Genomic DNA, 453,336 nt, shown 5'->3' with positions numbered 1-453,336 from the left:
AAGCCGATCGTCGCGATCGCCAACTCGTACACCCAGTTCGTCCCGGGACACGTCCACCTCAAGGACATGGGCGACCTCGTCGCGGGAGCCATCCGCGAGGCCGGGGGAGTGGCCAAGGAGTTCAACACCATCGCCGTCGACGACGGCATCGCGATGGGCCACGGCGGCATGCTCTACTCGCTGCCCAGCCGCGACCTCATCGCCGACTCGGTCGAGTACATGGTCAACGCCCACTGCGCGGACGCCCTGGTGTGCATCTCCAACTGCGACAAGATCACCCCGGGCATGCTGAACGCCGCGCTGCGGCTGAACATCCCGGTCGTGTTCGTCTCCGGCGGCCCGATGGAGGCCGGCAAGGCGGTCGTCGCGGACGGGGTGGCGAGGACGAACCTCAACCTCATCAACGCGATCAACTACTCGGCCGACGAGAACGTCTCCGACGAGGCGCTGGCGAAGGTCGAGGAGAACGCCTGCCCGACCTGCGGCTCCTGCTCCGGCATGTTCACGGCGAACTCGATGAACTGCCTCACCGAGGCCCTGGGCCTGTCGCTGCCGGGCAACGGGTCGGTGCTGGCCACGCACGCCGCGCGCAAGGAGCTGTTCCTCGAGGCCGGCCGGACCGTCGTCGAGCTGGCGAAGCGCTACTACGACGAGTCCGACGACACCGCGGCGCCCCGCGGTATCGCCACCAAGGAGGCGTTCGCCAACGCGATGGCGCTCGACGTCGCCATGGGCGGCTCGACCAACACGGTGCTGCACGTGCTGGCGGCGGCGCAGGAGGCCGAGGTCGACTTCACGCTGTCCGACATCGAGGAGATCTCGCGCCGCGTGCCCTGCCTGAGCAAGGTCGCGCCGAACCACCCGAACTACCACATGGAGGACGTCCACCGGGCCGGCGGCATCCCCGCGCTGCTCGGCGAGCTGCACCGGGCCGGGCTGCTCGAGAAGGACGTCTCCAGCGTGCACACCCCGACGCTGCAGCAGTGGCTGGACGACTGGGACGTGCGCGGCGGGAAGGCGACCGAGCAGGCCACCGAGATGTTCTACGCGGCACCGGGCGGTGTGCGCACGACGCAGGCGTTCTCCACGCAGAACCGCTGGGAGTCACTGGACACCGACGCCGCCGAGGGCTGCATCCGCGACGTCCAGCACGCCTACACCGTCGACGGTGGTCTGGCGGTGCTGCGCGGCAACCTCGCGACCGACGGCGCGGTGTTCAAGACCGCCGGCGTCGACCCGGACGTCTTCCACTTCACCGGCCGGGCGCTCGTGTGCGAGTCGCAGGACGAGGCCGTGGAGAAGATCCTGACCAAGCAGGTCGAGCCCGGGCACGTCGTCGTGGTGCGCTACGAGGGTCCCGCCGGCGGCCCCGGCATGCAGGAGATGCTCTACCCGACCTCCTTCATCAAGGGCCGCGGTCTGGGCAAGGTCTGCGCCCTCATCACCGACGGCCGGTTCTCGGGCGGTTCGTCCGGCATCTCCATCGGCCACGTCTCCCCGGAGGCGGCCGCGGGCGGCGTCATCGGCCTGGTCGAGGACGGCGACGAGATCGAGATCGACGTCGAGTCCCGCTCCGTCCGGCTCAACGTGGCCGACGACGTGCTCGCCGAGCGACGCGCCGCGATGGAGGCCTCGGACAACCCGTGGCAGCCGAAGGACCGCGACCGGTACGTCTCCCCGGCGCTGCGCGCCTACGCCGCCATGGCCACCAGCGCGGACAAGGGCGCGGTGCGCGACATCAACCTGGTCACCCGCCGCTGAGCGTGCGGGTCGTCGACCTCTCCTCGCACGACGTCGACGACGTCGCAGGCTTGTTCGCGGACGACGGCGGCTACTCCTGCCGCGTCGCGGGCCGGCCGGCGACGCGCACGTCGGCCTGCTGCAGACCGCGGCGGGCCGGCACCGGCAGGGACTGGGGCGGGCGCTGCACGCGGCGCTGGAGCGACGGGCCGAGCGCTGGCCGGAGATCACGACGCTGCGCCTCGCCGTCGTCGACACCAACCGGGAGGTCGCCGAACCCTTCTGGCGCGCCCTCGGCTACGCGCCGACCGGCGGGGCCACGCCGTTCGCCGCCGGGAGCGTCGAGTCCGTGGCCCGCGTCTGGACCCGTCCGGTCACGCGCCGAGGAACCGCCGGGCCAGGTGGCGTCGTCGGCCCTAGCCTGGGGGCATGACGAGCACCGACGACCGGACCACGCCTGACCTCAAGCCCCGCTCCCGCCAGGTGACCGACGGCCTGGAGGCCACCGCATCGCGCGGCATGCTGCGCGCGGTCGGCATGGGCGACGACGACTGGGACAAGCCGCAGATCGGTGTCGCGAGCTCGTGGAACGAGATCACGCCCTGCAACCTGTCGCTGGACCGGCTGGGCGGCGCGGTGAAGAACGGCGTGCACGCCGGCGGCGGCTACCCGCTGGAGTTCGGCACGATCTCCGTCTCCGACGGCATCTCGATGGGCCACGAGGGGATGCACTTCTCGCTGGTCTCCCGGGACGTCATCGCCGACTCCGTCGAGACGGTCATGCAGGCCGAGCGCCTGGACGGCTCGGTGCTGCTGGCCGGCTGCGACAAGTCGCTGCCCGGCATGCTCATGGCCGCCGCCCGCCTGGACCTGGCCAGCGTGTTCCTCTACGCCGGGTCGATCATGCCCGGCTGGGTGAAGCTCGCGGACGGCACCGAGAAGGACGTCACCCTCATCGACGCCTTCGAGGCCGTCGGCGCCTGCTCGCGCGGGCTGATGTCCCGCGACGACGTCGACCGCATCGAGCGGGCCATCTGCCCCGGCGAGGGTGCCTGCGGCGGGATGTACACGGCCAACACCATGTCCTCGGTGGCCGAGGCCATGGGCATGTCCCTGCCGGGCTCGGCCGCCCCGCCGTCGGCCGACCGTCGCCGCGACTCCTTCGCGCACGCCTCCGGCGAGGCCGTCGTCGAGATGCTGCGCCGCGGCATCACCGCCCGCGACATCATGACCAAGGAGGCGTTCGAGAACGCCATCGCCGTCGTCATGGCGTTCGGCGGGTCCACCAACGCCGTGCTGCACCTGCTGGCCATCGCCCACGAGGCCGAGGTCGAGCTGACGCTCGAGGACTTCGACCGGGTGGCGAGCCGCGTGCCGCACCTGGGCGACCTCAAGCCGTTCGGCCGCTACGTGATGAACGACGTCGACCGCATCGGCGGGGTCCCCGTGATCATGAAGGCGCTGCTGGACGCCGGGCTGATCCACGGCGACTGCCTCACCGTCACCGGGCGCACCGTGGCCGAGAACCTGGCCGACATCGCCCCGCCGGACCCGGACGGCAAGATCCTGCGCGCCCTCGACCAGCCGATCCACCCCACCGGCGGCATCACGATCCTGCACGGGTCCCTCGCCCCCGAGGGCGCCGTGGTCAAGAGCGCCGGGTTCGACTCCGACGTCTTCGAAGGCACCGCGCGCGTGTTCGAGCGGGAGCGGCACGCCCTGGACGCGCTGGAGGACGGCACGATCACCGCCGGCGACGTCGTCGTCATCCGGTACGAGGGCCCCAAGGGCGGACCCGGGATGCGCGAGATGCTGGCCATCACCGGCGCGATCAAGGGTGCGGGACTCGGCAAGGACGTCCTGCTCGTCACCGACGGCCGGTTCTCCGGCGGCACCACCGGGCTGTGCGTCGGGCACATCGCCCCGGAGGCCGTCGACGCCGGACCGATCGCCTTCGTGCGCGACGGCGACCGCATCCGCCTCGACGTCGCCGCCAAGACGCTCGACCTCCTGGTCGACGCCGACGAGCTGGCCGCCCGGCACACCGACGACTGGGAGCCCGTGCCGCACGGCTACACCCGCGGGGTGCTCGCCAAGTACACCAAGCTGGTGCAGTCCGCCTCGACGGGCGCGGTGCTCGGCTGAGCACGCGCGAGCGGGCGCGGAGCGCGGCACGGTAGGGACATCGCACCGGCGACCGCGGGAGGGGCCATGTCCACCGAGTCCGACGATCCCGTCACGGACGAGCTGACCCCGGACCAGTTCGAGCAGGCCGACTCCACCGGTCACTGGCGGGTGCTGTCGCACGGGGCCTGCGCGCTCTTCCGCACCGGGACGCCGGGCGCCGGAGCCGTCCTGCTCGAGGACGTCGCGGTGCTCGCCGACGCCGCGAACCACCACCCGGACGTGGACCTGCGGCCCGACGGCGTCGTCGTGCGGTGCGTCTCGCACGACGTCGGCGGCCTGAGCCGGCGCGACGTCGCGCTCGCCCAGGACGTCTCGGCCGCGGCCGACCGGCTGGGGCTGACCGCCGACCCGGCGGCGCTGCAGGACGTCGAGCTGACGATCGACGCCACCGACCGCGAGCGCATCATGCCCTTCTGGGCCGTGGTGCTCGGGCACGAGCGGGCCGGCGACGAGGACCTGCTCGACCCGGACGCGCGCTGGCCCGGCATCTGGTTCCAGCAGATGGACGCGCCCCGGCCGCTGCGGAACCGGCTGCACCTGGACGTGTTCGTGCCGCACGACGACCGGCCCGCCCGGGTCGAGGCCGCCCTGGCGGCCGGCGGGAGGCTCACCACCGAGGAGTTCGTCCCGCAGTGGTGGACGCTCGCCGACCCGGAGGGCAACGAGGCCGACGTCGAGGCGTGGGAGGGTTTCACCGACGAGCTGCCCGAGGGGCTCGTCTCCCCGGACGCCTTCCGCGCGGCCCACGGCGTGGAGGACTGGCGGGTGCTGCAGGGAGCGTGCGCGCGCTACCGGACCGGGCGGTTCCACACCGGGGTGGACCTGGCGGCGAGCGCGCAGCGGATCGCCGACGACGCCGGGGTCCGTCTCTCCACGGACCTGCGCTTCGGGCACGTCTCCTTCCGGGTGGGCGCGCCCGAGGACGGCTGGATCGACGACGCGGCCCTCGTGGTGGCCCGCCGGATCCAGGCCGCCGCCCGCGCCGCCGACCTGGAGCCCGACCCGCGGGCCCTGCGGGACGTCCAGCTCACGTTCGACGCCCTGGACGTCGCCGCCGTGCAGCGGTTCTGGGCCGCCGCCCTCGGGTACACCACCCGCGAGGACACCGACCTGTTCGACCCGCTGCTGCGCGGTCCGGCGGTCTCCATCCAGCCGATGGCCGAGCCGCGCGAGCAGCGCAACCGGATCCACGTCGACGCGTTCGTCCCCGCCGACGTGGCGGACGAGAGGGTCGCGGCCGCCGTCGCCGCGGGCGGGCGCGTCGTGCGCGACGCCGAGGCGCCGCTGTGGCGGACGGTCGCGGACCCGGAGGGCAACGAGATCGACATCGCCGTCTCGATCGGGAGGGAAGAGCATGAGTGACCACATGACCCCCACGCAGTTCCGCGCCGCCGCAGGGACCGCGGACTGGCGGGTGCTCGACGACGGGCGGGCGACGGCGACCTTCCGCACCGGTGCCTTCACCACCGGGGTGCGGCTGGTCGAGGAGATCGGCGAGCTCGCCGAGGCCGCGAACCACCACCCCGACGTCGACCTGCGGTACGGCACCGTCGTCGTGCGGACCGTGTCCCACGACATCGGCGGGCTGAGCCAGCGGGACGCCGCGCTCGCCGCACAGATCTCGGCGGCGGCGCGCGAGCTCGACATCCCCGCCGAGGCCCCGTCGTCCGCCTGACCGGTTTGCCCTCGGCATCCGATGTGCCGCTATGCTCCGCATCACACCCGGCGTCCCGCCGGGGCGGAGCAGGCGACGTGGCCGACGTCCGGCCACCGGGAGGCGACGTGGCGGTCGAGGGCGAGCTGGCGATCGAGACCCGCGGGCTGCGCAAGACCTACCGCAGCGTCCGCGGGCGGCGCGTCGGGGTCGAGGACCTCGACCTGCAGGTGCCCGTCGGCGGCGTGCACGGGTTCCTCGGACCGAACGGCTCCGGCAAGACCACGACCATCCGGATGCTGCTCGGGCTGGTGCGCCCGGACCGGGGGAGCGCGACGATCTTCGGGCACGACGTGCCGCGACACCTGCCCGACGTCGTCGGTCGGGTCGGCGCGATCGTGGAGAGCCCGACGTTCTTCCCCGCCTTCAGCGCCCGGGCGAACCTGCGGCTCCTCGCCGACGGCATCGGGGCCCCGCGCGAGCGGGTCGACGCGGTCCTCGACGACGTCGGCCTGACCGGCCGGGCGAAGGACCGCTACCGGACCTACTCGCTCGGCATGAAGCAGCGTCTGGCGATCGCGGCGACGCTGCTCAAGGATCCCGACCTGCTGATCTTCGACGAGCCGACCAACGGTCTCGACCCGGCGGGCATCCACGAGATCCGGCGCACGATGCGCGACCTGGGCGACCAGGGCAAGACGGTGCTGGTCTCCAGCCACATCCTCGCCGAGGTCGAGCAGGTCGCCGACACCGTCTCCATCGTCGCGCGGGGCCGACTCGTGGCCTCCGGGCGGGTGGCCGACCTGATCTCCGGGCAGGGCGGCCCCGCCGTGCGCGTCGTCGTCGCGCCCGACGACGCCGTGATCGCGACGAGCCTGCTGGCCTCCCGCGGGATCGTCGCACGGCCCGAGGGCGATGCGCTCGTCGTCGAGGGCGCGGACCCCGCCGGTGTCAACCGGATGCTCGGCGAGCAGGGCGTCTGGGCTCGCGAGATCGCACCGCTCCAGGTGGACCTGGAGTCGGTGTTCCTCGGCCTGACCCAGCACGAGACGCCGGGCGGCCGCGACCACCGGGGTGGACGTCGTCGTCGGCGACGAGACGCCGAGCCGCCCGTCGGACCCGCCGCGACGGCGGCGGCCACGAGCTCCGGGACCGGCCGGGCGGACGGCGGCGAGGAGATCTGATGCGACTGCTCAGGGTGGAGCTGCGTCGGCTGTGGATGCGGCGCGTGACGTGGGGCGGCCTCCTGCTCGCGCTGGTCGTCGCGGGCCTCGGTGTCGCCGGGCAGATCGGCAGCGCCCAGCCGCCCACCGACCGGCAGGTCGCCGAAGCGGAGGCGTTCTACGCCGAGGAGCTCGAGCGCTGGGAGGAGACCGGCGAGCAGCAGGTCGAGCAGTGCGAGGAGGCCGAGGCGGAGGCCGCCGCGGACGACCCCGGTGCGGACTTCGGCTGCGACGACATGGCGCCCCGGCTGGAGTACTTCCTGCCGCCGACCGTGTCGTTCGTCCCCGACGCCGACGACCGGGAGGCCGCGGCCTTCGGCTTACCGCCCGACCGGGGCGAGAGCCAGGACCCGCGCGTCGCGGAGATCGAGCAGTCGGTCTGGACCGGCTGGTCCGGTGTCGGGGCGGCCGCCGGCTACGCCCCGGCGTTCCTCATGCTCGCCTTCGTCGTCGGGGTGAGCTTCATGACGGCCGAGCGCAGCACGGGGGCGCTGGGCATGTGGCTCACGTTCGAGCCCCGGCGCTCGCGGGTGTACGGGTCGAAGGCGCTCGCGGCCGCGCTGGGGACCGTCCCGCTCGTCGTCGCGGGCTGGGCGGCGGTGGCCGGGGGCATCTACACGCTGCACGCCGTCTTCGGCACGGTGGGCACGGTCACCACGGAGGACTGGGTCGAGATCGGCGCCTTCTCGGTCCGTCTCGTGGGGGCCGGCGTGCTCTGTGCCGCGGTCGGCACGGCCCTCGGCGTCCTGCTGCGGCACGCCGTGGCGGCCGTCGGCGCGGTGGCCGTGGTCCTGTGGGCGGGTGCGGCCTTCGGCTACCCCCTGGGCGCCGCCCAGCGCTGGACCCCGACGACGAACCTGACCGCGTGGCTCGAGGGCGGCACCGCGTACGGCGTGGCCCTCGAGACCCGCGACGAGAGCGGCATGGTCACCACGACGTGGACCACCGAGGTGGTCACGGGCCTGCAGGGCGGGCTGTACCTGCTCGCCGTCGCGGCCGTGCTCACGCTGCTCGCCGTCGTCGTCTTCCGCCGCCGCGACGTCGCCTGAGCAGCGGTTCCTCGCAGGTCCGCGAGACGCTGTCCCATCATCTGGGACGTTTGGACCAGCGCGTGACATCTGCGTTCCGACGGCGTAACGTGCGTCACGTGCAGACGATCTTCCTCGTAGTACTTCCTGGGCGCGCCGGCTGAGGCCACGTTCCGGGCTTTCGTCAGCGCGCTCACCCCTCGTTCGTCCCCACTCGTCGGGACCGAGGGGTTTTTCATTGCACAGATTCACCTGATATCCCCCCAGATTCCGTTCCAGCGGCAGGAGTGACCGATGGGCCAGCCGAACCCGACACCAGCCCAGGTGGCAGCGCGTACCGCCCCGCGCCCGGTCGAGCGCCGGGTCGACGAGCAGGTCACGGGGGCGGAGTCGATCGTCAAGTCGCTCGAGGCCGTCGGCGTCGACACCGTGTTCGGCATCCCGGGCGGCGCCATCCTGCCGACCTACGACCCGCTGATGGACTCGCAGAAGCTGCGCCACATCCTGGTGCGGCACGAGCAGGGCGGCGGGCACGCCGCCTCCGGGTACGCCCACGCGACCGGTCGGGTCGGCGTGACGATGGCGACCTCGGGCCCCGGCGCGACCAACCTGGTCACCCCGCTGGCGGACGCCAACATGGACTCGATCCCGATGGTCGCGATCACCGGCCAGGTGGCGGCGCCCGCGATCGGGACCGACGCGTTCCAGGAGGCGGACATCGTCGGCATCACGATGCCGATCACCAAGCACTCCTACCTGGTGACCGACCCGGCCGAGATCCCGCGGACCATCGCCGAGGCGTTCCACATCGCCTCGACGGGGCGTCCCGGTCCGGTGCTGGTCGACATCGCCAAGTCCGCGATGCAGGCCCAGACCACCTTCTCGTGGCCGCAGCAGCCCGCGCTGCCCGGCTACCACCCGGTGACCAAGCCGCACGCCAAGCAGATCCGCGAGGCCGCCAAGCTGCTGGCCACCGCGCGCCGGCCCGTGCTGTACGTCGGCGGCGGGGCCGTGCGCTCCGGGGCCGCGGCCGAGCTGCGCCGTCTGGTGGACGTCTCCGGCGCCGCCGTCGTGACGACCCTCATGGCACGCGGTGCGGTCCCCGACTCGCACCCCCAGCACCTGGGCATGCCCGGCATGCACGGCACGGTGCCCGCCGTGGCCGCGCTGCAGAAGGCCGACCTCATCGTCGCCCTCGGCGCGCGCTTCGACGACCGCGTGACCGGCAAGCTGTCCAGCTTCGCTCCGCACGCCGCCGTCGTCCACGCCGACATCGACCCGGCCGAGATCGGCAAGAACCGGGCCGTGGACGTGCCCATCGTCGGCGACCTGCGCGAGGTCATCGGCGACCTGGTCCCGGCGCTGGAGGCCGAGCACGCCAAGGTCGGCCGACCCGACGTCGAGGCCTGGTGGCACCAGATCGACACCTGGCGGGAGACCTACCCGCTCGGCTACACCTCCACGGACGACGGCCACCTGGCGCCGCAGTCGGTGATCTCCCGGCTCGGCGAGCTGGCCGGTCCCGACGCCATCTACGTCGCCGGTGTGGGGCAGCACCAGATGTGGGCCTCCCAGTTCATCCGCTACGAGCGGCCCAACACCTGGATCAACTCCGGTGGTCTGGGCACCATGGGGTACTCGGTCCCGGCGGCGATGGGCGCCAAGGCCGGAGCGCCCGACCGCGAGGTGTGGGCGATCGACGGCGACGGCTGCTTCCAGATGACCAACCAGGAGCTGGCCACCTGCGCGATCAACGACATCCCGATCAAGGTCGCGCTGATCAACAACAGCTCCCTCGGCATGGTCCGCCAGTGGCAGACGCTCTTCTACAACGAGCGGTACTCCAACACCGACCTGCACACCGGGCACGGCACGGCGCGCATCCCCGACTTCGTCAAGCTCGCCGAGGCGTACGGCTGCGTGGGGATCCGGGTGGAGCACCCCGGCGAGGTGGACGCCGCGATCAAGAAGGCCCAGGAGATCAACGACCGCCCGGTGGTCGTCGACTTCACCGTCTCGCGCGACGCGATGGTGTGGCCGATGGTCGCGGCCGGGGTCAGCAACGACGACATCCAGTACGCGCGGGGCATCTCGCCGGCCTGGGAACGAGAGGACTGAGCCGATGAGCCGTCACACGTTGTCCGTGCTGGTCGAGGACAAGCCGGGTGTCCTGACCCGCGTCGCCGGGCTCTTCGCCCGACGCGCGTTCAACATCCAGTCCCTGGCGGTGGGTCCGACCGAGCACGCGGAGATCTCGCGGATCACCGTCGTGGTCGACGTCGAGGACCACCCGCTGGAGCAGGTCACCAAGCAGCTCAACAAGCTGGTGCACGTCATCAAGATCGTCGAGCTCGACCCGGAGTCCTCGGTCCAGCGCGAGCTGCTGCTGGTCAAGGTCAAGGCCGACCAGGCCACCCGGTCGGGCGTGCTCGAGGTCGTCGAGCTCTTCCGGGCCAAGGTCGTCGACGTCGTGCCCGACACGGTCGTCATCGAGGCGACCGGCACGGGGAGCAAGCTCGAGGCGCTGCTGACCGCGCTCGAGCCCTACGGCATCCGCGAGATCGTCAAGTCCGGGACCCTCGCCGTCGGGCGCGGGTCGCGATCCATCACCGACCGGGCGCTGGAGCGGGTCCGCAGCGCGTGAGACGCCTGCACCGCCGACCTCCCGCGCCTGCCAGAATCCCCCTGACGCGTCACACCCTGAAGAAAGAGGAGCACCACCGTGGCTGAGATGTTCTACGAGGACGCCGCCGACCTGTCCATCATCCAGAGCAAGAAGGTCGCCGTCATCGGCTACGGCAGCCAGGGCCACGCCCACGCGCTGAACCTGCGCGACTCGGGTGTCGACGTCCGCGTCGGCCTGCGCGCCGGCTCGTCGTCGGCCGCCAAGGCGGAGGACCAGGGCCTGAAGGTCCTGCCCGTCGCCGAGGCCGTCGCCGAGGCCGACGTCGTCGTCGTCCTGGCGCCGGACCAGGTCCAGCGCGACCTGTACCGCGACGAGATCGCCCCGAACCTCCGCGAGGGCGCCGCCCTGGTCTTCGGCCACGGCTTCAACATCCGGTTCGGCTACATCAAGCCCGCGGCCGGTCACGACGTCTTCATGGTCGCCCCGAAGGGCCCCGGCCACCTCGTGCGTCGCGAGTACGTCGACGGCCGCGGCGTGCCGGTGATCGTCGCCGTCGAGCAGGACGCCAGCGGTTCCGCCTGGGACCTCGCCCTGTCGTACGCCGCGGGCATCGGCGGGCTGCGTGCCGGCGGCATCAAGACCACGTTCACCGAGGAGACCGAGACCGACCTGTTCGGCGAGCAGGCCGTGCTCTGCGGCGGTACCTCGCAGCTCGTCCAGTACGGCTTCGAGGTCCTCACCGAGGCCGGCTACCAGCCCGAGGTCGCGTACTTCGAGGTGCTGCACGAGCTGAAGCTCATCGTCGACCTCATGGTCGAGGGCGGTCTGGCCAAGCAGCGCTGGTCGATCTCCGACACCGCCGAGTACGGCGACTACGTCTCCGGCCCGCGCGTGATCTCGCCCGAGGTCAAGGAGAACATGAAGGCCGTGCTCGCGGACATCCAGTCGGGTGCCTTCGCCGAGCGCTTCATCGCCGACCAGGACGCCGGCGCCCCGGAGTTCACCGAGCTCCGCGCCAAGGGCGAGTCGCACCCGATCGAGACCACCGGTCGCGAGCTGCGCAAGATGTTCGCCTGGATCAAGCCTGCCGACTCGGACTACACCGAGGGCAGCGCCGCTCGCTGACGCCACCCCTGTCTGCGATCGACGCGCGCGGCCGTCGCCCCCACCCCGGGGCGGCGGCCGCACGCATGTCCGCCCTGTGCGTCCGCACGCGGGCGTCCGGCCCGGACGACGCGGGGACGACGGCGGACCGCTCAGCCCGGGACGGCGTCCGTCGCGCCGGGACCGCCGTCCTGCGCGGAGAGGTCCAGCACCCCGGCCATCGCCAGCGCGCGGTCGACGAGCTCGACCCGCGGCAGGTGGGCGACCCCCTCGAGGGGATGCCAGGCGACGTCGTCGGTGGACCCGTCCTGCTCGACCGTCAGCGACCCGCCGACGATGCGGGCCCGGTACACGATGCGGATCCCGTGCAGGGGGTCGACGTCCGCGTCGTCGTCGAACCCGATGAGGTGCTCGGGCGGGACGACGATGCTGTCGACGCCGAGCAGCCCGTCGAGCTCCACGCCGTAGCCGGTCTCCTCGCGGACCTCCCGCACGGCCGCGTCCTCGGGGTGCTCGCCCGGGTCGATGCCCCCGCCGGGCAGCGTCCAGCCCGACCGCCGTCGGTCCGACCAGTGCGGCAGGAGGACCTGGCCGTCGGAGATGATCACGGCGTAGGCCGCCACCCGCAGGTACATGGCTGCCATCGTCCCAGGTCCCCGGCACGCGCGGGTGGTCGGCAGCGTCGCGGCCGTGGTGGCAGGATGGCCGCATGACGGACGAGCAGGGACCGCACCTCGACGACGTGGCACAGGCCGAACGGATCACCGCCTTCTGGGACACCGCCCGGCCCTCCGCCGGACGCACGAGCCACGGCGGTGCCGTCGGCGAGCGCTCCGAGAACGTCGTGCCGCCGCCGGCGTGGGCGTTCGGGGACAACCCGGCGCTGGCCGACGAGCTGCTCGGCCTGGTGCTCGCCGGCACCAAGACGGCGACGGCGTCGCTCGTCGTCGAGTACGAGGACGCCGCCGAGCCCGCGCCCCGCAAGGGCGACCTGTCGATCCTCCTGGACGGCAGGGGCGAGCCCCGGGCGCTCGTGCGCACGACGCAGGTCGACCGGGTGCCGTTCCGCGACGTCACCGCGGAGCACGCGTGGCGCGAGGGGGAGGGCGACCGGACGCTGGAGTCCTGGCGCGAGGGGCACGAACGCTACTGGCGGCGCACCCTGGCCGGCACGGCGCACGAGTTCGACCCGTCCCTGGAGGTCCTCTGCGAGCGGTTCAAGGTCCTCTACTCCGAGTGAGGTGAGCCGAGGTGGCGTTGCGCTGGTACTCGACGGTGGTGGAGACCACCGATCCTCGCGCCCTGGCCGGTTGGTGGGCCGAGGCGTTGGGCTGGACGTTCGCGCACACCTCCGACGAGGAGTGCGTCCTGGTGCCGCCGTGGGCCCGCGAGCTCGTCGACCGGTTCGAGTTCCACCAGGTCCCGCCGGGGATGGTGTTCGTGCGCGTCGAGCACGAGAAGACCTCCAAGAACCGGCTGCACTGGGACTTCGCCCCGCACACCTCCGACGACCGGGACGCCGAGATCGACCGGCTCGTCGCGCTCGGGGCGACGGTGATCGACGTCGGGCAGCCGGTGGACGCGTCCTGGACGGTCCTGGCCGACCCGGACGGCAACGAGTTCTGCGTGCTGTCGTCGCGCGAGTACTGATCCCCGGTACGTCCGCATCGTGGGACGGGTGTCCGCATCCTGGGTCCGGGGCGCGTAGGATCGGCCCATGACGCGCAACATCGATCTGGCTGTGGTGGCAGGCGACGGCATCGGCCCCGAGGTCGTCGAGCAGGGGCTCGCCGTGCTCGACGCCGCGCTGGCCGGCTCCGACGTGAAGGTCTCGACCACCGAGTTCGATCTCGGCGCGCGTCGCTGGCACGAGACCGGCGAGACGCTCACCGACGACGACCTCGCCCGGATCCGCGAGCACGACGCGATCCTGCTCGGTGCCATCGGCGACCCGTCGGTGCCCTCCGGCGTGCTCGAGCGCGGCCTGCTGCTCAAGCTGCGCTTCGCGCTGGACCACTACGTCAACCTGCGCCCCGGCACGCTCTACCCGGGCGTCACCAGCCCGCTGGCCGACCCGGGCGAGGTCGACTTCGTCGTCGTGCGCGAGGGCACCGAGGGGCCCTACGTCGGCAACGGCGGGTCGGTGCGCACCGGCACGCCGCACGAGATCGCCACCGAGGTGTCGGTCAACACCGCGTTCGGCGTCGAGCGGGTCGTCCGCGACGCCTTCGCCCGCGCCCAGGCGCGCCCCCGCAAGCACCTGACGCTGGTGCACAAGCACAACGTGCTCGTGCACGCCGGACACCTGTGGCGGCGCACCGTCGAGGCCGTGGGCGCCGAGTTCCCCGACGTGACCACGGACTACCTCCACGTCGACGCGGCGACGATCTTCCTGACCACGAACCCCTCGCGGTTCGACGTCATCGTCACCGACAACCTGTTCGGCGACATCATCACCGACCAGGCGGCGGCCATCACCGGCGGCATCGGCCTGGCCGCGTCGGGCAACATCAACCCCGACCGGACGGCGCCGTCGATGTTCGAGCCCGTGCACGGCTCCGCCCCGGACATCGCCGGGCAGGGCAAGGCCGACCCGACGGCGACCGTGCTGTCCGTGTCGCTGCTGCTGGAGCACCTGGGCCTGACCGAGCAGGCGCGTCGCGTGGAGGCCGCCGTGGCCGCCGACCTGGCCGAGCGCGGGGACCGAGTACGCTCGACGGCCGAGGTCGGACGCGAGCTCGCCGCCCGCGTCGCCGGCTGAGCGACCTCGGTCGTCGCCCCGACAATCCCCGCGAACCCACGGTTCCGGGTGACCGTTGTGGTCGAGCGCCCGCGCGGTGTCCCACGGTGCCGCCAGACGTGGAAAACTACAGGGGTTACCCGGTGAAAGGCCCCTGATCATGACCACGACCTCGCACAACGTGCTCCCCGAGGAGCTCGAGGACCTCGTCGCGCTCTTCGACGTCCGCGGAACCGACGAGCCCACCCCCGACGCCGAGCGCGAGGAGGCGCTCGCGTCACCCCGCTTCGGCACGGTCTTCACCGACCACATGGCCCGGGTCTCCTGGCGCCAGGAGGACGGTTGGCTCGACCGGCGGGTGGAGAAGTACGGACCGCTGCAGCTCGACCCCGCCACCGCCGTCCTGCACTACGCGCAGGAGATCTTCGAGGGCATGAAGGCGTACAAGCACGCCGACGGGTCGGTGTGGACCTTCCGCCCCGAGTCCAACGCCGCGCGGTTCGCACGCTCCGCCCACCGGCTGGCGCTGCCCGCGCTCACCGTGGACGACTTCATCGGGTCGATCGCCGCGCTGGTGCGGACCGACCTGGCGTGGGTTCCCGACGGCGAGGACTCCAGCCTGTACCTGCGCCCGTTCATGTTCGCCTCGGAGTCGTTCCTCGGCGTCCGCCCGGCGGCGCAGGTCGAGTACCTGTGCATCGCCTCGCCGGTGGGTCCCTACTTCGCCGGCGGCGTGAAGCCGGTGTCGATCTGGGTCTCCCAGGACTACCACCGCGCAGGCCCGGGCGGCACCGGCGACGCCAAGTGCGGCGGCAACTACGCCGCCAGCCTCCTGCCGCAGACCGAGGCCCAGCAGAACGGCTGCGACCAGGTGTGCTTCCTGGACGCCACGACGAACTCCTACCTCGAGGAGCTCGGCGGCATGAACATCTTCGTGGTGATGGACGACGGCACGGTCCACACCCCGGAGCTGACCGGCTCGATCCTCGAGGGCGTCACCCGCTCGTCGATCCTGCGCCTCGTCGCCGACCACGGGCGCGAGGTCGTCGAGCGCAAGATCCCGCTCGAGGAGGTCGTCGCGGGTCTCGCGGACGGCAGCGTGCGGGAGATCTTCGCCTGCGGCACCGCCGCCGTCGTGACCCCGGTGGGCCGCCTGGCCGGCGGGACGTTCGACCACACGGTGGCCGACGGCGAGCCCGGCGAGCTGACGATGGCGGTGCGGACCGAGCTCACCGACATCCAGTACGGGCGCGCGCAGGACCGGCACGGCTGGATGCGCCGCCTGGCCTGACCGCAGCCCACCGGGCGTTCCGTGCAGGCGGGCCCGGCCCGGACGTGCGACGGGGCGGTGCCGACGAGGAGGATCTCGTCGGCACCGCCCCGTCGGCGGTTCAGCGCGGCGGTGTCGGGACCACGAGGGTCCGCACGATGACGCTGCCGAGCATCGAGGACACCGCGATGCCCAGGATCACCCACACCAGCGCGGTCATCGCGCCGGGCAGCGGGTCCGGGTTGCCGGTGAACGGCAGCACCGCCAGGATCACCGTGGCCAGGCCCACGAGCCAGCCGAAGAACATCCGCGGCCGCGGGGCCACCACGACCAGCAGGTTGAGCACGACGGCGGCGGCGAGGGCGAAGAGCGCCCCCGCGGCGGCCCACGAGGCGTCGTCGCCCGCGCCGAACGCGTCGGGCGGCGGGATGAGCCCGATGTCGAAGACCTCGTCGAAGATCACCGAGGCGGTGAAGCCCAGGAGGGCGCACACCAGGACGGTGGCCGCGGCTCCCGCCCAGTACCGGCCCAGGTCGAGCCGCGGCTCGGGAGGCGGGTCCTTCGGAGCGGCCTCCCAGGAGGGCTTCGCCGCGGGCGGCATCCCGGGGGGCTGGTCCGCCGGCCGGTTCACCGGCCGGTAGCGCTGCGTCGGGTCCTCGGACCCGTACGGACGCTGCTGATCGCTCACAGTTCCTCTCCTCGCCGTCGTCGTGCCCCTAGCCGACCACATCCGCGGCCTCGGCGCCCCCTGGGACGGCGTGCTGCGGGGACCCGCCGGGAGCGATCCCCTGCAGGGCGAGCACGAGGTCCTTGACCGCGGCCGCCGGGACCGACCGGTCGTCGTCGTGCACCTGCCGCGCCACGACGTCGGGGACCTCCGGGGCCGAGCAGAGGATCATCGGGGAGTCCGCGGCGTCGTCGGGAAGGCGGCCGTGCGTGCCGCCCACCCAGGAGGCGTCCAGGGGCACGGTGGACATCGCGTAGCGCAGCCCGAGCTTCTTGCGCACGAGGTTCAGCCCGGCCTTGGCCTTCGCGAGCCGGTCGGCCGGGTCGAAGAACAGCTCGGCCGGGTCGAAGCCGGGCTTGCGGTGGATGTCCACGGCGCGCGCGTACTCCGGGGCCCGGTCGTCGTCCAGCCAGAAGTAGTAGGTGAACCACGCCCCGGGCTCGGCGACGACGACGAGCTCGCCGGAGCGCTCGTGGTCGAGCCCGTAGCGGGCCTGGGCCTCGCGGTCGAGCACCTCGTCCACGCCGGGCACGGCGCGCAGCAGGTCGGCGACCCGGGCGACGTCGGCGGCGTCGTCGACGTACACGTGCGCGACCTGGTGGTCGGCGACGGCGAACGCCCGCGAGGTCCACGGGTCGAGCTGTTCGCGGCCCGCCTGGGTGTAGACCTCCAGCAGCCCCTCACGGCGCAGCACCCGGTTGAGGTGCACGGGACGCTCCGCGCGGGTGATGCCGTACTCGGACACGACGACGACGGTCACGCCGTCGGCCTCGGCCTGGTCCAGCAGCGGCGCGAGCACGCCGTCCAGGTCGGCCGCGGCGGCGTCGGCCTGCGGGGACTCGGGGCCGAACCGCTGCAGGTCGTAGTCCAGGTGCGGGACGTACGCGGTGGTCAGGTCCGCGGCGCGGGTGCGCAGCAGGTGCCGGGTGGCGTCCACGACCCACCGGCTGGAGGTGAGCGACGCCGTCGGACCCCAGTAGGTGAACAGGGGGAAGTCGCCGAACCGTTCGACGAGCTCGTCGTGCAGGCCCGGCGGGCGGACGTAGGCGTCGGGGGACTTGCGGCCGTCGGCGTGGTAGATCGGCCGGGGCGTCACGGTGACCTCGGTGGTCATCCCCATCGCGTACCACCAGCACACGTTGACGGCGGAGTAGTCAGCGTGCCGTCGGCGACCGGTCTCCCAGACCGTCTCGCCGGCGACCAGACGGTTGTGCTGCCGCCACAGGAACACCTCGCCGAGCTCGCGGAAGTACCAGCCGTTGGCGACCGCGCCGTGCTGGGCGGGGGACAGGCCGGTGAGCATCGTCGACTGCACGGTGCAGGTCACGGCGGGCAGCACCGTCGCCAGCGGCGAGGACCACCCGGTGCCCGCGAGGCGGCGCAACCGGGGCATGTGGGCCAGCGCGCGGGGCGTCAGGCCGACGACGTCGAGCAGCAGGACGGGTCTCACAGCGTGTTCCTCCCGGTGGTGGTCAGGACGGCGTCGGGGGCCTCCACGGCCTCCAGGTGGTCGGCGGCCCAGCGCAGCTCGGCGGCGATGCCGGCGACGAGCTCGTCGGCCCCCGTCGGCAGCACGTCGGCGGGGAGCACCCCCCAGGTGTAGGTCTCCACGTCCAGGTGCGTCTCGCGCCCGTGCGGGGCGCGCGCCACGGCGTCGACGGCGGTGCGCAGCACGTCGGTGGTGGCCGACAGCGGGGGAGCCGGGTCGTGATGCAGCGGCACGTGGAAGTGCACGCGCCACGGACCGGTCCGGGGCAGACCGCCGGCGAGGGCCTCGGGCAGGTCGTCGACGCCGTGCACCCGGCCCGCGGCGTCCAGCGCGCGGGTCTGGTGCAGGTAGCGGGGCTCGGCGAACCGGGTCAGGGCGCTGCGGGTCTCCAGGTCGGCGGGGTCGGCGACGTGCAGGGCGGCCGACGCCTGGACCTTGACGACGCGCAGCCCGGCGTCGGTGACGCGACGCACCGCCGCGGCGGGGTCCGCGAACGACACCGCGAGGTGGCAGGTGTCGAGGCACACCCCGACGAGCGCGGGGTCGATGCGCGTCCCGGCGGGCCGGTCGGTACCGGTCCGGTCCGCCAGCCAGCCGACGACGTCGTCGACCGTGTCCAGCACGCACCCCGGTTCCGGTTCGACGGCCAGCCGCACCACGACACCGGTGCGGTCGGCCAGGGCGCGCAGCTCCGCGGACAGCGCGGCCAGCGCCCGGGTGGCGGCCTCGTCGTCGCGCGTCGTCCAGCCGGTGCGCCAGCCCAGCGGCAGGGTGGAGATCGACCCGGCGGCGCCGGGCGGCAGCAGGTCCGTGAGCACGCGGGCGCAGGCCAGGGTGTACGCGAGCCGTTCCGGCCGGGTCCAGTCCGGGTGGTACACGTCGCGGCCCACGACCTCGGCGTGGAAGCCGCCGGCGGGGAAGGCGTTGAGCGTGCGCACCTCGAGGCCGTGCCGGTCCAGCGCTCCGCGCAGCCGGTCGCGGTCCGGGGCCGAGGCGTCGAGCCGGTGCGCGAGCGCGGCGGGCAGCCACAGGCCGATCCCGAGGCGCTCGCGGCCGGTGGCGCGCCGGACCGGTGCCGCGTAGCGCTCCAGCTGCGCCAGCACGCCGTCGAGGTCCTCGGCGGGGTGGACGTTGGTGCAGTACGACAGGTGCATCGGCGTCCCTCAGACCCGCGCGCCGCGCAGCACCGAGGAGCCCTCGAACTCCGCGGGCGCCGGGACCTCGCCGGGGACGAAACCGGGGACGGGGTCCAGCACGAGGTTGCCGGAGGTGCCGTAGAAGGCCACCGGGTTGCGCCACAGCACGCGGTCGACGTCGTGGTCGGTGAACCCGGCGGCGAGCATCTCCTCCCCGGTGCGCGCCGTGCGCAGCGGGTCGCTGCGCCCCCAGTCGGCCGCGGAGTTCACGATCATCCGCTCGGTGCCGTACTCGTGCAGCAGCGCGACCATGCGGTGCGGGTCCATCTTGGTGTCCGGGTAGATGGAGAAGCCCGCCCACGCCCCGGCGTCGCGGACCATCGCCACGGTGGTCTCGTTGAGGTGGTCCACGAGCACCCGCGACGGGTCGATGCCGGACTCGCGCACCACGTCGAGCGTGCGCCGCGTGCCGTTCAGCTTGTCGCGGTGCGGGGTGTGCACCAGCACGGGCAGCTCGGCCTCGCGCGCCATCTGGAGCTGCGCGGCGAACGCCTCGTCCTCGGCCGGGGTCATCGAGTCGTAGCCGACCTCGCCCACGGCCACGACGCCGTCCTTGAGCAGGTACCGCGGCACCTCGTCCAGCACGTCGCGGCAGCGCGGGTCGTTCGCCTCCTTGGGGTTGAGGGCGATGGTCGCGTGGTGGCGGATGCCGAACTGCTCGGCCCGGAACCGTTCCCAGCCCACGAGGGAGTCGAAGTAGTCGCAGAAGGAGGCCACGCTGGTGCGCGGCTGGCCGAGCCAGAACGCGGGTTCGACGACGGCGCGGACCCCGGCGGCGTACATCCGCTCGTAGTCGTCGGTGGTGCGGCTGGTCATGTGGATGTGCGGGTCGAAGATGCGCATGGTCACTCCGCGGTGCTCGGGGTCGGGGCGGTCGGCGCGGGCCGGCCGGGGTCGAGGGGGTGCAGGATCCGGTCGACGTCGTCCGGGACCGGCCGGCCGGCCGCGCGCCGTTCGGCGGCGAAGTCGGACGCCATGCGGACGGTCTCGTCGTCGAGCCGGTCGGTCAGCCCGGCGACGGCGTCCAGGGGGACGCCCAGGAACACGAGCTTGAGCACCGTGTGCCGCCAGGTGTGCTGGTCCAGGTGCCGCCCGCCGAACCGGCCGACGGCGGCGGCCACCAGGGACGGGTCGTTGGCGCGGTGGGCGTCGTGGGCGAGCTCGACGCCGGTGCGCGCCAGCGGCGAGCCTCCGGGGACGCCCCCGGCGGCCTCGAGGGCGTCCAGACCGCGCAGCACGCCCCGGCGCTCGCCGGTGTCGCCCCGGTCGTAGAGCTCGCGCAGCCGCGCGGCCGTCGCGTCGCCGGTGTCGCTGCCGGTGCCGTCGACGCCGCGGACCAGCGCGACGACGAGGGCGGCGCGCGCGTCGTCCTCGGCGGTGCCCCGCACGACGCCGTGCGGGTCGCCCTGCGGGTCGTGGGGGCCTCGGCCGGCGCGTCGTGGCGCGAGGGCGAACAGGCGGGTCAGCGTCCGCGGGTCGCGGGCGACGTCGGCCCGGGCCCGGTCGATCCAGGTGTCGGTCATGAGGTGGCCTCCGGGGGGTGCCCGACGACGTCCGCCCAGGCCTGCCGCAGCGCGGCCAGGCTGCGGCGGGCGAGCGCCGGGGCGTCGTGGGAGTGGCGGGGGAGCTCGACGGCGGCGACGCCGCGGTAGTCGATCTCGGCGAGCGTGGCCAGCACCAGCGGCAGGTCGAGGTCGCCCTCGCCGAACGGCCGGTGCTCGTGGTGCGTGCACGGCATGTCGTCGAGCTGGACGTTGGCCAGCACGGGGGCCGCGGCGCGCAGGGCCCCGACCACGCCGTCGGGCTCGACGACGAGACAGTGCCCGACGTCGACGGTCAGTCCCAGGTCGTCCGGGTCGCCGAGCGCGGACCGCAGGCGCAGGGCGTCCTCCACGGTCTCGACGAGCATGCCCGGCTCGGGCTCGATCGCCAGGCGCACCCCGCTCTCCCGGGCCTCCTCCAGGAGCACGGGGAGCCGGTCGACCAGCCGGGCCCACCCGTCGGCGGGACGGTCGTCCTCGGGCAGCACGCCGGAGAAGAACGACACGCAGCGCGCGTCCAGCGTCGCGGCGACGTCGATCGCCCGGGTCAGGTAGCGCATCCGTAGCCCGGCCTCGGCGTCGACGAGCGTCGGACGGTGCTTGGTCCACGGGTCGAGCGTGAACCGGGTGCCGGTCTCGACGACCACGGCGGCACCGGCGCCGTCGCGCATCCGGCCGAGCCGCCGCGCCAGCCGTTCCGTCGTCTGCGACGACCCGGGCGCGAAGGGGTCGAGGTGCGGGTAGCCGACCGTCAGGGCGACGGCGTCGTAGCCCAGGGCGTCCAGGACGTCGAGGGCGGACGGCAGCGGGTGGTCCCCGAACCCGTTCGTGCCGTAGCCGATCGCGAAGGGGAGCGGGGACGAGGAGGCGGAGCCGCTCACGTGATGCTCACCTGCTTGCGGCCGCGGCGGCGCAGCAGGCGCCCGGCGACCAGGGCGCCCGCGAGCACGGCGGTGCTCGCCGCCCGGCCCCCGCGCAGCGTCCAGGCGGCCTGCAGCGGGACCATCGCCTGGATGCCGGCCCCGGTCGCGGCGCGGGCCGCCCCGGCCGACCGGTCCTCGGCCGCGTGCAGCTGGGGCGGCAGGCACATGGCTACGTACCCGGCCGTGGCGGCCAGCGCGCCGAGCGTCCGGGTCACCGCACCGGACCGCGAGGCGGCGGGCCGGGCGGTCGCGGGCCGCAGGGCCGCGGCGGCGGTCGCGGTCGCGGCCGCCGTCGTGCCGGCGACGGCGCAGCGGGCCACCGTGCTGGTCGTGCCGTGGACCTCGCCCCGGGACAGCGCGGTCACGGCCAGCGTGTGGGTGAAGAACACGGCGGCGGTCGGGGCGGCCGCCCGCCACGAGGTCGGTGTCGCGCCCAGCAGGACGTCCAGGCCGCGGCAGGCGGCCATGACGACCGCGCCAGCCGGCCGGTCCTTGGCGGCGAGGTCGTAGGTGAGCACGCAGGCCGCGAGCGGCAGCGCCACCCCGAGCCCGCGTCGTCCGCTCGCGACCCCCGCGGCCACGACGCCGGTCGCGACGAGCCCCGTGCCGACGGCGAGCGCCTGGCCCGGGGTCACCCGGCCGGACGGGATCGGGCGCTCGGGGCGTTCGAGCGCGTCGAGGTCGCGGTCGCCGTAGTCGTTCAACGCCATGCCGCCCAGGTAGAGGCAGGCCGAGGCGACGGGCAGCAGCCCGTGGCGTGCCCGGCGCGTGGTCGGCGGGGCGGCGGCCATCCCGGCGAGGGTGTCGCCCAGGACGGTCAGGGCGGCCGGGGCGCGGACGAGCTCGACGAGGTCTCCGGCCCTCACGGCCGGTGCCCCGCGACGTCGGCGGTGCGGCGGGCCCAGTCGGCCAGCTGGATCGCCTGGGCGGCGGCGCCGTGCACGTCGGAGCCCCAGGGGTCCTTGAAGAAGTAGCCGAGCTCGGGCACCGGGCCGGACACCCCGGCGGCGTGGGCCAGCGCGAGGAGGCGGGCCAGGTCGAGGATCATCGGGGCGGCGAGCATGGAGTCGTGGGCGCTCCAGGTCGTCTGCAGGGTCAGCCGCGAGCCGAGGAAGCCCTCGACGTGCACGTGGTCCCAGGCGACCTTCACGTCGCCGAGGTCGGGCACGTTGTCGATGTGCAACGGGGTGACGTCGGTGCCGGTGAGGTCGCGCAGGCCGCGGTTCTTGGAGGTGAGCTTGCTGCGGGCGGCCACGGGGTCGGCCAGGGTGGCGCCGTCGCCGCCGCCGAGCAGGTTGGTGCCGGCCCAGGACAGCACGCGCATGCCGCGGGCGGTGAAGGCGGGCGCCAGGACGGTGCGCAGCCAGGTCTGCCCGGTCTTGCCGTCCTGGCCCGCCACCGGCAGGCCCGCTTCGGCGGCCCAGCGCGCCAGCACGGGCACGGTCATCCCGGCCGACGGCGTGAAGGAGGCGTACGCGCAGCCGGCCAGCACCGCGGCGTAGGCGGTCACCGACGACGCCGGGAGCACGGCCTGGTCGGGGTCGGCCAGCGCCGCGCGCAGGAGCGCCGGGTCCTCGTGCTCGGGGAGCAGGTCCAGCGGCGGCTCGGTCGAGGCGACGTCGACGACGACGACCCGGTCCAGGTCGTGGGTCCGGCGGAAGGCGGTCAGGTCGGCGGCCAGCGCCTCGGCGGCCTCCTGCTGCGACCCGTGGTGCTGGCGGGCGTCGTACCCGGGGCGGACCTCGGCGTCGGCCGCGGCGAGCGCGTCGCGGGTGGCGGACAGCAGGTGACCGGGGATCATCCCGGCGGCGGCGAGCGCCTCGGCCTGCTTGACCATCGTCGTGGGCGCGACGTCGTGCCCGCCGACGACGAGGTCGCCGAACGCGGGCAGCGCGAGGCCGTCGAACGGCTCGGCGGCGGTGACGCAGCCGGTCGGCGGGGCGTGCCCGGCGGCGAGCGCGGCGAGGCCGAGCGTGGCGGTGGTGGCCACCGAGCCGCGGGCGCCGACGAGCCAGAGGCCCGTGCGTCCGGTCGACGCCGGGGTGTCCGGCGCGGCGGTGGTCGTGGTCGCGTGGTGCATCGTTGCTCCCCCCAGGGGTCGGTCGTGGTCGACCGATCGCGGTGTCGAAGGCGTCCCTGCCTTCGACGTCACGCTAGCCACACTTTCGACGAATAGCAATCAAAAGATGGCGACCTATGGACGAGGATCGACAGGATGTCCGGTGTTCGGACGGGTCCTGCCCACGCGTCAGCGGGTGTGGCACCATGTGACCTATGACTCGTGCACGGCAGCCCCACCAGCGCTGCAGCTGCCTCATTAGCTAGCGCGTCCGGTCCACCCCGACCGGACGCGCAGACCTTCCGTACCCGGAGGGTCTTTTTTGTTGTCCAGACCGCACCCCTCGGAGCCACCGATGGCCACCGCCCCGTTCCACGTGTACGACACCACCCTGCGCGACGGCGCGCAGCAGGAGGGCATGAACCTCTCCGTCGCGGACAAGCTCGCGATCGCGCCGCTGCTCGACGAGCTCGGTGTGGGCTTCATCGAGGGTGGCTGGCCGGGCGCGATCCCCAAGGACACCGAGTTCTTCCGTCGCGCCGCCAAGGAGCTCGAGCTCAGCAACGCCGTGCTGGCGGCGTTCGGCTCCACCCGGCGCGCCGGCACCCGCGCCTGGGACGACCCGCAGGTCCGCGCGCTGCTCGACTCCGAGGCGCCGGTGGTCACGCTCGTGGCCAAGTCCGACGTCCGGCACGTCGAGCGGGCGCTGCGCACGACGCCGGACGAGGGCCTGGCGATGATCAGCGACACCGTGCGGTTCCTCGTGGGCGAGGGCCGCCGCGTCGTCGTCGACGCCGAGCACTTCTTCGACGGCTACCGGGTCGACCCGGCCTACACGCGCTCCGCCGTGGAGGCAGCCTTCGAGGCCGGCGCCGAGGTCGTCGCCCTGTGCGACACCAACGGCGGCATGCTGCCCGACTGGGTGACCGACGTCGTCGGCGAGCTGCGCACGGCCCTCGACCTGCCGCACGGGCGCGACGCGCTGCCCGGCGACCCGCTGCTGGGCATGCACGCGCACAACGACTCGGGCTGCGCCGTGGCCAACACCCTCGCCGCCGTCGAGGCCGGGTGCGCCCACGTCCAGGGCACCGTCAACGGCTACGGCGAGCGCACGGGCAACGTCGACCTCGTGGCCGTCGTCGCGAACCTGGCCCTCAAGCGCGGCCTGCCCACGCTGGCCGGCGACGGGCTCGCCGACTCCACCCGGATCGCGCACGCCGTCGCCGAGATCACCAACATCGCGCCGTACACGCGCCAGCCGTACGTCGGGTCCAGCGCGTTCGCGCACAAGGCCGGCCTGCACGCCAGCGCCATCAAGATCGACCCCGACCTCTACCAGCACATCGACCCCACCGCCGTCGGCAACGACATGCGCATGCTCGTCTCCGACATGGCCGGCCGGGCGTCGGTGGAGCTCAAGGGCCGCGAGCTCGGCTTCGACCTGGCCGGGCAGGGCGAGCTGCTCACCCGGGTGACCAACCGGGTCAAGGACGCCGAGGCGCAGGGCTACACGTTCGACGCCGCGGACGCCTCCTTCGAGCTCATCCTGCGCGAGGAGCTCACCGGCCGGCGGCCCGCCTACTTCCAGGTCGAGTCCTGGCGCGCGATCGTCGAGACCACCGGCGGGCGCACCGGCGGGGTGCCCGACGCGGACCGGCGCGACGCCGAGGCGCTGGCCGAGGCGACCGTCAAGCTGCACGCCGGCGGGGAGCGCATCGTCGTCACCGGCGAGGGCAACGGCCCGGTCAACGCCCTCGACCAGGCGCTCCGGCACGCCCTGACGCGCGTCTACCCGACCATCGAGAAGTTCGAGCTCGTGGACTTCAAGGTGCGGATCATGGACGCCGAGCACGGCACCGACGCGACCACCCGGGTGCTGGTCGAGACCACCGACGGCCACCACACCTGGTCGACCGTCGGCGTCGGGCCCAACATCATCGAGGCCGCCTGGGAGGCGCTGATCGACGCGCACGTCTACGGGCTGCTGCACGCCGACGTCGCTCCCCGCTGACCCCGCTCGTCGTTGTGGGCATGAAATCTGCAGCTCGGCGGGCCCGGAGACCTGCAGATTTCATGCCCACAACGACGGGGGCAGCGGGGACGGCGGGGCGGTTAGGCTGACGGGGTGCATGGTGAGTACAAGGTCCCCGGTGGCAAGCTCGTCGCGGTCGACCTCGAGGTCGACGACTCCTCCGACCCCGCCGTCCTGACGGCGGTGCGCCTGTCGGGCGACTTCTTCCTCGAGCCCGACGAGGCGCTGGGCGTCATCGACACCGCGCTGACCGGCCTGCCGGCCTCGACCGGCACCGGAGAGCTCCAGCGCACCGTCACCGAGGCGCTGGAGAAGGCCGAGCTGTCCGGCGAGATCGCCGGCCCGGTCGCGATGGTCGGCTTCGACGCCCGTGCCGTGGCGGTCGCCGTGCGCCGGGCCCTGGGCCTGGCCACGACGTGGCAGGACCACACCTTCGAGGTGCTGCGTCCCGGCCCGCTGCCGCCGCGCACGCTCGCCGCGCTCGACCAGGTGCTGACCGAGGAGCTCGCCGCCGGCCGACGCGGCCCGACCCTGCGGTTCTGGGACTGGGACGAGCGGGCCGTGTTCATCGGGTCCTTCCAGTCCTACCGGAACGAGATCGACGAGGACGGCGTGGCCGAGCACGACGTCACGGTCGTGCGGCGCATCTCCGGGGGCGGGGCGATGTTCATGGAGGCCGGCAACTGCGTGACGTTCTCGCTCGTCGTGCCGGGCTCGCTCGTCGACGGGATGAGCTTCGAGCAGTCCTACGCCTTCCTGGACGCCTGGGTGCTCGGCGCGCTCGGCGAGCTGGGCGTCGAGGCCTACTTCAGCGGCATGAACGACGTCGCCTCACCGGGCGGCAAGCTCGCCGGCTCCGCCCAGAAGCGGCTCGCCGGGGGAGCGGTGCTGCACCACATGACGATGGCCTACGACATCGACGCCGACAAGATGATGCAGGTGCTGCGCATCGGGCGCGAGAAGATGTCCGACAAGGGCACCCGCAGCGCCAACAAGCGCGTCGACCCGCTGCGCTCGCAGACCGGCCTGGCCCGCGACGAGGTCGTGGAGGCCTTCGCCGCCTACTTCGCCGACCGGCACCGCACCGAGGTCTCCGGCCTGCGTGCCGAGGAGCTGGAGCGGGCCGAGGACCTGGTGCGCACGAAGTTCGACACCGCCGAGTGGATCCACCGGGTGCCCTGAGCCGTTCAGGCGGGTGGGCGCTCGCCGAACACCGCCGTGCCGACGCGCACGATCGTGGCCCCCTCGGCCACGGCGAGCTCGAGGTCGGTGGACATGCCCATCGACAGCTCGCGGGCGTCGGCGGTCCCCGGCGCACCGGAGGCGACGACCTCGTCACGGATCTCGCGCAGCCGCGCGAACCCGGCCCGCACCTGCGCCTCGTCGGAGGTGTTCGCGCCGATGGTCATGAAGCCGGTCAGGTGCAGGCCGTCCAGGGCCGCCACGGCCGAGGCCAGGTCCGCGGCGTCCGACGGCGCCGCACCGGACTTCGAGGACTCCCCGGAGACGTTGACCTGGACCATGACGTCGAGGGTGCGCCCGTCGCGGACGCACCGCTGGGCCACGGCCTGCGCCAGCGAGAGCCGGTCGACGCCGGCCAGGCCGGTGACGGTCGGCAGCATCTGGTTGATCTTGTTGCGCTGCAGCGACCCGATCATGTGCACGTCGAGGCGGCCGGCGGCGACCAGGTCGGCCAGGGCGGGTGCCTTGGCGACCAGCTCCTGGACCCGGTTCTCGCCGATCAGGACCGGGCCGTCGTCCCCGCGGCCGGCGGCGAGCTCCGTGGCCGCGGCGACCGCGGCCAGCACGGTCTCGGCGTCCTGGGTCTTGGTGGCGAGCATCAGGCGCACGTCGGCAGGTCGGCGTCCCGCGGCGGTGGCGGCGTGGTCGACGCGTTCGCGCACACGGGCGATCCGGTCGGTCAGGTCGGACGGCATGGCGCCCAGTGTAGGAACCTCAGGGTCGTTCTCCGGGACTCCCCGGATCCCCCGGACGGCCCGGTGGTGGAAGAATCGGGGGGTGAAAGCGATCCTGAACGTCATCTGGCTGGTGCTCTCGGGCTTCTGGCTCGCCCTCGGCTACGTGCTCGCGGGCCTCATCTGCTGCGTGCTCATCGTGACGATCCCCTGGGGGATCGCCTCGTTCCGGATCGCCGGCTACGCGCTGTGGCCCTTCGGCCGCACCGTCGTCGACCGGCCCGGGTCCGGGGCGTTCTCGGTGCTGGGCAACGTCGTCTGGCTGGTCTTCGCGGGCTGGTGGCTGGCGCTGAGCCACATCATCACCGCGATCCCGCTGTTCGTGTCGATCATCGGCATCCCGCTGGGCATCGCGAACCTCAAGATGATCCCGATCTCGCTGCTGCCGCTCGGCAAGGACATCGTCTCGACCGACACGCGGTACCCCACCTACCGCCCGGCCTGACGCCCCGGCGCGCGCCGATCCGCCGAGCCGCCGTCCACCGCTCGCCGAGATCGACCCACCCGGGCGAGATCGACCTACCGTGAGTCGATCTCGGCACGGGTGGGTCAATCTCGCGGTGCTCGGGGCGGTGCTCGGGGCGGGGACGGGCCGCGCGCGTGTCAGCGCCCGAGGGGTGCGGTCGTGGCGTCGGTGAGGCGCACCAGGTCGGCGGGAGCCAGCGACACGTCGAGCCCCCGGCGTCCGCCCGAGACGTAGACGGCGTCGAACGACGCGGCCGACGCGTCCACGACCGTGGTGTGCCGCGCCCGCTGGCCCAGGGGAGAGATGCCCCCCGCGACGTAGCCGGTGGCGCGCTCGGCGCGGTGCACGGCGGCCATGGCGGCCTTCTTGCCGCCGACGGCGCGGGCGAGCGCCTTGAGGTCGAGCTCGCCGGTCACGGGGACGACGGCGACCACGAGATCCCCGTCGACGTCGGCGACGAGCGTCTTGAACACCTGCTCGGCCGGGACCCCGATCGCCGCGGCGGCCTCGAGGCCGAAGCTCAGCCCGCTGCGAGGGTCGTGCTCGTACGGGTGCAGCGCGTGCGCGACCCCGGCCCGTTCGAGCGCGAGCACGGCGGGGGTCGATCCACGGGTCTGGGAGCGGGCCACGCGCCCAGTGTGCCCGACGCCACGACGCCGGTCAGGTCCTTTCCGCCGGCCGGACGGCTCGCGGCGGCGACCGCGGCGTAGCGTGGGGGCCGTGCTCGCCCTCCTCGTCCTCGCCATCCTCGTCGGTGGTGTCCTGCAACGGGTGACGGGCATGGGGTTCGGCCTCGTGGCCGGACCGTTCATCGTGCTCATCGTGGGCCCGCTCGAGGGCGTGCTCTTCGTGAACCTCGCCGGGGCGACGGCCTCGGCCCTGATCCTCGGCCGCGTCGTGCGCGACGTGGAGTGGCGCAAGTTCGCCTGGCTCACGCTGTCCTCGCTGGTCGTGACCGTGCCGGCGGCGCTCGCCCTGCGCGACGTCAGCGCCCCGGCGCTCGAGGTGACGATCGGCCTGTTCATCCTCGCGGCGATGACGCTGGCAGTGCTCACGACCCGGCTGCGCCGCGAGGGCAGGCACCCCGTGGACCCCGCGGCCGGCTGGCCGTTGGCCCTGACCGGCACGGCGAGCGGCATCGGCTCGGTCGCGGCCGGCATCGGCGGGCCCCCCGTGGCGGTCTACGCGGTGCTCAGCGGCTGGGACCCGCGGCGGTTCGCCGCCACCGCCCAGCCGTTCTTCGCCGCTAACGCGCTCGCCGCCCTGGTGGCCAAGCTGGTGCTCGCCGACGCCTCGTTCCCGACCATGGCCCCGTGGCAGTGGGTGCTGCTCATGGTCTCGATCCTCGGCGGGCTCGTCCTGGGGGACCTGCTCGCGCCGCGCGTCTCGGCCACGGCGACCCGACGCGTCCTCATCCTGCTGGCGTACGTCGGCGGCGTGGCCACGCTGGCGCGCGGCGTGACCGGCCTGGTCTGAGCTACCGGCGCCCGACCGAGAGCACCTGGACCACCGGCCGTCCGGCCTCGTCCGAGGCCGGCAGGTCGACCAGGGCGGTGATCGACCAGTCCCGGTCGCCGTTCGCGTCGTCGAGGACCTGGCGGACCCACCAGGTGTCGGCCGGCACGGTCGCCAGGGCCTCGCCGTCCGACGTCGTCGCGTCGGCGGGCAGCGCCGCCCCCGGCTCCAGCATGGTCAGCAGCGCGGTGGCGCGGGCGTCCGCCCCGAACCCGATCGCGTCGTCGCCCTGGGTCTCGAACAGGTCCTCCAGGGCGTCGGCCCAGGCGTCGCCGTCCCAGCCCGAGGCCTTGTCGAGGGCCTCGAGGGCGTCGTAGTCCTCACGGGCGGCGAGCTCGACTCGACGGAACATGGCGTTGCGCACGAGACGGCGGAACGAGCGTGGGTTGCCGGTGACGGGCCGGGCCGGCGCCTCGGCCCCGGCCTCGGCCAGCTCGCCCTGCACGACGTCGTCGGCGTCGTCGTCGACGGGGTTCTGCAGCCGCTCCCACTCGTCCAGCAGCGAGGAGTCGACGCCGCGCACGAGCTCGCCGAGCCACTCGACGATCTCGGCGACCTCCTCGGTGCGGTGCTCCTCGGGCACGACCTGGCGCACCGCCCGGTAGGCGTCGGCGAGGTAGCGCAGCACGACGCCCTCGGTGCGCTCCAGGCCGTAGGTGCTGACGAGCTCGGCGAACGTCATCGCCTGCTCGAGCATGTCGCGCACCACGGACTTGGGCGCCAGCTCGGCGCCCGCGACCCACGGGTTGGACTGCTTGTACTGGGCGAACGCGGGCTCGAGCAGGTCGGCCAGCGGCCGGGGCCAGGTGACCTCCTCGAGCAGCTCCATGCGCTCGTCGTACTCGATGCCCTCCGCCTTCATCGCGGCGACGGCCTCGCCGCGGGCCTTCTTCTGCTGGCCGAAGAGGATTTGGCGGGGGTCGTCGAGGGTGGCCTCGATGACGGAGACGACGTCGAGGGCGTGCGTGGGCGACTCGACGTCGAGCAGGTCCATGGCCGCCAGCGCGAACGGCGACAGGGGAGCGTTGAGCGCGAAGTCGCGCGGCAGGTCGACCTCGAGCCGCACGCTGGGGCGGTAGCCCGCGGGGCGGGAGTCGTCGGGGACGCGCACCTTCTCCACGACGCCGGCCACGCGCAGGGAGCGGTAGATCCGCAGCGCCTGGCGCACGTGCCCGGCCTGCTGGGCGGCGGTGTCGTGGTTGGCGGTGAGCAGGTGGCGCATCGCCTCGACGGGGTCGACAGCGGGGCCGGACGTGCCGCCGTCGTGGCCCGACCCGCCGTCGGGCCGCGTGCGGGCCAGCACGTTGAGCACCATCGCGTGGTTGACGTGGAACTGGCTGGCCAGCGGCTCCGGCGGGGCGTCGCGCAGGCGCTCGAAGGTCGACTCGGTCCAGTTGACCGCACCCGACGGCGCCTTCTTGCGGACGATCTTCCTCTTCTTCTTGGGGTCGTCACCGGCCTTGGCGAGCGCCTTGCGGTTCTCGATGACGTGCTCCGGCGCCATGACGAGCACCTCGCCGAGGGTGTCGTAGCCCGCGCGACCGGCCCGGCCGGCGATCTGGTGGAACTCGCGGGCGGTCAGGTGCCGCATGCGCTCGCCGTCGAACTTCACCAGCGAGGTCATGAGCACCGTGCGGATCGGGACGTTGATGCCCACGCCCAGGGTGTCGGTGCCGCAGACGACCTTGAGCAGCCCCTTCTGCGTGAGCCGCTCGACGAGCCGGCGGTACTTGGGCAGCATCCCGGCGTGGTGCACGCCGACGCCGGCGCGCAGGTACTTGGACAGGATCTTGCCGAACCCGGTGCCGAACCGGAACGCGCCGATCTCGTCGACGATCGCCTGCTTCTCCTCCTTGGAGGCGAGCTTGGTGCTGAGCAGCGCCTGGGCGCGGTCGACGGCGTCCTTCTGCGTGAAGTGCACGACGTACACCGGGGCGCGGTGGGTGTGTACCAGCTCCTCGATGACCTCGGGCAGCGGGTCCTGGACGTAGGAGAACTCCAGCGGGACCGGTCGTTCGGCGCCGGTGACCTCGGCGACGTCCCGGCCGGTGCGCTCGGTGAGGTCCTCGCGCAGGCGGCTGGTGTCGCCGAGGGTGCCGGACATCAGCAGGAACTGGGTGTGCGGCAGCTCCAGCAGCGGCACCTGCCAGGCCCAGCCGCGCTGCGGGTCGCCGTAGAAGTGGAACTCGTCCATGACGACCTGGCCGATGAACTGGTCCTGGCCCGGGCTGCCCGCGCCGTTGCGCAGCGCGAGGTTCGCGAGGATCTCGGCGGTGCAGCAGATGATCGGGGCGTCGGGGTTCACGGCGCTGTCGCCGGTCATCATCCCGACGTTGCGCGACCCGAACGCCGCCACGAGGTCGAAGAACTTCTCGCTGACCAGGGCCTTGAGCGGGGCCGTGTAGTAGGTGCGCCCGCCCATCCCGGACCGGCGCGCCGCCAGGGCCGCGAACTGCGCGCCCATCGCCACCATCGACTTGCCCGACCCGGTCGGCGTGGCCAGCACGACGTGCGAGCCCGTCATGAGCTCGAGCAGCGCCTCCTCCTGGTGCGGGTACAGCGGACGACCGGTCGAGGCCGCCCACTCGCTGAACCCCTCGAACAGCGCGTCCGGGTCCGGGGCCTGCCCGGTGGGCGCGGGCAGGTGCGGCAGCAGGGTGCCGGCAGGGCGCGGGACGGAGGCGACGGACGAGGCGGCGGTGTCGGTGGCAGTCATCGTGCCGTCATTGTGTCAGCCCGCCGCCGCTACGCCGCGTCCCACAGGCGGTGGTAGAAGGCGAGCCGCCCGGCGTCGGGCTCGATGCCGTAGGCCGCGAAGAAGAGCGGCTCGTACCCCTCGCCGAAGTTCCACCCCAGGCTCATGCTCGCCACGGCGAGATCCGCCCACCGGTCCGCGACCCCGAGGGTGCCCAGGTCGACGTGCCCGGCCCAGGTGCCGTCGTCGGCGACCAGGGTGTTGGGGGCGCAGGCATCCCCGTGGCAGACCACGAGCCGGTCGACGGGCGGTTCGCCCCCGACGTCGGCACGTCCGGCGGGCGAGAGTCGCGCGATGCGGTCCGCCGCGCTCCAGGAGAACGGGCAGTCCGCGACGGGCAGGGCGTCGTGCAGCGCGCGCAGCCCGGTCCCGATCGCGCGGACGGCGGTCTCCGGGTGGGCCGGCCAGGACGGGTCGACGGCGGACCGGCCCGGCAGCGCGGCCGTCACCAGCCAGCTCCCGGCGGCGTCCGCGCCACGGTCGAGCACGCGCGGCACCCGGGCGTACCGGCCGGCCCAGGCGAGACGGTCCGCCTCGGCGCCCGGGTCGAGCTCCGGTGTCCCGGCGGGCACCCACTTGACGTACCGGTCGCCCCGGTCGCCGGAGAGCCGGAAGGTCAGGCCGCCCAGGGTGTTGCGCCACACCGGGGTGACGGCGTCGGCGCCGGCCAGCGCGGCCACGGCCTCCGGGACGACGACAGGTCCGCGCGGCGGGGCGGCGAGGTCACGGGCCATCCCCTCATGCTGGCAGGTCTCGCGCCCGGGCGGCGGGCGAGGCCGTCGCGAGCCGCCGCGCGGTCGCGGCCTCGGCGAGCTGGACGGCGACGACGCCGGCGAGCACCAGCACGCCGCCGGTGAGCTGGACGCCGCTCGGCAGCTCGCCCAGGAGGAGCCAGGCGAGCAGGACGGCGCTGACGACCTCGAGGAGACCGGCGAACGCGCCGGCCCGGGCGCCGAGCCGCCGTCCGGCCGCGACGCCGGTGGTGTACGCGACCCCGGCGGTGACGAGTCCCAGCAGCGCCAGCACGGCCCACCAGGGCAGGGTGGAGCCGGCGAGCGGGACCGCGTCGGTGGAGGCGGACAGGGGCAGCAGCCCGACGGCGGCCAGGGCACCGAGCAGCCCCGCGCCGACGACGAGCCCGCCGGCGGCCAGCGTCATCGGCGGCAGCCCGGTGTCCAGGCGGGCGTTGATGAGGAAGTAGGCGGAGGCGCCCACCATCGCGCCCAGGGCCCAGGCGGTACCGACGGGGTCGACGCTGACCCCGGTGAGGTCGAGGACCAGCACGAGGCCGACGGCGGCGAGCGCGATCCCGCCGAGCGTCGCGCGGGCGGGCCGCTGACCGTGCCGCAGCCACAGCCACACGACCACGGCGGCGGGCGCCGAGTACTCGATGAGCAGCGCCGACCCGACCTGCATGTGCTGCACGGCCGCGAAGTAGCAGAACTGCGTGGCGGCGACGCCGAGCGCGCCGTAGACGACGATCAGCCGCAGGTTGCGGCGCACGAGCGTCCAGCGTCCCCGCAGGGCGACCAGACCGACGGGGAGGACCACGAGCGCGCCGACCGCCACCCGGACGAGCACGACCGCGCCGGGGCTCCAGCCCGTGGCGAACATCCCGGCGGCGAGCGGTCCGGAGAGGCTGAAGCTCACCGCCGACACGACGGCCAGGACCAGCCCCGCTCGCCGGCCGGTGTCGGTCGCGACGAGGTCGTCAGGTGCCACTGTGCTCATGGCTCATGACGCTACGGTGCGCGGTGATAACGTGTCAACGTGGTTTTCGCTCATGACACCGCCGGTGCCCTGCGATCGGCCGTGGAGCTCGTCAACGGCGTCGAGCCGCCGGTCACGCTGGCCACCGAGGCGGACCTGGCCGCGTTCTACCGGCGCCACGGCTACACGGGGCGGCGCGACGGCACCGAGACCGAGCTGGCCGAGGTGCTGGCCCTCGCCCCGCGCCTGCGCACCCTGCTGCTGGCCGCGCGCGACGACGTCGCCCCGATCGTCAACGCGATGCTCGCCGAGGCCGGCGCCGTCCCGCGGCTCGTGCGGCACGAGCACGAGGACTGGCACCTGCACGCCATCGCCGACGACGCGCCCCTGGCCGACCGCATCGCCGTCGAGACCGCCCTGGCGATGATCGACGTCGTGCGCTCCGGCGAGAGCTCCCGGCTCGGCGTGTGCGCCGACGACGACTGCGCCGGCGTCGTCCTCGACCTGTCCCGCAACCGGTCCCGGCGGTACTGCTCGACCGCCTGCACCAACCGCAACGCCCAGGCCGCGCACCGTGCCCGGGCCACCGACCCGTCCCCGCGCCCGCGATAAACCCTGGGCCCGCTCGGCCGGGACGCCGTAGCGTCCGACGGTATGACGCTGCGACCGGTCCAGGTGAACATCAAGGCGCGCGACGAGGCGGCCCTGGGCCGGTTCTGGGCCGACGCCCTGGACTGGGCGACGTCCAGCGAGGCCCCCGGGGTGATCAACCTCGAACCCCGAGGGTTCGACTGGCCGGACCCGGCGGCCCTCACCGTCGACCTCGTGCGGATCCCGGACACCGCCCGGGTGCGGTACCGCACCCACGTCGACCTCGCCACCACCTCCGTCGAGCACGAGGCCGAGCTGGTCGCCCGGCTGCGGGGCCTCGGCGCGACACCGCTCGACGTCGGCCAGGGCAAGGTTCCCTGGGTGGTGATGGCCGACCCGGAGGGGAACGCGTTCTGCGTCCTGGGCGCGCGGTGAGCCGTCCGCCCGGCCCCCCGGCCCGGCCCCGGGGTCACCCCGCGGCGAGCACGGCGTCGCACACGTCCAGCAGCCGGCCGCGCAGCGCCTGCGCCCGCTCGGCGAACGCGCGCTGACGCTGCACGTACTCGGCCTTGCCGGCCGCCGTCTCGATCTCGACCGCCTCGACGCCGTAGGACGAGACGTCGTAGGGCGAGGCCGCCATGTCGGTGTACCGGATGTCGCGGGCCAGCTCGAAGGCGTCCAGCAGCAGCTCGCCGGGCACGGCAGGGCCGAGCTTCTGGCACCACTTGTACAGGTCCATGTTCGCGTGCAGGCACCCCGGCTGCTCCATCGCGACCTGGCGCTCGCGGGTCGGGCGCAGCTGGTTGGCGTCCCGCGCCTCCGGGGTGAAGAACCGGAAGGCGTCGTAGTGCGAGCAGCCCACCCGGTGCGACTCGACGACCGCGTCGGTGCCGGCACCCCCGAGCCGCAGCGGCAGCGGGTGCCGGTGGTCCCGGCCGGACTCGGCGTCGCGGTAGACCATGGCCCACTCGTGCAGCCCGAAGCAGCCGAAGGTGCCCGGCCGTCCCGCCGTCGCGCCCACCAGCGAGCGGACGTACCGCACGGTGTCGCCCCGGTCGGCCCGGAACACGGGGACGTCGAGCACGGCGCCGGTGGTGCCGTCCGGCAGCGCGACCGTGCGGTACCAGCGTCGGGCGGCGTGGTCCGGGGCGTCGGGCAGCACCTGCCCGACGCCGGGGTGCCACCGGCGCAGGTGGCTGGCCCGGGTGGGGTAGTAGGTGAACAGGAAGTCCTCGATCGCGTGCTTCTCGCCGCGGTCGCGCGCCGCGCGCCACACGGCGGTCAGGGCGTCGGCACGTCGTGCGTGCGCCGCGTCGAGCGCGCGCCAACCGTCCACGACGACGCCCGGGACGGCGTCGTCCGCGGCGCCGGGACGGTGCCCGTGAGCGGCGAGTGCGGAGGGCGCTGTCACGCTGCCAGGGTACGTCGCCGGGCGTATCGTGGAAGCAGACGGGAGGTGGTGACGATGGCCACCGTCGGGACGCAGTCGGACTTCGACCCGCACCAGGACGAGGTCGAACCCACACCGCACGTTCCCCTGGACACCTGGATCGAACGGCACGGCACCACGATCGGTCTGATCCTCGGGGCCGGGGCCGTGGTCATGACGCTGCTGCGGTACATGGACTGACGGCCGTCGTGCCGGGACGTCCAGCGGTAGCGTGCGGTCCATGACGACGTTCCCCTTCCGCCAGGTCGACGTCTTCGGGGCCGGCCCGCTGGCCGGCAACCCGGTGGCCGTGGTGCACGACGCCGACGCCTGGGGCGAGGCGCAGATGGCGGCCTTCGCGCGCTGGACCAACCTGTCCGAGACCACGTTCCTGCTGCCCGCCACCGACCCGGACGCGGACTACCGGGTGCGCATCTGGACCCCGGGCGGTGAGCTCCCGTTCGCGGGCCACCCGACGCTGGGGACCGCGCACGCCTGGCTGGAGGCCGGTGGCGTGCCGGCCGGCGAGGACGTCGTCCAGGAGTGCGGGGTCGGGCTGGTGACCGTCGCACGGACCGCCGACGGGCTCGCGTTCGCGGGCCCGCCGCTGCGCCGGTCCGGTCCCGTGTCCGACGACGACCTCGGCCGCATCGTGCGCGGCCTGCGGATCGGGGCGGACGACGTCGTCGACGCCGCCTGGGTGGACAACGGGCCGGGCTGGGTCGGCGTGCGGCTTGCCGACGCCGCAACGGTCCTCGCCGTCGAGCCCGACCTCGCCGCCTTCGAGGGGCTCCACGTGGGGCTGGTCGGGTCGTACACGCCCGGGGAGTCCGACGCCGACGTCGAGGTGCGCGCGTTCGTGCCGGACATCGGCGTCCCCGAGGACCCTGTCACGGGGTCCCTGAACGCCGGGCTCGGCCAGTGGCTCGCCGGTTCCGTGCTGCCCGCGGGCTACGTGGCCTCGCAGGGCACGGTGCTCGGCCGGCGCGGCCGGGTGCGCGTGCGTCGCGCCGACGACGGCGTCGTCTGGGTCGGCGGGTCCACGGTCACGACCGTGCACGGCGAGGTCACGCTCTGAGCCGTGTCACCGGTCCTGGCGCTGCTCGTACTTCCGTGTGAGACGGTCCTCGACCTGCCGGCCGTCGATGAAGTACGCGAGCGCGTGGAAGGCCAGACCGACCGCCCAGGGCAGCGTGGTCCAGTAGGCCCAGTTCACCCCGGGATCCATGGCCAGGTCGATGGCCCAGAGGAAACCGTTGACGATGACGAACACCCCGGCGTGCCACATCAGGCCGGTCGCCGCCTTCGCCCGGCGTCGCGCCGGGTCCTGCTCCGCACCGTTCTTCATGACGCCCACCCCCGTCCTGACCCTAGGCTAGGCCGACGCCGTTCCGCGGAACAGGGCCCTTCGGCCCCTTACGGCGGGTCGAACGGTCACTCCTCCGGTCCGACGGCGGCCTGGCGCGGCGGCGGGGGAGCGGTGCGTCGCGCCACCGCGGTGAACAACCGCTCCAGGGGTCCGCGCCCGAGCCACAGCCGCCACAGGGTGGCCGCGAGCAGCGAGACCCCGATCATCGCCAGCAGCGGCCCGTTGGTCTCGGCGTCGATCAGGTCCCCGTGCCAGATCGCCACGATCTGCAGCGAGTAGACCGTCAGCGCCAAGGCCCCCACGGCCGCGAGCGGGGACAGCACCCGCGCCCCGACGCCCGTCACGGCCAGGCACAGCCCCAGCACGGCCAGCGCGAACCCGCCGGTGGCCAGCACCTCGAGCCAGCTCTCCTCGTGCGGGCCGGGCAGGGCCAGGTAGGCCGCCGTCGGCCAGGGGTCGCTCCACGCCCACCCGGGCGTGACGGTCGACTCGACCTGCGCGCGCACCGCGGTCGGACCGCCGAAGCGGTCCACGACCTCCGCGGACAGCAGGCTGCCCACGACCACCGCCCCCAGACCTCCGAGCACCAGCCCGCGGCGCAGCCCGGCCGAGGACAGGTCGCACCGCCCCACGGCCATGCCGGCGAACACGTACGCCATCCACACCACGGCGGGGTAGTGGCCGGTGAGCAGGAAGTCCGTCACCGCGCCCGAGCCGTCGTCGGGCAGGTGCAGCCCGGCCCGGGTCAGGGCCACCGGGCCCCAGTGGGCCAGCGGAGGCCCGACGACGGCCACCACGACCGCGGCCAGGGCCAGCCGCCGCGGCCCCCACGTCACGAACGGCAGCGCCAGGACGAAGTAGGTCGCGTAGAAGCCGAGGATGAGCAGGACGCGGGTGCCCAGCAGGTCCAGCAGCGCCACGAGGGCCAGGAGCAGGACCGCGCGAACCAGCAGCCGCGCCCGGGCGTGGACCAGCGCGTCGCCGGCCAACGGGCGGGGACCCCCGGTGACGAGGGCGAGCGACACCCCGGCGACCAGCGCGAACAGCACCGACGAGCGGCCGTCGGCGATGGTGAGCCACAGCGTCGAGTCGTCGATCACACCGACGTGCGCCGTGAACATGCCGAGCACGGCCAGCCCGCGGGCCACGTCGAGCCCGACCACGCGCGCCGGACCGCCGAGAAGACGTTCGCGCACCGTGGCCATGGCAGCGATCCTGCCAGTCGTCCCGCCTCGTGAGAAACGGGATGTCCTGACACGGTGTTGTCACTAGGTTGGCGTCATGAGCGATCTGCCGCACGGTGCCGAGCCCGACTTCCCGGAGCCCCCGAGCCTGGGTAGCCCGGCCGACGGCCCGAACGGGAACGCCTCCGACGAGCCGTCCGGGGCGGCGTTGTCCGACGCCATCGAGGCGCCGAGCTTCCACCAGACCGTGCCCAGCCAGGAGTCCGAGTCGTACACGCACGGCCACCACGAGTCCGTGCTGCGCGCCCACCGTGCGCGGACGGCGCAGAACTCCGCCGGCTTCCTGCTGCCGCACCTGAAGGACGACATGCACCTGCTCGACGTCGGCTGCGGCCCCGGGACCGTGACGACGGACCTGGGGCGGGTGCTCGCCGGGGGCAAGGTCGTGGGCGTCGACGCCTCGGCGACGGTGCTCGAGGCGGCCCAGGCGCACGCCGACGCTCTCGGGGCGTCGAACGTCCGGTTCGAGCAGGCCAACGCCTACGAGCTGCCGTTCGACGACGACACCTTCGACGTCGTCTACGCCCACCAGCTGCTGCAGCACCTGTCCGACCCCGTCGCCGCGCTGCGCGAGATGAAGCGCGTCACCAAGCCGGGCGGCCTCGTCGCGGCGCGCGACGCCGACTACGCGGCGATGGCCTGGTACCCGGAGTCGCCGGGACTGACGGAGTGGAACACGCTCTACCACGAGGTCACGCGCGCCTACGGCTTCGAGCCGGACGCCGGGCGCCGGCTCTTCTCGTGGGTTCTGCAGGCCGGGTTCGACGTGGCCGGCACGGTGCCCAGCGCGTCGTCGTGGTGCTACGCCACGCCCACCGACCGCGAGTGGTGGGGGCAGGTCTGGGCCGAGCGGTGCGTGGAGTCGAACTTCGCGCGCCAGGCCCAGGAGTCGAACCTGGCCGACGACGTCGCGCTCGAGCAGCTCGCCCACGACTGGCGGACCTGGGCCCAGGCGCCGGACGGCTGGTTCGCCGTGCTGCACGGCGAGGTGCTGGCCCGGGCCTGAGCGCTCCGGCCCGGGGTCACTCGCCCAGGAGCTCGTCGATCTCCTCGTCCGACAAGCCCTGCTCCTCGAGCTGACGCTCCAGCTCCTGCTGGATCGCGGGCGCCTGCTCCTCGATGGCCAGCACGACGAACACGGTGACGACGATCGACACGACGATCGCGAGCGTCGACAGGGCCGCGCCGACGATCGCCATGGCCTTGCCGCCGGCCGTCCCCTTCGACACCTGGACCAGGGCGACGATGCCCAGCACCAGACCGATGACGCCGAGCAGGATCGCGCCGATGTTGACGAACGGGATCCAGCTGCCGAGCAGCGCCAGGATGCCCAGCACCAGCGCGGCGATCGCGAGCCCCTTGCGCTCCGAGGGCGGGCGCGGCGGCGCGGCGCCGTACCCGGAGTAGCCCTGCGCGCCGCCGTATCCACCGCCGTAGCCCTGCGCGCCGCCGTAGCCCTGGGCACCGCCGTACCCCTGTGCACCGCCGTACCCCTGTGCACCGCCGTACCCGGAGTAGCCCGGCGCACCGCCGTCGCCCTGGGCGCCGCTGGTACCGCCGGGCGCCTGTCCGGGGTAGGTCGGCTGCCGGCCCGGCGCCTGGCCGGGTCCGGAGGGGCCCTGCGCGGGGGTGCCACCGGGCGGGGGCGGCGCGCCGTACGGGTCGGACGCGCCACCGGACGACGAGGGCTGCTGCGGCGTCCCGGGCTGGTGCGGTTCGGGGGGATCGTGCGGCGTGCTCATCGTCGTCCTCCGGTCGCAGGGTCCGATCACAGCAGGCTAGCGGCGTCGCGGTCTCGTCGCCTCCCCCTGCGGGGGTGTGGCGGCAGGTCCCGGCTCGCCGCGCCCGCTAGCCTGGAGCCGTGCGTATCGCGAGATTCACCACCGGTGACGACCCCCGCTTCGGATTTGTCCAGACCGAGGGCGACAGGACCTACCTGGCCGTCCTCAGCGGCGACCCGCTGTCCATGCCCGCCATGCCGACCGGCGAGCGGATCGAGCTCGGCGACGGGGTGCGCCTGCTGTCGCCCGTGATCCCGCGCTCGAAGGTGGTCGCCGTCGGGCGCAACTACCTGGACCACGTGCGGGAGATGGGCGGCGAGCCGCCGACGTCGCCGCTGCTGTTCTTCAAGCCCAACACCTCGGTGGTGGGCCCGGACGACCCGATCGTGCTGCCGGAGTGGACCTCCGAGGTCTCCTACGAGGCCGAGCTCGCCGTCGTCATCTCCAAGCCGTGCAAGGACGTCGAGCCGGAGAACGCCCGCGCCTACGTGCTGGGGTACACCGTCGCCAACGACGTCACGGCGCGCGACGCCCAGCGCACCGACGACCAGTGGGCGCGGGCCAAGGGCTTCGACACCGCCTGCCCGCTGGGGCCGTGGATCGAGACCGACCTGAACCCCGAGGACGTCGGCGTCGTCTCCCGCGTCAACGGCGAGACCAAGCAGGACGGCCGCACCGCCGAGATGATCTTCGACGTCGACTACCTGATCTCCTACGCCTCCAAGGCCATGACGCTGCTGCCCGGGGACGTGCTGCTGACCGGTACGCCGGCCGGGGTGGGCCGGATCGAGTCCGGCGACCGCGTCGAGTGCGAGGTCGAGGAGATCGGCGTCCTGGCCAACCCCGTGGTCCGGCGCGAGGACTGACCCGGGGGTCCGCGATGTCGGCGTGCTGCGAGCCGCAGGGCTACGAGAAGGTCTTCGACGACCGGGAGGCCCGGCGCGCCGCGGCGCGGTACGCGCGCTCGGGGCTGACCACGCTGCCCCGGCGCACCGTGGAGCTCTACCGCTCCGGCGTGATCGGCGGGGCGACGCTCCTGGAGGTCGGGAGCGGGGTCGGGGACTTCTCGCTGGAGATGCTGCGGGCCGGCGTCGAGCGTGCCACCTGCGTGGACATGTCGACCGGGTACGACGCCGTCGCGGCCCGGCTGCTGGCGGACGCCGGGCTGGCGGACCGGGTGCGCCGCCGCACCGGCGACCTGGTCACGCACCCGGACCTGGCCGGCCCGGCCGACGTCGTCGCGCTGCACAGCGTGGTCTGCTGCTACCCGGACGCCCGGGCGCTGGTCACCGCGGCCGCGGACCGGACCGGGCGCTACCTGGTGCTCGCGTTCCCGCGGCGCACGTGGTGGATGCGGGCCGCGGCACGCGTGCTCAACGTGTACCCGCGCCTGCGGGGCAGCGACTGGCGGTTCCGCGTCCACGAACCGGCCGAGGTCGCGCGCGCGGCCACGGACGCCGGGCTGCGGCGGGTGCGCACCGAGCGGTTCGCGTTCGACCACCACTGGGTCTTCGCCCGCTGAGGCGGACCCCGGGCGACCCGGCGCCGTCGGCCAACTAGGCTGTGCGCGTGATCCCCGCAGCAGGTACCTCCTCCGTCCGTGTCCGCTTCGCCCCGTCCCCGACCGGCATGTTCCACGTCGGCGGCGCGCGCTCCGCGCTGTTCAACTGGGCCGTCGCCAAGCAGACCGGCGGGACGTTCGTGCTGCGCATCGAGGACACCGACGCCTCGCGCAACAAGCCCGAGTGGGTCGACGGCATCCTCGCCGCCCACGCGGCGCTCGGCATGCACGCCGACGACCCGACGTTCGAGGGCCCGTACTTCCAGTCCGCGAACGTCGACAAGCACCGCGAAGCACTCGCTCGCCTGCTGGAGTCCGGCAGCGCGTACTACTGCGACTGCACCCGCGACGACGTCGCCGCCCGGACCGGCAACCCGCACTCGGGCTACGACGCGTACTGCCGCGACCGCGGCCTGACCGAGGCGCCCGGCCGCGCCCTGCGGTTCCGCACCCCGGACACCGGTGAGACGCGGGTCGTAGACCTGATCCGCGGCAACCCGGTCTTCCCCAACGACGCGATGGAGGACTTCGTCGTGGCCCGGGGGGACGGCTCGCCGGTCTTCCTGCTCGCGAACGTCGTGGACGACCTGGACGAGGGCATCACCCACGTCATCCGCGGCGAGGAGCACCTGTCCAACACGCCCAAGCAGCAGCTGCTCTGGGAGGCGCTGGGCGCCGAGCCGCCCGTGTGGGCGCACCTGCCCGTCATCGTCAACGAGAAGCGCCAGAAGCTCTCCAAGCGTCGGGACAAGGTGGCCCTCGAGGACTACCTCGCCGAGGGCTACCTGCCGGCCGCGATGGTCAACTACCTCATGCTGCTGGGCTGGGCGCCCGGCAACGACGAGGAGATCCTGCCGTTCGACGAGATGATCGAGCGGTTCCGCATCGAGGACGTGAACAGCGCCGCGTCGTTCTTCGACCTCAAGAAGCTCGCGGCGTTCAACGGCGAGTACATCCGGGCGCTGAGCGTCGACGAGTTCGTCGCCGCCGTCGGGCCCTGGCTGCGGGCCCCGCACGCCCCCTGGGCCGAGGAGCAGTTCGACCCCGCCGCGTTCGCCGCCGTGGCGCCGCTGGCCCAGTCCCGCGTGGCGCTGCTCAGCGACATCACCGACAACGTCGACTTCCTGTTCCTCGACCGGCCCGTCGAGGACGAGCGGTCCTGGAAGAAGGCGATGAAGCCCGGTGCCGTCGAGCTCCTGACGGACGTGCGCACGACGCTGTCCACGCTGGAGCCGTGGGAGGCGGAGCCGCTGAAGAACGCCGTGGCGACGGCGGGGGAGTGGCACGGCCTCAAGCTCGGCAAGGCGCAGGCTCCCGTGCGGGTGGCCGTCACCGGGCGCACGATCGGGCTGCCGCTGTTCGAGTCGCTCGAGGTGCTCGGGCGCGAGCGGACCCTCGGCCGGATCGACGCCGCCCTGGCCACCCTCGCCGAGAACCCGCCCCAGGCGCCGGCGCAGTGACCGCGTTCGGCGTCGCCGCCGGTCGTGTCGACGGCGTGCTGCTAGACATCGACGACACCCTCGTGGACACCAAGGGGGCGTTCGCCGCGGCGCTGCGTGCCGTCGCCGAGGCGCACCTGCCCGAGGACGTCGACCACGCGGCGGTGCTGGACCACTGGCGCTCCGACCCGGCCGGGCACTACCGCCGGTACACCCGGGGCGAGACCGACCACCGAACCCAGCGTCGGCTGCGCGCCGACCTGCTGCACCGCACCTTCGGCGGGGCCCCGGTGGGGGAGGACGCCTTCGACGCCTGGGACGAGCTGTTCTGGGGCACCTTCGAGCGGTCGTGGCGCGCGTTCGACGACGCCGCGGCGTTCCTCGACCGGCTGCGCGCGCAGGGCCTGGCCACCGGCGTGGTGACGAACGCGGGCGTGGCGCTCCAGGAGCGCAAGCTCGCCGTCGTCGGGCTCGACCTGCCCGTGCTGGTGGGTGTCGACACGCTGGGCTACGGCAAGCCGCACCCGGACGTCTTCGTCGAGGGTGCGCGGCGGCTCGGCACGATCCCGCCGCGGACCGCCTACGTGGGCGACGAGCCGCGCGTCGACGCCACGGGGGCGCACGAGGCGGGCCTGGTGGGCGTCTGGCTGGACCGGCCCGGTGCCCGGCGTGCCGACGAGCACGACGCCGACGTCGCGGCGATGCGGGCCGCGGGCATCGTCGTCGTGCCCGGGCTGGCCGAGGCGTTCGCGGAGCTCACGGGACCAGGAGCAGGACGGCGGCCAGCGACGTCCCGGTGACCACGACGGCGGAGGCCGCGCCGAGCAGCAGCGTCCGGCTGCCGCTGCGCACGAGCCGCGGCACGTCGACACCCAGCCCGAGGGAGAACATCGCGGCCACGAACAGGCCCGTGCCGAGAGGACCGGCGGCGGTCAGGACCGCGTCCGGCACGACGCCGAGGCTGCGCAGGCCGACGGCGACGAGGAAGCCGACGACGAACCCCGGGACCAGGGCCGGGCCACCGCGCCGTGCCGTGCGGGTCCGTACCGCGGGGCCCGCGGCGCCGACGGGTGCCGCGAGGGCGACCCGACGGCCGCGCACGGCGCCGACGCCGGCCACCAGCGGTGCCAGCAGCACGACCCGCGCCAGCTTGGCGACGGTCGCGGTGGCCAGGGCCGTGGCCACCGCCGCGGGGGCCAGCGGCAGCGCGCCGGCCGCGGCGACGACCTGGGCGACCTCCTGGACGCCCGCGCCGATCCACAGACCGGCCTGCTCCGCCCGCAGGCCCAGCGCGTCGGCGAGCGGCGGGAGCACCAGCACGGCGGCGGTCCCGAACAGGGCGACCATCGCCAGCGCGGCGCCGGTCGACCCGGCGAGGTCCTCGACGGGGCCGTCCTCGGGCCGGTCCGCACCGGTGTGCCGGTGTGCGCGGTCGGGGCGGGCCGGGGCCCGGTCGAGCACCCCGCTGACGGCAGAGACGGCCGCCGCGCCGCAGATGGAGAACCCCGTGGCCAGCAGCAGGGCGGTGTCCCGGGGGACGCGCAGCCGCCGTCCGATCGCGAGCGTGCCGGCGAACGTCGTGGCCACCGTGACCGCCACGACCACCAGCCCGCGCCAGCCCAGGCCGAGCACGTTCGCGACGGACAGCTGCAGCCCGAGCAGCACCACCCCGGCGCGCAGGAGGTGCCGCGCCGTCCAGGCGGTGCCGGGGCCGACGGCGTCGCGCACGCGGGCGGTGGCGCCGCCCGGGGCGCGCCGGGCCAGCACGCCGAGCACCGACCCGGCGGCGGCACCTGCGAGCAGGGCGAGCACGAGGGGTGACAGCGACGGGGCGGCGGTCGCCAGGACCGGGGTCAGGCCCAGTAGCGCGGCGGTCGCCGCGGCGGCCAGGGCGAGGCCGGGCAGGAGTCGCGTCATGGGCCCAGCCTGCGGGGAGGGCCTCGGTCGCGGTAGGCCCAGATGCTGATCCATCCATAGACTGCCGCTATGGCAGAGCGCATCTCGATGGCGGCCCTCGAGCTGCTCGTGGCCGTCGACACCCACGGCTCGATCAGCGCCGCCGCGCGGTCCCTCGGCGTCGCCCAGCCCACCGCGTCGGCCGGTCTGCGCCGGCTGGAGCAGCGCCTGGGCCTGGAGCTGCTGAGCCGCGGGGCGCGGGGCACGGTGCTCACCCCGTCGGGCCGCGCCGCGGCAGGCTGGGCGCGCGAGGTGGTGGAGGCGTCGGACCGCTTCCAGACGGCGGTCGCGGGCATGCGGGCGGGTGCGGCCTCGGCGCTGCGGGTCGCGGCCAGCCTGACGATCGCGGAGTACCTCGTGCCGCGCTGGCTGGGACTCCTGACCGGTGACGCCGACGCCCCGGAGATCGAGCTGACGGTGCGCAACTCCCAGGACGTCACCACGCGGGTGCTCGCCGGGGACGCCGAGCTCGGCTTCGTCGAGAGCCCCGCGGTGGCCCCGGGGCTGCGCAGCCGGACGATCGCGCACGACGAGCTGGTCGCCGTCGTCGCCCGCGCCCACCCGTGGGCCGGCCGGGCCGGCGTGGGCCCCGAGGAGCTGGCCGCGGCCCGGCTCGTGCTGCGCGAGACCGGGTCCGGCACCCGCGAGATCCTCGAGCAGGCCCTGGCGGGTGCCGGGAGCGATCTGCCCGAGCACCTGCCCGCCCTGGGCTCCACGGCAGCGCTGAAGGCCGCCGTGCAGCACGGCGGGTCGGTCGCGGTGCTTTCGGCCCTGACGGTGGCGGAGGACGTCGCGGCGGGCCGTCTGGCCGCCGTGCCGATCGACGGGCTCGACCTGACCCGACGGCTCCGGGTGGTCTGGCGCACCGACGCGCCGCTGTCGGCGGCGGCCCGCCGGCTCAGCGCCGTCGCGCTCGGTACGCCGTCGTGACGTAGGGCAGGGCCACCTCGGTGGTGCCCGACAGGTCGGCGTGGGTCGCGGCGAGGTCCTCGACGCGCTGCACGAGGTGCTCGCGGTCCTCCGGGGACAGCGTCAGGGCGTAGCTGCGCGAGGCGGCCAGCGGGCCGAGCTCCGCCGTCGGCAGGTGGTGGTGCCAGGAGTGCTCGAAGCGCTCCGCCGGACCGAAGCTCTCGTCCAGCGCGGGCGGGGCCGCGCTCTGCGCGGAGTCCGGGGCGAGGGAGTCGCCCTCGTGCAGGATCTCGCCGAAGCGGGCGACCCAGTCGACCCGCTCGTCGCGGTCGTTGGTCAGCACGCCGAGCGTGCCGCCGGGGCGCAGGACGCGGGCGATCTCCGCCGCGGCGCGCGGCGGGTCGAACCAGTGCCAGGCCTGCCCGACCACGACGGCCCCGACGCCGGCGTCGGCCAGCGGGATCCGCTCGGCGGTCCCCGTCCGGGTGTCCACGCCCGGCAGTGCCGCCGAGAGCTCCTCGAGCATCGCGGCGGCCGGGTCGACGGCGACGACGTCGGCCCCGAGCTCGACGAGGCGGCGCGTGAGGAGCCCGGTGCCGGCGGCGAGGTCGAGGACGGGGCCGGTCGTCCCCTCCAGCAGCCAGGACACGGCCTCGGCGGGGTATCCGGGACGGACACGGGCGTAGACGTCGGCGCCCCGGGTGAAGGAGGCGGCTCGGTCGGCGCGGGACGTGGGGTCCGGGTGGGGGGTCATGGCGGACAGCCTGCCAGGGATCACCCTCCGGCTGCCTCCGGACCGCCTCCGTCGGCGCCCTCCGGACGACCGGCCGGACGGGCCGCCGGACGGTCGGTCGACGTGACGAAGGGCACCCGCCGGCCGGTTTGGTTCCAGCGCCCCCGTCGGGTAATGTTTCCGGTCGTTGGGCCACGCAGGGCACGCCGACAATTGTCGGATATGTCAGGCTTGGTCCGGACACCATGGGGTATGGTGTAATTGGCAGCACGAGTGGTTCTGGTCCACTTAGTCTAGGTTCGAGTCCTGGTACCCCAGCGCAGCGCTCTATCTCACATCTCGCGAGGTCGGATCCGGCTCCGCGGTGCGCTAGAGTTCTCACCGGCGAGTCGGCCCTGGTCGACGAACCATAGGCCCCCATCGTCTAGCGGCCTAGGACGCCGCCCTCTCACGGCGGTAACGCGGGTTCAAATCCCGCTGGGGGTACGCATCACCATCCGTGACGGATGGTGAGCAGGCTCCCTTGCGGAGCATCGTCCAGCCCCCATCGTCTAGCGGCCTAGGACGCCGCCCTCTCACGGCGGTAACGCGGGTTCAAATCCCGCTGGGGGTACCAGCACGAAGGCCCGGTCCGTTCGCGGACCGGGCCTTCGTCGTTCCCGGAGCGGTGTCGACGACGACGGGACGACGGTGGACAGGGCCGGCGGACAGGGCCGGCGGGCGGAGCTGGAGGAACAGGTCCGGACCGAGCTAGAGGAACGGGTCCGGGACGATCGGTCCGCCGTCTCCGGCGTCCGGCGGGGTGTCGTGCACGGGCCGACGCCGGGCCGGGATCCAGCCGCGGCGACCCGGGTGCCGGGTGTCCGCCGTCGTCGGCCGCGGGTCCGCCCCGCCGTCGAGCGGCCTGGCACGACCGGTGGCCGCCGCCGGGGGCGCCGGTGCGGGGTCGGGCGTCCCGACGGGCACGACGGGGATCTCCGCCGTCGTCGGGCGCGGCGCGGCGCGGCCGCTCGGGGCGATCGCCGGCGGCGGTGAGGGACTACCGCCGTCCCCCGGGGGCGGCTTCGGCGCGAAGATCGTGTCGCACAGCGTGCGATAGGTCTGGTCCGGGTCGGGGACGTGGTCGATCTGGCGCAGCGCCTGGTCCTGGCCCGCGGACTCCATGACGAAGCGCCCGTAGCCGAGCACCTGGCCCACCGGGGTGCGGGTGTAGCCCATGTCGGTGACCTTGGCCAGCGGCATCATCGCGACCTTGTGGATGATGAACCCGTAGGTGAGGAGCAGGCGCTTGTCGGTCGCGACGAACCACTCGTAGTGCCACTCCGCCCACCGGACGAAGAGGCGCCCGGCGGGCAGCAGCCACAGCACCCAGACGAGTCCGGACCCGCTCGTGGAGTGCAACCAGGCCACGAGCACCGTCGCGGCCAGCGTCGTCGCGATCGGCTCGACCAGCTTGGCCCAGTGCAGCCGTGTGGCCACCGACACCCGTTCGCCGGCCAGCACGTAGCGCCGCAGGTGGCTGTGTCGACGGACCGCGAGGTCGGGGTCCGCGCCGTTCATGACGTCAGGTTCGCGAGGAACTCCCCGAAGCTGGCGAAGGCTCCCGCGATGACGTCCCAGAGGGCCTGGACGATGTCGGCAGCACGCTCGGGGCTCGTCACGATCGCGTAGATCAGGAAGATCACGACGAGCCAGATCAGCAGGGTCTTGGCCTTGGCCGGCATCGGGTCCTCACGCCTCTCGGGTGACGGGACGTTGGTGCCCCGCTCGGGATGAGCCTACTGATCGCGACGTGATGTTTGCGACAATCGGGTCGGCGCGCCGTCAGTCGCCGGCGCGCTGCAGGACCTCGGTGAGCCGGTTCGCGGCCGCGACCACGGAGGCCGAGTGCAGCCGGCCCGGCTGACGGGTCAGCCGCTCGACCGGGCCGGAGACCGAGACCGCCGCGACGATCCGCCCGGACGGCCCGCGCACGGGTGCCGAGACCGACGCCACACCGAGCTCGCGCTCGGAGACCGACTGGGCCCAGCCGCGGCGTCGGACGCCTGACAGGATGGTCGCGGTGAACACGGCCTCCCGCAGCCCGCGGTGCAGGCGGTCCGGCTCCTCCCAGGCGAGCAGGATCTGCGCGGCGGAGCCCGCGTGCATCGTCAGCGTGGCCCCGACCGGGATGGAGTCGCGCAGGCCGACCGGCCGCTCGGCGGCGGCCACGCACACGCGGTGGTCACCCTGGCGGCGATAGAGCTGAGCGCTCTCCCCGGTGTGGTCCCGCAGCGCCGTGAGCACGGGGTTCGCCGCCGCGAGCAGCCGGTCCTCCCCGGCCGCGGTCGCCAGCTCGTTGAGCCGGGGGCCGAGCACGAAACGGCCCTGCATGTCGCGCGCCACGAACCGATGGTGCTCGAGCGCGACCGCGAGGCGGTGCGCGGTCGGACGCGCCAGGCCGGTCGAGGTGACCAGCTGCGCGAGGGTGGCCGGACCGGCCTCCAGTGCGCCCAGTACGGACGCGGCCTTGTCCAGTACGCCGACTCCGCTAGTATCGTCCATAGGTCGATACTGACGTCTCGCGTACTGAGATTGCAAGTTCTCAGGTCCGGGGCCTCCCGCCAGGACGTCAGATCGCGGACGATGGAATGAACGACAGCCGCCCCGGGGCGGCGGACGAGGAGCTCGCCATGGCCGGCACGCTGGCAGAGAAGGTCTGGGATGCGCACCTGGTGCGCCAGGGCACCGACGGGGCACCGGACCTGCTCTACATCGACCTGCACCTGGTGCACGAGGTCACCAGCCCGCAGGCCTTCGAAGGTCTGCGCCTGGCCGGGCGGCCCGTGCGCCGGCCCGACCTGACGATCGCGACCGAGGACCACAACACCCCCACCCTCGACATCGACCTGCCGATCGCCGACCCGACGAGCCGGACCCAGATCGACACGCTGCGCAACAACGCCGCCGAGTTCGGCGTGCGCATCCACTCCCTCGGCGACGCCGACCAGGGCATCGTCCACCAGGTGGGCCCGCAGCTCGGCCTGACGATGCCGGGGCTGACCGTGGTCTGCGGCGACTCGCACACCTCGACCCACGGCGCCTTCGGTGCTCTCGCCTTCGGCATCGGCACCTCCGAGGTCGAGCACGTCCTGGCGACCCAGACGCTGCCGCTCGCCCCGTTCAAGACGATGGCGATCACCGTCAACGGCGACCTGCCGCCCGGCACCACCTCCAAGGACATCATCCTGGCGATCATCGCCAAGATCGGCACCGGCGGCGGCCAGGGCTACGTGCTCGAGTACCGCGGCGAGGCCATCCGGCAGCTCTCGATGGAGGCGCGGATGACCATCTGCAACATGTCCATCGAGGCCGGGGCCCGCGCCGGCATGATCGCCCCGGACGAGACGACCTTCGAGTACCTCGAGGGCCGCCCGCACGCCCCCGAGGGGGAGGACTGGGACGCCGCGGTCGAGTACTGGAGCACGCTGCGCAGCGACGACGACGCCGAGTTCGACGCCGAGGTGGTCCTCGAGGCCGCCGACCTCGAGCCGTTCGTCACCTGGGGCACCAACCCTGGTCAGGGCCTGCCGCTGTCCGCCTCGGTGCCCGTGCCCGCCGAGATCGCCGAGGAGGGCGAGCGCGTCGCCGCCGAGCGGTCCCTGGAGTACATGGGCCTCGAGCCCGGCACCCCGCTGCGCGACATCGCCGTGGACACGGTGTTCATCGGCTCGTGCACCAACGGGCGCATCGAGGACCTGCGGTCTGTCGCCAAGGTCCTCCAGGGCCGCACCAAGGCCGACGACGTCCGCGTGCTCGTCGTGCCGGCGTCGGCTCGCGTGCGCCTGCAGGCCGAGGCCGAGGGCCTGGACGTCGTCTTCAAGGACTTCGGCGCCGAGTGGCGCAACGCCGGGTGCTCGATGTGCCTCGGCATGAACCCCGACCAGCTGCAGCCGGGGGAGCGGGCCGCCTCGACGTCGAACCGCAACTTCGAGGGCCGCCAGGGCAAGGGCGGCCGCACGCACCTGGTCTCGCCGCTGGTGGCGGCCGCGACCGCCGTGCGCGGCACGCTGTCCTCCGTGGCCGACCTCGACCTGGGCGAGGACGTCGACCTGACCACGTTCGACGGGTCCCCGCTGGCGCCGCTGAACGCGCCGTCGTTCGTCTGAGCCCGCCCCGCGCCCTTCCGACAGGAGAACCCTCATGGAGAAGATCGTCACCCACACCGGCGTCGGGGTCCCGCTGCGCCGCAGCAACGTCGACACCGACCAGATCATCCCCGCCGTGTACCTCAAGCGGGTCACGCGCACGGGCTTCGAGGACGCGCTGTTCGCCGCCTGGCGCGGCGACGAGTCGTTCGTCCTCAACCAGGACGCCTACCGCAACGGCTCGGTGCTCGTGGCCGGTCCGGACTTCGGCACGGGCTCCTCGCGCGAGCACGCCGTGTGGGCGCTGAAGGACTACGGCTTCCGCGTCGTGCTGGCCTCCCGGTTCGCCGACATCTTCCGCGGCAACTCGGGCAAGCAGGGCCTCGTGGCCGGCATGGTCGACCAGGACGACATCGAGCTGCTCTGGAAGATCCTCGAGACCAAGCCGGGCACCGAGGTCACGGTCGACCTGGAGCAGCGCACCGTGCACGCCGACGACGTCACCGTGCCGTTCCAGATCGACGACTACACCCGTTGGCGGCTGATGGAGGGGCTCGACGACATCGGCCTCACCCTGCAGCACGAGGAGGACATCTCCGCCTACGAGGCGTCGCGGTCGTCCTGGCGCCCGACGACGCTGCCGGCCAAGCACCTGCCGAAGGTCGAGATCGAGCCGGCGCGTCCGGTGGCCTGACCGCTCCGAGCGCCACGAGCGTGCTGCGGGGGTGCGTCGTCCGACGTGATGACGTGGCCCCGCAGCACGCTCGTTCGTGTCACGACGCCGGTGGCCCCTGACGCACGCGGGCCAGGAGCGACTCCGGCGTGGCCTCGGCCGGGTCCCAGCGCGACTCGACCCACCACGTCGCGCCCGCCTCCCGCAGGGCCGCGACGAGCTCCGCGGCTGCGGTGCCGTCGTCGGGCAGGCGACCCTGCACCACGACGTCGAACGGACGCCCGGCGTCGTCCTGCCGGGACCGCTCCGCCTCGATCCAGGCGACGAGCCCCTCGACGTCGTCGGGCCCCGGCACCTCGGCCGTGCCGCGCAGCTGGGGGACGACGCCGTCCCAGCGCAGCGCGCGGCGCAGGTTCGCCACCGGTGGCCGGGCGGCGTCCCAGACGCCGACCGGCCACACGGGGATGCGGCCCGCGACGGGCCGCTGGGGGAACTGGAACTCACCGGTGCGGACGTGCTCGCCCTCGGCGGCGAAGGGCTCTCCCGTCCAGGAGCGCTCGAGCCAGGCCAGCGTCTCGTCGAGGGCGGCGGCGCGGTCCCTCAGGGCGAGCGGCTGCCCCGGCACCGAGCTGAAGCCGCGGTCGTCGGTGACACCCACGCCCACGGGCAGCACGAGACGGCCCCCGGACAGGTGGTCGACCGTCAGCGCCCGCTGGGCCAGCTCCCACGGTCGGTGCCGGGGAAGCGCGAAGACCATCGCCCCCAGCGTGACGCGTTCGGTGACCGCCGCCGCGGCAGCGAGGATCCCGAACGGGTCCCACGTCGCCACGGCGCCCTCGCCGAGCTCGCCCAGGCTGACGCCGTCCCAGGTGAAGAAGCCGTCCCAGCCGTGCTCCTCGCACGCGCGGGCGAGCTCCACGTGCTGGACCGGTGTGCCGAAGCTGCTGACGAACCCGAACCTCATGCCCGTCACGGTAGGCACGCCCTCCGACACCGGGCGCGCCCCCCACACCGTCCGGCCCGACGAGGGCCGGATGCACATGCTCGTCGGTGACGGCGGCGGGGGGCCGGGACGTAGGGTGACCCGGTGAGCGACAAGCCGACCGTGGAGATCTGGACCGACGGCGCCTGCAAGGGCAACCCCGGTCTCGGGGGATGGGGCGCCCTGCTGCGTTCCGGGGAGCACAGCAAGGAGCTGTTCGGCGGCGAGAAGGTCACCACGAACAACCGCATGGAGCTGACGGCCGTCGTCGAGGCCCTGCGGGCGCTCAAGGGACCCAGCGAGGTCACGCTGCACGTCGACTCCCAGTACGTCATGAACGGCATGAAGTCGTGGATCGCCGGCTGGAAGCGCAACGGCTGGCAGACGTCGGCCAAGAAGCCCGTCAAGAACGTCGACCTGTGGCAGGCCCTGGACGCCGAGGTCGCCGAGCACGACGTGCGCTGGGTCTGGGTCAAGGGCCACGCGGGCGACCCCGGCAACGAGCGCGCCGACCAGCTCGCCAACGCCGGCGTCGACTCCGTGCGCTGAGGGGCGTCCGGCAGCCGGACGCGCCGTTGCGACAGACGTCACAACGCACGCACTCGCGCGCACCCATAGGCTGGGGCCCATGGCTTCCCACTACGACGTCGTCCTCCTTGGAGCTGGCCCCGGCGGCTACGTCGCCGCCATCCGCGCGGCACAGCTCGGCAAGTCCGTCGCCATCATCGAGGAGAAGTACTGGGGTGGTGTGTGCCTCAACGTGGGCTGCATCCCCTCCAAGGCTCTCCTGCGCAACGCCGAGCTGGCGCACATCTTCCACGACCAGGCCGACTACTTCGGCATGTCGGGGGACGTGAGCTTCGACTTCGGCAAGGCGTTCGACCGGTCCCGCGAGGTCGCGGACGGCCGCACCAAGGGCGTCCACTTCCTCATGAAGAAGAACAAGATCACCGAGTACGACGGCCGCGGCACCTTCCGTGACGCGAACACGATCGAGGTGGCGCTGAACGACGGCGGCACCGAGACCGTGACCGGCGACGACGTGATCATCGCGACCGGCTCGCAGGTCAAGCTCCTCCCGGGCGTCGAGCTCTCCGAGAACGTCGTGACCTACGAGAAGCAGATCATGACGCGCGAGCTGCCGTCGTCGATCGCCATCGTGGGCGCCGGCGCCATCGGCATGGAGTTCGCCTACGTCATGAAGAACTACGGCGTGGACGTCACGATCGTGGAGTTCCTCGACCGCGCCCTGCCGAACGAGGACGCCGAGGTCTCCAAGGAGATCGCCAAGCAGTACAAGAAGCTCGGCATCAAGATCCTCACCTCGACCGCGGTGCAGTCCGTCAAGGACAACGGCTCCTCGGTCACCGTCGACTACAAGGGCGTCAAGGACGACAAGCCCGGCTCGCTCGAGGTCGACAAGGTCCTCATGGCGGTCGGCTTCGCGCCGGCGGTGGAGGGCTTCGGCCTGGAGAACACCGGCGTGCAGCTCGACGAGCGCGGCGCGATCGCGATCGACGACCACATGCGCACCAACGTGCCGCACCTCTTCGCCATCGGTGACGTCACCGCGAAGCTCATGCTCGCCCACGTGGCCGAGGCCATGGGCGTCGTCGCGGCCGAGACGATCGCCGGCGCCGAGACCATGACGCTCGGCGACTACCGCATGATGCCGCGCGCGACGTTCTGCTCGCCGCAGGTCGCCTCCTTCGGCCTCACCGAGGCGCAGGCCAAGGACGAGGGCTACGACGTCAAGGTGTCGAAGTTCCCGTTCATGGCCAACGGCAAGGCCCACGGCCTGGGCGAGACCGCCGGCTTCGTCAAGCTCGTCGCGGACTCCACGTACAACGAGCTGCTCGGCGCCCACATGATCGGCCCGGACGTCTCGGAGATGCTGCCCGAGCTCACCCTGGCCCAGAAGTGGGACCTCACGGCCGACGAGGTGGCGCGCAACGTGCACACCCACCCGACCCTGTCGGAGTCGGTCCAGGAGGCCGTGCACGGCCTCGCAGGGCACATGATCAACCTCTGATCGACCCGTCGCGGCCGCACGACGGCGGTCGCCCCGGACGAGGCCCGGTCCTGCGGTACGCCGCGGGACCGGGCCTCGTGCGTGCTTGCCACCTGGCCGTCACGGTTCCCAGGCTGCGCCCAGCCTGACCGCGTACGCTCGGTGGTCCTCGCTGCCCAGCCCCGCGGAGGACTCCGGTGACCCCCCTCGACGTCGTGCTCGTCGTCCTCCTCGTCGCCGCGCTCGCGACCGGGCTGACGCGTGGCGTGCTGTCCACGGTCGGCGGGCTCGTCGGCCTCGTCCTCGGCGGCGCGGTGGCGTTCCTGGCGGTGCCTGTCGTGGTCGACGCGCTGCCCGTGTCCGAGTGGCGCGGGGCGGCCACGGTGCTCCTGGCGGTGGCCGTCCCGCTGCTGTGCCTGTCGCTCGGCGCCGGGGTGGGACGCCGCCTGCGCCAGCAGGTCGACCGCACCCGCGCCGTCCCGCTCGAGCGTCTCCTCGGCGGGGTCGCGAGCCTGCTGGTGGCCGCCGTCGCGCTCTCGTTCATCGGCTCGACGATCAAGGCCACGGGGACTCCGGTCCTGGCCCCGGCCGTGTCGTCGTCGGCGGTCCTGCGCGCCATCGACGCGTACACGCCGGCACCGGTGACGCGGACCCTGGCCCAGGCGCGGGCCGCGGTGCTCGACGACGGTCTGCCGCAGCTGGACGGGCTGCTCGACCCGCGCCGGAGCAGGACGGCCCCCGCTGTCGACCTCGCGGACCCGGCGCTGGAGGCCTCCGCGCAGTCCGTCGCCCGCGTCTGGGGCACCGCCTACGAGTGCGGCACGGGCGTGACCGGGTCCGGCTTCGTCGCGGCGCCGGACCGCGTCGTGACCAACGCGCACGTCGTGGCCGGCGTGGAGCGGCCGCTCGTCGAGCTGCCCGGGCGGACGGCCGAGGAGGGGCGGGTCGTCTACTACGACCCGGAGGCCGACCTCGCCGTCGTGGCGGTCGACGGGCTGGACGCCACCCCGCTGACCATCGCGCCCGCGCTCGAGCGCGGCGACGCGGCGGTCGTGCAGGGCTATCCGTACGGGGGACCGTTCACCTCGACCGGCGCGGAGGTGCTCGACGCCGGGGGAGTGCGGATCCCGGCGTCCGACGGGACGGGCACCGTCGAGCGCGACGTCTACGCCCTCGCCGCGACCGTGCACGGCGGGAGCTCGGGCGGCCCCGTGCTCTCGCCCGACGGCGAGGTCGTCGGCGTGATCTTCGGTCAGTCCCAGTCGGACGACGAGCTGGCCTACGGCGTGACGTCCACCGAGCTGATGCCCGTGGCGGCCCGGCTCGCCGACCTGGACGACGCGGTCGCGCCGGGGCGCTGCGCCGCCTGATCCTCCCGGGACGACCGGACGGGCCACCTTCTCGGGCCGTTCGGCCCTGTCCGCCGGGGGCCGCCGCGTCCACCCTGGAGGTGGAAGGGAGCCGTCATGAGCCCGACCAGCGCATCCCGCCCCGCCCCCCGACCTGCCCCCCGCCCGGCCGCCCGCCCCGAAGCATGGCGCGCCGTCGGGCGCTGTGCCGTCGCCAGCACGTCCCTGCTCGTGCGGGGTCGGGTGCGCCAGCCGCGGTCCCGCGTCGGACGGGTCGTGCGGTTCGCCGACGGCACGCAGGGCCGTGTCTACCGGGAGACGGTCGTCGCCCGGGTGCCCGCCGAGCCCTGCTTCCTGGCCGTCGCCTTCCGGCTGCGGTGGGTCCACGGCCCCCGGGGACACGCGGTGTTCCGCGCCGAGAGCCTGCTCAACACCCCGCTGTTCGTCGGGTTCCCCGGGTTCGTGTCCAAGCTGTGGCTGGCTGCCGACGAGCGGCACGTCTACCGGGGCCTGTACGAGTGGGACGGTGCCGGGCGCGCCGAGGGCTACGCCCGCTCCCTGTGGCGGGTGCTCGAGCTCGTCAGCGAGCGCGGCTCGATCGACTACCGGGTCGTGCCCGGTCTGACCCGCGAGGAGGCGTTGGCGCGGCTCGTGCCGACGGGCACCGGCGACGCCGCGCCGGACGACGGCTGGTGGCGGGTGGTCCCGTGACCGACGTCCTGGTCGTGGGCGCCGGACCCACCGGGCTGGCGACGGCCCTGCAGGCGCACGACCACGGCGCCGCGGTGCGCGTCGTCGAGCGGCGCCCGACGGCGTGGCGTCCGTCGCGCGCGATGATCGTCCACCCCCACACGCTGGAGTCGCTGCGCCCCCTCGGCGTGGCCGAGGCCCTGCTGGACCGTGCCGACCGCTCGCCCCGCGCGCAGGTGCACCTCGGGCGGCGCCTGGTCGACGTCCGGCTGGCCGACGTCGACTGGCCCGCCACCCCGTACCCGCACCTGACGATGGTGCGCCAGGCCGACGTCGAGGACGTGCTCGCGCAGGCGCTCGCGGCCCGGGGCGTCACGGTGGAACGGGGCACCGAGTGCGTCGCGGCCCGGGACGGCGGCACGGCCGGCACGGACGCCGGCGCCGTCCGTGCCGTGCTGCGCGCCGAGGGCGGCGACGAGGAGGCCACGGCCCGCTTCCTCGCCGGCTGCGACGGCCCGGAGAGCACCGTGCGGCGCGGCGCCGGGACCGCCTGGCGCGGCGGCCCGTACCCGGTGGAGGTCCTGCTGGCCGACCTCGAGCTCGACGGCGACCTCGCCCCGGGCGTGCTGCACGCCGTCGTCGCCCGCCGGGGCCTGGTGTTCCTCTTCGCGCTGGGGGAGGGCGCCCCGTGGCGGCTGCTCGCGACCCGTCCGGCGTCCGACGGCGGCGCACCCGTCGGGCAGCCCGGTGCGCCGGTCCCGGCAGACGAGGTCGCGGCGCTCCTCGACGACGCGGGGCTGGGCGCCACGCTCGCCGGCCTGCGCTGGTCGGCACGGGTGCGGCTGCAGCACCGGGTCGCCGGGTCGTTCCGCCAGGGCCGGATCTTCCTCGCCGGGGACGCCGCCCACACCCACTCGCCGGCAGCGGCGCAGGGCATGAACTCCGGCCTCCTCGACGCCGTCAACCTCGGGTGGAAGCTCGCCCTCGCCGCCGGGACGGCGGACCCCTCCCGTGACACCGACAGCCCCCTGCTGGCCTCCTACGACGCCGAGCGGCGCTCGGTGGCCCGTCAGGTCCTCGCCCTGACCCACCTCGTGTTCTTCGGCGAGGCGTCCACGCACCCGCTGCCCGCCCTGCTGCGCGGGACGGTGCTGCCCCTCGCGGCTCCGGTGGTCCCGCTGGCGGTGCGCCGACGTCGGCTCATGGGACTGGTCGTCCGGCTGCTGTCGCAGGACTGGGTCGCCTACCGGCACAGCCCCCTGACGGTCGCGGGACGCCCCGCCCGGGCGGCACCCCGACCGGGGCACCGACTGCGGGACCAGGACGTCACCTGTGCCGGGCGCACCCGCCGCCTGCACGAGCTCACCGCGAGCCCGGGCGTCCACGTCCTGCTCGACCGCGACGCCCCGGCGCTCGACCCCGGCGACCTCGGCCCGCACGTGGCCGTCCACCGCCTCGCGAGCAGCCCGGGGCGGGGTGTCGTCGCCGTGCGCCCCGACGGGTTCGTCGGGTACACGGACGCCGGCGGCGCCCCGCGGGGGCTCAGCGACTGGCTGGGCCGCGTCGGGGCGCGACCGGCGGCGCGCTGACGCTCACGAGCGCAGGTGCACCGGGTGCTGCTCGATCTCGGCGAGGTCGTCCGACGTCTCCTGCAGCAGCCGGTCCGAGAGGTCGCGGAGCGCCCGCGCGGTCGCGAGCTCCTCGCCGATCGCCTCGACCTCGACGTCGTCGGGGTTGCGACGCGCCGTGCCGCGGCCCTCGAGCGTCGTGCCGCTCGACGTGGCCAGCACCGCGTGGGCGGAGGTGATGCCCCGGTCGGGATCGAGGTCCTCGGTCTCGACGAGGTGGACGGTGATCGTCCAGGTGTGCGCCATGGTTCTGCTCCTGTCGGACGGCCCCGGCGATCAGGCCGGGGGACTCTGCCGCGGCACGGTGCCGGCCGGTTCGTGGGTGCCCAGGTCGAGGCGGAACGGCGGGTAGTCGTCCGTCATGAGGGCGGCGTAGGCGGCCACGCGCAGCGCCCAGCGCTGCAGCCCCAGGACCAGGTCGAACATGCTGCGCGGGTAGGTGCCGCGGAAGAGGAGCACCACGGCGGCGAACAGGACGAGCACGCCGACGAGCCCGACACCGGGGGGCCAGTCGGTGACGACGACGGTGCCGTCGGAGGCGATCTCCGTCGTCCGGGAGCTGGTGCCCAGGAAGATGCCGACGACGACGTAGTGCGGGATCGCGAGCAGCCACCACTTGACGAGCACCAGGCCGCGGGAGAGGCGCTGCGGGGGCGTGACGTCCAGGTGGGTGGGGTAGTCGGGCACCTCGTCGAGCGTGAACGGCGGGTAGCGGTCGGTGCCCAGCGCGCCGTAGGAGTAGTACGCGACGCGCCAGCACCAGCGCAGGACGCCGACGTTGAAGGTGAAGATGCCCTGCGGGTAGCGGCCGGTGAACAGGATCGCGAAGAACGCCACGATCGTCAGCACGACGAAGGCGATCCACAGGCCGATCAGCACCACGACGTGGGGGAGGATCAGCAGCCACTTGACCAGCCAGAGCCCCCGGGAGAGCTCGGCGGGCGGTTCGGCCTCCATCCGCAGCGGGTAGCCGCTGCGGGGCTTCTCGGGCATCACGGTCATGAGAGTCTCCCTCGTCCGGTCGCCAGCCGGACGAGGCTGACGACGATCCCGATCGCGCTGCCCACCATCGCGACGACCAGCAGGATGCGGACCACCAGCGCCCAGTCGAAGGTGCCGGCGAAGTCGAACGGGAACACGCGCCACACGACCACGACCGCGACGAGTCCCACCGCCGTGGTCACGACGTCGCCCAGGGCGCGCAGCCGCGGCGGGTCCGCCACGAGGTAGACCAGGTTCGCGACGATGCCGACGACGATCGAGGCGTCCACCGCCGTCAGCACCTCGGTGGTTCGCGGGGTCAGGAACGGCACCGCCTCCCAGCCCGGCCAGCCGTGGATCAGCACGAGCAGCAGACCGTTCACGAGCACGGCGACGGCGTAGCCGACCCGCCGCGAGGCGGCGGAGGGGCGTCGCGCGGTCGTCTCCGTGCCCGTCATACCTCGATGGTGCCGACCCGGGGCGGGCCCTGTCCCGGGCCGTCGGTCCCGCGGGGGCGGGACCTTCGGCCCGGAACAGACGGTGTCACGGCAGCTTGACCTTGCCGGCCTTCATCTTGGCCAGGGAGTACTTCTCGAAGCCGATCTTGAACGCGTGGTTCTGCGGTCCGGGCACCATGACGGCGGCCTTGCGCGGGGGCAGCATGTGGTCGGCGACCATCGCGACGCCGTTGTTGCCGGCGTCCATGACGCACAGCGCCGGGATCTTCGAGAACTCCTTCTCCTCCGTCGGCTCCTCGCCGCGCACCTGGGAGACGATGTTCTTGGCCGCGACGTGCGCCTGCTGCTCGCTGGGGAAGCCGGTCTTCGGGATGCCGGTCGCGACCTGCGTGGTCCAGGGCACGGGCACGGCGGCGGCGATGCCGACGGCGTAGACGTCGTCCCACTTCTCCGACTGGTAGGTCGGGCGGACCGTGACGTAGTTGCCGGCGTCGACCAGGTCGGGCGTCTTGGCGAGGAAGTCCTGGCCGCGGAACGGCGGGACGATCATCGCGAACTTGTACGGCAGCTCGCGCCCGTCGGACAGCACGACGACCTCGGGCTTGATCTCCGCGATCGACTGGTTCGGCTCGACGGTGATGCCCTCCTTCTTGGCGAACATCTTCATCAGCGGCTTCGCCCCGGGCATGCCGTCGATCCCGAAGTGGCCGGCGAACGGCTCGGAGGTGACGTACGTCAGCTTGACCTTGCCGTGCAGGCCGGCGCGGCGCAGCTGGTACGAGGTGTTGAACAGGAACTCGTAGGCGGCGCCGAAGCAGCTCGCGCGCTGCGTCGCGCCGATGACGACGTCGCCCGGGTCGTCGAGGAACCGGCGCCAGGCGTCGTAGGTGCGCTCGGCGTCGTGCAGGGTGGTGATGGTGGGCGTGTCGCGCATCCCGGGGACGACGTCGAGGTCGTTGTGGTACCCGGTGGCGATGACCAGGTAGTCGTAGTCGAACGACCCCTCGGTGGTCTCCACCCGGTGGTGGTCGGGGTCGACGTACGTCGCGGACCCGTGCACGAACCGCACACCCTGCTTGGTGAACGTCGGCTCCAGCGGGAACGTGATGTCGGTGCGGCCCCGGCGCCCGAAGGGCAGCCAGATCAGCGAGGGGTTGAAGACGAACCGGTCGGAGGCCGACACGACCGTGACCTCGGCCTCCTCGCCCAGGTCGGACTTGATGGACAGGGCGGCTGTCATCCCTGCGAAGCTGCCGCCGAGAACCAGGACACGTGCGGTCATGATCGACTCCTTCATCGCGGACCTACCGTTGATTCCAGGCTACTCCTCACACCCTGGGGGGTATGTGTTTGTGACACACTTCACCCGGACGTCAGCAGGCGGCCCGCCCCGTCACGATCTGGCCACGACGCGTGCGCCCCCGCGCGAGTCCGCGCCCGCCGCGTGAAGGTGTGGTGAACGTGAATACTGGGGGCGTGCCGGATGTTGGCACCACCGGGTCGGCGGAGGCAGGATCGTTCGCGCTGCGTACGACCGCGGCAACCGCGCACGATCGCGCCCTGCGAGCCGCCGGCCCGCACCGACGAGCAGCACCACCGTGCTGTGCACTCCCGAGGACAGGACGAACGACGAGCCATGACTGATCTGCTGTACGTCAACGGCGGCACGCCGCTGCAGGGCACCATCGAGGTGCGCGGGGCGAAGAACTTCGTGTCCAAGGCGATGGTGGCGTCGCTGCTGGGGGAGTCGCCGAGCGTGCTGCGCAACGTGCCGCAGATCCGTGACGTCGCGGTCGTGTCCGGTCTGCTCGAGCTGCACGGGGTCAACGTCAAGTACGACCCCGACGCCGGCATCCTCGACCTGGACCCCTCGAACGTCGAGTCGGCCCACGTCGCGGACATCGACGCCCACGCCGGCTCCAGCCGCATCCCGATCCTGTTCTGCGGCCCGCTGCTGCACCGCCTGGGCGAGGCGTTCATCCCCGACCTCGGCGGCTGCCGGATCGGCGACCGGCCGATCAACTACCACCTGGACATCCTGCGGCAGTTCGGTGCCGTCGTGGACAAGCGGCCCAACGGCATCCACCTGCGCGCGCCGCGGCGTCTGCAGGGCACCAAGATCGAGCTGCCCTACCCGTCCGTGGGGGCGACCGAGCAGCTGCTGCTGACGGCCGTGCGCGCCGAGGGCATCACCGAGCTGACCGGCGCGGCCACCGAGCCCGAGATCATGGACCTCATCGCCGTGCTGCAGAAGATGGGCGCGATCATCTCGGTCGACACCGACCGCGTGATCCGGATCGAGGGCGTCGACCAGCTGTGCGGCTACTCGCACACGGCGCTGGGCGACCGCATCGAGGCGGCCTCCTGGGCGTCCGCGGCGCTCGCGACCGGCGGCGACGTGACGATCAAGGGCGCCTCGCAGCCCGAGATGATGACGTTCCTGAACACCTACCGCAAGGTCGGCGGCCAGTTCGACGTCCAGGACGACGGCATCCGGTTCTGGCACCCGGGCGGCGAGCTGCGCTCGATCGTCCTGGAGACCGACGTCCACCCCGGGTTCATGACCGACTGGCAGCAGCCGCTGGTCGTGGCGCTGACCCAGGCCACGGGGCTGTCGATCGTGCACGAGACCGTGTACGAGAACCGCTTCGGCTTCACCGAGGCGCTGCGTCAGATGGGCGCCACGATCCAGGTCTACAAGGAGTGCCTGGGCGGTGCCGCCTGCCGGTTCGGCCGCCGCAACTTCCAGCACTCCGCCGTCGTGTCCGGTCCGACCACGCTCGAGGCCGCCGACATCGAGGTGCCGGACCTGCGCGGCGGGTTCTCCCACCTCATCGCCGCCCTGGCCGCCAAGGGCTCCTCCACGGTGCGCGGGATCAGCCTCATCGACCGCGGCTACGAGTCCTTCCAGGACAAGCTCGAGGCGCTCGGCGCGGACGTCACCCGCGGCTGACACCTCGGGCCGGGCGGCAGGTAGGCTTCCCGCCGTGCCCATCGCCAGACCTGAGTCACGGCTCTACCGCCTCGTCGCGCTCGTCGTGAGGCCGCTGATGTTCTCGATGTGCCGCTACGAGTGGAGCGGCAGCGAAAACTTCCCGACCGACGGCGGCTTCATCGCGGCCGCCAACCACGCGACCGAGCTCGACGCGCTGACCTTCGTGCACTACCTGTTCGACCACGGTGTCGAGCCGCGCGTGCTCGCCAAGCGCGGCCTGTTCGACACCCCGGTCGTGGGCGCGGTGCTGCGGGCGACGAACATGATCCCCGTCGACCGCGGCAGCAAGGCGGCCGCCGCCTCGCTCGAGCGCGCCGGCCGCGAGCTCGGCGAGGGGGCCTGCGTGGCCGTGTTCCCCGAGGGCACCTTGACCCGCGACCCGGACCTGTGGCCGATGGAGCCGAAGACGGGCCTGGCCCGGATCGCCCTGGCGTCGCGGCTCCCGGTCGTCCCGATCGCCCAGTGGGGCGCCACGGAGATCCTGCCGCGGTACGGCAAGCTGCCGCGTCCGTTCCCGCGCAAGCGGGTGCAGACCACCGCCGGCCCGCCGGTGGACCTGTCCGACCTGTACGACCGGCCGCTGGACGCGGCCACCCTGCGCGAGGCGATGGACCGGGTGATGGACGCCATCACCGCCCAGCTCGCCACGCTGCGGGACGAGGTCCCGCCGGAGCACCGGTTCGACCTGCGCAAGCACCCCGACTACGAAGCGAGACAGATGCACTACCCGCCGGTGGAGCGCCCGTGAGCGGCCCGACGACCGCCGTCCTGGGCTCCGGCTCCTGGGGCACGACCTTCGCCATGGTCATGGCCGACGCCGGCTGCGACGTGACGCTGTGGGGCCGCGACGAGGCCCTGGTCCGCCAGGTCGCCGAGGAGCGGCGCAACAGCAAGTACCTGCCCGACGTCGAGCTCCCCGCCATGGCCGCCACGACCGACGCCGCCGTCGCCCTCGCCGGCGCGAAGATCGTCGTCGTCGCCGTGCCGTCCCAGGTGGCCCGCCGCACGCTGGAGCCGCTGCGCGAGCACCTCGAGCCCGACGCCGTCGTGGTCTCGCTGATGAAGGGTGTCGAGCTCAGCACCGACAAGCGGATGAGCCAGGTCGTCGCCGAGGCGCTCGACGTCCCGGCCGGGCGCGTCGCCGTCGTCTCCGGACCGAACCTGGCCAAGGAGATCGCCGCCCGGCAGCCCACCGCGACCGTCGTGGCGTGCTCCGACCCGGACAACGCCCGGCTGGTCGCCGACGCGTGCTCGAGCTCGTACTTCCGCCCGTACACCAACACCGACGTCGTCGGCGTCGAGCTGTGCGGCGCGGTGAAGAACATCATCGCGCTCGCCGTCGGCATGGCGCAGGGCAGCGGCTTCGGCTGGAACACCACCGCGACCGTCATCACCCGCGGCCTGGTGGAGATCACCCGGCTGGGACGTGCCCTCGGCGCCGAGCAGGAGACCTTCTCCGGGCTGGCGGGCATGGGCGACCTCGTCGCGACCTGCGCCTCGCCGCTGTCCCGCAACCACTCGCTGGGCAAGTACGTCGGCCAGGGCATGACGCTCGACGAGGCGCTCGAGGCCACCGGGACGACGGCGGAGGGCGTGAAGTCCTCGCGCTCGGTCCTGGAGCTGGCCCAGCAGCACGACGTGGACATGCCGATCACGGCCGGCGTGGTGGCGGTGCTGCACGAGGGCCTCTCGGTCGACGAGATGGCCCGCGCGCTGCTCTCGCGCCCGCAGAAGTCCGAGAGCGTCGCCGACTGACGCCCGGCGCTCAGCTGCCGACGTCGACCACGACCCGCGTGGGGTCCTTCAGGGAGAACACGCGGAACGGCCGCGGCTCGCCGTCGACGCCGACGAACGCCGTCGTCGTGCCCTCGAAGACGAAGCTGTAGACGACCTCCTCGACGGAGCCGCCCGGCCCCGCGACGGGGTCGCCGTCGTACTCGGTGACGCCGGTGTCCGTCGGGTAGCCGGTCCCGGTGATCCCGACCTCCAGCACCGAGTCCCCGCCGACGTCGAGCTCCTCGCCGCGGCCCGGCTCGAGCGCCGCCTCGACGTACTGCGCCCGCCACCCGGGCGTCCCGGTGCCCTCCAGGTCGAACACGACCCGGTCGTAGCCGTCGTGGGAGCCGACGCGGACGTCCGTGACGGTGAGCAGCGCGTCGTCGCTCGCGGCGGACTCGTCCAGGGCGGTGCCGCCCTCGAACGGGGTCTCGGGCTCGGTCGGGGTCGCGTCGTCGGTCGGCTCGTCGGTGGCCTCGTCGGTCGGCTCCTCGGTCGGCGTCTCCTCGTCCTCCGGCGCGCTCGACGCGGCGGTGGGCGACGACGACTCCGTCGCGGGCGCGCCGCCGCCGTAGCCGGGCAGCCCGTCGCCGTCCCCGCACGCGGCGAGCAGGGCGGCGCCCGCCACGAGCGCGACGGCGCCCACGGTCCGACGACGGTGCGGTGAGCGCTGCACGGTGCCTCCCTGCTCGACGGTTCCCTGCCTCGAGCCTAGGGCCGCGCCGGGCGTCCGGCACGGTGTCCCCGCACCGCCACCGGTCAGGAGGCGGCGCGGTCGAGCGCCTGGGCCAGGTCCGCCCACAGGTCCTCGACGTCCTCGACACCGACCGACAGCCGGACGAGGTCCTCGGGCACCGTGGGGGACTCGGTCGCGAGGCGCCGACGGCGCTCCAGCATCGACTCCACGCCGCCCAGGGACGTCGCCGGCACCCACAGCCGCACCGCGTCGACCAGCGCGTCCGCCCCCGCCGGCCCGCCGACGGGCCGCACCCCCACGACGGCACCGAAGTGCGCCATCTGCGCCGCCGCCCGCGCGTGGCCGGGGTCGTCGGGCAGGGAGGGGTGCCGCACCTCGGCCACGGCCGGGTGCTCGCGCAGGCGGCGGGCGATCTCGGCGGCGTTGGCGGTGGCGCGCTCGACGCGCAGGTGCAGCGTGCGCAGCCCGCGCAGCGCCAGGAAGACCTCCATCGGGCCCGCGATCGCGCCGTGCAGGGTCCGGTAGGCGCGGACCTCGTCGGCCCGCTGCGCGTCGTTCGTCAGCACCGCGCCGAGGACGACGTCGGAGTGGCCGGAGAGGTACTTGGTCACCGAGTGCACGACGACGTCCGCCCCCAGGGCGAGGGGCTGCTGGCCCAGGGGGGTGGCGAACGTGTTGTCCACCACCGACCGCACGCCGCGCTCGCGGGCGGCGGCCAGGACGGCGGGCAGGTCGGCGACCTCCAGCATCGGGTTCGTCGGCGACTCGAGCACGAGCAGGGCGGCGCCGTCGAGCGCCGCCACGACGGCGTCGGTGTCCGCGACGTCCACGCGCCGCACCTCGACGTCGTACCGCGTGGCCCGGTCGTCCAGGTAGCCGAGCGTGACCTGGTAGGCGTGCCGGGGCACGACGACGGCGCTGCCCGGGGGCAGGTCGCCGACGGCCGCGGCGATCGCGGCCATGCCGGAGGCGAGGACGACGCCGTGGGCCGCACCCTCGAGCGCGGCGAGCGTCTCCTCGAAGGTCTCCCAGGTCTCGTTGCCGCCGCGGGCGTAGAGCAGCTCGTCGCCGGGCACGCCGCGCGAGACGTAGGTGGAGGTCAGGGAGACCGGCGCGTTGACCGGGCCGCCCTGGGTCCGGGCGGGCCGGCCGGCGGTCACGGCGACGGTGGCGGGGGCGAGGTGCGGGTCGTGCGTCATGGCAGCACAGCCTACGGGCGGCGCGGCTCGACCAGGCGCGCGAGCAGCTCGGTGAGCAGCCGCTCGGCCATCGGCGCCGGCAGGGCCTCCACGGCGGCGAGCAGCGGGGCCATCGGTCCCACGCCCGGGCCGTCGTCGCCCAGCCGCGAGGCGTCCAGCCCCAGCGCCCCCAGGAGCCCGGCGGCCGTCTCCGCGTCGAGGGTGCCGGGGTCCGCCCCCGGGACGCCGTCGGCGGGCGCTCCGGCCGCCGGCAGGGCGGCCAGCAGCGCGGTCGCGTCCGGCCGGGGCTCGCCGCGCACGGCGTCGGCGGCGGCCTCCAGGGCGGGCACGAGCTCGCCGAGGACGGACTCGGTCACGGGCGTGACGGTCAGGTGCGTGGTGTGCGGCAGCCGGGTGCCGTCCTCCTGGCTGTACGCGGGCTGCGCCTGCAGCACCCAGCCGTGCGCCGTGGCCGCGTCCGCCCAGCGGTGCGGGTCGACGCGACGCTCGGCGGGGACGGCGTCGTCGGTGGCGACGGCGAGCAGCGGGCCGACGGGGTCGCCGACGACGCGCAGCCCCTCGACGGCCCCGACGGCGTCACGCAGGGCGTCGGTGGCGCGGCGCGACCGTCCGGCGAGCTCGGCGAACCCCTCGTGGCCCAGCGCCTGGACGATCGCCCAGGCGGCGGCCAGCGGCCCGCCGGAGCGGGAGCCGAGCAGCGTCGGGTTGACTACGGGGTACCCGGGCCAGCGGGTGGTGGCGAAGTACTGGCCGCGCTGGCGGTCACGACCGCGCTGCAGCAGCACCGAGACGCCCTTGGGCGCGTAGCCGTACTTGTGCAGGTCGACGCTCAGGCTCGTCACCCCGGGCACCCGCAGGTCCCAGTCGGGCAGGTCGGGCCAGAACGGCAGCGCCATGCCGCCGATGCAGGCGTCCACGTGCACGGGGACGCCGGCGTCGGCCGCGACGGCGGCGACGTCGGCGACGGGGTCGAGCGCGGCGTGCGGGTAGGAGGGCGCGGAGACGACGACGAGCGCGACGTCGTGCGCGGCCGGCCCGCTCACGCGCTCGGCCACGGCCGCCGCGGTGACCTCGCCGGTGGCCGTGACGGGCACGAGGTCGGTCTCGAGGCCGAAGTAGTGCGCGGCCTTGCGGAAGGCGGCGTGCGCCGTCGTCGGCAGCACCAGCCGCGGCCGGGCCTCGCCCGGGCGCAGGCCGTGGGCGGCGAGCCAGGCGTCCCGGGCGGTCTTGACGGCGAGCAGGCAGCTCTCCGTGCCGCCGGAGGTGACGGTGCCGACGACCTCGTCGTCCCCGCCGAGCAGGTCGCGCGTGAAGCCCACCAGGTCCCGCTCCAGGGCGGCCACGGACCCGAACGTCGTGGGGTCGAGGCCGTTGACGGGCTGCATCGCGCGGATCGCCTCGCCGGCGAGCCGGTCGAGCTCGGGCTCCCCGGAGTCGTACACGTAGCTGAGCACGTGGCCGCCGTGGGTGGGCGCGTCGTGGGCGCGCAGGGCTGTCAGGCGCTCCAGGACGGTCTCGGGGCTGGTGGCGAACTTCATGCGCGGTGCTCCTCGGTCCGGGCGGCGGTGTGTGCCGCCTCGATGTCGGTCCGGCGCAGCGGGTAGCGGCGCAGGGGGACGAGGCTGACGGCGACCAGGGCGGCCGGCAGCAGGGTGAAGGCCAGCACGATGCCGAGCACCGCGCTGTCGGGCTGGACGACGACGGCCTCGGCACGGGACTCCACGTAGCCCGTGGTGGCCAGGACCGTGGTGAGCACGGCCGTGCCGAGTCCGAAACCCGTGGTCTCCCCGGCGGTCCACAGGCCGGAGAACGTGCCGGCGCGCCCCGGGCCCCGGGTGACGGCGTCGTGGCTGACGACGTCGGGCAGCATCGCCATCGGCAGGGACTGCAGCCCGGCGTACGCGGCGCCCGCGACCGCGACGACGGCGTACACCCAGACGCCGGGGGACCAGTACATGACGACGAGCGCGGCGGCCGCCCCGAGGAAGACGCCCGAGGCGACGGCGAAGGCCCGCTCCTTGCCGATCCGGCGCGCGGCCCGGCCCCACACCGGCGCGAAGACGACGGCCGGGCCGACCAGCGCCGCGAACAGGAACGTCACGGCACCCTCGTCGTCGAGCACCCACGTGGCCACGTACTGGGCGCCGGCGAGCATGGTGCCGGTGGCCAGCGCCTGCAGGACGAACGCGGACAGCAGCGCGCGGAACGGCGGGCTGGTGCGCAGCACGACGAGGCCCGCGCGGTAGTGCGCCAGCACGCCGGGGGTCGGCGTGTCCGGGGTCGCGACCTCCGCGGACTGCGGGGTGCCGTCGGCGCCCGGGCCCTGCGGACCGCCGTCGGCGGCCGGGTCGGCGTCGCGCCGTCGGGCCCGACCCTCGACGCCTGCCGTCACCAGCAGGGACGCGCCGAGCACCAGCCCGGCCACGGCGCCCATCAGCAGGTACCCGGCGTGCTCGTCCGGCACCAGCCCGCGCAGCGCGGGCGCTCCGCCGCCGAAGGCGAGGATCGCCACGGTCAGCACCACGACGCGGGCCGTGAGCAGGCGGGTGCGCTCGTCGTAGCTGCCGGTGAGCTCGGCGGGCAGGGCGATGTAGGGGACCTGGAACAGGCTGAACGCCGTCGCCGCGCACAGGAAGGCGACGAGCACCCAGACGGCGCCGGCGAGCGACCCGAGCGTCGGCGGGACGGCGAAGGTCAGCAGGAAGAACACCGGCAGCAGCAAGCCGCCGACGATCATCAGCCGGCGGCGCGTGCCGTGCGCGGCGCGGTCCCGGTCGCTGGCGGCCCCGATGACGGGGTCGACGACGACGTCCCACACCTTGGCGAGCGTCACGATGAGCCCGGCGGCCAGCGCCGCCACCCCGAGGGTGTCGGTGAGGTAGTAGACCAGCACGAGTCCGGGCAGGGTGCCGAAGCCCCCGGTGCCGACGGATCCGACGGCGTACCGGGCGACGGTGCCCTTGCGCAGACTCATGCGGGGGATCCTACTGACCGCGTGCGACCGCCCCGTCTCCGGGGTGCAGCGCCGGCTCGGTGGTGGCGGTGTCGTCCGTGCGGTCGCGCCGGAATCCGATCACGAGCAGCAGGCCGATCATCCACAGCTCGCCGACCGTGGCCGGCACGACCAGCAGCTCGGCCAGCGGGCCGGCGTCGGGGACCAGGAACGTCACGAAGGACTGCAGCAGGTACCCGGCTCCACCGACGACGAGGAACCAGCCGAGCACGCGCGGCAGGCCGGAGCGCAGCACCAGCCGTCCCATCGGGATCAGCCACAGCCCGAAGAACGCGGCCCCGGCGGCCCAGAGGTTCTCCGACAGCCCGTACAGGAGCTGCGGCGCGGACTGGCCGCCGGCGAGCGCGCTGTCGAGGGCCGTGCCGAGGGCGGCCGTGCTGCCGAGGATCGCCACGGCGTTCATCATGCCCAGCGCGCCGACGGCGGAGGCGGCGAAGGGGTCCACCGGGCGGAAGAGCCGGACGAACCACAGCGCGGCCAGCGCCTGGGTGACCACGGTCGCGAGCTCGAGGGCGACGCCGGCGCGGGCCAGCAGCTCGTGGTCGACGAGCAGGGCGGCGGTGGTCGCGGCGTCGGCGGGGTCGAAGACCTGCGGGCGGACGAGCAGGAAGCCGGCCATGCCGGTGAGGCCGAGTGCGAGATAGAGCAGTCCGGTGGTACGGGCCACCGGGCGGGCGATGCGCTGGTCCATGATGGGTTCCCTCCAGAGGAAGCGGGCCGCATCCTTACGGCGTAAGGCAACCATACGGCGTAAGGTCGGCAGAGGGAAGAGGTGGGATCGTGTCGAACGGGTTGAACCGCGACCGCGTGCTGGAGGCCGCCGTGGCGCTCGCGGACGCCGAGGGGCTGGGCGCGGTGACCATGCGCGGCGTCGCGACGCGGCTCGGGGTCGAGGCGATGTCGCTCTACCACCACCTGCCCGGCAAGAAGGACGAGCTGCTCGACGGCCTCGTCGACGTCGTCGCCGCCGAGATCCACGCCGGCCTGGCCGCCCGCGACGACGGCGTCCGGGACGACTGGGTCGCCGACGTCCGGTCGCGGTGCCTCGTGGCCCGCGAGGTGGTGCTGCGCCACCCGTGGCTGCCCGCGCTGCTGGGATCGCGCCCCGCGATCCGTCCCGGGGTCTACACGCTCTACGACGGGGTGCTGGGCGCGATGGTCAGCGGCGGGTGCTCCTACCGGCTCGGGCACCGCGCCATGCACGCCCTGGGCAGCATGGTGCTGGGGTTCACCTCGGAGCTGTTCAGCCCCGAGGCGGGCGACGAGGACGCGACGCCCGAGGCGCTCGAGGCGATGGCGCAGACCGTGCCGCACATCACGGCCATGGTCGCCGCCGAGCTGCACGACCCGGCCGACCCGACGCTCGGCTGGTGCGACAGCCAGACCGAGTTCGAGTTCACCCTCGGGCTGCTGCTCGACGGGATCGAACGGTCCCGCCGCGCCGGCGTCTGAGGTCCCGGTCCGCGCTCGCGAGCTCGCTCCGGCTCGGTCCCCGGGGTCTTCTGGTCGGACTGTGCCTGCGCTCGCGAGCTCGCTCCGGCTCAGTCCTCCAGCGGGCCGAGGAGGGACTGCGCCACCTGGGAGTGGGCCGACTCGTCGTCGCTGGGGTGGAAGATGCCGGCCAGCACGTCCCGGTACAGGCGTCCCAGCTCGGAGCGGTTGAAGTAGCTCGAGCCACCCGAGCAGCGGATCGCCTCGTCGACCACCTGCCGCGCGGTCTCGGTGGCGCGCACCTTGAGGCCCGACGTCGCGCGGAACCATCCGGCGCCGCGGTCCTCCCGGGCGTCGATGCCGCCCGCGATCTGGTCGATCTGCGGCCAGATGCCGTCCTGGGCGAGGGCCGCCGTGGCGATGCGCCACCGGATGTCCGGGTCCTGGGAGTACGCCTTGCCCGTCTTCATCGAGGTGCGACGCCCCACCGCGGCGACCGCGAGCTCGAGCGCCCGGTCCGCGATCCCCGCGTACACCGATGCCAGCAGGATCTCGAAGCTGGTGAAGATCCCCAGCACGTACGGGTCCAGGCTCGGGCCCGGTGCGATCCGGCGCATGACGCGGTCGGCGGGCGCGGGGGCGCCGTCGAGCACGGTGGTGCAGGACTGGGAGGCCCGCATCCCGACCGTGTCCCAGTCGTCGAGGATCTGGAACCCGCCGGCGTCGCGCGCGACGAACGCGTGGACGATGCGCGGGTCCTCGGGGTCGGTGGTCGAGTCCAGGCCCATCACCCCCAGACGGGTCCAGCCGGGGGAGTTGGAGGTGAAGATCTTGCGGCCGTGGAAGGTGTAGCCGCCCGTGCCGTCCGGCCGGGCCTCCGTGCGCGAGCCGAGCAGCACCAGGTCGTTGCCCGCCTCGGAGTACCCGAACCCGAAGACCTCGCCCGCGGCCGCCTCGGCGAGCAGCCAGTCCAGCGAGTCGTCGCCGCGCTCGTGCAGGTAGCGTGCGACGCCGGTCCACACGTGGTGCATGTTCACGGCCAGCGCCGTGGCGGGTGCGGCACCGGCGAGCGCCGCCTGCTCGTGGCAGATCTCGCGCAGCGTCAGGCCGGCGCCGCCCATCGACGTCGGGACGAGCGCCGCGAGGTAGCCGGCCGCTCGCAGGTCCGCCAGGTCGTCGGCGAAGAACGAGTTCTCGCGGTCGTGGATCGCGGCCCGGCCGCGGATCGTGGCGAGCAGGTCGTCGGAGAGCAGCGTCGTCATGACCCGATTCAAACATCGGTCCCGCCGACCGGGGCGCGCAGCGGTCATCCGGAGCCTGCGCCGGGTGACGACCTCGACACGTCCCGCGCCGTGCCGGAGCGGGGGACGGGTCCGGTAGGGTCGCCTCGATGCTCGACACCCAGTCCTCCGCCCCCGAGCGCAAGCCGCGCGTCGCCCTCCTGTTCGGGGGGCGTTCCGGCGAGCACGCGATCTCCGCCGCCACCGCCGCCGGGGTGCTCGGCGCCATCGACCGCGACGTCTACGACGTCGTCCCGATCGGCATCACCCGCGCCGGCCGCTGGGTGGTCGCCGAGGACGACGCCGAGCGCTGGCAGATCACCGCCGGCCGGCTCCCCGAGGTCACCTCCGACGAGGGCGCCGAGGTCGTGCTCTCGCTGACGGCGGGGGAGCGGACGCTGCGCACCCTGGAGCCCGGCCAGGTGCCGGACGTCCTGGGCCAGGTCGACGTCGTCTTCCCTCTGCTGCACGGCCCCTTCGGCGAGGACGGCACCGTCCAGGGTCTGCTCGAGCTGGCCGACGTGCGCTACGTCGGGGCCGGCGTGCTGGCCTCCGCCGTCGGTATGGACAAGCACTTCATGAAGCTGGTGCTCGCCGGCCACGACATCCCCGTGGGTCCGTTCGAGGTCGTCCGGCCGCGGGACTGGGAGGCCGACCCCGAGGCGTGCGTCGCGCGGGTCGAGGGACTGGGCCTGCCGGTGTTCGTCAAGCCCGCCCGCGCCGGGTCCTCGCTCGGCATCACGCGCGTCGACGACCTGGCCGACCTGCCGGCCGCCGTCGAGGAGGCCCGCGAGCACGACCCGAAGGTGATCGTGGAGGCCGCGATCGACGGCCGCGAGATCGAGTGCGCCGTCCTCGGCGGTCGCGGGGGCGAGCGTCCCCGGGCGTCGCTGCCCGGCGAGATCGTCGTCGACGGCACGCACGCGTTCTACGACTTCGAGGCCAAGTACCTCGACGAGGCGCACGTGGAGCTGGCCTGCCCCGCCGACCTGCCCGAGCCGGTCGTCAAGGAGATCCGCGAGCTCGCGGTGCGCACCTTCGAGGCGGTGGAGGCCGAGGGCCTGTCGCGGGTCGACGTGTTCGTCACGCCCGACCACCAGGTGATCGTCAACGAGATCAACACCATGCCGGGGTTCACGCCGTTCTCGATGTACCCGCGCATGTGGGAGGCCACCGGGATGAGCTACCCCGAGCTCGTCGACGAGCTGATCCGGCTCGCCCTCGAGCGGCCCACCGGCCTGCGCTGAGCCCCGGCGGCCCGCCGGGTCAGGTGCACTGCCGCGTCTGCGGGACCTGACCGATCGCTCCCGTCAGGTCCGCGATGAACGACGTGGAGTGGTCCGTGGTGACCGCCGGCGGCACCGTGACCTCGATCGCCGGGCTGCGTCCGTAGGTCGTGAACCGCCACGTGCCGGTGTCGTTGCTCTCGACGATCCAGTCCACCGACCCGTTCGCGGTCTCGATCCGCTGGCAGTCGGGCGACGGGCCGGGCTGCTCGACGCCGCACCGCAGCGTCACCGCCGCGCCGGGCTCGCCCCACGCCGCCGTCGCCTGGGCGTTGACCTTCGCGCGCTCGAGGTCGCCCGCGACGACGTCCGGCAGGGCCAGCATGACGGGCGCGCAGTCGGGGTCGTCGGCGTCCGGGGCAGCCTCCACGCCGATGGTCGGCGTGCAGGCGGCGAGCAGCGCGAGGCACGGCAGGGAAAGCAGCACGGCGAGACGACGGACCAGCACGTGCCTACGGTAACCGGCCCGGCGGCGCCGTCCGGACGGTTAGGGTGCGGTCGTGACCGACCCCACCCTGCGCGTGCGCGACCTCGACGAGACCGAGCTGCTGGCGCGGATCTTCCCGCTGCTGCCCATCGGTGAGGGCGTCGACGTCGGACCGGGCGACGACGCCGCCGTGGTGCGCGCCGACGACGGCCGCTTCGTCGTGACCACCGACGTGCTCGTCGAGGGGCGCCATTTCCGGCGCGCGTGGTCGAGCGGGTACGACGTCGGCTACCGGGCGGCGGTGCAGAACCTCGCCGACGTCGCGGCCATGGGCGCCCGTCCCACGTCGATGGTGGTCTCCCTGGTGATGCCCGCCGACCTGCCGGTGGCGTGGGTGACGGACTTCGCCCGGGGGCTGGCCGACGCGTCCGGGCCGGCGACCGTCGTCGGCGGCGACCTGTCGGGCGGCGACGCGGTGGTCGTGTCGGTGACCGTCCACGGCGACCTCGACGGTCGTGCCCCCGTGCTGCGGTCGGGGGCCCGGCCGGGTGACGTCGTCGCGCACGCGGGCACGCTGGGTGCCTCGGCGGCCGGCTTCGACCTGCTCTCCAGCGGGGCGGGGAGCCCTGCGGACGGCGCACCGGGCGTCTCGAACCCCCGCAGCCCCTACGTGACGGCGTTCCTGCGCCCCGAGACTCCGCTCGCGGCGGGACCCGCGGCGGCCCGCGCGGGAGCGACGGCGATGCTCGACGTCTCGGACGGGCTGCTGCGCGACGCCGGTCGGCTCGCCCGCGCCAGCGGCGTCGACGTCGACCTCGCCGAGGGGGTGCTGATGCGGGACGTGACCGCGCTGGTGCCGGCCGCCGTCGACGTGGCGGTCGCGACCGACGACGCCGACGGCGCCCACCGGGCGCGCACCTGGGTGCTGTCCGGAGGAGAGGACCACGGGCTGCTCGCGACGTTCCCGCCCGAGGTGGCCGAGAAGGGGTTGCCGGCGGGCTTCCGCCCGATCGGCGACGTCCGGGACGCCGGGGAGGCCGGGGAGGCCGGGCCGCGGGTGCTGCTCGACGGCGAGCCGTCGCACGAGGCGACCGGCTGGGACCACTTCCGGCCCTGATCCTGCCCGACCCCAGCGTCGAGCCCCGCGCCACCCACCGTTGTGGGCATGAAATCTGCAGTCTCGGAACGTTCCGAGACTGCAGATTTCATGCCCACAACTCTGGCGGGGTCAGCGCTCGGGCTCGCGGACGAAGCGCAGCTCGGTGACGGGGACGTCGGCGATGTCCTCCATGCGCTCGATCCCGTCGGGCTGGAACCCGTGGCGGCGGTAGAAGTGGTGGGCCCGCTCGTTCTCGGAGAGCACCCAGAGCGTGATCCGGGCGCGCGGCCCGACGTCGCCCAGCATCGTGCGCATGAGGTCGCGGGCGACGCCGCGTCCCCAGGCCTCGGGGTCGAGGTAGATGGCGTAGAGCTCGAGGCAGTCGTCCTCGGCGTCCTCGTCGCGGGACGGCCCGTAGCTGGCGAAGCCGAGGGTGCGTCCGTCGGCCTCGGCGACGATCGTGCTGCTGCGGCCCTGGTGGAGGATCTTCTCCCACTCGGCGGCGCGCTCACCGACGTCGAGCGACTCGAGGTAGTCCGCCGGCAGGACGTGCGCGTAGGCGCTGCGCCAGGAGGTCAGGTGCACCCGAGCGATCGCACCGGCGTCGGACGTGCTCGCCGATCGGATCACCACGTCGTTGTCGGTCTCCACCATCATGGCCTCAGCCTGCCACGGTCCGACCGGGGCGCCAAGAGGTATTGGTGAACAGTTCACGAACTCTTTGCACTCGGGAGGGTCGTCAGGAGACGACGCAACGCCCGCCGGGTCGGACCCGACGGGCGTCGTCGATCATGTCGCCGTATGGCGCAGGCTCAGGCCTGGCGCTGCACCTTGCCGGCCTTGAGGCACGAGGTGCACACGTTCACGCGCTTGGGGGTGCCCGCGACGACGGCGCGCACGCGCTGGATGTTCGGGTTCCAGCGGCGCTTGGTCCGGATGTGGGAGTGCGAAACGCTGTGCCCGAAGCCCGGGCCCTTGCCGCAGACGTCGCAGTTGGCAGCCACGGTGTCTCCTGAATCGTCGTGTCACGTCCCGCGCCAGGGCAGCAGGGCGTGAAGGTCGGTGGTCTTGGGGGTGCCCGGAGATCCAGGCAACCACACGATGATAGCGGATCGCCGCCGTAACCCTCAATGCGCCGCCGACGTGCCCTGGGTCACCGCGACGGTGGGCCGCTACGGTGGGCACCGTGGATCAGCCCGAGCTCCTGGACGCCGCCGTGGTGCGCACCTGGGCGCACACCGTCGTCGAGGCCCTCGACGCGGCGCGCTCGGAGCTCGACGGGGTCAACGTCTTCCCGGTCGCCGACGGTGACACCGGCACCAACATGTACCTCACGCTGCGCGAGGCGGCGGGCGCCGTCCACGACGCGAACGCGGACGACGGCGGCGCGAAGCTCCTGCGGGTCGCCGCCCGGGCCGCCCTGCTCGGGGCCCGCGGCAACTCGGGGATCATCCTCAGCGAGTGGCTGCGCGGGTTCGCCGTCGCCGCGAGCCGGCAGGACACGCTCGGCCTCGCGCTCGACGTGGCCGCGCGCTCCGCACGGCGCGCCGTCGCCCATCCCGTGCCCGGCACCATCCTCACGGCCGCGGACGCCGCCGCGGCCGCCGCCCGGCACGCCGAGGCCGGCGGGATGGTCGGTCCCCTCGGCGCGCCGCGACGGCTCAGCGTCATCGACGCCGCACGGCGCGGGGCGCGCGAGGCGGCCCTGCGCAGCGTCGGGTCGCTGGCACCGCTGCGCGCCGCCGGCGTCCTCGACGCCGGCGCCTGCGGCCTCGTCCTGGTGCTGGCCGCGCTGGCGGCCGCCCAGCGGGCCGCCGGGGAGCGCGGCGCGTCCCCGGTGCCCGGCAGCACGGCTCCGGTCCGGCTCGACCTGGACCTCCGGGGCCACGACCCGGACGACGACGACGCCCCGGTGGTGCCCGAGGGTGCGACCGAGCCGGAGCCCGGGAGCCTCGACGAGGTCGAGCTCATGTTCGTGCTGCACCGCTCCGCCGATGCCGAGGGCTTCGTCCCCGGCGCCGTGGCGGACGCGCTGCGGGCCGACCTGGACCAGGTCGGCAACTCCGTGGTCGTGGTCGGCGGCGCCGCGGGCGAGGCGCACGCCGACGACGTCGACTCGCTGTGGCAGGCGCACGTGCACGCCCCGGACCTCGACGCGGCCCTCGCGGTCCCGCGGCGCTGGTCCCGGCGCGGAGCCATCTCGCACGTGCACGTCCGCCACCTCGCGGTGCCGCCCACGGACTGGGCGGTCGTGGTGACCACGTCGGCCCCGGCCCTGGCCTCCGAGCTGGCCACCGGCGGGGCGGCGGTGCTGCTCGACCTCGACACGGCTCCGACGACGGCGGACCTGGCGCAGGCGGCGCTGGCGGCCGGGACCCCGAACGTGCTGGTCCTGGCCCCGCCGGACGTGCTGGCCGACGTGGACGACGCCGTCGCCGAGCTCGTCGCCCGCGACCTCGCCCGCGGGGGACCCGGGGCACGGCCCCGGCTCGCCGCCGTGCCGGCGCCCCAGGACGTCCATCTCGTCAGCGCCGTGTCCGCCCTGGCCGGCGCCCTGGACGCCGTCGGTGCCGACCAGGGCTCCCTGGACGTCCCGGGCGTGGTGCGCTCGGCGCACCGGCGCCTGCGGGCCGACCGGGTGCCGTCGCAGAGCGCCGCGACCGCCGTGGCCCGGCTCGTCCACGACTGCGAGGACGACCCCGGCATCGTCGCCGTGCTGCCCGACGCCGACGTCGGCGCCTCCGCCCTGGAGGAGGTCGTCGCCCGCGCGGGCACGTGCGCCCCGGGTGCCGACGTCGTCGTGCTGGCCACCGGCCGGCCCGGCGACCGCATCGGGCTGGGTGTCGAGCCCGCCGAGGACGTCGTCGACCTGCCGCTGCTGACCGTGCGGGACGGAGAGGGCCGATGAGCCCGCGGCTGGCCGAGCCGCTGACCACCACGCTGGGCAAGCGCGCGGCCGGCCCGCTGGCGAAGATGGGGCTGGTCACCATCGACGACCTGCTGCGCCACTACCCGCGCCGGTACGGCGACCCGGGCACGCTGACCGACATGGACCGCCTGCAGCTCGGGGAGCACGTCACGGTCATGGCACGGGTCGCCAGCGCCACGGTGCGGCCGATGCGCAGCCGCGGCGGGGCCCTGCTGCAGGCGCGGGTGACCGACGGCCGCCACGAGCTGGCCCTGACCTTCTTCGCCAAGCGTCCCGGGGCGCTGCGACCGCACGAGGACAAGCTGCGGCCCGGCCGCTCGGGTCTGTTCACCGGGGTGGTCTCCGAGTACCGCGGCACCCGCCAGCTCACCCACCCGGACTACGTCCTGGTCGGGGTCGACGCCGACGACGACGAGGCCGCCATGATGGAGGCGTCGCGGCCGATCCCGATCTACCCGGCCACGGCCTCGGTGCCGACCTGGCGGATCCAGAAGGCCGTGCGCGCGGTGCTGGACCCGCTCACCGAGGACGAGGTCCCGGACCCGGTGCCCGACGAGGTCCGGGCGCGGCTCGGGCTGCCGACCCGGCTGGACGCCCTGCGCGCCGTGCACGTGCCGGACTCGGCCCAGCACTGGCAGAGCGGGCGCCGCCGGCTCCGCTTCGAGGAGGCGTTCGTGCTGCAGTCGGCGCTCGCCCAGCGCCGCGCCGCGGTCGCGGCCCAGGAGGCCACCGCGCGGCCGCCGCGCGCCGAGGTCGAGGGCGGCCTGCTCGCCGACTTCGACGCCGCGCTGCCCTTCACCCTCACCGACGGCCAGCGCGCGGTCGGGGCCGAGATCGCCGACGAGCTCGCGCGGCCCCGCCCGATGCAGCGGCTGCTGCAGGGCGAGGTCGGCTCGGGCAAAACGGTGGTCGCCCTGCGCGCCATGCTGCAGGTCATCGACGCCGGGGGACAGGCGGCGCTGCTCGCCCCGACCGAGGTGCTCGCCGCCCAGCACGCCCGCACGCTGCGCGCGATGCTGGGCCCGCTGGCCGAGGGTGGGTTGCTCGGCGGCGCGGCGCACGGCACCCGCGTCGCCCTGCTCACCGGTTCGCTCAACGCGGCGGCCCGCAAGGAGGCGCTGCTGGACGCCGCGAGCGGCGAGGCGGGGATCGTCGTCGGCACCCACGCCCTGCTGGGCGACCAGGTGCAGTTCGCCGACCTGGGTCTCGTCGTCGTCGACGAGCAGCACCGGTTCGGCGTCGAGCAGCGCGACGCCCTGCGCGCCAAGGCCCGCGTGGCGCCGCACCTGCTGGTCATGACCGCGACGCCGATCCCGCGCACCGTGGCGATGACGGTGTTCGGCGACCTGACGACCTCCACGCTCACCGAGATCCCCGCGGGCCGCTCCGGCATCACCTCCCACGTCGTGCCGGCGGAGAACCCCCGTTGGATGCAGCGCGTGTGGGAGAAGGTCCGCGAGGAGGTCGACGCCGGCCGGCGCGCCTACGTGGTGTGCCCGCGGATCCATCCCGACGACGACGGCGCCGCCGGCCGGGGAGGGGGCACCGGCGACTTCGACGAGGTCCCGGAGTTCCTGGACCTCGCCGACGGTGCTGCCGGCGGGGCCGGCGGGGCCGACGGGGCCGCCGACGACCGCGCCCCGCTGCGGGCCGTGCTCGAGGTCGCCGAGGCGCTGCGGGCCGAGCCCCGGCTCGACGGCGTCGAGGTCGGCGTGCTGCACGGGCAGATGGCCGCCGCGGACAAGGACGCCGCGATGGCGCGGTTCGCCGCGGGGGACGCGCCCGTCCTGGTGTCCACGACCGTCGTCGAGGTCGGCGTCGACGTCCCCGAGGCCACGGTGATGGTGGTGTTCGACGCCGACCGGTTCGGCATCTCCCAGCTGCACCAGCTGCGCGGGCGCGTCGGGCGCGGCGCCGATGCCGGGCTGTGCCTGCTCGTGTCGACCGCCCGGCCGGGTACCCCGGCGGCGGCGCGGGTCGAGGCGCTGGCCGCCACGACCGACGGCTTCGAGCTCGCCACCCTCGACCTGGAGCTGCGGTCCGAGGGGGACGTGCTGGGCGCCGCGCAGTCGGGCCGTGCGAGCTCGCTGCGCCTGCTGCGGGTCGTGCAGGACGCCGACCTCATCGCCTCCGCGCGCACCGAGTCGACCGGCGTCGTCGAGGCCGACCCGGACCTCGGGCGGCACCCCGCGCTGGCCGCCGCGATCGCGGCCCAGCTCGACGCCGAGCAGGAGGAGTTCCTCGAGCGTGCCTGAGCGGACCACCGGTTCCGCGGGACCGGACTCGCCCCAGTAGGCTCGCGCCCATGACCAGGATCGTCGCCGGAACCGTCGGCGGGCGCTCGCTGACCGTGCCGCCGTCGGGGACCCGCCCCACCAGCGAACGCGTCCGGGAGGCGATGTTCTCCCGGCTCGAGCACCTCGGCGTCGTCGACGGCGCCCGCGTGCTGGACCTGTTCGCCGGGTCGGGTGCGCTCGGCCTCGAGGCCGCCAGCCGGGGCGCGGCCGAGGTCGTGCTCGTCGACGCGGCCCGGCAGGCCGCCGACGTCGCCCGCCGCAACGCCGCCGACCTCGGGCTCGGCCGCCGGGTCCGGGTGCTCGCCGAGCCCGCCGAGCGGGCCGCCGCACGCCTGGCCGCCGACGGCGCACCGTCCGGCGGCTTCGACCTCGTGCTCATCGACCCGCCGTACGACCTCGACCCCGCGGTCCTGAACCGGGTGCTGGCCGACCTGGCGGCTCCCGGCGTGCTGGCGCCGGACGCCGTCGTCGTCCTCGAGCAGGCCCGCCGCGGCGCTCCGTTCACCTGGCCCGACGCGCTCACCGAGCTGTCGGCCAAGCGGTACGGCGACACGGTCGTCCACTACGCGGAACCGCGCCAGGCCGAGGAAGATCCCCGCGAATCGTGACCGGTCGTCCTACCGTGGGCAGCGTGAGCATCGCCGTCTGTCCCGGGTCCTTCGACCCGATCACGCTCGGGCACCTCGACATCGTGCGCCGGGCGAACCGCCTGTTCGACGTCGTCGTGGTGGGCGTGGCCCGCAACGCCGCCAAGAACGCCCTGCTCACCGCCGACGAGCGGGTGGAGGTGGCACGCGCCGCCGTCGCCGCCGACCCGGACACCGCCGACGTCCGGGTCGACGTGGTGCCCGGCCTGCTGGTCGACTTCTGCCGCGAGGTCGGCGCTCTCGCGGTGGTCAAGGGGCTGCGCGGCGGCGCCGACTTCGACGGCGAGCAACCGATGGCCCTGATGAACCGCCACCTGAGCGGTGTGGAGACCGTCTTCCTGCCTGCCGAGCAGCAGCACGCCCACGTGGCGTCGTCGCTGGTCAAGGACATCGCCCGGCACGGCGGACCGATCGACGACCTCGTGCCGTCCGCGGCGGCCGAGGCGGTGCGCTCCGCCGTGGCGCACCGTGCGTGAGGAGCGCGACATGACCGACAACACCCAGAACCCGACCGCCGGGCTGCTCGAGATCTTGGACGACCTGGCCGCGCTGGTCGAGAACGCGCGCACCTCGCCGCTGTCGACCAACGTCAAGGTCGACCGCGAGCAGGCGCTCGGGCTCGTGGCCGAGCTGCGCGAGAACCTGCCCACCCAGGTCGCGCGCGCCGACGACGTCCTCGCCGACGCCGAGCGCACCCTGGCCGACGCGCACCGCCGGGCCGAGGAGATCGTCGCCACGGCGCGGGCGCGGGCGATCGAGCTCGTGCAGGACGAGCAGGTCGTCGTGCAGGCGGAGTCCCGCGCGGCGGACATCGTCGCCGAGGCGGAGCGCCGGGCGGCCGGGCTGCGCGCCGACGCCGACGAGTACTGCGACGGGCGGCTCGCCGACTTCGAGGCGGACCTGGGACGGCTGACCTCCCAGGTGCAGGCCGGGCGGGCCAAGCTCGCCGAACGCCTGGAGACGTCCTCGGGCGCGCCCCGGGTGCGGTGGGACGCCGTCCCGGACCCCGGGTGGCCGGCCGACGACGAGGACGACCGCCGCAGCGCCTGACCGTCGGCCGCGGGGCCGCCGTCGTTGCGCACGTCACGTCGTCGGCCCGTTGGCCCGTGCGGGACGATCGCGTAGAATTGACCGTTGGTCCGTCACGGACCGTCCCACCTGCACACCGCGCCCTTCGGGGTGCCGTCGTCTGGAGCCTCACCATCACCACCGCCAAGCGATCGCCGCTCGTGCTCGACACGCACGAGCTCTCGCGGCGTCCCGGGACCATGCGGGAGGTCGCGACCGTCGTCGCCGCGCCCGCAGACCTGGGCACGGCGGTCATCGGTGTGCCCGAGGGCGCCGACCTGACGCTCGGGCTGCGCCTCGAGGCCGTCATGGAGGGCGTGCTGGTCTCCGGCGTCGTGCGCGGCACCGCGGTCGGGGAGTGCGTGCGGTGCCTGGACGAGGTCTCCGAGCAGGTGACCGTGCGCGTCCAGGAGCTGTTCGTCTACCCCGAGCGGGCCGAGGCGGCCGAGGACGCCGGTGACGAGGAGGCCGAGGACGAGGCCCTCCTGACCGACGACCTGGCGGACATCGAGCCCACGGTTCGGGATTCGCTGGTCACTGCATTACCATTTCAACCGCTGTGCCGGCCGGACTGCCCCGGTCTGTGCTCCGAGTGCGGAGCACGACTGGAGGACGATCCCGAGCACCACCACGACATCGTCGACCCACGATGGGCGGCGCTGCAGACCATGCTCGAGGAGTCGAGCGTGTCCGACGAGACGAAAGAGAGCTGACCGTGGCTGTTCCCAAGCGCAAGATGTCGCGCAGCAACACCCGCGCGCGCCGCTCGCAGTGGAAGACCACCGCAGCGCCGCTCGCGACGTGCCCGAAGTGCAAGGGCGACAAGCTGTCCCACACCGCGTGCCCCACCTGCGGTGCCTACAAGGACCGCCAGTACGCCGAGGCGCTGCGCACCGAGCACGCGGGCTGACATGCACCCGCGCGGCAACGGATCACGTCCGGAGCCGACCGCACTTCTCGAGAAGCTCGGGGTCCCTCTGGACCCCGAGCTTCTCGTGCTTGCCCTGACCCACCGGTCGTTCGCGCACGAGGCCGGCGGGATCCCCACCAACGAGCGCCTGGAGTTCCTCGGGGACACCGTGCTCGGCCTGGTGGTCACCGAGGCGCTGTACCGGCGTCACCCGGACAAGCCCGAGGGCGAGCTCGCGAAGATGCGGGCGGCGACGGTCTCGCAGCGGTCCCTCGCGGCGGTGGCGCGCCGGCTCGAGCTCGGCAGCTACGTCCTGCTCGGCAAGGGCGAGAAGCGCACCCGCGGGTTCGACAAGGACTCGATCCTGTCGGACACGGTCGAGGCGCTGCTGGGCGCGACCTACCTCTCGCACGGCCTCGAGACGGCCCGCGACCTGGTGCACCGGCTCGTGGACGACACCATGGAGGCCGCCGCCGACCTGGGGGCGGGCCTGGACTGGAAGACGTCCCTGCAGGAGGCCGCGGCCGAGCGCGGGTTCGACGCCCCCGCCTACGAGGTCACCGGCGAGGGCCCCGAGCACGCGCGCCGCTTCTCGGCGCACGTCACGGCCGGGCCGGTCGTCGGGATCGGCGAGGGCACCGCGAAGAAGCACGCCGAGCAGGCCGCCGCGGAGCAGGCCTACCGCGCCGTCGTCGCGCTGCCCGTGCCCGGCACCACGGGCGGCACCACCGGCGGCGCGGAGCAGCCCGCCGGTGCCTGAGCTCCCCGAGGTCGAGACCGTCCGTGACGGCCTCGACCGGTTGGTGACCGGCGCCGTCGTGCGGGACGTCGAGGTCTTCCGCGACTACTCGGTGCGCCGGCACGACGGCGGCCCGGCGGGGTTCGTCGACCAGGTCCGCGGCCGCCGGCTCGCCGGCGCCGCCCGCCGCGGCAAGTACCTGTGGCTGCCCCTGGCCGACGCCGCACCCGCCGACCCCGCGGCCGCGCTCCTGGCCCACCTGGGCATGTCCGGCCAGCTGCTCGTGCGCGACCCGGCGGTCGCGGGGGAGTGGGCGCACCCCCACCTGCGGGTCCGGCTCCACCTGCTCGACGCCCCCTCCGGCGCCCACTACCTGGACTTCGTCGACCAGCGCACCTTCGGGCACCTGTCCGTGGCCGACCTCGTCCCGACGCCGGACGGCGCACCGGGCGGGTTCGGCAGCCCCCTGGCCGCCGTGCCGGAACCCGTGGCGCACATCGGCCGCGACCTGCTCGACCCCGCGCTCGACCGGGACGTGCTGGTCGAGCGCGTGCGCTGTCGTCGGACCGGGATCAAGCGCGCGCTGCTGGACCAGACCGTCACCTCCGGGGTGGGCAACATCTACGCCGACGAGGCCCTGTGGCGGGCCCGGGTGCACTTCGCCCGCGCCACGGACACGATGACGCGACCCGTGGTGCACCGGGTGCTCGACGCCGCCACGGAGGTCATGACCGAGGCGCTGGTGCAGGGCGGCACGAGCTTCGACGCCCTCTACGTCAACGTCAACGGCGAGTCCGGGTACTTCTCCCGGTCGCTGGCCGTCTACGGCCGGCTCGGCGAGGCCTGCCCCCGCTGCGCGACGCCGGTGCGCCGCGACGAGTTCATGAACCGCTCGTCGTTCACGTGCCCGCGCTGCCAGCCCCGTCCACGGAACGGTCGCTGGTAGCGACCTCGCCGTCGGGTCCGCGGGCCCGACGGGTGCGCGCCGTGCGACGTGCCTAGGCTCGGAGCATGACCGTGCACCTGGCACGCGTGTACACCGAGCCCGGGCCCGACGACGGTCGTCGGGTGCTGGCCGACCGGCTCTGGCCGCGCGGGGTCCGCAAGGACGACCCGCGGGTGGGTGTCTGGCTGCGGGACGTGGCGCCGTCGACCGAGCTGCGCCGCTGGTACGCCCACGACCCCGACCGGACGGCGGAGTTCGGCGAGCGGTACCGGGCCGAGCTGGAGACGCCGGGACCGGCGGCCGACGCTCTCGCGGAGCTGCGTGACCTGGCGCGGGAGGGGACGGTCACGCTGGTGACCTCGACCCGTGAGCTCGACGGCAGCCACCTGGTGGTGCTGGCCGGGCTGCTGCGGGAACCGTCCGGCGAGGAGGGACCGGCGGCCGAGGAGGGCCTGTCATGACCGTGACGACCGTGCCGACGAGCCGCGGGCCCCTGCCGGTGTACCTGGCGGTCCCCGACGGCGAGGGTCCTTGGCCGGGGGTGGTGGTGATCCACGACGCGCTGGGCCGGACGACCGACGTGCGCCAGCAGTGCGAGTGGCTGGCCGGGCACGGGTTCGCCGTCCTCCTGGCCGGCAGCGGCCGGTACCAGGCGGCGAGCGTCAACTACGGCGGCGTGCCCGAGGACGCGGACGAGCTGCTCGCCGGGTCCTGCCCGGTCGTGGGCAGCTACGGCGCGCGCGACCCCAGCCTGCGCGACGACCCCGCCCGTCTCGAGCACGCTCTGCAGGCCGCCGGCGTCCCGCACGAGGTCACCGTCTACGACGAGGCCGGGCACTCGTTCCTCAACGACCACCCGCGCGAGGAGGTGCCTGTCTGGGCGGTCGTCGCGGGGCGGTTCGTCGCCACGGAGTACCGGCCCGAGGCCGCCGCCGAGGCCCGGGAGCGGATCGTGGCGTTCTTCGGCGAGCACCTCGCCGCCCCGGGGACGGCGAGGTCCTCCGGCGACGACGGCATGGCCTAGGCTCGGCACGCACCCGACCTGCCCACCTGCGAGGGAGTACCCCGTGCTCGACGGCCAGATGATCGGCTCGCTCGTCCTCGTCGCCGGGCCGACCGCGGCGTCGTTCCTCACGACCCGCTACTGGGAGGCCCGCGACCTCGGCGACCCGCGTCGGCACGCCTGGTTCGCGCTCTACCTCGCCGTCGTGCTGACGCTGCTCGTGGCGGTGCTGGCGACGTCGTCGGTGGAGGACCGGCTGCGGTCGGTCGGGATCTTCTTCGCCGTGACGATCGGCGCGACGTTCCTGCAGGAGCGCCGCGCGCGGCGGCAGCGGCGCGTGCCCGCCCCGTCGCGGACGACGGAGTCCTGACCCCGGCACCCGCACGGCGGCTCAGCGCGCGACGACGTTCTCCAGCGCGTCCGCCCCGCCCTCGCGCCAGCGCCGCACCTGGGCGGTCACGAACGCTGCCGCGCCCTGCGGCCGTCCGCCGGCGACGTGCGGCGTGAGGATCAGTCCCGGGGCGTCCCACAGCTCCGAGTCGGCCGGCAGCGGCTCGGTCTCGGTCACGTCCAGGGCGGCCCCGGCGATCGACCCCGACCGCAGCGCGGCGACCAGCGCGGTCTCGTCGACCGTGGCGCCGCGCCCGGCGTTGACGAACCGGGCGCGGGCGGGCAGGAGCGCCAGGACGTCGGCGTCGAGCGCGTGGCGGGTGGCCGCGGTGGCGGGCAGCAGCGAGACGAGCACGTCCGTCGTCGGCAGCACCTCGGCCAGCCGGTCCTGGCCGACCACGGGGTAGCCGTACCGCTGCCCGGCCGACGACGCCACCCCGGACACGCGCGCCCCGAGCGCCTCCAGCAGCGGGGCGAGGCGGGCGGCGATGGAGCCGAACCCCCAGATCACCACGTGCGCGCCGCGCAGCGTGAACGCCTGCTCGTCCCGTGCCTGCTCGCGGCCCAGGTCCCGGTCCCACTCGTGGCGGCGCTGGGCGTCCAGGGTGCGGTCGATCCGGCGCACCGAGGCCAGGAGCAGCGCCAGGGTGTGCTCGGCGACGGTCGCGTCGTGCAGGCTGCGCCCCGAGGCGACGACCACCTCGGGGGCGAACCCGGTGGCGAGCGCCTGGTCGGGCCCGGCGTTGAGCGTCTGCACCCAGCGCAGGTTCGTCAGCCGGCGCGCGGCGTCGTCCATGACCCGTTGCGGGCTGGCCCAGGTGACGATCGCCTCGGCGTCGAGGTGCTCGTCGGGGACCGGGTCGCGCATGACGTACGGCGCGACGTCGACCCCCTCGACGTCGAGGGTCAGGTCGAAGGGCACGTTGCTCGGCACGAGGATCTTCACGCCGGTGACGTTACCTGCCGTGCGGGCCGTCCCGCCGTGCCACGATGACCCGCATGGAACCCGCGCGTACCCCCGCCACCGCCGCCCGCTACGACGTCGTGGTCGTCGGGGGCGGCCACAACGGTCTGACGGCGGCCGCCTACCTGGCCCGGGCGGGCCGGTCGGTGCTGCTGCTGGAACGCCTCGACCACGTGGGCGGGGCGTCGGTGTCCGCCCCGGTGTTCGACGGCGTGGACGCACGGCTCTCGCGGTACTCCTACCTGGTCTCGCTGATGCCGCGGCAGGTGGTCGACGAGCTCGGGCTCTCGCTGCGGCTCGCCCGCCGGCGGTACTCCTCCTACACGCCGGTGGGCGACCGCGGCCTGCTCGTGGACACCGGGTCCGACGACGCCACCCGCGCCGCGTTCGAGGCCGTCGGCGCCGGGAGGGACCACGCGCGCTGGCAGGAGCTGTACGCTGGGCTGGAGCGGCTCGCGGGCCGGCTCTTTCCCACGGTCACAGAGCCGCTGCTCTCGCGGGACGAGGCACGTGCCCGGGCCGGCGACGACGCGCTGTGGCACGCCGTCGTCGAGCAGCCACTCGGCGAGATGCTGCGCGAGAGGTTCGACGCGGACCTGGTGCGCGGCGTGGTCGCCACCGACGCGCTCATCGGGACCTTCGCCGACCTGGACGAGACCTCGCTGGTCCAGAACCGCTGCTTCCTCTACCACGTCATCGGCGGCGGCACGGGGGACTGGGACGTGCCCGTCGGCGGGATGGGCGCCGTCTCCGGGGCACTGCGCGACGCGGCGCTCGGCGCCGGGGCCACCCTCGTCACCGGCGCGGACGTCACGGCGATCGACCCGGGGCCGCCCGCCGGCGACGCCGAGGTCACGTGGACCGACGACGACGGCGTCGCCCGCGGGGTGCGGGCCGGTGCGGTGGTGTGCGGGGCGGCTCCCGCCGTGCTGGACGCGCTGCTGGACGCCGGTGGGGCGACGCCGTCGGGCCGCGCCACGGCCACGGCGCCCGAGGGTGCCCAGCTCAAGGTCAACATGCTGCTGCGGCGGCTGCCGCGGCTGCGCGAGGACGTCGACCCCGTCGCGGCGTTCAGCGGGACGTTCCACGTCCACGAGTCCTTCGACGAGCTGCAGACCGCCCACGCCCAGGCCGCGGCGGGCCGGATCCCCGACACCCCGCCCTGCGAGATCTACTGCCACTCCCTGACCGACGACTCGATCCTCGGTCCCGACCTGCGGGCGGCGGGTGCCCAGACCCTCACCCTGTTCGGTCTGCACATGCCGGCCCGGCTGTTCCGGGACGGTGCCCAGGGCGGTGACCACGACGCCGCCCGTGACGCGGCGCTCGCGGCCACGCTGCGGTCCCTGGACTCCGTGCTCGCCGAACCGGTCGAGGACGTGCTGTGGCGGGGTCCCGACGGCGAGCCCTGCCTCGAGGCCCGCACGCCCGTGGACCTGGAGCGCGGCGTCGGGCTGCCCGGCGGGCACATCTTCCACCGCGACCTGTCGTGGCCCTGGGCCGAGGACGACGGCTTGGACAGGCCCGGGACGTGGGGCGTCGACACGCTGCACCCGCGGGTGCTGCTCGCCGGTGCCGGCGCACGCCGGGGCGGGGGCGTCAGCGGCATCCCGGGACGGGCGGCGGCGATGGCCCTGCTGGAGGGGTGACTTCGGCGCCCGGATCAACTATGTTGACCGGGTCCCTGGTGGTGAACATCACGAAGGTCTGATTCGTCGTGAAGAGGCGGTTCCTCGTCGTCCTGGCCGGTGTCCTGGCCGCCTGCGCCTGTCTCGCGCCCGGAGCGCTCGGGCAGTCCGAGGCCGACCGGCCCCGAGAGCTCGACGACCGCGTCTCCACGGCCTGGCTCGTGCTGGCCGGTTCCGAGGACCGGGCGGAGGACGAGTCCGCCGCGGCTCCGGCCGAGCGGCACGCGGCACGGCGTACGGCGCAGTCGAGGTGGGCCGAGACGGTGACGGCGTGCCTGCGCGCGCAGGGATGGCCCGGCGCGCAGGCCAGGCCGCAGGACCCGCTCGAGGCGGGCGCGGATACCGTCGCCCAGCACGCGGCGCTGCAGGAGGACCGGGCCGCCTGCGAGCGGGTCGCCGGTCCGCGACCCGGGACGCGGCCCTAGGTCAGGCGCACCCCGACAGCACGGCGCTCACGTACGGCACGTGCACCGCGAGCGACACCGCGGCGAGCACCCCGAGGTGGGCCCCGACGGCGACGGCGGGCCAGGTTCCGGCCCGCCCCGCGCCGGGGGCGACCAGGTGGCGGATCCGGTCCGGGCCGGCCGCGTGCAGCGCCCCGGCCGCCGCGGGAACCGTCGACCGGTCCGCGGCGCCGAGCGTGAGCAGGGCGCCGGCGAGCGCCGTGGTGCCGACGCGTCGCCGGGCCGCGTCGTCGGCGGCGATCTCGAGGTAGGTGGGCACGGCGTCCGCGACGGCGGCGACGACGGGGACCCAGCGCAGGTGGGTCGCCAGGGCCGCGGTGAGCGCGGCCACGAGGTGGTGGCGCTGGCGCAGGTGGGCCTCCTCGTGGGCGAGCACGGCGGCGAGCCCGGCGTCGTCCAGGGAGGCCAGCGCGCCGGTGCTCACGACGACGCCGCCGTGCCGGGCGGGCAGGGCGAAGGCGGCCGGCGCGTCGTCGGGCACGACCAGCACCCGGTGCCCGGCCACGGCGCGGGCGACGCCGACGGCCCGGAGTGCGGCGGCCGTGCGGGCGGTCTCCCGCCGCCGGTGCCACAGCTCACGGCCCAGCACCGCGGCGAGCACGGCAGCCACCAGAGCCGGTCCGACCAGGAGCAGCACCACGGGCACGGCGGTGTCGACGGGGGAGCCGGCGAACGGGTCGGCCGCGTCCAGGCACCGCTGGCAGACGGCGCCCGCGGCCCCGGGCAGCACGGCCGGCCCGGAGAGGGTCCAGGCGAGCATCGGTCCGACGGCGAGCAGGGCGGCCAGCCAGAGCACCACCCCGCCGGTGAGCGCCACCGCGGCCACCAGCGGGGCCCGCACGAGCGCGGGTGCCGCGCGGCGGACCAGCCACGGCCCGCCGAGCGCGGCGAGGGCGATGCCGAGACCGACCAGGACGGCGACGGCGGGGGTCACGAGGTCCCCGGGGCGGACCGTCCGCCCGGTCCGTCCAGGTAGTCGCGCAGCAGGGCACGGTCGCTCTCGGGCATCGCCTCGACGAAGTGCAGGATCGAGGCGGCGCGGTCGCCGCTGGTGGCGAGCGCGTGCTCCATGACCTCGGCTGCGTGCTCGGACCGGGTCGAGGCGGGCAGGTACCGGGCGGAGCGGCCCTCGCGCACGTGCTCGACGAAGCCCTTGCGCTCCAGGTTGCCGAGCACGGTGGCGATCGTGGTGTAGGCGGGCCGGCCGTCGAGACGCTCGATGACGTTCCGGATCGTGCAGCCGCCGCAGGTCCACAGCACGTCCATGACCTGGGACTCCAGGGTCCCCAGGCGGGCGGGCTCGTCGGTCTCTCGTGCGGTCATCGCGCGGCTCCCTCCGGGGCGGACGTCGGTGCGGCCGCCGGCGTGGGGCACGCGACCTGTCCGCGCAGCCGCCACACGAGCGCGACGGCGGTCAGCGCGAGCGCGGCCAGGCCCAGGAACGGCTGGACCGGCGCGAACCAGGTGATCGCGCCGCTGTAGCCGAGGGCGAGCAGCGCCAGCTTGTTGCACACCGGGCAGCCGACGGCGAACCAGGCGAGGACCCCGCCGGCCATGCCCAGGCGGCTGGTCCGGGTCTCGTCGTCGGACGGTGCGGCGGACCGCACGTAGGTCGCCACGAGCATCCCGGACAGGACGGAGGTGAGGACCCACACGGGGTAGTTCCACCACACCGGCGGGATCTCGCGGGAGAAGACCGGGTTGGGGAGGAGCACGGTCGCCCACCCGATGAGCAGCCCGACGGCCAGCGCCGCGACGACGGCGACGACGCGCTGGCGGGGGGTCCAGGCGCGCAGGCCGAGCACGGCGAGCCCGGCGGTCTCGCGCCACGTGGTGCGGGATGGTGTCTCGAGCGTCACGAGGTCACTATGCACCATAGTCGACTATGGTGCATAGTCGACTACCGCACGTCGTCACCATCTCCCCGGAGGAACCCGTGGCCGACCCCCGCACCCCGACCGCCTCGCGGCCGTGGGTCCTGCCCGCCGTCGTCGTCGCCGTCCTGACCCTCGTCCTGCTCGTCGCCGTGGTGTGGTCGTCCGACGGCGACGCCCCCGCCGCGCCGGGCGCCGGCCCGGGCACGACGGCGACCGCGCCGGAGGACGCCGACCCGGGCGACGCCCCGACCGACGTCCAGGGGCCCGCCGAGGTCGACACCGCCGCGGTCGAGCGCCGCGACCCGGACGACCCCCTCACGGACGGCCCGGTCGACGCGCCCGTCGTGCTGGTCGTCTTCTCCGACTACCAGTGCCCGTTCTGCGCCCAGTGGAGCCAGGAGACGCTGCCCGAGATGCGCGAGCACGCCGCGGCCGGCGACCTGCGCATCGAGTACCGGGACGTCAACGTCTTCGGCGAGGCCTCCGAGCGCGCCGCCCGCGCCTCCTACGCCGCCGCGCTGCAGGACGAGTTCTGGGCCTACCACGAGGGCCTGTACCCGGAGGGGGAGACCCGCTCCGAGGACGAGCTCTCCGAGGAGGCGCTGACCGACCTCGCCGCCGAGCTGGGGCTGGACGTCGAGCAGTTCACCCGCGACCTGGGATCGGCCGGGACCGCCGACGCCGTCGCGGCCAACGAGCAGCTCGGCCTCGACCTCGGCGCCTACTCCACGCCCGCCTTCCTGATCGGCGGCCGGCCGATCGTGGGCGCCCAGCCGACCCAGGTCTTCCGCGACGCCTTCGACACCGCCCTCGCCGCGAGCAGGGGCTGACGTGGACGTCGGTCTCCTCACCGCGTTCCTCGGGGGAGCGCTGGCGCTGCTGAGCCCCTGCGGTGCCCTGCTGCTGCCCGCGTTCTTCGCCTCCACCGTCGGCTCCGGCCCGCGGCTGTGGGCCCACGGCGGCGTCTTCTACGCCGGGCTGGTCGTCGTGCTCGTGCCGCTCGGCGTCGGCGCCGGGGCGGTCGGGGCGCTGTTCGCCACGCACCGCGAGACCGTCGTCGCCGTGGCCGCGGTGCTGCTCGTCGTGCTCGGCGTCGTGCAGCTGCTCGGCCTCGGCTTCGACCCGGCCCGCGTGCTGCCCGGCGCCCGGGCGGTCCAGCGGTCCTCGGCGTCGCGCACCGGCTGGGTCAAGACGTTCCTGCTCGGCGCCGCCGGCGGGGTGGCGGGGTTCTGCGCCGGGCCCGTCCTCGGTGCCGTGCTCACCCTCGCCGCCGCGCAGGGCGACGTCGTCGGCGCCGGGCTGCTGCTCGCCGTCTACGCGGCCGGCATGGTCCTGCCGCTGCTCGCCCTCGCCGCGGCCTGGGGGCGGCTCGGCGAGCGCGGCCGGTCCGTGCTGCGCGGCCGGACGGTGCGGGTGCTCGGTCGCGAGCTGCACACCACCTCGATCGTCACCGGTCTGCTGCTGATCGCGGTCGGCGTGCTGTTCTGGGTCACCAACGGGCTCGTCGGGATGCCCGAGCTCCTGCCCGTCGGCACGCAGGCCTGGCTGCAGGGTCAGGGCGCCCTGCTGGCGCACCCCGTCCTCGACGTCGCCCTCGTGCTGGTCGTCGCCGTGGTCGTGGTCGTCGTCTGGACGCGCCACCGGGCCCGTGCCCAGCGGGCCGCCGCCCCCGAGACCGAGGAGGCCTCGTGACGCCCCCGATCCGCCGTGGCGCTCTGCTCGCCGGGCCGCTGACCGCCGCCCTGGTGCTCGCCGGCTGCACCGACGACCCCGCGACGCCCGACGCCGCAACGGTACCGATCGAGCGCACCCCGGACACCGCCGTCGAGGCCCCGCCCGCCGTCGACACCGACGGGCTGCGCGTCCCGCTGCAGGTGGACACCGTGCGCCTCGTCGACCCCGGCTGGGACGCCGCCCCGCAGACCGCCGACGGCATCGCCCTGGGCGTCGACGAGCGCGACGGACTGCAGCGGTTCACCGCCGTCGCGGCCGACGGCGAGGCGCTGTGGAGCGCCGAACGTCCCGCGAGCGGCACCGGCCACGCCGTCACGACGACCTCGGCAGGCCGGGCGCTCGCGGTCCTGGCCGACACCGGGGCCGACACCGCGGCCGAGTCCACGACCGCGACGGCCTACGACCTGCGCACCGGCGAGCCGGTCTGGGGACCGGTCGACGTCCCCGGACCGCCGGCCGGGCCGGGGCTGGTGTTCGCCGAGAGCGGGTCCGAGCCGGCGGACGCGGCCGGGTCGCGCGTCGTCCTGGACGCCGACACCGGCGAGCCGGTCACGCTGGAGGCCGACGTGTCGGTGCTGGGGGAGCACCGCGGCACCGTGCTCGTCCGGGACGGTGACGAGGTCGTCGCCCGCACCGCGGACGGCGAGGCCCGCTGGCGCCTCGACACCGCCGACCAGGGCTGGGAGGCCGGGGCCGTGACGGCGTCCCTCGAGCCGTCACCGGGCCCGGGCACCGTGCGGCTGCGCACCGGTGAGGCCTCGGAGGCGCTGGTCGACCTCGACGACGGCACGGTCCTGGCGGACGGGTTCACCGACGTCGGCGTCGACCCGACCACCGGCACCGTCGTCACCGTCGACGCCGACGGGCTGCGCGGGCTCGACGCCGCGGGCACCGAGCTGTGGACCACCTCGACCGCGCAGGAGACCACGATCGAGGGCGTCAGCGGCGCGCTGGTCTACCTGCGGGTCGGCGACTCCCTGCGGGCGCACAACGTCGTCACCGGGAACGTGGCGGAGGCCTACGACCCCGAGGGCACCGGCGACCTCGTGGCGCCCGTCGCCGTGACCGACGCCGGCAGCATCGTGCTGTCGGACTACTCCGGCTACCTGCTGGCCACCACGGACACCGTCGCGCCGCCCGCCCCGTGACGCGACGGTCCGCTCAGCGGATCTCGACCCGCAGCAGCCGCCGCAGGCCCAGTGCCAGCGGCAGCGCGAGCCAGAGCAGCGCCGAGGTGCCCACCTGGGTCCACTGCGTGCCGGTGATCTGCGGCGCGGTGAGGAAGGCCAGCGACCAGCTCAGGTCGAACCAGGCGCCGTGCTCGGCCCACCAGGACCACATCCCGGCGGCGACGGTCGAGATCATCGGCACCACGAACAGGAAGCCGAGGCAGGCCACCATCGCCGGCGCGGTGCTGCGGATCGCCACCGCGGCGACGAACTCGACGGCCACGGCCGCGAGGTAGGCCAGCACCGAGCGCAGGGTCAGACCCGTGCCCAGGTCCCACACGGCGTCGATCCCGCGGACCTGCGCCGCCACGACGGTGCCGACCGCGCTGAGCACCACCACGGCGGCGGCCGCGGCGAGCGTGACCAGCACCAGCGCGACGGCCTGGGCGCCGACCACGCGACCCCGGCGCGGGACGAGGGCGAACGTCGTCAGGGCCGACCGCTGGCTCCACTCGCCGGCCACGGTGAGCACGGCGACCAGGGGCAGCAGGAGCTCCAGCGGCATGAGGTTGGTCGTGGCCAGCGCCGCGAAGGCGGTCTCGGCGTCGCTTCCCCAGATCGTCACCCCGGCGGCGACGACGAGGGTCAGCAGCGGGACCGCGGCGAGCAGCCAGCGGCTCGCCCGGGTGTCGACCAGCTTGCGCAGCTCGACGTCGACCAGTCGCGTCCGGGGGATGCGGTTCCGGGGCACGGCCCGGGGTCCGGAGCGGCCGACGACGTCGGCGGGCGGGGTGGTCAGGGTGGTCATGCGAGGGCTCCGATCGGGTGCGGGTCGCGCTGGTCGTCGGCGGTCAGGTCGAGGAACATCTCCTCCAGGGCGGTGCCGTCGGCGGACCGCAGCTCGACGAGCGGCAGCCCGGCCGCGAAGGCGACCCGACCCGCGTCGGCGGGGCCGGCGTCGGTGACGACCCCGCCGTCGGCACCCGGCGTCGCGCGGTAGCCCGCCGAGGCGAGCGCCGAGACGAGCGCCTCGCCGTCGTGCGCGCGCACCAGCGTGCCGGAGGCCGCCAGGAGCTCGTGCGTCGCCCCGGAGGCCACGACGCGGCCGTGCCCGATGACGACGATGTCGTCGGCGACCAGCTCGATCTCGGCCAGCAGGTGGCTGGACAGCAGCACGGTGCCGCCGTCGTCGGCGAAGGCGCGCAGCAGGTCCCGCATCCAGCGGATCCCGGCCGGGTCGAGGCCGTTGGCGGGCTCGTCGAGGATCAGCACGCGCGGGTCGCCGAGCAGCGCCGTGGCGATGCCGAGGCGCTGGCGCATGCCCAGGGAGTAGTCGCGCACCCGCCGCTGCGACTCGGTGCGGGTGAGCCCCACCAGGTCGAGCATCGCGTCGACCTGGGCGTCCGGCAGACCCATGGTGCGCTGGGCGAGCACCAGGGTCTCGCGGCCGGTGCGGCCACCGTGCTGGGCCGAGGCGTCCAGCAGCACCCCGACGTCGAGCCCCGGGTTGGGCAGGTCGGCGTAGCGCCGGCCCAGCACCGTGGCGCGGCCGGACGTCGGTGCCGCCAGGCCGGTGAGGATCCGCAGCGTGGTGGACTTGCCGGCCCCGTTCGGGCCGAGGAAGCCCGTGACCCGTCCGGGGAACGCGGTGAAGGAGACGTCGTCGACGGCGGCGAGGTCCCCGTAGCGCTTCGTGAGGGAGTCGATCCTGATCATGCCTCGGACGCTACGGAGCCGCGGGTCCCGGCACATCGGGGACCACCCCGGTTCCGGCCCTGAGGTCGTCCGGGTCGCTCAGGGGCCGGCCGACGCGGGCGCGGAGGCGGCCTCCCGCTCGGCCGCCCAGCGGTACTCCGGCACGTCGCGCAGCAGCGCGGCGTGCGGGCCCCGGGCCACGACCTGCGCGGCACGGTCCGGGGCTCCGCGGTCGTGCCCGAGCAGCAGCACCTCGGCGGCCGCCCCGAGCGGCGTCAGGCGGTGCGAGGCGACGACGACGGCCCGCCCGGTCCCGCGGGCGAGGGTGGCCAGCATCTCCACCAGCGCGTCGGCGGTGGCGGCGTCCAGGTGCTCGGCGGGCTCGTCCACCAGCAGCACCCGGTGGGGTGCCAGCAGCGCGCGGGCGACGAGCAGCCGCCGGCGCTCGCCGCCGGAGACGTCGGTGCCGCCCGTACCGAGTCCGGTGGCGAGCCCGTCGGGCAGCCCGTCCAGCCAGCCGGTGAGCCCGACGGCGGCCAGCGCCTCGCGGGCGTCGGCCTCGGTGACGTCGGCGCGGGCCACCCGGAGGTTCTCCAGCACGGTGGTGCCGAACACGTGACCGTCCTCGGCGACGAACAGGCCCTCGCCCCGCACCTGGCCCGCCACGGGCCCGAGCAGCCCGGCGGCGGTGAGCAGCAGCGTCGTCTTGCCGACGCCGGAGGCCCCGGCCAGGGCCACGACGGTGCCGGGTCGCAGCGTCAGGTCCACGTCCTCGACCACGGGCTTCGGCGACGACCACCCGGCCGTGAGGCCCGCGGTCTCCAGCAGGGTCCCGTCCGGCGCGGGCGCGGCCTCGGGCTCGCGGTGCGGCGGTGCGTCGTCGGGCAGCAGGTCCACCAGCCGCCGGGCCGCCGCGCGGGACCGCCGCAGCTGGACCGCCGCGGCAGGCAGCGCCGTGGTCACCTCGAAGACGGCCAGCGGCGTGAGGACGACGACGGCGAGCTCGGTCGCCGCCAGGTCGCCGGCCAGCGCGGCCGGGATGCCGAGCAGCAGGCAGCCGAGCACCGCCAGCGTCTGGGCACCGGCCTCGAGGGCCGCCGACAGCCCCGAGACGCGGGCGCCGTCGTCCGTGGCGGCCGCGAGGCGGCGGTCGGCGGCCCGCAGGCCGTCGGTGCGCTGGGCGAGGCGGCCGGCGACGCGGAGCTGCTGGCCGTCCTCGAGCAGCTCCAGGGTGCGGGCGGCGACCTCGCCGCGGGCCTCGGCGCCGCGTTGCTCCACGGACGCCGACGCGCGCGAGGCCAGCCAGGGGGACAGGACCCCGGTCACCAGCAGGCAGGCGAGCAGCACCGCCCCTGCGGCGGGCAGGAAGATCCCGACCAGCAGCACCGAGCCCAGTCCCGCCACCACGGCGACCCCGCCGGGGACCAGCGCGCGCACGACGACGTCCCCCACGTCGTCGACGTCGTTCCCGACCCGGGCGAGCAGGTCGCCGCGGCGCAGGGCGACGACGTCGGCGCCGCCGCGGGCGAGCCGGTCGTACAGGTTGGCGCGCAGCGCGGCCATGCCGCGCAGCGCGACGCCGTGCGAGGCGAGCCGTTCGAGGTAGCGGAAGAACGCCCGGCCGGTGCCGAAGGCGCGCACGCCGACGGTGGCGACCGAGAGGGTGAGCACCGGCGGCATCTGCGAGGCCCGCGCGATGAGCCAGGCCGCGGCGGCGGCCAGCCCGATCGCGCACACGAGGGTGGCGGTGCCGAGGCCGACGGCGCGGACCACGCGCCCCCAGCGGATCTCGAGCAGCGGCGCGAGCTGCAGCAGCGGGTCCTGGGCGACGCGGCGGCGCAGGGTCTCAGGCACGGGCGACCTCCCGGGCCTCGACGTCGACGACCTGGTCGGCCAGGCCCAGCAGGGACGCGCGGTGCGCGACCACGAGCACGGTGCGGCCGGCGTCCCGCCAGGTCCTGACGGTGTCGAGCACGACCTGCTCGCCCCGGGCGTCCAGGTGCGCGGTGGGCTCGTCGAGGACGACCACCGGCCGGTCGGCGGCGCCGACCAGCGCCCGGGCCAGGGCGAGGCGCTGACGCTGCCCGACGCTCAGCCCGACGCCGCCCAGCCCCACGGGCGCGTCCCACCCGCCGGGCAGGTCGGCGAGCACGGCGTCGAGGCCCGTGGTGGCCGCGGCCGCCGCCAACGTCTCCGAGGGGACCTCGCGGCCGTCGGTGACGACGTCGCGCACCGTGCCGGGGCCGATCGCGGGACGCTGGGGGACCCACGCCACCTGGTCCCACGGCAGGGTGGGGGAGATGCTGCCGTGGTCGGGGCGCAGCAGCCCGAGCAGGAGCAGCACGAGGGTCGACTTGCCGGCCCCGCTCGGTCCGCGCAGCGCGACCACCCGGCCGCCGCCGGGCTCGCCCGAGCCGAGCGCGATGCGGGCGGACAGGTGCGCGGGGGCGTCGACGTCGCGGCCGGGTGCCCGGACGGTGACGTCGTCGAGCACGAGCGTGCCCCCGGCGAGCCCGGTGGCCGTCGGCGCCGCACCGCTGGTGCGCTCGCCGTCGGTGCTGCCGTCCGTGACCGGCAGGTCCAGCACGGCGAAGGCGCGCCGGGTGGCGGCGAGCCCGTCGGTGGACGCGTGGAACTCGGACCCGACCCGGCGCAGCGGCAGGAAGATCTCGGGCGCGAGCACCAGCACGGCGATCGCCGGGACCAGCTCCATGCCGCCGTGCACGAGCCTCAGCCCCACCCCGACGGCGATGATCGCCACGCACAGCGTGGTCAGCAGCTCCAGCACCGCGCCGGACAGGAACGCCACCCGCAGCGTGCCCATCGTGGCGCGTCGCGAGGACTCGCCCAGGGTCCGGACCCGGGCGGCCGGGCCGAGCTCGCGGCCGAACGCCCGCAGCGTCGGCAGCCCGGCAATCAGGTCGAGGACCTGCGACCCGAGCCGCTCGACGGTCGCGAGCCGTCGCTCGGAGGTCCCGGCCGTCATGGTGCCGATGAGCCACATGAAGAACGGCACCAGCGGCAGCGTGACGACGGCGATCAGCGCGGAGACCCAGTCGAGCCCGAGCACGACGAGCACGGTGGCGGGGGTGACGAGCGCCGTGAGCAGCAGCTGCGGCAGGAACCGCACCAGGTAGGGCTCGAGGTCGTTCAGCCCGCGGGTCGCCAGGGTGGCGACGTCCGACGGCGCCGCACCGGCGGGCGGGCGCGGGCCGAGCGCGACCGCGTGGCCGACGACCTGCTCGCGCAGGTCGGCGACCACCGCGGTGGCGGCGCGGCGCCCGAAGCGCTCCTGCGCCCAGGCCACCGCCGCGCGTCCGACGGCGGCACCCGCCAGGACGGCGAGCCACCGGGCGACCGCGGCCTGGTCGACGGCGCCGTCGCCACCGGGACTGGTGGCCACCACGACGGGTCCGAGCGCGAAGGCGATCGCGAACGCCTGGACCACGACCAGGGCGGCCGAGACCGCACCCAGGGCGGTGGTGAGCAGGACGTAGGAACGGGCGGCCCGGGCCTGCCGGAGCAGCCGGGGGTCGAGCGGTCTCACCTCAGAACGCCGCGTCCTTGATCTTCTGCCAGCTCAGGCCCGCGGGGGCGGGGATGTCCTTCGTCGACAGGCGGCGCCGGAACACCCAGTAGGTCCACGCCTGGTAGGCGATGACCACCGGGGTGAGGAACACCGCCACCCACGTCATGACCGTCAGCGTGTAGTCCGTCGAGGAGGCCTCCGCGACGGTCAGGGCGTTGCCGCCGTCGAGCGCGGGGATGACGTCGGGGTACATGGAGCCGAAGATCAGCACGACGGCGGCCACGATGGTCACGGCCGACAGCGTGAAGGCCGTGCCCTCCTTGCGGGCGCGGGTCGCGGCCACGACACCGATCAGCGACAGCGCCGCCACCGCGACGGCCGCCCAGGTCCAGGTGGCCGAGTAGGCGACCTGCGCCCAGATCGCCCAGCCGCCGGCCACGACGAGCGCCGTGACCGCGAGACCGGAGGCGAGGCGCTGCGCACGCTCGCGGATCTCGCCGTCCGTCTTCAGCGAGACGAACACGGCGCCGTGCAGGAGGAACAGCGTCAGCGTGGTCAGGCCGCCGACCAGGGCGAAGGGGTTGAGCAGCGCCCAGAAGCCGCCGACGTACTGGTGGTCGGCGTCCAGCAGGAGGCCGCGCACGAGGTTGCCGAAGGCGACGCCCCACATCACCGCCGGGATCCAGGAGCCGAGCTGGATGGCCTGGTCGCAGCGGCGGGCCCAGGTCGGGTCGTTGATCTTGCCGCGGTACTCGAAGGCGACGCCGCGGGCCACGAGGCCCACGAGGATGATCAGCAGCGGGATGTAGAAGCCCGAGAACATCGTGGCGTACCACTCGGGGAACGCGGCGAAGGTCGCACCGCCGGCGGTGAGCAGCCACACCTCGTTGCCGTCCCAGACGGGGCCGATGGTGTTGACGAGCACGCGCCGTTCCTTCTCCCGGTGCTCCTTGTCGCCCCGGGGCAGGATCGACAGCAGCATGCCGACGCCGAAGTCGAAGCCCTCGAGCACGAGGTAGCCGGTCCACAGCACGGCGATGATGACGAACCAGAGGATCGCGAGGTCCACGTCAGGTCTCCAGTCTCTTCAGGTTCGGGCGCTCAGTACGCGAAGGACAGCGGGCGGTCGGAGTCGTCGGGGTCCTGCGCCTCCGGCGACTCGTCGCGGACGACGTCGGGCACGCCCTCGATCGCGTACCGGTGCATGAGCCGGAACCACACCACCGCCAGGATCGCGTAGATGATCGTCAGCACGATCATCGAGGTCAGGATGACGCCCGCCGGCACGGCGGTGGACACCCCGCGCTCGGTGAGCAGCCGGACCTGGTCGATGCCGGTGGGGTTGGGGGCCACGACCCACGGCTGGCGCCCGACCTCGGTGAAGATCCAGCCGAACGAGTTCGCGACGAAGGGCATGGGGATGGCCAGGAGCGCGAGCCGGCTGAGCCAGACGTTGTCGCTGATCCTGCCCTTGCGCGTCAGCCAGAACGCCACGAGGGCGAGGGCCACGGAGAACGCGGCGAACCCGATCATCAGACGGAACGACCAGTAGGTGATCGCCAACGGCGGGGTGTAGGAGATCTCCTCGCCGTCGGCCGTGGTCTCGCCGTAGCGCTCGGAGTACTCCTCCTGGACGTCGTAGACGCCGGGCAGGTAGGAGTCCTCGCCGGAGAACTCCCCGGTGCCGAGGTAGCTGGTCACGCCGGGGATCGAGATGAGGTGGGCCACGTCCTCGCAGCCGGCGTAGAGCGGGCCGACGGCGAGGATGGAGAACTCGGCGGACTCGGTCCCCTCGCACAGGGCCTCGGCCGAGGACATCTTGCCGGGCTGCTGCTCGTACATGAGCTTGCCCTGGATGTCGCCGGACCAGATGACGCCGAGCCCGGCCACGACCATGACCCACACGCCGAGCCGGACGGCCGGACGGTAGACGTCCCGGGCGGTCTCGAGGTTCTCGGCCTTCTTGGTGCGGGCCAGCCGGACCATCCACCAGGCGGCGACGCCGGTCACGAAGGTGCCGGCGGTGAGGAACGCGGCGGTGATGGTGTGCGGGAACGCCGCGAGCAGCGTGTTGTTGGTCAGCACCGCCCAGATGGACTCCATCTCGGCGCGGCCCGTCTCCTCGTTGTAGATGACGCCGACGGGGTGCTGCATCCAGGAGTTCGCCGCCAGGATGAAGAACGCCGAGAGGTTGGTGGCCAGCGCGAAGAGCCAGATCGAGGCCAGGTGGATCTTTTTGGACACGCGGTCCCAGCCGAAGATCCACACGCCCAGGAAGACCGACTCCACGAAGAACGCGGCCAGCGCCTCCATGGCCAGCGGGGCGCCGAAGACGTCGCCGACGAACCGGGAGTACTCGCTCCAGGCCATGCCGAACTGGAACTCCTGCCAGATGCCGGTCACGACGCCGAGGGCGAAGTTGATCAGCAGCAGCTTGCCGAAGAACTTCGTCAGCCGCAGCCAGCGGTCGTTCTTCGTGACGACCCACGCCGTCTGCATGCCCGCGACGAGGGGGGCGAGCCCGATCGTCAGCGGCACGAAGATGAAGTGGTACACGGTGGTGATGGCGAACTGCCACCGTGCCAGGTCGAGAGCGTCCACGTGGACTCCTTCGATGCGGGCCAGGGGGAGAGAGGCCGCCGTGTGCTGGGCTGGTTCGACGGTAGGACCGTCGTCGCAGGTCCGCACGGTGAGCGGCGCTGTCACCGACTTGTGAAGACTTTCACGACTTTCTCGTGAAGGCATTCACAAGTCAAGCGGATCTGACACGACGTGACGGTCGCCACGCCGGTGGGTGGACGGGGGAGATCGGACGGCCCCAAGGGTGCGATACTGGATCGAGACCTTCGGGGCCCACATCCCCCGAAGATCGACGAGCTCGCCGCTCCCGCGTCCGCACGCGGTGCCGCGACCGGGGTGAAGGGCCCGGCCGCCTGGCGTCCGCGAAGTCGTGGGGCTGCAGCCGACCGAGACTTCCGTCCGGGCGGCGCGCTTCTCAGCGCTGCCGCCGCCGACGACCGCCGGGGTGGCCGGCAGGTGTGGGTCGGCCGCCGCAGAGCAGGAGCACCCTCCGTGACATCCGACACCCCCGACCAGCCCGTGGCCGCTGCCGACGAGACGCCGCGCCGGGCTCCCCGCCGTCGCGTGACCCGCGCGACCTCGGCCCCGTCGACCAGCGCGCCCGCCCCGATCGTCGTGCCGGCGACGTCGTCCGAGCCGGCCGCCCCGGCCGCCGAGCCGGCGACCTCCGCCGCGCCGCAGCCCGACCAGGCGACGGCCGCGGCGCCGTCCGCCCCGGCGCGTCGTCCGCGCCGCGCCAGCCGCCGTGCCGCCGGTCCGGCGCAGGCCGAGCCGTCGGCGGAGACTGCGCAGCCGGCGGTCGCGCCGGAGCAGCCGGAGCAGCCGGAGCAGCCCACCGAGCCGCAGGAGCCGGTCGCTCAGGAGCCCGAGCAGCCGGCCGGGGCCGCCGCGCCGATCGCCCTGCCCGACCGCGCGCCCGAGGCGACCGCGACGGCCGCTCCCTCGCTGTCGCTCGACGACATCGTCCTGCCGGGACGGGACGCCGCCTCGGGCGACCGTCCGGCCACCGGTGCCGAGACCGCGTCCGCCCCCGCCGCGCCGCCGGCGCGCCGGGCCCGCCGCAGCACCGTGAAGGCGTCGCGTACCGAGGCGCCGGCAGAGGTCTCCGGTGACGAGAGCGCCGACGAAGGCGCCGCCACGGCATCGACCGCGGCGAAGAAGTCGACCTCCGCGAAGAAGTCGACCGCCACGAAGGAGGCCGGCACCAAGAAGTCGACCGCCACGAAGGAGACCGGCACCAAGAAGCCGGCCGACAAGAAGCCCTCCACGAAGAAGTCCGCCGCCAAGAAGTCCGGCGCCGAGCAGGCCGCCACGGCCGAGCCGACGGGCGCCGCGACCGGTGCGGCCCGGACCGAGTCCACCACGGGCACGGCCAGCGGGTCCGGCACGCCTCGCCTCGCCACCACGGCTCTGCTGTTCCAGGCGCCCGACCTGTCGGGCCAGCGCGCCGCGCGCCGCGCCCAGGCGCCGGCGGGTCCGCCGCGCCCGAGCGACGAGCCGGACGCCGTCGAGAGCACGGACGCCGGGCCCGCGCCGGAGTCGCGCGAGTCGCGCACCGAGACCACGGACACCTCGTCCTCGACGTCGGCGAAGGCCGGGAAGTCCTCCCGCTCGTCGCGCGCCCGGGGTTCCGCCGCGTCGTCCGCGTCCGCCACGGACGAGGCCGCGCCGCAGCCCGAGGCGTCCGCCGGCGAGAAGTCCGACAAGAAGCCCGGCACGCCGTCGGACCAGCAGCCCGCCGAGCAGCCGGCGCAGCAGCCGGCGTCGACGCCGCTCGAGCTGAGCGACGTCGACGAGGCCGCCGTCGAGGAGCTCGAGCAGATCGAGACCGAGATCGTCGACGAGGGTGTCGAGCTCGTCGAGTTCGGCCCCGCCGACTTCCTGGAGGACGGCGACGAGTCCGACATCCGCCCGCGCCGTCGTCGGCGACGGGGCGGCCGCGGCCGTCGTGGGGGCCGCAAGGGCGACCGCCGGCCCCAGGACGACGCGGAGGGCGAGTCCTCCGACTCCTCGGCCGACGAGGACGAGGAGCGTGGCGCCGAGGAGCAGGACGAGCAGGGCTCCTCCGCACGGGACGAGCATGACGGCCAGGGCGCCGACGCGGCCGCGTCGTCCGCCACCGAGAGCGACACCGAACGGTCCGAGGCCTCCGAGGGATCCGACGACGCCGAGCAGTCGTCCGGCAGCAGCAGCCGCCGGCGTCGGCGCCGTCGGCGTGGCCGGGGCAGCGACCGCGAGGGGAGCCGCCCGGCCCGTGCCGAGGACGAGGTCACCGCGCTCAAGGGGTCGACGCGGCTGGAGGCCAAGCGCCAGCGCCGGCGCGAGGGGCGCGACGCCGGTCGTCGCCGTCAGGTCATCACCGAGGCCGAGTTCCTGGCCCGCCGCGAGTCGGTCGAGCGGTCGATGATCGTGCGCGAGCACGACGGCCGCACCCAGATCGCCGTGCTCGAGGACGGCGTGCTCGTCGAGCACTACGTCTCCCAGCAGGCGCAGGCGTCCATGGTGGGCAACGTCTACCTCGGCCGCGTGCAGAACGTGCTGCCCTCGATGGAGGCCGCCTTCGTCGACGTCGGCAAGGGCCGCAACGCCGTCCTCTACGCCGGCGAGGTCAACTGGGACGCCGCCGGGATCGAGGGGCAGCCGCGCCGTATCGAGGAGGCGCTCAAGTCCGGCGACTCGGTCCTGGTCCAGGTGACCAAGGACCCGATCGGCCACAAGGGCGCGCGCCTGACCTCCCAGGTCACGCTCGCCGGCCGGTACCTGGTCTTCGTCCCCGGCGGGGGCATGACCGGCATCAGCCGCAAGCTGCCCGACACCGAGCGCAACCGCCTCAAGAAGATCCTGCGCGACATCGTCCCCGAGGGCGCGGGCGTCATCGTGCGCACCGCCGCCGAGGGCGCCTCGGAGGAGGAGCTGCGCGCCGACGTCGAGCGGCTGCAGTCGCAGTGGCAGTCGATCACCGCCAAGGCCGAGAAGTCGTCGACCAACGCGCCGTCGCTCCTGCAGGGCGAGGCCGACATGGCCATCCGCGTGGTCCGGGACATCTTCAACGACGACTTCAGCTCGCTGGTGGTCCAGGGCGACAGCGCCTGGACCGAGATCTCGTCCTACGTCGCCGAGCTGGCGCCCGACCTGCGCGAGCGGGTCACGCGGTGGAACGAGACCGGCGACGTCTTCGCCCGGCACCGGGTCGACGAGCAGCTCGCCAAGGGCATGGACCGCAAGGTCTGGCTGCCCTCGGGCGGCTCGCTCGTGATCGACCGCACCGAGGCCATGACGGTCATCGACGTCAACACGGGCAAGTTCACCGGCAGCGGTGGCACGCTCGAGGAGACGGTGACGCGCAACAACCTCGAGGCGGCCGAGGAGATCGTGCGCCAGCTCCGGCTGCGCGACATCGGCGGCATCATCGTCATCGACTTCGTCGACATGGTGCTCGAGTCGAACCGCGACCTGGTGCTGCGCCGGCTCGTGGAGTGCCTGGGCCGGGACCGCACCAAGCACCAGGTCGCCGAGGTGACCTCGCTCGGTCTGGTCCAGATGACCCGCAAGCGCGTCGGGCAGGGGCTCGTCGAGGCGTTCAGCTCGACCTGCGAGCACTGCAAGGGCCGCGGGTTCATCGTCCACGAGCACCCTGTCGAGAAGGGCGCCGCCTCCTCGGGAGACGGCGACGGCGGCGGCTCGAAGCGCTCGCGCCGCAAGCGCTCCTCCGGCAAGAAGGAGGAGCCGGCACCGGCGCACGCCGACGTGCCGAAGCTGCCCGACGACGAGTCCGAGAAGCGTCAGGCGGTCAAGGCCACGCTGGCCACCATCGCCGCGGCGGCCGCCCACGCCCACGAGCACGAGGGCGAGGAGGGCCACGAGGCGTCCGCGCCGACCGAGCCCTCGGCCGAGCCTGCTGGGGACGCCGCGGCCGAGCCTGCCGGTGAAGCCGCGGCCGAGCCTGCCGGCGAGCAGGCGGCGTCGACCCCGGCCGAGACCGCGCCGGACCCCGACGCGGCCGGCGCTCCCGCACCCGGTGGTGACACGCCGCCCAAAGGAGCTGGGGCCGACGGGGCTCCTGAGCAGGCTGCGGCGTCGTCTGCGTCGCTGACCGACACGCCCTGAGCGCCGGGACGGTCGGGGTGCTTGACTGGTCGCCATGGACGACCGTCGAGCCCCCGGCCGTCTCGAGGTCATCGGTGGGCCCATGTTCGCGGGCAAGACCACCGAGCTCGTGCGCCGGGTCGACCGGGCACGGATCGCCGGCTGCGAGGTGCTGGTGGTCTCCCACGCGCTGGACGACCGGCACGGCCCGGGCCGCATCGCCTCCCACACCGGGCTGGCAGTGGCGTCCCGCGCGGTGACGCGCGCGGCCGAGATCCCCGGCCACCTGCAGCCCGGGACCGTCCTGGTGGCGGTCGACGAGGCGCAGTTCCTCGGTCCGGAGCTGGTGGACGTCGTCACCGGCCTCGCCGACGACGGCCTCGACGTCGTGGTGGCGGGCCTGACGGTGACGTTCGACGGCCGGCCCTTCGAACCGTTGCCGTCCCTCATGGCGCTGGCGGAGTCGGTCACGCGGCTGACCGCCGTGTGCACCGTCTGCGGTCGCGACGCCGCGTACCACGTCCGCCTCGAGGGGGCGGTCGCGGGCGGCGACGCGCTGACGACGGTGGCCGGGTACGTCGGGGGAGCGGAGACCTACCAGGCTCGGTGCCGCGCCCACCGCACGGTGACCGGTCAGTCCTCCACGAGCGGCACGAAGCTGTAGGTGCCCTCCTCGGCGGTGCGCACGCTGCCGTCGTCGTCCCGGTCGACGACGACCATCCGGTGCCGGACCGGCACCACCATGCGGCCTCCCGGCGCGACCTGGTCCACGAGCTCCTCGGGCAGCCGGTCCGCGGCGGCCGAGACGAGGACGCGGGACCAGCCGCCGGGTCGCGGGGCGCCCAGGACGCCCGGGCGGGCGGGAACCAGCCGGGCCCACGGCATGCCGGCCCGCGCGAGGTTCGCGGCGCCCCACTCGGCGATCTCGGGGATCCGCTCCACGCCCAGCACCTCGCCCTGCGGGCCGACGAGGTGGGCGAGCAGCGCCGTCGTCCACCCGGACCCGGCGCCGACGTCGAGCACGTCACCGCCGCGCGGCACCCGGAGCATCCGCAGCATCGCGGCCACCGTGGAGGGCTGGGAGCAGGTCTGGTCGTGGCCGATCGGCAGCGGCTGGTCGAACGCGGCGGAGGCCCGCTGCGCCCGCGGCAGGAACCCGCGCCGGTCGACGGCGCGCATCGCGTCCGCCACGACGTCCGGCGTGCTCATGGGACCATCGTCCGTCGACCGCGCGCCGCCCGCAGGTCCGTGGTCCACCTCACGCGGCCGGAGCGACGCCGGACTTGTCCGCCGACCGGGGGTCGCGTAAGGTATTGCGTCGGCGCGCTGTCAGCGCGTCTGTCCCGTGTGCCCTCGGCGCACCGCACTCCACCGCCGCGGCGGTGCGAGTTCCAGACCAAGCCGGTGACCGACGTCGGGTGAGCGCACCAAGACCAGGAGAGATGAGCATCAACATGGTGTACGCGATCGTCAAGGCCGGTGGCCGGCAGGAGAAGGTGTCCGTCGGGGACATCGTCGTCACGGACCGACTCGAGGGCTCGGCCGGTGACACCGTCGAGCTGCCCGCGATCCTGCTCGTGGACGGCGACACCGTGACCACCGACGCCAAGAAGCTGGCGAAGGTCAAGGTCACCGCGGAGGTCGTCAAGGACGCCAAGGGTCCGAAGATCACGATCCACAAGTACAAGAACAAGACCGGCTACCGGAAGCGGCAGGGTCACCGTCAGCAGCTGACCCGCCTGAAGGTCACCGGTATCAAGTGACGTCCGGCGGGCCGGCGCCCGCACGGTTCCCCACACTCTTCGTACTGAGCAGAAAGCAGGACTGAGATGGCACACAAGAAGGGCGCGAGCTCCTCGCGCAACGGTCGTGACTCCAACGCCAAGTCCCTCGGCGTGAAGCGCTTCGCGGGCCAGGCGGTCAACGCCGGCGAGATCATCGTCCGCCAGCGTGGCACCCACTTCCACCCCGGCGAGAACGTCGGCCGCGGCGGCGACGACACACTGTTCGCGCTGTCGGCCGGCGAGGTCGCCTTCGCGACGCGTCGCGGCCGCAAGGTCGTCGACATCGTCGCCGCCCAGGTCTGAGCCGGAGCACCTCCGCAGCAGACCGGCACTTCCCGTCACGAGGGGCGCACCACCGAGTGGGGTGCGCCCCTCGTGCGTGTCCGTCCGCGCCACGGCGCGCCCGGGCACGACCTCCTGAGAGGATCTACCCATGGCCAGCTTCGTCGATCGAGTCGTGCTCCACGCGGCCGGGGGATCCGGCGGGCACGGCGTCGCGTCCGTGCACCGCGAGAAGTTCAAGCCCCTCGGCGGGCCCGACGGCGGCAACGGCGGTGACGGGGGCAGCGTGCGGCTCGTCGTGGACGGGCAGACGACGACGCTGCTCGACTACCACCACTCGCCGCACCGCAAGGCACCCAACGGTGGCCAGGGCATGGGCGGGGACCGGCACGGCGCCCAGGGCGAGGACCTCGTCCTCAGCGTGCCGGACGGTACCGTCGTCAAGGACCGCGACGGCACCGTGCTGGCCGACCTCGTCGGCGTCGGTGCCGAGCTCGTCGTCGCCGCCGGCGGCCGCGGGGGTCTCGGCAACCGCGCGCTGGCCTCCCCGAAGCGCAAGGCCCCCGGGTTCGCCCTCCTCGGCGAGCCCGGCGAGGAGCGCGACGTCACGCTCGAGGTCAAGACCATCGCCGACGTCGCCCTGGTCGGCTTCCCCAGCGCCGGCAAGTCCTCCCTGATCGCCGCCATCTCGGCCGCCCGGCCCAAGATCGCCGACTACCCCTTCACGACGCTCGTGCCGAACCTCGGCGTCGTCCAGGCCGGCGCGACGCGCTACACCGTCGCCGACGTGCCCGGGCTGATCCCCGGCGCGAGCGAGGGCAAGGGGCTGGGGCTGGAGTTCCTGCGGCACATCGAGCGGACCGCGGTCATCGTGCACGTGCTGGACTGCGCCACCCTCGAGCCCGGGCGCGACCCGCTGACCGACCTGGAGGTCCTCGAGGCCGAGCTCGCCGCCTACGCGGGCGACCTGGACATCGCCGGCGGACGGGTCCCGCTCACGGAGCGTCCGCAGCTGGTCGTGCTCAACAAGATCGACGTGCCCGAGGCCCGCGAGCTGGCGGAGTTCGTCCGGCCCGACCTGGAGGCACGCGGGCTGCGGGTCTTCGAGATCTCCACCGCCTCGCACGAGGGGCTGCGCGAGCTCTCCTTCGCGCTGGGTGACCTCGTGGACCGGGCCCGCGCCGCCGCGCCGCCGCCCGAGCCGGCCCGCATCGTGCTGCGCCCGCAGGCCGTCGACGACTCCGGGTTCACGGTCACGCGTCGGACCGACGGCTCCACGGGCCACGTGTACTTCCTCGTCCAGGGGCGCAAGCCCCAGCGCTGGGTGCGGCAGACCGACTTCAACAACGACGAGGCCGTGGGCTTCCTCGCCGACCGCCTCGCCAAGCTCGGGGTGGAGGACAAGCTCCTCGAGGCCGGGGCGGTCGCCGGCGACGAGGTCCGCATCGGCACCGAGCAGGACGCGGTCGTCTTCGACTGGGAGCCCACCCTGTCCACCGGGGCCGAGCTGCTCGGGTCGCGCGGCACCGACCGTCGCCTGGAGGACACCCACCGGCCCACGCGGTCCGAGAAGCGGCGCGACTTCGTCGAGCGCATGGACGCCAAGTCGGCCGCCCGCGAGGAGCTGTGGACCGAGCGCGAGGCCGGTCACTGGGCGGACCCCTCCGACGACTGAGCGCGAGGTCGGGGATGATGGGGGCGTGATCGCCCAGTCCCGCTCCGCCCTGCCGGCCGCCCGTCGGCTCGTCGTCAAGATCGGTTCGTCGTCCCTGACCCGGGCCGACGGTCACCTGGACCTCGGCGCGCTGCGGGCGCTGGTCGACGTGCTCGCCGCCTGCCACCGCCGCGGCCAGGAGATCGTGCTCGTCACCTCCGGGGCCATCGCCGCAGGGATCGGGCCGGCCGGCCTGACCTCCCGCCCCCGCGACCTGGCCACCATGCAGGCCTGCGCGATGCTGGGCCAGGGCCAGCTCGTGGCCCGGTACAGCGAGGCGTTCGCCGCCCACGACATCCGGGTCGGCCAGGCGCTGCTCACGGCCGAGGACACCGTGCGCCGGGCCCGGTACCGCAACGCGCAGCGGTCGCTGGAGAAGCTGCTCGCGCTCGGCGTCGTGCCCGTGGTGAACGAGAACGACGCGGTGACGGTCGACGAGCTGCGCTTCGGCGACAACGACCGGCTCGCCGCCCTCGTCTCCCACCTGGTGCGCGCCGACGCGATGGTGCTGCTCACCGACGTGGACGGCCTGCACGACGCCCCGCCCAGCCGGCCCGGCGCGCGCCGGATCTCGCACGTCGCCGACCTGTCCCAGGTCGCCGGTGTCGAGGTCACGGCCCGGGGGAGCGCCGTGGGCACCGGCGGCATGGTGACCAAGCTCGAGTCGGTGCGCATCGCCACCCAGGACGGCGTGCCCGTCGTCCTGACCTGCGCCGACAACGTCGCCGCGGCGCTCGCCGGGGACGACGTCGGCACGTTCTTCGCCGCCGGCGGCAAGCGGACGACGGCGCGACGGCTGTGGATCGCGCACGCGGCCCGCACCGAGGGGCGGCTCCACCTGGACGCCGGTGCCACGCGCGCGGTCCTCGGCGGCCGGGCCTCGCTGCTGCCGGCCGGGATCACCCGGGTGGAGGGACACTTCGAGACCGGCGACCCCGTCGAGCTGGTGGCGCCGGACGGCGCCGTCGTCGCCCGCGGGCTCGTCGCCTACGACGCGGCCGACCTGCCCGCGCTGCTCGGCCGGTCCACCTACGCGCTGCGCGACGAGCTGGGCGAGGGGTACGACCGCGAGGTCGTCCACCGCGACGACCTGGTGCTCGAAGGGCGGAACGGCCTGTCCTCGCGGCCCGCGTCGTCGTAGTCTCGAACGCATGACCACGACGTTCGACCCCTCCGCCACCACGACGCCCGGCCCCGCGCAGCGACCGCAGCCGGACGCCGACGTGCTGGCCGCGGTGCAGGACGTCGCGCGCCGCTCCCAGCGGGCCTCCCGGACCCTCGCGACCGCGACCCGCGCCACCAAGGACGCGGCGCTGCACGCCCTGGCCGACGCGCTGGTGGCGGCGTCCGGCGAGATCGTGGCCGCCAACGCCGAGGACCTGAGCCGCGGGCGCGAGCGCGGCATGAGCGAGGGGCTCCTGGACCGGCTGGCGCTGACCGACGAGCGGGTCGCGGCGATCGCCGCGTCCCTGCGCGAGGTGGCCGGCCTGCCCGACCCGGTCGGGGAGGTCGTGCGCGGCCAGACCCTGCCCAACGGGCTGCGGCTGCGGCAGCTGCGGGTGCCGATGGGCGTGGTCGGCATGATCTACGAGGCGCGGCCGAACGTGACGGTCGACGCCGCCGGGCTCGCCCTGAAGTCGGGCAACGCCGTGATCCTCCGCGGCGGCAGCGCCGCCGCCTCGTCGAACACCGTCATCGTCGACGTGATGCGCCGCGGCCTGGAGTCCCGGGACCTGCCCGCCGACCTCGTGCAGTCCATCGACGGCTACGGCCGCCCCGGCGGCGTCGCGCTGATGCAGGCCCGCGGTCTGGTCGACCTGCTGGTGCCGCGCGGCGGTGCCGACCTCATCCGCACCGTGGTCGAGCAGTCCACGGTCCCGGTGATCGAGACCGGCACCGGCAACGTGCACGTCTACGTGGACGCGGCCGCGGACGTGTCCACGGCCGTCGACATCGTCATGAACGCCAAGACCCAGCGCGTCGGGGTGTGCAACGCGGCCGAGACCCTGCTGGTGCACGCCGACGTCGCCGACCGGTTCCTGCCCGCCGCGCTCGCGGCGCTGGGGGGTGCCGGGGTGGTGCTGCACGTCGACGACCGGGCGGCGGGGCAGGCGCCCGAGAGCGTCGAGGTGCTGCCGGCCACCGAGGCGGACTGGGCCACCGAGTACCTCGCGGCCGAGCTGGCCGTGCGCGTCGTCGACTCCCTCGACGAGGCGATCGACCACATCCGCACCTGGAGCTCGGGGCACTCCGAGGCCATCGTCACCAACGACCTCGCGGCGTCGGAGCGGTTCGTCGCGGAGGTCGACGCCGCGGCCGTGCTGGTCAACGCCTCGACGCGCTTCACCGACGGCGGTCAGTTCGGGATGGGCGCCGAGCTCGGCATCTCCACCCAGAAGCTGCACGCGCGCGGACCGATGGGGCTGGCCGAGCTGTGCACCACCAAGTGGGTCGTGCACGGCGACGGGCACGTACGGCCCTGACACCGCGCCGTGAGAGACTGTGCTGCGAAACGTCCGGACCACCACTGAGGAGCACCCGTGCTGCACACCGCCGTCCTTGCCGCCGAAGAGGCCGTCGAGCACTCCGGTTTCGTCATCTCGCCGGTGCTGCTCGGAGTGCTCGCCTTCGGTGGATTCGTCGTCGCGCTGCTGGCGACGTACGCCTTCCGCAACGCGAACAACAAGCACTGAAGCCGCCGCAGCACGTGAGCGAGCAGGCGCGACCCCGGATCGGGGTGATGGGTGGGACGTTCGACCCCATCCACCACGGTCACCTCGTCGCGGCGAGCGAGGCGGCCGCGCTGCTCGACCTCGACGAGGTCGTGTTCGTCCCGACCGGCAAGCCGAGCTTCAAGCAGGACGCCCAGGTCTCGCCGGCCGAGGACCGGTACCTGATGACGGTGATCGCCACGGCGTCGAACCCTCGCTTCACGGTGAGCCGCGCCGACATCGACCGGCCCGGTCTGACCTACACGGTCGACACGCTGCGCGACCTGCAGGACGCGCGCCCCGACGCCGACCTGTACTTCATCACCGGGGCGGACGCCATCGAGCAGATCCTCACGTGGAAGGACGCGGGGGACCTGTGGACGATGGCCCACTTCGTGGCGGTGACCCGACCGGGCCACCCGCTCACCGTCGACGGACTGCCCTCCCACGGCGTGACCACCCTCGAGGTGCCCGCGCTCGCCATCTCCTCGACCGACTGCCGCCGCCGTGCCGCGGCCGGGCAGCCGGTCTGGTATCTGGTCCCGGACGGCGTCGTCCAGTACATCGCCAAGTACGGTCTGTATCGAGGTCTCGATGAGTGACAACAGGTCCCGACCGCTGACACGTCGGGAGATCCGCGAGCGTGAGCGCGCGGCGGCCGCCGCGCAGGAGAGCGCGCCGTCGGCGGGATCCGCCCCGGTCCCCGGCGCCGGTCCCGCAGCGTTCGGCAGCGGTGCACCGACCCCGGCGCCCGCTCCCGCCCCGGCGCCGGCTCCCGCGCCGGCACCGGCCCCCGGGGCAGGGGAGCCAGCCCGGCCCGCTCCGACCCCGCCGTCCCGCCGCGCGCTGCGCGAGCGGTCCACCGCCTCCCCGGCCCCCGCACCGGCGCCGACGGTCCGTCCGCCGAGCACGTCCGGCGGGGTGCGCGGGCTGGACGAGACGGGTCGCCTGACACCGGTCCGGCGGACCCAGGGCGGCACCCCGGGCGGCGCCCCGGGTGAGGAGCCGACGCCGGCCGCTCCGCCCCGCTTCCCGACCCCGGGGGCCGAGAGCCCCCCGTCGGCTCCGCGACGCACCTCGGCCCGCGCGTTCGGGCAGCCGGCCGACGCGCCGCCCGCGACGCCCCCGGCCACCTCCCCGGCGGCCTCCTCGCCACCGTCGGCCCCCTCGGCCCCGTCGTCGGCGACGCACGACGCCCCGCCCTCGACACCGCCGCGGTCACCATTCGCCCCGTTGTCCGGGGGCGCGTCCGGCGGCCCGGCCACGTCGGCGCCCTCGGGGTCCTCCCCGGCACCGCCGCCGTCCGACGGATCCGCTCCCGGTCGCCGGTCGGCCTTCGGGTCCGGCTCACCGTTCGCCGGGTCGACCGCTCGCAGCGAGGCTTCGGCCGGCTCGACCCCCCCGCCGGCCTGGCCCAGCGCCTCGGCGGGCGCGGGTTCACCGACCCGACAGGCCCCGGGCACCGGCGGGTCCGACGCTCCGGCCCTGCCGTGGGGGACGCCGACCTCGACGGGTGCCGCACCCGCCTCGGTGCCGCCGTCGTCCGGATCGCCGTTCGGCGGACTCGCCGGGCAGACGCCGGCCGCCGCCTCCGCCCCGCTGGTGGAGGACGACGAGGACGACTGGGACGACGAGCACGAGCCGTCGTACACCTGGCTGCACTACATCATCCTCGTCGTGGTCGCCTTCGTCCTGGGCCTGCTGATCTGGAACCTGGTGCTCAGCCCTCCGGACGAGTTCGCCCCCGAGGAGGCGTCCGCGACGGTGCAGACGACCGAGGCGGCCGGCCCACCGAACGTGACGGGAGGATCCCGATGACCGCGACGGACCGCGCCGTCGAGCTGGCGGTGGTCGCGGCGCGCGCCGCGTCCGAGCGCAAGGCGCAGGAGATCATCGCCCTCGACGTCAGCGACCAGCTGGTGCTCACCGACGTGTTCCTCATCGCCTCCGGGACGAACGAGCGTCAGGTGGTCGCCGTCGTCGACGCCGTCGAGGAGGCCATGCACCGCGCGGGAGCCAAGATGCTCCGCCGCGAGGGCAAGGCCGAGGCCCGGTGGGTGCTGCTGGACTTCGGCGACGTGGTCGTCCACGTCCAGCACGCCGAGGACCGTGTCTACTACGCCCTCGAGCGGCTCTGGAAGGACTGCCCCGCCCTCGACCTGCCCGCGGACGCCCGCGGGGGCGACGGCGCGGCGGCCCGTGCCGAGTTCGGCGACGACGGCTCGGACGGCGCGATCCACCTGCGCGGCGGGATGTGACGCGGTGACCGCGCGCACCGTCGTCCTGCTGCGGCACGGACGGACCTCCTACAACGCCTCGATGCGGCTGCAGGGCCAGGTCGACATCCCCCTCGACGAGGTGGGCCGGTGGCAGGCCGCCCAGGGCGCGGCCGCGCTGGTGACCTCCCACCGCGCCACCCGGATCGTCTCCTCCGACCTCGGGCGCGCGGCGGACACCGCCGCGGCCTACGCCGAGCTGGTCGGCGTGCCGGTGGAGACCGATCCGCGTCTGCGCGAGCGGTCGTTCGGCCGCTGGGAGGGGCTGACCGCGGACGAGATCGCCGAGCGCTGGCCGGACGAGCACGCCGAGTGGCGCCGTGGCGGCGAGCCCCGTGGCGTCGGCGCCGAGACGAAGGTCGAGGTCGCCGAGCGGACGGCCGGGGCGGTCCGCGAGCACGCCGAGGGCCTCGAGGGTGACGAGTGTCTCGTCGTCGTGTCCCACGGCGCGGCGATCTCGTTGGCCATCACCGGGCTGCTCGAGCTGGACGCCACGGCGTGGCGCGGGATCTCCGGCATGCACAACGTGCACTGGTCCCACCTGCACCGATCCGCTCCCGGAGCGGTCCCGGGCTGGCGGCTCGTCGCCCACAACGTGGGTGCCGGCTACCCGCTGGACCGTTGGCAGGCGGGCCCGCACGCGGATTTGGAACCTGAGCCGAAGTCTGCCTAAGATAACGACGTTCTCGAGGGGGCAAGCCCCCTCAGAACTCCACGAATCAGACCTTCGGGTCGGGTTCACGGGGCTGTGGCGCAGCTGGTAGCGCATCTGCATGGCATGCAGAGGGTCAGGGGTTCGAGTCCCCTCAGCTCCACTTCCAGACGAAGGCCGGTCCACCGCACGGTGGGCCGGCCTTCGTCGTGCTGCCGCCGCGGCGCCGCGGCGGCGCGGTGGCGCGGCGCCGCGGCGGCGCGGTGGCGCGGTGGCGCAGCGACCGGGTTCCGGTACCGCGTCCGGCGCACCTCGCGGGGACCCCCTGAACGGTCCCTGCGGGGTCCCCGCCGGGCCCCCGCCCGGCCCCCGCCGGGCCCCCGCCGGGCCCCCGCGCGGGCCCTCCGCACCGCCCCGCCCAACCCCCGGCGCGGGCCGGGCGTCAGGGGGCCGCCGACCCCCCGAATCTGGCGGAAACAGAGCCGTTACGTGGCCGTCTCCGTTCCGCTTGACACCCCCTGAGGGGGGCGCGTACATATGGTCCATGGAGGCGTTCGAGAAGTGGGAATCTGAGATCCGGGGTTACAGCCGGGCATACCCGACCGTTTTTGCTTCGGCATCCAATGCCCGTCAGGTGGACGAATCGGGACGGAGTTATCTCGATTTCTTCGCGGGCGCCGGCGTGCTCAACTTCGGGCACAACAACCCGCGCATGAAGCGCGCGATGATCGAATTCCTCGAGGCCGACGGCGTCGCGCACAGCCTCGACACGGCGACGACGACGAAGCGGGACTTCATCGAGAAGTTCGCCGCCACGGTGCTCGAGCCGCGCGACATGACCATGAAGATGCAGTTCATGGGACCGACGGGCACCAACGCCGTCGAGGCCGCGCTCAAGCTCGCCCGGCGCGTGACCGGACGCCGCGACGTCGTGGCGTTCAGCAACGGGTTCCACGGGATGACGCTCGGGTCGCTGGCCCTGACCGCGAACGACTACTTCCGCGCCGCCGCGGGCGTCCCGCTGGAGAACGTCGTGCGGCTGCCGTTCGAGACGGCTCCGGGCGGCGGCGTCCAGCAGCTGGCGGACTACCGGGCGCTGCTGGAGGACTCCTCCAGCGGTCTGCTCCCGCCGGCGGCCTTCGTCGTCGAGACGATCCAGGCCGAGGGCGGCGTGCACGTGGCGAGCGCGGAGTGGTTGCGCGAGGTGCAGCACCTCGCGCACGACGTGGGCGCCCTGTTCATCGTGGACGACATCCAGACCGGCTGCGGACGGACCGGCAACTACTTCAGCTTCGACGGCATGGGGCTCGACCCGGACATCATCACGCTGGCGAAGGGCCTCGGCGGCTACGGGACGCCGATCGCCATGAACCTCAACAAGCCCGAGCTGGACGCCCACTGGTCGCCCGGTGAGCACACCGGGACCTTCCGTGGCCAGGGGCTGTCCTTCGTGGCGGGCAGGGTCGCGCTGGAGTACTTCGACGACGACGAGCTGATGAACCAGGTCGCGGCCAAGCGCGAGACCATGACGGCGGTCCTGGACGACCTCGCGGCGGGCTCGGACGGACGCTTCGAGGTCCGCGGCCGCGGCATGATGCAGGGCCTCGACCTCGGCGACGGAGCCCTGGCCAAGGCCATCGCCAAGAAGTGCTTCGACGACGGTCTGCTCATCGGTCCGTGCGGGACCGGGGGCCGGGTCCTCAAGCTCATCCCGCCGTTGACGATCCCGGACGAGGACCTGGGCGAGGGTCTCGACATCCTCGCCTCGGCCGTCCGCAGCACCACCTGACGTAACGACGTCCGACCACCTGGAGGCCGGTGTGAAGCAGCGCGACGACATGACGTTCCCGTTCGAGGAGTACGAGCGCCGGCTCGACGATCTCCGTCGACGGATGGCCGATCGGCTCCTCGACGCCGTGGTGATCACCGATCCCGAGAATCTGATGTATCTGACCGATTATCAGACCACCGGGTATTCGTTCTTCCAGGCGCTCGTGGTTCCGTTGACCGAGGAACCCTTCATGATCACCCGCAGCATGGAGGAGTCGAACGTCTATGCGCGCACCTGGGTCGAGCTGACCCGGCCATATCCCGACACCGGGGACGCCATTCAGAGTCTCGTGCAGTCGCTGCGCGAATTCGGGCTCCACACCAAGGACATCGGCTACGAGCGCAACAGCTACTATTTCCCGGCTTATCACCAGGACTACATCCACACCTCGCTCACCGAGGGGCGGCTCCTGGACTGCTTCGGGATCGTCGAGGAGGGCCGGGTCACCAAGTCGCCGGCCGAGATCGAGATCATGCGCCGGGCCGCCCGCGCGACCGAGGTCGGCATGCAGGCCGGTCTGGAGGCGTGCGCGCCGGGCGTGACCGAGAACGACATCGCGGCCGAGATCAGTGCCGCGATGTTCCGCGCCGGGGGCGAGTTTCCGGCCGTGATGCCGTACGTCACCTCCGGTCCGCGCTCGATGATCGGCCACGCCACCTGGGAGGGCCGGGTCGTCCAGCCGGGCGAGCACGTCTTCCTCGAGGTGGGCGGCTGCTTCCGTCGGTACCACACGGCAATGATGCGCACCGCCGTGCTGGACGACCTGTCGCCGTCCATGGCGGCGGCCCAGCACCGGATGAAGACGGCGCTGGCCGAGGTCAAGAAGGCCATCCGGCCGGGGATCACGGTCTCCGACGCGGACAACATCGTGCGCAGCATCATCACGGACAACCACGTCGGTGCGCGGCTGATCACGCGGTCGGGGTACTCCATCGGCATCGCGTTCCCGCCGAGCTGGGACGAGGGCTACATCGCCAGCCTCAACCAGGGCAACCCCACGATCCTGCGCGAGGGCATGACGTTCCACATCATCCCGTGGATGTGGGGTGTCGACGGGGACAAGACCGTCGGCATCTCGGACACGGTCCACGTCACCGCGCGGGGCTGCGAGTCGTTCTTCACCCTGGACGAGGACTTCACGGTCAAGCCCGAGGCCGGCGCCCGTGCCGGGGTCCGCGACGCCGAGTCCGGCGAGGAACCGTCCGAGGGCCACGGCCAGGCCACCCCGATCCGTCCCGAAGTCGCCTGAGAGGAGTGTCGATGCTCACTGCGACCGACCCGAGCACGGGCAAGGTCATCCGCGAGGTCGAGCCGGCCGGACCCGAGCGCGTGGAGGAGATCCTCGCGGCCGCGGCCGCTGCCGCGCCGAGCTGGGGGGACCGGTCCTTCGCCGAGCGTGCCGAGGTGCTGCACGCCGTCGCCGCCCACCTGCGCGAGCACGTCGACGAGCTCGCCCCCCTGATGACCGAGGAGATGGGCAAGCCGATCGGGGAGGCGCGCGGGGAGGTCGCCAAGGCCGCCCTGTGCTTCGACCACTACGCCGACCACGGTGCCGACTACCTGGCCGACGAGGTGCTCGCCTCCGACGCCACGACGAGCTACGTGCAGCACCTCCCGCTCGGCACGGTGCTGGGCGTGCTGCCGTGGAACGCACCGTTCTGGCTGTGGTCGCGGTTCGCGGCGCCGGCGCTCATGGCCGGCAACACCTGCCTGATGAAGCACGACCCGCACGTGCCGGGGTGCGCCGCGGCCATCGCGGACGTGTTCACCCGGGTCGGGGCGCCGGAGGGCGTCTTCCAGCACCTGCCGCTCGAGACGCCACAGGTCGAGGCCGTCATCCGCGACCCGCGGGTGCACGCCGTCTCCTTCACCGGGTCGGCCCGCGGCGGGTCGGCGGTGGCGAGCGCCGCGGCGTCCGAGATCAAGCCCACCGTGCTCGAGCTCGGCGGGTCGGACCCCTGCCTGGTCCTGGCCGACGCCGACCTGGACACCGCCGCGGACACGGTCGCGCTGTCCCGGATCATCAACGCCGGGCAGTCCTGCATCGCGGCCAAGCGCATCATCGTCGAGAGCGCGGTCTACCCCCAGATGGTCGAGAAGCTGCGCGAGCGCCTCGCGCGGCTGACGGTCGGGGACCCCGCCGAGGAGACCACCGACGTCGGACCGATCGCGCGCGAGGACCTGCGCACGGAGCTCCACCGCCAGGTCAGCGAGACGGTGGACGCCGGGGCGCGGCTGGTGCTCGGCGGCGAGTTGCCCGCGGGGGACGGCTGGTTCTACCCCGTCACGATGCTGGCGGACGTCGTCGAGGGCATGACCGCGTGCCGCGAGGAGACGTTCGGCCCGGTGATGGTCGTCATGGAGGCGGCCGACGCCGAGGAGGCCCTCGCGATCGCGAACCGCACCGAGTACGGCCTCGCGGCGAGCGTGTGGTCGACGGCGGAGCGCGGCGTGGCGATGGCCCGCCGGATCGAGGCCGGCCAGGTCGCCGTCAACGGCATCGTCAAGACGGACCCGCGGCTGCCCAGCGGCGGCGTCAAGCGGTCCGGCTACGGTCGCGAGCTCGGCCCGCACGGCATCCGCGAGTTCGTCAACGCCCAGCAGGTGTGGGTCGGTCCGAAGCGGGGTTGAGCAGGTGCACCGCACCACGGAGGACGTCGACGCCTTCTTGGCCGGTGACGACGTGTCGCCCGACATGGTCCGCACGGACGCCGTCGTGCGAGAGATGCTGCCCGCACTCTCCCGCACCCTGTGGCGGGGCGTGTTCTGGGGTGGGACGGAACAGGCGATCGTCGGCTACGGGGACATCGTCCAGCCGCGACCCCGCGGTGCCGATGTGGAGTGGTTCCTCGTCGGTCTGGCGCAGCAGAGGCGACATCTGAGCCTGTACGTCAACGCCGTCGCCGACGGCGCCTACCTCACGCGGGCCTACGCCGACCGCCTCGGACGCGCGAAGGTGGGCGCGGCGAGCATCGCGTTCACCCGTCTGGACGACCTCGACGACGCCGTGCTGCGCGAGATGCTGGCGCGGGCCGGCCGGACGGCCGACGTGCCCAGGGCGGACCCGTGAAGGTCGAGGCGACCACGATCGCCGAGCTGATCGAACGTTCGGCCGACGTCTGTCCGGACCTGGCGGAGGTCGACCGTCTCGTGGCCGCGGCGGCACCGGAGCTCGAGCGGCGACTGTTCGTCGGGCCGTCGATCTCGATGATCGGCTACGGCAGCATGCCGTGGCGCCGAGCCTCCGGCAGCGGCGTGTGGCCCCTGCTGGGACTGGCTCCGCAGAGGCATGGGGTGAGTCTCTACGTCGCGGCGCGGCGTGACGGCGTCACGTTGCCCGAACGGTACGCGCCGTCACTGGGCCGCGCGGACAGCGGGAAGCACTGCCTGCGGCTGCGGAGGCTGTCCAGGTGCGACGTCGACGAGCTGCGCCGTGCGGTGCGTGACGCGGTGGCCTGGGGCGCCGATCACGATCCGCGGTACGGCCGTGCCTGCGCGGCTCCCGTCACCGACGGCGGTTGAGACGTCGTCTCGGGGTGCGGGCGCTTCTCGTCCTGGTCCGTCGCACCCGGTAGGTTGCAGGGGTATTGGACCGAAGGAGGTTCGAACCCGTGCAGATCGGTGTCCCCCGGGAGTCGCGCGACGGTGAACGGCTCGTCGCCGCCACCCCCGCGACCGTCCAGCGCCTGACCGCGCTCGGCTACGACGTGCTCGTCGAGCACGGTGCCGGCGACCAGGCGGCCATGCCCACGCGGGCCTACGTCGAGTCCGGGGCTCGGGTCGCCGGCCGGGAGGAGGTCTGGGCGTCCGACGTCGTCACGTGCGTCAACGCGCCGTCCCCGCCCGAGCTGGACCTGCTGCGCCCCGGTGCCGTGCTCGTCTCCCAGCTCGCCCCGGCGATGCACCCCGAGCTCGTCGAGGCGCTCGCCGCGCGGCACGTGACCGCCCTCGCGCTCGACGCCGTCCCGCGCATCTCGCGGGCCCAGGCGCTCGACGTGCTCTCGGCGCAGTCGAACGTGGCGGGCTACCGGTCCGTCATCGAGGCGGCCGAGGAGTTCGGCGGCATGTTCACCGGCCAGGTGACCGCGGCCGGCACGACGCCGCCCGCGACCGTGTTCGTCATCGGCGCCGGCGTCGCCGGGCTGGCCGCGATCGGCACGGCCTCCTCCCTGGGGGCCAAGGTGCGGGCGTTCGACGTCCGCCCCGAGGTCGGCGAGCAGATCGAGTCCCTCGGGGCGACGTTCGTCCAGGCCGAGGGCAGCGCGCAGGAGGTCAGCAGCGACGGGTACGCCCGCGAGCTGACGGCCGACCAGGAGGCGGCGACCCGGGCGATGTACGCGGCCGAGTCCGCGGGCGCCGACGTCGTCGTCACGACAGCGCTGGTGCGGGGCACGGCCCCGACCACCATCACCGCGGAGATGGTCGCCGCCATGAAGCCCGGGTCGGTGATCGTCGACCTGGCCGCCCCGGGCGGCGGCAACTGCGAGCTCACGGTGCCGGGGGAGCGCGTCGTCAGCGACAACGGCGTGATCGTCCTGGGCTACACCGACCTTCCCGGACGGATGCCGCAGCACACCTCGCAGCTGCTCGGCACCAACGTCGTCAACCTGCTGACCCTGATGACGCCCGGCAAGGACGGGCAGCTCGTGGTCGACCTCGACGACGTCGTCGTGCGCGGCATGACCGTCTGCCGCGAGGGCGAGGTGCTCTGGCCGCCGCCACCGGTCCAGGTCTCGGCCGCGCCGTCGGCGCCGCCGGCCGCCGAGGAGCCGGAGGCGGCCGCCGGGCCGACCCCGGAGGAGCTCGCCGAGCAGCGCCGTCTCCGGTCGCGCCGCCGGACCGTCCTGGCCGGGCTGGGCGCCGTGGTCGGGGGTCTGGCGATCGCCGCCTCGCCGCCGGACGCCGTCGGCCACTTCACCGTGTTCGCCCTCGCGGTCGTCGTCGGGTTCTACGTCATCTCGGCCGTGACGCACGCTCTGCACACCCCGCTGATGGCGCAGACCAACGCCATCAGCGGCATCATCCTCGTCGGTGCACTGCTCCAGATCGGCGTCGACGACTGGCTCGTGACGGGGCTGGCCGTCGTGGCGGCCGCCGTGGCGAGCATCAACGTGTTCGGCGGCTTCCTGGTCGCGAACCGCATGATCCGCATGTTCCGCAAGGGAGCGCCCACGCCGCACGTGACCGCGCCGACCGGGGAGGTGGCCCGATGACCGTGCTCTCGGCCGTCCAGGCCACCTACGTCGTCGCCGGCGTGCTGTTCATCCTCTCGCTCGCGGGACTGTCCAAGCAGGAGTCGGCGCGCCGCGGCAACGTCCTCGGCATGGTCGGCATGGCCCTCGCCCTGGTCGCCACGGTCGCCCTCGCCCTGGAGAGCTCCGAGCGCCCCTGGCAGGTCACGGCCGGCCTGATCCTGCTGGTCTTCGTCGTCGGCGCCGCCGTCGGCACCTGGCGGGTCCGTCGGGTCGAGATGACCCAGATGCCCGAGCTCATCGCGCTGCTGCACTCGTTCGTCGGGCTCGCGGCGGTGCTCGTGGGCTACGGCTCCTACCTGACCGAGCCGCAGTCGGACACGGTCCACCTGGTCGAGGTGTTCCTCGGTGTGCTCATCGGTGCGGTGACCTTCACGGGGTCGATCGTCGCCAACCTCAAGCTCTCCGCCCGGATCAAGTCGGCTCCCTTGATGCTGCCGGGACGGCACTGGCTGAACCTCGCCATGGTGGTGTCCGCGGCCGGGCTGCTGGCCTGGTTCATCACGGCGGCCGGCGCCGGTGCCGACGGCGCCGCGCTGACCGCGCTCGTGCTCATGACCGTCGTCGCGCTGGCGCTCGGCTGGCACCTCGTGGCGTCGATCGGCGGCGGCGACATGCCCGTCGTGGTCTCGATGCTCAATTCGTACTCGGGGTGGGCGGCGGCCGCGGCCGGCTTCATGCTGGGCAACGACCTGCTCATCATCACCGGTGCCCTGGTCGGCTCCTCCGGCGCGATCCTGTCGTACATCATGTGCCAGGCGATGAACCGCTCCTTCGTCTCGGTCATCCTCGGCGGCTTCGGCGCCGAGCCGGGCACCCCGGCGTCGGCCGGGGTCGACGGCGAGCACCGGGAGACCTACGCGGCCGACGTCGCCGAGCAGCTCGCCCGCTCCCGCTCGGTGATCATCGTGCCCGGGTACGGCATGGCGGTGGCCAAGGCCCAGTACCCGGTGGCCGACCTGACCGAGAAGCTGCGGGACCGCGGGGTGGACGTGCGGTTCGGCGTGCACCCGGTGGCGGGCCGTCTGCCGGGCCACATGAACGTGCTGCTGGCCGAGGCGAAGGTCCCCTACGACGTCGTGCTCGGCATGGAGGAGATCAACGGGGACTTCACCGAGACGGACGTGGTGCTGGTCATCGGCGCCAACGACACCGTCAACCCGGCCGCCCAGGAGGACCCGGGCTCGCCGATCGCCGGCATGCCCGTGCTCGAGGTGTGGCAGGCGCGCGACGTCGTCGTCTTCAAGCGGTCGATGGCCACCGGCTACGCCGGCGTGCAGAACCCGCTGTTCTTCCGCGAGAACACCGCGATGATCTTCGGGGACGCCAAGGACCAGATCGAGAGGATCATCCAGTCGCTGTGACCGGCGGCCGGACGCCGACGGCCCGGTGCTCCCCCCGCGGGGAGCACCGGGCCGTCGGTCGTCGTGGCCTCTGCGGCGGGCCGGGTCAGGACCGCGAGTCGGCCTGCGACTCGTAGACGCTGGCCGGCAGCACGCCGTCGACCGGCTCCGGCAGGGTGGCCGCGGGCTCGTCGGCCGCGCTGGCCGTCGTGTCGATCTCGCGGGCGTCGGCCGGCACACCGTCCAGGCTGGGCATCATCGCGGCGAGCTGCTCGCGCCAGGCCGGGAACTCCTGGGGGAAGCAGCGCCCGAGCACGTCGACCATCGCGGAGACCGCGGTGGACGCGCCGGGGGAGGCGCCGAGCAGTCCGGCGATGGAACCGTCCCCGGCCGTGACGACCTCGGTGCCGAACTGGAGCACGCCCTTGCCGTCGGCGTCGCGCTTGATGACCTGCACGCGCTGGCCCGCGGTGATCTTCTCCCAGTCCTTGGGGTGGGCCTGGGGCATGAACTGCTGCAGCGTGTGGAACTTCGACTCCGGCGCCGCCGCGAGCTGGCCGAGCAGGTACTGGGTCAGGTCCATGTTCTTCAGCCCGGCGCCCAGCATCGAGGTGATGTTGTCGGCGCGCAGCGAGGTGATCAGACCCAGGTACTTGCCCTTCTTGAGGTACTTGGGGCTGAACCCGGCGTAGGGGCCGAACATCAGGTAGCTCTTGCCGTCGACGACGCGGGTGTCGAGGTGCGGCACCGACATCGGCGGGGCGCCGACGTCGGCCTTGCCGTAGACCTTGGCCTGGTGCTGCGCGACGACCTCGGGGTTGTCGGTGCGCAGGAACTCCCCGGAGATGGGGAAGCCGCCGAAGCCCTTGATCTCGGGGATGCCCGACGCCTGCAGCAGCGGGAGCGCCCCGCCGCCGGCGCCGACGAAGACGAAGCGCGCGGTGACCGTGGAGGTGCGGCGCGGGGCGTTCCAGGAACGGTCCTTGACCTTGAGCCGCCAGCGGCGGTCCTTGGTCCGCTTCAGGGAGGTGACCTCGTGCTGCAGCTGCAGCTCGGCGCCGTGGCGCACGAGGTTGTCGACGAGCTGGCGGGTCAGGTTGCCGAAGTCCACGTCGGTGCCGGCGACCGAGCGGGTCGCGGCGATCGGCTCGTCGGCGTCCCGGCCGGCCGTGAGCAGCGGGGTCCAGCGCGAGATCTCGGCACGGTCGGTGGAGAACTCCATGTCCCGGAACAGCGGGTGCGCCGTCATGGTCTCGTACCGGCGGCGCAGGAACTCCACGTTCTCGGCGCCCCGCACGAAGGTCATGTGCGGCGTGCGGTGGACGAACGACTCGTCGGCGAGCTGACCGGTGGCGAGCAGGTGCTGCCACAGCTCGCGCGAGGTCTCGAACTGCTCGTTGATCGCCACCGCCTTGGTGATGTCGACCGAGCCGTCGGCCCTCTCCGGCGTGTAGTTGAGCTCGCACAGCGCGGCGTGCCCGGTCCCCGCGTTGTTCCACGGGTTGGACGACTCCAGCGCCACGTCGTCGAGTCGTTCGATGATCCGGATCGACCACGTCGGCTCGAGCTGCTGGATCAGCGTGCCGAGGGTGGCGCTCATGACGCCGCCGCCGACGAGGACGACGTCGACGGCGTCCGCGGGCTGCTGGCGGGGGGAGGTTTCGCGCGAAGTCACCGGGCCATGCTAAGACGTTGGTGAAAACTGTCACAAAGAATGAGAGCAACGTCACAGGCGCTCTGACCTGGAGTGACGCAGGTCACATCGCCCGCGGAGCGCCCGCGCAGGTCACGTCGTCGGCCCGTCGTGAGGGCACGACTCAGGGCCAGAGCAGCTCCGTGGTCCATGCCGTCGGCCCGGTGCCCCGGCGGTAGCGCAGGCGCGTCTGACCGGTCCCGGCACCGGTCTGCCAGAACTCGACCGAGGACGGGGACAGCCGCCAGGCCGTCCACGTGGACGGGACGCGCCGCGGGTCCGCCCGCACCTCCTGCAGCGCCTCGGCCCACGCCTCCCGGTGCTCGGCCAGGTCGTCGAGCACCTCGCTCTGGTGGTCGACCAGCCCCGTCGCCCGCGACGCGTCGGAGCGGCGCCGGAAGTCCTCGACGCCGACGTCCGGGTGCGAGGACACGGTGCCCGCCACGCGGACCTGCCGTCCGACCTCGCGCCACAGGAAGGTCAGCGCGGCCTGCGGGTTCTCCGCGAGGTGGCGGCCCTTCGGGCTGGTGGCGTGACCGGCGAACCACCAGCCTCCGGCGTCGAGGTCCGTCAGCAGCACGGTGCGCGCGTCCACGACGGCGCCGCTGCCGGCCGTCGACAGCGTCATGGCGTGCGGGGCGTGGGCGCCCACCGCCACGGCGTCGTCGAACCACGCGGTGAACAGGTCGTGCGGGGTGGGCGGCGCCGCGTGCGGGTCGGAGATCTGCCCTTCGGGCAGGCCGTCGGGGAACATCGGCAGGTCGCGGAGTCTCTCGCGAAAGCCGGGCACGTGGTCTCCTCCCGGTCGGCGTCCCTGTAGCCACCGTACCGAGCCCGGGCCGTGACCGTACCGACCCGCACGCCGGCCGGGTGATCATGCACCGTTCTCGCCTGCGGTTTCGCCCGATCTCTTGTGCGGGCGGGGGCGACCGGCGACGATGAGGTCAGGACCGTGCTGTCGGGCGAAGGAGAGCGATGACGTACCCGCCGGGAGCTTCGCCCCGCCCGGACGGCGGTCGGCGGATCGCACGCCGTCGCCTCGAGCCGAGCAGCGGTGCCATGACCTCCGTCGCGACGCTCCTGCCCGCAGAGCCCGCACCGCAGCCCGCACCGCAGCCCGCACCGCAGCCCGCAGCGCAGCCCGCCCGCCCCGGACCCGGCCCGGCGACGCCGGTCTGGACGGCGACGCGGGTCCAGACGGCGCTGATCGCCGCGGCGCTCGTGCTGGCCCTGGTGGCCACCCTGGGGGTGGCGATGCTCTGGTCGGCGAACCGCAAGCTCGCCGGCGAGGTCGAGGCCGCGGTGCAGCGCACCGAGGTCGCCGAGGCCGAGGCCGCCCGGCTGCGCGTCGCCGTCGACGAGGCGCCCGACACGGCGACCGTCGACGCGCTGGCGGGGCGGGTCGACGGCGTGGAGGCGTGGACCGGGATGCCGCAGGAGGGCATCGACGGCATGGACGACCTGCAGACGCGCCTGCTGGAGGTCTCCAACGGCATCGACAGCCTCGAGACGAACCTGCAGGACGGCCTCGGCACCGTGCGCAACGACCTGGCCACGGTGCGCAACGACCTGTCCGCCGGCCCCGAGCCGCCGTCGGTCGCGGACGTCGACGCGCTGCGTCGCGAGCTCAGCGGGTTGCGCAGCTCGATCGACGGGATCCGGCAGGACGTCGGCGTGCTCTGCTGGGCCCTGGGCTACCGCAAGGACGTCTCCGCCTCCTGCTGAGCGAGGGTCTGCTCGCGCAGGTCAGAAGTAGTCGCGCACGTGCACCGGGCGGCCGGTCCACAGCGCGTCCCAGAGCGCGTCGTGCTCCGGCGGCCCGTGCAGGTGCCCGGCCAGCCGGAGGTTCGCGCAGGACTGGGACCCGGCGTACGACTGAGCCAGCCCGCCGGCGGTGAAGGTCGGTCGGTCGGTCGCCGTCCCGGCGGGCGCGGCGTCCGCGACGACCTCCACGGCGCCGTCGCGCACCCGCAGCAGCCACGACCCCTCCAGGTCGGGGGTGCGCGGGTCTCGGACCGCGAAGGGCACCTGCGCCGTCAGCGGGGCGAGGCGGGCGGAGCCCAGCGCCCCGGGGACGTCCAGCAGTCGCAGCATGTAGGGGCGCGACGTCGTCGTGGCGACGTGGTCGGGCAGCACGAGGCGGCTCACGTCCGCCCCGGACCAGGCGCCCGACGTCGAGACGCGGGCCGCGCCCACGACGGTGGCGAAGGACCCCAGCACGAACCACAGCGCCCGGGCGGCGTCCGGGGTGAGCGCCACGAGGTCGTCGACCTCGAGGTCGGTCGTGCGGTCGTGGCCGGTCGCGCGCGTCCAGCTCACGAACCCCAGGACGGTGCCGTCGGACGCGTCGACGGCGAGGCTGACCCCCGTGTCGTCGGCGTCCGGCCCGACCATCTCGTCGGCCTCCAGGGCGAACGGTGCCTCGGACCGGGTCAACGGACCGTTCTGGGCGGCCGCCCACCGCTCGTACACCGCGCGGACCGCCGGGACGTCCGCCGCCCGCGCCCGCCGGGTCCGGACGTCGGACGGCCGGCGCAGCGTGGCCAGGGCGGACAGCGGGATCGTGACCTCGTCGTAGGAGCCCACGATCTCGTAGCCCAGGCCGCGGTAGATCCCCGCCGGGGACGGGTACAGGGTCGACACCGTCGCCCCGCGGTCGCGGGCGTCGGCCAGCCCGGCGTCCATCAGCGGACGCAGCAGTCCGGCACCGCGGTGCTCGGCCGCCACCGTGACGCCTCCCAGCCCCGCCGTCGGCACCCGAGCGCCGTGGAACCACGAGGTGAACGAGCGCACCGTCGCCCGGGCCGCGAGCTCGCCGTCGAGCCAGGCGCCCCACGGCCGGGAGCCGGCCGGGGGCCACCCGTCGGCCGTCGGCGCGGACGCGGCGCCGCCGAACGCCTCGTGCTGGAGCCGCTGGGACGCGGCCGCGTCGTCGAACGGGATGCGGCGGATGTCGAGGTCCACGCCACGACGATATCCGCGCGGGCGTAGCGTGACGCTGTGGACACCGCGGTGCAGCGGCGCGTGCTGATCGTCGCCATCCTCGCCTCGTTCGTCTCGTTCCTCGACGGGACGGTCGTCAACGTCGCCCTGCCCGCGATCGCCGACGAGCTCGGCGGACCGGGCGAGGCCGGCCTGACGCTGCAGCAGTGGGTGGTCGACGGCTACCTGGTGACCCTCGGGTCCTTCATCCTGCTGGCCGGGTCGCTGTCCGACGTTCACGGCCGCCGCCGGGTGCTGCTGTGGGGGCTGGTCGGGTTCGCCGTCGCCTCCGTGCTGTGCGCGCTGGCGCCCACCGGACCGGTGCTGGTCGTCGCCCGGCTGCTGCAGGGGGTCGCGGGCGCCCTGCTGGTCCCGAGCTCGCTGGCGCTGATCATCTCGACGTTCGACGGGCCGGAGCAGGGCCGCGCGATCGGCCGCTGGACGGCCTGGACCGGCACGGCGATGATCGTCGGACCGTTCGTCGGCGGGGGGCTGGTCGACCTCATCTCCTGGCGCTGGGTGTTCTGGATCAACGTGCCCGTCGTGGTGATCACGCTGCTGCTGCTGCGCCGCGTGCCCGAGGCCGAGGTCACGATCCGACGCCGCATCGACGTCCCCGGGGCGCTCCTCGCCGCGCTGGGGCTGGCCGCCGCCGTGCTGGGCCTCATCGAGGAGTGGTGGCCGGTCGTCGTCGTCGGCGCCGTGCTGCTGGCCGCGTTCGTCGTCGTCGAGCGGCGGGCACCCGACCCGATGCTCCCGCTGCGCCTCTTCCGGGCGCGGACCTTCGCGTGGGGGAACGTGGCGACCTTCGCCGTGTACGGGGCGCTGGCGTTCGGCGGGTTCGTCCTGACGATCTTCCTCCAGCAGGTCGCCGGGTACTCGGCCACCGCCGCCGGGGTCGCCCAGCTGCCGACGACGTTCGCGATGCTGGCGCTGTCGACCCGGTTCGGCACGCTGGCCGGACGGTACGGCGCCCGCTGGTTCATGACCGTCGGCCCCGTCGTGGCCGGGTGCGGTTTCCTGCTGATGCTGACGATGGACGAGCAGGCGACGTACCTCACGCAGGTGCTGCCCGGCATCCTCGTGTTCGGCCTCGGGCTGTCGATCACGGTGGCCCCCCTGACCGCCGCGATCCTCGGTGCGGTGCCGGCGACGGACGCCGGGATCGCCTCGGCGGTCAACAACGCCGTCTCCCGCGTCGCCGGGCTCGTCGTGATCGCGTTCGCGGGCGTCATCCTCGGCGGCGTGCTGGACGTCGAGTCGTTCCACCGGGCGCTCCTGGTGACCGCGGCGCTGCTCGTCGCCGGAGGGCTGGTCAGCATGGTCGGCATCGGGGACACCCGCACCGCGCCGGAGAAGGTCTCGTGAGGCTGCTCGTCCTCGGCGGCACGGTGTTCCTCTCGCGCGCCGTCGCCGCCCTCGGCGTCGCCCGGGGCCACGAGGTCGTCGCGGTGCACCGCGGACGGTCCGGCACCGTGCCCGACGGCGTGCGCCAGGTCGTCCACGACCGTGCCGAGCCGCTGCCCGCCGGGCTCGCCGCCGAACGGTTCGACGCCGTCGTCGACGTCGCGCGGACCCCGTCGCACGTGCGGCGGGCCGTCGCGGCGTGGCCCGACGCGCACCGGGTCTTCGTCTCGACCGTCAGCGTCTACGCCGATCCGGCCGATCCCGGCGGCCCCGGCGCCGGGCCGCTGCTCGACCCCGAGCCGGACGACGTCGACCTCGCGGCCCACCCCGACGCGTACGGCGCGATGAAGGTGGCCTGCGAGCGCCTGGTGCTGGACGGCTGCGCGAGCGCCGCCGTCGTGCGGCCCGGGCTCGTCGTCGGACCCGGCGACCCGTCCGGGCGGTTCAGCTACTGGCCCGCGCGGATGCAGCGGGTGCTCGACGCCGGTCCGGACGAGGCCGCCGCAGCGGACGTCCTGGCGCCGGGCGACCCGTCGGCCATCGTCCAGGTGGTCGACGTGCGCGACCTCGCCGCCTGGGTCCTCGACCTCGCCGAGCGGCGGACCGCGGGTGTGTACGACGCCGTCGGTCCGACCGTCCCGATCGCGGACCTGCTGGCCGCCGTCGCCCGCGGGTGCGGGGCCGTCCCGCGGTGGCGGTGGGTCGACGACGAGCGGCTGTCCGCGCTCGACGTGCGGCCCTGGGCCGGGCCGAGGTCGCTGCCGCTGTGGCTGCCGCGCCCGGCCTACGACGGGATGCTCGCGCACGATCCGGGCCCGGCGCTCGCGGCGGGCCTGTCGGTGCGTCCGGTGGAGGAGACCGCCTCCGACGTGCTGGACCGCTTGCGTGCGGACCCGGACGCCCCGGTGACGGGGCTGACCGCGGCGGAGGAGGTCGAGGTGCTGGGGCGGGCGCCGGGCCTCGGGGACACCGGGGGGCGGCCCGGCTAGGCTCGCGCCGTGACCGAGGACGAGATCACGCGCACCGTCGCGCTGTGCCGCCCCGACGGGTCGTTGAACCCGGAGGCCGTGGGCTGGACGCGCGCGCCGCTGCACGACACCTCCGGGATCGGCCGGGGGCTGCGGGGGCGCGGCCGGGACAAGCGGTGGGAGTACTGGGCGCTCGTGACGCCGACGCACGTCGTCGGCGTGACCACCTCGGCCCTCGACTACGCCGCGCTGCACGAGGTGTACGTGCTGGACCGGGCCACCGGGGGCGAGCTGGACGAGGTCGTGATCGTGCCGCTGAACCGGTCCGCGTCCCTGCCGGCGTCCCTCGGGACGGGGCCCGTGCGCTCGCGGACGCGGCGGGTCGCGGTCGCCGTGGACGAGTCCCGGGACGGGACGGCGACCCGGCTGCGCGCCCGGACGCCGCGCGTCGGCCTCGACGTCCTCGTGGACCGCCCGGCCGGGCACGAGGTCCTGGGGGTCGTGGTGCCGTGGTCGAAGCGGCGGTTCCAGTACACCGTCAAGGACGTCGGTCGGCCGGTGCGCGGGATGCTGCGAGTGGACGGGGTCGAGCACCCGGTCGGCGGCGGGGCCGGCGCCGGGGCGTGGGCGGTGCTCGACCACGGCCGGGGCCGCTGGCCGTACGCGGTGCGCTGGCAGTGGGGCGTCGGCTTCCGGGACGGCGTGGGCCTGCAGCTCGGCGGCACGTGGACGCTGCAAGGACCCACGACCGAGAACGGCGTGTTCGTGGACGGCCGGCTGCACAAGCTCCACGGCGAGCTCGACTGGACCTTCGACGAGACCGACCACATGGCGCCCTGGCAGGTGATCGGGAACCGGGTCGACCTGACGTTCACCCCGTGGCACGACCGGGTCGCGCGGACGAACCTCGGCGTCCTCGCCTCGGCGACCGACCAGTGCTTCGGCCGCTGGTCGGGGTCGGTGGTCACCGACGGCGGCGGACGGCTGCTCGTCGACGGGCTCGAGGGGTGGGTCGAGGACGTGCGCCAGCGCTGGTGAGGTGTGGCCGCCCGTCGGCCCGTCAGAACGGAGGCGGGCCCAGGTCGGCGGTCTCGTGCGCTCGCGACGGGGCCGGCAGTGCAGGCGGCGTCGGCGGTGCGCGGTGCCGGGTGGTCTCCGGCAGGGGAGGAACGGTCTCGTGGACGCGCCCCGTCGGTGAGGTCCATCGCAGCCGGCCGGCGCCGAGCTGGCGGACCCTCCACCGGGTCTGGTGCTTGAGCACGTGGTGGTGACGGCACAGGTGGGCGAGGTTGTCGGTACCGGTCGTGCCGCCGTCGGCCCAGGCCACGGTGTGGTCGAGATCGGTGCCCGACACCGGGCGGACGCAACCGGGGAACCGGCAGGTGGCATCCCGTTCGGCGAGCATCGCCTTGAGGTCGGCGGGCGCCTGGTATGTGGAGCGGCCGACCGACAGCACCGCGCCGGTCTCGGGGTCGGTGAGGATGCGTCGGAACGACGGGGCGTGCGCGCACAGCGCACGGGCGGTCTCGGCGTCGACCGGGGTGCGGCCGTCGAGGCTGGCCGGGGCGTCGCCGACGCCCAGCAACGACAGGACCGGGACGGTGAGGTGGACCCGTGGCCGGATCGCGCGGGCGATCGGGGCGAGTGCGCCGACAGGGCGCACCGGGGGAGTCCCGGCAGCGGACGGCCCGGGCGCCTCCTCGGGACGCGGCGCTCCGACGGATCCGACGAGATCGTCGGCACCGAGCACACCGCGGTCGAGCGTGCCGTCGTCGAGCAGCAGGTCGGCCAGGACGTCGGCGCGCAGCTGTCCCGTGCTGCGGTCGTCGCCCTCCGAGCGGAGACGAGTCGCGGTGCTGGTCAGCCGGTCGTGGACGGCGTGGGCGAACGGCGCCGGCAGGTGCGCGGTGAGCCAGGCCATGCCGTCGCGCCCGGGATCGAGCCAGACCTCGCGACGCGAGGTCTCCTCGGCGTGGCGGACGTCGGCGGGTACCGGGTGGGCCTCCTCCCGGGCGCGGCGAGCCCGCGACCGGAGCTGAGCCGGCGTCGACGTGGCGGCGACCGGCAGCACGCGCGCCTCGACATGCGCCGCTTCCGCGACGGTCAGGTCGTCGATTTCCCGGGCGAGGATCTCGGCCTTCGGCCAGGAGACCGTGCCGTCCACGACGGCGCGTACCGTGCGTGGCGCGACGGTGGTCAGCGTCGTGGCGTGGTCCAGCAGGCGCCGGGCGGCGCCGTCACCGACGTGCAGGGACGTGGCGAGGTCGGCCGTGACGGCACGCAGCGCGAGCTCCCGCTGCCGTCCGGCGTCGGCCCGCCGGGCGATCGCGTCCTCGGTGTCGACGAGCGAGCCGGGGGAGCGGTCCGCCTGCCGCCGGAGCCGGTCGGCCAGCACCGCCCGCAGCCCCTCGAGCGTGTTGACGGCGGCCTGTACCGCTTCGACGGCGTCGAGCGTCGCGTCCAGATCTGCCGGGTGCTCGTCCGCAGAGCCGACGGCATCGAGGCTCGCCACGGCCCTCTGCGTCGCGCGTCGGAGCGCAGCGAGCATCTGGTCGGGTGATGCTCCCCAGGGCTGGTCCGACATCTGCGTCATGCCAGGTAGACTACCAGAAATAGAACAGATGTTCTATTGCGGATGTGTCGACGTGCTGCACGTTCCCCGGTCAGGAGGGGTGGCGCAGGGCCGCTGCCGTCCGGTCGTGCCGGCCGCCGGCTCAGCCCTCGTCGGTGGGGTTGCAGCGCGCCGCGAGCACTGCGACCAGCCCGACGTCGGGACGCCACGGCTCGAGGTTCCACGTCGCCTTGTCGGGGGCGCCCAGGGCGTGGCAGACGAGCTGGTCGCGCATCGTCGCCGTGTCGACCTCCGGGTCGGCGGCCACCAGCTCCGCCCAGACGAGCTCGACGCCCGCGGTCCCGGCCGAGCGGGCCCAGTCCGTCGCGTCGACGGCCAGCGACCGGCCGCCCTCCCGTTCGCCCCAGGTGGCGTCGACGACGCCCGCGGTGCCGAGGGCCGTGCCCACCTCCTCGCGTGCACCGTCGCCGGACGTCGCGCCGTCGTCGTCGGTGCCCGCAGTGCCCGCAGTGCCCACGAGCTCCAGGTGCTGCGGGTCGACGTCCCGGAACGTGGCGGGGCCGTCGGGCCGCGTCAGCCCCCCGACCGGGGACCCGCCGTCGGCGTCGAGCACGCTGACGCTCCCGTCCGCGTGCCGGACGAGCTCGCCGCCGTCGACGGAGAACGTCAGCGGGAGCGCGCCGGTCCCGGTCGACACGGTCCGGGACGCCCCCGTGCCCGCGACCCGTGGGGCGGAGTCCTCGGGCCAGTCGCCGGCGAGGTCCACGACGACGTCGCCCGCCGCGACGCGGAGATGCTGCCCGGCAGCGGACGGTGCCGACGGCGCCGGGGTGCCGGGCATCGCGGTCGTCGGGTCCGTGGTAGGGGACGTGGTCGCCGGTGGCGAGGGCTCGCTCGCGGCGCCTCCTGCGGCGCCCTCGGGATCGGCGTCCGGGCCGCAGGCGCCCAGCACGACGACGAGGCCCACGGCCACCGCGACGCCACAGGCCGGGGTGAGGAATCCGCGGGGAGCGGGGGAGGGCTGCACCCGTCCAGTGTGCGGGTTCCGGCGGGCGGACGGGGCTGGCCACGGCGAGTGAGGTTCGCCTAACCTAGGTCGCGATGAGCAGCAACCCCGGGCGCCGGCCCGTCGAACCACACGTGCTCGTGGCCTCGGTCGTGGCCACCAAGCAGATCTCGCCGCACCTCGTCCGGGTGACCCTCGGCGGGGAGCAGCTGAGCCGTCTCACGTGCCTGGGCGCCGACCAGTGGTTCCGGCTGTTCCTGCCGCGTCCCGGCCAGGACGCGATGAAGCTGCCCACCCGCACCTCGAGCCTCGGCTGGTACGCGCAGTACCTCGCCACGCCGCGCTCGCGCCGGCCGTGGGTACGCAGCTACACCATCCGGGCCGCACGGCCCGAGCTGTCGGAGATCGACGTGGACTTCGTGCTGCACGGTCTGTCCGACGACGGCACCCCGGACGAGCACAGCGGTCCGGCGACGACCTTCGCCGCCACGGCGCGTCCCGGCGACACCGTCGGGATGCTCGACCAGGGCTGCGGGTACGACCCTCCCGAGGACGCGGACTGGACGCTGCTCGTCGCCGACGAGACCGGGCTGCCCGCCGTCGCCGGCATCGGCGAGGCGCTGCCCGCGGACGCGCGGGGTCTGGCGATCGTCGAGGTCCCGACGGCCGACGACCGGCAGGAGGTGCGGGTGCCGGACGGCGTGGACCTGCTGTGGGTGGAGCGGGACCGGGCCGACCCGGCAGCCGTGCCGGGGCAGGCGGCGCTCGAGGTCGTGCGCGGGGCCCGGTTCCCGGCCGGCTCGGTGTACGCCTTCGTCGTCGGGGAGTCCGGCCTGGCGACCGGGACCCGACGTCACCTGGTCAACGACCGGGGCGTGCCCAAGTCGCACGTGCACTTCGCCGGCTACTGGCGACACGGCCGCGCCGCGACCTGAGTCGCGGCGCGGCCCGCATCGTGCCGTCCGCGGGGGACGGGACCGACGGTGTGCGCCGGAGCGGGCGTCAGACCCGCACGACGATCTTGCCGCGCACGTGGCCGGTCTCGCTGGCCCGGTGCGCCGCCGCGGCGTCGGCCAGGTCGTAGACCTCCGCGACCTCGACGGAGACGGTGCCCTCGTCGATCAGGGCGCCGAGCTCGGCCAGGTCGTCCGTCGAGGGGCGGACCCAGACGTACAGCCCGCCGTGCTCGTCGCGTGCCGCCGGATCCGCGATCGAGGCGATCGTGCCGCCGGGGGCCAGGGCAGCCGCACTCGCCGCCACGGCGTCGCCGCCGACGAAGTCCAGCGCCACGTCGACGCCCTCGGGCGCCAGGGCCCGGACGCGGTCCGCGAGACCGTCCCCGTAGGTGACCGGCTCGGCGCCGAGCGCGCGCAGGAAGTCGTGGTTGGGCTCGCTCGCGGTCCCGATCACCCGCGCACCGCGGGCCTTCGCGATCTGGACGGCGAACGACCCGACGCCGCCGGCCGCGGCGTGCACGAGGACCGTCTGCCCCGCGGAGACCCCGGCGCGGCGGATCGACTGCAGGGCCGTCAGACCCGTCAGCGGCACCGCGGCCGCCTCCTCGAAGGACAGCGTCGACGGCTTGGGGGCGAGCGTCCGCACCGGAGCGGAGACCAGCTCGGCGAACGTGCCGCCGTGGACCCAGTCCTTGCGGACGTAGCCGTAGACCTCGTCGCCCACCGCGTACTCGGGGGTGTCCAGGCCGACCTGCTCGACGACGCCGGCGACGTCCCAGCCCGGCACCACCGGGAACTGGGTGTCGAGCAGCCCGTCGAGGTAGCCCTCGCGCACCTTCCAGTCCACGGGGTTGACCGAGGCCGCCTTCACGCGGACGACCACGGCGTCCGCGCCGGGGTGGGGGTCGGGCTGCTCCGTGAGCTCCAGGACGTCGGCGCTGCCGTACTTCGCGTAGGTGATTGCTCGCATTCCCCGGGCAACCGAGGGCCGCGGGCAGGCATTCCGGCACGCGTTGCGAGACGGATCACGATCCCGACCCATCCGCCCCCGCCGGTGCTCCGAACCCTCGATGAGCCGCGAACGTCGCGGCTCGGGACGAAGGGAACGATCATGAAGGCACGTACCCGCGCAGCGCTCGCCGCGCCCGCCCTCTCGCTCGCCGGCCTGCTGGCCGTCACCGGTCCGGCCGCCGCGGCCGACGGCACCGCGTCCGGCGACCTCACGCCGGTGCCCCTCAACGGGGTGGACGGCAGCGGCGACGCGATGGTCTGGGTCGAGGGCACGACCCTCACGGTCGAGTTCGCGGCCTCGGGGCTGCTCGCCGGCAGCCCGCACGCCGCCCACCTGCACTTCGGCCCGGACGCGGCCAACCAGTGCCCGACCGAGGCCGACGACGCCGACGGTTCCGGCACCATCACCACGTCCGAGGGTGTGCCGTCCTACGGGTCGGTCCAGCTCTCGCTGACCACGTCCGGCGACACGTCCGGCGACTCGGCGCTCGCCGTGGACCGCTTCGACACGGCCGAGGGCGGCAGCATCGACTACCAGCGCGGCGAGATCGAGGTCTCCGAGGACCTCGCCGACAACATCCTCGCCGGTGACGTCGCGCTCGTGGTCCACGGTGTGGACTACGACGGCAGCGGTGCCTACGACGGCGACACCGAGTCGGACCTCGACCCGTCGCTGCCCGCCGAGGCCACGGACCCGGCCCTGTGCGGCATCCTCGACGCCGCGCAGATGGACGAGATGCCCGCCGGTGGCGTGCAGACCGGTACCGGCAGCACCGCGGGCGCCGAGCCGGGCGCCCTGATCACGGCCGGTGGCGTCGCGCTGCTCGCCGGTGCGGGCGTCGGCGCCGGGCTGCTCGCCCGCCGTCGCGGCACGCAGGAGTCCTGATGCGGCGCCGACGCGTGGCCGTCGTCCTCGCCGCCGGGCTGGTGCTCGGCGGCGGGACGGCGGTCGCCGTCGGGCTCGGCGACCAGGACACCGGGCCGGGCGAGGTCCCGGCCGCGGCGCCGAGCCCGAGCGGCCCGGCCGGCGGGGCCCTCCCCGCCCCCTCGGCGGCCCCGGCCCCGACACCCTCCGGCGCGCCGACGTCGGAGGCGCCGACGGCCTCGGCGGCGCCGGAGCAGACGTCGGAGCAGCAGGAGCGTGCGGCCTTGCCCGAGCAGGTCCGGATCCCGGCCATCGACGTCGACTCCGACCTGCTGCACCTGGGGCTGAACGACGACGGCACGATCGAGGTGCCCGCCGGGGACGACATCGACCGTGCGGCCTGGTTCGACGGGTCGCCGCGGCCCGGCGAGGACGGCCCGGCCGTCATCGAGGGGCACGTCGACAGCCCGAACGGGGCGTCCGTGTTCTACCGCCTCTCGGAGATGCAGCCGGGCCAGGAGATCCACGTCGACCGGCGCGACGGGTCGACCGCGACCTTCGTCGTCGACCGCGTCGAGCAGTACCCGAAGCGGGAGTTCCCCACGCGCGCGGTCTACGCCAACACCGACGGCCCGGAGCTGCGGGTCATCACCTGCGGCGGTGCCTGGGACGCGGACTGGGGCCACTACGTCGACAACACCGTGGTGTACGCCCGCGAGGTGTGAGGTTCACTCCACGCGCACCCGGTCGGGCGCCGAGTCCGGCCGGAAGCCGCGCCACACGGCGTGCCGCAGGCTGCCCTCGCCGGGGACGTCGCCGGTCCAGCCGGCGTGCTGGACCTCGACGACCTCGGCGGGGGCCACCCACCGGGCGCCGACGGCGTCGGCCGCCGGGACGTCGTCGGTCGCCGGTGCGGACTGCTCGTGCGGGGCGAGCCGCGTGACCACCTCGCGCCGCACCCGGTCGGAGAACCCGGTGCCGACCCGCCCCACGTACCGCCAGCCGTCACCGGACGGCAGCGCGAGCAGCAGCCCTCCCGCCGAGCGAGGGTCCTCGGTCGGCGTCCCGGTCCGCAGCGGACGCCAGCCGATCACCACCGCCTCCTGGGTGGGGGCGTGCTTGATCTTGAGCCAGTCGCGCGAGCGGCGGCCCGCCGCGTACCCGGCCCGCCGGCGCTTGGCGACCACGCCCTCGAGCCCGAGCCGGCGGGACTCGGCCATCGCCTCCTCGGCCGTGCCCTCCAGCCCCGCCGGCACGTGCACCGGGGGCCGTGGCGACACCAGCCGATCCAGCGCGGCACGCCGCTCCGTGTAGGGGTGGTCGGTCAGGTCGACGCCGGCGGTTCGCAGCACGTCGAAGAGGACGAGGTCGACGCCGACCCGTCGGCGGGCACGCTCCACGTCGCGGGGTGCGGCGAGGTTGGCCCGCTGCTGCAACCGGCGGAAGCTCGGCCGCGCGTCCCCGTCCAGGGCGACGATCTCCCCGTCGAGCACGAGAGGCAGCTCCTCGGCCGGCACCATCTCGCCCAGCGCCTGCAGCTCGGGGAACGTCGGCGTGAGGTCGCGACCCGAGCGGGACGTGAGCCGGACCCCGGCTCTGCCGGCAGCATCGTCGGGTGGCAGGACCTCCGCGATCGCGCGGAACCCGTCCCACTTGACCTCGAACGCCCAGTCGGCCGGGTCGAGCCGGGCCAGCTCGGCCGGGGGAGCGCTGGTGGCGAGCATGGGGCGGGGCGCCCGGGCGGGATCTGTCGGAGCCGGCGTGGGTCCCGCGACGGCAGCCTCGCCGGGCTGGGCCTTGGTGCGGTGGATCAGCCACGACCGCTGGTCGTCACCGCCGCGCCCTCCCGTCCGGATCAGGGCGAGCCGCCGCGACCCTCGGCGCTCGCTGTGCAGCGTGACGATGACCTCGGCGCCCTCGCGCCACTTCTCGAGGTCGTAGGTGCCGGTGTCCCAGATCGTCACCTCGCCGCCGCCGTACTCCCCGGCCGGGATCGTGCCCTCGAAGTCGCCGTAGGCCAGCGGGTGGTCCTCGGTCTGCACGGCGAGGTGGTTCTGGTCGGGGTCGGCGGGCTCGCCCTTCGGTAGCGCCCAGCTGACCAGGACGCCCTCGTGCTCAAGCCGGAAGTCCCAGTGCAGCCGGCGGGCGTGGTGCTCCTGGATCACGAACCGCGGCGCCGCGTCGGCCGGGCGTGCAGCGCCCGAGGAGAACGGCTCGGGGGTGCGTCCCGGGTCGCGCTTGGCGCGGTAGGTCTCCAGCCGGTCGAAGGTCGCCAGGTGCTCCGACGTGGGCTCCAGGCGGTCCAGGTGGCCGGCCAGCAGCGGGGCGAGCAGGTCGCCGTCGCGGCCGATCCGCTCGAGGACCTCGGCGTGGTCGAGCTGGCGGAGGTCGGGGTCCTCGAGCTCGTCCCACGTGCGCGGGGCGGCGACCGTCGGCTGCGCGCGTCCCCGCAGGGAGTAGGGGGTGATCGTGGTCTTGGAGCCGTTGTTCTGCGACCAGTCGACGAACACCTTGCCGGTCCGCAGCGACCGCTTCATCTCGGCCACGACGTGGCCGGGGTGCTCCGTGGCGAGGTGCTGGGCGAGCTCCTTGGCGACGGCGGAGACGTCGTCGCTGGTGAGCGTCCCGTGCGGGCCCGTCAGCGGCGCGTACAGGTGCAGTCCCTTGGACCCGCTGGTCACCGGCAGCAGGTCGAGACCCATCCCGGCGACGATCTCTCTGGCCCAGCGGGCGACCTGCGCGCACTCGGGCAGCCCGACCCCGGGGCCCGGGTCGAGGTCGAGCACCATCCGGTCCGGCGGCAGCGGGTCGCCGGTGCGCCCGAACCGCCACTGCGGCACGTGGATCTCCAGGGTCGCCGTCTGACCGAGCCAGGTGAGCGTGGCCAGGTCGTCGACGAGGACGTAGTCGTTGACGGAGTGCCGGTGGCGGATGGTGTGCCGCGGCACCCAGTCGGGGGTGGAGGCGTCGAGGTTCTTCTGGAAGAACGACTGTCCCTCGACGCCGTCGGGCCAGCGCTTGCGGGTGGCGGGTCGGTGCGCCGCGTGCGGGATCAGGACGTCGGCGACCGTGGCGAGGTACTGCAGCACCTCGCCCTTCGTGGTGCCGGTGGCGGGGTAGAGCACCTTGTCGAGGTTGGTCAGCGACAGGGTGCGGCCCGCCACCGTGACGCGCTGGGCCTGCGGGCTCACGAGCCCATCCTGGCGGTGCCCGGGGCGACGCGCAGCGCGCAAGGCGTGCGAGTGCGGTCCGTCGGTCCGAGACTCTCCACGGTGCTCGGTGTCGAGCATCTGCGGCACGAACGGCGAAGGAGCTGTCCCATGAACGCATCGCGTCGGGCACGTCGTGGTCCCACGGCCTGGGTCACGGCACTGGCCGTCGGCCTCGCGACCCTGGTCTCCGCCCCCGCGGCGACGGCGGCTCCGCCCCCCGACGAGTACGTCGCCCTGGGGGACTCGTACGCCGCCGGCTCCGGCATCCTGCCCCTCGACCCGTCGGCGCCGCCCCGGTGCCTCCGGGCCACGCGCAACTACCCGAAGCTCGTCGCCGGCGCGCTCGGTGCCGACCTCACCGACGTCACCTGCGGCGGGGCCGAGACGGCCGACCTGTACGACCGCCAGTACCGGCGGGTGCCGGCCCAGCTCGACGCGGTCACGAGGAAGACGGACCTGGTGACCGTCACCATCGGCGGGAACGACAACGACGTCTTCAGCGGGGCGATCCTGGCGTGCGGGTCGCTGGGCGGCCTGACCCGCGGGTACGGCAGCCCGTGCGAGCACGTCTACGGCGACTACTTCGTCGACCGGGTCGAGCAGCGGACCTATCCTGCCGTGCGGCAGGCGCTCGTCGACGTCCAGCGCCGGGCGCCGCGGGCCGACGTCGTGGTCGTGGGCTACCCGTGGCTGCTCCCGCCCCAGGTCGGGTGCTACCCCGAGCTGCCCTTCGCCCGCGGGGACGTGCCCTACCTGCGCGACCTGCAGGCCACGCTGAACGACGTGCTCGAGCGCGCCGCACGGGAGACCGGGGCGGTGTTCGTCGACCTCTCGGTCGTCAGCGAGGGGCGCGACGCGTGCTCCGGGGCCGGGACGCGGTGGGTCGAGCCGCTGCTCGAGGGGTCCGGGGTGGTGCCGCTGCACCCGAACGCCCGCGGCGAGGCCGGCATGGCCGACGCCGTCCTGGCGACGCTCGGGAGCTGAGCCGCGAGGGGCCGCGGGCGGCGTGCCGACGGGCGCGCCGCCCGCGCGCCGGGAGTGCGATACTCGGCGCCGTGGAGATCCCCGTCGCCTGGTCCGTCGTCCTGCTCGTCGCCGCCGTGTGGAACCTCGTGGTGTGGCCGCAGTTCTGGCGACGCGTGACCAAGGACCCGCGGTCCCGCGACGACGCCGGCCGCCCGACCCGCTTCTACACGGTGCACGCCGTGCTCGTGGGGGTGTCCCTGCTCCTGGGCGTGCTGGTGGGCGTGGTCGGCCTGCTGGGGCTGCTCGGCTGACCGGTCGCGTCCGGTGACCGCCCGCGTGACCATGGGGTGATGAGGGCGATCTGGAAGGGCGCCGTGACGTTCGGTCTGGTGAACGTCCCGGTGAAGATCTACAGCGCCACCGAAGACCACGACGTGTCGCTGCACCAGGTGCACGACGCCGACGGCGGACGGATCCGCTACCGGCGCGTGTGCGAGGTGTGCGGCGAGACGGTCCCGTACGAGCACATCGACAAGGCCTACGACGACGGCGAGCACGTGGTGGTGCTGACGCGGGAGGACTTCGCGGCCCTGCCGGCGGAGTCGAACCGGGAGATCGAGGTCGTCGAGTTCGTGCCGAGCGACCAGGTCGACCCGATCCTCCTCGACCGGACGTACTACCTGGAGCCGGACTCGACGAGCCCCAAGGCGTACGTGCTGCTGCGGCGCACCCTGGAGGAGACCGACCGCACCGCCATCGTGAAGTTCGCGCTGCGCCAGCGCACCCGGCTGGCGGCGCTGCGGGTGCGGGACGAGGTCCTGACGCTGCAGACGCTGCTGTGGGCCGACGAGATCCGCGCCGCGGAGTTCCCGGCGCTGGACGGGTCGACCTCGGTGAGCGACAAGGAGCTGGCGATGTCCGCCCAGCTGGTGTCCGCCTACGAGGCGGACTTCGCGCCCGAGGAGTACACCGACGAGTACCAGGCCCAGCTGCGGCAGCTCATCGACGCGAAGATCGAGAAGGGCGACACGATGGACGCGGCCGAGACGTTCGGCGAGCAGCCGGAGGGCGAGGGCGCCGAGGTCGTCGACCTCATGGAGGCGTTGCGGCGGTCGGTGGCCGCCCAGCGCAAGACCGGCTGACGGCGCAGGACCGGCCGACGGCGCACGCCCGGGCCGGCGGTCCCGGTCAGGACGCGGCAGGTCGCCGCAGACGCTCCACCAGGGCGAGCAGCTCCTCCAGGGGCGGGGGAGCCGCGCCCAGCGAGGCGCGGTGGTAGATGCCGTCCGACAGCAGCACGACGGTCCGCGCGAGGGCGTCGTCGCCCACCTGCTCGGCCACGGTGTCCGTCCACGCCTGCTCGGCGGCGTCGAGCGCGCTGCGGGCGCGGGGGTAGGCGCCGCGGGCGAGCTCGGCCACCGCGAGATAGGTGCGGTCGAACTCGTTGCCGACGTCCGACGACGTACGGAGCAGGTAGTGCACCGGGCCTTCGGGGTCGGCCCGCATCGCGGCGACGTCGGCGGCGATGAGCGCGGTCAGGTGTTCCACGAGCCCGTCGACGAGGGCGTCCTTGGAGCCGAAGTGGTACAGCAGCCCGCCCTTGGAGACGCCGGCGTGGTCGGCGACCGCGTCGAGGGTGGCCGACCGTTCGCCGGAGGTGACGAGCAGGTCGGTGAACGCCTGGAGCACCTTGGCGCGTGCTGCGGGTGGGGGGAGGCATGGTTGCACCCTACCGGCGGAAAGGTTACTGTACCGACTAGACGGTGCAGAAGTCCGACGCGACGCGTCGCCCTGGCCGTCGTGTGCTGTGAAAGGCCTCCCCATGGCTCAGATCCTCACGGCACCGGCTTCCTCGACGACGAACCCCACCCCGGCGCCGGCTCCCGGCGCGACCGTGACGTCCCCGGTCCGGCGGTGGATCGCCCTCGCCGTGCTCATGCTGCCGGTGCTCCTGGTGTCCATCGACAACACGGTGCTCAGCTTCGCGCTGCCGCAGATCTCCGCGGCGCTGGAACCCGGCGGCACCCAGCTCCTCTGGATCGTCGACGCCTACTCGCTGGTGCTCGCCGGGCTCCTGGTCCCGATGGGCTCGGTCGCCGACCGCGTCGGACGGCGTCGCCTGCTGCTGACCGGCGCCGTCGGCTTCGCGGCCGTGTCCGCCCTCGCGGCCTTCGCGCCCAGCGCCGGTGCGCTCGTGGTCGCCCGCGCCGCCCTCGGCTTCTTCGGGGCCATGCTCATGCCGTCGGCCCTGTCGCTGCTGCGCAACGTCTTCACCGACCGCGCCGAGCGACGCCTCGCCATCGCCGTCTTCGCCTCCGCCTTCGCGGCCGGCTCCGCCGTCGGGCCGATCGTCGGCGGCGTGCTGCTGGAGCACTTCTGGTGGGGGTCGGTGTTCCTTCTGGCCGTCCCTGTGCTCGTGCTGCTCGGAATCCTCGCCCCGATCTTCGTCCCGGAGTCCCGCGACCCCGCGCCGGGACGGGTCGACCCGCTCTCCGTCGTCCTCGTCATGGCGGCCATGCTGGCCGTGGTCCTCGGCATCAAGACGCTCGCCAAGGGTGACCTGCTGGGGCTCGCCGAGCTCACCGTCGGCCTCGGGATCGGGGCGGTGTTCGTCCGTCGTCAGCTGGGCCGGCCCGACCCGATGCTCGACGTCCGGCTGTTCACGCACGCCGCCTTCACCGGCAGCGTGCTGGTCAACCTGCTGTCGGTGTTCGCGCTCGTCGGCTTCCTGTTCTTCGTCTCCCAGGACCTGCAGCTCGTCATCGGGCTCTCCCCGGTGCAGGCCGGTCTCGTCCTGGTGCCGGGCACGATCACCACGGTCGTCGCGGGGCTGTCGGTCGTGCGGATCGTCCGTCGTGTCCGGCCCGCGGTCATCGTGGCCGCCGGGCTCTGCGTGTCGGCCACCGGCTACCTCGTCACCGCCCTCGTGGCCGGGCGGGGCGAGGCCGGGTGGATCGCCGTCGCCTTCGTCGTGCTCGCGCTCGGGGTCGGGATGGCCGAGACCATCTCCAACGACCTCATCGTCTCCACCGTGCCGGCGGCGAAGGCGGGTGCGGCCTCGGCCATCTCCGAGACCGCGTACGAGGTCGGGGCGGTCCTGGGCACCGCGGTGCTCGGCGGCATCCTCACGGCGTCGTACCACGCGGCCGTCCGGGTGCCCGACGGCGTCACGCCGGCCGAGGCGGCCCGCGCGGCCGAGACCCTCGGCGGGGCGACCAACGTCGCCGCCGACCTGCCCGCCGACCAGGCGAGCGCGCTGCTCGGCTCTGCGCACGCGGCGTTCGGCAGCGGTGTGGTGACGACCTCCGTCATCGGGTTCGTCGCGGTGCTCGGCGCCGCCGCGATCGCGCTGACCACGCTGCGCCGCGCGACCTCCTGACGTCCCCGGACGGCGGTGTGCGGGACAGTCGCCGCAGGGTGTCAGGATGGGGACACGATGACCGAACGCCGTACCCCGCCCCGCTGGCTGCGCTGGACCCTCGTGGTCACCGCGGCCGTGGTCGCCTGCGTCGTGTACGGCGTGACGACCGCGTCCGCCGAGCTCAACCTCGGCCCGCACGAGGCCGTCTACGAGGTCGACACCGACGGCCTCGTGGTCACCGACCTCGGTCCGCTGGGCACCCTCGAGATCGACTCGCCGCTCCCGCTCGGCCTCGGCGTGGACGTCACCGTCCAGGAGATCCCCGCCGACCTGACCGCGGTCGACGACGCCTCGACGCTGGACAAGCTGGTCGGCGACCTCGACCGCTACCTCCAGTTCTACGACAGCCCCCAGATCACCTTCGATGCCGTCACCTGGGCCCTGGTCGCCTCGGCGGCGCGCCGGACCGTGGGGGCCCTCGTCGTGGTGGCGCTCGCGGCCTGGGGCGTGCGGCTGCTGCTCGGGCCCCGGCGTCGCGACGAGCTCTCCGCGACGCTGGCCCCGCGCACCTGGCAGCTCACTGCCGGGGCCGTCGTGGTCGGGGTCGTCGGGTCGACCCTGGTCGCCGCCGACGTGACGCCGCCGCGGGCCGGGCGCCCGGCGTCCGAGGTGTTCGCGGGGACCGCGCTGGAAGGAGCGCGCATCACCGGGCGCCTGGCGTCCGTGGTCGACACCTACGGGGGCCAGCTCCTGGAGCTGTACGAGGAGAACGAGGCGTTCTACGCCGCGGCGGACGACGACCTGCACGACGCGTGGCGCGCCTGGGAGATCCGTGACGCCGTGCGGACCAACCTCGGGGCGGCCTCTCCGGTGCCCGAGGACGCGGTGACGATGCTCGTGGTCTCCGACCTGCACTGCAACACCGGCATGTCGCCGCTGATCCGGTCGACCGCGGAGCTGTCCGGCACGGACGTGATGCTCAACGCCGGGGACACGACGATGAACGGCACAGCCGTCGAGAAGGCGTGCGTGGACTCCTTCGCGGCCGCCGTGCCCGACGACGTGCCCATGATCGTCGCCGACGGCAACCACGACTCGGTGCTGACCTCCGCCCAGGAGGCCGCGCACGGTCAGGTGGTGCTCGACGGGTCCGTCGTCGAGGCGTCCGGGGTGCGCATCCTCGGCGACCGGGACGTCCTGGAGACCCGGATCGGCGAGGGCACGACCGTGGCGCGCGAGCGCACCCCGGCCGAGCAGGCCGCCGAGCTGGCCGCAACGGCCTGCACGGAGGGCGACGTCGACCTGCTGCTGGTGCACACTCCCGTGGTCGGGGACCCCGCGCTGGAGTCCGGCTGCGTGCCTTTCCAGGTCTCGGGGCACACCCACCGGCGGGCCGGGCCCGTGCAGGTCGGCCAGGGGATCCGCTACGTGTCGGCCAGCACGGCCGGGGCGGCCTCCGGGCAGGCGACCGTCGGCCCGTTGCGCGGGACCGCCGAGATGACGCTGCTGCGGTTCGACCCCGAGGACGGCCGGGTGCTGGACGTCCAGGTCGTCTCCGTGAACCCGGCCGGTCAGGCCACGGTGCACGACCGCGAGCCGGTGCCCGAGGTCGTGCCGGCGGTCGGGCAGCTCGAGCCGACGGCGGCGCCGGAGGCCGCCCCGGTCACCCCGAGCCCCGAGGCGTCGCCCGTCGCGACCCCGCTGGAGCTCGAGGACCCGCCGGACGGCGGGAGCACCCAGGAACCGTCCCCCTCGCCGAGCCCCGAGGGGCCGCTCGCGCCCTGACCCACCACGTAGGCTTCGGGTGTGAACGACACCGACACCACCCGGCCGGCCGATCTGACCCCGGTGGCGCAGGACTACCTCAAGGCGATCTGGTCGGCGCAGGAGTGGAGCGACGAACGGGTCACCACCGGCCTGCTCGCCGACCGCCTGGGCGTCGGGCCGTCCACGGTGTCGGAGACGGTGCGCCGGCTGACGGCGCAGGGCCTGCTCGGGCACGAGCCGTACAGCGGGGTCTGGCTCACCGACGAGGGCCGTCGGCACGCCCTGACCATGGTGCGTCGACACCGGCTGCTCGAGACCTGGCTGGTGCGTGAGCTCGGCTACGGCTGGGACGAGGTGCACGACGAGGCCGAGGTGCTCGAGCACGCGGTCTCGGACCTGCTCGTCGAGCGCATCGACGCCCGGCTGGGGCACCCCGTCCGCGACCCGCACGGCGACCCCATCCCCACGGCGGACGGCCGGGTGGTCCGCCCCGACGCGGTCCCGCTCGAGGACCTGGCCGAGGGGGAGCGGGGCGTCGTGGCGCGGATCTCCGACGCCGACCCCGACGCGCTGCGCTACCTCGCGGACCTGGGTCTCGAGCTCGACGTGGAGGTGACCGTCGTGGAGCGTCGCGACTACGCCGGTACGCTCTCCCTGACCTGGACCGGGCCCGCCGGTGCCGTGGCCGTCGACCTGGGCCACCTCGCGGCCTCGCGCGTGCGGGTGGTCCGCGCGTAGGGTGGGGGCATCCCCGACGACGTGCCCACGTGAGCTGCGTGGCGCCGTCGAATCGTTTCGAGAGGACGTGAACGTGACCGTCGCGCCACCCCGACCCACCACGGGACGCCCGGCCCTCGGTGCCGGACAAGCCCTGTTCGCCCTGGCCCTCGGCGGCTTCACCATCGGCACCACCGAGTTCGCCACGATGGGGCTGCTGCCCCAGATCGGTGCGGACCTGCAGGCGAGCGACCCCGTCGTCGGCCACGCGATCACCGCCTACGCCGTCGGCGTCGTCGCCGGCGCGCCGCTGCTGACCGTGGCCGCCGCCCGGATGTCCCGGCGTCGGCTCCTGCTGGTGCTCATGGGCGCCTACACGGTGGCGAACGTCCTCTCCGCCGCCGCGCCGAGCATCGAGTGGCTGGTCGCCGGCCGGTTCCTCGCCGGGCTGCCGCACGGCGCCTTCTTCGGCGTCGGGGCCGCCGTCGGGGCGGCGGTCGCCGGCCCCGGGAGGCGCGGTCACGCCGTGGCGATGATGATGACGGGACTGACCGTGGCCAACGTGGTCGGCGTCCCGCTCTCGACCGCCGTCGGGCAGGCTTTCGGCTGGCGCGTCGCGTTCGTGCTGATCGGCGTGCTGGGCGGCATCACGCTGCTCGGGCTGTGGCGCTTCGTGCCCGAGCAGGGGCCGGTGCCGACCAGCGTCCGCCAGGAGCTGGGGACGCTCGCCAACGGTCCGCTGTGGGTCGCGTTCGTCGGCGGTGCGATCGGGTTCGGCGGGCTGTTCGCCGTCTACACCTACGTCGCGCCCACGGTCACGCGGGTGTCCGGCATGAGCGAGAGCGCCGTGCCGTGGGTGCTCGCCGTCATGGGCGTGGGGATGACCGTCGGCACGCTGCTCGGCGGCCGGCTCGCCGACCGGTCCGTGCTGGGCACCCTGCTCGGCGGCTACGTCGCCACCGGCCTGTCCCTCGTGCTGTTCGCCCTGACCGCGACCAGCGCGGTGGGGGCCGTGCTGGGCCTGTTCCTCCTCGGGGTCACCTCGCAGGTGCTCGGGATCGCGATGCAGACGCGTCTGATGGACCTCTCCCCGCGGGCCCAGTCCCTCGGCGCGGCACTGTGCCACTCGGCGCTGAACGTGGGCAACGCCGGCGGCGCCTTCGTCGGCGGGCTCGTCATCGCCGGTGGCTGGGGGTACGTCGCCCCGGCCTGGGCCGGGCTGGGCCTGACGGTGGTGGGTCTGCTGATCGTGCTCGTGTCCCTGCGCACGACCCGGCCGGCGCCGGCGGCCGAGGGGTGCGATACCGTCACCCCGTGACCGAGACAACCGTCGACGGCGCACCGGCCGTCGCACAGCCCCGCCCGCTGGCGGACCGCACCTACGGCACACTGCTCGTCGTGCTCGGCGCCGTCGGCTTCGGCGGCGCGATGTGGCTGGCCGTCGAGAGGATCCTCAAGCTCCAGGACCCCGACCGGGTCACGTCCTGCTCGATCAACCTGTTCCTCGACTGCGGCATCGCCATGGAGTCCTGGCAGGGGGCGCTGCTCGGCTTCCCCAACCCGTTCATCGGTGTGGCCGCCTTCCCCGTGGTGATCACCAGCGGGGTCGTGCTGCTCGCCGGGGCGCGGCTGCCGCGGTGGTACCACCTGTGGCTGCTCGGCGGGACGGTGCTCGGTCAGCTCCTGGTCTTCTTCCTGATGTGGACGAGCTTCTCCGTGCTCGTCGCCCTCTGCCCGGCCTGCATGGTCGTGTGGACGATCATGTGGCCGCTGCTGTGGTACCAGGTCGTGCACACCGTGCAGGAGGGGCACCTGCGCGTCGGGGAGGGGCTGCGTCGCCTCGTCCTGGGCTACCGCGGCGTGATCCTCGTCATCGGCTACGTCGTGGCGGTCGCCTGGCTGCTCCTCGCCGTCGGGTCGCCGCTCGTCGCCTCCTTCTGAGGGGCTCCGTCGGCCCGCGGGCAGCCCGGCGGCCGTCGCCCGGACCGTGAGAAACCGGACGGGGCCCGAGCGTCCCGGCCGGTAGACTCGCCCGGGTGAGCACGCCCAACGCCGACACCACTGACCTGTCCGCCGCCCCGCAGCGCCCCGACGAGCCCGAGCACCGGTACACCCCGGCCCTCGCGCAGGAGATCGAGCTGCGCTGGCAGGACCGGTGGGAGGAGCGCGGCACGTTCCACGCCGCGAACCCCACCGGCGAGCTCACCGGTCCCGACGGGGCCGAGCCGGCCGGACGGCCCTTCTTCATCATGGACATGTTCCCGTACCCCTCGGGGGCGGGGCTGCACGTGGGGCACCCGCTCGGGTTCATCGCCACCGACGTCGTCGGCCGCTTCCGCATGATGTGCGGCGACAACGTGCTGCACGCCATGGGCTTCGACGCCTTCGGCCTGCCCGCCGAGCAGTACGCCGTGCAGACCGGCGAGCACCCCCGCCTGGTGACCGAGCGCAACATGGTCACCTACCGCCGCCAGCTGCGCCGGATGGGGCTGGGGCACGATCCGCGCCGCAGCTTCGCCACCATCGACGACGACTACGTGCGCTGGACGCAGTGGATCTTCCTGGAGATCTTCGACTCCTGGTACGACGCCGACGCCGAGCCGGTCGACGGCGGCACGCAGCGCGGCCGAGCCCGCCGGATCTCCGAGCTGCGCGCGGAGCTGGCGGCCGGGACCCGGCCCGTGCCCGGGCACGACGGCGACAACACCGGCGGCGCCGTGTGGTCCACGCTGAGCGAGCCCGAGCAGCGCGACGTCCTGGACGCCCAGCGCCTGGCCTACGTCGACTCCTCCCCGGTGAACTGGTGCCCCGGCCTGGGCACCGTGCTGGCCAACGAGGAGGTCACCGCCGAGGGACGCTCCGAGCGCGGCAACTTCCCGGTGTTCACCAAGAACCTGCGCCAGTGGAAGATGCGGATCACCGCCTACGCGGACCGCCTGGTCGACGACCTGGAGCTCATCGAGTGGCCCGACAAGGTCAAGGCGATGCAGCGCAACTGGATCGGCCGCTCGACCGGCGCCAACGTGACCTTCCACGTCGTCGGTGCGGGTGACGCGGACGCCGACGCCGCCGGCGCGGGCGCCGCCATCGAGGTGTTCACCACCCGGCCCGACACGTTGTTCGGCGCGACCTTCATGGTGGTCTCCCCGGAGCACCCGCTGCTGGACGAGGTCCCGGCCGGCTGGCCCGACGGCACCCGCGCGGTCTGGACCGGCGGGCACTCCTCCCCGGTGGAGGCCGTGGCCGCCTACCGTCGCGAGGCGGCCGCCAAGACCGCCGTCGAGCGGCAGGCCGACGCCGGCAAGAAGACCGGCGTGTTCACCGGTCACCTGGCGGTCAACCCGGTCAACGGCGAGACCGTCCCCGTCTTCACGGCGGACTACGTGCTGATGGGCTACGGCACCGGCGCGATCATGGCCGTGCCCGGCGGCGACGACCGCGACCACGCCTTCGCCGAGGCCTTCGAGCTGCCGATCGTGCACACCGTCGAGCCGGCCGGCGGGCTGCCCGAGGGGCACGAGGGCGCGTGGACCGGCGACGGCGTCACCGTGCGCTCGTCGAACGACGAGATCTCCCTGGACGGTCTCGGCGTGGCCGAGGCCAAGGCGCGGATCATCGCCTGGCTCGAGGAGAAGGGCGCCGGCCGGGGCACGACCACCTACCGCCTCAACGACTGGCTGTTCAGCCGCCAGCGGTACTGGGGCGAGCCGTTCCCGATCCTCTGGGACGCCGAGGACCGCGCCGTCGCCATCCCCGGTGACCGCCTGCCCGTGGACCTGCCCGAGGTGCCGGACTACGCGCCGCGCACCTTCGACCCGGACGACCGCGACTCCGAGCCGGAGGCGCCGCTGGGCCGCAACGACGACTGGGTGCACGTCACCCTGGACCTGGGCGACGGCCCGCAGCAGTACCGCCGCGACACCAACACCATGCCCAACTGGGCCGGGTCGTGCTGGTACTACCTGCGCTACCTGGACCCCACCTGGGGCACCGACGACCAGGGCGACGGCGAGCGGCCCGTGGTCGACCCGGCGCTGGAGCGGTACTGGATGGGCCCCCGGCACAACGACACCTCCGGGCCGGCCGGCGGCGTCGACCTGTACGTCGGCGGCGTCGAGCACGCCGTGCTGCACCTGCTGTACGCGCGGTTCTGGCACAAGGTCCTGCACGACCTGGGGCACGTCAGCTCCCGCGAACCGTTCGGCAAGCTGTTCAACCAGGGCTACATCCAGGCCTACGCCTTCACCGACGATCGCGGTGCCTACGTGCCCGCCGCCGACGTCCAGGGTGACGAGCAGGCCGGGTGGACCTACCAGGGCCAGGCCGTCGAGCGCGAGTACGGCAAGATGGGCAAGTCGCTGAAGAACGTCGTCACCCCCGACGACATGTACGCCGAGTACGGCGCCGACACCTTCCGGGTGTACGAGATGGCGATGGGCCCGTTGGACCTGTCCCGGCCGTGGAACACGCGGGACGTCGTCGGCTCGCAGCGGTTCCTGCAGCGGCTGTGGCGCAACGTCGTCGACGAGACCGACGGGTCGCCGGTGGTCACCGAGGACGAGCCCGCGCCGGACACCCTCAAGGCGCTGCACCGCACCATCGCGGACGTGCGCGCCGAGATGGAGGGCATGCGGCCCAACACGGCGATCGCCAAGCTCATCACCTACAACAACCACCTGACGGCCCTGGACCGCGTGCCGCGTGCCGCCGTCGAGCCGCTGGTGCTCATGGTCGCGCCCATCGCGCCGCACATCGCCGAGGAGCTGTGGGAGCGCCTCGGGCACACCGCGTCGCTGGCGCGCGAGCCGTTCCCCGAGGCCCGCGACGAGTACCTGGTCGCCGAGACGGTGACCTGCGTCGTGCAGGTCAAGGGCAAGGTGCGCGGGCGCGTCGAGGTGTCGCCCGACATCTCCGACGACGACCTGACGGCGGCGGCCCTGGCCGAGCCGAACGTGATGCGGGCGATCGACGGCGCCGAGATCCGCAAGGTGATCGTCCGGGCGCCGAAGCTGGTGAATGTCGTCGTCTGAGCCGGAGGTGCAGCAGAGGCAGGGGGCCGAGCGCAGCGAGGCACGCGGCGGGCGCGGAACTGCAGGCTCGGACGGCGCGACAGGCCCGGCGTCTGAGGTGGCGTCGACACCTGGCTCCCGCCTGGCCGGGGCGCTCGCCGGGATCGAGCGCGCCTTCGCGGCCCCCACGCTCGGGCTGCTGCACAAGGCCGAGGCGCCCCTGGTGGTCGCCGTGCTGCGCTGCGTGTTCACCCCGGACCGCCCGACGGTCGCCACCGAGCAGCTGCACGTCGAGGTGGACGACCTGCTGGACGGCTTCCGTGCCGCCCGGGACGACGGCGGTGCGCCGGCGGCGTCCGGCGCACCCCGGGTGCCGGACGAGCCCGCGCGCGTGCTGTGCACCCGGTGGGTGCGCGAGCGCTGGCTCGTGCGGTCCCTGGACGACGGCGGCGCCGAGCGGTACCAGCTCTCCAGCTACGCCACCGAGGCCCTCGACGTCGTCGCGCGCACCCAGGGCGGCCGGGGCCTGGTCAGCGAGTCCCGGATCCGGACGCTGCTCGTCGCGCTCGACGACCTCGCCCGGGACGCCTACCCGGACCGCGAGGCCCGCATGCGGCGGCTGCGCGCGCGGATCGACGAGGCGCAGGGCGAGCTCGCGCGCCTCGAGGCCGGGGGAGAGGTGGAGCCCGTCGCCGAGGAGCGCCTGGGCGAGCAGTACGACCACCTGCTGTTCCTCGTGCGCGAGCTGCCCGCCGACTTCGCCCGCGTGGCGGAGTCGCTGACCGTCCTGCAGCGCGACCTGGTGACCCGCCTGCGTCAGGACGACCGGTCCACCGGCGTGGTGGTCGCGGAGTACCTCGACGCCTCGGAGAACCTGCTCGACAGCACCACCGAGGGCCGGGCGTTCGCCGGGGCGATGGAGCTCCTCGGCGATCCCGAGCTCCTGGACTCCCTGGAGCAGCGCGTGCGCGAGATCCTCGAGCACCCGTTCGCCGTGGACCTGCCGGTGGCGCAGCGGAACGCGCTGCAGGGGCTGCGGTCGCAGCTGGTCACGGCCATCGAGGTCGTGCTCGCCGCGCAGGCCCGCGTCTCGCGGACCGTGACCGCGCAGATCCGCCACCACAACCCACTGCGCGACCGCGAGGTCGACAGCGCCCTGCGCGAGGCGACCGCGGCGATGGCGGACTGGTTCCCGGCCAGCGGCCGGGCGGCCCGGGTCGAGCCGCTGCGCTGGTTCGAGCGTGCCGTGCCGGGCCGGCTGCGCACCACCCTGCACGACCTGCGTCCCGAGACACCGCCCGAGCAGCTCGACCCGTGGGCGCCCGAGGACACCGACGACCCGGACGGGGCGATCGACGAGCTGCGGGCGATGGGCGGCCCCAGCCACCAGGACCTCGCGGCGCGGCTGGCCGGGCTGACGGCGCCGAGCACCGTCGGGGCGGTCTTCTCCGACGGCCCGGCGGCGCTGCGCCGGCCGGTGGAGCTGCTCGGCTACCTGGACCTGGCCGTCGACGGCGGCCGCCCCGGTGCCGACGACGCCGCGGCCGCGTCGCCACCGGAGGCCCCCCGCACCGGGGACGTGCCCGCCGACGGGCTGGAGCGGGTCACCGCCACCCGCGCCGACGGCACCACCCGCGACTTCGTGCTGCCCCGCACCCCGATCAGGAGGACCGATGACTGACGCCGGCGAGGGCACCTTCGTCGAGACCGCCGCGATCGAGGACGACGACGCCGCGCTGTTCGCCGGCGACAGCGGCGTGCTGCCGTTCGAGGCCCGTCGCGTGCTGGCGCTCGTGATGCAGCGTCGCTACCTGTCCGCCGCGGAGCACCCGGCCGAGTGGACGGCGCTCCTGGCCCACCAGCAGGTGCTGTCCTCGCGGCTGCACGACCTGTTCGTCGAGCTCGTGGTGGACCGCGACTACGAGATCGCCTACAAGCGCCAGGTCCGGTCCGACGGGCTCGCGATCCCGGTGCTGCTGCGCGACGAGCCGTTCAAGCGGGTCGAGACGCTGCTCATGCTCTACGTGCGCAACCGGTACCACCAGGAGCAGGGTGCCGGGCACCCCGCCGCCTACGTGGACGCCGAGGAGATGACCGACTACGCCCTCGGGTTCCTCGCCCACGACGAGACGAACCTGGCCGCCCGGCACCGCGAGATCGAGAACGCCGTCGCCGCGCTGGTGCGCGAGCGAGTGCTCGAGGAGGTCGCCACGGGGCGGTACCGCGTGGGCGCGGTGGTGGAGATCCTGCTGCCCGTGGACCGGCTGCGCGAGCTCACCGCGTGGTTGCGCGGCACAGGCACCGGTGCCGCCGACGGTGCCGACGCGGGCACCGACCACCGTCCCGACGAGACGCAGGAGATCGCGTGACCATGACGTCGACGGCCCGCATGAGCGACTCGCTGTTCGGGCTCATCCCCGCCGCCTCGGACGGCCGCCAGTGGACGGCCACCTCGATGCAGCTCGTCAACTGGGGCGGCTACCACGGGCACCACGAGGTGCGGTTCTCCGCGCGCGCGACGCTGCTGTCCGGCGCCTCCGGTTCGGGCAAGTCCACGCTGCTGGACGCCTACATCGCGCTCATGATGAGCCACACCACCCCGTTCAACGGCGCCTCCAACGGCGCCGCGGCCGGTCGGGCACGAGGGCGCGAGCAGCGCAACGTGCTGTCCTACGCGCGCGGCAAGCTCGACGACTCGCGGGCCGACGGCGCCACCAGCCGCGAGCAGGTGCTGCGCGGCGACGGCGTGGACACCTGGACGGCGATCGCGATGTCCTGGACGGACCAGTCCGGCGAGGTCTTCACCGCCCTGCGGGCCTGGTACGTGCCGCGTGGCGCGACCCGCAACGAGGAGTGCGTCGTCGTGCGGGCCACCGCCGACGGCGCGTTCGACCTGCGCGCGCTGGAACCCCTGGCCGCCGGCCGGTTCGCCCGGGGCGGCCTCACCGAGGCCGGGCTCACCCCGTTCGACACCGACATCGCCTTCGCCACCCGGCTGCACGCCGCGCTCGGCATCGGCGCGGCCGGGGACGGCCACAAGGCGATGCAGCTGCTGGGCCGCATCCAGGCCGGTCAGGCGATCACCACCGTCGACGCGCTGTACAAGGCGATGGTGCTCACCGAGCCGGAGACGCTCGAGGTCGCCGACCGTGCCGTCGAGCACTTCGACGAGCTGAGCGCCGTCCGCAGCGAGATGCTCACCGCGACCCGCCAGGTCGAGGTGCTGCGGCCCATGGTCGAGCTGCGCGAGCGGATCGACGACGCCGAGGACTCGGTCGCCCTGCTGGACACGCTGGGCGTGACCGGGAGCGGACCCGCCGCGGGGACGACGCCGTTCGCGGTGTGGCGCGACCGGCGCCGGCTCGCGCTCGTCCGCGCCGAGGAGGAGGTCAACCGGACGGCTCACCGGGCGGCCGAGGAGCGGCGCACGGCGGCCGCGGCGCGGATCGCCACCGCCGAGTCCGACCTCGAGGAGACCCGTGCCGCCCTGCGGCGCTCGGGCGGCGACGCGATCGAGGCCGCCGAGCGCGAGGTCCGGCGGCGCACCGAGGAGCTGGCGCAGGTGCGCACCGCCCGCGCCGGGCTCGACACCCCGCTCGCCGTGCTCGAGGAGTCGGTGTCCTCGCGGCGCGACCTGGACCGCGTGCACCGCGCCGCGCGCGAGCTCGTGGAGCAGCGGACCGAGCGGGCGGCCGAGCTCGAGGACGCGGTGTACGGCGCGCGGCAGGCGGTGACCGACGCCGAGCAGCGGCTGGCCCGCCTGGAGCAGGAGGCCGCCTCGCTGTCCCGCCGCCGGGGCAACGTCTCGGCGGAGGACCACGCCGCCCGGGTCGCGCTGGCCGAGGCCGCCGGGCTCGGGACCGACGAGCTGCCGTTCGTCGGCGAGCTGCTCGAGGTGCGCGGCGAGTACGAACCCTGGCGCGACGCCATCGGCCTGGCCCTCGGCGGGTTCGCCACGACGCTGCTCGTCGACGCCGACCGGCTGGCCGACTTCCGGGCCGCCATCGACACCGTGCCGCTGCGCCGCCGGCTGCGTTTCGAAGGTGTGCCCACCCATCGGCCGATGGGTGACGACGCCGACCCGCGCACGCTGCCGGGTCGCCTGGAGATCAAGGCCGGGCCGTTCGGCGGCTGGCTGGCCGACCGGCTCGCGCGGCGCTACGACCACGTGTGCGTCGACGACCCCGCCGAGCTGCACCACCACCGCCGTGCCCTGACCCGCACCGGGCAGATCGCCGACGGCGCCCGCGGCGCGCACGGCGGCAGCCCGCGAGGCTCCGTGCTGGGCTTCTCCAACGCCCGGCGCCGGGACCGTCTGGCCACTGACATCGAGGCCGCGCGCACGGCGCTGCAGGAGGCCGGTGCGTCCCTGGAGGGTGCACGGCTGCGGCAGGCGGCGCACACCGACCAGTTCGTGGCCGCCGGGCAGGTCGTGCGGACGACCTGGGAGGAGGTCGACGTCGCCGGTGCCGAGGAGGCGCTCGCCGCGCGGCAGGAGCGCCTCGCCGCGCTGCGCGACGGGTCCGGCGTCGTGCGCGCGCTCGGCGAGGACGAGCAGGAGCTGCGCACCCGGCTGACCGAGCTGTACCGCGAGCGCGCCGACGCCGAGAACCGCGTCCGCGAGCTCGGCGAGCAGTGGGCGTCCATCACCGACCTCGTCGACCAGGTGACCGACGCCGTCGAGGAGGCCGAGCGCACCGGCGCCGCGTGCACCGAAGCGCAGGCGCGTCGGCTGGAGTCGGCGCTGGCCGCGGTGGCCCCGGGCGACCCCGACCGGTTGCCGCTGGCCGCGCTGGACCAGGCGACCACCGCCGTGGCCCGTGAGCTCGTGCGTGACCGGGAGGCCGCCGTGGCCGCGGCCGAGGCGGCCCGGACCGCGTTGCGCGGTGTCTTCGAGCGGTTCTGCGACGCGTGGCCGAACCCCAACCTCGGCACGGACCCGGACGACTCCTACGACGACTTCGCCCGCATCCTGGCCGAGATCGAGGACCAGCGCCTGTACGAGCTGACCGAACGCTGGTCGCGGACCCTCGGGCGCCTGTCCGGGCACGACCTGACCCTGCTGGGCAACGTGATGAGCCGGTCGGTCGCCGAGATCCGCGAACGCATGGAGCCGGTCAACCAGATCCTGGCGACCCTGCCCTTCCGTGACGAGAACCACCGGTTGCGCATCACCGCCCAGGTGACCGAGGCGCGCGACGTCGTCTCGTTCCGTCGCCGGCTGCGGGAGCTCGCCGCGGACCCGGGGGAGCAGACTCCCGCCGAGCGGCAGCGGCGCTACGAACGGATGGCCCGGCTCGTCGACCGCATCCGCCCCGACTCGCCGGAACGACGTCGGCTCGTGGACGTGCGCGAGCACGTGCGGATCAGCGCCGAGTGCGTCGACCTCGAGGGCCGGCACGTCTCGGTCTACGACCACATCGCCGGCAAGTCCGGCGGGGAGTCCCAGGAACTGGTGGCGTTCATCGTCGGTGCGGCGCTGCGCTACCAGCTCGGCGACGCGGGGGCCGACCGGCCGCGGTACGCGCCGGTGTTCCTCGACGAGGCCTTCATCAAGGCCGACGCGCGGTTCGCGGGGCGCGCCGTCGGGGCGTGGCAGGGTCTGGGCTTCCAGCTCGTCATCGGTGCGCCGCTCGACAAGGTCAGCGCGCTGGAGCCGCACGTCGACGTCGTGCTGCAGGCGGTCAAGGACCCGGCGGGGCGCTCGCGGCTCGTGACCCTGGTGGGTGCCTGAGCCGCGGGCCCCTCAGCTGATCGGCCAGACGAACCGGACCTTGACGGGGGCCTTCGTGCGTGGCACGAAGCGGATGCGGCCGCTGTGGGCGTCCTCACGGGGGATGCGGATCTTGATCGTGCGCCACTTGCCGGTCGAGGCGCGGGCGTCGATCGTGCCGAGGCGCTGGCGTCCGACGTACACCGTGGCGCGCCCGGCCTTCGGGCCGGTGCGCACCCGGAGGCGGACACCGCGGACGTCCGTGAACTTCGCCTCGGTCCTGGTCGGCCCCACCTCGGTGCTGAGGTAGGCGTACTCATGGGTCGACGCACCGTTGTCCTGCACCAGCGCGGTGCTCTGGAAGTCCATCAGCGGCGTCAGCGGCGCGGCGGTGCACCGCCGCTTCGACCACCGGCTCACGTTCCCGGCGGCGTCGCGGGCCCGGACGCGGAAGCAGGCCTGGTGACCGGGCTCGAGCTGGACGCGGTAGTGGCGCTTGTCGGGAGAGCGCCACCTGCCCCGCGCCGGTGTGTGCCAGCGACCGCCCGGGAACCGCAGCTGAACGTGGTACCCGGTGACCCCGTGGCTGTCCTGGGCGGCGGACCAGGTCGCGCGCGGCTTCCACAGCCAGTAGCCCGAGAAGTCCGGCTCCTTCGGGCGCTGCCAGCGCTCGAGCGTGATCTCGGGCTTCGTGGGCGGGGTCGTGTCGGCCGCCGTCGCGGCGGGAGCGGCGACGACCGTCCCGGCCAGCGCGACGACGAGGCTCAGCAGGAGGCCTAGGACACGTCGCGAGACGGCAGGGAGGAAGGGGCTCATCGGGGGGTGCTCCAAGGTCACGGCGGCGGGATGACCAGGACTCTAGCGGCATCCCGGGTCCGACCGGGACGGGCGGCGCGCCCCGCGCACCATGTGACGTCCGTGGTTCGCGCAGGTGACGTTCCGGGGTCGGTCGCGGCTCTGCGAGGACACCGGCCGACGGCATGGGTAGTGTCGCTCGTGTGACCGAATCGACGCCCCTGATCACCAGCCCGGAGCCCTCGGTCGAGGGGTTCGTGCGCGAGTACCTGCGCGAGCTCAACTTCACCCAGGGCACCGTCCTCGAACGGGCCAGCATCAACGACAAGTACCTGGCACTGGCCCGCACCGTGCGCCACTACCTGATGTCGCGCTGGATGCGGACCACGAACGAGCACCTGCGCACGCAGCCCAAGGCCGTGGCGTACCTGTCCGCGGAGTACCTGCTGGGCCGCCAGCTCGACAACGCGCTCATCGCGGCCGACCTCACCGAGGTCGCCTCGGAGGCCCTGGCGTCGCTGGGCATCGACCTGGCCGACCTGCGCGAGGCCGAGGTCGAGCCGGGGCTCGGCAACGGTGGGCTGGGCCGCCTCGCCGCGTGCTTCGTCGATTCCCTGGCCACCATGTCGATCCCCGCCATCGGGTACGGCATCCGCTACGAGTACGGCATCTTCCGCCAGAACTTCGTCGACGGGTGGCAGGTCGAGGAGCCCGACCACTGGCTCGACAACGGCTCGCCGTGGGAGTTCGCCCACCCCGAGCACGAGGTCACCGTGAGCTTCGGCGGCCGCACCGAGACCGTCACCGAGGAGGTGGGCGACGACACCGTCGAGCGCACCCGCTGGGTGCCCGGCTGGAAGGTGCTCGGCGTCCCCTACAACTACATGGTCCCCGGCTACCGCAACGGGTGCGTGAACACGCTGCGGCTGTGGAGCGCGCGGGCCACGCACGCCTTCGACCTGGAGATCTTCAACTACGGCGACTACGCCGAGGCGGTGCGCGCCCAGACGTTCGCCGAGAACATCTCCAAGGTGCTCTACCCGGAGGACTCCACGCCGCAGGGCAAGGAGCTGCGCCTGCAGCAGCAGTACTTCTTCGTGGCGTGCTCGCTGCGCGACTTCATCGACCAGCTCCTGCCGGAGGGCTTCGACCTGCACCGGCTCCCCGAGCGCGTCTGCTTCCAGCTCAACGACACCCACCCCGTCATCGCGGTGCCCGAGCTCATGCGGATCCTCGTCGACGAGCAGGGTTTCGCGTGGGACGAAGCCTGGGAGGTCACCCAGGGCTGCTTCGCCTACACCTGCCACACGCTGCTGCCCGAGGCGCTCGAAATCTGGCCCGTGGAGCTGCTGGGCCGCCTGCTGCCGCGGCACCTGGAGATCATCTACCGCATCAACGACGAGTTCCTCGACGAGGTGCGCGGGTCCTCGGGCGACGACGAGCTGCTCGTGCGGCGCATGTCGATCATCGCCGAGCACCCGCAGCGGGCGGTGCGCATGGCGCACCTGGCCACCGTGGCCGCGACCAAGGTCAACGGGGTCGCCGAGCTGCACTCGCAGCTCCTGCGCGACAAGGTGCTCGCCGATTTCGCCCGCCTGTGGCCGGAGAAGTTCACCAACGTCACCAACGGGGTGACCCCGCGCCGGTTCGTCCGCCTGGCGAACCCCGGCCTGTCCGGGCTGATCACCGAGGCGATCGGCGACGGCTGGGTCACCGACCTCGACCGGCTGCGCGACCTGGAGCCGATGGCCGACGACCCCGAGTTCCGGCGCCGGTTCCGCGAGGTCAAGGCCGCCAACAAGGAACGGCTGGCCGGGTTCCTCGAGCGGCGCGACGGGATCGAGATCCCGGCGGACACGATGCTGGACGTCATGGTCAAGCGCCTGCACGAGTACAAGCGGCAGACGCTGAAGATCCTGCACGTCGTCACGCTGTACGACCGGATCGTCTCGGGACGCCTCGACCCGGAGGACGTGGTGCCCCGCACCGTCGTCTTCGGCGCGAAGGCCGCCCCCGGCTACGCGATGGCCAAGCAGATCATCGGCCTGATCAACCACGTCGGCTCCGTGGTCAACGCCCACCCCGAGGTCTCGCGGGTGCTCCGCGTCGCCTTCCCGGCGAACTACGACGTGACGGTGGCCGAGACGCTCATCCCGGCGGCGGACCTGTCCGAGCAGATCTCGCTGGCCGGCAAGGAGGCCTCCGGGACGGGCAACATGAAGTTCGCGCTCAACGGCGCGCTGACGGTGGGCACCGACGACGGCGCGAACGTCGAGATCCGTCAGCTCGTCGGCGACGACAACTTCTTCCTGTTCGGCCTGACCGAGCCGGAGGCCGCCGCCGTCGCCGAGGCCGGGTACCGGCCCTCGGCGTACTACGAGGAGAACCCGGTCCTGCGCCGGGCGCTCGACCTCGTGGCGCGCGGAGAGTTCTCCGGCGGGGACCGACGCGTCTTCGAGCCGATCGTGTCCAACCTGCTGGGCGAGGACCGCTTCATGGTGCTGGCCGACTTCCAGTCCTACCTGGACGCCCAGGAGCGGGTCGAGACCGCCTACCGCGACCCGGACGCCTGGAGCCGGGCGGCCGTGCTCAACGTGGCGCGCTCCGGCTTCTTCTCCTCGGACCGGTCGATGCGCGACTACCTCGACCGCATCTGGCACGCGGAGCCGATGGAGGCGTGAGCGTCGTGCCGCCGTCGGGCACCGGAACCCGTCCGGCGCCCGACGGCGGACTCATCCCGCGCGGGGATCGTGCCGGTGGCCGGTGCGGTGGTGTCGGGCACGTCGCGCCACGTACCTTCCTTCCGCACCCGTGGTGGCCTCGCCGACCGTGACGAGCGCCCCTGCCCGGGCCGCCTCGGGAGCGGCGGACGGGACGTCGTCGGGCATGGGCGGCACGCTATCGCGTCGCGCCGTCGGATGCGATCCGGGTCCGGCGCGACCGGGCGGTGCCGGGTGGCTACACTCGTGGCGACATGCGTGACCTACCGGCCGTCCGCGTCGTGACCGACTCGACCGCCTGCCTGCCCGGCCCAGGAGACCTGCCCGCCGACGTCCTGCTGCCCCGGGAGCTGGCGCCCGTCGTCGTCCCCCTGCACGTGGTGACGGACGACACGGAGCTGCGCGAGGGCCTGGACGTCCGGCCGGCGGACGTGGCCGAGCGGATCGCCGCCGGGGAGCGGCTGACCACGTCGCAGCCGACGACGGCCGAGCTCACCGCCGCCTACGGCGACCTGGCTGCCCAGGGGGCCCGTGCCGTGGTCTCGGTGCACCTGTCCGGGAAGCTGTCGGGCACGGTGGAGACCGCCGAGCGGGCCGGGCAGCGTGCCATGCTGCCGGTACGCGTCGTGGACTCCCGCACCGCGGCGATGGGTCTCGGCTTCGCGGCCGACGAGGCCGCCCGCTGCGCCGCCGCCGGGTGCGACGCGGCCCACGTGGCGCGCCGCGCGGCCGAGGTCGCCGCCTCGGCGCGCACGACCTTCCTCGTGGATTCCCTGGACCACCTGCGTCGCGGCGGGCGGCTCTCCGCCCCGGCCGCCGCGCTGGGCACGGCGCTGGGCGTGCGGCCCATCCTCGCCCTGGACGACGGCGGGATCGACCTCGTCCAGCGGGTGCGCACCCGGCGGGCCTCCGTGGCCCGGCTGGTGGCGATCGCGCTGGAGCAGGTCCGCACGGCGACCCGTCCCGCGGTGGCGGTGCACCATCTCGGCGCGCCCGACCAGGCGGCCGAGGTCGCCGACGCCCTGGCGGGGCGCCTGGGGTTCACCCCGGTGGTGACCCCCGTCAGCGCCGTCCTCGGCGCGCACGTCGGACCCGGGGCGCTGGCCGTCGTGGTCGTCGACCGGGGCGGGCACGTGCACGACCTGGAGCCCGGCGGCCCCTGGTAGCGCGCGGCGTGCGTCACCCCCAGGGGCGCGCGTCCACCACCGCACGGGCCGGGCCCGGCGGCCGACGGCGGGAGCGCCCTAGCGTCGCCGCGTGACCACGGCACACCACCACCCGACCGAGCCCCCGGACGCCACGGACGACCCCGTCGGGGGACGTCTGGAGGCCCTGCGCGCCGCGCTCGCCACTCCCACGGACGACGACGGCCCCGACGAGCTCGTCGAGCGGTTGCGCGCTCGGCGTTCCGGCGGCCACGTCGCCGCGGCCTACAGCGCCGCGCACGGCCACCCGGTGGACGACGCGCCGGACGGGGGCCGTCGCCGGTGGGCGCTGGCCGGACCGGTCGCCACCGCGGCCGCCGTCGTCCTGCTGGCCCTCGGGCTCGTCGTGGGAGGTGTCGCGCTCTGGCCCCGTCAGGACGTGGCGCCGCTGGGGGTGCCCGTCGGCGGCGCACCGACGGACCCCGCTCCGGGCGGCCCCGCCTCGGGCGGCCCCGTATCGGTCGACCCCGCACCGGCCGGGACCCCGCCCGGGCCGGCGAGCCCCGGAGCCGGCCCGGGCGGCTCGGGCGGCTCGGCGACGGGCAGGGGTGTGGTGGTGCACGTCATCGGCCAGGTCGCCGACCCCGGCCTGGTCACCGTGCCGACCGGGGCCCGGGTGGCCGACGCGGTCGAGGCCGCCGGCGGTGCCACGGGCACGGCGGACCTGACCGCCCTGAACCTGGCCCGTTCCGTCGTGGACGGCGAGCAGGTGCACGTGCCGGCGCCCGGGGAGGAGCCGCGCGTGGCGGCACCGCCCGCAGGGACGGCGGCGGGGGCCGAAGCCGTCGCCCCCGTGCCGCTGAACGCCGCGGACGCCACGGCGCTGACGGCGCTGCCCGGCGTTGGCCCGGTCCTCGCCGACCGGATCGTCGCCTGGCGTGACGAGCACGGGCCCTTCACCCGGTTCGACGAGCTCGCCGAGGTGTCCGGCATCGGCCCGGTGCTCCTGGAGGACCTGCGCGACCTCGTGGTGCTGTGAGCCCGGACCTGCGCCTCGTGCCGGTCGTGGCCACGGCGTGGGTCGTCGCGTGGACCCTGACGGGTCCGTGGACCGCGGCGGCCCGTCCGCTGACGGTCGTCGGGGCCCTCGTGGCGCTGGGGTGCGCGGCGGCGGCCGCTGCCGGCGTCCGACGGCGCGGCGGCCCGGTCGGTCCGGTGGTCGCGCACGGGGCGCTGGTGGCGGCGTGCCTCGTCGCCGTCGCGGCCTCGGTGGCGGTGCAGACCGCGGCGCGGGGTCCGCTGGCCGGGCTCGCCGAGGACGGCGCGACCGCCACCGTCGACGGGCGCGTGGTCTCCTCGGCCCGTGCGGCGGTGCACGGGGACGGTTCCCGGTGGGTGCTCGCCGTCGACACGGTCGTCGCGCGGGGCGTGCGTTCCGCCGCCGTCGGGCACGTCCTGGTCACGGCCCCGGGGGACCCGCCCCGCTTCGGGGCCGCGGTGCGCCCGCGGGTCCGGCTGGCCCCGCCGTCCTTCGGCGCGGGGGTCGTGGCCGCCGGGCGGGCGACGACCCCCGTGGCCGAGAGCGCGCCGCCGGGTCCGTCCGGCCGGGTGACCCACACCCTGCGCACCGCCCTGCTCGACGTCACCGACGGGTTGTCCGACCAGGCGCGCGGCCTGGTGCCCGGAGCCGCCGTCGGGGACACCTCCCGCGTGCCGGCCGAGCTCGAGGACGCGTTGCGCGTCGCCGGCCTGACCCACGTCACGGCCGTCTCGGGCAGCCACTTCGCCATCGTGCTCACGGCCGCCGGCGCCGCGTGCGTGGCGCTGCGGGCCCCGCCCGCGGTCCGCGTCGGGCTGCTGGCGGCGGTCGGCGTCGGGTTCGTGCTCCTGGTGCGTCCCGAGCCGAGCGTGCTCCGGGCCGCCTGGACCTGCGCCGTGACGCTGGTCGCCCTGGTCCTGGGCCGCCCCGCGGCCGGGTTCCCGGCGCTGGCGACCGCCGCCACGGTGCTGCTCGTCGTCGACCCGTGGCAGGCCCGCTCGTTCGGGTTCGCGCTGTCCTGCGCCGCCACGGCCGGGATCGTTCTGCTGACCGGGCCGCTGTCGCGGCGCCTGGCCCCGTGGTGCGGACGGAGTCTCGCGTTCGCGCTGGCGGTCCCCCTGGCCGCCCAGGCGGCGTGCGGCCCGGTGCTGATCCTGCTGGACCCGGCGCTGCCGTCCACCGCCGTGCTCGCGAACCTCCTCGCCGCCCCGGCCCTCGTCCCGGCGACCGTCCTGGGGCTGGTGGCCACGCTCGCGGCGCCGTGGGCCCCCGGTGCTGCCGGTGCCGTGGCGTGGCTGGCCGGGATCCCGACCGGCTGGATCGCGACCGTCGCCACCACCGCCGCGGCGCTGCCCGGGGCACGCCTGCCCTGGCTCGCCGGACCGGGCGGCGCGGTGCTGCTCGCCCTCGCGACCGCCGTCGTGCTCACGTTCGTGCTGCGGCGGCCCCCGGGGCGGGGCTGGCCGGTGGGCCGGGCACCGGCCGACCGGTTGTCGGCCCTGCGGCGCCGGGTGCGTCGCGCGCACCGGTCACGCCGGTCTCCCGGCGCCCGCGGCGGGCGGGTCCGGAGGCCCGGGGGCGCGGCGACGGCGGGTGCCGTCGTCCTCGTCACGGTCCTCGGGGTGGCGCTCGGGACGGTGCTCGTCGTCGCGCCACGCACCGGGCCGGCGGCCGGCGTCCCGCCCGACTGGCAGGTGGCCGCGTGCGACGTCGGACAGGGCGACGCGCTGGTCGTGCGCAGCGGGCCGCGTGCGGCCGTCGTGGTCGACGTCGGACCGCCCGGGGACGGTGCCGCACGGTGCCTGCGACGGCTCGGCGTGGACCGCGTCGACCTGCTGGTCCTGAGCCACTTCCACGCCGACCACGTCGGCGGTCTGGAGGGCGTGCTGGCGGGTCGGACCGTCGTGGCGGCCCTCGTCTCGCCCCTCGACGACCCGGCGGACGCCGCCCGCCGGACCCGGGTCGCGCTGGCCCGGCACGAGGTGCCCGTCGAGGTGGCCGCGGCCGCCCGTCAGGGCACGGCGGGCGACGTGGCCTGGACGGTGCTCGGCGCCGACGCCGGGGCCGGCGGGGCCAACGAGGCCAGCGTCGCGATCGCCCTGCGCACGGCCGCCGGGGTCGACGTCGTGGCGCTGGGTGACCTGGAGGAGCCGGGGCAGGAGCGCCTCGCCGCGGACCTGGCCGCCGGCGGGTATCCCGACGGTGCCGTCGAGGTCGTCAAGATGGCCCACCACGGGTCGGCCGCGCAGTCGGCCGACCTGGCGCGGCGGCTGGCCCCCGGGGTCGTCCTGGTCTCGGTGGGGCAGAACGACTACGGCCATCCCACCCGGACCGCGCTGGACCTGTATCGCGCGGTCGGGTCCGAGGTGGTGCGCACCGACCGGTGCGGCACGGCCTCGCTGTCCGTGCGGGCGGGAGGCCTGGCCCTGGCATGCGCCGGCTGATCCTGGGGGGACACCGGTGGCACCGGCCGGAGCCGGCGCCACCGGCGCATCAGAGGTCGTGGGGGAGACGACCCCGTCCCCGCGGCGCCGTCTCGAGGAAGCCGGGGGACCTGCGCCCATCCTGGTGGGCGGCGGCCGCTCAGCGCGTCCGTCGATCGACGTATCTCTCGAGCACCCAGCGTGCGACGTGCACCCGGGAGGACACCCCGAGCTTGGTGCGGATGCGTTCGACGTGGGTGCGTGCCGTGCCCGGAGAGATGACCAGCCGTCGGGCGATCTGCGGGTTCGTCAGGCCCTCGGCGACCAGGTCGGCCACCTCGCGCTCGCGCGCCGTGAGCGCGTCGGCCGGCGCCGGGGCGGTGCGGACGTCCCGCACCAGCGCGGTCACGTCGGCGACGTCCGGTCCGTGCTCGCCCGGACCGTCGTGCCGGGCGCTCGTCGACCCGACGCGGCGGCGCATCGACGCCGCCGCGCGGGCGCACTCCTCCGCGTCCCGGGGGCGCCCGTCCGCCCGCAGGACGGCGGCGAGCTCGTCGACCAGCGGGGCTGCCTCGGCCAGCGCGCCGAACGGTGCCAGCTCGTCCAGCCCGGCCAGCACCAGCTCGCGGGCGGCGTCGAGGTCCCCGGCCCGGCGGGCCAGCGTGCCCAGGTGGCCGTGCACGCGTCCGGCGAGCCAGACCGGGGGCTGCCCGCCCAGGACGCGGCGCGCCTCGAGCAGCCGGGGCTCGGCCTCCGCGTCGCGCCCCGCGGCGAGGAGGATCCCGCCGACGTTCGCGCACCAGACGCCGTGCAGCTGCGGACGGTCCACGGGGTCGTACAGCGCACGGATCTCGTCGTACAGCGCGAGGGCGTCGTCGTGCCGGCCCCGCGCGGACAGGAGGTCGCCGCGGATCCCCAGCCCGGTGGGCAGGGCGTGCGCCGTGGCCGCACCCCCGGCCCGGACGATCGCCAGCCCGGCCCGCACGTGCTCGTCGGCGTCGTCGAGAAGCCCGAGCAGTCGCTCCAGGTCGGCGCGGACGAGGTGCACGACCGCCAGGCCGAACCCGTCCAGCCCGACCGAGGCCCGGGCGGCGTGGTCCAGCCCGAACCGGATCCGGCCCGTGACGCGCCAGAACCGCATCAGCGCCATGAGCAGACCGACGACGGCCGCGGCGTCCTCGTCTCGGACGGCCCGGTCCAGCGCCGCCACCGCGTCGTCGTGGACGACCTCCAGCCGGGCCACGTCGGCCGGTGTGTAGAACGGCGAGCTCGACGGCGTGACGCCGATCGTCGTCGTCAGGTGGACACGGTGGGCGACGGCCAGCCGGTCCGTCGGACCGGCGCCGAGGCGGCGTCGGGCGTGCTCGCGCACCACGGCGAGCATCCGGTAGCGCGTCGGCGCCGCCGAGGTGTCGGCCGTCAGCAGCGAGTGCTCCACCAGCTCGCGCAGCCCGTCGTCGACCTCCTCCGGCGTGCCGTCCGGGCGGCACACGGCACGGCAGTCGTCGGCGTCGAAGGCGCCGACGAACACCCCGGCGCGCAGCAGGAGGTCCCGGTGCGAGGTCGCCAGCAGGTCGAGGCTCCAGTCGATCGACGCCGCCATGGTGCGCTGGTGGTCCGCCCCGCCCCGCATCGCCGGCAGGGTCAGGTCGCGCTCCACCCGTTCGGCCAGCTCGGCGGGATGCATCGTGCGCAGGTGCGTCGCGGCCAGCACGATCGGCAGCGGCAGGCCGTCCAGCCGGCGGCAGACCGCGGCCAGGTGCGCCGCGGTCGGGCCGTCCGGGGCGACGTCGTCGGCGGACAGGTCCGCACCCGCCGTCCGGGCGCGCTCGACGAGCAGCTCGACCGCGGCACCCGGGCCCCCGTCGGGCCCGGTGACGGGCAGCGGCCCGAGCGCGACGGTGCGCTCGGCCGGGACGTCGAGGGGACGACGACTGGTGGCCAGCACGGTCAGCTCCGGGCACGTGGCGCTCAGGGAGCCGACCAGCTCGGCCACGGCGTCGAGCAGGTGCTCGCAGTTGTCGAGCACGAGCAGGGCGGGCGCCCGACCGAGCTCCTCCTCGAGGACCGCGAGCGGCCCCGTCGTCCCGCGGCGCACGCCGAGCCGGTGGCACACGTGCCCCGCCAGGTCCTCGGCACGGTCGAGACGGGTCAGGTCGACGAACCAGCGGCGGGCGAACTGGACGGTGAGGTGCCGGAGGATCTCGGTGGCGAGCGTCGTCTTGCCGCTGCCGCCGATCCCGGTGATCGTCACGACCGCCTGGGTCGAGGCGTCCACCGCGTCGAGGACGGTGCGGACCTCCTGCTCACGGCCCACGAGCCGGGTGCGGGGCGTCGGCAGCGGCGGGACGTCGGTGGTGGAGGGGGTCACCGGGCCATGCAAGCACGGCGCCCCGACGTGCGCCGCAGCGGCACGCGGCGCGGTCGTGGCGGCCGGGCGCGCTTCACCCGGTGAGGAGGCCGTGCAGGATCTCGAACCGTTCGTCCCAGGTCCAGGCGTCCTCGACCCAGCCCGGCCCGGCGGCACCCATCCGCCGGCTCCGCACCGGGTCCGCGAGGAGCTCGACCAGACGGGCCGCGACGTCGTCCGGGTCGGTGCCGTCGACGACGAACCCGGTGACGCCGTCGCGCACCGCGTCGGGTGCCCCGCCGGAGTCGCCCACGACGACGGGCAGACCGGCGGCCTGGGCCTCGAGGTAGACGATGCCGAGCCCCTCGACCTCGAGCCCGCCGCGCCGGGTGCGCGACGGCCCGGCGAACACGTCCGCAGCGCTGTAGAAGGCCGGCATCGCCGCGTGCGGGTGCCCCCCGGCGAGGACGACGTGGTCGGACACGCCGTGCTCGTCCACGAGACGGCGCAGCCGGCCGGCGGCGGGACCGTCGCCGACCAGGAGCAGCCGGGCGTCGGGGATCTCGCGCAGCACGGCGGGCAGGGCGCGCACCAGGGTGTCCTGGCCCTTGCGCTCGACCAGCCGGGCGGCGCACAGCACCACGGGAGCGTCGGCCGGGATGCCGTGGCGCTCGCGGACCGCGCGGCCGCCGGCGGGGTCGGTGCCGGCGAAGGTCGAGGGGTCGACGCCGGGGGAGAGGCGCACGGCACGGGCGGCGGCCTCGGCGCCGACGGCGTCGGCCAGCACCCCGACGGTGCGGTCCGAGAGGTAGGTGAGGTGGTCGACGGACCGGCCGATGCGGCGCAGGGCCGCCCGGGTGCCGGGGACGCGGGCCCACCACAGCTCGTGGCCGTGGGTGGTGGCCACCATCCGGCGCACGGCCGTGCGCCGCCGCAGCGCCGGTGCCATGAGGCCCAGGGGCGCGGCGGCGCCGAACCAGACCGTGTCGCACCCGTGAGCGTCCACGAGCCGGGCGACCTCGCGGGTCCGCGCCGGGGTCGGCAGCAGCATGCGGGTCCGTGCCCGGACGACGGGGTGGGGCAGGGTGCGGTCGTACTCCGCCTGGCCCGGGGTCGAGGAGGTGTACACGACCACGTCGTCGGGGTCGAAGCGCGAGGTCATCGCGTGGACGAACGTCTCGATGCCGCCCTGGCGCGGCGGGAAGTCGTTGGTGACGACGAGGGTCCGAGGCACCGGGACAGGCTACCGGGCGCGCTCCGGGCGTACTCCGGGCTGCGCCGTCGTGTCGGTCGGGTCTGGCAGGCTGGTCCCGTGCCGCCCGCCTCCCGCTCCCGCCCCGCGAAGACCTCCGCGAACCAGCGCCCCTGGAACGACCCGACCCTCGCTCCGGTGGTCCTGGTCCGCGGCCCCGAGGGCCTGCTGGCCGAGCGCGCGGTGGACGGCGTGGTGGCACTCGCCCGCGAGCGCGACCCGGAGGTCGAGCGTGCCGAGCTGGACGCGCCGACCTACGCGGCCGGCCAGCTCACGGTGGCGGCCAGCCCGTCGCTGTTCGGCGAGGCGAAGGTCGTGGTCGTGCGGGGGGCGGAGGCGTGCACCGACGACCTCGTGGCCGACGTCGTCGACTACGTGGCCGCACCCGACCCGGAGACGGTCGTGGTGGTGGTGCACGGCGGGGGGAACCGCGGCAAGAAGATGCTCGACGCGATCACCGGGTCCGGTGCGCCGGTGCTGCAGTGCGACGCCGTGAGCAAGGACGCGGACAAGGTGGCGTTCGTCGGCGGCGAGTTCCGTGCCGCGCGGCGCCGTGCCGAGCAGGCCGCGGTGCGGGCGCTGGTCGACGCGCTGGGCAACGACCTGCGCGAGCTCGCGGCGGCCTGCTCCCAGCTCGTCGCGGACACCACGGGCACGATCTCCGCCGAGACGGTGGACCGGTACTACGGCGGCCGCGTGGAGGCGACCGGTTTCAAGGTGGCCGACGCCGCGGTGGCCGGCGACGCCGGGGCCGCGGTGGCGCTGCTGCGGCACGCCCTGGCCACCGGGGCCGACCCCGTGCCCGTCGTGGCGGCGCTGGCGCTGCGGCTGCGGACGCTGGCCCGCGTGGCGGCGATCCGCGGGGGGACGACGACGGCGCGCGAGCTCGGCCTGCAGGACTGGCAGGTGCGCAACGCCCAGCGGGACCTGTCCCGGTGGACGCCGGAGGGGCTGGCCACCGCCATCACCGCGGTGGCCAAGGCCGACGCCGACGTCAAGGGCGGCGGGCGCGACCCCGTCTACGCCGTGGAGACCGCGGTGCTGACGATCGCGCGCTCCGGCGGACGGTCCTGACGGTCCCGGACGCACGAACGCCCCTGCACCCGGACGGGGGCAGGGGCGTTCGACGTCACGGCCGCGCGGGGCGGCCGGTGAGCGTCAGAGCGCGTCGACGGCCTTCGAGATGGCCGACTTGCGGTTCGCGGCCTGGTTGGGGTGGATGACACCCTTCGAGACAGCCTTGTCGAGCTTGCGCGACGCGACGCGGAGCGCCTCGGTGGCGGCCTCCTTGTCGCCGGCGGCGACGGCCTTGCGGACCTTGCGGACGTGAGTCTTGAGCTCCGACTTCACGGAGCGGTTCCGCAGGCGCGCCTTCTCGTTCTGCAGGTTGCGCTTGATCTGGGACTTGATGTTTGCCACGAGAGAACTTCCTGGTGTGTTCGCCTGTCGGCGAGCGGATAGGTCGTAGAGGGCGGCCGCACATCCGGGACTGGGGGTGGGGAACCCCGTGGAGAGGACCTGCGGCGGTGCCCGCCGACCTGGGCGGACACGCAGAGATCTACGGTACCAGCCGCGACCCTCCCGGGAGAAACGGTGTGACCGACGTCGCGTCAGCGACGGGCGCGGCTCATCGTGTCGACGACCTGGCGGAAGGTCGCGGCGTCCAGCACCGCACCCTCGCGGCGCACGGCGTCGGGCGCCACCCGCACGACGCGGTTCACCCGCACCTCGCTGGGCCGGCCCCGGGCGTCCCACGGCCCGGACCCGATGTCCATCCACAGCCGGCCGTACCGGGCCTCCGTGGCCGCGTCGCGGTCGTGGTCCTTGCTGGTCAGCTGCAGGGCGAGCAGCCACGGGCCGTCGTGGCCGATCAGCAGCACCGGCCGGTCCTTGCCGCGGCTGTGGTCCTCCTCGAACGGCACCCAGGTCCACACGATCTCGCCGGGGTCCGGCGCACCGTCCAGGTGCGGGGAGTACACGGGCCGCACGACGCCGGTGAAGTCCCCCGGGTAGCGCACGGCACCGGCGGGCGCCTGCCGGCCCGGGGGCGCCGTCGGGCGTCGTCGCGACCGCGCGACCGCCGACCCGACGGCGCGCGCCGCCTCACGCAGGAGTCTCGTCCACCGGTGGCTCGCCATGCCGGACAGCCTACGGCGCGACACGCGGCCGAAACGTCGCGGGAACACGCCGGTCGGACGGGACCACTAGCGTGACTGCATGGCGGACCTGTTCGACGACTACCCCCTGGGCCCGGCGTTCGACGAGCTCATCGACCGTGAGCGCGCGGTGCGGCCCCGCTACGAGCAGGTGCACGCCACCTTCGCCTCGTTGTCGCCCGAGGAGGTCGCCGCCCGCTCGGACACGCTGGCGCGCTCCTTCCTGGCCCAGGGCATCACCTTCGACGTCGCGGGCGAGGAGCGGCCCTTCCCGCTGGACGTGGTGCCCCGTGTCGTCGAGCCGGACGAGTGGGACCGGATCAGCCGGGGCGTGCAGCAGCGGGTGCGGGCCCTCGAGGCGTTCCTCGCCGACGTCTACGGCCCGCAGCACGCGGTGCGCGACGGCGTGGTCCCGCGTCGGCTCATCGAGTCCAGCGGCGAGTTCCAGCGGGCGGCGCACGGCATCGTCCCGGCCAACGGCGTGCGGTGCCACGTCGCCGGGGTCGACCTGATCCGCGACGAGGCCGGGGAGTTCCGGGTGCTGGAGGACAACGTGCGGGTGCCCTCCGGCGTCAGCTACGTGCTGGCGAACCGGCAGGCGATGGTCCGCACGGTCCCCGAGCTGTTCTCCGAGCTGCGGGTGCGCAGCGTCGTGGAGTACCCGCGCCGGCTGCGGTCCGCGCTGGTGGCCGCGGCCCCCGACGGCACGCCGGACCCGACGGTCGTGGTCCTCACGCCCGGGGTGTTCAACTCCGCCTACTACGAGCACGCGCTGCTGGCGCGGCTCATGGGGGTCGAGCTCGTCGAGGGGCGGGACCTGTACTGCGCCGCCGGGCGCGTCTACATGCGCACCACGAGCGGCCCCCAGCGCGTCGACGTGATCTACCGCCGCGTCGACGACGCGTTCCTCGACCCCGTGCAGTTCCGGGCCGACTCCGTGCTCGGGGTGCCGGGCCTGGTCGACTGCGCCCGCCGCGGCACGGTGGCGCTGGCCAACGGCCTCGGCAACGGCGTCGCCGACGACAAGCTGGTCTACACCTACCTGCCGGACCTGGTGCGCTACTACCTGTCCGAGGAGCCGGTGCTGCAGAACGTCGACACCTGGCGCCTCGAGGAGCCGGGGTCGCTGACCGAGGTGCTCGAACGGCTCGACGAGATGGTCGTCAAACCCGTCGACGGTGCCGGGGGCAAGGGGATCGTCGTCGGCCCGGACGCCTCGGCCGACGAGCTGGCCGCCCTGCGCGCTCGGCTGGTCGCCGACCCGCGCGGCTGGATCGCCCAGCCGGTGGTGCAGCTGTCCACCACCCCGACCTACGTCGACGGCGCCTTCCGGCCCCGGCACGTGGACCTGCGCCCGTTCGCGGTCAACGACGGCGACGACGTCTGGGTGCTGCCCGGCGGGCTGACCCGGGTGGCGCTCGGGGAGGGCCAGCTCGTGGTCAACAGCTCCCAGGGCGGCGGGTCGAAGGACACCTGGGTGCTCGAGCACCCTCGCGACCACGGCGCCGCCCCGACGACCGACGACGCCGCCTCCCCGCGTCCGGCCGAGGCCGGGGTGCCGATCGCGACCAACCCGGCCGACGTCGTCGACCTGCACCACCAGCAGCAACAGCAGCAGCAACAGGAGGTGCCCCCGTGCTGAGCCGGATCGCCGAGTCCCTGTTCTGGATCGGCCGGTACGTCGAGCGGGCGGACGACACCGCCCGGATCCTCGACGTGCACGTGCAGATGCTCTCCGAGGAGCCGTGGGCGGAGGAGTCCCTGGCGTGCCGGTCGCTGCTGGCGATCATGGACCACCCCGCCCCGTCGGACGACGCCGTCGTCGGGCGCGACGCCGTCGTGCGGCTGCTGGCCCACGACCGGTCCAACCCGTCGGCCATCGCCGGTGCGCTGGTCGCGGCCCGGGAGAACGCCCGTCGGGCCCGCGAGATCGTCTCCACCGAGCTGTGGGAGACGCTCAACACCACGCGCAACGAGGTCTCGGTCGTCGGCCGTCGCGTCGGGGCGCACGAGTTCTTCGGCTGGGTGCGTCAGCGGGCCGCGGTGGTGGCGGGACTGATGGACTCCGCGACCCCGCACGACGCCACCTGGCACTTCATGGTGCTGGGCCAGTCGCTCGAGCGGGCCGACATGACGGCCCGCCTGCTGACCACCCAGGCGCGGCTCGGGGCCGCGGGGCCGGGATGGACGACGGTGCTGCGCTCCTGCGGCGCCCACGAGGCCTACCTGCGGGCCCACCGCGGCCGCACCTCCGACGTCGACGCCGCCGGGTTCCTCGTGCGCGACCGGCTGTTCCCGCGCTCGATCGTCTACGCCCTCGGTGCCGCCGACCGGGCGCTGCGCGCGCTCGAACCGGTCGAGAGCCGCCGCGAGATCAGCGACGAGGCGGTCCGCCAGCTGGGCATCGTGCGGGCGCGGCTGGAGTTCGCCCGCCGCACCGACACCCTCGAGGACCTGCCCGCCACGCTGGAGCAGGTCCAGCAGGCGTGCTCGCGGGCGTCGGACGCGATCCGTGACCGGTACTTCCCGTCGTCGGCGACGACGGCCTGGGTGGGGGAGGCGCTGTGAGCCTGCTGCGCGTGGTGCACACGACGAGCTTCGACTACGCCGGGGACGTGACGGCGTCGTACAACGAGGCGCGGATGCGACCGGCCGACGACGACCACCAGGTCGTACGGTCGGCCCGCGTCGACGTCGAGCCGTCCACCTGGACCGACTCCTACCGCGACTACTGGGGCACCCACGTCACCCTGTTCGAGGTGCTGCGCCCGCACGGGAGCCTGCGGATCGTCGCCGACGCGACCGTCGAGGTGACGGCACCGGGACCCGCGCGGTCCGCGGTCGGCTGGGAGGACCTCGGCGGTCCCGCCGTCCTGGACGAGCACGCCGGCTACCTCGGTCACACCCCGACCACGGCGGTGCCCGACGACGTCGCGGCGCTCGCGCTGGAGGCGGCCGGGGGACTGGACCCCGGCCCCGCGGCCGAGGCGGTCTGCCTGGCGGTGCGCGACCGCCTGGAGTACGTGCCGGGGGTGACCACCGTGCACACCCCCGCGGCGGACGCGTGGGCCTCGCGCGAGGGGGTCTGCCAGGACATGGCACACCTGGGCATCGGTGCGCTGCGGTCGCTCGGCATCCCGGCGCGCTACGTCTCCGGGTACCTGCACCCGCAGGCCGACGCCGAGATCGGGGTGCCCGAGACCGGCGAGTCGCACGCCTGGCTGGAGTGGTGGGTCGGGCAGTGGGTGGCCTACGACCCCACGAACCGGCGGTACGCCGGGGAGGACCACGTCGTCGTCGGCCGCGGGCGCCAGTACGGCGACGTCCCCCCGCTCAAGGGCGTCTACGCCGGTCCCGGCGCGAGCGAGCTGGACGTCACCGTCGAGATCACCCGCCTGGCGTGAGACGGGCGCCGGATAGGTTGGCGGCATGACCGACGACGACGGAGCGCGCCCGGCCGAACCCGGCTGGGTCGCGCACGCGATGTGGTGGCACGTCTACCCCCTGGGCTTCGTGGGCGCGCCGGTCCGTCCGGCCGAGGGTGCCGACGGCACGGCTGTCGTGCACCGGCTGGGGCGGATCGAGGCGTGGCTCGACCACGTCGTCGCGCTCGGGCTGAACGGCCTGCTGCTCGGGCCCGTGTTCGCCTCGTCGACGCACGGGTACGACACGGTCGACCACCTGCGCGTCGACCCGCGGCTCGGCGACGAGGCCGACCTGCAGCGCCTCGTCGACGCCGCCCACGCCCGGGGCGTGCGGGTGCTGCTCGACGGCGTCTTCCACCACGTCGGGCGCGAGCACCCGGCGGTGCGGGCGCTGGAGGCCGAGGGGCCGGGGTCACCGGCGGCGGCGCTGTTCCGCGTCGACCGCGACGCCGTCGATCCTGCGACGTGGCGGCCGGGGGACCCGGTGCCGGTCGCCGTGTTCGAGGGCCACGACCAGCTCGTCGCGCTGGACCACGGCTCGCCGGCCGTCGAGGACCTCGTCGTCGAGGCCATGACCTACTGGCTCGACCGCGGTGTCGACGGCTGGCGGCTGGACGCCGCCTACGCCGTGCCGCCGGCCTTCTGGGCACGGGTGCTGCCACGGGTCCGCGAGCGCCACCCCGAGGCGTGGTTCACCGGCGAGGTGATCCACGGCGACCTGCCCGGGATCGTGGCTGCGTCGACCGTGGACTCGGTGACCCAGTACGAGCTGTGGCAGGGGATCTGGCACGCGATCGCCGACCAGAACCTGTTCGAGCTCGCCCACGCGCTCGGGCGGCACGCGCAGTTCCTGCGCACGTTCGTCCCGAGCACGTTCGTCGGCAACCACGACGTGACCCGGATCGCCGACGCCGTCGGGGACCGGCACGTGCCGCACGCGCTCGCGGTCCTGTGCACCGTCGCGGGGACGCCGTCGTTCTACGCCGGGGACGAGCTGGGGCTGCACGGCGTCAAGGAGGAACGGCTCGGCGGCGACGACGCCGTGCGGCCCGAGCTCGCCGAGCGGCCCCCGGGTCCGCAGGACCTGTCGGCCGAGGCGGCCGCGGTCCTGGCGGTCACCCGCGAGCTGGTCGCGCTGCGCCGGCGCCGGCCCTGGCTGCGCACCGCGGTCACCGACGTCGTGCAGGTGGCCAACCCGACGATCGTGCTGCGCACGGCGCGCGACGCCGACGCCGTCGTCACGGTCCTGCACCTCGGCGACGACGAGGTCACGGTCCCGGCCGCGGGCTCGCGGCAGGTGCTGGCCGGCACGGGTGCGCTCGAGGGCGACGCGGTGCGGGTGCCCGCCCACGGCTGGACCGTGCTCGGGTCCTGAGCTCGGGGCACCGACCGGGCCGCGAGCAGGGGGGCGCCGCGGGACCGTGGGACAATGACCGGGCCCAGCAGTCCAGCATCGACCCGACGGAGACGTGTTGCCCATCCCGTCCGCCTCCCTGAGCGAACGCATCCAGCCGAACGCGACCCCGCCCGAGCTGATCCGCAACTTCTGCATCATCGCGCACATCGACCACGGCAAGTCGACGCTGGCGGACCGCATGCTGCAGCTCACCGGCGTCGTGCAGCCGCGCGACGCCCGGGCGCAGTACCTCGACCGCATGGACATCGAGCGCGAGCGCGGCATCACGATCAAGTCGCAGGCCGTGCGGATGCCGTGGCAGCGGGGCGAGGAGCCGTACGCGCTCAACATGATCGACACCCCCGGCCACGTGGACTTCACCTACGAGGTGTCCCGCTCGCTGGCCGCCTGCGAGGGCGCGGTCCTGCTGGTCGACGCCGCCCAGGGCATCGAGGCCCAGACGCTGGCCAACCTGTACCTGGCGATGGAGCACGACCTGGAGATCATCCCGGTCCTGAACAAGATCGACCTGCCCGCCGCGCAGCCCGAGAAGTACGCGGCCGAGCTCGCCGGTCTGGTCGGCGGGGAGCCGGAGGACGTGCTGCGGGTCTCGGGCAAGACCGGTGACGGCGTCACCGAGCTGCTCGACGTCATCGTGGACCGCATCCCGTCGCCGGTCGGCGACCCGGACGCCCCCGCGCGCGCCATGATCTTCGACTCGGTGTACGACACCTACCGCGGCGTGGTCACGTACGTGCGCGCGGTCGACGGCAACCTCAACCCGCGCGAGCGCATCGAGATGATGTCGACCAAGGCCACCCACGAGCTCCTCGAGATCGGCGTCATCTCGCCCGAGGCGATCAAGACGAACGGTCTGGGTGTCGGCGAGGTCGGCTACCTCATCACCGGCGTGAAGGACGTGCGCCAGTCCAAGGTGGGTGACACCGTCACCAGCGCCCGGCAGCCGGCGTCCGAGCCGCTGGGCGGCTACGAGGAGCCCAAGCCGATGGTGTTCTCGGGCCTGTACCCGATCGACGGGTCGGACTACCCGACGCTGCGCGACGCGCTGGACAAGCTCAAGCTCAACGACGCCGCCCTCAACTACGAGCCGGAGACCTCCGTGGCCCTCGGCTTCGGCTTCCGCGTCGGCTTCCTCGGGCTGCTCCACCTGGAGATCGTGCGCGAGCGCCTGGAGCGCGAGTTCGACCTCGACCTCATCTCCACCGCCCCGAACGTCGTCTACGACGTGACGATGGAGGACGGCACCGAGGTCAAGGTCACCAACCCCTCGGAGTTCCCGGCCGGGAAGATCAAGGACGTCCGCGAGCCGATCGTCAGGGCCACGGTGCTCGCGCCGAGCGAGTTCGTCGGCGCGGTCATGGGGCTGTGCACCGACCGCCGCGGCCAGATGGAGGGCATGGACTACCTGTCCGAGGACCGGGTCGAGCTGCGCTGGACGCTGCCGCTGGCCGAGATCGTCTTCGACTTCTTCGACGCGCTGAAGTCGCGCACCCGCGGCTACGCCTCGCTGGACTACGAGCCCTCCGGCGACCAGGTGGCCGACCTGGTCAAGGTCGACATCCTGCTGCAGGGCGACCAGGTCGACGCCTTCAGCGCCATCGTGCACAAGGACGCGGCCTACGAGTACGGCGTCAAGATGACGGCCAAGCTCAAGGAGATCATCCCGCGCCAGCAGTTCGAGGTGCCGATCCAGGCGGCTGTCGGCGCGCGCATCATCGCCCGCGAGACGGTGCGCGCCATCCGCAAGGACGTGCTCGCCAAGTGCTACGGCGGCGACATCTCCCGGAAGCGCAAGCTGCTGGAGAAGCAGAAGGAGGGCAAGAAGCGGATGAAGAACATCGGGTCCGTCGAGGTCCCGAAGGAAGCCTTCATCTCCGCGCTGTCCTCCGACGGCTCCGGCGGCAAGGAGACCAAGGACAAGAAGAAGTAGTGCCCGCGCTGCCCGACGGCGAACCCGTCCCGGCGGACGGCGCCCTGCCCGAGCTCGTGGCCCGGACGGCGGGCGCCGAGACCGACGACGCCTCGTCGCGCTCCCGGTTCGGCGTGTACGTGCACGTGCCGTTCTGCTCGGTGCGCTGCGGCTACTGCGACTTCAACACCTACACCGCGTCCGAGCTCGGGGGCGGTGCGTCGCAGCACGAGTACGCCACGACGGCGCTCGGCGAGGTCGACCTGGCCGCGCGCGTGCTCGACGCCGCCGGTCTGGGCGACCGGCCCGTGTCGACGGTGTTCTTCGGCGGCGGGACGCCGACGATGCTGCCGGCCGGCGACCTGGTGCGGATCCTGGACGGCGTGCGGTCGGCCTGGGGCCTGGCCCCCGACGCCGAGGTGACGACCGAGGCGAACCCCGACTCGGTGACGCCCGGCTCGCTGGCGACCCTGGCCGAGGCCGGGTTCACGCGGGTCTCGTTCGGCATGCAGTCCGCGGTGCCGCGCGTCCTGGCGACGCTCGAGCGCACCCACGACCCCGCGCGGCTGCCCGACGTCGTGCGCTGGGCCCGCGAGGCCGGGCTCGCCGTCTCGGTCGACCTCATCTACGGCACCCCGGGGGAGTCGCTGGACGACTGGCGGACGTCGGTCGAGGCCGCCCTGGCCACCGGCGTCGACCACGTGTCCGCGTACGCGCTGGTCGTCGAGCCCGGGACGAAGATGGCCGCCCAGGTGCGGCGCGGTCAGCTGACCCTCCCGGACGAGGACGACCAGGCCGCCAAGTACGAGCTCGCCGACGACCTGCTCACGGCGGCCGGCCTGGGCTGGTACGAGGTCAGCAACTGGTCGCGCGGCCTGGAGCAGGCGTGCCGGCACAACCTGGCCTACTGGCGCGGGGACGACTGGTGGGGCATCGGCCCCGGGGCGCACTCCTACGTCGGGGCGTCCGACGGCGGTGCGGGAGGCAGCGGTGCCGCCGACGGCGCGGCGGGGGTGCGCTGGTGGAACGTCAAGCACCCGCTGCGCTACGCGACGCTGCTCGGCCAGGGGCGCTCGCCGGGGGCGGGGCGCGAGGTGCTGACCCGCGACGAGGCGCACCTGGAGCGGGTGATGCTCGGGGTCCGGCTCGCCGACGGGCTGGACCTGGACGTGCTGGACGCCGACGGCCGCCGCGCCGTCGCCGGACTGGTCGCGTCCGGGCTGCTCGACGGGGCGGCGGCCGTGCGGGGCCGGGCGGTGCTCACGCGGCGCGGACGGCTCCTGGCCGACGCGGTCGTGCGCGAGCTGACCGCCTGATCACTTGATGAACGTGATCTTGAACGGGTAGCGGTACCACTCGTCGCGCGAGGCGGCCATCGCCCCCAGGATGCCGAAGACGATCGTGCACACCCAGGCGGCGAAGACGATCAACCCACCGACGATGATGATCGTGAGGATCCACCCCACGACGTAGCCGATGAGCATCGTGAGCTGGAAGTTCAGCGCCTCCTTGCCCTGGTCGTCCAGGCGCGCGCTGCGGTCCTTGTACACGAGCCAGACGATCAGCGGGGCGAGGAAGCCCACGAGGATGCCGCCGGCGTGCGCGATGATCGACCAGGTCCGCTCCTCCGACGGGGCGACCGGCTGGGGTGCGGCGGCGCCCTGCGGGTAGCCCGGCTGGCCCTGCGGGGGCTGCTGGTAGCCCTGCTGGTAGCCCTGCGGGGGCTGCTGCGGCTGCTGTCCCTCGGGCTGCTGCGGGCGCTGGTCGGCGTGCGGGTCTGGAGTCGACTCGGTCATCTGCTTCCTCTCCTTCGACGGGCGGCGCGCTTGCCGCACCGGACACATCGGGCGAACCTACCGGGCAGGAGGGCACCGGTGGGACGTCCCGGACCGGCGGTCCGCGATTTCACCCGGTCACTTCACCAGCCGCAGGGTCAGGGGGTAGCGGTAGGCCTCGTACCGGTTGACGGTGATCGCCGCGATGATCGCGAACACGATGCCCAGGACCCACACCACGGCGAGGACCAGCCACCCGACCAGCAGCCAGACGGTCAGCCAGCCGACGACCTGGCCGATGAGCAGCGTGATCTGGAAGTTCAGCGCCTCCTTGGCCTGGTCGGCCACGAACGCGCTGCGGTCGCGCAGGGCGAGCCAGATCACGAGCGGGGCCACGAAGCCCAGCGACCCCGCCGTGATGATCCCGACGAGCAGCGGGCCGATGTGGGCCATGATCGCCCAGGTGCGTTCGTCGGGCGGGGACAGCGGTCGTGGGCCCGCGGGCGGGCCGGTGGGAGGCGGGTTCTGCGTCATGCCTCCATCCTGGCAGCACGGGGGACGAAAACCCATCGTGGTGGCTCCGTGGACGGCGGCTCCGGTGGCGAGGCCGTGCCCGCGGCACGACAGTGGTGCTCGGCAACCGCATCCCGAGCAGGAGGAACGATGTCCGAGAACCCCCCGCAGCAGCCCGGACGACCCGAGGACCCCTACGGCGGGCAGCCGTCGCAGCCTGACCCCGCGCAGCAGCCGTACCAGCAGCCGTACACCGGGCAGCAGCACTCCGGGCAGCCGGCGGCGTCCTACCCGCCGCCGTCGGGCCACCAGGGCGGCCAGCAGCCGTTCTACGCGAGCGCGGCGTCGTCGGCCGCCGGCGTGGCGCGCGACGACACCAAGGGGCTGATCGGCTCCCTGTTCGACTTCTCGTTCAGCAACTACGTCACGCCGAAGATCGTCAAGATCGTCTACGTCATCCTGACGATCCTGGTCGCCATCGGCTGGCTGTTCTCCTTCATCGCCGGCATCGCCACGCTGTTCTCCGACCAGTGGTACGTCGGGCTCTTCACCATCCTGTTCGGCTGGATCGGCGCGCTGGTCTACCTGGCGGTCTGGCGGATCGGTCTGGAGGTCTTCCAGGCGGTGGTGAACATCTCCGAGAAGGTCAACCACTACGCCCAGCGCGACGGCATGGTCTGATCAGCGTCTGATCACGCCGTCACGAAGTCGATGAGCTCCTCGACCCGGCCCAGGAGGGCCGGGTCGAGGTCGCGGAAGTCGCGTACCGAGCCCAGGATCCGCTGCCAGGCCCGCCCGACGTCCGCGGTCGAGCTTCCGGGCCAGCCCAGCTCGCGCAGGATGCCGCGCTTCCACTCGGTGCCGCGCTCGATGGTCGGCCACGACTCCAGGCCGACCCGGGCAGGCTTCACGGCCTGCCAGACGTCCACGTAGGGGTGCCCGAGCACCAGGACGGTGCCGTCCGGGACCGTGCGCAGCGCCTCCGCCGCGATCCGCTGCTCCTTGGCTCCCGGCACGAGGTGGTCCACCAGCACCCCGACCCGGCGCTCGGGCGTCGGGGAGAACTCGGCGAGGGCCTCGGCCAGGTGGTCCACGCCGTCGAGCATCTCGACCACGACGCCCTCGATGCGCAGGTCGTCGCCCCACACCTTCTCCACGAGCTCGGCGTCGTGCTTGCCCTCCACCCAGATGCGCGACCCGCGCGCGACGCGGGCACGAGCCCCGTGCACCGCGACGGAGCCGGAGGCCGTCCGCGTCGGCGCGGCCGGTGCCCGGGAGGTGACCGGCGCGGTGAGCTCGACCGGCTGCCCGTCGACCCAGAACCCCTTGCCCAGCGGGAAGGACCGGGTCCGGCCGCGGCGGTCCTCCAGCACCACGAGGTGCACGCCGCCGGACTTCTCCACGCGGGTCACGGCGCCGACCCAGCCGCTGGTCACCTCCTCGACCACGAGGCCGTGCTCGGCCGGCTGCGGCCGCGTGGTCGGCCGCGCGCGGTGGTGGGCCGAGCCGCCGGGCGCGCCGGGGGAGGAGGACAGGACGTCGGAGCCGTAGCGATCGTGCACGCCGTGAGCCTAGGCAGACGGCGCCCGGCCCGTGGGGTCGACACGCTCGGCACCGGCCGTCCCGGACCGGGCCACGACGGCGGCCTCGGTGCGGCTGGACACCCCGAGCTTGCGCAGGATGGCCGAGACGTGCACCGAGGCGGTCTTGCGGGAGATGTACAGCCGCTCGGCGATCTGGCCGTTCGTCAGCCCCTCGGCGACCAGCTCCAGCACCTGGCGCTCGCGGTCGGTGAGCCGGTCGGCCGCCTCGTCCGGCCGACGCCGCGACGGCGAGGCCGCACCGGCCCCGGCCAGGAGCCCGGCCGCGTGCCGGGCCACCAGCCCGCCCCCGATCGTCTCGGCCTCCCGGACCGCCGACTCCAGCGCGACACGGCCGCCGGGCCGGTCCCCTGCGGCCAGGAGACCGGCGCCCTCGCGGTAGCGGGCGTAGGGGCGCAGGTACGCCGGGGCGCCGTCGTCGGGCCCGAGGGAGGCCACCGCGGACCACGGGCTCTCGCCGAGCTCGGCCGCGAACACCGCCGACCACACGCCGTGGGTCGGCCACCCGGAGCAGTCGGCGAGCGCCGCGCGGTACGGGGCCCGGTCCACGTCGCGTCCGGCGGCCCCCGCCGCGGCCAGCGCCCGGGCCGCGATCCCGAGGATCGGCAGCAGCGACGACGCCGACCGACGCTGCAGGGGGTCGGCCACGGCGTCGGCCACGACACGGAGGGCCTCGTCCACGTCCCCGCGCTCGAGGGCCAGGTCCGCCAGCGTGGTGGTGAGCAGCGAGCGCACCTGCAGCTCGATCCGGCCGTGCCGTTCCCAGGACGCCCGGTACGTCCGGACCACGGACTCCGCCTGCTCGACCTCCCCGCGCCACAGCAGGAGCCAGGCCCAGAGCTCGGTGAGGGTGACGGTGAAGACGCTGCGTCCCAGCAGGGGGACGGTGCGCTCGAACCAGGCCGCCGCCTCGTCCCAGCGGCCGAGGTCGACCAGCGCCTCGATGCCGTTGCCCTCGATCCGCGACCGCATCCCGATCCCGGTGCCCCGCTCCCGCGCCCGGGCGGCCCCCTCCTCGGCGATCTCCAGCGCCCGGTGCGCCCTGCCGACGCGCAGCGTGGCCTCGGAGGCGTTGACGAAGTGCTTCATCAGCGCGTCCCAGTCGTCGCCGGCGAGCGCGCGGTCGAGGGCGAAGTCCTCGAGCCCGTCCATGTCACCGGTGATCACGCGGCTGACCGCGCGGATGTTGACGCACCGTGCCTGCAGGCGGCGGTCCCCGGCCTCCTCGGCGGCCGCCAGCCCCCGGTTCGCGAGCTCGATGGCCCGGTCCTCGAGCCCTTCCATCATCGCGCCCCGGGCGGACTCCGTGAGCAGGGCGGCGCGCCCGGCGACGTCGTCGTCCGGGATCTCCTCCAGGGCGTGGTCGAGCAGGCGCCGCCCCTCGTCGGACCCGGTGACCTCGGCGGCCGTGGACAGCGTCACGTAGGCGGAGACACGCCCGGCCGGGTCCTCCGGCGGCCACTCGTCGAGGGCCTGGCGCGCGAGCGCGAGCGCGCGCTCGGCCTGGGACCCGACGTGCAGCGCCCAGGCCACCCGCCGCATGAGCTCGGCGTGGGTGGTGCCCGCGACCTCCTCGGGGTCCGCGACCAGGTCCCACAGCTCGAGCGCCCGTTCGCCCAGGGCGACGGCCGTGGACGTCGCCGCGTACTCGCCGGCCGCGGCCTGGCCCGCCACGCACGCGGCGAGCGCCCGGTCCGGCACGCGGGCACGCCACCAGTGGTCCGCGATCTCCGCGAGGCGGGCGATGGTGGCCGGCCGGGTCTCCAGGGCGCGGGCGTAGGCGGTGTGCAGGCGCCGGCTCTCGCTGGGCAGCAGCTCGGTGGCCACGGCCTCCTGCATCAGGGCGTGCCGGAACCGGTAGCCGTCGGCGTCGACGACGAGGACCCCGGCCTCGACGGACTCGCGGGCGGCGGGCTCCGCGTCCCGGACGGCCTCGTCGCCGAGCGCCGCGGCGAGCAGCTCGTGCCCGACGCTCTGCCCGGCGGCGGCCACGGTGCGGCAGAACTCCTGCGCGTCGCGGCCGAGGCGCGAGTACCGCAGGAGCATCAGGTCGCGCACCGACTCGGGCAGGGTGACGCCGACCCCGGTGGCGAGCTCCTCGACGTAGAACGGCACACCCTGGCTGCGGTCGACGATCTCCTCGAGGTCGACGGCTCCGGCCTCGAGGTGCGCCCGGAACAGGGCGACGACGTCGTGGGCGGCGAGCCACGGGACCTCGACCCGGGTGGCGAGCCGGGCCCGCTCGATCTCCGCGAGCGCGGCCCGCAGGGGGTGGGTCCGTCCGACGTCGTCGCTGCGGTAGGTGACCACCAGCAGCAGCCGACGGCCGGGGGCGGTGCGGGCGAGGCGGGCCACGCAGCCGCGGGTGGCGTCGTCGGACCAGTGCAGGTCCTCGATCACGACCACGACGGGTCGTCTCCCGGCGAGCGTGGTGAGCAGTGCGGCGAGGGCCTCCGGCAGACGCCCGGCCTCCCCGTCGGCCCGGACCGCGACCAGCTCGGGGAGCACGACGCCGAGGGCGTCCGCCGCCGGTCCGGCGGCCTCCAGCGTGGCCTCGGGTCCCAGCGCGGTGACGGCGTCCCGCAGCAGACCCTCGAGCCCGGCGTACGGCACGGGGCCGGCGCCGGAGTCGGCGCACTGGCCCCGCAGGACGAAGGCCGGGCCGGCACCGGACCCGTCGAGGAGCTCCTCGACGAGGCGCGTCTTGCCGATCCCGGCCTCCCCGCCCACGACCACGCACTGCCCGTCGCCGTGCGTGGCCTCCTCGAGGAGGCCACGCAACGTCGCGAGCTCGGTCTCGCGGCCGATCAGCGGGACCCGGCTGACCCTCATGGAGTCATGCTGCCAGCCCCCGGGGCGGTACGCCTCAGGCTGCGCGGACCGCACGGGCCCGGGCCATGCGCAGGCGGTCGAGGAGCACCAGGACGCGGGGGCGCGGGGCCGGTTCGGGGTGGCGGCGGTGCCGCGGCACGTCCTGCGCGGCGCGCTCGGCCGCCCGACGGCGGTGCTCCGCCTCGCGGACGGCCTCGGCCTCCTGCAGGCGGTACATCTGGTGAAGCTGCTCCGGGGACATGGTGACCCTCCCTGGTCGGCGGGCCGGGGTGGCTCCGCGATGACTCCAGGTTCGGTCCCTGAGGTAGGGGCGTGGATCGGTCGTCCGACCGGTCTTCGCCGGCGGACCGGTGGGGGAGACGTGGCGCTCCGGGCCGTCGTGGGGTCGTCGCCGGGATGAGGTACCTCACCGACGGGGGGTGAGCGGCCGGACCGTCGGGGGAGACGCGTAAGATGGCACTCAGCCCTGGAGAGTGCTAACCCCCCGGGGCGCCGAGCGAGGGGAGGTCGAGATGAGCGAGGAACGTCGGCTCGCAGTACTGCGCGCCATCGTCGAGGACTACGTCACCACGCGTGAGCCCGTCGGGTCGCGCATGCTCACCGAACGCCACGGCCTCGGCGTGTCCCCGGCCACCATCCGCAACGACATGGCCGCGCTCGAGGACGCCGGGTACATCGCCCAGCCGCACACGTCCGCCGGGCGCGTGCCCACGGACGCCGGCTACCGGGTGTTCGTCGACCGCCTCGCCGAGGTGCGACCCCTCAACGTGCCCCAGAAGCGGGCCATCGAGACCTTCCTGTCCGAGGCCGTGGACCTCGACGACGTCCTGACCCGGGCCGGGCGGCTCATCGCCCAGCTCACCGGCCAGGTCGCCGTCGTGCAGTACCCGTCGCTGCGGCGGTCCGGGCTGCGTCACCTCGAGCTCGTGCCCGTGGCGGAGTCCCGGATCCTGGTCGTGGTCATCACCGACACCGGCCGGGTCGAGCAGCGCTACTGCGAGCTGCCCGTGCGTCCCGACGGCTCCGACGCGGGCGACGACCTCGACGAGGCGACCCTCGGCGAGCTGCGGGCCCGGTTCAACGCGGCCGCCGCGGGCAAGCGGCTGGCCGACCTCCCCGCGGCCTTCGCGGGCCTGGTCGAGTCCGTGGGCCCCCACCTGAGCGGGGTGACCCAGGCCGTCGCGGACCTCGTCGTGGAGACCCTCGGCGAGGAGAACGAGGAGCGGATCGTGCTGGCGGGCACCGCCAACCTCGTCCGCTCCGAGGCCACGTTCGAGCAGGGGCTCAGTCCCGTGCTCGAGGCGCTCGAGGAGCAGGTGGTGCTGCTGGGGCTGCTGACCGAGATGGCCGGCGACGGCGTCGGGGTCCGCATCGGGCGGGAGAACCGCCTCGACGGTCTCACCGAGACCTCCGTCGTCGCCTCCGGATACGGTAGCGACGGCGACACCGTCGCCTCCCTCGGCTCCATCGGCCCGACCCGCATGGACTACCCGGGCACCATCGCCTCGGTCCGCGCCGTGGCACGCTACCTGTCGCGCGTCCTGCCGAACTGACCACCGGTATCCCTGACCAGACCTTCTCCACGTCATCGAAGAGAGACCTGTGACCGACTACTACGAGATCCTCGGCGTCGAGCGTGACGCCACCCCCGAGCAGATCAAGAAGGCGTACCGTCGCCTGGCCCGCGAGCTCCACCCCGACGTCGCGGGTGCCGAGGGCGAGGAGAAGTTCAAGGACGTCGCCCGTGCCTACGAGGTGCTGTCGAACCGCGACAAGCGCGAGCAGTACGACATGGGCGTCGACCCGAGCGCGCCCGGCGGCGGCGCCGGCGCCGGCTTCGGCCAGGGCTTCGGGTTCCAGGACATCTTCGAGACGTTCTTCGGCGGCGGCCAGCCGTCCGGCCCCGTGCCGCGCGCACGGCGCGGCCAGGACGCCCTGGTGCGCATGGACATCGACCTCACCGAGGCGACGTTCGGCGGCAAGCGCGAGCTGCAGGTCGACACGGCCGTGGTGTGCGGGACGTGCGGCGGCAACGGCTGCCGGCCCGGCACCGACGTGCGCACCTGCGAGGTCTGCCACGGCCAGGGCAACGTCCAGCGCGTGGCCCGGTCCTTCCTGGGCCAGGTCATGACCACCGCGCCCTGCGCGGCCTGCCAGGGCTTCGGCACCGTCATCCCCGAGCCGTGCGCCGAGTGCTCCGGCGAGGGCCGGGTGCGCTCGCGCCGGTCGCTGACGGTGAACGTGCCCGCCGGTGTCGACACCGGCACGCGCATCAAGCTGTCCTCCCAGGGGGAGGTCGGCCCGGGCGGTGGCCCGGCCGGCGACCTGTACGTCGAGATCCGCGAGAAGGCGCACGACACCTTCGTGCGTCGCGGCGACGACCTGCACTGCACCCTGCCGGTGCCGGTGACCGCGGCCGCCCTGGGCACCGTGCTGGAGCTGTCCACCCTCGACGGTCAGCAGGAGATCGACCTGCGTCCGGGCACGCAGCCGGGCGAGGTCGTCACGCTCAAGGGTCTCGGCGTCGGGCACCTGCACGCGAACGGCCGCGGCGACCTGAACGTCCACATCGACGTGCAGGTCCCGACCTCCCTCGACGAGGAGCAGACCGAGCTGCTGCGCAAGCTCGCCGAGCTGCGCGACGAGGAGCGTCCCGACCCGCGGCTCGCGGCCGCGCACCCCGGCGTGTTCTCGCGCCTGCGGGACAAGTTCGCCGGGCGCTGAGGAACCGTGAGCGCGAGGAGCTCCCGAGGAGGTACGCCGAGGCACGAGGTGTGCCGGAGCGAGGCACCGCAGGGCTCGCGCGAGGGGCGTGCGTCGTGAGCGCGCCCGTCTTCGTCGACGCCGGCGTGGCGTCTGCGCCGGCGCCGGGGGCGACCTACGTCCTCGGCGGGCCGGAGGGCCGGCACGCCGGCGTCGTCCAGCGGCGCCGCCCGGGGGAGCGGCTCGACGTGGTCGACGGCGCGGGCACCCGCGTGCTCGGTGTGGTCGAGGCCGTCGACGGCGGCGAGGTCACCCTGCGCGTCGAGGACGTGCGGCACGAGCCCGCCCCTGCCGTGCGGCTCGCGCTGGTCCAGGCGCTGGCCAAGGGCGACCGCGACCACCAGGCCGTCGAGGCGGCCGTGGAGGTCGGGGTCGACGCCGTCGTGCCGTGGCAGGCCGACCGGTCCGTGGTCGTCTGGCGCGGCCCGCGGGCCGAGAAGGCGCGCGCCAAGTGGGCCGCGACCGTGCTCGCGGCGGTCAAGCAGTCCCGTCGGGCCTGGCTGCCGCCCGTGCACGAGCACGTGACCACCCGCGGGCTCGCCGACCGGGTGCGCGAGGTCGTCGCCGCGGGCGGTGCCGTCGTCGTGCTGCACGAGGAGGCGGTGACGCCGCTCGCGGACGTCCCGCTGCCCACGGCGGCGGACGGCTCGGCCGAGGCGCCCGAGGTCGACCTCGTCGTGGGTCCCGAGGGCGGCATCTCCGCCGAGGAGGTCACCGCCCTCGCCGACGCCGGTGCCGTGACGGCCCGGTTGGGTCCGCACGTGCTGCGCACCTCGACCGCCGGACCCGTCGCCGTCGCGATTCTCAGCGACCGCACGGGCCGCTGGCGGTAGCGTGGACGCATGACGACGGAGACCGAGGCGGACTGCCTCTTCTGCAAGATCGTCGCCGGCGACCTGCCCGCCGACGTCGTGGCCGACACCGACCGGGTCGTGGCCTTCCGGGACATCGACCCGCAGGCTCCCGTCCACGTGCTCGTGGTGCCCAAGGAGCACCACGGGGACGTGTCCGTCCTGGCCGCGGCCGACCCGGACCTGCTCGCCGAGGTCGTCGGTGTCGCCGACAACGTGGCGCACGAGCTGGCCGACGGCCAGTACCGGTTCATCTTCAACTCCGGCCCGCGCGCGGGCCAGAGCGTCTTCCACGTGCACGGCCACGTCCTGGCCGGCACCCAGCTGGGATGGAGTCCCGCCTGAGCATGACGTCCGCCGCCTCCGACAGCCCCCTGACCGACCACCCGCGGCACGCCACCGAGCACCGCGTCGTCGTCCCCCCGCACGTGCCGATGGTGGCGCTGCTGGGCAGCGGCGACACGGTGCTCCGCGCGATCGAGGACGGGTTCGGTGGCGTGGACGTGCACGCCCGCGGCAACGAGATCTCCGTCCACGGCCCCGCCGGCGACGTCGCCCTGGTGGCTCGCCTGCTGGACGAGCTGGTCGAGGTCGTCGAGGCCGGGACCCCGCTGACCCCCGAGGTGGTCTCCCGCTCGGTCTCGATGCTGACCTCCGCCGCCGCGCAGCGGCCCGCCGAGGTGCTCACCCACGACATCCTCTCCGGGCGCGGTCGCACGATCCGCCCGAAGACCGTCGGGCAGAAGCGCTACGTGGAGGCCATCGCGGCCAACACGATCACCTTCGGCATCGGCCCCGCCGGGACCGGCAAGACCTACCTGGCGATGGCGAAGGCCGTGCAGGCGCTGCAGGCCAAGCAGATCAACCGGATCGTGCTCACCCGGCCCGCGGTCGAGGCGGGGGAGAAGCTCGGCTACCTGCCCGGATCGTTGAGCGACAAGATCGACCCGTACCTGCGGCCGCTGTACGACGCGCTGCACGACATGCTCGACCCCGACGCGATCCCACGGCTGGTCGAGTCCGGCACCATCGAGGTCGCGCCGCTGGCGTACATGCGCGGCCGTGCCCAGCCCTACGACGCCGAGGTCCTGACCCCTGACGGCTTCCGACCGTTCGGATCGCTGCAGGTGGGTGACCTGGTGGTGGGGTCCGACGGGCGTCCGACACCCGTCGTCGGCATCTACCCGCAGGGGCCGAAGCAGACCTATCGGGTGACGGCGTCGGACGGGTCGTCGACCGTCTGCTGCGGCGAGCACCTGTGGACCGTCCGGACCCAGTCGGACAAGCGTCGGGGGCGGAGCCGGACACTGGAGACGCAGGAGATGATCGGGCGTGAGTGGTACGGACACACACGCCGATTCGAACTACCCGTCGTCGATCCGGTCGAGATGCCGGAGCGCGACGTGCCGATGGACCCGTACGCGCTGGGCCTGATGCTCGGCGACGGATCGTTCTCCTCGCGTGCGACGCCGTCGTACACGACGGCGGACCCCGAGCTCGCCGACGCCCTGGAGTCCGCACTGCCCGACATCGAGCTGGTTCCGCACGGGGAGTACGGCTACGTGCTGCGACACGTCCACGGGCACCGCGGTGGCGTCATCGTGGCGAACCCGGTGAAGACGATCCTGCGCGAGCTGGGTCTCGACGGTCGGAAGTCGGCCACGAAGTTCGTGCCCGAGGCGTACAAGATCAACGCCGTCGAGGTGCGCCTGGCGGTCCTGCAGGGACTCCTGGACACCGACGGCGGACCGGTGACGCAGGACGGGCGGACCTGCCGGGTGCAGTACACGACCACGTCGCGCCGACTCCGGGACGACGTCGTCCATCTCGTCCGGTCGCTCGGTGGTGTCGCCACGACCCGCGTGCGGGAGGCCGAGGGGCGGAAGCCCGGACGGGCCAGGGAACGACCGGTCCCGTATCGCTGCGACGCCTACGTCGTCGAGATCCGCCTGCCCGACGGCGTCACTCCGTTCCGCCTCACCCGCAAGGCGCGGACGTACGCCGCGCTCGGAGGGGGACGTCCGATGCGCGCCGTCGACTCGATCCTGCCTGCGGGCGTCCAGGACACGATGTGCATCCAGGTCGCCGCCGAGGACTCTCTCTACGTCACCGACGACTTCCTCGTCACGCACAACACCATCAACGACGCCTTCATCATCCTGGACGAGGCGCAGAACACCTCGGCCGAGCAGATGAAGATGTTCCTCACCCGGCTCGGCTTCGGCTCGACGATGGTCATCACCGGCGACGCCACCCAGGTCGACCTGCCGGGCGGCACCACGTCGGGCCTGCGCGTGGTCGAGGACATCCTCACCGGCGTCGACGACGTCGAGTTCTGCCGGCTCACCAGCACCGACGTGGTCCGACACCGCCTGGTCAGCGACATCGTCGACGCCTACGCCCGCTGGGACAGCACCCGCCCGGCCGACGACCGCCGTCGGCCCGGCCGCCACGACCGAGGAGGACGCCGGTGAGCATCGAGGTCAACAACGAGTCCGGCGTCGAGGTCGACGAGGCCGAGTTCGCCGCGCTGGCCCGGTTCGCCCTCGACGAGCTGCACGTCCACCCCGCCGCCGAGCTGTCCATCGTGCTCGTCGACACGGCTGCGATGACCGACCTGCACGTGCAGTGGATGGACGAGCCCGGCCCCACCGACGTGCTCTCCTTCCCCATGGACGAGCTGCGGCCCGGCCGCGAGGGCGAGGAGACCCCGCCCGGCACCCTCGGCGACATCGTGCTGTGCCCCGAGGTGGCGGCCGCCCAGGCCCGCGCCGCCGGGCACTCCACGGTCGAGGAGCTCCTGCTGCTGACCACGCACGGGATCCTGCACCTGCTCGGCTACGACCACGCCGAACCCGACGAGGAGCGCGAGATGTTCGCGCTGCAGCGGCGGCTCCTGCTCACCTTCCTGGCCGGGCGGTGAGCGGCGCGGTGGACGTCCCCGACCTGCTGCTGTGGGCCGTGCTCGTCGTGGCGCTCGGCCTGTCCGCCCTGCTCAGTGCGGGCGAGGCCGCCGTCGAACGGGTCACCAAGGTCTCCTTGGCCCTCGCCCTCGAGGAGCCCGGACCCCACGGCGGCTCGCCCGGGCCGCGTCGACGGCGCAACGTGCGGCGGGCCCAGCTGCTCGCGGCCGACCCCCGGGCCGCGGGCTCGTTCGCGCTGGTGCGCGTGCTGGCCGAGACCCTGTCGGTCGCCTCGGCCACGCTGCTGCTCGCGCACTGGTTCGACCGGTGGTGGGAGGTGCTGGTCGGGGCCGCCGTGGTCGGTGTGCTCGCGGGGATCCTCGTGGTGCGGCTCAGCCCGCGCACGTGGGCCCACCACCGTCCGACGACCGCGCTGGTGATGCTCGCCGGGCCGCTGTCCGTGGTGCACCGGGCCGTGTCCTGGGTGCCGCGGCGCGACCGCGCCGCCGACGTGGCGATCCCGGAGACCGACGAGCTGCAGGACATGGCCGACCGCGTCCGGGAGAACGAGGCGATCGAGGAACCGGAGCGCGAGCTCCTGCGCTCGGCCCTGCAGCTCGGCGACACCCTCGCCCGCGAGGTGATGGTGCCGCGCACCGACATGGTGACCACCGGCACCGACACGTCGCTGGCGAAGGCGATGCGGCTGTTCCTGCGCTCCGGCTTCTCCCGCGTGCCCGTCGTGGGCCGGACGGTCGACGACCTCGTCGGCGTCGTCTACCTCAAGGACGTCGCCCGGCGGATCGAGAACGACCCCGGGGCGGCGGACTGGCCCGTGCGGGACGTGGCGCGCGAGGCCGTGTTCGTCCCCGAGTCCAAGCCGGCCGACGACCTGCTGCGCGAGATGCAGGCGCGCCGCTCGCACATCGCCATCGTCGTCGACGAGTACGGCGGCGTCGCCGGGCTGGTCACGGTCGAGGACATCGTCGAGGAGCTGGTCGGCGAGCTGACCGACGAGCACGACACCGTCGCCGAGCCCGAGCCGGAGGACCTCGGCGACGGCCTGTGGCGCATCCCCGCCCGCCTGCCGGTGGACGAGCTCGGCGAGCTGTTCGACCTGCGTCTCGACGACGACGACGTCGACACCGCCGGCGGCCTGCTCGCCAAGGCCCTCGGCAAGGTCCCGCTGGCCGGGTCCTCGGCCGACGTCGGCGCTCTGCGGCTCGAGGCCGAGCGCGTCGAGGGACGCCGCAAGCAGCTCGCCAGCCTGCTGGTGCGCCGGATCGCCCTACCAGCAGCGGACGAGGACGACGACCTCGTGCCGCACGACCAGAAGGACGCCGTATGACCCACGAGAACCCGCACCGCTCCGGCTTCGCCTGCCTGGTCGGCCGCCCGAACGTCGGCAAGTCGACCCTGACCAACGCGCTGGTGGGGCAGAAGGTCGCGATCATGTCGGCGCGTCCCCAGACGACCCGGCACACGATCCGCGGGATCGTCCAGCGCGACGACGCCCAGATGGTGCTCGTGGACACCCCGGGGCTGCACCGGCCCCGCACCCTGCTGGGGGAGCGGCTGAACACGCTCGTCGTCGACACCCTCAGCGAGGTGGACGTCGTCGGCTTCTGCCTGCCCGCGGACCAGAAGATCGGCCCCGGGGACAGGTACATCGCGAACCAGCTCGCCCCGCTCATGGAGGGGCGCACCGCCGTCCCCGTCGTGGCGATCGTGACCAAGGCCGACCTGGTCGGTCGCGCGGCGCTGGCCGAGCAGCTCATGGCCGTGGACCAGCTCGCCCGGTCGATGGACCGGGACTGGTCGGCCATCGTGCCGGTCTCGGCACAGGACGGCTTCCAGGTCGCCGAGCTCACCGAGGTCCTGGTCGCCCACCTGCCCGAGGGGCCCGACCTCTACCCGGGCGGCGAGCTGACCGACGAGCCCGAGGAGACGATGATCGCCGAGCTCGTGCGCGAGGCGGCCCTGGAGGGCATCCGCGACGAGCTGCCGCACTCGCTGGCGGTCGTGGTCGAGGAGATCGTGCCGCGCGAGGGTTCCGGCGACGACTCCTCGGGCAAGCCGCCGCTGCTGGACGTGCGCGTGAACCTGTTCGTCGAGCGCGAGAGCCAGAAGGGCATCATCATCGGCCGCGGCGGCTCGCGGCTGCGCGAGGTCGGGTCCCAGGCCCGGGAGGGCATCGAGAAGCTCCTCGGCGCGCGGATCTACCTCGACCTGCACGTGAAGGTCGCCAAGGACTGGCAGCGCGACCCGAAGCAGCTCCAGCGCCTCGGCTTCTGACGACCTTCCGTGTACTCCGGGGCGTCACGGCGGTCCGGCCGGGGCCTCCCGAGTAGCATCCGGTAGGTGGTGTTCCGGACGTTCGCGGCCAGCCTGGCCCTGTTGGTCGGGCTCGCCGTGGTGGGCTCCCTGGCCGGTCCGCAGTGGCACCCCGTCCCCGTGCGCGACCACATCGTGCCGACGCGGTCCGCCACCACCATCGAGTCCACCGAGCCCGCGGCGACCGGCGACGTCGGTGAGGTCGGCGACCACGCCGTGCGCACCACCCCGGTGACGGTCGACCTCGGGGACACCACCGTCGACGGGCTGCTGCGCCGGCCGCTGGACGCGGACGGCGCGGTGCTGCCGGACCGCCCCGGCGTGGTGTTCGTGCACGGCGCCGGGACCGGCGCCGCCGAGGAGGCGTTCGTCGACACCGCCGAGCTGCTGGCCAGCGCCGGCGTGGCCACGCTCGTGCCCGACAAGCGGCTGGACACCTACTCCACCCGCGAGCGCGACTACGAGGCGATGGCCGAGGACTACCTGCGCTCGGTCGGGCTGCTGCGCACCGTCGACGGCGTGGACCCCGAGCGGGTCGGCGCCTACGGCGAGTCCGAGGGCACCTGGATCGTCCCGGTGATGCAGGTCGAGGACCCCGACGTCGCCTTCACGGTGCTGGTCTCCGCGCCCGTCGTGCCGCCCCGCGAGCAGGCCGCCTTCGCCGTCGACAACTATCTGCGCAACACCGGGGTGCCCGGCCAGGTGTTCCGCGCCATCCCGCGTGCGGTCGGGATGCAGCTCCCCGGCGGCGGGTTCGACTACGCCGACTTCGACGTGCGCCCGTGGCTGGAGGACCAGACCGCGCCGCTGCTGGTCGTCTACGGCACGGCCGACCCGTCGATGCCCATCGAGCAGGGCGTGCGGCTGATCCTCGCCGACACGGCCGTCGGGTCGGGGGCGCCGGTGACGGTGCGGTACTACGCCGGCGCCGACCACGGCATCCGGCTGCGGGACGAGCTCCCCGCCGACGCCCCGAAGGACGCCGAGGCGCCGCTGCACCCGCACTTCCCCCGCGACCTGGCCGCGTGGGTCCAAGGGCTGCCGGGCACCGCCGACGCCGCACCGCGCATCGCCGGGGACGCTCCCCAGCAGCTCTACCTGGCCGCCCCCGTGCCGCAGCCGCGCTGGTGGGGCAACGGCGACGTCGTGGTCGCCGTCGTCGTCGGGGGGACCGGCCTCGTCGTGCTCGCGCTCGTGGCCTGGGGCGTGGTGTCGCTGGCCCGGCGGGTGCTGCACCGCTCCGCGCCGCCGAACGGGCGCTTCGCGCCGGGAGTGGGACCGCCGCTGGTCGCCCTCGGTGTGGTGTCGGTGGCCACGGTGTGCGGCCTGGCCGTCTACCTCGTCGCGGTGGCGCGGCTCGCCATCGACTACGAGCGCGACGCCCTCGTCGTCCAGGGCGGCTGGATCGCCGTGCGGCTGCTCGGCGCCGTGGCCGCGGTGGCCGCCGCCGTCCTGCTGCAGCGTGTCGGCGACGTCCGGGTGCGCCACCGCGCCGAGCGCGACGTCGTCGTCGCCCGCGGTGCCGTGGCGCACCTCACGCTGTGGGCCGTGCTCGTCGGGTCGGCGTTGTTGCTGGTCACGGCCGCGTACTGGGGGGTGTACCAGCTCGGGATCTGACCGTGCCGCGTCCGGGGGAGACGTGGCACGGTCCGGTCGGGTAGAAACGTCCAGGACCGGTTCCGGTCCGGGTAGGTCAACGCAAGGAGTCACCGACATGTCCGACGTCGTCGTCGTCGAGCAGCGCCGTTCGCCGTTCGCCGGGGTGCCGACCCGGGAGATCGTGCGCGACGTCGTCGCCGTGGTCGCGCTGCTGGTGGCCCTGCCGCTGCCCTGGGCGATCGTCACCCTGCGCGGTGTCGACGGCGCCGTGGCCGCGCGAGGCAGCGACCTGCTCTGGGTCGTGCTGGCCACGGTCGCCGCCGTCGTGGTGATCGTCGCCACCTACGCCGACCGTGCCGGGGTGCTGACCGGGGGCTGGAAGCGTCTCGCCGCACCGACCGCGCGGTGGTGGGGCCTGGCACCCTACGGTCTGGTCACGCTGCTGTACCTCGTGCTCGATCTCGTCCGGGCGTCCGCCGACACCGGTGCGGTCGGCGGCGGGCTCGCCGTCGGGCTGGCGGGAGCCGTGCTCGCCGCCGCGGTACCCGACGTGCGGCTGATGACCGGGGCCGCCGTGGTGGTCGCCGTGGGTGCCGTCGCGACCCCCGTGCTGACCCTGGTCGACGGCGTGGCCTGGCCCGACGTGGTCGGATCCGCGCTCGGCGCGCTCCTGGTCCTCGGTCTGCTCTGGGCGACCGCGCGGCGGTTCCTGCGCGGGGACGACGCGGCCGGCGTCGTGCTCCTCGTCCTCGGGGCCGCCGTGGCGGTCGAGGTGACGATGCTCGGCGGCGGTGCGGTCGGGGTCTGGCTCGAGTCGGTCCACGGGCTGCGCTTCGGCCTGCTCCTCCTGCCCGCCGTGGCCGCGACCGCCGTCGTGCCGGTGCTGGCCCGGTGGGACGCCGTCGTCGGGGAACCGGTCGTGGCCACCGCGTCGCGCTGGATCCGCGTCGCGGTCCAGGCGTTCGAGCTGATGCTGCTGGTCGCGGCCTTCGTCGTGGTCGTGGCCGTGGTCCAGCTCGTGGCCGGGCGGATCGAGGTCGAGCCGGTGCTGCGGCTGATCGTCGGCGTGCTCGTCGTCGTGGTGGCGCTCCTGGCGCGGCGCGCCCTGCTGCGCGACCCGCGCGGCGGTCACGCGACGGCGGTCGGGGCCGCGTGCGTCGTCGTCGTGCTCGGCGTCGTCATCCTCGTGGCACGTGCCGGGATCGGGACGGCCTCGCGGGTGGAGGAGCTGCTGCTGGCGCTCGCGCTGCCCGCCCTGGTGCTCGCCGCGCTCATCGTGCCGCCGTCGGTTGCGACGTTCCTCGCGGCCGACCCGCAGGGTTCCGCGCAGCCGGTGCCCGGCCGGCCGCAGCAGCCGTTCGGTGCGCAGCCGGGCTACGCGCAGCCGGGCTACGCCGAGCCCGCGCAGCCGGCACAGCCGGCGCACCCCGGCTACGCGGAGGCCGCACAGCCCGAGCCCGCACAGCCCGAGCCCGCGCAGGCAGCCGAGACCGAGCCGGGCTCGCGCTGGCGGGGAACCTGGGCGGCGGGCACGGACGCGACGCAGCAGATGTCGCCGGTGCGCTCGGCCGCGACGGGTGAGCAGCCGTCCGCGCACGGGGCCCCGTCGGTGGCCGACGCGACCGCCGTGCAGCAGCCGGTCCAGCAGGGTGCGGCGCCGGCCGAGTCCACGCAGATGCTGCCGCCGGTCACCCACGTGCCCGGCAGCCCCTGGACCCCCGAGCAGGCGCTCGACCCGCACACGCCGCTGGAGCAGCTCGCGCAGATCGTCCAGGAGGCACCCCACCTGCGGCCGCACGTCGCGGCGAACCCCTCGACCTACCCGGCGCTGCTCGACTGGCTGGGCGCGCTGGGCGACCCGTCGGTCGACGCCGCGCTGCGCACCCGCCGCTGAAACGCCCCGCGAGGTAGGCAGATTCCCGGCGAGGTAGGCAACGTTCCCGCGACGTGACACAGCCGTGGACGGCCAGGGTGACCCGGCACACAGACGGTGTACGGTGTGAGGGTGCAGCACGTGGTGAGCCTCCTCCTTCGGTGCCGCGGCGAGGCCTAGCAGAGGCCGGTACCTCGCCGCGGGGGACGTTGGTGCGCCGGCCGTCACCGAGCCACACCACCCGAAGGACACCCTCCTGATGAAGACCGAGCACACCCACGCCACCAACGGCATCGCCGCGCAGAATCCGCAGCGCAGCTCGCAGATGCCGTACCACCGGTACCTGCCCTTCCACGAGCAGATCGACGTCCACCTGCCGGACCGCACCTGGCCCGACCGCCGCATCGAGAAGGCCCCGCGCTGGTGCGCGGTCGACCTGCGGGACGGCAACCAGGCCCTCATCGAGCCGATGAACGCCGAGCGCAAGCTGCGGATGTTCGAGCTGCTGGTCCAGATGGGCTACAAGGAGATCGAGGTCGGGTTCCCCTCGGCCTCGCAGACCGACTTCGACTTCGTGCGCACGCTCATCGAGTCCGGCCGCATCCCCGACGACGTCGTCATCCAGGTGCTGACCCAGTGCCGCGACCACCTCATCGAGCGCACCTTCGACGCGATCCGCGGCTCCAAGCAGGCGATCGTGCACATCTACAACTCCACCTCGATCCTGCAGCGCGAGGTCGTCTTCCGCACCGACCAGGACGGGATCATCGACATCGCCCTGCAGGGCGCGCGGCTGTGCCGCAAGCTCGAGGAGACCGTCCCCGAGACCACCGTCTACTACGAGTACTCCCCGGAGTCGTACACGGGCACCGAGCTGGAGTACGCCGCCCGCATCTGCAACGAGGTGCTCGAGGTCCTGGAGCCGACGGCGGAGCGCCCCGTGATCGTCAACCTGCCGGCGACGGTCGAGATGGCGACGCCCAACGTCTACGCCGACTCCATCGAGTGGATGAGCCGCAACCTCAACCACCGCGAGCACGTCGTGCTGTCCCTGCACCCGCACAACGACCGCGGCACCGCCGTCGCGGCGGCCGAGCTGGGCTACCAGGCCGGGGCCGACCGCATCGAGGGCTGCCTGTTCGGCAACGGCGAGCGCACCGGCAACGTCGACCTGGTCACCCTGGGCATGAACCTGTTCGGGCAGGGCATCGACCCGCAGATCGACTTCACCGTCGGCGGCGGCATCGACGCCATCCGCCGCACGGTCGAGTACTGCAACCAGCTCCCCGTGGCCGAGCGGCACCCCTACGTGGGCGACCTGGTCTTCACGGCGTTCTCCGGCTCGCACCAGGACGCCATCAAGAAGGGCCTGGAGCACATGGCGGCCCGGGCCGAGTCCGAGGGCAAGGCCGTCGACGAGATCACCTGGGGCGTGCCGTACCTGCCGATCGACCCGAAGGACCTGGGCCGGTCGTACGAGGCGGTCATCCGCGTGAACTCCCAGTCCGGCAAGGGCGGCGTCGCCTACCTGCTGCGCACCGAGCACCACCTGGAGCTGCCGCGCCGGCTGCAGATCGAGTTCTCCGGCGTCGTGCAGAAGTTCTCGGACACCGCGGGCAGCGAGGTCACCGGCGCCGACATCTGGCGCATGTTCACCGACGAGTACCTGCCCGTCGAGGAGAACGGCCACGCCGACCTGCAGCCGTGGGGCCGCCTGAAGCTGCGCGAGATCCGGACCCGCGCGGTGCAGGACGGGACCACGACGCTCGAGGCCGACGTCGTCGACCAGGGCACCGAGCAGACCCTGGTCGGCACCGGCAACGGCCCGCTCGACGCGTTCGTCACCGCGATCGCCGGCGTCGGGGTCGACGTCACGGTCCTGGACTACAGCGAGCACGCGATGAGCGCGGGCGGCGACGCGACGGCGGCCGCCTACGTCGAGTGCGCCGTCGGCGACGACGTGCTGTGGGGCGTCGGGATCGACCCGTCGATCACCACCGCCTCGCTCAAGGCGATCGTCTCCGCGGTGAACCGCGCCGAGCACGGCTGAGTCCCGCGCTGACAGGGGCACCTGGGACAATGACCAGGTGCCCCTGTACCGAGACGACGCGATCGTGCTGCGCACCCAGAAGCTGGGCGAGGCCGACCGCATCATCACGTTCCTGACCCGCGAGCACGGCAAGGTCCGCGCCGTCGGGCGGGGGGTGCGGCGCACGTCGTCGAAGTTCGGCGCCCGGCTCGAACCCTTCATGGCCGTCGACGTCCAGCTCCACACCGGACGCAGCCTGGACTCGGTGACCCAGGTCGAGACGATCGGGCCCTTCGCCCGGCAGATCAGTGCCGACTACGTGCTGTACACCGCGGGCGCCGCCATGCTGGAGACGGCCGACCGGCTCGTCTCGCAGGAGCACGAACCCGCCGTCCAGCAGTACTGGCTGCTCGTCGGCGCCCTGCGGGCCCTGTCCGCGCGGGCGCACGCCCCGGGACTCGTGCTCAACTCCTACCTGCTGCGGGCGCTGGCCGTGGCCGGGTGGGCGCCGTCGTTCACCGAGTGCGCCCGCTGCGGCGAGCCGGGACCGCACCACGCCTTCGCCGTCGCCCAGGGCGGTGCCGTGTGCACCCGCTGCCGTCCGCCGGGCTCGCCGTCGCCCGCACCGGAGACCTTCGTGCTGCTGGCCGCGCTGCTCGCCGGCGACTGGGACGTCGCCGACGCCGCGGACTCCCGGCACCGCAGCGAGGCGGACGGCCTCGTCGCCGCCTACTCGCAGTTCTACCTGGAGCGCACCCTGCGCTCCTTGCGTCTGATCGAGAGAGAGGCCTGATGCCCCGCGCCGCCCGCCCCTACGACGAGCCGTACCCGCACCCGTCAGGTGCCACCCCGCCGGACATCCCCGCCCAGTTCGTGCCGAACCACGTCGCGATCGTCATGGACGGCAACGGCCGGTGGGCCAACGCGCGGGGGCTGTCCCGGATCGAGGGGCACAAGGAGGGCGAGAAGTCCCTGCTCGACGTCGTGGCGGGCGCCGTGCAGATCGGCGTCAAGCACGTCTCGGCCTACGCGTTCAGCACCGAGAACTGGAAGCGGTCGCCCGAGGAGGTGAAGTTCCTGCTCGGCTTCAACCGCGACGTCATCCGCCGACGCCGGGACGAGATGGCCTCCTGGGGAGTCCGGATCCGCTGGGCCGGCCGCCGGCCGAAGCTGTGGGGCTCCGTGATCGACGAGCTGCAGCGTGCCGAGGAGATGACCAAGGACAACGACCGCTGCACGCTGACGATGTGCGTCAACTACGGCGGGCGGGCCGAGATCGCCGACGCCGCGGCCGCCATCGCCCGGGACGCCGCCGAGGGGAAGATCAACCCGGCCCGCGTCACCGAGAAGACGGTCCAGCAGTACCTCGACGAGCCGGACCTGCCCGACGTCGACCTGTTCCTGCGGTCCTCCGGCGAGCAGCGCACCAGCAACTTCATGATCTGGCAGGCGGCCTACGCGGAGATGGTGTTCCTGCCCGAGCCGTGGCCGGAGGTGGACCGGCGGCACCTGTGGCGGGCGGTCGAGGAGTTCGCGCGGCGGGACCGGCGCTACGGGGGAGCGGTGGACACGCCGGGCGCCTCGGCCTGACGCCGCACAGGTGATGCCCGTCCGCGGTCGCGTTCACGGGCCCCAGGGGGCCCTCCACTTCGGGATCGACGACCTCGGACGGGCATCACCTGTGCGGCGACGTGCCGTGCCGGCTCAGCTCTCGGGGTAGAGCTCCGCGAGCTGGTCGACGATGGCGGGCACGCCGTCGGGCCAGTCGTAGGACAGGGCCGTGGGCGGCGAGACGGACGAGACGGCGACGTTGCCGACGACCTTGACGACGTTGCCGTCGGCGATCGCGGGGATCGCCTGGAGCTCGTCGGACTCGCCGAAGGTCTCGGCCTCCTCCTCGGTGTACGTGTAGGCGATGAGGAAGTCCGACTCGAGCCTGTCGAGCTCCTCGTAGGACAGCGTGTAGAAGAACCCGCCGTCGGAGGAGTCGAGCTCGGTGACCGACGGGGCCGAGACGACGCCGAGGCCCTCGAGGATGCTCACGCGGGGGTCGGCCGGGGTGTAGACGTACACCAGGCCCTCGGAGGGGGAGTCGACGACGGCGGCGAAGGTCTTGCCCTCGAACGCGGGGTGCTCGGCGGCGAGGTCGGCGAAATAGGTGTCGATGTCCGTCAGGACCTGCTCACCGGCCGCGGAGCGGCCCAGGGCCTCGGCGGTGATGGTGATGATCTCGTCCCACGGCGTGGTCCAGGGGCCCTCCGGGTAGGCCACGACGGGCGCGATGTCGGAGAGCACCTCGTACTGCTCCTCGGTCACACCGGAGTAGGGCGCCAGGATGAGGTCGGGGTCGGCCTCGACGAACTCCTCGTAGGGCACGGACGCGCCCGCTTCGGGATCGGTGAAGATGACCGGCTCCTCGGCGCCGAGCGCCTCGTACTCCTCGGCGACCCACGGCACGAGCGCCTGCTCGCCGACGGTGAAGACCTGCTCGGCGACACCGACGGGTGCGACGCCGACGGCCAGCGCCGCCTCGGTGGAGCCCCAGCCCCAGGTGGCCACGCGCTGCGGCTCGGACTCGATCGTCGTCTCGCCCAGGGCGTGGGAGATCGTGACCGGGAACTCGTCCGTGGCGCCGCCGGCGTCCTCGGTCGACTCCTCGGCCGCGGCGGTCTCCTCGGCGGAGTCCGTCTCCGGGTCGCTCCCGCCGGAGCAGGCGGTCAGCGTCAGGGCGCCGACGGCGGCGAGGCCGACGGCGGTGGTCAGGGAGCGGCGACGAAGCACGGGTTCTCCTCGGTGTGGTCGCGGCGCGCCGCGACGGCGTTCAGATGAGGGAAGGCTAACCTCATCTCGGTGCTCCTCGGAACCCCGTGGCCGCCTCGTGGACGAATCGTGATGTGAGGTGTCTCACCGGGCCGCGCCCAGCGGCACTCCTCAGCGACCGTGCTCGGCCGACCCGTCCGGCGCGAGGGACCCGTCGGCGCGGCGGTGCCGCCCCACCGGCACGATGAGTGGCGTGCCCGCGACCGGGTCCGGGACGACCTTCGCGTCGAGGCCGAAGGCGTCGAGCACCGTGCGGGCGTCGAGGACCTCGGCCGGAGACCCCTCGGCCACCACCCGGCCGGCGCTCATCACCACGAGATGGTCGGCGTAGCGGGCGGCGAGGTTCAGCTCGTGCAGCACCATCACCACGGTCGTGCCGCGCTCGGCGTTGAGGTCGGTCAGCAGGTCGAGCAGCTCGACCTGGTGGGCGACGTCGAGGAACGTCGTCGGCTCGTCGAGCAGTACGACGTCGGTCTCCTGGGCGAGCACCATGGCGACCCAGACCCGCTGCCGCTGGCCGCCGGACAGCTCGGCCACGGGCCGGTCGGCGAGGTCGGCGACCCCGGTGGCCTCCAGCGACCGCAGCACCACGGCGTCGTCGTCGCTGGAGTGCCGCCCGAACCAGCCCTGGTGCGGGTAGCGGCCCCGCCCGACGAGCTCCGCGACCCGGACGCCGTCGGGCGCGACCGACGTCTGCGGCAGCACGCCGACGGACCGGGCCAGCTCCTTGCGGGGCATCGAGGTGACGTCCCGGTCGCCCAGCGTCACGCGCCCGGCCTCCAGGGGGTGCAGGCGGGCCAGTCCACGCAGCAGCGTGGACTTGCCGCAGGCGTTCGGGCCGACGACGGCGGTCACCTTCCCGGCGGGCAGCGTCAGGTCGAGACCGTCGATGACCCGGTGGCCGTCGTAGCCGATCGAGACGCCGTGCGCGACGAGCGCCCCGGCGGCGGTCGGCGCCGGGCGGACGTCGGGGCGGTGCGGGATGTCGATCATGCGCGAGTTCTCTTCTCGTGGGTGGCCAGCAGCCACAGCAGGTACGGGGCGCCGACCAGCCCGGTGACGATGCCGGTCGGGGCGGCCACGCCGAGCAGGCCGTTCTCCGCGACGATGTCGGCGGCGAGCACCAGGGTGGCGCCCGTGGCGACGGACACGGACAGGGCGGGACCGCCGTCGTCGAGGAGGCGTCGGGCGATGGCGGGGGCGACGAGCGCGACGAACGCCAGGGGGCCGACGACGGAGGTCGCCAGCGCGACGAGCCCGACCGCGGCGAGCAGCGAGCCGATCCGGGCCGCGTCGGTTGGCACGCCGAGTCCGCGGGCGTGGTCGTCGCCGAGTGCCAGGGGCGCCTGCCACCGGGAGATCAGCGCGACGACCAGCGCCAGGGCGGCGAGGCCCAGGCCGAGCACGACGAGGGGGGTGCCGCGCACGTCCGCCACGCTGCCCACGGTCCACACCAGGGCCGACGCGGCGTCGCGCTGGTCGGCGCTCGCGAGCATCCAGGCCAGGACCGACGAGGCGAGGTAGGCGAAGCCCACCCCGACGAGCACGAACCGGATGGAGTGCAGTCCCTGGCGCCAGGCGAAGAACCAGATGAGCAGCGCGATGACGGCCGCGCCGCCGAACGCGCCCGCCGACACGGCGAGCCCGGTCAGGCCCAGTCCGAGCATCGCGTACACCGCGCCGACGGACGCGCCGGTGGCGATGCCGAGGATGTCGGGGCTGGCCAGCGGGTTGCGCAGCGTCGACTGGAACAGCGCGCCGGCGAGGCCGAACGCGGCGCCGGCCAGCAGGGCGGCGGCGAGCCGGGGGAGCCGGAGCCGCTGCACGATGAACAGGTCGCCGTCGTCGCCGACGCCCACGGCGGCCAGCAGCGCCCGGCCCGGGGACAGCGAGGCGGCGCCGAGCGTCAGGGCGAGGGCCGCCAGCGCGACGATCACCACCGCGAGCACGCCGAGCACGAGCGTGCGCCGACGGCGGCGGCGGGCGCGGAGCCGGACGACCGGGGAGACGGCGGTGGCGGGAGGGAGAGTCGTGGTCATCTCACACCCCCGCGACCTTCTTGCCGCGGGCGACCGCGACGAGGACGGGGGCGCCGAGCGCCGCGGCGACGACGCCGGCCTCCAGCTCGCTGTGCGGCAGCACCAGCCGGCCGATGACGTCGGCGCCGAGCAGCATCACCGGTCCGAGCAGCGCCGACAGCGTGATCACCCAGCGGTAGTCGGTGCCGACCAGGCGACGGGCGGCGTGCGGGACGGCGAGGCCGACCAGGGCGATGGGCCCGGCCAGGGAGGTGGCGGCCCCGGCGAGCAGCACGATCGTCACGCCGGCCACGGTCCGGGTGACGCCGACGCGCTGGCCGAGCCCGCGGGCGATGTCGTCGCCGAGGGCGAGCATGTTGAGCCGGTGCGCGAGGCCGGCGGCCAGGACCACGCCGACGGCGAGGAACGGCAGCACCACCAGGAGCGTCTCGGTCCCGCGACCCGTGAGGGACCCGACGGCCCAGAAGCGGTAGAGGTTGAACGCCTGCTGGTCGCGCAGCAGCACCAGCGTGATGAGCGGGGTGATGAGCGCGGTGACGGTCGCCCCGACGAGGGCGAGCTTGACCGGCTGTCCGGCACCGATCGAGAAGACCAGCGCGGCCGCCCCCGCGGCGCCCAGGAAGGCGAACCAGACGAACTGCGACGGTGCGGTGAGGCCGAGCAGCCAGACGGCGCAGACGACGGCGAAGGAGGCGCCGGAGTTCAGTCCGAGCAGCCCCGGGTCGGCGATGGGGTTGCGGGTGACGCCCTGGATGACGGCGCCGGCGACGCCGAGGGCGAGCCCGGCGGCGATGCCGACCAGGGCGCGCGGCACCCGCTGGCCGGCGATCACCTGGTGGTCGACGTTCCCCGCCACGGGGTCGGTGAGCGCCTGCCACACGACGGGCAGGGACACGTCCCGCACGCCGAGCACCAGGCTCAGGAGCACCACGAGCGCCAGCGCCACGAGGGCGAGCACGCACGCCAGGACCCGGCGTCGCGCGCGTCGGGCGACCTGCTCGGCCCCGGAGACCGGGACCGCGGCGGGGGCGGCGAGCATCAGACCTCCTCCGGCTGCGGCTGGGGGTCCTTGTCGCGGGCACGACGGCGGGACAGCAGCCACGCGGTCGTGGCGAGGCCGAGCACGACCAGGGCCGCCAGCACGGCGGGCTGGTGCAGGAACAGCAGGATGGCGCCCCAGACGACCGCGGTGCCGACGGTCGTCCAGATCGCCGCCCAGATCAGGCAGCCGAAGACCAGGGCGACCAGGTAGCGGGCGAACGGCATGCGGAGGTAGCCCGCGGCGAGGTTGACGACGGTCTGCACCCCGACGGTCAGGAAGGAGAAGGTCACCGCCGGCGGGCCCCACCGGTGGATCTGCTCGATGACGCGGGCGGCGCGCGGCCCGGTCAGCAGCCGGGCGACCCGCGTGCCGCCGACGCCCCGGGCGACGCCGCGCCCCAGCCAGTACGTCGCCTGGGCGCGGGCCATGACGATGCCGAAGGCCGCGACGTAGACGATCCAGTACGGGAAGCCCTCGAGGGTGAACACGCCGTGCCGCTCGGCGTCCGAGGACGCGGCGGCGAGCAGCGGGGCGGTGAGCATGGCCCCATTCTGCCCGAGGAAGGTATGCCTGACCTAACTCGACTTCGTCACGTTCGCGCGGCACTGGGCGCAGGTGCCCCAGAGCTCGATCGTGTGCTCGATGTCGGAGAAGCCCTGGGACGCCCCGACCTCGGCCGCCCAGGCCTCGACCGTGGGGCCGTCGATCTCCACCGCGCGCCCGCAGGAGCGGCACACCAGGTGGTGGTGGTGCTCGGCGCGTGCGCAGCGCCGGTAGAGCGCCTCGCCGTCGTCCGTGCGCAGCACGTCCACGTCCCCGCCGTCGGCCAGGGCCTGCAGGGTGCGGTACACGGTGGCGAGCCCGACGGTGTCGCCGCGGTCGCGCAGCAGCTCGTGGAGCTGCTGCGCGCTGCGGAACTCGTCGCTGGCGTCCAGGACCTCGGCGACGGCGGCCCGCTGCTTGGTCATGCGCAGCGGCTGGTTCATGGTGTGCAGTCTGCGTCCGCGGGTGCCCGGGGGGCAACCTGGACGTCGTCGGGGATGTCCGGGTGCGGGTCGCCGGCGGGGCGGCGGCGTGCGAGGAGCGGGTGCAGTCCCGCCACGACGGCGTAGACGCCGATGGCGAGCACCACGATGAGGGCGCCGGGGGAGAGCGGGTACCAGTAGCTGATGCTCAGGCCGGTCACGCACACGACGACCCCGACCACGGAGCCCACGCCCATGGTGCGGCGGAACGAGTGCGTCACGAGCTGGCCGATCGCGACCGGCACGATCATCAGGGCGGAGACGAGCAACAGCCCGACCACCCGCATCGCGACCGTGACGGTCAGCGCGGCGAGGACGGCCACGGCCATGTTGAGCGCCCACACCGGCAGGCCGGAGGAGACGGCGAACTCCTCGTCGTGGCTCACCGAGAACAGCGCCGGACGCAGCCCGACGCCGACGGCGAGGATCACCAGGCACAGCACCACGGTGAGGATCAGGTCGGTGGTGGTGACCGTCGAGATCGACCCGAACAGGTAGGCCATGAGGCTGCCCGACGAGCCGCCGGCGACGGTGATGATGAGGACGCCGCCGGCGATGCCCCCGTAGAACATGATGGCCAGGGCGAGGTCGCCCGAGGTGCGCCCGCGCCGCCGGACCACCTCGATGAGGACGGAGCCGACGACGGCGGCCACCACCGCGCCGGGGATGGCGAGCACGTCGTTGGGGACCAGGCCCATGGCCGAGCCGACGAGCCAGCCGAGGGCCACGCCGGTCAGCGCGACGTGGCCGATGCCGTCGCCGAGCAGGGCGAGACGGCGCTGGACGAGGTAGGTGCCGACCACCGGGGCGGCAGCCCCGACGAGCAGGGCGGCCAGCAGGGCGCGCTGCATGAGGGGGTCGGTGAGCATGGACGCGATCTCGCTCATGGGCGGGCCTCCTGCTCGCCGGTCAGCAGCGGGCCGTCGGAGAGCCCGACGTCGTGGGCGCCGACGACCGGTACCTCGGAGGTGTGGGGGTGGACGTGCTCGTGCTCGCGCGACCCGTGCTCGGCGTGCGGGCGCGGAGGAGCGCCGTCGTGCACGACCTGTCCGTGCCGCAGGACGACGGCGCGGCTGATGAGGCCGGCGAGCTCGCCGAGCTCGTGCAGCACGACGAGGACCGTCAGGCCGTCGTCGACCAGGCGGGCCATGGTGGCGGCGAACGCCTCCTGGCTGGGCCGGTCCACGCCGGCGACCGGCTCGTCCAGGACGAGCAGCTCCGGCTTGCGGACCAGCGCGCGGGCGATGAGGACCCGCTGCTGCTGGCCGCCGGAGAGCTGGCCCGTGGCGTGGTCGGCGCGGTCGGCCAGGCCGACCTGCTCCAGCGCCTCGCGTGCCAGACGGCGCCATCCGCGCGGCAGGGCGAGCCGGCGGCCGTGCAGGAGCCCGGAGGCGACGACCTCGGCCGCGGTCGACGGGACGCCGGCAGCTGCGCTCACGCGCTGCGGCACGTAGCCCACGCGCTGCCAGGGCACGTCGTCGCCGAGCCGGTGGCCCAGCAGGTCCACCTCGCCGCGGGTCGGCTCCAGCACGCCGACGACGGTCCGCACCAGGGTGGACTTGCCCGACCCGTTGGCGCCGAGCAGCGCGACGACCTCGCCGTGGTCCACGCGCAGGTCGACCCCGCGCAGCACGTGGCTGGCGCCCAGGTGGACGTGGAGGTCGCGGACGTCGATGGCCGGAGCCGTCATGCGCACCCCAGGCCGTCGGTGATCGTCACCAGGTTCTCGTCCATGACAGCAACGTAGTCCGCTCCGGCGTCGAGGTCCTCCGTGGACAGGCCCTCGAGCGGGTCGAGCACGGCGGTGGCGACGCCGAGGTCGTCGGCGAGGGTCTCGGCGACCTTGGGGCTGGTGAGGGTCTCGGTGAAGATCGTCTGCACGTCGTTGTCCGCGACGACCTCGCCGATCTCGCGCAGGCGCGCGGGGGAGGGCTCGGCCTCCGGGTCGATCGCCGCGATGCCGATCTGGGTCAGGCCGTAGCGCTCGGCGAGGTACCCGAACGCGGCGTGGCTCGTCACGAGCGTCTCGCCGGCGCAGGGCTCCAGCGCGGTGGCGAACTCGGCGTCGAGGTCGTCCAGGGTGGACTTCAGCGCCTCGGCGTTGGCCGCGTAGGTCTCGGCGTTGTCCGGGTCCGCCGCGGAGAGCTCGGTGGCGACGGCGTCGGCGACCGGCTCCAGCAGGGTGGGGTCGAGCCAGAAGTGCGGGTCGAGGGCGCCGTGGTCGTGGTCGTCCTCGCCCTCCTCGGCGTGCTCGGCGTGCTCCTCGGCCGTCTCGCCCTCGTGGCCCTCCTCGTCGACCTCGTCCATGTGCAGGACGGTCCCGGGGTTCTCCTCCAGCGTGACGACGTCCGCGGCGTCGACGACGTGCTCCGGCGAACGTGCCTCCACGCCCTCGTCCACGGCGGGCTGGAAGCCCGACAGGTAGACGACGAGGGAGGCCTCGCCGAGCTCGCGCACCTGGGCGGGCGCCAGCTCGAGGTCGTGCGGGTCCGCCGCGGGGGGCGTGAGGTTGTCGACGCTGACGAGGTCGCCGCCGACCTGCTCGGCCACGTACTGCAGCGGGTAGAACGAGGCGAGGACCTGCACGCCGTCGGCCCCTGCGTCGTCGCTGCCGCCGCTGTCGGTGGCGCAGGCGGTCAGGACGAGGCTCAGGGGGAGCGCGGCGGCGAGGCCGAGCGTGGCACGACGGTTCATGAGAACGATTCTCGACCTTGTTGAGAATGAAAGTCAAAGCTGTCGGGTGCGACGTGAGTCACGCTACCGCCGGCGTGCTCCGCAGGCTGCGCGGCGCACGCACCCGTGAGCGTCCCGGCGGGGGTGCGGCACCGACCGGTACGCTGGACCACCGGTGCCCGTCGTGGCACCGAACCCCACCGTGAACGTACGCCCCGCCGGAGCCACCTGCGGGGTCGACACCCAGGAGTGATCCGTGGCAGCACCGTCCGCGACCGCCAAGCTCGACGCCGTCGTCTCCCTCGCCAAGCGCCGAGGATTCGTCTTCCAGTCCGGCGAGATCTACGGCGGGACCCGCTCCGCGTGGGACTACGGCCCCCTGGGCGTCGAGCTCAAGGAGAACATCAAGAAGCAGTGGTGGAAGGCCATGACGCGTCGTCCCGACGTCGTCGGGCTGGACTCGTCGGTCATCCTGCCGACGCCGGTCTGGCAGGCCTCCGGTCACCTGGGCGCCTTCACCGACCCGCTGACCGAGTGCCTGAGCTGCCACAAGCGGTTCCGCGAGGACCAGATGATCGAGGAGTTCACCGAGCGCAAGGGCCGCGAGCCCGAGGGCGGCCTCGCCGAGATCGCCTGCCCGAACTGCGGCACCCGCGGCGAGTGGACCGAGCCGCGCGACTTCAACATGATGCTCAAGACCTACCTCGGCCCGGTCGAGGACGAGTCGGGCCGGCACTACCTCCGCCCGGAGACGGCCCAGGGCATCTTCGTGAACTTCGCCAACGTCGCCGCCGCGGCCCGGCAGAAGCCGCCGTTCGGCATCGCCCAGATCGGCAAGTCGTTCCGCAACGAGATCACGCCGGGCAACTTCATCTTCCGCACGCGCGAGTTCGAGCAGATGGAGATGGAGTACTTCGTCGAGCCGGGCTCCGACGCCGAGTGGCACCAGTACTGGATCGACACCCGCATGGCCTGGTACACGGGCCTGGGCATCGACCCGGAGAACCTGCGCCTGTACGAGCACCCGCAGGAGAAGCTCTCGCACTACTCCACCCGCACGGTGGACATCGAGTACCGCTTCGGCTTCACCGGCAGCGAGTGGGGCGAGCTCGAGGGCATCGCCAACCGCACCGACTTCGACCTGTCGACGCACGCCGAGCACTCGGGCAAGGACCTGCAGTACCGCGACCCGGTGACCAACGAGAAGTACTTCCCGTACGTCATCGAGCCGGCCGCCGGCCTGACCCGCTCGCTCATGGCCTTCCTCGTCGAGGCCTACGCCGAGGACGAGGCGCCCAACACCAAGGGCGGCGTCGACAAGCGCACCGTGCTGCGCCTGGACAAGCGCCTCGCTCCGGTCAAGGCCGCGGTGCTGCCGCTGTCCAAGAGCTCCGAGCTGCTGCCCACGGCCGAGAAGCTCGCCGCGGACCTGCGGCAGTACTGGAACGTCGACCACGACGTCACCCAGGCGATCGGCAAGCGGTACCGCCGCCAGGACGAGATCGGCACGCCGTACTGCGTCACCGTCGACTTCGACACCCTCGACGACCAGGCCGTGACGATCCGCGACCGCGACACGATGAGCCAGGAGCGCGTCTCCCTGGACAAGGTCGCCGGCTACCTCGCGGAGAAGATGCCCGGGGTCTCCTGACCCGCATCGCTGCGCCGACGCACGAACGGGGGCCGTCCTGGTGGGACGGCCCCCGTTCTGCGTGTCCCGCGTCAGCGGGTCCGGCGAGGTCGCCGGGTGCTCAGGACGTCATTTCGCTCGTCTCACCAGGGCCAGGACCAGGCTGACGACCAGCACGGCGACACCGACCCAGAGCAGGAACTCTGCGATGCCGGTGAGCCCGAGGACCAGCAGCACGACACCGATGATGATGAGAATGAGCCAGAGGGGCACGTTGACCTCCTTCGTTGAGGGCGGCAGGTCCTGCCGCGCATCACGTGACCTTGTCACGAAGCGGGACGGACCGCATGTTCGGGGCGGAGAGGACGGGTGTCCGCGCCGCCCGACCGTCATCCGACCTTGCGGTTCCCCTTGCCGACGACCACGAGCACGACGCCCACCACCATGGCGATGACGCCGGCCCAGACGAAGAACTGGCCGAGGCCGACCAGGCCGAGGACGAGCGAGACGAGCCCGGCGATGATGAGGATGAGCCAGAGTGCCATGCGTTTCCTTTCGTTCGGGGGCTCGCGCCACCATGTCAGCGGGGATCGGTCGGTGCGACCCGAGAGCGCCGGATGGTGACGGGCGCCACGTCGTCGGCGTCACAGCGCGCGGTGCGGTCCCGATGGGACAATGGCGGGCGTGACTTCCACGCTCGACCCGACCCGCACGACGCCGCAGCCCGCGCCCGCCACGGACGCTCCGGCGTCGGACACCCGTGTGCTCCCGCCGCTGCAGATCGGTCCGATCACCGTGGACACCCCGGTGGTGCTGGCCCCCATGGCGGGCGTGACGAACCGGGCCTTCCGCACCCTGTGCCGTCAGGCCGGGGAGTCGACCGGGTTCGACCCGGGCCTGTACGTCGCGGAGATGGTGACCTCGCGCGCGCTGGTGGAGCGCAACACCGAGGCGCTGCGCATCGTCACCTTCGGCGAGGACGAGACGCCGCGGTCGGCGCAGGTCTACGGCGTCGACCCGGCCACGGTGGGCGAGGCCGTGCGGATCATCGCCGGCGAGGACCGCGCCGACCACATCGACCTGAACTTCGGCTGCCCGGTTCCCAAGGTGACGCGCAGGGGCGGCGGCGCGGCGGTGCCGTGGAAGCGTGAGCTCTTCACCGGCATCGTGCGCGCCGCCGTGGACGCCGCCGAGCCGTACGGTCTGCCGGTGACGGTCAAGATGCGCAAGGGCATCGACGACGACCACCTGACCTACCTCGAGGCCGGCCGGACGGCCGAGTCGCTCGGCGCCGCCGCCGTCGCGCTGCACGCGCGCACCGCCGCGCAGCACTACTCCGGCACCGCCGACTGGACCGCGATCGCGCGGCTCAAGGAGGAGGTGCGCACCATCCCTGTGCTCGGCAACGGCGACGTCTGGGCCGCCGAGGACGCCGTGCGCATGGTGCGCGAGACCGGCGCGGACGGCGTCGTCGTCGGCCGGGGCTGCCAGGGCCGCCCGTGGCTGTTCGCCGACCTCGCCGCCGCGTTCCACGGCTCCGACCTGCGGGTCCGGCCGGGCCTGCGGGAGGTCGCGGACACGATCTACCGCCACGGCGAGCTGATGATCGCCTACTACGACGGCGACGAGGACAAGGGCATGCGCGACCTGCGCAAGCACATGGCCTGGTACCTCAAGGGGTACCCCGTCGGGGGAGACGCCCGCCGCGGGCTGGCGATGATCTCCACCCTCGCCGAGCTGCGCGATCGGCTGGACGGCCTCGACCTCTCTTTGCCGTACCCGGGCGAGGAGGCCGAGGGGCCGCGCGGCCGCGCCGGCAGCCCGAAGAAGCCGCACCTGCCCTACGGCTGGCTGGACTCGCGCGAGCTCGACGCGGAGTTCGAGGCGAAGCTGCGCGAGGCCGAGCTCAGCGTCTCCGGCGGTTGACCGACCGCCCCTCTTTCGTTGTGGGCATGAAATCCGCAGGTCTGGACCGGTCCAGACCTGCAGATTTCATGCCCACAACGGCTACGAGAGCAGGGTGTCGCCGACGAACCCGCCCGGCTCGCACCCCGGCGGGATCGCGAACACGGACGACCCGATCGGCGTCGTCCACCGGTTCAGCAGGTCGAGCTCGGCGAGCCTGCGCTGCATCGGCGTGAACTGCTCGTCCACGTCGGCCTGGAAGCACGCGAAGATCAGCCCCGCGTCCGACACGTGGTCCCCGCTCGGGGCGTCGTCGTAGTTGTAGCCGCGCCGGAAGATCCGGTCGTGGCGACCCTCGTCGACTCCGCGGGCCCGCCGCAGGTGCGAGAACTCCGGGATCACGGAGAAGCCCGCGTCGGTCCGCGCGGCGAAGTCGGGCTCGTCGTGCTCCCGGGTCCCGGTCAGCGGGGCGCCGGTGGCCTGGGTGCGGCCCACCGACTGCTCCCGTCCGGCCCGACCGACCGTGTCCCACTCGTCGAGGTCCATGTGGATGCGGCGCACGACGGCGCTCGTGCCGCCGGCCATCCAGCCCTCGGTGACCCACACGACCTCGTCGAAGTCGGCCGTGCCCGGCACCGGGTTGGCGGTGCCGTCCACCTGGCCGAACAGGTTCCGCATCGTCGTGCCGGGGGCGACCGACCCGTGGGCGCGGCGGAACCCGCGCTGCGTCCAGCGCACGTCGGCGAAACCGCGGGCGTCCTTGAGCAGCATCCGTGTCGCGTGGGACACGGTGAGCTGGTCGTCCGCGGTCACCTGCAGCAGCAGGTCACCGTCGCTGAAGCCGGGTTCGAGCCGGTCGATCTCGAACGCGGGCAGGGGGTGGAGCCACGACGGCGCGGCACCCCGGGCCCGCTCGACGAACCGGGGGCCGAACCCGAAGGTGACCGTCAGCCGTGCGGGCGCCACCGCGAGCTCGGGCTCGGTGTCCGCCAGCGCCGCCTCGCCCTGGGTCAGCCGGGCGGCGTCGTCGGACAGGATCCGCATGAGGCGTCCCAGCGCCTCGCGGTCGACGTCGTCGTGCAGGTCCAGGGCGACGAACGTGGCGTACGCCTGGGCGTCGGTGGTGATGCCGGCCTGGTGGACGCCGTGGAACGGGACCGTCTCGGTGCCGTGCACCGGCACGGGGGCGTCCTGCGCCGCTGCCCCGGGCCGGTCCAGGACGTGCTCGGCGCCCAGCGCGGCGACCGCGCCGAACCCGGCGGCAGCCCCTCCGAGGAGGAACTGCCGCCGGGTCGAACCGGACCGGCCGCGGGCGCCCTCGTCGGACGCCGCCATCAGGAGTCCTCGTGCTCCGTGTCGTGGTCCCCGTCGGGGTCGTCGCCCTCGTAGCTCTCCTCGGCGCCGGTGAAGTCCTTGACCGTCGCGGTGAGCTCGGTCGTCGAGTCGTCGGCGAAGGTCAGGGTGAACGTCACCTCGTCGCCGGCCTGGATCGGATCCGCCAGGTCCATGAGCATGAGGTGGTGCCCGCCGGGCTCCAGAATCAGCGTGTCCCCGGCGGGGACGACGAAGCCGCCCTCGACCTCGGTCATGGACATCTCGCCGGAGGAGTCGGCGGCGGTCTCGTGCAGCTCGATCATCGCCGCGGCCCCGGTGGAGGCCGCCACGATGGTCAGCTCGTCCTCGCCGCCGTTGGTGATCTCGCCGAACCCGGCGGTCATGCCCTCGTCGGCCGCCTTGACCCAGGCGTCCTGGATCGACACCGCGTCGGCGGCGGTCGTCGGGGTCCCGGTCGAGGTCGCCTCGGCCGCGGCGTCGTCGGTGGAGCAGCCCGCCAGGCCGAGGGAGCCGGCAGCGAGCAGCAGGGCGAGCGTGGTGGTGGTGCGTCGGGTGGTCACAGGTGTGCCTCTCAGGTCTCTGGGGTCGGCGCGCTGCGCGGCACCGCCCATGGCGTGCGGGCGCGGCGCGTCCGGGGCCCGTCGCTCGACGGACCCGGGGGAAGGGTTCAGAGCGCGGAGAGGGCGGGGGGTCCACGGCGCTGCAGAGGTCGCAGCTCGGGGCGGGGGAGGCTCGACGTGCGGCGTCGGGCCGGCACGAGGGTCCGGACGGCGGGGGCCTCGTACCCCACGGCCGCCGGGTCGACCCAGCGGGGTGCGAGCCGTGCTGCGACCGTCGTGGCGGCCCGTCGCAGCCGGAGCAGGAACAGCTCGCCCCGGAAGAGCAGGGCGACCGTCGCGGCAGCGGCCGCCACGTGCCAGAGCCACATGCGGGCGTCGGCCTGGATCAGGTCGACGGTGGTCGCCGACGGCGTGAAGGGCGCGAGCACGGCGTGCCCGGCGTGCGGGCCGGACGGGTAGGCCGCCTCGGTCGGGGTGCCGAGCACGAACAGCGTGTGGAAGAGCACCTGGCCGACGACGACCGACGCGGTCGTCCGCCAGCGCGCGACCCGGCGACCCGCCAGCAGCGTGGACAGCCACAGGGACAGCGCCCAGGGGGCGGCGACACCGAGCCAGCCGGGCACGGAGCCGCCGCCGGCGACGTGCGACGCCAGCGCGACGCCGGTGGTCAGGGTCGCCACCAGGGTGCCGCGCAGCACGCGGACCTGGCGCGACGACCCGGTGGTACTCATCGCCAGCAGCCTATGACATGCTCGCCGGCCCGCCGTCGCGTGCTGTGGGCATGAAATATGCAGGTCTGGACCGATCCAGACCTGCATATTTCACGCCCACAGCGGATGCCGGGGGCGGAGGGCGGAGGGCGGAGGGCGAGGGTCAGGCGCGCAGCCACACGGTGGTGTCGGCGGGCAGCTCGCCGTCCACCGGGCCCGAGGCCAGCAGCGCGGTCGCGCCGTCGGGCAGCGCCACCGGTGCGGTGCCGAGGTTGGCCAGCACGACGACGTCGCCGTTGCGGAACGCGACGACGTCGGCCGAGTCCTCGAACGCCGCCAGCCAGGTCAGGCTGCCGTGCCCGAGGCCCTCGGCGCGCCGGGTCGCCAGGGCGGCCCGGTACAGCTCGAAGGTCGAGCCCTCGACGCCGTACTGGACGTCCGCCGCGTAGCGCGCGTAGGAGTCGGGCTGGGGCAGCCAGGGCTCGCCGGACGGGCCGAAACCGAAGCCCTCGGCGTCGGCCGCCCAGGGCAGGGGCACGCGGCAGCCGTCGCGGCCGGCCTCGGCGCCCTCGGTGCGGAAGTGTGCCGGGTCCTGCCGCACGTCGTTCGGCATCGTGGTGTGCTCGGGCAGGCCGAGCTCCTCGCCCTGGTAGAGGTACGCCGAGCCGGGCAGGCCGAGCATGAGCAGCGTGGCGGCGCGGCCGCGGCGCAGCCCCAGCTCCTCGTCGGGCTGCGGGTCGGTGGCGAAGACGCCGTTCGGCCGCACCCCGACGTCGGGCAGGCCGAGCCGCGTGACGTGGCGGACGACGTCGTGGTTGGACAGCACCCAGGTGGTGGGTGCGCCGACCTCGTCGTTGGCCTCGTACGACGCCGCGACGACGCGACGCAGCGCGGCGGCGTCCCAGCCGGTGGTGAGGAACGAGAAGTTGAACGCCTGGTGCATCTCGTCCGGGCGCACGTACCGGGCCAGGCGGGACAGCGGCTCCACCCAGGCCTCGGCGACCAGGCAGCGGTCGCCGTCGTACTCGGCGAGCACGTCGTGCCAGGTGCGGTAGATCTCGTGCACGCCGTCCTGGTCGAACATCGGGCCCTGGTTGCCGGCGCCGGTCGAGCCGTCCTCCGGGGCACCGGGGTCGGCCTCGTCGGAGGTGCCGCCGTCGACCATCGACACGTGCCCGTGCCAGTCGGGCAGCCCGTCGGCCTTGACCAGGCCGTGGGCGACGTCGACGCGGAAGCCGTCGACGCCCTTGTCCAGCCAGAACCGCAGCACGTCGGTGAACTCGGTGCGCACCTCGGGGTGGTTCCAGTCGAGGTCGGGCTGGGTGGAGTCGAACAGGTGCAGGTACCACTGCGGGCTGGGCTCGTCGTAGGCATCACCGTCGGCCGTGCTCGAGGCCTCGAGCCGGGTCCAGGCGGGGCCGCCGAAGATGGACTGCCAGTTGTTCGGCGGCTCGTCGCCGCCCGGCCCGCGGCCGTCGCGGAAGATGTAGCGCGCGCGCTCCGGGGACCCCGGGGCGGAGGCCAGTGCCGCCTGGAACCAGACGTGCTGGTCGGAGGTGTGGTTCGGCACGAGGTCGACGACGACGCGCATGCCGCGCGCGTGGGCGCCGGCGAGCATCGCGTCGAAGTCGGCGAGGGTGCCGAACAGCGGGTCGACGTCGCGGTAGTCGGCGACGTCGTACCCGGCGTCGTTCTGCGGCGAGCGGTAGAAGGGTGAGAGCCAGACGGCGTCGACGCCGAGGGTCTGGAGGTGGTCGAGGCGTGCCGTGATGCCGGGGATGTCGCCGATGCCGTCCCCGTTGCCGTCGGCGAACGAGCGCGGGTAGACCTGGTAGATGACGGCGTCCCGCCACCATTCGCGGGCGGTCTCGGACCCGACGTGGACCGTGGCGCCCGCGGCGAGGCGCTCCGGTGTCGGGATGGTCGGCTCGGTGGTGGCCATGAGGGTCCTCAGCTGTGGTCGGTGGCGGGTACGGCGATCGAGTGTAAGCGTTGCTGCAAGTTTCTTGCTGCGAGGGCCGTCCTGGACGCGTCGGTGGCGCGTCCCAGCCTGCGACGGGTCCGTCGCGGTGGCAACCCTCGCCGGGCGGTCTGACGGGCGGTCAGTCGCGGGGCGCGGGGCCGGTGGAACCGCGCACGACCAGCTCGGGGGAGAAGAGCAGCTCCGTGCGGGGGGCGCGGTCGCCGCCGATCTCGGTCAGCAGCGCGCTGACGGCCGCGTTGGCCATGGCGTCCACCGGCTGGCGGACCGTGGTCAGCGGCGGTTCCGTGAAGGCGATGAGCGGGGCGTCGTCGTAGCCCACCACCGACACGTCCCCGGGCACGTCCAGGCCCTGGGCCCTCGCGGCGCGGACCGCGCCGAGCGCCATGATGTCCGAGCCGCAGACGACGGCGGTGTGGCCCGACGCGAACAGGTCGGCCGCGGCGGCCTGGCCGCCCTCGAGGGTGTACAGCGTGTTGATGGCGTGCGAGCGGGCCGCGGCCTCGTCGGACGCCAGGCCGTGCCGGACCAGGGCCGCGGAGAACGCCGCGACCTTGCGCTGGGCGGGCACGTACCGCTCGGGTCCGATGGCGAGCCCGATGCGGCGGTGACCCAGCGTGACCAGGTGCTGGACCGCCACGTCGATGCTCTCGGCGTCGTCGGGGGAGATGAACGGGGCGTCGATGCCCGGCGCGTAGCCGTTGACGAGCACGATCGGCACGCCCTGGCCGCGCAGCAGCTCGTAGCGCGCGTGGCTGGCGCGGGTGTCCGCGTGCAGGCCGGAGATGAAGATGATGCCGTCGACCGAGTGGTCCACGAGGGTCGAGACGTACTCGTCCTCGGTGGTCCCTCCCGGGGCCTGGGTGCACAGCAGCGGCGTGTAGCCTCGCTGCGCCAGGATCGACTCCACCGCCTGGGCGAACGCCGGGAAGACGGGGTTGGTGAGCTCGGGCACCACGAGGCCGACGAGGCCGGCCGACCGGCCGGCCAGCGCCGACGGGCGCTCGTAGCCGAGCACGTCCAGGGCCGCCAGGACGGCCTGGCGGGTGGAGCTGGCGACACCGGGCTTGCCGTTGAGCACGCGCGACACCGTCGCGGTGGAGACCCCGGCCTGGTCGGCCAGGTCGCTCAGTCGGGTGCGCACGCCTGCGATCGTAAGGGACACGGGACCTCCTCGTCCTCGGGCGACCGCGGTTCGGACGCTTCCTGGATCGTCGTTTGCAGAAACGTTATTGCAAGATCTTGCAAATCGCGAACATCCTGCTCTAGATTCGTCCCCAGCAGGGCCCACCGGCGTGCATTGCCCACGGGCCACCACCCCCGAAAGAAGCTGGGAGATCCCGATGCGACGGAGCATCCTTATCGCGTCCGCCCTGGTCACCACTCTCGCCCTGTCGGCCTGCGGGTCGGCCGACGACGCCGGTGACGCCGCCGAGGACACCACCGACGAGAGCACGGCCGAGGCCACCGACGCCGGCGAGGACATGGCGACCGGCTCGCTGACCGTGTGGGTCGACGAGACGCGCGAGAGCGCCGTCGAGTCCGCCGCCGAGGCGTTCGAGACCGAGACCGGGGCCGAGGTCGAGATCGTCCTGAAGAACTTCGAGGACATCCGCTCCGACTTCATCGCCCAGGTCCCCACCGGCGAGGGCCCCGACGTCACCGTCGGCGCGCACGACTGGCTGGGCGAGCTCATCACCAACGGCGTCGTCGCCCCGGTCGAGCTCGGTGCCACCGCCGAGGAGTTCGAGGACGTCGCGGTCGAGGCCTTCACCGCCGACGGCGCCGTCTACGGCCTGCCGTACGCGATCGAGAACATCGCCCTGATCCGGAACACCGAGCTGGCCGACACCGCGCCCGCCACGTGGGACGACGCAATCTCGATGGGCGAGGACGCCGACACCAAGTACCCGTTCCTCATCCAGACCGGGACCGAGGGCGACCCGTACACGTACTACCCGTTCCAGACGTCGTTCGGCGCCCCGGTGTTCGAGCAGAACGAGGACGGCTCGTACTCCCCGGAGCTCGCCATGGGCGGTGAGGCCGGTGACGCCTACGCCCAGTGGCTCGCCGAGCAGGGCGAGGCCGGCACGCTGACCACCGACATCACCTACGACATCGCGGTCGAGGCCTTCGCCAAGGGCCAGTCGCCGTTCATCGTGGGCGGTCCGTGGATGCTCGAGCAGTTCGCCGACCTGGACCTCGCGATCGACCCGGTCCCCGCCGCCGGTGACCAGGCCGCCCAGCCGTTCGTGGGCGTCCAGGGCTTCTACGTCAGCGCCCAGAGCGAGAACGCCCTGCTGGCCAACGACTTCCTCGTGAACTTCCTGTCCACGCAGGACGCCCAGACCGCGCTGTTCGAGGCCGGCGGCCGCCCGCCGGCGCTCACCGCCGCCGCCGACGCCGCGTCGTCGGACCCGATCGTGGCGGGCTTCCGCGAGGTCGGCGCCGAGGCCGTGCCGATGCCGTCCATCCCCGAGATGGGTTCGGTGTGGGCCTTCTGGGGCGTCACCGAGGCCAACATCATCTCCGGCTCGGCCGACCCGGCCGAGGCCTGGAGCAAGATGATCTCGGACATCGAGGGCGCGCTCGACTCCTGACGTCCTGACCTCTCGCGACGGGCCGTGGTGCGACCACGGCCCGTCGCGCGATCCCGGAAGGCTCCTCGATGACAGACCTGCAGCAGACCCGCACCGCCTCGGACGAGGCGCCGGGTGACGCTCCCGCCCCGCCCGACTCCACCCGCCGACGTCGCCTCGGCCGTCGCGACGAGTCACCCGCCGGCCGCTACGGCGCCGGGTTCCTCGCCAAGCTCGCCCTCATGGCCGTCGCGAACGCGTTCGGCGTCTACGTGCTCTGGTCCGCGTGGCTGGCCGAGTCGTGGATCATCCTCGGCGCCATGCTCGTCATGCTCGCCGTGGCGAACTGGGTGTACTTCTCGCGTCGCACGGTGCCGCTGAAGTACGTGCTGCCCGGTCTGATCTTCCTGTTCACGTTCCAGATCTTCACCATCGGCTACACCGGCTGGGTGGCGTTCACGAACTACGGCGACGGCCACAACTCCACCAAGGACGACGCCGTCGCCGCCCTGCTCATCCAGAACGAGCGGCGCGTCGAGGGGTCGCCCGCGCTGCCCCTGACCGTCGTCGCCGACGGCGAGGAGCTCGGGTTCGCCGTCGTGCAGCCCGACGGCACGGCCACCGTCGGCGACGCCGAGGCGCCGCTGTCCGCCGTCGACGCCACCGTCGCCGAGGGCCGGATCACCGCCGTCGACGGCTGGGAGGTCCTCGACCGGGCCGAGGTGCTCGCCCGTCAGGGCGAGGTCACCGACCTGCGGGTCCCGGTCTCGGACGACCCGGGTGCCGGGTCGGTGCGCACCCAGGACGCCCGTACCGGCTACGTCTACGAGTCCACGCTCGTGTACGACGAGGCCGCGGACACGATGACGGACACCACCACCGGCACCGTCTACACGCCCAACGACGAGGGACAGTTCGAGGCCGCGGACGGCTCCACGCTCAACGTCGGCTGGCGCGTGTTCGTCGGGTTCGACAACTTCACCACCGCGTTCTCCGACTCGCGCTACTCCGGGCCGTTCCTCCAGGTCGTGGTGTGGACGTTCGTCTTCGCCTTCGCCTCGGTGGCCACGACGTTCCTGCTCGGGATGTTCCTGGCCACGGTCTTCAACACCCCGATGCGCGGGCGCAAGATCTACCGCACGCTGCTGATCCTGCCGTACGCCATCCCCGGGTTCGTCGCCCCGCTGCTGTGGTCCGGCCTGCTCAACCGCAGCTTCGGGTTCGTCAACCAGGTGCTGCTCGGAGGCGCCGCCGTCCCGTGGCTGACCGACCCGTGGCTGGCCAAGCTGTCGATCATCGGGGTCAACCTGTGGCTCGGGTTCCCCTACATGTTCCTCATCTGCACCGGTGCGCTGCAGTCGCTGCCCACCGACGTGCTCGAGGCCGCGAAGATCGACGGCGCCGGCCGGCTGCGCACCTGGCGCTCGGTCGTCATGCCGCTGCTGCTGGTCTCCACAACCCCGCTGCTCATCTCGAGCTTCGCGTTCAACTTCAACAACTTCGCCCTGATCTACATGCTCACCGGCGGCGGACCACGGTTCGAGGACGCCTCGGTGCCGCTGGGGCACACCGACATCATGATCACGATGGTCTACTCCGTGGCCGGTCTGGACGGGAACGCCCCGAAGGACTTCGGCCTGGCCAGCGCGCTGTCCATCGTCATCTTCGTGATCATCGCGACGATCTCGGCCATCGCCTTCAAGCGGACCCGCTCGCTCGAGGAGATCAACTGACATGACTGCCACCTCGACCGCCCCCGCGGTCCGCACCCCGTCGACGCCGACCCGTCGCAGGACGGCGGGCCGCTGGTTCTCCGAGCTCGGCTGGCGGCACGTCGTCGGCGTCCTGTTCGTCGTCTACGCCGCCTTCCCGATCGTGTACGTCCTGTCGGCCTCCGTGGCCGAGAGCGGCACCCTGACCGGGTCCAACCAGCTCTTCGACTCGTTCAGCACGGAGAACTACGCCCGGCTGGCCGACACGGTGTACTGGTCGTGGTTCGCCAACTCGGTGCTGATCGCCGTCGCCACCTCGATCGGCACCGTGCTCATGGGCGCCGCCGCGGCGTACGCCTTCAGCCGGTTCCGCTTCACCGGGCGCCGCGTGGGCCTGACGACGCTGCTGATCCTCCAGATGTTCCCGCAGATGCTCGCGTTCGTCGCGATCTTCCTGCTGCTCATCAGCCTCGGCGAGGTGGTTCCGGCGCTCGGCCTGAACTCCCGGGTCGCGCTCATCTGCGTGTACCTCGGCGGCGCGCTGGGCGTGAACACGTTCCTCATGTACGGGTTCTTCAACACGATCCCGCGCGAGCTGGACGAGGCGGCCAAGATCGACGGCGCCACGCACGCCCAGACGTACTGGACGATCATCCTGCGACTGGTGACCCCGATCCTCGCGGTCGTGGCGCTGCTGTCGATCATCGCCACCTTCGGCGAGTTCGTCATCGCCCGCGTGCTCCTGCAGTCGGAGGCCAACTGGACGCTCGCCGTGGGCCTCTACTCGTGGGTCTCCAGCCTGCTCGAGGCCAACTGGGGACTGTTCGCCGCCGGCGCGGTGATCTCCACGATCCCGATCCTCGTGCTGTTCCTGTTCCTGCAGAAGTACATCGTCGGCGGACTGACGGCCGGCTCCGTGAAGGGATGATGAACAGGCCCGTCGCCTGTGGCGGGCCTCACACCTGCGCCCTAGCCTGGTCGGCATGACCGAGACGCGCAGCTACAGCCCGGACCTGGGGCGGCTCACCGCCGCCGCCGACGACTCGTTCACCGTGCGCCGCGCGTACGGCGAACCGTACGAGCACGACGGCCAGCTCATCATCCCGGTGGCCCGGGTGTGGGGCGGCATCGGCACCGGCTCGGGCGGGGGAGCGGGCGCCACCTCGGGCAACGGGTCCGGGGAGGGGACCGGCTCGGGCAAGGGGTCCGGCCACCTGGCCGGATGGTCGACGTCCTTCCACCGCGGCGCCGAGGCCACCGAGGCTGCCGACGGCGAGGGCGACGGTGACGGGTCCGACGCCGGGGACGCGTCCGGGGAGACCCGGGGCGAGGCCCACGGCGAGCTGCACGGCGAGGGCTCGGGCGAGGGCGGTGGCGGCGGTGGCGGCTACGGCCTGCACGTCAAGCCGCTCGGCGTCTACGTCGTCGGCTCCGCGGGCACGCGCTGGCAGCCCGTGCTCGACCTGAACAAGGCGATCCTCGGCGGACAGGTCGTCGGGATCGCGATCGCGCTCGCCGCCGGGTGGGCGATCGGTCGCCGCCGCTGAACGAGCCGTGCGCCGGCTCGGTCGGCGGCGGGCGGCCGCCGACCGAGAGGACCGCATGACGCACGCACCGCACCTGCTCGACCTGCCCCACCACGACGGCTCGGCCGTGCACGTGCCCCCGGGCACGCCGGCGCTCGGCGACGCGGTGCCCGTGCGCGTCCGCGTGCCCCGGGCCTCCGGCGTCGAGCGGGTCTGGGTGCGGTCCGTGCGCGACGGCGAGCCGCGTCTCTCCGAGGCCGTGCCCGACGGCGGCACGGACGCCGAGCAGTGGTTCACCGGCGAGGTCGTGGTCCACAACCCCGTCACCCCGTACCGGTTCCTGCTCGACGGACCCGGCGGCTACCGGTGGCTCGACGGCCGGGGCGTGCACGACCGGGACGTGTCCGACGACGGCGACTTCCGGCTGACCACGCACGCCCCGGCCCCGTCGTGGCTGGGCGACGGGCTCGTGTACCAGATCTTCCCCGACCGGTTCGCCCGGTCCGGCGCCGCGGACGGACGGCCGACGCCCGACTGGGCCGTGCCCGCCGCCTGGGACGACGAGCCGGCCGGGACCGGCGTGCTCGCCGGCACCCAGTACTACGGCGGCGACCTGGACGGCGTCGTCGAGCACCTCGACCACCTCGCCGCGCTCGGCGTCGGCACCGTCTACCTCACGCCGGTGTTCCCGGGTCGCTCCAACCACCGCTACGACGCCTCGACGTTCGCCGAGGTGGACCCGCTGCTCGGTGGCGACGAGGCCTACGCCCGGCTCTCCGAGGCCGTGCACGCCCGTGGGATGCGGCTGATGGGCGACATCACCACCAACCACACCGGCGAGGGGCACGAGTGGTTCGCCGCCGCGCTCGCCGACCCCGCCTCGCCCGAGCACGGCATGTACGTGTGGGCCGACCCGGCGTCGGACAACACCGACGTGGCCACCACCGCCTCCGGGGAGGGCTACGCGAGCTGGCTCGGGTTCGGCTCCCTGCCCAAGCTCGACTGGGCCGCCCCCGAGACCTGGCACCGCATGGTCACCGGCCCCGATGCCCCGATCGGCCGGTACCTGCGTCCGCCGTTCGCGCTCGACGGGTGGCGGGTCGACGTCGCCAACATGACCGGCCGGTGGGGGAGCGAGGACCGCACGCACGCCGTCTCGCGCGAGCTGCGGGCCGCCGTCGAGCGCGAGCGCCCCGACGGCGCGTTGATCGCCGAGCACTTCCACGACGCCGGGGCCGACCTGCGCGCCGGGGGCTGGCACGCCAACATGAACTACACCGGGTTCACCCGGCCCGCCTGGTCCTGGCTGGCGACCGAGGGGTCACCGGCCGGGGCGCACGGGCTGCCCGTGGCGGGCACCCGTCGGCCCGGCGGAGCCATGGTGGACGCGATGCGCGAGTTCGACGCCGCGGTGCCGTGGTCCGTCACGGCGGCGCAGTGGAACATGCTCGGCTCCCACGACACGCCGCGGCTGCGCACCGCCGTCGGCTCGGACGAGCTGACCGAGGTGGCCGCCACGCTGCTGTTCACCTACCCGGGCACGCCCGTCGTGTTCGCCGGGGACGAGGTCGGCGCCACCGGCGACAACGGCGAGCACGCCCGGACCACCATGGCCTGGGACCAGGGCGCTCGCGGCGGCGGTCCGCGCTGGGACGCCGGGACGCTGGAGCGGTACCGCCGGCTGTCGGCGGTGCGGCGCGGGTCGGACGCCCTGCGGCAGGGTGGCCTGCGCTGGGCGGTCGTGGAGGACGACGCGGTCGTGTTCCTGCGCGAGTCGCCGACCGAGCGCGTCCTGGTCGTGCTCGCCCGTGCCCCGTGGGCCGGCGCGGTGCTGCCGGGGCGTCTGCTGGTTCCCGGCGGCGAGCCGGAGCGGCTGTACGGCGAGGTGGGTCTCGCCGTCGGCCCGGACGGTCTGACGATCTCCGGCGACGGCCCGGCCGTCGGCGTCTTCCGCCTGTTCTGAGCCCCATGACGGCGCCGTCGGTCAGGCATCGGGTGGCCGATGCCTGACCGGGAGGTCCGTCACGGGGCCCGGTCGCGCCGGCCGGCGGTCCGGGGCACGGTGGGCAGCGGGACCACCGACCCCGACCGACGGAGGAACGATGCACGGCGTCGCGGTGCTGCAGGACCTGTACTCCCGGATCGCGCCCACGGTGCACCGCGCGGTCGACGGGCTCGGCGACGCCGCGCTCGTCGAGCGGCTCGACCCGGCGGCGAACACGATCGCGTGGCTCACCTGGCACATCGGCCGCGACCAGGACGTCCAGGTCGCCGACGTCGTCGGCCGCGACCAGGTGTACTCGCGTGGCTGGGCGGACCGGTTCGACCTGCCGTTCGGCCTGCACGACACCGGCTACGGGCACACCTCCGACGACGTCGCGAGGGTCCGCGCGCCGGGCGAGCTGCTGCTGGGCTACGTGGACGCGGTCGCCGCGGAGTCGCTCGACGTGCTCGCCGGGCTGACCGACGACGACCTCGACGAGGTGGTCGACGACGCCTGGGACCCGCCGGTCACCCGCGGGGCGCGGCTCGTGAGCGTCGCGAACGACTCCCTGGAGCACGCGGCGCAGATCGCGTACGTCCGCGGCGTCCTCGAGCGCACCGGGCGCGCGTAGCATCGACGCGTGGCCACCGAGCAGATCGCGATCCTGTCCGACGTCCACGGCAACCTCACCGCCCTGGAGGCGGTCCTGGCGGACATCGAGCGCCGCGGGATCACCCGGATCCTGAACCTGGGCGACGACGTGGGCAAGGGGCCGCGCGGCCGCGCCGTCGTGGACCGCACGGAGCAGGTCTGCGAGGTCAACGTCCGCGGCAACTGGGACGACTTCCTGCCGGCGATCGCCGACGACGGGCCCGACGAGATGGTCTGGTGGCGCGACGAGCTGCGCCCCGAACAGCGCGAGCTGATCCGCCGCCGGCCGCTGTGCCACGACCTGCAGCTCTCCGGGCGGCGGATCCGGCTCTTCCACGCCTCGGCGACGAGTGTGCACACGCGGGTCCACGTCGACCATACCCGCGAGGAGTTCGCCGGGATGTTCGCCGCCACGGACCTCACGGGACCGGGGCCGGAACCCGACCTGGTCGGCTACGGCGACGTCCACGCCGCCTACCAGCGCACCCGGCGCGGGCGCACCCTCTTCAACGCCGGCAGCGTCGGCAACGCGCTCGACGAACCCTCGGCGGCCTACGTGGTCCTCGAGGGGGTCCCCGGACAGGACCCGGCGCCCTTCGGCCTGCAGGTCGTCCGTCTGTCCTACGACGTGGAGGCCGAGCTGGCCGTCGCCCGTGAGGCGGACATGCCGCAGTACGCCGCCTGGGCGCAGGAGCTGCGGACCGCCGTCTACCGCGGGCTGTCGGCCGTCGAGCCCGTGGGCGGCGCTCGGTAGGCTGCCCTCGTGCAGACGTTCTCGCAGGAGGCCTTCGACCCGGACGTGGTCGGCACCGGACCCCGTCCTGCCCCCGGCGAGGAAGGTCCGGCGTCGTACACCGACGCCGACACCGAGCGGTGGGCCGCCGAACCGCCCAAGTCCAAGGACCGCACCCCGTTCGAGCGCGACCGTGCCCGTGTGGTGCACTCCTCGGGCCTGCGGCGCCTCGGTGCCAAGACCCAGGTGCTCACGCCGGGCAGCGACGACTTCGTGCGGACCCGGCTGACGCACTCGCTCGAGGTGGCCCAGGTCGGGCGGGAGATGGGCCGGGCGCTGGGCTGCGACCCGGACCTGGTCGACACCGCCTGCCTCACGCACGACCTGGGCCACCCGCCGTTCGGGCACAACGGCGAGCGGGTGCTGGCCGAGCTCGCGGCGGAGATCGGCGGGTTCGAGGGCAACGCCCAGACCCTGCGCCTGCTGACCCGGCTCGAGCCCAAGATCCTCGACGCCGACGGCGCCCCGCGCGGCCTGAACCTCACGCGGGCCTCGCTGGACGCCTCGGTGAAGTACCCGTGGCGGCTCCACGAGGGCCCGCCGCGGCCGGACGGGTCCCGTACCGGCAAGTTCGGCGTCTACCCCGACGACGCCCCCGTCTTCGCGTGGCTGCGCCGCGGCGCACCGCAGTCCATGGTGCGCTGCATGGAGGCGCAGGTCATGGACCTCGCCGACGACATCAGCTACTCCGTGCACGACGTCGAGGACGCCGTGGTGGGCAGCCGCCTGGACCTGCGAGTGCTCGACGACGAGGCCGAGCGGGCCCGCATCGTCGAGCACGTGCGGTCCTGGTACGGCGCCTGGCACGACGCTGACGCCCTCGACGCGGCCCTGTGCCGGCTGCGGGACACGGGCTACCTCGTGACCGACTTCGACGGGTCGCGCGGTGCCCTGGCCGGGCTCAAGGACGCCACCAGCCAGCTCATCGGCCGGTTCAGCGGCGCGGCCCAGCGGGCCACCCGCGAGGTGTACGGCGAGGGGCCGCTGACCCGGTACTCGGCGCAGCTCGTCGTCCCGCCCGAGACGGCCGACGAGATCCTGGCGCTCAAGGGCGTGGCCGTCACCTACGTCATGGCGCCGCGGGAGTCCGAGCCGCTGTACGCGGCCCAGCGCGAGATCGTCGCCGACCTGGTCAAGGTGCTCGCGGACCGCGCCCCGGTGGCGCTCGAGCCCCAGTTCGCCGCGGACTGGCGGGCGGCGTCCGACGACGCCGCCCGACTGCGCGTCGTGGTGGACCAGGTGGCCTCGCTGACGGACGTCTCGGCGGTCCAGATGCACGGCCGGCTGGTGCGCGGCGACGACTGAGACCTCCCCTCGGTCGTGGGCATGAGATCTGCAGCTCCGGACCGGTCCGGGGCTGCAGATCTCCTGCCCACAACGCAGGGGCGTGCAGGGGCATAGACTCGCGCCCGTGGCAGGCCTGATCAAGCGCGACGACGTGGACGCCGTCCGCGACCGCGCGCGCATCGACGAGATCGTCGGCCAGCACGTCACCCTCAAGTCCGCCGGCGTCGGCTCGATGAAGGGCCTGTGCCCGTTCCACGACGAGCGCACCCCCTCCTTCCACGTCCGGCCGGGCGTGGGCCGCTGGCACTGCTTCGGCTGCGGCGAGGGCGGCGACGTCATCTCGTTCGTGCAGAAGATCGACGGGATGGGGTTCACCGACGCCGTCGAGTACCTCGCCGACAAGGTCGGCGTCGAGCTGCACTACGAGGACTCCCGCACCGGCGCCGCCGCCCAGCGGGGGCCGCGCGAGGAGCCCGGCCGTCGCCAGCGCCTGCTCGAGGCCCACCGCGTCGCCGCCGCGTTCTACGCCGAGCAGCTCTTCGCGCCCGGTGCGCAGGCGGCCCGGGCGTTCCTCGCCGAGCGCAGCTTCGAGCGGGCCGACGCCGAGACGTTCGGTCTCGGGTACGCCCCGACCGGGTGGGACGCGCTGCTGCGGCACCTGCAGAGCCGCGGGTTCACCCAGCCCGAGCTCGTCGCCTCGGGGCTGGTCAGCCAGGGGCAGCGCGGGATCTACGACCGGTTCCGCGGACGGCTCGTGTGGCCGATCCGGGACGTGACCGGCGCCGTCATCGGGTTCGGGGCGCGCAAGCTCTTCGACGACGACCCCGGCCCCAAGTACCTCAACACCCCCGAGACGACCCTGTACAAGAAGGCGCAGGTCCTCTACGGGATCGACCTGGCCAAGCGCGCGATCGCCCAGAACAAGCGGGTCGTCATCGTCGAGGGGTACACCGACGTCATGGCCGCGCACCTGTCCGGCGTGGACACGGCGGTGGCGACCTGCGGCACCGCGTTCGGCGCCGAGCACGCCAAGGTCGTGCGCCGCCTGCTCGGCGACACCACCGCGGGCGGCGGACTGCAGCTCGCCTCCGGCGCGTCGCTCGGCGGGGAGATCATCTTCACGTTCGACGGCGACGCCGCCGGTCAGAAGGCCGCCATGCGGGCCTTCGGCGAGGACCAGCGCTTCCACGCCCAGACGTTCGTCGCCGTCGAGCCCAGCGGCATGGACCCGTGCGACCTGCGCATGGAGCGCGGCCCCGACGCGGTGCGCACGCTGGTGGACACCCGTGTGCCGCTGTTCGAGTTCGTCATCCGCACCACCCTCGACGGCTTCGACCTCGACACGGTCGAGGGTCGCGTCAACGCGCTGCGGGCGGCGGCGCCGATGGTCGCCGGCATCCGCGACCGGTCCATGCAGCTCGGCTACGCCCGGCTGCTGGCCCGCTGGATCGGCATCGACACCGACGAGGTCCGCCGCGAGGTGGGCAGGGCGCACAGCACACCGGGGCCGGCCCGACGCCGGGACGAGCGCACCGCACGTCCCGAGCGCGCCGTCGAGACGCCGTCGGACGGGCCTGTGGCCGGTCCCGTCCTCAGCGCCCCCGACCCGGCCGACCCGGTGGCGCGCATCGAACGGCTCGCCCTGGTCGTCGTGCTGCAGTACCCGCAGCACGTGCCGGTCACGTTCGACGACCTCGGCCCGGACGCCTTCGCCACCCCCGCGTGGCGGGCCGTGCACGCGGCGATCCGTGCCGCCGGGGGAGTGCGCACCGGGGCCGGCCTGGGCGGCAACCGTTGGGTGGAGACCGTCGTCGAGGAGGCCGGCGACGCCGTCTCGCCGCTGGTCACCGAGCTCGCCGTGGCGCCGGTGCCCGAGGACCGCGAGAGCGCCATCGCCGCGTTCGTGGCCGACGTCGTGCGCAAGGTCGCTGACCTGGGCCTGACCCGCCGCATCGCCGACGCCAAGAGCCGCGTGCAGCGGCTCGACGCCCAGGCCGACCCGGACGCCTACCGGGCGGCGTTCGAGGAGCTCGTCGCGATCGAGAAGGAACGGCGCGAGCTGCGCGAGAGCGCCTGATTCACCCGCGGGCCCCGTATCGGGTCGTCCGCGCGCCGGCTCCCTCCTGGCAGGGGTGCCGGAGCGGTGTCGCGGCCCGCCCGGACCGGCGTTCCGGTCTCCCCGTGGGGGAGGAACCATGCACGACGACGAGCTGTTCGACGTCGAGGCCGACGTACCGGAGGCGTTCTCCGCCGTCGCCCCGACGCGCGACGCGGCCGAGGACGACCTGCTGGCCACCGAGAACGTGGTGGGGGTCGGCCTCGGCTACAAGATCACCGGCGGGGTCCAGACGGACAAGCCCAGCGTCATGGTGCTGGTCGAGCAGAAGCTGCCGCCCGAGCTGCTGTCCGGCAAGCCGGTGCCCAAGACCATCGGCGGCAAGCCGACCGACCTGATGGAGGTCGGCGTCCTGCAGGCGGGTGGGGACGCCGAGCCCGCCGCCGAGGTGGGCGTCCAGAAGCTGGCCACGCGGGTGCGCCCGGCGCGGCCCGGCTACAGCATCGGGCACCTGAAGGTCACGGCCGGCACGCTCGGTGCCGGGGCCTACGACCTGCGCGGCACGGTGCCCGGCAAGCCGCCGCGCTACTACGCGCTGAGCAACAACCACGTGCTCGCCAACTCGAACGACGCCAAGATCGGCGACCCGATCATCCAGCCGGGGGCGTTCGACGGCGGCACCTTCCCGGCGGACGTGATCGGGCGCCTCGCACGGTACGTGCCGATCAAGTTCGACGGGACGACGAACCTGGTCGACGCGGCGATCGCCGAGGTCCCCTTCGACACCATCGACCGGGACATCTACTGGACCGGGTACCCGCAGTCGCTGGTCAAGGCGGCGCAGGTCGGGATGGTGCTGAAGAAGACCGGGCGGACCACGCACTTCACCACGGGCCGGGTGACCGCGCTCAACGCCACGGTGAACGTCAACTACGGCGGGGGCAAGGTGGCCAAGTTCGGTCGCCAGATCGTCACCACGGACATGTCCGCCGGCGGCGACTCCGGGTCGCTCGTGCTGGACCTGCAGAACAACCCGGTGGGGCTGCTGTTCGCGGGGTCGAGCACGGCGACGATCCTCAACCCGATCGCCTACGTGCAGCGGCTGCTCGGGGTGCGCCTCTGGCCGTGACCGTCGTGCGCGGCGTCGAGGCCGCCGGCTCGCGCGGGGCTACTCCGCGGCGAAGGGGCCGGCGGCCTCGACGCGCACCGGGACGTCGCCGACGGCGGGCGGCAGCTCGCGCACGGCCGGCGACTCCGGGTCGGGCGCGTACACGACCAGGCAGGGGTCGCCCTGGGCGGTCTCGCCGACGGCGACCCCCTGGATCTCCGGCCCGATCCAGCCCTCGGCCGTGGTCAGCGCGTCGCGGACCGCCGGGTCCACCTGCGGGACACCGGCGTCCAGGTCGTCCTCGCTCATGGGATCACCGTACGCCGGACGCTCTCGGGTCGCGGTCGGTGGGGCTGGGCGTGAGCATGGAAGGACGACCGACAGAAGGAGATCCGATGGCTGACGGCACGCACCAACCCACCTACACGGTCCCGTCGATGACCGCCGAGGACGGCGCCCGGGTCGCCGAGATCCTGCAGGACCGCCTCAACTCGCTGACCGACCTCCACCTGACGCTCAAGCACGTCCACTGGAACGTCGTCGGGCCGCACTTCATCGCCGTGCACGAGATGCTCGACCCGCAGGTCGACGCCGTGCGGCTCATGGCCGATGACGTCGCCGAACGCATCGCCACGCTCGGCGGGGTGCCGCAGGGCACCCCCGGGGCGCTCGTCGCCCACCGCACCTGGGAGGACTACCACCTGGGCCGGGCCACGACCATCGAGCACCTCGGGGCGCTGGACGAGGTGTACCAGGGCGTCATCGCCGCGCACCGCCAGGCGGCCGAGACCACGGCCGAGCTCGACGACGTGACCAACGACCTGCTGATCGGCAACCTGCGCGACCTGGAGCAGTTCCACTGGTTCGTGCGGGCGCACCTCGAGACCGCCGGGGGAGAGCTGTCGACCGCCGGGGCGACCTCGGAGATCGCCGCCGCCCGGCAGGCGCGGGAGGCCGAGCGCGACGCCGGCTGACCCACCGTCCACCGACACGAGAAAGGCCCCTGACCGCGAGGTCAGGGGCCTTTCTCCGTGGGCTCCCGCGACTGGACTTGAACCAGTGACAAGTCTCGGTCGGATCTCGCGAGATCACACCGTAAACCGCCTGTTCATGCGGCTGCCGTGCCGATAGGATGTGACTGTAGGTGTCACAGGATGACCCTGTGGACGGCCGCAAAGATGCAGACAGGATGCGGGGGAACGGTGGCAGATTCGAAGCGGCGGACGCGGCGAGCGTTCGGGAAGATCCAGGCCATGCGCTCGGGCCGGTACCAGGCGAGCTACACCGGCCCGGACGGCGCCAGGCACACGGGTCCCCACACGTTCGAGCATCGCGAGGACGCCGAGGGCTGGCTCGCCGAGGTGCACCGCGCCATCCGCAACGGCACCTGGTCCCGCGTGAGCGAGACACCGGACGACACGCCGGCCCCCGTCCTCGGCGAGTACGCGGTGCAGTGGCTGGATCACCGGGAGGTGCGGGGCCGACCGCTCAAGCCCCGGACCGTGGCCCACTACGAGCGGTTGCTCGAGCGGTTCATCCTGCCGAGGTTCGCCGACCACCGGCTCGACGAGATCACGCCGTCCGCGGTCCGCGACTGGTGGAACGGGCTCCGGGACACGACCGGCCGCACCTACCGCTCTCACGCCTACTCGCTGTTGCGCGCCATCCTGTCGACCGCGGTCGGGGATCAGCTCATCGCTGCCAACCCGTGCGTCATCAAGGGCGCCGGCACGGCTGCGCGTGCCTCGGAGACGAAGGTGCCGACGCTCGCCGAGTTGGACGCCATCGTGGACTCGATGCCCGATCGGCTGCGCGCCATGGTGCTGATCTCGGCGTGGTGCAGCCTCCGGTACGGCGAAGCGGCCGAACTCCGGCGGCGTGACCTCGAGCTCGACATGGACGGCCCGCGGCCCACAGGCGTGGTGCATGTTCGTCGCGCGGTCGCGCGCGTCGGTGGAGAGCACGTCGTCGGCAAGCCCAAGTCGGATGCCGGCGTGCGAGACGTCACGATCCCGTTCCACATCGTGCCCGTGCTGGCCAGCCACCTCGCGACTCACGTCGAGCCGGAAGGGGACGCTCTGCTCTTCCCGGCGTCGTCAGGCGGGCACCTGGCGAACTCGGCGATGAAGTGGCACTTCAACAAGGCGAGAGCGGCGGCCGGACGCCCCGATCTGCGATTCCACGACCTGCGGCACACCGGCCTGACGCTGGCGGCTCACGAGGGCGCCACGCTCGCCGAGCTCATGGCGCGCGCCGGCCACTCCACCGCTGCCGCGGCGATGCGGTATCAGCACAGCACGGACTCACGTGAGCAGCTGATCGCGGAGCGGTTGGCAGTGACGGCGACGCGGGGGAGTGGGAGTCAGGCGAGCTAGGAGGGGGCCCGTGGCGGGGCGCTAAGGGGTCCGATCCAGGCGGGCCACGCGAGCGGCGACCTCGTCCATGGCCCGAGCGGCGCGAACCACGAGCATGATCCCGAAGACCGACCCGACGGCGGCCACCAGGTAGCCGAATCCGGCCAGTCCGACCGTCTCCGTCACGAGGCCGGCCCCGATCACGAGCCCTCCCCCGAAGGTCAGCGCGGCCCAGTAGAGGGCCATCTTCTCCACGGAACCGACATCCTTCATCACAGCTGCCCTCCTTGGCGCACAATCACGCTCGACCGTAGCCCGTCAGGCAGGAATGATCTCGCCTACGTGGAAGATCGCCCGCGAATTCACCCGTGCGTCGGATGAATGCTCGCGCTAGGCAACGATAGCCTCGCCGAATGGAGTTCGTCGTCGTTCTAATCCTGGTAAGCGCCTTACTGTTCTGGCTCGCCGGGAGGTCCTCGCGCCGACGACGACAGGATCCGGCTTCGCCCGTCAGAACGCCTGAGGCTGCTCCCACGACTGGCAGCCCCGCGGCGGGGAAACCGCCCGAGCGCGAGACTCTGACGCTCGGCGCGTTTGAGCTGTGGGGCTCAAACTTCCCGGACACGGAGATCGTCGGCGAGGCGTACCGTCGCGACTCCTTCCGCAAGCTGTTCAAGAAGCACGCGCTTGCCTCGGGCCAGGAGTACTACGGCGATGCGGTGCTAGTGCCGGAGCGGAACAACCCCCACGACTCCCAGGCCGTGCGAGTCGACGTTGACGAGTTCGAGGTGGGCTACCTGCCGCGCGAGGAAGCACAGCGATACCGCCCGGTCCTCGATCGGCTGCTGCAGGACGGCCGCGCTGCCGTCACCCCAGTTCGGGTGTGGGCCACCAACAGCGACGGGACGTGGCGTGCACGGGTCACGATCGCACTCGGTGAACCGGGCGAGATCGTGCCGGCCAACGGACGACCTGATGGTGAGGTCGTGGAGCTGCCTCCCAACTCGCGTCAGGTACAGGTGACGGGCGAAGAAGACCACGTAGAGGCCATCGCCCCATTCGCGCGGGGCACTCGGACGGGAGTTTGGGTCTCACTGCACGGCATCGAGAAGCCAGGCACCCGAACGGGCAAGCGTGTCGTCGAAGTCCGGATCGACGGTCAGCGGTGCGGGATGCTGTCTGCCGTGACGTCGACAGACCTCCTACCCGTCGTCGACCGGCTCGAGGCGGCCGGCAAGGTGGCAGCAGCGCACGGCTACGTTCGCGGGAACTCGCTCAAAGCGGATGTCTCTGTCGATGTCATGAAGGCCGGCGACCTCAGCGAGGACTGGATCGCCGAGAATTTGAGCTAGATCCCCGGGAGATCCGCGCGCGAATCGGCGCTGTCGCTGCAGGCGCGCCTGGGCCCACGTCCAGCGTGTGGCAAGGTGAGCAACGCGCTTCGGGTCGTATCCGAGAGCCTCATTCGGGCTATCAGTCGTGGGGCCCCTGGGGTAGCGAGACGTGCCGGGAGATATCCGAGCGGAAGCACTACGCGTCGAGCTTGTCCCCGAGGTCGGCGAGACTCTCCCACGCCACGATCGGCTCGGCGCCATGGAGGTTCTCGACGAGTTCACCGCGCTCGGGCGCCCGTCCATCTTCGTAGTAGCGCCCGAGCACCAGCCACGCTGCAGCCTCGTCGCTCGTCGACTGATGCCCCTGCACATCCTCGGCGTGGAATGGCGGCGGGTCGTCGGGGCGGGGCGGGATGCTGCGGATGAGGTACTCGGCCATACCTAGACGCTACGGCGCCCAAGCCGAACACGCTTACGCACAGCGCCCTCGTTGCCAGGTGGGCAACGAGGGCGTCCTGTACCCGTGTGTGTCAGGCGACGGCGCGTAGTGCGGGTGCGGAAGGGCCGCTGCCGTCGATCTCCGCGGCGGAGAGGCTGAGCATCGCGGCGACGGTGCGGGCCTCGGCCGGCGTGAGCTGCACGGCGAGCCCGTCGTTCACGTAGACGTGAACGGTGGGCGCCTCGTGCTCGGTCCACCGGATGCCCTGGACGACGGCGTCCGACGGGTCGGTATCGGGGGAGGGCTGGACGTCGAGAGCGATCGTGCGGCGCGTGTACGAGTGGCGGGCGCCGCTGTCGTCGGGCTCGGGGGTGGTGTTGGCCGGGTGCGGCATGATGGTAGTCACGGCTGGTTCCTCCTGGATAGGTGCCGGTCGAGGGCCCGGTCTGGTGTTGGCGCACCTGCCGGGCCCGCTGTGTTGTGGCACCAGCCAACCACGGATGCGAATCCAGTACAAGGCGTATTTGTGCAGGTCAGAACAGTGCGCATTGGTGCACCGCCGAGCTGCACAGAGGGGCATCTGACCGCTCCCCAGTGCCCCACCTTGGGGCTGAATGATGTAGAAAATCTGATGCACCCTCCAACCCTTGTGCGGCGGCCGTTGTGAGCGAGGACTCCGGAGTGTGGGTGAATTCTGGTCGAGTGACGGTCGGCTCAGCCTGCTAGTGTCGGTACAGCCAAACGTGTTTTGTTACGTTCTTGGACATGCGGGTGACTCGGGTGGTTGGGCGACGATGAGCCCGACCAGGTCACTGCGCTCGGTCGGTGTCGGATGTGTTTTCGGCTGGGTCAACGACGAGGCCGAGGCGGAGGCGGAGGCGCTGCTTGAGCTCGACCCGATGGCCCGCTCTGAACTCCGCCCGTTGATCCGGCGCCTGGAACAAGGGCGCCTGCGCAGGAACAAGGACTACAAGCAGTTCCAGATGGTCGTGGACGAGCCCTGGCTCTACGAACTCACCCTCGACACGACGCGGCCGCGGCTGAGGTTGTACCTCGTCGAAGAGAGCCATGACGACGGCGTGCACGCCGTCGGGCTCATGCTGGCCGTCAAGCCAACCGGGGATCGCAACGCTCAGCGGGAGCGGCAGAACCGTGATGCGGCTGCGGCCTACGCTCGGCGCTCCGACATGTGATATTCCCCCTATGCAAGACGGCTCGCATGGGGTTATCTTCATGTCATGACCCGCCTCGACGACGTCGCCGCTGGTGACCGAGACAACACCGAGCAGGTCCATGCTCGACAAACTGAGGGCGCGTACGCCCTCATCGAGCAACTCCGAGACCGTCGAATCCGGCTGGGGCTCCGGCAGCGTGACGTTGCCAGTCGCATGGGACGGGATCCTTCCGTCGTCTCCAATCTCGAGCGACTCGGGTCCGACCCACGCTGGTCTTCTCTGCGCCGGTACGCCAGCGCACTAGGTGTCGTCATTGACTACGAGATCACGCCGTACGAGGAGTTCGCGATTCGTGGCCAGATGCATGCTCCTGACGACGCGCCCGATGTGGATCCGCGGCTGGCGGTACCTGCGATTCTGGGTGTTCGATGACTCTTAGGGAACCGCTCCAGTGGGACGAGTTCCTTGTCATGTCGGCTAGCGCCCGCTGGGATAGTGAGCCGGGGGCGGAACGCTGGAACTGCTATCCGCTGTTGCCGGAGGGTTCTGACCGGCTTCTGGTCATCGGCCACGGCCGCGTGGTGGACGAGGGGTACACCTTCACGGTTCAAGTGGCACTGATCAGCAAGATCGCTGACAAGGAGGAGCTCGCAGCGATCTCCGAAGCTGAGCAGAACGAGATCACGCGGAGCGTCCACTCCCTCGTCTGGGACCGCTTCATCCAAGTGGCAATGTCGCTGAGTGGAATCGCAGCATCGCGCCACTCTCTTCACCGGCGCGAGGAGCCACCCTTCCCGGCGAGCATCGCACCGTGAAGACGCCCCCTATGGGACTACCAAGGATGGACGGGGGCGTCGTCCATGCAGTGCGCGGACAGTTGGCGTTGGCCAGGATCGATGCCGGTGTTCGACGTGCATTCCCGGGGCGTGGGAGAGCGCATCGATGAGCGGCACCGCTACAGGGACACCTCGACTGGACCCTGCAGGGCCGCGTCCCGCAGCTCTCCGCGTGCGACCTCGCGCATCACCCCGGTGACCGATCGCCCGTCGACCTCGAGCACGACGTGCACGCCGTTGAGCGACGGCGCGCTCACGGACACGCGTGGCGCGGGTGTCACCTGGGCCGCGGTCCGGCTGCCGCCTACGAGGACGGCCCCGCCGTCGGCGAACTCAGGCAGGTCCCCGGCCAGCGCGAGTTGGCGCATGCGCTCGACCTCGGAGTGCCCGCCGATGGCGTCGACCTCGGCCGCGGTCCACACGTGCTCACCGTTGGAGACGCGCGCGAGGATGGAGTCGGACGTGCCGGTGCCGGGCCCGTAGACCGCGCCACCGCCGGCGTAGGCGCCCTGCCCGTACATCGCCGACGCTGCATGAGCTGTGACGGTGCGGCCGTTGACCGCGTTCAGGGTGCTGTTCAGTGCCCGGATCCGGTCGAACGCGCCGTCCGTGTTCACGTGGATGTCGGTGTAGGCGTCGTCAGGAATGGCGTTGATCTCGGCGGCGAGGTCGCGGGCGGCCTGTTCCTCCACCTCGGCCTTGCCGGTGACCTCGTCCATGGTCTGGCCCATGAGGTCCTGGCGCTTGTTCGCCTCGCGGGTGGCGTCGTCCAGGGCACCTGTCTCGTCGGACAGGATGCGAGTCGCGTCGTCGAGCGCGCGGATCTTGCCCGTGCCGACTTCGCTCGAATAGCCCCACTGGTCGCCGATGTCCGCGACCTTGCTCTCGTAGGCGGCCGACACCTCGGCGAGGGCCTCCGTGTCGCCGGCCATGGCCGCCAGCGCGATGTCCGCGGAGACGCCCAGCGCCTCGGCCGCGCCCGCGATGTCGTCGACCCCGTGCTCGGCCAGCAGCGCGTCTGCCCGCGTCTGGATAAACGCTTGACGGGCCTCCTCGCTCATGCGCGCGAAGCTCGCCGCGCCGTCGTCGGCCAGGGCGTCGAAGATCTCGCCGGTCAGCTCTTCGAGCTCTTCGGCGCTCTCCATGAAGTCGTTCACGAAGTAGCCGGCCACCACACCGCCCGCGATGCCGGCAGCCAGTCCGACCGGGCCGCCCGCCGCACCCAGTCCGGCGAGGGCCTCCTGGGCGAAGTCGCCGATGTCGTCGAACTCGCCTGAGAACGACGCCGCGGCCTCTCGCCCGGAGTCCGCGGCCTCGTCGCGGAAGTTGCCAAGCGCGCTGCGGGCACGGCTCACGTCGGCGTCGACCTTGGGCCGTACCTCGAGGTCGTCGATCTCGTCGAGCTCGTCGTTGATGTCGTCGAGCGTTCGCCGCGCCTCGTACACGTCGGGGTCGATCTGCGGTTCGGTCTGCGACAGGTGGATCTCTTCGAGCTCGGCCCGGACTTCCTCGATGTCGCGCAGGTTCTGGTAGAAGTCCGTCCCGATGACCGCTTCCGTCTCCGTGGTCGCGATCGATTCGAGGTCGGCCTGCAGGCCGTCCAGGTGCCGCATTGCCGCGGCGACGTCCGCGACGATCTCGGCCTCGGTGCGGCTGCCGTCGATCTCGGCCTGCTTCTTCTCGACCTTCCGGGTCTTGGCCTCGAAGTCGTCGATCGTGGCCGTGAACAGGGTGTCGAGTTCCGCGACACGCAGCGGCATCATGCACCTCGCTTCTTCGCCGACTGGCGAGCCTTGGTCTTCGTCTTGCTCGGCATGGCCGAATCCTGGGCGGCCTTGCGGCGCTGCACCCGCATGTCGACCAGCTTCTGCGCGACCTCGGGACCCCGGACCCAAGCCGTCAACGCGACGGCCGCGAACTCGGTGACGACTACGCCCGGAACCTCGTCGGCTTCCATCTGCTCGACGACGTCGGCACCGAGAGCGAGCCGCGGGATCGTGTCGTCGCCCAGAGCCTCGCCAAGGGCCGCCTGCTGAGTGGCGCGGTCGTCGCCCAGGTGCGCGTTCCACACCTCGACGCAGCGCTCCATGCGGTGCAGGTTGGGCTGCGGTAGACGGTAGGTGCGGCCCCGGTAGGGCAGCTCGAGCGTGTTGGCTTCCTCGACATCGGCGAGGAAGTCGTCCAGTCCGGCAATCTTCATCGTGGTGCTGCTCCGTTCGTGGGTGGGGTGGCTGGCGGGCCCGCGCTCCGGGGGCCCGCCAGCAGGGGAGACGGTCAGCAGGTCGGTTCCATGACATCGACCTGCTCGGTCGGGTCCGCGAGGCCAAGCACGTTCGCGAGGGACTGCACTGCCATCACGTCGCCGGGGTCGGCGTAGTCCGGCCAGTACGGCCCGAACGAGGTCTCCAGGGCGCGCACGCGGCGCCGCAGGTCGGCCCCAAGCTGGTCAAGGCCTCCCTCGTCGGCCATGCGCGCGAGGACGGCGCCAGCGCGGCTCATCACTTGCCCGCCTGAGCACGCGCGAGAACAGGCTTGAGCGCCTCGTCCAGGGACCGCGGTCGCGGCTTCCCGTCGCTCTCGCTCACACGGGCGGCCTTCCGGGCCTCATGCTCGGTCTCCTGGGCCGTGAACCGGGCCTGCAGTGCCTCCTGCAGCGGTGTCACTTCCATCAGTTGCCTCCGTTGGTCAGGCCACGACGCAGCGCGTTCGTGGCGGTCTTGGTCAGGTCGCGCTCCGTGTCGCTGTGCTTCGCCGGGAACGGCATCTTCAGCGACGCCGCGCGGCCGGCACCGGAGAGGAACAGCTGGTCACCGAACAGGAACCGCTGCAGGCCGGCCTGTCGCGCCTCGGGCTGGGTCGACTGCTCGACCCCCGCGGTCCGTGCCTGCGCGAGCAGCGCGCCGGCGTCCGTGCGCGCCTTCGACACCACGGCCGCGTAACGGGCCGCCGCATCCTCCACAGCCGCCCCGAACGCCTCCCGCGCGGCTCGGATACGCTCCGGGCCGTCGTAGCCGCTCACAGCCGCGTCCAGCGCCTCCAGCGCCTCCGCCCGCTCCGCAGCCTCCGCAGCCGCCACACGAGCCTGCGCGCCCTTCCTCCGCAGGAACGCGAACCGCTTCCGCGACTCCGCCTGCTCGAACTCTGCCGGGTCGGTCACCGTGCCGGCCTCCACAGCAGCCGACACGTCCCGGGCAGCCGACTCGGCCTCCGCGGCCGCCGACGTCGCTTCCTCGAGCTCGGCCACCGCGGCAGCCTTCTCCGGCAAGGTCTTCGTGCTCATCGCGTCTCCTTCGATCGGTGGTGCATGGACCTCGCGCGGGACGTCCGTCCCACTAAACGCGCGGGCGCGCGCGAGGTGTGGGTGTGGCGGGGTGCGCAGCGGCTGGTGAGTGCGGGCTCTCGGAGCCACTCGCCGCAGGTGGTGCACCTGTTGCCGGGATCCGGCAGGCGGATGGTCATCGTTCGGCGCTCCTATCGGGTACGGACTCGTGCGCGGGCGTGAGCGCCGGCGTGGACTCGGGCGGTGTCAGCGAGGACCAGTTCGGAGGCCATGCGGTAAAGGCCGGCCGCAGCGTCGGGCTCTGCCACGTCGACGAGTCCGGCGAGCTGGCGCGCACGGTCGATGACGTCGAACAGCAGCTCGCGGGTAGGCAGCCGGTCGAGCTCGTAGAGGGCGTGCTGTGCGTGGTCGGCCTCGTGCGCGGTGATCGGGCTGTTCATGGGTCCTCCCGGGTCTGTGGTGTGGTGGTTGCGGGATGGTCAGATGCGGATCGCGGCACCCGCGGGCAGTGCGCGGAAGTAGTCGCTGATGTCGCCCTCGAGGTAGCAGCCGCCGGTTTCTTCGACCCACTCGTCGAACAGCCAGTCCCAGTCGGAGCCCTCGGGTGCCGCGACGTGCTTGCGGAACTGCGTCAGCGCCTCGAGCCGGTCGATGCCCCAGGTTCGGGCCTGGACGATGGCCCGTTCGTCCTGTTCCGGTGTCCAGTCGTCCGGTGCCGTGAAGTACTCGACGGTCACGGCCGGCGCGCGGAGCGTGCTTCCGGTGCTGGTAGGTGATGGGGAGTGCTGGTTGTGTCTACCTCGCGAACCGGCGCCGGTAGAACCCGTAGCCCGGTCCAGTTCACTAGGCGAGGGCGAAGTTGCACCCAGTTCATGAGGTGAACCGGATCCTCGGAGGAGGTCTTCGATGCCCTCCACCGTCCCGCCGGCACGCTCGACGAGCCAGCTCGGGAACGTCAGCCGGTAGCGGTTGCTCACATGGTCACGAGCAGCGGTACCGCGGTCCGGGCGCACCGAGACCATCCACCCGGTGTGCTCGAGCACCCCAAGGTGCTTGACGGCGGTAGCGCGGCTCATGCTCCCTGCCTTCATGAGCGTGCTCAAGGAGGGCGAGAACCGCGCGGGGATCGAGAGATCCGGGTCGGTATACGTGGCCAGGAGAAGCCCGAGAAGCTTCGCCTGCGAGGTGAGTGCGGCCTCGGGGTTCTCCCGGCCGTACTCGAACACAAGGCGGTTGCGGAGAGCACGCTCCCAAAGGAACCGCATCGTCGTGCGCTTGACGGTCTCGACGGCTTGTGTGCCCCGAGGCATCGTGTCTGCACGGTGCGCTACCGTGGTCGCGTCGTTCGATCCTCGCTCGGCGATCATCACGCCCCCGGCCTGCATTCCGGGGGCGTCGCCGTGTCCGGGGCCGATCACGCGCGGCTCCCGGCCAGCTTCGCGCGGATGCCGGCGACTGTGGTCGGGGTGGAGTTCGTGCGCGTCGAGGTGGGTCGGGGCTCGTGCGGTGCGGGGACGTTCGGGTGCTCGACTCTTGTCGCGGGGGTGTACTGGAACGATGCCTCCGCGTCGTCGAGATCGACTCGCAGGAGGCGGCCGATCCTGTAGGCGCGAAGGGTGCCGTCGTAGACGCGTCGGCGGATGGTCCGCTCGGCAACGCCATAGCGACGGGCGGTCTCGGCGAGGGTGGCGAGTCGACGTTGCTCGACCGGTGCTGTAGCCACGGGAAGCTCCTGCGGTGTAGTTCCGTCATGCGCTGTCACCACAACCTTACGAGCACAGAGAACTAGCATTCCGAGCGTTTGTGCAGGTCAGAGCACTTTCTGTGTTCATGGTGGGCCGTGGTGCGCCATGGTTCGCGGTACGACCTTCGAGGTCTCCGTCCACAGTGATGTGCACAGGCCGGCGCCGAACAGCCGGGTTCGGGGTCCGATGTGCTCCGGTCGGCCAGAGGGGCGCCAGTGCTCCGGATCGGGTGGTCTCGGACGCGTTGCAGAGCGCGTGAAGGATGCACGGAGGATGCAAGACGGGAACGGCAAAGGGCCCCCGTCCTGCGCTTGCGCAGTTCAGGGGCCCTTTCGTGGAGTGCTCCCGCGACTGGACTTGAACCAGTGACCGTCCGATTAACAGTCGGATGCTCTGCCAGCTGAGCTACGCGGGATCGTGTCCGTCTGCTCCGTGGAGCGGCGAACCGGTGAAAACCATACCAGGTTCAACCGGGTAGTCCGCACGCCGCCCGCACCCTCGATTCCGTGGCGTCCACCACGTTCGCGACGTCCGCGCGCGCCAGGTCGACCCCGTCGCCCGCGACGGCCTGGGAGAAGAGGGTGCCGTCCAGTCGGCGCCGCACCGCGACCCGGACCGTCCCGCCCGGGACGTCGACCGTCTCGGCCAGGACGACGGACCACAGCACGCGCTCGCGCACGACCGCCGGCAGGTTCGTGCCGGCCGCGTCGGAGAGCATCGGGCGCAGGTCCGGTGCCGCGTCCACCCACTCGACCGTGAGGACCGACCGCTCCGGGTCGAAGGCCGCGCGGTCGACGTCGCACCAGGGGCGCCGCGTCGCGACCCGCGGGGCGTCGTCGTCGCCGGAGAGCAGTACGAGGTCGGCGGTGGTGGCGACGACCCAGCCGCCGTCGGCCGTCTCGGCGCTCGCGAGCAGCCGCTCGGTACCGATCAGCGGCACCACCTGACGGGCGGAGGGCGGGAGCTGGCGTCGTCGGAACATGGGGACACCGTAGTCGTCGGTGCGCGGCATGATGGGACCATGGCACCGTCACACTCCGGCGACCCCTCGGCACCGGGACTCGTCTCGCACACCGAGCACCACCGCGACGGCAGCGTGTGCGCCACGGGGCAGTTCCTGGACGGCGAGCTGCACGGCTACTGGGAGTGGTACCGGACCGACGGCACGCGCAAACGGTCCGGTCACTTCGACCGGGGGCGCCGGGTCGGCGAGTGGACCACCTACGACCGCGGCGGTGTGGTCTACAAGGTGACGACCGTGCAGGACTGAGCGCTGCGGATGCGCCGGTGCGATCACCCCCGTAGCGTCGATCGCACCGCACGAGGAGGCATCTGATGAGCATCGGTGACAAGGCCAAGCACGCCGCGGAAGAGGCCATCGGCAAGGCCAAGGAGGGTCTTGGCAAGGCGTCGGACGACGAGCAGATGGAGGCCGAGGGGCGCGGCGAGCAGTCGCAGGCGAACCTCAAGCAGGCCGGCGACGACGTCAAGGACGCCTTCAGGAAGTAGCGCCGGATCGACGAGGGGCGGGTGCCGGGACGGCACCCGCCCCTCGTCGTGCGTGGCCGTCAGCACGCTGCGCGCCGACAGCCGGGTGATCGGGACGAAGCACCGGGGGTGGTGCCCCGTGCCGGACTTGAACCGGCGACCGATCGATTATGAGTCGACTGCTCTGACCGACTGAGCTAACGGGGCGCGGCGGTGAGCCTACCGGAAGCGCGGTGTGGAGCGGTTGTGACGTCTGCCCGCAGGTGCGGCGCCGAGGCGCTGGTCAGGGCGGCGTCGTGGAAGAATGCCAGCCATGGCGATGCGAGAGATCCGGGTGGTGCCCGACCCCGTGCTGCGCACGGCGTGCGACGAGATCACGACGATCGACGACCGTGTGCGCGGCCTCGTCGCGGACCTGCTCGAGACCGTCGACGCGGAGGGCCGTGCCGGTCTGGCCGCGAACCAGATCGGCGTGAACCTGCGGGCGTTCTCCTGGAACGTCGACGACGAGATCGGCTACGTGCTCAACCCGCGGCTGGTCGACGTCTCGGAGGAGCAGCAGGACGGCGACGAGGGCTGCCTGTCGGTGCCCGGGCTGTTCTACCCCACGACGCGCGCCTGGTACGCCCGCGTGGAGGGGATCGACCTGGACGGCAACGAGGTCGTCGTCGAGGGCACGGACCTCATGGCGCGTGCGCTGCAGCACGAGTGCGACCACCTGGACGGCAAGCTCTACCTGGACCGTCTGGAGCGCAGCGTGCGCAAGAAGGCGATGCGGGAGCTGCGCGAGCGCCTCTGAGGCGCCTCAAATGTCCGGATCACTCTCGCGCGTGCCGCGGGGGTGCGGCAAGATGTGACCCAGTACGCAAGAGGACACGCCGCAACAGATGGCCTGACCAGGAACTTCGTGGCTACCGAGGACGTAGGGGAAGACGGGTCTCGGAACCAGGGAGGACAACATGGCTGGCGTCATCACCCGCGGTGTACTTTTCGTGCACTCCGCGCCGCGCGCGTTGTGCCCCCACCTCGAGTGGGCGGCGGGCAACGTGCTGAGCGCTGACGTGTCGTTGGACTGGACGCCCCAGCCCGCGGCACGAGGTCTGTACCGCGCCGAGTACGCGTGGCAGGGCGCCCAGGGCACGGGTGCGCGCCTGGCCTCTGCGCTGCGCGGCTGGGACCACCTGCGCTACGAAGTCACGGAGGACGCCAGCCACGGCAGCGACGCCGCGCGGTGGTCGCACACTCCCGACCTCGGCATCTTCCACGCCATGACCGACATCCACGGCAACGTCGTCGTGCCCGAGGACCGCGTGCGCACCGCCATGGAGAGCTCGCACGACCCGCGTGCCCTGCGCGAGGCGATGGACCTCGCCCTCGGCAGCGCCTGGGACGACGAGCTCGAACCCTTCCGGTACGCGGGAGCCGGCGCCCCCGTGCGCTGGCTGCACCGCGTCGGGTAGCGCACCCCCGCCCGCGACCGGGCGGTCCCGAGGTTCCGCAGACGACGGCGCCCCGCCGGTTCGACCGAACCGGCGGGGCGCCGTCGTGCGTGCGGGGGGCTCAGGCGTTGGTGACGGTGAGCGCCACGTTGTGGCCGCCGAAGCCGAAGGAGTTGTTGACCGCGGCGATGTCGCCGTCGGGCAGCGTCGCCGGCTCGTCGCGGACCAGCGGCACCTGCAGCTCCGGGTCGGGCGTGACGACGTTGATCGTCGGCGGGGCGAGGCGCTCGTGCACCGCCTTGATGGTGAACAGGGCCTCCAGCGCGCCCGCGCCACCGAGCAGGTGGCCCGTCATCGACTTCGTCGCGGACAGGCGCACGTGGTCGGTGTCCTCGCCCAGCACGGTGCGGATCGAGCGGGTCTCGGTGAGGTCGCCCACCTTGGTGGAGGTCGCGTGGGCGTTGACGTGCACGACGTCGGCGCCCGTGACCCCGGCGTCGGCCAGGGAGCGGCGCATCGCCGCGACCTGCCCCTTGCCCTCCGGGTCGGGGGAGGTGATGTGGTAGGCGTCGGCGGACAGCCCCACACCCGCGATCTTGGCGTAGACGCGCGCGCCGCGGGCGGCGGCGTGCTCGGCGCTCTCCAGCACCACGACGGCCGCGCCCTCGCCGATGACGAAGCCGTCGCGGTCGACGTCGTAGGGACGCGAGGCGCCCTGCGGGTCGTCGTTGCGCAGCGAGAGGGTGCGCGAGGCGGCGAACGCCGCGATCGGCATCGGGTGGATCGTGGCCTCGGTCCCGCCGCAGACGACGACGTCGGCACGGCCGGCACGGATCATGTCCAGGCCGTAGCCGATCGCCTCGGCGCCGGAGGCGCAGGCCGAGACCAGCGCGTGCGCGCCGGCCTGGGCGCCGAGCTCGAGGGAGACGTAGGCCGCCGGCGAGTTCGGCATGAGCATGGGGACGGTCATCGGCAGCACGCGGCGGGCGCCCCGCTCGCGGAGCGTGTCCCAGCCGTCCAGCGTGGTCCAGATGCCGCCGATGCCGGAGGAGACCACCGCACCGAGCCGCTCGCCGTCGACCTCGGGGGCGCCGGCGTCCTGCCAGGCCTCCCGTGCGGCGATCATCGCGTACTGGGTCGAGGGGTCCATCCGCTTGGTCTCGGGGCGCGACAGCTTCTCGGAGGGGTCCTCCTTGATCGTCGCGGCGAAGGTGACGGGGATGCCGTACTTCTCCGACCAGTCGTTGTCCATCGTGCGCGCACCGGACTCACCGGCGAGCGCGGCCGCCCACGTCGAGGGGGCGTCCCCGCCGAGCGGGGTGGTGGCACCGAGGCCGGTGACGACGACGTCGCGCGTGGCTGGGGCGGTCATGACGGGGCTCCTGAGAACGAGGGACGACGGTGGACGGGCGACGCGGGCAGACCGGCCGTGCCGGTCTGCCCGCGTGGGCGGACGAGCCCGATCAGCTCTGGGCGCCCTCGATGTACTTCACCGCGTCGCCGACGGTGGTGAGGTTCTTCACCTCGTCGTCCGGGATGCGGACGCCGAACTTGTCCTCGGCGTGGGTCACGATCGTCATCATCGACAGCGAGTCGATGTCGAGGTCGTCCGTGAACGACTTCTCGGGCACGACGGCGTCGGTCGGCAGACCGGTCTCCTCGGCGACGATCTCGGCGAGGCCCTCGAGGATCTCGGAAGAAGTGTGAGCCATGGGGTGCTTCTCTCCTTGAACGGGGTACCGGTCCTCCGGCACCGGGTCGTGATGGGGCGGTGCGATTCTTCCGCACCACCAGGGTCGGACTCTACGGGTCTGGTGTTACGGGAGCACGACCACCTGGGCCGCGTAGACCAGGCCGGCCCCGAAGCCGATCTGGAGGGCCAGGTCGCCGGAGCGGGCCTTGCCCTCGGTCAGCAGCCGGTCGACGGCCAGGGGGATCGAGGCCGCCGAGGTGTTGCCGGTGTCGGCGATGTCCCGGGCGACCACGACGGACTCGGGCAGCCCGAGCTGCTTGACCATCTGGTCGATGATGCGCATGTTCGCCTGGTGCGGCACGAAGACCTGGATGTCCTCGGGCTGCACCCCGGCCTCCGCCATCGCCTTGGCGGCGACCGGGGCCATCTGGAAGCTCGCCCACTTGAAGACGGTCTGGCCGTCCTGGCGCAGCGTGGGCCAGCCGAGGTCGGCGTCGCGGCGCAGCTCCGACCAGGAGTGGGTCTGGCGGATGGCCTGCGACTTCGCGCCGTCGGACCCCCACACCGTCGGGCCGATGCCCGGGGTGTCCGAGGGGCCGACGACGGCGGCACCGGCGCCGTCGCCCAGCAGGAACGAGATCGACCGGTCGGTGGGGTCGATGATGTCGCTGAGCTTCTCCGCGCCGATGACGAGCACGTGGCGCGCCGTCCCGGCGCGGACCATCGCGTCGGCCTGCCCGATGCCGTACGCGTACCCGGCGCAGGCGGCCGAGATGTCGTACGCGGCGGCCGGCGTGGCGCCGAGCCGGTCGGCCAGCACGGCGGCGGCCGACGGGGTCTGGTGGAAGTACGTGATGGTCGACAGCACGATCGTGTCGATCTCCGCGCCGGTCACCCCCGCGGCGTCCATCGCCCGGCGGGCGGCGGCCTCGGCGAGGTCCAGCACGTCGACGTCGTCGGTCGCGCGACGCCGGGTCACGATGCCGGTGCGCTGGCGGATCCACTCGTCCGAGGAGTCGATCGGGCCGGCGATCTCGTCGTTCGTGACCGACCGGCTGCCGCGCTCGCCGCCGATGCCCAGGATGCGCGAGTGGCGCACCGGTTCGGCCTGGCGCAGCACCGCGCGCGCGGTCATGCCGCGCCGCCGACGGTGGAGTGCCGGGTGATGAGGTCGCGCGCCGCCTCGACGTCGTCGGGCGACTTCACGGCGACGGACTCGACGCCCTTGAGCGAGCGCTTGGCCAGGCCGGCCAGGACGCCGCCGGGGGCGAGCTCGAGGAGCCCGGTGACGCCGCGCTCGGCCAGCGACGCCTGGCACAGGTCCCAGCGCACCGGCGCGGTGATCTGGGCGGTCAGGCGGGACAGGACGTCGGCGGAGGTGCCGTGGCCGCGCGAGCCCTCGGCCAGCGAGCCGTAGTCGGCGCCGTCGGCGTTGCTCAGCAGCGGCAGCCGCGGGTCGGTGGCCAGCCACGTGGTGGCCACTTGCTCGAAGCGGCTGCGCGCGGGCTCCATGTACGGGGTGTGGAAGGCACCGGCCACGGGCAGCGGGACGACGCGGGTGCGCGCCGGGGGCTGCTCGGCCAGGGCCTCGAGGGCCTCGCGGGACCCGGCGGCCACGATCTGGCCGCCGCCGTTGACGTTGGCGGGGTACAGGCCGGCAGCCTCGATGGCGGCCATGACTTCGTCGGTGTCGCCGCCGACAACGGCGCTCATGCCCGACGGCGCGGCGGCCGCGGCGTCGGCCATCGCCCGTCCGCGGTGGGAGACGAGACCGACGGCGCCGGCGTCGTCGAGCGCTCCGGCGACGGCGGCGGCGGACAGCTCGCCCACCGAGTGCCCGGCGGTGACGTCGACGACCTCGGTGGCCTCACGCCCGTCGAGGATCGTGCGCAGCGCGACCAGGGAGGCCGAGACGATCAGCGGCTGGGCCACGGCGGTGTCCCGGATCGTCTCCGCGTCCGACGTGGTCCCGTGCTGGGTCAGGTCGGTCCCGGCAGCGGCCGAGAAGGAGTCGAGCAGGTCGGCGGTGCCGGGCAGCTCCAGCCAGGGGCTGAGCATCCCGGGGTTCTGAGAGCCCTGTCCAGGGCAGACGACGGCGAGCACGACACCACGGTGCCACCTGGGCGGATACCCCGAGCGTCGCGACGTGCACCAACCTGGACACCCCCGGTTGTGGGAATCCGCAATTCGTGACGCGGCGCTCAGGCGTCGTCGAGCTGCCCCAGCGCGAGGGCGATCTGCAGCACGAACGACTCGCGGGCGTCCAGCGGGTCCCAGCCGGTGATCTCGGAGACCTTGCGCAGCCGGTAGCGCACGGTGTTGGGGTGGACGTACAGCCGTCGGGCCGCCGCCTCCAGGGAGCGCCCGGTGCCGAGGTAGGCCGACAGCGTCTCCAGGACGGCACCGGTGGCCTGCTGCAGCGGCAGGTAGGCCTGCGCGACGAGCGTGCGGCGTGCCGCGCGGTCGCCGGTGAGCACCCGTTCGGGCAGCAGGTCGTCGGCCAGGACCGGGCGCGGCGCCTGCGGCCACGCCGACGCTGCGGCCAGCCCGGCCAGGGCGGAGCGCGCCGACGACGTCGCCTCGGCGATCGTGGGCACGACCGGCCCGAACACGACCGGCCCCGGCCCGAACCGGCCGATCAGGCTCGTGGCGGCCGCGACCAGGTCGGTCTCGCCGCCCAGGACCAGCACGAGGCGGTCGCCGTGGATGCCCACGAGGGTGTCCCCGGCCGCGCGGCGGGCGGCGCGCCGCAGCTCGGCGGTGCCGACGTCGTCCAGCCCGTCCAGGGCCTCGCCGACGACGACCAGCACCTGGCCGCGCCCGCTCCAGCCCAGGGCGGAGATGCGCGAGCGCAGCGCGTCGTCGGTGTCGCCGCGCACCAGGGCGTCCACCGCCAGCGCCTCGAGGCGGGCGTCCCACGCGCCACGGACCTCGGCCGCCCGGGCGTAGACCTCGGCGGCGGAGAACGCGACCTCGCGGGAGTACCGCAGCACGGCCTCGCGCAGCTCGCGCTCGTAGCCCGGGGCGGCGATCTGGTCGGAGTAGGACTCGACGACGTCGACCATGAGCCGCACCAGCTGCAGCGTGTGCTGCAGGGAGATCGACCGGGTCAGCTCCGGGGGAGCGGCGGCGAACATCTCGCCCACGCCGTGCGGGTTCTGGGTCGGGTCGGCGAACCAGGTCGCGAAGGAGTTGATGCCGCTCTGGGCGACCAGGGCGACGTAGGAGCGGTCCTCGGCGGGCAGCTGGCGGTACCAGGAGACCTCCTCGTCGAGGCGGCGCATGGCGGCGTTGGTGAGGAGCCCGAGCCCTTCACGGACGCGCTGGACGTTCTCGTCGCGCGAGACGGTCGTGGTCGACATGCTCCTGAGGATAGGGCCATCATTGTGGGGAATGCACAAATGCATCTGTTCGCGGGCGCGTGGCATGTTCGCCCGACCCCGACGAACACCAGGCGATAGGGTCGGGTCATGGCCATGATGTCTCGGCTCCGCCAGCTCATCCGCCGGCCACGGTCCACCTCGATGGTGGGTGTCCGGCGCCCGTCCGAGACCCGACGGCGAGGTGACACCGTGCACGAAGACGCGTTGCGGGCGATGCTCCACGACGACCCGAACGACGAGCGCGCCTTCAGCGCGCTCGCCGAGCTGGTGCGTCGTCACGCGACCGAGCCCGACAACCCCGAGGACCCGCTGACGGCGGAGCCGGAGGAGGAGCCGGTCGGTGCCGCCGACCTCGCGCTCTGGTCGCTCGCCGAGGAGCTCGCGGGCCATCCCAAGGCCTGGCGCCCCCTGGTCGAGCTCGGCCGCCTGTCGGTCGGTGACGACCCCGAGGGTGCGGTGCGCCGCTTCACCACGGCCGCCGAGCGCGACCCGTCCGGGGTGGCGCTGGCCACGAGCCTGGAGATCCTGCGCGAGGCCGACATGCCCGTCGAGGCCCTCGGCCTGGGCGTCGGCCACTGGCGCACGCGGGAGCAGGTGCCCGAGGTGGGCCGCCAGCTCGTGCTGGCCGCCGTGGAGGCGGACCGCCTGTTCGAGGCGCGGCAGCACCTGGAGGCCCTGGACACCCACCCCGAGTCCGGGCAGGTCGAGGCGATGCGGCGCGACCTCGTGGTCGCGATCGAGGCCGCCGAGGCCCGGCAGTCCTCCACCTGACCCGTCGGCACCACCCGAGCACGGCCCGGCGGTCCGTCGATTGCTGCCGACACGCCGAAGGCCCCGTCACCGCGAGGATGGCGGGGCCTTCGGCGTGCGGGCAGGCGCCTCGCGGGTCAGGCGTCCCCGCCCGCGACACCGGAGGTGCCGGCGTTGACGTCGGTGAGGCGGTACTTCTCGACGGCCTTGGCCACGACGTCCTGCGGGACCTCGCCACGGCGGGCGAGCTGCTGCAGCGTCTTGACCACCATCGACGGGCCGTCGATGAGGAAGAACCGGCGTGCGGCGGCGCGGGTGTCGGAGAACCCGAAGCCGTCGGCACCCAGCACGGCGTAGTCGCCCGGCACCCACGCCCGGATCTGGTCGGGGACCAGGTGGTCGTAGTCGCTGGTGGCGACGAACGGCCCCGCGGCGTCGGACAGCTTCTGGGTCAGGTACGGCACGCGCGGCTCCGCGGCCGGGTCGACCAGCGCCGCCTGCTCGGCGGCGAGCGCGTCGCGACGCAGCTCGTTCCAGCTCGTCACCGACCACACGTCGGCCGACACGCCCCAGTCCTCGCGCAGCAGCTCCTGGGCCTCCAGGGCCCACGGCACGCCCACGCCGGAGGCGAGCAGCTGGGCCCTGGGGCCCTCGCCGTCGTCGGTGGCGATGCGGTGGATGCCGTGCAGGATGCCGTCGACGTCCACGTCCTCCGGCTCGGCCGGCTGGACCATCGGCTCGTTGTAGACCGTCAGGTAGTACATGACGTTCTGGTCGCGACCGTCGGAGCCGTCGCCGTACATGCGCTCGATGCCGTCGCGCACGATGTGGCGGATCTCGTAGCCGAAGGCCGGGTCGTACTGCACCATCGCGGTGTTGGTGCCCGCGATGAGCGGGGAGTGGCCGTCGGCGTGCTGCAGACCCTCACCGGTCAGCGTGGTGCGGCCGGCCGTGGCGCCGATGATGAACCCGCGGGTCATCTGGTCACCGGCGGCCCAGAACTGGTCGCCGGTGCGCTGGAACCCGAACATCGAGTAGAAGATGTAGACGGGCACCATGTGCTCGCCGTGGGTGGCGTACGCCGTGCCGACCGACTGGAACGCGGCGGCGGAACCGGCCTCGTTGATGCCGGTGTGCATGATCTGCCCGGCCTCGGACTCCTTGTAGCTCAGCATGAGCTCGCGGTCCACGGCCAGGTAGTTCTGCCCGACGGTGTTGAAGATCTTGGCGCTCGGGAAGATCGAGTCCAGACCGAAGGTGCGCGCCTCGTCGGGGATGATCGGCACGATGCGCTTGCCGAACTCCTTGTCCTTGATGAGGTCCTTGAGCAGCCGCACGAAGGCCATCGTCGAGGCGACCTGCTGGCTGCCCGAGCCCTTCTTGAGGATCTCGTAGGACTTGTCCTTCGGCAGGGACAGCGCCTTGGGCGACGACCGGCGCTCCGGCACGAACCCGCCGAGGTGACGGCGACGGTCCAGCATGTACTGGATCGACTCGTCCTCCATGCCCGGGTGGTAGTACGGGGGCAGGCCCGGCTCGGCGTCGATCTGCTCGTCGGTCAGCGGGATGCGCAGGTTGTCGCGCAGCGCCTTGAGGTCCTCGTTCTTGACCTTCTTCATCTGGTGCGTGGCGTTGCGGCCGGCGAAGCTCGACCCGAGCGCGTAGCCCTTGACCGTCTGGGCCAGGATCACCGTGGGCTGTCCGGTGTGCGCCCGCGCGGCCGAGTAGGCGGCGAAGATCTTGCGGTAGTCGTGGCCGCCGCGGCGCAGGTTCCAGATGTCCTCGTCGGTCATGTTCTCCACGAGCGCCTTCGTGCGCGGGTCGCGCCCGAAGAAGTGCTCGCGGATGAACGCGCCCGACTCGGCGCGGTAGGTCTGGTAGTCGCCGTCCGGCGTGGCGTTCATGAGGTTGACCAGGGCGCGGTCCTTGTCCGCGTTGAGCAGGGCGTCCCACTCGCGGCCCCAGACGACCTTGATGACGTTCCAGCCGGCGCCGCGGAACTGGGCCTCCAGCTCCTGCATGATCTTGCCGTTGCCGCGGACCGGACCGTCCAGGCGCTGCAGGTTGCAGTTGACCACGAAGGTCAGGTTGTCCAGCCCCTGGTGGGCGGCGTGCTGGAGCATGCCGCGCGACTCGGGCTCGTCCATCTCGCCGTCGCCGAGGAAGGCCCACACGTCCTGCTGGCTGGTGTCCTTGATCCCGCGGTTGTGCAGGTACTTGTTGGTCCAGGCCTGGTAGATCGCCGAGGCCGGGCCGAGGCCCATCGAGACCGTCGGGTACTCCCAGAACTCCGGCATGAGGCGCGGGTGCGGGTAGGAGGGCAGGCCGCCGCCCTCGTGGGACTTCTCCTGGCGGAACCCGTCGAGCCGGTCCGCGGACAGGCGACCCTCGAGGTAGGCGCGGGCGTACTGGCCGGGGGAGGAGTGCCCCTGGAAGTAGACCTGGTCGCCGCCGCCCGGGTGGTCCTTGCCGCGGAAGAAGTGGTTGAGACCGACCTCGGTCAGCGTCGCCACGGAGGCGTAGGAGGAGATGTGGCCACCCACCGAGATCTCCGGGCGCTGGGCGCGGGTCACCATCACCGCGGCGTTCCAGCGGATCCAGGAGCGGTAGCGCCGCTCCATCGTCTCGTCGCCGGGGAAGTACGGCTCCTCGTGCACACCGATGGTGTTGACGTACGGCGTGGCCACCGACGTCGGGATCTGCACGTTGCGCTCGCGGGCACGCCGCAGCAGGTTGAGCATGACGTAGCGGGCGCGCGGGCCGCCCTTGTCGTCGATCAGCCCGTCGAGGGACTCCACCCACTCCGAGGTCTCGGACGGGTCGATGTCCGGCACAGCGCTGAGCAGACCGTCGATCAGCGGTCCGGTCTCGTCGTACGAAGCCACCAGCAACCTCTCTCTTCTGCGGGCCGTCGCCGGGGTCCGGCGAGCGCCCGTGTCAGGCGTCCCGTGCGCGTCGCCCACGTCGTCGGGATCGCGACGGCGCGGTGCACCCACAGGGGGTCACTACACATTGTGTCCCGAGTTCCTCCGCACGGACACCAGGAAGCGGTCAAGAATCCGTGATCTACGTCATGTCACCCCGTGCGCAAGCGGTCAGGAGGCTCGATGTCGTGGACTGGGCGGGCATCCGGGGGCCGAGTGCATTACCTTGACGCACAGCAGAACGCAGACAGGACGCCGGTCACGGCGTCGGACGTATGACGGAAGGAACCAAGGTCCTCGTGGGACAGCAGGCGGACACCCTGGCGGCGCGCTTCGGGTTCACCACCGGTCAGGTCGTGCAGGAGTTCGGGTGGGACGACGACGTCGACGAGCCCCTGCGCGGGGCGATCGAGGCGGTGGTCGGCGACGAGCTCGTGGACGAGGACTTCGACGACGTGGTCGACGGCGTCATCATCTGGTGGCGCGAGGAGGACGGGGACCTGACGGACATGCTGGTCGACGTCCAGACGGCGCTCGACGACGGCGGCCAGATCTGGCTGCTCACCCGCAAGCCGGGTCGGGACGGCCACGTGGGCCACAGCGAGATCCAGGAGGCGTCGACCACCGCCGGCCTGCACGCGACGAGCACGTTTTCCGCGGGCGACGACTGGTCGGCCACGCGGCTCGCCTCGCGCGGTCGGTAGACCCGTGGTCGACGGCGTCGTGCCGGCTGCCGACGCACCGGCACCCGACTTCACGCTGCCCGACACGCACGGCACCCCCACGCACCTGGCCGACCTGCGCGGCCGGCCGGTGCTCGTGGTGTTCTTCCCGTTCGCCTTCTCGGGGACCTGCACCGCCGAGCTCGGCGAGTTGCGCGACCACGCCGGCGAGTTCGAGGCCGCCGGCGTCCGGGTGCTGGCCGTGTCCACGGACCCGGTCTTCACGCTGAAGGCCTGGCAGGAGGTCGAGGGCTTCGGCTTCGACCTGCTCAGCGACTTCTGGCCGCACGGCCGGGCCGCCCAGGCGTTCGGCGTCTTCGACGACTCGTCCGGGCACGCGCTGCGGGGGTCGTTCCTCATCGACGCCGACGGCATCGTGCGCTGGTCCGTGGTGCTCCCGCGGGGCGCCCGGCGTGACCTCGACGACTACCTGGCGGCGCTCGCGGAGGTCTGAGCCGCGCGGCCGTGTCCGCGTCGGGGGCGCGGGCGGGTATCCTGTCCTGCGCTGCCGGGGCCTGTAGCTCAGTTGGTCAGAGCGCCACGTTTACACCGTGGATGTCGGGGGTTCGAGTCCCTCCGGGCCCACCGAGACCTCCGTCGAGGTCGCCGCGTGCACCGCGGGGCGACCTCGGCCAGGGCGGGCCGCGCGGGCCGTCCGGCGCCCGACGACCTGCACCGGTAGCGTCGGGGCGATGTTCAGCATGCCGTGGGACTTCCTGCCCAGCCTCGTCGCGCTGGCGGCCATGTCCGGGGTGATCGTCCTCGCGGGCGTGCGGCTGACCCGGGTCGCCGACACGCTGTCCGAGCGGACCGGCCTGGGCGACGCGGTCGGCGGTGCGCTGCTCCTCGGGGCGGTCACTTCCCTGCCCGGCCTGGTCACGGTGCTCACGGGGTCTCTCGGCGGCGACGCCGGCTTCGCGCTCGCCAACCCGGTCGGCGGGGTGGCGGTGCAGACCGTCTGGCTCGCGATCGCCGACCTGGTCTACCGTCGGGTCAACCTCGAGCACGCGGCGGCCTCCCTGCAGAACGTCCTGCAGTCGTTGATCCTCGTCGCCCTGCTGGCCGTGCCGGTGGTCGCCGCCGCCACGCCGGACCTGACGATCGGCTGGGTGCACTGGCTCACGCTGCTCATCCCGGTGCTCTACGGCTACGGGCTGGTGCTGCTGCGCCAGATGCACAAGGCGCCGATGTGGCAGCCCATCCGGACCGCGCAGACGGCGGACGACGACGAGGGCGACGGGGACGACGGCGTGGAGGACTCCCGCTCGACCCGGCGGCTGTGGGGGCTGCTGGCCGGGCTCGGGCTCGTCGTCGGCGTCGCGGGCTGGATCGTCGGCCGGGCAGGACTGTCCGTGGTCGAGGCGACCGGGCTCGACGGCGGGGTCGTCGGCTTCACCCTCACGACGGGGATCAGCTCCCTGCCCGAGCTCGTGGTGCTGGTGACCGCGGTCAGGATGGGCCAGCTCACCCTCGGTATCGGCAACGTCATCGGCGGCAACGTCTACGACATGCTCATGGTGTCCGTCGCCGACGCGGCGTACCTGCCCGGGTCCGTCTACACCGACGCGGGGTCGACCGGCCTGGTGCTGGTGGGCGGGACCCTGCTGATGACCGCCACGCTGGCCGCCGGGCTCATCGTGCGCGACCGGCGGGGGATCGGCTTCGAGGGCATCGCGATCCCGGCGATCTACGTCGGGACCGTGGCGCTCGCGGTCTGGGGCTGATCACCGCCGCCGGCGGAGGTCGGCGGCGACGATCACCACCGCGGCCACCATGACGACGGTGGAGCTGACGGCGGCGACGGTGCCCGCGGTGCCCGGGGTGCCGGACGTCAGGTTGAACGCGACGTGCCACACCGCCACCAGCAGGATGCTCGCCGACGCCCCGCGGTACAGCCACGTGAGCACGACGGACCCCGCGGTCAGACCGATCACCCACCCGACGGTCTCGACCGGGGTGAATCCCGCGAACGAGCCCATGAGGACGAACAGTGGTGCGTGCCACGGCGCCCACGCCGCCGCGACCAGCAGCGCGGTCACGGTCAGGCCGTGCCGACGCAGCAGACGGTCCGCGAGGAAGCCGCGCCACCCGGTCTCCTCCCCGAGCCCGTTGACCACGAGGGCCAGGGCGACGGTCCCCACCGGGCCCGCCGCGGCGTCGATCCCGCTGTAGCGGGTCAGGTCCCCGGCATCGGTCGTGCCGCCGACGACGGCGAGCGCGCCCGCACCGACCCCCAGGACGGCGACCACGGACAGCCACCACCAGCCCACCCGCCAGCGGACCAGCCGGCGGCCCAGGTCCGCCAGCCCTGCCCGCCCGCCGACGACCGCCGTGACGACCACGGCGGCCAGCGCGGGGCCCAGCAGACCCGGCAGCTGGCTCGGTCGACCCACCCCGGCCTCGACGGTCTGCTCGCCGAGCGCGAGCGGGACCCAGTACGCCCACGAGAAGGCGTACGCGAGGAGGACGTAGGTGGCCAGCGGGTGCGCGGCCACCCGCCCCCGCACGTCCGGACCGTGCCGGACGGCGGGCCGCTCGGCGTCCGCGGTGCCCATGGCCTGCTCCTCGGGTGGCTCCTCCCATCGTCCGTCCGGCCGCGGCGGCTCGCCGCCGGGCGACGTCCGACGCCGGGACCTCCGGCCGACCGTCTCGGGACCATCGGCCCTGCTGACCGAGCCGCGAGGGGCGGACGATGGGGAGCGTGGGTACAGCATCGGTCGCGCTGACGTTCCTCGGTGGCGCCGGGACCGTGACCGGGAGCCGGTTCCTGCTCGAGTCCGACGATCGACGGCTCCTGGTCGACTGCGGTCTCTACCAGGGCGAGCGGCGGTGGAGGCGGAGGAACTGGGACGCCTTCCCTGTCCCGCCGGAGACAATCGACGACGTGGTCCTGACGCACTGCCACCTGGACCACTGCGGCTTCCTCCCCGTCCTCGTCCGTGACGGCTACGCGGGGTCGATCCGGATGACCGAGGGGACGGCCGCGCTCACCGCGATCGTCCTGCGGGACAGCGCCAACCTGCAGGAGCGGGACGCGGACCTCGCGCGACGCGGCGGGTGGTCCCGTCACGACCCGCCCCTGCCGCTCTACACGGTCGAGGACGCCGAGCGCGCGATCGAGAGGTTCGAGACCGTGCCCTTCGACGTCGACGTCGACCTCGGGGGCGAGTCGAGCCTGCGACTCGTCCGGGCCGGTCACGTCCTGGGCTCGGCCAGCGTGCTGGCTCGGGTCGGGTCCGCCCGGGTCCTGGTCTCCGGGGACCTCGGGCGTACCGAGCACCCCGTGCTGCGACCACGCGCCGACCCGCCCGCCGCGCGCACGGTGGTGATCGAGTCCACCTACGGCGACCGCGAGCACCGTGAGCCGCCCCGGGCGCACGCGGCGTTCGCGGACGCCGTACGCCGCACGATCCGTCGGGGCGGCGTGGTCCTCGTGCCGGCGTTCGCCGTCGACCGCACGGAGCTGGTCCTGCACGCCCTGTCCACGATGGTCCGCGAGGGCCAGATCCCTCCGGTCCCGGTCTTCGTCGACAGCCCCATGGCGCTGGCCGCCCTCGACGTCTACCGACGTGCCGGGGTCGCCGGAGAGCTGCGCCCGGGGATGTCGGACCTCGTCGACCTCCCGTCGCTGCACGCGGCCCGGACCCCGGAGGAGTCGATGAGGCTCAACTCGCCGCGGCAGCCGTGCATCGTCGTCTCCGCCTCGGGGATGGCGTCCGGGGGCCGCGTGGTCCACCACCTGCGCCATCTGCTCCCGGACCGCCGGAACTGCGTGGTCCTGACCGGCTTCCAGGCGAACGGCACCCGGGGCAGCATGCTGCGCGACGGCGCGCGTGAGGTGAAGATGATGGGCCGGTACGTGCCGGTGAACGCGGAGATCGTCGAGGACCAGGAGTTCTCCGTCCACGCCGACGCGAGCGAGCTGGTCGACTGGCTCCGGCAGATGCCCGAGCCTCCGGAGGCCGTCTACGTCGTCCACGGCGAGGAACGCGCGTCGGCGGCACTGGCCGAGCGCATCCGTGACGAGGTCGGCTGTCCCGCCGTCGTCCCGCGCGCCGGCGAGAAGGTGCTCGTGGACTGACGGCTCCCGGCCCCGGGGTCCGGGACCTCCGGCGGGTCGAGTCGGGACCTAGGGCCCTGTCCGGACGCGGGGCGCCCGGTCGATCGTGGGAACCAGCGGTCGACGGCGACGCGCCGCAGTCCGGCAGGGAGGTCGAGCAGCGATGGACGAGACGCACGAGATCCGACTGATCGAGTCCGTGGAGCAGCCCACCTTCGGGCTGCGGCAGATGGTGAGCCAGGAGGACGTGCCCGCGCTGTTCGCCCGGGTCCTGCCCCAGGTGGTCGCCGCGCTGGAGCACGGCGGCGTGCAGCCCGCCGGTCCGCCCTACGCCCGCTACCGCGGGCCCATGGCCGGGGGCTTCGACATCGAGATCGGGTTCCCGCTGGCCGAACCGGCCGACCTCACCGTGGCCGACCCCGGCCCCGGGAGGCCGGTCTCCGGCGTCCTGCCCGAGGCGCGCGTCGTGGAGACCCTCCAAGACGGGGCCTACGACGGGCTGGCGGCGACCTACGCACGGCTGGAGACCTGGATGACCGAGCACGACGTGCATCCCCTGGACCAGTCGTGGGAGTTCTACGAGGCCGGACCCGAGTCGGACCCCGACCCGGCGACCTGGCGCACCCGGATCGTCATGCCGGTCAGCGGTCCGGCCGTCGAGGCCGGCTGAGGGCGCTCGGGCGCCGAGGAGTTGATCGTCATGTCCGCACTCGTGATCTACGAGACCAGCTTCGGCAACACCGCCCTGGTGGCGCGTGCCGTCGGGGACGGGATCGCCACCCGCATGCCGGTGCGCGTCCGCTCCGTCAGCAGCCTGGGCGACGACGAGGCCGACGGGGAGGACCTCGTCGTCGTCGGTGGCCCGACCCACGCCTTCGGCATGAGCCGGCCCCAGACACGGCACGAGGCGCAGGAACGGCTGGGCGACCGCCCCTCCGACTACCCGGGCATCCGGGAGTGGATCGACCGTCTCTCACCGGACCGCGACCTGCGGCTGTACGCCACGTTCGACACGCGCGTCGAGAAGGTCCGCCACCTGCCCGGGTCGGCCGCGCACGCCGCGGCACGCGCGCTGCGGCACGAGGGGCACCGCGTGGTGGACCGGGGGGCGTCGTTCTACGTCGCCGACACCGAGGGGCCGCTCCTGCCGCACGAGCGCGACCGGGCCCGCGAGTGGGGCGAACGGCTGGCCGTCCGCTCCCTGGAGATGCTGCAGCGCGCCTGAGGTTCACGCCGGCGCGAGCACCAGGGAGCCGGAGGCACGTCCTGCTCGCAGGTCGTCCAGGGCCGCGTCGGCGGCGGTGAACGGGTACCGCGTGACGGCCGGCGTCAGACGCATCGTGGTGGCCAGCCGCAGCAGTGCGGCACCGTCCGCCCGCGTGTTGGCGGTCACCGTGCGCAGGTCGCGCTCGTCGAACAGGTCGCGGGTGTGGTCCATCGCGGGGATCTCGCTCATGTGGATGCCGGCCAGCGTGACGGTGCCGCCACGCTCGGTGGCCTGCAGCGCGAGGGGGACCAGCTCGCCTGCCGGGGCGAACACGATCGCGGCGTCGACCCGCACCGGGGGCACGTCGGTGGCGCCGCCGACGAAGGCGGCCCCGGCGCGTCGCGCCAGCTCGCGGTTCTGCTCGCCGCGGGTCATGACGAACAGCTCGGCCCCGCGGGCGGTCGCCACCTGGGCGGTGAGGTGCGCGCTCGAGCCGAACCCGTAGATGCCGAGGCGCCCGCCGGGCGGCAGGTTCGCCCGGCTCAGGGCGCGGTAGCCGATGATGCCGGCGCACAGCAGCGGCGCCGTCGTGACGGGGTCGTGGTCGGCGGTCAGCGGGTAGGCGAAGGCCTCGGGCACGGTGGTGTGCTCCGCGAAGCCGCCGTCGGCGTCCCACCCGGTGTAGGCCGAGTCGGGACAGAGGTTCTCGCGGCCCTCGCGGCACCAGCGGCAGGCCCCGCAGGTGCGGCGCAGCCAGGCGACGCCGACGCGCTCGCCCGGGCGCAGCCGACGGACGGCGGACCCGGTGGCCTCGACCGTCCCCACGATCTGGTGGCCGGGGACGACGTGCGGTCGGTGCACGGCGAGCTCGCGGTCGACCACGTGCAGGTCGGTGCGGCACACCCCGGAGGCCTCGACGCGCACGAGCACCTCGTCCGCCGCCGGCTCCGGGACGGGCAGCTCGGACAGGGTGAGGCTCCCGGCCTGGTCGCCGGTCGTCCAGGCCCGCACGAGGGTCCTCAGTCCTCGTGGGGGTGCGGCCGGTCGGTGTGCACCACGGTGACGACGCAGGGGGCCTCGCCCAGCAGCGCGTCCGGGACCGAGCCGAGCAGCCGCCCGAGGAAGCGCCGGTGCCGGTGCCCGCCGAGGACGAGCAGGTCCGACGCCGTCACCTCGTCCAGGAGCGCCTCGGCGGCGTCCCCGGGCCGCGTCCGCAGGAGGCACTCGACCTCGGGGTGGGCCGTCGCCCAGTGGCTGGCCAGCCCGCGCAGCGCGGCCTGGACGTCCTCGTCCTGCGCGGGTCCCGCCTCGTGGGCGACCTGCGTCGACGGCTGCACGGCGTGCACCAGCACGACGGGGCAGCCGCTGCGGTCCGCCTCGGAGAACGCGAGGTCGAGCGCCGCGGTGGGGTCGTCGTCGAACCCGATGCCGACCACGACCCGCTCCGGGGTGGGCCCGTGGGCGCCGGTGGGGACGATCGCGACCGGACCACGGGCGTGCGCGGCGGTCGCCGCGGACACCGACCCCAGGGCGTGCCGCGAGCCGGCCGCGCCGCGGCGTCCTACGACGACCAGGTCGACGTCGCGCGAGTACGCGGTCAGCACGGAGTCGGGAGCGCCGATGCTGGCCGCGGACCGCACCTCCGGCATGTCCTGCGGGTCGTGCCGGATCCTGCCGAGCGCGTCGTCCACGACCTGCTGGGCCTCGGCACGCAGCTGCTCGGGGTCGTAGGCCGGCACGGGGCTGACGGGCCCGGCCGGCACCGTCCGGGCGTGCGTCACGGTCAGCGTCGCGTGGTGGCGCGCCGCGGCGGCCAGGGCCCAGTCGAACGCGTGGTAGCTCTCGGGGGACCCGTCCACGCCGACGACCACGCCGCGCGACCAGATCTCGCTCTTCTCGATCACCGCGATCAGCTCCTCAGGGTGCGATGTTCTGGTGCAGCCGGAAGAGGTTCTGCGGGTCCATGCGCTGCTTGAGCGCACGCAGCCGGGCGTAGTTCGCCTCGCCGTGGGCCGCCCGCAGGGTCTCCTGGCCGCCCTCCTGGAAACCGGGGAAGTTGAGGTACTCGCGTCCCGTGGACAGCTCGTCGAGGTCGGCGGCGCAGCCCCGGGCCCAGCGCATGTTCGCCTCGTCGTCGTCCGGATCGGTCCAGTTCGCCTCGATGCCCACGAGATAGGGCGCGCTGCGGTCGCCGAACGCGGTGTCCTCGGCGCCGACCCGCGACATCGCGCCACCCAGGTGCCACAGGTCGATGGTGGACAGCGCCGAGGGACGGCGGTGCATCTGGTCCACGCTGCGCAGCAGCGCCTCCTCGGAGAGCTCGGGCAGGTGCACCGAGCGCCAGTAGTACCGCATCCCCTCGGGGTAGTCGGCGTCGAAGAGCTGCTGCAGCTCGACGTACGGCACCGGGCCGCTGAGGTCCGCGGCCGGGTCGGGCAGGTCGCGGATCGGCGCCAGCAGCTCCTCCCCGTGGTCGGGGTCGGCCACGCAGGCCAGCACGATCACGCACGGCTGTCCCGTCAGCTCGGCGGGGACGGCCTCGTCCTCGGGTGCTGCCCCGAGGACGGCCATGGAGGAGACCTCGTCGGGCAGGTCGGCGGACCAGTCCCGGTAGGCGTGCAGGACCTCCAGGGCCCGGTCGGCGCGGTGGAGGACGAACCCGGCGTAGACCTCCGGTCCGACCGGGTGCAGCCGCACGACGAGCTCGGTGACGACCCCCAGGTTGCCGCCCCCGCCGCGCAGGCCCCACAGCAGCTCGGGGTCGTTCTCCTCGTCGACCTCGTGGACGGTCCCGTCCGCGGCGACCACCGTCGCCCCGACGATGTTGTCGCACGTCAGCCCGAGCAGGCGCCGCAGCCACCCGATGCCGCCGGTCAGCCCCAGCCCGCCGATCCCCGTGTCGGAGAAGACCCCGGCCGGGGCCGCGAGAGCGTGCTCCTGGGTGGCGGCGTCCAGGTCGCCGAGCCGCGCCCCGCCGGCGACCCGGGCGAGCCGGGTCCCGGGGTCGACCGACACGTCGCGCATCTGCCCGAGGTCGATGACGAGCCCGTCGTCGACGCCCGCGGTGCCGGCGACGTTGTGCCCGCCGGCGCGCACCGCGACGAGCAGGCGGTGCTCGGCGGCCAGCAGCACCGCGCGGCCCACGTCCTCGGTGGTGGCGCACCGCACGATCGCGGCCGGGTGCCGGTCGGTCACGGCGTTCCACAGCGCGCGGGACGTGTCGTAGTCGGGGTCCCCGGCCCGGACCAGCCCGCCGGTCAGGTCGGCGGCCAGCGCGTCCAGCTCGGCGTCGAGCCGCGTGGTGCCGCCGTCGATCGTGGTGAGCTCGGTCATCACCTGCTCCTTCGCTGGTGTCGACGACCTCGTCGCGTCGGAGCGGACGGACCGCGGCGCGACGCCTCCTGGGATCGAGCGTAGTGAGGGTGCGGCGACTCGCGCGCCGGGCGGCGCGTGCCGCAGGCCCGCCGGGCGAGCGCGTGCGGATGCCGTACGGTCGACGCAGGAGGCCGTGGCGACGGCGCCCGGCGCTGACACGGCGGAGGTGCCGGGATGCGGGTGACAGAGACGTTGCGGCACAAGGGTGACGAGGTCGTCACCGTCGCGCCGGGGGCGAGCGTGCGGGACCTGCTGGCGCTGCTGGCCGAGCACCGCATCGGTGCGGTCGTCGTGTCCGGCGACGGCACCCACGTCGACGGCATCGTCAGCGAGCGCGACGTGGTCCGTCGGCTGCACCACGACGGCGACGGGGTGCTCGACGCCTCCGTGGCGCAGCTCATGACGGTCGACGTGCACACCTGCGGGCCCGAGACGCCGTTGGACGACCTGATGGCCGTGATGACCGAGCGCCGGGTCCGCCACGTGCCGGTTCTGGACGACGGCCGGCTGGTCGGGATCGTCAGCATCGGCGACGTCGTCAAGCGCCGCATGGCCGAGGTGCAGGCCGAGCGCGACCAGCTCACCGACTACATCACCGGCGGCCGGGCGCACTGACCGGCGTCGGTCGGGTCACGGCGCGGGGGTGCTCCCGCCCGGCGCCGGTGACGCCTCGGCGTCCGACGGCGCCGTGGGAGCGTCGTCGGTCGGCTCGGGTGCCGGCGCCGGCGCCGTGGTGGTGTCGTCCGTGGGGTCCGGGTCGGGCGTCGGCGGCGGTGCCGGCGTGGTGTCGTCCGTGGGGTCCGGCTCCGGTGCCGTGGGCGACGCCGTCGTCGGCTCCGGCGACGGCTCGTCCGACGGCGTGGGGCTCGGCGACGGACTGGGCGACGGCTCCTGAGTGGGTTCGGGCTCGGGCTCGGGCGCCGGTGCGGCGGGCGGTGCCGTCGTCGGGTCGTCCGGGCGAGGTGGCGTCGTGCGGTCCGTGGTCGGGGAGGGGCTGACCGTGACGACGGGCACGGGGTCTCCTCGGTCCGCGTCGCCCAGGGGCCAGGACACGACGGCGCCGGCGGCGACGGCCAGCACGAGGGCCACCAGCGCGACCGGGACCCACCGGCGGGCGGACGACGGCGGGGCGTCCTGCGCCGCGGCACCCGGGTCGGCGGGCGTCGCCCCGGTGACCGCCGCGGCCGCTCCGGCAGCGCCGGTCGCCTCGCCTGTGTCGCCGGCGTCGCCGGGGGCACCGGCGCCGACCGCGCCGAGCTGCCGGGTCCGCTGCAGCTCGGCGTCGCTCGCGGCCGCCGCTGCTGCCGCGGCGAGCGCCGCCGTCGTGCCGGCGGCTCCCAGCGCGGCGGTCCGGTCCGGGTCCTGCGCGTCGACCTCGGCGAGGCTCATCGTCTGGTCGGGGTCCGCCCCCGGGCCCGCGGCGGCGCTCGCGGCGAGGCCCAGCACGGACGCGGCGGCGGCCGCCATGGTGCCGGCGGCGGTGAACCGGCGGTCGGGGTCCTTGGCCATCGCCTGCGCGACGTACCGGTCGACGGAGGTCGGCACGCCGGCCCGGCGGGCCGACGGCGCGGGTACGGGCGCCCCGACGTGGGCGCGCAGCACGTCGGCGGGCTCGGCGCGCTCGTACGGAGCGTGCCCGGTGAGGGCGAAGTAGGTCAGCGCCCCGACGGAGTACAGGTCGCTGCGTGCGTCGAGCGGCCTGCCCTGGGCCTGCTCGGGCGACATGAACGCCGCCGAGCCCACGACGGTCCCGCCGTCGCCGTCCCGGCCGCCGGGGGCGGTGAGGCCCAGGTCGATCAGCCCGACCTGGACGGTGCAGTCCGGGTGCCGGTCGACGACCACGTTGCGCGGGCTCACGTCGCGGTGCACCAGCCCGGCGGCGTGCACGGCGGCGAGCGCCGCGAGCAGCCCGCCGGCGACCCCGAGCGCCTCGGGCCACGGCAGGCCCGTCGAGGGCGTCTGCTCGGCGAGGGTGGTCCCGGGCAGCCGCCGGGTGAGCAGCCAGGGGACGGTCGCGCCCGCGATCTCGTCCTCACCGGTGTCGAGGACCTTGGCGACGCCCGGGTGGTCGACCTGGTCGGAGGCGGCGATCTCGCGGGCCAGGGCCGCGCGGGTGGGCTCGTCGTCGACCAGGTGCGGGTGCAGGACCTTGATGAGCAGCGGCTCGGTGTCCTCCGCGGTCCCGTCCGTGCCGGTCGCGCCGACCCGGGAGGCCTCGTAGACCGTGTAGGTGCCACCGGTGCCGAGGATGTCGCCCAGCACGTAGGCCCCGCCGAGCACGACGTGGCCGCCGGACGCCTCGTCGGCCGGTCCCGGGGGCGTCACGCCGGGCACCGTCGTCGAGGTGCGGTCCCGCGCGGGGCGTCCGCGTGCCTCGGCGCCGGCGGGGCGCTGGTCTCGATCGTCTCAGTCATGGGCCATCACAGAGTAAGTGGTGGGTGCCGCGGCCGCACGGTCGTGGGCGGCCCGACGACCCGTCTGTCGTGCACCTCACGGTGCCGGTCGGGGAGCCGCTGTCGGAGGCGTGCGGGAGGATCGCCCGGTGCACGTCCTCCTCACGCGACTTCCCGGCGGCCGGGTCCGGGTCCACCCGTCCGACGACGGCGCACCGGCCGACACCGGTGCCGTGGCACCGCAGGACGTCGACGCCGACGCCGTCCCCGCCGTCGTGCACCGGCTCGAGGAGACCGGCCACCCGCGGTGGACCTGGGACAACACCAACCGGTGGTACCCGGCGCTGCTGACCGCCGGCGAGCGGCTCGACCGCGCCCATGACCTGCGGCTCGCCCACCGCGTGCTGCGCACCTCGCAGCTCGCGCGCACCACGGAGCTGGCCGGGGCCCCGCCCGGCCCGTGGGACGCCCTCGAGCCGGCGGCGGCCGGGGGAGGGGGCGACACGTCCGTCGTCCGCGCACGGCAGCACGAGTCCCTGTTCGACCTCGACGACGTCGCGCCGGCCGCCCCGCCCGCGGACGGGGCGGACCCGCAGCGCGAGCTCGAGGTCCAGCGGGCCGCCGTCGCCGGCTCCTCCGACCCCGGCCGGCTGCGGCTGCTGCTCGCCGCCGAGTCCGCCGGGGCGCTCGCGGCCGCCGAGATGCACCACGCGGGGCTGCCCTGGCGCGCCGACGTCCACGACGCGATCCTCACCGAGGCCCTCGGACCCCGGCCGACGCCCGGGCAGCGCCCGGCCCGCCTGGAGGAGCTCGTGGCCGACGTCCGTGCCGCGCTGGACGCCCCGCCGACCCTCAACCCCGACTCCCACCCGGACCTGCTGCGGGCCCTGGAGTACGCGGGCGTCGGTGCCCGCAGCCTGCGCAAGGGGGAGCTCGAACGGATCGACCACCCGGTGGTCGCGCCGCTGCTGGAGTACAAGAGCCTGTACCGGTTGTGGACGGCCAACGGCTGGCACTGGCTCGACCAGTGGGTCCGCGGCGACCGGTTCCGCACCGACTACGTCGTGGCGGGCGTCGTCACCGGGCGCTGGTCCTCCACCGGCGGCGGCGCCCTGCAGCTGCCGAAGGGCGTGCGCGGGGCCGTGCGGGCCGACCCCGGCTGGGTGCTCGTCGTGGCCGACGCCGCCCAGCTCGAGCCGCGGGTGCTGGCCGCGATGGCGCACGACGAGGCGATGGCGCGTGCCGGGCGGGACGGCGACCTGTACGCGGGCATCGTGGCCTCCGGTGCCGTCGCCACCCGCGAGCACGCCAAGGTGGGCATGCTCGGCGCGCTGTACGGCGGGACCACCGGCGTCAGCGGGCAGGTGCTGCCGCGGCTGCGGCGCGCCTTCCCGCACGCGATGGGGCTGGTGGAGGACGCCGCGGCCACCGGTGAGGGCGGGGGCGTGGTGACCACCTGGCTGGGACGGTCCTCCCCACCGCCCGGCCAGGCCTGGGACGAGGCGCAGTCCGGGGCGCTCGGGGAGGGCGCCGCGGAGGGTGCGGCGACCCTCGCGCGGTCCTCGGCCCGTGCGTGGGGCCGGTTCACGCGCAACTTCGTGGTCCAGGGCACCGCCGCGGAGTGGGCGGAGTGCTGGCTCGCCTCGATCCGGCGCCGGCTGTGGGCGCTCGGTACCGCCGGGCCCGCCGGTCGGGCGCCCGCGCCGTTCGCCGACCGTCCGCACCTGGTGTTCTTCGTCCACGACGAGGTCGTGGTGCACGCCCCGGCGGGGCTCGCCGACGCGGTGGCGCACGAGGTGCGCGAGGCCGCGGCCGAGGCCGGCCGGCTGATGTTCGGCGACTTCCCGGTCGCCTTCCCGCTGACGGTCGCCGCCGTGGCGGCGTACGACGAGGCGAAGTAGCGACGTCGCGCCGTCAGCGGGCGGTGACGGCCGCAGGGGCCTAACCTGGCCGCACCTGGCGACGGCGGCGGGAGGGCGACGATGTCCGGCACGACTCAGACCCATGAACAGGGTTTCCACGCAGCACGCGTGATCCAGCTCGCGGTCACCGCGGCGCTGGGCGGTTTCCTCTTCGGATTCGACACGGCGGTCATCAACGGTGCCGTCACACCCATGCAGGAGGACTTCGGCATGGGTGCCGGGGTGACCGGTTTCGTCGTCTCCTCCGCCCTGCTCGGCTGCATGGTCGGGGCCTACTTCGCCGGTCGGCTGTCCGACAAGATCGGCCGCGTGCGCGTGATGGTGATCGCCTCGGCGCTGTTCACCCTCTCCGCGGTCGGTTCGACGTTCGCGTTCGGGCCCGTGGACATGATCGTCTGGCGGGTCATCGGCGGTCTCGGCGTCGGCGCGGCGTCGGTGATCGCGCCGGCGTACATCGCCGAGATCTCGCCGGCGCACATCCGCGGCCGCCTCGGCTCGTTGCAGCAGATGGCGATCGTCACCGGCATCTTCGTGGCGCTGCTCAGCGACTACGCGATCGCGGCCGCCGCGGGCGGCGCCGAGAACGAGCTGTGGTTCGGCCTGGCGGCCTGGCGGTGGATGTTCTTCACCGAGGTGGTCCCCGCCGTCGTCTACGGTGCCCTGGCTCTGAGCATCCCCGAGTCGCCACGCTTCCTCGTCCACCAGGGACGAGACAAGGAGGCGCGCGAGGTCCTCTCCAGCGTGCTGACCGAGGGTGTCGACGAGCGCATCAGCGAGATCCGTCGCACGATCATCCGTGACCGGGCGACCTCGCTGCGCGACCTGGTCAAGCCCACCGGCGGCCTGCTGCCGATCGTGTGGATCGGCATCGCCCTGAGCGTGTTCCAGCAGTTCGTCGGGATCAACGTCATCTTCTACTACTCCTCGACGCTGTGGCAGGCGGTCGGGTTCACCGAGGACGACGCGCTGCAGCAGACCGTCATCACGTCGGTGACCAACATCGTGGTGACCGTCGTGGCGATCCTGCTCATCGACCGGATCGGTCGACGGCGGCTGCTCACCATCGGGTCGGCCGGGATGTTCGTCGCGCTCGGGACGATGACGATCGTGTTCAGCCAGGCGCCCCTGGTCGCGAACGACGCCGGCGAGCTGGAGCCGGTGCTCAGCGACACCGGCGGGATCGTCGCCCTCATCGCCGCCAACCTGTTCGTCGTCTTCTTCGGGATGTCGTGGGGGCCGGCGGTGTGGGTGCTGCTGGGCGAGATGTTCAACAACAAGATCCGCGGCACGGCGCTCGGCATCGCGGCCGCGGCGCAGTGGCTGGCGAACTTCGCCATCTCCAGCTCGTTCCCGTCCATGGCGGAGATCGGCCTGTGGTTCGCGTACGGCTTCTACACGATCGCGGCGCTCGCCTCGTTGTTCTTCGTCCTGCGCTTCGTGCCCGAGACGCGCGACAAGGAGCTCGAGGACATGGAGTGACACCGGCGCCGCAGGTCCTAGGCTCGAGGGCATGAACGCTGCACCGCCCACGCTGGCCGACGTCGTCTCCGTCCTGGAGGACCTGTACCCGCCGTCCACGGCCGAGGGGTGGGACGCGGTCGGGCTGGTCACGGGCGACCCGTCCCGGCCGGTGCGCAAGGTGCTGTTCGCCGTGGACCCGGTGGCCGACGTCGTCGCCGAGGCCGTCGACTGGGGAGCGGACCTCGTGGTCACCCACCACCCGCTGTTCCTCCGGGGCGTGCACTCGGTGGCGGCCACCACGTTCAAGGGTGCCGTGGTGCACCGGCTCCTCACCGCCGGGTGCGGGCTCTACGTGGCGCACACCAACGCCGACTCCGCCCCGCGCGGGGTCGCGGACGCCCTGGCCGACCTGGTCGGGCTGACCGACCGGCGTCCGCTCGTGGCGCACGTCGAGGACGTCGACCGCGGCCTGGGCCGGGTCGGCCGGCTGGACCACCCGACGACGTTGCGCGAGTTCGCCGAGCGGGTCGCCCAGGTGCTGCCCGCCACCGCCCAGGGCGTGCGCGTGGCCGGGGACCTGGACGCGCCGGTGTCGACGGCGGCCGTGGTCGGCGGGTCCGGGGACTCCCTGTTCGACGCCGTGCGGGCCACGGCCGCCGACGTGTACGTCACCGCCGACCTGCGCCACCACCCGGCCTCCGAGCTGCGCGAGCGCGCCGCCTTCGAGTCGCCCGACCCCGAGCGGCCGCAGGCGGGCACCCCCTACCTGGTCGACGTGGCCCACTTCGCCTCGGAGTGGCCCTGGCTGGCCTACGCCGCCGCGGATCTCGCGACCGGACTGGGAGACGGTACGGTGACCACCAAGGTGAGCACTCTGGTCACCGACCCGTGGACGCACCGTCTCGGGAGCCCGGAGCGCTGACCGGCACCTGAAGAGCAGACCGAGAGGACCCCGTCCATGGCTACCGCACCCGTCGAGGACCAGCGTCGTCTGCTCCAGGTCCAGGCGCTGGACACCAAGCTCCAGCAGCTCGCGCACCAGCGCCGTAAGCACCCCTCGCTGACCACCCTCGCCGAGCTCGACGACCGGCTCGCGGACCTGCACTCCTCGCTCGTCGACTCGCGGACCGCCGTGGCGGACCTCGAGCGCGAGGTCACCAAGGCCGAGGTCGACGTCGAGCAGGTGCGCACGCGTGCCACCAGGGATCAGCAGCGGCTCGACTCGGGTGCGCTCGGTGCCAAGGACGCCCAGGCCGTGGTCAGCGAGCTCGAGTCGCTCGCCCGCCGCCAGAACGTCCTGGAGGAGGCCGAGCTGGAGATCATGGAGCGGCTCGAGGCCCACCAGGAGTCGCTGGCCCAGGTGGAGGCCGCCCACGGCGAGCTGGTCGCGGCCCAGGAGAAGGCGGCCGGGGAGCGCGACGCCGCGTTCGCCGAGATCGACGCGGAGGCGCGCGAGGTCAAGGCCGAGCGGGCCCGCCTCGCCGACGGCCTCGACGCCGGCCTGGTGACCCTCTACGACCGCCTGCGCAGCCAGCTCGGCGGGCTGGGCGCCGCCGCCCTGCGGGGCAACCGGTGCGAGGGCTGCCGCCTCGAGCTCAACCCCGGCGACCTGGCCGCGGCACGCGGCGCGGCCCCCGAGCAGGTGGTGCGCTGCGAGGAGTGCGGGCGGATCCTCGTGCGCGACCCCGACGGCTCCTGATGCGCAGGCCCGCGTCCGGAGCCCTGGCCCGCTACGACGGCGCGGTGCCGGCGACCCTCGTCCTGGTCCGGCACGGCGTGACGCCGTTGACCGAGGTCGGCGCGCTGTCCGGCGGCGACGTGCCCGGTCCGTCCCTGACCACGGTCGGACGGCGTCAGGCGGCCCAGGCGGCGGACGCCGTCTTCCGGCTGGGCACCGAGCGGTGGGCCGACCTCGCACGCCCCGAGCTGCTGGTGGCCTCGCCGATGGTGCGCACCCAGGAGACGGCCGCGGCCATCGGCCGCCGGCTGGGCGTGCACGTGGCGACGGACGACCGCTTCGCCGAGGTGCGGTTCGGAGCCTGGGAGTCGTTGACCCCGCAGCAGGTCGAGGAGTCCTGGCCGGGCGACCTGGCCAAGTGGGTCACGAGCGGATCCTTCGCCCCGCCGGACGGGGAGTCGTACGCGGACCTGGGCGAGCGGGTCGGTCCGGCCGTCGACGAGCTGGCCGCCGGGACGGTCGGTCGCACCACGGTCGTCGTCGCGCACGCCGCGGTGATCCGCTCCGTGGTCGGACGGGCGCTGGACGCGCCGCCGGCCGGGTGGGGACGGCTCCGGGTGCCCCCGTGCTCGCTGTCGATCGTGCGCCTCTGGGCCGACGGCGACCGCGAGGTCACCGCCGTCGGGCACCCTGCCGCGGACTGACCGGCGCGAGCAGGCTCACTTCGGCGGCAGTGCGGCGGCGTGGTCGGCGCCCCGGGCGACCCAGGCGTCCAGCGTCGCGGGGTCGGCGACCTGGTCGGCGCCCACCGTCACGAAGCCGCCCATCGTCCGCTCGCCCATCGTCATCGGGGCGGCCCCGTCGGCCAGCGCCGCGTCGTACCCGTCGGGGCCCACGCGCACCATCAGCTCGTCCCGCAGGACCCCGGCCGCCATGTTCCCCGACAGCATGAAGGCGATGCCGCCGAACATCTTCCGCTCGGTCAGGCCGTCCCGGGGCGACAGGGACTCCCGGACCCGGTCGGCCAGCTCCTCGTCGTACGCCATGGCGCCAGTCTGCGTCGATCGGGGGCGTCCCGCTCGGGCGGGGGGCGGGCGCTCAGGAGATGACGAGCTCCAGCGTGTGCGGGCGGCGCGGGCCGGTGGCCTCGTGCAGCTCGGCCGCCAGCATGCGGTAGCTCAGGCCGGTGCCGGCCTCGGTGCCGATCACCGTGCCGTCGAGCTCGCGGGCGGCCGCCAGCAGCTCGGCCGCCGACGTCGGGGGCGGCCCCGGGCGGCGCAGCAGGTGGCCGGTCAGCACCCCGCGCGTGTGCTTGGCGTGGTGCGAGACGACCGAGCGCACGCCGTCGGTCTCGCGCACCACGCGGATCGTGACCCAGTCCGCCGCGCCGTCGCCGGTGGTGGCGGGCTTCCAGGCGGAGACGTAGGCCGCCGAGCGGCAGTCGACGACGACGTCCCCGGCGGCCCGCTCGGCCAGGGCGGCCTCCAGGTGGGGCCGCCACGCGGCGGCCAGCCCGCCGACGCCGGGCAGGGACACGCCCATGGAGAGCCGGTAGGCGGGGATCCGGTCGGTCGGGGCGACGACGCCCCACAGCCCGGAGAAGACCAGGACGTCGGCGGCCGCCCGGGCGGCCGCCTCGACCGACAGGTCCCCGAGACCGGCTGCCGCGTACAGGACGCCGGTGTAGACCTCGGTCGCCGGGGCCGCGGGAGCGGAGCGCAGCCGGGTGTTCCGGGCGACCTCGTCGGCCAGGCTCGTCCCGACCTTGAGCACGGTGGTGGCGTCCTCGCGGGCGCTGGCGTCGGCGAGGGCGTCCAGGACGGTCTCGCGCTGCGCGGTGAGCCCCGGGGCCGTGAGCGTGGCCAGGTCGGCGGGGGCGCCGTCGACGGGCGCGGGGGTCTTGCCCTCGGAGGGCGGCAGGCAGATCAGCACTCGGACACCCTAGGTCGTCGTCCGGCGATCGTTCGTGCACGCTTCCGGCCGACCGCCTGCTGACGGACCGTCGCCGGGGCGGTACGGTCCCGTCATGGCGCAGGTGAAGATCTACGGGAACCGGACCGTCTGGGGCGATCGCCGCGGGGAGGTGTCCGACGCCGTGCACGCGGCGCTCGTGGGAGCCTGGCGGATCCCCGAGGACAAGAGGTTCCACCGGTTCCTGCTGCTCGAGGACGGCGACCTGGTCGCGCCGCGGTCGGCGGCGTACCTCGTGATCGAGGTCGTGTGCTTCTCCGGGCGGTCCACCACCGCCAAGAGGGCGCTCGTGCGGGCGATGTACGACGACGTCGCCCCGGCCCTGGGGATCGCGGACGACGACCTGGAGGTCGTCATCCTCGAGAGCCGGCCGGAGAACTGGGGGATCCGGGGGCGGTCGGCCGACGAGCTGGTCCTGACGTACCCGGTGGAGGTCTGAGTCCGGGTATCCTGGCCACGCGGACGAGTCGGTCGGACGGTCGCGTCACCGCTGCGGCGGTGCCGAGGAACGTCCGGGCTCCGCAGGGCATGGTGGTGGCTAACGGCCACCCGGGGTGACCCGCGGGACAGTGCCACAGAAAACAGACCGCCCGTGCGCCTCGGCGCGCGGGTGAGGGTGAAACGGTGGTGTAAGAGACCACCAGCGTGCCCGGTGACGGGCACGGCTCGGTAAACCCCACCAGGAGCAAGGTCGGACAGACTGTGTTCGAGGGCGGCCCGCCCGATCCTCTCCGGAGGAGCGCAGTCGGGTAGACCGCTGGAGGCCTGCGGCGACGCAGGTCCTAGATGGATGACCGTCGCCCGCGCAGGGGTGACCCGGCGCGGGAACAGAACCCGGCGTACAGACCGGCTCGTCCGCCTCCGACGCCCGCCGCCCCCGGCGGCGAGCGTCGGACCCTTCTCGTAGCCTCGGTGCGTGGCGACGCTGACCGCACGACCGGCCGACGAGGTCCCGTTCGAGGACCTGCAGACGGTGCTGGGCACCTCGCAGGCCGGGCGGTGCCAGTGCCAGCGCCAGGTGCTCGGCGACCGGGACTGGTGGTTCATGCCCCTCGAGGAGCGTCGGCTCCGGCTGGCCGAGCTGACCTGCGCCGGCGACCCGGACTCGCCGGTGACCAGCGGCGTCGTGCTGTACGTCGACGAGGACCCGGCCGGCTGGGTCGCCGTCGGTCCACGACCCACCTACCGCCGCTACTACGGGCGCAGCCCGGTGGCCTGGCGCGGCCGCCACGAGGATCGCGACGACGACGGCGTGTGGCTCGCGGCGTGCTTCGTCGTCCGCGCGGGGTTCCGCGGCCAGGGGCTGATGTACGAGCTGGCGCGCTGCGCCGTCGACCTGGCACGGGCCCGGGGCGCGCGGGCGCTGGAGGGGTATCCGATCGTCGCCGCGGACGGTGGCGAGGTGATCTGGGACGAGGCGAGCGTCGGTGTGCCGCAGGTGTTCGCGGCGGCGGGGCTGAGCGAGGTCGCGGCGCCGACGTCGCGCCGCCGGGTGATGCGGATCGAGCTCTGAGGAGGGACGGCCCGCACCCCGCCCTCCGGCCGGACATGATGGAATCGTGAATGTTCGGTCAAGGAATGCTCTGTGTTCGACTTCACCCGACGGGGGTTGTGGTGTAGGTTGGCGGCATCGCGACGACGAGGTCGCGAGTCCTGAACGCCGGTGTCGCGCCGCGGCACGCAGGGGGCGAGGACACCAGGGACGAAGGTGGCACAGTGACCCTCACGCATGAGGTTCGGGCCGGTGGGATCGTCTTGAACGAGGCTCCCGAGGCCAGTGTGGTGACCCTGTGGGGCGAGATCGACATCGCCCTGCGCGACGAAGCCTCGGCCGCGCTGGCCGGGGCGTTCCAGCGAGACCTGCCCGTGGTCGTGGACGCCTCCGAGGTGACCTTCCTCGACTCCGCGGGTATCGCCTTCCTCGTCCAGCTCTGCCGCATCGGGCAGGACGAGGGGCTCTCGGTCACGTTGCACGACCCGCCGTCCGTCGTCAGCAGGGCGCTGGGCACGCTGCACGTGCACGTGCCCGTCGCCGGCTGATCCCCGACCCCGACACCGACGCCGCGTCGCCCTGGTCCGGGCGGCGCGGCGTCGTCGTGCGTCGGGTCAGTGCGGGCGGGCCGCGAGGGAGGCCGCGCCGACGATCCCGGCCCGGTTGCGCAGGGTGGCCGGGACGATCTCGGCGCGCAGGTCGAGCAGCGGCAGGAACTTCTTGTGGTGCTTGCTCACGCCGCCGCCGACCACGATGAGGTCGGGGGACAGGAGCATCTCGACCGTGGAGAAGTAGCGCTGCAGCCGCTTCGCCCACTTCTCCCACGACAGGTCCTCGCGGTCGCGGGCGGCCTCGGACGCCTTCGTCTCGGCGTCGTGGCCGTCGATCTCCAGGTGGCCGAGCTCCGTGTTCGGCACGAGGACACCGTCCACGAGGAGCGCCGAGCCGATCCCGGTGCCCAGCGTCGCCATCAGGACCACGCCGTCCTTGCCCGCCGCCGCGCCGTAGCGGTCCTCGCCGACGCCGGCGGCGTCGGCGTCGTTGACGGCCACGACCTCGTGCCCGGTCGCCTCGCGCACCAGCGCGGGCAGGTCGACGCCCTTCCAGGACTTGTGCAGGTTCGCGATGAACCGCACGACCCCGTGGTCCAGCGGCGCCGGGAACGCGACGCCGATCGGTGCGTCGTCGGGCAGGTCGAAGCTGCCGACGAGCTCGGCGAGCACCTCGACGACCGCCTCCGGCGTGGACTTGTCGGGGGTGGGGATCCGCAGCCGGTCGGCGGCGAACTCACCCGTGGCCAGGTCCACGGGAGCGCCCTTGATGCCCGAACCGCCGATGTCGATGCCGAAGGCCACCTGATGGTCGTTCTGCTCAGCCATGGACCCCATCTTGCGGCAGGATCGTGTCATGAGCGAGTACAGCACCGGTCGCACGCAGTATTGGTACAACACCGAGACCGGGCAGGTGGAGACCTCGACGGAGAAGTCGAGCTGGACCCACCTGCTGGGGCCCTACCCGACCCGCGAGGCCGCCGAGCACGCCCTGGAGAACGCCGAGCGCCGCAACGAGGCGTGGGACGCCGAGGACGAGGACTGGCGGCGCTGACACCGGCAGCGCCGCCGGCCGCTCGTCACTGGTCGAAGGTGTGCTCGTCCGCGGGGAAGGCGCCGTCGCGGACCTCGGCGGCGAAGTCGGCCGCCGCCTGCTGCAGCGCCCGGCCGAGCTCGGCGTAGCGGCGGGCGAAGCGCGGGGACCAGTCGGTCATCCCCGCCATGTCCGTCCACACGAGCACCTGGCCGTCGACCTCCGGACCGGCGCCGATGCCGATCGTGGGGATGACGAGGAACTCGGTGATGCGGGCCGCGACCTCGCGCGGCACCATCTCCAGCACGACCGCCACGGCGCCGGCCTCCTGGACGGCGAGGGCGTCCTGGCTCAGCTCCTCGGCCGAGTCGTCCCCGCGGCCCTGCACGCGGGGGCCGCCGAGGACGTTCTCCGACTGCGGGGTGTAGCCGAGGTGACCGACCACGGGGATCCCGGCGTCGGTGATCGCGCGGATCTGCGCCGCCGAACGCCGTCCGCCCTCGAGCTTCACGGCCGAGGCGCCGGTCTCCTTCATCACCCGTACCGCCGAGGCCAGGGCCTGCTCCGGGCCGGCCTCGTAGCTGCCGAAGGGCAGGTCGACGACGACCCACGCGTGCCGCGTCGCCGAGGCCACCGCCCGGCCGGCCCGGACCATGTCGTCCAGGGTGACCGGCAGGGTGGTGGCGTGCCCGAGCATCGTGTTGCCGATCGAGTCGCCCACGAGCAGGGTGTCGACGCCGGCCGCGTCGAGGATCGCGGCCGTCGTGGCGTCGTAGGCGGTGAGCATCGTGATGCGCTCGCCGCGCTCCTTCGCGCGCTGCAGGTGGTGGACGCGGACGCGGCGGGCGCCGCCGGCGATACCGGCCGGGGCGTCGTCGCCGGTGACCGACCTCACAGCGGAGTTGTCAGCGGTGGTGGCCGAGGGGTTGTGGCCTGCTGGTTCCATGGTCGATAGCGTAGGCGACGGCCGGCCGAGGCCCTGGTCCTCGGCCGATGCGACGGACTGTGCGCAGTCCGTCACCCATGGTTAACAGGTATCGGGCAGGATGAGGTCATGGACAGGCAGCAGGAGTTCGTGCTTCGCACGGTCGAGGAGCGCGACATCCGCTTCATCCGACTCTGGTTCACCGACGTGCTGGGGGTGCTCAAGTCCGTGGCGGTGGCGCCGGCGGAGCTCGAGCAGGCCTTCGTCGAGGGCATCGGCTTCGACGGCAGCGCGATCGAGGGTCTGACCCGGGTCTACGAGGCGGACATGATCGCCAAGCCCGACCCCACGACGTTCCAGGTGCTGCCGTGGCGCGGCGAGCGCCACGGCACCGGTCGCATGTTCTGCGACCTGCTCACCCCCGAGGGCGAGCCGTCGCGCGCCGACTCGCGCAACGTGCTCAAGCGCACGCTGGCCAAGGCCGGCGACAAGGGGTTCACCTTCTACACCCACCCCGAGGTCGAGTTCTACCTCTTCAACCAGATGGCCTCCGCGGAGGGCCCCCTGGTGCCGGTCGACGAGGGCGGCTACTTCGACCACCTCGCCCGCGGCAGCACGCACGACTTCCGCCGCGCGGCGATCTCGATGCTCGAGTCGATGGGCATCTCGGTGGAGTTCTCCCACCACGAGGCCGGTCCGGGGCAGAACGAGATCGACCTGCGCTACGCCGACGCGCTGACCACCGCGGACAACCTCATGACCTTCCGCACCGTGGTCAAGGAGGTCGCGCTCGAGCAGGGCGTCTTCGCCTCCTTCATGCCGAAGCCGTTCGCCGACCAGCCGGGTTCGGGCATGCACACCCACATGTCGCTGTTCGAGGAGGACCACAACGCCTTCCACGAGCCGGGTGCGCAGTTCGAGCTGTCCAAGACCGGCCGGCAGTTCATCGCGGGCCTGCTCGTGCACGCCGGCGAGATCACCGCGGTGACGAACCAGCACGTGAACTCCTACAAGCGGCTGTGGGGCGGCGCCGAGGCGCCGAGCTACATCTGCTGGGGGCACAACAACCGCTCGGCCCTGGTGCGCGTCCCGATGTACAAGCCGGGCAAGGGCAACTCGTCGCGGATCGAGTACCGGGCGCTGGACTCGGCGACGAACCCCTACCTCGCGTTCGCGGTGCTGCTGGCCGCCGGGATGAAGGGCATCGAGGAGGGGTACGAGCTGCCCGAGGCCACCGAGGACGACGTCTGGGAGCTCACCGGGGCGGAGCGCCGCGCGCTCGGCATCGCGCCGCTGCCGGAGTCGCTCGACGAGGCCGTCGAGCTGATGGAGTCCTCCGAGCTCGTGGCCGAGACCCTCGGCGAGCACGTGTTCGACTACGTGCTGAAGAACAAGCGCAACGAGTGGGATGCCTACCGCTCCCAGGTCACCCCCTACGAGCTCAAGGCCTCGCTGCAGTTCCTCTGAGCCGCTGCGTCCGGTGTTCCTCCGCGGGATCTCCTCCGACGGCCGGACGGGGATCCCGCGGCGCGGCGTCGGCGGCTAGGGTCGACCTGTGAGCTCGACGACCTCCGGAACCGGTAGACCGCAGACCCCGACCCGGAGGCTGCTCCGGGCCGGGTTCGCCGACCTGACGCGGTCGGCGACGCTCTGGGACGACGCGGAGCTGCAGCGCCGCCTCCCCGCCGACGACGGCGGGGGAGACGCGGTGCTGCAGGCGCTCGGCGTCACGGCCGACCCCGACATGGCGCTGCTGCAGCTCGTGCGGCTGGCCGCCGTGCCCGCCGCCGAGCGGACCGTCGAGCGGCTGCTCGCCGCGGACACCCGGTCGGCCGACGGTGTCGCGCGCGGACGGCTGCTCGCGGTGCTCGGGGCGTCCTCGGCGCTCGGCGACGAGATCGTGCGGCGTCCGGCGCTGCTGGACGTGCTCGGCGACGGCGACGGCGGCCTCGGGGTCGACCCGGCCGACGTCCGGGCCGAGCTGCTGCGCGCCGTCGGGGCGGATCCCGAGGCGGTCGCCCCGGTGGCCGCCGAGCAGGCGGCCGGCGACGGGGAATCGGGCTGGCCCGACACCGACGCCCCCACCGCGACCGACGCCCTGCGGCGCGCCTATCGCGAGCGGCTGCTGCGCATCGCGGCCACCGACCTGACCGCCCCCGACCCGTCGGCCACCCTGCCCGACGTCGCCGCGGCGCTGGCCGACCTGGCCTCCGGGGCGCTGGAGGCCGCGCTGGCCGTCGCGCGCTCCCAGCTGCCCGACCACGGCGCCGGTGCCCGGCTGTCGGTGATCGGGATGGGCAAGACCGGCGGGCGCGAGCTGAACTACGTCTCCGACGTCGACGTCGTCTACGTGTGCGAGCCCGCCACCGGCGACGACGGCGAACCCCTGGTGGACGAGCCCACGGCCATGCGGACCGGGACCCAGCTCGCCACCCGGCTGCAGAAGGTCTGCGGCGGGACCTCGCTGGAGCCGGCCCTGTGGGAGGTCGACGCCGCCCTGCGTCCCGAGGGCAAGCAGGGGCCGCTGGTGCGGTCCCTGGAGAGCCACGTCGCCTACTACGAGCGCTGGGCCGAGACCTGGGAGTTCCAGGCCCTGCTCAAGGCCCGCCCGGTCGCCGGCGACGTCGCGCTCGGCACCGCCTACCGCGAGGCCCTCGACCCGTTCGTGTGGGCCGCCGCCAACCGGGACCACTTCGTCGAGGACGCCCAGGCGATGCGGCGCCGGGTCGAGGCGCACGTGCCCAACGCCGAGGCGGACCGGCAGATCAAGCTCGGCAAGGGCGGGCTGCGGGACGTGGAGTTCACCGTCCAGCTCCTGCAGCTCGTGCACGGGCGCACCGACGACACGATCCACGCCGGCAACACCTTCGCGGCGCTCGCCGCGCTGGCCGCCGGGGGCTACGTGGGCCGCGAGCACGCCACGAAGATGAGCGCGTGCTACCGGTTCTCGCGGTCCCTGGAGCACCGGGTCCAGCTCTTCCGGCTCAAGCGCACCCACCTGCTGCCCACGGACGACGACGACCTGCGGCGCCTGGCCCGGTCGCTGGGGATGCGCGGCCAGGGTGCCGACGACCTGCGCAAGCGGTGGCGGGACACCCGCCGCGAGGTGCGCGCCCTGCACGAGGCCGTCTTCTACCGCCCGCTGCTGCCGGCCTGGGCGCAGCTCTCGGAGGACGAGCTCTCGCTCGCCCCCGAGGCCGCGCGGGCCCGGTTCGCCGCGATCGGCTACCGCGACCCCGACGGCGCGATGCGGCACGTCGTCGCCCTCACCGAGGGCACCTCGCGCCGCGCCAAGCTGCAGCGCCAGCTCCTGCCGGTCATGCTCGGCTGGTTCGCCGAGGGAGCCGACCCGGACGCCGGGCTGCTGGCCTTCCGCAAGCTGTCCGAGAACCTCGGGTCGACCCCCTGGTACCTGCGGCTGCTGCGCGACTCCGGCAACGCGGCCTACCACCTCGCCCAGCTGCTGTCGTCGTCGCGCTACCTCGCCGAGGCGCTGTCCCGGTCGCCCGAGTCGGTGCAGTGGCTGGCCGACACCTCGCGGCTCGAGCCGCGAGGCCCGGAGCGGCTCGCCGCCGAGGCGGACGCCGTCCTGACCCGGTCGGACGACCCCGGGCCGGCGGCCACGAAGCTGCGGGCCCTGCGCCGTCGCGAGCTCGCCCGCACCGGCGCGGGCGAGGTGCTCGGCGTGCTCGACCCCGTCCAGGCGCAGGCCGCCATCTCCGACGCCGCGGACATGGTGCTCGTCGGCGGGCTGCGCGTGGCCGAGTACGCGGCACGCGCCGAGATGGGCCTCGGCCCCGACCCGGCGGCCAACCCGACGCGCATGCTCGTGGTCGCCATGGGGCGCCTCGGCGGCCGGGAGATGGGCTACGGCTCCGACGCGGACGTGATGTTCGTCCACGACCCGCTGCCCGGCGTCGAGGAGAAGCACGCCCACGACTTCGCCCTGCTGACCGCGCGGACGCTGCAGAAGATGCTCTCCGCCGTCGGGCCCGAGCCGTCGCTGCCGGTGGACGCCGACCTGCGTCCCGAGGGCCGCCAGGGCGCTCTGGTGCGCACGATGGCCTCCTACGCCGAGTACTACGAGCGCTGGTCCAGCGTGTGGGAGCAGCAGGCGCTGCTGCGGGCCCGGCCGGTGGCGGGCGCCGAGGGATCGGCGCGCGACCTCGCCGAGCGGTTCGCCGCGATCGTCGACCCGCTGCGCTACCCGTCCGGCGGGTTCTCCGAGCCCAAGCTGCGCGAGGTGCGGCGGATCAAGGCACGCGTCGAGTCCGAGCGGCTGCCGCGCGGCACCGACCCCAGCCGGCACCTGAAGCTGGGCCGCGGGGGAGTGGCCGACGTCGAGTGGACGGTGCAGCTGCTGCAGCTCCAGCACGCCCACGAGGTGCCCGGGCTGCGCACCACGGAGACAGTCTCCGCGCTGACCGCGGCGCAGGAGGCCGGCCTGGTCGAGGCCGAGGACGCGGACTGCCTGCTCGAGGCGTGGCTGCTCGCCTCCCGGCTGCGGTCGGCGCTGGTGCTGTGGTCCGGCAAGGTCGGGGGCCCGCGGGCGGACGTCCTGCCGGCGGACGCCTGGGCGCTGAGCGGGCTGGCGCGGCTGCTCGGCGACGTGGACACCGGCCAGGAGCTGGAGGAGCTGTACCTGCGGCACGCCCGGCGGGCCCGCACCGTGATGGAGCGCCTCGTCTACGGCGAGGACTGAGGAGCACACGATGAGCGCAGGTCTGCTGGGGCTCCTGGACGACATCGCGGCGATCGCCAAGCTGGCGGCGGCCTCCCTGGACGACGTCGGCGCGGCGGCCGGGCGCGCGACGGCCAAGGCGGCCGGCGTGGTGGTCGACGACACGGCCGTCACGCCGCAGTACGTGCACGGGGTCGCCGCCGACCGGGAGCTGCCGATCGTCAAGAAGATCGCCTGGGGGTCGATCCGCAACAAGGTCCTCGTCATCCTGCCGATCGCGCTGGTGCTCAGCGAGTGGCTGCCGTGGCTGCTGACCCCGATCCTCATGCTCGGCGGCACCTATCTCGCCTTCGAGGGGGCCGAGAAGATCTGGCGGCGCGTGCGCGGCCACACCGACCACCAGAAACCGGCCGCCGCCGTCGGCCCGGAGGCCGAGAAGACGCTCGTGGCCGGGGCGATCCGCACCGACCTCATCCTGTCCGCCGAGATCATGGTCATCGCCCTGGACGAGGTCGCCGACGAGGGGTTCTGGGCGCGGCTGGCGATCCTGCTCGTGGTGGCCCTGGTGATCACGGTGATCGTCTACGGCGTGGTGGCGCTCATCGTGAAGATGGACGACGTCGGGCTCTCCCTCGCCCAGCGGGAGTCCGACGTCGCGCAGCGCGTCGGGCGCGCCCTGGTGACCGGCATGCCGAAGGTGCTCGCGGCGATCTCCGTCGTGGGCACGGTCGCGATGCTGTGGGTCGGCGGGCACATCCTGCTGGTCGGCGTCGACGAGCTCGGCTGGCACGGCCTGTACGACCTGGTCCACCACGGCGAGGAGGCGATCGCCGCCGCGGTGCCGGGGATCGGCGGGTTCCTCGCCTGGTGCTTCAACACGCTGTGCTCGGCGGTGATCGGGCTCGTCGTCGGGGCCGTGGCCGTGGCCGTGATGCACCTGCTGCCGTTCGGCCACGACGACGACCCGCGCGACGAGCCCGTGGGGCACGGTGCGGACGTCGCCGCCGACGGCGGGACGGCGCACCCCGGTGGGGGCCGGCCCGATGAGCACTGAGCCCGGCACCGCCGCGCCGGTCCGCCCCGAGCTGGTCGTCCTCGACGTCAACGAGACCCTGTCCGACCTCGCACCCCTGGGCGAGGCCTTCGCCGACGTGGGCCTGCCCGCGCACGACACGGAGGCGTGGTTCGCCGGTGTGCTCCGGGACGCCTTCGCCCTCACCGTGCTCGGTGACAACCCGCGGTTCGCGGAGGTCGCGGACTCGGCCCTGCGGGCCCGCCTGGCGGCCGCCGGGAGCCCCGACCCCGCCGGCGGCGCCGCGCACGTCATGGCGCGCTTCGCCGCGCTCGGCACCCATCTCGACGTCGTGCCCGGACTCCTCGCCCTGGCGCGGCGGGGCTGCCGGCTGGTGGCCCTCAGCAACGGGTCCGCGGACGTGGCCCGCGCGCTGCTCCGCGACACCCCGGCGGAGCGTGTCGTCGAGGACTGCCTCGCGGTCACCGACACGGAGGCATGGAAGCCCGACGCGCGCGCGTACGCCCACGCGCTGTCGACCACGGGCGTCGCCGCCGAGCACGCGATGCTCGTCGCCGTCCATCCCTGGGACGTCGAGGGGGCTCGGCGGGCCGGTCTGCGGACCGCGTGGATCAACCGCACCGGAGCCGCCTACCCCGCTCACTTCGCCCCGGCCGACGTCGAGGCGGCCTCGCTCCTCGACCTGGCGGACGCGCTGGTCGTGCCGTCGCGGTGAGAGCCGCGTCAGACCGACGCGTCGAGCGGCAGCACGATCCACCCCTCGCGCGACGCCGTGTCCCGCAGCTCCTCCGGCACCCGCTCGCACCGGCCGCGGTGGGCGAGACCCGCGATCACGGCGCACAGCACGGCGTCGAGGGCGTCGTCGGAGTCGCGGCAGTCCTGCGCGAACCCCGCGAGGTCGAGCCAGGGGAACGTGGTCGCCACCGCGTCGACGAGCCGCTCGCGCACCTGGCGGGCCGCCGGGTCGCGTCCCTTGTACCCGCGGTGCGGCAGCCCCCAGATCTTCAGGGACGCCGCCGGGTACACCTCGAGGACGGGACCGCCGCCCGCGCGGTCGACGAGGGTCCCGGACCGGGCGAGCGTCGCCAGCAGGGCCGCGCAGCGCATCGCGGCAGAGCCGATCCGCTCGGCCGAGACGGCGAGCGGTCGCACGCCCGTCCGTCGCCACACGTGCAGGTCGGTCGCCCGGTAGGTCAGCGGCCTGCGGGTCTCGGGAATCTCCAGGTCGTGCCCGCCGGCACGGTGCGCGACCACGTAGTCCACGAACGCGTCGGGCCACCCGATCGGGCAGTCGACGCCCGTGGTCCCGGCCGCGCGGACGACCTCGCACAGCGCGGCGTCGTCGTGCCGGCCCACGGCGACCTCGACGACGGTGGCGTCGTCGCCGTGCCAGGCGATCGTCGCCACGCCGGTCTTGCGCGGGTCGGCCGAGAGGTCGATCCCGGCGGCCAGGAGGTCGGGCGTCGTCGTGATGGTCGAGCAGCTCCTCGGTGCGGGACGCGGGCCGGACCCGCGTCCCTCCATCGTGCACCCCCGCGGCTAGGACACCACCGCGACCGGGTGGTCGTTCCGCCGCAGCGAGATCTTGTTCAGCTTCCCGGCGGCGTTGCGCGGCAGCTCGTCCAGGAACAGGACGTCCGCCGGCTGCTTGTAGCGGGCGAGCCGGTCGCCCAGCCAGTCCTTCAGCTCGGCGAGCTCCAGGGACTCGCCCTCCCGCAGCACGACGGCGGCCACGGGCACCTCGCCCCAGCGCTCGTCGGCCCGGCCGTAGACGGCGACCTCGACGATCTTCGGGTGCGCGTAGAGCGCGTTCTCGACCTCCGCGCAGTACACGTTCTCCCCGCCGGAGATGATCATGTCCTTGAGCCGGTCGACCACCCACACGAAGCCGTCCTCGTCCTGACGCACCAAGTCCCCGGAGTGGAACCAGCCGCCCTCGAAGGCGGCGGCGGTCTCGGCCGGCTTGCGCCAGTAGCCCTTCATGAGGTTCGGGCCGCGGTAGACGATCTCGCCGACCGTGCCGGGCGCGACGTCCTGCAGCTCGGCGTCCACGATGCGGGTCTCGATCGTGGGGATCGGGCGGCCCACCGACCCGAGCTTGCGCAGCGCGTCCTCGCCGCGCAGCGCGCAGGTGATGGGGGAGAGCTCGGTCTGGCCGAACACCGCGACGTTGAGCGCGTCGGGGAACGTCTCCGACATGGTGCGCAGCAGGCTGTCCGACGCCGGTGCCGCGCCCCAGCTGATCACGCGCAGGGGCAGGTCGCGCTCCCGGATGCCCGGGACCGCGCAGATCGCCTGCCACTGCTGCGGCACGTTGAAGACGATCGTGGCCCGCTCGCGCTCCCAGGCGTCGATGAGGGCCACGGGATCGAACGCGCCCAGGGGGTGCATGACGGTCGGGATGCCGACGATGAAGTTGGGGGCGATGGAGCCCAGGCCCGCGATGTGGAACATCGGAGCGGTCAGGAAGGCGACGTCGTCCTCCGTGACGATCTCGTTGACCCGCAGACAGGTCAGCGCCTGGGCCGCCATGTTGACGTGGTCGAGCATCGCGCCCTTGGGCTTGCCCGTCGTGCCCGAGGTGTACATGATCAGGCAGGTCGTGTCCTCGGGGACGTCCGGGGCCTCGAAGTCGCCGGGCGCCTCGGCCAGCAGGTCGGCCAGGCTCTCCTGGCCCTCGCCGGCCTCGCCGACGACGACCACCCGCTGCAGGCGGTCGGTGAACTGGCCGACCGCGGCGACGAGCGGCGCCAGGGGCTGGTCGACGACGATCACGTCGGCGTCGGCGTCGTCGACGATGTAGGCGATCTCGGCCGGGGAGAGCCGGACGTTGACCGGCACCGCGATGGCGCCGAGCCGGTTGACCGCGAAGACGGTCTCGACCACCTGGGGGTGGTTGAGGGTCAGCAGCAGCACGCGGTCGCCGAAGGACACGCCCCGGCGCTGGAGGGCCGCGGCGAGCGTGTCCATGTGGCGCGCGGTGTCGGCCCAGGTGGTCACCTCGCCCAGGTACTTGAAGGCCGTCGCGTCCGGCTTCATCCCGGCATGGATCAGGACCTGGTTCATCCAGTGGTTGCGGCGGACCGCCGCAGGAATGACGCTGGTGGCTTCGCTCATGACCTGCACCTCGTTGTACGTCGAGCCCTCGACGGAGGGGCTTCGTTGCCCCGCCCCGTCCCTTCGAGCAACATGTTACTCATGATTCACATCGGATGGCTACCGTGTGTGCCGGGTGAAGCCGGCGGGTTAGTGTGAGCAGCGTGAGCGAGACGCGTGCGACGACGCCGGTCCGGCGGCGACCCCGTGACCGCCGTCAGGTCATCGAGGCGGCGGCCGCGGTCGCGTTCGCCGAACGGGGGTACCACCGCGTGGCCATGCAGGACGTGGCCGACGAGGTGGGGATCACGGCGGCAGCCCTGTACCGGCACTTCGACAACAAGTACGAGCTGTTCCGCGAGGTCGCGCTCGACCACGTGCACCGGATCTCCGCCGCGGCCGCCGCCGTCGACGCGGGGCAGGGCCGGTCGCCTGCGGCCGCCCAGGAGGAGCTCGAGGTCCTGCTGGACGCCGTCGTGGGCGCGACGCTCGCGATGCGGTCGACCGGGAGCATCTACCGGTGGGAGAGCCGCTGCCTGCGGCCCGAGGACCGCCGGGTGCTCGCGGGCGAGTTCGCCGCGCTGCGCCGCCGCCTGGCCGGCCCCGGCGCCGTGCTCCGGCCCGACCTGGACCCCCGGACGCTCGACCTCGCGGCGCTCGCGGCCCTGAGTGCCGTCGCCAGCGTCACGACGCACCGCACCGCGATGCCGGCCGCCCGCCTCGGGGTGCTCCTGCGCGAGGCGGCGGTGCGGGTGCTGGCCCGGACCGCGGGCCCGGCGCCCGCCGACGGTCCGGAGGAGGTGGAGGCTCCCGCGCCGCCCCGGCGACGCCGCGACCAGCTGGCCCGGGCCGGCATCGCGATGTTCGCGCGGCGCGGCTACCACGACGTGACCATCGAGGAGATCGCGGCGGCCGTCGGGCTCACCCCGTCCGGCGTGTACCGCCACTTCAGCGGCAAGTCGGAGATCCTGCGGGCGGCCTGCGAGCGCGCGGCCGCGGCGCTCGACGCGGCCGCGGAGGACGCGCTGCGGTACACCGAGCCCCGGGAGGCGCTCCGGCTGCTCGCCACGGCCTACATCGGGTTCGCCGTGGACGACCGCGGCCTGATGGAGGTGTACACGGCGGACGTCGGCGCTCTCGACGCCGAGGACCAGCGGCGGCTGCGGCGCCTGCAGCGGGCGCACGTCGACGACTGGGTCGAGCTGCTGGGCCGTGTCCGCCCGGAGCTCGACGCCCGCGAGCGGCGGTTCCTCGTGCACGCCGGGTTCAACGTGGTCGCCGACCTGAGCGTGGCGCTGCGGCACGCGCCCGCGGCGGACGCCAAGGGCTGGATCGAACCCGTCCTCGAGGCGACCCTGGGGGTCTGACGCGCGGGGTCCTCAGTTGCGCGGCGGCTTCGCTCTGCCGTGCAGCATCGGGATCATCCGGGCGACCGTGTGCATGTCCTTGTCCGTGCGCTCCATGGTCAGCAGGTTCAGCGCCGCCCGACGGGTCTGCCGCGCGACGGACTTGACCGCGCAGAACTCGCGCAGCCCGTCGGCCCCGTGGATGCGCCCGAAGCCGCTCTGCTTGACGCCCCCGAAGGGCAGCGCCGCCACACCGGCGAACCCGAGCACCGAGTTGATCGTGACGACTCCCGCCCGCAGCGCGTCCGCGGCCCGGGTCGCGGCGCCCTTGTCCTTCGTGAACACGGCGGCGCCGAGGCCGTACACCGTGGCGTTCGCGCGCTCGACGGCCTCGTCGAGGGACGCGACCGTGTTGATGACGACGAGCGGGCCGAACGTCTCGTGCTGCACGGCGGCGGAGTCCTCGGCCACGTCGGTGACGACGACGGGTCCGACGACCCGGCCGGCGACGCTGTCGCGTCCGCCGAACGCGGCCGACCCCGTGCGCAGGGCGTCGTCGACGTGGTCGCGCACGACGTCGACCTGCGACGGCATCGTCATCGGACCGTAGTGCGGGTCGGGTCCGTCGATGCGCAGCCGCTCGACCCGTTCGACGACGCGCGCCACCAGGTCGTCGCGGACCGTGTCGACGACGTACACGCGCTCGACCCCGACGCAGGTCTGCCCGGCGTTGCCCATGGCTCCGAAGACCACGAAGTCGGCCGCGGAGTCCAGGTCGGCGTCGGCGGCGACGAGCATGGCGTCCTTGCCGCCGCACTCGGCCACGATCGGGGTGAGCTGCTCGGCCGCCACGGACATGACTTTCTTCGCCGTGGCGGTCGACCCGGTGAAGGCGATCTTGTCGACCGAGCGGACCAGCTGTGCGCCGGTCGCCCCGTCGCCGGTCAGGGCGACGAGCACGTCGTGGCCGACCGCCTCCGCCCAGCGTTCGGCGAGCCACACGGCGGGGCCGGGGGTGAGCTCGCTGGGCTTGAAGACCACGGCGTTGCCCGCGGCGAGAGCGTAGGAGATCGACCCCATGGGGGTGTATAGCGGGTAGTTCCACGGACCGATCACGCCCACGACGCCGTAGGGCTCGTAGCCCACGGTGGCGTGCTGGTTGTAGTTGATCAGCCCGGCGGACACCTTGCGCCGGCGCAGCACCCGCCGCGCGTTCTTCGCGGCCCAGTCGAGGTGGCCCAGCGTCAGCATGATCTCGAGCAGGGCGTCGCCGTGCGGCTTGCCGGTCTCTGCGGAGATGAGGGTCGCGAGCTCCTCGGCCCCGGCCGCGATGCGGGACTTCCAGTGGAGCAGGTGGGCGCGCCGGGCGGCGAAGCCCTGGTTCTGCCACCACGTGGCCCCGGCGCGTGCACGGCGGACGGCGTCCTCGACGTCCGCGCCCTGCGCGAGGGGGTAGTGGCCGACGGGTTCGCTGTCGACCGGGTTGTGCGTCGTCACCTGCTGGGCCGCCGGTGCCTGGTCCGCGAGTGTCATGGCCTGGTCTCCTACTCGTCGTCGAGCAGCGAAGTAAATGGCGAGTCACACGCTAGCGTTTGCCGGCGCGCCCTGCAAGAGATTCTCTAATCTGGCTTAGAATCGTGCCATGGACGTGACCGAGCCCGCCCCGCCACCGACCCGCGCGGCGTCGAAGTCCGCGCAGACCCGGCAGCGCATCCTCGACGCGGCTGCCGAGGTGCTGTCGAGGAAGGGCTACGCCGGGACCCGGCTCTCCGACGTGGCCGCTGCGGCGGGCGTGCAGGCCCCGGCGATCTACTACTACTTCGCCTCACGCGACGAGCTCGTCGAGGAGGTGATGTGGGTCGGTGCCCACCGTGTCCGGCTCCACGTGGAGGAGCGGCTGGCGGCGGTGCCCGAGGACGCCTCGCCGATGGACCGGCTCCTGGTCGCCGTCGACGCGCACCTGCGCTACGAGCTGCAGCTCTCGGACTACGCCACCGCCTCGGTGCGCAACGCCGGTCACGTCCCGGAGCAGCTCCGCGTCCGTCCCGCCGCGGAGGAGGCCCTGTACAGCCGGTTGTGGCGCGACCTGTTCGTGGCCGCCCAGCAGGCGGGCCAGGTGCGTGCCGACCTCGACATCAACATCTTCCGGCTGCTGCTTCTCGGAGCGATGAACTGGGTCGTCGAGTGGTGGAACCCCCGCACGCGGTCGCTCGACGAGCTGGTCGCGACCGCCCAGGGGATGGTCCGGCACGGCGCCGGGGTCGCCTGACCACGGCGGACGGTGCGCCGGGGCGACGCCTCAGGCCTTCGGCCGGCCCGGCACCCGGCGGACCAGGGGACCGAGCGCAGCGCGCGCGAGCCCGGCGAGTCCGTGGGGCACGAAGAACGCGAACAGGATGAGGACGACGCCGTAGGTCGCCCCGGTCGCCGCCGGACTGATGCTCGAGGTCAGCGTCGGGACGTACTGGACGAAGATCGCGCCGAGCACGGCGCCGGGGACCGTCGCGAGCCCCCCGACCACGATGAGGGTCACGAACGAGATCGACAGCGTGAGGTTGAAGTTCTCGGGCCCGACGAACTCCAGGAGCAGCGCGTACAGACCCCCGGCGACGCCCGCGTACGCGGCGGACGTCGCGAAGAGCCGGGTCTTGGTCTGCCACGTGTTCACGCCGAGCGTCTCGGCGACCAGCTCGGCGTCCCGCACCGCGACGAAGGACCGGCCCAGACGACCGCGCGCGAGCCGACGGGTGACGACGTAGCCGAGCGACGCCGCGGCGAGCGCGAGGTAGTAGACCCACTGGTCGTGGTCGAGCGGTACCCACGCCGGTGGGGTGCCGTCGATCCCGATCCCTCGGCTGCCGTGCGTCAGCGGCTCGAACGCGCGGATGGCGGCCGGGGTGGCCATCGCCAGCGCGAGCGTCACGAGGCCGAGCTGGAGGCCGTGCAGACGCAGCGCCGGCAAGCCGATCGCGTAGCCGACGACGAACGGCACGACCCCCGCGACGAGCAGTGCGGCGGGCTGCGCCCACCCGGCCTCCCCGGCCACCGCGACGGCGTACGCACCGATCGCGAAGAACGCCGAGTGTCCGAGCGAGACCTGGCCCCCGAAGCCGACGAGCAGGTTGAGCCCGAGGCCGACGATCGTCCAGACCATGACCAGCGTGACCGTGAGGTTGACGTAGCTGGGGTTGACCAGCGGCACGACGAGGAGCGCCGCGGCCGCTCCCACGGTGCTCAGCACCGCCAGCCAGCGCGGTGGTGCCAGGGGCGGCCGCGGTCGTCGCAGCCACTCCGCCACCGTGCCGCCGCCGCGACGTGTGGTTCCGCCGCCGGACGTCCGGGCCGGACGGGTCGCCGTCGTGCTCATACGCGCACCACCTCTCGTCGTCCGAGGAGTCCTTGAGGTCGCACCAGCAGCACGACCACGATGATCGCCAGCGCGACCACCTGCTTGAAGTCGGAGCCGTGCGGCAGGTAGCTGCCGGCGAGGTTCTCGATGACCCCGACGACGATGCCGCCGACGAGCGCTCCGGGCGGCGAGTCGAGGCCGCCGAGCGTCGCCGCCGCGAAGGCGTAGATGAGGACCGGCGTCATCATGCCGGGGTGCAGGAACAGCTCGGGGGCGATCAGCGTGCCGGCCACCGCACCCACCGCGCCGGCGATCGCCCAGCCGGCGGTCATGGTGCGACCGGTCGAGATGCCCGACAGCTCGGCGGACTCGGGGGCGGAGATCGCGGCCCGCATGCGCAGCCCCACCGGCGTGAGCTCGAAGAGCACGCCGAGGGCCACGGCGACGACCAGGACGGTCAGGACGATGCCGACGTCCTGGCGCGAGACCGCAACGCCGCCGATCTCGACCGCTCCCGAGCCGAAGAGCGCCGGGACCTCCTTGGTCTGGTAGGTCCACACCCAGCCGATGATCGCGTTGAGCGCGATCATCAGCCCGAGCGTGACGATGATGAGCGGGAGCGCCTGGTGGCGGCGCACCAGGGGGCGGACGAGCACCCGTTCGACCCCCGCGGAGAGCGCGGCGAGCGCGGCGGTCGCGACCAGCAGTGCGGCCCAGATCGGCAGGCCCCAGGCCGTCAGCTGCCACGACACGTACGCCCCGAGCAGGGCGAGCTCGCCCTGGGCGAAGTTGAGCGTCCGCGACGCGCGGTAGACCAGCACGATCGCGAGCGCGAGGGCGCCGTAGACCGCTCCGGTCGCGACCCCGTCGGCGAGCTGTTGCAGCAGCATCCGTCGTCCTCTCAGACGCCCAGGTAGGCCCGGCGCACGTCGTCGTTGTCCCGGAGCTCGTCCGCCCGACCTCGCACGGTGATCCGGCCGCTGGAGATGACGACCGCGTCCTCGGCGATGCCGAGGGCCACCTCGGCGTTCTGCTCGACGAGCAGCATGGCCGTGCCCGTCTCGCGGCCCAGCTCGTCGAGGGTGACGAAGAGGTCGGTGGTGATCTTGGGCGCGAGGCCCAGGGAGGGCTCGTCCAGCAGCAGCATCCGCGGCGCCGACATGAACGCGCGGGCGATGGCCAGCAGCTGCTGCTCGCCGCCGCTGAGCCCGGACGCCGGACGGCCGCTGCGTTCACTCAGCCGCGGGAAGCGCTCCATCCAGCGGTCCGCTGCCGCGACCGCCTCTCTCCGGGGTCGCGTCGCCCCGCCCACGAGCAGGTTCTCGCGCACCGTGAGGTCCCCGAAGGTCCCGCGGCCCTGCGGCACGTGGGCGATGCCCGCCCCGGCGACACGGTACGGCGGGAGGCCGAGGAGCTCGGTCTCCCCGAGCCGGACGGACCCCACGGCGTCGCAGAGGCCGGAGATGGTCCTCAGCACGGTGGTCTTGCCGGCCCCGTTGGCCCCGAGGAGCACCAGCCGCCCGCCGTCGGGCACCTCGAAGCGCACGTCGCGGAGGACCGTCGCGGGACCGTAGCCCGCGGCCTCGATCTCGACCGTCAGCGCGCTCATGCGGCGGTCCCGAGGTAGGCGGCCACGACCTGCGGGTCGCGGGCGACCTCGCGGGGGTCGCCCTCGGCGATGAGGCGGCCGAAGTCCAGCACGGCGACGCGGTCGCAGACGGACGTCACGAGACCCATGTGGTGCTCCACGAGGAGGATCGCCGCCCCGCGGTCCGTGGCCAGCCGTCGGAGCGTCGCGCCGAGCTCGGCCACCTCGCTGTGGACCAGTCCGTTGGCCGGCTCGTCCACGAGCAGCAGACGCGGCTCGCCGACGAGCGCACGGGCCAGCTCGATGCGCTTGAGCGTGCCGAACGGGAGCGTGCCGACGGGACGGCCCGCGACGTCGGCGAGGTCGAGCTCGGTGAGGAGCTCCAGGGCGCGGGCGCGGAGCCGGTCCTCGGTGCGACGGACGTCGGGCAGGTCGAGCACGGTGGCCCACCAGCCGCCGCGCGTGGCGTGGTACGCGCCGGCCAGCACGTTCTCCAGCACGGTCTGGCTCGCCAGCAGACCGAGGTTCTGGAAGGTCCGCCCGACGCCGAGCCCGGCGATGCGGTGGCGCGGCAGGCCCGCGACCTCCCGTCCGAGGACCCGGACGCTGCCCGACTGCGGTCGGTACAAGCCGTTGATGCAGTTGAAGAGACTGGTCTTGCCCGCGCCGTTGGGGCCGATGAGGCCCACGACCTCGCCGTCGGCGACCGTCAGGCTCGGTCCGTCGAGCGCCTGCAGCCCGCCGAACGAGAGGTGCACGTCGTGCACCTCGAGCAACGCGTCCATCGCATCCTCCTGGGCCGTGTCCGGTGGGTCACCACCGGGGCCGGCCGTCGTGGCCGGCCCCGGGTGCTCGGTCAGTCGACGGTGTAGTCCCCCTCGGCGAGGTCCCAGTTCTCGCCGTTGAAGACCTGGACCTTGATCTCCCGGAAGACGTACGGGTAGTCCGGCGTCGTGGTGACGGCGACCGGCGCGAGGTCGAGCTCGAGGCCCTCGAAGGTCGTCGCCGCCTCGAGCAGCGCCTCGCGGGTGCAGCCCTGCATCTGCTGCAGCGCGGCCTCCAGCAGCTGCGCGGTCTGGTAGCCCGCCGCCGCGGGGGCGGAGAGGGGGTCGACCTCGTCGTGCGCCGTGGCGAAATCGGTCCAGGCGTCGAAGCCGGCGTCGCCGGCGGACGACGGGTCGGTGATGTCCTTGGTGTAGGCGACGGAGACGACGCCGTCGGCGGCTCCCTCGCCGGCGGGCTTGAGGAAGAACGTCGCGTCGGCCGCCGGGGCGCTGACGACGGTCGTCGCGTCCCACCCGAGCTCCATCTTCTTCTTGAGCGACTGCGTCGCGAACGACCCGACGGCCCAGTCCAGGAAGATGTCCGCCTCGGACGCCGCGAGGGTCGTGACCTGGCTGTCGACGGAGGCGCTGGCCAGCTCGTACGGCTCGGCGGCGACGATCTCGAGGTCGGTGCCCTCGAACGCCTCCTCGAAGCCCGCGCGGACGCTCTCGCCGAAGTCGTCGTTCTGGTACAGGATCGCGGCGGTCGCGCCGGGGTGGTGCGCGACGAGGTACTCGGCGAGCGCCTGCACCTCGAAGCCGTACTGGGGCATGAAGCCGGTCGTCCAGGGGTCCTCGGCGTGCAGGGACTGGAGGGCGTCCGTGCCGGTGCCCACGAACAGGTTCGGTACGCCGGCCTCCTCCACGTACGGTGCGACGCTGATCGCGGCGCCCGTCCCGAGCACGCCCGCCAGGGCGAACACCTCCTCCTGCTCGACGAGCGAGCGGACGTTCGCGGCGGTCTTCGCGGGGTCGTAGCCGTCGTCGACGACGCTGACCGAGACGTCGCGCTGCGTGCCGTCGGCCAGCTCGAGCCCCCCGGCGGCGTTGACGTCGTCGAAGTAGGCCTGGAGCGTCTGACCGATCGCGCCGTAGGCGGCGGCCGGTCCCGAGAGCGGGATGCTGTTGCCGATCCGCACCTCGGTCTCGGTGAAGCCGGGGCTGCAGTCCTCGGCGGCGGCCGCGGTCGTGGTGTCGTCGCCGGCGTCCTCCCCGGACGCGGCGGGGGCGTCGTCGGCCGCGTCGCGCCCGGAGCACCCCGCCAGGGTGAGCGCGACGACGGCGATCCCCGCCGCGAGCGTGGTCAGGGGTCGTGCGCGTCCTGCGGTGCGGACGATGGACATGGTTCCTCCTCGGGGGCGGGCCTGCTGGGCGTGGCGGGAACGGCGCGGTGCGCACCGTGGGTGCCCGCCGGTGGAGTCCCGGTCCGCCGGGACGCGCGGCACGGCGTCGGGCGAGTGCCGGACGGGACCGCCGTCGGTCGGTTGTCCGTGGTCGATCATCGCCGGTCTCCTACTCTCCGTTGAGCAGCAAGTTAATGGCGCTTCACATGCTAGGGCCTCGGCGTGGCCCCGGCAAGGGTTTGTCGAATCACGGTTCGAATCCGTGACCGTCCCGTGACAGCAGCACTGGCGCGACCCTCCGGGGGGAGAGGGTCGCGCCAGTGGTCGGGTACCGGTCGCTCGGACGGTGCCGACGTGTGATCAGCCGTTCACACCGCAGCAGGGCTCGCGAACATCGCCAGCCGGTCGCGCAGGATCTGCTCGGCGTCGGCGACGGTGCGCCGCACGACCTCGCCCGCGGCCGGCACGTCGTGGATGAGGCCCTGCACGAGCCCCACCGTCCAGATACCCGCGTCGAGGTCACCGTCCTCGAACACCTTCCGCCCGTGGCGGCCCGCGACGAGCTCGCGGACGTCGGCGAAGTCCCCGCCGCGCGCCAGCACCTCGACGACCTCGTCGCTCACGGCGTTCTTCGCCACGCGGGCCGTGTTGCGCAGCTGCCGGAAGATGAGGTTCGTGTCGCGCTCGGTGCCCGCCACGATCCGTTCCTTGACGGTCGGTGCGACGGGCGACTCCTGGGTGCACATGAACCGCGAGCCCATCGTGATGCCGTCGGCGCCGAGCGCGAGCGCCGCGGCGAGCCCGCGCCCGTCGGCGAACCCGCCGCAGGCGGTGAAGGGGATCGTCAGCCGGTCCGCCGCCGCGGGCACGAGCACCAGGCCCGGGACGTCGTCCTCCCCGGGGTGCCCGGCGCACTCGAAGCCGTCGATCGACACGGCGGTCACCCCGACGCTCTGCGCCTTGAGCGCGTGCCGCACGCTGGTGCACTTGTGGATCACCCGCACGCCGTGCGCGGTGAACATGTCCATGTGCGGCTCCGGGTTGGCGCCCGCCGTCTCGACGATCGTGACGCCGGCGTCGAGGATCGCGCGGCGGTACTCGTCGTACGGCGGGGGGTCGATCGCGGGCAGGATGGTCAGGTTGACGCCCACGGGCTTGTCCGTGAGCGCACGAGCCTTCTCGATCTCGGCGACCAGGTCGGCCGGCGTCGGCTGGGTGAGGGCCGTGATCATGCCCAGGCCGCCCGCCTCCGAGACGGCCGCGGCGAGCTCCGCACGGCCGACCCACATCATCCCGCCCTGGATCACGGGGTGCTCGATCCCGAGCGCCTCGGTCAGACGTGTCGTCACCATGGCTCGCCTCCTACGCGTAGGTCTCGTCGGCGGCGGCCCGGGCGACGAGCGAGGCCGGGGGGCGGAACCGCTCGCCGTAGGTGTCCGCCAGCTCGTGGGCGCGCCCGACGAACCCCTCGAGCCCGCCGGCGTACTGGTTGACGTACTGCAGCACGCCCCCCGTCCAGGCGGGGAAGCCGATGCCGTAGATCGAGCCGATGTTGGCGTCGGCGACGGTCGTGAGCACGCCGTCGTCGAGGCAGGCGATCGCGTCGAGGGCCTCGGCGAAGAGCATCCGCTCCTGGAGGTCCACGAGCGGCACGTCGGCGCTGCCCGCGTCGTACTTCTCGCGCAGTCCCGGCCAGAGCCGGACGCGCCGCCCGGACTCGTCGTACTCGTAGAAGCCCCGGCGGGCCTTGCGTCCCGGCCGGTCCTGGGAGTCGACCATCCAGTCGACGACCGTCTCGGCGGGGTGCGGGACCCAGGTGCGGCCCTCGGCCTCCTCGGCGGCGCGGGTCTCGGTGCGGATCTTCTGCGTGAGCGACAGCGTGAGCTCGTCGAGCAGCTGCAGGGCGCCTGCGGGGTACCCGGCCTGGAGCGCCGCCTGCTCGATGCTCGCCGGTTCGACGCCCTCGCCGACGGCGGCGACCGCCTCGTCGATGAACTTGCCGATCACGCGCGAGGTGAAGAACCCGCGGGCGTCGTTGACGACGATCGGCGTCTTGCGGATCTGCAGGACGAAGTCGAACACCTTCGCCAGCACGGCGTCGCTCGTGCGTTCGCCGCGCACGATCTCGACCAGGGGCATCTTGTCGACGGGGGAGAAGAAGTGGATGCCGATGAAGTCCTCGACCCGGTCGACGCCCTCGGCCAGCAGCGTGATCGGGAGCGTGGACGTGTTCGAGCCGAGGACGGCGTCGGGCTCGACGACGTCCTGGATCTCCTGGAACACCCCCTGCTTGAGCGGGACGGACTCGAAGACGGCCTCGACGACGAAGTCCACGCCCGCGAAGTCGGCGGCCTCGCCGGTCGCGGTGATCCGGTCGAGGAGCTCGGCGCTGCGTTCCGGGGTGGTCTTCCCCCGTCGCAGGGCCTTCTCCTCCAGCGTGCGTGCGTAGTCCTTGCCCTGCTCGGCCGCCTCGACGGACACGTCCTTGAGGACGACGTCGATACCGCTGCGCGCGGCCACGTAGGCGATCGCCGCGCCCATCATCCCGGCCCCGACGACGCCCAGACGGGTCGCCCGGTACGTGGGGTATCCCTCGGGCCGGCTGGCCCCGGCGGTGATGCTCTGCAGGTCGAAGAAGAACGCCTGGATCATGTTCTTGGCGACCTGGGTGTGGGTCAGCCGGACGAGGTAGCGGGTCTCGACCCGCGACGCGGTGTCGAAGTCCACGGACGCGCCCTCGACGGCGGCGGCCATGGCGGCGCGGGGTGCCGGCAGGGGCGCTCCCTTGACCTGCTGGCGCAGCATGGCCGGCATCGCGGCCAGGGCCTGGGCCATCGACGGCGACGACGGCGAGCCCCCGGGCAGGCGGAAGCCGTCGGCGTCCCAGGGCTGGACGGGCTCCGGGTGGGCGGCGATCCACGCCTTGGCCCGGTCGTGGACCTCGGCCGCGGGCACGACCTCGTCGACGAGCCCCGCGTCCAGCGCACCCTCCGCGGTGAAGCGCGTGGCCGGCAGGATCACGTCGGCGAGGGCCTTCTGCAGGCCGAGCATCCGGACGGTGCGGGTCACCCCGCCGCCGCCGGGCAGCAGCCCGAGAGAGACCTCGGGGAGCCCGAACCGTGCCCCCGCGGCGTCGCCGGCGGCGATCCGGTGGTGGGTGGCCAGCGCGACCTCGAGACCGCCCCCGAGCGCGGTGCCCGTGAGTGCGGCGACGACGGGCCGGCCGAGCCGCTCGAGGCGACGCAGGAGCGACTTGACGTGGTCGATGTGCGCGGTCTCCTCGGCCGCCCGCTCGGGGTCGGCGGCGCGCAGCAGGTTGAGGTCCCCGCCGGCGAACCAGCTCTTCTGGGCGGACGCGAGCACGACGCCGGTGATCCGGTCGCGTTCCGCCTCCAGCCGCTCGACGGTCGCCTCGATCGCGGCCACGAAGTGGGCGTTCATGGTGTTGGCCGCGCTGTCCGGGTCGTCCATGGTGACGGTGACGACGCCGTCGGCGTCCTCCGACCACGCGTAGGTGCGGGCCTCGGTCCGGTCCTCGATGACGCTCATGCTGCCTTCCCTCCGTCGACCCGCTCGATGATGGTGGCGATCCCCATGCCGGCGCCGACGCAGAGCGTGGCCAGCCCGCGCCGCAGGTCGCGCCGCTCCAGCTCGTCGAGCAGCGTGCCGAGGATCATGGCGCCGGTGGCTCCGAGCGGGTGCCCCATGGCGATCGCGCCGCCGTTGACGTTGACCTTCTCGTGGGGGACGCCCATCTCCCGCTCCCACCGCATGACGACCGAGGCGAACGCCTCGTTGAGCTCGAACAGGTCGATGTCGTCGATCGTCAGGCCGGCCTGCGCGAGCGCCTTGCGGGTCGCCGGGGCGGGGCCGGTGAGCATGATCGTCGGTTCCGACCCCGTGACGGCGGCCGCCACGATGCGCGCCCGGGGCGTGAGGCCGAGCCGGTCGCCGATCTCCCGGCTGCCGACGGGCACGAGGGCGGCGCCGTCGACGATGCCCGACGAGTTGGCCGCCGTGTGCACGTGGTCGATCGCCTCGACGTGGTGGTACTTCTGCAGGGCCACCGCGTCGTACCCGGCCTGGGCGCCGGGGATGGCGAAGGCGGGCTTGAGGTGCCCGAGCGACTCGACGGTCGACCCGGGGCGCCGGTGCTCGTCGTGGTCGAGGAGGGTGACCCCGTTGATGTCGCGCACCGGGACGACCGAGCGGGCGAAGCGCCCCTCGCGCCACGCCTCCTCGGCACGGCGCTGGGACTCGACGGCGTAGGCGTCGACGTCCTGCCGGGTGAACCCCTCGAGGGTGGCGATGAGGTCGGCGCCGATCCCCTGGGGCACGAAGTGCAGGTCGTAGTTGGTGGTCGGGTCCTGCACGTAGGCCCCGCCGTCGGACCCGATCGGGACGCGGGACATGGACTCGACCCCGCCGGCGAGCACCAGGTCCTCGAAGCCGCTCATGACCTTCTGCGCGGCGGTGTTCACCGCCTCCAGGCCCGACGCGCAGAACCGGTTGAGCTGGACGCCCGCGACGGTCTCGGGGAGCCCGGCGACCAGCGCGGCGGTGCGGGCGATGTCGCCGCCCTGCTCGCCGACGGGGGAGACGACGCCGAGCACGACGTCGTCGATCAGCTCGGGGTCCATGGAGGGGTGCCGCTCGGTCAGTGCGTGGATCAGGCCGACCACCAGGTCGACCGGCTTGACGCCGTGCAGCGCGCCGTCGCGGTTCTTTCCTCGCGGTGTGCGCACCGCGTCGTAGATGAGTGCCTCGGTCATGGGGGTCCTCACAGTCCCAGGCCTCGACCGACGATCTCCTTCATGATCTCGGTCGTGCCTCCGTAGATGGTGGTGATGCGGGCGTCCTCGTAGTCGCGGGCGATGCGGTACTCCCGCATGTAGCCGTAGCCGCCGTACAGCTGCAGGCAGCGGCCCACCACGTCGACGTACTGCTCGGTGGCCCAGAACTTCGCCGCGGCCGCGTCCTCGGGGCTCAGCCGGCCCGCGTTGTGCTGCACGAGGCAGGCGTCGACGTAGGCGCGGCTAGCCCGCACGGCGGTGACCATCTCGGCCAGCTCGAAGCGGGTGTTCTGGAACGACCCGATCGGTCGGCCGAACGCCTGGCGCTGCTTGACGTACTCGAGCGTCCGCTCCAGGACGCCCTCGCTGGACGCGACGGCGGCGGCGCCGATGGAGATCCGTTCCTGCGGCAGGTTGCGCATGAGGCCGGCGAACCCGGACCCCTCGGCGCCCAGCAGGTTCGCCGCCGGGACGCGGACGCCCTCGAACGCGAGCTCGCTGGTGTCCTGGGCGTGCAGGCCGATCTTCTCGAGCCGCCGTCCCCGGGAGAACCCGGGGGAGTCGGCGGGGATCACGAGCAGGCTCAGCCCGCGGTGCGGGTCCGGCCCGGTGCGCACGGCGGTCACCACGAGGTCGGCGTTCTGCCCGTTGGAGATGAACGTCTTGGACCCGTCGACGACGTAGTCGTCGCCGTCGCGGGTGGCCGTGGTGCGGATCCCGGCGAGGTCGCTGCCGGTGCCGGGTTCGGACATCGCCACGGCGACGATCGACTCCCCGGCCGCGATGCCGGGCAGCCAGCGCTCCTTCTGCTCGTCGTCCGTCAGGTCGGTGAAGTAGGGGATGACGATGTCGTTCGACAGGGCGATGCCCGCCATGCCGTCCGACACGGGGTGGCGGGCGAGCTCCTCGCCCATGACGGCGTTGAAGCGGAAGTCGTCCGACCCCCCGCCTCCGTACTCCTCCGGGATGCCGAAGCCCAGGATCCCGGCCTCCGCGGCCTGGACGAAGAGCTTGCGGTCGACCCGGCCCTCCTGCTCCCAGCGTGCGGCGTGCGGGCGGGCGTACTGCTCGACGAAGGCTCGCACCATCTCGCGCAGCTGTTCGTGCTCGTCCTCGTAGAGGGATCGCGGTCCGATGATCTGGCTCATGCTGTCTCCGATCGTCCTTGATCTCGACCTCAACTTTTTATACCATATTAGAAACCGCGATGGCGAGGCCCGGATCCGAGCATCTTCTCGTCGCGCGGGTGCGAAGGATTGAACCGGCGTTAAGCGATCACGCAAGGGAGCGTGGCATGACGGAGGGTGAAGCGCCCCGGGTGGGCAGCTGCACGCGCCTCGAGGGCCGTGTGGGACTCGTGACCGGCGCGAGCCGTGGCATCGGCCTCGCGGTCGCGCGACGACTCGTCGCGGAGGGCGCGTCCGTCGTGCTCACCGCGCGCTCCGCCGAGGACCTGGAGTCGGCGGCGGCGACGCTGCCGCCCGGCCGCGTCCGGGTCGTCGCCGGACGCGCCCAGGACCCGGACCACCGCCGCGCGGCCGTGCAGACCGCCGTGCGCGAGCTCGGGGCGCTGGATGTGCTCGTCAACAACGCCGGCATCAACCCGGTCTACGGGCCGCTCGTCGGGCTCGATCCCGAGGCCGCACGCAAGGTGCTGGAGGTGAACGTCGTCGGCACGCTCGGCTGGGTCCAGGAGGCCCTCGCGGCCGGGCTCGGCGACCGCGAGGGCGCCGCCGTCCTCAACCTCTCGTCCGTGAGCGGGCAGGTGCCGTCGCCGGGCATCGGCTGGTACGGCGTCAGCAAGGCCGCCGTCGCCCACCTCACCACGACGCTCGCCGTCGAGCTCGCCCCGTCGGTCCGCGTCAACGCCCTCGCCCCCGCGGTGGTCAGGACCCGGTTCGCCCGGGCGCTGTACGAGGGGCGCGAGGCGGAGGTCGCCGCACGCTACCCGCTGGGGCGCCTCGGGGAGCCGGTCGACGTCGCCTCCGCCGCCGCGTTCCTGTGCTCCGACGACGCGAGCTGGATCACCGGGCAGGTCCTCACGCTCGACGGCGGGCTGCTCGCGGCAGGAGGAACGGCATGACGACGACGGACCTGGTGGAGCGCACACGGCGGTTCGTGCGGGACGTCGTCGTCCCGGCGGAACCGCCGGTCGGCACCCCCCTGGAACCCGCGGCCCGCCGGTCCCTGCAGCGACAGGCCCGGGAGGCCGGCGTGTTCGCGCCCCACGTGCCGACCCGGTTCGGCGGGCAGGGGCTGCGGCTCGGCGAGTGGTCCGCCGTCTTCCAGGAGGCCGGCTACTCGCCGATCGGCCCGGCGGTCCTCAACTGCATGGCGCCCGACGAGGGGAACATGCTGCTGCTGGAGCGGGTCGCCACCCCCGCGCAGCAGGAGCGCTACCTCGCCCCGCTCGCGGCGGGCGAGACGCGGTCGTGCTTCGCCATGACCGAGCCGCACCCGGGTGCCGGGTCGGACCCGGCCGCCCTGACGACCACGGCGCGCCGGGTCGACGGGGGATGGGCGATCGACGGGGAGAAGCGGTTCATCTCCGGTGCCGAGGAGGCCGACGTCGCGATCGTGATGGCCCGGACGCCGGACGTCGGCCCCGAGGCCGCCACGATGTTCCTCGTGGAGATGGGGGCCGACGGCGTCTCGATCGGGCACGGCATCCGCACGCTGGAGACGGCGATCACCGGCGGGCACCCGCACGTGCACTTCCGGGACTGCGTCGTCCCCGACGACGCCGTCCTCGGCACGCCGGGGGAAGGCTTCCGGCACGCCCAGGTCCGGCTCGGCCCCGCCCGGCTCACGCACTGCATGCGATGGCTGGGGCTGGCACGTCGGGCCCACGACACCGCGCTGGACCGGGTGCGCCACCGCGAGCTGTTCGGTTCCCCCCTCGCGGAGCTGGGCATCGCGCAGGCGCTCGTCGCCGACTCCGAGATCGACCTCGCCACGGCCGCCGCGCTCGTCGACCGGGCGGCCCGCACGCTCGAGGACGACGCACGGGCCGGCGCCCAGGCGTCGTCCATCGCGAAGGTGCACTGCTCCGAGGCGGTCGGACGGGTCGTCGACCGGGCCGTCCAGCTCTGCGGCGGCGACGGCGTGACCCTCGAGCTGCCCCTGCTGGCGTTCCAGAACGAGGTCCGCCCCTTCCGCGTGTACGACGGGTCGAGCGAGACGCACCGGTGGGCCATCGCGCGTCGTGCCGTGGCACGCCGCGAGCGGGAGGTCGACGCCGGCGAACGCGTCCTGGACCGAGCGGAGGCCGACCGGTGAGCGCGCTCGTGACCGGACCCGACCGGGCCGACGTCGTGCAGGACGCGGCCGAGGCCGCGGCGGCCCCGCGCCCGCCGCTGCTGGTGCTCGACCCGCTGCAGCGGTACCTCGACGGCCTCGGTGTCCCGGCGGGCACGCTCGCCTGGCGGCGCATCGGCGACGGCCAGGCCAACGTCACCTACGAGGTGCGGCGCGGCGGCGAGCGGATGGTGCTGCGCCGCGGACCGCGCCCCCCGTTCCCGCCGTCGGCCCACGACATGGTCCGCGAGGCCCGCGTCGTCGCCGCGCTGGGCGCCGTAGGCGTACGCGTGCCGCGGGTCCGCGCGGTGTGCGACGACCTCGCCGTGCTGGGGGTGCCCTTCTACCTCATGGACTACGTCGAGGGCGAGGTCGTCACGACGTCGTTGCCGCCCGGGTTCGACGGCCCGGGCGCCGGGACCGCCCTGGTCCACGCCGCCGTCGACACCCTCGCCGACCTGCACCAGGTACCGCTCGAGGGCGAGGTGGCCGGCCTCGGCAGGCCCGCCGGCTACCTGGACCGGCAGGTCCGGCGTTTCGCCCAGCTCTGGCCGGTGAACACGCGGCGCTCCGTCCCGGTCGTCGACCGGCTGGCCGAGCGGCTCGCCGCCACCGTGCCGCGGTCCGCCCGCGCGACGGTCGTGCACGGCGACTACCGCCTCGGCAACCTGCTGTTCGCCGCGCCCGACCGGCTCGCCGCCGTCCTGGACTGGGAGATGGCGACGCTCGGGGACCCGCTCGCGGACCTGGGCTACCTCGTCGCCACCTACTCCGCGGCCGGCGAGGTCCGCACGCCGATGGATCTCACCCCGGTGACCGCCGGCCCGGGGTTCCCGTCCCGGGCGGGGCTCGTCGAGCGATACGCTGCCCGCACCGGTGCGGACCTGGAGAACCTGGCCTGGTACGAGGCGCTCGCCCTGTGGAAGTCGACGATCTTCTGCGAGGCGATCTACACACGATGGCTCGACGGGCAGCGACCGGACGACACCTTCGCCCCCGGCCTGGCCGAGGGCGTCCCGCTGATGGCCGACGTCGCCGCCCAGGCGCTGTCTCGTGCCGAGGAAGGAAGACGATGAAGATCGTCGTGCTGATGAAGGTGGTCCCGGACACCTACGTGGACCGCACGCTGTCGCTCGAGACGGGGCTGGCCGACCGTGCCACCGCCGACCTCGTCCTCGACGAGATCGACGAGCGTGCGCTCGAGGTGGCCCTGGCCCACGCCGACGAGGACCCCGAGACCGAGATCGTCGCCGTCGCCATGACCCCGGAACCCGGGGTCACCAGCCTGCGCAAGGCGCTCGCCCTCGGGGCGACCTCGGCGCTGCAGGTGGTCGACGACCGTCTCCTCGGGGCCGACGTCGTGCTCACCGCCGAGATCCTCGCCGCGGCCGTGCAGCACGTCGGCTTCGACCTCGTCCTGGCCGGCGACGCGTCCACCGACGGGTCCGGCGGGGCCGTCCCGGCCGCCGTCGCCGAGCTCCTCGCCCTGCCGTGCGCCACCGCGCTGGCCGAGGTGGAGCTGACCGCGACCGAGGTCACCGGCCTGCGCGCCTCCGACGGCGCCACCGTGCGCCTCACCGCGCCCCTGCCGGCCGTGGTGTCCGTCACCGAGGCGCTGCCCGAGGCCCGCATGGCCGGCTTCAAGGGGATCATCGCCGCCAAGAAGAAGACCATCGAGACCGTCTCCGCCACCGACCTCGGCGTCGACCCCGAGCCGGCCGACGCCGCCCGGTCGATCATGCTCGCCGTCGCCGAGCGGCCGGCGCGGACGGCGGGCACCAAGATCGTCGACCGCGGGGACGCCGGTGAGCAGCTGGCGGCGTTCCTCCTCGAGAACCGGCTGGCATGAGGGAGGACACCACGATGACCGACGTCCACGACGCACCGATCCTGGTGCTCCTCGACCGCACGCCCGACGGTGCACCGGCGGCGTCGTCCGCCGAGCTGCTCGGGGCGGCCGCCACGATCGGCACGCCCGTCGCGCTGCTCGTGGGACCCGGTGCCGAGACCGAGGCCGCCGCGGCCGGCGCGCTGGGGGCGCGGCGGGTGCTGACCGTCTCCACGCCGGCCAAGACGCTGGGTGTCCCCCAGGTGGACGCCCTCGCGGCGGCGGCACGGCACGTCCGCCCGGCGGCGGTGCTCGCCGCGCACTCCGTGGAGGGGCGCGAGGTGGCCGCCCGCTACGCGGTCCGGACCCGGTCGGCGCTCGCGGTCGACGCCGTGCGGGTCTCCCGCGACGACGAGGGGATCGTCTCCCACCACTCGGTCTACGGCGGGACCTACCTGGTCGACGCCGCACCGACGTTCGGCGCGCCGGTCATCACCGTCCGGCCCGGCGAGATCGACGACCGGGCACCGGCCGTCGACGACGCCGCCGTCGAGGAGATCGAGGTCGAGGACTCGGGCCTGCCCGGTGCCGAGATCGTGGCGGTCGAGCCGGTCGAGGTCACCTCGGAACGACCCGAGCTGCGCGGGGCCGAGAAGGTCGTGTCCGGCGGTCGGGGACTGGGCTCGGCGGAGGGTTTCGAGCTGGTCGAGCGCCTTGCCGACGCGCTCGGTGCCGCCGTCGGCGCCTCGCGCGTCGCGGTGGACAACGGGTACGCCCCGGCGTCGGCCCAGGTGGGGCAGACGGGCGTGTCCGTGTCACCGCGCCTCTACGTCGCCCTGGGCATCTCGGGCGCGATCCAGCACCGTGCCGGGATGCAGACCGCCCAGACCATCGTCGTCGTCAACAACGACGCCGACGCGCCCCTGTTCGAGATCGCGGACTTCGGGGTGGTCGGTGACGTGTTCGAGGTCGTGCCGCAGCTCGTGGCCGCGCTCGAGGAGCGGAGGGGCGCATGACCGCGCTGCGGCGAGGGCTGCCGCGTCGTCCGGGCGGGCCGCCGTGGCCGCCGGCCGGCGAGGCGCCCGGGACGGCGGGCGTCGTGGCCGCGCCGGAGGCGTCCGTGGCCACCGGGACGATCGAGCGCCCGGAGGAGGGCGTCGCTGAGCCGGAGGCCTCGGCCGCGGGCACGGGCGGCGCGACGTCCGCCCGGCCGGCAGCCGCGTCCGGTGGGTCTGCCCAGGGTCCTGCGCAGCCGGTCGCCGACGGTGTCCCGCTGCGCCGCGGCCTGCCGCGCGTGGCCGGGGGAGAGCCGTGGCCGCCGGCGGGGACGGCGCCGGCCTGGGCGTACCGACCGCCCGAGCCGGAGCCCGAGCCCGAGCCGGAGCCCGAGCCCGAGGCGGGGCCGGAACCGGTGCCCGAGCCCGAGCCGGAGCCCGAGCCCGAGGCGGGGCCGGAACCGGTGCCCGAGCCCGAGGCGGGGCCGGAACCGGTGCCCGAGCCCGAGGCGGGGCCGGAACCGGTGCCGACTCCGGTCGGGGCGGGGGACGACGTCCCCGTCGCACGGCAGCAGCCGGGCACGGTCGGCGGTGACGAGCCCTCCGCCAGGACCGGCCCGCGACTGCCGCGCCGCGCGGCCCGTGCTCTGGCTCTGGTCGCCGTGGCGGTCGTGCTGGTCGGTGTCGCCGTCCTGGTGGCGCGGTGGCTGGTCGACCTCGAGCCGGTGCAGCGCTTCCTGGCGACGTACCCCGGCGACTACCCCCTGCCCGAGGGGTCGCCGGTGGGGATCCCCGCCTGGCTCTCGTGGCAGCACTTCTTCAACGTGTTCCTGCTGGTGATGATCGTGCGCACCGGCTGGATGGTGCGGCGCCAGCAGCGCCCCGAGGCGTACTGGGCCCCACGGTCCGCGCCGACCTCCCGCGTCAGCATCATGTCCTGGGCCCACCAGGCGCTGGACGTCTTCTGGATCGCCAACGGCGCGCTCTACCTGGTCCTGCTCTTCGCGACCGGGCAGTGGGTGCGCATCGTGCCGACCGACTGGAGCGTGGTCCCGAACGCGCTCTCCGCGGGACTCCAGTACCTCTCGCTGAGCTGGCCCACCGACAACGGCTGGGTCCACTACAACAGCCTGCAGCAGCTGGCCTACTTCACCACCGTGTTCGTCGCGGCGCCGCTGGCGATCGCCAGCGGGGTGCGGATGAGCTCCGCGTGGCGCGAGGGCAGCCGGTGGGACCGGGTGCTCCCCGTCGCGACGGCCCGCCGTCTCCACTTCCCGGTGATGCTCTACTTCGTCGCGTTCACGGTCGTCCACGTGGCCCTCGTGCTCTCGACCGGTGCGCTGCGCAACCTCAACCACATGTACGGCGGACGCGACGAGGTGAGCTGGTTCGGCTTCTGGATGCTCGTGGCCTCGCTCGTCGTGATCGTGGCGGCCGCGTCCGCGCTGCGCCCCGTCCTCCTCGCGCCCGTCGCCCGCCGGTTCGGCACCGTCAGCCGGCGCTGAGCCCCGTCCGACCACCCGCAGTCACGAAGGAGTGATCATGAGCGAGACCGTCGAGATCAGGAAGGGTCTGGCCGGTGTCACGGTCGACCGCACCGCCGTCTCCCACGTCAACGTCGAGAGCAACTCGCTGCTCTACCGGGGGTACCCGGTGCAGGAGCTCGCGGCGACCACCTCGTTCGAGGAGGTCGTGCACCTGCTCTGGTACGGCGACCTGCCCACCGCCGAGGAGCTCGACCGCTTCCGGGCGGCCGAGCGGAAGCACCGAGCGCTGGACGCGCACCTGACGGACGTCATCGACGGGCTGTCGCGGACCGCCCACCCGATGGACGTGGTGCGCACCGCCGTCAGCGTCATCGGTGCTGACGACCCCGACGTCGCCGACCAGGACCCCGAGACGGTGCTGCGCAAGGCGCTCGTGCTCTACGCGAAGCTCCCTGCCGTCGTGGCCCACGTCCAGCGACGGCGTCGGGGGCTGGCCCCGGTCCCGCCCCGGGACGACCTGGGCTACGCCGCGAACTTCCTGTGGATGACTTTCGGCGACGAACCCGACGAGGTCGTGCGCCAGGCCTTCGACGTGTCGATGACGCTCTACGCGGAGCACTCGTTCAACGCCTCGACCTTCACCGCCCGGGTGGTCGCCTCGACGCTGTCCGACTACCACAGCGCGATCGTGGCGGCCGTGGGCGCCCTCAAGGGGTCGCTGCACGGCGGGGCGAACGAGGCCGTGATGCATACCTTCGACGAGATCGGCACCGCAGCGAACGTCGTGCCGTGGCTCGACACCGCGCTCGCGGACAAGCGCAAGATCATGGGATTCGGGCACCGCGTGTACAAGCGCGGCGACTCCCGGGTGCCCACGATGCAGGCGGCGCTTGACTCACTCGTCGCGCACGACGACCGGCCCGATCTCGCGGAGCTCGCCACGGCCCTCGAGACGGAGTTCGTCGAGCGCAAGGGGATCTACCCGAACCTCGACTATCCCTCCGGCCCCGCCTACCACCTCATCGGCTTCGACACCGAGCTCTTCACGCCGATCTTCGTGGCCTCGCGCATCGCCGGCTGGACCGCGCACGTCCAGGAGCAGTACGCCGACAACGCCCTGATCCGTCCGCTCAGCGCCTACGACGGCGTGGGCGAGCGGCACGTCGCCGGCTACGTCCCGGACGCGGCGGCGGTGGCCGCGGCGACCCGGAGCGAGGAGCAGGCCGGGTAGGACTCGTCGACGAGAGCCCCGGCTCCCGTGGCCGCCCTCCTCCCGCCTGGGAGGGGGGCGGCCACAGGGCATCCTGCCGGGCGTGCGCCGACGCGGAAGGCCCCGGAACCCTCAGGGGTTCCGGGGCCTTCGACGAGCTCACGGCGGAGCGCTACCGATCAGATGTCGTGCTGGTCGACGACATCGTGACGAACTCAGATGTCGTAGTAGAGCTCGAACTCGTGCGGGTGCGGGCGCAGACGGATCGGGTCGATCTCGTTGGTGCGCTTGTAGTCGACCCAGGTGGCGATGAGGTCCTCGGAGAAGACGTCGCCCTGGGTGAGGAACTCGTGGTCCGCCTCGAGGTTGTTGATCGCGCCCTCGAGCGAGCTCGGGACCTGGGCGATCTCCGCGTGCTCCTCCGGCGGGAGCTCGTAGAGGTCCTTGTCGACCGGGGCCGGCGGCTCGATGCGGTTCTTGATGCCGTCGATGCCGGCGAGCAGCATCGCGGAGAACGCGAGGTACGGGTTCGACGACGGGTCCGGCACGCGGAACTCGACGCGCTTGGCCTTCGGCGAGGAGCCGGTGACCGGGATGCGGATGCAGGCCGAGCGGTTACGGGCCGAGTAGACCAGGTTGACCGGGGCCTCGAAGCCGGGGACCAGGCGGTGGAACGAGTTCACCGACGGGTTGGTGAAGGCCAGCAGCGACGGGGCGTGCTTGAGCAGACCGCCGATGTACCAGCGGGCCATGTCGGACAGGCCGCCGTAGCCCTTCTCGTCGTAGAACAGCGGCTCGCCGTTCAGCCACAGCGACTGGTGGGAGTGCATGCCCGAGCCGTTGTCACCGAAGATCGGCTTCGGCATGAACGTCACCGACTTGCCGGCGTTGAAGCCGACGTTCTTGATGACGTACTTGAACTTCATCAGGTCGTCGGCGGCGTGCAGCAGGGTGTTGAACTTGTAGTTGACCTCCTGCTGGCCGGCGGTGCCCACCTCGTGGTGCGCACGCTCGACGTCCAGGCCCACCTGGCCCAGGGTCGCGACCATGTCGTCGCGCAGATCCGCGAAGCGGTCGCTGGGGGAGGTGGGGAAGTAGCCACCCTTGTAGCGGGTCTTGTAGCTGAGGTTCCCGCCCTCTTCGTCGCGGCCCGTGTTCCAGGCGGCCTCGACGGAGTCGATCTCGTAGAAGCTCCGCTGCGAGTTGGTCTCGAAGCGAGCGGAGTCGAAGATGTAGAACTCGGCCTCGGGCGCGAAGAACGCGGTGTCCGCGAGACCGGTGGAGGCGAGGTAGGCCTCGGCCTTGGCCGCGATGTTGCGCGGGTCACGGGCGTAGGGCTCGTCCGTGAACGGGTCGACGATCGAGAAGTTCATCACGAGCGTCTTGCGCTTGCGGAACGGGTCGATGAAGGCGGTCTTCACGTCCGGGACGAGCTTCATGTCCGACTCGTGGATCGCCTGGAACCCGCGGATCGAGGAGCCGTCGAACATGAGGCCGTCGGTGAACGAGTCCTCGTCGAACTGCGCCACGGGGATGTTGAAGTGCTGCATGACGCCCGGCAGGTCGATGAACCGGACGTCGATGAACTCCACCCCCTCGTTGCGGGTGAAGGCGATTGCCTCCTCGGCATTGGTGAACATGCATGCGCTCCTTGATGAGACGGTGCCAGGTGGCTCGGCGCCCTTGACGCTAGAGCCGTGGGATTACCCTTGCATAGCGCGAGTGTTTCGTCCGCGTTACGTACGCGACCTGGTGGCCGACGTAGGGTGATTTCATGCCGTCACGCGACGATTTCGGGTCCTGGCTCTCCGGACAGAACGTTCCACCAGATGAGACACCGGGCACCGACCGGCTCGGTCTGCCGAGCTCGGGGCCGGGGTCGCCGGCGCCGCTCGGACGTCGTGTCGTCGCCCTCGTCGTGGACTGGGCGGCCGTGAGCGGCATGAGCTACGCGTTCTTCTCCTACGACGCCGGGGCCACGCTCGGGCTGTTCTTCGCGATGAACCTGATCCTGGTCAGCACCGTCGGGACCACTCTCGGCCACCGACTGCTCGGCCTGCGGGTGCGCCGGCTGCACACCGCGGGCCCGCACCTGGTCGGCTTCGGTGCCGGCGCGATCCGTGCCGTGCTGCTCTGCCTGGTGATCCCCGCCGTGGTGTGGGACGCCGACGGCCGCGGCCTGCACGACAAGGCGGCCGGGGCCGTCATCGTGCGTCGATGACGGTCCCGGCCGCCTGCGGGTGGTTCGGTCCGGGGCTCAGCGCCCGCGCATCCCCTTGCGGTCGGGCCGGGCGTTCATGGGGTCGACGCCCTTGGGCACCGGCAGGCGGACCCCGCCGAGCGCCTTGAGGCGCTTGCCGACCTCGCCGGCCTCGGCCCGCGTGAGCTGCTTCTTCATGCGCTGGACCTTGCGGGCGACCTTGGGCAGCGGCACCTGGCCCTCCTCGTCGCCGACCTGGATCGTGGCGACCGGGACGTTGGGCAGGATGCGCGTGGTGCGCTTGCGCTCGTCGGCCAGCATCCGCTGCACGCGGTGCGCGGGGCCCTCGGAGACCAGCACGACGCCGGGGCGTCCCACGCCGCGGAAGACGAGGTCCTGGTGGCGGTTGACCGCCACCGGCTCGTCGTCGAAGTTCCAGCCGCCGCGGACGGTGCCCAGGGCGGCGCGCACGGCGCCCGGCTGGCCGGCGATCTGGGTGTACGCCGCCCGCTCGGCCTTGCGCGTCAGGACGAACATCGCGGCGAGCAGGGCGAACGGCAGACCGATGATCGAGGCGTAGATCACGTTGCCGGTCAGGGCGCCGATGAGCAGCGCGACGGCGAGGACGCCGAGGAAGACCGCCAGCATGATCCAGGTGACCATGGGGTCCTGGCGCCTGGTCATCTGGTACGCGGACCACACCTGGTGGTACCAGCGCTGCTTCTTGGGCTTCTTCTGCTTCTTCGTGGACGCGTCGGCGGGCTCGCCGGCGTCGGACTTCGTGCGGGCCATGGTGGTCCAGTCTACTGGGCGCGGGGAGCGACGAGGCTCGCCGCCTCCTGGCGTGCGGTCGTGGGTTCGGTCAGGTGTGCGAGGGCCTCCGGGACGGCCTGGCCGCGCTTGGTCATGGCCTGGCCCCACAGGCGTCCGGCGCGGTACGAGGACCGCACCAGGGGGCCGGCCATGACGCCGAGGAACCCGATCTCCTCGGCGTACTCGCTCAGCTCGACGAACTCCTCGGGGCGCACCCAGCGCTCCACGGGGTGGTGGCGCACGGACGGGCGCAGGTACTGGGTGATCGTGATGAGGTCGCACCCGGCCGACTGCAGGTCGTCCAGCGCGGACTTGACCTCCTCGATCGTCTCGCCCATCCCGAGGATGAGGTTCGACTTGGTCACCAGGCCGGCCTCGCGCGCACGGGTCAGCACCGACAGCGACCGCTCGTAGCGGAAGGCGGGGCGGATCTTCTTGAAGATGCGCGGCACGGTCTCGACGTTGTGCGCCATCACCTCGGGGCGCGACTCGTTGACCGCGTCGAGCAGCTCGGGGATCGCGTTGAAGTCCGGGATGAGCAGCTCGACGCCGGTGCCCGGGTTAAGCGCGTGGATCTGCCGGACGGTCTCGGCGTAGAGCCAGGCGCCGCCGTCGGCCAGGTCGTCGCGGGCGACGCCCGTGACCGTGGAGTACTTCAGGCCCATCTGCTGGACCGACTCGGCGACGCGCCGCGGCTCGTCGGCGTCGAAGTCGGCCGGCTTGCCGGTGTCGATCTGGCAGAAGTCGCACCGGCGGGTGCACTGGTCACCGCCGATGAGGAAGGTCGCCTCGCGGTCCTCCCAGCACTCGAAGATGTTCGGACAGCCTGCCTCCTCGCAGACGGTGTGCAGCCCACCGCCCTTGACCAGGCCCTTGAGCTCCTTGTACTCCGGGCCCATGACCGCGCGGGTCTTGATCCACTCGGGCTTCTTCTCGATGGGGGTCTCGGCGTTGCGGGCCTCGACGCGCAGCAGGCGGCGGCCCTCGGGTGCGATGGTCACGGCGTCGTTCCCTTCGTCGACGTCTGTCAGCCTACGACGGCGTCGCGCGTCCCCGGCGCGACGTCTTGCTGCGTGGGCGTGAGGTGGGTCACCAGGGGTGTCAGGTGCCCGACCAGGGCCTCGGTCAGGGCGTCCCGGACGTCGTCGACCGTGATGTGCCGTCCGGTCTCGGCCGTCAGCGAGGTGACGTCGGCGTCGTCGATGCCGCAGGGCACGATGGCGTCGAACGCGGTCAGGTCCGGGTCGCAGTTCAGGGCCAGGCCGTGCATCGTCACGCCGCGGGCCACGCGGGCGCCGATCGCGCAGACCTTGCGGGCCCGGCGCGGGGCGCCGCCGTCCGGCCCCTCGGCGCCCTCGTCGGCCGCGAACCACACCCCGGACCGGCCCTCGACGCGGACCGGCTCGAGCCCCAGCCCGCGGCAGACGTCCATGACGGCGGCCTCGAGCGTGCGGACGTAGGCGACGACGTCGACGGGGGAGCGCAGGGGGACGATCGGGTAGGCGACGAGCTGGCCGGGCCCGTGCCAGGTGATCTTGCCGCCGCGGTCGACGTCCACGACCGCGGTGCCGTCGGTGGGGTACTCGGCCCGGCGGGTCCGTCGCCCGGCCGTGTACACCGAGGCGTGCTCGAGCAGGAAGAGGCGTCCGGCGTCCTGGCCCGCGTGCACGGCGGCGTGCGTGCGGCGCTGCAGGTCCCAGGCCTCGTGGTAGTCGACCGGGCCCGGCAGGGAGACGACGTCCATGTCCGGCAGCCTACTGCTCGGCGGGGCTGCGGGGCTCCGCGCGCTGGGCGCGCACCATCGCCACGAGGAGCTCGCGCAGGGCCTCGACCTGGTCCTCGTCGAGGCCGCGCGCGGTGAGGTCCTCGGCGGGCTGGAACTGCGCCGCCTCCAGCGCGACGCGCCGGCCGAGGTCGGTGATGGTGACGGCGCGACGACGGCGGTCGCGCGGGTCGTCGTCCCGCGTCACGTAGCCGGAGCGCTCGAGACGAGCCACGATGCGGCTCATGGTCTGCTCGGTGACCCCGTTGCGGGCGGCGATCTCGCGCTGGGTGAGCGGTCCGCCCATCAGGTGCAGGAGCGCGGGGTGCCCGGCGTGGTTGAGGTCCCAGGTCGCCAGGTGCGCGTTCCAGTCCTGCTCGATCCGGCGCGCGACCGAGAAGAGGAGGCGCCCCGTGGGCCACTGGCGCGGGTCCTCGCTCATCGGGTCCGGTTCCGTGCCGGATCGGCTCTGCGGTGTCATCACTTGCGTTCCGTCCTCGGGTTCTCCATCATACTAAGCATGCTGAGTAAAAGGTGGGCGGGTATCGCCCGCGGTCTGGTCATTCTGGCAGCGATCGGCGTCTGGCTCGCCATCGGGGCGTTCGGTGGCCAGGCCCAGGGCAACCTGAGCAGCGTCCAGGAGAACGACTCCGCCGCGTTCCTGCCCGAGAGCGCCGAGTCGACCCGGGCGGCCGAGCTCGCCGCGGAGTTCACCGACGACACGACCCTGCCCGCCCTGCTCGTGGCCGAGGCCGGTGACGGTGCCACCCTGACCCCCGAGCAGCTCGCGGACGTGCAGGCGTACGCCGAGGCGGTGCCGGACGCGCCGCTCGAGGGAGCCACCGGCGACGAGCCCGCCACGGTGGGCGAGGCCAGCGTCGCCGACCCGGTGGTCATCCCGTCCGAGGACGGCGAGGCGGCGCTGGTGCTGGTCTCCCTCGACGCCTCGCTCGCCGACGAGGTCGTCGGCGAGAAGGAGTCCAGCGTGACCGAGGCCGCCGTCACGGCGCTGCGCGACCTCGCCGAGCAGGGTGCTGGCGACGGCGGTCTGGCCGACACCGGGCTCGAGGCGTGGGTCACCGGACCGGCCGGCTTCGTCGCCGACCTCACCAACGCGTTCGGCGCCATCGACACCGTGCTGCTCCTCGTCGCCCTCGGCGCCGTCCTCGTCATCCTCGCCCTGGTCTACCGCTCGCCGTTCCTGCCGTTCGTGGTCATCTTCACCTCCGTGCTCGCGCTGTCCCTCGCCGGGCTCGCCGTCTACCAGCTGGCGGCGAACGACGTGCTGACCCTCAACGGCCAGTCCCAGGGCATCCTGTCGATCCTCGTGGTCGGCGCGTCCGTGGACTACTCCCTGCTCGTCGTGGCCAGGTACCGCGAGGAGCTGGGGCGGCTGTCGTCGCCCTACACCGCCCTGCGCCGCGCCGTCCGGGCGTCGTTCGAACCCATCACGGCCAGCGCGGTCACCGTCATCGCCGGCCTGCTCTGCCTGCTGCTGTCCGACCTGTCGTCCAACCGCAGCCTCGGGCCCGTCGCCGCCATCGGCATCGTCGCGGCGTTCCTGTCCGCGCTGACCCTGCTGCCGGCGCTGCTGCTCGTCGGCGGGAAGCGTGCCCGCTGGGTGTTCTGGCCCCGGATCCCCCGGGTGCCGGCCACCGCCGAGGGCGCGACGGCGTCCGACGCCGGCACGTCCGCCGAGCACGACGCCGAGCAGGACGCCACGCACGGCGCCGCGCCGCGCCACGGCCGCCACAGCGCCGCGGGCGCGACGGACGACGCCCCGGCCGTGGCCGGGCACGGCCTGTGGTCCCGCGTGGCCGGCTTCGTCGGTCGCCACGACCGGCCCGTCTGGATCGTCACCGCGATCGTGCTCCTCGCCGGTGCCGCCTTCGTGCCCACGCTGAACGCCGGCGGGACGGGCGACTCCGACGTGTTCCTCACCCAGGTCGACTCCGTCGACGGCGAGGAGGTCCTCACCGCGCACTTCGAGGGCGTGTCCACCCAGCCGGCCACCGTCATCGTCCCCGAGGGCGACCTGGACGCCGTCGTGGAGGCCGCCGAAGGCACCGCGGGGGTCTCCGAGGCCGCCCCGGTGACCGACCAGCCGGCCCCGGCGCCCGGGGCGCCGGCCGGCGGCGACCCGCTCGTGGTGGACGGCCTGGTCCGGGTGGACGTCGTCACCGACGCGCCCTCCGACAGCCAGGAGGCCACCGAGGCCGTGTCGGCCCTGCGGGACTCGCTGCAGGACGTCTCGCCCGACGCCCTCGTCGGCGGCGCCGCCGCCGAACGCCTGGACACCCAGCTCGCCGGCCAGCGTGACCTGCAGGTCATCGTGCCCGTCGTGCTGGTGGTCATCCTGCTGATCCTCATGCTGCTGCTGCGCTCGGTGCTGGCCGCCGCGCTCCTCATGGGGGCGAACGTGCTGTCGTTCGGCTTCGCCCTCGGCGTCTCGGCGATCCTGTTCAACACCGTCTTCGACTTCCCGGCGACCGACCCCAGCGTGCCGCTGTACGCGTTCGCGTTCCTCGTCGCGCTCGGCGTCGACTACTCGATCTTCCTCATGACCCGCGTGCGGGAGGAGAGCCTGAAGATCGGGACGCGGCCGGGGGTGCTGCGCGGGCTCGCGGTCACGGGATCGGTCATCACCTCGGCCGGTGTCGTGCTCGCGGCGACGTTCGCGGCCCTCGGCGTCATCCCGCTGGCGTTCCTCGCCCAGCTCGCCTTCATCGTCTCCTTCGGCGTGCTGATCGACACCCTCGTGGTCCGCAGCCTGCTGGTGCCGGCGCTGGTCCACGACATCGGCGACCGCACGTGGTGGCCGTCCCACCTGGCGCGTCGCCCGGTGGCGGTCGAGCAGGGGTCGGGCACCATGGGCACATGATCACGCCACGCGTCGCCATCATCGGGTACGGGGGAGCCGGCCGGGGGATCCACGCCGCCCTCGCACGGGAGGCCGGTCTCCCCGTCACCGGTGTCGTCACCCGCGACCAGGGTCGCCGCACCCAGGCCGCGGGCGACTGGCCCGGCGCCCGGCTGTACGACGACCTGGACGCCCTGCTGGCCGCGCGCTCGACCTACGACGTCGTCGTGGTCGCCAGCCCCACCCAGCTCCACGCCGCCCAGGCCGCGGCGCTGGCCCGGGCGGGCGTCCCGTTCGTCCTGGACAAGCCGATCGGCGTCGACGCCCACGAGGCGCGCGCCGTGGTCGCCGAGGCGGACGCGACCGGCACCCCCTTCACGGTGTTCCAGAACCGGCGCTGGGACCCGGAGCAGCTCACGCTCTCCGCGCTCCTGGGGCGCGGAGAGCTGGGCGACGTGCACACCTTCGAACGGCACTGGGAGCGCTGGCGGCCCGTACCGCGCAAGCGGTGGAAGGAGAACGACCCCGACGGCGGCGGTCTCCTGCTCGACCTCGGACCGCACCTCGTGGACTCCGCCACCCGGCTCTTCGGCCGGGTGACCGGCGTGTGGGCCCAGCTGCGGGCCCTGACCACGCCGACCGAGGACGACGTCTTCCTCGTCCTGACGCACGAGGCGGGGGGCGGGCTGGCCGCCAGCCCGCACGCCGTCACCTCGCGGCTGTGGGCCGGCTCCGTCGTCGCCGCGCCCGGGCCGCGCACCCGCGTGCTCGGCACCGACGGCGCCTACCTCGTGACCACCTTCGAGCAGGACGCCTCGCCGCTCGAGCGGTTCGACGACGACGCCCCGGCCGGCACGCACGGATGGTTCACGCGCGGGCGCGAGCGGCGGCCCGTCCCCGCCGCGGCGGGCGGCCACGCCGACTTCTACCGGGCCCTCGGCCCCTGGCTGGACGGCGAGGAGCCCGCGCCCGTCGACCCGGCCGACGCCGTGCGTACCGCCGAGGTCCTCGACGCGGCCCGCGTGGCTGCCCGTCAGGGACGCCGCGTCGAGCTCTGAGGACGGCACCGCCCGCCTCGCCTGCGCCGCACCGACCGCCCGGCCCACCCCCGCCGGGCCTGTGGACGACGCCTGCAGGACCCCGGGCCCGCGGTGTTGCATGGTCGCGTGCAGACCGACACCGTGCTCACCGTCCCCTCCGACGCGACCGCCCGCGACGCGCTCCTGGACCGGCTGCGACGGCTGGCCACGATCGACGCCGCCCGGGTGGAACCCGTCGGAGCTGCCGTGGCACGCCCGGACGGAGCGCTCGTCGTGCCGCGCGGCTCGACGTCCGCGACGGACCTCGCCACCGTGCTCGCCGTGCGCGGGCGCTGCGACGGGCCCGAGGCGGCGGGACTCGCCGCCGACCTCGCCCAGGGGCTCGCCACGCTGCACAGCGCGGGCGTCGTGCACGGCGGGCTCGACGTCGCCGACGTCCTCGTCGACCTCACCGGCCGGGCCCTGCTGAGGCCGCGCCTGACCCCGCCGGCGGACCCCGCGCACACCACGGAGAGCGCGGACGTGCACGCCCTGGCCCGACTCGTGGAGACCCTGCGCGGCCACGACCCCTCGGACGCCGCGACCGCGCTGCGCGCCGTGCTGGCCCCGGCGCTCGCGGACGACCCGCGGGTGCGTCCCGAGGCGGGCACCCTCGCCGCTCGCGTCCACGAGACCGCGAGCCCGGAACCGGTCCGGCTGCCCGAGCCGGCGGCGCTCGCCGCCGCGGCGCTGGGTGCGCACCGGCAACGGCCCGGTGGCGAGGTGGACGCGGTGGGCTCGGAGCCACGGCATCGGCGGGCGCGACGAGCAGCGGGCCCGGTCGATCCGCCCGGCGCCGGCGGCCGCGTTCCGTCACGGGCCGAGCGGCGGGCCCGGCGGACGACGGCCCGGCCTCCGGTCTCGCCGTGGCGGCCGGTGCTGGCGGGAGCCGGCGTCCTGGTCTCCCTGGGCGTGCTGGTGGCCGGGGGGCTGGCGCTGACGGCCGGGCAGGGGTCCACGGGCCAACCGTCGATCCCGGTGGCGGCGTCGTCGCCGGCCACGGCGTCCTCGGCAGGTCCCGAGCCCGCCGCAGGTCCGGGGGCCGTGGAGGGTGCGACGACGACCGACCGCGACGACCCGGCCGGTGCGGCGGCCGAGCTGACCCGGCGCCGTGCCGGCCTGCTGACGGGCGAGCACGCCGTGGCGGAGGTGGCGCTGCCCGGCTCGGACGCCCACGGCGCGGACACGGCGCTGGTCGAGCGTGCGGCGGCGTCGGGGACCCGGCTCGTCGGGGCCGAGGTGACGGTGCTGTCGGCGCGGCTGGCCGCCGAACCGGCGACCGGCACCGCCGAGGTCGTGGTGCGCTACGTCGTCGAGGAGCACACCCAGGTCGACGGCGACGGTGCGGCCACCACCGTGCCGGCCGGCACGCCCCGCACCGACACGGTCCGGCTCGCCTGGACCGCCGACGGGTGGCGGGTCACCGACGTCGTGTGAGGCTGGGCCGCCGCGGCAGCACCGCCCGGGACGACGACAGGGGCGAGAACCTCACGGTTCTCGCCCCTGTCGTGGGTGCGGTCAGCGGGTCAGAGACCGACCTCGGACTCGAACGCGCCCTCCTCGATGCGGTTCTTCACCGCGGTGAGGAAGCGGGCGGCGTCGGCGCCGTCGACCAGGCGGTGGTCGTAGGACAGGAACAGCATCGCCATCTGACGGATCGCGATGGTCTCCTCGCCGTCCGGGGTGGTGACGACCACGGGCTTCTTCGTGATGGTGCCCGTGCCCAGGATCGCGACCTGGCCCACCGGGACGATCGGGGTGTCCCACACGGCACCGCCGGAGCCGGTGTTCGTGATCGTGAACGTGGCGCCGCTGAGGTCGTCCGGCCCGATCTTGTTGTCGCGGGTGCGGGTCGCGAGGTCACCGATCTGACGGGCGATGCCGGCCAGGTTCAGGTCACCGGCGTTCTTGATCACCGGCACGACGAGGCCACGCTCGGTGTCCACGGCGATGCCGACGTTCTCCGAGGAGTGGTAGGTGATCTCGCCCTTGTCGGTGTCGATCGACGCGTTGACCTTCGGGAAGGCCTTGAGCGCCTCGACGGCGGCCTGGGTGTAGAAGGGCAGGAACGTGAGGTTCGCGCCCTCGCGCGCCTTGAAGTCGGCCTTCGCCCGCTGGCGCAGCTTCGAGACCTTGGTGACGTCGACCTCGACCGCGGTGGTGAGCTGGGCCTGCGTGTGCAGCGCCTCGTGCATGCGCTCGGCCACGACCTTGCGCAGGCGCGACATCTTCTCCGTGGTGCCGCGCAGCGGCGAGACCTCGGGGACGGTCGGCTTCTTCGGGGCCGACGACGGTGCGGACGCGGGCGCGGGCTCGGCGGCCGGAGCGGCGGCCTTCTCGGCCGCGGCCAGGACGTCCTCCTTGCGGACGCGTCCGCCGACACCGGTGCCCTCGACGGTCGAGACGTCGACGCCCTTCTCCGCGGCGAGCTTGCGCACCAGCGGCGTCAGGTACGAGCTGCGGCCGCCCGCGGGCTTCTCCGCCGCGGGAGCCGGCTCCGGGGACTTCGTCGGGGCGGGCGACTCGGCCGGCGCCGGCGACTCGGCGGGCTTCTCGGCCTTCGGCTCGGGGGCCGGCTCGGACTTCTCGGCGGGCTTCTCGGCCGGGGGAGCGGGCGCGGGCTCGCTCTTCTCGGCCGGCTTCTCGGCGGCGGGGGCGGCGCCCGAACCGACGATCGCGAGCACGGCGCCGACCTCGACGGTCTCGTCCTCGGCGACCTTGATCTCCTGCACCGTGCCCGCCACGGGGGAGGGGACCTCGGTGTCGACCTTGTCGGTGGAGACCTCGAGCAGGGGCTCGTCGACCTCGATGCTGTCGCCGACCTCCTTGAGCCACCGCGTCACGGTGCCCTCGGTGACCGACTCGCCCAGCGCGGGCAGGGTCACCTCGGTGCCGTCACCGCCGCCGGCGGACGGCTGCGGCGCCGACTCCTCGGCGGCCGGGGCGGACTCGGCCGCGGGCTCCTGGGCCGGCGCGGACTCCGCGGGAGACTCCTCGGCGGGGGCGGACTCGGCGGCGGACTCCTCGGCGGGCGCCTCCTGCGAGCCGCCGTCGGAGGAGCCGGAGCCGGAACCGTCGCCGATGACGGCGAGCACGGCGCCGACCTCGACGGTCTCGTCCTCCTCGGCCAGGATCTGCTCGACGACGCCGGCGACGGGGGAGGGGACCTCGGTGTCGACCTTGTCGGTGGAGACCTCGAGCAAGGGCTCGTCGACCTCGACGGTGTCACCGACGGACTTCAGCCACCGCGTGACGGTACCTTCGGTGACGGACTCGCCGAGTGCCGGCAGCTGCACGTTCTCAGACATGACCTGTGGAGTCTCCTTCGATCAGTGGGTCGAGCGAGGCGCCGGAGCCGGTCGGCCGGAGGCTCGACCGCCTCCTGTCCGGTAGCCGCGTTCCTGGGTCACTGCGTGCCATCTTGTCACTACCTGGGTCCGCCCCCCAATCGGGGGGTGCCGCAGAACTGTGACACTGGGTACATCGTCGGCACACGGAGACGTTTTGCTGGCGTCGGCAGCACGGACGTCGTGAAAAGAGCGCGTGCCGCGCTCCCGTCGGGCACCTGTGCGGTCCGAGCGCGTTCCGCCACGGTGCGGCGTCGGCAGGTAGTCTCGCCACCATGTCGTTGAGGTCTGCGCTGGACCGTCTCCTCGGACGGTCCGCACCGTCGTCGCCCGCCGCCGCGCCCGCCGGGGGTGGTCGAGCCGCCGCCGTCGGCCACCTCGAGGAGTTCGCCCGCACGCGCGTCGGCGTCGAGGCCTACGTCGAGCCGCCGAACGCGCAGACGCCGACCACCGTGCTGCTCGTGGCGACCACGGGGGAGTGGACACGGCGGCGCGTGCCCGACGAGCGCACCGGTTTCGAGGTCGCCCGCTCGCTCGGTGTGCCGGTCTACAACGTCCGCTTCACGGGATACCCGCAGCGGATGCGCGACTGGAACTCCGCCCAGCGCCAGGCGCGCAAGCGCCGCTGAGCCTCGGACACCACGCACCGAACACACCAGAGGGCGGCCGGGAGATCTCGCGCACGGGCGCGCTCACGGGCGCTGCGCGCCCTCCGCTTCCGGTCCGACGACCGTCCGCGAGATCCCCCGGCCGCCCTGTCCGTGGCGGTACCGGAACAGTCCGGTCAGTCGGTGGTGCCGCGGCCCTCGAGGAAGCCGACCAGCGTGCGCAGGCCGACGCCGGTGCCGCCGACCGGGGTGTAGCCGAACGCGCCGGCGTCGTTGAACGACGGGCCGGCGATGTCCAGGTGGGCCCACGGGGTGTCGCCGACGAAGGACTGCAGGAAGATCCCCGCCGAGAGCATGCCGCCCCAGCGCTCGCCGACGTTGGCGATGTCGGCGGTCTTCGACTTCAGACCGTCGGCCAGCTCCTCGGGCAGCGGCATCGGCCAGAACAGCTCGCCCACGGTGTCCGCGGCGACCTTGACCTCGTCGCGCACGTCGTCGGTGCCCATGACGCCGCCGACGCGCTTGCCGAGCGCCACCATCTGCGCGCCGGTCAGCGTGGCGATGTCGAGGACGACGTCGTGGCCGTCCTCGACCGCCGAGACGAGGCCGTCGGCCATGACCAGGCGGCCCTCGGCGTCGGTGTTGAGCACCTCGACCGTCTTGCCGCCGCGGATGGTCAGGACGTCACCGGGACGGGTGGCGTTGCTGCCGGGCATGTTCTCCGCCAGGCACAGGTAGCCGGTCACGGCCACCGGCAGACCCAGGCGGGCCGCGGCGAGCACGGCGTGCAGCACCGTGGCGGCGCCGGCCATGTCGGACTTCATCGCACCCATGTTGGCCGCCGGCTTGATGGAGATGCCGCCGGTGTCGAAGGTGATGCCCTTGCCCACCAGCGCGACCTTGTCGGTCGGCTTGGGCGGGGAGTAGGAGAGCTTGACCATGCGCGGGCCGCGGGCCGAGCCCTGGCCGACGCCGGTCAGGCCGCCGTACCCGCCGGCGGCGAGCTGCTTGTCGTCGAGGACCGACACCTTGACGCCCTTGACGCCGAGCTCCTTGACGGCGGACTTCACCGCGTCGACGAAGGAGGCGGGGTAGAGGTCGTTGGCGGGGGTGTTCACCAGGTCGCGCGTGCCGTGCACGGCCGCGGCGAGCACCTCGGCGCGGGCCACGGCCGCCTTGGCGCGGGCCGAGCGGGCGAACGGGGTGGCGACCTGCAGGGTCTCCACCGGGGCGAGCTTCGTCGCGGCCTTCTCCTCGCGGTAGGCCGTGTAGGCGTACGCGCCGAGCAGGGCGCCCTCGACGACGGCGCCGAGCTCCTCCTCGTCGACCGCGGGCAGGGCCACGACCGCCGACCGCGAACCGGCCAGCGAGCGGACGGCCGCACCGGCGGCGCCGCGGAGCGTCTCGCGGTCGAAGGTGCCGTCCGCGTCCCGCTCGCCCAGCCCGGTCAGGACCAGCACGTCGGCCGAGACGTCCTTGCCGGCCGGCACCGTGCGCACCTCCTGCCGGGCGCCGGTCACACCGAGTCGCGGTGCGAGCGTCTCGAGCTGCTCGACCAGCGCGGCGGGGAGCTGGTCGGCCACGACGGCCACGCCGTCGGAGGTCGAGCAGGTGCCCACCACGAGGGCGTCAGCGGTCAGGGAGGTCGGGTTCTTACCGGTCAGAGTGAGGTCAGCCACGCGCACCAGGCTAACCGGTCGCCCCGACCACCGCGTCCGACCGTGAGCGGTAGTCTGCCGACGTGGTCCTTCCGCTCCTGTTCCTCGCCCTGCTGCTGTGCGCCCTGCTCGCCGGCTGGGCGGCGTGGTTCGTGGTGCGGGACCGCGCGGTGATCCTGCGCCAGCTCTTCGGCGCGGCGGCGGTGGAGGCCGTCCTGGTCGTCCAGGCCGTCGTCGCCGGCGTCCTGCAGGTCCAGGGGCACGCCGTGGACGGACCGCTGTTCTGGGGTTACCTGCTCACCGCGGCGCTGCTGCTGCCGCTGGCCGCCGTGTGGGCCTTCGCCGAGCGCACCAAGTGGTCGTCGGTGGTGCTGTGCGTCGCCGCGCTGACGGTCGCGTTCCTCGAGTGGCGCCTGTGGATCATCTGGGAGGCCGGACTGTGAGCGACGAGCACGCCCCGGCGACCGGCCGCGGCTTCGGCCGGCTGCTGGTCACCGTCTACGGCATCCTGGCGTTCGCCGCGCTGGGCCGGTCGAGCTACCAGGTGCTGACCAAGCTCGCCGACGCGCCCGCGGCCTACCTGCTGTCGCTGCTGGCCGCCGTCGTCTACGTGGTGGCCACGGTCGCCCTCGCCCTCGGCGCGCGCCCCGGCTGGCGGCGGGCCGCCTGGGCCGCCGTCGTCGTCGAGGCGGTCGGCGTGCTGACGGTGGGCACCCTCTCGCTGACGCACCCCGCGTACTTCGCCGAGCCGACCGTCTGGTCCGGCTTCGGCCAGGGGTACGGGTACGTCCCGCTCGTCCTGCCGTTCGTGGGGTTGTGGTGGCTCTGGCACACTCGCCCCGGACGCAACGCCCCGACGTCCGCGCCGGCCCGACCGACGGAGGCCTGATGACGCCCTACACCCTGCTGTTCCAGACCGTCTTCCGGCGGATGGATCCCGAGCGCGCGCACGAGCTCGCCTTCCGCGCCATCGAGACCGCCGGCCGCGTGCCGGTGCTGCGCGACGTCGTCCAGGGTGCCCTCGCCCCCTACCTCGGCCGCGGCGCGGGCGGCCCCGGCAGCGTCGAGGTGCTCGGTCGGACGGTCCCGGCACCCTTCGGGCTCGCCGGCGGCTTCGACAAGAACGCCCGCGCGGTGCGTGGGCTGACCATGCTCGGCTTCGGGTTCGTCGAGGTCGGCACGGTCACGCCGCGCCCGCAGCCCGGCAACGACGCACCCCGGATGTGGCGCGAGCTCGACCTGCACGGTGTGCGCAACCGGATGGGCTTCAACAACGACGGCGCCGTCGAGATGGCCGAGCGGCTGCGGCGGCTGCGGTCCACGCCCGCCGGTCGTGCCGCCGTCGTCGGCGTCAACATCGGCAAGAACAAGACCACGTCGGCCGAGCACGCCGCCGACGACTACGCCCGGTGCGCCCGGCTGCTGGCGGTGGAGGCCGACTACCTCGTGGTCAACGTCTCCTCGCCCAACACCCCCGGCCTGCGGGACCTGCAGACCACCGCCGAGCTGCGGCCGATCCTCGTCGCGGCCCGGACCGCGGCCGACGAGGCCACGCGGGCCGCGGGGGTGCGGCGCACGCCGCTGCTGGTGAAGATCGCCCCGGACCTGGCCGACGAGGACGTCGACGCGGCCGCGGACCTCGTGACCGAGCTGGGGCTCGACGGCGTCGTGGCCGTCAACACCACGATCGGCCACGACCGCGGACCCGGCGGGCTGTCCGGGCCGCTGCTGCTGCCCCGGGGCCTGGAGGTGGTGCGGCGCCTGCGCGACCGCCTCGGACCCGACCCGGTGGTGATCGGCGTGGGCGGGGTCACCGGCGCCGACGACGTGCGTGCGTACCTGCGGGCCGGGGCCGACCTGGTCCAGGGCTACACGTCCTTCGTCTACCGCGGCCCGTTCTGGCCGTCCGCGATCAACCGCGCCCTGACCAGGTCGCAGGGCTCGTCGAGCGCCGGGAGGGTCGCATGATCCGGCCGCGCTGGGAGTGGGCCCTCGACGACGACGCCGGCACGCCGCTGGCGGCGGCCCTGAGCCCCGCCTTCACCACGCAGTTCGACGCCGAGGAGTGGCTCGGCGAGCACTGGCGCGCCCTGGCCTCCGCCGGTGCCGCCCAGGCGCGCCTGCTGCACGACGGCACCCAGGCCACCCCCACGGTGGAGCTGCGCAAACCGTGACACCGCGCGGGCACCGCGTCCCGGCGGGCCCGTCCCGTCGTCGGGCTCAGCGCCCGCCGACCCGCTCCCACGCTCGCCGGAGCCGGTCGACGACCGGCTCGTACTGCCCGGCCGGCCGGGTGTAGGTCAGGCGCACCCGGTCCTGCCCCGAGCCGTCCGGGGTGAACAGCGGACCCGGGGAGACGCGCAGGCCCTCCGTGACGGCCGCGGCGGCCAGCGCCCGCCCGACCGGCCGGCCCACGCCGACCCACAGGCACAGCCCGCCGTCCGGCCGGGGCACGTCCCAGGCCGGGAGCCGCTCGTGCAGCAGGTCGACCAGGTCGTCCCGCTGGGCCCGCAGGGCCGCGAGGCGGTCGGGGAGGATCGCGGCACGGTGCTCGAGCAGGTCCGTCACCGCGAGCTGTTCGAGCACCGGGGTGGCGACGTCCAGGACCTGGCGGGTGTGCGCGAGCCGACGGACGAGCTGCGGGTCGGCGCGCACCCAGCCGACGCGCAGCCCGCCCCAGAACGACTTGGACGCGGAGCCGACCGCGACGAGCCGCGGGTCGGTCCCGTCGCCGACCACGGGTGCGGGCACCCCGGCACCGACGAGGTCGACGTCGGTCAGCGTCTCGTCGCCGACGACGGTCACGTCGTGGCGGGCGACGAGGTCGGCCAGGGCACGGCGCTCGTCGGCGGACAGGGAGCGTCCGGTCGGGTTGTGGAAGTCCGGCACGAGGTAGACGAACCGCGCGCCGGTGCGCCGGACCACCGACTCGATCGCCTCGACGTCGCCGACGGGCACGCCGACGACGCGGGCGCCGGTGCGTCGCATCGCCTCCAGGGCGTGCACGTAGGTGGGGGACTCGACCACGACGTGCTCCGTGCGCGCCACCAGCGTGGTCGCCAGCAGCGCGATCGCCTGCTGCGCGCCCGTGGTCACGAGGATCTGGTCGGGGTCGGTCGGCACCCCGCGGGCGGTGTACCGCGCGGCCACGGCGGCGCGCAGCGGCTCGACGCCGAGGTGGGCGTACCCGCCGCCGTCCAGGTAGGCGGGCAGCGCTTCGAGCGCGCGGGTGTAGGCGCCGTGCAGGGCCCGGGACGCGGACGGGGTCGCCTGGGACATGTCGATGGTGTCGTCCGTGGCGGGGGTGGTCGGGTCCGCCGACGGCGTGTCGCTCGCGGGAGCGTCGCCGGCCGGGGGCGGGGCGGCGACCTCGTGCCGGGAGGCGTCCCGCGGCAGCGCGGCGACCGTCCCGGAGCCCACGCGGCTGGTGGCGAAGCCGAGGTCCCGCAGCCGGGCGTAGGCGGCCGACGTCGTGGCCCGCGAGACGCCCAGCGCCCGGGCGAGCTCGCGTTCGCTCGGCAGCCGGGTCAGCACGGGCAGGGAGCCGGCGAGGACGGCGGAGCGCAGCGCGTCGGCCAGCGCCGCGTAGGCCGGCCCGGTCGTGTGCCACGCGCCGAGCAGCCGCACCGTGGCCTGCGGGGAGACGGACCGGACAGCGGCGGGCGGACCGGATGTGGTGGTGGTCACCGGTCCACTCTCCCTCGATTGGCTATGGAAGTCCAGGCCAATCATCGTCAGGGTGGCGGGTATGACCGCAGACGTGCACCACCCGACCCGCCTCGACGTCCGGACCTGCATGCGCCCGGTGCGCCGCGCGGCCCAGCTCCTGCTGGGTCTGACGGCCTACACCGTCTCGATGGCCATGATGCTGCAGGCCGGCCAGGGCGGGATGCCCTGGGACGTGCTGCACCAGGGCCTCGTGCGCACCACCGGGTGGTCCTTCGGCGTCGCCGTCGCGCTGACGTCCCTCGCCGTGCTGGCGCTGTGGGTCCCGCTGCGGCAGCGGCCCGGGGTCGGGACGGTCGCGAACGTCGTGGTGATCTCGGTGCTGATCGGCCCCTGCCTGGCGCTGGTCGAGCGGCTCGTGCCCGCCCCCGGCGTCGCCGCGGAGGTGCTGCTGGGCCTCGGCGGCATCGTGCTCAACGGCCTCGCCACCGCCGCCTACGTCGGCGTGCGGCTCGGGCCGGGGCCCCGGGACGGGCTCATGACCGGCCTCGTCGCACGGACGGGCTGGTCCGTGCGCGGGGTCAAGACCGGCATCGAGATCAGCGTCGTGGCCGTGGGCTGGGTGCTCGGCGGCACCTTCGGCTGGATGACCGTCGCCTACGCGCTCGGGGTGGGGCCCGTCGTGCAGGCGGCCGCCCGGTGGCGGTGGCTCGTGCCCGACGGGCTGGCGGCTCCCGCGCGGCGGACGCCGGCCCGGCGGGTGCCGGCGGGGCCCGCGGCCCGCCGGGCCCCGGACGGCGCCGGGGACGGCGAGACCGAGCGCCGGCACGCCGAGCGGCGCCGCCGTGCCCGGCAGATCGCGCGGGCCCTGGAGACGTTCGGCGACCAGGACCGCACGCTCTGACCCCGGACGGACCTCGGGCCGTGCGCGGCACCCGCCGCGCACGGCCCGAGGTCCGGGGGAGGGACCGTCAGACGACGCGCGTCTGCGGTGCCCCCTCAAGAGTCTTGGCGGGGTCGCGCTCGACGACGTCGCCGAGGGCCTCGTCGATCTGCGACATGAGCGCCGCGGGGATCTCGACGCCGGAGGCCTTGACGTTCTCGGCCACCTGCTCCGGACGCGACGCACCGACGATGGCGGCCGCGACGTTGTCGTTCTGCAGCACCCACGCCACGGCGAGCTGGGCCATCGTCAGGCCGAGCTCGTCCGCGACCGGCTTGAGCTGCTGCACGCGGCCCAGGACGTCGTCGTTCATGAACCGCTGGATCATCTTGGCCCCGCCCTTGTCGTCCGTGGCGCGGGACCCGGACGGCAGCGGCTGGCCGGGCACGTACTTGCCGGTCAGCACGCCCTGGGCGACGGGGGACCAGACGATCTGGGACAGACCGTTCTCGCGCGAGGCCGGCACGACCTCGTCCTCGATGACCCGCCACAGCATCGAGTACTGGGGCTGGGAGCTGATGAGCTGGAAGCCGAGGTCCTTCGCCAGCGCGGCGCCCGCGCGGATCTGGTCGGCCGACCACTCCGAGACGCCGATGTAGAGCGCCTTGCCCTGGCGCACGATGTCGGCGAACGCCTGCATCGTCTCCTCGAGCGGCGTCTCGGTGTCGTACCGGTGCGCCTGGTACAGGTCGACGTAGTCGGTGCCGAGGCGACGCAGCGAGCCGTTGATCGACTCCATGACGTGCTTGCGCGACAGGCCGGTGTCGTTGGGGCCGCCCGGGCCCGTGGGCCAGTAGACCTTGGTAAGGATCTCCAACGAAGCTCGACGCTCGCCCTTGAGGGCGTCGCCGAGGACCTGCTCAGCCTTGGTGTTGGCGTAGACGTCCGCCGTGTCGAAGGTGGTGATGCCGGCGTCGAGCGCGGCGCGCACGCACTGCGTGGCGACGTCGTTCTCGACCTGGGAGCCGTGGGTGAGCCAGTTGCCGTAGGTGATCTCGGAGATCTTGAGACCACTGTTGCCGAGGTAGCGGTAGTTGACCATGCCGTCACCCTACGGCCGTCTGGTGCCTCGGATCGCTGTCGAACGTGTGTTTTAACGGGGTGAAACACCACGGTGCGGGTTGCGGATCGGTGCGATGCAGGCAGCATGTCACGCGACGAAGGGAGCAGTATGGCCGACGACTTTCCTTATCTTCCGTCCGCAACGAATATTCCGGGCATCTTCGAAAAGATGCGGACTGCTGGGACTCCTCCCAAGTTCAACCTGGAGTTCCTCTCGAAGACCTTGGGCTTCAATAGCTCCCAAGACCGAGGAATGCACAAGATTCTGAAGCGCCTCGGATTCCTGTCGCAAGATGGGACTCCAACACAGCGCTACAACGACTACAAGTCCACGAGCCGTGGTGGCCGCGCGCTTGCGCAAGGATTGCGCGAAGGCTGGAAAGATCTGTTTCTGGCAAACGAGAGCGTCTACAGACTCAACTCTGGCGAGATTGCTGATATCTGCAAGAGTGTCACGGGAACCGGGGATTCCGTAGCGCAAAAGATGGCCACAACGTTCGTCGCCCTGGCGAATCTAGCGGACTGGTCAGATCCCGCGCCCGGTGGCGGCGACAGTGCGGACGAGGTGGCGCCAGAAATTCCCCAGGGAGGTTCGGTCGCGGGGCAGGCGGTTGGGATCGGGCTTCACCAGGATATTCACGTCCACCTTCCGCCGACTAGCGACGTAAGTGTCTATCGTGCAATATTTCAGGCTTTGCGCGAGGAGCTCATGTGACTGATCTGGATGAAGTAAGGAACTGGCTCTTCAAGGGGCTCTCGGCGGAGTCTCGACTCGACGAGCTGGAGCAGGAAGGGCTGCGTGTCCGATCTGACGTCGAAGTCGGGGCGGTTCAACGCGTGCTTCCGATAGAGGGCTTCTCGCGCGCAATTCGGCGATCGGCGGTCGACTCGATGGCAGCCTACCTAGCGTTCTTCTGTCTTGAGAACGCTGTGCGCGAGCTTGTGGTGCAGAGACTGGACGACACTCTGGGGTCGGATTGGTGGGAGGAGAGCGTTGGAAAGGCGATTCGAGACCGAGTTGCTGGCCGGCGAGTGAAGGAAGATAAGAATAGATGGCATGCGCAACGTGGCGCCCGCGAGATTTACTACACCGACTTTGGCGATCTATCCCTAATCATCCAAGGCAACTGGCAGTCGTTTCAAGACCTGTTTCCAGATCAAAACTGGGTGATGCAAAGAATGCGCGAGCTTGAAAACTCTCGCAATATCATCGCGCACAGCAATACATTGGAGGACCGCGAAGTCCAGAGGCTACGCATGTACCTGGAGGACTGGGTGCGGCAGCTTGGTTAGTGCGCGCCCGTTATCGATCGCCGGATGTGTACTGGCCAACCGTGGGGCAGTGAAAGTTTCCTGGCCCACCGTCAACGAGGGCGGTTGGCCAAAGCCTCACACCTTGGTGAAGATCTCCAGCGACTCGCGGCGCTCGCCCTTCAGCGCGTCGCCGAGGACCTGCTCCGCCTTGGTGTTCGCGTAGACGTCCGCGGTGTCGAAGGACGTGATGCCCGCGTCGAGGGCGGCGCGCACGCACTGCGTGGCGACGTCGTTCTCGACCTGGGAGCCGTGGGTGAGCCAGTTGCCGTAGGTGATCTCGGAGATCTTGAGACCACTGTTGCCGAGGTACCGGTAGTTGACCATCCGGTCACCCTACGCGGATCACTCGGGCCAGTGACCGTGCTTCTTGTGCATCGGCTTCGGCAGCCGGGACCGACGGATCTGCAGTGCACGCATCGCCGCGTACATCATCGTGCCGCGCGGGACGAAGTACTCCTTCTTCCCGTCCGTGCCGAGCGTGCCGAACTTGTCGCGCAGCCGGCGCTTGAGACGCTGCCACATGACGACGACGTCGATCAGCGTGATGAACACCACCGCGTACAGCGCGAGCAGCACCAGCGTCGCCATCGTCGGGTTCTGCAGGAAGATCAGGTTCATGAAGATGAAGACGAACGCCACCGGCAGGAAGAACTCGCCGACGTTCCAGCGGGCGTCGACGTAGTCGCGCACGTAGCGGCGGACGGGGCCCTTGTCGCGCGCCGGCATGAACCGCTCGTCACCGGTCTGCATCGCCTGGTACTCGCGGTTGCGCTCCGCGCGCACCTTCTCCTTGGACGCCTTGCGGGCGGCCTTGCGGTCGTTCGGGACCAGCGGGCGCTTGTTCTTCGCCTGGGACTCGCTGCGCTTCGGCGTCGGGCGGCCCTTCGACGGCGCCCCGGACGAGGGCGTGTCGGTGGAGTCGGCGGCGGAGGACGTCGCCGCGACGTCGGCGGACGAGGCGGACTGCCCCGCTGCGGGGGACGTCGCGGGAGAATCGGCGAGATCACGCTTGCGGGAGAACACCCCTCCAGGGTAGTGGAGTCACGGGGTGCCTCGGGACACCCCGGTACCGTGGGCGCCGTGACACACACCGATGCGGACGTCGCCGCCCTGCGCGCGCACGTCGACCAGCTGTTCCCCGCCGTCCAGGCCGACCTCGAGTCCCTGGTCCGCATCCCGAGCGTCTCGGCGAGCGCCTTCGACGCGTCGCACGTCGTGGCCAGCGCCGAGGCCGTGGCCGCGCTGCTGCGCGACGTCGGGCTGCCCGAGGTCCGGATCCTGCGCTCCGAGCGGCCCGACGGTACCCCCGGCGCGCCCGCCGTCGTCGCCCGGCGACCCGCTCCGGCCGGGGCGCCGACCGTGCTGCTCTACGCCCACCACGACGTCCAGCCGCCCGGGGACGCCGCCACCTGGGACACCGAGCCCTTCGAACCCGTCCAGCGCGGCGAGCGGCTCTTCGGACGCGGCGCGGCCGACGACAAGGCCGGGGTCATGGCGCACGTCGGTGCGCTGCGGGCCCTGGCCGCGCTGGGCGAGGAGCCCGGTGTCGGCGTGACCGTGTTCGTCGAGGGCGAGGAGGAGGCCGGCTCGCCCAGCTTCTCGCGCTTCCTCGCCGACCACCACGCGCTGCTCTCCGCCGACGTCATCGTGGTGGCCGACTCCACCAACTGGAAGGTCGGGGTCCCGGCGCTCACGACGTCGCTGCGCGGCCTCGTCGACGGCGTGGTCGGCGTCGAGGTGCTCGACCACGCCGTGCACTCCGGCATGTTCGGCGGGCCCGTGCTGGACGCCAACCTGCTGCTGGCGCGACTGCTCACCACGCTCCACGACGACGCGGGCACCGTGGCCGTCGACGGCCTGACCAGCGCCGGCGAGCCGGAGGTGGACTACGCGGAGGCCGACTTCCGCGCCGACTCCTCGGTGCTCGACGGCGTGCGGCTGGCCGGCGAGGGCACGATCGCGGGCCGGCTGTGGACCAAGCCCGCGATCTCGGTGATCGGCGTGGACGCCACCGACGTCGCCCACGCGTCCAACACGCTGGCGCCGCGGGCGGCGGCCAAGCTGTCGGTGCGGATCCCGCCGGGCCTGGACCCCCAGGCCGCCGAGGACGCACTGCGCGCGCACCTGACGGCGCACGCCCCGTTCGGGGCCCGCGTGACGTGGACGCCGGGGGAGCAGGGCAAGGCCTTCGGGGCGCCGGACGACTCCGCGGCCATGCGGGCCGCGCGCTCGGCGTTCGCCGCGGCGTGGGGTACCGACCCGGTCGACATCGGCGTCGGCGGCTCGATCCCGTTCATCGCCGACCTGCTCGAGGCCTTCCCGGAGGCGGCCGTGCTCGTCACCGGCGTGGAGGACCCGGACTCGCGCGCCCACGGCGCGAACGAGTCGGTGCACCTCGGTGAGCTGCGCAAGGTCCTGGTGGCCGAGGCGCTGCTCCTGCGGGGACTCGGCGGACGCTGAGGCTCAGGCTCAGGCTCAGGCTCAGGCTCAGGCTCAGGCTCAGGCTCGGTCGACGTCGCGGTGCGCGACGTCGACCGAGCGGGCCCAGGCCGCCAGGTCGGCCGGCAGCTCGGGGCTGTCGAGCTCGGCGTCGGCGAGCAGGGCGACGACCTCCCGCGGTGACACGCGGATCCCGTCGCGGCCGAGGAACCGTCCCGCGACCCAGCCGCGCGCGCAGAGCTCGCCGTCGCGCCGCGTGAAGACCTGCTCGAGGTAGACGACCCGCTGGTCCCAGCCGACGACCCGCGTCGCGATCGTCACCCGGTCGAAGAGCTGCAGCGACCGCTTGTACGTCATCGTGGAGGCCGCCACGACGGGGTACCAGCCGTGCGCCTTGAGCCGGGCGAGGCCGCCGAGATCGGCGAGGAGGTTGGACCGGGCCACGTCCATCATCTGCAGGTACGAGCCGTTGTTGACGTGGAGGTACAGGTCCAGGTCGCCCGGGTGAACGCGCAGCACCGTGGTCGAGGTGTCCAGGGGTGCCATGCCGGGGCGGGCCCGACGGGGCAGGAGGGAGGCCTGGGCGAGCTGGAGCATCCGGGTCATGCGGGCGACGCTATACCAGCGACGAGCGGTATCAGGTATCCCCGTACTGCAGGGCGTCGCGCACCGCGTCGGCGACCTCGGCCGACTCCAGGCGCTCGACCAGGTGCAGCGCCATGTCGATCCCCGCCGTCACGCCGGCGGAGGTGACGACGTCGCCGTCGTCGACGAACCGCGCCTCGGTGTCGATGACCGTCGAGGGATCGATCTGCGCCAGCTCGTCGTAGTGGTGACGGTGGGTCGTCGACGGACGTCCCGCCAGCAGCCCCGCGGCGGCGAGCACGAGCGCCCCGGTGCACACGCTCGCCACGACCGCGGTCTGGGCGTGGGCCTGGCGCAGCCACTCGAGGTGGCCGTGGTCGCCGACGAGGGCCCGGGTGCCCCACCCGCCGGGGTGCACCAGCACGTGCAGGGGGCCGACGTCGTCCGCCGACCGAGCCGGCACCAGCCGCATCCCCTTGGCGAGGCGCACGCCGTCGCCGTCGCGCGAGAAGGTGCTCACGTGCGGCTTGAGCGCGGAGTGCTCCTCCCACGCCGCCAGGACCTCGAAGGGACCCACGACGTCGAGCTCCTCGGCGTCGTCGAACAGGAAGATCCCGATGTGCAGCCCGCCGTCGGTACTCACACGTTGTCGCCTCCCAGCGCCCCGGTCAGATCCCCGGCAGCGCCAACATCTGGTCGAGGGCCACGCGGGCCCAGTGGGCGTCGTCGGCGTCGACGACGATCCGGTTGACCACGCGTCCCTCGGCGAGCGACTCCATCGCCCACACCAGGTGCGGCAGGTCGATCCGGTTCATCGTGGAGCAGAAGCACACCGTCGAGTCCAGGTAGTGCACCTGCTTGTCGGGGTGGGCCTTGGCCAGCCGGCGCACCAGGTTCAGCTCGGTGCCGATCGCCCAGGTCGAGCCGGGCTCGGCGGCGTCGAGGGCCTTGATGATGTACTCCGTCGAGCCGACCCGGTCGGCCGCGGCGACGACCTCGTGGCGGCACTCCGGGTGGACCATGACGTTGACGTCCGGCGCCGTGGCGCGGATCGCCTCGACGTTCTGGACGGAGAACCGTCCGTGCACCGAGCAGTGCCCGCGCCACAGGATCATCCGGGCGTCGCGCAGCTCGGCGTCGGTCAGGCCGCCGTTCGGCTTGCGCGGGTCGAACACGACGCAGTCGTCGAGGGACAGGCCGAGCTGGTTCACCGCGGTGTTGCGGCCCAGGTGCTGGTCCGGCATGAACAGCACCTTGCCGGTGCCGTCGACGCCGCCGACCTGGTCGAAGGCCCAGCGCAGGGCCACCTGGGCGTTCGACGACGTGCACACGGTCCCGCCGTGGCGGCCGGTGAACGCCTTGATCGCCGCCGAGGAGTTCATGTAGGTCACCGGCACGGTGTCACCCGCGACCCCGGCGTCGGCCAGCACCTCCCAGGCCTCCTCGACCTGGGAGATCTCGGCCATGTCCGCCATCGAGCAGCCGGCCGCCATGTCCGGCAGCACGACCTGCTGGGAGTCCGCGGTGAGGATGTCGGCCGACTCGGCCATGAAGTGCACGCCGCAGAAGAGGACGAACTCGGCCTCGGGGCGGGCCGCCGCCCGCTGGGCGAGCTTGAAGGAGTCACCGGTGACGTCGGCGAAGTCGATCACCTCGTCACGCTGGTAGTGGTGGCCCAGCACGAAGGCGCGCTCACCCAGCGCGGCGCGGGCGGCGCGGGCGCGGTCCACCAGGTCGGGGTCCGACGGCGCCGGCAGCGCGCCGGTGCACTCCACCCCGCGCTCGGAGGCGAGGTCGCGGCCCTGACCGAGCAGCAGCAGCGCCGAGGGCGCCGGCTCGACGAAGTTCGACGTCTCGTTCAGCACAGTCACGCCCTCATCCTCCCACGCCCGCGTCGTGTGCCACGATCGGTCTCGTGCACGTACTGCTGCTGGCCACCGCCGACGGTGGACCGGACGACCCCGACCGCACCGCCGCGACGGCGCTGGCCGCCGCCTGGACCGCCGCCGCTCCCCGCTGCGTCGTCGAACCCATGGTGCTGCCGCCCGGCCCCGCGGCGTCGACCGGCCCGCCCGACGGGTCGCCGTCGCCCGGGGTGTTCGTCCCCACGACCGAGCTCGGGCTGTCCAGCGTCGTGCCGCCCGCCCCGCGGCCGGAGGTGCGGCTGCTGCACGAGCGCGTCGCGGAGGCCGACCTCGTCGTCGTGCACACCCCCGTCCTGGACGGCGCCGCGCTGCACGCCGGACCGGTGCACTCCGCTGCGCAGGCCGCCGCCCCCCACGCCGTGCCCGTCGTCGTGCTGGCCGGACGCAGCGAGGCCACGCGCCGCGAGCTCGCCGGAGCAGGGGTCGCCGGGGCGCACGAGGTCGGTCCCGTGCCCGCCGAGGACGCCGTCGCCCGCGTCGCGCGGACCTGGGCGCCCGCGTGGGCCGCCGACGACGAGTGATGTGAGCCACGTCATCGACGCCGGAGAATTCGGGCGTAGGATCGGGAACAGCCGTACCGGCCCACCTGTTGGAGGAAGCATGACCGACACCACCGAGATCGCCACGCACGGCGTCGAGCTCTCCGAGGTCGCCGCGAACAAGGTCCGCAGCCTCCTCGAGCAGGAGGGGCGCGACGACCTGCGCCTGCGCGTCGCCGTCCAGCCCGGCGGCTGCTCCGGCCTCATCTACCAGCTGTACTTCGACGAGCGCCTGCTCGACGGGGACGCGCTGCGCGACTACGACGGCGTCGAGGTCGTCGTGGACCGCATGAGCGTGCCCTACCTCGACGGCGCGAAGATCGACTTCGCCGACACGATCGAAAAGCAGGGCTTCACGATCGACAACCCCAACGCCGGCGAGTCCTGCGCCTGCGGCGGCTCCTTCGGCTGATCGACCCCGCCGGCTCGTCGAGCCGGCCGCTAGTCCTCGAGGCGGACGGTCAGGGCCCACCAGGGCCCGCCGTCCGCTTCGTCGTTCACGGGGTGGTGCTCCTCGGCCACCATCACGTGGCCCCGCAGCCGGGCCCAGGCCGGCACGTCGTACCGCGCGGCCGGGTCGGTGGCGAGCACCGTGACCTCGCTGCCGGCGGCCAGCTCCTTCGCGCGGGCGGCCAGCCGCACCACGGGCAGCGGGCAGCGCAGCCCGCGCGCGTCGACGACCTCCGGCACGGTGCTCACAGCCCGGACACCCCCAGCGCGTCGCGCACGTGCGCGACCGCGCCCGGCAGCACGGCGAGGAACCGGTCGACGTCCTCGGCCGTGGTCGACCGGTCCAGGGCGACACGCACGTTGCCGTGCGTGAGGACGCCCATCGCCGCCAGGACGTGCGAGGGCTCCAGGGTGCCGGCCGTGCAGGCGGACCCGGAGCCGACGGCGTACCCCGCGCGGTCCAGCTCGGTCACCATCGCCTCGCCGTCGACGTAGAGGAAAGAGAACGTCACGACGTGGGGGAGCCGGTCGACCGGGTCGCCCACCACCTCGACGTCCGGGATCTGTGCGACGGCGGCCCGGATCCGGTCGACCAGGGCGCGGCGGCGTGCGTCCTCGGCGGCGACGTCCTGGGCGACCGCCTGCAGGGAGACGGCGGCGGCGAACGCCGCGGGCACGCTGACGCCGCCGGGGGCCCAGGGATCCGGGTCCTCGGGCCCGTCGGGGACCGTCCGGGTGCGGTGCCGCACCGCCAGGACACCCACGCCCCGCGGCCCGCCCCAGTCCGCCGGGTCCGCCGCCAGCAGGTCCCACGCCGTCGGCAGCTCCGTGTGCCCGACCGACGCGCCCGCGTCCACGAGCAGGGGCACGCCCGAGCCCCCCAGCGCGGCGTGCACCGCCGCGACGGGCTGGAGCGTGCCGACCTCGCCGTTGGCGTGCTGCAGCGCCGCCAGGGCGACGCCGTCGGCGCGGGCGGTCCGGGAGAGCTCGTCGGCGTCCACGCGCCCCTGCCGGTCGACGCCGGTCGTGGTGCGTCCGCCGGGGCCCGCGGCGTGGTCGGCCGCGTGCAGGATCGCCGCGCGCTCGGCCGCACCGACGACGACGCCGCGTCCGTGCCGCCGTCGGGCCCGGACCACCTGCGCCACCGCGGAGTGCAGCGAGGCCGTGTGCGACGGCGTGAACCGGACCTCCTCGGTGCGCACGCCCAGCACGCCGGCCACGGCCTCGCGCGCGCCGTCGAGCAGTGCGGCCGCGCGCCGCCCCTCGGCGTGCAGGCGCCGGGGGTCCGCCCAGCCCTCGTCGAGGGCCTGGACCAGCGCCTGCCGGGCCAGGGGGTGCAGGGGCGCCGAGCCGCCGTTGTCCAGAGGGGTCCGGGTCGGCGTCGGCGAGGTGGGATGTGTCACAGGGGCCTCTCGATGGGCGTCGCAGCGTCGTCACCATCATGCCGCCGACGTCCTCGGTGTCGCGAAACCCCGGTGCGATCTGACACGGCCCAGCCGGGCGTCGCGAACAGGGCGGATGGCGACGTCGGGACCCTGTCCCGTCACGTAGGAAGGGGGGTCTTCTGGCGTCGAAACCGTGAAGGTCGCGCTAGGCTGCTCCCATCGAGGACGAAGGTCCCACCCGTGCGCCCTGCCTCAGGACGCGGCGGTCGGACGAGACGTGAAAGGCCTCCCTTGCACTCGAAGAGCACCACCCGCACCCGGCGGTCGATGGCGCTGCGTGCGACGGCGCTCGCCGTCGCGGTCGCAGCGTTCGCCACCGGCTGCGCCAGCGACGCCGTCCAGCGCGGATACCTCCCGGGATACACCGACGGGGAGGTGACGAACCAGACCGAGCGGATCACCAACCTGTGGAACGGCTCGTGGGTCGCCGCGCTCGCCGTCGGCGTCATCACCTGGGGCCTCATGCTCTGGTGCGTCGCCGCCTACCGCAAGCGCCGCGGCGACGAGCGACTGCCGGTCCAGACGCGGTACCACATGCCGCTCGAGATCATGTACACGATCGTGCCGACGCTCATGATCCTCGTGCTGTTCTTCTACACGAACCGCGACATGACGGCGATCCTCGACACCTCCGAGGAGCCCGACGTCAACATCCAGGTCATCGGCAAGCAGTGGAGCTGGGACTTCAACTACCTCGACGACGACGTCTACGAGACCGGCCAGCACCTGCTGGAGCCGGGTTCCGTGACGGAGGAGGAGACGGTCAACGACGCTCCCGGGACCTCCGAGGACCTGCCGACGCTGTACCTGCCCGTCGGTGAGCGCGTCGAGTTCACCGTCGACTCCCGTGACGTCATCCACTCCTTCTGGATCCCGGCGTTCCTGTTCAAGATGGACATGATCCCGGGCAAGACGAACACGTTCCAGGTCGTCCCCGAGCGTGAAGGCACCTACGCCGGCAAGTGCGCCGAGCTCTGCGGCGAGTTCCACTCCGGCATGCTCTTCAACGTCGAGGTCGTCGACCGCGCCGAGTACGACGCACAGATGGAGGAGCTGCGCGCTCAGGGTCAGACCGGCGAGCTCGGTCTGGACCTGAACCGCCAGCAGCACTCCGAGTTCTCCACTGACGAGACGATCCCGGAGGTCGAGGGCTGATGGCCACCACCGAGACCGCCTACGGCGCCGAGGTCGTCCCCGGCCTGCAGCCGAGGCGCCAGACGCTGGGTCGCACCGTGGTCAAGTGGATCACCTCCACCGACCACAAGACGATCGGGTACATGTACCTCATCACGTCGTTCCTCTGGTTCGCCGTGGGAGGCATCCTCGCGCTGCTCATCCGCGCCGAGCTCTTCGAGCCGGGCATCCAGCTCGTGCAGAGCAAGGAGCAGTACAACCAGCTCTTCACGATGCACGGCACGATCATGCTGCTGCTGTTCGCGACGCCGCTGTTCGCGGGCTTCGCCAACGTCATCATGCCGCTGCAGATCGGTGCGCCGGACGTCGCGTTCCCGCGTCTGAACATGTTCGCGTACTGGCTGTTCCTGTTCGGCGGGCTCATCGCCGCCGGCGGCTTCTTCACCCCGCAGGGCGCGGCCTCCTTCGGCTGGTTCGCCTATGCGCCGCTGTCGAACACGACGTTCAGTCCAGGCCTCGGGGGAGACCTGTGGGTCTTCGGCCTCGCCCTGGGTGGTTTCGGCACCATCCTCGGTGCCGTCAACTTCATCACCACGATCATCTGCATGCGTGCGCCCGGCATGACGATGTTCCGGATGCCGATCTTCACCTGGAACACCCTGGTCACCAGCCTGCTGGTCCTCATGGCGTTCCCGCCGCTGGCCGCGGCGCTGTTCGCCCTCGGTGCGGACCGCCGGTTCGACGCCCAGGTGTTCAACCCGGACAACGGGGGAGCGGTGCTGTGGCAGCACCTGTTCTGGTTCTTCGGCCACCCCGAGGTGTACATCATCGCGCTGCCGTTCTTCGGCATCGTGTCCGAGATCTTCCCGGTCTTCAGCCGGAAGCCGATCTTCGGCTACAAGGGCCTGGTCTACGCGACGATCGCGATCGCCGCCCTGTCGGTGACGGTGTGGGCCCACCACATGTACGTCACCGGTGCGGTGCTGCTGCCGTTCTTCGCCTTCATGACGATGCTCATCGCGATCCCGACCGGCGTGAAGTTCTTCAACTGGATCGGCACGCTGTGGCGAGGGAAGATCACCTTCGAGACACCGATGCTCTGGTCGATCGGCTTCCTGGTGACCTTCCTCTTCGGTGGTCTGACCGGCATCATCCTGTCCAGCCCGGCGCTCGACTTCCACCTGTCCGACTCGTACTTCGTCGTGGCGCACTTCCACTACGTCGTCTTCGGCACCGTGGTGTTCGCGATGTTCGCCGGCTTCTACTTCTGGTGGCCGAAGTTCACCGGGCGCATGCTCAACGAGCGCCTCGGCAAGATCCACTTCTGGATCCTGTTCGTCGGCTTCCACATGACGTTCCTCGTCCAGCACTGGCTGGGCGTCGAGGGCATGGCCCGCCGGTACGCGGACTACCTGCCCGAGGAGGGCTTCACCTGGGAGAACCAGCTCTCGACGGTCGGTGCGTTCATCCTCGCCGCCTCGACGCTGCCGTTCCTGTGGAACGTGTACACCACGTGGCGGAACGCCCCCAAGGTGCAGGTCGACGACCCGTGGGGCTACGGCCGCTCGCTCGAGTGGGCGACGTCCTGCCCGCCGCCGCGGCACAACTTCACCTCGCTGCCGCGGATCCGCTCGGAGTCGCCGGCGTTCGACCTCCACCACCCGGAGGTCGCCGCGATGGAGGACCCTCACCTGAACGAGGGCGCCCTGGAGCGCGTCTACGGCGGAGCGGACCGCACCGGCCAGCACGAGATGGTCGAGGAGCTCAGCTGGAAGGACTACCCCGAGAAGCACCAGTCGAGCACGACCGTCCTCGACGCTGACCGCCCGGCCGAGGGCGAGGAGGACTCCAAGTGAAGATCGAGATCCGGCTCTTCGTCTGGACCGCGCCGTTCTTCGTGGTCGTCGGTGTGCTGTACGGGCTGTTCACCGGCTTCACGGAGCCGGTGGGTTACCTGGGCATCCCGCTCGTCGGAGCCCTCATGGCCATGATCGGGGCCTACCTGGTCGTCCAGGCGAAGCACACCGACCCGCGTCCGGAGGACGACGAGAACGGCGAGATCGAGCAGGGTGCCGGCGACCAGGGCGTCTACGCCCCGTGGTCCTGGTGGCCGCTCGTCATCGGTGCCGCCGCGGCCGCCGCCTTCCTGGGGCTCGCCGTCGGCTGGTGGGTGTTCTACATCGCCACGATCGTCGGCGTCATCGGGCTCGTCGGCTGGGTCTTCGAGTTCAGCCGGGGACAGCACGCCCACTGATCCACAGCGTTCCTCGAAAGGGGTCCTGCACCGCATGGTGCAGGGCCCCTCTCGTCGTCCCGCGAGGTAGGCAACCTCCCGGCGAGGTAGGCAACTCTGGGCCGAGGTAGGCAAGGTCCCCACCAGGTAGGCAAACCTCCGGCCGAGGTAGGCAACCTCCGGCCGAAGTAGGCAACATCCCTCCGAAGTAGGCCACCGTGTGGCCGTGCGGTAGATCTGGGAGGTCTTGTCGCACCGGGCCATGTGGGGGCCGGCCGTCCGCGTACCCTGCCTCGGGCCATCCGGGAAGGCTTCCCAGCCACGAGGGCCGGCAGACCAAGCCGGACGTCGCCCGCCCGGTCAGTGCGTCGGCCTCACCGGACCTCACGGACACGGCGCACTGCCTCGCCGGAAGGTCGTCCGCCTCGCGGGATGGAGCCCCATTCCCGGCCGGGGTTGCCTACCTCGGCCGGAACTTGCCTACCTCGGCTGGAGGATGCCTACCTCGGCTGGAGATTGCCTACCTGGCGGGACGAGGAGAGCCCCGGACAGCACAGCTGTCCGGGGCTCTCGCGGTTCGCCAAGGCCCTGTGTGGGCCCGTGCGGCCTCTCAGGCGGTCAGGAGGCCGTTCGTGGCGGTGCGGGCGCGCTCGAGGCGGGCGGCGACGTCCTGCCAGTTGGCGAGGTTCCAGAACGCCTTGACGTACTCGGCCTTGACGTTGAGGTAGTCCAGGTAGAAGGCGTGCTCCCACATGTCGAGCATGAGCAGCGGGGTGATGCCGACCGGGACGTTGGCCTGCTGGTCGAAGAGCTGGAAGATCAGCATCCGCTGGCCGATGGAGTCCCAGCCGAGCACGGCCCAGCCGGAGCCCTGGATGCCGGTGGCGGTGGCGGCGAAGTGCGCCTGGAACGCGGCGAAGGAGCCGAACTGGTCCTTGATGGCCTCGGCCAGCTCGCCGGTGGGCTCGCCGCCGCCCTCGGGGGACAGGTTGTTCCAGAAGATGGTGTGGTTGGTGTGCCCGCCGAGGTTGAACGCGAGGTTCTTCTCGTGCAGGTTGACCGCCGCGAGGTCGCCCGACTCGCGCGCCTCGGCCAGCTTGTCCAGCGCGGTGTTCGCGCCGGCGACGTAGGCGGCGTGGTGCTTGTCGTGGTGCAGCTCCATGATCTTGCCGCTGATGTGCGGCTCGAGGGCGCTGTAGTCGTAGGGCAGGTCAGGCAGCGTGTAGACGGCCATGCTGGTGTACCTCCGGTGTCGGGCCGCACCACGTCGAACGTGTGCGGCGTGTGTCTCGTCGTCCCGGTGGGTCAGCCGTACCGACCCCCGGTGCAGGATAGACAGAGACCCGCGTGCCGTGCCCGCCGGAGCGGGTCATCGGGCACGCGGGCCTCTGTCGGAACCTGGCAGGAGTCTCAGCGCTCCTGCTCGACGTTCGTCGCCCCCGAGGTCACCTCGGGGGAGGTCTGGGCGGCAGCGATCTCGTCGTGCTCACCGTGCGAGTGGGCGGCGGCGAGCTCGGCCGGGGTCACCGGCTCGACGCGGTCCTCGTAGAAGAACCGCGACAGACGCTGCCAGCGCTTCTCGGCCTTGTAGCCCGGACGCTTGACGCCCCGTGCGTCCGTGGCGGGCTCGATCTCGAGCGGCTTGTGCGCGGTGTAGTTGACGCGCAGCCAGCGCTCCTGCTCGTCCAGCGGACGGTGGACCTCGATGTACTCGCCGTTGGCGAACCGCACGATCCGACCGGTCTCGTGCCCGTGGAGGACAAGCTCGCGGTCCTTGCGCTGCAGGCCGAGGCAGATCCGCTTGGTGATCCAGAACGCGATGACCGGTCCGGCGAAGAACAAGATGCGGAAGGCCCAGGTGATCTGGTTGAGCGACATCCCGAAGTGCGTCGCGATGAGGTCGTTCGACCCGGCGAGCGCCAGGATGATGAACGCCGTCAGGAACGCGACTCCCAGGCCCGTGCGGACGGGGACGTTGCGCGGGCGGTCCAGGACGTGGTGCTCACGCTTGTCACCGGTCACCTTGGCCTCGACGAACGGGTAGGCGAACAGGAACGTGAACAGCAGACCCGGGATCACCACGGCGGGGATCAGCACGTTGAGGGACAGCGTGTAGCCGAAGAGGACCCACTCCGTCCCCGCACCCGGCATCAGACGCAACGATCCCTCGAGAAACAGCATGTACCAGTCGGGCTGCGCACCGGCGCCGACGGGGGAGGGGTCGTACGGCCCATAGTTCCAGACGTTGTTGATGCTCATCGTGGCACCCATCAGGGCGAGGATGCCGAAGACGATGAAGAAGTTGCCGCCCATCTTGGCGATGTAGACGGGGAAGAGCGGGTAGCCGACGACGTTCTTGTCGGTGCGGCCGCCGCCCGGGAACTGGGTGTGCTTGTGCAGCACCATGAGGAACAGGTGCACACCGATCAGAGCGAGGATCAGCGCCGGCACCAGCAGGATGTGCACGGTGAACAGGCGCGGGATGATGTGCTCGCCCGGGAACTCGCCGCCAAAGACGAAGTACGACATGTACGAGCCGATCACGGGGATCGACTTGATGACGCCGTCGGTGATGCGCAGGCCGTTGCCGGAGAGCACGTCGTCCGGCAGGGAGTAGCCGGAGAAGCCGGCGGCCAGGCCCAGGATCAGCAGGACGGTGCCGACGAGCCAGTTGATCTCGCGCGGCTTGCGGAACGCGCCGGTGAAGAACACGCGCATCATGTGCACCACGATCGCGGCCATGAAGATCAGGGCCGCCCAGTGGTGGATCTGCCGCATGAGCAGACCGCCGCGCACCTCGAACGAGAGGTCCAGCGTCGAGGCGAAGGCCACGGACATGAGCTGGCCCTGCATCGTCTCCGGGCCGGCGCCGTGGTACTCCTCGAGCGCCATCGACGGGTCGAAGAACATGGTCAGGAACACGCCCGTCAGCAGCAGCACGACGAACGAGAACAGGGCGATCTCGCCCAGCATGAACGACCAGTGGTCCGGGAAGACCTTGCGCGCGAACTCCTTGACGGCGCCGCCGACACTGGTGCGCTGGTCGAGGTAGTCGGCGGTCTTGCCGGCCGCGGTCTTCGGGGCGTCGTTGCTCGACGCGGTGGTCTCGGTGCTCACTTCAGTCGCTCCCAGAAACTCGGTCCGACGGGCTCGGCGAAGTCGTCCTGCGCGATGAGGTAGCCCTCGTCGTCGACCGTGATCGGCAGCTGGGGCAGCGGCCGGTTCGCCGGTCCGAAGACGACCTTCGCGCCATCGGCCATGTCGAATGTGGACTGGTGGCACGGGCAGAGCAGGTGGTGCGTCTGCTGCTCGTACAGTGCCACCGGGCATCCGACGTGGGTGCAGATCTTCGAGTATGCCACGATTCCGTCGTACGACCAGGTCTCGCCCTCGGGGGACTGGTCGGAACGCAGGTCCTCCGGGTTGAGCCGGACGAGCAGCACGACGGCCTTGGCCTTCTCGGTGATCCAGTCGTGCGACTGCATGTACTCCTCGGACTCCTCCGGGATGACATGCGCCGCGGAGCCGACGGTGAGGTCGGCGGCCCTGATCGGCCGACCCGTGGGGTCGTAGGCGAGGCGCTTGCCCCGCTCCCACAGGGTGTGCCGGAACTTGGAGATGTCCCAGTCACCGCCGACGCTGGAGATCAGCGGCACGGCGAAGGTGAGCGGGAAGAGGGCGAGCGCGGAGACCGCGGCCCCCTTGAGCACGCCGCGGCGGGCGATGCCGGAGTCCTCGACACCGTCGGTGAGGTGCTGGACGGCGACCTCGCGGACCTCCGGCGAGCTCGCGAGCTCGTGCCGCTCGTCCACGTGCTCGTGGTCGCTCATGAGCGACTTGGCCCAGTGGATCGCGGCGATACCGATGCCGAGCAGCGACACGGCCATCGTGGTGCCCAGCATGACCGTGGACAGCCGGGTGCCCTCGGTGGTGCCGTCGGGTCGGAACGCGAAGTAGGCCACGATGCTGGCGATCGCACCGAGGCAGGAGATCGCGAACAGGATCACGACGATCCGCTCGTTGCGCTTGCGCGCCGCCGGGTCGGTGTCGGTCAGCCGCGGCTTGTGCTCGGGCACGCCCGGGTCGGTGAACCGCTCGGGGTGCTGGGCCTCCGACGTCGTGCTGACGTCGCGGCCGGGGGTGGGGTTCTGGTTCTCGCTCACGAGGACTTCGCTCCGATCCACACAGCGGCACCGATCATCAGCCCGAGGCCGACGACCCATGCCCACACGCCTTCGCTGACGGGCCCGAGAGAGCCGAGGGACAGCCCACCGGCCGACCCGTCGCGCTGCTCGATCAGGTACGCGATGATGTCGCGCTTCTCGTCGGGCGTGATGTTGGCGTCGTTGAAGACCGGCATCGACTGCGGGCCGGTCAGCATGGCCTGGTAGATGTTCCGCTCCGAGACGTCGTACAGGGGCGGCGCCCACTTGCCCTCGGAGAGCGCGCCACCGGCGCCGACGGCGTTGTGGCACATCGCGCAGTTGGTGCGGAACAGCAGGGCGCCGTTCGACGGGTCACCCTCGGCGCCGTCCACCTGCTCGTCGGTCGGGATCGCCGGGCCCGCGCCGAGCGACGCGACGTAGGCAGCCAGCTGCGCCGTCTGCTCCTCGTCCATCTGCGGGGGCTTGGGTGCCGCCTGGGGGCCGTTCATCTGCATCGGCATCCGACCGGTCGAGACCTGGAAGTCGACCGACGCCGCACCCACGCCCACCAGGGAGGGCGCCTCGGAGGTGCCCTCGGCGTTCGGGCCGTGGCACGTGGCGCAGTTGGCCTGGAAGAGGCGTTCGCCCTCTTCCACGTCGTTCGCTGTGCTGGCGGTGTCGGCCGTGGCCGAGCTCGGTGCCAGGACGGCGTACACGCCGCCCGTGAGCAGCAGCGCCAGCAGCATCAGCACGACCGGGGCGGCCCGGTGGTGCCGGCGGGCGGCGAGTGCCTTCACGAAATTGTCCTCGTCTCGAAGGTGAATGGTGCAGGGACGTGGGGTCGGCGACCGCGCCGAGCCGGTGTGATCACTTCAGCAGGTAGATCACCGCGAAGAGGGCGATCCACACGACGTCGACGAAGTGCCAGTAGTAGGAGACCACGAGTCCCGTGGTCACCTCGTGGTGCGTGAACCGCTTGGCGCGGAAGGACCGGCCGAGCAGGAACAGGAAGGCGATCAGGCCGCCGACCACGTGCAGACCGTGGAACCCGGTGGCGAGGTAGAAGACGGAGCCGTAGGCGCTGGAGGAGATCGTCAGGCCGTGCTCGACGAGCTCGGCGTACTCGAAGATCTGCCCGGCGATGAAGAACGAGCCCATGAGGTAGGTGAGCGTCATCCACTCGTTCATGCCCCACCGGTTCACCTGCAGCAGCGAGCCGGTCCGCACCGGCTGGAACCGCTCGGCGGCCCAGACGCCCAGCTGGCAGGTCACCGAGGACAGGACCAGGATCGTGGTGTTGATCGCCGGGAACACGAGCGAGACGTTGTCGGCCTGGGCGGCCCACTCCTCCTCGGGCATCACGGAGCGCACCGTGAAGTACATCGCGAAGAGGCCCGCGAAGAACATGAGCTCGCTGGCGAGCCACACGATCGTCCCGACCGAGACGGTGTTCGGTCGGTTCACGGTCACGTGCTGGTGGGCGTGGGGGGCAGCAGCCGTTGCGGTCGACACGCGACCCATTATGGCCGACGTGCGGAAGGTTCGAGGACCAGAACCGCGCTTTCCGTGGAGACCACCACCACCGAATCTGCAGAAATGAGCGGCTGCGGCGGTCTATCGTGACGGATACCAGGACAGTGCCACGAAAACGCCACCCGATCGGGCTGACCGAGGTGACGGACCTGTGCCACGATGCCACCAAACGACTGCGAAAGGGATGCTCGATGACGAACGGCCCCCGGGTCCTGCTGTACAGCGACGACCGCACGGTGCGCGAACAGGTGCGACTCGCCGTCGGACCCCGGCTGGGTGCCGACGCTCCGTCGATCGAGTGGTTCGAGGCGGCGACCGCCCCGGCCGTGACGTCCGCGGTGTCCGCCCGCCGCTTCGACCTGCTCGTGCTCGACGGCGAGGCGGACAAGGCCGGCGGCATGGGCCTGTGCCGGCAGCTCAAGAACGAGGTCTACGACTGCCCGCCGATCGTCGTGCTGACCGGCCGCCCCGACGACGCCTGGCTGGCATCATGGTCGCTCGCGGACGCGGTGGTGCCGCGCCCGCTCGAGCCCTTCGCCGTGCAGCGCACCGTCGCGGACGCGCTGGCCCCGGTGGCCTGAGCGGGCGGTGGCGCCCGCTGCCCCGTCCGCCCTGCCCGTCGACCGCGAACCCCAGGAGAACACCGCCGTGCCCACCAGCGACCCGACCGCACCCACCTGGCCCGGCGTGCTCTCCGAGCTCGTCGCCGGCCACGACCTCACGGCCGAGCAGACCGCCTGGGCGATGGACGAGGTCATGGCGGGCGAGGTCCCCCCGGCCCGGCTCGCGGGCTTCCTGGTCGGCCTGCGGGCCAAGGGGGAGACGGCCGCCGAGCTGACGGGCCTGGCCGACGCGATGCTCTCGCACGCGACCCGCATCGCGGTCCCCGGCCCGGCGGTCGACCTCGTCGGCACCGGCGGGGACCGCCACCACACCGTCAACATCTCCACCATGGCCGCGGTCGTGGTGGCCGGGACCGGGACGCGGGTCGTCAAGCACGGCAACCGGGCGGCGTCGTCGTCCTCCGGCTCGGCGGACGTCCTCGAGGCCCTCGGCGTGCGGCTCGACCAGCCGGCCGAACGGGTCGCCGAGATCGCCACCGAGGTCGGCATCACCTTCTGCTTCGCCGGGCTGTTCCACCCCTCGATGCGGCACGCCGGTACGGCGCGCCGCGACCTCGGGATTGCCACCGCGTTCAACTTCCTGGGGCCGCTGACGAACCCCGCCCAGCCGGGCGCCACGGCCGTGGGCTGCGCGGACGCGCGGATGGCTCCGTTGATGGCCGGGGTCCTCGCCTCCCGCGGCACCCGTGCCCTGGTGTTCCGCGGCGACGACGGGCTGGACGAGCTCGCGGCCACCGGCGGGACCGACGTGTGGGAGGTGCGCGAGGGCGCGGTGACCGAGGAACGGTTCGACGCCGCCGCCGACCTCGGCCTGCAGCGCATCGAGGTCGCCGACCTGCGCGGCGGCGACGCCGCGCACAACGCGGAGGTGGCGCGCGGGGTGTTCGCCGGCGCCGACCGCGGTCCCGTGCGCGAGACGGTGCTGCTCAACGCGGCGGCGGCGCTGGTGGCCGACGGGTCGTTGGCCGGCACGGCGCAGGGCACGCTCTCGCAGCGGCTGGCCGCGGGGGTCGAGCACGCCGCCCGCAGCATCGACGACGGGCGCACGAGCGACGTGCTGGAACGCTGGGTCGCCGCGACGCAGCGCTGAGGTCCGGCCGCCTGAGACGGTGGTGACCCGCCGCCCGCGGCGAGCCGACGCCGCGGGCGGCGGTCAGTCGTCCAGACCGAGGGCGAACGCCTGCTCGAGGTCCACGTGCGAGTAGGCGCGGAAGGCGATGAGCGTCTCCGTGCGCAGCACGCCCGGCACCTTGCTGATCCCGTCGGCGATGACCTCGGACAGGGCGTCGTGCTCGCGCACGCGCACCATCGCGACCAGGTCCGCCTTGCCGGTGACCGAGTAGACCTCGCTCACCCCGGGCAGGTCGGTGACCCGGGACGCGACCTCGGGGATCTGGTCGGCGGCGGTGTCGATCAGCACGATGGCGGTCAGCATGCCGCCATCGTATCGACGGCGCCGCCCACCGCCAGCGCCACGGTGGCGGCCACGTCGTCGAGGTCGGCGTGGGCCACGGCCGAGCGGACCGGGCACGTCCACGGGTCCGAGACGTCGACGAGCCGCACGTCCGACTGCTCGAGCCAGTCGAGCAGCAGCGCCGCCTCCTCCGGGTGCCCGGCCGGGGCGGGCGGTGCGGGCGCCTCGACCACCTCGGCGGTCGCCCGCAGCGCGTGCACGACCGGCCACGGGTCCTCGCCGGGCGGGCTGACCGCGGTGGCGGCCAGCCGTGCGTACCGCACGACGACCAGCTCCCAGCCTCCGTCCGCCGTCGGGCGCGCCGCCACCAGCTCCGCGCAGCGGCTCAGGGGGTCCAGCCGCTGGGCGCGCGCCGCCGCGCCGACGAAGGCGCGCAGCCGGGCCGTGACCTGGCCCGCTTCCTCGTACCGCTCCTCGGCGGCCAGCCGTGCCACCCGGTCGCCGAGGGCGCGCAGCACGACCTGGGGGTCGCCGGTCAGCGCCCGGGTCGCCTCGGCCACGACGTCGGCGTAGCCGACGTCGGGCGTCCCGACGGCGGTGCACGGCGCCGAGCACCGGTCCAGGCCGGCGAGCGCGCACGGGCTGCGCCGCTCCCGCGCCACCAGCGGCAGGCGCTGGGTGCACTGCCGCAGCCCGAGCGCGTCGTGCAGGGCGTCGACGGCGGCGGTCGCCGTGCGGCGCGAGGTGAACGGTCCGATGTGCGGTGTGTCGCCGCGGACCTCGGTCACGACCGAGAGCCGGGGGTAGGCCTCGTCGGTCAGGCGCACCCACGTGCGTCGCTCGGGATGCTTGGAGCGCCGGTTGTAGCGCGGGGAGTGCTCGGCGATGAGCCGTAGCTCGCGCACACGGGCCTCGAGCGGCGTCGCGCACACCACGGGGGTCACGGCGTGCGCGATACGCACCATCTCCGTCATGCGACGGCGCTTCTCGGCCGCGGTGAAGTACGACCGGACCCGTTGACGGATATTGGTCGAGGTGCCCACGTACAGCACCTCCTCGTCCGGTCCCCGGAAGAGGTAGACGCCGGGGGAGGACGGCAGGCCGTCGGCGAGCGTCGCCTTGCGCCGCACGTCGGCGGGCACCGGGTCCGACGCCGTGGCCAGGTCCTCCAGGTGCGTCACGCCCAGCGGGGCGAGCCGTTCCAGCAGCCCGTGCAGCACGTCCACCGTCGCGCGGGCGTCGGCCAGCGCGCGGTGGTCGGGCGAGGTGCCGGCGCGGAACAGCGCCGCGAGGGTGGACAGCTTGTGGTTGCGGGCCTCGTCGCGCGTCACGACGCGCCGGGCCAGCGGCAGGGTGTCGACGACGGCGAACCCCGGCCAGGCGTAGCCCAGCTCGGCGCACGCGGCGCGCAGGAAGCCGACGTCGAACGGGGCGTTGTGCGCCACGAGCACGGCGTCGTGGGCGAACTCCAGGAAGCTCGGCAGGACCAGGTCCGGGTCGGGGGCCGTGGCCACCATCTGCGTGGTGATGCCCGTCAGGCGGGCCACGAACGCCGGGACGGGGCGGCCGGGGTTGACCAGCGACTGGAACTCGCCGAGCACCTCGCCGCCGCGGACCTTGACCGCGCCGATCTCGGTGATGCCGGCGTCCTCGGCGCGGCTGCCGGTGGTCTCCAGGTCCACGACGACGAACGTGACGTCCTGCAGCGGGGTCCCCAGGTCGGCGAACGACGGCTGGACGCTCGTCCCCGGCTCCGCCCGGGCGGACGTGATCGACATGGCCGCGACGCTAGCGGGCGCCACCGACAGGCAGCGGCCGGGCCGGCACGAGCCGGCCCGGCCGTCCGGTCAGCTGGGGGACTGCTCCCGGGTGTCCTCGTAGAGCGCGTCGACGTCGGCGGCGAAGTCGTCGAGCACGACGGAGCGACGGACCTTCATCGAGGGCGTGAGGTAGCTGTTCTCCACCGTCAGGTCCTCCGGCAGGATGGCGAACTTGCGGATCGACTCCGCGCGCGACACGGCCTCGTTGGCCCGGGTGACGGCGTGGTCCAGGGCGGCCAGCACGTCCGGGTCCTCCTTGGCCTGGGCCACGCTGAGCTCCGGCTTGTCGTGCATCTTGCACCAGCCGGGCAGGCCGTCCGGGTCGAGGGTGATCAGGGCGCCGATGAACGGGCGGTTGTCCCCGACGACGACGCACTGGCTGACCAGCGCGTGGGCGCGGATGCGGTCCTCGAGCACCGCGGGGGCGACGTTCTTGCCGCCCGCGGTCACGATGATCTCCTTCTTGCGGCCGGTGATCCGCAGGAAGCCGTCGTCGTCCAGCGAGCCGAGGTCGCCGGTGCGGAACCAGTCGCCGTCGAAGGACTCCGCCGTCGCCTCGGGGTTGCCGTGGTAGCCGCGGAAGACCTGCACGCCGCGCAGCAGGATCTCGCCGTCCTCGGCGATCTTGACCCCGCAGCCCGGCAGCTGCTCGCCGACGCTGCCGATGCGGTTGTTGCCCGGCCGGTTGACGGAGGTCGGCGCCGTCGTCTCGGTCAGGCCGTAGCCCTCGATGATCGTCAGGCCGATGCCCCGGAAGAAGTGGCCGAGCCGCTCGCCCAGCGGGCCGCCGCCGGAGACGGCGTGGCGTGCCTCGCCGCCGAGCGCCCCGCGCAGCTTGCTGTAGACGAGCCGGTCCGCGACCTTGTGCTGCACGTTCAGCCAGAACGAGGGGCCGCCGGTGTCCTGGGCCCGCGACCACGCGATCGCCGTGGCGGACGCCCAGTGGAAGATCTTCAGCTTGCCGCCCGCGGCGGCCTTCTGCTCCGCCGAGTTGTAGACCTTCTCGAACACGCGCGGGACGGCGAGCACGTAGGTGGGCTTGAACTCGGCCAGGCCCTCGGTGACCGTCTTGGTGTCGCCCCAGTGGCCGAGCACCGTGCCGCCGGCGACGGCGAGCACCTCGACGAACCGGGCGAAGACGTGCGCCAGCGGCAGGAACAGCAGCGTCCGACCGCCGGAGGCGAAGACCTCCGGCACGGCCGCGACGGCGTTCTTGGTCAGCAGCGCGAAGTTGCCGTGCGTGAGCTCCGCACCCTTGGGGCGTCCGGTCGTGCCCGAGGTGTAGATGATGGTGGCGACGTCGTCGAGGTTCGCCAGGCCGCGCCGGCGCTCGATCTCGGCGTCCTCGACCTCGGCGCCGGCGGCGGTGAGGTCCGCGATCGCGCCGTCCTCGAGCGAGAACACCTCGCGCAGCGTGGGCGCGGTCTGCTGGACCTGCTTGACGATGCCGGCCATCTCGGCGTCCTCGGCCACGACGAGCGTCGTGCCGGAGTCCGTGACGATCCACTCGACCTGGTCGCGCGAGGAGGTCTCGTAGATCGGCACCGGCACGGCGCCGGCCGCCCAGGCGGCGAAGTCCAGGAGGGTCCACTCGTAGCGGGTGTGCGACATGATCCCGACGGCCTCGCCGGGCTGCACGCCCCGTGCGACGAGTCCCTTGGCCACCGCCACGACCTGCGCGTCGAAGTCGGTCCCGCTGATCGCCTCCCACCCGGAGGGCCCGGGGCGCTCGACCACCGTCGCCGACGGGTCCGGCGCGATGCGTTCGGCGAGGAGGTCGTTGAGGTTCGACGTGGCGGGGAGCTCAACGAGCTGCGGGGTGGTGATCTCGTCCATGCTGACTCCAGTGGCAGGGCTGTCCGACGGCGGTCACGATACCGCGTCGCAGCGCCCGCGCCGACCAGTCTCGTCCACGTCGTGGGTCGCCAGGTGGACGGTGCGTGCAGGCCACGTGGAGGTCGGTAGGCTGTCCCCGGCGCGTCGGCGCGCGCCGATCCCTCAGGCGCCGGTGCGAGACACGTGTCCGCGCCACGCCCCCGACGAGCGAACGTGAGGTCGTACGCATGCACGCCATCGGAGTCGACATCGGCGGAACCAAGATCGCCGTCGGCGTCGTGGACGAGGCCGGGCGCATCCTGGCCAAGGTCCGGCGGGACACCGCCGCCGACGACGTCGCGAGCATCGACCGTGCGATCGCCGACGCCTGCACGGAGCTGGCCCGGGAGCACGAGGTCGGCGCGATCGGCCTGGCCGCGGCCGGTTTCGTCAGTCCGGACCGCTCCTCGGTGCTGTTCGCCCCCAACATCGCCTGGCGCGAGTACCCGCTGGCGCAGCGGGTCGGCGACCTGCTCGACGTGGACGTGCCGGTGGTGGTGGAGAACGACGCGAACGCCGCCGGCTGGGCCGAGTTCCGGTTCGGCGCCGCGCACGACGCCACCGACATGATCATGCTGACCGTCGGCACGGGTCTCGGCGGCGCCGTCGTCGTCGACCGCGAGCTGGTGCGCGGCAAGTGGGGCGTGGCCGCCGAGGTCGGGCACATGCGGGTCGTCCCGGGCGGTCACTACTGCGGGTGCGGCCACGAGGGCTGCTGGGAGCAGTACGCCTCCGGCTCCGCGCTGGTGCGCGACGCCCGGCAGGCCGCCGTGGCGAACCCCGACGCGGCCCGGCGCCTGGTGGAGCTGGCGGGCGGCGACCGGGAGGACATCCAGGGGCCGCACGTCACGCAGGCCGCCCAGGAGGGCGACCCGCTGGCGATCGAGCTCCTGGCCACGCTCGGGCGCTGGATCGGCGAGGGTGCCGCGTCGGTGGCCGCGCTGCTCGACCCGGAGCTGTTCGTCATCGGCGGCGGCGTCGGAGCGGCCGGGGACCTGCTGCTCCTGCCGGTCCGCAAGGCCTACGAGGCGCAGCTCTCCGCGCTCGGCCACCGGCCGGTGGCGCAGATCGAGCTCGCCAGGCACGGCAACGAGGCGGGCATCGTGGGCGCCGCGGACCTGGCCCGACGCTGAGCCGCTCGGCCCGGTGACGCCTCAGACGACCGCCCCGGGGTCGTCGTCCTCGGGGTCGCGACGGTTCGGCATCCGCCAGACCAGGACGGCGACGGCGGCGACGAACGCGGCGCCGGCGGCCGGTCCGAGCCAGCCGGGCACGGACAGCTCGGCCAGCGCGGCGCGCAGCACGACGCTCAGCACGGTCAGCACGGGCACCGCGACGACGACGGTCCAGGCCAGGGTGAGCAGCGGGTCGCGCTGCCCGATGGGCGCGGGGTCCGGGGGGACGAAGTGCGACTCAGTCTCTTCCAGCCTCTCGACCTCCGGCGAGGCGGGCCAGTCGCGGGGCCCCGGCGCACGCGGCGCGGGGGAGGGGGCGGCGACCTCGGGCGTCGCGGTCGTGTCGTCGGCGTCGCCCGCGTCGGCGTCGCCCGCGTCGTCGTTCCCCTCGGCGTCCTCGCCCCGGGGTCCGGTCGGCGTGGACCGCGCGACGTCGCGGCCGGACTGCTCCACGTCGCTCAGTCGTGCGACGATGTCGGTCCAACGGGCGTCGACGTCGGCGTCCGGGAGGTCGTCCGGATCCGCGTCCCGGTTCGATGAAGCCATGGGAACACTCTATTGTCGTCGGTGACGCCGCGAGGAGGACCGTTGTTCTACTGGGTGATGAAGCACGTGCTGGTGGGGCCGTGGCTCCGGCTGGCCTTCCGCCCGTGGACCCGGGGCGTGGACCACCTGCCCGCGACGGGCGGCGCGATCCTCGCGAGCAACCACCTGGCCGTCATCGACTCCTTCGTGCTGCCGCTCGTGCTCGACCGGCAGGTGAAGTTCCTCGGCAAGTCCGACTACTTCACCGGCAGGGGGCTGCGCGGCCGCCTGGTGGCCGGGTTCATGCGCGGCGTCGGCACCATCCCCGTCGACCGCTCGGGCGGCAAGGCCAGCGAGGCCGCCCTGCGCACCGGTCTGCGGGTGCTGGACGAGGGCGACCTGTTCGGCATCTACCCCGAGGGCACGCGCAGCCCCGACGGGCGGCTGTACCGCGGCAAGACCGGGGTGGCCCGGCTCGCCCTGGAGTCCGGCGCCCCGGTGGTGCCCGTCGCCATGGTCGGCACGGACGTCGCCCAGCCGCTGGGGACGGTGCTGCCCAAGCCGATGCCGATCGGCGTCGTCATCGGCGAGCCCCTGGACTTCAGCCGCTACCGCGGCATGGAGAACGACCGGTTCGTGCTGCGCGCGGTGACCGACGAGATCGTCTACGCGATCATGCGGCTGAGCGAGCAGGAGTACGTCGACGTCTACGCGGCCACCGCCAAGGCGCGCCTCGCCCAGGGGCTGCCCGTCGACCCGACGCCGGGGGGCGGGACGCCGGAGCGCCGGCCCGCCCCGGAGCCGTCGCCGCAACCGGAGACGGAGCGACCCGAGCGCTGAGACGGTGCCGCGCGGGGGGCGCGGTCCTCGTAGGATGGGGACCGCTGTTCATCCCCCAACGAGAGGTTGCACCCTCATGTCGGTCCGTCGTGTGGCCCTGCTGACCGCCGGTGGCTTCGCCCCGTGCCTGTCGTCCGCGGTCGGTGGCCTCATCGAGCGTTACACCGAGCTCGACCCGTCGATCGAGATCATCGCCTACCAGTACGGCTACCATGGCCTGCTGACCGGCACGAAGATCGAGATCGACGCCGAGGGCCGCCGTCAGGCCGGCATCCTCCACCGCTTCGGCGGCTCGCCGATCGGCAACTCGCGCGTCAAGCTCACCAACGCCGCCGACTGCGTCAAGCGCGGCCTGGTCGCCGAGGGCCAGGACCCGCTGCACGTCGCCGCAGAGCAGCTCAAGGCCGACGGCGTGGACGTGCTGCACACCATCGGTGGCGACGACACCAACACCACCGCCGCCGACCTCGCGGCCTACCTGCACGAGAACGACTACGAGCTCACCGTGGTCGGTCTGCCCAAGACGATCGACAACGACGTGGTGCCGATCAAGCAGTCGCTCGGCGCCTGGACCGCGGCCGAGGAGGCCGCCGGGTTCGCCGCGAACGTCATCGGCGAGCACCGGTCGGGTCCGCGCATGCTCATCGTGCACGAGGTCATGGGCCGCCACTGCGGCTGGCTGACCGCCGCCGCAGCCGCGGAGTACCGCACGTGGCTCGACGCCCAGGAGTTCGCCCCCGCGCTCGGTCTCACGCGCGAGCGCTGGGACGTGCACGCGGTGTTCCTGCCCGAGCTGGCCCTCGACATCGACGGCGAGGCCGAGCGCCTCAAGGCGATCATGGACACGCACGGCAACGTCAACATCTTCCTGTCCGAGGGTGCGGGCATGCACGAGATCGTCGCCCAGCTCGAGGCGGCCGGCGAGGAGGTCCAGCGCGACCCGTTCGGCCACGTCAAGCTCGACACGATCAACCCGGGCCAGTGGTTCGCGAAGCAGTTCGCCGAGAAGCTGGGCGCCGAGAAGGTCATGGTCCAGAAGTCCGGGTACTACTCGCGCGCCGCCGCGGCGAACGCCGAGGACCTGCGGCTCATCAAGTCGATGACCGACCTGGCGGTCGAGTGCGCCCTGCGCGGCGAGCCCGGCGTCATCGGCCACGACGAGGAGGACGAGGACAAGCTCAAGGCGATCGCCTTCCCGCGGATCGCCGGCGGCAAGGCCTTCGACGTCCACCAGGAGTGGTTCGGCGCGCTGCTGGCCGACCTCGGTCAGCCGCTCGTGCCGGCGCAGCCCTCCGAGCACTGAGGCGGTCGGGCACCATGAGCACCGCCGTCGACGTCGTCGCGCCCGGGACGGACCCGCAGGGGCTGGACCGGTTCCGCGACTTCGAGGCACGTCAGCAGCCGGTCTGGCCGGACGCCGACGCCCTGGACGCCGTCGCCGCCCGGCTGGCGGTCGCGGCGCCGCTCGTGGTGCCCGCCGAGGCGGACACGCTCACCGAACGCCTCGCCGCGGCCGGCCGCGGCGAGGCGTTCCTCCTGCAGGGCGGGGACTGCGCGGAGACGTTCGCCGACGCGAACGCGACGCGCATCCGCAACAAGGTCCGCACCATCCTGCAGATGGCCGTGATCCTCACCCACGGGGCGAGCACCCCCGTGGTGAAGATGGGCCGGCTCGCCGGGCAGTACGCCAAGCCGCGCTCGGCGGACACCGAGACGCGCGACGGCGTCACGCTGCCCTGCTACCGCGGCGACATGGTCAACGGCCACCCGTTCACCCCCGCGTCGCGGATCCCGGACCCCGACCGGCTGGAGCAGGCCTACCGGATCTCCGCCGCGACGGCGAACGTGGTGCGCGCCTTCACGCAGGGCGGCTACGCCGACCTGCGTCGCGTGCACGAGTGGAACCGCGGCTTCATGGAGAACCCGGCCTACGCCCGCTACGAGCGCACGGCCACGGAGATCGACCGGGCGATCCGGTTCATGGACGCCTGCGGGGCCGACTTCGACGCCCTGCGCACGGTCGAGTTCTTCCTCAGCCACGAGGCGCTCATCCTCGACTACGAGCGGGCCCTGACCCGCGTCGACCCCCGTTCCGGGCTGGCCTACGACACCAGCGCCCACTTCCTGTGGATCGGGGAGCGCACCCGCCAGCTCGACGGGGCGCACGTGGAGTTCCTGTCCCGCGTGGCCAACCCCGTGGGCGTCAAGCTCGGGCCGACGACGACGCCGGACGACGCGATCGCGCTGGCCCGGCGGCTCAACCCGGACAACGTCCCCGGGCGTCTGACGTTCATCACGCGCATGGGCGCCGGTCGCGTGCGCGAGGTGCTGCCCGACGTCGTGCACCGGGTGACGGCGGCGGACATCGCGGTGACCTGGGTGACCGACCCGATGCACGGCAACACGATCACCTCGGACAGCGGCTTCAAGACCCGCCGGTTCACCGACGTGCTCGACGAGGTCACCGGTTTCTTCGAGGTGCACCGCGACCTGGGCACGGTGCCCGGCGGCCTGCACATGGAGCTCACCGGCGACGACGTCACCGAGGTCCTCGGCGGCAGCGAGGAGATCTCCGACGCCGGCCTGGCCGAGCGCTACGAGACCCTCGTGGACCCGCGCCTGAACCACCAGCAGTCCCTCGAGACCGCCTTCCAGGTCGCGGAGATGCTCACCAGACGGTGATCGTCACGGTCGAGCCCACCGGCGCGCTGCCGGTGGGCTCCTGCTCGCGCACCTCGTCGCGGAACGCGGGCAGCCACCCGCCGAGCAGGCCGGTCACCTCGACCTCGAAACCTGCCTCCTCCAGCGCGGCCGTGGCCTCGTCACCGGTCATGCCCGTGACGTCGGGCACCTCGGCCTGCGGCGGACCCGCGGACAGCGTCAGCGTGACCGTGTCCGTGCGGCGCGCCGTCGTGCCCTGCTCCGGGTCCTGGGCGAGCACGCGCCCCTCGGCCACCTCCGTCGAGGTCTCGGGGTCGGCGTAGGCGACCTCGAGACCGGCCGCGGCCAGGTCCTCCTCGGCCTCGTCGGCGGAGCGCCCGACCACCTGGGGCACGCTGACCGGCGCCGGCCCGTCGGACACCGTCAGGGTCACCACCGTGTCGTGCCGCTGCCGGGAACCCTCCGGGACCGAGGTGCCGAGGACCTCGCCCTCGGGCGCGGCGTCGTCGTGGACGGTGTCGACCTCGACGGCGAACCCTTCCGCGTCCAGGGCGGCCTCGGCGTCCTGCCGGGGCGAGCCCACGAGGTCCCCGGGCACGGTGAGCATCCGGACCCCGAGCGAGACGACCAGCTCCACGCTGCCGTCGCGACGCACGCGCTCGCCCGAGGCCGGGTCGGTGGCGACGACGTCGCCCGCCGGGACGTCGTCGTGGTGCCGCTCCCGGGTCTCGGCGTCCAGGCCCAGCGCGGCGAGCGCGGCGCCGGCGTCCTCGGCCGGTGCACCCACCAGGCCCGCCGGCACGGTCGTCCAGGCCCCGGGACCGGCGGCGAACCACCACCAGGTGCCCGCGCCGCCCCCGCCCAGCAGCAGCACCAGCAGCACCGCCCACACCACGGCGCCGCGCCGGTGCGTCCGCTCCGGGGCGGCGGGACCGGCTCCGACCGGTCCCGCCAGGGCGTGGGTCGGCTCGGTGACCAGGTGCTCGGTGCGGTGCTCGCCGGTGGGCACCTCGGTGAAGAACGCCGTGGGGATCTCGTCGACGGCGTCGGCGGACCCCGTCCGCAGGGCGTCGGGGCCGTCGTCGGGCCCCGTGCCCGGGTCGCCGTCGAGGTCGTCCTCGGCCGGCAGCACCGGCCGGTCCGCGCGGCGGGCGAGCATCTCCGGGTCGAGCAGCGCCCGGGCCCCGGCGACGGCCGCGCCCGCGGCGTCGGCGTTCGGGGGGCGGCGGTGCGGGTCCCGGGCCGTGAACGACGCCACCAGGCGGTCGAGCTCCGCGGGCAGCCAGTCCACCCGCTGCGAGGGGGCCGGGAGGTCCTCGTGGACGTGGTGGAAGGCCACGCCGATCGGTGGCTCGCCCGGGTACGGCACGGTGCCCGTCAGCATCTCCGAGAGCAGCACGCCGACGGCGAAGACGTCCGTGGCGGGGCTCGTCCCGCCGGACGTGATCACCTCGGGCGCCAGGTAGGCGACCGTGCCGAGGATCGTCCCGCTGGCCGTCGAGGTCACCTCGGTCACGGCGCGGGCCAGGCCGAAGTCGGCGACCTTCACGGTGCCGTCCGAGCCCAGCAGGACGTTCTCCGGCTTGATGTCCCGGTGCACGAGACCGACGCGGTGCGCCGCGGCGAGCGCCTCCAGCACCTGGGCGGCCACGTCGAGGGCCCGCCCGACGGGCAGCGGTCCCTGCTGCAGCTCGGCGCGCAGGTTGCTGCCCTCGACGTACTCCATCGTCAGGTAGGAGGTGTCGCCGTCGAGACCCTGGTCGAACACCGCGACGACGCCGGGGTGCGACAGGCGTGCCGCGGCCCGCGCCTCGCGCCGGAAGCGGGAGACGAAGCTGGCGCCGTCCACGCCGTCGGCGAGGTGCGGGTGCATCACCTTGACCGCGACCTCGCGGCCCAGGCGCCGGTCCCTGGCGCGGTAGACGGTGGCCATGCCCCCGCGGGCCACGCGCGCGACGATCTCGTACCGCCCGTCGACCAGGCGGCCGAGCAGAGGGTCGGTCGTCGTGGAGGCCACGCAGCGATCCTACGGGGACCCGGGTCCGGCGGCCCGGAGGCTAGGCTGGCGCCGTGAGCGATGCATCCGCGCAGACCCCCCTGGACGACCTCGTCGGCGAGTGGCTGACCCTGCCCGACCTGGCCGACGCGCTGGGCACCGACGTCAGCCGGGCCCGGGGGCTGGTCGCCTCCCGCCACGTCGTCGGCGTCAAGCGGGGCGAGCGCACCACCTTCCAGGTGCCGGCCGCCTTCGTAGTGGAGACCGACGACGGCCCGGCCGTGCTCGAGACGCTGCGCGGCACGCTGATCCTGCTGGGCGACGCCGGCTTCAGTGACCCCGAGGCGCTGCGGTGGTTGTTCACCGCGGACGAGACGCTCGGACGCAGCCCGGTGGAGGCCCTGCGTGCCGGCCAGCGCGCGCAGGTGCGCCGGCTCGCTCAGGCGATGGGCTGAGGGGCGTCCTCACGCCCGGCGGTTGACGGCGACCCGGGCCAGGTCGGCGAGCACCTCGCGGCCGGGGGAGCGCAGGTCGGAGGCCTCCAGGCGCCCGAGCGCTCCGCTGGCGAGCTCGTCGATGAGCGCCTCGACGTCCTCGACGGCCCCGGAGGCCGTGATCGTCTCGCGCAGCGCGGTGACGTCCGCGTCGGACAGGTCGGGGTCCCCGAGGTGCTTGGCCAGCAGCGCGCGCGCCTCGTCGTCGCCGTCGGCCAGGGTCCGCGCGACGAGCACCGTGTGCTTGCCCTCGCGCAGGTCGTCCCCGGCGGGCTTGCCGGTCACGGCGGGGTCGCCGAACACCCCGAGCAGGTCGTCGCGCAGCTGGAACGCCTCGCCGACGGGCAGCCCGACGGCGCTGATCTCGGCGACCTGCTCCGGGTCGGCGCCGGCCAGGACGGCGCCCAGGGTGAGCGGGCGCTCGACCGAGTAGCGCGCCGACTTCGAGCGCAGCACGGTGCGGGCGCGCTCCTCGTCGCCGGCGGGGTCGAGCCCCCAGGGCTCGGCCTGCACCAGCACGTCGAGGTACTGGCCGACGACCACCTCGCTCGTCATGGTGTCGAACAGGTCGCGCGCCGCGCGGGCGACGGCCGGCTCCACGGCGTCGAGGGCGGCGGCCGCCTCGCGGTGGCAGGCGACCAGGCACAGGTCGCCGAGCAGGATCGCCGCCGCGGTGCCGAACCGCTCGCCGTCTCCGGCCCAGGCGTTGTCCTCGTGCCGCGCGGCGAAGACGCGGTGGGCCGTCGGCATGCCCCGGCGGGTGTCCGAGGCGTCCATGACGTCGTCGTGCAGCAGCGCGGCCGCCTGGAACAGCTCCAGGGCGGCGCCGATGCGGACGACGGCGTCGCGCTCGGGCCCGGTCGCGGCGCCGCCGTGCGCACGGAACGACCAGTAGCAGAACGCGGCTCGTAGGCGCTTGCCCCCGGCGAGCAGCGTGGACACGTGCTCGGTGAGGGCGGTGGTGCCGGCGCCGATGCCCACGGCCTCGTCCCGGAGCCGGTCGAGGTGGGCTCGCAGCGCCGCGTCGACGTCGGTGCGGAGGTTCTCGAGGTCGACCAACGGGGTCGCAGCAGCAGGCATGGGCACAGCCTAAGCGTGCTGAGCGTCTCGGGGCGCGTTCGTGACACGACTGTGCCCCGGCCACCGTGACGGTGACCGGGGCACGGCCGGGAGGGCGCCGGGGGGTCAGCCGGCGAGTGCCGCCTGGACGTCCTCCAGAGTCCAGGAACCCTTGCGGTCGCGCGGGTCCGGGACGGTCTCGGCGGACGGGTTGCGCATCAGCCAGTTGCGCTCGACGAGCGTCAGGTCCTGGCCGTCGACCACGCCGTCCGCGTTCACGTCCGCGGCACGGTCGGCGGTGCCTGCCGCGTCCTTGATGGCGAGCGCGTCGAGGATGTCGACGACGTCGTCACCGGTCACGTCGCCGCCGTAGAGCTGGACCACGCCCTGGGCCGGGGTGCCGAGCACCCGGCCGTCGGCGAGCTCGTGCCCGACCGTGACCTCGGTGCGGTAGTCGAGGTGGCCCGGCAGGGTCGCGGAGAGGACGTACGGCTCCGTGGTGACCGGCACGTGGACGCTGAACGTCCCGTCCGCGGTGATCCGGGGGGTGGTCGACGTGCCGTCCGGCGCGGTGAGCACGACCTCGCCGCCGACGTCGGAGTGGTCACGCTCCGGGTCGAAGACGAGCTCCGGGGTGAACAGGCCCTGGGCGAGGAACGTGCCGGTGACGGCCACGGTCTGCGGCAGGTTCCGGGCCACGTCGAAGCGGCGCCAGGTGCGGACGAACCCGCCCTCGGCGTCGTGGACGTACACCGAGACCGTGACCGGGCCGGCGGTCTGCGACCAGGGGCCGTCCTCGAGGGTGCGGGTGACGACGTCGAGCAGCGGCAGCTCCTCGGCGGTCGCCGGCGTCTCGCCGTCGAACGTGAGGGTGACGGAGGCCTGGACGAGGCCGGAGTCGGCCTCCGGGATCTCGATCTCGACGGTCGGGTCGCCGTAGGCCGCCAGGCCCTCGGCGGGCCGGACGTCGACCACCTCGGTGCGTGCGGCGTCGTAGCGGAAGGTGACCCGCACCGTGCCGAGGTCCTCGGCGTGGTGGTGCGTGAACGTCGTCGTCAGGTCCTCGCCCGGGGCGACGTACTCGACGTCGTTCTGGCCGTCGATGTACGCGTCGCCCGCGGTGAGCACGGTGTACTCCAGCTGGTCGGCGACGTTCCCGGCCGCGTCGATGCCGCGGTAGCGGTGCGTGGCCATCGGGGAGGGGCCGAAGGAGGACGTGTAGGAGAACGCGCCGTCGGCCTCGGGGCGGATCTGGTCCGAGGGCATGAACGCCGAGTACGTGTACGCGAGGAACCGGTTGGCGCTCTGGTCGACGTCCAGGCCGGCCGCACGCATCGCCGCGGTCTCGCCGTCGACGAGCGTGCCGCCGATGGCGTAGGAGGACTCGCCGGACGGCACCTCGATGACGTCGCCCTCACGGTCGACGACCATCTCCGGTGCCGTGTTGTCCACGAAGAAGGTGCCCGACTCCGAGAAGGTGCGTCCGGCGTCGTCGGTGCCGACGACCTTGAGGACGTGCGCCCCGGGCTCGATCGTGCTCAGCGCGTGGCTGACGGGGAAGTCACGGTCACCGGTGAGCTCGTAGTAGCCGCCGATCCAGCCGAACGGGCCGTACATGACGCCCTCGGCCGCGGCGACCGTGTCCAGGGACCCGATGTAGCCGACGTCGCGGCCCTCGGTGTCGGCGACGAAGAAGTCGACCGTGCGCAGGTGGTTCTCCAGCGCGAAGCCCCACTCGAGCTGCGGGGCGAGCACGTCGGTGACGTTCGTGGTCATGACCTGCTTGACGAACGTGAAGTCGGCGAAGCCGGTCTCGGTGAGCCGGAACCCGAACGGCACGCGGTAGCCCTCGCCGTCGTCGCCCTCGCGGGTGACCACGACGTAGCCGCCGTAGGTGCCGGCCTCCGCCGTCGCGGGGACGTCGAGGTCGACGCGGACGGTGCCGGAGCCGCCGGCCGCCACCTGCACCTGGTGCTTGGTCGACACGGTCACGCCCTGCGCGGCCGCGTCCCGGGTGCCGACGCCCTGGTCGAGCACGACGTCGACGGTGTAGCGGGCCCGCTCGGTGGACTCGTTGACGATCTCCAGGCGGCGGGAGTCGGAGAGCTCCGTGCCCAGGGCGTGCACGCCGAAGCTCAGGTCGCTGCCGATCTCGGCGTCGTCGGCGGACGCCGCCGACCACGGGGTGCTGCCGGTCGCGGTGGTGACGTCCCGCTGGGCCAGGGTGCTGGCCTTCTCCGCGGTCAGCAGGAACGTGTCCGCGTGCACCGCCTGGTACGGGTCCACCTCGCCGGCGCCGATCGCGAAGACGCTGTGGTCCTCGTCGAGCGGGTCCGCGGTGTTCATCAGGCGGGCCTTGAGCTCGATCGGGTCGAGGTCCTCGTCGTGCTGGAGCATCAGCGCGGCGCTGCCGGCCACGTACGGCGTCGCCATGGACGTGCCGGACAGGCGGGCGTAGGCCGTCGAGTGGTCGTCGAGGTTCTCGGGGTCGACCATGTGCGCCGGGATCGCGGACAGCACGCTGACACCGGGGGCGGTGACCTCGGGCTTGATGTCGCCGTTGCCCTTGGCGGGCCCGCGCGAGCTGAAGTCGGCGAGGTTGCCGCCACCGGTCGTCGTCGTGCCGTAACCGGAGAACGTGACCTCCGCGCCGTCGGCGACGGCCGCGGTCAGGGCGGCGCCCTGGGCGGTCGTGACCGAGAAGGTCGGCACGTACGTGTCCGACTCGCCGAAGTAGTACGGCGGGTGCTCCTCGTCGGGGTCGTTGTTGACGATCAGCAGCGCGGCGGCGCCCTTGTCGGCGGCGCGCTCCATCTTCTCCTGGAAGGAGATCGCACCTCGCTGGACCAGCACGACGTTGCCCTCGGCGGCGACGTCCTGCCAGCCGCTGTCGTAGTACCGGTAGTCCGACGCCTTGCCGAGGCCGGCGTCCACGATCGTGGCCGTGGTGCCGTCGAGCTCCGCGATCGTGTCCTGGGTCGGTCGGGCGAGGAGCTGCAGGTCGGCCCCGGCGGTCCCGACGGTGGCGCCGAGCGTGGCGACCTCGATCGCGAAGTCGTTCGCGCCGACCGTCAGGGCGAGCTGGGCGGCGGCCGGGGAGCCGAGCGAGAACGCGCCGTTCGCGCCGGAGTTGCCGGCGGCCAGCACTGTGGTCACCCCGGCGAGGGTCAGGTGGTTCGCGGCGATCGACAGCGGGCTCTGCGTGTCGTTGACGTTGCCGCCCAGGGACATGTTCACCACGTCCATGCCGTCGGCGAGCGCGCGCTCCATGCCGGCGAGGATGTCCTCGGTGGTGCCGCCGCCGAACGGGCCGAGCACGCGGTAGGCGTAGATGTCGGCCTCGGGGGCGACGCCGGCCGCTCCCCAGGAGCCCCGCTCGTCGGTACCGGCGATGATGCCGGCCACGTGGGTGCCGTGCTGGGTGTAGTACGTGTTGCCGTTGCGGTCCTTCTCGGCCCCGCCGGCCTCCTGCCAGTCGGCGTAGGTGGTCTCCATCGGGTCGTCGTCGTCGTCGACCAGGTCGTAGCCGCCCTGGTAGACGTCGGCGAGCGCCGGGTGGGTGTAGTCGATGCCGGTGTCCAGGACGCCGACCTTGACGCCGGCGCCGGTCAGGCCCTCGCCGTGCAGCGTGGCGACGTCGTCGGTCTCCGCGGAGGCGCCGACGGCGGCCGCGGCGGTCTCGGGCAGGTCGACGGTCCAGGTGTCGTTGGCCCACACGGCGGCGACCTCGTCGGAGGCGGCGAGCGCCTCGACGTCGGTGGCGGGCAGCTCGACGGCGGCGCCGTTGAAGGCCTGCGTGTACTGCTGGCGCACCGAGGGGCGCTGCGCGGCCCGGCGCTCGTCCTCGGCCGCGGTGTCCTTCAGCAGGCTGTCGAGCGCCTGCTGGGAGGCCTTCACGGCGGCGCGCGCCTCCTTGCCGGTCAGCTCGCGGCCCTCGGCCTCGGCCAGGGCGAGCGCGGTGGTCGCCGGCGGGGTGGCGAGCTGGACGATCACCTCGACGGGCTCGCTCGACGTGGTGTCGATGTCCGTGTCGACGACGGTGCTCGGGACGCTGAGGTCGCCGGCCTGGGTGAGGGTCTGGCGCTGGGCGTCGGTGAGCCGCTGCGCGACGTCGGCCGCGTCGGGGGAGGGGGCGCCGCTCGCGGGGGCGACGAGCGTCGTCCCGGCCAGGGCGAGACCGAGCGTGATGCCTGCGGGTCGCAGCATCCTTCGATGAAGGGACATGGGGTGCTCCTCGGAAACGGGGTTGCAGAATCATGACACGGCAAACCCTGAGGTATGCTGGCGTAAATATGACATGGCAGGTTGTCGACACCACGGGAGAGGGCATGACGCTCGACGTCCTCGGGATCACCGACGCCCAGCTGCGCGTCTACCAGGAGCTCCTCGGGCGCAGCTCGGCCGACGCCGCCGAGCTGGCCGTGCGCACGGGTGTCGCACGTCACGCGATCCAGGAGCAGCTCGACCGGCTCGAGGCGCTGGGTCTCGTCGCCCGGTCGGGTGCCCGGTACGACCGCTACGTGGCGGCGCCGCCGGACGTGGCCCTGGCCTCGCTGCTCCTCGACCACGAGGAGCGCACCCGCCGTGCCCGGACCGAGCTGAGCCGGCTGGAGGCCGTCTACCGGGAGGCCGCGCCGCGGCAGACCGAGGACGCCGTCGACGTGGTCCGCGGCAGCGAGGCCGTGCGGCAGCGGTTCAACCAGCTGCAGCGCTCCGCCCGGGCCGAGGTGCTGGAGTTCGTGCGCGGCGACGTCGCCGTCGTCGAACCCTCGCAGAACGTCGAGGAGGAGGCCGCGCTCGCGCGCGGGGTCGCCTACCGGTTCGTCATCGAGCGCCCGGCGGTCGAGCGCGAGGGCGTGATCGAGGCCGTGCGCTCCACCGTCGAGCGCGGCGCGCAGGTCCGGCTGGTGCGCTCGCTGCCGACCCGCCTGCTCGTCGTGGACCGACGGATCGCGATGGTGCCGTTCTCGGCCAGCAGCCGGGACCAGTCCGGCGGTGCCCTGCTGCTGCAGGCCGGGGGGCTGCTCGACATGGCGACGGCCCTGTTCGAGCAGACGTGGCGCAGCGCGTCCCCGCTCGGCGAGGACGACGACGAGCCGTCGCCCGCCGTCGCCCGTGACGCCGACCTCGAACCCGCCGACCGGTACCTGCTGCAGCTGCTCAACGCCGGCCTGACCGACCGCACGGTGGCCGCCCGGCTCGGGGTGTCGATGCGGACCGTCCAGCGCCAGGTCCGCACCCTGATGGAGCGGGCCGACGTCGACACCCGGCTCCAGCTCGGCGTCGTGGCCGCGCGGCAGGGCTGGTTGTAGTCGTCAGTCCTCGGCGGCGTCGGCGTCCTCGGGGTCGGCCGCGACCGTGCCGGACAGCGAGACCAGTCGTCGCTCGCCGTCGTCGAGCACCCCGATCAGCACCGTCTCCACGGCGTCCTCGCCCTGGCGGGTGCGGGTGAACACCGACCGGGCGGCCAGGCCCGAGGCCTCGACCTCGTCGGCCTCGGCGAACCCGGCCTCGTCCAGCCGGCGGGCGTAGCGCTGGACGATCTTGCGCGGCGGCTGGGTGGTCGCCAGGTTCAGGGAGACCTCGACGAGGCCGTTCTCGGCGGGCAGCGCCGAGCTGGCGAGCACGGTCGCCTGCTGCGGTGCGCCGAGCAGCTCGGTGGGGAACCCGCGGGCGTAGTCGCCGACGGCGGAGGACGGGTCGAACGACGGCAGCGCGGTGGGGGTGTCGGCGGGGGTCGGCGTCGGTGCCTGGCTCGCGGCGGTCGCCGGACTCGGTCCGTCGCTGCCGAACGCGTCGCAGCCGCCGGTGAGCGCGGCCAGGGCGGCGGCCATCAGGGCGGCGGACACACGCCGGCCCACCGAACGGGCGGTGCGCTGGCGCGAGGTCGTGGGCACGGGGACACCGTAGTCGGCGCTCACCCCCAGAACGCGCGCGTCCCCACCGTGGCCCCACCGGGGACGCCGGGCCGTGCGGGACGACGACCTCGCACGGTCTGCTCGAGCCATGACCACCACCTGCGAACCCACCCCCGAGACCATCCGGCTGCGCGACGCCCACGACCTGCTCGCCGCCGTCCCGTACCGGCTCGGCTTCCGGCCCGCCGAGTCCGTCGTCCTGGCCTGCGTGACGGCGTCCGGACGCCTCGGGCTCGTCGCCCGCGTCGGCCTGGCCGACCTCGCCGGGATCGCGGGCCCCGGAGGTGCGGCGGGCCCGGGCGCGGCCGGCCCCGAGGCGCTGGAGCCGCTGGCCCGGGCCGTGGCCGACGTCGACCCGGCCTTCTGCCTGCTGGTGCTCTACACCGCGGGGGAGGCCACCGCGGTGTCCGACCGTGTCGAGGCCGTCCGGCGCGTCGTGGACCCGGCCGTCCGGGTGGAGAGCTGGCACGTGGCGCCCGAGTCCTACCGCGGGCTCGACTGCGACGACCCCGCCTGCTGCCCGCCGGGCGGGTTCCCGACGTCGGCGCTCGAGCACGGGGACGTCGGCGCCGCGCACGTGCTCGCCGGCCGGGCGCTCGCGGGCTCGGCCGAGGAGGCGTTCCGGATCCCGCCCGCCCCGACCGCAGCACGCGGGCTGTCCGCACGGGCCGCGCGGCGGCGTGAGGCGTGCCGCCCGACGACCGGGGACGACGACGGCGCCCGGGGCTGGCGGGACGAGGCGTGGGCGGCGTGGCGGGCGGCGCTGCGGCAGGTCGACGACCCGGCGGGCCCGGCGCCGACGCCCCTGGGGCCCGCGCTGCTCGGCCGGGTGGGAGCGGGGCTCGCCGACCGGCGGGTCCGCGACGCGGCGCTGCTGAGCCTGGTGCCGCACGGCGACGACGCCGCCGGGGCGGCCCTGGAGGGCCTCGAGGACGAGGCGCGCACGGCCCGCGCGATCTCCGCCGTCGTCGACGCCGACCGGGCCGTCGCGCCCGACCCGGCGCCGGTGCGCCGCGGCTGCGCCGTGCTCGAGCAGGTGGTGGCGCACGTGCCGCGACGCCTGCAGGTCGCGCCGCTGACCCTGCTCGCCTTCCTGGCCTGGTGGCAGGGCGACGGTCCGCGCGCCGCCCGCCGGGTCGAGGACGCCCTGGACGCCGATGCCGACTACCGGCTCGCGCGACTCGTGCAGGGTGTCGTGGTGGCCGGGCTGCCGCCGGGATGGGTGCGCGCGGAGCAGGCGGCCGACGGCTCGCGGGGGAGGCCCGCGGGCGGTCACGTCCGGTAGCGTGCAGCCATGGCGATCGTCGTGGGACACCTGAGCACTCCCGAGGGCGCGAAGGCGCTGGCGGCTGCCGAGGCGGAGGCGGCGCAGCGCGGGACGCGACTCGTGGTCATCGGATCCGGCAACGGGGTCGAGGAGGTCGTGCAGCGGCTCGAGGCGGCCGGCGTCGAGCACGCCGTCGTCCCGGGGACCGGCGACCTCGCGGAGGACCTGGTCCGTGAGGCCGTCGAGGCCCGGGCCGAGCTCATCGTGATCGGGCTGCGACGTCGCAGCCCTGTGGGCAAGCTCATCCTGGGCTCCGGTGCGCAGCGGATCCTGCTCGAGGCTCCCTGCCCCGTGCTGGCCGTCAAACCGTGACGACGCGCCGCTGACCTCGCGGGGAATACACGGCACGACATCCGGTGTTCACCTGCGTGACCACCGATGACGTACCAGGGAGGTGGGCCGCGGCGAGGCGGCGACGGTCCTGAGCGACCGTCCTCCCAGGTGTCGCCAGTACAATAGAGGTATTCCGCCGAGTCGAGAGGCCCTCGCCCCAGGCTCCGACGGCGGTCCACCGTCTTCCTCGAACGCCGAAAGGTCGGTTTGTGGCGTCCACTGCGCAGAACCCCCCGCTGCCCCGAGAGTTCGACCACCCTGCCCTGCAGGAGCTGCTCGACCGCGGCACCGCGAACGGTCGTGTCGACGCGGAGAGCTTCCGCTCTGCCTGCGAGCACGCGTCCGTGGGTGACCCCAAGCGCCTGAAGGCGGTGCTGCGCGCCTTCGCGGGCGCCGGTGTCGAGGTCGGCGTGCCCATGGCGGCGAAGGTCGCCGCGGCGGCCAGCTCCTCCACCAAGACCCAGACGCGGGCCAAGGCCCCGGCGTCGACGTCGGTTGCCAAGAAGTCGACGTCGTCGGCGGACGCGCCCGCGGACGACGCGCCCGCCGACGACAGCGGCTCGACGACGTCGACGACGAAGAAGCCGGCGGCCAAGAAGCCCGCCGCGAAGAAGCCGGCGGCCAAGAAGCCGGCCGCGAAGAAGGCTGCCGGGACGGGCACGACCCGCAAGGCGGCCGCCAAGGCGCACAAGCCGGCCCCGGAGCCCGACGGCGTCCCCGTCGAGGACGAGGAGTCCGGCGACCAGCAGCGCGAGATCCACGTCACCGGCATCAAGCTCGGCCGGGGCAAGAAGGACGAGGAGGGCGGCGGCTTCGTCGTCTCCGACACCGACGACGAGGACCAACCCGCGCAGCAGGTCGTCACCGCCGGCGCCACGGCCGACCCGGTCAAGGACTACCTCAAGCAGATCGGCAAGGTCGCGCTGCTGAACGCCGAGCAGGAGGTCGAGCTCGCCAAGCGCATCGAGGCCGGTCTGTTCGCCGAGGAGCGCCTCGCCCAGGACTACGCCGACTTCGACCGCACCAAGGCCACGGCCGACGAGCGCAAGATGTGGCGCGACCTGCGCTGGATCGCGCACGACGGCCGCCGCGCCAAGAACCACCTGCTCGAGGCGAACCTGCGACTCGTCGTCTCGCTCGCCAAGCGGTACACCGGCCGCGGGATGCTGTTCCTGGACCTCATCCAGGAGGGCAACCTCGGTCTGATCCGCGCGGTCGAGAAGTTCGACTACACCAAGGGCTACAAGTTCTCGACGTACGCCACCTGGTGGATCCGGCAGGCGATCACCCGCGCGATGGCCGACCAGGCCCGCACCATCCGTATCCCGGTGCACATGGTCGAGGTCATCAACAAGCTCGCCCGCGTGCAGCGCCAGATGCTCCAGGACCTGGGCCGCGAGCCCACGCCGGAGGAGCTGGCCAAGGAGCTCGACATGACGCCCGAGAAGGTCGTCGAGGTCCAGAAGTACGGTCGCGAGCCCATCTCGCTGCACACCCCGCTCGGCGAGGACGGCGACAGCGAGTTCGGTGACCTCATCGAGGACTCCGAGGCGATCGTGCCCTCGGACGCGGTGTCGTTCACGCTGCTGCAGGAGCAGCTGCACCAGGTGCTCGACACGCTCTCCGAGCGCGAGGCCGGCGTCGTCTCCATGCGGTTCGGCCTGCAGGACGGCCAGCCCAAGACGCTGGACGAGATCGGCAAGGTCTACGGGGTCACCCGTGAGCGGATCCGCCAGATCGAGTCCAAGACGATGTCGAAGCTGCGCCACCCGTCGCGCTCGCAGGTCCTGCGCGACTACCTCGACTGAGTCGTCGGCGCGCTCGTCGGCCCCACCGACCCGTTGTGGGCATGAAATATGCCGCTCTCCCGCTGGGAGGGCGGCATATTTCATGCCCACAACGAGGGCGGCAACCTCTTGCGGCTCAGCGTCACGTCGACCGGGCGCCGACCTGCCGGCCCACCGTGTACCCGACGATGGCCGCCAGGACCGAGACGAGTCCGTCGGAGCCGATCTTGTCCGTGACTCCCAGCAGGATGACCGCGAGCACCACCATCACCAGGACCATGCCCTCGATCTGGGAGCGGTAGGTGCCGTCCCCCTTGTCCTCCGGCGTCGACCCGCCGCCGGAGGACGTGCCGCGTCGCCAGAAGCTGGCCTTCATCAGCACCATGACGACCAGCAGCAGGGTCGCCGGGATGACGGTGCTCAGCACGACGACGCGGAGGTCCGTCCCCTGCAGGGGAGAGCTGGAGATCACTGCGACCTCGGGCGTGGTGCTCGGCTGGATCCCGAGGGACACCAGCTCCGTGGCCGAGAGCTGGAAGTCGACGGTGGTCGTGAACCGCTGGTCCTCGGTGATCTCGACGACGGTGTCGGACTGGGTCCCGGTGTCGACACGGAACACGGCGGTCGCGCCCGGGCCGCACTCGGCGGGAAGGATGAGCTCGAACGTGGCACCCTCGCCGGTGACGAAGTCGCCGCACCGCGTCTCCTGGTCGCCGTCGAGGGCGACGACCGCGACGCGCAGGCCCGGCGGCGCCACGTCGCCGTTCACCGTCACGAAGCCGTCGACCCTCGGCTGGCCGGGGCCGGGCGACACGTCCGCCGCGGCGGCCGGCGCGGACGCCGCGGCAGCGAGGAACGCCGCGGCGACGATCGCGAACGCGAACCTGACGACCCTTCCGAGCAGACGCATCGGTCCCACCCCCGGGAGTACTCGTCGAGCAGCTCGGCGAGATCCAGGATCGGACCGTGGGTGAGCCGGTCGACGTCGTCTTCACGCTAGGCAGGGTCCGGATCACCCGCACGACCAGGACGAAGGCCGGGAACCGGTGACGGCACGACGAGGGCCCCGCACCGAACGGTGCGGGGCCCTCGTGGTCTCGGGGCGTCCCCGGCGGGGACGGCGCGTGGTCAGCCGGCGCCGTGCTCGGCGTGCAGACGATCGGTCTCGTCCTGGATGTGCGTGGCCACGGACCGGTAGGCGTCGGCGTGGGCACGGGCGTGGTGGCCGCAGAACAGCAGCTCCCCGCTGGGAAGCTCGACACGCACGTAGGCCTGGGCCCCGCAGCGGTCACAGCGGTCGGCGGCGGTCATCTGGGTCGTGTCTTCGGTCGTAGTGCTCACGCCACCATCAAACCATCTCGCCCGTGAATTCTTCCCGGACGGGGGCCCGGTTCGCTCCCGGCGAATCGCGGTTCGGGTCACGATCGCGGGCTCCTGCGGGGCGCCTGGGCGGCGCTGTCAGCGGCCTCGGCTACCCTCGTGCGCGTGACAGCCACGTCCGAGTCCGGTTACACCGCACGCCATCTCTCCGTCCTCGAGGGCCTCGAGGCGGTCCGCAAGCGACCCGGCATGTACATCGGGTCCACCGACTCCCGCGGCCTGATGCACTGCCTGTGGGAGATCATCGACAACTCCGTCGACGAGGCGCTCGGCGGCCACGCCACCGCGATCCGCGTCGTCCTGCACCTCGACTCCTCGGTGACCGTCGAGGACGACGGCCGCGGCATCCCCGTGGACGCCGAGCCCAAGACGGGCCTGTCCGGCGTCGAGGTGGTCTTCACCAAGCTGCACGCCGGCGGCAAGTTCGGCGGCGGCTCGTACACGGCCTCCGGCGGCCTGCACGGCGTGGGCGCCTCGGTCGTCAACGCCCTGTCCTCGCGCCTCGACGTCGAGGTCGACCGCGGCGGCAAGACCTACGGCATGCGGTTCCACCGCGGTGAGCCCGGCACGTTCGCGGACCCGGCCACCGGTCCGACGCCGGAGGCCCCGTTCGAGCCGTTCGTCGACCACTCCGAGCTCGAGGTCGTGGGCAAGGCGCCGCGCAAGCGCACCGGCACCCGCGTGCGCTACTGGGCCGACCGGCAGATCTTCCCGAAGTCGGCGGTGTTCTCCTACGACGAGCTGGTCACGCGGGCGCGCCAGACGACGTTCCTCGTGCCGGGCCTGCAGATCACCGTGCGCGACGAGCGCGGCCTGCCGGGCACGCCGGGGGAGTCCGGCCCGCACGAGGAGGTCTTCCAGCACTCCGGCGGCGCCGTGGACTTCGTGGAGTTCCTCGCGCCCGACACCCCCGTCACCTCGACGTGGCGGTTGCAGGGCTCGGGCTCCTTCACCGAGACGGTGCCCGTCCTGGACTCCAAGGGCCACATGACCTCCCAGGAGGTCAAGCGCGACTGCGAGGTCGACGTCGCGCTGCGGTGGGGCGTCGGCTACGAGACCGAGCTGCGCACCTTCGTCAACATCATCGCCACGCCCAAGGGCGGCTCGCACCGCACCGGGTTCGAGCAGGGGCTGCTCAAGACCATCCGCAAGCAGGTCGAGGCGAACGCCCGCCGGCTGAAGGTCTCCACGAAGGACTCCGCCGAGCGCATCGAGAAGGACGACGCGATGGCCGGCATGACGGCCGTGGTCACCGTGCGCCTGGCCGAGCCGCAGTTCGAGGGCCAGACCAAGGAGGTCCTCGGCACCGCGCCGGTGCGCCAGATCGTCTCGCGCGTGGTGGAGAACGAGCTCAAGGCGCTGCTGACGTCGACCAAGCGCGACGACAAGGCGCAGTCCGCGCTGCTGCTGGACAAGGTCGTCGCCGAGATGCGCGCGCGGGTCACCGCCCGGAAGCAGAAGGAGATCTCGCGGCGCAAGAACGCCCTGGAGTCCTCCTCGCTGCCGGCCAAGCTCGCCGACTGCCGCAGCGACGACGTCGAGCGCTCCGAGCTGTTCATCGTCGAGGGCGACAGCGCCCTCGGCACGGCCAAGCTGGCCCGCTCGTCGGACTTCCAGGCGCTGCTGCCGATCCGCGGCAAGATCCTCAACGTCCAGAAGGCGTCGATCAGCGACATGCTGCGCAACGTCGAGTGCGCCGCGATCATCCAGGTGCTCGGCGCCGGGTCGGGTCGCTCGTTCGACCTGGACGCCGCGCGGTACGGCAAGGTCGTGCTGATGACCGACGCCGACGTCGACGGCGCGCACATCCGCACGCTGCTGCTGACGCTGTTCTACCGGTACATGCGCCCGCTGCTCACCGAGGGCCGCGTCTTCGCCGCCGTGCCGCCGCTGCACCGGATCGAGGTGCTCGGCTCGGGCCGCCGCAAGGGCGAGTACCTGTACACCTACTCCGAGGCCGAGCTCAACGCGACGCTGAAGAAGCTCGACAAGGCCGGCCGCCGCTACAAGGACGACATCCAGCGGTACAAGGGTCTGGGCGAGATGGACGCCGACCAGCTCGCCGAGACGACGATGGACCCGCGCCACCGCACGCTGCGCCGGGTGACCGTGGAGCACGCCGAGGCCGCCGAGCGCGTCTTCGACCTGCTCATGGGGTCCGACGTCGCGCCGCGCAAGGAGTTCATCGTCGCCGGGGCGAATGCCCTGGACCGCGCCCAGATCGACGCCTAAGGGGTCGGTGCGGCCAGGCTCTCGACGACGGCCTCGCGGTAGAAGGCGATGCCGGCGGCCAGCACGTCGTCGTTGAACGCGTAGTCGGCGCTGTGCAGCGGCACCCCGCCCGCGCCGGGCGCAGTGCCGTTGCCGAGGAACACCAGGCACGCCGGTACGTGGCGGGCCAGCACCCCGAAGTCCTCGCTGCCCATGATCGGCGCGGCGGCCACGTCGACCTGCTCGACGCCGAGGGCCCGCCGCGCCGCGCGCCCGGCCAGCGTGACGGCGTCGGCGTCGTTCACGGTCGGCTCGAACTCGTGGGTGTACTCGACGTCGACCGCGGCGCCGTGGGCGGCGGCGACGCCCTGGCTGATCTCCAGGATGCGGCGCTCCAGCAGGGCGCTGACGTCCGGGTCGAAGCTGCGGGTGTCGCCGGTGATCGTGGCGTGCGTCGGGATGGCGTTGCGCGCCCCGTCGGTGCGCAGGTCGGTGCAGGACAGCACGGCGGTGTGCACGGGGTCGACGCTGCGTGCCACGACGTGCTGCAGCGCGACGACGATCTCGGCGGCCACCACGAGCGCGTCGACCACCAGGTGCGGTGCCGAGGCGTGGCCCCCGCGTCCGCGGACCGCGATGGTGAAGTTGTCCTCGCCGGCCATGATCGGTCCGGGGCGGGTGTGCAGGGTCCCGGCGGGCAGGCCCGGGATGTTGTGGATCCCGAACAGCCTCTCGACGCCGAACCGCATGAACAGCCCGTCCTCGAGCATCGCCCGCGCCCCGCGCCCGGGTTCCTCCGCCGGCTGCAGGATCACCCGGACGGTGCCGTCGAACCCGCCGTCCTCGGCGAGCAGCGCGGCAGCACCCAGCAGCATCGCCAGGTGCCCGTCGTGGCCGCAGGCGTGCATCGCGCCCGGATGGGTCGAGGCGTACTCGACGCCGCTCGCCTCGGTGATCGGCAACCCGTCGAGCTCGGAGCGCAGCCCCACGGTCCGCGTCGCCGACCCGCGCGTCAGCGAGGCGACGACCCCGGTGCCGCCCACGCCGGTGACGACGTCGTACCCGAGCCCGTCGAGCACGCGGGCGGCGTAGTCGGCGGTGGCGTACTCGTCGAAGGCCGTCTCGGGGATGCGGTGCAGGTCGTGACGCCAGGCCCGGGCCCGCTCGACGAGCGCCGCGGGCACGTCGCCCGGGCCGGGGGTGGCCGGGCCGCTGGCGCTCGCGGTCATGCCGGGGCTCCCTCGGTGCTGAGCAGGACGACGACGGGGTGCGTCGGCAGGTCGAGCGCGTCGCGGCGCTCCGGCTCGGACAGCGCGGCGCGGACCCCGGCGAGGGTGGCGGCACCGCTGGGACCGGACGAGACGCCGAGCCCCGCGAGGTCGGCCACGGCCCGCTCGGCCTCGTCGTCGCCGACGGAGACGGCGGCGTCGCAGCCGGCGTGCAGCACGGGCCAGGCGGTGCTGGAGACGGTGCCGCAGTTCAGGCCCGCCATCACCGTCGAGCCCGTCGGGACGGTCACGGACTCGTGCGCGGCGAGGCTCTCCAGCGTGCAGGCCGCGGTGTCGGGCTCGACGGACAGCACGCTCGGGTGCGGGGCGTCCGGCCGCCGGTAGTGGCGCACCACGGCCTCGGCGAGCGAGCCGACGCCCACCGGCACGGCGACGAGGTCCGGTGCACGGCCCAGCTGCTCGTCGACCTCCTCCAGCAGGGTGCCGTAGCCGTCGACGATCCAGGCGGGGACGTCGGTGTAGCCCTCCCAGGCGGTGTCCTGCACCAGCGCCCGGGTGTCGGCGGCGTCCGCGTAGTCCGCTGCGGCCCGGACCGCGTCGTCGTACCCGACGTCGAGCCGCACGACGCTTGCCCCCTCGGCCTCGATGGCTGCCTGGGTCGCCTGCTCCATGACGTCGGGCACGAAGACCGTCGCGGGGACGCCGAGCTGGTGGGCCGTGCGGGCCACGGCCCGGCCGTGGTTGCCGTCGGTCGCCGTGACGAGCTCCGCGCCCGGCTGCCGTTCCAGCACCTGCCGACAGGCCCACGAGGCGCCGAGGATCTTGAAGGCGGGCAGTCCGAGCCGGGACGACTCGTCCTTGACGAACAAGCGACCCACCCCGAGCTCGGTAGCGAGCTCGGGGAGCTCGACCAGCGGCGTGGGGGAGTAGCCGGGCAGCGTGCGGTGGAAGTCGCGCGGGCTGTCGTGCGTCGTCGGCGCGTTCCAGGTGCGGGCGTCGGGTGCGCTGAACCATCGGGTCACGTGGCCCATCATCGACGGGCGCGCACCGTGAGGTCCACCACAGCGGGGGTCCGGACACCCGCGAGCCGTCCGGATGGCGGCACGGGGCAGGGAAGAGCGGGGGGCGCGGGCTAGGCTCGTGGACGTGAAGATCGTGATGCGTACGACGTCGACCCGCCTGCTCTCCGCCGCTGCGGCCGGTGCTCTGTCGGTCGGCCTGCTGGCCGCCTGCGGGCAGGACGACACTCCCGCCGCCGACCCCGCGGACACCTCGGCCTCCGTCACCGCCACGCAGGAGACGTCCGACGCCGAGGACTCCGCTGACGCGGAGGACGCCGAGGAGTCGTCCGAGGACGTCACCGAGCTCACCTACCCCGGCCAGGACGGGGAGACCGCCCTGGACCTGCTGCTCGAGGCCGACCCCGAGGCGGAGGTGACCGGCGAGGGCGACATGGCCTACGTGACCGGGATCCAGGGCCACGCGGCGGACGAGGACGAGTTCTGGGCGCTGTCCGTCGACGGCGAGATGGCCCAGGTCGGTGCCGGCTCGCTGGAGACCGAGGACGGTCAGGAGATCCAGTGGAAGCTCGAGGAGATCGAGGAATGAGCCACGCACCTGCCGACGGCACGACGCCGGACCTGGGCCTGCGCGAGCTCGGCGAGCGCTGGTGGCGGCCCGCCGTCGCCGTGCTGCTCGTCGTGGCGGCGATCGTGTGGCGGGTCGTCAAGGACGACCTGGGCGCCCCGCCGAACCTGGAGCTGTCCACGGCGGCCGCGTTCGCGGCGGCCGGTCTGCTGCGGCACCGTCTGGCGATGCTCGCGCCGCTCGTCGTGGTCGCGATCAGCGACGTGCTGCTGACCAACTCCGCGATCCTGCTGTTCACGTGGACCGCGTGGGCCGCGATCGGCGTCGGCGCCTGGTGGACCCGCCGGTCGAGCGGCGGTCGCCGGGTCGTGGCCGCGCTCGGGTTCGGCGTCGGCTCCTCGCTGGTGTTCTACCTCTGGACGAACTTCGGTGTCTGGCTGCAGGGCCGCGGCACCTTCTACCCGGCGGGTCTGGACGGGCTGCTGGCCAGCTACGTGGCGGGGCTGCCGTTCCTGCGTCCCATGCTGCTCGGCAACCTCGTGCTCGTGCCGGTCGCCGCCGCCGTCGTGGCGCTGGTGGAGCGGCTCGAGCGGGCTCACGCCGTCGGCGCGGTGGCGTCCTTCTCGCGGTAGCGCTGGAGGCGGGGTAGGACGAGGCGGCCGACGATACCGACCAGGACCGCTGCGACGGCGTACGGCAGGCTCCAGACCAGGCCGTCCAGGGCGACGCCGACGTACTGCGCGGGGCTCGAGGAACCCATCGACCGCGTGGTGACGAACCAGTACGTCGTCGTGTCCAGGACGGCTTGACCGACCCAGACGATCAGCAGGGCGACCGTCCAGGCCCAGAGCCGACGTCGGGGCGTCCAGCCGCACCACGCCAGGGCGGCTCCGAGGAGGACGGCGGGGACGATCTGCGTGATGAGGGCGAGCGTGACGACGACTTCGTCCGGTAGCTGAAGCCCCCAGACCCACGGGATGTGCAGGACGCTCTCGAGCCAGTACCCGGCAGCCGCGGCACCAGCGGCGGCGGCGACGGTGGCGGCCGGCACGGTGCGGCGGGCCAGTACTCGGGAGACGAGGACGGAGATCGCGAGCGCGACCGCGACGGCAGCCAGGCCGACGGCGACATCGAGCAGACCGGACGTCTCCGGTCGGAGCCTCGGCGCCGTCACCGCGACGCTCTGCAGTGCCGCGCCGGCGATGACCAGGACCAGTCCGGCGGTCGCGGCGGCGTCCACGCGCCCCGGGATCGCTGTGGCGCGACGGCGGAGGGCGACGCCGACGATCGCGCCGGGCAGGACGACGACCCCGAGCATGAGCGCGAGGAGGTCCGGCGAGAACGGCAGGAACGTGTGGACGAAGAGGTCGGGCGTGTTCGGGTAGGTCGGCCACGACGGCTGCCATCCGGCCAGGATCCAGGGAAGCAGACTGACGACGGCGGCGCCTGCGCCCAGGAGGAATGCACGGGTGGGGGAGATCGGCTGGGGCGGCGCTGATCCAGTCATGATTAGGCATGATGCCACACCGCGTGCCGCCGTCGGACCCCGGGAGGGACGGCGACGCGCCCCCGCCGGACCTCCGACGCCGTCCGGCAGGGGCGCGACCCGTGTCGTCAGTAGGTGGCGATGAGCCGACCGACGACGCCGCCCTCGCGGAGCCGGTCGATGGCCCCGGGGATCTCGTCGTGGGTGAGGTGGTTGACCGGCGGGTTGAGGTCGCCGGACCGCATGAGGTCGTAGAGCTCGACGAGGTCCTGCTTGGTGCCGGACTTCGAGCCCTTGATCGTCAGCTGGTTGATGATGATCGGGTAGGTGCTGATCTCGAACTCCAGCTTGCCCATGCCGACCTGGACGAAGGTGCCGAACTCGGCCAGCGTGTTCAGCGCTCCGGTCGTGGTGGTGCCGAACCCGGCGTAGTCGACGATGAGGTCGAGCTTCTTGTCCGCGAACTCCTCGATGGACTCGGCGACCCCGGCCAGGCCGATCTCGTCGGCGAGCTCGCGGGCACCGGCGCTGATGTCCGCGCCGTAGACCTCGGCCCCCTTGAGGACGCCGACGCGGGCGCCGATGTAGCCCAGGCCGCCGAGTCCGATGACGCCGACCCGCATCCCGGGCTCGAGCCCACCGGCGGTGACGATCGCGTGGTACGAGGTCAGGCCGGCGTCGGTGGCCATGGCGCCCATCTCGAAGCTGACCTCGTCCGGGAGCCGGACCAGGTTCTCGTCGGTGGCGCGCAGCTTCTCGCCGAACCCGCCGTCCCACGTGCCGTACCCGAGGGCGAACCCGTCGCCCGTGAGCGGCGAAAGGCCGACGCGGTCGCCCACCGTCCAGTGCTCCATGCCGGGGCCGACCTGGCTGATGACGCCGGCGTTCTCGTGACCGGGCGTCACCGGGAGCTGGGGGAACAGGGGCATCCACGTCTCGTCGTCCAGGGCGCTGACGTCGGAGTGGCAGACCCCGGCGGCCTTGATGTCGACGACCACCTCGCCGGGCCCGGCCTCGGGCTCCGGCACCTCCTCGAGGGTGAGCGGCTCGTGGGTGCCGTGGAATCGCCAGGCGCGCATGGCAGTCTCCTTTTGTTCAGTGGGGTTTCCTTATTGGCCCACGCTATGCCTGGGTCTGCCGACCGCCACCGGAATCGGGGCGATGAGACGCGCCTCACACCCGGGCGCGAACTCGTCGGTCCGGCCGCTCGATCGCGGAATGAATCGATGCGACACGAGTTGTACGGACCGTGACTGCTACCGACGTTACCGACACCCGCCTCGAGATCGAGGTCTGGTCCGACGTCCTGTGCCCGTGGTGCTACATCGGCGACGCGCGCCTCGAGGCCGCGATCCAGGACTCGCCCCAGGCCGACCGCATCGACGTGAAGATCCGTACCTTCCAGCTCGACCCCGACTTCCCGGCCGAGCCGACGCCCGTCGTCGACTACCTGTCGGCCAAGAAGGGCCTGCCGGTCGAGCAGGCCCGGCAGATGGAGGACCAGGTCGCCGACCTGGCCCGCGCCGAGGGGCTCGCCTACGCACCGAACCACCCCGTGCAGAACACCCTGGACATGCTGCGCCTGGTGCACCTGGGCAACGAGCACGGTGTGGGCTGGCAGTACATGACGGGCATGCAGGCGGCCCTGTTCAGCGGCGACCCGGAGGCGTTCGCCGCCGACACGCTGGTGCGGCTCGGCACCGAGCTGGGCATCCCCGAGGCCGAGATCCGCGACGTGCTCGCCGGCGACCGCTACGCCGACGCCGTACGCGCCGAGCACGACGAGGCGATCGCGCTGGGTGCTCGCGGCGTGCCGTTCACCGTGCTGGACCGCCGGCTCGGGATCCCCGGCGCCGTGCCGACCGAGGCCTACGGCCAGGCGATCGCGCAGGCGTGGGAGCAGGTCGATGCCTGATCGCGCCGCAGGGCCGCTGACGTTCGTGACGGCGGACGACGCCGCGGTGTGCGACGCGGTCACCGGCGTCTGCTCGCCCGTGGCCGGGCAGGCCGGCGAGACGGAGTCGCGTGCGGAGGACGGTGATCTCGATCTAGATACCCCTAGGGGTATCGGGTAGGATGCTCCCGGGGACGGAGGCCGACTCCGTCCGACGACAGACGGGAGCAGTGAGCATGGTCAGGATGTCGATGCTGGGAATCGGGCTGACGCTGGCGGGAACCGTGGCGCTCGCCGCGTGCGCGCCGTCGGGTGAAGGCGAGACCGCGACGCTGGAGACCGGGACGGTGGTGATCGACGTCCGCACGCCGGCCGAGTTCGCCGGCGGCCACCTCGAGGGTGCGCTGAACATCGACGTGCAGTCGCCGGACGCCACCCAGGAGCTCGCCGAGCTCGACCCGGACGGTTCGTACGTCCTGTACTGCCGCTCGGGCAACCGCGCCGGCGCCGCGCTCGACTTCCTGCAGGCGCAGGGCTTCGACGACGTCGTCAACGCCGGCAGCGTCCAGGAGGCGGCCGACGAGACCGGGCTCGCGATCGTCGACTGACGTCAGACCGGCCAGGCGCCGAGCAGGTCGGCCGCGCCGAGCGTGAGATCGGCGCCGTCGACCGGTCGTCCCCCGGGGCTGATGGCGGCGATGAGGGCGTCGCTGCTGCGTGGCACCGTGCCGGTGACGCTGCGCAGGTGCGTGATCTCGCGGCGGGAGATCTCGCCGTCGGGGCGCCACTTGATGGTCCCGAGCAGAACGGTGCGCTCGCGGGACGTCCCGACGAGGTCGACCTCGGTCTGCCCGTCACGGGTCCACCAGGCGCCGACGCCCTCGATGCTCTCGAGGCGAGCGTCGTCCGGAGCGAGGCGCGCGAAGGACTCACGCACGACGGGCTCGATGCTGCGCCCTCGCCAGGACGACCAGTCCCGCTCGAAGCGACCGAAGGCGTGATCGGCCCGTCCGCGAGAGATCAGCTCCAGGCTCCGCTCCACGTAGCGGAACCAGAAGCGCAGGTAGGGGTCGGTGACGCGGTACCGCCGTAGCCGTCCCTTCTCGGGCGACCAGGCGGGAACGTCCTTCGTGACGAGCCGCTTGTCGTCGGTCAGGACGCGCAGTGCCCGGGTGGTGCTGGTCTGGTAGCGCGTCACCTCGGAGTCTTCGAGGCCGGCGGGGATGAGGTCGTTGAACCGGGGTGTGGTGGTCTCGTCCGCGCCGATCGCCGCCAGCACCCGCGCAGCGGCGGGGGAGTCGGGGAACTCCGCGTCGAGCGTGAATCGTGCGGTCGAGACCAGCGGGCTGTACAGGTCGGCGAAGGAATCGGCCACGTACCGCGGCACGCTGCCTCCCGACCGTGCGAGGTCGGTGACGAGGCGGGGGTAGCCGCCCGTGACGAGGTAGGCGTCGAAGACCTCGGTCGGTGTGGCGTCGGGGAGCGCCTGGGCGATCTCCGCCGGGTTGAGCGGGTCGACGACGAGCGGGCGGACGCGCCCGAACAGCGCTCGGCCGTACTCGGAGAGCCGGTCCATCATCGCGACGTCGGACCCGACCAGGATGAGCAGCACCGGAAGCCCTTCCAGGGTCTGGTCCCAGAGGTTCTGGAGGGTGCCCTCGAGAGACGGGTCGGCGGCGACGGCCCAGGGGAACTCGTCGAGCACGACGATGGTCGGCCCCCGGCGTGCTGCGGCCTCGACCGCGCGGAACCAGTCGCGCCACGTGCGCAGGGGGAGGCCCCCGACCATCTCGGTGCCGGGCAGCGGTCGGGTCGACGACGTGAGCGCCTCGGTCGCTTCGGCGACCTGGGTGCGCGTCGGCGCGCCGAGGGTTCCTGCAGTGAAGACGTACGGCACGTCGGTACCGCGCACGAAGGTGTCGACCGCCGTGGACTTGCCGACCTGGCGGCGGCCTCGCATCGCAACGATGCGCCCCTTGCCGTGGGTTCGGACCGCTTCGAGATGCTGCGTCAGCGCCGCGACGACGTCGGAGCGGCCGTAGAAGGGAACCCGCGGATTAGTGGTCACGCTTGTATCATACGGTGATGTATGTAAAGCGCCAGATGTGGGCGCGTTCAGTCGTCCCGTGACGGCCGGGACGAGCGCATCCGCTTCGTTGCGGACCGCTGCTTCTTGGCCTTCAGCCGCCGCTCCTGGGACCCGCGGGTGCGTCGGGTCGCACGACGCGCGGGGCCGGGCGGCGCGACGGCGTCGGCGACCAGCGCTGCCAGACGGTGCGCGGCAGCATCCCGATTCCGGCGCTGCTCGCGATGCTCGGACGCGGTCACCGTGAGGACGCCGTCGACCAGCCGGTGACCCGTCCTGGCGACGATCCGCTCCCGCTGGACGCGGCTCAGCACCGCCGAGCGCTCGACGTCCCAGGACAGCTCCACCCGGGAGTCGGTGGTGTTCACACCCTGCCCGCCGGGGCCGGAGGACCGCGAGAACCGCTCGGTCAGCTCGGCCCGAGGGATCGTCAGGGACGGGCTGACGACGAGTCCGTGGCGGGTCGGTGAGGGCATACCCCTATCGTGACGTGGTCGGTGCGCGCCGTGCACGTCCTTGCTCCCCCAGTGAACCGGATGGGCTAGGCGCCATTGTGCTGTGTCCGCACGTCGCCCTCCAGATCGCTGGGACCGATGGGCTGGGGTATTCACGAGTCATGCATGTGTGGACCCAGGGGCTGGCGGTATTCATCAGAGCCGACACAGCGTCGATGCCTGTTCCGGGGGGCGCAACTCTAGTCGATTCGCCGATGAACGTGACTAAGACCGAATCCGCTACTAGGAGGCGTCGACGGTTGCAGGCATCTGTTTCGCCTCGCAGTGAGATTGACGTTCCACTAGCTCCTAGCTCGCGAGGTTCAACGCCCACCACGCTCCACGGTGCACAAGTATCGGAACTTGAGGATTAAACGACAGATTTGGATTCATGAATCGAAACTCGTGAACTCTACCGCCCGTGCTCCGGTCGTGACCAAGCGCAGAGCATTCAAAAAGCACCTGAACGGCCTCCGCTATGGAAACATCCGAGCCTTGCGCCGTAGCGATGTCCTGCAATTCGCTCAGCAGGAATGAACGCTTTCTGAGGGCGGATAGAACGCCAAAGATGCTCTCAATATGGGTCGGCTGAATGTATCCTTCCAACTCGTCCTTGAGTTCGGGGACGAAATATTCCGACGAGTAGTCATTCAAGGATCTTTGAATATGATTCGACGTGACGGCGCCCCGCCCGGCCTTCTTCTGGATCCTCGTCAGCAGGCTTATCAAGTCACGCGGTGTCCGGCGCGTATGTTCAACTAGGTAAGACCACATGTCCGTACCGTCGGGAGCCTTGAGTGGGAGTAGATCGCGGACCGGGTCCTTGCCGACGTATCCACTGAGCCTTGCTCGATGAGATATGAGTCCGTTCAATGTAGCATCGTCGATGTCTTCGTTTAGGACCTCCGGAGACCACCGCAGATTGATTGCAAAGTTCTGCCGGAGTTTATTCTTGTTCGGACTTGTCAGTCTTTCATACAGATCCGACCGGCAAAGCAGAACAATCTTTACCATGCTGTCGCTTCTGTAGAACGCATCATTCAGTGACTCGATCTCACCTAGTAATGCCGACAGCGACGAATATGTTTTGTCGCCAGGGTTGATCAACTCATCCAGACCGTCAATCACATGGATGTGCCGACTTTGCGTTTGGAAGCCGTTCGCAATCCTTTCAAGCCTGCCGACGGCGTCAGTGAGCTGAACCTGACGAGTCGAGTACTCGGCGCTAGCGGACGCTTCCGCTACATCCCTAAGGCCGCCCTTGAGGGCGAGACTGACAGATCTGAGGCTTAGATCGGACAAGTTTCTACTGGGAATCAATCCTTGCTTCCGCAGATCTTTTGCCAGCCTCTGGCATTCATTGGCATCCAGTGGGTTCGCGCCAGCGTCATCTTGCATCGTCTGGAAGACCCTGAGTAAAAGCAGCCATCGCCAACTGATTCGAACTATCTGCTGCGAGGAGTCATCGTCCGCGAGCTGCGAAAGGGTGCCGTACGGAAAGTCCTTCAGGTCAATGTAGTCGACGAACAGCGTGGGGTCGTGATCGGCTTTCTGTACGAGATGCTCGCCGATTGCTGATTTCCCGGACCCCTTATGTCCGAGAACTAGATATTCGCTACCGTTGAGCACCGCTTCTGTAACCCCGCGGAAATCGTAGAATCCCTCGAGTAGCAAGGTTGGATTGCGCACGCTCTCTGCTCCTGCCGACGCAAACCCAAATCTAATGTCGGCAAAACCAATACCTTCCGGCACAGGCGGATACACATCGATTACACTTTTGCCGTGCCCGGGGCGTTCTCTGAGCGTGACGTAGCCTGCCTGTTCGGCGTCGCGGAGGAGATCGGTGAAGCGCTGGTAGTTCAGTCGCTTCTCACTGAATCCAGGCTTGTGCTTTAGCAAGTTGTCCTTTGCCGAGCTTGCGGGTAGGGGCTTTCCTGCCTGATGCTTTTCTCGCGCAATTCGCTCTAACTCTTCGAATGCCTCTTCGAGCGGAACTGTGTCCGGTGTGTCGACGTTGCCGGAATTAGTGGGTTGGGTAGGCGGACTCAACTTTACCTGCTGCGGTCGCTCAAGTTCAAAATCTGACTGCTGAGGATCGTCGACAATACCTACGTAGCCCGCCTCTTGGGCGGCTACGCAGAACTCTTTGAAGGTGCGAAATCCTAATGCCGACTCGTGAAATGTGCCACCTAGAGCTTCCGTGAGTAAAGGCTTTGTTCGAGAGCCGAGCGCGTCACCGCCACGTTCGACGATGTGCGTAACGACTTTTCTCAGCATGTCGAATTCGATGTTCCGGCTCGCGAGGGTAAAGTCTGTGTCGGCTGGTAGTGACGCAATCTTCACATATCCGGCCTGATCTGCCGCAGTAGCGATTTCTTTGAAATTGCGAAAGCCATAGTCGGGCTCAATGATCTTTTGTCCGAGTGCGATTTGCGATCGTGCCTTTACTGTCGCACCGACGGGCTTTCGGCCACTCTCTTCCAGATCGCGAACAGTGTCCTTGATCGCCTGCCAGATGAACTCGATTGGGATACCGGTAGTCATTGGACTCCTTTCGTTCTCTGCCGAGGCTCGTCCCTTGCACGCTACTACCGAGGAGTGGTTGCGGCGAGCGCCTGAAGCAAGGTGATCACGTTTCACCCTGCACGGACGCTTTGATGTACTGGGTTGGCGCATTGCCCACCGGGACGGTGACGACCGGATCAAGCGTGCGTCACACGGAGAAGTACTTGGCCTCGGGATGATGCATCACGAACGCATCGGTCGACTGCTCCGGGTGGAGTTGCAGCTCGTCGCTGAGCGTCACCCCGACCCGCTCGGGCCGCAGCAGCTCGACGACCTTCGTGCGGTCCTCCATGTCGGGGCACGCCGGGTACCCGAGTGACATCCGTGCGCCGCGGTACTCCAGCTTGAACATGCCCTCGACGTCGACGGGGTCCTCGTCGCCGAACCCGAGCTCGGAGCGCACCCGGGAGTGCCAGAACTCGGCCAGCGCCTCGGTGAGCTGCACGGACAGCCCGTGCAGCTCCATGTACTCGCGGTACTTGTTCTCGGCGAACAGCTTCGCCGTGTACGCGGACACCGGGTCGCCGACGGTGGCGAGCTGGATGGGCAGCACGTCGTAGCGGCCGGTCTCCTCGACCCACGACTTCGGGCGCACGAAGTCGGCCAGGCACAGGTGCCGGTCGCGCTTCTGCCTCGGGAAGGTGAAGCGCAGCCGCTCGGTCCCGGGCTCGCCGCCGGATCCGCCGTCGGGCGCCCCGATGCCGGCCAGGCCCGGCCCGTGGTGGGCGACGACGATGTCGTCGCCCTCGGACCACACGGGGAAGTACCCGTAGACGACGGTCGGGTCCATGATCTGGTCGGTGCGGATCGTGTCGAGCCACTGGGCCAGGCGCGGCCGGCCCTCGGTCTCGACGAGCTCCTCGTAGGACGCGCCGTCCTCACCCCGACCGGGCTTGAGGCCCCACTGGCCCATGAAGGTGGCGCGCTCGTCGAGGAACGCGGCGTAGTCGGCGAGCTGGATGCCCTTGACCACGCGCGTGCCCCAGAACGGGGGAGCAGGCACCGGGTTGTCGGTCGCGACGTCGGACCGCTCGGGCAGGTCCTCGACCGCGGTCTCGGTCACCTTGACGACGTTGTGGCGGCGCTTGCGCAGCGCCGGCAGTCCGACCTCCTCGGGGTCGGCGCCGCGGGCGACGGCGACCAGCGGCTCCATGAGACGCAGCCCCTCGAAGGCGTCGCGGGCGTACCGCACGACACCGGGGAACGCGGAGGCGAGGTCGTCCTCGACGAAGGTGCGGGTCAGGGCCGCGCCGCCGAGCAGGATCGGCCAGCGCTTCTCCATGCCGCGCGAGACGAGCTCCTCGAGGTTCTCCTTCATCACTACGGTCGACTTCACCAGCAGCCCGGACATGCCGATGACGTCGGCGCCGTGCTCCTCGGCGGCCTCGATCATGGCCGAGATCGGCTGCTTGATGCCGATGTTGACCACCGTGTAGCCGTTGTTCGTCAGGATGATGTCGACGAGGTTCTTGCCGATGTCGTGCACGTCGCCGCGCACCGTCGCCAGCACGATGACGCCCTTCGACTGCTCCTCTGCCCCCTCGACCTTCTCCATGTGGGGCTCGAGCAGCGCGACGGCCGTCTTCATGACCTCGGCGGACTGCAGCACGAACGGCAGCTGCATCTGCCCGGACCCGAACAGCTCGCCGACGACCTTCATCCCGCCCAGCAGGTGGGTGTTGACGATGTCGAGGGCCTTCATGCCGTCGGCCAGCGCGGTGTCCAGGTCGTCCTCGAGGCCCTTGCGCGCGCCGTCGATGATGCGGCGCTCCAGCCGCTCGCCCACGGGCAGCGCGGCGAGCTCGGCGGCCCGCTGGTCGCGCATCGCGGCGGCGTCGACGCCGGAGAACACCTCGAGCAGGTGCGACAGCGGGTCGTGGGTCAGGTTGCCCTCGTTGTCGTACTGTCGCCGGTCCCACACGAGGTCCTCGGCGGCCTGCCACTGCTCGTCGTCGATGGCGGTGCGCGGCAGGATCTTCGCGGCGTGCACGATGGCGGAGTCCAGGCCGGCCTGCGTGGCCTCGTGCAGGAACACCGAGTTCAGCACCGTGCGCGCGGCCGCGTTGAGGCCGAACGACACGTTCGAGACACCGAGCGTGGTGTGCACACCGGGATAGAGCCGGTTGATCTCGCGGATCGCCTCGATCGTCTCGATGGCGTCGCGGCGCGTCTCTTCCTGCCCGGTCGCGATGGGGAACGTCAGAGCGTCGACGATGATGTCGTCGACCCGCATGCCCCACTGCTCAGTGAGGGTGTCGATGAGGCGCGAGGCGATCGCGACCTTCTTCTCCGTGGTGCGGGCCTGACCCTCTTCGTCGATGGTCAGGGCGACGACGGCGGCACCGTGCTCGCGCACGGCCGGCATGATCCGCTGGAACCGCGAGGTGGGCCCGTCGGAGTCCTCGAAGTTCACCGAGTTCACCACGGCGCGCCCGCCCACCAGCTCCAGGCCGGCGCGGATCATCTCCGGCTCGGTGGAGTCGATGACCAGCGGCAGCGTCGAGGCGCTCGCCAGCCGCGAGACGACCTCCCGCACGTCCGCGACGCCGTCGCGCCCCACGTAGTCGACGCACACGTCGAGCAGGTGGGCGCCGTGGCGCGTCTGGTCGCGGGCGATGTCGACGATGTCGTCCCAGCGGCCCTCCAGCAGCGCCTCGCGGAACGCCTTGGAACCGTTGGCGTTGGTGCGCTCACCGATCGCCAGGTACGAGGCGTCCTGGGACAGGTCCGTGTGCGAGTACAGCGACGCGACACCGGATGTGCGCTCCACCTCCCGCTCCGGCAGCGGGCGACCGCGCACCGCCTCGACGACGCGCGCCAGGTGCTCCGGCGTCGTGCCGCAGCAGCCGCCCACCATGCCCAGACCGAACTCGTCGACGAACTGGCTGTGCGCCGCCGCCAGCTCGTCCGGGGTCAGCGGGTAGACGGCGCCGTGCGGGCCGAGCTCGGGCAGCCCGGCGTTCGGCATGCAGGTGACCGGCACCTCGGCGTGCTTGGCCAGGTAGCGCAGGTGCTCGCTCATCTGGTCCGGGCCGGTGGCGCAGTTCAGGCCGATGGCGTCCACGCCGACGGCCTGCAGCGTGGTCAGCGCCGCCCCGATCTCGGAGCCCATGAGCATGGTGCCGGTGGTCTCGACGGTCACCGAGGCGATCACCGGCACGACGCGGCCGACGCCGCCCTCCTCGACCGGCCGCATCGCGTGGTGTGCGCCCGTCACGGCGGCCTTGGTCTGCAGCAGGTCCTGGCTGGTCTCCACCAGGATCGCGTCCGCGCCGCCCTCCAGCAGCCCGGCGGCCTGCTCGGCGAACGTGTCGCGCAGGTTCTCGTACGTGGTGTGCCCCAGCGAGGGCAGCTTGGTGCCCGGCCCCATCGAGCCCAGCACCCAGCGCGGGTGGTCCGGCGTCGCGTAGACGTCGGCGCGCTCACGGGCGAGCTCCGCGCCGACGCGGGCCAGCTCGCGGATGCGGTCCTCGATGCCGTAGTCCGACAGGTTCGACCAGTTCGCGCCGAACGTGTTCGACTCGATCGCGTCCACGCCGACTTCAAGGAACCCGTCGTGCACGCCCCGGATGATGTCCGGGCGGGTCACGTTGAGGATCTCGTTGCAGCCCTCGAGCTGCTGATAGTCGTCCAGCGTCGGGTCGGCGGCCTGGATCATGGTGCCCATGGCGCCGTCGCCCACCACCACCCGGGTGCGCAGCGCCTCGCGCAGGGCGGCGGAACGGGCGTCGGCAGCGGCGAGATCGAGCGTGGAGGTCACCTGGCCAGCCTAGTTCGCGCGGGCGAAAACAGGGTGCGGCGCACACCTGGTGAGACCTACGCTCGCCCCATGGCCACCGTGGAGACCTCACCGGACCTCGCCCCGATCGCCGAGCGCGCGGACGCCCCGGCGACCCTGCCGACGCTCGCCGCCGGCGGGCTCGCCTGGCGTGCGGCCACCGCCGACGACGCCGCCGCGCTGCTGGAGCTGCGCAACACCATCGCCGCGGCCGACGCCGAGCCGTACCGCGAGAGCCTCGAGGAGATCACCGAGCTGTTCGACGCCCCGTGGCGCCGGTTCGACGTCGACTCCGTGCTCGGGTTCGACGCCGACGGCGCGCTGCGGGCCTACGGCCACGTCGAGACCATGCCCGGCGACACCCGCACGCTGCGAGCGTTCCTGTTCGGCGGGGTGCACCCGTCCCGCCGCGGCGAGGGCATCGGCCGCGAGCTGTTCGCCTGGCAGGTCGCCCGCGCCCGGCAGGTGCTCGCGGCGTCGGGCAAGGAGCTGCCCGCCCGGATCGGCGTCTTCGCCGAGGACGACGGACCGGCGTCCAAGCTGCGGCTCTACGAGCGGGCCGGTTTCGAGCCCCGCCGCTTCTACACCGACCTGCGCCGCGATCTGCGCGACCTGGAGGCCGAACCGCTGCCGGAGGTCGCCCTCGACGGTTCGCTGCGGCTGGTCCCGTTCTCCGCCGAGTACGACGACGCCGCCCGCCTGGCCCACAACGACGCCTTCCGCGACCACTGGGGCAGCGAGCCGAACACCCCGGAGCAGTGGCGGCGGGGACGCACAGGGTTCGCCCCGCAGTGGACCCACCTCGTGGTCGACGACGCCCCGGACGTCGAGGCGCTGCTGGCCGACGAGCACACCGACGACGAGACCGCCGCCGCGCTGCGCGCCGGGGAGCCGCTGGTGGTCGGGTACGCGATGAGCGAGCGGTTCGAGGAGGACTTCGCCGTGCGGGGATACTCGTTCGGCTACACCGCGGTTCTCGGTACCCGGCGGGCCTACCGCGGCCGCAAGGCCGGGCTCGCCGCGCTGCTGGCGAGCATGCGGTCCTTCGCCGCCGACGGCATGGAGTACGCCTGCCTCGACGTCGACACCGCCAACCCGTCCGGCGCCGACGGGCTCTACGCCAGCCTCGGGTACACCACGTCGCACGGTTCGCGGCTGCTCAGCATCGAGCTCTGACTAGTGACCAGCGATCAGACGAGTCGCGCACTGGCGGCTTCCGCTCTTCTAGCGGAGATCGAAAACTGCTAGTCTCGAGACGAGCCCGGCCTCTGCGGAACGTCGGGAAGTGAGCCTCGGGAGATCCTGCCGGAAGACAGGGCCCGAGGCTCGCGCCATGTCAGGACATGTAGGTGACGGTCTCCACGGTCGTGACGTCCTGGATCTGTTCCAGCCAGCGCGGGCGACCGCATCGCGCCTCGGTGATGGCGCCGCAGACTGCGTCAGCGATCCAGAGCGCCGGATCGGCCGGCCCCGGTACGTGGTCGACCCTGAGCTGGGCGGGGATCACCTGACCGGCACGTAGCGCATCGACCACAGCAAAGTCTCGGGCATCCTCGACCGAGCCGCGTGACTCGAAGGTCAGCTGGCTGCAGCCGCGCTGGGCAATCTGGTACAGGAAACGCTCGAGGACCTTGCGGCGGCGGCGCGTCTCGCGCTGGTCGACGGTGAATCCGGTCATGACGACGACGACGGTCTCGACGATGTCCACGGACCGGATCGTGTCGATGACCTGGTCGTGCCGCTTGTCGCTGTCCTCGCGCCAGTGGATTTTCTTTTCACGCGGCTGCTGCAGTGCTTGCATCGCCTCGCGGGCGTCCTCGACGCGCGAGGCTTGGATGATGGGCGCGGCCAGGATGTACACGCCGGGGTCCCGGTCTCGGCGTGACTGCGTTTCGTCGGCCCACGCCACGAGGTCGGTGGTGCTGGTCATCAGGCTCTCCTCCGTCCGGGAGCGACCCTACGGCGCTTCGCCGACAGCTCCGTCGTTCCCGAGCGACGTAGGGCCGGCGCGCTCAGGCCGGACGGATGGCGAGTCGCTCGCCGCTGGGCACCGGATCTGTGCGCAGTCGGCCGTAGGTCGCGACGTCGACTCGCCGACCGTCCACGAGGAACTTCTCGCGCTCGGTGCCCTCGCGGACGAACCCTGCGGCCCGGGCCACCGCTCCCGACGCCGGGTTGTTCATCCGGTGCCCGAGCTCCAGGCGGTGCAGCCCGCCGTCGGACAGCGCCCAGTCGGCCACCGCCGCCGCGGCCCGCCGGGCCAGCCCTCGTCCGCGGTGGGTGGCGTGCACCCAGTACCAGAACCAGCCGGTGGCGTTCGCCGCGTCGACCGTGACGGCGACGAGCCCGACGCAGGTGCCGCCGTCGTCAACGGCCCAGGCGCGATGCGGTCCGTCGGGGTCGGTCAGCCGGGCCACGTAGCGCTCGGCCTCCTGCGGCGTCGTCACCGTGCCCTGGCGTGCCATGTCGGGCGCCGAACGGAACGCCGCCAGCACCGCCTCGGCGTCGTCAGCGGTGAGCGGGCGAAGCACGGGTGCGTCGGTCATGGCGGCAGGATCGCACCCCGGCCGCCCGCTACGCTGCCGCGCATGACCGACGTCGCTCATACCGACCGCCCCCTGCTCCGCCCGGGCGCTGCCCGCGTCGCGGCGGGCGTCTTCGCCGCCCTCGCCGTCGTCCACCTGGTCGCCCAGCTGCTCGACGCCGCCGCGGTCGCGAACTCGACGCAGTGGCTCGTCATGCCGGCGCTCGCGGCCGTGCTCTGGTGCACGACGGCGGCACCCCGGCCGCGCCTCGTGCGGCTGGTGCTGGTGGCGCTCGGTTTCTCCTGGGTCGGTGACACCCTGCCCGACCTGTTCACCGGGGACGCAGCGTTCCTGGCGATGGTCGGCGGGTTCCTCGTCGCCCAGGTCGTCTACGCCGTCGCATTCTGGCCGTACCGCCGCGAGTCCGTCCTGCACCGGCGCCGGGGAGTCCTGCTCGCCTACGTGGCACTGGCGGTCGTCCTGGTGGCGCTGTGCCTGCCGGGCGCTCCCGGCGTGCTGACGGGCGCCGTCGTCGTCTACGCGGTGTTCCTCACCGCGATGGCGGTGCTCGCCACGGGCGTGCACCGGCTGGCCTGGATCGGCGGTGCGCTGTTCCTCTTCTCGGACGCGATGATCGCGCTGGGTGCGTTCGCTGACGTCGTGCCGCCGCAGTCCGGGTTCTGGATCATGCTCACCTACCTCGCCGGCCAGGCGCTGCTCGTCGCCGGCGTCGTCGCACGGCAGGCGATCTCAGCCCGGGCCGCCTGATCCGCGGGGGCGGGTCATCGACGGTCTCTGGCGATGAGGACGCCGGCCACAACGCCCGGAAGAGCGACGACGGCGCCGACCCCGACCGAGACCCAGGCCGTGGGTGCCGCGGCGCCACCGAGATACACCGACGTCGCGACGACGACGAAGAGCACCCCTGTGCCCAGGACGCCGACGAGCGCCGTGCGCCGGGCGCGTCGAGGCCAGTTCCGGGTCCGCCGCTCCCGGTATACCGTCGCGGCGACGATCGCGCCGAGCATGGCCCACGGCAGCGCGACGCTGACGAGCCCGCGCCACGGCAGCGAGCCGTTCCAGAGGCTGAGCACGGCTCCGGCGCAGGCGCCCAGCGCGAGTGCCTGGAGAATCACGGCACGGCTGTGGACGCGACGGTCCTGGGTGCTGGCCGGCGTCGGGCGCTGGGACCACTGCAGCGGGGAAGCCGCTCCCGCCGGGGAAGGTCGCTGCTCGGTCATCGGTCATTCCTCGCCATGAACGCAAACTAGGCGGGTGCGACCCGACCGGGCAAGCCGGTCAGCGCAGGCGTCGGAGCAGCCAGGTCTCCGGCTCGTCGAGGGTGTCGAAACCCGCCTGCCGGTAGAGCTCGTGGCCGTCGGGGGAGGCCTTGAGCAGCACGCGCTTGAGCTCGAGGCTCTCGAGGTCGGCCATGAGGCCGTCGACGATCCGGGTGCCGAGTCCCTGGCGTCGGTGGGCCGGGTCGACGATGACGTCGGCCACCCAGGCGAACGTGACGCCGTCGGTCACGGCACGGGCGTAGGCGACCTGCGTGCCGTCGGCCGCGTACATGCCGTAGTTCCGGCTGCCGGCGACGGCGGTCTCCTGGGCGGCTCGGGTGCGACCACGGGCCCAGAAGGCCTGCGTGGACAGGATCTCGTGGATCCAGTCGACGTCGAGGCGGTCGCGGTCGGTGGAGAACTCGTAGGCGGTCACGCGGGCGATTCCATCACGCCGGCCCGGGTCCGAGTGTGTGTCAGGGGTCACACCTACGCTCGGCGGCATGGACATCATCCTGGTACCCGGCTTCTGGCTGAACGCCTCCGCGTGGGACGCCGTCACGCCGCCGCTCGTCGCGGCCGGGCACACCGTGCGCCCGATGACGCTGCCCGGCATGGACTCCGTCGAGGCCGACCGCAGCGGCATCACGCTCGCCGACCACGTCGACGCCGTCGTCGCCGCGATCGACGCGCTGCCCGACGACGCCGAGATCGTGCTCGTGGGGCACTCCGGCGGGGGAGCGGTGATCCACTCCGCGGCCGACCGCCGCCCCGCCCGCATCACGCGCGCCGTCTACACCGACTCGTTCCCCCTCGGCGACGGGGGAGCGATCAACCCCGACCTGCCCGTCGTCGACGGCGAGATCCCGCTGCCGGACTGGTCGGTGTTCGACGAGCCGGACCTCGCCGGCCTCGACGACGCCCTCCAGGCGCGGCTCCGAGCCATGGCGATCCCGACTCCCGCCCGGGTCGCGTCGGACCCGGTGCGCCTGACCGACGAGCGCCGCTACGACGTGCCGACCACGGTCATCGCCTGCGAGTACTTCGGCTCTTTCGACGGGCCGCGGGCCATGTACGAGCACTTCATCGCCCAGGACGACCCGTTCACCCGCGAGCTCGCCGCGATGCGGGACTGCGAGATCGTCGAGCTGCCCACCGGGCACTGGCCGATGTTCACCCGGCCGGTCGAGCTCGGCGAGGCGATCGCGGCCGCCGTCGCGCGCTGAGATCCGCCGGGCGGTGCCGGTGGGCGCGTGAGTGCGCCCGACCACGCCTACCGTCAGAACACATGGGGACCGCCCGCGAGGACTCCACGCCGCGTACGCCGTCGGACGCCACCGCCACCGCGCCGTCCGGCTGCGTGCTGGGCACGCTCATCCTCGTCGCCGCCGTGGCCAACCTGAACCTGTCCGTGGCGAACGTCGCCCTGCCCGACATCGGCGACGCCCTGGACGCCTCGCAGGTCCAGCTCAACCTCGTCGCGGTCGCGTACTCCCTCGGCCTGTCGGCCTCGGTGCTGTACTTCGGCGCGATCGGCGACCGGTACGGCCGCAAGGCGCTGCTGCTGACCGGCACCGGGCTCACCGTGCTGTTCAGCCTGCTGGCGGCGTGGTCACCCTCGGTCGAGGTGCTCTTCGTCGCGCGCGTCGGCGGAGGCCTGTGCGCCGGCATGGCGTTCCCGACCACGCTCGCGCTGATCTCGGCCCTGTGGTCCGGATCCGGCCGGACCCGCGCCATCGCCCTGTGGTCCGGCATCGGGGCCGCGTTCGCCGCGCTCGGCCCCCTCGCCGCCGGGTGGGTGCTCACCCAGTTCTGGTGGGGGTCGGTCTTCGCGCTGACGGTGCCGCTCGCGGTGCTGGCGTTCGTGCTGGCCCTGGTGCTCGTGCCCGCGCACGTCCACGAGAGCGTCCAGCCCGTCGACCACCTCGGCGGCACCCTGTCCGTGCTGCTGGTCGGCGCGCTGGTGATGGGCATCAACCTGCTGGCCGTGCCGGACCAGGCCGTGCTCCTCGCCGTGCTGGGCGCCGTCGTCGTCGGGGCCGGCACCTGGTTCGTGCTGCGCCAGCTCCACGCCGACAACCCGCTGTACGACCTGCGGGTGGCCGCCCGCCCCACGTTCTGGGTCGCCGCGGTGGCCGGCCTGATCATCTTCGGCTCGCTGATGGGTGCGATGTACGTCGGCCAGCTGTTCATGCAGAACGTGCTCGGCTACTCCAGCATCGCGGCCGGCGCGGCGATCCTGCCCGGCGCCGTCGGCATGGTGCTCGTCGCGCCGCGGTCGGCCGCCCTGGTCGAACGGCACGGGTCGCGCGTCACGATGCTGTCCGGGTACGTGTTCGTCCTGCTCGGCTTCGCCGCCATGCTGCTGCTGTGGCGCGAGGACGTGGGCTACTGGGCCGTCGGGCTGGCCTACCTGCTCGTCGGGATCGGCGTCGGGCTGTCCGGGACGCCGGCGTCGAACTCGCTGACGGGCTCGGTCCCCGTGCAGCGCGTCGGCATGGCCTCCGGCACCGCCGACCTGCAGCGCGACCTGGGCGGCGCCATCCTGCAGTCCGCGTTCGGGGCGCTGCTCGCCGCCGGGTACGCCGGGTCGATGGCCACGGCCGTCGGGGACGACAGCGACCTGTCCGACCTCACCGCGAGCATGCAGGCCACCCTGGAGAAGTCGTTCGCCGGGGCCGAGTCGATCGCCTCGCAGCACCCGCAGTACAGCGACGAGATCATCGCCGCGGCCCGCGAGTCGTTCCTCGCCGGCGACCAGTGGGCCTACCTCGCCGGGATCGTCGCCGTCCTGCTCGGCTCGCTGCTCGTGCTCGTCGCCTTCCCGCGGCGCGACCGCGAACGCGAGCTGCGCGCCCGCTACCAGCCCGAGGCCGGTGCCGAGGCCGGACCCGAGGGCGGCCCCGAGGTCAGCACAGGGCGCTGATCTGCTCCTGGACGTCCAGCGCGGTGTCCTGGACCCCGGCCGGGAACGAGTCGAAGTCCTGCGAGGCCGGGTCGGCCGGGCTCACCGACGTGGCGTAGTGGTCGGCGAGGTCCGCGACGTCGTCGGCCAGGTCACCGTCGCCGAGGTCGTCCCGGGCGGAGACCGCCACCGACTCCAGCATCTCCACGTGCTCGGCCGAGCCGATAATCTCGCGGTCCACGACCTGCAGCGCCGGGGCCGCCGTCGCGCAGAACGCGTCGGCGTCGGTTTCGCCCGCGCCGTCGTCCGGCGTCCCGTCCGCCGAACCGGCGTCGCCGTCCGGTTCGGCGTCCGTCGCTGCAGCCGGCGCCTCGGCTGCGGCCGCGTCGTCCGTCGCCGTCGGGTCCGTCGTCGGCTCCGCACCGTCGTCCGCCCCGCAGCCGGCCGTCAGCCCGGCCAGCAGCAGGAGCAGCGCGACCCGGGAACCGGTCGCGACCCTCATCCGATGGCGGCCAGCGGACCGGACGCCGGGGTCCCCGAGCCGTCGCGGCGCGTGGTCTCCTCGGGCAGCTCGACCGGCTGACCGCCCGAACCCACGGCCCGCGCCGGTCCCTCGCCGACCCAGGCCAGGACGATCGCGTCCTCGCCCTTGAGGAACCGGTGGGCGCGCACGCCGCCGGTCCCGCGGCCCTTGCCCGGGTACAGCTCGTACGGGGTGACCTTCACCGAGCCGCCGCCCGTGCCCGGCAGCGCACCGGCCGACCCGGCCACCGTCACCACGGTGTGCAGGTCGCGCGAGGCGGCCCGCGCCACCCCGAAGAACACCACGTGCTGGCCCCCGCCGAGGCGGATGCCGGCCATGCCCGCGGCGGCGCGGCCCTGCGGGCGGACCAGCGAGGCGTCGAAGTGCAGCAGGCTGGCGTCCGAGGCGACGAAGACCACCTCGTCCTCGTCGGTGGCCGGCGCGGCCCCCACCACGGCGTCGCCGTCCTTGAGGCCGATGACCTCCCAGACGTCGCCGTTGCGCGGCGCGTCGCCCGGCGTCACCCGCTTGACCACGCCGTGGCGGGTGCCGAGCGCCAGGGGAGCGGCGTCCTCGGCCAGCGACACCACCGCCAGCGCCTGCTCACCGGACTCCAGCGACACCATCTCGCTGACCGGCACCCCGCCGGACAGCGACGGCGGCCCGTCCACGCTCGGCAGCGCGGGCAGCTCCAGGGCGGACAGCTTGTGCAGCCGGCCCGTCGAGGTGACCAGGCCGATCTGGGAGCGTGCCGTCGTCGCGACGTCGGACCGCAGCGCGTCGTGCGCGTGCCGCCGTCCGGCCCGCTCCACCGGGGCGTCCGCGGTCTCGCCCGAGGTGCGGGCGAGCAGACCCGTCGCGGACAGCAGCACCCGGGTCGGGGTGTCCTTGATCTCCAGGTCCAGGGCCGGGGCCTTCTTGCCCCGCGCCGGCGTCGCCGCCGCCGACTGCGCGGCCCCGCCCGCCGAGTCCAGCAGGACCGTGCGGCGCGGCGTGCCGTAGGTGGCGGCGACCTCGGCCATCTCGTCCGAGACCACGCCGTGCAGGCGCGCCTCGTCGGCCAGGATCGCCTCCAGCTCGGCGATCTCCGCCTCGAGCTGGGACTTCTCCGACTCCAGCTCGATGCGGGAGAACTTCGTCAGGCGGCGCAGCTGCAGGTCCAGGATGTAGGAGGCCTGCGGCTCGGACAGGTCGAACACCGACTGCAGGCGCTCGCGGGCGATCGCGGCGTCGTCCGAGGAACGGATGACCTGGATGACCTCGTCGATGTCCAGGATCGCGATCAGCAGACCCTCGACGAGGTGCAGGCGGTCCTTGCGCTTGGCCAGACGGTACTGCGAGCGGCGGCGCACGACGTCGATGCGGTGGTCGACCCAGACCTGCAGCAGGTCCAGCAGCCCCAGCGGGCGCGGCTGGCCGTCCACGAGGGCGACGTTGTTGATGCCGAAGGAGTCCTCCAGCGGCGTGGTGCGGTAGAGCTGCTCGAGCACGGCCTCCGGGTCGAACCCGGTCTTGACCTCGATGACCACGCGCATGCCGTGCGTGCGGTCGGTGAGGTCCTGGACGTTGGTGATGCCCTGGATCTTCTTGTTGCGCACGCCGTCGGCGATCTTCTCGATCACCTTCTCCGGACCGACCGTGTACGGCAGCTCGGTGACGACGATCCCCTTGCGCCGGGCCGTGACGTTCTCGATCCGGGCGGTGGCCCGGGTGCGGAAGGAGCCGCGGCCGGTGCGGTAGGCGTCGCGCACGCCGTCGAGGCCGATGATCTTGCCCCCGCTGGGCAGGTCCGGCCCGGGGACGAACCGCATGACGTCGTCGAGCGTCGCCTCGGGGTTCGCCAGCAGGTGCTGGGCCGCGGCGACGACCTCGACGAGGTTGTGCGGCGGCATGTTCGTGGCCATGCCGACCGCGATCCCGGACGCGCCGTTGACCAGCAGGTTCGGGATGGCCGAGGGCAGCACCTCGGGCTGGGTGAGCTTGTTGTCGTAGTTCGGGACGTAGTCGACGACGTCCTCGTCCAGCCCGGCGGTCATCGCCATCGACGGCGCGGCCAGGCGCGCCTCGGTGTACCGGGCGGCGGCGGGACCGTCGTCGAGCGAGCCGAAGTTGCCGTGGCCGTCCACCAGCGGCAGGCGCATCGAGAAGTCCTGCGCCAGGCGCACGAGCGCGTCGTAGATGGCGCCGTCGCCGTGCGGGTGCAGCTTGCCCATCACCTCGCCGACCACGCGCGAGGACTTCACGTGCGCGCGGTCGGGCCGCAGGCCCATGTCGGCCATCATGTACAGGATCCGGCGGTGCACCGGCTTGAGGCCGTCGCGGGCGTCCGGCAGGGCGCGCGAGTAGATGACGGAGTACGCGTACTCGAGGAACGACGTCTCCATCTCCGCGGCGACGTCGATGTCGACGATGGTCTCGTCGTACGGCTCGTCGGCGACGGGTGCGGCCTTCTTGCGCGCCATGCGGTGCGGCTCCCTGGTGATCCTCGGCGTGGACGTGAGGCCCGACGGCGGCACGGCGGCCGCGTACGGGCGTTCGAAGGAAGCGTAGCGCCAGCCCGAGGTGGAACCGTGCAGGCGGGCCGGACGGCGGTGGACCCAGACGTTGGCTACTCGACACCGGTCCGACGTCCCCCGACTGCGATGGCGTCGCGCCGTGCCGCTGTCCATGGTTCTGGTCATCGCAGGGACGGGTGTGTGGTGGGCGCTGTACATCTCCGACGTCAGGCACGACCGGGGTCATGACCGCCTGGGGGCGGCCCACCGGGTTCTGATCCCGCGTCCTGGCCGTGGCGCAGTGCGATACCTGGCGCTCGGGTGCGCTCTGGTCGGATGGTCGCTGGTGCCTGGCTGAACGGCTCCCACCACCGGACGGGCGCACGGTCTCGGCGACCGTTGTGTGCCCGCCTACGGTGACGTCGACCCAGTCGAGCAGCCCTGCAAGCCTCGAGACTCAGCCTGAGCGGCGCAGAACGGCGCGCTGCGCCGCGTAGCGCCGCCGCCCCACCGCGCGCCACATGAGCCGGACGGGCGCCGGCAGGTGCGCTCGCAGCCAGGCATCGGGGTCGTCCTGCGCCGCCATGATGCCTCCCAGCTGGGTCCACATGTGCCCGCGCGGAGTCGCGCGCCTGCCGTGCTCGCTGAACCAGTCGACCTCCTCCTGGGTGAGGGTGGTCTCCATTACCGGCACGATCTCCCGCTCCTCGTCCGGCAGGTGCACCGCGAGTGCGGCGTTGATGCCGTCGAGGGCGCTCAGCACGGTGCAGGCGGTGTCCGGAGCAGGGTTCGCCTTCCAGGCGGGCAGCGCGGTGTCGAGCTCGGTGAGGTGCCCGAGCATCTGGGCGTGCTGGGCCTTCATCCGCTCGACGTGCAGGGCGCACGCCGGGGCGCGGGATGCGAGGGCGTCCCACAGGCGCTCGTCCTCGCCCTCGTGGTGGGCGTGCAGGGCGGTCGACAGCAGCCACAGCTGCTCGGACACGGCCGTCGCGTGGGAGACGTCTCCCGGTTCGACCCCGCGCCGAGCCGATAGAGGACGCTTCCGTCCCCTGCTACGGCAACGTCCACCTCGAAGAACTTGTGATGGGCTTTGGTGAAGCGCCAGCTGTCGACGGCGATCCCTTGCACGCTACCGCGGTTCTTGCGGGTGTCGATCGTCGAGCCCGCAGTGAACAGGGCGCCCCACTGCGATACCAGCAGGGACGGCTCCCGGTACACCCCGGGTAGCCTCTTCTCGTTGTGCTTGATGCCCCATATCTTCACTGCAGAATGAACTGCAGCCTGGTAGCCGACAGCGTACTCGGGGACTGGCACGGTTTCGCGCCGCCACTCGTCGCCTTGACCGGCCAGATTGATGTGAAGCACCCCGCTGAGATGGATCATCAGCGCTTGTCGAACGGGCGGAGCGTCCGGATTCTCGTGCACGTCAGGGGATATTCCCGGCTCAGGTGGCGGCGAGAGCGCAGCGCTGACGAGCGCCACCGGATGTGTCACCCAGTCCGCCTGGGCGGAACTCGCTTCTAGAGTCATGGAACTCACCTCGTGGGTCTGGTTCTGTAGCTGAGTTCTTCCACAGTGCGCGGATCGTCAGGCTGCGGGGAGTACGACGATCGTCGTATCCGGCTCATCCGATCTGAGGGTCGGGGTCCGAAGCCGCCTGCCTCGAAGAGTGTTCAGGCGATGAAGTGGGTCAGGTTGCGGAAGCCGAGGGCAAAGGTGCGTAGGTGTTCGATGTCGCCGTTGATCGCTGCGGTGGGGCCGTCGCTGGTGCCGCGGCCACTCGAACGCCAGCACGTCGACGGCGCGCTTGGTCAGCTCACGGTCGAGCGTGACCAGTTCGGCCAGGCGGCGGGAACACCGCGGGTTGCCGAGTCGATCACCGCGGCTATCAGAGCGCGGCCCTTGGCGCGGTGGAAGGCGCCGTGGCGCGGCCGCGGTGGCTGTCGGAGTCGTTGGCGGCAGCGGTCCAGGACGTTGCCGGCGAGCCCATGACGTGGAACGAGTCCAACACCGCTGTAGCGTCGGGCAGCTCCTCGGCCGCAGCGGTCTTGAGATCGGTGAAGCCGTTCATCACGACGAACTCCACCCTGATCGCACCACGCCTTCGGGCGGGCGACGATCCATCGGATGAGCCCCGAGACTGCAGGGTGCGACGAAGGCGTTTTCTCATCTGGTGCTCGCTTCGGTCAGGACATGCCGGACAGAGGGCGACACCACGGAGCGGCGCGGCCCTCCGGTACGGGTCGGCCCCACCCGATAGCCTGCACTGATGGACTCCTCGCACGTCGACTACCCCGTGGAATGGGAGGCCGACGTCGTGCTGCGCGACGGCAGCACGATGCACCTGCGCCCGATCCGCCCCGAGGACGCCGACACCCTGCAGCGGTTCCACGTCGGCCAGTCCGAGCGCTCGACCTACCTGCGGTTCTTCGCACCCATCGCCCGGCTGACCGACCGCGAGCTGCGGCGCCTGGTCGAGGTCGACCACCGTGAGCGCGTCGCGATCGTCGCCGTGCGGCCCGGTCGCGACGAGGACGGCGCCGACCGCGAGGACATCCTCGGCGTGGCCCGGTTCGACGTCATCTCCGACGGCGAGGCCGAGGTCGCGTTCAACATCGCCGACTCCCTGCAGGGCAAGGGGCTGGCCTCCGTGCTGCTCGAGCACGTGGCCGTCGCGGCGCGGGAGCGCGGCGTGCGGCGCTTCACCGCCGAGGTCCTGCCGCAGAACGGCTCCATGCTCGGCGTGTTCCGCGACGCCGGCTACCAGATCAGCCAGCACCTCGACGACGGGTTCGTCGCGGTGAGCATCGACCTGGACCCCACCGAGAAGTCCCGCGCCGTGATGGCCGACCGGGAGCACCGCACCGAGGCGCGCTCCATGGCCGGGCTGCTCTCGGCCCGCCGGGTGCTGCTCGTCGGACCCGGCGCCGACGACGGCACGCCCGAGTCGCTGCTCGCCCGCCGGGTGCTGGACGCCTACTCGATCGACCCCGGGGACACCGAGCTGGTCGTGCTGGACCCGCCCGGTGCGGTGCCCGGCAGCGTGCAGCAGGCCGCCGGCTGGGACGACGTCGGCGCGATCGACCTGGCCGTGCTGGCCGTCGCGCCCGAGGACGCCCTGACGGCCGTGCGGCGGCTCGACGGCAGCGGGGCGCGCGGCGTCGTCGTCCTGTCCGGCGGGTACGCCGAGTCCGGGCCGGAGGGGCTGGAGCGCCGCCGGGAGCTCGTGCGCACCGCCCACGCCGCCGGGATGCGGCTCGTCGGCCCCGTCTCCTACGGGCTGCTGACCACGACCCCGGGCTCGGCGCTGCGGGCGAGCCTGGCCGAACGTCCGCCGCCCGCCGGCGTCGTCGGCCTGTTCTGCCAGTCCGCCGCCGCGGCGGTGACGCTCACCGCCACGCTGGAGCGCCGCGGGCTCGGCGTGTCCTCGATGGTCTCGGCCGGGCACCGCGCCGACGTCTCCGGCAACGACCTCATGCAGTACTGGCAAGACGACGACGCCACCGAGGTCGTCTGCCTCTACCTGGAGTCCATCGGCAACCCGCGCAAGTTCTCCCGCATCGCGCGCCGGCTGTCCGCGGTCAAGCCGATCGTCGTCGCCACCGCCGGGCGCTCCGGCCACGTCGTCCCGCCCGGGCACGCCGTGCGCGCCACCCGCGCCCCGCGCCGCCTGCTCGACGAGCTGCTGCGCCAGTCCGGCGTCATCCAGGCCGAGAACACCCACCAGCTCATGGACGTCGCCCAGGTGCTGGCCCACCAGCCGCTGCCCGCCGGCAACCGCGTCGGCATCCTCGCGTCCTCGGCGGCGCTCGCGGCCCTGGTGGCCGAGGCCGCGGCATCGGCCGGGCTGGAGGTCGCCACCTCCAGCGACTACCTGCCCCCGCACGCCCACGAGGAGGACATCGCCCGCACCGTCGACGCGCTGTACGCCCCGGACGCGTGCGACGTCGTCGTCGCCGTCGACGTGCCCGTGGTCCAGCCGCGCACCGGCGCGATCGCGCACGCCGTCGCCCAGGCCGCCGCCCGCACCGGGCGCACCACCGTGGCCTCGATGCTCGGGCTGCACGGCATGCCCGACGAGCTCGCGGCCGTCGGCCCGGACGGACGCGTCGTGCGCATCCCCGCGTTCTCGACCCCCGAGGACGCCGTGGTCGCGCTCGGCAAGGTGGTCGAGCACGCCGAGCAGCGCACCGAGACCCGGGGGCACGAGGTCGCCCCGGAGGGCGTGGACTCGCGGCGCGCCCGGGCGCTGGTCGAGCAGTGGCTCGCCGACGGCGAGGGCCGCGAGCTGGACGGCCACGAGGCCGCCGAGCTGCTCGCCTGCTACGGCATCCGGCTGTGGGAGTCCCGGCCCGTGCGCGAACCCGACGAGGCCGTGGCCGCTGCCGAGGAGCTCGGCTGGCCCGTCGCCCTCAAGTCCACCTCTCCCGCGCTGCGGCACCGCAACGACCTCGGGGGAGTGCGCCTGGACATCACCGACGCCGAGGACCTGCGCGAGGACGTCGGCCGGCTGCGCGCCGTCGCCACCGCCCTGCTGGGCGAGGAGTCCCCGGAGTTCGAGGTGCAGTCCATGGCACCCGCCGGGGTGGCGTGCGTCGTGCGCTCGGCCGAGGACCCCCTGTTCGGCCCGATGGTCTCGTTCGGCCTCGCCGGCGACGCCGTCGACCTGCTCGACGACGTCGCGCACGGCATCCCGCCGCTGACCGACGTCGACATCACCGCGCTGGTCAGCACCGTCCGGGCCGCGCCGCGGCTGTACGGCTACGGGGGAGCGCCGCCCGCCGACGTCGACGCCCTCGAGGACGTCCTCGCCCGCGTGTCGGTCATGGCCGACGACCTGCCCGAGCTCGCGTCGCTGGAGATGTACCCCGTCGTCGTCGCCGAGCAGGGAGCCTCCGTCCTGCACGCCGCCGTGCGGCTGCGGCCCGCCGGGCGCCGGGCCGACGGCCTGCGCCGCGCGCTGCCGGGCTGAGCGGCGCCGCGACGGCGTCGCACCGGGACCGAACAGTGGGACAATGCCATGGTGCCTTCCGCGACCACACGCAAGAACCTTCGTGACGAGCTCGGTGCCCACGTCTACCGCGCCGGGTACTACCCCGACCTGGTGACCGACGTCCTGGACGTCGCGCTCGCGGACGAGCCGGTCCTGGCGCACCTGGTCCAGGCCGAGACGACGTTCGACAGCCAGGTGCGCCGCCACCTGACCGTGCTGGCGCTCACCCCCACCCGGCTCGTGGCCGCGCACGTCGACGACCACGAGGGCGACGCGGCCAACCCGTCCTCGGCCGCCGCCACCACCGAGGCCGTGCCGCTGCCCGAGATCCGCTCGGTCGCGCTGACCCACATCGTCGCCGAGCCGGCCGACCACCGCCCCGGTGACAGCGCCGCCGAGCTGAACCTCGCCATCGGGTGGGGCGCCGTCGCGCGGATCGACCTGGAGCCGGCGCAGTGCGCCGACCCGAGCTGCGAGGCCGACCACGGCCTGACCGGCCAGCTCACCCCCGACGACGTCGTGGTGCGCGTCAGCTCGGCCGCCGAGGGCGCGGACGCCGTGCGCCGCGCGGTGGACTTCGCGCGCCAGCTGTCCGCCGCCACCGGCGTCAGCGGGCGCTCCTCGCGATGACGGCGGCGCTCGACCTCCCGGACTCCCTCGTCACGCCGACCTACGGCGCGGACTCGCTCGCCGCGGTGCTGCCCGCCGCGGCCGGCGCCCTGGGCCTGGACCTGTCCACGGCCACCGGGCTGCGCTCGGCGGACGCGGCCGCCGCCCTCGGCCTGCCCGCCGCGCGGCGCGTCGTCGTCGTGCTCGTCGACGGGCTCGGCGTGCACAACCTCGCCGAGCGCGGGGGCCACGCGCCGTTCCTGCGCGGCCTGCTGCCCGAGGCGCGGTCGCTGACGACGTGCTTCCCGTCGACGACGGCGTCCGCCCTGGCCACGCTCGGCACCGGGACGAGCCCGGGGCTGACCGGGATGCTGGGCTACACCCAGCGCAACCCGGACACCGGCGGGCTGGCCACGATGGTCTCGTGGACCGAGCAGTCCGACCCCTACCGACCGGGCACGAAGACGTCCGCCCCGCTGGCCGTCGACCCCGCCGTCCTGCAGCGCCAGCCGACTGTCCTGGAGCAGGCCGGCGCCGGCGTCAGCGTCGTGTCGCCGGGGCCGCGCAAGTTCGCCGGTTCCGGCATGACGCGGGCGGGGCTGCGCGGTCCCCGGTACGTGGTGGCCGAGACGTTCGCCGACCGTGTCGACGCGACGCTGACGGCGCTGCGCGACGACGGTCTGGTGTACCTGTACCAGGGCGAGGTCGACAAGGTCGGCCACCAGCACGGCCCCGACTCCTGGCAGTGGGGCGACGCCCTGGAGGACACCGACGCCGAGCTGCGGCGCCTGGTGCGGTCCGCGCCGCGCGGCACCCTCGTGCTCGTCACCGCCGACCACGGCCAGGTCACCTCCGACCTCGAGGCGCAGCACGACGTCGCCACGAACCCCGCGCTCGCCGCCGACGTCGCGCTGCTGGGCGGCGAGCCGCGCATGACGCACGTCTACACCACGCCGGGCGCCGACGTCGGCCGGGTCGCCGAACGCTGGGCCGACGAGCTGGGCGACGACGCGGTGGTGGTCACCGGCCAGGCCGCCGTCGAGGCCGGGTGGTTCGGCCCGGTGGCCGACCACGTGCGACCGATCGTCGGGGACGTGCTCGCGGCCGCCCGCGGCCGGGCCACCGTCGTCGACTCCCGCCTGCACCCGGCCGCCGCGCGGCACATGCCGGGCGTGCACGGCTCGCTCACCGAGACCGAGATGGTGGTCCCCCTCCTCGTCGCGGGCGGGTGAGGATGCGCCGCGACTTCCTGCTCCTGCTCTGGGGCACGGCCGCCGCCTTCGCGGGCTTCGCCCCGCTGCTGTCCGTGGTGCCACTGTGGGCCGCCGACGGCGGCGCCGGGTCGGGCGGCGTCGGGGCGACCACCGGGGTGCTGATGGGGGCGACCGTCGCGGTCCAGCTCGCCATGCCGCGCCTGCTGCGCGTGATGACGCTGCGGTGGGCCTCGGTGCTGGGCGCCCTGCTGCTCGGCGCGCCCACCTTCGCCTACCTGCTCTCCTCGGACGTGGCCTGGGTCCTGGCGGTCTCCGCGGTGCGCGGCGTCGGCTTCGGGATGTTCGTCGTGGCCGGCAGCGCCCTGGTCGCCGAGCTCGTCCCGCCGGAGCGGCGGGGGCGCAGCCTCGGGGCCTACGGCGTGGCCATCGGCGTCCCGCAGGCCCTGCTGCTGCCCATCGGGGTGTGGGCCGCCGAGCACCTCGGCTTCGCCGTCGTCTTCGCCGCCACCGGCGGCGTCGGCGTGCTGGGCGCGGTCGTCCTGCTCGGCATCCGCGAGAGCGGCCGCCCGGCCGGTGCGGACGACGCCCCCGCGCACGCCGCCGAACCCGCGGAGCCCGTGCGCTACCGGACCCTGGCCGGCTCGGGAGTCCTGCTGCTGGTGGCCTCGGTGGCCTTCGGCGGCGCCACGTCCTTCGTCCCGCTGGCCTTCCCGGCCGTGACGGCGTCGGCCGTGCTGCTGGCCGTCAGCGTCACGATGACGGTCGGCCGGTGGTGGGCCGGGGTGCGGGCCGACTCCGAGGGGGTCGGTGGCCTGCTGCCCCTGGCGATCGGTGCCTGCGCGGTCGGCACGCTCGGGATCGCCCTCGCGGCCGGCGCGCTGGACGGCGGCCTCGCCCTCGTCGCCGCGTCCGCCGCCGGGCTGCTGTACGGGCTCGGGTTCGGCGCCCTGCAGAACGACACGCTCGTCCTGATGTTCCGGGACGCGGGCCCCGGCGGCACCGGCACGGCCAGCGCGGCCTGGAACATCGCCTACGACGGCGGCACGGGCGCCGGGTCGCTCGGCGTCGGGTTCGTCGCGCAGGGCGTCGGGGTCAGCGCGGGGCTCGGCGTCGCGGCGCTGCCCCTGCTGGCCGTCCTGCCGCACGCCGTGCGCCGGGCCCGGGCCGCCCGGGACGCCGTCGGACCCCGTTGAGCCCCCGCCTGCCCCGCGTCTGACAGGATCGGGGGCATGGCCGAGCTCGTCTTCTTCTCCGGGACCATGGACAGCGGCAAGTCGACGCTGGCCCTGCAGACCGACTACAACCATCGCGCGCGGGGCCGCCACGGGCTGATCTACACCCGCAACGACCGGGCCGGGGCGGCACGGATCTCCTCCCGGCTGGGCCTCGAGGTCGAGGCGCGCGAGGTCGGCGACGACACCGACTTCTGGGACGAGATCTCCGCCGAGCGCCAGCGCGGGCACCTGGTGGACTACCTCGTGTGCGACGAGGCGCAGTTCTACTCCCCGGAGCAGGTCGAGCAGCTCGCACGGCTCGTCGACGAGACCGAGATCGACGTCTTCGCGTTCGGGATCACCGCCGACTTCCGCTCCCGGCTGTTCCCGGGGTCGGCCCGGCTGGTCGAGCTCGCCGACCGCCTCGAGGCCCTGCAGGTGCAGACACTGTGCTGGTGCGGGGCGCGCGCCACCCACAACGCGCGCACGGTCGGCGGGGTGATGGTCGTCGCGGGCGACCAGGTCGTCGTCGGGGACGTCAGCTCGGCCGCCGAGGTCGCCTACGAGGTGCTGTGCCGGCGCCACCACATGCGCCGCATGACCGCCGGTGTCGCCCGGCGGCTCGCCCCCGCCGACGGCTTCCTCGACGTGCGCTGACCCGTCGGCTCAGGTCGGCTCAGGTCGGCTCAGGAGGAGGGCCGGGCGCCGCCGAAGACGATCTCGTCCCAGCTCGGCATCGGGGCCCGTCCCTTGCGGGCACCGCGCCGCGGGCGGGGCGGCGGGGCGTCGTCCGTCCCGGTCCCCGCCGCGGCCTCGCGCTCGGGGGCCGACCCGCTCGACGACGCGGATCCCGCCGGGGCAGACGCCTCGGGCCCGGCGTCGTCCGACGTGCTGTCCGCGCGTGCCGAGTCCGGAGCGGCCGGGCGGGGTGCGGGTCCGGGGACCGGCGCGGGGACCGGCACCGGTCCCGAGCGCGGGGCGGGCCCGTCCTCGTCCGGGGCGCCCTGGTCCGTGCCCTCGTCGTGCGCGTCGTTCTCGGCCGTCTCCGCTCCGGCCGTCTCCGCGCCGGGCGCCGCCTCGTCGGGGGCCTCGTCCTCGGGCCTACGGTCCTCGGCCCGCCCGTCGCCGGGCGCCGGTGGTGCGGGCGCGGGTCGGTCGGGTTCGTCGGAGTCGTCGGCGTCCTCGGCGCGGTCCCGCCGTTCGGACGCCTCCGACGCCGCGGGGGTGTCCGGCGCGGAGGAGGCGCTGTCGGTCCGTGAGGAGCGGTGCGCGTCGCGGCGGGCACCGAGGTCGACCACGCTGGCGCCGTCGTCCTCCGGCGGCCGCGCGCCGTGCTCCGGTTCCAGGCCCAGCGGCAGCTCCTGCTCACCCGGTCGCGGGGCCGGGCGCGAGCGCGGCGTCCGGTGCCCGCGGCGTCCGGCCAGGTCGTCCAGGAGCAGCGCCGTCGCCTCCGAGGCGGCGTCCGGGGTCGGGGACGGGCGGGTGCGGCGGTCGGCGCCCGCCGGGATGCCGAGGATCTCGGGGGAGACCGGGTCGTCCGGCTGCCCCAGCCACCGCGCCTCGTCGTCGACCGCGGTCACGGCGCGACCGCGCGGGTCAAAGGTCCACGCCGCGCTGCGCTCGCGACCCCCGGCCGTGAACCGGACCTCCACGTGCCAGGGGGCGGTGCCCGTGCGGCGGGCGCTCCAGACGGTCTCGGCGGTGTCCACGTCGCGTGCGGCGAGGCGGTCGTCGGCGAGGTCGCCGAGTGTCGCGTCGCCCTCCGGGTCGACGCGATGGTTGCGGACCTGGCTGATGACGTGGTCGCGCTCGGCCGCGACGGGCCACTCGTAGCGGCGCACGTGCTCCAGGGGGAGGCCCGACTCGGCGGCCAGGTCCTCGACCGTGGCCCCCGCCCGCAGCCGGGCCTGCAGCTCGCGCGGGCGCAGCGGGGTCTCCGACTGGGCCTGGAGCGCCTCGGTCCGGGGCCGGTCCCGCCGGACGGCGGCACGGAGCGCCTCGGAGATCGCGAGCGTGTGCTCGGTGCCGTCCGGCCCGCGCAGGACCAGGCGCTCGGCGTCCTCGTGCAGCGTCACGAGCTCGAGCTCTGCCATGGTTCCTCCTTCGCCGCCCGCCCGCGCGGCGGGCCTGCTCCGTCGAGCGTGCCACCGTCGGCGCCGTGCGACGGGCAGGTGCCGCCGGTGTGCCGCGGATCGGGCAGGATGGGCGGGTGAGCATCGCACCCGCCCTGCCGTCCGCGTCCGAGATCACCGACCTGCGCGCCCTGGCCCGCGCCCTCGCCGTGGAGGCGGGGGCCGTCGTGCGGGGCGGCCGGCCCGACCGGGTCGAGGTGGCCGCCACCAAGTCCACCGACGTCGACCCCGTCACCGCGATGGACCGCTCGGTGGAGGAGCTGCTGCGCCGCCGGATCGCCGACCGCCGGCCGGACGACGCGATCCTGGGCGAGGAGGGCGACGACGTCGCCGGCACGAGCGGACTGACGTGGGTGCTCGACCCGATCGACGGCACCGTCAACTACCTCTACGGAGTCGCCTCGTACGCGATCTCGGTCGCCGTCGTCGCCGGTGACCCCGACCCCGCGGTCTGGACGCCGCTGGCCGGGGCCGTGCACTCCGTGGTCGACGGGGCGACGTGGACCGGGGCGCGCGGCCAGGGCGCCGAGCGCGACGGGACGCCGGTGCAGGTGCGCCGCCCCGACTCCCTCGCGACCAGCCTGGTCGGCACCGGGTTCGGCTACCAGGCCGCCCAGCGGGCCGAGCAGGCGCGTGTGCTGACCCACGTGCTGCCGCAGGTGCGCGACATCCGCCGGCTGGGCTCCGCCGCCGTCGACCTGTGCCTGGTCGCCGAGGGGCGGCTCGACCTCTACTACGAACGCGGTCTCAACCCGTGGGACATGGCGGCCGGAGGGCTCATCGCCGCCGAGGCGGGTGCCGCCGTGAGCGGGCTGCACGGCGACCCGGCCACCCGACGGATGACCGCCGTCGGCACGCCCGCGCGGCAGGCCGAGCTGGTCGCGCTGCTCGAGGAAGCGGGCGCCTGATCCGTCTTGCGTTCGCGCAGGGTGAACCGTACTGTTTGCGCCGGTCAGGGGGCATGTGACCGGCGCGACACGAACAGGTGTCGCGAGCCCGGCGCGGATGGTGCACAATCCGTGGGCCGAACGGGAACAAAACCTGAGCGGTGAGCATTATCAGCGCGTACCGACACCGACTCCACGGAGCGTGACACCACAGATGGCAACCGACTACGACGCACCCCGCAAGAACGAGGACGAGGGCGACCAGGACTCGATCCAGGAGCTCCAGGCCCGCCGCTCCGACAAGTCTTCGGGTGTCGTCGACGAGGACGAGACGGAGGCCGCGGAAGGATTCGAGCTTCCCGGCGCCGACCTGTCCGGAGAAGAGCTCGCGGTGCGCGTGCTGCCTCGTCAGGCGGACGAGTTCACGTGCTCGAGCTGCTTCCTCGTCCACCACCGCAGCCAGCTGGCCTACGAGAAGAAGGGTCAGATGGTCTGCACGGAGTGCGCGGCCTGATCGCACCCGCGCACTCCCGGACGGGCTCGACCCGGCACCCCGAGACTCAGGCCGTCATGTCCTCGACGTGACGGCCTTCGTCGTGCCCGGCCGCCGTCCGCCTCAGGACGCCGCCCCCGCCTGGACGAGCGCGTCCGCCAGCTCGTCCGGCCGCCGCGTGGACACCAGCCAGTAGGGGGTCGGGTCCAGCGGGTCGCGCAGCCCCACCTTCAGCCCCGTGCGCGCCCAGCTGCGCAGGCACACGTACGCGCGGGCGTCCAGCTCCGGGCCGAGGGCGGTCCGCATCTCCTCCGCGCTGAAGATCGGCTCCACCCCGCCGAGCATCGACACCGGCACCCGGGCCGGCCCGGCGCGCAGCTCGTCGTCGGTCACCTCCACCACCGGGGCCGTGGCCACGAGCGTGACCACCACGGCCGCGGCCACCAGCACGCCGGCGCCCGGGGCGACCAGCGGCGCCAGCGGCAGCACCGTGACGGCGACGATGACGCCGAGCCCGAACGCCGCGACCCAGGCACCAGGACCGGGCAGGAGGCGCTCGCGGAACAACGGGGGAGGCGCGGACCCCGCAGGGGTCTCCGAGGGGGCGGGCGCGTCGTTCATGGCCCCATCATCGCAGGTGTGCGCCGTCCGATAGGCTGCGCCAGTGCCTCATGACGCGAGCCCCCCGGTGACCGACCCGACCACGCTCGACGTGCTGGTGACGCTGCTCGACGACGAGGCGGTCGCTCCGTCGTACGCCCACCCCGGCGACGCCGGGGCCGACCTGGTCACCACGGTCGACGTCGACCTCGCTCCCGGTGCCCGCGCCGTCGTGCCGACCGGCCTGGCGATCGCGCTGCCCGAGGGGTTCGCGGCGTTCGTCCACCCCCGGTCGGGCCTGGCCGCGAAGCACGGCGTGACCGTCGTCAACGCCCCCGGGACGATCGACGCCGGCTACCGCGGCGAGATCAAGGTCGTCCTGGCCAACACCGACACCGCCGAGACCGTCCGCCTGCGGCGCGGGGACCGGATCGCCCAGCTCGTCGTCCAGCGCGTCGAGCACGCCCGGTTCCTCGTCGCCGACCGGCTGCCCGGCTCGCAGCGCGACACCGGCGGCTTCGGGTCGAGCGGGGGCTTCGCGCAGGGCTGACCTGCGAGGTTCCCGACCGCTGTGGCAGCGGTCTACCCTGGACACGAGGTACGGCGGTGCGCCGTGCCGACCGACGAGACAAGGAGCTCCCTGGTGGGTCTGTTCCGGCGCAAGGCGTCGACGAAGGTGACGGAGTCCGCTCCCGCGGAGGACACCTCGACCGCTTCGGCATCGGCCGACTCCCCGGCAGCGGCCGGGGCCGACGCGAGCACCGAGAGCCGCACCCCGAGCGGGCGCGGCCCCTTCGACGCCTCCCAGGTCTCGGCCATGGGCCCGCGGGTCGACCTCGGCGCCATCTGGCTGCCGGTCCTGCCCGGGCTGCAGCTGCGCATGGAGGTCGACAAGAAGTCGCAGAAGGTCACCGGCGTGGCGGCCTCGCTCAAGGGCTCCGTCCTGCAGGTCCAGGCGTTCGCCGCCCCGAAGACGATGGGTATCTGGGACGAGGTGCGCGAGGAGATCGCCGCGTCGCTGACCAAGCAGGGCGGCACCGTCGACGACGTGCCCGGGACCTTCGGTCGTGAGCTGCTGGCCCGCATCCCCGCCAAGACGGCCGAGGGCACCACGGGTGTCCGTCCCGCCCGCTTCATCGGGTTCGACGGCCCGCGCTGGTTCCTGCGCGGCGTGCTCTCCGGCCGGGCCGCCGTCGACGCCGAGGCCGCCAAGCCGCTCGAGTCGGTGTTCGCCAACGTCGTGGTCGTGCGCGACGGCAACCCGCGCCCACCGCGCGACCTGCTCACCCTGACGCTGCCGGAGCAGACGCGTGCCCAGGCGGCCGACGGCGCCGCCGGCCCGGTCGGGACGGCTCCCGAGACCCCGAGCTTCGACCCGCTCACGCGTGGTCCCGAGATCACCGAGACGCGCTGACATGTCCCTGCGCAGCATGGTCCGGTCCGCGCTGGCCTCCACGGACAGCGTGGTCGCGGACGAGGAACGGCACGCCGCCTCGGCGGTCAGCGGGTGCACCGCCCTGTCCGACGTCTCGCCCCGCCACCGCGCCTCCGCCGCCGGGGTCCTGCGGTCGGTGGTCCTTCACCCGCGCCAGAAGGTCCCCACCGTGGAGGCCGAGCTCTACGACGGCTCCGGGTCGATCGACCTGATCTGGCTGGGCCGCCGCGAGATCGCCGGCATCCAGCCCGGCCGGCGGCTGCGCGTCGAGGGCATGGTGACCACCCGTGAGGGGCGGCGCGCCATGTTCAACCCGCGCTACGAGCTGCGCGCCCGGGCGGGCGAATGAGCAGCCACCCGCACGACGAGGAGCACCGCGACCTCGCCGCCGACCCGGCCGACGCCGGCGTCCGGCGCGGGATGCGCGCCGTCACCGGTGACTCGTTCTCCCTGGGCGAGGCGATCGGCGGGGTCCGCGGTGTCGTCGAGGCGATCCTGCCCGGACTCGTCTTCGTCGTCGCCTACGTCCTGACCACCGACCTCACCACCGCGCTCGTCGGCTCCGGGGCCGCAGCGCTCGTCACCGTCGGCGCACGCCTCGTGCAGCGCACCCCCGTCACCCAGGCGGTCGGCGGCGTGCTGGGCATCGCCGTCGGCGTGATCTGGGCATGGACGTCGGGGGAGGCCGAGGACTTCTACGTCTGGGGCCTGTGGACCAACGCCGCCTACCTGGTGGCCTTCGTCGTCTCGATCGTCGTGCGCTGGCCCCTGGTGGGTCTCTTCGTCGAGGCCGTGCGGGCCGGGTTCGTCGAGCAGTCCGCCGCGCAGCGCCCCGCCAAGGACGGGGGAGCGGCGGCGGACGACACCGCGCAGACCGCGAGCCCGTGGGCCCCGCTGGCCGCGTGGCGCGCCGACGCCGACCTGGTGCGGCGCTACACGATCGCCAGCTGGTTCTGGGTCGGCCTGTTCGGCATACGTCTCGCGGTCAAGGTGCCGCTCTACCTCGACGGCGACGTCGGCTGGCTCGGCACGATGCACCTGGCGCTCGGCCTGCCGCTGTGGGGCCTGGTCCTCTGGCTGACCTGGGTCGTGGTGCGCGGTGCGCACCGCGAGGAGCCGGCCGCGGACGCGGCGGACGACCGGGCCTGAGCGTCCGCTGCACCTCCGCCTCAGCCGTGCTCTTCTCGGCTGAGTCTGCGGTTCCGCTGCGGGCGGATCCCTCGGTTGTCCGGTCGCGATCTCCCTGCACTCGCCAGCTCGCTACGGGCGATCGCTCCAGACCTCGGGCTCCACCCTGCGCTGCACCTCCGCCTCAGCCGAACTCCGGGCCGTCGACGACGAGCTGCTGCAGCACCGCCGGGTCGGCCTCCTGCCCCGTGACGAACATCAGCTCGTCACCGGCCTCCAGGGCGTCGTCGCCCGTGGGGTTGAACGGCTGGATGCCGCGCACGATGCACGCCAGCACCGTGTCCGCCGGCCACCTGACGTCCTGCACCCGCAGGCCGACCAGCGGCGACTCCTCGGGCAGCGTGACCTCGAAGATGTCCGCACCGGACTGGTGGAACGTGAAGATGCGCACCAGGTCGCCGACCGAGACGGCCTCCTCGACCATCGCCGTCATGATCCGCGGCGTGGAGACCGCCACGTCGACGCCCCAGGAGTCGTCGAACATCCACTCGTTGCGGGGGTTGTTCACCCGCGCCACCGTGCGCGGTACCGCGAACTCCGTCTTGGCCAGCAGCGAGAAGACGAGGTTGACCTTGTCGTCGCCCGTGGCGCCGACGACGACGTCCGCCGAGGCGACGTCGGCCCCCGTGAGCGCCTCGGTCTCACAGGCGTCCGCCAGCAGCCAGTCCGCGTCGGGCACCTGGGCCACGCGCATGGCCGACGGGTTCTTGTCGACCAGGACGACCTCGTGGTCGTTGGTGAGCAGCTCGGCGGCGATGGACCGGCCGACCGACCCGGCGCCGGCGATGACGACGCGCATCAGTCCTCCTCCTCCGGGCCCGGGGTGTGGGTCAGCAGCCGTTCGACGCGCGCGGCGTCGTCGGCGTGCATGAGCACGTGCAGCACGTCGTTCTCCTGCAGCAGGGTGTCCGGCCCGACGATCAGGGCCTCGGCGTACCGGGTGATGAAGGCGACCCGGGCGCCCGTCGTGGCCTCGATCCGCCGCACCGACAGCCCGAGCCAGCCCGGGTGGTGGTCGACCTGGGCCAGGCGGACCGTCCCCGACGGGTCGCGGTACTCGTCCGTCGCGCCCAGGGGCAGCATCCGGCGCAGCACCTGGTCGGCGGTCCAGCGCACGGTCGCCACGGTGGGGATGCCGAGCCGCTGGTAGATCTCGGCGCGGTGCGGGTCGTAGATCCGGGCCACGACGTGCTCGACGCCGTAGGTCTCGCGGGCCACGCGGGCCGCGAGCACGTTGGAGTTGTCACCGTCGGAGACCGCGGCGAACCCGAACGTGTCCTCGATCCCGGCCTGGGTGAGGGTCTCGCGGTCGAAGCCGACGCCGGTGACCTTGTGCCCGGCGAAGTCCGACGGCAGCCGTCGGAACGCGTCGGGGTTCTGGTCGATGACGGCCACGGAGTGGCCGTTGGCCTCGATGGTCGGCGCGAGCGTGGAACCCACACGACCGCAACCCATGATCACGAAGTGCACGCACCAGACGCTATACCCAGGCCACGGCGGACGCCGACCCGGCCTGCGGGGCGTCGGAGGCATAGCATGTGTCATCGTGTCGGACATCGCGGACGCCGCCAAGCGGCTGCTCGTAGGACGCCCGCTGCGCAGCGAGAGCTCCAAGAAGTCTCTCCTGCCCAAGCGGGTCGCCCTGCCCGTGTTCGCCTCGGACGCGCTGTCGTCGATGGCGTACGCCCCGGACGAGATCCTGCTCATGCTGGCCCTCGCCGGCCTGGCCGCCACGGCGCTGTCGCCGTGGGTCGGGCTCGTGGTCGTCGCCGTGCTGCTCGTCGTGGTGGCGTCCTACCGCCAGATCGTGCGCGCCTACCCCTCGGGCGGCGGCGACTACGAGGTCGCCACGACCAACCTCGGGCCGACGGCCGGCATCGGCGTCGCCTCCGCCCTCCTGCTCGACTACGTGCTCACCGTGGCGGTGTCGCTGTCGGCCGCGGCCCAGTACCTCGCGGTCGTGGTGCCGGCGGCGCGCGGCCTCGAGGAGTGGGTGGCCGCCGGGCTCGTCGTCGCGTTGACCGTGGTGAACCTGCGCGGGATCCGGGAGTCCTCCTGGGTGTTCGTCGTCGTCATCTACTGCTTCATGGGGGCGGTCGGGATCCTCGCCGTCGTCGGCGCCGTCCGGCACCTCAGCGGCGCGCTGCCGCAGGCCGCCAGCGCCGAGCTCGAGCTCGTGCCCGGCGCCGGGTTCGAGCAGGGGCTCGTGGGCGTCGCGGGCGCGTTCCTCGTGGCCCGGGCGTTCGCGTCGGGCGCGGTGGCGCTGACCGGCGTCGAGTCGATCACCAGCGGCGTGCCGGCCTTCCGCCGGCCCAAGCGACGCAACGCCGCCTCCACGCTGGCGCTGCTGGGCGGCATCTCCGCCGCGATGCTCATGACCATCCTCTTCCTGGCCCAGGCCACCGGGGTGAAGTTCGTCGAGGACCCCGCCACCCAGCTCACCCGCGGCGGCGAGCTCGTGGGGGAGGAGTACGAGCAGCACCCCGTGCTGGCCCAGCTCGCCGAGACGATCTTCGGCGGGGCCGGGATCGTCGCGATGATCGTCGTCGGCGTCACCGCCCTGGTGCTGCTCCTCGCGGCGAACACGGCGTTCCACGGCTTCCCGGGCCTGGGCTCCATGCTGGCCAAGGACGGCTACCTGCCGCGCCAGCTGCACACCCGCGGCGACCGCATGGCGTTCTCCAACGGCATCGTCACCCTCGCGATCGCGGCCGCGGTGCTCATCGTCGGCTTCGGCGCCGAGGTGACCGCGCTCATCCAGCTCTACATCGTGGGCGTCTTCGTCTCGTTCACCCTGTCCCAGCTCGGGATGCTGCGGCACTGGACCCGCGCGCTGCGCAAGGAGCCCAACCCCCGCGAACGCACCCGCATGAAGTGGTCGCGCGCCGTCAACGGCGTCGGGTTCGTCCTGACCGCCGCGGTGCTGGTCATCGTGCTGGTCACCAAGTTCACCCACGGCGCCTGGATCACGCTCGTCGCGATGGGCGTGCTGTTCGTCCTCATGCGGGCCATCCACCGGCACTACTCGCGCGTGCGCGACGAGCTGGCGCTCGACGACATCTCCGGCGCCCGCGCCCTGCCCAGCCGGGTGCACGCCGTCGTGCTCGTCTCGCGCGTGCACAAGCCGACGATGCGCGCCCTGGCGTACGCCCGGGCCTCGCGCCCCAACGTGCTGGAGGCCGTCACCGTCGGCGTCGACCCGGTGGAGATCGCCGACCTGCGCGACCGCTGGGAGGCCCTGCACCTGCCGGTGCCCCTGCGGGTGCTCGACTCGCCGTACCGGGAGATCACCCGGCCCGTGCTGCAGTACGTACGCTCGGTGCGGCGCGAGTCCCCGCGCGACCTGGTAGTCGTCTACATCCCCGAGTACGTCGTCGGGCACTGGTGGGAGCAGCTGCTGCACAACCAGTCCGCCCTGCGGCTCAAGGGCCGGCTGCTGTTCACCCCGGGCGTCGTGGTCGCGTCCGTGCCGTGGCAGCTCTCCTCCTCCGAGGGGCAGACGGGACTCGAGTCCGACCTTCCCGGGTGAGAATAGGGACGTGCCCCGACCTCGCCGTTCCGCCCCGCGCCCTCGTCCCGTCGACCCGGCCGTCGGTCTCGAGCTCGAGCTCGAGGTCGGACCCGTCGCCCACGGCGGCCACTGCGTCGCCCGCCACGACGGCCGCGTCGTGTTCGTCCGCCACACCCTGCCCGGTGAGCGCGTGCGCGCCCGCGTCACCGAGGGCGGCAAGCGGTTCTGGCGGGCGGACGCCGTCGAGGTGCTCGAGGCCTCGCCCGACCGGGTCGCCCCCGCCTGGCCGGCCGCCGGCCCCGGCGGCGTGGGTGGGGCCGAGCTGTCCCACGTCGCGCTGGCCGCGCAGCGTCGCTGGAAGGCCGACGTGCTGGCCGAGCAGCTGCAGCGTCTGGCCGGGCTCGAGCGCCAGGTCACCGTCGAGGCGGCGCCGGGCGACGACACCCGCGGCGGCCTCGGCTACCGCACCCGCGTCGAGCTCGTCACCGACCACGCCGGCCGCGCCGGCATGCGGGCCTTCCGCTCCCACGACGTCGTCCCGCTCGACTCGATGCCGCTGGCGACGCCCGACGTCGCGGCGCTCGCCGACACCGAGGGCGTCTGGGGCGGCGGGTGGCGTCCCGGGCAGCGGCTGGAGCTCGTGGCCCCCGCGTCCGGGACCCCGCCCGTGCTGCTCGTCGACGGCGTGCCGTGGCGGCGCGGCCGGCCCGACACCCGCCCCAACGCCCGGCGCTCGGTCTCGGAGCACGTGGAGGTGGCCGGCGTCGAGCACCGGTTCCGCGTGACCGCCGACGGGTTCTGGCAGGTGCACCGCGAGGCGCCCGGCGTGCTCGCGAACGCCGTGCTCGACGCGGCCGGCGACCTGGACCGTGCCCGTGTGCTCGACCTGTACTCGGGTGCCGGGCTCTTCACGCTCCCGCTGGCCGCCGCCGTCGGCTCCCGCGGGCGCGTCGTGGCCGTCGAGTCCGACACCCGCGCGGTCAAGGACGCACGCCGCAACGCCCACGACGCGCCGCAGGTCGAGCTGCACCTCGGTGCCGTGGACGCGGTGCTGCTCGACGGGGACGCGGCGGGCGACGCGGGCGGGGACGCCGACGTCGTGGTGCTCGACCCGCCGCGGGCCGGGGCGGGCCGTGCCGTGGTGCAGGCGATCGCGGACCGCCGTCCGACCCGGGTGGTGTACGTGGCCTGCGACCCGGCGGCGCTGGCCCGCGACGTCGGCTACCTCGCCGAGCACGGGTACGGGCTGACGGGGCTGCGCGCCTTCGACCTGTTCCCGATGACGCACCACGTCGAGGCCGTCGCGGTGCTGGAGCGCTGATGGGATCCGACGCAGGCCGGGGCGCGCGCCGGTGGCTCCCGCTGCGGCTGGCCGTGATCGCCGCGGTGGCGCTGGTCGCCCTGGTGGTGGCGTTCCTGGTGCGGCAGTCCTCCGACGAGGACCCGGTGCTCACCACGTACGACGGCGTGCCGGCCGGTGTCGAGGGGGACGTCGCCGCCGGCGGCGAGCCGGGCTGGGTGCTGGGCGAGGACGGACGGCTCGCGGTCTACGCCGCCGGGAGCTCGACGTGCCCGTGGCGCCCGACGTCGGTCACCGCCGACGGTGACCGGGTCACGGTGCGCCTGGAGGTCGACGGGGGACCGGCGTGCACCATGGACTTCGTCTACTCCACCAGCGTCGTGGCGCTGCCCGACGGCGTGGACCCGGACGCGCTCGAGGTCGACCTGGAGCTGGTCCGCGGGCAGAGCTGAGCGCTCAGATCCGGGCGAGGAGGCCGGCGAGGGAGGTGGCGACGTCGTCCGGGTCCCGGAGCATGTGCAGGTGCCCGCCGGGCAGCGTCGCGGTCGGCCAGCCGGACTCCTCGGCACGGCGTGTCTCGGCGGCGTACGTGTCGCCGAAGGCGAGGTAGGCGAGCCGATCGCGCTCCCAGCCGGCGGGGACCTCCACGGAGGACTCGACGTAGGTGACAGGCAGGCGCGGGGCCTCGGCGCGCAGCCGGTCCAGCGTGTCGTCGTCGGGCAGGAGCCGACGGACCTCCTCGCGCGGCCACCAGGACGGCCACGGGGGCAGGAGCCCGTCGGCGTCCGCGAGCTCGCGCAGCTGTTCCCGCAGCGCCGGCGGCACCAGGGGAGCCGTGCCGGACGCGGGCGGCAGCGCGGCGTCGACGAACACCGTGCCGGCGAGCGGTCCCGCCGCGGCGATCGCCGGGACGTAGAGGCCCGCGTTCGAGTGGGGCACGAGCACGAGGAGGTCGTCGTCGGGCAGCGAGGCCTCGCACCGGTCGAGGACTTCCGCCGGCGAGGTGCCGGCGGTGTCGGCGACGTGGGTCCGCCAGCCGTGCGAGCGCAGTCGCTGCGCCACCGGCTCCCACACGGCCGGGCCGAGGAAAGGGCTGGGCAGAAAGGTCGCGATCGGCCGTTCGACGACGGCGGTGGGGGTCGTCATGACCCCAGTGTGCCCGGGTGAGGCACGCCTAAGTATCTTGACGTCAAGATATATGGGCTATGCTGGGCGCAGCCCGGCGACCCCTGCGTACGCTGGGACAGCCCCCGCACGAGACGGCGTCGGAACCGCTGCGACCAGCGCAGGTCGGGTCCCGTCCGCCGGAAAGCCCCCGAGAAGGAGCCGCAGTGAGCAGCGTGGACACATTCGGATCGAAGGGAACCCTGGACGTCGGAGGGAACTCCTACGAGATCTTCCGGCTCTCCGCGGTCGAGGGGCTCGAGCGCCTCCCGTACTCGCTGAAGATCCTGGCGGAGAACCTGCTGCGTACCGAGGACGGCGCGAACATCACCGCCGACCACGTGCGCGCCCTGGCCGGCTGGGACCCGGACGCCCAGCCCAGCACCGAGATCCAGTTCACCCCGGCGCGCGTGATCATGCAGGACTTCACCGGCGTGCCCTGCGTGGTGGACCTGGCGACGATGCGCGAGGCGGTCGAGGAGCTCGGTGGCGACCCCACCCGCATCAACCCGCTCGCTCCGGCCGAGATGGTCATCGACCACTCGGTCCAGATCGACGTCGCCGGCACCACCGAGGCCTTCGCGCGCAACGTCGAGTTCGAGTACGAGCGCAACCACGAGCGCTACCAGTTCCTGCGCTGGGGCCAGACGGCGTTCGACGACTTCAAGGTCGTCCCCCCGGGCACCGGCATCGTCCACCAGGTCAACATCGAGTACCTGGCCCGCACCGTCATGACCCGCGAGGTCGAGGTCGACGGCGAGACGGTGCTGCGCGCCTACCCGGACACCTGCGTGGGCACCGACTCGCACACCACGATGGTCAACGGCCTGGGCGTGCTCGGCTGGGGCGTCGGCGGCATCGAGGCCGAGGCCGCCATGCTCGGCCAGCCCGTGTCGATGCTCATCCCGCGCGTGGTCGGCTTCAAGCTCACCGGCGAGATCCCGGCGGCCGTCACCGCGACCGACGTCGTGCTCACGATCACGCAGATGCTGCGCCAGCACGGCGCCGTCGGCAAGTTCGTCGAGTTCTACGGTTCCGGCGTCGGCCAGGTCCCGCTGGCCAACCGCGCCACCATCGGCAACATGTCGCCGGAGTTCGGCTCGACCGCCGCGATCTTCCCGATCGACGACGTCACCATCGACTACCTGCGCCTGACGGGCCGCAGCGAGGACCAGCTGGCCCTCGTCGAGGCCTACGCCAAGGAGCAGGGCATGTGGCTCGACCCGAGCTCGCCCGACTACGTCGAGCCGACGTTCTCGGAGTACATGGAGCTCGACCTGTCGACCGTCGTGCCCTCGATCGCCGGCCCGAAGCGTCCCCAGGACCGCATCGAGCTGTCGCACGCCAAGGCCGCGTTCGCCCGCGACCTGCCGAACTACGCCTCGGACGTCATCGACTCGGTGGACGAGGCCGAGATGGAGTCCTTCCCGGCCTCCGACTCGCCGTCGACCCACGACCACGTGCGCCCGACGGTGCCCGTCACCGACTCCCAGGGCCGCGAGTTCGAGCTGTTCCACGGCGCCGTGGCGATCGCCTCGATCACGTCGTGCACCAACACCTCGAACCCCTCGGTCATGCTCGCCGCGGCGCTGCTGGCCAAGAACGCCGTCGACAAGGGTCTGGTCTCCAAGCCCTGGGTCAAGACCTCGATGGCGCCCGGCTCGCAGGTCGTGACGAACTACTACGAGAAGGCCGGCCTGTGGCCGTACCTGGAGAAGCTCGGCTTCCACCTGGTCGGCTACGGCTGCACCACCTGCATCGGCAACTCCGGCCCGCTGGACGAGAAGGTCTCCGAGGCCGTCCAGGAGAACGACCTCGCCGTCGTCTCCGTGCTGTCCGGCAACCGCAACTTCGAGGGCCGGATCAACCCGGACGTGAAGATGAACTACCTGGCGTCCCCGCCGCTGGTCATCGCCTACGCCCTGGCCGGGACCATGGAGTTCGACTTCGACGCCGACCCGCTGGGCCGCGACGAGGACGGCAACCCGATCTTCCTCAAGGACATCTGGCCCACGCCGGACGAGGTCCAGGCCACGATCGAGTCCTCCATCGACCGCAAGATGTTCGAGAAGGACTACGCCGACGTCTTCACCGGTGACGACCGCTGGCGCGCGCTGGAGACCCCTGAGGGCTCCACGTTCTCCTGGGACACCGAGTCGACCTACGTGCGTCGTCCCCCGTACTTCGAGGGCATGGGCGCCGAGCCGGCGCCGGTCGAGGACATCACCGGTGCCCGCGTGCTGGCCAAGCTCGGCGACTCGGTCACGACCGACCACATCTCGCCGGCCGGTGCCATCAAGCCGGACAGCCCGGCGGGCAAGTACCTGGCCGAGCACGGCATCGCGCGTCGCGACTTCAACTCCTACGGCTCGCGCCGCGGGAACCACGAGGTCATGATCCGCGGCACGTTCGCCAACATCCGCCTGAAGAACCTGCTGCTGGACGGCGTCGAGGGTGGCTTCACCCACAACTTCGTCACCGGCGAGCAGGACACGATCTACGACGCCGCGCAGGACTACGCCGCGCAGGGCACCCCGCTGGTGGTGCTCGGCGGCAAGGAGTACGGCTCCGGCTCCTCGCGCGACTGGGCGGCCAAGGGCACCAAGCTGCTCGGCGTCAAGGCGGTCATCACCGAGTCGTTCGAGCGCATCCACCGCTCGAACCTCATCGGCATGGGCGTGCTCCCGCTGCAGTTCCCGGCCGGCGAGTCCGCCGACTCCCTCGGCCTGGACGGCACCGAGACGTTCGACATCGCGGGCATCACGGCGCTGAACGACGGCGAGACCCCGGAGACGCTGTCCGTCACGGCCACCAAGGACGACGGCTCCACCGTCGAGTTCGACGCCGTGGTCCGCATCGACACCCCGGGTGAGGCGGACTACTACCGCAACGGCGGCATCCTGCAGTACGTGCTGCGCTCGCTGGTCGACTGAGTCCGAGGCGCAGCGGACGGTGAGACCGTCCGCAGCCCGCACGACGACGCCCCGTCGCTCCTCGAGAGCGGCGGGGCGTCGTCGTGCCGCCACGGGTCCGGTCGCGCCGTGCTGTGCCGCGCCGTGCCATGCCATGCGTTGTGGGCATGAAATCTGCAGGTCGGACTCGGTCCTGACCTGCAGATTTCATGCCCACAACGAAGGCGGGCGGGCGGGGGAGCGGCGGGTCAGGCGGGGACGCGGGTCAGGTGGTCGACGACGGTCTTGACGACCACCTCGTCGTCCAGGACGCCGTTGTGGCCCTGACCCTCGGTGATCAGCAGCTCGCTGCCCGGGTGGGCGGCGTGCAGCGCCTGCGCCTCCTCGGCGCCGTGCATGCGGTCGTCGGCGTCCTGGACGAACAGCGTCGGCACCGTGTCCGGGACGGTGCGCCGGCACAGGTCGAACCGGGCGCGGAAGTCCGGCACCTCCGGGAAGAGCGTCCGGGCGATGTCGTCGCAGACCCGGTCGTGCAGGCGCGGGGCGATGCCGACGAGCCGCATGTAGGTCGCGGCCACGGAGTCGAAGCTCGTCGGTGCGGCCAGGGCGGCGAACCGCTCGGCGCGGAATCCCTCGTGCAGCGCCATCCCCGCGGTGAAGGCGCCCAGGGAGTGGCCGACGACGGCGGTGTAGGCGCCGTGCCGCTGCTGCATCGCCCGCATGGCCGCCATGTGCTCGAGCACGGTGAGCCGGACGCCGGGCGACTCCCCGTGCGCCGGGCCGTCGTAGGACTCCACCGACCACCCGGCGTCGACCAGCGCGCGCACCAGCGCGCCGAAGCGGCTCGCGCGCCGCTGCCAGCCGTGCACCAGCAGCGCGCTCGGTGCCTCCGGGGAGTCCTCGCCCCAGTGGTACGTCGTCACGGGGGAGCCGTCGACGTCCACCGTGCCGCGGCGGGCGCTGTCGTGGACGTCCTGGTCGGCGGGGCGCACCCGGGCCCGCGGGCCGACGGTGGTGAAGAGCCGCGCGGCGATGCCGGTGGCGACGGGGGGAGCGACGACGGACAGCGTGCGGAACGTCGCGCGCATCGGTGCAGGGACCACGGTGTACCTCCAGGAACGACGGGACTCCCTCAGCGTAGCACTATCTGAACGATCGTACGTACAGATTTCGAGTAGACTGATGCCATGACGATCCACGGGGCCGAGCCGGAGACCGCCACCACCGTGCCGTCGTCGGACGGCCGGCGGCGACGCGGCGACCGCACGCGCACCGCGGTGCTCGACCATGCCGTGCAGCGCGCCTCCGTGGACGGGCTCGCCGGACTGACCTTCGGCACGCTCGCCGCCGAGGCCCCGGCGACCAAGAGCGCGATCGCGGGACTGTTCGGCAACAAGGAAGGTCTCGAGGTCGCGCTCGTCCAGCACGCGCGAGGAATCTTCCTCGCCGCGGTGATCGAGCCCGCCCGCGCGGCGGCGCCCGGGCTCGACCGTGTGTGGGCGCTCGTGCAGGGATGGTCCACGTACTCCCGGACCCGCACGTTCGCCGGCGGGTGCTTCTTCCGTGCGGTCGAGACCGAGGTCGACTCCCGGCCCGGACCGGTGCACGACGCCGTCGTGGCGGTCCGGCGCGAGTGGGACGGCTACCTGGAGCACCACGTCGGGCTCGCCGTCGGAGCCGGCGAGCTGGCCGCCGACGTCGACCCGGCCCAGGTCGTCTTCGAGCTCGTCGCCCTGCTCGGCACGGCCAACGACCGCTCGTTGCTGCTGGACGACGACGGCGCCTACGACCGGGCGCTGGCCGCCGTGCGCACCGTGCTGGTGGCCCACGGCGCGGACGCCGCCCGGCTCGCCTGACCGCCGTCGTCGTCCCGGGGCGTCTCAGGCGAACACGAACGACGGCCCGAACGCGACGACCACGAACGCCGCCCAGGCCGCGTAGACGGGCAGGTAGGCGGTCTGCCACCGCTCCAGGTCCCCGAAGGCGCGTCGGTGGCGCAGCAGGCCGAGCAGCAGCCAGGCCGAGCGGGCCAGGTGGACCGCCAGGAGCAGGTTCAGCCCCAGGGCCGCGACCTTGTTGGGGCTCGCGCCGAACTCCGCGATCCGGGTGAGCATCGCGGTCAGCGCGACCGCGTCCACGGTCAGCGCCACCACGACGAGCCCCAGCTGGAGGCCGTCGAACAGGCCGGGCCGGCGCAGCGGGTCCCGGGCCGAGACCGAGTACAGCACGAGCGCCAGGACCAGCAGCAGCACGCCGTCCATGAGGATGAGCAGCTCGCGGTCGACCGTCGTCAGGTCCCCGGCGGTGGCCAGCACCACCAGGCAGGCCAGCAGCATGAGCGTCGTCAGCGGCGTGAACACGCGGGTCAGGACCGGGGCGATGTTCTCCACGACCTCCTGCTTGGCCTCCACGAGCCAGGCCGCCACGAGGAACGCGCCCGGCACGCACAGCGGCAGGATCCACTGCTCCATCGCGGGTTCCAGGTCCAGGCCGGTCAGGCTGAAGAGCCCGGCGGTCAGGCCCACCAGCACGCCGCCGCCGAGGGCGAGCAGCACGTAGTAGACGGCCAGCTCGCCGGTGAACCGCACGAAGTCCATCCGGCGGTCGGGCGAGCGCCACCGGCCGCCGGTGTACGCGACGCCGACGAACGCCCACAGCACCACCGGGGCGTGCAGCGCGGCCAGCAGCAGGGTCGACCCGGCCGGGTCGAACGGGTAGGTGTTGAGCACGACGCCGAGGACGACGGCGCCGGCCAGCAGCGCCGCTACCGTGCGCCCGGCCAGCCGACGCTTCCAGCCGAGGTAGGCGGCCACGAACGGGGCGACGAGCAGGCCGAGGTTCAGCAGCAGCGCCGTCTCGTCGAGGAACGTCGAGCCGGCCTTGACGGCCAGCCCCGCCCCGACGGCGCAGCCGACGACGACGGCGAGCTCGCGGCGGGCCGGGTCGGCGTCCGGCGCGGGGGAGTCGGGCAGGAGCACGAGCTGCTTCCAGAGACGTTCGGAGTGGGCGCGGGCGAACTCGGCCGAGACGGCGTCCAGCCGTCCCATGCGCTTGACCGCGACGAGGAAGGCCTCGTCGTCGTCGAGCCCGGCGGCCCGCAGGTCGTCGATGCGCTCGCGCAGGTGGTCGGTCATCTCGTCGACGTCGTCCGGCGCCACGGCGCGATGGCGGCGCACGTAGTCGCGCCACCGGTCGACCTGCACCTCGAGGGCGTCGGTGCCGCTCATGCCGTGCCCCCGGCCGTCGCCGGGCCCGCAGCCGGCCGCGGGGCCGCCGCGCCGGCGGCGCCGTCGGACAGCGTGCGCCAGACCTCGCCCAGGGTCTCGGCGACGACGTCCCACTGCCGGCGCCGTTCGGCCAGGGCCTCGTGCCCGGCCGGGGTGAGGGCGTAGTGCTTGCGGCGACGTCCCGACTCCGACCGCCCCCAGGACGCCTCGACCAGGCCGTGGCGCTCCAGGCGGTGCAGCAGGGGGTAGAGCATGCCGTCCGTCCAGCTCATCCGGCCGCCGGACAGATCGGCCACCCGCTTGGCGATGGCGTACCCGTACGACTGGCCCTCGGCGAGGATGCCGAGCACGAGCGGTGTCGCGGAGGCCGCGACGAGGTCCTTGTCGATGTGCATAGCGCCTCTATCCCTCGATGTACGAGGTATTTAACCCTCGAGGTGCGAGGTATCGCAAGAGGGGCGCCTCAGACGAAGCCGAAGACCGGCCCGACGGCGATCACCACGACGAAGGCCCAGCCGACGTAGAACGGCAGCACCGCCGCCTGCGACCGGTCCAGCGCGGCGACCCCGTCACGCCGACGCAGCATCGCGACGAGCCGCCACGCCGACCACACCAGGTGCACGGCCAGCAGCACCCCGAGACCCAGGGCGGCGGTCTTGGCGGGGCTCCAGCCGAACTCGGCCGTCCGGGCCGCCATCGCCGTCACGACGACACCGTCGACGGCCACGGCGGCCAGCACCATCGCCAGCAGCACGCCGTCGAAGAACCCGGGCCGCTGACCGGCCGGGCGGGCCGCCACCGCGTACAGCAGCAGCGCCAGCGCGACGACGAGGACCGAGACCAGGGTGATGAGGAACTCGCGGTCGACGGTCGTCAGGCTGCCCACCGCCCCCAGCACCGCGACGCTGACGAGCAGCGTGACGGTGGTCAGCGGGACGAAGATCTTCGCCAGCACCGGGGCGATGTTCTCCACGACCTCCTGCTTGGCCTCCACGAGCCAGGCGGCGACCAGCAGCGCGGCGGGCACGCCCATCGGCACCACCCAGTCCTCGATCACGCTCCGGAACTCCACGCCGGCCAGGGTCAGGAGGCCGATCGTGAGCCCGACGAGCAGGCTGCCGCCCAGGGCGATGAGGGCGTAGTAGACCACCAGCTCGCCGGTGAACCGCAGGTAGCGCAGCCGGCCCGCCGTCGAGCGCCACCGCCCGGCGGCGTAGGCGACGCCGATCAGCCCCCAGAGGACGACGGGCGCGTGCAGCGCGGCGAGGAAGCCCGTCGCCCCGCCGACGTCGAACGGGTAGACGTTGATCGCGACGGCCAGGACGGCCGTGGCGAGCAGGAGCACGGCCGCGGTGCGCCACGACACCCGTCGCTTCCAGGCGAAGTAGGCGCCGAGGAACGGCGCCACGAGCAGGGCGACGTTGTGCCCGAACGCCGTGCTGTCGAGCTCGGCGACCCCCAGCTTGACGCTGACGCCGGCACCGAGGGCCAGCAGCGCCACGACACCGACCTCCCGCCAGTCGACCGCGGTGTCGCCCTCGGGGGCGGGTGCCCGGTCGAACCGCCGCCAGAACACCGCCGCCTGCTCGCGGGCGACGTCGCGCGCGACCGGGTCGTCCCGGTCCTGGCGCATCATCGCGACGAGGAACGCCTCGTCGGTGTCGAGGCCCGCCTCCTGCAGCGTGGCCATCCGGGCCCGGAGGCGCTCGGTGCGTCCCTCGACGTCGTCGGCCTCGTGCCGCCGCAGCGCCTCCCGCCAGCTCTCGAGACGGGCCTCCGCCGACTGCTCGGAACCCGCCGGCCGCGTCGTCGCGCGATCCCGGTCGCTGCTCATGGCTCTGCCGCTCCTCGCTCTGCTTCCATTGAAACGCCGGCCGGGGCGCCTCACCACAGCGGGGCGGGTGGGGTGCCCGGCGGTCAGGCGCCCCCGTCGCGGGCCCGGAGCCCGTACGTGCCGGACGTCAGCGTGGCGTAGGAGTCGGCGACGATCGTCCCGAGCACCGCGAGGTCGACCTTCTCCAGGTTCGTCAGGTACAGGCAGCCGACGCCGGTCCGGTGCGGGCCGAGCCGCGCGAGGTCCTCGGCGTGTGCGTCGACGCCGTCCATGAGGTAGACGACGCTGTGGGCCGCGCGCGGTGCGAACGCCGCGGCAGGGCCCTCCCCGGACCGTCCGGAGGCGTACTCGTAGCGGTAGCGCCCGAACCCGACGATCGTGCCGTGCAGCACCGGGGGTTCGCCGGTGACGCGGGCCATCAGCTCCAGCAGGGTCCGGGCGTCCCGGCGTCGGGCCGGGCGGGCGACGGACTCGACGAACGCCGCCACGTCGGTGGGGATGTCGGCGGGGACGGCGGCAGGGGGCTCCGGTGCGCTCATGGCACCAGTCTGCTCGGTCAGGAGTCGGCGAGCACCTGGGTCAGCGCCGCGGCGCCGAGCGGCGGCAGCCAGTCGTGCTCGGCCGAGGAGTCGACGACCATCGCGGTCGCCATCGCCACCGCCCAGCCGAGCGCACGGACCCACACCGGGTCGCCGGCGGGGTAGCGGTGCGCGAGGCCGGACCGGAACGCCTCCCGGCCGGCGGTGTCGAAGGTCAGCCACGCCGTGGCCAGGTCCGTGGCCGGGTCCCCGGCCGTGACGTCCCCGAAGTCGACGACGGCGGCCAGGCCGGCGTCGTCGTCGACGACGAGGTTGCCGGGGTGCGGGTCGCCGTGCAGCCAGAGCGCGTGCCCGTCGTGGACGGGGGCGGCCAGGGCGTCCTGCCACACGCGCTCGAGCCGGTCGGCGTGCCGGACCCGCGGGTCGGCGAGCCGGCGTCGGACGGCCTCGTCGCGGGTGGTCAGCGGCACGCCCCGGACCGGGTTGACCGGCGCGTCGTCGGCGGGCCGGTGCAGGGCGTCGAGGAACGCCGCCAGCGGTCCGGCGAGCCGACGGCGCCGCCACCGCGGGACGGCGGCCGCGCGGTGGCCGGCGAACCAGGGCACCACGGACCACGACCAGGGGTAGGGCGGGTCGGTGCTCGGGCTCCCGCGGCGCACCGGGGCGGGGACGGGGACCGGCAGCCGCTCGACCAGCCGGGGCAGCACCTGCTGCTCGTGCTCGATCAGCGGGGCCGCGGCCTCCCGGCGTGGCAGCCGCACGGCGAGGTCGTCGCCGAGGAGCACCAGGACGTTGTCCCAGCCCTCGGCGACGACGCGCAGCGGGCGGTCGGCCAGGTCCGGGTGCTGGGCGGCGAGCAGCGCCCGCACCAGCGCGACGTCGATCTCGACCTCGGCGGCGACCATCAGGGGTCGATCTCCAGCTCGCGCCCGCGGTCCCAGGGCTCGGTCCAGCCCAGGTGGTCGAAGAGCGCGTCCAGGACGCCTGCGGTGAACCCCCACACGAGGTGCTGCGTGCCGGCGTCGTGCACCTGGAACGCCGGACCGCGCCAGACCTGGCCGCCGCGGCGCAGCACGGTGGTGACGCGGCGCTCGGGGTCGAGCAGGTCGGCCACCGGCGCGCGGAACACGTGCGCGGACTCGGCCGGGTCGACCACGCCGACGGGGGACTGGCGGGTCCACCAGGCCAGGACCGGCGTGACGACGTGGTTGCTCACCGGCATCGGCAGCGCCGGCAGCGTGCCGAGCACGTCGACGCCGTCGGGGTCGACGCCGGTCTCCTCGCGGGCCTCGCGCAGGGCGGCCGAGACGGCGTCCTCGTCCGCGTCCGCGCGACCGCCCGGGAAGGCGACCTGGCCCGCGTGCGAGCTCAGGGTCGCCGCCCGGGCGAGCAGCAGCACGTCGAGGTCGTGCGAGACGGCCTGCGCCTGGGCGTGGTGGTCCGCCGGCAGGCCGTCCAGCACGCCGAACAGCACCAGCACCGACGCCGGCCGGGCGACCTGCGGGTCGAGGTCGCCCCGGGCGTGCGGCCACGGACCGGTGAAGGCGTCGTCGCGCACCAGCGCCGCGAGCTGGTCGCGCGCCGAGGCGGGGGAGCCGGGCACGCCCGTCACCAGGAGGTGGCCACCGGCATGCCCTCGGCGAACCCGGCGGCCGACTGGATCCCCACGGTGGCGCGCTCGGCGAACTCGGCCAGGGTCCGCGCCCCGGCGTAGGTGCAGCTCGAGCGCAGGCCCGAGGTGATCTCGTCGAGCAGGTCCTCCACGCCCGGGCGGCGCGGGTCCAGGTACATCTTGCCCGTCGAGATGCCCTCCTCGTACAGCGCCTTGCGTGCGCGGTCGAACGCCGAACCACCCGCGGTGCGGGCGGCCACGGCGCGGGCCGAGGCCATGCCGAACGAGTCCTTGTAGAGGCGTCCGGACCCGTCCTCGTGCAGGTCGCCGGGCGACTCGTACGTCCCGGCGAACCAGGAGCCGACCATCACCTGCGAGGCGCCGGCCGCCAGCGCGAGGGCGACGTCGCGCGGGTGGCGCACGCCGCCGTCGGCCCAGACGTGCTTGCCGAGCTCGCGGGCCGCGGCGGCGCACTCCAGGACGGCCGAGAACTGGGGGCGTCCGACGGCGGTCTGCATGCGGGTGGTGCACATGGCGCCCGGGCCGACGCCCACCTTGAGGATGTCGGCGCCGGCCGCGGCGAGGTCGCGCACTCCCTGGGCGGTGACCACGTTGCCGGCCACGACCGGGACCTGCGGGTCGACCGACCGCACGGCCTCCAGGGCGGCGATCATCTTGTCCTGGTGACCGTGCGCGGTATCGACGACGAGCACGTCGATCCCGGCGTCGAGCAGGTCGCGGGTCTTGGCGGCCACGTCGCCGTTGATCCCGACCGCCGCCCCCACGCGCAGCCGGCCCTCGGCGTCGAGCGCGGGGGAGTAGACGGTCGAGCGCACGGCACCCTTGCGGGTCAGCACCCCGGCCAGGACGCCGTCGCGCACCACGGGGGCGAGCTGGACCTTGGCGGCGTGCAGCTGCTCGAAGGTGGCCGCCAGGCCGTCGTCCTCGATCCGCTGGGCGTCCAGGGTCACCAGGTCGGTGGACATGACGGCCTCGACGCGGGCGAACCGGTCCACGGCGGTGCAGTCGGCCTCGGTGACCACGCCCACGGGGCGGCCGGAGTCGACCACGACGGCCGCGCCGTGGGACCGCTTGCCCAGCAGGGACAGCACGTCGGCGACGGTGTCCGCGGGGGTCACCACGACGGGCGTCTCGACGACGGGGTCCTTGGACTTCACGTCCGCCACGACGTCGGCCACGACGTCGACGGGGATGTCCTGCGGCAGGATCGCGATCCCGCCGCGGCGGGCCACGGTCTCGGACATGCGGCGGCCCGCGACGGCCGTCATGTTGGCGACCACGATCGGCGTCGTGGTGCCCGTGCCGTCGTCGCTGGAGAGGTCGACGTCGAAGCGGCTGGTGACGTCCGAGCGGGACGGCACCATGAAGACGTCGCCGTAGGTCAGGTCGGTGGTGGGCTGCTGGCCCGGCAGGAAACGCACCCTTCGAATCTACCGCGCATCCGCTGCACCAGGACGTCACGAACAGCACTTAGAGTTGTCGGATGATCCGCAGGAGGAACGTATGGGGCTGTTGAGCACGATCACCGCGCCCGAGGACGTGCGCAGGCTCGGACCGGCCCAGACGCGCCGGCTGGCCGCCGAGATCCGCGACTTCCTCGTGCACAACGTGTCGCGCACCGGCGGGCACCTGGGGCCGAACCTGGGTGTCGTGGAGCTGACGATCGCGCTGCACCGCGTCTACGACTCGCCGCGGGACTCCATGGTCTTCGACACGGGCCACCAGTCCTACGTGCACAAGCTGCTCACGGGTCGTCAGGACTTCTCCGACCTGCGCAAGCGCGGCGGGCTGTCCGGGTACCCCAGCCGGGCCGAGTCCGAGCACGACGTCGTGGAGAACTCCCACGCCTCGACGGCGCTGTCCTGGGCGGACGGCATCGCCAAGGCGAACACGGTGGGCCGCCACGACGACCGTCACGTCGTGGCCGTCATCGGCGACGGCGCGATGACCGGCGGCATGGCCTGGGAGGCGATCAACAACATCGCCGCCGGCCCGGACCGGCGGCTGGTCATCGTCGTCAACGACAACGGCCGCTCGTACTCGCCGACCATCGGCGGACTGGCCAACCACCTGGACACGCTGCGCACCACCCGCGGGTACGAGGCGTTCCTGCAGTGGGGCAAGCGCACGCTGCACCGCACCGGCCCGCCCGGACGGTTCGCCTACGACTGGCTGCACGGGCTGAAGAAGGGCCTCAAGGACGTCGTCGCCCCCCAGGGCATGTTCGAGGACCTCGGGCTGAAGTACATCGGTCCGGTCGACGGCCACGACGTGTCCGCGATGGAGCACGCCCTGCGCCGCGCCAAGACGTTCGGCGGGCCGGTCATCGTGCACGCCATCACCGAGAAGGGCCGCGGCTACATCCCCGCCGAGGAGGACGTCGCCGACCGGTTCCACGCGGTGGGCACCATCCATCCCGAGACCGGCCTGCCGGTGGCGCCCTCGCGGTTCGGCTGGACCCAGGTCTTCGCCGAGGAGATCGTCGAGATCGGCCGCCGCCGGCCCGACGTCGTCGCGATCACCGCGGCGATGCTGCACCCGGTGGGGCTGGCCCCCTTCGCCGAGGAGTTCCCCGAGCGCACCTTCGACGTCGGGATCGCCGAGCAGCACGCCGCGACGTCGGCCGCCGGCATGGCGTTCGCCGGGCTGCACCCCGTGGTCGCCGTGTACGCGACCTTCCTCAACCGCGCCTTCGACCAGCTGCTCATGGACGTCGCCCTGCACAAGGCCGGGGTGACGTTCGTGCTCGACCGTGCCGGCATCACCGGCGCCGACGGCGCGAGCCACAACGGCATGTGGGACATGGCGATGCTGCGCATCGTGCCGGGGCTGCGGCTGGCCGCCCCGCGCGACGAGGCGACCCTGCGCGACGCCCTGCGCACCGCCGTCGACGTCGACGACGCACCCACCGTCGTGCGCTACCCCAAGGGCGCGCTCGACGAGCCGATCGAGGCGCTCGAGACGCTCGAGGGCGTCGACGTCGTGGCCCGGCGCGCGCCGGATCCGGAGGCCGCCACCGGGGCGAGCGTGCTCGTCGTGGGCGTGGGGGCGATGGCCGCCACGGCGATCGCGGCCGGGGAGTCGCTCGCCGCGCACGGCCTGGCCGTCGAGGTCGTGGCGCCCACGTGGGTGCTGCCGGTGCCCGAGAACCTGGTGAAGATGACCGGGGACCACGACCTCGTGGTGACGCTGGAGGACGGCGTCGTCGACGGCGGCGTGGGGGCGATGCTCGCCCAGCGCGCGGCCGAGCGCGGCGTGCGCACCCCGTTCGTGCACACCGGTCTGCCGGTGGAGTTCCTCGACCACGCCAGCCGCGAGCAGATCATGACCGCACAGCGCATGCAGGCCGAGGACGCGGTGCGCGACGCGCTCGCCGAGCTCGCCCAGGACTGACGCCCGGCCCGCGACCCGACCCGCGGTCCGGCCGCAGCGTGCCTCCGCCCGTACCGTCCTGACGGTCCGGGCGGAGATGTCGTGACCTGCGTGACGGCCGGCGGCGTCTGTGATCGACGTTACGGCCGGACATGTGGTCAGACCATTGCTTGTGAAGGTTTTCACGATATCGTGGAAGCATCACCAGCGAGCGTGAAGGAGCGGGGCGATGACCGTCCAGGAAGAACGTACGACCGCCACGAGTGCCGCATGGGAAGGTTTCGTCCCCGGACCGTGGTGCGACACCGTCGACGTCCGAGACTTCATCCAGCGCAACTACACCCCCTACACCGGGGACGGGACGTTCCTCGCCGGCCCGACCGAGCGCACCACCGCGCTGTGGGCACGGCTGAGCGCGATGTTCCCCGCCGAGCGCGAGAAGGGCGTCTACGACGTCTCCTACGACGTACCGGCCGGCATCACCGCCCACGAGCCCGGCTACATCGACTCCGCGAGCGAGATCATCGTCGGCCTGCAGACGGACGCGCCGCTCAAGCGCGCGATCATGCCGAACGGCGGCTGGCGGATGGTCGAAGGGGCGCTGGACACTTACGGCTACCCGGTCGACCAGGACCTGAAGAAGGTCTTCACCGAGTACCGCAAGACCCACAACCAGGGCGTGTTCGACGTCTACCCGCCGAACGTCCGGGCCGCGCGCAGCTCGCACGTCGTGACCGGCCTGCCGGACGCCTACGGCCGCGGCCGCATCATCGGCGACTACCGCCGCGTGGCGCTGTACGGCGTCGACGAGCTGATCGCCGCCAAGAAGCTCGACAAGCTCACCCTCGACGTCGAGCCCTTCAGCGAGTCCGTGGTCCGGGCCCGCGAGGAGCACGCCGAGCAGATTCGCGCCCTGGGCGAGCTCAAGGAGATGGCCGCCTCCTACGGCGTCGACATCTCCGGCCCGGCGCGCACCGCCACCGAGGCCGTGCAGTGGCTGTACTTCGGCTTCCTCGGCGCGGTCAAGGAGCAGAACGGCGCCGCGATGTCGCTCGGACGCACCTCGACCTTCCTCGACGTGTTCATCGAGCGCGACCTCGCCGCCGGCCGCCTGACCGAGGCCCAGGCCCAGGAGGTCATGGACGACTTCGTCATCAAGCTGCGGATCGTCCGGTTCCTGCGCACCCCCGAGTACGACGCCCTGTTCTCCGGCGACCCCACCTGGGTCACCGAGACGATCGGCGGCATGGGCACCGACGGCCGGACGCTCGTGACGAAGAACTCGTTCCGGATGCTGCAGACCCTGTACAACCTGGGCCCGGCGCCCGAGCCGAACATGACCGTGTTCTGGACGGCCGACCTGCCCCAGGGCTTCAAGGACTTCTGCTCGCAGGTCTCGATCGACACCTCCGCCGTGCAGTACGAGTCGGACGACGAGATCCGCGCCGCCTGGGGCGACGACGCCGGCATCGCCTGCTGCGTCTCGCCCATGGCGATCGGCAAGCAGATGCAGTTCTTCGGCGCCCGCGTCAACCTCGCCAAGACGCTGCTCTACGCGATCAACGGCGGACGCGACGAGGTCAGCGGCAAGCAGGTCTCCCCGGCCGTGGCCCCGGTGCCCGAGGGGCAGCCGCTGGACTACGACGACGTGCGGGCCCGGTTCGACAAGACGATGGACTGGCTGGCCGCGACCTACGTCGAGGCGCTGAACTGCATCCACTGGTCGCACGACAAGTACGCCTACGAGCGGCTCGAGATGGCGCTGCACGACAAGGAGGTGCTGCGGACCATGGCCTGCGGCATCGCCGGCCTGTCCGTGGCCACCGACTCGCTGTCGGCCATCCGTTACGCGACCGTCATGCCGGTCTTCGATGACCGCGGCGTCGTCGTCGACTACGTCACCGAGGGCGACTACCCGGCCTACGGCAACGACGACGACCGTGCCGACGAGATCGCCGTGGAGCTGGTCGAGTCGTTCATGGCCAAGGTGCGCACCCACAAGATGTACCGGGACGCGCTGCCCACCCAGTCGGTGCTGACGATCACCTCGAACGTCGTGTACGGCAAGGCCACGGGCAACACGCCCGACGGGCGCCGCGCCGGCGAGCCGTTCTCCCCGGGCGCGAACCCGATGAACGGCCGCGACACGCACGGCATGCTGGCCTCGGCCCTGTCGGTGGCCAAGCTGCCGTACGCCGACGCCCAGGACGGGATCTCCCTGACGAACACCATCGTGCCCTCCGGGCTCGGGCGGACGCGCCAGGAGCAGATCACCAACCTCTCCGGCCTGCTCGACGCCTCCTTCGGCTCCGGCGGATACCACATGAACGTCAACGTGCTGGTGCGCGAGACGCTCGAGGACGCCATGGAGCACCCGGAGAACTACCCGCAGCTGACCATCCGGGTCTCGGGGTACGCCGTGAACTTCGTGCGGCTGACCCGCGAGCAGCAGCTCGACGTGCTGGCCCGGACCTTCCACGGAGCGATCTGAGATGACGACCTGCCCGGTGCCCCTGGACGCCCCCACCGTGCGCCGGGCAGGTGCCGGCCTGCGAGGGCTGGCGACCACCGACGTCGAGCGGTCCGAGCGCCTGGACCTCATGCGCTCGGGCGCGCTCGGCTCGGTGCACTCGTGGGAGCTGGTCACCGCGGTGGACGGCCCGGGGACCCGCATGACGGTGTTCCTGTCGGGCTGCCCGCTGCGGTGCGTGTACTGCCACAACCCCGACACGCTGGCCATGAAGGACGGCGGCCCGGTGCTGGCCGACGACCTGCTGGCCCGCATCGAGCGGTACCGCGGCATCTTCGGCGCCACCGGGGGCGGGATCACGCTCTCGGGCGGCGAGGTGCTCATGCAGCCGGCGTTCGCGGCACGGATCCTGCGCGGGGCCAAGGAGCGCGGCGTGCACACCTGCCTGGACACCTCCGGGTTCCTCGGGGCCAACGCCACCGACGAGATGCTCGACGACACCGACCTCGTGCTGCTGGACATCAAGTCCGGCGACGAGGAGACCTACCAGCACGTGACCGGTCGGCCGCTGGCCCCCACCCTGGCCTTCGGCCGGCGGCTCGCCGAGCGCGGCGTGCCGGTCTGGATCCGGTTCGTGCTGGTGCCGGGGCTGACCGACGACCCGCGCAACGTCGAGCTGGTGGCCGAGCACGCCGCCGCGATCGAGGCCGTCCGGCCCGGCACGGTGCAGCGCGTCGAGGTGCTGCCGTTCCACCAGATGGCCCGCGACAAGTGGGCCGAGCTCGGGCGGACCTACGAGCTGGAGGGCACCGAGCCGCCGACGGCGGAGGCCACCGAGGCCGTGCGAGAGGTGTTCCGGTCCCACGGCCTGACGACCTACTGACGACGGCCCGCCGGGCGGGACGGCCCCGCGGTCGCCTAGGGTCGCCGTATGGATGCTGAGCTCGCACCGCTGGCCGAGGACTGGGACACCGCGCTGGTCGTGGTCGCCCACCCCGACGACATGGAGTTCGGGGGAGCGGCGGCCATCGCCCGCTGGACCGCCCAGGGCAAGCGGATCGGCTACGTCATGGTCACCAGCACCTGGGAGCGGAAGCTCGCGTAGTCGGTGTCCTCGCCCTGCCAGTACGGCGAGTTGGTGCTCAGGGCGAGCAAGGTGGGCAGCCAGGGGCCGATCCGGTCCAGGACGTCGACGCCCTCGGCCTCGTCGGCGACCGCGACGTGGACGTGGCAGCCGCTGGTGAGCTGTTCGCGCGCCGTCAGGCCGAAGACCCGCCGCGCCTCCTGGTACCGCACCCCGGGCATCGTGGTCCCGGTGAACCGCACGGGGCAGGTGGCCAGGGCGACCGCGCGGGCGTCGACCCGGTCGGCGGCGTCCTGCGCCCGAGCGCGGCCCGCGCGGATCTCGGCGGCCAGGTCCTCCAGCGCGGAACGCGGGTGCGTCGCCGTCTCCAGCTGCTCCTCCATGAACTCCGGCTCCAGCGCGCCGGTGCCGCCGCCCTTGGTCGAGTGCCCCGAGGCCTCCAGCGCCTCGGCGGCCTTGGCCACCGGCGAGCCGTCGGGCCCGACGAGCAGGAACTCCTCCTCGACACCCATGGTGCGTGGTTCGGTCATGTCGGCATCATGGGGTCCGTGGGCCCGGAGCGCGCGCCGAGCTGCCCCGCGGCGCGCACGGACACGCGCCACCGACACGTCAGCCGTGCGTCACCCCCCGTTCAGCGGAGTCTGGTTGAACAGCAGTCATGGGTCGCACACGCACCACGGTCTCCGCGCTCGCGGTCTCCCTGCTCGCCTCGGTGACGGCCGCGGTCACCGTCCAGATGCTGCGCCGGCAGGCCGCGATCGCCCGCCGGCGGATCGGCAAGGCGCTCGGCGAGTCGGCTCCGGACGCCGACCGCGTCTGGCGCGGCACGTACGGCGGCGAACCCCTGGACCTGCTCGTGCTCGGCGACTCCATCGCGGCCGGCCTCGGTGCGGACCGGCGCAAGGACACCCTCGGGGCCCGCATCGCCCGCGGGGTCGGCAAGACGCTGCAGCGCCCCGTGCGCCTGCGCTGCGCCGCCGTCGTCGGCTCCGAGTCCTCCGCGCTGGCCGCGCAGCTCGACGGGCTGGACGACGACTACCGACCCGACGTGACCGTCGTCGTGGTCGGCGGCAACGACGTGACCCACCGGGTACCGGTGGCGGTCTCCGTGCGCTACCTCGTCGAGACGATCGAGCGGCTGCAGGAGCGCGGGAGCGCCGTCGTGGTCGGCACCTGTCCCGACCTCGGGGCGCTGCGGCCGGTCCCGCAGCCGCTGCGCACCCTGGGGTCGCGGGCCTCGCGCCAGCTCGCCGCCGCGCAGTCGGTGGCCGCCCGGCGCGCCGGGGCGCACGCCGTGTCCCTGGCGGTCGTCGTCGGGCCGTTCTTCATCTCCTCTCCGGACGAGGCGTTCAGCCTCGACCGGTTCCACCCCAGCGCCGTCGGCTACCGCCGCACCGCCAAGGAGCTGGTGCCGTCGGTGCTGGTCGCGCTGGGGGAGCGGGACGACCTGCCGCCCGGGCACCGGCCGCCCGATCCGCTGGCCGGGACGCGGCGGCTGCCGTGGCGCCGGTCCGCGTAGCCTGCGCGCATGATCTGGCTCCTGGACCTGGACAACACGCTCGTCTCCCGCGACGCCGCGTTCGCCGCCTGGGCGGACTCCGCGGTGGCGGCCGACGGCGGCACGGCGGCCGACCTGGCGGCGATCGTGGCGGCGGACGACGGCGGGTTCTCGCCCAAGGCCGACGTCGCCCGCGAGCTCATCGCCCGGTTGGGCTGGGTCGACGACGTCCCCGCGGCGATCGACCGGTTCCGGGCCGGCATCCGGGAGCACGTGCGGGCCTACGACGGCGTGCTGGCCGACCTCGACGCGCTGCGAGCCGCCGGTGACCGGGTGGCCGTGGTCACCAACGGCGTCTCGCACCAGCAGCGCGGCAAGATCGCGGCCTGCGGCGTCGAGGCGTCCGTCGACGCGGTCGTCGTCTCCGGCGAGGAGGGCGTGGAGAAGCCCGACCCGGCCATCGTCGAGATCGCGCTCGAGCGGCTCGGGGCGTCCGCCGTCGACCGCGACCAGGTCTGGATGGTCGGCGACGCCGGGCACGCCGACGTCGCCGTGGGCCGGGCCGCCGGGGTGCGCACCGGGTGGGTGTCGCACGGTCGCGCCTGGGACGACGTCCACGGTGCGGCGCCCGACGTCGTGGGCGCGACCACGCGGGACGTGCTGGCGCTCGCGACGGCCGGCGAGCGCGCCGCGTCCTGACCGGGCCGTCCCGGTCCCCGAGATACCGGTTCGTCGCCGAGATACCGGACCGTCGCTGAGATACCGGTGCGTCGCCGCCCGAGACGACGATGCACCGGTATCTCGGCGACCGGTCGGTACCTCGCGACGGGTGGCGTGGGCCCGGGCCCGGACCGGCACGCACCGGAGGTCCGGACGCACCGGAGGCCCGATCCCGACGTCGGGACCGGGCCTCCGGTGCGTCTTACCCCGGGGAGGGCAGTGTCAGGTGACCTCGGCTCAGGCGGAGCCCCCGGGGACGTTCGCGACGCCGTCCGGCAGCAGACGCCGGCCCAGCACCTTCTCGCTGTAGCCGGTCCGGTCCAGGTACGGCGTGATGCCGCCGGTGTGGAAGCCCCACCCGGCGCCCAGGATCATGCACAGGTCGATCTGCGAGGGGTCGGCCACGACGTTCTCGTCGAGCATGTGCCCGATCTCCACGGTCAGGGCCGTGAGCACCGAGTCCAGCACGCCGTCGGCGTCGAGCACCGGCGTGCCGGCGCGTCCCTCGGTGCCGGCGGGCAGCGCCTCGCCGAAGACGCCCTGGATCGTCGGGTCGACGGGCTTGGGCAGCCCGCGGCCCGGCGCGTCGAGCACTACGCGGGTGCCGTCGGCGACGAGCTTCTCCAGGCCGGCCGAGCGGGGGAACCGCTCGCCCAGGTCCTCGCGCAGCGAGGTGAGCACGTGCAGCCCGACGGCGGGGCCGACCAGGTCGAAGAGCTCGAACGTGGGCATCGGGAACCCGAGCGGCGACAGGGCGGTGTCGGCGACCTCGACCGAGGTGCCGTTCTCCACGGCCTCGACGACCTTGCCCATGACCAGCACGAGGAGCCGGTTGACCACGAAGCCCGGACGGTCGGCGACGAGCACGGCCGTCTTGCGCAGCTTCTTCGTGATGGCGAACGCCGTGGCCAGCGCCTCGTCGGAGGTGTGCTCGGCGTTGACGACCTCGACCAGCGGCATCTGGGCCACCGGGTTGAAGAAGTGGATGCCGACCACGCGCTCGGGGTGGCGCAGGTCGGAGGCCATCTCGGTGATCGACAGCGCCGAGGTGTTCGTGGCGAGGACGGTGTCCTCGCTCACGATCTCCTCGAGCTCGGCGAACACCTTCTTCTTCAGGCCCATCACCTCGGTGACGGCCTCCACGACGACGTCGCACGAGGCGAACTCGTCGATCTCGGTGGTACCGGTGATGCTGGCGACGACACGGTCGCCGACCTCCGGCTTCATGCGACCGCGGCCGACGAGCTTCTCGACGGTGGAGCGCACGTAGCCGAGGCCCTTCTCGACGCGCTCGGTGTCCAGGTCGCGCATGACGACCGGCACGCCCAGGCGCTGCGAGACGAGCAGGGCGATCTGGGCGGCCATGAGACCGGCACCGACGATGCCGACACGGGTGACCGGCTTCGCGAGGGACCTGTCGGGCGCGCCCTTCGGCTTCTTGCCCGAGGAGGTGAGCTGGAACGCGTACACGCTCGAGCGCATCTCGTCGGTCATGATGAGGTCGGCCAGCGCCTGGTCCTCGGCGGCGAAGGCCTCCTCGCGCGAGGCGGTCCGCGCCCCGGCCAGCAGGTCCAGCGCCCGGTACGGCGCGGGTCGCGACCCGTGGATCGTGGCGTCGAGGCGCTCGCGGGTCGCCTGCACGACGGCGTCCCACACGGGCTGCGGATCGAGCTCGCGTCGCGCGGGGACGACGTCGCCCCGCAGCACCTCGGTGGCCCAGTAGATCGACCGCTCGAGGAAGTCGGCCGCCTCGAAGACCTCGTCGACCAGGCCGATCTCGTGGGCCTCGGCGGGCTTGAAGGGCTTGTTCGCCGCCGGCCGGGTGAGGACGACGTCCACGGCCTTCTCGATCCCGACCAGGCGGGGCACGAGGTACGCGCCGCCCCAGCCCGGCACCAGGCCGAGGCCGGTCTCCGGCAGGCCCAGCGCCGCGGCGTCGGAGGCGACGGTGCGGTAGTCGCAGTTCAGGGCCACCTCGAGGCCGCCGCCGAGGGCGAGGCCGTTGACGAAGGCGAAGGTCGGTACGCCCATGGTGTGCAGCAGCTCGTAGGCCGCGTGCCCGGCGCGACCGAGCTCGAGGGCCTGCTCGTGGGAGGTCACGGTGCTCACGCCGAGCAGGTCGGCGCCGGCGGCCAGGAAGTACGGCTTGCCGGTGACGGCCACGGCGACGATCTCGCCGTCGGCCGCGCGCCGCTGCTGCGCACGCAGGGCGGCGGTCAGCTCGGCCAGCCCCTCGGGGCCGAGGGTGCTGGGCTTGGTGTGGTCCAGGCCGTTGTCGAGCGTGACGAGCGCCAGGGTGCCCTGGCCGCCGGGGAGCTCGACGTCCCGGACGAGGGAGTGGGTGACGCGCTCGGCGCGAGGTTCGGTGGTCGTGCTCTGGCTCATCGTGCTCAGCCCTCCGTGGTCGACGGGACGTGGCCGGAGTAGTCGGCGTGGTGGGGGTTCTCCCAGATGACGGTGCCGCCCTGGCCCAGGCCGACGCACATGGTCGTCATGCCGTAGCGGACCTCGGGGTGCTGGGCGAACTGGCGCGCGAGCTGGGTCATCAGTCGCACGCCCGAGCCGGCCAGCGGGTGGCCGACGGCGATGGCGCCGCCGTAGGCGTTGACGCGCTCGTCGTCGTCGGCGATGCCGTAGTGGTCCAGGAAACTGAGCACCTGGACGGCGAAGGCCTCGTTGATCTCGAACAGGCCGATGTCGTCGATGGTCAGCCCCGCCTTGGCGAGCGCCTTGTCGGTGGCCGGGACCGGGCCGTAGCCCATGATCTCGGCCGGGACGCCGGCGAAGGCGTAGGAGACCAGGCGCATCGCGGCGGGCAGGCCGAGCTCGTCGGCCGTGTCGCCGGCGGCGAGCAGCGAGACGGTGGCGCCGTCGGTCAGCGGCGAGGCGTTGCCGGCGGTGACGCGGCCGCCCGGGCGGAACGGCGTCTTGAGGTCGGCGATGCCCTCGACCGTGGTGCCGGGGCGGGGGAGCTCGTCGGCGGTGGCCAGCCCCCAGCCCTTCTCGGCCGACCGGACGGCGACGGGCACGATCTCGGGGCCGATGTCGCCGTTGGCCAGGGCCTTGGCGTACTTGGCCTGGGTGTTGACGGCGTAGGCGTCCGCCCGCTCCTTGGTCAGGTGGGGGAACTTGTCGTGCAGGTTCTCGGCGGTGACCCCCATGTTGAGCGCCTCGGGGTCCACGAGCTTCTCGGCGAGGAACCGCGGGTTGGGGTCGGCGTCCAGGCCCATGGGGTGGCGGCCCATGTGCTCCACGCCGCCGGCGACCACGACGTCCGAGGCGCCCACGGCGATGCTCGAGGCGGTGGTCGTCACGGCGGTCATGGCGCCGGCGCACATGCGGTCGATCGCGTAGCCCGGGACCGACGTCGGCAGGCCGGCCAGGAGTGCGGCGGTGCGCCCGAGCGTCAGCCCCTGGTCGCCCTGCTGCGTCGTCGCGGCGACGGCGACCTCGTCGATGCGGTCGAGCGGCAGCTCGGGGTGGCGGCGCAGCAGCTCGCGCAGCGCCTTGACCACGAGGTCGTCGGCGCGGGTCTCGGCGAGGAGGCCGTCGGCCTTCGCCTTGCCGAAGGGGGTGCGCACGCCCTCGACGAAGACGACGTCGCGCAGCGCGCGCCGGGCCGGGTCTCGGGTGGTGCCGGGGGCCTGAGGGGCCACGGTCATGGCAGCTCCGTCCGTTGCGGTGGTCGGGTCCGACGGTGCTGGGGGAGCATCGTCGCTCGGGTGCGACGGCGGATCACGCCGGGCACAGGTACACGCTACCGCGAGTACCACGAACAGCATAGACCACCTGAGACGCCGTATCAGTGGTGTGGTGTCGCCTCGGCCCCGGGGTGCGCGACGGGCTCAGGGCGGGCTCAGGCGTCGGCGAAGGCGCGGGCGAACCGGTCCGCCACGAGGCCGATCTGCCACTCCCGGGCGCGACGTCCGCGCAGGAAGTCGGCGATGTCCTCCGGTCCGGCGGGCTCCGGCGGCGACCAGCACAGCCGACGCATCGCGTCGGGCTGCAGCAGGTTCTCCGCGGGCACGGCGTGGGTCTCGGACAGCTCGGCGATGATCTCGCGGGCCGCCTGCAGGCGACGCGCTGCGACCGGGTCTCGGTCGCCCCAGGTGCGCGGCTGCGGCGGGCCGTCGGTCCGCGGGCCGCGGACCGGGGGCAGCTCGGCCTCGGGCAGGGCGAGCGCGGCGTCGATCGCGCGCTGCCAGGCCGTGATCCGTCGTCGGGCACCCTTGGTCGCGAACTCCGGCACGGCCGCGAGCTGGCCGGCGGTGCGCGGCAGGGCCTTGGCGGCCGCCACGATCGCGCGGTCCGGCAGCACCCGGCCCGGCGAGACGTCGCGCTCGCGGGCGTTGTGCTCGCGCGCCTCCCAGAGCGAGCGCACGACCGCCAGGCCGCGACGGTTCTTCACCGTGTGCGTGCCCGACGTCCGGCGCCACGGGTCCGGCCGCGGGGCCGGCGGCGGCAGGGTGCGCACGTGCTCGAACTCCTGGGCGGCCCACTCGGTCTTGCCCGCCTCCTCGAGCCGCGCGGCCAGCACGTCGCGCACCTCGACGAGCACCTCGACGTCCAGCGCGGCGTACCGCAGCCAGTCCGTCGGCAGCGGACGGGTGGACCAGTCGACGGCCGAGTGCTCCTTGGCCAGGCCCAGGCCCAGCGTCTCGGCGACCACGGCCGCCAGGCCGACGCGGGGCAGGTTCAGCAGTCGGGCCGCCAGCTCGGTGTCGAAGACGCGCGGCGGGAGCAGGCCGTGCTCGGCCAGGCCCGGCAGGTCCTGCGAGGCGGCGTGCAGGACCCACTCCGCGGGGCCCACCGCGTCGGCGAGCCGCGACATGTCCGGCAGCCCCACGGGGTCCAGCAGCGCCGTCCCGGCCCCGGCGCGCCGGAGCTGGACCAGGTAGGTGGACTGCCCGTAGCGGTACCCGGAGGCCCGTTCGGCGTCGGCCGCCACCGGGCCCGACCCGGCGCCGAACGCGTCGACGACACGGGCGAACGCCTGCGGGGTGGAGACGACGTCACCGACACCGTCGGCGGGTTCGGTCAGGGGGACGACGTCGGGGTCGACCTGGGTCACGCCGGAGCTCATGGCTCCACGGTACGGCGTCGCACGTCCAGGGCCGTCACGCCGTCGGGCAGCGGGGGCAGGCCACCCGCCGTCGACATCAGGTCCGCCCACACCTCCAGGTGCGCGCCCAGGTCGGTGTCCGTCGGCGTCCAGGAGGCCCGGATCTCCAGGTCCACCGCGTCCGGGGTGGAGGCCAGGGCCCCGTAGCTCTGCGACAGCACCCGCGTCACCGTGCCGCCGGTCGCGATCGCCCCCACCTGGGCCGACTCGAGGTTCTCGGTCACCCACGTCCACGCGACGTCGCCCAGCATCTCGTCGGCGGCCAGCTCGGCCTCGAGCTCGGCGCGCACCAGGGTCACGACACGGAAGTCGCCGTGCCACTGCTCCTGGCCCGCCGGGTCGTGCAGGACGACGAACCGCCCCGTGGCGATCTCGACACCCTCGCTGATGACCTCGCCCTCGAGCGCCAGGCTGAAGGGCGCGACCCGTCGCGGACCCGGGATCTCGGACAGGCGGACCTCCGGCCGGGTGCGACGGCCGCGCAGCGACGCCAGCGCGGCGGCGAACCGCTCCGGCACGTCGGGCGGGGAAGCAGTCACCTTGTCACCGTACGCCGGGCGGGGGCCCGCGCCGCGACGACGTGCCGGTCGTCCGCCGGTCCGTCGTGGTCCGTCCCGCACCGGTCGGGACGTCGTCGGGGTCCTCGGCGTCGGCGGACACCCTGTCCGGATCCCGGCACGTCGGCGTGCCGGTCCGGGCGTCCGACTAGGCTGTTCTCGGCCTGGCGGGCGACCGACGTCGTGTACGCCCGGGAACGACCTCCACGAGGAAGCAGGAAGCAATGACAGCACGTGCTCAGATCGGCGTCACCGGACTCGCGGTGATGGGCCGGAACCTGGCGCGGAACTTCGCGCGCCACGGATACACGGTGGCGGTGCACAACCGCAGCTACGGCAAGACCCAGTCGCTCATGGACGAGTCCGGCGACGAGGGCGACTTCGTCCCGTCGGAGTCCATGGCCGACTTCGTCGCCTCCCTCGAGCGCCCCCGCAAGGTCGTCATCATGGTCAAGGCCGGTGCCGCCACCGACGCCGTGATCGACGAGCTGCTGCCGCTGCTGGAGGAGGGCGACATCGTCGTCGACGCCGGCAACGCGCACTTCCCCGACACGATGCGTCGCGAGGAGGCCCTGCGGGCCCGCGGTCTGCACTTCGTCGGCACCGGCGTCTCCGGGGGCGAGGAGGGCGCGCTGCTCGGCCCGTCGATCATGCCCGGCGGGACGCGCGAGTCCTACGAGTCGCTCGGCCCGATCCTGGAGGCCATCTCGGCCAAGGTCGACGGCACGCCGTGCTGCACCTACGTGGGCCCGGGCGGCGCCGGTCACTTCGTCAAGATGGTGCACAACGGCATCGAGTACGCCGACATGCAGCTCATCGCCGAGGCCTACGACCTCCTCCGGTCCGGGCTCGGGGCGTCCGCCGCCGAGATCGGCGAGATCTTCGCGGCGTGGAACGAGGGCGACCTCGAGTCGTTCCTCATCGAGATCACCGCGGACGTGCTCGGTCACGTCGACGCCGAGACCGGCCAGGCGTTCGTGGACATCGTCCTGGACCAGGCCGAGCAGAAGGGCACCGGCCGCTGGACCGTGCAGAACGGTCTCGACCTGGGCGTGCCGATCACGGGCATCGCCGAGGCCACCTTCGCGCGGGCCCTGTCCGGCGGCGTGCCGCAGCGCGAGGCCGGTCGCCGCGCCCTGCCGGCCCACGCCGAGACGCTGCAGGTCGCCGACCGGGACGCCTTCATCGAGGACGTCCGCCAGGCCCTGTACGCCTCCAAGGTCGTCGCCTACTCCCAGGGCTTCGACCAGATCGCGGCGGCCTCGGCCGAGAACGGCTGGGACATCGACCGCGGTGCCATGGCGCGCATCTGGCGCGGTGGCTGCATCATCCGCGCGCGGTTCCTCAACCGCATCACCGAGGCCTACGAGCGCGACCCGCAGCTCCCGCTGCTGCTGTCGGACGAGTACTTCACCGACGCCGTCGGCAACGGTCTGGCCGCGTGGCGCCGGGTCGTGGCGCAGGCCGCGTCCGCCGGCATCCCGGCCCCGGCATTCTCCTCGTCGCTGGCCTACTACGACGGCGTGCGCGCCGAGCGGCTGCCCGCCGCGCTCATCCAGGCGCAGCGTGACTTCTTCGGTGCGCACACCTATCGTCGCACCGACCGCGAGGGCTCGTTCCACACCCTCTGGTCCGGTGACCGCAGCGAGCAGGAGGCCTGACGCACCCGTGACCACCCCCCAGTCGGGTCCCGGGGCCGCCACGAGCGGCCCCGGGTTCCACCCCGTGATCGTCGGTTCCGACATCGGCGTCTACGCGCTGACGCGGTCCTTCCACGAGGCCTACGGGCTCCGCACCACGGTGGTCGCCTTCGCCGAGCCGGGGCCCATCGCGCACTCGCAGCTCATCGACACGGTGCTGTCCGGCACGGGCGCCGAGGAGATCGTCGCCACCCTGGAGCAGGTGGCCCGTGACCGCCGGGCCGCCGGGCACCGGCAGCCGCTGCTGCTGCAGTCGAACATGGACTGGGTGGTGCGCATCCTCGCGCGGCACCGGTCGGTGCTGCAGACGGCCGGGTACGTGCTGCCGTACGCCGACGAGGCGCTGATCGACCGCATCTGCGACAAGGCGGAGTTCTCCGCGGTCTGCGCCGAGCTGGGCATCCCTACGCCGGCCACGGTGATCCAGGACTTCGCCGGTGCGGACGCGCCCGGGTGGAAGCCGGAGCCGGTCGGCTTCGACTACCCCGTGATCGCCAAGCCGGCCTCCAGCGCCGACTACCACGACGTGCACTTCGCCGGGAAGAAGAAGATCTACGAGATCGCCTCCCGCGCCGAGCTGGACAGCCTGTGGGGGAGCCTGCGGCGCGCCGGGTTCCGCGGACGGTTCCTCGTCCAGGAGATGATCCCGGGCGACGACACCCAGATGCGGTCGGTGACGACCTACTCCGACACCGCGGGACGGGTGACGCTGCGCTGCTCGGCCCGGGTGCTCCTCGAGGAGCGCACGCCCGCGGCCCGGGGCAACCCGTCGGCGATGATCGTCGAGCCGATCGAGGAGATCCTCGACGCGGCCCAGCGGCTGTGCGAGCACGTCGGCTGGCGGGGCTTCGCGAACTTCGACGTCAAGCTCGACCCGCGCGACGGCGTCTACAAGTTCTTCGAGCAGAACCCCCGCATCGGGCGGAACAACTACTACCTGACCGCCGGCGGCCAGAACCCGACCGAGGTGCTCGTCGACGACGTCGTCCACGGCGAGAGCCGCGAACCGGTGACGGCTCGGCGCGAGGTGCTCTACTGCGTCGTGCCGCACCGTCTGCTGCGCCGCTACGTGCTCGACGACGGGCTGCGCGCCCGCGTCGTGGGCCTGATGCGCACCGGCCGCACGGTGCACCCGCTGCGGTACTCCGCCGACGCCTCGCCGCGTCGTCGGCTGTACGTGCTCACCGCCCTGGTCAACCACGTGCGCAAGTATCGCCGCTTCTACCCGGCCAGCGCGCTGCGGGCCAACTTCGAGGCCGCCCGGGCGGCCTCCGCCACGCGGCGCACCGCCGCAGGACAGGAGACCCGATGAGCCGCCGGCTGCAGCCCGTCGTCCTCGGCGGCGACATCGGCGCCTACTCCCTTGCCCGGACGTTCCACGAGGCCTACGGCGTGCGGCCCGTGGTGGTCTCGGGGATGTCGACCGGTCTCGTGCGGCACTCGCGGATCCTGGAGCACGTCGTCGAGCCCGGCATCGACGACCCCGACGCGGTCGTGGCCCGGCTGCGGGCGATCGCCGACGAGCACGCCGACGCCGACCTCGTCGCGGTCGGGTCGGCCGACTGGCTGGTCCGGCTCCTCGTCGAGCAGCGGAGCCGGCTCGAGGACCGCTACGAGATCCCCTACGTCGACGAGAAGCTGCTGCACCGGCTCACCGACAAGGAAGGGTTCGGCGAGCTGTGCGCCGAGCTCGGGATCGCCCACCCGACCACGGTCGTGCACGACGTGGCTACCGGGGGAGAGCCGGACACCTCCGGGCTGACCTTCCCGGTCATCGCCAAGGCGGCCAGCACGGCCGCCTACCACGACGTCGAGTTCGCCGGGAAGAAGAAGGTCTTCCTCGTCGACACCCGGGACGAGCTGGTCGACCTGCTCGCGCGGGTCCGCGCCGCGGGCTACCAGGGCGCGTTCGTGATCCAGGACTACATCCCCGGCGACGACTCCGGCATGCGCATCCTCACGTGCTACTCCGACGCCTCGGGGAAGGTGCGCTTCTCCGCGTACGGCCACGTGCTGCTCGAGGAGCACACGCCGGGAGCCCTGGGGAACCCGGCCGGGATCATCACCCAGGTCAACCACGAGGTCGTCGAGCAGGCCACGCGGCTGCTCGAGCACGTCGGCTGGACCGGCTTCGCGAACTTCGACCTCAAGTACGACCCGCGGGACGGTCGGTACGTGTTCTTCGAGCTCAACCCCCGCCTGGGGCGCTCGAACTTCTACATCACGGCCGCCGGGGCGAACGCGGTCAAGTTCTACGTGCACGAGCACCTGGCCGGTCTCGACCCCGACCCCCGGGACGTCCTCGGCCCGGACGTGCCGCTGACCTCCTCCGGCGAGCTCGAGGCGGAGCACCTGTACACGGTGCTGCCCGGTCCGCTGCTGCGGCGGTACGTGCTGGACGACGACGTACGGGCGCAGGCACGCCGGCTCGCTCGTCGCGGCCGGTCCACCAACCCGCTGTGGTACCGCGCCGAGACGAACCCGCGGCGGCTGGCCTACCTCGCCGTCGCCCAGCTCAACCAGTGGCGCAAGTACGCGCGTCACTACCCGGTGGCCGAGGCGCGGCGCCTGGCCTGGCGGGGGACGGCGTGACGACGCCCGGACCGGACGCCGAGGGTCCGACGCCGCCGGTCGGAGTGATCGGCGGCGTCGGCCCCCTGGCCACGGCCTACTTCCTGCAGCGCGTCGTGCAGCTCACCCACGCCGAGCGGGACCAGGACCACGTCGACCTCGTCGTGCTCAACCACGCCACGATCCCCGACCGCACCGACTTCGTGCTCGGGCGCTCGACGGACGACCCCGGCCCGGTGCTCGCGCGCGACGCGCAGCGACTGGAGGCCTTCGGGGTGCGGTTCCTGGTCATGCCCTGCAACACGGCGCACTACTTCACCCAGCAGGTCCTCGACGTGGTGACGGTCCCGTTCGTCTCGATCGTGGACGTCACGGTGGCGGCCGCCCGCGACCGGGTGCCGGGTCTGACGCGGGTCGGGCTGCTGGCCACCGCCGGCACCGTGGCCTCGGGCGTGTACGACGACGCCTTCGCCGCCCACGGCATCGACGTCGTGGTCCCGGAGGCGGACGACCAGGACCGCGTCAACGCCGTGATCTACGACCAGGTCAAGGCGGGCCGGCCCGCCGATCCCGACGCGCTGCGCCAGGTCGCCGGCCGGCTCGTCGAGCGCGGCGCCGGCGTCGTCGTGCTCGGGTGCACCGAGCTGTCGGTGGCGGCCGTCGACCACGGCCTGCTCGACGAGCCGCCGTTCCTCGACTCGATGGACGAGCTGGTGCGCGCCACCATCACCCACGCCGGGCACCGGGTGCGCTGAGCCCGGTGCCGGCCGGTGCCGGTGCCGCGACCGCGGGCGGCGGAGGGTCAGCCGAGCTCGCTGGTGCCGGCGTACAGGTGCAGCACCGGCACCTGGAGCACGTCGCGGGCGCGCGAGGCCCAGTCGGTGTGGAACGTGTCCTCGACGGCGTGCGGGTAGGTCACCACGACCACCTCGTTGCCGCCGTCGGCCACCGCGTGCTGCAGCGTGGGCAGCGGGTCGTCCTCGGTCACCTCGCCGGAGGCGGTCACCCCGCGGTCGCGGAGCAGCTCGACGGACTCGGTGACCTGCTCGGCGGCGGTCTCCGTCGCCTGCTCGGGCGTGGGCTCGCGGCCGACGATGTCGTCCCACGCCTCGCGCAGCTCGAGCATGCCGAGGTGGTCCAGGACGGAGGACACCACCTTGTGCTCGGTGTCGGCGGGGACCAGCACCCGGTAGGCGACGTCGACGTCCGGGTCGGTGTGCAGGGCGGTGATGTGGTCGACGTCGGCGGAGGTCAGCGCGTCCTCGGTGAGGACGACGACGGTCCAGGCATCTGCAGACATGGCAGCAACCTACGGCACCGTCGCCGTGGGTGCCCGGGCGGCGCCCCGCGCGTCGGTCACACCAGCTCCCACCGGGCCAGCAGCGTGCCCGCGGGGCCGACGAGCAGGTGGCCCAGGCGCAGGTCGTGCCCGCCCCCGGGCTCGTTCCCGGCCGGGCCGGCGACGATCCGGCCCGCCCCGGGTCCGGCCAGCCGGGGCGACGTCGTCACGCACAGCTCGTCGACCAGACCCGCGGCGAGCACGTCGCCGAGCAGCCCCGGACCGCCCTCGCACAGCACCCGGCCCAGGCCCCGGGCGGCGAGCGTGTCGCGGGCCGCGCGCAGGTCGACGCCGTCGGAGGTGCCGTCCGGGCAGACGAGCACGCGGTCGTCGCCGACGGCGGCACCGGCCTCGAGCGCGCCCGCGGACCCGGTCACGACGACGGGCGGGTGGGGGCCGTCGAGCGTCGACCACGGCACGCGGCCGGACCGCGTGACGATCGCGAGCTCCAGCGGGGCCCCGGCCAGGTGCTCCAGGCCGTGCGGCCGCTTCAGGTGCGAGTAGCCCTCCTGGCGCGCGGTCCCGGCACCCACCAGGACGACGTCGGCCAGCGCACGCAGGACGCGGAAGACGCGCCAGTCCGCGGCGTCGTTGATCGAGGCCGACTGCCCGTCGGGGCCCCAGGCCGCACCGTCGACGGTGGAGATCATGTTCACCCGGACCCACGGGTGCTCCGGCAGGGCGTAGAGCGCCGCGAGGGTGCGCTCGGCGGGGTCCGGGGGGATCTCGTCGGCGTGGGGGAGCAGCCGGGAGAGCGTCGGCGTGTCGGAACTCACAGCGTTCAGGGTACGGGTGCCGCATAGGCTGGTGGGTCGTGACAGCCGTGCAGTCCTCGGACGCGACCACCACCGGATCTCTGGTGGCGGTGCGTCCTGCCTTCTCCGTCGACCGCCTGCTCGCCGACCTTGTCCCGCCGCGGCACTTCGCCGACGCGCGGTTCGCCACCTATCGCGCGAACCCCGACCACCCCAGCCAGGCCACCACGCTCGCGCGCCTGCAGGAGGTGGCCGAGGAGATCGCCCGCCCGGCCCCCGGCGGCCTGCGCGCCTGGTTCGGCCGGCGTCGTCCCGCACCCGCGGTCTACATGGACGGCGGGTTCGGCGTCGGCAAGACCCACCTGCTGACGTCGTTGGCCCACGCGGTGCGCGAGGAGCTCGGTGCGGACGCGGTCGCCTACGGCACGTTCGTGGAGTACACGAACCTGGTCGGCGCGCTCGGGTTCCTGCCGACGGTGGACGCCCTGTCGACCAAGAAGCTCGTCTGCATCGACGAGTTCGAGCTCGACGACCCCGGTGACACGGTGCTGATGTCGCGCCTGCTGCGCGAGCTCGCCGACCGCGGCGTCGCCCTGGCCGCCACGTCGAACACGCTGCCGGACGCGCTCGGCGAGGGGCGGTTCGCCGCGGAGGACTTCCTGCGCGAGATCCAGGCGCTGTCCGAGCGGTTCGAGGTGCTGCGGGTCGACGGCGAGGACTACCGGCACCGCACCGTGCTCACCGACGCCCCGCCCCTGGCGCCCCAGGCCGTCCGTACCGCGGCCACCGAGCGGCCCGGTGCCGTGCTCGACGACTTCGAGGACCTGCTGGCCCACCTGGCGACCGTGCACCCGAGCCGGTACGGCGCGCTGCTCGACGGCGTCGAGCTCGTCGGGCTCACCGGTGTGCGACCGGTGACCCGTCAGGAGGTCGCGCTGCGGCTGGTCGTGCTGGTCGACCGGCTCTACGACCGCGACGTGCCGGTCCTGCTCGCCGGCGCGGACCCGCGGGCGCTGTTCGGCGACGAGATGCTGCGCGGCGGCTACCGCAAGAAGTACTACCGGGCGTTGTCCCGGCTGGGCGCGCTGGCCGAGGACGGCCGGGCGCTCCTGGACGCCTGACCGGACCCGGGGTGATTGTCAGCGGCCGGTGAGCAGCCGTCGCTGGCGCTGGACGTCGAAGTCGGCCGCCGGCCAGCCGAGGTCGAGCCCGCGCAGCGTGTGCCGCAGCAGCTCGCCCACCGCGAGCCGGGAGAACCACTTGCGGTCCGCGGGCACGACGTACCACGGGGCGACGTCGGTGCTCGTGCGGTCCAGCATGTCCTGGTAGGCCGCCTGGTACTCGTCCCACTGCTCGCGGGCGCGCAGGTCGGACGGGTCGTACTTCCAGTGCTTGTGCGGCCGGTCGAGGCGGGAGACCAGCCGCTCGAGCTGTTCCTCGGGGGAGATGGCCAGGACCACCTTGACGATCGCCGTGCCGGCGTCGGCGATCTCCGCCTCGAAGTCGTTGATCTCGTCGTAGTGCGCCTGCCAGGTGGCGGGCGGCTCGAGCTCGTCGACGCGCACGACCAGCACCTGCTCGTAGTGCGACCGGTCGAAGACCCCGACCAGCCCGGCGTCGGGCAGGGCGTTGCGGATCCGCCACAGGTACCCGCGGGCCTGCTCCTCGGGGGTGGGGCGGCCGAACCCGCGGCACCGCACGCCCTGCGGGTCGACCATGCCGACCACGTGACGCACGATCCCGCCCTTGCCGGAGGTGTCCATCCCCTGCAGGACCAGCAGGACGTTGCGCACGCCGCCGGTCCGGCCGTGGGCGAAGAGGCGTTCCTGCAGGTCGGACAGCTCCGCGCCGTGCTCGGCGAGCAGCCTCTTCCCGGCGCGTTTGCCCCCGTGGTAACCCGGCGTGGCGCGCGGGTCGACCGCGTCGAGGCGGTCGCCGGGACGCCAGCGCAGGGTCCGGGTCGGGTGCTCGGTCCAGGGGCTCTTCGTCATGCGGGCTCCGTGCTCGGGGTGCGCAGGTCGGCGGCGACCGGGCGTGCGTCGGCGCGGAGCACGACGACGGAGCGTCGTGGCGCCCGCAGCGCGCCGGCCACCAGGTGGGTGTCATCCTCGTCCCAGGCCGCCGCCACGCGCCAGTCGCCGATCGGGGGCAGCAGCCGGCCGGACAGGTCGACGTGCCGCACGGCGGGGTCGGCGAGCAGGACGACGGCGGTGCCGCCGCGGCGCACCGTGAGCACGCCGTCGTGGGTGGTGACGTCCAGGGGCCGGGCGATGTCGGCCAGGGCGGACGGGCGCAGCGCGAGCAGCCGACGGGTCCATGAGGTCAGACGCCGGGCGTCGGGGGTGTCGCGGTGGACCGGGACCCGTTCGGTGTCCAGCACCGCGGGGCTGCCGGCCAGGAGGACGAAGGCGAGCAGCGCGGCGTGGTCCCCGGCGGACGCGCTCTGCGGTGCGCCGTCGGCCCGCGACCAGGGGGCCGCCCGGGTCGCGGCGGGCAGGCGCGTCAGGTCGCCGACGAACCCGCCGCTGCGCTGCGTGGCCCGCAGCGCCCGGCGCAGCCCGACGGGGATCCGGGCGGGCGTCCCGGTCTCCTCGGCGAGGCGCTGCAGGTCACCGGCCGGTCCGTCGACGCCGTCGGTCAGGAGCCGGTGCACGATGGTGGTGAGCCGGTCGCTGAGCCCGGGGCCGTCGGTGAGCAGGGTGCGCGGGCGTCCGGTCCGGACGGCGACGTCCTGCACCGCCTCGCCCAGCTCGCCGAGGAACGGCACGGTGGACCGGTCCACCAGCACCTCGACGTCCAGCAGCAGCCCGTCGACGTGGAAGTCGCGCAGCCAGCGCCGGGCGTCGGCGATGAACAGGTCGCGGGGTCCGCGGCTGCCGGAGCCGTCGAGGTTGATGCGCGGGGCGTCGGCGCCACCGTCGGCCACGCGCCGCGCCCTGATGCGAGCCCCTGCGGAGTACGGGCCGAAGTGGTGCAGGTGCAGCGGGTCGGCCACGGCCCAGCGGTGGGGGAGCGTGAGCACGACGGCGAGGCCGGCGCGGTGGGCCGTGTCCACGAAGCGCTGCAGCGCGCGGGAGCCGCCGTACGGTTCGTGGACGGCGAAGAGGCGCACCCCGGCCTGGGGCCCCGTCGCCGGGTCGAAGGCCGCCACCGGGGACAGCTCGACGCCGTCGACGCCGAGCGCGGCGACGGCGGGCAGCAGCCGGGCGGCCGCGTCGAGGGTTCCCTCGGCGGTCACGGAGGGGATCTCGAGGTGCAGCAGGGCGCCCTGGGCGAGGTCAGCGCCGGGCCAGTGGTCGTCGTGCCAGCCGAAGCTCTCGTCGAGGATCCGCCCCGGGCCGTGCACGCCCGCGGGCAGCGACGCGGCGGCCGGGTCGGTCAGCGCGGGGCCGCCGTCGACGGAGAAGGAGTACGCGGTCCCGTGGGGGAACCGGGCGTCGGCGCGCCAGTAGCCGGGCTCGTGCGCGCCGACGAGACGCATCGGGTGCCGTGCGGTCGCGCCGTCGTCGTCGGTCAGGACGACCTCGACCGTGTGGGCGCGGGGCGCCCACACCAGCGGTCGGGGGCCCGGCCAGGGTTCGTGGAAGCGCTCGCTGGGCGCCGGCGTGGCGCGGGAGCGCTCGGCATCGAGTCGATCTCCGGCGGTCACGCCCTCACCCTACGTGCGGGGTGCGCACGACGGCGGTCGCCCGGGGCGCCGGGAGCCCTGGCGTGTCGCGGTGCGACGCGGTGTCGTGCGGCGCGGTGTGACGCGGGGGTGTCGACCTCGTGTCGGCTC

424 protein-coding genes, 7 tRNA genes, 1 other RNA gene and 5 pseudogenes (1 of these 437 only partly in view) are annotated in these 453,336 nt (G+C 73.5%); 245 read left to right on the top strand and 192 right to left on the bottom strand.

The window, feature by feature from the left end:
* The 9 genes from ilvD (PO879_RS11195) to ilvC all read left to right on the top strand — a co-directional run.
* A protein-coding gene (gene ilvD, locus PO879_RS11195; RefSeq protein WP_278234979.1) for a dihydroxy-acid dehydratase crosses the window boundary here: on the top strand, positions 1-1,761 show its 3' portion. The gene continues 102 nt to the left of window position 1, outside the view; 1,761 of the gene's 1,863 nt are visible here — the last part of the coding sequence; the start codon falls outside the window, past its left edge; the stop codon is at positions 1,759-1,761.
* 408 nt (positions 1,762-2,169) lie between these two features.
* Positions 2,170-3,885, top strand: coding sequence for a dihydroxy-acid dehydratase (gene ilvD / locus PO879_RS11190; RefSeq protein WP_278234978.1), 1,716 nt, complete (start codon positions 2,170-2,172; stop codon positions 3,883-3,885).
* A gap of 66 nt (positions 3,886-3,951) precedes the next feature.
* Positions 3,952-5,289 (top strand): VOC family protein, encoded by a 1,338-nt coding sequence (locus PO879_RS11185; RefSeq protein ID WP_278234977.1) that lies wholly within the window; start codon positions 3,952-3,954, stop codon positions 5,287-5,289.
* On the top strand, positions 5,282-5,602 hold the full coding sequence (locus PO879_RS11180; protein ID WP_278234976.1) for a 4a-hydroxytetrahydrobiopterin dehydratase: 321 nt from the start codon (positions 5,282-5,284) through the stop codon (positions 5,600-5,602). Before PO879_RS11185 ends, PO879_RS11180 begins: the two co-directional genes overlap by 8 nt.
* Positions 5,603-5,709: 107 nt before the next feature.
* Positions 5,710-6,765, top strand: a complete 1,056-nt coding sequence (locus PO879_RS11175; protein WP_278234975.1) for an ATP-binding cassette domain-containing protein — start codon at positions 5,710-5,712, stop codon at positions 6,763-6,765.
* Complete coding sequence (locus tag PO879_RS11170; protein ID WP_278234974.1) at positions 6,765-7,853, top strand: ABC transporter permease subunit; 1,089 nt, start codon at positions 6,765-6,767, stop codon at positions 7,851-7,853. The genes PO879_RS11175 and PO879_RS11170 overlap by 1 nt, the downstream gene beginning before the upstream one ends.
* A 273-nt stretch (positions 7,854-8,126) precedes the next feature.
* Positions 8,127-9,950, top strand: a complete 1,824-nt coding sequence (locus tag PO879_RS11165) for an acetolactate synthase large subunit (RefSeq protein ID WP_278234973.1) — start codon at positions 8,127-8,129, stop codon at positions 9,948-9,950.
* A 4-nt stretch (positions 9,951-9,954) separates the two neighbouring features.
* Positions 9,955-10,476 (top strand): acetolactate synthase small subunit, encoded by a 522-nt coding sequence (gene ilvN, locus PO879_RS11160; RefSeq protein ID WP_278234972.1) that lies wholly within the window; start codon positions 9,955-9,957, stop codon positions 10,474-10,476.
* Positions 10,477-10,554: 78 nt separating this feature from the next.
* Complete coding sequence (ilvC, locus tag PO879_RS11155; RefSeq protein WP_278234971.1) at positions 10,555-11,583, top strand: ketol-acid reductoisomerase; 1,029 nt, start codon at positions 10,555-10,557, stop codon at positions 11,581-11,583.
* A gap of 131 nt (positions 11,584-11,714) precedes the next feature.
* Here the strand turns inward: ilvC and PO879_RS11150 are convergent, their stop codons facing one another.
* On the bottom strand, positions 11,715-12,197 hold the full coding sequence (locus PO879_RS11150) for an NUDIX hydrolase (protein ID WP_278237511.1): 483 nt from the start codon (positions 12,195-12,197) through the stop codon (positions 11,715-11,717).
* 74 nt (positions 12,198-12,271) lie between these two features.
* On the opposite strand from PO879_RS11150, the gene PO879_RS11145 reads away from it, so the two are divergent.
* From PO879_RS11145 to PO879_RS11130, 4 genes are all read left to right on the top strand, one after another.
* Complete coding sequence (locus PO879_RS11145) at positions 12,272-12,802, top strand: ASCH domain-containing protein (protein ID WP_278234970.1); 531 nt, start codon at positions 12,272-12,274, stop codon at positions 12,800-12,802.
* Positions 12,803-12,813: 11 nt separating this feature from the next.
* The gene (locus PO879_RS11140) at positions 12,814-13,212 is read left to right on the top strand and encodes a VOC family protein (RefSeq protein ID WP_278234969.1); all 399 of its coding nucleotides are present in this window, start codon (positions 12,814-12,816) and stop codon (positions 13,210-13,212) included.
* 67 nt (positions 13,213-13,279) lie between these two features.
* A complete protein-coding gene (locus PO879_RS11135; RefSeq protein WP_278234968.1) occupies positions 13,280-14,323 on the top strand; it encodes a 3-isopropylmalate dehydrogenase in 1,044 nt (347 codons plus the stop codon).
* 139 nt (positions 14,324-14,462) lie between these two features.
* Positions 14,463-15,593, top strand: coding sequence for a branched-chain amino acid aminotransferase (locus tag PO879_RS11130; protein ID WP_278234967.1), 1,131 nt, complete (start codon positions 14,463-14,465; stop codon positions 15,591-15,593).
* Between the two features lie 100 nt (positions 15,594-15,693).
* On the opposite strand, the gene PO879_RS11125 is transcribed toward PO879_RS11130, so the two are convergent.
* Genes PO879_RS11125 through PO879_RS11090 form a run of 8 tightly spaced genes read right to left on the bottom strand, consistent with a single transcriptional unit; the run spans position 15,694 to position 23,528 of the window.
* On the bottom strand, positions 15,694-16,260 hold the full coding sequence (locus tag PO879_RS11125) for a hypothetical protein (RefSeq protein WP_278234966.1): 567 nt from the start codon (positions 16,258-16,260) through the stop codon (positions 15,694-15,696).
* Between the two features lie 28 nt (positions 16,261-16,288).
* Entirely contained in the window at positions 16,289-17,749 is a 1,461-nt protein-coding gene (locus tag PO879_RS11120; protein WP_278234965.1) for a nucleotide pyrophosphatase/phosphodiesterase family protein, read from the bottom strand.
* The gene (eboE, locus tag PO879_RS11115) at positions 17,746-18,942 is read right to left on the bottom strand and encodes a metabolite traffic protein EboE (RefSeq protein WP_278234964.1); all 1,197 of its coding nucleotides are present in this window, start codon (positions 18,940-18,942) and stop codon (positions 17,746-17,748) included. Before eboE ends, PO879_RS11120 begins: the two co-directional genes overlap by 4 nt.
* Positions 18,943-18,951: 9 nt before the next feature.
* Entirely contained in the window at positions 18,952-19,827 is an 876-nt protein-coding gene (locus PO879_RS11110; protein ID WP_278234963.1) for a TatD family hydrolase, read from the bottom strand.
* Positions 19,828-19,829: 2 nt separating this feature from the next.
* The gene (locus PO879_RS11105; protein WP_278234962.1) at positions 19,830-20,507 is read right to left on the bottom strand and encodes an EboA domain-containing protein; all 678 of its coding nucleotides are present in this window, start codon (positions 20,505-20,507) and stop codon (positions 19,830-19,832) included.
* A complete protein-coding gene (locus tag PO879_RS11100) occupies positions 20,504-21,406 on the bottom strand; it encodes a sugar phosphate isomerase/epimerase family protein (RefSeq protein WP_278234961.1) in 903 nt (300 codons plus the stop codon). Before PO879_RS11100 ends, PO879_RS11105 begins: the two co-directional genes overlap by 4 nt.
* The gene (locus PO879_RS11095) at positions 21,403-22,314 is read right to left on the bottom strand and encodes an SCO3242 family prenyltransferase (protein ID WP_278234960.1); all 912 of its coding nucleotides are present in this window, start codon (positions 22,312-22,314) and stop codon (positions 21,403-21,405) included. The genes PO879_RS11100 and PO879_RS11095 overlap by 4 nt, the downstream gene beginning before the upstream one ends.
* Positions 22,311-23,528, bottom strand: coding sequence for an inositol-3-phosphate synthase (locus tag PO879_RS11090; protein ID WP_278234959.1), 1,218 nt, complete (start codon positions 23,526-23,528; stop codon positions 22,311-22,313). The genes PO879_RS11095 and PO879_RS11090 overlap by 4 nt, the downstream gene beginning before the upstream one ends.
* A 334-nt stretch (positions 23,529-23,862) precedes the next feature.
* Between PO879_RS11090 and cimA the strand changes: the two genes are divergently transcribed.
* Both cimA and PO879_RS11080 read left to right on the top strand, forming a co-directional pair.
* Positions 23,863-25,518 (top strand): citramalate synthase, encoded by a 1,656-nt coding sequence (gene cimA / locus PO879_RS11085; protein WP_278234958.1) that lies wholly within the window; start codon positions 23,863-23,865, stop codon positions 25,516-25,518.
* Positions 25,519-25,632: 114 nt separating this feature from the next.
* Positions 25,633-26,721 carry a biotin/lipoate A/B protein ligase family protein gene (locus PO879_RS11080; protein ID WP_278234957.1) on the top strand — a complete coding sequence of 363 codons (1,089 nt, stop codon included), beginning with the start codon at positions 25,633-25,635 and terminating at the stop codon, positions 26,719-26,721.
* A gap of 5 nt (positions 26,722-26,726) precedes the next feature.
* On the opposite strand, the gene PO879_RS11075 is transcribed toward PO879_RS11080, so the two are convergent.
* Positions 26,727-27,476 carry a YggS family pyridoxal phosphate-dependent enzyme gene (locus tag PO879_RS11075; protein WP_278234956.1) on the bottom strand — a complete coding sequence of 250 codons (750 nt, stop codon included), beginning with the start codon at positions 27,474-27,476 and terminating at the stop codon, positions 26,727-26,729.
* Between the two features lie 82 nt (positions 27,477-27,558).
* Between PO879_RS11075 and PO879_RS11070 the strand changes: the two genes are divergently transcribed.
* On the top strand, positions 27,559-27,960 hold the full coding sequence (locus tag PO879_RS11070; RefSeq protein ID WP_278234955.1) for a YccF domain-containing protein: 402 nt from the start codon (positions 27,559-27,561) through the stop codon (positions 27,958-27,960).
* Positions 27,961-28,118: 158 nt separating this feature from the next.
* Here the strand turns inward: PO879_RS11070 and ybaK are convergent, their stop codons facing one another.
* Positions 28,119-28,610, bottom strand: a complete 492-nt coding sequence (gene ybaK, locus PO879_RS11065; RefSeq protein ID WP_278234954.1) for a Cys-tRNA(Pro) deacylase — start codon at positions 28,608-28,610, stop codon at positions 28,119-28,121.
* A gap of 91 nt (positions 28,611-28,701) precedes the next feature.
* On the opposite strand from ybaK, the gene PO879_RS11060 reads away from it, so the two are divergent.
* The gene (locus PO879_RS11060) at positions 28,702-29,457 is read left to right on the top strand and encodes a sulfite exporter TauE/SafE family protein (RefSeq protein ID WP_278234953.1); all 756 of its coding nucleotides are present in this window, start codon (positions 28,702-28,704) and stop codon (positions 29,455-29,457) included.
* 1 nt (position 29,458) lies between these two features.
* Here PO879_RS11060 and PO879_RS11055 read toward each other — a convergent pair whose 3' ends face one another.
* From PO879_RS11055 to PO879_RS11045, 3 genes are read right to left on the bottom strand one after another with little or no spacing between them, the layout of a single operon-like run.
* Positions 29,459-32,212 (bottom strand): DEAD/DEAH box helicase, encoded by a 2,754-nt coding sequence (locus tag PO879_RS11055; RefSeq protein ID WP_278234952.1) that lies wholly within the window; start codon positions 32,210-32,212, stop codon positions 29,459-29,461.
* A gap of 29 nt (positions 32,213-32,241) precedes the next feature.
* On the bottom strand, positions 32,242-32,985 hold the full coding sequence (locus PO879_RS11050; RefSeq protein WP_278234951.1) for an aminoglycoside 3'-phosphotransferase: 744 nt from the start codon (positions 32,983-32,985) through the stop codon (positions 32,242-32,244).
* A 4-nt stretch (positions 32,986-32,989) separates the two neighbouring features.
* Positions 32,990-33,982: a DMT family transporter gene (locus tag PO879_RS11045; protein ID WP_278234950.1), complete on the bottom strand. Its 993-nt coding sequence runs from the start codon at positions 33,980-33,982 to the stop codon at positions 32,990-32,992.
* 39 nt (positions 33,983-34,021) lie between these two features.
* On the opposite strand from PO879_RS11045, the gene PO879_RS11040 reads away from it, so the two are divergent.
* Both PO879_RS11040 and PO879_RS11035 read left to right on the top strand, forming a co-directional pair.
* Entirely contained in the window at positions 34,022-34,573 is a 552-nt protein-coding gene (locus tag PO879_RS11040; protein ID WP_278234949.1) for a CGNR zinc finger domain-containing protein, read from the top strand.
* Between the two features lie 42 nt (positions 34,574-34,615).
* Positions 34,616-34,987, top strand: a complete 372-nt coding sequence (locus PO879_RS11035; RefSeq protein ID WP_278234948.1) for a VOC family protein — start codon at positions 34,616-34,618, stop codon at positions 34,985-34,987.
* 34 nt (positions 34,988-35,021) lie between these two features.
* Here PO879_RS11035 and PO879_RS11030 read toward each other — a convergent pair whose 3' ends face one another.
* Positions 35,022-35,888 carry a 3-methyladenine DNA glycosylase gene (locus tag PO879_RS11030; protein WP_278237510.1) on the bottom strand — a complete coding sequence of 289 codons (867 nt, stop codon included), beginning with the start codon at positions 35,886-35,888 and terminating at the stop codon, positions 35,022-35,024.
* 129 nt (positions 35,889-36,017) lie between these two features.
* Between PO879_RS11030 and PO879_RS11025 the strand changes: the two genes are divergently transcribed.
* Both PO879_RS11025 and PO879_RS11020 read left to right on the top strand, forming a co-directional pair.
* Positions 36,018-36,182: a hypothetical protein gene (locus PO879_RS11025; RefSeq protein WP_278234947.1), complete on the top strand. Its 165-nt coding sequence runs from the start codon at positions 36,018-36,020 to the stop codon at positions 36,180-36,182.
* 40 nt (positions 36,183-36,222) lie between these two features.
* Positions 36,223-37,059 carry a PhzF family phenazine biosynthesis protein gene (locus tag PO879_RS11020; RefSeq protein WP_278234946.1) on the top strand — a complete coding sequence of 279 codons (837 nt, stop codon included), beginning with the start codon at positions 36,223-36,225 and terminating at the stop codon, positions 37,057-37,059.
* 6 nt (positions 37,060-37,065) lie between these two features.
* Here the strand turns inward: PO879_RS11020 and PO879_RS11015 are convergent, their stop codons facing one another.
* Both PO879_RS11015 and PO879_RS11010 read right to left on the bottom strand, forming a co-directional pair.
* On the bottom strand, positions 37,066-37,329 hold the full coding sequence (locus PO879_RS11015; protein ID WP_278234945.1) for a 2TM domain-containing protein: 264 nt from the start codon (positions 37,327-37,329) through the stop codon (positions 37,066-37,068).
* An 86-nt stretch (positions 37,330-37,415) separates the two neighbouring features.
* Positions 37,416-38,555: a heparan-alpha-glucosaminide N-acetyltransferase domain-containing protein gene (locus PO879_RS11010; protein WP_278234944.1), complete on the bottom strand. Its 1,140-nt coding sequence runs from the start codon at positions 38,553-38,555 to the stop codon at positions 37,416-37,418.
* A 226-nt stretch (positions 38,556-38,781) separates the two neighbouring features.
* On the opposite strand from PO879_RS11010, the gene PO879_RS11005 reads away from it, so the two are divergent.
* A complete protein-coding gene (locus PO879_RS11005) occupies positions 38,782-39,600 on the top strand; it encodes a methyltransferase domain-containing protein (protein ID WP_278237509.1) in 819 nt (272 codons plus the stop codon).
* A 16-nt stretch (positions 39,601-39,616) separates the two neighbouring features.
* Here PO879_RS11005 and PO879_RS11000 read toward each other — a convergent pair whose 3' ends face one another.
* Positions 39,617-40,336: a DUF4190 domain-containing protein gene (locus tag PO879_RS11000; RefSeq protein WP_278234943.1), complete on the bottom strand. Its 720-nt coding sequence runs from the start codon at positions 40,334-40,336 to the stop codon at positions 39,617-39,619.
* 119 nt (positions 40,337-40,455) lie between these two features.
* On the opposite strand from PO879_RS11000, the gene PO879_RS10995 reads away from it, so the two are divergent.
* From PO879_RS10995 to PO879_RS10980, 4 genes are read left to right on the top strand one after another with little or no spacing between them, the layout of a single operon-like run.
* Positions 40,456-41,241, top strand: coding sequence for a fumarylacetoacetate hydrolase family protein (locus PO879_RS10995; RefSeq protein ID WP_278234942.1), 786 nt, complete (start codon positions 40,456-40,458; stop codon positions 41,239-41,241).
* A 14-nt stretch (positions 41,242-41,255) separates the two neighbouring features.
* On the top strand, positions 41,256-41,897 hold the full coding sequence (locus PO879_RS10990) for a methyltransferase domain-containing protein (protein WP_278234941.1): 642 nt from the start codon (positions 41,256-41,258) through the stop codon (positions 41,895-41,897).
* Between the two features lie 47 nt (positions 41,898-41,944).
* Positions 41,945-43,396 (top strand): glutamate--tRNA ligase, encoded by a 1,452-nt coding sequence (gltX, locus tag PO879_RS10985; RefSeq protein ID WP_278234940.1) that lies wholly within the window; start codon positions 41,945-41,947, stop codon positions 43,394-43,396.
* Entirely contained in the window at positions 43,393-44,175 is a 783-nt protein-coding gene (locus PO879_RS10980; RefSeq protein WP_278234939.1) for an HAD family hydrolase, read from the top strand. The genes gltX and PO879_RS10980 overlap by 4 nt, the downstream gene beginning before the upstream one ends.
* On the opposite strand, the gene PO879_RS10975 is transcribed toward PO879_RS10980, so the two are convergent.
* Positions 44,132-45,292, bottom strand: coding sequence for a putative sulfate exporter family transporter (locus PO879_RS10975; protein ID WP_278234938.1), 1,161 nt, complete (start codon positions 45,290-45,292; stop codon positions 44,132-44,134). The genes PO879_RS10980 and PO879_RS10975 overlap by 44 nt on opposite strands.
* Before the next feature lie 69 nt (positions 45,293-45,361).
* Here PO879_RS10975 and PO879_RS10970 point away from each other — a divergent pair, with 69 nt between their 5' ends.
* The gene (locus PO879_RS10970) at positions 45,362-46,261 is read left to right on the top strand and encodes a LysR family transcriptional regulator (protein ID WP_278234937.1); all 900 of its coding nucleotides are present in this window, start codon (positions 45,362-45,364) and stop codon (positions 46,259-46,261) included.
* On the opposite strand, the gene PO879_RS10965 is transcribed toward PO879_RS10970, so the two are convergent.
* Positions 46,230-46,994: a class I SAM-dependent methyltransferase gene (locus PO879_RS10965; protein WP_278234936.1), complete on the bottom strand. Its 765-nt coding sequence runs from the start codon at positions 46,992-46,994 to the stop codon at positions 46,230-46,232. The two genes, PO879_RS10970 and PO879_RS10965, sit on opposite strands and share 32 nt — an antisense overlap.
* 225 nt (positions 46,995-47,219) lie before the next feature.
* On the opposite strand from PO879_RS10965, the gene PO879_RS10960 reads away from it, so the two are divergent.
* From PO879_RS10960 to PO879_RS10950, 3 genes are all read left to right on the top strand, one after another.
* A tRNA-Gln gene (locus PO879_RS10960) sits at positions 47,220-47,291 on the top strand.
* 95 nt (positions 47,292-47,386) lie between these two features.
* A tRNA-Glu gene (locus PO879_RS10955) sits at positions 47,387-47,459 on the top strand.
* A gap of 54 nt (positions 47,460-47,513) precedes the next feature.
* Positions 47,514-47,589 (top strand) — tRNA-Glu (locus PO879_RS10950).
* 134 nt (positions 47,590-47,723) lie between these two features.
* Here the strand turns inward: PO879_RS10950 and PO879_RS10945 are convergent.
* The 3 genes from PO879_RS10945 to PO879_RS10935 all read right to left on the bottom strand — a co-directional run bounded on the left by PO879_RS10945 (position 47,724) and on the right by PO879_RS10935 (position 49,517).
* Entirely contained in the window at positions 47,724-48,533 is an 810-nt protein-coding gene (locus PO879_RS10945) for a PH domain-containing protein (RefSeq protein WP_278234935.1), read from the bottom strand.
* Complete coding sequence (locus tag PO879_RS10940) at positions 48,530-48,697, bottom strand: hypothetical protein (protein WP_278234934.1); 168 nt, start codon at positions 48,695-48,697, stop codon at positions 48,530-48,532. The genes PO879_RS10945 and PO879_RS10940 overlap by 4 nt, the downstream gene beginning before the upstream one ends.
* A gap of 100 nt (positions 48,698-48,797) precedes the next feature.
* Positions 48,798-49,517 carry an IclR family transcriptional regulator gene (locus PO879_RS10935; RefSeq protein ID WP_278234933.1) on the bottom strand — a complete coding sequence of 240 codons (720 nt, stop codon included), beginning with the start codon at positions 49,515-49,517 and terminating at the stop codon, positions 48,798-48,800.
* A 128-nt stretch (positions 49,518-49,645) separates the two neighbouring features.
* Here PO879_RS10935 and leuC point away from each other — a divergent pair, with 128 nt between their 5' ends.
* Complete coding sequence (gene leuC, locus PO879_RS10930; protein ID WP_278237508.1) at positions 49,646-51,121, top strand: 3-isopropylmalate dehydratase large subunit; 1,476 nt, start codon at positions 49,646-49,648, stop codon at positions 51,119-51,121.
* Positions 51,122-51,155: 34 nt separating this feature from the next.
* Entirely contained in the window at positions 51,156-51,794 is a 639-nt protein-coding gene (leuD, locus tag PO879_RS10925) for a 3-isopropylmalate dehydratase small subunit (protein ID WP_278234932.1), read from the top strand.
* A gap of 79 nt (positions 51,795-51,873) precedes the next feature.
* Here the strand turns inward: leuD and PO879_RS10920 are convergent, their stop codons facing one another.
* Positions 51,874-52,737, bottom strand: coding sequence for an LLM class flavin-dependent oxidoreductase (locus PO879_RS10920; protein ID WP_278234931.1), 864 nt, complete (start codon positions 52,735-52,737; stop codon positions 51,874-51,876).
* A 123-nt stretch (positions 52,738-52,860) separates the two neighbouring features.
* Here PO879_RS10920 and rnhA point away from each other — a divergent pair, with 123 nt between their 5' ends.
* From rnhA to PO879_RS10895, 5 genes are all read left to right on the top strand, one after another.
* On the top strand, positions 52,861-53,304 hold the full coding sequence (gene rnhA / locus PO879_RS10915) for a ribonuclease HI (protein WP_278234930.1): 444 nt from the start codon (positions 52,861-52,863) through the stop codon (positions 53,302-53,304).
* A 79-nt stretch (positions 53,305-53,383) separates the two neighbouring features.
* On the top strand, positions 53,384-54,787 hold the full coding sequence (lpdA, locus tag PO879_RS10910) for a dihydrolipoyl dehydrogenase (protein WP_278234929.1): 1,404 nt from the start codon (positions 53,384-53,386) through the stop codon (positions 54,785-54,787).
* A gap of 176 nt (positions 54,788-54,963) precedes the next feature.
* Entirely contained in the window at positions 54,964-56,136 is a 1,173-nt protein-coding gene (locus tag PO879_RS10905) for a MarP family serine protease (protein WP_278234928.1), read from the top strand.
* A gap of 96 nt (positions 56,137-56,232) precedes the next feature.
* Positions 56,233-56,826, top strand: a complete 594-nt coding sequence (locus PO879_RS10900) for a hypothetical protein (RefSeq protein WP_278234927.1) — start codon at positions 56,233-56,235, stop codon at positions 56,824-56,826.
* Positions 56,823-58,394, top strand: a complete 1,572-nt coding sequence (locus PO879_RS10895) for an FAD-dependent monooxygenase (protein ID WP_278234926.1) — start codon at positions 56,823-56,825, stop codon at positions 58,392-58,394. Before PO879_RS10900 ends, PO879_RS10895 begins: the two co-directional genes overlap by 4 nt.
* A gap of 3 nt (positions 58,395-58,397) precedes the next feature.
* On the opposite strand, the gene PO879_RS10890 is transcribed toward PO879_RS10895, so the two are convergent.
* The 4 genes from PO879_RS10890 to PO879_RS10875 all read right to left on the bottom strand — a co-directional run bounded on the left by PO879_RS10890 (position 58,398) and on the right by PO879_RS10875 (position 61,154).
* Complete coding sequence (locus PO879_RS10890) at positions 58,398-58,679, bottom strand: DUF1876 domain-containing protein (RefSeq protein WP_278234925.1); 282 nt, start codon at positions 58,677-58,679, stop codon at positions 58,398-58,400.
* Between the two features lie 30 nt (positions 58,680-58,709).
* Positions 58,710-59,435 (bottom strand): DUF4389 domain-containing protein, encoded by a 726-nt coding sequence (locus PO879_RS10885; protein WP_278234924.1) that lies wholly within the window; start codon positions 59,433-59,435, stop codon positions 58,710-58,712.
* Positions 59,432-59,872 (bottom strand): hypothetical protein, encoded by a 441-nt coding sequence (locus PO879_RS10880; protein WP_278234923.1) that lies wholly within the window; start codon positions 59,870-59,872, stop codon positions 59,432-59,434. Before PO879_RS10880 ends, PO879_RS10885 begins: the two co-directional genes overlap by 4 nt.
* Positions 59,873-59,957: 85 nt before the next feature.
* On the bottom strand, positions 59,958-61,154 hold the full coding sequence (locus PO879_RS10875; protein WP_278234922.1) for an FAD-dependent oxidoreductase: 1,197 nt from the start codon (positions 61,152-61,154) through the stop codon (positions 59,958-59,960).
* A gap of 354 nt (positions 61,155-61,508) precedes the next feature.
* Here PO879_RS10875 and murA point away from each other — a divergent pair, with 354 nt between their 5' ends.
* Genes murA through PO879_RS10860 form a run of 3 tightly spaced genes read left to right on the top strand, consistent with a single transcriptional unit; the run spans position 61,509 to position 64,622 of the window.
* Positions 61,509-62,825, top strand: coding sequence for a UDP-N-acetylglucosamine 1-carboxyvinyltransferase (gene murA, locus PO879_RS10870; protein WP_278234921.1), 1,317 nt, complete (start codon positions 61,509-61,511; stop codon positions 62,823-62,825).
* A gap of 34 nt (positions 62,826-62,859) precedes the next feature.
* On the top strand, positions 62,860-63,615 hold the full coding sequence (locus PO879_RS10865; RefSeq protein WP_278234920.1) for a lysophospholipid acyltransferase family protein: 756 nt from the start codon (positions 62,860-62,862) through the stop codon (positions 63,613-63,615).
* The gene (locus tag PO879_RS10860; RefSeq protein WP_278234919.1) at positions 63,612-64,622 is read left to right on the top strand and encodes an NAD(P)H-dependent glycerol-3-phosphate dehydrogenase; all 1,011 of its coding nucleotides are present in this window, start codon (positions 63,612-63,614) and stop codon (positions 64,620-64,622) included. The genes PO879_RS10865 and PO879_RS10860 overlap by 4 nt, the downstream gene beginning before the upstream one ends.
* 10 nt (positions 64,623-64,632) lie before the next feature.
* Here the strand turns inward: PO879_RS10860 and PO879_RS10855 are convergent, their stop codons facing one another.
* The 5 genes from PO879_RS10855 to PO879_RS10835 all read right to left on the bottom strand — a co-directional run bounded on the left by PO879_RS10855 (position 64,633) and on the right by PO879_RS10835 (position 70,243).
* Positions 64,633-65,319: a hypothetical protein gene (locus tag PO879_RS10855; protein WP_278234918.1), complete on the bottom strand. Its 687-nt coding sequence runs from the start codon at positions 65,317-65,319 to the stop codon at positions 64,633-64,635.
* A gap of 83 nt (positions 65,320-65,402) precedes the next feature.
* Positions 65,403-66,539 carry a PLP-dependent aspartate aminotransferase family protein gene (locus PO879_RS10850; protein WP_278234917.1) on the bottom strand — a complete coding sequence of 379 codons (1,137 nt, stop codon included), beginning with the start codon at positions 66,537-66,539 and terminating at the stop codon, positions 65,403-65,405.
* An 11-nt stretch (positions 66,540-66,550) separates the two neighbouring features.
* Positions 66,551-68,077, bottom strand: coding sequence for an aminotransferase class V-fold PLP-dependent enzyme (locus PO879_RS10845; protein WP_278234916.1), 1,527 nt, complete (start codon positions 68,075-68,077; stop codon positions 66,551-66,553).
* A complete protein-coding gene (locus tag PO879_RS10840; RefSeq protein ID WP_278234915.1) occupies positions 68,074-69,513 on the bottom strand; it encodes an MFS transporter in 1,440 nt (479 codons plus the stop codon). The genes PO879_RS10845 and PO879_RS10840 overlap by 4 nt, the downstream gene beginning before the upstream one ends.
* A gap of 10 nt (positions 69,514-69,523) precedes the next feature.
* The gene (locus PO879_RS10835; protein WP_278234914.1) at positions 69,524-70,243 is read right to left on the bottom strand and encodes a DUF4386 domain-containing protein; all 720 of its coding nucleotides are present in this window, start codon (positions 70,241-70,243) and stop codon (positions 69,524-69,526) included.
* Positions 70,244-70,332: 89 nt separating this feature from the next.
* Between PO879_RS10835 and PO879_RS10830 the strand changes: the two genes are divergently transcribed.
* A complete protein-coding gene (locus PO879_RS10830) occupies positions 70,333-71,004 on the top strand; it encodes a TetR/AcrR family transcriptional regulator (RefSeq protein ID WP_278234913.1) in 672 nt (223 codons plus the stop codon).
* 89 nt (positions 71,005-71,093) lie between these two features.
* Here PO879_RS10830 and PO879_RS10825 read toward each other — a convergent pair whose 3' ends face one another.
* A complete protein-coding gene (locus tag PO879_RS10825; RefSeq protein ID WP_278234912.1) occupies positions 71,094-72,245 on the bottom strand; it encodes an acyl-CoA dehydrogenase family protein in 1,152 nt (383 codons plus the stop codon).
* Positions 72,246-72,373: 128 nt separating this feature from the next.
* On the opposite strand from PO879_RS10825, the gene PO879_RS10820 reads away from it, so the two are divergent.
* Positions 72,374-73,510, top strand: coding sequence for a D-alanine--D-alanine ligase family protein (locus tag PO879_RS10820; protein WP_278234911.1), 1,137 nt, complete (start codon positions 72,374-72,376; stop codon positions 73,508-73,510).
* 19 nt (positions 73,511-73,529) lie between these two features.
* On the opposite strand, the gene PO879_RS10815 is transcribed toward PO879_RS10820, so the two are convergent.
* The gene (locus PO879_RS10815) at positions 73,530-73,997 is read right to left on the bottom strand and encodes a DUF3515 domain-containing protein (RefSeq protein ID WP_278234910.1); all 468 of its coding nucleotides are present in this window, start codon (positions 73,995-73,997) and stop codon (positions 73,530-73,532) included.
* A 52-nt stretch (positions 73,998-74,049) separates the two neighbouring features.
* On the opposite strand from PO879_RS10815, the gene PO879_RS10810 reads away from it, so the two are divergent.
* Complete coding sequence (locus tag PO879_RS10810; RefSeq protein ID WP_278234909.1) at positions 74,050-75,093, top strand: thiamine-phosphate kinase; 1,044 nt, start codon at positions 74,050-74,052, stop codon at positions 75,091-75,093.
* A 111-nt stretch (positions 75,094-75,204) separates the two neighbouring features.
* Here PO879_RS10810 and PO879_RS10805 read toward each other — a convergent pair whose 3' ends face one another.
* Together PO879_RS10805 and rpmB are read right to left on the bottom strand one after the other, a co-directional pair.
* Positions 75,205-75,732, bottom strand: a complete 528-nt coding sequence (locus PO879_RS10805; RefSeq protein ID WP_278234908.1) for a GNAT family N-acetyltransferase — start codon at positions 75,730-75,732, stop codon at positions 75,205-75,207.
* A 155-nt stretch (positions 75,733-75,887) separates the two neighbouring features.
* Positions 75,888-76,079, bottom strand: a complete 192-nt coding sequence (rpmB, locus tag PO879_RS10800; RefSeq protein WP_171247217.1) for a 50S ribosomal protein L28 — start codon at positions 76,077-76,079, stop codon at positions 75,888-75,890.
* A gap of 182 nt (positions 76,080-76,261) precedes the next feature.
* Here rpmB and PO879_RS10795 point away from each other — a divergent pair, with 182 nt between their 5' ends.
* The 12 genes from PO879_RS10795 (at position 76,262) to PO879_RS10740 (ending at position 85,984) form a co-directional block, all read left to right on the top strand.
* Positions 76,262-77,983, top strand: coding sequence for a DAK2 domain-containing protein (locus PO879_RS10795; protein ID WP_278234907.1), 1,722 nt, complete (start codon positions 76,262-76,264; stop codon positions 77,981-77,983).
* Positions 77,980-80,259, top strand: a complete 2,280-nt coding sequence (locus PO879_RS10790; RefSeq protein ID WP_278234906.1) for an ATP-dependent DNA helicase RecG — start codon at positions 77,980-77,982, stop codon at positions 80,257-80,259. Before PO879_RS10795 ends, PO879_RS10790 begins: the two co-directional genes overlap by 4 nt.
* A gap of 50 nt (positions 80,260-80,309) precedes the next feature.
* On the top strand, positions 80,310-80,909 hold the full coding sequence (gene rsmD / locus PO879_RS10785) for a 16S rRNA (guanine(966)-N(2))-methyltransferase RsmD (protein ID WP_278234905.1): 600 nt from the start codon (positions 80,310-80,312) through the stop codon (positions 80,907-80,909).
* A 23-nt stretch (positions 80,910-80,932) separates the two neighbouring features.
* A complete protein-coding gene (coaD, locus tag PO879_RS10780; protein WP_278234904.1) occupies positions 80,933-81,424 on the top strand; it encodes a pantetheine-phosphate adenylyltransferase in 492 nt (163 codons plus the stop codon).
* Positions 81,425-81,434: 10 nt separating this feature from the next.
* Positions 81,435-81,998: a hypothetical protein gene (locus PO879_RS10775; protein ID WP_278234903.1), complete on the top strand. Its 564-nt coding sequence runs from the start codon at positions 81,435-81,437 to the stop codon at positions 81,996-81,998.
* Positions 81,999-82,177: 179 nt separating this feature from the next.
* On the top strand, positions 82,178-82,729 hold the full coding sequence (locus tag PO879_RS10770; RefSeq protein ID WP_278234902.1) for a DUF177 domain-containing protein: 552 nt from the start codon (positions 82,178-82,180) through the stop codon (positions 82,727-82,729).
* Between the two features lie 2 nt (positions 82,730-82,731).
* A complete protein-coding gene (rpmF, locus tag PO879_RS10765; RefSeq protein WP_278234901.1) occupies positions 82,732-82,926 on the top strand; it encodes a 50S ribosomal protein L32 in 195 nt (64 codons plus the stop codon).
* 1 nt (position 82,927) lies between these two features.
* Positions 82,928-83,686, top strand: coding sequence for a ribonuclease III (gene rnc, locus PO879_RS10760; protein ID WP_278234900.1), 759 nt, complete (start codon positions 82,928-82,930; stop codon positions 83,684-83,686).
* Complete coding sequence (gene mutM, locus PO879_RS10755) at positions 83,679-84,611, top strand: bifunctional DNA-formamidopyrimidine glycosylase/DNA-(apurinic or apyrimidinic site) lyase (protein ID WP_278234899.1); 933 nt, start codon at positions 83,679-83,681, stop codon at positions 84,609-84,611. Before rnc ends, mutM begins: the two co-directional genes overlap by 8 nt.
* Before the next feature lie 65 nt (positions 84,612-84,676).
* Entirely contained in the window at positions 84,677-85,072 is a 396-nt protein-coding gene (locus tag PO879_RS10750; protein WP_278234898.1) for a DUF488 family protein, read from the top strand.
* The gene (locus PO879_RS10745) at positions 85,069-85,635 is read left to right on the top strand and encodes a dienelactone hydrolase family protein (protein ID WP_278234897.1); all 567 of its coding nucleotides are present in this window, start codon (positions 85,069-85,071) and stop codon (positions 85,633-85,635) included. The genes PO879_RS10750 and PO879_RS10745 overlap by 4 nt, the downstream gene beginning before the upstream one ends.
* Before the next feature lie 43 nt (positions 85,636-85,678).
* Positions 85,679-85,984, top strand: a complete 306-nt coding sequence (locus PO879_RS10740; RefSeq protein ID WP_278234896.1) for a hypothetical protein — start codon at positions 85,679-85,681, stop codon at positions 85,982-85,984.
* Positions 85,985-86,005: 21 nt separating this feature from the next.
* Here the strand turns inward: PO879_RS10740 and PO879_RS10735 are convergent, their stop codons facing one another.
* Positions 86,006-86,950: a phosphoglycerate dehydrogenase gene (locus PO879_RS10735; protein WP_278234895.1), complete on the bottom strand. Its 945-nt coding sequence runs from the start codon at positions 86,948-86,950 to the stop codon at positions 86,006-86,008.
* Between the two features lie 44 nt (positions 86,951-86,994).
* Here PO879_RS10735 and PO879_RS10730 point away from each other — a divergent pair, with 44 nt between their 5' ends.
* Together PO879_RS10730 and PO879_RS10725 are read left to right on the top strand one after the other, a co-directional pair.
* Positions 86,995-88,617 (top strand): NAD(P)/FAD-dependent oxidoreductase, encoded by a 1,623-nt coding sequence (locus PO879_RS10730; protein WP_278234894.1) that lies wholly within the window; start codon positions 86,995-86,997, stop codon positions 88,615-88,617.
* Positions 88,618-88,685: 68 nt separating this feature from the next.
* Entirely contained in the window at positions 88,686-89,081 is a 396-nt protein-coding gene (locus tag PO879_RS10725) for a hypothetical protein (protein WP_278234893.1), read from the top strand.
* A 1-nt stretch (position 89,082) separates the two neighbouring features.
* Here PO879_RS10725 and PO879_RS10720 read toward each other — a convergent pair whose 3' ends face one another.
* The 3 genes from PO879_RS10720 to PO879_RS10710 are packed head-to-tail and all read right to left on the bottom strand — an operon-like array spanning position 89,083 to position 90,997.
* On the bottom strand, positions 89,083-90,054 hold the full coding sequence (locus tag PO879_RS10720) for a M56 family metallopeptidase (protein ID WP_278234892.1): 972 nt from the start codon (positions 90,052-90,054) through the stop codon (positions 89,083-89,085).
* Positions 90,051-90,443, bottom strand: coding sequence for a BlaI/MecI/CopY family transcriptional regulator (locus PO879_RS10715; protein WP_278234891.1), 393 nt, complete (start codon positions 90,441-90,443; stop codon positions 90,051-90,053). The genes PO879_RS10720 and PO879_RS10715 overlap by 4 nt, the downstream gene beginning before the upstream one ends.
* The gene (locus PO879_RS10710; protein WP_278234890.1) at positions 90,440-90,997 is read right to left on the bottom strand and encodes a hypothetical protein; all 558 of its coding nucleotides are present in this window, start codon (positions 90,995-90,997) and stop codon (positions 90,440-90,442) included. Before PO879_RS10710 ends, PO879_RS10715 begins: the two co-directional genes overlap by 4 nt.
* 8 nt (positions 90,998-91,005) lie before the next feature.
* Between PO879_RS10710 and PO879_RS10705 the strand changes: the two genes are divergently transcribed.
* The 3 genes from PO879_RS10705 to PO879_RS10695 are packed head-to-tail and all read left to right on the top strand — an operon-like array spanning position 91,006 to position 93,879.
* Positions 91,006-91,827, top strand: a complete 822-nt coding sequence (locus PO879_RS10705) for a thioredoxin domain-containing protein (RefSeq protein ID WP_278234889.1) — start codon at positions 91,006-91,008, stop codon at positions 91,825-91,827.
* A 1-nt stretch (position 91,828) separates the two neighbouring features.
* Positions 91,829-92,689 carry a cytochrome c biogenesis protein CcdA gene (locus PO879_RS10700; RefSeq protein WP_278234888.1) on the top strand — a complete coding sequence of 287 codons (861 nt, stop codon included), beginning with the start codon at positions 91,829-91,831 and terminating at the stop codon, positions 92,687-92,689.
* On the top strand, positions 92,686-93,879 hold the full coding sequence (locus PO879_RS10695) for a hypothetical protein (protein WP_278234887.1): 1,194 nt from the start codon (positions 92,686-92,688) through the stop codon (positions 93,877-93,879). The genes PO879_RS10700 and PO879_RS10695 overlap by 4 nt, the downstream gene beginning before the upstream one ends.
* 13 nt (positions 93,880-93,892) lie before the next feature.
* Here the strand turns inward: PO879_RS10695 and PO879_RS10690 are convergent, their stop codons facing one another.
* From PO879_RS10690 to PO879_RS10665, 6 genes are all read right to left on the bottom strand, one after another.
* Positions 93,893-94,708 carry a hypothetical protein gene (locus PO879_RS10690; protein ID WP_278234886.1) on the bottom strand — a complete coding sequence of 272 codons (816 nt, stop codon included), beginning with the start codon at positions 94,706-94,708 and terminating at the stop codon, positions 93,893-93,895.
* Positions 94,705-95,616 carry an ATP-binding cassette domain-containing protein gene (locus PO879_RS10685; protein ID WP_278234885.1) on the bottom strand — a complete coding sequence of 304 codons (912 nt, stop codon included), beginning with the start codon at positions 95,614-95,616 and terminating at the stop codon, positions 94,705-94,707. The genes PO879_RS10690 and PO879_RS10685 overlap by 4 nt, the downstream gene beginning before the upstream one ends.
* A 78-nt stretch (positions 95,617-95,694) precedes the next feature.
* Positions 95,695-97,449, bottom strand: a complete 1,755-nt coding sequence (gene cydC / locus PO879_RS10680; protein WP_278234884.1) for a thiol reductant ABC exporter subunit CydC — start codon at positions 97,447-97,449, stop codon at positions 95,695-95,697.
* Positions 97,442-99,142 (bottom strand): thiol reductant ABC exporter subunit CydD, encoded by a 1,701-nt coding sequence (cydD, locus tag PO879_RS10675; RefSeq protein WP_278234883.1) that lies wholly within the window; start codon positions 99,140-99,142, stop codon positions 97,442-97,444. The genes cydC and cydD overlap by 8 nt, the downstream gene beginning before the upstream one ends.
* 1 nt (position 99,143) lies before the next feature.
* On the bottom strand, positions 99,144-100,193 hold the full coding sequence (gene cydB / locus PO879_RS10670; protein ID WP_278234882.1) for a cytochrome d ubiquinol oxidase subunit II: 1,050 nt from the start codon (positions 100,191-100,193) through the stop codon (positions 99,144-99,146).
* Positions 100,194-100,225: 32 nt separating this feature from the next.
* Positions 100,226-101,725: a cytochrome ubiquinol oxidase subunit I gene (locus PO879_RS10665; RefSeq protein ID WP_278234881.1), complete on the bottom strand. Its 1,500-nt coding sequence runs from the start codon at positions 101,723-101,725 to the stop codon at positions 100,226-100,228.
* Between the two features lie 471 nt (positions 101,726-102,196).
* On the opposite strand from PO879_RS10665, the gene PO879_RS10660 reads away from it, so the two are divergent.
* A complete protein-coding gene (locus PO879_RS10660; protein WP_278234880.1) occupies positions 102,197-105,811 on the top strand; it encodes an Rne/Rng family ribonuclease in 3,615 nt (1,204 codons plus the stop codon).
* Positions 105,812-105,845: 34 nt separating this feature from the next.
* Entirely contained in the window at positions 105,846-106,454 is a 609-nt protein-coding gene (locus PO879_RS10655; RefSeq protein ID WP_278234879.1) for a thymidine kinase, read from the top strand.
* On the opposite strand, the gene PO879_RS10650 is transcribed toward PO879_RS10655, so the two are convergent.
* Positions 106,424-106,999, bottom strand: coding sequence for a protein-L-isoaspartate carboxylmethyltransferase (locus tag PO879_RS10650; protein ID WP_278234878.1), 576 nt, complete (start codon positions 106,997-106,999; stop codon positions 106,424-106,426). The two genes, PO879_RS10655 and PO879_RS10650, sit on opposite strands and share 31 nt — an antisense overlap.
* A 245-nt stretch (positions 107,000-107,244) precedes the next feature.
* Here PO879_RS10650 and rplU point away from each other — a divergent pair, with 245 nt between their 5' ends.
* The 18 genes from rplU to pntB all read left to right on the top strand — a co-directional run bounded on the left by rplU (position 107,245) and on the right by pntB (position 123,656).
* A complete protein-coding gene (gene rplU, locus PO879_RS10645) occupies positions 107,245-107,553 on the top strand; it encodes a 50S ribosomal protein L21 (protein ID WP_278237507.1) in 309 nt (102 codons plus the stop codon).
* A 66-nt stretch (positions 107,554-107,619) separates the two neighbouring features.
* Positions 107,620-107,877: a 50S ribosomal protein L27 gene (gene rpmA, locus PO879_RS10640; protein WP_278234877.1), complete on the top strand. Its 258-nt coding sequence runs from the start codon at positions 107,620-107,622 to the stop codon at positions 107,875-107,877.
* A gap of 130 nt (positions 107,878-108,007) precedes the next feature.
* On the top strand, positions 108,008-109,531 hold the full coding sequence (obgE, locus tag PO879_RS10635) for a GTPase ObgE (protein WP_278234876.1): 1,524 nt from the start codon (positions 108,008-108,010) through the stop codon (positions 109,529-109,531).
* A 25-nt stretch (positions 109,532-109,556) separates the two neighbouring features.
* The gene (proB, locus tag PO879_RS10630; RefSeq protein WP_278234875.1) at positions 109,557-110,711 is read left to right on the top strand and encodes a glutamate 5-kinase; all 1,155 of its coding nucleotides are present in this window, start codon (positions 109,557-109,559) and stop codon (positions 110,709-110,711) included.
* Between the two features lie 10 nt (positions 110,712-110,721).
* Positions 110,722-112,053 (top strand): glutamate-5-semialdehyde dehydrogenase, encoded by a 1,332-nt coding sequence (locus PO879_RS10625; RefSeq protein ID WP_278234874.1) that lies wholly within the window; start codon positions 110,722-110,724, stop codon positions 112,051-112,053.
* Between the two features lie 57 nt (positions 112,054-112,110).
* Positions 112,111-112,263, top strand: a complete 153-nt coding sequence (locus tag PO879_RS10620; RefSeq protein WP_278234873.1) for a hypothetical protein — start codon at positions 112,111-112,113, stop codon at positions 112,261-112,263.
* 14 nt (positions 112,264-112,277) lie between these two features.
* Positions 112,278-112,883: a nicotinate-nucleotide adenylyltransferase gene (gene nadD, locus PO879_RS10615; protein WP_278234872.1), complete on the top strand. Its 606-nt coding sequence runs from the start codon at positions 112,278-112,280 to the stop codon at positions 112,881-112,883.
* Positions 112,876-114,099, top strand: coding sequence for a hypothetical protein (locus PO879_RS10610; protein WP_278234871.1), 1,224 nt, complete (start codon positions 112,876-112,878; stop codon positions 114,097-114,099). Before nadD ends, PO879_RS10610 begins: the two co-directional genes overlap by 8 nt.
* Positions 114,096-114,539, top strand: a complete 444-nt coding sequence (gene rsfS / locus PO879_RS10605; RefSeq protein WP_278234870.1) for a ribosome silencing factor — start codon at positions 114,096-114,098, stop codon at positions 114,537-114,539. The genes PO879_RS10610 and rsfS overlap by 4 nt, the downstream gene beginning before the upstream one ends.
* Before the next feature lie 4 nt (positions 114,540-114,543).
* Entirely contained in the window at positions 114,544-115,230 is a 687-nt protein-coding gene (locus PO879_RS10600) for a histidine phosphatase family protein (protein WP_278234869.1), read from the top strand.
* 69 nt (positions 115,231-115,299) lie between these two features.
* A tRNA-Ala gene (locus PO879_RS10595) sits at positions 115,300-115,372 on the top strand.
* 381 nt (positions 115,373-115,753) lie between these two features.
* On the top strand, positions 115,754-116,998 hold the full coding sequence (locus PO879_RS10590) for an aspartate aminotransferase family protein (protein WP_278234868.1): 1,245 nt from the start codon (positions 115,754-115,756) through the stop codon (positions 116,996-116,998).
* A 31-nt stretch (positions 116,999-117,029) separates the two neighbouring features.
* On the top strand, positions 117,030-118,289 hold the full coding sequence (doeA, locus tag PO879_RS10585) for an ectoine hydrolase (protein ID WP_278234867.1): 1,260 nt from the start codon (positions 117,030-117,032) through the stop codon (positions 118,287-118,289).
* 11 nt (positions 118,290-118,300) lie between these two features.
* The gene (locus PO879_RS10580) at positions 118,301-119,671 is read left to right on the top strand and encodes an aldehyde dehydrogenase family protein (RefSeq protein WP_278234866.1); all 1,371 of its coding nucleotides are present in this window, start codon (positions 118,301-118,303) and stop codon (positions 119,669-119,671) included.
* Between the two features lie 4 nt (positions 119,672-119,675).
* Positions 119,676-120,110, top strand: coding sequence for a hypothetical protein (locus PO879_RS10575; protein WP_278234865.1), 435 nt, complete (start codon positions 119,676-119,678; stop codon positions 120,108-120,110).
* Positions 120,107-120,562 (top strand): hypothetical protein, encoded by a 456-nt coding sequence (locus tag PO879_RS10570; RefSeq protein ID WP_278234864.1) that lies wholly within the window; start codon positions 120,107-120,109, stop codon positions 120,560-120,562. Before PO879_RS10575 ends, PO879_RS10570 begins: the two co-directional genes overlap by 4 nt.
* An 89-nt stretch (positions 120,563-120,651) precedes the next feature.
* Positions 120,652-122,253 carry a Re/Si-specific NAD(P)(+) transhydrogenase subunit alpha gene (locus tag PO879_RS10565; protein WP_278234863.1) on the top strand — a complete coding sequence of 534 codons (1,602 nt, stop codon included), beginning with the start codon at positions 120,652-120,654 and terminating at the stop codon, positions 122,251-122,253.
* Complete coding sequence (pntB, locus tag PO879_RS10560) at positions 122,250-123,656, top strand: Re/Si-specific NAD(P)(+) transhydrogenase subunit beta (RefSeq protein WP_278234862.1); 1,407 nt, start codon at positions 122,250-122,252, stop codon at positions 123,654-123,656. Before PO879_RS10565 ends, pntB begins: the two co-directional genes overlap by 4 nt.
* An 85-nt stretch (positions 123,657-123,741) precedes the next feature.
* Here the strand turns inward: pntB and mqo are convergent, their stop codons facing one another.
* Positions 123,742-125,310, bottom strand: a complete 1,569-nt coding sequence (gene mqo, locus PO879_RS10555) for a malate dehydrogenase (quinone) (protein ID WP_278234861.1) — start codon at positions 125,308-125,310, stop codon at positions 123,742-123,744.
* Positions 125,311-125,452: 142 nt separating this feature from the next.
* The gene (locus PO879_RS10550; RefSeq protein ID WP_278234860.1) at positions 125,453-126,118 is read right to left on the bottom strand and encodes a pyridoxal 5'-phosphate synthase; all 666 of its coding nucleotides are present in this window, start codon (positions 126,116-126,118) and stop codon (positions 125,453-125,455) included.
* Between the two features lie 269 nt (positions 126,119-126,387).
* On the opposite strand from PO879_RS10550, the gene PO879_RS10545 reads away from it, so the two are divergent.
* A complete protein-coding gene (locus PO879_RS10545) occupies positions 126,388-127,053 on the top strand; it encodes a hypothetical protein (protein ID WP_278234859.1) in 666 nt (221 codons plus the stop codon).
* A gap of 21 nt (positions 127,054-127,074) precedes the next feature.
* Here the strand turns inward: PO879_RS10545 and PO879_RS10540 are convergent, their stop codons facing one another.
* Positions 127,075-128,292 (bottom strand): GNAT family N-acetyltransferase, encoded by a 1,218-nt coding sequence (locus PO879_RS10540; RefSeq protein WP_278234858.1) that lies wholly within the window; start codon positions 128,290-128,292, stop codon positions 127,075-127,077.
* Positions 128,293-128,328: 36 nt separating this feature from the next.
* Here PO879_RS10540 and PO879_RS10535 point away from each other — a divergent pair, with 36 nt between their 5' ends.
* Genes PO879_RS10535 through PO879_RS10525 form a run of 3 tightly spaced genes read left to right on the top strand, consistent with a single transcriptional unit; the run spans position 128,329 to position 131,723 of the window.
* Positions 128,329-129,678: an MFS transporter gene (locus PO879_RS10535; protein WP_278234857.1), complete on the top strand. Its 1,350-nt coding sequence runs from the start codon at positions 128,329-128,331 to the stop codon at positions 129,676-129,678.
* Positions 129,675-130,706: an NAD-dependent epimerase/dehydratase family protein gene (locus tag PO879_RS10530; protein ID WP_278234856.1), complete on the top strand. Its 1,032-nt coding sequence runs from the start codon at positions 129,675-129,677 to the stop codon at positions 130,704-130,706. Before PO879_RS10535 ends, PO879_RS10530 begins: the two co-directional genes overlap by 4 nt.
* Before the next feature lie 9 nt (positions 130,707-130,715).
* Entirely contained in the window at positions 130,716-131,723 is a 1,008-nt protein-coding gene (locus PO879_RS10525) for a DUF2804 domain-containing protein (protein ID WP_278234855.1), read from the top strand.
* A 22-nt stretch (positions 131,724-131,745) separates the two neighbouring features.
* Here the strand turns inward: PO879_RS10525 and PO879_RS10520 are convergent, their stop codons facing one another.
* Positions 131,746-133,278, bottom strand: coding sequence for an HNH endonuclease signature motif containing protein (locus PO879_RS10520; RefSeq protein ID WP_278234854.1), 1,533 nt, complete (start codon positions 133,276-133,278; stop codon positions 131,746-131,748).
* A gap of 121 nt (positions 133,279-133,399) precedes the next feature.
* On the bottom strand, positions 133,400-134,284 hold the full coding sequence (locus PO879_RS10515; RefSeq protein ID WP_278234853.1) for a DUF2599 domain-containing protein: 885 nt from the start codon (positions 134,282-134,284) through the stop codon (positions 133,400-133,402).
* Between the two features lie 74 nt (positions 134,285-134,358).
* On the opposite strand from PO879_RS10515, the gene PO879_RS10510 reads away from it, so the two are divergent.
* Positions 134,359-135,198, top strand: coding sequence for a siderophore-interacting protein (locus PO879_RS10510; protein WP_278234852.1), 840 nt, complete (start codon positions 134,359-134,361; stop codon positions 135,196-135,198).
* 67 nt (positions 135,199-135,265) lie between these two features.
* Here the strand turns inward: PO879_RS10510 and PO879_RS10505 are convergent, their stop codons facing one another.
* Positions 135,266-136,189 (bottom strand): NADP-dependent oxidoreductase, encoded by a 924-nt coding sequence (locus tag PO879_RS10505; RefSeq protein ID WP_278234851.1) that lies wholly within the window; start codon positions 136,187-136,189, stop codon positions 135,266-135,268.
* 141 nt (positions 136,190-136,330) lie between these two features.
* On the opposite strand from PO879_RS10505, the gene PO879_RS10500 reads away from it, so the two are divergent.
* Both PO879_RS10500 and PO879_RS10495 read left to right on the top strand, forming a co-directional pair.
* Entirely contained in the window at positions 136,331-137,116 is a 786-nt protein-coding gene (locus PO879_RS10500) for a hypothetical protein (RefSeq protein ID WP_278234850.1), read from the top strand.
* Positions 137,116-137,820, top strand: a complete 705-nt coding sequence (locus PO879_RS10495; RefSeq protein WP_278234849.1) for a class F sortase — start codon at positions 137,116-137,118, stop codon at positions 137,818-137,820. Before PO879_RS10500 ends, PO879_RS10495 begins: the two co-directional genes overlap by 1 nt.
* A gap of 3 nt (positions 137,821-137,823) precedes the next feature.
* Here the strand turns inward: PO879_RS10495 and PO879_RS10490 are convergent, their stop codons facing one another.
* Positions 137,824-140,286, bottom strand: coding sequence for an ATP-dependent DNA ligase (locus PO879_RS10490; RefSeq protein ID WP_278234848.1), 2,463 nt, complete (start codon positions 140,284-140,286; stop codon positions 137,824-137,826).
* A gap of 129 nt (positions 140,287-140,415) precedes the next feature.
* On the opposite strand from PO879_RS10490, the gene PO879_RS10485 reads away from it, so the two are divergent.
* The 3 genes from PO879_RS10485 to PO879_RS10475 all read left to right on the top strand — a co-directional run bounded on the left by PO879_RS10485 (position 140,416) and on the right by PO879_RS10475 (position 142,415).
* Positions 140,416-141,291 carry an SGNH/GDSL hydrolase family protein gene (locus PO879_RS10485; RefSeq protein ID WP_278234847.1) on the top strand — a complete coding sequence of 292 codons (876 nt, stop codon included), beginning with the start codon at positions 140,416-140,418 and terminating at the stop codon, positions 141,289-141,291.
* A gap of 71 nt (positions 141,292-141,362) precedes the next feature.
* Complete coding sequence (locus PO879_RS10480) at positions 141,363-141,584, top strand: hypothetical protein (protein ID WP_278234846.1); 222 nt, start codon at positions 141,363-141,365, stop codon at positions 141,582-141,584.
* Positions 141,585-141,623: 39 nt separating this feature from the next.
* Positions 141,624-142,415, top strand: coding sequence for a Ku protein (locus tag PO879_RS10475; RefSeq protein WP_278234845.1), 792 nt, complete (start codon positions 141,624-141,626; stop codon positions 142,413-142,415).
* A 46-nt stretch (positions 142,416-142,461) separates the two neighbouring features.
* Here the strand turns inward: PO879_RS10475 and PO879_RS10470 are convergent, their stop codons facing one another.
* The gene (locus tag PO879_RS10470) at positions 142,462-142,962 is read right to left on the bottom strand and encodes a TetR/AcrR family transcriptional regulator (RefSeq protein ID WP_278234844.1); all 501 of its coding nucleotides are present in this window, start codon (positions 142,960-142,962) and stop codon (positions 142,462-142,464) included.
* A gap of 133 nt (positions 142,963-143,095) precedes the next feature.
* Between PO879_RS10470 and PO879_RS10465 the strand changes: the two genes are divergently transcribed.
* From PO879_RS10465 to PO879_RS10425, 9 genes are all read left to right on the top strand, one after another.
* Complete coding sequence (locus tag PO879_RS10465; protein WP_278234843.1) at positions 143,096-144,652, top strand: MFS transporter; 1,557 nt, start codon at positions 143,096-143,098, stop codon at positions 144,650-144,652.
* Positions 144,653-144,709: 57 nt separating this feature from the next.
* The gene (locus PO879_RS10460; protein WP_278234842.1) at positions 144,710-146,419 is read left to right on the top strand and encodes a metallophosphoesterase; all 1,710 of its coding nucleotides are present in this window, start codon (positions 144,710-144,712) and stop codon (positions 146,417-146,419) included.
* A gap of 21 nt (positions 146,420-146,440) precedes the next feature.
* A complete protein-coding gene (locus PO879_RS10455) occupies positions 146,441-147,139 on the top strand; it encodes a metal-dependent transcriptional regulator (protein WP_278234841.1) in 699 nt (232 codons plus the stop codon).
* A gap of 73 nt (positions 147,140-147,212) precedes the next feature.
* Positions 147,213-148,436: an MFS transporter gene (locus PO879_RS10450; protein WP_278234840.1), complete on the top strand. Its 1,224-nt coding sequence runs from the start codon at positions 147,213-147,215 to the stop codon at positions 148,434-148,436.
* A complete protein-coding gene (locus tag PO879_RS10445) occupies positions 148,433-149,059 on the top strand; it encodes a vitamin K epoxide reductase family protein (protein ID WP_278234839.1) in 627 nt (208 codons plus the stop codon). Before PO879_RS10450 ends, PO879_RS10445 begins: the two co-directional genes overlap by 4 nt.
* Positions 149,060-149,154: 95 nt before the next feature.
* The gene (gene leuS, locus PO879_RS10440) at positions 149,155-152,148 is read left to right on the top strand and encodes a leucine--tRNA ligase (protein ID WP_278234838.1); all 2,994 of its coding nucleotides are present in this window, start codon (positions 149,155-149,157) and stop codon (positions 152,146-152,148) included.
* A 97-nt stretch (positions 152,149-152,245) separates the two neighbouring features.
* Positions 152,246-153,808 carry a DUF3375 domain-containing protein gene (locus PO879_RS10435; protein ID WP_278234837.1) on the top strand — a complete coding sequence of 521 codons (1,563 nt, stop codon included), beginning with the start codon at positions 152,246-152,248 and terminating at the stop codon, positions 153,806-153,808.
* Positions 153,801-154,496 (top strand): DUF4194 domain-containing protein, encoded by a 696-nt coding sequence (locus tag PO879_RS10430; protein WP_278234836.1) that lies wholly within the window; start codon positions 153,801-153,803, stop codon positions 154,494-154,496. Before PO879_RS10435 ends, PO879_RS10430 begins: the two co-directional genes overlap by 8 nt.
* Positions 154,497-154,498: 2 nt before the next feature.
* Entirely contained in the window at positions 154,499-157,861 is a 3,363-nt protein-coding gene (locus PO879_RS10425) for an SbcC/MukB-like Walker B domain-containing protein (RefSeq protein ID WP_278237506.1), read from the top strand.
* A gap of 12 nt (positions 157,862-157,873) precedes the next feature.
* Here the strand turns inward: PO879_RS10425 and PO879_RS10420 are convergent, their stop codons facing one another.
* Entirely contained in the window at positions 157,874-158,656 is a 783-nt protein-coding gene (locus PO879_RS10420) for a fibronectin type III domain-containing protein (protein ID WP_278234835.1), read from the bottom strand.
* A 164-nt stretch (positions 158,657-158,820) separates the two neighbouring features.
* On the opposite strand from PO879_RS10420, the gene PO879_RS10415 reads away from it, so the two are divergent.
* From PO879_RS10415 to PO879_RS10400, 4 genes are all read left to right on the top strand, one after another.
* The gene (locus PO879_RS10415) at positions 158,821-161,316 is read left to right on the top strand and encodes a glycogen/starch/alpha-glucan phosphorylase (RefSeq protein WP_278234834.1); all 2,496 of its coding nucleotides are present in this window, start codon (positions 158,821-158,823) and stop codon (positions 161,314-161,316) included.
* Between the two features lie 293 nt (positions 161,317-161,609).
* Positions 161,610-162,521, top strand: a complete 912-nt coding sequence (locus PO879_RS10410; protein ID WP_278234833.1) for a DegV family protein — start codon at positions 161,610-161,612, stop codon at positions 162,519-162,521.
* Between the two features lie 91 nt (positions 162,522-162,612).
* The gene (locus PO879_RS10405) at positions 162,613-163,539 is read left to right on the top strand and encodes a helix-hairpin-helix domain-containing protein (protein ID WP_278234832.1); all 927 of its coding nucleotides are present in this window, start codon (positions 162,613-162,615) and stop codon (positions 163,537-163,539) included.
* Entirely contained in the window at positions 163,536-165,983 is a 2,448-nt protein-coding gene (locus PO879_RS10400) for a ComEC/Rec2 family competence protein (RefSeq protein ID WP_278234831.1), read from the top strand. The genes PO879_RS10405 and PO879_RS10400 overlap by 4 nt, the downstream gene beginning before the upstream one ends.
* Positions 165,984-166,122: 139 nt before the next feature.
* Here the strand turns inward: PO879_RS10400 and PO879_RS10395 are convergent, their stop codons facing one another.
* Together PO879_RS10395 and PO879_RS10390 are read right to left on the bottom strand one after the other, a co-directional pair.
* On the bottom strand, positions 166,123-168,333 hold the full coding sequence (locus PO879_RS10395; RefSeq protein ID WP_278234830.1) for a LuxR C-terminal-related transcriptional regulator: 2,211 nt from the start codon (positions 168,331-168,333) through the stop codon (positions 166,123-166,125).
* Between the two features lie 73 nt (positions 168,334-168,406).
* Positions 168,407-169,546, bottom strand: a complete 1,140-nt coding sequence (locus PO879_RS10390) for a glycosyltransferase family 4 protein (RefSeq protein WP_278234829.1) — start codon at positions 169,544-169,546, stop codon at positions 168,407-168,409.
* Positions 169,547-169,624: 78 nt separating this feature from the next.
* Between PO879_RS10390 and holA the strand changes: the two genes are divergently transcribed.
* Positions 169,625-170,638 (top strand): DNA polymerase III subunit delta, encoded by a 1,014-nt coding sequence (gene holA / locus PO879_RS10385; RefSeq protein WP_278234828.1) that lies wholly within the window; start codon positions 169,625-169,627, stop codon positions 170,636-170,638.
* Between the two features lie 84 nt (positions 170,639-170,722).
* Here the strand turns inward: holA and rpsT are convergent, their stop codons facing one another.
* Positions 170,723-170,983: a 30S ribosomal protein S20 gene (gene rpsT, locus PO879_RS10380; RefSeq protein WP_278234827.1), complete on the bottom strand. Its 261-nt coding sequence runs from the start codon at positions 170,981-170,983 to the stop codon at positions 170,723-170,725.
* 191 nt (positions 170,984-171,174) lie between these two features.
* On the bottom strand, positions 171,175-171,702 hold the full coding sequence (locus PO879_RS10375) for a type II toxin-antitoxin system PemK/MazF family toxin (RefSeq protein WP_278234826.1): 528 nt from the start codon (positions 171,700-171,702) through the stop codon (positions 171,175-171,177).
* A 79-nt stretch (positions 171,703-171,781) separates the two neighbouring features.
* On the opposite strand from PO879_RS10375, the gene PO879_RS10370 reads away from it, so the two are divergent.
* The 6 genes from PO879_RS10370 (at position 171,782) to hemW (ending at position 179,787) form a co-directional block, all read left to right on the top strand.
* The gene (locus PO879_RS10370) at positions 171,782-173,362 is read left to right on the top strand and encodes a circularly permuted type 2 ATP-grasp protein (protein WP_278234825.1); all 1,581 of its coding nucleotides are present in this window, start codon (positions 171,782-171,784) and stop codon (positions 173,360-173,362) included.
* The gene (locus PO879_RS10365; protein WP_278234824.1) at positions 173,356-174,288 is read left to right on the top strand and encodes an alpha-E domain-containing protein; all 933 of its coding nucleotides are present in this window, start codon (positions 173,356-173,358) and stop codon (positions 174,286-174,288) included. The genes PO879_RS10370 and PO879_RS10365 overlap by 7 nt, the downstream gene beginning before the upstream one ends.
* Positions 174,285-175,124 carry a transglutaminase family protein gene (locus PO879_RS10360; protein ID WP_278234823.1) on the top strand — a complete coding sequence of 280 codons (840 nt, stop codon included), beginning with the start codon at positions 174,285-174,287 and terminating at the stop codon, positions 175,122-175,124. The genes PO879_RS10365 and PO879_RS10360 overlap by 4 nt, the downstream gene beginning before the upstream one ends.
* A 25-nt stretch (positions 175,125-175,149) precedes the next feature.
* On the top strand, positions 175,150-176,520 hold the full coding sequence (locus PO879_RS10355; protein WP_278234822.1) for an alpha-amylase family glycosyl hydrolase: 1,371 nt from the start codon (positions 175,150-175,152) through the stop codon (positions 176,518-176,520).
* A 97-nt stretch (positions 176,521-176,617) separates the two neighbouring features.
* Positions 176,618-178,492, top strand: coding sequence for a translation elongation factor 4 (lepA, locus tag PO879_RS10350; RefSeq protein ID WP_278234821.1), 1,875 nt, complete (start codon positions 176,618-176,620; stop codon positions 178,490-178,492).
* Entirely contained in the window at positions 178,492-179,787 is a 1,296-nt protein-coding gene (gene hemW, locus PO879_RS10345; protein ID WP_278234820.1) for a radical SAM family heme chaperone HemW, read from the top strand. Before lepA ends, hemW begins: the two co-directional genes overlap by 1 nt.
* Here the strand turns inward: hemW and PO879_RS10340 are convergent, their stop codons facing one another.
* Together PO879_RS10340 and PO879_RS10335 are read right to left on the bottom strand one after the other, a co-directional pair.
* Positions 179,788-180,267, bottom strand: coding sequence for a DUF4870 domain-containing protein (locus PO879_RS10340; RefSeq protein ID WP_278234819.1), 480 nt, complete (start codon positions 180,265-180,267; stop codon positions 179,788-179,790).
* Between the two features lie 117 nt (positions 180,268-180,384).
* Positions 180,385-180,780 carry a DUF4870 domain-containing protein gene (locus PO879_RS10335; RefSeq protein WP_278234818.1) on the bottom strand — a complete coding sequence of 132 codons (396 nt, stop codon included), beginning with the start codon at positions 180,778-180,780 and terminating at the stop codon, positions 180,385-180,387.
* A 129-nt stretch (positions 180,781-180,909) separates the two neighbouring features.
* Here PO879_RS10335 and PO879_RS10330 point away from each other — a divergent pair, with 129 nt between their 5' ends.
* Entirely contained in the window at positions 180,910-181,440 is a 531-nt protein-coding gene (locus tag PO879_RS10330) for a DUF4282 domain-containing protein (RefSeq protein ID WP_278234817.1), read from the top strand.
* Between the two features lie 11 nt (positions 181,441-181,451).
* Here PO879_RS10330 and PO879_RS10325 read toward each other — a convergent pair whose 3' ends face one another.
* Genes PO879_RS10325 through PO879_RS10315 form a run of 3 tightly spaced genes read right to left on the bottom strand, consistent with a single transcriptional unit; the run spans position 181,452 to position 185,433 of the window.
* Positions 181,452-182,321, bottom strand: coding sequence for a DUF3097 domain-containing protein (locus PO879_RS10325; RefSeq protein ID WP_278234816.1), 870 nt, complete (start codon positions 182,319-182,321; stop codon positions 181,452-181,454).
* Between the two features lie 9 nt (positions 182,322-182,330).
* Positions 182,331-185,192, bottom strand: a complete 2,862-nt coding sequence (locus PO879_RS10320; protein WP_278234815.1) for an AAA family ATPase — start codon at positions 185,190-185,192, stop codon at positions 182,331-182,333.
* A 34-nt stretch (positions 185,193-185,226) separates the two neighbouring features.
* The gene (locus PO879_RS10315) at positions 185,227-185,433 is read right to left on the bottom strand and encodes a hypothetical protein (RefSeq protein ID WP_278234814.1); all 207 of its coding nucleotides are present in this window, start codon (positions 185,431-185,433) and stop codon (positions 185,227-185,229) included.
* A gap of 271 nt (positions 185,434-185,704) precedes the next feature.
* On the opposite strand from PO879_RS10315, the gene hrcA reads away from it, so the two are divergent.
* The 15 genes and pseudogenes from hrcA to PO879_RS10240 all read left to right on the top strand — a co-directional run bounded on the left by hrcA (position 185,705) and on the right by PO879_RS10240 (position 201,134).
* On the top strand, positions 185,705-186,745 hold the full coding sequence (gene hrcA / locus PO879_RS10310; RefSeq protein ID WP_278234813.1) for a heat-inducible transcriptional repressor HrcA: 1,041 nt from the start codon (positions 185,705-185,707) through the stop codon (positions 186,743-186,745).
* A gap of 49 nt (positions 186,746-186,794) precedes the next feature.
* Positions 186,795-187,916 carry a molecular chaperone DnaJ gene (gene dnaJ, locus PO879_RS10305; protein WP_278234812.1) on the top strand — a complete coding sequence of 374 codons (1,122 nt, stop codon included), beginning with the start codon at positions 186,795-186,797 and terminating at the stop codon, positions 187,914-187,916.
* A gap of 95 nt (positions 187,917-188,011) precedes the next feature.
* Positions 188,012-188,788: a 16S rRNA (uracil(1498)-N(3))-methyltransferase gene (locus PO879_RS10300; RefSeq protein WP_278234811.1), complete on the top strand. Its 777-nt coding sequence runs from the start codon at positions 188,012-188,014 to the stop codon at positions 188,786-188,788.
* Between the two features lie 9 nt (positions 188,789-188,797).
* The gene (locus PO879_RS10295) at positions 188,798-189,151 is read left to right on the top strand and encodes a histidine triad nucleotide-binding protein (RefSeq protein WP_278234810.1); all 354 of its coding nucleotides are present in this window, start codon (positions 188,798-188,800) and stop codon (positions 189,149-189,151) included.
* A gap of 2 nt (positions 189,152-189,153) precedes the next feature.
* Positions 189,154-189,870: pseudogene (locus tag PO879_RS10290) on the top strand (PhoH family protein); the annotation flags it as partial.
* Positions 189,859-190,680 (top strand): annotated as a pseudogene (locus tag PO879_RS16290) (LAGLIDADG family homing endonuclease); the annotation flags it as partial. The pseudogenes PO879_RS10290 and PO879_RS16290, both read left to right, overlap by 12 nt.
* A 261-nt stretch (positions 190,681-190,941) precedes the next feature.
* Positions 190,942-191,280, top strand: a pseudogene (locus PO879_RS10280) (PhoH family protein); the annotation flags it as partial.
* Positions 191,277-191,729 (top strand): rRNA maturation RNase YbeY, encoded by a 453-nt coding sequence (gene ybeY, locus PO879_RS10275; RefSeq protein ID WP_278234809.1) that lies wholly within the window; start codon positions 191,277-191,279, stop codon positions 191,727-191,729. The pseudogene PO879_RS10280 and the gene ybeY, both read left to right, overlap by 4 nt.
* Positions 191,730-191,737: 8 nt before the next feature.
* The gene (locus tag PO879_RS10270) at positions 191,738-193,057 is read left to right on the top strand and encodes a hemolysin family protein (protein ID WP_278234808.1); all 1,320 of its coding nucleotides are present in this window, start codon (positions 191,738-191,740) and stop codon (positions 193,055-193,057) included.
* Entirely contained in the window at positions 193,054-194,004 is a 951-nt protein-coding gene (gene era / locus PO879_RS10265) for a GTPase Era (RefSeq protein WP_278234807.1), read from the top strand. The genes PO879_RS10270 and era overlap by 4 nt, the downstream gene beginning before the upstream one ends.
* Positions 194,005-194,070: 66 nt before the next feature.
* On the top strand, positions 194,071-195,660 hold the full coding sequence (locus PO879_RS10260) for a prolyl oligopeptidase family serine peptidase (RefSeq protein ID WP_278234806.1): 1,590 nt from the start codon (positions 194,071-194,073) through the stop codon (positions 195,658-195,660).
* Between the two features lie 97 nt (positions 195,661-195,757).
* Entirely contained in the window at positions 195,758-197,536 is a 1,779-nt protein-coding gene (locus tag PO879_RS10255; protein ID WP_278234805.1) for a hypothetical protein, read from the top strand.
* Positions 197,537-197,774: 238 nt separating this feature from the next.
* On the top strand, positions 197,775-199,565 hold the full coding sequence (leuA, locus tag PO879_RS10250) for a 2-isopropylmalate synthase (protein WP_278234804.1): 1,791 nt from the start codon (positions 197,775-197,777) through the stop codon (positions 199,563-199,565).
* A 37-nt stretch (positions 199,566-199,602) separates the two neighbouring features.
* Positions 199,603-200,337, top strand: a complete 735-nt coding sequence (recO, locus tag PO879_RS10245) for a DNA repair protein RecO (RefSeq protein ID WP_278234803.1) — start codon at positions 199,603-199,605, stop codon at positions 200,335-200,337.
* A complete protein-coding gene (locus PO879_RS10240; RefSeq protein ID WP_278234802.1) occupies positions 200,337-201,134 on the top strand; it encodes an isoprenyl transferase in 798 nt (265 codons plus the stop codon). The genes recO and PO879_RS10240 overlap by 1 nt, the downstream gene beginning before the upstream one ends.
* Positions 201,135-201,248: 114 nt before the next feature.
* On the opposite strand, the gene PO879_RS10235 is transcribed toward PO879_RS10240, so the two are convergent.
* From PO879_RS10235 to PO879_RS10195, 9 genes are all read right to left on the bottom strand, one after another.
* Entirely contained in the window at positions 201,249-202,325 is a 1,077-nt protein-coding gene (locus PO879_RS10235) for an iron-siderophore ABC transporter substrate-binding protein (RefSeq protein WP_278234801.1), read from the bottom strand.
* A 150-nt stretch (positions 202,326-202,475) separates the two neighbouring features.
* Positions 202,476-203,357 (bottom strand): ABC transporter ATP-binding protein, encoded by an 882-nt coding sequence (locus PO879_RS10230; protein ID WP_278234800.1) that lies wholly within the window; start codon positions 203,355-203,357, stop codon positions 202,476-202,478.
* Entirely contained in the window at positions 203,354-204,403 is a 1,050-nt protein-coding gene (locus tag PO879_RS10225; RefSeq protein WP_278234799.1) for an iron ABC transporter permease, read from the bottom strand. The genes PO879_RS10230 and PO879_RS10225 overlap by 4 nt, the downstream gene beginning before the upstream one ends.
* A 1-nt stretch (position 204,404) precedes the next feature.
* Entirely contained in the window at positions 204,405-205,442 is a 1,038-nt protein-coding gene (locus PO879_RS10220) for an iron ABC transporter permease (protein ID WP_278234798.1), read from the bottom strand.
* Positions 205,442-205,987, bottom strand: a complete 546-nt coding sequence (locus tag PO879_RS10215; RefSeq protein ID WP_278234797.1) for a VTT domain-containing protein — start codon at positions 205,985-205,987, stop codon at positions 205,442-205,444. The genes PO879_RS10220 and PO879_RS10215 overlap by 1 nt, the downstream gene beginning before the upstream one ends.
* Before the next feature lie 33 nt (positions 205,988-206,020).
* The gene (locus PO879_RS10210) at positions 206,021-206,431 is read right to left on the bottom strand and encodes a Fur family transcriptional regulator (protein ID WP_278234796.1); all 411 of its coding nucleotides are present in this window, start codon (positions 206,429-206,431) and stop codon (positions 206,021-206,023) included.
* Positions 206,428-207,357, bottom strand: coding sequence for a metal ABC transporter permease (locus PO879_RS10205; RefSeq protein WP_278234795.1), 930 nt, complete (start codon positions 207,355-207,357; stop codon positions 206,428-206,430). The genes PO879_RS10210 and PO879_RS10205 overlap by 4 nt, the downstream gene beginning before the upstream one ends.
* Positions 207,354-208,160 (bottom strand): metal ABC transporter ATP-binding protein, encoded by an 807-nt coding sequence (locus PO879_RS10200; protein WP_278234794.1) that lies wholly within the window; start codon positions 208,158-208,160, stop codon positions 207,354-207,356. Before PO879_RS10200 ends, PO879_RS10205 begins: the two co-directional genes overlap by 4 nt.
* On the bottom strand, positions 208,157-209,164 hold the full coding sequence (locus tag PO879_RS10195; protein ID WP_278234793.1) for a zinc ABC transporter substrate-binding protein: 1,008 nt from the start codon (positions 209,162-209,164) through the stop codon (positions 208,157-208,159). Before PO879_RS10195 ends, PO879_RS10200 begins: the two co-directional genes overlap by 4 nt.
* A 235-nt stretch (positions 209,165-209,399) precedes the next feature.
* Here PO879_RS10195 and PO879_RS10190 point away from each other — a divergent pair, with 235 nt between their 5' ends.
* Positions 209,400-210,794, top strand: a complete 1,395-nt coding sequence (locus PO879_RS10190) for a glycine--tRNA ligase (RefSeq protein ID WP_278234792.1) — start codon at positions 209,400-209,402, stop codon at positions 210,792-210,794.
* 108 nt (positions 210,795-210,902) lie between these two features.
* Here PO879_RS10190 and PO879_RS10185 read toward each other — a convergent pair whose 3' ends face one another.
* Both PO879_RS10185 and PO879_RS10180 read right to left on the bottom strand, forming a co-directional pair.
* Entirely contained in the window at positions 210,903-211,046 is a 144-nt protein-coding gene (locus tag PO879_RS10185; protein ID WP_278234791.1) for a hypothetical protein, read from the bottom strand.
* Positions 211,047-211,162: 116 nt separating this feature from the next.
* Positions 211,163-211,318 carry a hypothetical protein gene (locus tag PO879_RS10180; RefSeq protein ID WP_278234790.1) on the bottom strand — a complete coding sequence of 52 codons (156 nt, stop codon included), beginning with the start codon at positions 211,316-211,318 and terminating at the stop codon, positions 211,163-211,165.
* 130 nt (positions 211,319-211,448) lie between these two features.
* On the opposite strand from PO879_RS10180, the gene dusB reads away from it, so the two are divergent.
* Positions 211,449-212,699: a tRNA dihydrouridine synthase DusB gene (gene dusB / locus PO879_RS10175; protein WP_278234789.1), complete on the top strand. Its 1,251-nt coding sequence runs from the start codon at positions 211,449-211,451 to the stop codon at positions 212,697-212,699.
* Between the two features lie 81 nt (positions 212,700-212,780).
* Here dusB and PO879_RS10170 read toward each other — a convergent pair whose 3' ends face one another.
* From PO879_RS10170 to PO879_RS10150, 5 genes are all read right to left on the bottom strand, one after another.
* On the bottom strand, positions 212,781-214,013 hold the full coding sequence (locus PO879_RS10170) for a Dyp-type peroxidase (RefSeq protein ID WP_278234788.1): 1,233 nt from the start codon (positions 214,011-214,013) through the stop codon (positions 212,781-212,783).
* Positions 214,013-214,573 (bottom strand): copper chaperone PCu(A)C, encoded by a 561-nt coding sequence (locus tag PO879_RS10165; RefSeq protein WP_278234787.1) that lies wholly within the window; start codon positions 214,571-214,573, stop codon positions 214,013-214,015. The genes PO879_RS10170 and PO879_RS10165 overlap by 1 nt, the downstream gene beginning before the upstream one ends.
* Before the next feature lie 107 nt (positions 214,574-214,680).
* Positions 214,681-215,304 carry a hypothetical protein gene (locus tag PO879_RS10160; protein WP_278234786.1) on the bottom strand — a complete coding sequence of 208 codons (624 nt, stop codon included), beginning with the start codon at positions 215,302-215,304 and terminating at the stop codon, positions 214,681-214,683.
* A 142-nt stretch (positions 215,305-215,446) separates the two neighbouring features.
* Positions 215,447-217,225 carry a glycoside hydrolase family 13 protein gene (locus tag PO879_RS10155; RefSeq protein ID WP_278234785.1) on the bottom strand — a complete coding sequence of 593 codons (1,779 nt, stop codon included), beginning with the start codon at positions 217,223-217,225 and terminating at the stop codon, positions 215,447-215,449.
* Between the two features lie 160 nt (positions 217,226-217,385).
* A complete protein-coding gene (locus tag PO879_RS10150) occupies positions 217,386-218,408 on the bottom strand; it encodes a LacI family DNA-binding transcriptional regulator (RefSeq protein ID WP_278234784.1) in 1,023 nt (340 codons plus the stop codon).
* A gap of 199 nt (positions 218,409-218,607) precedes the next feature.
* On the opposite strand from PO879_RS10150, the gene PO879_RS10145 reads away from it, so the two are divergent.
* From PO879_RS10145 to PO879_RS10100, 10 genes are all read left to right on the top strand, one after another.
* Positions 218,608-219,864 carry a maltose ABC transporter substrate-binding protein gene (locus PO879_RS10145; RefSeq protein WP_278234783.1) on the top strand — a complete coding sequence of 419 codons (1,257 nt, stop codon included), beginning with the start codon at positions 218,608-218,610 and terminating at the stop codon, positions 219,862-219,864.
* A 68-nt stretch (positions 219,865-219,932) separates the two neighbouring features.
* The gene (locus PO879_RS10140) at positions 219,933-221,576 is read left to right on the top strand and encodes an ABC transporter permease subunit (RefSeq protein ID WP_278234782.1); all 1,644 of its coding nucleotides are present in this window, start codon (positions 219,933-219,935) and stop codon (positions 221,574-221,576) included.
* 1 nt (position 221,577) lies between these two features.
* A complete protein-coding gene (locus tag PO879_RS10135) occupies positions 221,578-222,483 on the top strand; it encodes a sugar ABC transporter permease (protein WP_278234781.1) in 906 nt (301 codons plus the stop codon).
* Positions 222,484-222,538: 55 nt separating this feature from the next.
* A complete protein-coding gene (locus PO879_RS10130) occupies positions 222,539-223,102 on the top strand; it encodes a hypothetical protein (RefSeq protein WP_278234780.1) in 564 nt (187 codons plus the stop codon).
* A gap of 55 nt (positions 223,103-223,157) precedes the next feature.
* Positions 223,158-225,044, top strand: a complete 1,887-nt coding sequence (locus PO879_RS10125) for a glycoside hydrolase family 13 protein (protein WP_278234779.1) — start codon at positions 223,158-223,160, stop codon at positions 225,042-225,044.
* Positions 225,045-225,183: 139 nt separating this feature from the next.
* Complete coding sequence (locus PO879_RS10120) at positions 225,184-225,696, top strand: DinB family protein (protein ID WP_278234778.1); 513 nt, start codon at positions 225,184-225,186, stop codon at positions 225,694-225,696.
* 9 nt (positions 225,697-225,705) lie between these two features.
* On the top strand, positions 225,706-226,470 hold the full coding sequence (locus PO879_RS10115) for a metallophosphoesterase family protein (protein ID WP_278234777.1): 765 nt from the start codon (positions 225,706-225,708) through the stop codon (positions 226,468-226,470).
* A gap of 45 nt (positions 226,471-226,515) precedes the next feature.
* Positions 226,516-227,814 (top strand): deoxyguanosinetriphosphate triphosphohydrolase, encoded by a 1,299-nt coding sequence (locus PO879_RS10110; protein WP_278237505.1) that lies wholly within the window; start codon positions 226,516-226,518, stop codon positions 227,812-227,814.
* A gap of 106 nt (positions 227,815-227,920) precedes the next feature.
* Entirely contained in the window at positions 227,921-229,873 is a 1,953-nt protein-coding gene (gene dnaG / locus PO879_RS10105) for a DNA primase (protein WP_278234776.1), read from the top strand.
* 118 nt (positions 229,874-229,991) lie between these two features.
* Positions 229,992-230,981: a trypsin-like peptidase domain-containing protein gene (locus PO879_RS10100; RefSeq protein ID WP_278234775.1), complete on the top strand. Its 990-nt coding sequence runs from the start codon at positions 229,992-229,994 to the stop codon at positions 230,979-230,981.
* Positions 230,982-231,020: 39 nt separating this feature from the next.
* Here the strand turns inward: PO879_RS10100 and PO879_RS10095 are convergent, their stop codons facing one another.
* The gene (locus PO879_RS10095) at positions 231,021-231,269 is read right to left on the bottom strand and encodes a hypothetical protein (RefSeq protein WP_278234774.1); all 249 of its coding nucleotides are present in this window, start codon (positions 231,267-231,269) and stop codon (positions 231,021-231,023) included.
* Between the two features lie 86 nt (positions 231,270-231,355).
* Here PO879_RS10095 and PO879_RS10090 point away from each other — a divergent pair, with 86 nt between their 5' ends.
* Positions 231,356-231,934, top strand: coding sequence for a DNA starvation/stationary phase protection protein (locus PO879_RS10090; protein WP_278234773.1), 579 nt, complete (start codon positions 231,356-231,358; stop codon positions 231,932-231,934).
* Positions 231,935-232,114: 180 nt separating this feature from the next.
* On the top strand, positions 232,115-233,335 hold the full coding sequence (locus tag PO879_RS10085) for a site-specific integrase (protein ID WP_278234772.1): 1,221 nt from the start codon (positions 232,115-232,117) through the stop codon (positions 233,333-233,335).
* 21 nt (positions 233,336-233,356) lie between these two features.
* On the opposite strand, the gene PO879_RS10080 is transcribed toward PO879_RS10085, so the two are convergent.
* Positions 233,357-233,587, bottom strand: a complete 231-nt coding sequence (locus PO879_RS10080; protein WP_278234771.1) for a hypothetical protein — start codon at positions 233,585-233,587, stop codon at positions 233,357-233,359.
* Positions 233,588-233,727: 140 nt separating this feature from the next.
* Between PO879_RS10080 and PO879_RS10075 the strand changes: the two genes are divergently transcribed.
* Positions 233,728-234,666 (top strand): HIRAN domain-containing protein, encoded by a 939-nt coding sequence (locus PO879_RS10075; RefSeq protein ID WP_278234770.1) that lies wholly within the window; start codon positions 233,728-233,730, stop codon positions 234,664-234,666.
* A 178-nt stretch (positions 234,667-234,844) separates the two neighbouring features.
* Here the strand turns inward: PO879_RS10075 and PO879_RS10070 are convergent, their stop codons facing one another.
* Positions 234,845-235,087, bottom strand: coding sequence for a hypothetical protein (locus tag PO879_RS10070; protein ID WP_278234769.1), 243 nt, complete (start codon positions 235,085-235,087; stop codon positions 234,845-234,847).
* Positions 235,088-235,178: 91 nt separating this feature from the next.
* On the bottom strand, positions 235,179-235,493 hold the full coding sequence (locus PO879_RS10065; RefSeq protein WP_278234768.1) for a hypothetical protein: 315 nt from the start codon (positions 235,491-235,493) through the stop codon (positions 235,179-235,181).
* Positions 235,494-235,881: 388 nt separating this feature from the next.
* On the opposite strand from PO879_RS10065, the gene PO879_RS10060 reads away from it, so the two are divergent.
* Genes PO879_RS10060 through PO879_RS10050 form a run of 3 tightly spaced genes read left to right on the top strand, consistent with a single transcriptional unit; the run spans position 235,882 to position 237,077 of the window.
* Complete coding sequence (locus PO879_RS10060; RefSeq protein WP_278234767.1) at positions 235,882-236,280, top strand: hypothetical protein; 399 nt, start codon at positions 235,882-235,884, stop codon at positions 236,278-236,280.
* Between the two features lie 45 nt (positions 236,281-236,325).
* Positions 236,326-236,694 carry a helix-turn-helix transcriptional regulator gene (locus PO879_RS10055; RefSeq protein ID WP_278234766.1) on the top strand — a complete coding sequence of 123 codons (369 nt, stop codon included), beginning with the start codon at positions 236,326-236,328 and terminating at the stop codon, positions 236,692-236,694.
* A 38-nt stretch (positions 236,695-236,732) separates the two neighbouring features.
* Entirely contained in the window at positions 236,733-237,077 is a 345-nt protein-coding gene (locus PO879_RS10050; protein ID WP_278234765.1) for a hypothetical protein, read from the top strand.
* A gap of 140 nt (positions 237,078-237,217) precedes the next feature.
* On the opposite strand, the gene PO879_RS10045 is transcribed toward PO879_RS10050, so the two are convergent.
* The 9 genes from PO879_RS10045 to PO879_RS10005 form a co-directional block, all read right to left on the bottom strand.
* Positions 237,218-238,993 (bottom strand): hypothetical protein, encoded by a 1,776-nt coding sequence (locus tag PO879_RS10045; protein WP_278234764.1) that lies wholly within the window; start codon positions 238,991-238,993, stop codon positions 237,218-237,220.
* Between the two features lie 379 nt (positions 238,994-239,372).
* A complete protein-coding gene (locus tag PO879_RS10040) occupies positions 239,373-239,567 on the bottom strand; it encodes a hypothetical protein (RefSeq protein ID WP_278234763.1) in 195 nt (64 codons plus the stop codon).
* Between the two features lie 29 nt (positions 239,568-239,596).
* Positions 239,597-239,767, bottom strand: coding sequence for a hypothetical protein (locus PO879_RS10035; RefSeq protein ID WP_278234762.1), 171 nt, complete (start codon positions 239,765-239,767; stop codon positions 239,597-239,599).
* The gene (locus PO879_RS10030) at positions 239,767-240,378 is read right to left on the bottom strand and encodes a hypothetical protein (protein WP_278234761.1); all 612 of its coding nucleotides are present in this window, start codon (positions 240,376-240,378) and stop codon (positions 239,767-239,769) included. The genes PO879_RS10035 and PO879_RS10030 overlap by 1 nt, the downstream gene beginning before the upstream one ends.
* A gap of 191 nt (positions 240,379-240,569) precedes the next feature.
* Positions 240,570-240,818, bottom strand: a complete 249-nt coding sequence (locus tag PO879_RS10025; RefSeq protein WP_278234760.1) for a hypothetical protein — start codon at positions 240,816-240,818, stop codon at positions 240,570-240,572.
* 39 nt (positions 240,819-240,857) lie between these two features.
* Positions 240,858-241,796 (bottom strand): hypothetical protein, encoded by a 939-nt coding sequence (locus PO879_RS10020; RefSeq protein ID WP_278234759.1) that lies wholly within the window; start codon positions 241,794-241,796, stop codon positions 240,858-240,860.
* Positions 241,793-242,101, bottom strand: coding sequence for a helix-turn-helix domain-containing protein (locus PO879_RS10015; RefSeq protein WP_278234758.1), 309 nt, complete (start codon positions 242,099-242,101; stop codon positions 241,793-241,795). The genes PO879_RS10020 and PO879_RS10015 overlap by 4 nt, the downstream gene beginning before the upstream one ends.
* Positions 242,102-242,465: 364 nt before the next feature.
* Positions 242,466-242,538, bottom strand: a tRNA-Asn gene (locus PO879_RS10010).
* Positions 242,539-242,589: 51 nt separating this feature from the next.
* Positions 242,590-243,105, bottom strand: coding sequence for a hypothetical protein (locus tag PO879_RS10005; RefSeq protein WP_278234757.1), 516 nt, complete (start codon positions 243,103-243,105; stop codon positions 242,590-242,592).
* Positions 243,106-243,144: 39 nt separating this feature from the next.
* Here PO879_RS10005 and PO879_RS10000 point away from each other — a divergent pair, with 39 nt between their 5' ends.
* Positions 243,145-243,393: a hypothetical protein gene (locus tag PO879_RS10000; RefSeq protein ID WP_278234756.1), complete on the top strand. Its 249-nt coding sequence runs from the start codon at positions 243,145-243,147 to the stop codon at positions 243,391-243,393.
* A 65-nt stretch (positions 243,394-243,458) separates the two neighbouring features.
* Positions 243,459-243,632, top strand: coding sequence for a CsbD family protein (locus tag PO879_RS09995; protein WP_278234755.1), 174 nt, complete (start codon positions 243,459-243,461; stop codon positions 243,630-243,632).
* A gap of 109 nt (positions 243,633-243,741) precedes the next feature.
* Here PO879_RS09995 and PO879_RS09990 read toward each other — a convergent pair.
* Positions 243,742-243,818 (bottom strand) — tRNA-Ile (locus PO879_RS09990).
* Positions 243,819-243,924: 106 nt separating this feature from the next.
* Between PO879_RS09990 and def the strand changes: the two genes are divergently transcribed.
* The gene (gene def, locus PO879_RS09985; protein WP_278234754.1) at positions 243,925-244,410 is read left to right on the top strand and encodes a peptide deformylase; all 486 of its coding nucleotides are present in this window, start codon (positions 243,925-243,927) and stop codon (positions 244,408-244,410) included.
* A 160-nt stretch (positions 244,411-244,570) separates the two neighbouring features.
* Positions 244,571-245,071, top strand: a complete 501-nt coding sequence (locus PO879_RS09980) for a DUF3145 domain-containing protein (RefSeq protein ID WP_278234753.1) — start codon at positions 244,571-244,573, stop codon at positions 245,069-245,071.
* A 100-nt stretch (positions 245,072-245,171) separates the two neighbouring features.
* Here PO879_RS09980 and PO879_RS09975 read toward each other — a convergent pair whose 3' ends face one another.
* The 5 genes from PO879_RS09975 to PO879_RS09955 all read right to left on the bottom strand — a co-directional run bounded on the left by PO879_RS09975 (position 245,172) and on the right by PO879_RS09955 (position 250,105).
* The gene (locus PO879_RS09975) at positions 245,172-246,422 is read right to left on the bottom strand and encodes a beta-ketoacyl-[acyl-carrier-protein] synthase family protein (RefSeq protein ID WP_278234752.1); all 1,251 of its coding nucleotides are present in this window, start codon (positions 246,420-246,422) and stop codon (positions 245,172-245,174) included.
* Between the two features lie 91 nt (positions 246,423-246,513).
* Positions 246,514-246,762 (bottom strand): acyl carrier protein, encoded by a 249-nt coding sequence (locus PO879_RS09970; RefSeq protein WP_278234751.1) that lies wholly within the window; start codon positions 246,760-246,762, stop codon positions 246,514-246,516.
* A 105-nt stretch (positions 246,763-246,867) separates the two neighbouring features.
* Complete coding sequence (locus tag PO879_RS09965) at positions 246,868-247,878, bottom strand: beta-ketoacyl-ACP synthase III (protein ID WP_278234750.1); 1,011 nt, start codon at positions 247,876-247,878, stop codon at positions 246,868-246,870.
* Positions 247,875-248,846 (bottom strand): ACP S-malonyltransferase, encoded by a 972-nt coding sequence (locus PO879_RS09960; protein WP_278234749.1) that lies wholly within the window; start codon positions 248,844-248,846, stop codon positions 247,875-247,877. Before PO879_RS09960 ends, PO879_RS09965 begins: the two co-directional genes overlap by 4 nt.
* A 98-nt stretch (positions 248,847-248,944) precedes the next feature.
* Positions 248,945-250,105 carry a helix-turn-helix domain-containing protein gene (locus PO879_RS09955; RefSeq protein WP_278234748.1) on the bottom strand — a complete coding sequence of 387 codons (1,161 nt, stop codon included), beginning with the start codon at positions 250,103-250,105 and terminating at the stop codon, positions 248,945-248,947.
* A gap of 108 nt (positions 250,106-250,213) precedes the next feature.
* On the opposite strand from PO879_RS09955, the gene PO879_RS09950 reads away from it, so the two are divergent.
* Positions 250,214-250,897 (top strand): hypothetical protein, encoded by a 684-nt coding sequence (locus tag PO879_RS09950; RefSeq protein ID WP_278234747.1) that lies wholly within the window; start codon positions 250,214-250,216, stop codon positions 250,895-250,897.
* A gap of 116 nt (positions 250,898-251,013) precedes the next feature.
* Here PO879_RS09950 and aceE read toward each other — a convergent pair whose 3' ends face one another.
* Entirely contained in the window at positions 251,014-253,761 is a 2,748-nt protein-coding gene (gene aceE / locus PO879_RS09945) for a pyruvate dehydrogenase (acetyl-transferring), homodimeric type (protein ID WP_278234746.1), read from the bottom strand.
* Between the two features lie 314 nt (positions 253,762-254,075).
* Between aceE and PO879_RS09940 the strand changes: the two genes are divergently transcribed.
* The 4 genes from PO879_RS09940 (at position 254,076) to PO879_RS09925 (ending at position 256,246) form a co-directional block, all read left to right on the top strand.
* The gene (locus PO879_RS09940; protein ID WP_278234745.1) at positions 254,076-254,504 is read left to right on the top strand and encodes a DUF3052 domain-containing protein; all 429 of its coding nucleotides are present in this window, start codon (positions 254,076-254,078) and stop codon (positions 254,502-254,504) included.
* Between the two features lie 4 nt (positions 254,505-254,508).
* Complete coding sequence (locus tag PO879_RS09935) at positions 254,509-254,976, top strand: peroxiredoxin (RefSeq protein ID WP_278234744.1); 468 nt, start codon at positions 254,509-254,511, stop codon at positions 254,974-254,976.
* A gap of 57 nt (positions 254,977-255,033) precedes the next feature.
* Positions 255,034-255,107: transfer RNA gene (locus PO879_RS09930), tRNA-Val, on the top strand.
* A 107-nt stretch (positions 255,108-255,214) separates the two neighbouring features.
* The gene (locus PO879_RS09925; protein WP_278234743.1) at positions 255,215-256,246 is read left to right on the top strand and encodes a hypothetical protein; all 1,032 of its coding nucleotides are present in this window, start codon (positions 255,215-255,217) and stop codon (positions 256,244-256,246) included.
* On the opposite strand, the gene PO879_RS09920 is transcribed toward PO879_RS09925, so the two are convergent.
* Complete coding sequence (locus tag PO879_RS09920) at positions 256,247-257,077, bottom strand: CPBP family intramembrane glutamic endopeptidase (RefSeq protein ID WP_278234742.1); 831 nt, start codon at positions 257,075-257,077, stop codon at positions 256,247-256,249.
* A gap of 146 nt (positions 257,078-257,223) precedes the next feature.
* Between PO879_RS09920 and PO879_RS09915 the strand changes: the two genes are divergently transcribed.
* The 3 genes from PO879_RS09915 (at position 257,224) to PO879_RS09905 (ending at position 259,807) form a co-directional block, all read left to right on the top strand.
* Positions 257,224-258,603 carry an MBL fold metallo-hydrolase gene (locus PO879_RS09915; RefSeq protein WP_278234741.1) on the top strand — a complete coding sequence of 460 codons (1,380 nt, stop codon included), beginning with the start codon at positions 257,224-257,226 and terminating at the stop codon, positions 258,601-258,603.
* 142 nt (positions 258,604-258,745) lie between these two features.
* Complete coding sequence (locus PO879_RS09910; RefSeq protein ID WP_278234740.1) at positions 258,746-259,252, top strand: GyrI-like domain-containing protein; 507 nt, start codon at positions 258,746-258,748, stop codon at positions 259,250-259,252.
* Positions 259,253-259,282: 30 nt separating this feature from the next.
* A complete protein-coding gene (locus PO879_RS09905) occupies positions 259,283-259,807 on the top strand; it encodes a flavodoxin/nitric oxide synthase (protein ID WP_278234739.1) in 525 nt (174 codons plus the stop codon).
* A gap of 3 nt (positions 259,808-259,810) precedes the next feature.
* On the opposite strand, the gene PO879_RS09900 is transcribed toward PO879_RS09905, so the two are convergent.
* From PO879_RS09900 to PO879_RS09890, 3 genes are read right to left on the bottom strand one after another with little or no spacing between them, the layout of a single operon-like run.
* Positions 259,811-260,800 (bottom strand): zinc-dependent alcohol dehydrogenase family protein, encoded by a 990-nt coding sequence (locus PO879_RS09900; protein WP_278234738.1) that lies wholly within the window; start codon positions 260,798-260,800, stop codon positions 259,811-259,813.
* Positions 260,801-260,808: 8 nt separating this feature from the next.
* Positions 260,809-261,693: a universal stress protein gene (locus PO879_RS09895; RefSeq protein WP_278234737.1), complete on the bottom strand. Its 885-nt coding sequence runs from the start codon at positions 261,691-261,693 to the stop codon at positions 260,809-260,811.
* 13 nt (positions 261,694-261,706) lie between these two features.
* Complete coding sequence (locus PO879_RS09890; RefSeq protein WP_278234736.1) at positions 261,707-263,122, bottom strand: FAD-binding oxidoreductase; 1,416 nt, start codon at positions 263,120-263,122, stop codon at positions 261,707-261,709.
* A gap of 216 nt (positions 263,123-263,338) precedes the next feature.
* On the opposite strand from PO879_RS09890, the gene PO879_RS09885 reads away from it, so the two are divergent.
* Positions 263,339-263,779: a CBS domain-containing protein gene (locus PO879_RS09885; RefSeq protein ID WP_278234735.1), complete on the top strand. Its 441-nt coding sequence runs from the start codon at positions 263,339-263,341 to the stop codon at positions 263,777-263,779.
* A gap of 15 nt (positions 263,780-263,794) precedes the next feature.
* On the opposite strand, the gene PO879_RS09880 is transcribed toward PO879_RS09885, so the two are convergent.
* Positions 263,795-265,489: a serine/threonine-protein kinase gene (locus PO879_RS09880; protein WP_278234734.1), complete on the bottom strand. Its 1,695-nt coding sequence runs from the start codon at positions 265,487-265,489 to the stop codon at positions 263,795-263,797.
* Positions 265,490-265,706: 217 nt separating this feature from the next.
* On the opposite strand from PO879_RS09880, the gene PO879_RS09875 reads away from it, so the two are divergent.
* The 5 genes from PO879_RS09875 (at position 265,707) to PO879_RS09855 (ending at position 271,322) form a co-directional block, all read left to right on the top strand.
* Complete coding sequence (locus tag PO879_RS09875) at positions 265,707-267,458, top strand: bifunctional 3'-5' exonuclease/DNA polymerase (protein WP_278234733.1); 1,752 nt, start codon at positions 265,707-265,709, stop codon at positions 267,456-267,458.
* A gap of 81 nt (positions 267,459-267,539) precedes the next feature.
* A complete protein-coding gene (locus PO879_RS09870) occupies positions 267,540-268,958 on the top strand; it encodes a sugar porter family MFS transporter (RefSeq protein ID WP_278234732.1) in 1,419 nt (472 codons plus the stop codon).
* Between the two features lie 31 nt (positions 268,959-268,989).
* A complete protein-coding gene (locus tag PO879_RS09865) occupies positions 268,990-269,862 on the top strand; it encodes a Nif3-like dinuclear metal center hexameric protein (RefSeq protein ID WP_278234731.1) in 873 nt (290 codons plus the stop codon).
* Positions 269,863-269,898: 36 nt separating this feature from the next.
* Positions 269,899-270,639 carry a C4-type zinc ribbon domain-containing protein gene (locus PO879_RS09860; protein WP_278234730.1) on the top strand — a complete coding sequence of 247 codons (741 nt, stop codon included), beginning with the start codon at positions 269,899-269,901 and terminating at the stop codon, positions 270,637-270,639.
* Positions 270,639-271,322, top strand: coding sequence for a histidine phosphatase family protein (locus PO879_RS09855; RefSeq protein WP_278234729.1), 684 nt, complete (start codon positions 270,639-270,641; stop codon positions 271,320-271,322). Before PO879_RS09860 ends, PO879_RS09855 begins: the two co-directional genes overlap by 1 nt.
* A 15-nt stretch (positions 271,323-271,337) precedes the next feature.
* On the opposite strand, the gene PO879_RS09850 is transcribed toward PO879_RS09855, so the two are convergent.
* Both PO879_RS09850 and PO879_RS09845 read right to left on the bottom strand, forming a co-directional pair.
* Positions 271,338-271,664, bottom strand: coding sequence for a TfoX/Sxy family protein (locus tag PO879_RS09850; RefSeq protein ID WP_278234728.1), 327 nt, complete (start codon positions 271,662-271,664; stop codon positions 271,338-271,340).
* 52 nt (positions 271,665-271,716) lie between these two features.
* Positions 271,717-272,550 carry a peroxide stress protein YaaA gene (locus PO879_RS09845; RefSeq protein WP_278234727.1) on the bottom strand — a complete coding sequence of 278 codons (834 nt, stop codon included), beginning with the start codon at positions 272,548-272,550 and terminating at the stop codon, positions 271,717-271,719.
* A 94-nt stretch (positions 272,551-272,644) separates the two neighbouring features.
* Between PO879_RS09845 and PO879_RS09840 the strand changes: the two genes are divergently transcribed.
* From PO879_RS09840 to PO879_RS09825, 4 genes are all read left to right on the top strand, one after another.
* Positions 272,645-273,028 (top strand): tautomerase family protein, encoded by a 384-nt coding sequence (locus PO879_RS09840; RefSeq protein WP_278234726.1) that lies wholly within the window; start codon positions 272,645-272,647, stop codon positions 273,026-273,028.
* Between the two features lie 24 nt (positions 273,029-273,052).
* Positions 273,053-273,447: RNase P RNA component class A (rnpB, locus tag PO879_RS09835), an RNA gene on the top strand.
* Positions 273,448-273,505: 58 nt separating this feature from the next.
* Positions 273,506-274,102, top strand: coding sequence for a GNAT family N-acetyltransferase (locus PO879_RS09830; protein WP_278234725.1), 597 nt, complete (start codon positions 273,506-273,508; stop codon positions 274,100-274,102).
* Between the two features lie 203 nt (positions 274,103-274,305).
* Positions 274,306-274,629, top strand: a complete 324-nt coding sequence (locus tag PO879_RS09825) for an STAS domain-containing protein (protein WP_278234724.1) — start codon at positions 274,306-274,308, stop codon at positions 274,627-274,629.
* A gap of 66 nt (positions 274,630-274,695) precedes the next feature.
* Here PO879_RS09825 and ppgK read toward each other — a convergent pair whose 3' ends face one another.
* Positions 274,696-275,460 carry a polyphosphate--glucose phosphotransferase gene (gene ppgK / locus PO879_RS09820; protein WP_278234723.1) on the bottom strand — a complete coding sequence of 255 codons (765 nt, stop codon included), beginning with the start codon at positions 275,458-275,460 and terminating at the stop codon, positions 274,696-274,698.
* A gap of 28 nt (positions 275,461-275,488) precedes the next feature.
* On the opposite strand from ppgK, the gene PO879_RS09815 reads away from it, so the two are divergent.
* Entirely contained in the window at positions 275,489-275,686 is a 198-nt protein-coding gene (locus PO879_RS09815; RefSeq protein WP_278234722.1) for an SPOR domain-containing protein, read from the top strand.
* A 25-nt stretch (positions 275,687-275,711) separates the two neighbouring features.
* Here PO879_RS09815 and panB read toward each other — a convergent pair whose 3' ends face one another.
* Positions 275,712-276,524, bottom strand: coding sequence for a 3-methyl-2-oxobutanoate hydroxymethyltransferase (gene panB / locus PO879_RS09810; RefSeq protein WP_278237504.1), 813 nt, complete (start codon positions 276,522-276,524; stop codon positions 275,712-275,714).
* A 195-nt stretch (positions 276,525-276,719) separates the two neighbouring features.
* Between panB and glnA (PO879_RS09805) the strand changes: the two genes are divergently transcribed.
* The 4 genes from glnA (PO879_RS09805) (at position 276,720) to PO879_RS09790 (ending at position 283,019) form a co-directional block, all read left to right on the top strand.
* Complete coding sequence (gene glnA, locus PO879_RS09805; RefSeq protein WP_278234721.1) at positions 276,720-278,057, top strand: type I glutamate--ammonia ligase; 1,338 nt, start codon at positions 276,720-276,722, stop codon at positions 278,055-278,057.
* Between the two features lie 88 nt (positions 278,058-278,145).
* Entirely contained in the window at positions 278,146-281,292 is a 3,147-nt protein-coding gene (locus PO879_RS09800) for a bifunctional [glutamine synthetase] adenylyltransferase/[glutamine synthetase]-adenylyl-L-tyrosine phosphorylase (protein WP_278234720.1), read from the top strand.
* A 10-nt stretch (positions 281,293-281,302) separates the two neighbouring features.
* Entirely contained in the window at positions 281,303-282,325 is a 1,023-nt protein-coding gene (locus PO879_RS09795) for a DUF808 domain-containing protein (RefSeq protein ID WP_278234719.1), read from the top strand.
* Entirely contained in the window at positions 282,315-283,019 is a 705-nt protein-coding gene (locus PO879_RS09790) for a haloacid dehalogenase type II (protein WP_278234718.1), read from the top strand. The genes PO879_RS09795 and PO879_RS09790 overlap by 11 nt, the downstream gene beginning before the upstream one ends.
* An 8-nt stretch (positions 283,020-283,027) precedes the next feature.
* Here the strand turns inward: PO879_RS09790 and PO879_RS09785 are convergent, their stop codons facing one another.
* Both PO879_RS09785 and PO879_RS09780 read right to left on the bottom strand, forming a co-directional pair.
* Entirely contained in the window at positions 283,028-283,828 is an 801-nt protein-coding gene (locus PO879_RS09785; RefSeq protein ID WP_278234717.1) for a DUF429 domain-containing protein, read from the bottom strand.
* 15 nt (positions 283,829-283,843) lie between these two features.
* Positions 283,844-285,421, bottom strand: a complete 1,578-nt coding sequence (locus tag PO879_RS09780) for a long-chain-fatty-acid--CoA ligase (RefSeq protein ID WP_278234716.1) — start codon at positions 285,419-285,421, stop codon at positions 283,844-283,846.
* 143 nt (positions 285,422-285,564) lie between these two features.
* Here PO879_RS09780 and PO879_RS09775 point away from each other — a divergent pair, with 143 nt between their 5' ends.
* Positions 285,565-286,767 carry a helix-turn-helix domain containing protein gene (locus tag PO879_RS09775; protein ID WP_278234715.1) on the top strand — a complete coding sequence of 401 codons (1,203 nt, stop codon included), beginning with the start codon at positions 285,565-285,567 and terminating at the stop codon, positions 286,765-286,767.
* Positions 286,768-286,779: 12 nt separating this feature from the next.
* On the opposite strand, the gene PO879_RS09770 is transcribed toward PO879_RS09775, so the two are convergent.
* Positions 286,780-288,279 carry an aldehyde dehydrogenase family protein gene (locus PO879_RS09770; protein ID WP_278234714.1) on the bottom strand — a complete coding sequence of 500 codons (1,500 nt, stop codon included), beginning with the start codon at positions 288,277-288,279 and terminating at the stop codon, positions 286,780-286,782.
* Between the two features lie 109 nt (positions 288,280-288,388).
* Here PO879_RS09770 and PO879_RS09765 point away from each other — a divergent pair, with 109 nt between their 5' ends.
* Positions 288,389-289,015 (top strand): TetR/AcrR family transcriptional regulator, encoded by a 627-nt coding sequence (locus PO879_RS09765; protein ID WP_278234713.1) that lies wholly within the window; start codon positions 288,389-288,391, stop codon positions 289,013-289,015.
* A gap of 30 nt (positions 289,016-289,045) precedes the next feature.
* On the opposite strand, the gene PO879_RS09760 is transcribed toward PO879_RS09765, so the two are convergent.
* The 9 genes from PO879_RS09760 to PO879_RS09720 form a co-directional block, all read right to left on the bottom strand.
* A complete protein-coding gene (locus PO879_RS09760; RefSeq protein WP_278234712.1) occupies positions 289,046-290,113 on the bottom strand; it encodes a branched-chain amino acid ABC transporter permease in 1,068 nt (355 codons plus the stop codon).
* Entirely contained in the window at positions 290,110-290,985 is an 876-nt protein-coding gene (locus PO879_RS09755) for a branched-chain amino acid ABC transporter permease (RefSeq protein WP_278234711.1), read from the bottom strand. The genes PO879_RS09760 and PO879_RS09755 overlap by 4 nt, the downstream gene beginning before the upstream one ends.
* Before the next feature lie 11 nt (positions 290,986-290,996).
* On the bottom strand, positions 290,997-291,704 hold the full coding sequence (locus PO879_RS09750; protein ID WP_278234710.1) for an ABC transporter ATP-binding protein: 708 nt from the start codon (positions 291,702-291,704) through the stop codon (positions 290,997-290,999).
* A complete protein-coding gene (locus tag PO879_RS09745) occupies positions 291,701-292,468 on the bottom strand; it encodes an ABC transporter ATP-binding protein (RefSeq protein WP_278234709.1) in 768 nt (255 codons plus the stop codon). Before PO879_RS09745 ends, PO879_RS09750 begins: the two co-directional genes overlap by 4 nt.
* A gap of 71 nt (positions 292,469-292,539) precedes the next feature.
* Positions 292,540-293,850: an ABC transporter substrate-binding protein gene (locus PO879_RS09740; RefSeq protein ID WP_278234708.1), complete on the bottom strand. Its 1,311-nt coding sequence runs from the start codon at positions 293,848-293,850 to the stop codon at positions 292,540-292,542.
* Positions 293,851-294,218: 368 nt separating this feature from the next.
* Complete coding sequence (locus tag PO879_RS09735; protein WP_278234707.1) at positions 294,219-295,202, bottom strand: nitronate monooxygenase; 984 nt, start codon at positions 295,200-295,202, stop codon at positions 294,219-294,221.
* 10 nt (positions 295,203-295,212) lie between these two features.
* Entirely contained in the window at positions 295,213-297,399 is a 2,187-nt protein-coding gene (locus PO879_RS09730; protein WP_278234706.1) for a 3-hydroxyacyl-CoA dehydrogenase NAD-binding domain-containing protein, read from the bottom strand.
* Positions 297,396-298,622 (bottom strand): acetyl-CoA C-acetyltransferase, encoded by a 1,227-nt coding sequence (locus PO879_RS09725; RefSeq protein ID WP_278234705.1) that lies wholly within the window; start codon positions 298,620-298,622, stop codon positions 297,396-297,398. Before PO879_RS09725 ends, PO879_RS09730 begins: the two co-directional genes overlap by 4 nt.
* A gap of 8 nt (positions 298,623-298,630) precedes the next feature.
* The gene (locus PO879_RS09720) at positions 298,631-299,791 is read right to left on the bottom strand and encodes an acyl-CoA dehydrogenase family protein (RefSeq protein ID WP_278234704.1); all 1,161 of its coding nucleotides are present in this window, start codon (positions 299,789-299,791) and stop codon (positions 298,631-298,633) included.
* 146 nt (positions 299,792-299,937) lie between these two features.
* Between PO879_RS09720 and PO879_RS09715 the strand changes: the two genes are divergently transcribed.
* Genes PO879_RS09715 through PO879_RS09685 form a run of 7 tightly spaced genes read left to right on the top strand, consistent with a single transcriptional unit; the run spans position 299,938 to position 307,481 of the window.
* Complete coding sequence (locus PO879_RS09715; protein ID WP_278234703.1) at positions 299,938-300,726, top strand: SDR family oxidoreductase; 789 nt, start codon at positions 299,938-299,940, stop codon at positions 300,724-300,726.
* Complete coding sequence (locus tag PO879_RS09710; RefSeq protein ID WP_278234702.1) at positions 300,723-301,922, top strand: acyl-CoA dehydrogenase family protein; 1,200 nt, start codon at positions 300,723-300,725, stop codon at positions 301,920-301,922. The genes PO879_RS09715 and PO879_RS09710 overlap by 4 nt, the downstream gene beginning before the upstream one ends.
* The gene (locus PO879_RS09705) at positions 301,919-303,016 is read left to right on the top strand and encodes a phosphotransferase family protein (protein WP_278234701.1); all 1,098 of its coding nucleotides are present in this window, start codon (positions 301,919-301,921) and stop codon (positions 303,014-303,016) included. Before PO879_RS09710 ends, PO879_RS09705 begins: the two co-directional genes overlap by 4 nt.
* The gene (locus PO879_RS09700) at positions 303,013-303,789 is read left to right on the top strand and encodes an electron transfer flavoprotein subunit beta/FixA family protein (protein WP_278234700.1); all 777 of its coding nucleotides are present in this window, start codon (positions 303,013-303,015) and stop codon (positions 303,787-303,789) included. The genes PO879_RS09705 and PO879_RS09700 overlap by 4 nt, the downstream gene beginning before the upstream one ends.
* A gap of 14 nt (positions 303,790-303,803) precedes the next feature.
* A complete protein-coding gene (locus PO879_RS09695; RefSeq protein ID WP_278237503.1) occupies positions 303,804-304,784 on the top strand; it encodes an electron transfer flavoprotein subunit alpha/FixB family protein in 981 nt (326 codons plus the stop codon).
* Positions 304,781-306,268, top strand: a complete 1,488-nt coding sequence (locus PO879_RS09690) for a cytochrome b/b6 domain-containing protein (protein ID WP_278234699.1) — start codon at positions 304,781-304,783, stop codon at positions 306,266-306,268. The genes PO879_RS09695 and PO879_RS09690 overlap by 4 nt, the downstream gene beginning before the upstream one ends.
* 37 nt (positions 306,269-306,305) lie before the next feature.
* A complete protein-coding gene (locus tag PO879_RS09685) occupies positions 306,306-307,481 on the top strand; it encodes a bifunctional 2-methylcitrate synthase/citrate synthase (protein ID WP_278234698.1) in 1,176 nt (391 codons plus the stop codon).
* A 194-nt stretch (positions 307,482-307,675) separates the two neighbouring features.
* On the opposite strand, the gene glnA (PO879_RS09680) is transcribed toward PO879_RS09685, so the two are convergent.
* A complete protein-coding gene (gene glnA / locus PO879_RS09680) occupies positions 307,676-309,100 on the bottom strand; it encodes a type I glutamate--ammonia ligase (protein WP_278234697.1) in 1,425 nt (474 codons plus the stop codon).
* Positions 309,101-309,402: 302 nt separating this feature from the next.
* Here glnA (PO879_RS09680) and PO879_RS16285 point away from each other — a divergent pair, with 302 nt between their 5' ends.
* A complete protein-coding gene (locus tag PO879_RS16285) occupies positions 309,403-309,681 on the top strand; it encodes an RDD family protein (RefSeq protein WP_347568626.1) in 279 nt (92 codons plus the stop codon).
* 36 nt (positions 309,682-309,717) lie between these two features.
* Here the strand turns inward: PO879_RS16285 and PO879_RS09670 are convergent, their stop codons facing one another.
* Genes PO879_RS09670 through PO879_RS09655 form a run of 4 tightly spaced genes read right to left on the bottom strand, consistent with a single transcriptional unit; the run spans position 309,718 to position 312,677 of the window.
* Positions 309,718-310,452 (bottom strand): DUF4191 domain-containing protein, encoded by a 735-nt coding sequence (locus PO879_RS09670; RefSeq protein ID WP_278234695.1) that lies wholly within the window; start codon positions 310,450-310,452, stop codon positions 309,718-309,720.
* A gap of 11 nt (positions 310,453-310,463) precedes the next feature.
* Positions 310,464-311,474: a lipoyl synthase gene (gene lipA / locus PO879_RS09665; protein WP_278234694.1), complete on the bottom strand. Its 1,011-nt coding sequence runs from the start codon at positions 311,472-311,474 to the stop codon at positions 310,464-310,466.
* A gap of 26 nt (positions 311,475-311,500) precedes the next feature.
* Positions 311,501-312,217, bottom strand: a complete 717-nt coding sequence (gene lipB, locus PO879_RS09660) for a lipoyl(octanoyl) transferase LipB (protein WP_278234693.1) — start codon at positions 312,215-312,217, stop codon at positions 311,501-311,503.
* A gap of 10 nt (positions 312,218-312,227) precedes the next feature.
* A complete protein-coding gene (locus PO879_RS09655) occupies positions 312,228-312,677 on the bottom strand; it encodes a MarR family winged helix-turn-helix transcriptional regulator (protein ID WP_278234692.1) in 450 nt (149 codons plus the stop codon).
* Between the two features lie 78 nt (positions 312,678-312,755).
* Here PO879_RS09655 and PO879_RS09650 point away from each other — a divergent pair, with 78 nt between their 5' ends.
* The 3 genes from PO879_RS09650 to PO879_RS09640 all read left to right on the top strand — a co-directional run bounded on the left by PO879_RS09650 (position 312,756) and on the right by PO879_RS09640 (position 317,611).
* Complete coding sequence (locus PO879_RS09650) at positions 312,756-315,116, top strand: MMPL family transporter (RefSeq protein WP_278234691.1); 2,361 nt, start codon at positions 312,756-312,758, stop codon at positions 315,114-315,116.
* Positions 315,113-316,153: a Gfo/Idh/MocA family oxidoreductase gene (locus PO879_RS09645; protein WP_278234690.1), complete on the top strand. Its 1,041-nt coding sequence runs from the start codon at positions 315,113-315,115 to the stop codon at positions 316,151-316,153. Before PO879_RS09650 ends, PO879_RS09645 begins: the two co-directional genes overlap by 4 nt.
* Before the next feature lie 108 nt (positions 316,154-316,261).
* Positions 316,262-317,611: a hypothetical protein gene (locus PO879_RS09640; protein WP_278234689.1), complete on the top strand. Its 1,350-nt coding sequence runs from the start codon at positions 316,262-316,264 to the stop codon at positions 317,609-317,611.
* A gap of 89 nt (positions 317,612-317,700) precedes the next feature.
* Here PO879_RS09640 and sucB read toward each other — a convergent pair whose 3' ends face one another.
* Positions 317,701-319,482, bottom strand: coding sequence for a 2-oxoglutarate dehydrogenase, E2 component, dihydrolipoamide succinyltransferase (gene sucB / locus PO879_RS09635; protein ID WP_278234688.1), 1,782 nt, complete (start codon positions 319,480-319,482; stop codon positions 317,701-317,703).
* 314 nt (positions 319,483-319,796) lie between these two features.
* Here sucB and PO879_RS09630 point away from each other — a divergent pair, with 314 nt between their 5' ends.
* Positions 319,797-320,150, top strand: coding sequence for an oxidoreductase (locus tag PO879_RS09630; protein ID WP_278234687.1), 354 nt, complete (start codon positions 319,797-319,799; stop codon positions 320,148-320,150).
* Between the two features lie 155 nt (positions 320,151-320,305).
* On the opposite strand, the gene PO879_RS09625 is transcribed toward PO879_RS09630, so the two are convergent.
* Positions 320,306-321,808 (bottom strand): leucyl aminopeptidase, encoded by a 1,503-nt coding sequence (locus PO879_RS09625; protein ID WP_278234686.1) that lies wholly within the window; start codon positions 321,806-321,808, stop codon positions 320,306-320,308.
* A gap of 62 nt (positions 321,809-321,870) precedes the next feature.
* Here PO879_RS09625 and PO879_RS09620 point away from each other — a divergent pair, with 62 nt between their 5' ends.
* Genes PO879_RS09620 through PO879_RS09605 form a run of 4 tightly spaced genes read left to right on the top strand, consistent with a single transcriptional unit; the run spans position 321,871 to position 323,961 of the window.
* Positions 321,871-322,230 carry a hypothetical protein gene (locus tag PO879_RS09620; protein WP_278234685.1) on the top strand — a complete coding sequence of 120 codons (360 nt, stop codon included), beginning with the start codon at positions 321,871-321,873 and terminating at the stop codon, positions 322,228-322,230.
* Entirely contained in the window at positions 322,227-322,676 is a 450-nt protein-coding gene (locus PO879_RS09615) for a hypothetical protein (protein WP_278234684.1), read from the top strand. The genes PO879_RS09620 and PO879_RS09615 overlap by 4 nt, the downstream gene beginning before the upstream one ends.
* A complete protein-coding gene (locus PO879_RS09610; RefSeq protein WP_278234683.1) occupies positions 322,676-323,755 on the top strand; it encodes a quinone-dependent dihydroorotate dehydrogenase in 1,080 nt (359 codons plus the stop codon). The genes PO879_RS09615 and PO879_RS09610 overlap by 1 nt, the downstream gene beginning before the upstream one ends.
* Positions 323,752-323,961 (top strand): hypothetical protein, encoded by a 210-nt coding sequence (locus tag PO879_RS09605; RefSeq protein ID WP_278234682.1) that lies wholly within the window; start codon positions 323,752-323,754, stop codon positions 323,959-323,961. The genes PO879_RS09610 and PO879_RS09605 overlap by 4 nt, the downstream gene beginning before the upstream one ends.
* Positions 323,962-324,007: 46 nt before the next feature.
* Here the strand turns inward: PO879_RS09605 and PO879_RS09600 are convergent, their stop codons facing one another.
* A complete protein-coding gene (locus PO879_RS09600) occupies positions 324,008-325,474 on the bottom strand; it encodes a PLP-dependent aminotransferase family protein (protein ID WP_278234681.1) in 1,467 nt (488 codons plus the stop codon).
* A 61-nt stretch (positions 325,475-325,535) separates the two neighbouring features.
* Here PO879_RS09600 and PO879_RS09595 point away from each other — a divergent pair, with 61 nt between their 5' ends.
* The gene (locus PO879_RS09595; protein WP_347568595.1) at positions 325,536-326,357 is read left to right on the top strand and encodes a hypothetical protein; all 822 of its coding nucleotides are present in this window, start codon (positions 325,536-325,538) and stop codon (positions 326,355-326,357) included.
* Positions 326,358-326,424: 67 nt separating this feature from the next.
* Here the strand turns inward: PO879_RS09595 and PO879_RS09590 are convergent, their stop codons facing one another.
* Positions 326,425-327,438 carry an aldo/keto reductase family protein gene (locus PO879_RS09590; RefSeq protein ID WP_278234680.1) on the bottom strand — a complete coding sequence of 338 codons (1,014 nt, stop codon included), beginning with the start codon at positions 327,436-327,438 and terminating at the stop codon, positions 326,425-326,427.
* Between the two features lie 129 nt (positions 327,439-327,567).
* Here PO879_RS09590 and PO879_RS09585 point away from each other — a divergent pair, with 129 nt between their 5' ends.
* A complete protein-coding gene (locus PO879_RS09585) occupies positions 327,568-328,173 on the top strand; it encodes a DUF5343 domain-containing protein (protein WP_278234679.1) in 606 nt (201 codons plus the stop codon).
* A complete protein-coding gene (locus PO879_RS09580) occupies positions 328,170-328,751 on the top strand; it encodes a Swt1 family HEPN domain-containing protein (RefSeq protein WP_278234678.1) in 582 nt (193 codons plus the stop codon). Before PO879_RS09585 ends, PO879_RS09580 begins: the two co-directional genes overlap by 4 nt.
* 99 nt (positions 328,752-328,850) lie before the next feature.
* Here PO879_RS09580 and PO879_RS09575 read toward each other — a convergent pair.
* Positions 328,851-329,096, bottom strand: a pseudogene (locus PO879_RS09575) (aldo/keto reductase); the annotation flags it as partial.
* Between the two features lie 18 nt (positions 329,097-329,114).
* Complete coding sequence (locus tag PO879_RS09570; RefSeq protein WP_278234677.1) at positions 329,115-329,795, bottom strand: DUF3043 domain-containing protein; 681 nt, start codon at positions 329,793-329,795, stop codon at positions 329,115-329,117.
* A 57-nt stretch (positions 329,796-329,852) separates the two neighbouring features.
* Here PO879_RS09570 and PO879_RS09565 point away from each other — a divergent pair, with 57 nt between their 5' ends.
* On the top strand, positions 329,853-331,232 hold the full coding sequence (locus tag PO879_RS09565; RefSeq protein WP_278234676.1) for a dipeptidase: 1,380 nt from the start codon (positions 329,853-329,855) through the stop codon (positions 331,230-331,232).
* Between the two features lie 39 nt (positions 331,233-331,271).
* Here the strand turns inward: PO879_RS09565 and PO879_RS09560 are convergent, their stop codons facing one another.
* The 3 genes from PO879_RS09560 to nadA are packed head-to-tail and all read right to left on the bottom strand — an operon-like array spanning position 331,272 to position 333,667.
* Complete coding sequence (locus tag PO879_RS09560; RefSeq protein ID WP_278234675.1) at positions 331,272-331,817, bottom strand: acyl-CoA thioesterase; 546 nt, start codon at positions 331,815-331,817, stop codon at positions 331,272-331,274.
* Between the two features lie 31 nt (positions 331,818-331,848).
* Positions 331,849-332,439, bottom strand: coding sequence for a DJ-1/PfpI family protein (locus tag PO879_RS09555; RefSeq protein ID WP_278234674.1), 591 nt, complete (start codon positions 332,437-332,439; stop codon positions 331,849-331,851).
* A 25-nt stretch (positions 332,440-332,464) separates the two neighbouring features.
* Positions 332,465-333,667, bottom strand: coding sequence for a quinolinate synthase NadA (gene nadA / locus PO879_RS09550; protein ID WP_278234673.1), 1,203 nt, complete (start codon positions 333,665-333,667; stop codon positions 332,465-332,467).
* Between the two features lie 44 nt (positions 333,668-333,711).
* Here nadA and PO879_RS09545 point away from each other — a divergent pair, with 44 nt between their 5' ends.
* A complete protein-coding gene (locus PO879_RS09545) occupies positions 333,712-334,242 on the top strand; it encodes a hypothetical protein (protein ID WP_278234672.1) in 531 nt (176 codons plus the stop codon).
* A gap of 79 nt (positions 334,243-334,321) precedes the next feature.
* The gene (locus PO879_RS09540) at positions 334,322-334,672 is read left to right on the top strand and encodes an iron-sulfur cluster assembly accessory protein (protein WP_278234671.1); all 351 of its coding nucleotides are present in this window, start codon (positions 334,322-334,324) and stop codon (positions 334,670-334,672) included.
* A gap of 29 nt (positions 334,673-334,701) precedes the next feature.
* Here PO879_RS09540 and PO879_RS09535 read toward each other — a convergent pair whose 3' ends face one another.
* Both PO879_RS09535 and PO879_RS09530 read right to left on the bottom strand, forming a co-directional pair.
* A complete protein-coding gene (locus PO879_RS09535) occupies positions 334,702-334,959 on the bottom strand; it encodes a sulfurtransferase TusA family protein (RefSeq protein ID WP_278234670.1) in 258 nt (85 codons plus the stop codon).
* Positions 334,956-336,113: an aminotransferase class V-fold PLP-dependent enzyme gene (locus tag PO879_RS09530; protein ID WP_278234669.1), complete on the bottom strand. Its 1,158-nt coding sequence runs from the start codon at positions 336,111-336,113 to the stop codon at positions 334,956-334,958. The genes PO879_RS09535 and PO879_RS09530 overlap by 4 nt, the downstream gene beginning before the upstream one ends.
* A gap of 273 nt (positions 336,114-336,386) precedes the next feature.
* On the opposite strand from PO879_RS09530, the gene coxB reads away from it, so the two are divergent.
* Genes coxB through PO879_RS09515 form a run of 3 tightly spaced genes read left to right on the top strand, consistent with a single transcriptional unit; the run spans position 336,387 to position 339,543 of the window.
* A complete protein-coding gene (coxB, locus tag PO879_RS09525; RefSeq protein ID WP_278234668.1) occupies positions 336,387-337,310 on the top strand; it encodes a cytochrome c oxidase subunit II in 924 nt (307 codons plus the stop codon).
* On the top strand, positions 337,310-339,145 hold the full coding sequence (gene ctaD / locus PO879_RS09520; RefSeq protein ID WP_278234667.1) for a cytochrome c oxidase subunit I: 1,836 nt from the start codon (positions 337,310-337,312) through the stop codon (positions 339,143-339,145). Before coxB ends, ctaD begins: the two co-directional genes overlap by 1 nt.
* The gene (locus tag PO879_RS09515; protein WP_278234666.1) at positions 339,142-339,543 is read left to right on the top strand and encodes a cytochrome c oxidase subunit 4; all 402 of its coding nucleotides are present in this window, start codon (positions 339,142-339,144) and stop codon (positions 339,541-339,543) included. The genes ctaD and PO879_RS09515 overlap by 4 nt, the downstream gene beginning before the upstream one ends.
* 589 nt (positions 339,544-340,132) lie before the next feature.
* Here PO879_RS09515 and PO879_RS09510 read toward each other — a convergent pair.
* The 5 genes from PO879_RS09510 to PO879_RS09490 form a co-directional block, all read right to left on the bottom strand.
* Positions 340,133-340,756, bottom strand: coding sequence for a superoxide dismutase (locus tag PO879_RS09510; RefSeq protein WP_278234665.1), 624 nt, complete (start codon positions 340,754-340,756; stop codon positions 340,133-340,135).
* Positions 340,757-340,932: 176 nt separating this feature from the next.
* Positions 340,933-342,639, bottom strand: coding sequence for a cytochrome bc complex cytochrome b subunit (locus PO879_RS09505; RefSeq protein ID WP_278234664.1), 1,707 nt, complete (start codon positions 342,637-342,639; stop codon positions 340,933-340,935).
* Entirely contained in the window at positions 342,636-343,685 is a 1,050-nt protein-coding gene (locus tag PO879_RS09500; RefSeq protein WP_278234663.1) for a Rieske 2Fe-2S domain-containing protein, read from the bottom strand. The genes PO879_RS09505 and PO879_RS09500 overlap by 4 nt, the downstream gene beginning before the upstream one ends.
* Positions 343,682-344,464 carry a c-type cytochrome gene (locus tag PO879_RS09495; RefSeq protein ID WP_278234662.1) on the bottom strand — a complete coding sequence of 261 codons (783 nt, stop codon included), beginning with the start codon at positions 344,462-344,464 and terminating at the stop codon, positions 343,682-343,684. Before PO879_RS09495 ends, PO879_RS09500 begins: the two co-directional genes overlap by 4 nt.
* Positions 344,465-344,534: 70 nt before the next feature.
* Complete coding sequence (locus PO879_RS09490) at positions 344,535-345,188, bottom strand: heme-copper oxidase subunit III (RefSeq protein ID WP_278234661.1); 654 nt, start codon at positions 345,186-345,188, stop codon at positions 344,535-344,537.
* A 203-nt stretch (positions 345,189-345,391) separates the two neighbouring features.
* On the opposite strand from PO879_RS09490, the gene PO879_RS09485 reads away from it, so the two are divergent.
* On the top strand, positions 345,392-345,781 hold the full coding sequence (locus PO879_RS09485; RefSeq protein ID WP_278234660.1) for a hypothetical protein: 390 nt from the start codon (positions 345,392-345,394) through the stop codon (positions 345,779-345,781).
* Positions 345,782-345,848: 67 nt separating this feature from the next.
* A complete protein-coding gene (trpD, locus tag PO879_RS09480; RefSeq protein ID WP_278237501.1) occupies positions 345,849-346,913 on the top strand; it encodes an anthranilate phosphoribosyltransferase in 1,065 nt (354 codons plus the stop codon).
* A gap of 63 nt (positions 346,914-346,976) precedes the next feature.
* Here trpD and PO879_RS09475 read toward each other — a convergent pair whose 3' ends face one another.
* From PO879_RS09475 to PO879_RS09465, 3 genes are all read right to left on the bottom strand, one after another.
* Positions 346,977-347,258, bottom strand: coding sequence for an Lrp/AsnC ligand binding domain-containing protein (locus PO879_RS09475; protein WP_278234659.1), 282 nt, complete (start codon positions 347,256-347,258; stop codon positions 346,977-346,979).
* Positions 347,252-349,015 carry a DEDD exonuclease domain-containing protein gene (locus PO879_RS09470; RefSeq protein ID WP_278234658.1) on the bottom strand — a complete coding sequence of 588 codons (1,764 nt, stop codon included), beginning with the start codon at positions 349,013-349,015 and terminating at the stop codon, positions 347,252-347,254. Before PO879_RS09470 ends, PO879_RS09475 begins: the two co-directional genes overlap by 7 nt.
* 69 nt (positions 349,016-349,084) lie before the next feature.
* Positions 349,085-350,893, bottom strand: a complete 1,809-nt coding sequence (locus PO879_RS09465) for a long-chain fatty acid--CoA ligase (RefSeq protein WP_278234657.1) — start codon at positions 350,891-350,893, stop codon at positions 349,085-349,087.
* Between the two features lie 227 nt (positions 350,894-351,120).
* Here PO879_RS09465 and PO879_RS09460 point away from each other — a divergent pair, with 227 nt between their 5' ends.
* Positions 351,121-352,065, top strand: coding sequence for an ROK family glucokinase (locus PO879_RS09460; protein ID WP_278234656.1), 945 nt, complete (start codon positions 351,121-351,123; stop codon positions 352,063-352,065).
* Positions 352,066-352,086: 21 nt separating this feature from the next.
* Here the strand turns inward: PO879_RS09460 and PO879_RS09455 are convergent, their stop codons facing one another.
* Entirely contained in the window at positions 352,087-352,653 is a 567-nt protein-coding gene (locus PO879_RS09455) for a hypothetical protein (protein ID WP_278234655.1), read from the bottom strand.
* 42 nt (positions 352,654-352,695) lie between these two features.
* On the opposite strand from PO879_RS09455, the gene PO879_RS09450 reads away from it, so the two are divergent.
* The 3 genes from PO879_RS09450 (at position 352,696) to PO879_RS09440 (ending at position 356,154) form a co-directional block, all read left to right on the top strand.
* On the top strand, positions 352,696-353,472 hold the full coding sequence (locus tag PO879_RS09450; protein WP_278234654.1) for a lysophospholipid acyltransferase family protein: 777 nt from the start codon (positions 352,696-352,698) through the stop codon (positions 353,470-353,472).
* 76 nt (positions 353,473-353,548) lie between these two features.
* The gene (locus PO879_RS09445; RefSeq protein ID WP_278234653.1) at positions 353,549-354,775 is read left to right on the top strand and encodes a pyrophosphate--fructose-6-phosphate 1-phosphotransferase; all 1,227 of its coding nucleotides are present in this window, start codon (positions 353,549-353,551) and stop codon (positions 354,773-354,775) included.
* A gap of 14 nt (positions 354,776-354,789) precedes the next feature.
* Positions 354,790-356,154 carry a 3-deoxy-7-phosphoheptulonate synthase class II gene (locus PO879_RS09440; RefSeq protein ID WP_278234652.1) on the top strand — a complete coding sequence of 455 codons (1,365 nt, stop codon included), beginning with the start codon at positions 354,790-354,792 and terminating at the stop codon, positions 356,152-356,154.
* Here PO879_RS09440 and pknB read toward each other — a convergent pair.
* Positions 356,141-358,150: a Stk1 family PASTA domain-containing Ser/Thr kinase gene (gene pknB / locus PO879_RS09435; protein ID WP_278234651.1), complete on the bottom strand. Its 2,010-nt coding sequence runs from the start codon at positions 358,148-358,150 to the stop codon at positions 356,141-356,143. The two genes, PO879_RS09440 and pknB, sit on opposite strands and share 14 nt — an antisense overlap.
* A 53-nt stretch (positions 358,151-358,203) precedes the next feature.
* Between pknB and PO879_RS09430 the strand changes: the two genes are divergently transcribed.
* Positions 358,204-358,584 (top strand): Rv2175c family DNA-binding protein, encoded by a 381-nt coding sequence (locus PO879_RS09430; protein WP_278234650.1) that lies wholly within the window; start codon positions 358,204-358,206, stop codon positions 358,582-358,584.
* A 9-nt stretch (positions 358,585-358,593) separates the two neighbouring features.
* Here the strand turns inward: PO879_RS09430 and PO879_RS09425 are convergent, their stop codons facing one another.
* Both PO879_RS09425 and PO879_RS09420 read right to left on the bottom strand, forming a co-directional pair.
* The gene (locus PO879_RS09425; RefSeq protein WP_278234649.1) at positions 358,594-359,703 is read right to left on the bottom strand and encodes a polyprenyl synthetase family protein; all 1,110 of its coding nucleotides are present in this window, start codon (positions 359,701-359,703) and stop codon (positions 358,594-358,596) included.
* Between the two features lie 105 nt (positions 359,704-359,808).
* On the bottom strand, positions 359,809-363,888 hold the full coding sequence (locus tag PO879_RS09420; RefSeq protein WP_278234648.1) for a S8 family serine peptidase: 4,080 nt from the start codon (positions 363,886-363,888) through the stop codon (positions 359,809-359,811).
* 86 nt (positions 363,889-363,974) lie between these two features.
* Here PO879_RS09420 and PO879_RS09415 point away from each other — a divergent pair, with 86 nt between their 5' ends.
* Complete coding sequence (locus PO879_RS09415) at positions 363,975-364,994, top strand: helix-turn-helix domain-containing protein (RefSeq protein WP_278234647.1); 1,020 nt, start codon at positions 363,975-363,977, stop codon at positions 364,992-364,994.
* Between the two features lie 3 nt (positions 364,995-364,997).
* Here PO879_RS09415 and PO879_RS09410 read toward each other — a convergent pair whose 3' ends face one another.
* The gene (locus PO879_RS09410; RefSeq protein WP_278234646.1) at positions 364,998-365,579 is read right to left on the bottom strand and encodes a hypothetical protein; all 582 of its coding nucleotides are present in this window, start codon (positions 365,577-365,579) and stop codon (positions 364,998-365,000) included.
* Between the two features lie 109 nt (positions 365,580-365,688).
* On the opposite strand from PO879_RS09410, the gene PO879_RS09405 reads away from it, so the two are divergent.
* The 3 genes from PO879_RS09405 (at position 365,689) to PO879_RS09395 (ending at position 369,068) form a co-directional block, all read left to right on the top strand.
* Positions 365,689-366,885: a DUF4192 domain-containing protein gene (locus tag PO879_RS09405; protein ID WP_278234645.1), complete on the top strand. Its 1,197-nt coding sequence runs from the start codon at positions 365,689-365,691 to the stop codon at positions 366,883-366,885.
* A gap of 9 nt (positions 366,886-366,894) precedes the next feature.
* Positions 366,895-367,239: a universal stress protein gene (locus PO879_RS09400; RefSeq protein WP_278234644.1), complete on the top strand. Its 345-nt coding sequence runs from the start codon at positions 366,895-366,897 to the stop codon at positions 367,237-367,239.
* A gap of 230 nt (positions 367,240-367,469) precedes the next feature.
* Positions 367,470-369,068, top strand: coding sequence for an RNA polymerase sigma factor (locus PO879_RS09395; protein ID WP_278234643.1), 1,599 nt, complete (start codon positions 367,470-367,472; stop codon positions 369,066-369,068).
* A 121-nt stretch (positions 369,069-369,189) separates the two neighbouring features.
* Here the strand turns inward: PO879_RS09395 and PO879_RS09390 are convergent, their stop codons facing one another.
* A complete protein-coding gene (locus PO879_RS09390) occupies positions 369,190-369,957 on the bottom strand; it encodes a hypothetical protein (protein ID WP_278234642.1) in 768 nt (255 codons plus the stop codon).
* A gap of 218 nt (positions 369,958-370,175) precedes the next feature.
* On the bottom strand, positions 370,176-370,358 hold the full coding sequence (locus tag PO879_RS09385; RefSeq protein ID WP_278237500.1) for a hypothetical protein: 183 nt from the start codon (positions 370,356-370,358) through the stop codon (positions 370,176-370,178).
* 174 nt (positions 370,359-370,532) lie between these two features.
* Between PO879_RS09385 and PO879_RS09380 the strand changes: the two genes are divergently transcribed.
* Positions 370,533-372,659 carry a DNA topoisomerase IV subunit B gene (locus tag PO879_RS09380; RefSeq protein ID WP_278234641.1) on the top strand — a complete coding sequence of 709 codons (2,127 nt, stop codon included), beginning with the start codon at positions 370,533-370,535 and terminating at the stop codon, positions 372,657-372,659.
* On the opposite strand, the gene PO879_RS09375 is transcribed toward PO879_RS09380, so the two are convergent.
* Complete coding sequence (locus PO879_RS09375) at positions 372,656-373,867, bottom strand: amidohydrolase (protein ID WP_278234640.1); 1,212 nt, start codon at positions 373,865-373,867, stop codon at positions 372,656-372,658. The two genes, PO879_RS09380 and PO879_RS09375, sit on opposite strands and share 4 nt — an antisense overlap.
* Positions 373,864-374,889: a pyridoxal-phosphate dependent enzyme gene (locus tag PO879_RS09370; RefSeq protein ID WP_278234639.1), complete on the bottom strand. Its 1,026-nt coding sequence runs from the start codon at positions 374,887-374,889 to the stop codon at positions 373,864-373,866. Before PO879_RS09370 ends, PO879_RS09375 begins: the two co-directional genes overlap by 4 nt.
* 124 nt (positions 374,890-375,013) lie before the next feature.
* Here PO879_RS09370 and PO879_RS09365 point away from each other — a divergent pair, with 124 nt between their 5' ends.
* A complete protein-coding gene (locus tag PO879_RS09365) occupies positions 375,014-375,475 on the top strand; it encodes a DUF4430 domain-containing protein (protein ID WP_278234638.1) in 462 nt (153 codons plus the stop codon).
* Entirely contained in the window at positions 375,472-376,086 is a 615-nt protein-coding gene (locus PO879_RS09360; RefSeq protein ID WP_278234637.1) for a DUF6580 family putative transport protein, read from the top strand. The genes PO879_RS09365 and PO879_RS09360 overlap by 4 nt, the downstream gene beginning before the upstream one ends.
* Here the strand turns inward: PO879_RS09360 and PO879_RS09355 are convergent.
* A complete protein-coding gene (locus PO879_RS09355; RefSeq protein WP_278234636.1) occupies positions 376,050-376,961 on the bottom strand; it encodes a hypothetical protein in 912 nt (303 codons plus the stop codon). The genes PO879_RS09360 and PO879_RS09355 overlap by 37 nt on opposite strands.
* 107 nt (positions 376,962-377,068) lie before the next feature.
* Positions 377,069-378,019 carry a zinc-binding dehydrogenase gene (locus PO879_RS09350; RefSeq protein WP_278234635.1) on the bottom strand — a complete coding sequence of 317 codons (951 nt, stop codon included), beginning with the start codon at positions 378,017-378,019 and terminating at the stop codon, positions 377,069-377,071.
* Between the two features lie 170 nt (positions 378,020-378,189).
* On the opposite strand from PO879_RS09350, the gene PO879_RS09345 reads away from it, so the two are divergent.
* Positions 378,190-378,855 carry a DsbA family oxidoreductase gene (locus PO879_RS09345; RefSeq protein ID WP_278234634.1) on the top strand — a complete coding sequence of 222 codons (666 nt, stop codon included), beginning with the start codon at positions 378,190-378,192 and terminating at the stop codon, positions 378,853-378,855.
* A gap of 224 nt (positions 378,856-379,079) precedes the next feature.
* Entirely contained in the window at positions 379,080-379,442 is a 363-nt protein-coding gene (locus PO879_RS09340) for a rhodanese-like domain-containing protein (protein ID WP_278234633.1), read from the top strand.
* 2 nt (positions 379,443-379,444) lie between these two features.
* On the opposite strand, the gene PO879_RS09335 is transcribed toward PO879_RS09340, so the two are convergent.
* From PO879_RS09335 to metH, 4 genes are all read right to left on the bottom strand, one after another.
* Positions 379,445-380,902 (bottom strand): DUF234 domain-containing protein, encoded by a 1,458-nt coding sequence (locus tag PO879_RS09335; RefSeq protein ID WP_278234632.1) that lies wholly within the window; start codon positions 380,900-380,902, stop codon positions 379,445-379,447.
* Positions 380,903-380,949: 47 nt separating this feature from the next.
* Positions 380,950-381,396 carry an alternative ribosome rescue aminoacyl-tRNA hydrolase ArfB gene (arfB, locus tag PO879_RS09330; protein ID WP_278234631.1) on the bottom strand — a complete coding sequence of 149 codons (447 nt, stop codon included), beginning with the start codon at positions 381,394-381,396 and terminating at the stop codon, positions 380,950-380,952.
* 327 nt (positions 381,397-381,723) lie between these two features.
* Entirely contained in the window at positions 381,724-383,958 is a 2,235-nt protein-coding gene (locus PO879_RS09325; protein ID WP_278234630.1) for a hypothetical protein, read from the bottom strand.
* 169 nt (positions 383,959-384,127) lie between these two features.
* Positions 384,128-387,739 (bottom strand): methionine synthase, encoded by a 3,612-nt coding sequence (gene metH, locus PO879_RS09320; protein WP_278234629.1) that lies wholly within the window; start codon positions 387,737-387,739, stop codon positions 384,128-384,130.
* Between the two features lie 69 nt (positions 387,740-387,808).
* On the opposite strand from metH, the gene PO879_RS09315 reads away from it, so the two are divergent.
* Positions 387,809-388,933: a GNAT family N-acetyltransferase gene (locus PO879_RS09315; protein WP_278234628.1), complete on the top strand. Its 1,125-nt coding sequence runs from the start codon at positions 387,809-387,811 to the stop codon at positions 388,931-388,933.
* 160 nt (positions 388,934-389,093) lie between these two features.
* Here the strand turns inward: PO879_RS09315 and PO879_RS09310 are convergent, their stop codons facing one another.
* The gene (locus PO879_RS09310) at positions 389,094-389,687 is read right to left on the bottom strand and encodes a hypothetical protein (RefSeq protein WP_278234627.1); all 594 of its coding nucleotides are present in this window, start codon (positions 389,685-389,687) and stop codon (positions 389,094-389,096) included.
* Between the two features lie 82 nt (positions 389,688-389,769).
* Positions 389,770-390,303, bottom strand: coding sequence for a GNAT family protein (locus PO879_RS09305; RefSeq protein ID WP_278234626.1), 534 nt, complete (start codon positions 390,301-390,303; stop codon positions 389,770-389,772).
* 42 nt (positions 390,304-390,345) lie between these two features.
* Here PO879_RS09305 and PO879_RS09300 point away from each other — a divergent pair, with 42 nt between their 5' ends.
* The gene (locus PO879_RS09300; RefSeq protein ID WP_278234625.1) at positions 390,346-391,050 is read left to right on the top strand and encodes a lysoplasmalogenase; all 705 of its coding nucleotides are present in this window, start codon (positions 390,346-390,348) and stop codon (positions 391,048-391,050) included.
* A 14-nt stretch (positions 391,051-391,064) separates the two neighbouring features.
* On the opposite strand, the gene PO879_RS09295 is transcribed toward PO879_RS09300, so the two are convergent.
* Together PO879_RS09295 and PO879_RS09290 are read right to left on the bottom strand one after the other, a co-directional pair.
* Complete coding sequence (locus PO879_RS09295; RefSeq protein WP_278234624.1) at positions 391,065-391,418, bottom strand: hypothetical protein; 354 nt, start codon at positions 391,416-391,418, stop codon at positions 391,065-391,067.
* Between the two features lie 163 nt (positions 391,419-391,581).
* On the bottom strand, positions 391,582-391,998 hold the full coding sequence (locus tag PO879_RS09290; RefSeq protein WP_278234623.1) for a GNAT family N-acetyltransferase: 417 nt from the start codon (positions 391,996-391,998) through the stop codon (positions 391,582-391,584).
* A 67-nt stretch (positions 391,999-392,065) separates the two neighbouring features.
* On the opposite strand from PO879_RS09290, the gene PO879_RS09285 reads away from it, so the two are divergent.
* Both PO879_RS09285 and PO879_RS09280 read left to right on the top strand, forming a co-directional pair.
* Positions 392,066-392,788 carry an alpha/beta hydrolase gene (locus tag PO879_RS09285; RefSeq protein ID WP_278234622.1) on the top strand — a complete coding sequence of 241 codons (723 nt, stop codon included), beginning with the start codon at positions 392,066-392,068 and terminating at the stop codon, positions 392,786-392,788.
* A gap of 62 nt (positions 392,789-392,850) precedes the next feature.
* The gene (locus tag PO879_RS09280; RefSeq protein ID WP_278234621.1) at positions 392,851-394,488 is read left to right on the top strand and encodes an MFS transporter; all 1,638 of its coding nucleotides are present in this window, start codon (positions 392,851-392,853) and stop codon (positions 394,486-394,488) included.
* On the opposite strand, the gene PO879_RS09275 is transcribed toward PO879_RS09280, so the two are convergent.
* The 4 genes and pseudogenes from PO879_RS09275 to PO879_RS09255 form a co-directional block, all read right to left on the bottom strand.
* A complete protein-coding gene (locus tag PO879_RS09275) occupies positions 394,472-394,969 on the bottom strand; it encodes a hypothetical protein (protein ID WP_278234620.1) in 498 nt (165 codons plus the stop codon). The genes PO879_RS09280 and PO879_RS09275 overlap by 17 nt on opposite strands.
* Complete coding sequence (locus PO879_RS09270) at positions 394,966-397,452, bottom strand: DNA topoisomerase IV subunit A (RefSeq protein ID WP_278234619.1); 2,487 nt, start codon at positions 397,450-397,452, stop codon at positions 394,966-394,968. The genes PO879_RS09275 and PO879_RS09270 overlap by 4 nt, the downstream gene beginning before the upstream one ends.
* A gap of 490 nt (positions 397,453-397,942) precedes the next feature.
* Entirely contained in the window at positions 397,943-398,590 is a 648-nt protein-coding gene (locus PO879_RS09265; protein ID WP_278237499.1) for a hemerythrin domain-containing protein, read from the bottom strand.
* 870 nt (positions 398,591-399,460) lie between these two features.
* Positions 399,461-399,571, bottom strand: a pseudogene (locus tag PO879_RS09255) (transposase); the annotation flags it as partial.
* 183 nt (positions 399,572-399,754) lie between these two features.
* On the opposite strand from PO879_RS09255, the gene PO879_RS09250 reads away from it, so the two are divergent.
* Genes PO879_RS09250 through PO879_RS09230 form a run of 5 tightly spaced genes read left to right on the top strand, consistent with a single transcriptional unit; the run spans position 399,755 to position 406,172 of the window.
* Complete coding sequence (locus tag PO879_RS09250; RefSeq protein ID WP_278234618.1) at positions 399,755-402,457, top strand: GNAT family N-acetyltransferase; 2,703 nt, start codon at positions 399,755-399,757, stop codon at positions 402,455-402,457.
* Positions 402,458-402,508: 51 nt separating this feature from the next.
* Entirely contained in the window at positions 402,509-403,108 is a 600-nt protein-coding gene (locus tag PO879_RS09245) for a DUF5998 family protein (RefSeq protein ID WP_278237498.1), read from the top strand.
* The gene (locus tag PO879_RS09240; RefSeq protein WP_278234617.1) at positions 403,105-404,319 is read left to right on the top strand and encodes an alkaline phosphatase family protein; all 1,215 of its coding nucleotides are present in this window, start codon (positions 403,105-403,107) and stop codon (positions 404,317-404,319) included. Before PO879_RS09245 ends, PO879_RS09240 begins: the two co-directional genes overlap by 4 nt.
* A 2-nt stretch (positions 404,320-404,321) precedes the next feature.
* Positions 404,322-405,494 carry an MFS transporter gene (locus tag PO879_RS09235; RefSeq protein ID WP_278234616.1) on the top strand — a complete coding sequence of 391 codons (1,173 nt, stop codon included), beginning with the start codon at positions 404,322-404,324 and terminating at the stop codon, positions 405,492-405,494.
* Between the two features lie 36 nt (positions 405,495-405,530).
* Positions 405,531-406,172: a thymidine kinase gene (locus tag PO879_RS09230; RefSeq protein ID WP_278234615.1), complete on the top strand. Its 642-nt coding sequence runs from the start codon at positions 405,531-405,533 to the stop codon at positions 406,170-406,172.
* A 29-nt stretch (positions 406,173-406,201) separates the two neighbouring features.
* On the opposite strand, the gene sepH is transcribed toward PO879_RS09230, so the two are convergent.
* Positions 406,202-407,608: a septation protein SepH gene (gene sepH / locus PO879_RS09225; protein ID WP_278234614.1), complete on the bottom strand. Its 1,407-nt coding sequence runs from the start codon at positions 407,606-407,608 to the stop codon at positions 406,202-406,204.
* A gap of 116 nt (positions 407,609-407,724) precedes the next feature.
* On the opposite strand from sepH, the gene PO879_RS09220 reads away from it, so the two are divergent.
* Entirely contained in the window at positions 407,725-408,555 is an 831-nt protein-coding gene (locus tag PO879_RS09220) for an inositol monophosphatase family protein (RefSeq protein ID WP_278234613.1), read from the top strand.
* 193 nt (positions 408,556-408,748) lie between these two features.
* Complete coding sequence (locus tag PO879_RS09215; protein WP_278234612.1) at positions 408,749-409,048, top strand: DUF4193 domain-containing protein; 300 nt, start codon at positions 408,749-408,751, stop codon at positions 409,046-409,048.
* Positions 409,049-409,150: 102 nt separating this feature from the next.
* On the opposite strand, the gene PO879_RS09210 is transcribed toward PO879_RS09215, so the two are convergent.
* On the bottom strand, positions 409,151-409,648 hold the full coding sequence (locus PO879_RS09210; RefSeq protein WP_278234611.1) for a DUF3093 domain-containing protein: 498 nt from the start codon (positions 409,646-409,648) through the stop codon (positions 409,151-409,153).
* Positions 409,649-409,715: 67 nt separating this feature from the next.
* Here PO879_RS09210 and dut point away from each other — a divergent pair, with 67 nt between their 5' ends.
* The 4 genes from dut to PO879_RS09190 all read left to right on the top strand — a co-directional run bounded on the left by dut (position 409,716) and on the right by PO879_RS09190 (position 412,211).
* A complete protein-coding gene (gene dut, locus PO879_RS09205; protein WP_278234610.1) occupies positions 409,716-410,177 on the top strand; it encodes a dUTP diphosphatase in 462 nt (153 codons plus the stop codon).
* A 93-nt stretch (positions 410,178-410,270) separates the two neighbouring features.
* The gene (locus PO879_RS09200) at positions 410,271-411,041 is read left to right on the top strand and encodes a DUF3710 domain-containing protein (protein WP_278234609.1); all 771 of its coding nucleotides are present in this window, start codon (positions 410,271-410,273) and stop codon (positions 411,039-411,041) included.
* A gap of 1 nt (position 411,042) precedes the next feature.
* Entirely contained in the window at positions 411,043-411,411 is a 369-nt protein-coding gene (locus PO879_RS09195; RefSeq protein WP_278234608.1) for an OB-fold nucleic acid binding domain-containing protein, read from the top strand.
* Complete coding sequence (locus PO879_RS09190; protein WP_278234607.1) at positions 411,408-412,211, top strand: DUF3159 domain-containing protein; 804 nt, start codon at positions 411,408-411,410, stop codon at positions 412,209-412,211. Before PO879_RS09195 ends, PO879_RS09190 begins: the two co-directional genes overlap by 4 nt.
* A 163-nt stretch (positions 412,212-412,374) precedes the next feature.
* Here PO879_RS09190 and PO879_RS09185 read toward each other — a convergent pair whose 3' ends face one another.
* Together PO879_RS09185 and PO879_RS09180 are read right to left on the bottom strand one after the other, a co-directional pair.
* A complete protein-coding gene (locus PO879_RS09185; protein WP_278234606.1) occupies positions 412,375-413,049 on the bottom strand; it encodes a TrkA family potassium uptake protein in 675 nt (224 codons plus the stop codon).
* Positions 413,049-413,705: a TrkA family potassium uptake protein gene (locus tag PO879_RS09180; protein WP_278237497.1), complete on the bottom strand. Its 657-nt coding sequence runs from the start codon at positions 413,703-413,705 to the stop codon at positions 413,049-413,051. Before PO879_RS09180 ends, PO879_RS09185 begins: the two co-directional genes overlap by 1 nt.
* 91 nt (positions 413,706-413,796) lie before the next feature.
* On the opposite strand from PO879_RS09180, the gene PO879_RS09175 reads away from it, so the two are divergent.
* The 3 genes from PO879_RS09175 to PO879_RS09165 are packed head-to-tail and all read left to right on the top strand — an operon-like array spanning position 413,797 to position 417,513.
* Positions 413,797-415,779 carry an APC family permease gene (locus PO879_RS09175; protein WP_278234605.1) on the top strand — a complete coding sequence of 661 codons (1,983 nt, stop codon included), beginning with the start codon at positions 413,797-413,799 and terminating at the stop codon, positions 415,777-415,779.
* Between the two features lie 10 nt (positions 415,780-415,789).
* Positions 415,790-417,082 (top strand): TRAM domain-containing protein, encoded by a 1,293-nt coding sequence (locus PO879_RS09170; protein WP_278234604.1) that lies wholly within the window; start codon positions 415,790-415,792, stop codon positions 417,080-417,082.
* Entirely contained in the window at positions 417,082-417,513 is a 432-nt protein-coding gene (locus PO879_RS09165) for a hypothetical protein (protein ID WP_278234603.1), read from the top strand. Before PO879_RS09170 ends, PO879_RS09165 begins: the two co-directional genes overlap by 1 nt.
* A 4-nt stretch (positions 417,514-417,517) precedes the next feature.
* On the opposite strand, the gene PO879_RS09160 is transcribed toward PO879_RS09165, so the two are convergent.
* A complete protein-coding gene (locus tag PO879_RS09160) occupies positions 417,518-418,207 on the bottom strand; it encodes a hypothetical protein (protein ID WP_278234602.1) in 690 nt (229 codons plus the stop codon).
* A gap of 185 nt (positions 418,208-418,392) precedes the next feature.
* Here PO879_RS09160 and acnA point away from each other — a divergent pair, with 185 nt between their 5' ends.
* Positions 418,393-421,158 carry an aconitate hydratase AcnA gene (gene acnA, locus PO879_RS09155; RefSeq protein ID WP_278234601.1) on the top strand — a complete coding sequence of 922 codons (2,766 nt, stop codon included), beginning with the start codon at positions 418,393-418,395 and terminating at the stop codon, positions 421,156-421,158.
* A gap of 227 nt (positions 421,159-421,385) precedes the next feature.
* Here acnA and PO879_RS09150 read toward each other — a convergent pair whose 3' ends face one another.
* The gene (locus PO879_RS09150; RefSeq protein WP_278234600.1) at positions 421,386-422,225 is read right to left on the bottom strand and encodes an alpha/beta hydrolase; all 840 of its coding nucleotides are present in this window, start codon (positions 422,223-422,225) and stop codon (positions 421,386-421,388) included.
* 99 nt (positions 422,226-422,324) lie between these two features.
* Between PO879_RS09150 and PO879_RS09145 the strand changes: the two genes are divergently transcribed.
* Positions 422,325-422,993, top strand: coding sequence for a TetR/AcrR family transcriptional regulator (locus tag PO879_RS09145; protein ID WP_278234599.1), 669 nt, complete (start codon positions 422,325-422,327; stop codon positions 422,991-422,993).
* Between the two features lie 24 nt (positions 422,994-423,017).
* Here the strand turns inward: PO879_RS09145 and PO879_RS09140 are convergent, their stop codons facing one another.
* From PO879_RS09140 to PO879_RS09110, 7 genes are all read right to left on the bottom strand, one after another.
* Positions 423,018-424,364, bottom strand: a complete 1,347-nt coding sequence (locus PO879_RS09140; RefSeq protein WP_278234598.1) for a permease prefix domain 1-containing protein — start codon at positions 424,362-424,364, stop codon at positions 423,018-423,020.
* Entirely contained in the window at positions 424,361-424,759 is a 399-nt protein-coding gene (locus PO879_RS09135) for a helix-turn-helix transcriptional regulator (protein WP_278234597.1), read from the bottom strand. Before PO879_RS09135 ends, PO879_RS09140 begins: the two co-directional genes overlap by 4 nt.
* A gap of 68 nt (positions 424,760-424,827) precedes the next feature.
* Positions 424,828-426,198, bottom strand: coding sequence for a hypothetical protein (locus tag PO879_RS09130; RefSeq protein WP_278234596.1), 1,371 nt, complete (start codon positions 426,196-426,198; stop codon positions 424,828-424,830).
* Positions 426,199-426,281: 83 nt separating this feature from the next.
* Positions 426,282-426,737, bottom strand: a complete 456-nt coding sequence (locus PO879_RS09125) for a DUF1801 domain-containing protein (RefSeq protein ID WP_278234595.1) — start codon at positions 426,735-426,737, stop codon at positions 426,282-426,284.
* A gap of 17 nt (positions 426,738-426,754) precedes the next feature.
* On the bottom strand, positions 426,755-427,642 hold the full coding sequence (locus tag PO879_RS09120; protein ID WP_278234594.1) for an aminoglycoside phosphotransferase family protein: 888 nt from the start codon (positions 427,640-427,642) through the stop codon (positions 426,755-426,757).
* Entirely contained in the window at positions 427,642-428,340 is a 699-nt protein-coding gene (locus PO879_RS09115; protein WP_278234593.1) for a CoA pyrophosphatase, read from the bottom strand. The genes PO879_RS09120 and PO879_RS09115 overlap by 1 nt, the downstream gene beginning before the upstream one ends.
* 5 nt (positions 428,341-428,345) lie before the next feature.
* Positions 428,346-429,791 carry a GuaB1 family IMP dehydrogenase-related protein gene (locus PO879_RS09110; RefSeq protein WP_278234592.1) on the bottom strand — a complete coding sequence of 482 codons (1,446 nt, stop codon included), beginning with the start codon at positions 429,789-429,791 and terminating at the stop codon, positions 428,346-428,348.
* 82 nt (positions 429,792-429,873) lie between these two features.
* On the opposite strand from PO879_RS09110, the gene dxs reads away from it, so the two are divergent.
* The 4 genes from dxs (at position 429,874) to PO879_RS09090 (ending at position 435,317) form a co-directional block, all read left to right on the top strand.
* Positions 429,874-431,763 carry a 1-deoxy-D-xylulose-5-phosphate synthase gene (dxs, locus tag PO879_RS09105; protein WP_278234591.1) on the top strand — a complete coding sequence of 630 codons (1,890 nt, stop codon included), beginning with the start codon at positions 429,874-429,876 and terminating at the stop codon, positions 431,761-431,763.
* Positions 431,764-431,971: 208 nt separating this feature from the next.
* Complete coding sequence (gene pflB, locus PO879_RS09100; protein ID WP_278234590.1) at positions 431,972-434,233, top strand: formate C-acetyltransferase; 2,262 nt, start codon at positions 431,972-431,974, stop codon at positions 434,231-434,233.
* A gap of 1 nt (position 434,234) precedes the next feature.
* On the top strand, positions 434,235-435,095 hold the full coding sequence (gene pflA, locus PO879_RS09095) for a pyruvate formate-lyase-activating protein (RefSeq protein WP_278234589.1): 861 nt from the start codon (positions 434,235-434,237) through the stop codon (positions 435,093-435,095).
* Between the two features lie 48 nt (positions 435,096-435,143).
* Positions 435,144-435,317, top strand: a complete 174-nt coding sequence (locus tag PO879_RS09090; protein ID WP_278234588.1) for a PIG-L family deacetylase — start codon at positions 435,144-435,146, stop codon at positions 435,315-435,317.
* On the opposite strand, the gene PO879_RS09085 is transcribed toward PO879_RS09090, so the two are convergent.
* Positions 435,275-435,826 (bottom strand): glutamate-cysteine ligase family protein, encoded by a 552-nt coding sequence (locus PO879_RS09085; RefSeq protein WP_278234587.1) that lies wholly within the window; start codon positions 435,824-435,826, stop codon positions 435,275-435,277. The genes PO879_RS09090 and PO879_RS09085 overlap by 43 nt on opposite strands.
* 128 nt (positions 435,827-435,954) lie before the next feature.
* Between PO879_RS09085 and PO879_RS09080 the strand changes: the two genes are divergently transcribed.
* A complete protein-coding gene (locus tag PO879_RS09080; RefSeq protein ID WP_278234586.1) occupies positions 435,955-436,815 on the top strand; it encodes an SGNH/GDSL hydrolase family protein in 861 nt (286 codons plus the stop codon).
* 9 nt (positions 436,816-436,824) lie between these two features.
* The gene (locus tag PO879_RS09075; protein WP_278234585.1) at positions 436,825-437,493 is read left to right on the top strand and encodes an HAD family hydrolase; all 669 of its coding nucleotides are present in this window, start codon (positions 436,825-436,827) and stop codon (positions 437,491-437,493) included.
* A gap of 258 nt (positions 437,494-437,751) precedes the next feature.
* Here the strand turns inward: PO879_RS09075 and PO879_RS09070 are convergent, their stop codons facing one another.
* The 4 genes from PO879_RS09070 to PO879_RS09055 all read right to left on the bottom strand — a co-directional run bounded on the left by PO879_RS09070 (position 437,752) and on the right by PO879_RS09055 (position 443,175).
* Positions 437,752-439,899 carry a 3-hydroxyacyl-CoA dehydrogenase NAD-binding domain-containing protein gene (locus PO879_RS09070; RefSeq protein ID WP_278234584.1) on the bottom strand — a complete coding sequence of 716 codons (2,148 nt, stop codon included), beginning with the start codon at positions 439,897-439,899 and terminating at the stop codon, positions 437,752-437,754.
* 5 nt (positions 439,900-439,904) lie between these two features.
* Positions 439,905-441,176, bottom strand: coding sequence for a thiolase family protein (locus PO879_RS09065; protein WP_278234583.1), 1,272 nt, complete (start codon positions 441,174-441,176; stop codon positions 439,905-439,907).
* A gap of 194 nt (positions 441,177-441,370) precedes the next feature.
* Positions 441,371-442,597, bottom strand: coding sequence for an HRDC domain-containing protein (locus PO879_RS09060; RefSeq protein WP_278234582.1), 1,227 nt, complete (start codon positions 442,595-442,597; stop codon positions 441,371-441,373).
* Positions 442,594-443,175, bottom strand: a complete 582-nt coding sequence (locus PO879_RS09055) for a DUF3000 domain-containing protein (RefSeq protein WP_278234581.1) — start codon at positions 443,173-443,175, stop codon at positions 442,594-442,596. Before PO879_RS09055 ends, PO879_RS09060 begins: the two co-directional genes overlap by 4 nt.
* 242 nt (positions 443,176-443,417) lie before the next feature.
* Here PO879_RS09055 and gndA point away from each other — a divergent pair, with 242 nt between their 5' ends.
* From gndA to PO879_RS09035, 4 genes are read left to right on the top strand one after another with little or no spacing between them, the layout of a single operon-like run.
* The gene (gndA, locus tag PO879_RS09050; RefSeq protein ID WP_278234580.1) at positions 443,418-444,854 is read left to right on the top strand and encodes an NADP-dependent phosphogluconate dehydrogenase; all 1,437 of its coding nucleotides are present in this window, start codon (positions 443,418-443,420) and stop codon (positions 444,852-444,854) included.
* A 7-nt stretch (positions 444,855-444,861) separates the two neighbouring features.
* Complete coding sequence (locus PO879_RS09045) at positions 444,862-446,205, top strand: hypothetical protein (protein ID WP_278234579.1); 1,344 nt, start codon at positions 444,862-444,864, stop codon at positions 446,203-446,205.
* Positions 446,202-447,485 carry a carboxylate--amine ligase gene (locus PO879_RS09040; RefSeq protein ID WP_278234578.1) on the top strand — a complete coding sequence of 428 codons (1,284 nt, stop codon included), beginning with the start codon at positions 446,202-446,204 and terminating at the stop codon, positions 447,483-447,485. Before PO879_RS09045 ends, PO879_RS09040 begins: the two co-directional genes overlap by 4 nt.
* Positions 447,482-448,219, top strand: a complete 738-nt coding sequence (locus PO879_RS09035) for an amino acid racemase (RefSeq protein WP_278234577.1) — start codon at positions 447,482-447,484, stop codon at positions 448,217-448,219. Before PO879_RS09040 ends, PO879_RS09035 begins: the two co-directional genes overlap by 4 nt.
* A gap of 47 nt (positions 448,220-448,266) precedes the next feature.
* Here the strand turns inward: PO879_RS09035 and PO879_RS09030 are convergent, their stop codons facing one another.
* Entirely contained in the window at positions 448,267-448,764 is a 498-nt protein-coding gene (locus PO879_RS09030; RefSeq protein ID WP_278234576.1) for a hypothetical protein, read from the bottom strand.
* A 56-nt stretch (positions 448,765-448,820) separates the two neighbouring features.
* The gene (locus tag PO879_RS09025; protein WP_278234575.1) at positions 448,821-449,579 is read right to left on the bottom strand and encodes a dihydrofolate reductase family protein; all 759 of its coding nucleotides are present in this window, start codon (positions 449,577-449,579) and stop codon (positions 448,821-448,823) included.
* Positions 449,580-449,617: 38 nt separating this feature from the next.
* Between PO879_RS09025 and zapE the strand changes: the two genes are divergently transcribed.
* On the top strand, positions 449,618-450,679 hold the full coding sequence (gene zapE / locus PO879_RS09020; protein ID WP_278234574.1) for a cell division protein ZapE: 1,062 nt from the start codon (positions 449,618-449,620) through the stop codon (positions 450,677-450,679).
* 18 nt (positions 450,680-450,697) lie between these two features.
* On the opposite strand, the gene PO879_RS09015 is transcribed toward zapE, so the two are convergent.
* Positions 450,698-451,549: a PPK2 family polyphosphate kinase gene (locus tag PO879_RS09015; protein WP_278234573.1), complete on the bottom strand. Its 852-nt coding sequence runs from the start codon at positions 451,547-451,549 to the stop codon at positions 450,698-450,700.
* Complete coding sequence (locus PO879_RS09010) at positions 451,546-453,207, bottom strand: hypothetical protein (protein ID WP_278234572.1); 1,662 nt, start codon at positions 453,205-453,207, stop codon at positions 451,546-451,548. Before PO879_RS09010 ends, PO879_RS09015 begins: the two co-directional genes overlap by 4 nt.
* Positions 453,208-453,336 lie beyond the last annotated feature (129 nt).

This window comes from Isoptericola sp. AK164 (assembly GCF_029643425.1).
GTDB lineage: Bacteria > Actinomycetota > Actinomycetes > Actinomycetales > Cellulomonadaceae > Isoptericola > Isoptericola haloaureus.
This window is presented reverse-complemented; position numbering and strand designations above follow the sequence as displayed.

Bases quoted from the DNA above. Each gene is read 5' to 3' on its own strand.
- PO879_RS10340 (WP_278234819.1), bottom strand. From the start codon at position 180,267: ATGACCGAGTCGACTCCAGACCCGCACGCCGACCAGCGCCCGCAGCAG.
- PO879_RS11135 (WP_278234968.1), top strand. From the start codon at position 13,280: ATGACGCGCAACATCGATCTGGCTGTGGTGGCAGGCGACGGCATCGGC.
- PO879_RS09595 (WP_347568595.1), top strand. From the start codon at position 325,536: ATGACCGCAGACGTGCACCACCCGACCCGCCTCGACGTCCGGACCTGC.
- PO879_RS09135 (WP_278234597.1), bottom strand. From the start codon at position 424,759: ATGCACATCGACAAGGACCTCGTCGCGGCCTCCGCGACACCGCTCGTG.
- PO879_RS10005 (WP_278234757.1), bottom strand. From the start codon at position 243,105: ATGTTCCGACGACGCCAGCTCCCGCCCTCCGCCCGTCAGGTGGTGCCG.
- PO879_RS10220 (WP_278234798.1), bottom strand. From the start codon at position 205,442: ATGCTCGCCGCCCCCGCCGCGGTCCCGGTCTCCGGGGCCGAGCAGGTC.
- PO879_RS10315 (WP_278234814.1), bottom strand. From the start codon at position 185,433: ATGTCCCCGGAGCAGCTTCACCAGATGTACCGCCTGCAGGAGGCCGAG.
- PO879_RS10215 (WP_278234797.1), bottom strand. From the start codon at position 205,987: ATGCTCACCGCCCCGCTGCTCGCCGCCGCGTCCTCGGACGCCGAGCGG.
- PO879_RS10945 (WP_278234935.1), bottom strand. From the start codon at position 48,533: ATGAACGGCGCGGACCCCGACCTCGCGGTCCGTCGACACAGCCACCTG.
- PO879_RS10000 (WP_278234756.1), top strand. From the start codon at position 243,145: ATGGCACCGTCACACTCCGGCGACCCCTCGGCACCGGGACTCGTCTCG.
- PO879_RS10135 (WP_278234781.1), top strand. From the start codon at position 221,578: ATGACTGCCACCTCGACCGCCCCCGCGGTCCGCACCCCGTCGACGCCG.
- era (WP_278234807.1), top strand. From the start codon at position 193,054: ATGACCCACGAGAACCCGCACCGCTCCGGCTTCGCCTGCCTGGTCGGC.
- PO879_RS10230 (WP_278234800.1), bottom strand. From the start codon at position 203,357: ATGATCGACATCCCGCACCGCCCCGACGTCCGCCCGGCGCCGACCGCC.
- PO879_RS09905 (WP_278234739.1), top strand. From the start codon at position 259,283: ATGTCCGCACTCGTGATCTACGAGACCAGCTTCGGCAACACCGCCCTG.
- PO879_RS09130 (WP_278234596.1), bottom strand. From the start codon at position 426,198: ATGAGCAGCGACCGGGATCGCGCGACGACGCGGCCGGCGGGTTCCGAG.
- PO879_RS10195 (WP_278234793.1), bottom strand. From the start codon at position 209,164: ATGAACCGTCGTGCCACGCTCGGCCTCGCCGCCGCGCTCCCCCTGAGC.
- PO879_RS09780 (WP_278234716.1), bottom strand. From the start codon at position 285,421: ATGAGCGAAGCCACCAGCGTCATTCCTGCGGCGGTCCGCCGCAACCAC.
- PO879_RS09710 (WP_278234702.1), top strand. From the start codon at position 300,723: ATGACGACGACGGACCTGGTGGAGCGCACACGGCGGTTCGTGCGGGAC.
- PO879_RS10485 (WP_278234847.1), top strand. From the start codon at position 140,416: ATGAACGCATCGCGTCGGGCACGTCGTGGTCCCACGGCCTGGGTCACG.
- PO879_RS09305 (WP_278234626.1), bottom strand. From the start codon at position 390,303: ATGACCGACGCACCCGTGCTTCGCCCGCTCACCGCTGACGACGCCGAG.
- PO879_RS11010 (WP_278234944.1), bottom strand. From the start codon at position 38,555: ATGGCCACGGTGCGCGAACGTCTTCTCGGCGGTCCGGCGCGCGTGGTC.
- PO879_RS09455 (WP_278234655.1), bottom strand. From the start codon at position 352,653: ATGGCTTCATCGAACCGGGACGCGGATCCGGACGACCTCCCGGACGCC.
- PO879_RS09975 (WP_278234752.1), bottom strand. From the start codon at position 246,422: ATGACCGCCCCAGCCACGCGCGACGTCGTCGTCACCGGCCTCGGTGCC.
- PO879_RS09210 (WP_278234611.1), bottom strand. From the start codon at position 409,648: ATGAACGACGCGCCCGCCCCCTCGGAGACCCCTGCGGGGTCCGCGCCT.
- murA (WP_278234921.1), top strand. From the start codon at position 61,509: ATGACTGATCTGCTGTACGTCAACGGCGGCACGCCGCTGCAGGGCACC.
- PO879_RS09970 (WP_278234751.1), bottom strand. From the start codon at position 246,762: ATGGCTCACACTTCTTCCGAGATCCTCGAGGGCCTCGCCGAGATCGTC.
- PO879_RS09420 (WP_278234648.1), bottom strand. From the start codon at position 363,888: ATGCTGCGACCCGCAGGCATCACGCTCGGTCTCGCCCTGGCCGGGACG.
- PO879_RS09140 (WP_278234598.1), bottom strand. From the start codon at position 424,364: ATGAGCGGCACCGACGCCCTCGAGGTGCAGGTCGACCGGTGGCGCGAC.
- PO879_RS09360 (WP_278234637.1), top strand. From the start codon at position 375,472: ATGAGCCACGCACCTGCCGACGGCACGACGCCGGACCTGGGCCTGCGC.
- PO879_RS09230 (WP_278234615.1), top strand. From the start codon at position 405,531: ATGGCCGAGCTCGTCTTCTTCTCCGGGACCATGGACAGCGGCAAGTCG.
- PO879_RS09400 (WP_278234644.1), top strand. From the start codon at position 366,895: ATGGCGATCGTCGTGGGACACCTGAGCACTCCCGAGGGCGCGAAGGCG.
- PO879_RS10885 (WP_278234924.1), bottom strand. From the start codon at position 59,435: ATGACCGTGATGCCCGAGAAGCCCCGCAGCGGCTACCCGCTGCGGATG.
- PO879_RS10040 (WP_278234763.1), bottom strand. From the start codon at position 239,567: ATGGCCGACGAGGGAGGCCTTGACCAGCTTGGGGCCGACCTGCGGCGC.
- PO879_RS09605 (WP_278234682.1), top strand. From the start codon at position 323,752: ATGATCCGGCCGCGCTGGGAGTGGGCCCTCGACGACGACGCCGGCACG.
- PO879_RS09150 (WP_278234600.1), bottom strand. From the start codon at position 422,225: ATGCGCGCGACGTTCCGCACGCTGTCCGTCGTCGCTCCCCCCGTCGCC.
- PO879_RS09145 (WP_278234599.1), top strand. From the start codon at position 422,325: ATGACGATCCACGGGGCCGAGCCGGAGACCGCCACCACCGTGCCGTCG.
- rpmA (WP_278234877.1), top strand. From the start codon at position 107,620: ATGGCACACAAGAAGGGCGCGAGCTCCTCGCGCAACGGTCGTGACTCC.
- PO879_RS09955 (WP_278234748.1), bottom strand. From the start codon at position 250,105: ATGTCGACCACGACCGTCTCGCGCGACGAGAACGTCCAGCGCGTCCGT.
- PO879_RS10990 (WP_278234941.1), top strand. From the start codon at position 41,256: ATGTCGGCGTGCTGCGAGCCGCAGGGCTACGAGAAGGTCTTCGACGAC.
- PO879_RS11105 (WP_278234962.1), bottom strand. From the start codon at position 20,507: ATGACCGACACCTGGATCGACCGGGCCCGGGCCGACGTCGCCCGCGAC.
- PO879_RS09185 (WP_278234606.1), bottom strand. From the start codon at position 413,049: ATGCGCGTCGTCATCGCCGGCGCCGGGTCGGTCGGCCGGTCCATCGCC.
- PO879_RS10845 (WP_278234916.1), bottom strand. From the start codon at position 68,077: ATGAAGTTCGCCACCAGCCCCGAGACCGTCCTGGAGCGCCTGACAGCC.
- PO879_RS10465 (WP_278234843.1), top strand. From the start codon at position 143,096: ATGGCTCAGATCCTCACGGCACCGGCTTCCTCGACGACGAACCCCACC.
- rplU (WP_278237507.1), top strand. From the start codon at position 107,245: ATGGTGTACGCGATCGTCAAGGCCGGTGGCCGGCAGGAGAAGGTGTCC.
- PO879_RS09790 (WP_278234718.1), top strand. From the start codon at position 282,315: ATGAGCACTGAGCCCGGCACCGCCGCGCCGGTCCGCCCCGAGCTGGTC.
- PO879_RS10875 (WP_278234922.1), bottom strand. From the start codon at position 61,154: ATGACCGCACGTGTCCTGGTTCTCGGCGGCAGCTTCGCAGGGATGACA.
- PO879_RS09965 (WP_278234750.1), bottom strand. From the start codon at position 247,878: ATGACCGCGCGCGCGGTGCTGCGCCAGGCCGAACCGGTGCGCCACTCG.
- PO879_RS10495 (WP_278234849.1), top strand. From the start codon at position 137,116: ATGCGGCGCCGACGCGTGGCCGTCGTCCTCGCCGCCGGGCTGGTGCTC.
- PO879_RS09765 (WP_278234713.1), top strand. From the start codon at position 288,389: ATGGACGTGACCGAGCCCGCCCCGCCACCGACCCGCGCGGCGTCGAAG.
- sepH (WP_278234614.1), bottom strand. From the start codon at position 407,608: ATGGCAGAGCTCGAGCTCGTGACGCTGCACGAGGACGCCGAGCGCCTG.
- PO879_RS09740 (WP_278234708.1), bottom strand. From the start codon at position 293,850: ATGTCCATCGTCCGCACCGCAGGACGCGCACGACCCCTGACCACGCTC.
- dusB (WP_278234789.1), top strand. From the start codon at position 211,449: ATGGCGGGCGTGACTTCCACGCTCGACCCGACCCGCACGACGCCGCAG.
- PO879_RS09630 (WP_278234687.1), top strand. From the start codon at position 319,797: ATGTCGTTGAGGTCTGCGCTGGACCGTCTCCTCGGACGGTCCGCACCG.
- PO879_RS09080 (WP_278234586.1), top strand. From the start codon at position 435,955: ATGGGTCGCACACGCACCACGGTCTCCGCGCTCGCGGTCTCCCTGCTC.
- PO879_RS10410 (WP_278234833.1), top strand. From the start codon at position 161,610: ATGCGTGACCTACCGGCCGTCCGCGTCGTGACCGACTCGACCGCCTGC.
- PO879_RS09745 (WP_278234709.1), bottom strand. From the start codon at position 292,468: ATGGACGCGTTGCTCGAGGTGCACGACGTGCACCTCTCGTTCGGCGGG.
- PO879_RS09215 (WP_278234612.1), top strand. From the start codon at position 408,749: ATGGCAACCGACTACGACGCACCCCGCAAGAACGAGGACGAGGGCGAC.
- PO879_RS09850 (WP_278234728.1), bottom strand. From the start codon at position 271,664: ATGGCGTACGACGAGGAGCTGGCCGACCGGGTCCGGGAGTCCCTGTCG.
- PO879_RS09925 (WP_278234743.1), top strand. From the start codon at position 255,215: ATGTTCAGCATGCCGTGGGACTTCCTGCCCAGCCTCGTCGCGCTGGCG.
- PO879_RS10200 (WP_278234794.1), bottom strand. From the start codon at position 208,160: ATGACGGCTCCGGCCATCGACGTCCGCGACCTCCACGTCCACCTGGGC.
- PO879_RS09700 (WP_278234700.1), top strand. From the start codon at position 303,013: ATGAAGATCGTCGTGCTGATGAAGGTGGTCCCGGACACCTACGTGGAC.
- PO879_RS10145 (WP_278234783.1), top strand. From the start codon at position 218,608: ATGCGACGGAGCATCCTTATCGCGTCCGCCCTGGTCACCACTCTCGCC.
- ctaD (WP_278234667.1), top strand. From the start codon at position 337,310: ATGGCCACCACCGAGACCGCCTACGGCGCCGAGGTCGTCCCCGGCCTG.
- gndA (WP_278234580.1), top strand. From the start codon at position 443,418: ATGACAGCACGTGCTCAGATCGGCGTCACCGGACTCGCGGTGATGGGC.
- PO879_RS11050 (WP_278234951.1), bottom strand. From the start codon at position 32,985: ATGGCCCGTGACCTCGCCGCCCCGCCGCGCGGACCTGTCGTCGTCCCG.
- PO879_RS09060 (WP_278234582.1), bottom strand. From the start codon at position 442,597: ATGAGCTCCGGCGTGACCCAGGTCGACCCCGACGTCGTCCCCCTGACC.
- PO879_RS10155 (WP_278234785.1), bottom strand. From the start codon at position 217,225: ATGGCCACCACCGAGCCGACCATCCCGACACCGGAGCGCCTCGCCGCG.
- obgE (WP_278234876.1), top strand. From the start codon at position 108,008: ATGGCCAGCTTCGTCGATCGAGTCGTGCTCCACGCGGCCGGGGGATCC.
- PO879_RS09590 (WP_278234680.1), bottom strand. From the start codon at position 327,438: ATGGTCAACTACCGCTACCTCGGCAACAGTGGTCTCAAGATCTCCGAG.
- PO879_RS10120 (WP_278234778.1), top strand. From the start codon at position 225,184: ATGCACGGCGTCGCGGTGCTGCAGGACCTGTACTCCCGGATCGCGCCC.
- PO879_RS11180 (WP_278234976.1), top strand. From the start codon at position 5,282: ATGAGTGACCACATGACCCCCACGCAGTTCCGCGCCGCCGCAGGGACC.
- hrcA (WP_278234813.1), top strand. From the start codon at position 185,705: ATGAGCGAGGAACGTCGGCTCGCAGTACTGCGCGCCATCGTCGAGGAC.
- PO879_RS10225 (WP_278234799.1), bottom strand. From the start codon at position 204,403: ATGACCACGACTCTCCCTCCCGCCACCGCCGTCTCCCCGGTCGTCCGG.
- PO879_RS10790 (WP_278234906.1), top strand. From the start codon at position 77,980: ATGAGCCCGCGGCTGGCCGAGCCGCTGACCACCACGCTGGGCAAGCGC.
- PO879_RS09645 (WP_278234690.1), top strand. From the start codon at position 315,113: ATGATCACGCCACGCGTCGCCATCATCGGGTACGGGGGAGCCGGCCGG.
- PO879_RS11035 (WP_278234948.1), top strand. From the start codon at position 34,616: ATGACGCTGCGACCGGTCCAGGTGAACATCAAGGCGCGCGACGAGGCG.
- PO879_RS09720 (WP_278234704.1), bottom strand. From the start codon at position 299,791: ATGAGCCAGATCATCGGACCGCGATCCCTCTACGAGGACGAGCACGAA.
- PO879_RS10160 (WP_278234786.1), bottom strand. From the start codon at position 215,304: ATGAGTACCACCGGGTCGTCGCGCCAGGTCCGCGTGCTGCGCGGCACC.
- PO879_RS09855 (WP_278234729.1), top strand. From the start codon at position 270,639: ATGCGCAGGCCCGCGTCCGGAGCCCTGGCCCGCTACGACGGCGCGGTG.
- PO879_RS10075 (WP_278234770.1), top strand. From the start codon at position 233,728: ATGGAGTTCGTCGTCGTTCTAATCCTGGTAAGCGCCTTACTGTTCTGG.
- PO879_RS09460 (WP_278234656.1), top strand. From the start codon at position 351,121: ATGCACGCCATCGGAGTCGACATCGGCGGAACCAAGATCGCCGTCGGC.
- ilvN (WP_278234972.1), top strand. From the start codon at position 9,955: ATGAGCCGTCACACGTTGTCCGTGCTGGTCGAGGACAAGCCGGGTGTC.
- PO879_RS10545 (WP_278234859.1), top strand. From the start codon at position 126,388: ATGACCTCCGTCGCGACGCTCCTGCCCGCAGAGCCCGCACCGCAGCCC.
- PO879_RS10510 (WP_278234852.1), top strand. From the start codon at position 134,359: ATGAGCAGCAACCCCGGGCGCCGGCCCGTCGAACCACACGTGCTCGTG.
- PO879_RS10970 (WP_278234937.1), top strand. From the start codon at position 45,362: ATGGCAGAGCGCATCTCGATGGCGGCCCTCGAGCTGCTCGTGGCCGTC.
- PO879_RS09425 (WP_278234649.1), bottom strand. From the start codon at position 359,703: ATGCCTGCTGCTGCGACCCCGTTGGTCGACCTCGAGAACCTCCGCACC.
- PO879_RS10965 (WP_278234936.1), bottom strand. From the start codon at position 46,994: ATGACCCCCCACCCGGACCCCACGTCCCGCGCCGACCGAGCCGCCTCC.
- PO879_RS09065 (WP_278234583.1), bottom strand. From the start codon at position 441,176: ATGACCGTGGCCCCTCAGGCCCCCGGCACCACCCGAGACCCGGCCCGG.
- PO879_RS10420 (WP_278234835.1), bottom strand. From the start codon at position 158,656: ATGAGCCCCTTCCTCCCTGCCGTCTCGCGACGTGTCCTAGGCCTCCTG.
- PO879_RS10210 (WP_278234796.1), bottom strand. From the start codon at position 206,431: ATGAACCAGCCGCTGCGCATGACCAAGCAGCGGGCCGCCGTCGCCGAG.
- PO879_RS10900 (WP_278234927.1), top strand. From the start codon at position 56,233: ATGAGCCCGACCAGCGCATCCCGCCCCGCCCCCCGACCTGCCCCCCGC.
- PO879_RS09280 (WP_278234621.1), top strand. From the start codon at position 392,851: ATGGGGACCGCCCGCGAGGACTCCACGCCGCGTACGCCGTCGGACGCC.
- PO879_RS10880 (WP_278234923.1), bottom strand. From the start codon at position 59,872: ATGACGGGCACGGAGACGACCGCGCGACGCCCCTCCGCCGCCTCGCGG.
- PO879_RS09785 (WP_278234717.1), bottom strand. From the start codon at position 283,828: ATGGAGGGACGCGGGTCCGGCCCGCGTCCCGCACCGAGGAGCTGCTCG.
- rnc (WP_278234900.1), top strand. From the start codon at position 82,928: ATGCACCCGCGCGGCAACGGATCACGTCCGGAGCCGACCGCACTTCTC.
- PO879_RS09385 (WP_278237500.1), bottom strand. From the start codon at position 370,358: ATGACCGCCGCCGACCGCTGTGACCGCTGCGGGGCCCAGGCCTACGTG.
- lipB (WP_278234693.1), bottom strand. From the start codon at position 312,217: ATGGACGTCGTCTCCCTGCCGGGCCCGGTCGACTACCACGAGGCCTGG.
- PO879_RS09475 (WP_278234659.1), bottom strand. From the start codon at position 347,258: ATGCTGACCGCCATCGTGCTGATCGACACCGCCGCCGACCAGATCCCC.
- PO879_RS11090 (WP_278234959.1), bottom strand. From the start codon at position 23,528: ATGCACCACGCGACCACGACCACCGCCGCGCCGGACACCCCGGCGTCG.
- PO879_RS09815 (WP_278234722.1), top strand. From the start codon at position 275,489: ATGAGCGAGTACAGCACCGGTCGCACGCAGTATTGGTACAACACCGAG.
- PO879_RS09085 (WP_278234587.1), bottom strand. From the start codon at position 435,826: ATGACCGAACCACGCACCATGGGTGTCGAGGAGGAGTTCCTGCTCGTC.
- PO879_RS10125 (WP_278234779.1), top strand. From the start codon at position 223,158: ATGACGCACGCACCGCACCTGCTCGACCTGCCCCACCACGACGGCTCG.
- PO879_RS10025 (WP_278234760.1), bottom strand. From the start codon at position 240,818: ATGAACAGCCCGATCACCGCGCACGAGGCCGACCACGCACAGCACGCC.
- PO879_RS09030 (WP_278234576.1), bottom strand. From the start codon at position 448,764: ATGTCTGCAGATGCCTGGACCGTCGTCGTCCTCACCGAGGACGCGCTG.
- PO879_RS10205 (WP_278234795.1), bottom strand. From the start codon at position 207,357: ATGAGCGAGATCGCGTCCATGCTCACCGACCCCCTCATGCAGCGCGCC.
- PO879_RS10070 (WP_278234769.1), bottom strand. From the start codon at position 235,087: ATGGCCGAGTACCTCATCCGCAGCATCCCGCCCCGCCCCGACGACCCG.
- PO879_RS10745 (WP_278234897.1), top strand. From the start codon at position 85,069: ATGACCGTGACGACCGTGCCGACGAGCCGCGGGCCCCTGCCGGTGTAC.
- eboE (WP_278234964.1), bottom strand. From the start codon at position 18,942: ATGCACCTGTCGTACTGCACCAACGTCCACCCCGCCGAGGACCTCGAC.
- ilvD (WP_278234978.1), top strand. From the start codon at position 2,170: ATGACGAGCACCGACGACCGGACCACGCCTGACCTCAAGCCCCGCTCC.
- PO879_RS10355 (WP_278234822.1), top strand. From the start codon at position 175,150: ATGACCGACGACGACGGAGCGCGCCCGGCCGAACCCGGCTGGGTCGCG.
- PO879_RS10460 (WP_278234842.1), top strand. From the start codon at position 144,710: ATGACCGAACGCCGTACCCCGCCCCGCTGGCTGCGCTGGACCCTCGTG.
- PO879_RS10705 (WP_278234889.1), top strand. From the start codon at position 91,006: ATGGTGCATAGTCGACTACCGCACGTCGTCACCATCTCCCCGGAGGAA.
- PO879_RS09415 (WP_278234647.1), top strand. From the start codon at position 363,975: ATGACATGGCAGGTTGTCGACACCACGGGAGAGGGCATGACGCTCGAC.
- PO879_RS10320 (WP_278234815.1), bottom strand. From the start codon at position 185,192: ATGAGGGTCAGCCGGGTCCCGCTGATCGGCCGCGAGACCGAGCTCGCG.
- PO879_RS09865 (WP_278234731.1), top strand. From the start codon at position 268,990: ATGAACGCTGCACCGCCCACGCTGGCCGACGTCGTCTCCGTCCTGGAG.
- PO879_RS09275 (WP_278234620.1), bottom strand. From the start codon at position 394,969: ATGAGGGTCGCGACCGGTTCCCGGGTCGCGCTGCTCCTGCTGCTGGCC.
- PO879_RS10500 (WP_278234850.1), top strand. From the start codon at position 136,331: ATGAAGGCACGTACCCGCGCAGCGCTCGCCGCGCCCGCCCTCTCGCTC.
- PO879_RS10940 (WP_278234934.1), bottom strand. From the start codon at position 48,697: ATGCCGGCCAAGGCCAAGACCCTGCTGATCTGGCTCGTCGTGATCTTC.
- PO879_RS09375 (WP_278234640.1), bottom strand. From the start codon at position 373,867: ATGACCGCGAGCGCCAGCGGCCCGGCCACCCCCGGCCCGGGCGACGTG.
- PO879_RS09715 (WP_278234703.1), top strand. From the start codon at position 299,938: ATGACGGAGGGTGAAGCGCCCCGGGTGGGCAGCTGCACGCGCCTCGAG.
- PO879_RS10715 (WP_278234891.1), bottom strand. From the start codon at position 90,443: ATGACCGCACGAGAGACCGACGAGCCCGCCCGCCTGGGGACCCTGGAG.
- glnA (WP_278234721.1), top strand. From the start codon at position 276,720: ATGGACAGGCAGCAGGAGTTCGTGCTTCGCACGGTCGAGGAGCGCGAC.
- glnA (WP_278234697.1), bottom strand. From the start codon at position 309,100: ATGTTCACCAATGCCGAGGAGGCAATCGCCTTCACCCGCAACGAGGGG.
- PO879_RS10610 (WP_278234871.1), top strand. From the start codon at position 112,876: ATGAGTGACAACAGGTCCCGACCGCTGACACGTCGGGAGATCCGCGAG.
- PO879_RS11170 (WP_278234974.1), top strand. From the start codon at position 6,765: ATGCGACTGCTCAGGGTGGAGCTGCGTCGGCTGTGGATGCGGCGCGTG.
- PO879_RS11000 (WP_278234943.1), bottom strand. From the start codon at position 40,336: ATGAGCACGCCGCACGATCCCCCCGAACCGCACCAGCCCGGGACGCCG.
- PO879_RS10090 (WP_278234773.1), top strand. From the start codon at position 231,356: ATGGCTGACGGCACGCACCAACCCACCTACACGGTCCCGTCGATGACC.
- PO879_RS10095 (WP_278234774.1), bottom strand. From the start codon at position 231,269: ATGAGCGAGGACGACCTGGACGCCGGTGTCCCGCAGGTGGACCCGGCG.
- PO879_RS09120 (WP_278234594.1), bottom strand. From the start codon at position 427,642: ATGGTCGCCGCCGAGGTCGAGATCGACGTCGCGCTGGTGCGGGCGCTG.
- PO879_RS10170 (WP_278234788.1), bottom strand. From the start codon at position 214,013: ATGGCGGCGTCCGACGAGGGCGCCCGCGGCCGGTCCGGTTCGACCCGG.
- PO879_RS09510 (WP_278234665.1), bottom strand. From the start codon at position 340,756: ATGGCCGTCTACACGCTGCCTGACCTGCCCTACGACTACAGCGCCCTC.
- PO879_RS10335 (WP_278234818.1), bottom strand. From the start codon at position 180,780: ATGACGCAGAACCCGCCTCCCACCGGCCCGCCCGCGGGCCCACGACCG.
- PO879_RS09040 (WP_278234578.1), top strand. From the start codon at position 446,202: ATGAGCCGCCGGCTGCAGCCCGTCGTCCTCGGCGGCGACATCGGCGCC.
- PO879_RS09685 (WP_278234698.1), top strand. From the start codon at position 306,306: ATGAGCGAGACCGTCGAGATCAGGAAGGGTCTGGCCGGTGTCACGGTC.
- PO879_RS10840 (WP_278234915.1), bottom strand. From the start codon at position 69,513: ATGAGTCTGCGCAAGGGCACCGTCGCCCGGTACGCCGTCGGATCCGTC.
- PO879_RS09995 (WP_278234755.1), top strand. From the start codon at position 243,459: ATGAGCATCGGTGACAAGGCCAAGCACGCCGCGGAAGAGGCCATCGGC.
- leuA (WP_278234804.1), top strand. From the start codon at position 197,775: ATGAAGACCGAGCACACCCACGCCACCAACGGCATCGCCGCGCAGAAT.
- PO879_RS10690 (WP_278234886.1), bottom strand. From the start codon at position 94,708: ATGACCACCCTGACCACCCCGCCCGCCGACGTCGTCGGCCGCTCCGGA.
- PO879_RS09300 (WP_278234625.1), top strand. From the start codon at position 390,346: ATGACCGACGTCGCTCATACCGACCGCCCCCTGCTCCGCCCGGGCGCT.
- ppgK (WP_278234723.1), bottom strand. From the start codon at position 275,460: ATGGCTGAGCAGAACGACCATCAGGTGGCCTTCGGCATCGACATCGGC.
- PO879_RS11165 (WP_278234973.1), top strand. From the start codon at position 8,127: ATGGGCCAGCCGAACCCGACACCAGCCCAGGTGGCAGCGCGTACCGCC.
- PO879_RS09490 (WP_278234661.1), bottom strand. From the start codon at position 345,188: ATGGGTCGCGTGTCGACCGCAACGGCTGCTGCCCCCCACGCCCACCAG.
- PO879_RS09340 (WP_278234633.1), top strand. From the start codon at position 379,080: ATGTCGATGCTGGGAATCGGGCTGACGCTGGCGGGAACCGTGGCGCTC.
- sucB (WP_278234688.1), bottom strand. From the start codon at position 319,482: ATGTCTGAGAACGTGCAGCTGCCGGCACTCGGCGAGTCCGTCACCGAA.
- PO879_RS10685 (WP_278234885.1), bottom strand. From the start codon at position 95,616: ATGATCAGGATCGACTCCCTCACGAAGCGCTACGGGGACCTCGCCGCC.
- PO879_RS11150 (WP_278237511.1), bottom strand. From the start codon at position 12,197: ATGTACCTGCGGGTGGCGGCCTACGCCGTGATCATCTCCGACGGCCAG.
- PO879_RS09015 (WP_278234573.1), bottom strand. From the start codon at position 451,549: ATGACGAAGAGCCCCTGGACCGAGCACCCGACCCGGACCCTGCGCTGG.
- PO879_RS10475 (WP_278234845.1), top strand. From the start codon at position 141,624: ATGAGGGCGATCTGGAAGGGCGCCGTGACGTTCGGTCTGGTGAACGTC.
- PO879_RS09840 (WP_278234726.1), top strand. From the start codon at position 272,645: ATGGCGCAGGTGAAGATCTACGGGAACCGGACCGTCTGGGGCGATCGC.
- PO879_RS10425 (WP_278237506.1), top strand. From the start codon at position 154,499: ATGACGTCGACGGCCCGCATGAGCGACTCGCTGTTCGGGCTCATCCCC.
- PO879_RS10650 (WP_278234878.1), bottom strand. From the start codon at position 106,999: ATGAGCACGCCGGACGTCGTGGCGGACGCGATGCGCGCCGTCGACCGG.
- PO879_RS10295 (WP_278234810.1), top strand. From the start codon at position 188,798: ATGACGACGGAGACCGAGGCGGACTGCCTCTTCTGCAAGATCGTCGCC.
- PO879_RS09165 (WP_278234603.1), top strand. From the start codon at position 417,082: ATGGGATCCGACGCAGGCCGGGGCGCGCGCCGGTGGCTCCCGCTGCGG.
- PO879_RS09670 (WP_278234695.1), bottom strand. From the start codon at position 310,452: ATGGCCCGCACGAAGTCCGACGCCGGCGAGCCCGCCGACGCGTCCACG.
- PO879_RS09890 (WP_278234736.1), bottom strand. From the start codon at position 263,122: ATGACCGAGCTCACCACGATCGACGGCGGCACCACGCGGCTCGACGCC.
- PO879_RS10180 (WP_278234790.1), bottom strand. From the start codon at position 211,318: ATGGCACTCTGGCTCATCCTCATCATCGCCGGGCTCGTCTCGCTCGTC.
- dxs (WP_278234591.1), top strand. From the start codon at position 429,874: ATGGGGCTGTTGAGCACGATCACCGCGCCCGAGGACGTGCGCAGGCTC.
- PO879_RS11055 (WP_278234952.1), bottom strand. From the start codon at position 32,212: ATGACTGCCACCGACACCGCCGCCTCGTCCGTCGCCTCCGTCCCGCGC.
- PO879_RS09075 (WP_278234585.1), top strand. From the start codon at position 436,825: ATGATCTGGCTCCTGGACCTGGACAACACGCTCGTCTCCCGCGACGCC.
- PO879_RS10080 (WP_278234771.1), bottom strand. From the start codon at position 233,587: ATGAAGGATGTCGGTTCCGTGGAGAAGATGGCCCTCTACTGGGCCGCG.
- leuD (WP_278234932.1), top strand. From the start codon at position 51,156: ATGGAGAAGATCGTCACCCACACCGGCGTCGGGGTCCCGCTGCGCCGC.
- PO879_RS10835 (WP_278234914.1), bottom strand. From the start codon at position 70,243: ATGGACCAGCGCATCGCCCGCCCGGTGGCCCGTACCACCGGACTGCTC.
- PO879_RS11145 (WP_278234970.1), top strand. From the start codon at position 12,272: ATGACGGACGAGCAGGGACCGCACCTCGACGACGTGGCACAGGCCGAA.
- PO879_RS09440 (WP_278234652.1), top strand. From the start codon at position 354,790: ATGAGCACCGCCGTCGACGTCGTCGCGCCCGGGACGGACCCGCAGGGG.
- PO879_RS10140 (WP_278234782.1), top strand. From the start codon at position 219,933: ATGACAGACCTGCAGCAGACCCGCACCGCCTCGGACGAGGCGCCGGGT.
- PO879_RS09695 (WP_278237503.1), top strand. From the start codon at position 303,804: ATGACCGACGTCCACGACGCACCGATCCTGGTGCTCCTCGACCGCACG.
- PO879_RS11130 (WP_278234967.1), top strand. From the start codon at position 14,463: ATGACCACGACCTCGCACAACGTGCTCCCCGAGGAGCTCGAGGACCTC.
- PO879_RS10035 (WP_278234762.1), bottom strand. From the start codon at position 239,767: ATGGAAGTGACACCGCTGCAGGAGGCACTGCAGGCCCGGTTCACGGCC.
- PO879_RS10030 (WP_278234761.1), bottom strand. From the start codon at position 240,378: ATGAGCACGAAGACCTTGCCGGAGAAGGCTGCCGCGGTGGCCGAGCTC.
- PO879_RS09195 (WP_278234608.1), top strand. From the start codon at position 411,043: ATGTCCCTGCGCAGCATGGTCCGGTCCGCGCTGGCCTCCACGGACAGC.
- PO879_RS09585 (WP_278234679.1), top strand. From the start codon at position 327,568: ATGGCCGACGACTTTCCTTATCTTCCGTCCGCAACGAATATTCCGGGC.
- PO879_RS09405 (WP_278234645.1), top strand. From the start codon at position 365,689: ATGACCACCACCTGCGAACCCACCCCCGAGACCATCCGGCTGCGCGAC.
- leuC (WP_278237508.1), top strand. From the start codon at position 49,646: ATGGCCGGCACGCTGGCAGAGAAGGTCTGGGATGCGCACCTGGTGCGC.
- PO879_RS09730 (WP_278234706.1), bottom strand. From the start codon at position 297,399: ATGAGCGTCATCGAGGACCGGACCGAGGCCCGCACCTACGCGTGGTCG.
- PO879_RS09980 (WP_278234753.1), top strand. From the start codon at position 244,571: ATGGCTGGCGTCATCACCCGCGGTGTACTTTTCGTGCACTCCGCGCCG.
- PO879_RS10890 (WP_278234925.1), bottom strand. From the start codon at position 58,679: ATGGCGCACACCTGGACGATCACCGTCCACCTCGTCGAGACCGAGGAC.
- PO879_RS09760 (WP_278234712.1), bottom strand. From the start codon at position 290,113: ATGAGCACGACGGCGACCCGTCCGGCCCGGACGTCCGGCGGCGGAACC.
- PO879_RS10805 (WP_278234908.1), bottom strand. From the start codon at position 75,732: ATGATGGTGGAGACCGACAACGACGTGGTGATCCGATCGGCGAGCACG.
- PO879_RS11015 (WP_278234945.1), bottom strand. From the start codon at position 37,329: ATGAAGAACGGTGCGGAGCAGGACCCGGCGCGACGCCGGGCGAAGGCG.
- PO879_RS09610 (WP_278234683.1), top strand. From the start codon at position 322,676: ATGACGCCCTACACCCTGCTGTTCCAGACCGTCTTCCGGCGGATGGAT.
- PO879_RS11025 (WP_278234947.1), top strand. From the start codon at position 36,018: ATGGCCACCGTCGGGACGCAGTCGGACTTCGACCCGCACCAGGACGAG.
- PO879_RS10710 (WP_278234890.1), bottom strand. From the start codon at position 90,997: ATGGTGCATAGTGACCTCGTGACGCTCGAGACACCATCCCGCACCACG.
- PO879_RS10935 (WP_278234933.1), bottom strand. From the start codon at position 49,517: ATGGACGATACTAGCGGAGTCGGCGTACTGGACAAGGCCGCGTCCGTA.
- PO879_RS10580 (WP_278234866.1), top strand. From the start codon at position 118,301: ATGCTCACTGCGACCGACCCGAGCACGGGCAAGGTCATCCGCGAGGTC.
- PO879_RS09655 (WP_278234692.1), bottom strand. From the start codon at position 312,677: ATGAGCGAGGACCCGCGCCAGTGGCCCACGGGGCGCCTCCTCTTCTCG.
- PO879_RS09725 (WP_278234705.1), bottom strand. From the start codon at position 298,622: ATGACCGAGGCACTCATCTACGACGCGGTGCGCACACCGCGAGGAAAG.
- PO879_RS09755 (WP_278234711.1), bottom strand. From the start codon at position 290,985: ATGCTGCTGCAACAGCTCGCCGACGGGGTCGCGACCGGAGCGGTCTAC.
- PO879_RS09950 (WP_278234747.1), top strand. From the start codon at position 250,214: ATGGCCATGATGTCTCGGCTCCGCCAGCTCATCCGCCGGCCACGGTCC.
- PO879_RS09860 (WP_278234730.1), top strand. From the start codon at position 269,899: ATGGCTACCGCACCCGTCGAGGACCAGCGTCGTCTGCTCCAGGTCCAG.
- PO879_RS09735 (WP_278234707.1), bottom strand. From the start codon at position 295,202: ATGGTGACGACACGTCTGACCGAGGCGCTCGGGATCGAGCACCCCGTG.
- PO879_RS09070 (WP_278234584.1), bottom strand. From the start codon at position 439,899: ATGAGCCAGAGCACGACCACCGAACCTCGCGCCGAGCGCGTCACCCAC.
- PO879_RS09650 (WP_278234691.1), top strand. From the start codon at position 312,756: ATGCTGAGTAAAAGGTGGGCGGGTATCGCCCGCGGTCTGGTCATTCTG.
- def (WP_278234754.1), top strand. From the start codon at position 243,925: ATGGCGATGCGAGAGATCCGGGTGGTGCCCGACCCCGTGCTGCGCACG.
- PO879_RS09180 (WP_278237497.1), bottom strand. From the start codon at position 413,705: ATGGGTTGCGGTCGTGTGGGTTCCACGCTCGCGCCGACCATCGAGGCC.
- PO879_RS10375 (WP_278234826.1), bottom strand. From the start codon at position 171,702: ATGGCGAGCCACCGGTGGACGAGACTCCTGCGTGAGGCGGCGCGCGCC.
- rsmD (WP_278234905.1), top strand. From the start codon at position 80,310: ATGACCAGGATCGTCGCCGGAACCGTCGGCGGGCGCTCGCTGACCGTG.
- PO879_RS09770 (WP_278234714.1), bottom strand. From the start codon at position 288,279: ATGACACTCGCGGACCAGGCACCGGCGGCCCAGCAGGTGACGACGCAC.
- PO879_RS09920 (WP_278234742.1), bottom strand. From the start codon at position 257,077: ATGGGCACCGCGGACGCCGAGCGGCCCGCCGTCCGGCACGGTCCGGAC.
- PO879_RS09540 (WP_278234671.1), top strand. From the start codon at position 334,322: ATGACCGACACCACCGAGATCGCCACGCACGGCGTCGAGCTCTCCGAG.
- PO879_RS09285 (WP_278234622.1), top strand. From the start codon at position 392,066: ATGGACATCATCCTGGTACCCGGCTTCTGGCTGAACGCCTCCGCGTGG.
- PO879_RS10060 (WP_278234767.1), top strand. From the start codon at position 235,882: ATGAGCCCGACCAGGTCACTGCGCTCGGTCGGTGTCGGATGTGTTTTC.
- lpdA (WP_278234929.1), top strand. From the start codon at position 53,384: ATGGCTTCCCACTACGACGTCGTCCTCCTTGGAGCTGGCCCCGGCGGC.
- PO879_RS09350 (WP_278234635.1), bottom strand. From the start codon at position 378,019: ATGCGCGCCTGGCGATTCCACGGCACCCACGAGCCGCTCACCCTCGAG.
- PO879_RS09325 (WP_278234630.1), bottom strand. From the start codon at position 383,958: ATGACTACCGGTATCCCAATCGAGTTCATCTGGCAGGCGATCAAGGAC.
- PO879_RS09090 (WP_278234588.1), top strand. From the start codon at position 435,144: ATGGATGCTGAGCTCGCACCGCTGGCCGAGGACTGGGACACCGCGCTG.
- PO879_RS09390 (WP_278234642.1), bottom strand. From the start codon at position 369,957: ATGCGTCTGCTCGGAAGGGTCGTCAGGTTCGCGTTCGCGATCGTCGCC.
- PO879_RS11020 (WP_278234946.1), top strand. From the start codon at position 36,223: ATGACGACGTTCCCCTTCCGCCAGGTCGACGTCTTCGGGGCCGGCCCG.
- cimA (WP_278234958.1), top strand. From the start codon at position 23,863: ATGGCCACCGCCCCGTTCCACGTGTACGACACCACCCTGCGCGACGGC.
- pflA (WP_278234589.1), top strand. From the start codon at position 434,235: ATGACGACCTGCCCGGTGCCCCTGGACGCCCCCACCGTGCGCCGGGCA.
- PO879_RS09160 (WP_278234602.1), bottom strand. From the start codon at position 418,207: ATGACGACCCCCACCGCCGTCGTCGAACGGCCGATCGCGACCTTTCTG.
- PO879_RS10055 (WP_278234766.1), top strand. From the start codon at position 236,326: ATGACCCGCCTCGACGACGTCGCCGCTGGTGACCGAGACAACACCGAG.
- PO879_RS09250 (WP_278234618.1), top strand. From the start codon at position 399,755: ATGGACTCCTCGCACGTCGACTACCCCGTGGAATGGGAGGCCGACGTC.
- pflB (WP_278234590.1), top strand. From the start codon at position 431,972: ATGACCGTCCAGGAAGAACGTACGACCGCCACGAGTGCCGCATGGGAA.
- PO879_RS11110 (WP_278234963.1), bottom strand. From the start codon at position 19,827: ATGCGCATCTTCGACCCGCACATCCACATGACCAGCCGCACCACCGAC.
- PO879_RS10750 (WP_278234898.1), top strand. From the start codon at position 84,677: ATGACCGTGCACCTGGCACGCGTGTACACCGAGCCCGGGCCCGACGAC.
- PO879_RS10655 (WP_278234879.1), top strand. From the start codon at position 105,846: ATGGACGACCGTCGAGCCCCCGGCCGTCTCGAGGTCATCGGTGGGCCC.
- PO879_RS09795 (WP_278234719.1), top strand. From the start codon at position 281,303: ATGAGCGCAGGTCTGCTGGGGCTCCTGGACGACATCGCGGCGATCGCC.
- PO879_RS10415 (WP_278234834.1), top strand. From the start codon at position 158,821: ATGGGTAGTGTCGCTCGTGTGACCGAATCGACGCCCCTGATCACCAGC.
- PO879_RS10590 (WP_278234868.1), top strand. From the start codon at position 115,754: ATGGAGGCGTTCGAGAAGTGGGAATCTGAGATCCGGGGTTACAGCCGG.
- rsfS (WP_278234870.1), top strand. From the start codon at position 114,096: ATGACCGCGACGGACCGCGCCGTCGAGCTGGCGGTGGTCGCGGCGCGC.
- PO879_RS09315 (WP_278234628.1), top strand. From the start codon at position 387,809: ATGGCCACCGTGGAGACCTCACCGGACCTCGCCCCGATCGCCGAGCGC.
- PO879_RS10520 (WP_278234854.1), bottom strand. From the start codon at position 133,278: ATGACGCAGATGTCGGACCAGCCCTGGGGAGCATCACCCGACCAGATG.
- PO879_RS10100 (WP_278234775.1), top strand. From the start codon at position 229,992: ATGCACGACGACGAGCTGTTCGACGTCGAGGCCGACGTACCGGAGGCG.
- PO879_RS09560 (WP_278234675.1), bottom strand. From the start codon at position 331,817: ATGACCCGGATGCTCCAGCTCGCCCAGGCCTCCCTCCTGCCCCGTCGG.
- PO879_RS10825 (WP_278234912.1), bottom strand. From the start codon at position 72,245: ATGACGACGCTGCTCTCCGACGACCTGCTCGCCACGATCCGCGGCCGG.
- PO879_RS10130 (WP_278234780.1), top strand. From the start codon at position 222,539: ATGACCGAGACGCGCAGCTACAGCCCGGACCTGGGGCGGCTCACCGCC.
- PO879_RS09190 (WP_278234607.1), top strand. From the start codon at position 411,408: ATGAGCAGCCACCCGCACGACGAGGAGCACCGCGACCTCGCCGCCGAC.
- PO879_RS09355 (WP_278234636.1), bottom strand. From the start codon at position 376,961: ATGACTGGATCAGCGCCGCCCCAGCCGATCTCCCCCACCCGTGCATTC.
- PO879_RS09485 (WP_278234660.1), top strand. From the start codon at position 345,392: ATGACGAACGGCCCCCGGGTCCTGCTGTACAGCGACGACCGCACGGTG.
- PO879_RS10430 (WP_278234836.1), top strand. From the start codon at position 153,801: ATGACTGACGCCGGCGAGGGCACCTTCGTCGAGACCGCCGCGATCGAG.
- PO879_RS09940 (WP_278234745.1), top strand. From the start codon at position 254,076: ATGACGGAAGGAACCAAGGTCCTCGTGGGACAGCAGGCGGACACCCTG.
- PO879_RS09445 (WP_278234653.1), top strand. From the start codon at position 353,549: ATGTCGGTCCGTCGTGTGGCCCTGCTGACCGCCGGTGGCTTCGCCCCG.
- PO879_RS09870 (WP_278234732.1), top strand. From the start codon at position 267,540: ATGTCCGGCACGACTCAGACCCATGAACAGGGTTTCCACGCAGCACGC.
- PO879_RS10975 (WP_278234938.1), bottom strand. From the start codon at position 45,292: ATGACGCGACTCCTGCCCGGCCTCGCCCTGGCCGCCGCGGCGACCGCC.
- PO879_RS10330 (WP_278234817.1), top strand. From the start codon at position 180,910: ATGTCCGAGAACCCCCCGCAGCAGCCCGGACGACCCGAGGACCCCTAC.
- PO879_RS11075 (WP_278234956.1), bottom strand. From the start codon at position 27,476: ATGCCGTCCGACCTGACCGACCGGATCGCCCGTGTGCGCGAACGCGTC.
- PO879_RS10820 (WP_278234911.1), top strand. From the start codon at position 72,374: ATGCTCGACACCCAGTCCTCCGCCCCCGAGCGCAAGCCGCGCGTCGCC.
- PO879_RS10920 (WP_278234931.1), bottom strand. From the start codon at position 52,737: ATGAGGTTCGGGTTCGTCAGCAGCTTCGGCACACCGGTCCAGCACGTG.
- PO879_RS09910 (WP_278234740.1), top strand. From the start codon at position 258,746: ATGGACGAGACGCACGAGATCCGACTGATCGAGTCCGTGGAGCAGCCC.
- PO879_RS09235 (WP_278234616.1), top strand. From the start codon at position 404,322: ATGCGCCGCGACTTCCTGCTCCTGCTCTGGGGCACGGCCGCCGCCTTC.
- PO879_RS10625 (WP_278234874.1), top strand. From the start codon at position 110,722: ATGACCACGACGTTCGACCCCTCCGCCACCACGACGCCCGGCCCCGCG.
- PO879_RS09690 (WP_278234699.1), top strand. From the start codon at position 304,781: ATGACCGCGCTGCGGCGAGGGCTGCCGCGTCGTCCGGGCGGGCCGCCG.
- PO879_RS11045 (WP_278234950.1), bottom strand. From the start codon at position 33,982: ATGAGCACAGTGGCACCTGACGACCTCGTCGCGACCGACACCGGCCGG.
- PO879_RS10240 (WP_278234802.1), top strand. From the start codon at position 200,337: ATGCCCCGCGCCGCCCGCCCCTACGACGAGCCGTACCCGCACCCGTCA.
- PO879_RS09750 (WP_278234710.1), bottom strand. From the start codon at position 291,704: ATGAGCGCGCTGACGGTCGAGATCGAGGCCGCGGGCTACGGTCCCGCG.
- PO879_RS09270 (WP_278234619.1), bottom strand. From the start codon at position 397,452: ATGGCGCGCAAGAAGGCCGCACCCGTCGCCGACGAGCCGTACGACGAG.
- PO879_RS10850 (WP_278234917.1), bottom strand. From the start codon at position 66,539: ATGACGCACGACCCGCACCTCGCCCCCGCCACCGTCGCCGTGACCGCC.
- PO879_RS09885 (WP_278234735.1), top strand. From the start codon at position 263,339: ATGCGGGTGACAGAGACGTTGCGGCACAAGGGTGACGAGGTCGTCACC.
- PO879_RS10775 (WP_278234903.1), top strand. From the start codon at position 81,435: ATGACCGACAACACCCAGAACCCGACCGCCGGGCTGCTCGAGATCTTG.
- PO879_RS11185 (WP_278234977.1), top strand. From the start codon at position 3,952: ATGTCCACCGAGTCCGACGATCCCGTCACGGACGAGCTGACCCCGGAC.
- PO879_RS09465 (WP_278234657.1), bottom strand. From the start codon at position 350,893: ATGGACGAGATCACCACCCCGCAGCTCGTTGAGCTCCCCGCCACGTCG.
- PO879_RS09310 (WP_278234627.1), bottom strand. From the start codon at position 389,687: ATGACCAGCACCACCGACCTCGTGGCGTGGGCCGACGAAACGCAGTCA.
- PO879_RS10255 (WP_278234805.1), top strand. From the start codon at position 195,758: ATGTCCGACGTCGTCGTCGTCGAGCAGCGCCGTTCGCCGTTCGCCGGG.
- PO879_RS10085 (WP_278234772.1), top strand. From the start codon at position 232,115: ATGACCCTGTGGACGGCCGCAAAGATGCAGACAGGATGCGGGGGAACG.
- PO879_RS09125 (WP_278234595.1), bottom strand. From the start codon at position 426,737: ATGAGCGCACCGGAGCCCCCTGCCGCCGTCCCCGCCGACATCCCCACC.
- pntB (WP_278234862.1), top strand. From the start codon at position 122,250: ATGACCGTGCTCTCGGCCGTCCAGGCCACCTACGTCGTCGCCGGCGTG.
- PO879_RS10730 (WP_278234894.1), top strand. From the start codon at position 86,995: ATGACCCGCATGGAACCCGCGCGTACCCCCGCCACCGCCGCCCGCTAC.
- PO879_RS10505 (WP_278234851.1), bottom strand. From the start codon at position 136,189: ATGCGAGCAATCACCTACGCGAAGTACGGCAGCGCCGACGTCCTGGAG.
- PO879_RS09470 (WP_278234658.1), bottom strand. From the start codon at position 349,015: ATGTCGATCACGTCCGCCCGGGCGGAGCCGGGGACGAGCGTCCAGCCG.
- arfB (WP_278234631.1), bottom strand. From the start codon at position 381,396: ATGCCCTCACCGACCCGCCACGGACTCGTCGTCAGCCCGTCCCTGACG.
- PO879_RS09240 (WP_278234617.1), top strand. From the start codon at position 403,105: ATGACGGCGGCGCTCGACCTCCCGGACTCCCTCGTCACGCCGACCTAC.
- PO879_RS10370 (WP_278234825.1), top strand. From the start codon at position 171,782: ATGGCGGACCTGTTCGACGACTACCCCCTGGGCCCGGCGTTCGACGAG.
- PO879_RS16285 (WP_347568626.1), top strand. From the start codon at position 309,403: ATGAGCTACGCGTTCTTCTCCTACGACGCCGGGGCCACGCTCGGGCTG.
- PO879_RS10050 (WP_278234765.1), top strand. From the start codon at position 236,733: ATGTCGGCTAGCGCCCGCTGGGATAGTGAGCCGGGGGCGGAACGCTGG.